The organism is Variovorax sp. YR566 (assembly GCF_051992195.1).
Classification (GTDB): domain Bacteria; phylum Pseudomonadota; class Gammaproteobacteria; order Burkholderiales; family Burkholderiaceae_C; genus Variovorax.
Genome location: NZ_CP197092.1, coordinates 5,690,633 through 6,141,841, shown reverse-complemented (window position 1 = coordinate 6,141,841; position 451,209 = coordinate 5,690,633). Strand labels below are relative to the sequence as shown.

424 protein-coding genes, 3 tRNA genes and 1 pseudogene (2 of these 428 only partly in view) are annotated in these 451,209 nt (G+C 65.6%); 217 read left to right on the top strand and 211 right to left on the bottom strand.

From position 1 onward, the window contains the following. Both ACTG4X_RS28690 and ACTG4X_RS28685 read right to left on the bottom strand, forming a co-directional pair. Positions 1-1,518, bottom strand: the 5' portion of a protein-coding gene (locus ACTG4X_RS28690) for a TonB-dependent siderophore receptor (RefSeq protein WP_440532533.1). It extends 603 nt beyond the left edge of the window; the window shows 1,518 of its 2,121 coding nt (coding positions 1-1,518); the start codon lies at positions 1,516-1,518; its stop codon lies off the left edge, out of view. 130 nt (positions 1,519-1,648) lie between these two features. After that, positions 1,649-2,680 (bottom strand): MBL fold metallo-hydrolase, encoded by a 1,032-nt coding sequence (locus ACTG4X_RS28685; RefSeq protein WP_440532532.1) that lies wholly within the window; start codon positions 2,678-2,680, stop codon positions 1,649-1,651. A 109-nt stretch (positions 2,681-2,789) separates the two neighbouring features. Here ACTG4X_RS28685 and ACTG4X_RS28680 point away from each other — a divergent pair, with 109 nt between their 5' ends. Together ACTG4X_RS28680 and ACTG4X_RS28675 are read left to right on the top strand one after the other, a co-directional pair. Continuing rightward, positions 2,790-3,398: a TetR/AcrR family transcriptional regulator gene (locus tag ACTG4X_RS28680; RefSeq protein WP_093059556.1), complete on the top strand. Its 609-nt coding sequence runs from the start codon at positions 2,790-2,792 to the stop codon at positions 3,396-3,398. 224 nt (positions 3,399-3,622) lie between these two features. Further along, positions 3,623-4,459 (top strand): alpha/beta hydrolase, encoded by an 837-nt coding sequence (locus ACTG4X_RS28675; RefSeq protein WP_354338126.1) that lies wholly within the window; start codon positions 3,623-3,625, stop codon positions 4,457-4,459. A 46-nt stretch (positions 4,460-4,505) separates the two neighbouring features. Here ACTG4X_RS28675 and ACTG4X_RS28670 read toward each other — a convergent pair whose 3' ends face one another. The 3 genes from ACTG4X_RS28670 to ACTG4X_RS28660 all read right to left on the bottom strand — a co-directional run bounded on the left by ACTG4X_RS28670 (position 4,506) and on the right by ACTG4X_RS28660 (position 6,208). After that, entirely contained in the window at positions 4,506-4,706 is a 201-nt protein-coding gene (locus ACTG4X_RS28670) for a hypothetical protein (RefSeq protein WP_440532531.1), read from the bottom strand. Between the two features lie 21 nt (positions 4,707-4,727). Beyond that, positions 4,728-4,982: a hypothetical protein gene (locus ACTG4X_RS28665; RefSeq protein WP_093059554.1), complete on the bottom strand. Its 255-nt coding sequence runs from the start codon at positions 4,980-4,982 to the stop codon at positions 4,728-4,730. Positions 4,983-5,047: 65 nt separating this feature from the next. Further along, the gene (locus ACTG4X_RS28660) at positions 5,048-6,208 is read right to left on the bottom strand and encodes an IS30 family transposase (RefSeq protein WP_354337951.1); all 1,161 of its coding nucleotides are present in this window, start codon (positions 6,206-6,208) and stop codon (positions 5,048-5,050) included. A gap of 342 nt (positions 6,209-6,550) precedes the next feature. Here ACTG4X_RS28660 and kdpF point away from each other — a divergent pair, with 342 nt between their 5' ends. The 10 genes from kdpF (at position 6,551) to ACTG4X_RS28610 (ending at position 17,863) form a co-directional block, all read left to right on the top strand. Beyond that, complete coding sequence (gene kdpF, locus ACTG4X_RS28655) at positions 6,551-6,649, top strand: K(+)-transporting ATPase subunit F (RefSeq protein WP_093059552.1); 99 nt, start codon at positions 6,551-6,553, stop codon at positions 6,647-6,649. 2 nt (positions 6,650-6,651) lie between these two features. Then, positions 6,652-8,457, top strand: a complete 1,806-nt coding sequence (kdpA, locus tag ACTG4X_RS28650; protein WP_440532530.1) for a potassium-transporting ATPase subunit KdpA — start codon at positions 6,652-6,654, stop codon at positions 8,455-8,457. 10 nt (positions 8,458-8,467) lie between these two features. Next, positions 8,468-10,570, top strand: a complete 2,103-nt coding sequence (kdpB, locus tag ACTG4X_RS28645; RefSeq protein WP_093081877.1) for a potassium-transporting ATPase subunit KdpB — start codon at positions 8,468-8,470, stop codon at positions 10,568-10,570. Between the two features lie 13 nt (positions 10,571-10,583). After that, entirely contained in the window at positions 10,584-11,165 is a 582-nt protein-coding gene (gene kdpC, locus ACTG4X_RS28640) for a potassium-transporting ATPase subunit KdpC (RefSeq protein WP_440532529.1), read from the top strand. A 217-nt stretch (positions 11,166-11,382) separates the two neighbouring features. Then, a complete protein-coding gene (locus ACTG4X_RS28635) occupies positions 11,383-14,127 on the top strand; it encodes a DUF4118 domain-containing protein (RefSeq protein ID WP_440532528.1) in 2,745 nt (914 codons plus the stop codon). Between the two features lie 5 nt (positions 14,128-14,132). Then, positions 14,133-14,825: a two-component system response regulator KdpE gene (gene kdpE / locus ACTG4X_RS28630; protein ID WP_093179898.1), complete on the top strand. Its 693-nt coding sequence runs from the start codon at positions 14,133-14,135 to the stop codon at positions 14,823-14,825. 125 nt (positions 14,826-14,950) lie between these two features. Beyond that, entirely contained in the window at positions 14,951-15,850 is a 900-nt protein-coding gene (locus ACTG4X_RS28625) for a TorF family putative porin (protein WP_440532527.1), read from the top strand. 427 nt (positions 15,851-16,277) lie between these two features. Then, positions 16,278-16,622 carry a hypothetical protein gene (locus ACTG4X_RS28620; protein ID WP_093057336.1) on the top strand — a complete coding sequence of 115 codons (345 nt, stop codon included), beginning with the start codon at positions 16,278-16,280 and terminating at the stop codon, positions 16,620-16,622. Then, positions 16,612-17,322 (top strand): DUF1826 domain-containing protein, encoded by a 711-nt coding sequence (locus ACTG4X_RS28615; protein ID WP_440532526.1) that lies wholly within the window; start codon positions 16,612-16,614, stop codon positions 17,320-17,322. The genes ACTG4X_RS28620 and ACTG4X_RS28615 overlap by 11 nt, the downstream gene beginning before the upstream one ends. 25 nt (positions 17,323-17,347) lie before the next feature. Further along, positions 17,348-17,863 (top strand): PTS sugar transporter subunit IIA, encoded by a 516-nt coding sequence (locus tag ACTG4X_RS28610; protein ID WP_440532525.1) that lies wholly within the window; start codon positions 17,348-17,350, stop codon positions 17,861-17,863. A 36-nt stretch (positions 17,864-17,899) separates the two neighbouring features. Here ACTG4X_RS28610 and hpaI read toward each other — a convergent pair whose 3' ends face one another. Genes hpaI through ACTG4X_RS28590 form a run of 4 tightly spaced genes read right to left on the bottom strand, consistent with a single transcriptional unit; the run spans position 17,900 to position 22,829 of the window. Then, the gene (gene hpaI, locus ACTG4X_RS28605; protein ID WP_093057339.1) at positions 17,900-18,709 is read right to left on the bottom strand and encodes a 4-hydroxy-2-oxoheptanedioate aldolase; all 810 of its coding nucleotides are present in this window, start codon (positions 18,707-18,709) and stop codon (positions 17,900-17,902) included. Positions 18,710-18,750: 41 nt separating this feature from the next. After that, on the bottom strand, positions 18,751-20,223 hold the full coding sequence (locus ACTG4X_RS28600) for an NAD-dependent succinate-semialdehyde dehydrogenase (RefSeq protein ID WP_440532524.1): 1,473 nt from the start codon (positions 20,221-20,223) through the stop codon (positions 18,751-18,753). A 31-nt stretch (positions 20,224-20,254) separates the two neighbouring features. Next, positions 20,255-21,778: a UxaA family hydrolase gene (locus tag ACTG4X_RS28595; protein WP_097198127.1), complete on the bottom strand. Its 1,524-nt coding sequence runs from the start codon at positions 21,776-21,778 to the stop codon at positions 20,255-20,257. Positions 21,779-21,833: 55 nt separating this feature from the next. Continuing rightward, positions 21,834-22,829 (bottom strand): tripartite tricarboxylate transporter substrate binding protein, encoded by a 996-nt coding sequence (locus ACTG4X_RS28590; protein ID WP_440532523.1) that lies wholly within the window; start codon positions 22,827-22,829, stop codon positions 21,834-21,836. 130 nt (positions 22,830-22,959) lie between these two features. Between ACTG4X_RS28590 and ACTG4X_RS28585 the strand changes: the two genes are divergently transcribed. Beyond that, complete coding sequence (locus ACTG4X_RS28585; protein WP_440532522.1) at positions 22,960-23,892, top strand: LysR substrate-binding domain-containing protein; 933 nt, start codon at positions 22,960-22,962, stop codon at positions 23,890-23,892. On the opposite strand, the gene ACTG4X_RS28580 is transcribed toward ACTG4X_RS28585, so the two are convergent. After that, a complete protein-coding gene (locus ACTG4X_RS28580; protein ID WP_440532521.1) occupies positions 23,889-24,335 on the bottom strand; it encodes a universal stress protein in 447 nt (148 codons plus the stop codon). The genes ACTG4X_RS28585 and ACTG4X_RS28580 overlap by 4 nt on opposite strands. A gap of 132 nt (positions 24,336-24,467) precedes the next feature. On the opposite strand from ACTG4X_RS28580, the gene ACTG4X_RS28575 reads away from it, so the two are divergent. Next, the gene (locus tag ACTG4X_RS28575; protein ID WP_440532520.1) at positions 24,468-24,815 is read left to right on the top strand and encodes a FlxA-like family protein; all 348 of its coding nucleotides are present in this window, start codon (positions 24,468-24,470) and stop codon (positions 24,813-24,815) included. A 1-nt stretch (position 24,816) separates the two neighbouring features. Here ACTG4X_RS28575 and ACTG4X_RS28570 read toward each other — a convergent pair whose 3' ends face one another. Further along, positions 24,817-25,365 carry a MarR family winged helix-turn-helix transcriptional regulator gene (locus tag ACTG4X_RS28570; protein WP_093057345.1) on the bottom strand — a complete coding sequence of 183 codons (549 nt, stop codon included), beginning with the start codon at positions 25,363-25,365 and terminating at the stop codon, positions 24,817-24,819. A 187-nt stretch (positions 25,366-25,552) separates the two neighbouring features. On the opposite strand from ACTG4X_RS28570, the gene ACTG4X_RS28565 reads away from it, so the two are divergent. After that, positions 25,553-26,530, top strand: a complete 978-nt coding sequence (locus tag ACTG4X_RS28565) for a tripartite tricarboxylate transporter substrate-binding protein (RefSeq protein WP_093057346.1) — start codon at positions 25,553-25,555, stop codon at positions 26,528-26,530. Between the two features lie 12 nt (positions 26,531-26,542). Here the strand turns inward: ACTG4X_RS28565 and ACTG4X_RS28560 are convergent, their stop codons facing one another. From ACTG4X_RS28560 to ACTG4X_RS28545, 4 genes are read right to left on the bottom strand one after another with little or no spacing between them, the layout of a single operon-like run. Beyond that, the gene (locus ACTG4X_RS28560; protein ID WP_440532519.1) at positions 26,543-27,709 is read right to left on the bottom strand and encodes a mandelate racemase/muconate lactonizing enzyme family protein; all 1,167 of its coding nucleotides are present in this window, start codon (positions 27,707-27,709) and stop codon (positions 26,543-26,545) included. Positions 27,710-27,744: 35 nt separating this feature from the next. Then, the gene (locus tag ACTG4X_RS28555; RefSeq protein ID WP_440532518.1) at positions 27,745-28,446 is read right to left on the bottom strand and encodes an SDR family NAD(P)-dependent oxidoreductase; all 702 of its coding nucleotides are present in this window, start codon (positions 28,444-28,446) and stop codon (positions 27,745-27,747) included. Beyond that, positions 28,436-29,407, bottom strand: a complete 972-nt coding sequence (locus ACTG4X_RS28550; protein ID WP_440532517.1) for a Bug family tripartite tricarboxylate transporter substrate binding protein — start codon at positions 29,405-29,407, stop codon at positions 28,436-28,438. The genes ACTG4X_RS28555 and ACTG4X_RS28550 overlap by 11 nt, the downstream gene beginning before the upstream one ends. 59 nt (positions 29,408-29,466) lie before the next feature. Next, positions 29,467-30,405 carry a dihydrodipicolinate synthase family protein gene (locus tag ACTG4X_RS28545; protein WP_440532516.1) on the bottom strand — a complete coding sequence of 313 codons (939 nt, stop codon included), beginning with the start codon at positions 30,403-30,405 and terminating at the stop codon, positions 29,467-29,469. 108 nt (positions 30,406-30,513) lie between these two features. Between ACTG4X_RS28545 and ACTG4X_RS28540 the strand changes: the two genes are divergently transcribed. Further along, positions 30,514-31,449: a LysR family transcriptional regulator gene (locus ACTG4X_RS28540; protein ID WP_093077630.1), complete on the top strand. Its 936-nt coding sequence runs from the start codon at positions 30,514-30,516 to the stop codon at positions 31,447-31,449. Positions 31,450-31,454: 5 nt separating this feature from the next. Here the strand turns inward: ACTG4X_RS28540 and ACTG4X_RS28535 are convergent, their stop codons facing one another. Together ACTG4X_RS28535 and ACTG4X_RS28530 are read right to left on the bottom strand one after the other, a co-directional pair. After that, a complete protein-coding gene (locus ACTG4X_RS28535; RefSeq protein WP_097198134.1) occupies positions 31,455-32,126 on the bottom strand; it encodes an RraA family protein in 672 nt (223 codons plus the stop codon). Positions 32,127-32,156: 30 nt separating this feature from the next. Further along, the gene (locus ACTG4X_RS28530; RefSeq protein ID WP_440532515.1) at positions 32,157-33,365 is read right to left on the bottom strand and encodes an aspartate transaminase; all 1,209 of its coding nucleotides are present in this window, start codon (positions 33,363-33,365) and stop codon (positions 32,157-32,159) included. A 171-nt stretch (positions 33,366-33,536) separates the two neighbouring features. On the opposite strand from ACTG4X_RS28530, the gene nac reads away from it, so the two are divergent. The 12 genes from nac (at position 33,537) to ACTG4X_RS28470 (ending at position 43,640) form a co-directional block, all read left to right on the top strand. Continuing rightward, a complete protein-coding gene (gene nac / locus ACTG4X_RS28525) occupies positions 33,537-34,475 on the top strand; it encodes a nitrogen assimilation transcriptional regulator NAC (protein ID WP_176928866.1) in 939 nt (312 codons plus the stop codon). A gap of 136 nt (positions 34,476-34,611) precedes the next feature. Continuing rightward, complete coding sequence (locus ACTG4X_RS28520) at positions 34,612-35,040, top strand: acetyl-CoA carboxylase biotin carboxyl carrier protein (RefSeq protein ID WP_440532514.1); 429 nt, start codon at positions 34,612-34,614, stop codon at positions 35,038-35,040. 13 nt (positions 35,041-35,053) lie between these two features. After that, positions 35,054-36,406 carry an acetyl-CoA carboxylase biotin carboxylase subunit gene (accC, locus tag ACTG4X_RS28515; protein WP_093057355.1) on the top strand — a complete coding sequence of 451 codons (1,353 nt, stop codon included), beginning with the start codon at positions 35,054-35,056 and terminating at the stop codon, positions 36,404-36,406. After that, positions 36,403-37,074: a 5-oxoprolinase subunit PxpB gene (gene pxpB / locus ACTG4X_RS28510; RefSeq protein ID WP_093179266.1), complete on the top strand. Its 672-nt coding sequence runs from the start codon at positions 36,403-36,405 to the stop codon at positions 37,072-37,074. Before accC ends, pxpB begins: the two co-directional genes overlap by 4 nt. Further along, positions 37,071-38,054: a biotin-dependent carboxyltransferase family protein gene (locus ACTG4X_RS28505; RefSeq protein ID WP_440532513.1), complete on the top strand. Its 984-nt coding sequence runs from the start codon at positions 37,071-37,073 to the stop codon at positions 38,052-38,054. The genes pxpB and ACTG4X_RS28505 overlap by 4 nt, the downstream gene beginning before the upstream one ends. Positions 38,055-38,352: 298 nt before the next feature. Then, positions 38,353-38,748 carry an acetyl-CoA carboxylase biotin carboxyl carrier protein gene (locus ACTG4X_RS28500; RefSeq protein WP_440532512.1) on the top strand — a complete coding sequence of 132 codons (396 nt, stop codon included), beginning with the start codon at positions 38,353-38,355 and terminating at the stop codon, positions 38,746-38,748. A 21-nt stretch (positions 38,749-38,769) separates the two neighbouring features. Then, positions 38,770-39,534 carry a LamB/YcsF family protein gene (locus ACTG4X_RS28495; RefSeq protein WP_093077571.1) on the top strand — a complete coding sequence of 255 codons (765 nt, stop codon included), beginning with the start codon at positions 38,770-38,772 and terminating at the stop codon, positions 39,532-39,534. A gap of 165 nt (positions 39,535-39,699) precedes the next feature. Next, positions 39,700-40,452: an SDR family oxidoreductase gene (locus ACTG4X_RS28490; RefSeq protein WP_440532511.1), complete on the top strand. Its 753-nt coding sequence runs from the start codon at positions 39,700-39,702 to the stop codon at positions 40,450-40,452. 37 nt (positions 40,453-40,489) lie between these two features. Next, on the top strand, positions 40,490-41,191 hold the full coding sequence (locus ACTG4X_RS28485; protein WP_093057361.1) for an amino acid ABC transporter permease: 702 nt from the start codon (positions 40,490-40,492) through the stop codon (positions 41,189-41,191). A gap of 12 nt (positions 41,192-41,203) precedes the next feature. Then, a complete protein-coding gene (locus tag ACTG4X_RS28480; RefSeq protein WP_440532510.1) occupies positions 41,204-41,962 on the top strand; it encodes an amino acid ABC transporter permease in 759 nt (252 codons plus the stop codon). Between the two features lie 53 nt (positions 41,963-42,015). Then, the gene (locus tag ACTG4X_RS28475; RefSeq protein WP_440534435.1) at positions 42,016-42,750 is read left to right on the top strand and encodes an amino acid ABC transporter ATP-binding protein; all 735 of its coding nucleotides are present in this window, start codon (positions 42,016-42,018) and stop codon (positions 42,748-42,750) included. 47 nt (positions 42,751-42,797) lie between these two features. Next, entirely contained in the window at positions 42,798-43,640 is an 843-nt protein-coding gene (locus ACTG4X_RS28470) for an ABC transporter substrate-binding protein (RefSeq protein WP_093057363.1), read from the top strand. Between the two features lie 11 nt (positions 43,641-43,651). Here the strand turns inward: ACTG4X_RS28470 and ACTG4X_RS28465 are convergent, their stop codons facing one another. The 4 genes from ACTG4X_RS28465 to ACTG4X_RS28450 are packed head-to-tail and all read right to left on the bottom strand — an operon-like array spanning position 43,652 to position 48,556. After that, complete coding sequence (locus ACTG4X_RS28465; RefSeq protein ID WP_440532509.1) at positions 43,652-46,036, bottom strand: LPS-assembly protein LptD; 2,385 nt, start codon at positions 46,034-46,036, stop codon at positions 43,652-43,654. Between the two features lie 35 nt (positions 46,037-46,071). Beyond that, the gene (locus ACTG4X_RS28460) at positions 46,072-46,761 is read right to left on the bottom strand and encodes a response regulator (RefSeq protein WP_093057365.1); all 690 of its coding nucleotides are present in this window, start codon (positions 46,759-46,761) and stop codon (positions 46,072-46,074) included. Between the two features lie 4 nt (positions 46,762-46,765). Further along, positions 46,766-47,527 carry a nuclease-related domain-containing protein gene (locus ACTG4X_RS28455; protein ID WP_440532508.1) on the bottom strand — a complete coding sequence of 254 codons (762 nt, stop codon included), beginning with the start codon at positions 47,525-47,527 and terminating at the stop codon, positions 46,766-46,768. Positions 47,528-47,545: 18 nt separating this feature from the next. Then, a complete protein-coding gene (locus tag ACTG4X_RS28450; protein ID WP_440532507.1) occupies positions 47,546-48,556 on the bottom strand; it encodes a hypothetical protein in 1,011 nt (336 codons plus the stop codon). 306 nt (positions 48,557-48,862) lie between these two features. On the opposite strand from ACTG4X_RS28450, the gene ACTG4X_RS28445 reads away from it, so the two are divergent. Beyond that, complete coding sequence (locus ACTG4X_RS28445) at positions 48,863-50,023, top strand: porin (protein WP_093057368.1); 1,161 nt, start codon at positions 48,863-48,865, stop codon at positions 50,021-50,023. A 156-nt stretch (positions 50,024-50,179) separates the two neighbouring features. Next, positions 50,180-52,282, top strand: coding sequence for a type IV pilus secretin PilQ (pilQ, locus tag ACTG4X_RS28440; protein WP_440532506.1), 2,103 nt, complete (start codon positions 50,180-50,182; stop codon positions 52,280-52,282). Positions 52,283-52,321: 39 nt separating this feature from the next. On the opposite strand, the gene ACTG4X_RS28435 is transcribed toward pilQ, so the two are convergent. From ACTG4X_RS28435 to ACTG4X_RS28390, 10 genes are all read right to left on the bottom strand, one after another. After that, complete coding sequence (locus tag ACTG4X_RS28435) at positions 52,322-52,678, bottom strand: hypothetical protein (protein WP_440532505.1); 357 nt, start codon at positions 52,676-52,678, stop codon at positions 52,322-52,324. A 249-nt stretch (positions 52,679-52,927) separates the two neighbouring features. Then, positions 52,928-53,191: a hypothetical protein gene (locus ACTG4X_RS28430; RefSeq protein WP_440532504.1), complete on the bottom strand. Its 264-nt coding sequence runs from the start codon at positions 53,189-53,191 to the stop codon at positions 52,928-52,930. Between the two features lie 51 nt (positions 53,192-53,242). Continuing rightward, the gene (locus ACTG4X_RS28425) at positions 53,243-57,016 is read right to left on the bottom strand and encodes a pilus assembly protein (protein WP_440532503.1); all 3,774 of its coding nucleotides are present in this window, start codon (positions 57,014-57,016) and stop codon (positions 53,243-53,245) included. Between the two features lie 5 nt (positions 57,017-57,021). Further along, positions 57,022-57,666 (bottom strand): pilus assembly PilX family protein, encoded by a 645-nt coding sequence (locus ACTG4X_RS28420; RefSeq protein ID WP_440532502.1) that lies wholly within the window; start codon positions 57,664-57,666, stop codon positions 57,022-57,024. Further along, positions 57,663-58,856 carry a PilW family protein gene (locus ACTG4X_RS28415; protein ID WP_440532501.1) on the bottom strand — a complete coding sequence of 398 codons (1,194 nt, stop codon included), beginning with the start codon at positions 58,854-58,856 and terminating at the stop codon, positions 57,663-57,665. The genes ACTG4X_RS28420 and ACTG4X_RS28415 overlap by 4 nt, the downstream gene beginning before the upstream one ends. Further along, positions 58,853-59,278, bottom strand: a complete 426-nt coding sequence (locus tag ACTG4X_RS28410) for a type IV pilus modification PilV family protein (protein ID WP_440532500.1) — start codon at positions 59,276-59,278, stop codon at positions 58,853-58,855. The genes ACTG4X_RS28415 and ACTG4X_RS28410 overlap by 4 nt, the downstream gene beginning before the upstream one ends. A gap of 2 nt (positions 59,279-59,280) precedes the next feature. Continuing rightward, on the bottom strand, positions 59,281-59,880 hold the full coding sequence (locus ACTG4X_RS28405) for a pilus assembly FimT family protein (protein WP_440532499.1): 600 nt from the start codon (positions 59,878-59,880) through the stop codon (positions 59,281-59,283). Continuing rightward, positions 59,880-60,356 (bottom strand): type IV pilin protein, encoded by a 477-nt coding sequence (locus ACTG4X_RS28400; protein WP_440532498.1) that lies wholly within the window; start codon positions 60,354-60,356, stop codon positions 59,880-59,882. The genes ACTG4X_RS28405 and ACTG4X_RS28400 overlap by 1 nt, the downstream gene beginning before the upstream one ends. Positions 60,357-60,534: 178 nt before the next feature. Then, entirely contained in the window at positions 60,535-60,765 is a 231-nt protein-coding gene (locus ACTG4X_RS28395; RefSeq protein ID WP_143042628.1) for a hypothetical protein, read from the bottom strand. A 99-nt stretch (positions 60,766-60,864) separates the two neighbouring features. Next, a complete protein-coding gene (locus ACTG4X_RS28390) occupies positions 60,865-63,093 on the bottom strand; it encodes an ATP-binding protein (RefSeq protein WP_440532497.1) in 2,229 nt (742 codons plus the stop codon). 223 nt (positions 63,094-63,316) lie between these two features. Here ACTG4X_RS28390 and ACTG4X_RS28385 point away from each other — a divergent pair, with 223 nt between their 5' ends. Both ACTG4X_RS28385 and ACTG4X_RS28380 read left to right on the top strand, forming a co-directional pair. Next, positions 63,317-64,123, top strand: a complete 807-nt coding sequence (locus tag ACTG4X_RS28385) for a response regulator (protein WP_097198156.1) — start codon at positions 63,317-63,319, stop codon at positions 64,121-64,123. 20 nt (positions 64,124-64,143) lie between these two features. After that, on the top strand, positions 64,144-64,443 hold the full coding sequence (locus ACTG4X_RS28380; protein ID WP_143696749.1) for a hypothetical protein: 300 nt from the start codon (positions 64,144-64,146) through the stop codon (positions 64,441-64,443). Here ACTG4X_RS28380 and ACTG4X_RS28375 read toward each other — a convergent pair. The 13 genes from ACTG4X_RS28375 to ACTG4X_RS28315 form a co-directional block, all read right to left on the bottom strand. Continuing rightward, entirely contained in the window at positions 64,388-64,981 is a 594-nt protein-coding gene (locus ACTG4X_RS28375; protein ID WP_440532496.1) for a response regulator, read from the bottom strand. The genes ACTG4X_RS28380 and ACTG4X_RS28375 overlap by 56 nt on opposite strands. A 42-nt stretch (positions 64,982-65,023) precedes the next feature. Then, entirely contained in the window at positions 65,024-65,404 is a 381-nt protein-coding gene (locus tag ACTG4X_RS28370; protein WP_440532495.1) for a hypothetical protein, read from the bottom strand. Positions 65,405-65,543: 139 nt separating this feature from the next. Then, positions 65,544-67,634, bottom strand: coding sequence for a TonB-dependent siderophore receptor (locus tag ACTG4X_RS28365; protein WP_440534434.1), 2,091 nt, complete (start codon positions 67,632-67,634; stop codon positions 65,544-65,546). Positions 67,635-67,827: 193 nt separating this feature from the next. After that, the gene (locus ACTG4X_RS28360) at positions 67,828-68,100 is read right to left on the bottom strand and encodes a hypothetical protein (protein ID WP_093057387.1); all 273 of its coding nucleotides are present in this window, start codon (positions 68,098-68,100) and stop codon (positions 67,828-67,830) included. Between the two features lie 77 nt (positions 68,101-68,177). Next, positions 68,178-68,969, bottom strand: coding sequence for a fumarylacetoacetate hydrolase family protein (locus ACTG4X_RS28355; RefSeq protein ID WP_440532494.1), 792 nt, complete (start codon positions 68,967-68,969; stop codon positions 68,178-68,180). Between the two features lie 165 nt (positions 68,970-69,134). Beyond that, a complete protein-coding gene (locus ACTG4X_RS28350) occupies positions 69,135-70,511 on the bottom strand; it encodes an amidase (protein ID WP_440532493.1) in 1,377 nt (458 codons plus the stop codon). Between the two features lie 21 nt (positions 70,512-70,532). Further along, positions 70,533-71,285 carry an SDR family NAD(P)-dependent oxidoreductase gene (locus ACTG4X_RS28345; RefSeq protein WP_440532492.1) on the bottom strand — a complete coding sequence of 251 codons (753 nt, stop codon included), beginning with the start codon at positions 71,283-71,285 and terminating at the stop codon, positions 70,533-70,535. 13 nt (positions 71,286-71,298) lie between these two features. Continuing rightward, complete coding sequence (locus ACTG4X_RS28340; RefSeq protein ID WP_426390157.1) at positions 71,299-72,048, bottom strand: SDR family NAD(P)-dependent oxidoreductase; 750 nt, start codon at positions 72,046-72,048, stop codon at positions 71,299-71,301. Beyond that, a complete protein-coding gene (locus tag ACTG4X_RS28335; protein WP_440532491.1) occupies positions 72,045-72,869 on the bottom strand; it encodes a polysaccharide deacetylase family protein in 825 nt (274 codons plus the stop codon). Before ACTG4X_RS28335 ends, ACTG4X_RS28340 begins: the two co-directional genes overlap by 4 nt. 39 nt (positions 72,870-72,908) lie before the next feature. Beyond that, complete coding sequence (locus tag ACTG4X_RS28330) at positions 72,909-73,700, bottom strand: ABC transporter permease (protein ID WP_093057393.1); 792 nt, start codon at positions 73,698-73,700, stop codon at positions 72,909-72,911. Then, positions 73,697-74,548 (bottom strand): ABC transporter permease, encoded by an 852-nt coding sequence (locus ACTG4X_RS28325; protein ID WP_093057394.1) that lies wholly within the window; start codon positions 74,546-74,548, stop codon positions 73,697-73,699. Before ACTG4X_RS28325 ends, ACTG4X_RS28330 begins: the two co-directional genes overlap by 4 nt. Continuing rightward, positions 74,545-75,633, bottom strand: a complete 1,089-nt coding sequence (locus tag ACTG4X_RS28320) for an ABC transporter ATP-binding protein (protein ID WP_097198165.1) — start codon at positions 75,631-75,633, stop codon at positions 74,545-74,547. The genes ACTG4X_RS28325 and ACTG4X_RS28320 overlap by 4 nt, the downstream gene beginning before the upstream one ends. A 28-nt stretch (positions 75,634-75,661) precedes the next feature. Further along, entirely contained in the window at positions 75,662-76,687 is a 1,026-nt protein-coding gene (locus ACTG4X_RS28315; protein WP_093179234.1) for an ABC transporter substrate-binding protein, read from the bottom strand. A 171-nt stretch (positions 76,688-76,858) separates the two neighbouring features. Here ACTG4X_RS28315 and ACTG4X_RS28310 point away from each other — a divergent pair, with 171 nt between their 5' ends. Further along, positions 76,859-77,521 carry a MarR family winged helix-turn-helix transcriptional regulator gene (locus tag ACTG4X_RS28310; protein ID WP_440532490.1) on the top strand — a complete coding sequence of 221 codons (663 nt, stop codon included), beginning with the start codon at positions 76,859-76,861 and terminating at the stop codon, positions 77,519-77,521. Positions 77,522-77,528: 7 nt separating this feature from the next. Here the strand turns inward: ACTG4X_RS28310 and ACTG4X_RS28305 are convergent, their stop codons facing one another. Continuing rightward, the gene (locus ACTG4X_RS28305) at positions 77,529-78,755 is read right to left on the bottom strand and encodes an ABA4-like family protein (protein WP_440532489.1); all 1,227 of its coding nucleotides are present in this window, start codon (positions 78,753-78,755) and stop codon (positions 77,529-77,531) included. A 134-nt stretch (positions 78,756-78,889) separates the two neighbouring features. Here ACTG4X_RS28305 and ACTG4X_RS28300 point away from each other — a divergent pair, with 134 nt between their 5' ends. Then, entirely contained in the window at positions 78,890-79,516 is a 627-nt protein-coding gene (locus tag ACTG4X_RS28300; RefSeq protein ID WP_440532488.1) for a TetR/AcrR family transcriptional regulator, read from the top strand. 3 nt (positions 79,517-79,519) lie between these two features. On the opposite strand, the gene ACTG4X_RS28295 is transcribed toward ACTG4X_RS28300, so the two are convergent. Then, a complete protein-coding gene (locus ACTG4X_RS28295; protein WP_440532487.1) occupies positions 79,520-79,963 on the bottom strand; it encodes an Lrp/AsnC family transcriptional regulator in 444 nt (147 codons plus the stop codon). A gap of 136 nt (positions 79,964-80,099) precedes the next feature. Between ACTG4X_RS28295 and ACTG4X_RS28290 the strand changes: the two genes are divergently transcribed. After that, on the top strand, positions 80,100-81,002 hold the full coding sequence (locus ACTG4X_RS28290) for a DMT family transporter (RefSeq protein WP_440532486.1): 903 nt from the start codon (positions 80,100-80,102) through the stop codon (positions 81,000-81,002). 69 nt (positions 81,003-81,071) lie between these two features. Here the strand turns inward: ACTG4X_RS28290 and ACTG4X_RS28285 are convergent, their stop codons facing one another. The 5 genes from ACTG4X_RS28285 to ACTG4X_RS28265 all read right to left on the bottom strand — a co-directional run bounded on the left by ACTG4X_RS28285 (position 81,072) and on the right by ACTG4X_RS28265 (position 86,577). Continuing rightward, entirely contained in the window at positions 81,072-81,614 is a 543-nt protein-coding gene (locus tag ACTG4X_RS28285) for an Rrf2 family transcriptional regulator (protein ID WP_093057401.1), read from the bottom strand. A gap of 30 nt (positions 81,615-81,644) precedes the next feature. Next, entirely contained in the window at positions 81,645-82,343 is a 699-nt protein-coding gene (locus tag ACTG4X_RS28280) for a Bax inhibitor-1/YccA family protein (RefSeq protein WP_093057402.1), read from the bottom strand. Between the two features lie 175 nt (positions 82,344-82,518). Beyond that, positions 82,519-82,884, bottom strand: coding sequence for a hypothetical protein (locus ACTG4X_RS28275; RefSeq protein WP_257014574.1), 366 nt, complete (start codon positions 82,882-82,884; stop codon positions 82,519-82,521). A 79-nt stretch (positions 82,885-82,963) separates the two neighbouring features. Next, complete coding sequence (gene yccS, locus ACTG4X_RS28270; protein WP_440532485.1) at positions 82,964-85,192, bottom strand: YccS family putative transporter; 2,229 nt, start codon at positions 85,190-85,192, stop codon at positions 82,964-82,966. Positions 85,193-85,239: 47 nt separating this feature from the next. Beyond that, positions 85,240-86,577 carry an NUDIX domain-containing protein gene (locus ACTG4X_RS28265; RefSeq protein WP_440532484.1) on the bottom strand — a complete coding sequence of 446 codons (1,338 nt, stop codon included), beginning with the start codon at positions 86,575-86,577 and terminating at the stop codon, positions 85,240-85,242. 131 nt (positions 86,578-86,708) lie between these two features. Between ACTG4X_RS28265 and ACTG4X_RS28260 the strand changes: the two genes are divergently transcribed. Then, complete coding sequence (locus ACTG4X_RS28260; protein WP_440532483.1) at positions 86,709-87,926, top strand: acyl-CoA dehydrogenase family protein; 1,218 nt, start codon at positions 86,709-86,711, stop codon at positions 87,924-87,926. A 36-nt stretch (positions 87,927-87,962) separates the two neighbouring features. Here ACTG4X_RS28260 and ACTG4X_RS28255 read toward each other — a convergent pair whose 3' ends face one another. Next, positions 87,963-88,823, bottom strand: coding sequence for a PhzF family phenazine biosynthesis protein (locus tag ACTG4X_RS28255; protein WP_440532482.1), 861 nt, complete (start codon positions 88,821-88,823; stop codon positions 87,963-87,965). Between the two features lie 2 nt (positions 88,824-88,825). Then, entirely contained in the window at positions 88,826-89,806 is a 981-nt protein-coding gene (locus ACTG4X_RS28250) for a Bug family tripartite tricarboxylate transporter substrate binding protein (protein ID WP_179830391.1), read from the bottom strand. A 103-nt stretch (positions 89,807-89,909) separates the two neighbouring features. Between ACTG4X_RS28250 and ACTG4X_RS28245 the strand changes: the two genes are divergently transcribed. Next, entirely contained in the window at positions 89,910-90,767 is an 858-nt protein-coding gene (locus ACTG4X_RS28245; protein ID WP_179830392.1) for an AraC family transcriptional regulator, read from the top strand. On the opposite strand, the gene ACTG4X_RS28240 is transcribed toward ACTG4X_RS28245, so the two are convergent. Genes ACTG4X_RS28240 through ACTG4X_RS28230 form a run of 3 tightly spaced genes read right to left on the bottom strand, consistent with a single transcriptional unit; the run spans position 90,740 to position 93,463 of the window. After that, the gene (locus ACTG4X_RS28240; protein WP_097198176.1) at positions 90,740-91,477 is read right to left on the bottom strand and encodes an SDR family NAD(P)-dependent oxidoreductase; all 738 of its coding nucleotides are present in this window, start codon (positions 91,475-91,477) and stop codon (positions 90,740-90,742) included. The genes ACTG4X_RS28245 and ACTG4X_RS28240 overlap by 28 nt on opposite strands. Positions 91,478-91,492: 15 nt before the next feature. After that, entirely contained in the window at positions 91,493-92,608 is a 1,116-nt protein-coding gene (locus ACTG4X_RS28235; RefSeq protein WP_440532481.1) for an enolase C-terminal domain-like protein, read from the bottom strand. Between the two features lie 24 nt (positions 92,609-92,632). Then, positions 92,633-93,463, bottom strand: coding sequence for a transporter substrate-binding domain-containing protein (locus ACTG4X_RS28230; protein ID WP_218137545.1), 831 nt, complete (start codon positions 93,461-93,463; stop codon positions 92,633-92,635). Positions 93,464-93,781: 318 nt separating this feature from the next. On the opposite strand from ACTG4X_RS28230, the gene ACTG4X_RS28225 reads away from it, so the two are divergent. Both ACTG4X_RS28225 and ACTG4X_RS28220 read left to right on the top strand, forming a co-directional pair. Next, positions 93,782-94,153 carry a glutaredoxin domain-containing protein gene (locus tag ACTG4X_RS28225; protein ID WP_093057409.1) on the top strand — a complete coding sequence of 124 codons (372 nt, stop codon included), beginning with the start codon at positions 93,782-93,784 and terminating at the stop codon, positions 94,151-94,153. Between the two features lie 52 nt (positions 94,154-94,205). Further along, on the top strand, positions 94,206-95,327 hold the full coding sequence (locus tag ACTG4X_RS28220; RefSeq protein ID WP_440532480.1) for an IS630 family transposase: 1,122 nt from the start codon (positions 94,206-94,208) through the stop codon (positions 95,325-95,327). On the opposite strand, the gene ACTG4X_RS28215 is transcribed toward ACTG4X_RS28220, so the two are convergent. Both ACTG4X_RS28215 and ACTG4X_RS28210 read right to left on the bottom strand, forming a co-directional pair. Beyond that, positions 95,324-96,013, bottom strand: coding sequence for a response regulator (locus tag ACTG4X_RS28215; RefSeq protein WP_093057410.1), 690 nt, complete (start codon positions 96,011-96,013; stop codon positions 95,324-95,326). The two genes, ACTG4X_RS28220 and ACTG4X_RS28215, sit on opposite strands and share 4 nt — an antisense overlap. After that, entirely contained in the window at positions 96,010-97,629 is a 1,620-nt protein-coding gene (locus ACTG4X_RS28210) for an ATP-binding protein (protein WP_440532479.1), read from the bottom strand. Before ACTG4X_RS28210 ends, ACTG4X_RS28215 begins: the two co-directional genes overlap by 4 nt. Before the next feature lie 158 nt (positions 97,630-97,787). Between ACTG4X_RS28210 and ACTG4X_RS28205 the strand changes: the two genes are divergently transcribed. Further along, a complete protein-coding gene (locus ACTG4X_RS28205; protein WP_440532478.1) occupies positions 97,788-97,949 on the top strand; it encodes a hypothetical protein in 162 nt (53 codons plus the stop codon). After that, positions 97,946-98,782 carry an intradiol ring-cleavage dioxygenase gene (locus ACTG4X_RS28200; protein WP_440532477.1) on the top strand — a complete coding sequence of 279 codons (837 nt, stop codon included), beginning with the start codon at positions 97,946-97,948 and terminating at the stop codon, positions 98,780-98,782. The genes ACTG4X_RS28205 and ACTG4X_RS28200 overlap by 4 nt, the downstream gene beginning before the upstream one ends. Before the next feature lie 35 nt (positions 98,783-98,817). Here the strand turns inward: ACTG4X_RS28200 and ACTG4X_RS28195 are convergent, their stop codons facing one another. The 3 genes from ACTG4X_RS28195 to ACTG4X_RS28185 all read right to left on the bottom strand — a co-directional run bounded on the left by ACTG4X_RS28195 (position 98,818) and on the right by ACTG4X_RS28185 (position 102,681). Then, positions 98,818-99,504: a response regulator gene (locus ACTG4X_RS28195; RefSeq protein WP_440532476.1), complete on the bottom strand. Its 687-nt coding sequence runs from the start codon at positions 99,502-99,504 to the stop codon at positions 98,818-98,820. 16 nt (positions 99,505-99,520) lie between these two features. Continuing rightward, a complete protein-coding gene (gene bamA / locus ACTG4X_RS28190) occupies positions 99,521-101,923 on the bottom strand; it encodes an outer membrane protein assembly factor BamA (protein WP_440532475.1) in 2,403 nt (800 codons plus the stop codon). Between the two features lie 89 nt (positions 101,924-102,012). Next, positions 102,013-102,681, bottom strand: coding sequence for a nuclease-related domain-containing protein (locus tag ACTG4X_RS28185; RefSeq protein WP_093077512.1), 669 nt, complete (start codon positions 102,679-102,681; stop codon positions 102,013-102,015). A 211-nt stretch (positions 102,682-102,892) separates the two neighbouring features. Here ACTG4X_RS28185 and ACTG4X_RS28180 point away from each other — a divergent pair, with 211 nt between their 5' ends. The 4 genes from ACTG4X_RS28180 to ACTG4X_RS28165 all read left to right on the top strand — a co-directional run bounded on the left by ACTG4X_RS28180 (position 102,893) and on the right by ACTG4X_RS28165 (position 105,620). Beyond that, positions 102,893-104,053, top strand: a complete 1,161-nt coding sequence (locus tag ACTG4X_RS28180) for a porin (RefSeq protein ID WP_093057368.1) — start codon at positions 102,893-102,895, stop codon at positions 104,051-104,053. Positions 104,054-104,146: 93 nt separating this feature from the next. Next, positions 104,147-104,398: a hypothetical protein gene (locus ACTG4X_RS28175; protein WP_440532474.1), complete on the top strand. Its 252-nt coding sequence runs from the start codon at positions 104,147-104,149 to the stop codon at positions 104,396-104,398. Further along, positions 104,398-105,009 carry an ATP-binding protein gene (locus ACTG4X_RS28170; RefSeq protein WP_440532473.1) on the top strand — a complete coding sequence of 204 codons (612 nt, stop codon included), beginning with the start codon at positions 104,398-104,400 and terminating at the stop codon, positions 105,007-105,009. The genes ACTG4X_RS28175 and ACTG4X_RS28170 overlap by 1 nt, the downstream gene beginning before the upstream one ends. A gap of 80 nt (positions 105,010-105,089) precedes the next feature. Continuing rightward, positions 105,090-105,620, top strand: a complete 531-nt coding sequence (locus ACTG4X_RS28165; protein WP_440532472.1) for a hypothetical protein — start codon at positions 105,090-105,092, stop codon at positions 105,618-105,620. A gap of 10 nt (positions 105,621-105,630) precedes the next feature. Here ACTG4X_RS28165 and ACTG4X_RS28160 read toward each other — a convergent pair whose 3' ends face one another. Together ACTG4X_RS28160 and ACTG4X_RS28155 are read right to left on the bottom strand one after the other, a co-directional pair. Beyond that, positions 105,631-107,211: a hybrid sensor histidine kinase/response regulator gene (locus ACTG4X_RS28160; protein ID WP_440532471.1), complete on the bottom strand. Its 1,581-nt coding sequence runs from the start codon at positions 107,209-107,211 to the stop codon at positions 105,631-105,633. Next, positions 107,208-108,689 (bottom strand): ATPase domain-containing protein, encoded by a 1,482-nt coding sequence (locus tag ACTG4X_RS28155; protein WP_097198181.1) that lies wholly within the window; start codon positions 108,687-108,689, stop codon positions 107,208-107,210. The genes ACTG4X_RS28160 and ACTG4X_RS28155 overlap by 4 nt, the downstream gene beginning before the upstream one ends. 229 nt (positions 108,690-108,918) lie before the next feature. Here ACTG4X_RS28155 and ACTG4X_RS28150 point away from each other — a divergent pair, with 229 nt between their 5' ends. Then, positions 108,919-109,098, top strand: a complete 180-nt coding sequence (locus tag ACTG4X_RS28150) for a DUF3606 domain-containing protein (protein WP_093057417.1) — start codon at positions 108,919-108,921, stop codon at positions 109,096-109,098. Positions 109,099-109,113: 15 nt separating this feature from the next. Here ACTG4X_RS28150 and ureG read toward each other — a convergent pair whose 3' ends face one another. The 7 genes from ureG to ACTG4X_RS28115 form a co-directional block, all read right to left on the bottom strand. Next, positions 109,114-109,764, bottom strand: a complete 651-nt coding sequence (gene ureG / locus ACTG4X_RS28145; protein ID WP_093057418.1) for an urease accessory protein UreG — start codon at positions 109,762-109,764, stop codon at positions 109,114-109,116. Positions 109,765-109,780: 16 nt separating this feature from the next. Further along, positions 109,781-110,458, bottom strand: a complete 678-nt coding sequence (locus tag ACTG4X_RS28140) for an urease accessory protein UreF (protein ID WP_440532470.1) — start codon at positions 110,456-110,458, stop codon at positions 109,781-109,783. Between the two features lie 209 nt (positions 110,459-110,667). Beyond that, positions 110,668-111,270 carry an urease accessory protein UreE gene (ureE, locus tag ACTG4X_RS28135; RefSeq protein WP_440532469.1) on the bottom strand — a complete coding sequence of 201 codons (603 nt, stop codon included), beginning with the start codon at positions 111,268-111,270 and terminating at the stop codon, positions 110,668-110,670. An 88-nt stretch (positions 111,271-111,358) separates the two neighbouring features. Next, a complete protein-coding gene (gene ureC, locus ACTG4X_RS28130) occupies positions 111,359-113,077 on the bottom strand; it encodes an urease subunit alpha (RefSeq protein ID WP_093057421.1) in 1,719 nt (572 codons plus the stop codon). 3 nt (positions 113,078-113,080) lie between these two features. Continuing rightward, positions 113,081-113,386 carry an urease subunit beta gene (locus tag ACTG4X_RS28125; RefSeq protein ID WP_093057422.1) on the bottom strand — a complete coding sequence of 102 codons (306 nt, stop codon included), beginning with the start codon at positions 113,384-113,386 and terminating at the stop codon, positions 113,081-113,083. Between the two features lie 8 nt (positions 113,387-113,394). Beyond that, positions 113,395-113,994 carry a HupE/UreJ family protein gene (locus ACTG4X_RS28120; protein WP_440532468.1) on the bottom strand — a complete coding sequence of 200 codons (600 nt, stop codon included), beginning with the start codon at positions 113,992-113,994 and terminating at the stop codon, positions 113,395-113,397. A gap of 25 nt (positions 113,995-114,019) precedes the next feature. Beyond that, a complete protein-coding gene (locus ACTG4X_RS28115; RefSeq protein ID WP_093057424.1) occupies positions 114,020-114,322 on the bottom strand; it encodes an urease subunit gamma in 303 nt (100 codons plus the stop codon). Positions 114,323-114,426: 104 nt separating this feature from the next. Here ACTG4X_RS28115 and ACTG4X_RS28110 point away from each other — a divergent pair, with 104 nt between their 5' ends. The 3 genes from ACTG4X_RS28110 (at position 114,427) to ACTG4X_RS28100 (ending at position 119,887) form a co-directional block, all read left to right on the top strand. Next, positions 114,427-118,041 carry a hybrid sensor histidine kinase/response regulator gene (locus ACTG4X_RS28110; RefSeq protein WP_093179207.1) on the top strand — a complete coding sequence of 1,205 codons (3,615 nt, stop codon included), beginning with the start codon at positions 114,427-114,429 and terminating at the stop codon, positions 118,039-118,041. A gap of 23 nt (positions 118,042-118,064) precedes the next feature. Beyond that, positions 118,065-119,072, top strand: coding sequence for a response regulator transcription factor (locus tag ACTG4X_RS28105; protein WP_093057426.1), 1,008 nt, complete (start codon positions 118,065-118,067; stop codon positions 119,070-119,072). A 146-nt stretch (positions 119,073-119,218) separates the two neighbouring features. Then, the gene (locus ACTG4X_RS28100; protein ID WP_440532467.1) at positions 119,219-119,887 is read left to right on the top strand and encodes a hypothetical protein; all 669 of its coding nucleotides are present in this window, start codon (positions 119,219-119,221) and stop codon (positions 119,885-119,887) included. Between the two features lie 11 nt (positions 119,888-119,898). On the opposite strand, the gene ACTG4X_RS28095 is transcribed toward ACTG4X_RS28100, so the two are convergent. Beyond that, positions 119,899-120,819 (bottom strand): LysR substrate-binding domain-containing protein, encoded by a 921-nt coding sequence (locus tag ACTG4X_RS28095; RefSeq protein WP_093057427.1) that lies wholly within the window; start codon positions 120,817-120,819, stop codon positions 119,899-119,901. A gap of 91 nt (positions 120,820-120,910) precedes the next feature. On the opposite strand from ACTG4X_RS28095, the gene ACTG4X_RS28090 reads away from it, so the two are divergent. Together ACTG4X_RS28090 and ACTG4X_RS28085 are read left to right on the top strand one after the other, a co-directional pair. Continuing rightward, positions 120,911-122,140, top strand: a complete 1,230-nt coding sequence (locus ACTG4X_RS28090) for a threonine synthase (RefSeq protein WP_097198187.1) — start codon at positions 120,911-120,913, stop codon at positions 122,138-122,140. 19 nt (positions 122,141-122,159) lie between these two features. After that, the gene (locus tag ACTG4X_RS28085) at positions 122,160-123,152 is read left to right on the top strand and encodes a Bug family tripartite tricarboxylate transporter substrate binding protein (RefSeq protein ID WP_440532466.1); all 993 of its coding nucleotides are present in this window, start codon (positions 122,160-122,162) and stop codon (positions 123,150-123,152) included. Positions 123,153-123,173: 21 nt separating this feature from the next. On the opposite strand, the gene ACTG4X_RS28080 is transcribed toward ACTG4X_RS28085, so the two are convergent. Then, positions 123,174-123,800 carry a helix-turn-helix transcriptional regulator gene (locus tag ACTG4X_RS28080; protein ID WP_440532465.1) on the bottom strand — a complete coding sequence of 209 codons (627 nt, stop codon included), beginning with the start codon at positions 123,798-123,800 and terminating at the stop codon, positions 123,174-123,176. A gap of 93 nt (positions 123,801-123,893) precedes the next feature. Here ACTG4X_RS28080 and ACTG4X_RS28075 point away from each other — a divergent pair, with 93 nt between their 5' ends. Next, entirely contained in the window at positions 123,894-125,048 is a 1,155-nt protein-coding gene (locus tag ACTG4X_RS28075; RefSeq protein WP_440532464.1) for a threonine synthase, read from the top strand. A gap of 56 nt (positions 125,049-125,104) precedes the next feature. On the opposite strand, the gene ACTG4X_RS28070 is transcribed toward ACTG4X_RS28075, so the two are convergent. The 4 genes and pseudogenes from ACTG4X_RS28070 to ACTG4X_RS28055 all read right to left on the bottom strand — a co-directional run bounded on the left by ACTG4X_RS28070 (position 125,105) and on the right by ACTG4X_RS28055 (position 129,269). Beyond that, entirely contained in the window at positions 125,105-126,745 is a 1,641-nt protein-coding gene (locus ACTG4X_RS28070) for a YadA family autotransporter adhesin (protein ID WP_440534433.1), read from the bottom strand. Positions 126,746-126,760: 15 nt separating this feature from the next. After that, a pseudogene (locus ACTG4X_RS28065) lies at positions 126,761-127,402 on the bottom strand (ESPR-type extended signal peptide-containing protein); the annotation flags it as partial. A 516-nt stretch (positions 127,403-127,918) separates the two neighbouring features. Beyond that, positions 127,919-128,905, bottom strand: coding sequence for an ornithine cyclodeaminase family protein (locus ACTG4X_RS28060; RefSeq protein ID WP_440532463.1), 987 nt, complete (start codon positions 128,903-128,905; stop codon positions 127,919-127,921). 55 nt (positions 128,906-128,960) lie between these two features. Beyond that, positions 128,961-129,269, bottom strand: a complete 309-nt coding sequence (locus tag ACTG4X_RS28055; protein ID WP_093077492.1) for a hypothetical protein — start codon at positions 129,267-129,269, stop codon at positions 128,961-128,963. A gap of 168 nt (positions 129,270-129,437) precedes the next feature. Here ACTG4X_RS28055 and secA point away from each other — a divergent pair, with 168 nt between their 5' ends. From secA to ACTG4X_RS28025, 6 genes are all read left to right on the top strand, one after another. Further along, the gene (secA, locus tag ACTG4X_RS28050; protein ID WP_093077491.1) at positions 129,438-132,224 is read left to right on the top strand and encodes a preprotein translocase subunit SecA; all 2,787 of its coding nucleotides are present in this window, start codon (positions 129,438-129,440) and stop codon (positions 132,222-132,224) included. Between the two features lie 31 nt (positions 132,225-132,255). After that, positions 132,256-133,485, top strand: a complete 1,230-nt coding sequence (gene argJ / locus ACTG4X_RS28045; RefSeq protein WP_097198193.1) for a bifunctional glutamate N-acetyltransferase/amino-acid acetyltransferase ArgJ — start codon at positions 132,256-132,258, stop codon at positions 133,483-133,485. 82 nt (positions 133,486-133,567) lie between these two features. Then, positions 133,568-134,443: an ATP-binding protein gene (locus ACTG4X_RS28040; RefSeq protein ID WP_093077488.1), complete on the top strand. Its 876-nt coding sequence runs from the start codon at positions 133,568-133,570 to the stop codon at positions 134,441-134,443. Continuing rightward, a complete protein-coding gene (locus ACTG4X_RS28035) occupies positions 134,440-134,895 on the top strand; it encodes an NUDIX domain-containing protein (protein ID WP_093057438.1) in 456 nt (151 codons plus the stop codon). Before ACTG4X_RS28040 ends, ACTG4X_RS28035 begins: the two co-directional genes overlap by 4 nt. A 7-nt stretch (positions 134,896-134,902) precedes the next feature. Next, a complete protein-coding gene (locus tag ACTG4X_RS28030) occupies positions 134,903-136,861 on the top strand; it encodes an acyltransferase family protein (RefSeq protein ID WP_258353218.1) in 1,959 nt (652 codons plus the stop codon). Positions 136,862-136,878: 17 nt separating this feature from the next. After that, positions 136,879-138,846, top strand: a complete 1,968-nt coding sequence (locus ACTG4X_RS28025; protein WP_440532462.1) for an acyltransferase family protein — start codon at positions 136,879-136,881, stop codon at positions 138,844-138,846. Between the two features lie 24 nt (positions 138,847-138,870). On the opposite strand, the gene ACTG4X_RS28020 is transcribed toward ACTG4X_RS28025, so the two are convergent. From ACTG4X_RS28020 to ACTG4X_RS27975, 10 genes are all read right to left on the bottom strand, one after another. After that, complete coding sequence (locus tag ACTG4X_RS28020; protein ID WP_007833230.1) at positions 138,871-139,083, bottom strand: DNA gyrase inhibitor YacG; 213 nt, start codon at positions 139,081-139,083, stop codon at positions 138,871-138,873. Continuing rightward, a complete protein-coding gene (gene zapD / locus ACTG4X_RS28015; protein WP_093057441.1) occupies positions 139,080-139,835 on the bottom strand; it encodes a cell division protein ZapD in 756 nt (251 codons plus the stop codon). Before zapD ends, ACTG4X_RS28020 begins: the two co-directional genes overlap by 4 nt. Positions 139,836-139,865: 30 nt before the next feature. Beyond that, a complete protein-coding gene (locus tag ACTG4X_RS28010) occupies positions 139,866-140,900 on the bottom strand; it encodes a hypothetical protein (RefSeq protein WP_097198196.1) in 1,035 nt (344 codons plus the stop codon). Between the two features lies 1 nt (position 140,901). Beyond that, positions 140,902-142,395: an MBOAT family O-acyltransferase gene (locus tag ACTG4X_RS28005; RefSeq protein ID WP_097198197.1), complete on the bottom strand. Its 1,494-nt coding sequence runs from the start codon at positions 142,393-142,395 to the stop codon at positions 140,902-140,904. A gap of 69 nt (positions 142,396-142,464) precedes the next feature. Beyond that, positions 142,465-143,073 carry a dephospho-CoA kinase gene (gene coaE / locus ACTG4X_RS28000; protein WP_179830393.1) on the bottom strand — a complete coding sequence of 203 codons (609 nt, stop codon included), beginning with the start codon at positions 143,071-143,073 and terminating at the stop codon, positions 142,465-142,467. Between the two features lie 8 nt (positions 143,074-143,081). Next, positions 143,082-144,047 carry a prepilin peptidase gene (locus tag ACTG4X_RS27995; protein WP_440532461.1) on the bottom strand — a complete coding sequence of 322 codons (966 nt, stop codon included), beginning with the start codon at positions 144,045-144,047 and terminating at the stop codon, positions 143,082-143,084. Next, positions 144,047-145,276 (bottom strand): type II secretion system F family protein, encoded by a 1,230-nt coding sequence (locus ACTG4X_RS27990; RefSeq protein WP_093179184.1) that lies wholly within the window; start codon positions 145,274-145,276, stop codon positions 144,047-144,049. Before ACTG4X_RS27990 ends, ACTG4X_RS27995 begins: the two co-directional genes overlap by 1 nt. 26 nt (positions 145,277-145,302) lie before the next feature. Next, complete coding sequence (gene pilB / locus ACTG4X_RS27985; protein WP_097198199.1) at positions 145,303-147,036, bottom strand: type IV-A pilus assembly ATPase PilB; 1,734 nt, start codon at positions 147,034-147,036, stop codon at positions 145,303-145,305. Between the two features lie 113 nt (positions 147,037-147,149). Beyond that, positions 147,150-147,226: transfer RNA gene (locus ACTG4X_RS27980), tRNA-Pro, on the bottom strand. Between the two features lie 51 nt (positions 147,227-147,277). After that, the gene (locus ACTG4X_RS27975; RefSeq protein WP_093057447.1) at positions 147,278-148,270 is read right to left on the bottom strand and encodes a polyprenyl synthetase family protein; all 993 of its coding nucleotides are present in this window, start codon (positions 148,268-148,270) and stop codon (positions 147,278-147,280) included. Between the two features lie 191 nt (positions 148,271-148,461). Between ACTG4X_RS27975 and rplU the strand changes: the two genes are divergently transcribed. The 4 genes from rplU to proB all read left to right on the top strand — a co-directional run bounded on the left by rplU (position 148,462) and on the right by proB (position 151,424). Then, complete coding sequence (gene rplU, locus ACTG4X_RS27970) at positions 148,462-148,773, top strand: 50S ribosomal protein L21 (RefSeq protein WP_007833243.1); 312 nt, start codon at positions 148,462-148,464, stop codon at positions 148,771-148,773. A 12-nt stretch (positions 148,774-148,785) separates the two neighbouring features. Next, positions 148,786-149,046, top strand: a complete 261-nt coding sequence (gene rpmA / locus ACTG4X_RS27965; RefSeq protein WP_093057448.1) for a 50S ribosomal protein L27 — start codon at positions 148,786-148,788, stop codon at positions 149,044-149,046. Between the two features lie 71 nt (positions 149,047-149,117). Then, positions 149,118-150,194, top strand: coding sequence for an Obg family GTPase CgtA (gene cgtA, locus ACTG4X_RS27960; RefSeq protein WP_440532460.1), 1,077 nt, complete (start codon positions 149,118-149,120; stop codon positions 150,192-150,194). A 90-nt stretch (positions 150,195-150,284) separates the two neighbouring features. Further along, positions 150,285-151,424 (top strand): glutamate 5-kinase, encoded by a 1,140-nt coding sequence (gene proB / locus ACTG4X_RS27955; RefSeq protein ID WP_093057450.1) that lies wholly within the window; start codon positions 150,285-150,287, stop codon positions 151,422-151,424. 44 nt (positions 151,425-151,468) lie between these two features. Here proB and ACTG4X_RS27950 read toward each other — a convergent pair whose 3' ends face one another. Beyond that, positions 151,469-152,062, bottom strand: a complete 594-nt coding sequence (locus tag ACTG4X_RS27950; RefSeq protein ID WP_176928885.1) for a CNP1-like family protein — start codon at positions 152,060-152,062, stop codon at positions 151,469-151,471. Continuing rightward, complete coding sequence (locus tag ACTG4X_RS27945; RefSeq protein WP_093057451.1) at positions 152,010-152,678, bottom strand: RNA pyrophosphohydrolase; 669 nt, start codon at positions 152,676-152,678, stop codon at positions 152,010-152,012. Before ACTG4X_RS27945 ends, ACTG4X_RS27950 begins: the two co-directional genes overlap by 53 nt. Positions 152,679-152,825: 147 nt before the next feature. Here ACTG4X_RS27945 and ACTG4X_RS27940 point away from each other — a divergent pair, with 147 nt between their 5' ends. Both ACTG4X_RS27940 and ACTG4X_RS27935 read left to right on the top strand, forming a co-directional pair. Then, positions 152,826-154,571, top strand: a complete 1,746-nt coding sequence (locus ACTG4X_RS27940; protein WP_097198200.1) for a proline--tRNA ligase — start codon at positions 152,826-152,828, stop codon at positions 154,569-154,571. After that, positions 154,568-155,248 carry a lytic transglycosylase domain-containing protein gene (locus ACTG4X_RS27935; RefSeq protein ID WP_097198201.1) on the top strand — a complete coding sequence of 227 codons (681 nt, stop codon included), beginning with the start codon at positions 154,568-154,570 and terminating at the stop codon, positions 155,246-155,248. Before ACTG4X_RS27940 ends, ACTG4X_RS27935 begins: the two co-directional genes overlap by 4 nt. Before the next feature lie 22 nt (positions 155,249-155,270). Here the strand turns inward: ACTG4X_RS27935 and ACTG4X_RS27930 are convergent, their stop codons facing one another. The 6 genes from ACTG4X_RS27930 to hemA all read right to left on the bottom strand — a co-directional run bounded on the left by ACTG4X_RS27930 (position 155,271) and on the right by hemA (position 160,844). Beyond that, positions 155,271-156,581, bottom strand: a complete 1,311-nt coding sequence (locus tag ACTG4X_RS27930) for a hemolysin family protein (RefSeq protein ID WP_093057454.1) — start codon at positions 156,579-156,581, stop codon at positions 155,271-155,273. 55 nt (positions 156,582-156,636) lie between these two features. After that, positions 156,637-157,158, bottom strand: coding sequence for a cupin domain-containing protein (locus tag ACTG4X_RS27925; protein ID WP_093077471.1), 522 nt, complete (start codon positions 157,156-157,158; stop codon positions 156,637-156,639). A 16-nt stretch (positions 157,159-157,174) separates the two neighbouring features. After that, positions 157,175-157,501, bottom strand: a complete 327-nt coding sequence (gene grxD, locus ACTG4X_RS27920) for a Grx4 family monothiol glutaredoxin (RefSeq protein ID WP_093057456.1) — start codon at positions 157,499-157,501, stop codon at positions 157,175-157,177. A gap of 29 nt (positions 157,502-157,530) precedes the next feature. Continuing rightward, positions 157,531-158,385: a peptide chain release factor N(5)-glutamine methyltransferase gene (gene prmC / locus ACTG4X_RS27915; RefSeq protein WP_097198202.1), complete on the bottom strand. Its 855-nt coding sequence runs from the start codon at positions 158,383-158,385 to the stop codon at positions 157,531-157,533. Continuing rightward, positions 158,385-159,473 carry a peptide chain release factor 1 gene (gene prfA / locus ACTG4X_RS27910; protein WP_093077468.1) on the bottom strand — a complete coding sequence of 363 codons (1,089 nt, stop codon included), beginning with the start codon at positions 159,471-159,473 and terminating at the stop codon, positions 158,385-158,387. The genes prmC and prfA overlap by 1 nt, the downstream gene beginning before the upstream one ends. Before the next feature lie 99 nt (positions 159,474-159,572). Then, a complete protein-coding gene (gene hemA / locus ACTG4X_RS27905; RefSeq protein WP_307616273.1) occupies positions 159,573-160,844 on the bottom strand; it encodes a glutamyl-tRNA reductase in 1,272 nt (423 codons plus the stop codon). 112 nt (positions 160,845-160,956) lie between these two features. On the opposite strand from hemA, the gene ACTG4X_RS27900 reads away from it, so the two are divergent. Beyond that, positions 160,957-161,235, top strand: coding sequence for a hypothetical protein (locus ACTG4X_RS27900; RefSeq protein WP_440532459.1), 279 nt, complete (start codon positions 160,957-160,959; stop codon positions 161,233-161,235). 7 nt (positions 161,236-161,242) lie between these two features. Here the strand turns inward: ACTG4X_RS27900 and ACTG4X_RS27895 are convergent, their stop codons facing one another. From ACTG4X_RS27895 to ACTG4X_RS27880, 4 genes are read right to left on the bottom strand one after another with little or no spacing between them, the layout of a single operon-like run. Then, a complete protein-coding gene (locus ACTG4X_RS27895) occupies positions 161,243-161,755 on the bottom strand; it encodes a GNAT family N-acetyltransferase (protein WP_440532458.1) in 513 nt (170 codons plus the stop codon). Next, complete coding sequence (locus tag ACTG4X_RS27890; RefSeq protein ID WP_093077463.1) at positions 161,755-162,549, bottom strand: ABC transporter ATP-binding protein; 795 nt, start codon at positions 162,547-162,549, stop codon at positions 161,755-161,757. Before ACTG4X_RS27890 ends, ACTG4X_RS27895 begins: the two co-directional genes overlap by 1 nt. Next, positions 162,549-163,445 (bottom strand): ABC transporter permease, encoded by an 897-nt coding sequence (locus tag ACTG4X_RS27885; RefSeq protein ID WP_093057463.1) that lies wholly within the window; start codon positions 163,443-163,445, stop codon positions 162,549-162,551. Before ACTG4X_RS27885 ends, ACTG4X_RS27890 begins: the two co-directional genes overlap by 1 nt. A 21-nt stretch (positions 163,446-163,466) precedes the next feature. Beyond that, entirely contained in the window at positions 163,467-164,393 is a 927-nt protein-coding gene (locus ACTG4X_RS27880) for an ABC transporter substrate-binding protein (protein WP_093057501.1), read from the bottom strand. A 264-nt stretch (positions 164,394-164,657) separates the two neighbouring features. Between ACTG4X_RS27880 and ACTG4X_RS27875 the strand changes: the two genes are divergently transcribed. Further along, positions 164,658-165,128: an Lrp/AsnC family transcriptional regulator gene (locus ACTG4X_RS27875; protein ID WP_440532457.1), complete on the top strand. Its 471-nt coding sequence runs from the start codon at positions 164,658-164,660 to the stop codon at positions 165,126-165,128. A gap of 13 nt (positions 165,129-165,141) precedes the next feature. Here ACTG4X_RS27875 and ACTG4X_RS27870 read toward each other — a convergent pair whose 3' ends face one another. From ACTG4X_RS27870 to ugpB, 6 genes are all read right to left on the bottom strand, one after another. Next, positions 165,142-167,574 carry a DUF3772 domain-containing protein gene (locus ACTG4X_RS27870; protein WP_440532456.1) on the bottom strand — a complete coding sequence of 811 codons (2,433 nt, stop codon included), beginning with the start codon at positions 167,572-167,574 and terminating at the stop codon, positions 165,142-165,144. Positions 167,575-167,651: 77 nt separating this feature from the next. Next, positions 167,652-168,398, bottom strand: a complete 747-nt coding sequence (gene ugpQ, locus ACTG4X_RS27865; RefSeq protein WP_093077459.1) for a glycerophosphodiester phosphodiesterase — start codon at positions 168,396-168,398, stop codon at positions 167,652-167,654. Positions 168,399-168,401: 3 nt separating this feature from the next. Further along, positions 168,402-169,409 carry a sn-glycerol-3-phosphate ABC transporter ATP-binding protein UgpC gene (gene ugpC, locus ACTG4X_RS27860; protein ID WP_093057466.1) on the bottom strand — a complete coding sequence of 336 codons (1,008 nt, stop codon included), beginning with the start codon at positions 169,407-169,409 and terminating at the stop codon, positions 168,402-168,404. Positions 169,410-169,412: 3 nt separating this feature from the next. After that, on the bottom strand, positions 169,413-170,264 hold the full coding sequence (gene ugpE, locus ACTG4X_RS27855; RefSeq protein ID WP_093057467.1) for a sn-glycerol-3-phosphate ABC transporter permease UgpE: 852 nt from the start codon (positions 170,262-170,264) through the stop codon (positions 169,413-169,415). 1 nt (position 170,265) lies between these two features. Beyond that, positions 170,266-171,147 carry a sn-glycerol-3-phosphate ABC transporter permease UgpA gene (gene ugpA, locus ACTG4X_RS27850; protein ID WP_093057468.1) on the bottom strand — a complete coding sequence of 294 codons (882 nt, stop codon included), beginning with the start codon at positions 171,145-171,147 and terminating at the stop codon, positions 170,266-170,268. A gap of 99 nt (positions 171,148-171,246) precedes the next feature. Beyond that, complete coding sequence (gene ugpB, locus ACTG4X_RS27845; RefSeq protein WP_097198206.1) at positions 171,247-172,557, bottom strand: sn-glycerol-3-phosphate ABC transporter substrate-binding protein UgpB; 1,311 nt, start codon at positions 172,555-172,557, stop codon at positions 171,247-171,249. Between the two features lie 236 nt (positions 172,558-172,793). Between ugpB and serA the strand changes: the two genes are divergently transcribed. The 20 genes from serA to ACTG4X_RS27745 all read left to right on the top strand — a co-directional run bounded on the left by serA (position 172,794) and on the right by ACTG4X_RS27745 (position 192,632). Next, entirely contained in the window at positions 172,794-174,026 is a 1,233-nt protein-coding gene (serA, locus tag ACTG4X_RS27840; RefSeq protein ID WP_093077456.1) for a phosphoglycerate dehydrogenase, read from the top strand. Positions 174,027-174,169: 143 nt separating this feature from the next. Next, positions 174,170-178,048 (top strand): DUF3683 domain-containing protein, encoded by a 3,879-nt coding sequence (locus ACTG4X_RS27835; RefSeq protein ID WP_093077613.1) that lies wholly within the window; start codon positions 174,170-174,172, stop codon positions 178,046-178,048. Then, the gene (locus ACTG4X_RS27830; RefSeq protein ID WP_440532455.1) at positions 178,045-178,485 is read left to right on the top strand and encodes an HIT family protein; all 441 of its coding nucleotides are present in this window, start codon (positions 178,045-178,047) and stop codon (positions 178,483-178,485) included. Before ACTG4X_RS27835 ends, ACTG4X_RS27830 begins: the two co-directional genes overlap by 4 nt. Continuing rightward, complete coding sequence (locus tag ACTG4X_RS27825) at positions 178,485-178,898, top strand: gamma-butyrobetaine hydroxylase-like domain-containing protein (protein ID WP_093057472.1); 414 nt, start codon at positions 178,485-178,487, stop codon at positions 178,896-178,898. The genes ACTG4X_RS27830 and ACTG4X_RS27825 overlap by 1 nt, the downstream gene beginning before the upstream one ends. Before the next feature lie 148 nt (positions 178,899-179,046). After that, positions 179,047-179,778 carry a bifunctional demethylmenaquinone methyltransferase/2-methoxy-6-polyprenyl-1,4-benzoquinol methylase UbiE gene (gene ubiE, locus ACTG4X_RS27820; RefSeq protein WP_093057473.1) on the top strand — a complete coding sequence of 244 codons (732 nt, stop codon included), beginning with the start codon at positions 179,047-179,049 and terminating at the stop codon, positions 179,776-179,778. Between the two features lie 32 nt (positions 179,779-179,810). Further along, complete coding sequence (locus ACTG4X_RS27815) at positions 179,811-180,833, top strand: Tim44 domain-containing protein (RefSeq protein ID WP_093057474.1); 1,023 nt, start codon at positions 179,811-179,813, stop codon at positions 180,831-180,833. A gap of 160 nt (positions 180,834-180,993) precedes the next feature. Further along, positions 180,994-181,563 (top strand): ubiquinone biosynthesis accessory factor UbiJ, encoded by a 570-nt coding sequence (locus tag ACTG4X_RS27810; RefSeq protein WP_093057475.1) that lies wholly within the window; start codon positions 180,994-180,996, stop codon positions 181,561-181,563. Then, on the top strand, positions 181,560-183,125 hold the full coding sequence (gene ubiB, locus ACTG4X_RS27805) for a ubiquinone biosynthesis regulatory protein kinase UbiB (RefSeq protein ID WP_093077450.1): 1,566 nt from the start codon (positions 181,560-181,562) through the stop codon (positions 183,123-183,125). The genes ACTG4X_RS27810 and ubiB overlap by 4 nt, the downstream gene beginning before the upstream one ends. A gap of 13 nt (positions 183,126-183,138) precedes the next feature. Beyond that, positions 183,139-184,587 carry a sodium:solute symporter family protein gene (locus ACTG4X_RS27800; RefSeq protein ID WP_440532454.1) on the top strand — a complete coding sequence of 483 codons (1,449 nt, stop codon included), beginning with the start codon at positions 183,139-183,141 and terminating at the stop codon, positions 184,585-184,587. A 102-nt stretch (positions 184,588-184,689) separates the two neighbouring features. Continuing rightward, entirely contained in the window at positions 184,690-185,025 is a 336-nt protein-coding gene (locus ACTG4X_RS27795) for an FmdB family zinc ribbon protein (protein ID WP_093077447.1), read from the top strand. A gap of 9 nt (positions 185,026-185,034) precedes the next feature. Continuing rightward, positions 185,035-185,667 carry a DUF502 domain-containing protein gene (locus ACTG4X_RS27790; RefSeq protein WP_093057479.1) on the top strand — a complete coding sequence of 211 codons (633 nt, stop codon included), beginning with the start codon at positions 185,035-185,037 and terminating at the stop codon, positions 185,665-185,667. A gap of 38 nt (positions 185,668-185,705) precedes the next feature. Further along, positions 185,706-187,511, top strand: coding sequence for an aspartate--tRNA ligase (aspS, locus tag ACTG4X_RS27785; protein ID WP_093057480.1), 1,806 nt, complete (start codon positions 185,706-185,708; stop codon positions 187,509-187,511). Between the two features lie 15 nt (positions 187,512-187,526). Further along, positions 187,527-188,003, top strand: coding sequence for a dihydroneopterin triphosphate diphosphatase (gene nudB / locus ACTG4X_RS27780; protein WP_440532453.1), 477 nt, complete (start codon positions 187,527-187,529; stop codon positions 188,001-188,003). Continuing rightward, positions 188,000-188,773, top strand: coding sequence for an endonuclease/exonuclease/phosphatase family protein (locus ACTG4X_RS27775; protein WP_440532452.1), 774 nt, complete (start codon positions 188,000-188,002; stop codon positions 188,771-188,773). The genes nudB and ACTG4X_RS27775 overlap by 4 nt, the downstream gene beginning before the upstream one ends. A 73-nt stretch (positions 188,774-188,846) precedes the next feature. After that, positions 188,847-189,578: a GTP cyclohydrolase I gene (folE, locus tag ACTG4X_RS27770; RefSeq protein WP_093057483.1), complete on the top strand. Its 732-nt coding sequence runs from the start codon at positions 188,847-188,849 to the stop codon at positions 189,576-189,578. A 3-nt stretch (positions 189,579-189,581) separates the two neighbouring features. Continuing rightward, a complete protein-coding gene (locus tag ACTG4X_RS27765) occupies positions 189,582-190,004 on the top strand; it encodes a BLUF domain-containing protein (RefSeq protein ID WP_093057484.1) in 423 nt (140 codons plus the stop codon). 10 nt (positions 190,005-190,014) lie between these two features. Further along, complete coding sequence (locus ACTG4X_RS27760; protein WP_097198210.1) at positions 190,015-190,896, top strand: EamA family transporter; 882 nt, start codon at positions 190,015-190,017, stop codon at positions 190,894-190,896. A 4-nt stretch (positions 190,897-190,900) separates the two neighbouring features. Further along, entirely contained in the window at positions 190,901-191,725 is an 825-nt protein-coding gene (locus ACTG4X_RS27755; protein ID WP_440532451.1) for a DUF429 domain-containing protein, read from the top strand. A 125-nt stretch (positions 191,726-191,850) separates the two neighbouring features. Next, entirely contained in the window at positions 191,851-192,048 is a 198-nt protein-coding gene (locus ACTG4X_RS27750) for a CsbD family protein (protein WP_440532450.1), read from the top strand. Positions 192,049-192,113: 65 nt separating this feature from the next. Continuing rightward, entirely contained in the window at positions 192,114-192,632 is a 519-nt protein-coding gene (locus tag ACTG4X_RS27745; protein ID WP_093178722.1) for a BON domain-containing protein, read from the top strand. A 98-nt stretch (positions 192,633-192,730) separates the two neighbouring features. Here the strand turns inward: ACTG4X_RS27745 and ACTG4X_RS27740 are convergent, their stop codons facing one another. From ACTG4X_RS27740 to ACTG4X_RS27715, 6 genes are all read right to left on the bottom strand, one after another. Beyond that, on the bottom strand, positions 192,731-193,285 hold the full coding sequence (locus tag ACTG4X_RS27740; RefSeq protein WP_440532449.1) for a ferritin-like domain-containing protein: 555 nt from the start codon (positions 193,283-193,285) through the stop codon (positions 192,731-192,733). Next, the gene (locus ACTG4X_RS27735) at positions 193,282-193,794 is read right to left on the bottom strand and encodes a hypothetical protein (protein ID WP_440532448.1); all 513 of its coding nucleotides are present in this window, start codon (positions 193,792-193,794) and stop codon (positions 193,282-193,284) included. Before ACTG4X_RS27735 ends, ACTG4X_RS27740 begins: the two co-directional genes overlap by 4 nt. Continuing rightward, positions 193,781-194,164 carry a hypothetical protein gene (locus ACTG4X_RS27730; protein WP_440532447.1) on the bottom strand — a complete coding sequence of 128 codons (384 nt, stop codon included), beginning with the start codon at positions 194,162-194,164 and terminating at the stop codon, positions 193,781-193,783. The genes ACTG4X_RS27735 and ACTG4X_RS27730 overlap by 14 nt, the downstream gene beginning before the upstream one ends. 41 nt (positions 194,165-194,205) lie before the next feature. Next, positions 194,206-194,583 (bottom strand): hypothetical protein, encoded by a 378-nt coding sequence (locus ACTG4X_RS27725; protein ID WP_093058053.1) that lies wholly within the window; start codon positions 194,581-194,583, stop codon positions 194,206-194,208. A 53-nt stretch (positions 194,584-194,636) separates the two neighbouring features. Then, complete coding sequence (locus tag ACTG4X_RS27720) at positions 194,637-194,801, bottom strand: DUF1328 domain-containing protein (RefSeq protein WP_007837165.1); 165 nt, start codon at positions 194,799-194,801, stop codon at positions 194,637-194,639. A gap of 199 nt (positions 194,802-195,000) precedes the next feature. Next, complete coding sequence (locus tag ACTG4X_RS27715; protein ID WP_093178720.1) at positions 195,001-196,320, bottom strand: CHASE3 domain-containing protein; 1,320 nt, start codon at positions 196,318-196,320, stop codon at positions 195,001-195,003. Positions 196,321-196,451: 131 nt separating this feature from the next. Between ACTG4X_RS27715 and ACTG4X_RS27710 the strand changes: the two genes are divergently transcribed. Continuing rightward, positions 196,452-197,084, top strand: coding sequence for a response regulator (locus ACTG4X_RS27710; protein ID WP_007837167.1), 633 nt, complete (start codon positions 196,452-196,454; stop codon positions 197,082-197,084). Positions 197,085-197,136: 52 nt separating this feature from the next. Here ACTG4X_RS27710 and ACTG4X_RS27705 read toward each other — a convergent pair whose 3' ends face one another. Next, the gene (locus tag ACTG4X_RS27705) at positions 197,137-197,550 is read right to left on the bottom strand and encodes a response regulator (protein ID WP_440532446.1); all 414 of its coding nucleotides are present in this window, start codon (positions 197,548-197,550) and stop codon (positions 197,137-197,139) included. Between the two features lie 247 nt (positions 197,551-197,797). Between ACTG4X_RS27705 and ACTG4X_RS27700 the strand changes: the two genes are divergently transcribed. Beyond that, entirely contained in the window at positions 197,798-199,816 is a 2,019-nt protein-coding gene (locus ACTG4X_RS27700; protein ID WP_440532445.1) for an AsmA family protein, read from the top strand. Here ACTG4X_RS27700 and ACTG4X_RS27695 read toward each other — a convergent pair. The 3 genes from ACTG4X_RS27695 to gpmA all read right to left on the bottom strand — a co-directional run bounded on the left by ACTG4X_RS27695 (position 199,813) and on the right by gpmA (position 202,905). After that, complete coding sequence (locus ACTG4X_RS27695; RefSeq protein ID WP_440532444.1) at positions 199,813-200,580, bottom strand: HesA/MoeB/ThiF family protein; 768 nt, start codon at positions 200,578-200,580, stop codon at positions 199,813-199,815. The genes ACTG4X_RS27700 and ACTG4X_RS27695 overlap by 4 nt on opposite strands. Positions 200,581-200,593: 13 nt before the next feature. Continuing rightward, on the bottom strand, positions 200,594-202,036 hold the full coding sequence (locus ACTG4X_RS27690; protein WP_093058069.1) for a S41 family peptidase: 1,443 nt from the start codon (positions 202,034-202,036) through the stop codon (positions 200,594-200,596). A 125-nt stretch (positions 202,037-202,161) separates the two neighbouring features. Continuing rightward, on the bottom strand, positions 202,162-202,905 hold the full coding sequence (gene gpmA, locus ACTG4X_RS27685) for a 2,3-diphosphoglycerate-dependent phosphoglycerate mutase (RefSeq protein ID WP_093178714.1): 744 nt from the start codon (positions 202,903-202,905) through the stop codon (positions 202,162-202,164). 105 nt (positions 202,906-203,010) lie between these two features. Here gpmA and ACTG4X_RS27680 point away from each other — a divergent pair, with 105 nt between their 5' ends. The 6 genes from ACTG4X_RS27680 to nadA all read left to right on the top strand — a co-directional run bounded on the left by ACTG4X_RS27680 (position 203,011) and on the right by nadA (position 207,373). Then, positions 203,011-203,394 carry a rhodanese-like domain-containing protein gene (locus ACTG4X_RS27680; protein WP_371127403.1) on the top strand — a complete coding sequence of 128 codons (384 nt, stop codon included), beginning with the start codon at positions 203,011-203,013 and terminating at the stop codon, positions 203,392-203,394. A gap of 21 nt (positions 203,395-203,415) precedes the next feature. Further along, the gene (gene grxC / locus ACTG4X_RS27675; RefSeq protein ID WP_093058047.1) at positions 203,416-203,676 is read left to right on the top strand and encodes a glutaredoxin 3; all 261 of its coding nucleotides are present in this window, start codon (positions 203,416-203,418) and stop codon (positions 203,674-203,676) included. Positions 203,677-203,803: 127 nt separating this feature from the next. After that, entirely contained in the window at positions 203,804-204,268 is a 465-nt protein-coding gene (gene secB / locus ACTG4X_RS27670; RefSeq protein WP_093058046.1) for a protein-export chaperone SecB, read from the top strand. Between the two features lie 34 nt (positions 204,269-204,302). Beyond that, positions 204,303-205,343, top strand: coding sequence for an NAD(P)H-dependent glycerol-3-phosphate dehydrogenase (locus ACTG4X_RS27665; RefSeq protein ID WP_093058045.1), 1,041 nt, complete (start codon positions 204,303-204,305; stop codon positions 205,341-205,343). A 25-nt stretch (positions 205,344-205,368) separates the two neighbouring features. Beyond that, positions 205,369-206,247 (top strand): carboxylating nicotinate-nucleotide diphosphorylase, encoded by an 879-nt coding sequence (nadC, locus tag ACTG4X_RS27660; protein ID WP_440532443.1) that lies wholly within the window; start codon positions 205,369-205,371, stop codon positions 206,245-206,247. Between the two features lie 7 nt (positions 206,248-206,254). Continuing rightward, positions 206,255-207,373, top strand: a complete 1,119-nt coding sequence (gene nadA / locus ACTG4X_RS27655) for a quinolinate synthase NadA (RefSeq protein ID WP_093058043.1) — start codon at positions 206,255-206,257, stop codon at positions 207,371-207,373. A 33-nt stretch (positions 207,374-207,406) separates the two neighbouring features. Here nadA and ACTG4X_RS27650 read toward each other — a convergent pair whose 3' ends face one another. From ACTG4X_RS27650 to ACTG4X_RS27620, 7 genes are all read right to left on the bottom strand, one after another. Next, positions 207,407-207,769 (bottom strand): 6-carboxytetrahydropterin synthase, encoded by a 363-nt coding sequence (locus ACTG4X_RS27650; protein ID WP_440532442.1) that lies wholly within the window; start codon positions 207,767-207,769, stop codon positions 207,407-207,409. Between the two features lie 38 nt (positions 207,770-207,807). After that, positions 207,808-208,446: a 7-carboxy-7-deazaguanine synthase gene (gene queE, locus ACTG4X_RS27645; RefSeq protein WP_354337689.1), complete on the bottom strand. Its 639-nt coding sequence runs from the start codon at positions 208,444-208,446 to the stop codon at positions 207,808-207,810. After that, positions 208,443-209,282: a pantoate--beta-alanine ligase gene (gene panC / locus ACTG4X_RS27640; RefSeq protein WP_440532441.1), complete on the bottom strand. Its 840-nt coding sequence runs from the start codon at positions 209,280-209,282 to the stop codon at positions 208,443-208,445. The genes queE (ACTG4X_RS27645) and panC overlap by 4 nt, the downstream gene beginning before the upstream one ends. 14 nt (positions 209,283-209,296) lie before the next feature. Continuing rightward, positions 209,297-210,193: a 3-methyl-2-oxobutanoate hydroxymethyltransferase gene (panB, locus tag ACTG4X_RS27635; protein WP_440532440.1), complete on the bottom strand. Its 897-nt coding sequence runs from the start codon at positions 210,191-210,193 to the stop codon at positions 209,297-209,299. Positions 210,194-210,261: 68 nt separating this feature from the next. Continuing rightward, positions 210,262-211,836 carry an L-aspartate oxidase gene (gene nadB, locus ACTG4X_RS27630; protein ID WP_440534432.1) on the bottom strand — a complete coding sequence of 525 codons (1,575 nt, stop codon included), beginning with the start codon at positions 211,834-211,836 and terminating at the stop codon, positions 210,262-210,264. 33 nt (positions 211,837-211,869) lie between these two features. Then, positions 211,870-212,706 carry a segregation and condensation protein A gene (locus ACTG4X_RS27625; protein WP_093058037.1) on the bottom strand — a complete coding sequence of 279 codons (837 nt, stop codon included), beginning with the start codon at positions 212,704-212,706 and terminating at the stop codon, positions 211,870-211,872. A gap of 89 nt (positions 212,707-212,795) precedes the next feature. Continuing rightward, positions 212,796-213,002 carry a DUF3460 family protein gene (locus tag ACTG4X_RS27620; protein ID WP_093058036.1) on the bottom strand — a complete coding sequence of 69 codons (207 nt, stop codon included), beginning with the start codon at positions 213,000-213,002 and terminating at the stop codon, positions 212,796-212,798. 69 nt (positions 213,003-213,071) lie between these two features. On the opposite strand from ACTG4X_RS27620, the gene ACTG4X_RS27615 reads away from it, so the two are divergent. Continuing rightward, complete coding sequence (locus ACTG4X_RS27615) at positions 213,072-213,548, top strand: outer membrane protein assembly factor BamE (RefSeq protein WP_093178701.1); 477 nt, start codon at positions 213,072-213,074, stop codon at positions 213,546-213,548. Between the two features lie 12 nt (positions 213,549-213,560). Here the strand turns inward: ACTG4X_RS27615 and ACTG4X_RS27610 are convergent, their stop codons facing one another. Next, positions 213,561-215,240, bottom strand: coding sequence for a SulP family inorganic anion transporter (locus ACTG4X_RS27610; RefSeq protein WP_093058035.1), 1,680 nt, complete (start codon positions 215,238-215,240; stop codon positions 213,561-213,563). Positions 215,241-215,398: 158 nt separating this feature from the next. On the opposite strand from ACTG4X_RS27610, the gene ACTG4X_RS27605 reads away from it, so the two are divergent. Continuing rightward, a complete protein-coding gene (locus tag ACTG4X_RS27605; RefSeq protein ID WP_440532439.1) occupies positions 215,399-217,117 on the top strand; it encodes an enoyl-CoA hydratase-related protein in 1,719 nt (572 codons plus the stop codon). Between the two features lie 27 nt (positions 217,118-217,144). Here the strand turns inward: ACTG4X_RS27605 and ACTG4X_RS27600 are convergent, their stop codons facing one another. The 3 genes from ACTG4X_RS27600 to ACTG4X_RS27590 are packed head-to-tail and all read right to left on the bottom strand — an operon-like array spanning position 217,145 to position 220,114. Further along, complete coding sequence (locus tag ACTG4X_RS27600) at positions 217,145-218,338, bottom strand: CaiB/BaiF CoA transferase family protein (RefSeq protein WP_256329574.1); 1,194 nt, start codon at positions 218,336-218,338, stop codon at positions 217,145-217,147. Next, entirely contained in the window at positions 218,335-219,309 is a 975-nt protein-coding gene (locus ACTG4X_RS27595) for a Bug family tripartite tricarboxylate transporter substrate binding protein (protein ID WP_093058033.1), read from the bottom strand. Before ACTG4X_RS27595 ends, ACTG4X_RS27600 begins: the two co-directional genes overlap by 4 nt. 49 nt (positions 219,310-219,358) lie before the next feature. Further along, entirely contained in the window at positions 219,359-220,114 is a 756-nt protein-coding gene (locus ACTG4X_RS27590) for an enoyl-CoA hydratase/isomerase family protein (RefSeq protein ID WP_440532438.1), read from the bottom strand. A 58-nt stretch (positions 220,115-220,172) separates the two neighbouring features. On the opposite strand from ACTG4X_RS27590, the gene ACTG4X_RS27585 reads away from it, so the two are divergent. Then, on the top strand, positions 220,173-220,844 hold the full coding sequence (locus ACTG4X_RS27585) for a GntR family transcriptional regulator (protein WP_093058031.1): 672 nt from the start codon (positions 220,173-220,175) through the stop codon (positions 220,842-220,844). Positions 220,845-220,892: 48 nt separating this feature from the next. Here the strand turns inward: ACTG4X_RS27585 and metG are convergent, their stop codons facing one another. Then, on the bottom strand, positions 220,893-222,983 hold the full coding sequence (gene metG / locus ACTG4X_RS27580) for a methionine--tRNA ligase (protein WP_440532437.1): 2,091 nt from the start codon (positions 222,981-222,983) through the stop codon (positions 220,893-220,895). Positions 222,984-223,196: 213 nt separating this feature from the next. On the opposite strand from metG, the gene ACTG4X_RS27575 reads away from it, so the two are divergent. The 6 genes from ACTG4X_RS27575 (at position 223,197) to ACTG4X_RS27550 (ending at position 227,325) form a co-directional block, all read left to right on the top strand. Next, a complete protein-coding gene (locus ACTG4X_RS27575; RefSeq protein ID WP_440532436.1) occupies positions 223,197-223,721 on the top strand; it encodes an LpxA family transferase in 525 nt (174 codons plus the stop codon). A 32-nt stretch (positions 223,722-223,753) separates the two neighbouring features. Further along, positions 223,754-224,176, top strand: a complete 423-nt coding sequence (locus ACTG4X_RS27570; RefSeq protein ID WP_093077415.1) for a hypothetical protein — start codon at positions 223,754-223,756, stop codon at positions 224,174-224,176. Positions 224,177-224,250: 74 nt separating this feature from the next. Continuing rightward, positions 224,251-225,285: an isocitrate/isopropylmalate dehydrogenase family protein gene (locus ACTG4X_RS27565; RefSeq protein ID WP_440532435.1), complete on the top strand. Its 1,035-nt coding sequence runs from the start codon at positions 224,251-224,253 to the stop codon at positions 225,283-225,285. A 25-nt stretch (positions 225,286-225,310) separates the two neighbouring features. Then, positions 225,311-226,009, top strand: coding sequence for a phosphodiester glycosidase family protein (locus ACTG4X_RS27560; protein WP_093077412.1), 699 nt, complete (start codon positions 225,311-225,313; stop codon positions 226,007-226,009). Between the two features lie 47 nt (positions 226,010-226,056). Then, the gene (locus tag ACTG4X_RS27555) at positions 226,057-226,734 is read left to right on the top strand and encodes a YceH family protein (protein ID WP_440532434.1); all 678 of its coding nucleotides are present in this window, start codon (positions 226,057-226,059) and stop codon (positions 226,732-226,734) included. 87 nt (positions 226,735-226,821) lie between these two features. Further along, complete coding sequence (locus ACTG4X_RS27550; RefSeq protein WP_097198228.1) at positions 226,822-227,325, top strand: hypothetical protein; 504 nt, start codon at positions 226,822-226,824, stop codon at positions 227,323-227,325. Here the strand turns inward: ACTG4X_RS27550 and ACTG4X_RS27545 are convergent. Continuing rightward, a complete protein-coding gene (locus ACTG4X_RS27545) occupies positions 227,294-227,764 on the bottom strand; it encodes an Lrp/AsnC family transcriptional regulator (protein ID WP_093077408.1) in 471 nt (156 codons plus the stop codon). The genes ACTG4X_RS27550 and ACTG4X_RS27545 overlap by 32 nt on opposite strands. A gap of 84 nt (positions 227,765-227,848) precedes the next feature. On the opposite strand from ACTG4X_RS27545, the gene ACTG4X_RS27540 reads away from it, so the two are divergent. Both ACTG4X_RS27540 and ACTG4X_RS27535 read left to right on the top strand, forming a co-directional pair. Beyond that, positions 227,849-229,036, top strand: a complete 1,188-nt coding sequence (locus tag ACTG4X_RS27540; RefSeq protein WP_440532433.1) for a M20 aminoacylase family protein — start codon at positions 227,849-227,851, stop codon at positions 229,034-229,036. Between the two features lie 5 nt (positions 229,037-229,041). Next, positions 229,042-230,286: a diaminopropionate ammonia-lyase gene (locus ACTG4X_RS27535; protein WP_440532432.1), complete on the top strand. Its 1,245-nt coding sequence runs from the start codon at positions 229,042-229,044 to the stop codon at positions 230,284-230,286. Positions 230,287-230,299: 13 nt separating this feature from the next. On the opposite strand, the gene ACTG4X_RS27530 is transcribed toward ACTG4X_RS27535, so the two are convergent. Beyond that, complete coding sequence (locus ACTG4X_RS27530; RefSeq protein WP_440532431.1) at positions 230,300-231,496, bottom strand: patatin-like phospholipase family protein; 1,197 nt, start codon at positions 231,494-231,496, stop codon at positions 230,300-230,302. Positions 231,497-231,571: 75 nt separating this feature from the next. Between ACTG4X_RS27530 and apbC the strand changes: the two genes are divergently transcribed. The 3 genes from apbC (at position 231,572) to ACTG4X_RS27515 (ending at position 235,456) form a co-directional block, all read left to right on the top strand. Next, complete coding sequence (gene apbC / locus ACTG4X_RS27525) at positions 231,572-232,663, top strand: iron-sulfur cluster carrier protein ApbC (protein WP_440532430.1); 1,092 nt, start codon at positions 231,572-231,574, stop codon at positions 232,661-232,663. A gap of 14 nt (positions 232,664-232,677) precedes the next feature. Further along, entirely contained in the window at positions 232,678-233,622 is a 945-nt protein-coding gene (locus ACTG4X_RS27520) for a LysR family transcriptional regulator (RefSeq protein ID WP_440532429.1), read from the top strand. Positions 233,623-233,758: 136 nt separating this feature from the next. Further along, the gene (locus ACTG4X_RS27515; RefSeq protein WP_440532428.1) at positions 233,759-235,456 is read left to right on the top strand and encodes an OFA family MFS transporter; all 1,698 of its coding nucleotides are present in this window, start codon (positions 233,759-233,761) and stop codon (positions 235,454-235,456) included. Between the two features lie 12 nt (positions 235,457-235,468). On the opposite strand, the gene ACTG4X_RS27510 is transcribed toward ACTG4X_RS27515, so the two are convergent. After that, positions 235,469-236,011: a hypothetical protein gene (locus tag ACTG4X_RS27510; RefSeq protein WP_440532427.1), complete on the bottom strand. Its 543-nt coding sequence runs from the start codon at positions 236,009-236,011 to the stop codon at positions 235,469-235,471. A gap of 113 nt (positions 236,012-236,124) precedes the next feature. Between ACTG4X_RS27510 and ACTG4X_RS27505 the strand changes: the two genes are divergently transcribed. Together ACTG4X_RS27505 and tsaA are read left to right on the top strand one after the other, a co-directional pair. Next, positions 236,125-236,472 (top strand): winged helix-turn-helix domain-containing protein, encoded by a 348-nt coding sequence (locus ACTG4X_RS27505; RefSeq protein ID WP_093058016.1) that lies wholly within the window; start codon positions 236,125-236,127, stop codon positions 236,470-236,472. Beyond that, on the top strand, positions 236,469-236,963 hold the full coding sequence (tsaA, locus tag ACTG4X_RS27500; protein ID WP_440532426.1) for a tRNA (N6-threonylcarbamoyladenosine(37)-N6)-methyltransferase TrmO: 495 nt from the start codon (positions 236,469-236,471) through the stop codon (positions 236,961-236,963). Before ACTG4X_RS27505 ends, tsaA begins: the two co-directional genes overlap by 4 nt. On the opposite strand, the gene ACTG4X_RS27495 is transcribed toward tsaA, so the two are convergent. Together ACTG4X_RS27495 and ACTG4X_RS27490 are read right to left on the bottom strand one after the other, a co-directional pair. Then, a complete protein-coding gene (locus ACTG4X_RS27495) occupies positions 236,924-237,583 on the bottom strand; it encodes a nitroreductase family protein (protein ID WP_440532425.1) in 660 nt (219 codons plus the stop codon). The genes tsaA and ACTG4X_RS27495 overlap by 40 nt on opposite strands. Before the next feature lie 5 nt (positions 237,584-237,588). Next, positions 237,589-237,831: a hypothetical protein gene (locus ACTG4X_RS27490; protein ID WP_093077393.1), complete on the bottom strand. Its 243-nt coding sequence runs from the start codon at positions 237,829-237,831 to the stop codon at positions 237,589-237,591. A gap of 108 nt (positions 237,832-237,939) precedes the next feature. Here ACTG4X_RS27490 and modB point away from each other — a divergent pair, with 108 nt between their 5' ends. The 6 genes from modB (at position 237,940) to fdhD (ending at position 243,898) form a co-directional block, all read left to right on the top strand. Continuing rightward, entirely contained in the window at positions 237,940-238,623 is a 684-nt protein-coding gene (gene modB, locus ACTG4X_RS27485) for a molybdate ABC transporter permease subunit (protein ID WP_093058013.1), read from the top strand. A gap of 27 nt (positions 238,624-238,650) precedes the next feature. Further along, entirely contained in the window at positions 238,651-239,400 is a 750-nt protein-coding gene (gene modA / locus ACTG4X_RS27480; protein ID WP_097198235.1) for a molybdate ABC transporter substrate-binding protein, read from the top strand. Continuing rightward, complete coding sequence (locus tag ACTG4X_RS27475) at positions 239,397-240,188, top strand: ABC transporter ATP-binding protein (RefSeq protein ID WP_440532424.1); 792 nt, start codon at positions 239,397-239,399, stop codon at positions 240,186-240,188. The genes modA and ACTG4X_RS27475 overlap by 4 nt, the downstream gene beginning before the upstream one ends. 84 nt (positions 240,189-240,272) lie before the next feature. After that, positions 240,273-242,633 (top strand): FdhF/YdeP family oxidoreductase, encoded by a 2,361-nt coding sequence (locus ACTG4X_RS27470; RefSeq protein WP_440532423.1) that lies wholly within the window; start codon positions 240,273-240,275, stop codon positions 242,631-242,633. 28 nt (positions 242,634-242,661) lie between these two features. Continuing rightward, positions 242,662-242,949, top strand: coding sequence for a hypothetical protein (locus ACTG4X_RS27465; RefSeq protein WP_093058009.1), 288 nt, complete (start codon positions 242,662-242,664; stop codon positions 242,947-242,949). Positions 242,950-242,980: 31 nt separating this feature from the next. After that, entirely contained in the window at positions 242,981-243,898 is a 918-nt protein-coding gene (gene fdhD, locus ACTG4X_RS27460) for a formate dehydrogenase accessory sulfurtransferase FdhD (RefSeq protein WP_440532422.1), read from the top strand. Here the strand turns inward: fdhD and mnmH are convergent. The 5 genes from mnmH to ACTG4X_RS27435 are packed head-to-tail and all read right to left on the bottom strand — an operon-like array spanning position 243,832 to position 248,243. Further along, the gene (gene mnmH, locus ACTG4X_RS27455) at positions 243,832-244,902 is read right to left on the bottom strand and encodes a tRNA 2-selenouridine(34) synthase MnmH (protein WP_440532421.1); all 1,071 of its coding nucleotides are present in this window, start codon (positions 244,900-244,902) and stop codon (positions 243,832-243,834) included. The two genes, fdhD and mnmH, sit on opposite strands and share 67 nt — an antisense overlap. Positions 244,903-244,935: 33 nt before the next feature. Further along, entirely contained in the window at positions 244,936-245,736 is an 801-nt protein-coding gene (gene phnE / locus ACTG4X_RS27450; RefSeq protein ID WP_093077384.1) for a phosphonate ABC transporter, permease protein PhnE, read from the bottom strand. Then, the gene (locus tag ACTG4X_RS27445) at positions 245,733-246,563 is read right to left on the bottom strand and encodes a PhnE/PtxC family ABC transporter permease (RefSeq protein ID WP_440532420.1); all 831 of its coding nucleotides are present in this window, start codon (positions 246,561-246,563) and stop codon (positions 245,733-245,735) included. Before ACTG4X_RS27445 ends, phnE begins: the two co-directional genes overlap by 4 nt. Next, positions 246,560-247,375 carry a phosphonate ABC transporter ATP-binding protein gene (locus ACTG4X_RS27440; protein WP_440532419.1) on the bottom strand — a complete coding sequence of 272 codons (816 nt, stop codon included), beginning with the start codon at positions 247,373-247,375 and terminating at the stop codon, positions 246,560-246,562. The genes ACTG4X_RS27445 and ACTG4X_RS27440 overlap by 4 nt, the downstream gene beginning before the upstream one ends. A 10-nt stretch (positions 247,376-247,385) precedes the next feature. Beyond that, the gene (locus ACTG4X_RS27435; protein WP_307616225.1) at positions 247,386-248,243 is read right to left on the bottom strand and encodes a putative selenate ABC transporter substrate-binding protein; all 858 of its coding nucleotides are present in this window, start codon (positions 248,241-248,243) and stop codon (positions 247,386-247,388) included. A gap of 83 nt (positions 248,244-248,326) precedes the next feature. Between ACTG4X_RS27435 and selD the strand changes: the two genes are divergently transcribed. Continuing rightward, positions 248,327-249,394 carry a selenide, water dikinase SelD gene (gene selD, locus ACTG4X_RS27430; protein ID WP_256329572.1) on the top strand — a complete coding sequence of 356 codons (1,068 nt, stop codon included), beginning with the start codon at positions 248,327-248,329 and terminating at the stop codon, positions 249,392-249,394. Positions 249,395-249,541: 147 nt separating this feature from the next. Here the strand turns inward: selD and ACTG4X_RS27425 are convergent. The 11 genes from ACTG4X_RS27425 to ACTG4X_RS27375 all read right to left on the bottom strand — a co-directional run bounded on the left by ACTG4X_RS27425 (position 249,542) and on the right by ACTG4X_RS27375 (position 262,322). Further along, a tRNA-Sec gene (locus tag ACTG4X_RS27425) sits at positions 249,542-249,634 on the bottom strand. Between the two features lie 14 nt (positions 249,635-249,648). Further along, positions 249,649-251,556 carry a selenocysteine-specific translation elongation factor gene (gene selB, locus ACTG4X_RS27420; RefSeq protein WP_440532418.1) on the bottom strand — a complete coding sequence of 636 codons (1,908 nt, stop codon included), beginning with the start codon at positions 251,554-251,556 and terminating at the stop codon, positions 249,649-249,651. 13 nt (positions 251,557-251,569) lie between these two features. Then, positions 251,570-252,775 carry a ferritin-like domain-containing protein gene (locus ACTG4X_RS27415; protein ID WP_440532417.1) on the bottom strand — a complete coding sequence of 402 codons (1,206 nt, stop codon included), beginning with the start codon at positions 252,773-252,775 and terminating at the stop codon, positions 251,570-251,572. Further along, the gene (locus tag ACTG4X_RS27410) at positions 252,741-253,601 is read right to left on the bottom strand and encodes a phosphate/phosphite/phosphonate ABC transporter substrate-binding protein (protein ID WP_097198244.1); all 861 of its coding nucleotides are present in this window, start codon (positions 253,599-253,601) and stop codon (positions 252,741-252,743) included. Before ACTG4X_RS27410 ends, ACTG4X_RS27415 begins: the two co-directional genes overlap by 35 nt. A gap of 12 nt (positions 253,602-253,613) precedes the next feature. After that, a complete protein-coding gene (locus ACTG4X_RS27405; protein WP_097198245.1) occupies positions 253,614-254,729 on the bottom strand; it encodes an acyl-CoA dehydrogenase family protein in 1,116 nt (371 codons plus the stop codon). Positions 254,730-254,770: 41 nt separating this feature from the next. Beyond that, a complete protein-coding gene (selA, locus tag ACTG4X_RS27400) occupies positions 254,771-256,219 on the bottom strand; it encodes an L-seryl-tRNA(Sec) selenium transferase (RefSeq protein WP_440532416.1) in 1,449 nt (482 codons plus the stop codon). Then, on the bottom strand, positions 256,219-257,247 hold the full coding sequence (gene fdhE / locus ACTG4X_RS27395) for a formate dehydrogenase accessory protein FdhE (protein WP_440532415.1): 1,029 nt from the start codon (positions 257,245-257,247) through the stop codon (positions 256,219-256,221). Before fdhE ends, selA begins: the two co-directional genes overlap by 1 nt. Positions 257,248-257,257: 10 nt before the next feature. Then, positions 257,258-257,881 (bottom strand): formate dehydrogenase subunit gamma, encoded by a 624-nt coding sequence (locus ACTG4X_RS27390; protein WP_097198248.1) that lies wholly within the window; start codon positions 257,879-257,881, stop codon positions 257,258-257,260. Positions 257,882-257,891: 10 nt separating this feature from the next. Continuing rightward, positions 257,892-258,857: a formate dehydrogenase subunit beta gene (fdxH, locus tag ACTG4X_RS27385; RefSeq protein WP_093178654.1), complete on the bottom strand. Its 966-nt coding sequence runs from the start codon at positions 258,855-258,857 to the stop codon at positions 257,892-257,894. 3 nt (positions 258,858-258,860) lie between these two features. Beyond that, the gene (fdnG, locus tag ACTG4X_RS27380; RefSeq protein WP_143696751.1) at positions 258,861-261,938 is read right to left on the bottom strand and encodes a formate dehydrogenase-N subunit alpha; all 3,078 of its coding nucleotides are present in this window, start codon (positions 261,936-261,938) and stop codon (positions 258,861-258,863) included. A gap of 90 nt (positions 261,939-262,028) precedes the next feature. Then, complete coding sequence (locus ACTG4X_RS27375; protein WP_097198250.1) at positions 262,029-262,322, bottom strand: hypothetical protein; 294 nt, start codon at positions 262,320-262,322, stop codon at positions 262,029-262,031. 201 nt (positions 262,323-262,523) lie between these two features. Between ACTG4X_RS27375 and ACTG4X_RS27370 the strand changes: the two genes are divergently transcribed. After that, complete coding sequence (locus ACTG4X_RS27370; RefSeq protein WP_440532414.1) at positions 262,524-265,040, top strand: ABC transporter permease; 2,517 nt, start codon at positions 262,524-262,526, stop codon at positions 265,038-265,040. 93 nt (positions 265,041-265,133) lie between these two features. After that, complete coding sequence (locus tag ACTG4X_RS27365; protein ID WP_440532413.1) at positions 265,134-266,807, top strand: AAA family ATPase; 1,674 nt, start codon at positions 265,134-265,136, stop codon at positions 266,805-266,807. Here the strand turns inward: ACTG4X_RS27365 and ACTG4X_RS27360 are convergent, their stop codons facing one another. Then, positions 266,808-267,734: a LysR family transcriptional regulator gene (locus ACTG4X_RS27360; protein ID WP_093057990.1), complete on the bottom strand. Its 927-nt coding sequence runs from the start codon at positions 267,732-267,734 to the stop codon at positions 266,808-266,810. Between the two features lie 107 nt (positions 267,735-267,841). Here ACTG4X_RS27360 and ACTG4X_RS27355 point away from each other — a divergent pair, with 107 nt between their 5' ends. After that, on the top strand, positions 267,842-269,353 hold the full coding sequence (locus ACTG4X_RS27355) for an MFS transporter (protein ID WP_440532412.1): 1,512 nt from the start codon (positions 267,842-267,844) through the stop codon (positions 269,351-269,353). A gap of 7 nt (positions 269,354-269,360) precedes the next feature. Here ACTG4X_RS27355 and ACTG4X_RS27350 read toward each other — a convergent pair whose 3' ends face one another. After that, positions 269,361-270,257 carry a LysR substrate-binding domain-containing protein gene (locus ACTG4X_RS27350; protein ID WP_440532411.1) on the bottom strand — a complete coding sequence of 299 codons (897 nt, stop codon included), beginning with the start codon at positions 270,255-270,257 and terminating at the stop codon, positions 269,361-269,363. 123 nt (positions 270,258-270,380) lie between these two features. On the opposite strand from ACTG4X_RS27350, the gene ACTG4X_RS27345 reads away from it, so the two are divergent. From ACTG4X_RS27345 to ACTG4X_RS27335, 3 genes are all read left to right on the top strand, one after another. Beyond that, complete coding sequence (locus ACTG4X_RS27345; RefSeq protein ID WP_440532410.1) at positions 270,381-271,124, top strand: SDR family oxidoreductase; 744 nt, start codon at positions 270,381-270,383, stop codon at positions 271,122-271,124. 45 nt (positions 271,125-271,169) lie between these two features. Further along, the gene (locus tag ACTG4X_RS27340; RefSeq protein WP_440532409.1) at positions 271,170-272,066 is read left to right on the top strand and encodes an SDR family NAD(P)-dependent oxidoreductase; all 897 of its coding nucleotides are present in this window, start codon (positions 271,170-271,172) and stop codon (positions 272,064-272,066) included. 65 nt (positions 272,067-272,131) lie between these two features. Continuing rightward, the gene (locus tag ACTG4X_RS27335) at positions 272,132-272,356 is read left to right on the top strand and encodes a SlyX family protein (protein WP_093057985.1); all 225 of its coding nucleotides are present in this window, start codon (positions 272,132-272,134) and stop codon (positions 272,354-272,356) included. Positions 272,357-272,366: 10 nt separating this feature from the next. Here the strand turns inward: ACTG4X_RS27335 and trhA are convergent, their stop codons facing one another. The 8 genes from trhA to cyoA are packed head-to-tail and all read right to left on the bottom strand — an operon-like array spanning position 272,367 to position 279,877. Beyond that, complete coding sequence (gene trhA, locus ACTG4X_RS27330; protein WP_177142429.1) at positions 272,367-273,056, bottom strand: PAQR family membrane homeostasis protein TrhA; 690 nt, start codon at positions 273,054-273,056, stop codon at positions 272,367-272,369. A gap of 36 nt (positions 273,057-273,092) precedes the next feature. Beyond that, positions 273,093-273,638, bottom strand: a complete 546-nt coding sequence (locus ACTG4X_RS27325) for a response regulator transcription factor (protein ID WP_093057984.1) — start codon at positions 273,636-273,638, stop codon at positions 273,093-273,095. Continuing rightward, positions 273,619-275,055, bottom strand: coding sequence for an ATP-binding protein (locus ACTG4X_RS27320; protein ID WP_177192784.1), 1,437 nt, complete (start codon positions 275,053-275,055; stop codon positions 273,619-273,621). Before ACTG4X_RS27320 ends, ACTG4X_RS27325 begins: the two co-directional genes overlap by 20 nt. Continuing rightward, positions 275,012-275,806, bottom strand: coding sequence for an SURF1 family protein (locus ACTG4X_RS27315; protein ID WP_440532408.1), 795 nt, complete (start codon positions 275,804-275,806; stop codon positions 275,012-275,014). The genes ACTG4X_RS27320 and ACTG4X_RS27315 overlap by 44 nt, the downstream gene beginning before the upstream one ends. Beyond that, the gene (cyoD, locus tag ACTG4X_RS27310; protein WP_093057982.1) at positions 275,806-276,204 is read right to left on the bottom strand and encodes a cytochrome o ubiquinol oxidase subunit IV; all 399 of its coding nucleotides are present in this window, start codon (positions 276,202-276,204) and stop codon (positions 275,806-275,808) included. Before cyoD ends, ACTG4X_RS27315 begins: the two co-directional genes overlap by 1 nt. Continuing rightward, positions 276,201-276,854 (bottom strand): cytochrome o ubiquinol oxidase subunit III, encoded by a 654-nt coding sequence (cyoC, locus tag ACTG4X_RS27305; protein ID WP_093057981.1) that lies wholly within the window; start codon positions 276,852-276,854, stop codon positions 276,201-276,203. Before cyoC ends, cyoD begins: the two co-directional genes overlap by 4 nt. Further along, positions 276,847-278,850, bottom strand: a complete 2,004-nt coding sequence (gene cyoB / locus ACTG4X_RS27300) for a cytochrome o ubiquinol oxidase subunit I (RefSeq protein WP_093057980.1) — start codon at positions 278,848-278,850, stop codon at positions 276,847-276,849. Before cyoB ends, cyoC begins: the two co-directional genes overlap by 8 nt. Before the next feature lies 1 nt (position 278,851). Further along, positions 278,852-279,877 (bottom strand): ubiquinol oxidase subunit II, encoded by a 1,026-nt coding sequence (cyoA, locus tag ACTG4X_RS27295; protein ID WP_093077606.1) that lies wholly within the window; start codon positions 279,875-279,877, stop codon positions 278,852-278,854. A 179-nt stretch (positions 279,878-280,056) separates the two neighbouring features. Here cyoA and ACTG4X_RS27290 point away from each other — a divergent pair, with 179 nt between their 5' ends. From ACTG4X_RS27290 to ACTG4X_RS27280, 3 genes are all read left to right on the top strand, one after another. Then, on the top strand, positions 280,057-281,397 hold the full coding sequence (locus tag ACTG4X_RS27290) for an MFS transporter (protein WP_093057978.1): 1,341 nt from the start codon (positions 280,057-280,059) through the stop codon (positions 281,395-281,397). A 79-nt stretch (positions 281,398-281,476) separates the two neighbouring features. Beyond that, positions 281,477-282,163, top strand: coding sequence for an HAD family hydrolase (locus ACTG4X_RS27285; RefSeq protein ID WP_440532407.1), 687 nt, complete (start codon positions 281,477-281,479; stop codon positions 282,161-282,163). Then, complete coding sequence (locus ACTG4X_RS27280) at positions 282,160-282,483, top strand: hypothetical protein (RefSeq protein WP_093178640.1); 324 nt, start codon at positions 282,160-282,162, stop codon at positions 282,481-282,483. The genes ACTG4X_RS27285 and ACTG4X_RS27280 overlap by 4 nt, the downstream gene beginning before the upstream one ends. Here the strand turns inward: ACTG4X_RS27280 and ACTG4X_RS27275 are convergent. The 5 genes from ACTG4X_RS27275 to ACTG4X_RS27255 form a co-directional block, all read right to left on the bottom strand. Further along, positions 282,426-283,427, bottom strand: a complete 1,002-nt coding sequence (locus ACTG4X_RS27275; RefSeq protein ID WP_440532406.1) for an isopenicillin N synthase family dioxygenase — start codon at positions 283,425-283,427, stop codon at positions 282,426-282,428. The two genes, ACTG4X_RS27280 and ACTG4X_RS27275, sit on opposite strands and share 58 nt — an antisense overlap. After that, positions 283,424-284,167 (bottom strand): amino acid ABC transporter ATP-binding protein, encoded by a 744-nt coding sequence (locus ACTG4X_RS27270; protein ID WP_093077349.1) that lies wholly within the window; start codon positions 284,165-284,167, stop codon positions 283,424-283,426. The genes ACTG4X_RS27275 and ACTG4X_RS27270 overlap by 4 nt, the downstream gene beginning before the upstream one ends. Continuing rightward, on the bottom strand, positions 284,164-284,874 hold the full coding sequence (locus ACTG4X_RS27265) for an amino acid ABC transporter permease (RefSeq protein ID WP_081265922.1): 711 nt from the start codon (positions 284,872-284,874) through the stop codon (positions 284,164-284,166). Before ACTG4X_RS27265 ends, ACTG4X_RS27270 begins: the two co-directional genes overlap by 4 nt. Before the next feature lie 13 nt (positions 284,875-284,887). After that, a complete protein-coding gene (locus ACTG4X_RS27260) occupies positions 284,888-285,583 on the bottom strand; it encodes an amino acid ABC transporter permease (protein ID WP_440532405.1) in 696 nt (231 codons plus the stop codon). Between the two features lie 88 nt (positions 285,584-285,671). Beyond that, positions 285,672-286,499 (bottom strand): ABC transporter substrate-binding protein, encoded by an 828-nt coding sequence (locus ACTG4X_RS27255; protein WP_093077344.1) that lies wholly within the window; start codon positions 286,497-286,499, stop codon positions 285,672-285,674. A gap of 186 nt (positions 286,500-286,685) precedes the next feature. Between ACTG4X_RS27255 and fabV the strand changes: the two genes are divergently transcribed. From fabV to ACTG4X_RS27235, 4 genes are all read left to right on the top strand, one after another. After that, a complete protein-coding gene (fabV, locus tag ACTG4X_RS27250) occupies positions 286,686-287,882 on the top strand; it encodes an enoyl-ACP reductase FabV (protein ID WP_440532404.1) in 1,197 nt (398 codons plus the stop codon). 27 nt (positions 287,883-287,909) lie between these two features. Beyond that, positions 287,910-288,329 (top strand): group II truncated hemoglobin, encoded by a 420-nt coding sequence (locus tag ACTG4X_RS27245; RefSeq protein ID WP_093057971.1) that lies wholly within the window; start codon positions 287,910-287,912, stop codon positions 288,327-288,329. Positions 288,330-288,368: 39 nt separating this feature from the next. Continuing rightward, positions 288,369-289,592, top strand: a complete 1,224-nt coding sequence (locus tag ACTG4X_RS27240; RefSeq protein ID WP_093077341.1) for an NAD(P)/FAD-dependent oxidoreductase — start codon at positions 288,369-288,371, stop codon at positions 289,590-289,592. 142 nt (positions 289,593-289,734) lie between these two features. Beyond that, complete coding sequence (locus ACTG4X_RS27235; RefSeq protein ID WP_093058061.1) at positions 289,735-291,798, top strand: bifunctional 2',3'-cyclic-nucleotide 2'-phosphodiesterase/3'-nucleotidase; 2,064 nt, start codon at positions 289,735-289,737, stop codon at positions 291,796-291,798. Positions 291,799-291,828: 30 nt separating this feature from the next. Here the strand turns inward: ACTG4X_RS27235 and ACTG4X_RS27230 are convergent, their stop codons facing one another. Together ACTG4X_RS27230 and radC are read right to left on the bottom strand one after the other, a co-directional pair. Next, positions 291,829-292,485, bottom strand: coding sequence for a Smr/MutS family protein (locus ACTG4X_RS27230; protein WP_093057969.1), 657 nt, complete (start codon positions 292,483-292,485; stop codon positions 291,829-291,831). Further along, on the bottom strand, positions 292,485-293,162 hold the full coding sequence (radC, locus tag ACTG4X_RS27225) for a RadC family protein (protein WP_093057968.1): 678 nt from the start codon (positions 293,160-293,162) through the stop codon (positions 292,485-292,487). Before radC ends, ACTG4X_RS27230 begins: the two co-directional genes overlap by 1 nt. Positions 293,163-293,271: 109 nt before the next feature. Between radC and ACTG4X_RS27220 the strand changes: the two genes are divergently transcribed. From ACTG4X_RS27220 to ACTG4X_RS27210, 3 genes are read left to right on the top strand one after another with little or no spacing between them, the layout of a single operon-like run. Further along, positions 293,272-293,715 (top strand): FKBP-type peptidyl-prolyl cis-trans isomerase, encoded by a 444-nt coding sequence (locus ACTG4X_RS27220; RefSeq protein ID WP_093057967.1) that lies wholly within the window; start codon positions 293,272-293,274, stop codon positions 293,713-293,715. After that, entirely contained in the window at positions 293,712-294,680 is a 969-nt protein-coding gene (gene ispH, locus ACTG4X_RS27215) for a 4-hydroxy-3-methylbut-2-enyl diphosphate reductase (RefSeq protein ID WP_440532403.1), read from the top strand. The genes ACTG4X_RS27220 and ispH overlap by 4 nt, the downstream gene beginning before the upstream one ends. Next, positions 294,677-295,642, top strand: coding sequence for a threonine/serine dehydratase (locus ACTG4X_RS27210; protein WP_440532402.1), 966 nt, complete (start codon positions 294,677-294,679; stop codon positions 295,640-295,642). The genes ispH and ACTG4X_RS27210 overlap by 4 nt, the downstream gene beginning before the upstream one ends. A 7-nt stretch (positions 295,643-295,649) precedes the next feature. Here ACTG4X_RS27210 and ACTG4X_RS27205 read toward each other — a convergent pair whose 3' ends face one another. Then, positions 295,650-296,051 (bottom strand): VOC family protein, encoded by a 402-nt coding sequence (locus tag ACTG4X_RS27205; protein WP_097198271.1) that lies wholly within the window; start codon positions 296,049-296,051, stop codon positions 295,650-295,652. Between the two features lie 61 nt (positions 296,052-296,112). On the opposite strand from ACTG4X_RS27205, the gene serS reads away from it, so the two are divergent. The 18 genes from serS (at position 296,113) to ACTG4X_RS27115 (ending at position 323,534) form a co-directional block, all read left to right on the top strand. Next, complete coding sequence (gene serS, locus ACTG4X_RS27200; RefSeq protein ID WP_440532401.1) at positions 296,113-297,444, top strand: serine--tRNA ligase; 1,332 nt, start codon at positions 296,113-296,115, stop codon at positions 297,442-297,444. 59 nt (positions 297,445-297,503) lie between these two features. Next, positions 297,504-297,593 (top strand) — tRNA-Ser (locus tag ACTG4X_RS27195). Positions 297,594-298,496: 903 nt separating this feature from the next. After that, positions 298,497-301,757 carry a protein DpdE gene (gene dpdE, locus ACTG4X_RS27190; protein ID WP_440532400.1) on the top strand — a complete coding sequence of 1,087 codons (3,261 nt, stop codon included), beginning with the start codon at positions 298,497-298,499 and terminating at the stop codon, positions 301,755-301,757. A gap of 26 nt (positions 301,758-301,783) precedes the next feature. Further along, a complete protein-coding gene (dpdF, locus tag ACTG4X_RS27185; RefSeq protein ID WP_440532399.1) occupies positions 301,784-304,321 on the top strand; it encodes a protein DpdF in 2,538 nt (845 codons plus the stop codon). Beyond that, the gene (gene dpdG / locus ACTG4X_RS27180) at positions 304,318-305,199 is read left to right on the top strand and encodes a protein DpdG (protein ID WP_440532398.1); all 882 of its coding nucleotides are present in this window, start codon (positions 304,318-304,320) and stop codon (positions 305,197-305,199) included. The genes dpdF and dpdG overlap by 4 nt, the downstream gene beginning before the upstream one ends. A 12-nt stretch (positions 305,200-305,211) precedes the next feature. Next, entirely contained in the window at positions 305,212-308,280 is a 3,069-nt protein-coding gene (gene dpdH, locus ACTG4X_RS27175) for a protein DpdH (protein WP_440532397.1), read from the top strand. Next, the gene (locus ACTG4X_RS27170; RefSeq protein WP_440532396.1) at positions 308,281-309,003 is read left to right on the top strand and encodes a hypothetical protein; all 723 of its coding nucleotides are present in this window, start codon (positions 308,281-308,283) and stop codon (positions 309,001-309,003) included. A 2-nt stretch (positions 309,004-309,005) separates the two neighbouring features. After that, on the top strand, positions 309,006-313,778 hold the full coding sequence (dpdJ, locus tag ACTG4X_RS27165; RefSeq protein WP_440532395.1) for a protein DpdJ: 4,773 nt from the start codon (positions 309,006-309,008) through the stop codon (positions 313,776-313,778). Beyond that, positions 313,778-314,302: a phospholipase D-like domain-containing protein DpdK gene (gene dpdK, locus ACTG4X_RS27160; protein ID WP_440532394.1), complete on the top strand. Its 525-nt coding sequence runs from the start codon at positions 313,778-313,780 to the stop codon at positions 314,300-314,302. The genes dpdJ and dpdK overlap by 1 nt, the downstream gene beginning before the upstream one ends. Then, entirely contained in the window at positions 314,289-316,550 is a 2,262-nt protein-coding gene (gene dpdD, locus ACTG4X_RS27155; protein ID WP_440532393.1) for a protein DpdD, read from the top strand. Before dpdK ends, dpdD begins: the two co-directional genes overlap by 14 nt. A gap of 397 nt (positions 316,551-316,947) precedes the next feature. Further along, the gene (locus ACTG4X_RS27150; protein ID WP_440532392.1) at positions 316,948-317,808 is read left to right on the top strand and encodes a hypothetical protein; all 861 of its coding nucleotides are present in this window, start codon (positions 316,948-316,950) and stop codon (positions 317,806-317,808) included. After that, entirely contained in the window at positions 317,805-318,947 is a 1,143-nt protein-coding gene (dbpB, locus tag ACTG4X_RS27145) for a DGQHR domain-containing protein DpdB (protein WP_440532391.1), read from the top strand. The genes ACTG4X_RS27150 and dbpB (ACTG4X_RS27145) overlap by 4 nt, the downstream gene beginning before the upstream one ends. Continuing rightward, a complete protein-coding gene (gene dpdA, locus ACTG4X_RS27140; protein WP_440532390.1) occupies positions 318,944-320,239 on the top strand; it encodes a tRNA-guanine transglycosylase DpdA in 1,296 nt (431 codons plus the stop codon). The genes dbpB (ACTG4X_RS27145) and dpdA overlap by 4 nt, the downstream gene beginning before the upstream one ends. Beyond that, a complete protein-coding gene (gene dbpB / locus ACTG4X_RS27135; protein WP_440532389.1) occupies positions 320,236-321,312 on the top strand; it encodes a DGQHR domain-containing protein DpdB in 1,077 nt (358 codons plus the stop codon). The genes dpdA and dbpB (ACTG4X_RS27135) overlap by 4 nt, the downstream gene beginning before the upstream one ends. Before the next feature lie 5 nt (positions 321,313-321,317). Beyond that, complete coding sequence (queC, locus tag ACTG4X_RS27130; RefSeq protein WP_440532388.1) at positions 321,318-322,025, top strand: 7-cyano-7-deazaguanine synthase QueC; 708 nt, start codon at positions 321,318-321,320, stop codon at positions 322,023-322,025. Then, positions 322,022-322,654: a 7-carboxy-7-deazaguanine synthase gene (queE, locus tag ACTG4X_RS27125; RefSeq protein ID WP_440532387.1), complete on the top strand. Its 633-nt coding sequence runs from the start codon at positions 322,022-322,024 to the stop codon at positions 322,652-322,654. Before queC ends, queE (ACTG4X_RS27125) begins: the two co-directional genes overlap by 4 nt. Beyond that, complete coding sequence (locus ACTG4X_RS27120) at positions 322,651-323,055, top strand: 6-pyruvoyl trahydropterin synthase family protein (protein WP_440532386.1); 405 nt, start codon at positions 322,651-322,653, stop codon at positions 323,053-323,055. The genes queE (ACTG4X_RS27125) and ACTG4X_RS27120 overlap by 4 nt, the downstream gene beginning before the upstream one ends. Positions 323,056-323,090: 35 nt before the next feature. Further along, the gene (locus ACTG4X_RS27115) at positions 323,091-323,534 is read left to right on the top strand and encodes a hypothetical protein (RefSeq protein ID WP_440532385.1); all 444 of its coding nucleotides are present in this window, start codon (positions 323,091-323,093) and stop codon (positions 323,532-323,534) included. A gap of 170 nt (positions 323,535-323,704) precedes the next feature. Here the strand turns inward: ACTG4X_RS27115 and ACTG4X_RS27110 are convergent, their stop codons facing one another. Next, positions 323,705-325,918: a hypothetical protein gene (locus ACTG4X_RS27110; protein ID WP_440532384.1), complete on the bottom strand. Its 2,214-nt coding sequence runs from the start codon at positions 325,916-325,918 to the stop codon at positions 323,705-323,707. A 117-nt stretch (positions 325,919-326,035) separates the two neighbouring features. Between ACTG4X_RS27110 and ACTG4X_RS27105 the strand changes: the two genes are divergently transcribed. From ACTG4X_RS27105 to ACTG4X_RS27090, 4 genes are all read left to right on the top strand, one after another. Beyond that, positions 326,036-326,308 (top strand): hypothetical protein, encoded by a 273-nt coding sequence (locus ACTG4X_RS27105; RefSeq protein ID WP_440532383.1) that lies wholly within the window; start codon positions 326,036-326,038, stop codon positions 326,306-326,308. After that, a complete protein-coding gene (locus tag ACTG4X_RS27100; protein WP_440532382.1) occupies positions 326,305-327,708 on the top strand; it encodes a hypothetical protein in 1,404 nt (467 codons plus the stop codon). The genes ACTG4X_RS27105 and ACTG4X_RS27100 overlap by 4 nt, the downstream gene beginning before the upstream one ends. Positions 327,709-327,773: 65 nt before the next feature. Next, on the top strand, positions 327,774-329,513 hold the full coding sequence (locus ACTG4X_RS27095; RefSeq protein WP_440532381.1) for a hypothetical protein: 1,740 nt from the start codon (positions 327,774-327,776) through the stop codon (positions 329,511-329,513). Continuing rightward, a complete protein-coding gene (locus ACTG4X_RS27090) occupies positions 329,494-331,560 on the top strand; it encodes an SNF2-related protein (protein WP_440532380.1) in 2,067 nt (688 codons plus the stop codon). Before ACTG4X_RS27095 ends, ACTG4X_RS27090 begins: the two co-directional genes overlap by 20 nt. A gap of 410 nt (positions 331,561-331,970) precedes the next feature. On the opposite strand, the gene ACTG4X_RS27085 is transcribed toward ACTG4X_RS27090, so the two are convergent. The 4 genes from ACTG4X_RS27085 to tnpA all read right to left on the bottom strand — a co-directional run bounded on the left by ACTG4X_RS27085 (position 331,971) and on the right by tnpA (position 334,944). Next, the gene (locus ACTG4X_RS27085; protein WP_257014540.1) at positions 331,971-332,459 is read right to left on the bottom strand and encodes a hypothetical protein; all 489 of its coding nucleotides are present in this window, start codon (positions 332,457-332,459) and stop codon (positions 331,971-331,973) included. Positions 332,460-332,517: 58 nt separating this feature from the next. Beyond that, a complete protein-coding gene (tnpC, locus tag ACTG4X_RS27080) occupies positions 332,518-334,119 on the bottom strand; it encodes an IS66 family transposase (protein ID WP_440534390.1) in 1,602 nt (533 codons plus the stop codon). An 85-nt stretch (positions 334,120-334,204) separates the two neighbouring features. Next, the gene (gene tnpB, locus ACTG4X_RS27075) at positions 334,205-334,552 is read right to left on the bottom strand and encodes an IS66 family insertion sequence element accessory protein TnpB (RefSeq protein ID WP_097197973.1); all 348 of its coding nucleotides are present in this window, start codon (positions 334,550-334,552) and stop codon (positions 334,205-334,207) included. After that, positions 334,549-334,944 (bottom strand): IS66-like element accessory protein TnpA, encoded by a 396-nt coding sequence (gene tnpA, locus ACTG4X_RS27070; RefSeq protein ID WP_440532379.1) that lies wholly within the window; start codon positions 334,942-334,944, stop codon positions 334,549-334,551. The genes tnpB (ACTG4X_RS27075) and tnpA overlap by 4 nt, the downstream gene beginning before the upstream one ends. A 402-nt stretch (positions 334,945-335,346) precedes the next feature. Here tnpA and ACTG4X_RS27065 point away from each other — a divergent pair, with 402 nt between their 5' ends. The 6 genes from ACTG4X_RS27065 (at position 335,347) to ACTG4X_RS27040 (ending at position 351,010) form a co-directional block, all read left to right on the top strand. Next, on the top strand, positions 335,347-346,098 hold the full coding sequence (locus ACTG4X_RS27065; RefSeq protein ID WP_440532378.1) for a hemagglutinin repeat-containing protein: 10,752 nt from the start codon (positions 335,347-335,349) through the stop codon (positions 346,096-346,098). 6 nt (positions 346,099-346,104) lie between these two features. After that, positions 346,105-346,482, top strand: coding sequence for a hypothetical protein (locus tag ACTG4X_RS27060; RefSeq protein ID WP_440532377.1), 378 nt, complete (start codon positions 346,105-346,107; stop codon positions 346,480-346,482). A 113-nt stretch (positions 346,483-346,595) separates the two neighbouring features. Continuing rightward, positions 346,596-347,318, top strand: a complete 723-nt coding sequence (locus ACTG4X_RS27055; RefSeq protein ID WP_440532376.1) for a hypothetical protein — start codon at positions 346,596-346,598, stop codon at positions 347,316-347,318. Between the two features lie 119 nt (positions 347,319-347,437). Further along, on the top strand, positions 347,438-349,153 hold the full coding sequence (locus ACTG4X_RS27050) for a ShlB/FhaC/HecB family hemolysin secretion/activation protein (RefSeq protein WP_440534431.1): 1,716 nt from the start codon (positions 347,438-347,440) through the stop codon (positions 349,151-349,153). A gap of 796 nt (positions 349,154-349,949) precedes the next feature. Further along, positions 349,950-350,765, top strand: a complete 816-nt coding sequence (locus ACTG4X_RS27045) for an AP2/ERF family transcription factor (protein ID WP_440532375.1) — start codon at positions 349,950-349,952, stop codon at positions 350,763-350,765. Positions 350,766-350,782: 17 nt separating this feature from the next. Further along, complete coding sequence (locus ACTG4X_RS27040; protein WP_440532374.1) at positions 350,783-351,010, top strand: hypothetical protein; 228 nt, start codon at positions 350,783-350,785, stop codon at positions 351,008-351,010. A gap of 128 nt (positions 351,011-351,138) precedes the next feature. On the opposite strand, the gene ACTG4X_RS27035 is transcribed toward ACTG4X_RS27040, so the two are convergent. Both ACTG4X_RS27035 and ACTG4X_RS27030 read right to left on the bottom strand, forming a co-directional pair. Continuing rightward, complete coding sequence (locus tag ACTG4X_RS27035) at positions 351,139-351,963, bottom strand: YihY family inner membrane protein (protein ID WP_440532373.1); 825 nt, start codon at positions 351,961-351,963, stop codon at positions 351,139-351,141. Between the two features lie 293 nt (positions 351,964-352,256). Beyond that, positions 352,257-352,499 carry a helix-turn-helix domain-containing protein gene (locus tag ACTG4X_RS27030; protein WP_354412014.1) on the bottom strand — a complete coding sequence of 81 codons (243 nt, stop codon included), beginning with the start codon at positions 352,497-352,499 and terminating at the stop codon, positions 352,257-352,259. A gap of 161 nt (positions 352,500-352,660) precedes the next feature. Here ACTG4X_RS27030 and ACTG4X_RS27025 point away from each other — a divergent pair, with 161 nt between their 5' ends. From ACTG4X_RS27025 to ACTG4X_RS27000, 6 genes are all read left to right on the top strand, one after another. After that, a complete protein-coding gene (locus ACTG4X_RS27025; protein WP_440532372.1) occupies positions 352,661-353,074 on the top strand; it encodes a hypothetical protein in 414 nt (137 codons plus the stop codon). A gap of 37 nt (positions 353,075-353,111) precedes the next feature. Next, positions 353,112-354,158: a toxin-antitoxin system YwqK family antitoxin gene (locus ACTG4X_RS27020; RefSeq protein WP_440532371.1), complete on the top strand. Its 1,047-nt coding sequence runs from the start codon at positions 353,112-353,114 to the stop codon at positions 354,156-354,158. Between the two features lie 204 nt (positions 354,159-354,362). Continuing rightward, positions 354,363-354,710, top strand: a complete 348-nt coding sequence (locus ACTG4X_RS27015; RefSeq protein WP_440532370.1) for a DUF2958 domain-containing protein — start codon at positions 354,363-354,365, stop codon at positions 354,708-354,710. Between the two features lie 154 nt (positions 354,711-354,864). Continuing rightward, positions 354,865-355,320, top strand: a complete 456-nt coding sequence (locus tag ACTG4X_RS27010; protein WP_440532369.1) for a hypothetical protein — start codon at positions 354,865-354,867, stop codon at positions 355,318-355,320. Positions 355,321-355,387: 67 nt separating this feature from the next. Then, positions 355,388-356,386 (top strand): DUF932 domain-containing protein, encoded by a 999-nt coding sequence (locus ACTG4X_RS27005; RefSeq protein ID WP_440532368.1) that lies wholly within the window; start codon positions 355,388-355,390, stop codon positions 356,384-356,386. 112 nt (positions 356,387-356,498) lie between these two features. After that, positions 356,499-357,182, top strand: a complete 684-nt coding sequence (locus ACTG4X_RS27000; protein WP_440532367.1) for a YqaJ viral recombinase family protein — start codon at positions 356,499-356,501, stop codon at positions 357,180-357,182. Positions 357,183-357,204: 22 nt separating this feature from the next. Here the strand turns inward: ACTG4X_RS27000 and ACTG4X_RS26995 are convergent, their stop codons facing one another. Then, on the bottom strand, positions 357,205-357,438 hold the full coding sequence (locus ACTG4X_RS26995) for a hypothetical protein (RefSeq protein WP_440532366.1): 234 nt from the start codon (positions 357,436-357,438) through the stop codon (positions 357,205-357,207). 246 nt (positions 357,439-357,684) lie between these two features. Between ACTG4X_RS26995 and ACTG4X_RS26990 the strand changes: the two genes are divergently transcribed. The 7 genes from ACTG4X_RS26990 to ACTG4X_RS26960 all read left to right on the top strand — a co-directional run bounded on the left by ACTG4X_RS26990 (position 357,685) and on the right by ACTG4X_RS26960 (position 360,844). Next, on the top strand, positions 357,685-358,209 hold the full coding sequence (locus ACTG4X_RS26990; RefSeq protein ID WP_440532365.1) for a hypothetical protein: 525 nt from the start codon (positions 357,685-357,687) through the stop codon (positions 358,207-358,209). Continuing rightward, entirely contained in the window at positions 358,206-358,520 is a 315-nt protein-coding gene (locus ACTG4X_RS26985) for a hypothetical protein (protein ID WP_440532364.1), read from the top strand. The genes ACTG4X_RS26990 and ACTG4X_RS26985 overlap by 4 nt, the downstream gene beginning before the upstream one ends. Next, positions 358,517-358,750, top strand: a complete 234-nt coding sequence (locus tag ACTG4X_RS26980; protein WP_440532363.1) for a hypothetical protein — start codon at positions 358,517-358,519, stop codon at positions 358,748-358,750. Before ACTG4X_RS26985 ends, ACTG4X_RS26980 begins: the two co-directional genes overlap by 4 nt. Next, complete coding sequence (locus tag ACTG4X_RS26975; protein ID WP_440532362.1) at positions 358,747-359,034, top strand: hypothetical protein; 288 nt, start codon at positions 358,747-358,749, stop codon at positions 359,032-359,034. The genes ACTG4X_RS26980 and ACTG4X_RS26975 overlap by 4 nt, the downstream gene beginning before the upstream one ends. A gap of 208 nt (positions 359,035-359,242) precedes the next feature. After that, positions 359,243-359,980, top strand: coding sequence for a DUF7227 family protein (locus ACTG4X_RS26970; RefSeq protein WP_440534430.1), 738 nt, complete (start codon positions 359,243-359,245; stop codon positions 359,978-359,980). A 53-nt stretch (positions 359,981-360,033) separates the two neighbouring features. After that, the gene (locus tag ACTG4X_RS26965; protein ID WP_440532361.1) at positions 360,034-360,213 is read left to right on the top strand and encodes a hypothetical protein; all 180 of its coding nucleotides are present in this window, start codon (positions 360,034-360,036) and stop codon (positions 360,211-360,213) included. 190 nt (positions 360,214-360,403) lie between these two features. Then, a complete protein-coding gene (locus ACTG4X_RS26960) occupies positions 360,404-360,844 on the top strand; it encodes a helix-turn-helix domain-containing protein (protein WP_440534429.1) in 441 nt (146 codons plus the stop codon). 359 nt (positions 360,845-361,203) lie between these two features. Here ACTG4X_RS26960 and ACTG4X_RS26955 read toward each other — a convergent pair whose 3' ends face one another. After that, positions 361,204-362,835, bottom strand: a complete 1,632-nt coding sequence (locus tag ACTG4X_RS26955; protein ID WP_440532360.1) for a hypothetical protein — start codon at positions 362,833-362,835, stop codon at positions 361,204-361,206. A 192-nt stretch (positions 362,836-363,027) separates the two neighbouring features. Here ACTG4X_RS26955 and ACTG4X_RS26950 point away from each other — a divergent pair, with 192 nt between their 5' ends. From ACTG4X_RS26950 to ACTG4X_RS26940, 3 genes are all read left to right on the top strand, one after another. After that, a complete protein-coding gene (locus ACTG4X_RS26950; RefSeq protein WP_440532359.1) occupies positions 363,028-364,911 on the top strand; it encodes an SIR2 family protein in 1,884 nt (627 codons plus the stop codon). After that, a complete protein-coding gene (locus ACTG4X_RS26945) occupies positions 364,911-366,350 on the top strand; it encodes an argonaute/piwi family protein (protein ID WP_440532358.1) in 1,440 nt (479 codons plus the stop codon). The genes ACTG4X_RS26950 and ACTG4X_RS26945 overlap by 1 nt, the downstream gene beginning before the upstream one ends. Positions 366,351-366,592: 242 nt before the next feature. Then, positions 366,593-367,324 (top strand): class I SAM-dependent methyltransferase, encoded by a 732-nt coding sequence (locus ACTG4X_RS26940; protein WP_440532357.1) that lies wholly within the window; start codon positions 366,593-366,595, stop codon positions 367,322-367,324. A gap of 16 nt (positions 367,325-367,340) precedes the next feature. Here ACTG4X_RS26940 and tnpC (ACTG4X_RS26935) read toward each other — a convergent pair whose 3' ends face one another. The 4 genes from tnpC (ACTG4X_RS26935) to ACTG4X_RS26920 form a co-directional block, all read right to left on the bottom strand. Beyond that, the gene (gene tnpC, locus ACTG4X_RS26935; protein ID WP_440532356.1) at positions 367,341-368,888 is read right to left on the bottom strand and encodes an IS66 family transposase; all 1,548 of its coding nucleotides are present in this window, start codon (positions 368,886-368,888) and stop codon (positions 367,341-367,343) included. 80 nt (positions 368,889-368,968) lie between these two features. Beyond that, complete coding sequence (gene tnpB, locus ACTG4X_RS26930) at positions 368,969-369,313, bottom strand: IS66 family insertion sequence element accessory protein TnpB (RefSeq protein ID WP_440532355.1); 345 nt, start codon at positions 369,311-369,313, stop codon at positions 368,969-368,971. After that, entirely contained in the window at positions 369,310-369,642 is a 333-nt protein-coding gene (locus tag ACTG4X_RS26925; protein WP_440532354.1) for a transposase, read from the bottom strand. The genes tnpB (ACTG4X_RS26930) and ACTG4X_RS26925 overlap by 4 nt, the downstream gene beginning before the upstream one ends. Positions 369,643-369,905: 263 nt before the next feature. Then, positions 369,906-371,366 (bottom strand): DUF3987 domain-containing protein, encoded by a 1,461-nt coding sequence (locus ACTG4X_RS26920; protein ID WP_440532353.1) that lies wholly within the window; start codon positions 371,364-371,366, stop codon positions 369,906-369,908. Positions 371,367-372,319: 953 nt separating this feature from the next. Here ACTG4X_RS26920 and ACTG4X_RS26915 point away from each other — a divergent pair. After that, positions 372,320-373,435 (top strand): hypothetical protein, encoded by a 1,116-nt coding sequence (locus tag ACTG4X_RS26915; RefSeq protein WP_440532352.1) that lies wholly within the window; start codon positions 372,320-372,322, stop codon positions 373,433-373,435. A gap of 190 nt (positions 373,436-373,625) precedes the next feature. Here ACTG4X_RS26915 and ACTG4X_RS26910 read toward each other — a convergent pair whose 3' ends face one another. The 4 genes from ACTG4X_RS26910 to ACTG4X_RS26895 all read right to left on the bottom strand — a co-directional run bounded on the left by ACTG4X_RS26910 (position 373,626) and on the right by ACTG4X_RS26895 (position 383,589). Beyond that, positions 373,626-374,366, bottom strand: coding sequence for a hypothetical protein (locus ACTG4X_RS26910; RefSeq protein WP_440532351.1), 741 nt, complete (start codon positions 374,364-374,366; stop codon positions 373,626-373,628). Between the two features lie 971 nt (positions 374,367-375,337). Beyond that, positions 375,338-376,552 (bottom strand): hypothetical protein, encoded by a 1,215-nt coding sequence (locus ACTG4X_RS26905; protein WP_440532350.1) that lies wholly within the window; start codon positions 376,550-376,552, stop codon positions 375,338-375,340. A gap of 45 nt (positions 376,553-376,597) precedes the next feature. Beyond that, on the bottom strand, positions 376,598-382,696 hold the full coding sequence (locus ACTG4X_RS26900) for a CHAT domain-containing protein (protein WP_440532349.1): 6,099 nt from the start codon (positions 382,694-382,696) through the stop codon (positions 376,598-376,600). A 47-nt stretch (positions 382,697-382,743) separates the two neighbouring features. Next, the gene (locus tag ACTG4X_RS26895; RefSeq protein ID WP_440532348.1) at positions 382,744-383,589 is read right to left on the bottom strand and encodes a caspase family protein; all 846 of its coding nucleotides are present in this window, start codon (positions 383,587-383,589) and stop codon (positions 382,744-382,746) included. A 167-nt stretch (positions 383,590-383,756) separates the two neighbouring features. Here ACTG4X_RS26895 and ACTG4X_RS26890 point away from each other — a divergent pair, with 167 nt between their 5' ends. After that, entirely contained in the window at positions 383,757-385,244 is a 1,488-nt protein-coding gene (locus ACTG4X_RS26890) for a M6 family metalloprotease domain-containing protein (RefSeq protein WP_440532347.1), read from the top strand. A 187-nt stretch (positions 385,245-385,431) separates the two neighbouring features. On the opposite strand, the gene ACTG4X_RS26885 is transcribed toward ACTG4X_RS26890, so the two are convergent. From ACTG4X_RS26885 to ACTG4X_RS26860, 6 genes are all read right to left on the bottom strand, one after another. After that, positions 385,432-386,454, bottom strand: coding sequence for a helix-turn-helix transcriptional regulator (locus tag ACTG4X_RS26885; protein ID WP_440532346.1), 1,023 nt, complete (start codon positions 386,452-386,454; stop codon positions 385,432-385,434). A 132-nt stretch (positions 386,455-386,586) separates the two neighbouring features. Beyond that, complete coding sequence (locus tag ACTG4X_RS26880; protein WP_440532345.1) at positions 386,587-387,798, bottom strand: tyrosine-type recombinase/integrase; 1,212 nt, start codon at positions 387,796-387,798, stop codon at positions 386,587-386,589. A gap of 301 nt (positions 387,799-388,099) precedes the next feature. Continuing rightward, the gene (locus tag ACTG4X_RS26875) at positions 388,100-389,149 is read right to left on the bottom strand and encodes a porin (RefSeq protein WP_440532344.1); all 1,050 of its coding nucleotides are present in this window, start codon (positions 389,147-389,149) and stop codon (positions 388,100-388,102) included. A 147-nt stretch (positions 389,150-389,296) separates the two neighbouring features. Then, entirely contained in the window at positions 389,297-390,268 is a 972-nt protein-coding gene (locus tag ACTG4X_RS26870; protein ID WP_440532343.1) for a Bug family tripartite tricarboxylate transporter substrate binding protein, read from the bottom strand. A gap of 129 nt (positions 390,269-390,397) precedes the next feature. Beyond that, positions 390,398-391,267 (bottom strand): OmpA family protein, encoded by an 870-nt coding sequence (locus tag ACTG4X_RS26865; RefSeq protein WP_440532342.1) that lies wholly within the window; start codon positions 391,265-391,267, stop codon positions 390,398-390,400. A 32-nt stretch (positions 391,268-391,299) separates the two neighbouring features. Beyond that, positions 391,300-395,694, bottom strand: coding sequence for an ESPR-type extended signal peptide-containing protein (locus ACTG4X_RS26860; RefSeq protein ID WP_440532341.1), 4,395 nt, complete (start codon positions 395,692-395,694; stop codon positions 391,300-391,302). A gap of 437 nt (positions 395,695-396,131) precedes the next feature. Here ACTG4X_RS26860 and ACTG4X_RS26855 point away from each other — a divergent pair, with 437 nt between their 5' ends. Further along, positions 396,132-396,959 carry a DUF7822 domain-containing protein gene (locus ACTG4X_RS26855; RefSeq protein ID WP_440532340.1) on the top strand — a complete coding sequence of 276 codons (828 nt, stop codon included), beginning with the start codon at positions 396,132-396,134 and terminating at the stop codon, positions 396,957-396,959. Here ACTG4X_RS26855 and ACTG4X_RS26850 read toward each other — a convergent pair whose 3' ends face one another. Further along, positions 396,960-397,886, bottom strand: coding sequence for a 4'-phosphopantetheinyl transferase family protein (locus ACTG4X_RS26850; protein ID WP_440532339.1), 927 nt, complete (start codon positions 397,884-397,886; stop codon positions 396,960-396,962). 81 nt (positions 397,887-397,967) lie between these two features. On the opposite strand from ACTG4X_RS26850, the gene ACTG4X_RS26845 reads away from it, so the two are divergent. After that, positions 397,968-398,216, top strand: coding sequence for a hypothetical protein (locus ACTG4X_RS26845; RefSeq protein ID WP_440532338.1), 249 nt, complete (start codon positions 397,968-397,970; stop codon positions 398,214-398,216). Positions 398,217-398,223: 7 nt separating this feature from the next. On the opposite strand, the gene ACTG4X_RS26840 is transcribed toward ACTG4X_RS26845, so the two are convergent. From ACTG4X_RS26840 to flgA, 5 genes are all read right to left on the bottom strand, one after another. Next, the gene (locus ACTG4X_RS26840) at positions 398,224-399,057 is read right to left on the bottom strand and encodes a winged helix-turn-helix domain-containing protein (protein WP_093077324.1); all 834 of its coding nucleotides are present in this window, start codon (positions 399,055-399,057) and stop codon (positions 398,224-398,226) included. Between the two features lie 50 nt (positions 399,058-399,107). Then, positions 399,108-399,530 (bottom strand): YadA-like family protein, encoded by a 423-nt coding sequence (locus tag ACTG4X_RS26835; RefSeq protein ID WP_440532337.1) that lies wholly within the window; start codon positions 399,528-399,530, stop codon positions 399,108-399,110. A gap of 5 nt (positions 399,531-399,535) precedes the next feature. After that, positions 399,536-399,994 carry a flagella synthesis protein FlgN gene (locus ACTG4X_RS26830; protein ID WP_177142426.1) on the bottom strand — a complete coding sequence of 153 codons (459 nt, stop codon included), beginning with the start codon at positions 399,992-399,994 and terminating at the stop codon, positions 399,536-399,538. Next, positions 399,991-400,314: a flagellar biosynthesis anti-sigma factor FlgM gene (gene flgM / locus ACTG4X_RS26825; RefSeq protein ID WP_093178608.1), complete on the bottom strand. Its 324-nt coding sequence runs from the start codon at positions 400,312-400,314 to the stop codon at positions 399,991-399,993. The genes ACTG4X_RS26830 and flgM overlap by 4 nt, the downstream gene beginning before the upstream one ends. A gap of 74 nt (positions 400,315-400,388) precedes the next feature. Then, positions 400,389-401,105: a flagellar basal body P-ring formation chaperone FlgA gene (gene flgA, locus ACTG4X_RS26820; RefSeq protein WP_440532336.1), complete on the bottom strand. Its 717-nt coding sequence runs from the start codon at positions 401,103-401,105 to the stop codon at positions 400,389-400,391. A gap of 220 nt (positions 401,106-401,325) precedes the next feature. Here flgA and flgB point away from each other — a divergent pair, with 220 nt between their 5' ends. The 23 genes from flgB (at position 401,326) to ACTG4X_RS26705 (ending at position 425,958) form a co-directional block, all read left to right on the top strand. Next, positions 401,326-401,736 (top strand): flagellar basal body rod protein FlgB, encoded by a 411-nt coding sequence (gene flgB / locus ACTG4X_RS26815; RefSeq protein ID WP_093057952.1) that lies wholly within the window; start codon positions 401,326-401,328, stop codon positions 401,734-401,736. 45 nt (positions 401,737-401,781) lie between these two features. Further along, entirely contained in the window at positions 401,782-402,183 is a 402-nt protein-coding gene (gene flgC / locus ACTG4X_RS26810) for a flagellar basal body rod protein FlgC (RefSeq protein ID WP_256216791.1), read from the top strand. A gap of 50 nt (positions 402,184-402,233) precedes the next feature. Beyond that, on the top strand, positions 402,234-402,917 hold the full coding sequence (locus tag ACTG4X_RS26805) for a flagellar hook assembly protein FlgD (RefSeq protein ID WP_093178605.1): 684 nt from the start codon (positions 402,234-402,236) through the stop codon (positions 402,915-402,917). A gap of 49 nt (positions 402,918-402,966) precedes the next feature. After that, positions 402,967-404,187, top strand: a complete 1,221-nt coding sequence (gene flgE, locus ACTG4X_RS26800; RefSeq protein ID WP_093057949.1) for a flagellar hook protein FlgE — start codon at positions 402,967-402,969, stop codon at positions 404,185-404,187. Positions 404,188-404,230: 43 nt separating this feature from the next. Beyond that, positions 404,231-404,977 (top strand): flagellar basal-body rod protein FlgF, encoded by a 747-nt coding sequence (gene flgF, locus ACTG4X_RS26795; protein ID WP_307616163.1) that lies wholly within the window; start codon positions 404,231-404,233, stop codon positions 404,975-404,977. Between the two features lie 54 nt (positions 404,978-405,031). Continuing rightward, positions 405,032-405,814 carry a flagellar basal-body rod protein FlgG gene (gene flgG / locus ACTG4X_RS26790; RefSeq protein WP_093057947.1) on the top strand — a complete coding sequence of 261 codons (783 nt, stop codon included), beginning with the start codon at positions 405,032-405,034 and terminating at the stop codon, positions 405,812-405,814. Next, positions 405,814-406,527 carry a flagellar basal body L-ring protein FlgH gene (locus tag ACTG4X_RS26785; protein WP_440532335.1) on the top strand — a complete coding sequence of 238 codons (714 nt, stop codon included), beginning with the start codon at positions 405,814-405,816 and terminating at the stop codon, positions 406,525-406,527. Before flgG ends, ACTG4X_RS26785 begins: the two co-directional genes overlap by 1 nt. 120 nt (positions 406,528-406,647) lie before the next feature. Continuing rightward, the gene (locus tag ACTG4X_RS26780) at positions 406,648-407,739 is read left to right on the top strand and encodes a flagellar basal body P-ring protein FlgI (protein WP_093178601.1); all 1,092 of its coding nucleotides are present in this window, start codon (positions 406,648-406,650) and stop codon (positions 407,737-407,739) included. A 10-nt stretch (positions 407,740-407,749) separates the two neighbouring features. Continuing rightward, complete coding sequence (flgJ, locus tag ACTG4X_RS26775) at positions 407,750-408,730, top strand: flagellar assembly peptidoglycan hydrolase FlgJ (protein ID WP_093057945.1); 981 nt, start codon at positions 407,750-407,752, stop codon at positions 408,728-408,730. Positions 408,731-408,764: 34 nt separating this feature from the next. Beyond that, entirely contained in the window at positions 408,765-409,247 is a 483-nt protein-coding gene (locus ACTG4X_RS26770) for a chemotaxis protein CheW (protein WP_093077315.1), read from the top strand. A 66-nt stretch (positions 409,248-409,313) separates the two neighbouring features. Beyond that, the gene (locus ACTG4X_RS26765) at positions 409,314-410,879 is read left to right on the top strand and encodes a methyl-accepting chemotaxis protein (protein WP_097198353.1); all 1,566 of its coding nucleotides are present in this window, start codon (positions 409,314-409,316) and stop codon (positions 410,877-410,879) included. Between the two features lie 7 nt (positions 410,880-410,886). Next, complete coding sequence (locus ACTG4X_RS26760) at positions 410,887-411,168, top strand: hypothetical protein (RefSeq protein ID WP_093057943.1); 282 nt, start codon at positions 410,887-410,889, stop codon at positions 411,166-411,168. Positions 411,169-411,186: 18 nt separating this feature from the next. Continuing rightward, the gene (locus tag ACTG4X_RS26755) at positions 411,187-412,905 is read left to right on the top strand and encodes a methyl-accepting chemotaxis protein (protein WP_097198354.1); all 1,719 of its coding nucleotides are present in this window, start codon (positions 411,187-411,189) and stop codon (positions 412,903-412,905) included. A 77-nt stretch (positions 412,906-412,982) separates the two neighbouring features. Then, on the top strand, positions 412,983-413,507 hold the full coding sequence (locus tag ACTG4X_RS26750; protein WP_093178595.1) for a chemotaxis protein CheW: 525 nt from the start codon (positions 412,983-412,985) through the stop codon (positions 413,505-413,507). Between the two features lie 63 nt (positions 413,508-413,570). Then, positions 413,571-415,244 carry a methyl-accepting chemotaxis protein gene (locus tag ACTG4X_RS26745; RefSeq protein ID WP_097198356.1) on the top strand — a complete coding sequence of 558 codons (1,674 nt, stop codon included), beginning with the start codon at positions 413,571-413,573 and terminating at the stop codon, positions 415,242-415,244. Between the two features lie 77 nt (positions 415,245-415,321). Further along, positions 415,322-417,259, top strand: coding sequence for a methyl-accepting chemotaxis protein (locus ACTG4X_RS26740; RefSeq protein ID WP_440532334.1), 1,938 nt, complete (start codon positions 415,322-415,324; stop codon positions 417,257-417,259). 3 nt (positions 417,260-417,262) lie between these two features. Continuing rightward, on the top strand, positions 417,263-418,984 hold the full coding sequence (locus tag ACTG4X_RS26735; protein ID WP_440532333.1) for a methyl-accepting chemotaxis protein: 1,722 nt from the start codon (positions 417,263-417,265) through the stop codon (positions 418,982-418,984). 19 nt (positions 418,985-419,003) lie between these two features. Then, positions 419,004-420,719 (top strand): methyl-accepting chemotaxis protein, encoded by a 1,716-nt coding sequence (locus ACTG4X_RS26730; protein ID WP_093077306.1) that lies wholly within the window; start codon positions 419,004-419,006, stop codon positions 420,717-420,719. A gap of 101 nt (positions 420,720-420,820) precedes the next feature. After that, positions 420,821-422,785, top strand: coding sequence for a flagellar hook-associated protein FlgK (gene flgK / locus ACTG4X_RS26725; protein WP_093077304.1), 1,965 nt, complete (start codon positions 420,821-420,823; stop codon positions 422,783-422,785). Between the two features lie 38 nt (positions 422,786-422,823). Continuing rightward, on the top strand, positions 422,824-424,035 hold the full coding sequence (gene flgL / locus ACTG4X_RS26720; protein ID WP_440532332.1) for a flagellar hook-associated protein FlgL: 1,212 nt from the start codon (positions 422,824-422,826) through the stop codon (positions 424,033-424,035). A gap of 516 nt (positions 424,036-424,551) precedes the next feature. Next, positions 424,552-425,178, top strand: a complete 627-nt coding sequence (locus ACTG4X_RS26715) for an RHS repeat-associated core domain-containing protein (protein WP_440532331.1) — start codon at positions 424,552-424,554, stop codon at positions 425,176-425,178. A 1-nt stretch (position 425,179) separates the two neighbouring features. Beyond that, on the top strand, positions 425,180-425,461 hold the full coding sequence (locus tag ACTG4X_RS26710; RefSeq protein ID WP_307617357.1) for a hypothetical protein: 282 nt from the start codon (positions 425,180-425,182) through the stop codon (positions 425,459-425,461). Between the two features lie 119 nt (positions 425,462-425,580). Then, positions 425,581-425,958, top strand: a complete 378-nt coding sequence (locus ACTG4X_RS26705; RefSeq protein WP_093077298.1) for a cytochrome c oxidase assembly factor Coa1 family protein — start codon at positions 425,581-425,583, stop codon at positions 425,956-425,958. 95 nt (positions 425,959-426,053) lie between these two features. Here the strand turns inward: ACTG4X_RS26705 and ACTG4X_RS26700 are convergent, their stop codons facing one another. From ACTG4X_RS26700 to fliF, 17 genes are all read right to left on the bottom strand, one after another. Then, positions 426,054-426,368 carry a hypothetical protein gene (locus ACTG4X_RS26700; protein ID WP_093077297.1) on the bottom strand — a complete coding sequence of 105 codons (315 nt, stop codon included), beginning with the start codon at positions 426,366-426,368 and terminating at the stop codon, positions 426,054-426,056. A 345-nt stretch (positions 426,369-426,713) separates the two neighbouring features. After that, positions 426,714-428,126 carry an amidase gene (locus ACTG4X_RS26695; protein WP_440532330.1) on the bottom strand — a complete coding sequence of 471 codons (1,413 nt, stop codon included), beginning with the start codon at positions 428,124-428,126 and terminating at the stop codon, positions 426,714-426,716. 14 nt (positions 428,127-428,140) lie between these two features. Then, the gene (locus tag ACTG4X_RS26690) at positions 428,141-428,932 is read right to left on the bottom strand and encodes a transporter substrate-binding domain-containing protein (protein ID WP_440532329.1); all 792 of its coding nucleotides are present in this window, start codon (positions 428,930-428,932) and stop codon (positions 428,141-428,143) included. Between the two features lie 77 nt (positions 428,933-429,009). Continuing rightward, positions 429,010-429,693, bottom strand: a complete 684-nt coding sequence (locus ACTG4X_RS26685) for a GntR family transcriptional regulator (RefSeq protein WP_426389954.1) — start codon at positions 429,691-429,693, stop codon at positions 429,010-429,012. A 96-nt stretch (positions 429,694-429,789) separates the two neighbouring features. Then, entirely contained in the window at positions 429,790-430,575 is a 786-nt protein-coding gene (fliR, locus tag ACTG4X_RS26680; protein ID WP_440534428.1) for a flagellar biosynthetic protein FliR, read from the bottom strand. Positions 430,576-430,603: 28 nt separating this feature from the next. Further along, positions 430,604-430,873, bottom strand: a complete 270-nt coding sequence (fliQ, locus tag ACTG4X_RS26675) for a flagellar biosynthesis protein FliQ (protein WP_440532328.1) — start codon at positions 430,871-430,873, stop codon at positions 430,604-430,606. A 10-nt stretch (positions 430,874-430,883) separates the two neighbouring features. After that, entirely contained in the window at positions 430,884-431,645 is a 762-nt protein-coding gene (gene fliP / locus ACTG4X_RS26670) for a flagellar type III secretion system pore protein FliP (protein WP_440532327.1), read from the bottom strand. After that, entirely contained in the window at positions 431,642-432,058 is a 417-nt protein-coding gene (fliO, locus tag ACTG4X_RS26665) for a flagellar biosynthetic protein FliO (protein ID WP_440532326.1), read from the bottom strand. The genes fliP and fliO overlap by 4 nt, the downstream gene beginning before the upstream one ends. After that, a complete protein-coding gene (fliN, locus tag ACTG4X_RS26660; RefSeq protein ID WP_440532325.1) occupies positions 432,055-432,507 on the bottom strand; it encodes a flagellar motor switch protein FliN in 453 nt (150 codons plus the stop codon). Before fliN ends, fliO begins: the two co-directional genes overlap by 4 nt. Then, the gene (fliM, locus tag ACTG4X_RS26655; RefSeq protein ID WP_440532324.1) at positions 432,500-433,501 is read right to left on the bottom strand and encodes a flagellar motor switch protein FliM; all 1,002 of its coding nucleotides are present in this window, start codon (positions 433,499-433,501) and stop codon (positions 432,500-432,502) included. Before fliM ends, fliN begins: the two co-directional genes overlap by 8 nt. Positions 433,502-433,528: 27 nt before the next feature. Further along, positions 433,529-434,041 (bottom strand): flagellar basal body-associated protein FliL, encoded by a 513-nt coding sequence (gene fliL / locus ACTG4X_RS26650; protein WP_093178178.1) that lies wholly within the window; start codon positions 434,039-434,041, stop codon positions 433,529-433,531. A gap of 151 nt (positions 434,042-434,192) precedes the next feature. Further along, positions 434,193-435,617: a flagellar hook-length control protein FliK gene (locus ACTG4X_RS26645; protein ID WP_440532323.1), complete on the bottom strand. Its 1,425-nt coding sequence runs from the start codon at positions 435,615-435,617 to the stop codon at positions 434,193-434,195. Positions 435,618-435,659: 42 nt separating this feature from the next. Beyond that, positions 435,660-436,115 carry a flagellar export protein FliJ gene (fliJ, locus tag ACTG4X_RS26640; protein WP_093058554.1) on the bottom strand — a complete coding sequence of 152 codons (456 nt, stop codon included), beginning with the start codon at positions 436,113-436,115 and terminating at the stop codon, positions 435,660-435,662. Then, positions 436,112-437,575 (bottom strand): flagellar protein export ATPase FliI, encoded by a 1,464-nt coding sequence (gene fliI, locus ACTG4X_RS26635; protein WP_440532322.1) that lies wholly within the window; start codon positions 437,573-437,575, stop codon positions 436,112-436,114. Before fliI ends, fliJ begins: the two co-directional genes overlap by 4 nt. Before the next feature lie 5 nt (positions 437,576-437,580). Next, positions 437,581-438,375: a flagellar assembly protein FliH gene (fliH, locus tag ACTG4X_RS26630; protein ID WP_307617366.1), complete on the bottom strand. Its 795-nt coding sequence runs from the start codon at positions 438,373-438,375 to the stop codon at positions 437,581-437,583. Further along, complete coding sequence (fliG, locus tag ACTG4X_RS26625) at positions 438,362-439,360, bottom strand: flagellar motor switch protein FliG (RefSeq protein ID WP_093058557.1); 999 nt, start codon at positions 439,358-439,360, stop codon at positions 438,362-438,364. Before fliG ends, fliH begins: the two co-directional genes overlap by 14 nt. Beyond that, a complete protein-coding gene (fliF, locus tag ACTG4X_RS26620) occupies positions 439,353-441,089 on the bottom strand; it encodes a flagellar basal-body MS-ring/collar protein FliF (protein WP_440532321.1) in 1,737 nt (578 codons plus the stop codon). Before fliF ends, fliG begins: the two co-directional genes overlap by 8 nt. A gap of 285 nt (positions 441,090-441,374) precedes the next feature. Here fliF and fliE point away from each other — a divergent pair, with 285 nt between their 5' ends. From fliE to cheA, 13 genes are all read left to right on the top strand, one after another. Beyond that, positions 441,375-441,698: a flagellar hook-basal body complex protein FliE gene (fliE, locus tag ACTG4X_RS26615; protein WP_093077280.1), complete on the top strand. Its 324-nt coding sequence runs from the start codon at positions 441,375-441,377 to the stop codon at positions 441,696-441,698. Between the two features lie 178 nt (positions 441,699-441,876). After that, a complete protein-coding gene (locus tag ACTG4X_RS26610) occupies positions 441,877-443,535 on the top strand; it encodes a FliC/FljB family flagellin (RefSeq protein ID WP_093058560.1) in 1,659 nt (552 codons plus the stop codon). Between the two features lie 171 nt (positions 443,536-443,706). Further along, the gene (locus ACTG4X_RS26605) at positions 443,707-444,069 is read left to right on the top strand and encodes a flagellar protein FlaG (protein WP_093058561.1); all 363 of its coding nucleotides are present in this window, start codon (positions 443,707-443,709) and stop codon (positions 444,067-444,069) included. Between the two features lie 55 nt (positions 444,070-444,124). Beyond that, positions 444,125-445,567 carry a flagellar filament capping protein FliD gene (gene fliD, locus ACTG4X_RS26600; RefSeq protein WP_093058562.1) on the top strand — a complete coding sequence of 481 codons (1,443 nt, stop codon included), beginning with the start codon at positions 444,125-444,127 and terminating at the stop codon, positions 445,565-445,567. Positions 445,568-445,586: 19 nt separating this feature from the next. Then, on the top strand, positions 445,587-446,006 hold the full coding sequence (gene fliS, locus ACTG4X_RS26595; RefSeq protein WP_093058563.1) for a flagellar export chaperone FliS: 420 nt from the start codon (positions 445,587-445,589) through the stop codon (positions 446,004-446,006). A 30-nt stretch (positions 446,007-446,036) separates the two neighbouring features. Next, positions 446,037-446,369 (top strand): flagellar protein FliT, encoded by a 333-nt coding sequence (locus ACTG4X_RS26590; RefSeq protein WP_440532320.1) that lies wholly within the window; start codon positions 446,037-446,039, stop codon positions 446,367-446,369. Positions 446,370-446,403: 34 nt separating this feature from the next. Then, positions 446,404-447,699, top strand: coding sequence for a flagellar hook-length control protein FliK (fliK, locus tag ACTG4X_RS26585; protein WP_440532319.1), 1,296 nt, complete (start codon positions 446,404-446,406; stop codon positions 447,697-447,699). Next, on the top strand, positions 447,696-447,971 hold the full coding sequence (locus ACTG4X_RS26580; RefSeq protein WP_093077277.1) for an EscU/YscU/HrcU family type III secretion system export apparatus switch protein: 276 nt from the start codon (positions 447,696-447,698) through the stop codon (positions 447,969-447,971). Before fliK ends, ACTG4X_RS26580 begins: the two co-directional genes overlap by 4 nt. 304 nt (positions 447,972-448,275) lie before the next feature. Then, complete coding sequence (gene flhD, locus ACTG4X_RS26575) at positions 448,276-448,668, top strand: flagellar transcriptional regulator FlhD (protein ID WP_371127410.1); 393 nt, start codon at positions 448,276-448,278, stop codon at positions 448,666-448,668. Next, positions 448,665-449,252, top strand: coding sequence for a flagellar transcriptional regulator FlhC (gene flhC / locus ACTG4X_RS26570; RefSeq protein WP_093058567.1), 588 nt, complete (start codon positions 448,665-448,667; stop codon positions 449,250-449,252). Before flhD ends, flhC begins: the two co-directional genes overlap by 4 nt. Positions 449,253-449,330: 78 nt before the next feature. Continuing rightward, positions 449,331-450,191, top strand: coding sequence for a flagellar motor stator protein MotA (gene motA, locus ACTG4X_RS26565; RefSeq protein ID WP_093058568.1), 861 nt, complete (start codon positions 449,331-449,333; stop codon positions 450,189-450,191). Positions 450,192-450,204: 13 nt separating this feature from the next. Continuing rightward, positions 450,205-451,083 (top strand): flagellar motor protein MotB, encoded by an 879-nt coding sequence (motB, locus tag ACTG4X_RS26560; RefSeq protein WP_093058569.1) that lies wholly within the window; start codon positions 450,205-450,207, stop codon positions 451,081-451,083. Between the two features lie 25 nt (positions 451,084-451,108). Further along, positions 451,109-451,209: the 5' portion of a chemotaxis protein CheA gene (cheA, locus tag ACTG4X_RS26555; RefSeq protein ID WP_440532318.1), read on the top strand. It continues 1,963 nt past the right edge of the window; 101 of the gene's 2,064 nt are visible here — the first part of the coding sequence; it begins with the start codon at positions 451,109-451,111; the stop codon falls past the right edge of the window.

The window sequence follows — 451,209 nt, the reverse complement described above, 5'->3', positions numbered from 1 at the left end:
GGTGCCGGCGGGTGCGATTTCGCCTTCCTCGACGCCTTGTGCGTACGACACGTAGCCCACCAGGTCGGGCGTGAACTTGTAGCTGAGCGCCGCGAGCGGCGTGGTCTTGCGCACGTCGAAGGCGATCAGGGGGATCGTGGCGCTCGCGCCCTGCGTGCTCTCGAAGTGCGTATGGCGCGCACCGACCACCAGTTGCCATTGCGGCGAGAGGGTGATGCGGTCGAGTGCGTAAAGACCCAGTTCCTTGCTGTCCTGTGCCCCGGTGGTGGGCCGGGTCGGGAGCGCGGTCAGCGGCAGGTAGCCGATGACGACCGGGTTGTACAGGTTCTGCGCGGTACTCGCGCCGCCGTAGTTGCGCTGGTAGATCGGATCCTGAGTTTTCTTGCTCTGCGCGGCGCCGATGGTGAGTTCGTGCTGCAAGCTGCCGGTCGAGAACGTGCCGAACAGCTCCGTGCGGAACAGGTCGGAGGTCTGCTTCAGGCTCTGGTCGTTGCCGGTGATGCGGCCAGCGCCGGTCAGCACGTTGTAGTTGCTGAAGCTGGCGAGCCTGCGGTCGCGCTCGGCTTCGGAGTGGCCGGCTTCCACCGTCAGCGCCCAGTTGTCGCTGAGCGAATAGTCGGCGCGCAGCTGGGTGTTGGTGACTTCGGCGTCGAAGACCGCCCAGGCCGGGCCCAGCAGCCTGTTCGGGTCGGGCAGGGCTGGCAGAGTGATCACGCCGTTGACGGCCGCCGGCCTCGTGATGCCGGCCTGCTCGGTGATGCGCTTGCGGTAGTTTTCGACGTCGGCCTTGAGGGTGAGGCGGCTGTTGACGCGCCAGTCGAAAGCGGCCGACACGAACCGGCGATTGCCGTCTATGCCGTCGATGTTGGAGCCGACGCGGCCGCCGGCCGCGTTGATTCGCACCCCGAACTGGTTCTGGTCGCCGAACTGGCGCCCGATGTCGGTGGAGGCCTGCAAGGAGCCCTTGTCGTCGACGGTGAGGCCGACGGAAGTCACCGGCGTGCTGCCGGCGCGCTTGGTCACCAGGTTGATGATGCCGGCCGGCGTGGTGAAGCCGTAGTAGAGCGCCGAGGCCCCCTTCAGCACCTCGACACGCTCCTTGTTCTCCATGGGAATCTCGGAGACGTTGGGAATTGCGAGCGAGCCGTTGAGCCGGTAGTTCGTCCGGTTCTCGACCGCGATGCCGCGGATCACGAGCTGGTCGAAGGTGTCGCCGCCGTTCTGCTGGCGCGTCACGCCGGCGGTGTTGCGCAGCACGTCGTAGATACCTGTCGCGCCCTGGAGCTCGAACACATCGCTCGTGACCGTGTTGACCGTCGCGGGAACCTCCAGGATGTTGGCGCCCCGGAATGTGCCGGCCTCCACGGTGTTCGCGACGAATCCGTTGGTCGCGCTGGATTGCACCGTGACTGTGCTGAGCTGCCCGGACGCATCGGAGGCGGGATCGGGCGTTTGTGCGTGAGAGTAAGAAACGGCGCCCGCGAGCGCGAGTGGCGTTGCCAGAAGGAGCTTGTGCATGGGAGCGTGCGAGCCCGCGCCGCGTGCAAGCGCGCAGTACTCAAAGAGAATTCACGCGAAGTTTATCTCATGCGTACGGATGAGAATCATTCTCTATTTTGTGCGGGTGCCTTCGATGCGGAGTTTGCTGCTAGAGCTCGCGCCACCAGCGCCGCCCCGTGTGCGGCTGGGCCAGCGACAGTTGTTCGCCCATGGCCGGTGTGGCCAGCTCGATGCCGGCTGCTTCAGCCAGTGCCTGGATGCGGTCGAAGGGCTCGTGCCAGGCGTGCATCGCCAGGTCGAAGGTGCCGTTGTGCACGGGCATCAGCCAGCGGCCTTTGAGATCGAGATGGGCCTGCAGCGTTTCTTCGGGCTGCATGTGCACCTCGGGCCACTGTGCGTCGTAGGCGCCGGTTTCGAGCATCGTCACATCGAAGGGGCCGAAGCGCTCGCCGATGGTCTTGAAGTCGGCGTGGTAGCCGGTGTCTCCGCTGAAGAACAGGCGCAGGTCGTCAGCCATGATCACCCACGACACCCACAGGGTGCGATCGCTGTCGGTAAGGCTGCGCCCGGAAAAATGCTGCGCCGGCACCGCCACCAGCCGCACGCCCGCCACAGCCGTCTGCTGCCACCAGTCGAGCTGCTGCACCTTGGCCGCGTCCACGCCCCAGGCGATCAAACGGTCGCCCACGCCGATGGGCGTGATGAACACATCCACCTTGGGCGCCAGCTTCACGATGGCGGCGTGGTCGAGATGGTCGTAGTGGTCGTGCGACAGGATCACGCCCTTGATCGGCGGCAGATCGTCGATGGCAATGGGCGGTGCATGAAAGCGCTTCGGCCCCATCCACTGGAACGGTGATGCGCGTTCGGAGAACACCGGGTCGGTAAGCCAGAACTCGCCGGCGAGCTTCAGGAGCAGGGTGGAGTGCCCGAGACGGAACAGGCTCGCGTCGGGTGCGGCGGCCAGTGCTGCCGCGCTGAGGGGCTGCACCGGAATCGGCGCGCGCGGCACCGTGGTGTCGGGCTTCTGCGTCAATATGCGCCAGGCGATGGCGAGCGTCTTGGCGAAGCCGGGTTCCTCGCGCGGCACGACGTTGCGGAACTTGCCGTCAAGCTGTCGCGGCGACGAGGCGCGAACGACGGGCTCGCTACGGCGAAGGCAGAGGGACTGGTTGGTCATGCGGAGCACTCCGATCAAGAGGGAGGATAAAAAGTACACCACGCGGTGTAATTTTTCGGAGTGTACAGCGAAATTCAAAAAAGTAAACTCAGCGGTGTAAAATCCGCCCATGACCCAGGCTATACGTCTTACCGACCGCAAGCGCGAGGCGATCGTCCAGGCCGCCATCGCCGAGTTCCGCGCCAGCGGCTTCGAGGCTACGAGCGTCGACAAGATCGCCGCCCGCGCCGAGGTTTCGAAGCGCACGCTGTACAACCACTTTCCGAGCAAGGACGAACTCTTCGCCGAGATCCTGCGCGTGCTGTGGGAAAGCGCCGCGAGCCAGGAAGAGCTGCCCTATCGCGCCGATGCGCCGGTGCGCGAGCAGTTGCTCGCGCTGCTGATGCAGAAAATGTCCCTGCTGGCCGACGACAACTTTCTCGACCTCGCACGCGTGGCCATCGCGGCCGCCATCCATTCGCCCGAACGCGTGCAGGAGATGATGAATCGCCTGGGCCAGAAGGAAGGCGGGGTGCTCGGCTGGATTCGCGCCGCACAGAAGGACGGCCGCCTGAAGGCAGGCGACGCTTCACTGGCCGCGCAGCAACTGGAGAGCCTGGTCAAGGGCGTGGCCTTCTGGCCGCAGGTCGCGCTGGGCCAGCCCAAGCTGGCGCCGCGTGCGCAGCGGCAGATCGCCAATGCGGCGGTAGACCTGTTCCTCAGCCACTACGAGGCATAAGCCAAGACTCGCGCTGCACGCGATTACGGCCGTCCGCGCCCGCAAGGTGCCGACGGCCGTAATTTCGTGCGTCACTTTCATCCCCGCCAACGCGGCTGCCGTCAACCCTCAAGAGCGGAAAACAGCTTCACCACTAAATACTTGACACTTAAACTATTGAGTCATAAATTTACGGCACCACGAGAGTTCGTGTGCGGCTTTCGGTGGCATCGCCCGTAACGCACTTGTTCAATCAGCAGCGCGCTGATGCGCGCATTCAGGAGTTGCAAATGTCCATGCTCAAGATCGCAAAGCTCTTCACCGCCGCTTTCGGCGCCGCAGTCATCGCAACGGGTGCGGCCAGCGCTGCCACCGCCACGACGGCAAAGCCCGGCATCGTTCTGGTGCACGGTGGTTTCGTCGACGGTTCCGGCTGGGAAGGCGTCTACAAGATCCTCACGAAGGATGGGTACGACGTCACCATCGTCCAGAACCCGACCATCTCGCTGGCGGACGACGTCGCCGTCACGAAGCGCGCAATCGCCGCCCAGAAGGGGCCGGTCGTTCTCGTCGGTCACTCGTATGGCGGTGTCGTCGTCACCGAGGCAGGCAACGATGAAAAAGTGGCGAGCCTGGTCTATATCGCTGCGTTTGCTCCCGACAAGGGCGAGTCGGTCGACTCGCTGATCAAGAACCCGCCGCCTGGCGCACCGGTTCCCCCGATCCTCCCGCCGGTCGACGGCTTCCTGATGCTCGACAAGACGAAGTTCGCTGCCTCTTTCGCAGCGGACGTGAAGGGCGAAACGGCCGCGTTCATGGCGAATTCGCAGGTACCGTGGGGTGTTGCAGCCCTCGCCGGCGCGGTGAGCGAACCGGCATGGAAGTCGAAGCCGAGCTGGTACCTCGTGGCCAAGGACGACAAGATGATCCCGCCGCCTGCGCAGCGCAACATGTCCAAGCGCGCGGGTTCCGTCGTCACGGAAGTCCCAGGCAGCCACGCCGTCTACGTTTCGAATCCCAAGGCTGTTGCAGCGTTGATCAAGCAAGCCGCGAACAAGGTGTCTGTCGCCGCCGCCAAGTAATGGATCCGGAGGCTGCCTGGTGCGACGCACCGGGCAGCACCGTCAGTCAACGCTTGTGCTCGCGCGCCAACTCCTTCAGCGCGAGAAAGCCGTCTTCCAATGCAAGATCGAATTCGGGAAAGTTCTTCGGAGAGCGCGCCACCTGCACATCGATGATGTCCGTCTCCTTGCGCTCCATGAGCGTCCAGGAAAACGCGTGAGGTTCAACCTCGCCGATGATGACCCGGAGCTGGCTTGCCGGGACCAAGGTGCGGCCTCCGGCGGAGTTTCAGTGTGCTGCCAGGACCTGCGCCTGATAGGACACATCCAGCAGCTTTCCCTTTCTCGCGTAGTAGCGGTCGAGCCGCCACTCCTTCAGGATCTCCATCGCAAGACTGAAGGTGCCGAGGCTCAGCGTGTAGAGGCTGGCAAGAGGGAAGTCGCCCTCGGATTCCAGGGCCAGCACCAGTCGGGCCAGAGTCAGGGACTCCTCGCCGTTCGGGTCGGCCGTGATGATCTGGCGTGCTTCTTTGATCGCGTTCATCGGGGTCCTTTGTGGGGTCTCTCGAGCGCTGTCACTGCGGCGAACCGCAGCCTTGGCCGGCGGATTCAACCGGTCGATGCAACGGTCTGGCTGAACATCTCAGCCGGGGTCTGGAAGCCGAGAGTTTTTCTCGGCCTCTCGTTCAATTGTCTCGCCAGGGCGTTGAGCTTGGCTTGTGAGTAGCTTGAGATGTCTATGCCCTTGGGCAGGTACTGCCTGAGCAGACCGTTCGTGTTCTCGTTGCTGCCGCGTTGCCAAGGGCTGCGTGGATCACAGAAGTAGACCTGGATGTCTGTTGCCAGCGTGAAGCGCTTGTGTCCGGCCATCTCTTTGCCTCGATCCCATGTCAGCGATTTGTAGAGCTCTTGAGGAAGCTTTCGAGCGTTCTTGATCAAGGCGTTGACGACCGTCTCGGTGTCCTTGCCACCCACTTTCACGAGCATGACGTACCGCGTCTGACGCTCAACCAGCGTTGCGATCTGGCTGTTGTGGCTGCCGAAGACCAAGTCTCCTTCCCAGTGACCAGGCACCGCGCGATCCTCTATGGATGCGGGCCGTTCGCTGATGGAGACGGCGCCAACGATCTGCCCGTGGGTGTCGGTCTTCTGAGTGTGATGCCGAGACCGGCGCATGCCGCGCGTGCGTCTCAGATGCTGCAACAGTTCCTTCTTCAAGGCACCACGCGCTTGAATGAAAAGGCTGCGGTAGATGGTCTCGTGTGACACGTGTTGGCTCTCGTCGCATGGATAAGTATGCTTGAGCCACCCGGCGATTTGTTCCGGCGACCACAGCAGCCGAAGCTTGTCAGTCACGATTTGCGCCAGAGCTCTGTTTACCGCCAGCCTGCACTGCTTGGGGCGAAGCGCACGATTCCAAGCAGCGCCCTCCGCTTCGGTCGCCCGGTAGTTGGATCGCCCCCCATTGCGCTTGATCTCGCGGCTAATCGTTGATGGCGCTCGCCCGAGCAGGGCAGCAATTGCGCGAATTGATTGGCCGGCCACCACGGCGCGAGAGATCCCTTCTCTCTCGGCCAAGGTCAGCGCTCTTACAGAACGGCTGCGCGGCGGTGGTCGAAAGCCGCCAGTGCGGGACAGAATTCCCTGCACCGACGTGTGCGCCCGATTGAACAGCTGCGCAATCTGATGGAGCGTCCACCCCTGCTTCCATCGCTCCCACATCAATGCTTTTTGGCTGTCCGTGTAGTAGGTTCGCGTCCGGTACTTCATCTGCAACACTCCTTCTGCGTACGCAGCAATCAGTGTGTTGCATCGACCGGTTGAATCCGCCGCCACCGGCAGCCGTCAAGGGGCACGTGCTTTCGCTTGTTTCAAAGCGATGCGTCGTTCCTTCGTATACCGCGCTCTCCGGATTTTTATATTCTTTTTACAGCCCGCTCCCAAGATTTATCCCTGTTTTTACGCGCGCCTGCAGAGACTCACTGACTTGTTTCGTTTGCAGGAGTGATGAATGGACATCGTGTGGATTGCCGCCATTGCGGTCATGTGGGTCGTAGTGGCCGAACTGGTAGTCGGGCTGCACAAGCTCGATACGCCCAAGGGAGAACGGCCATGATCGGACTTGAAGTCCTCTACGGGTTCGCCGGGCTTATCGCCGTGATCCTGTTCGCCTACCTCGTCTTTGCGCTCATCTGCGCCGAGGAGTTCTGATCATGAGTAGCTCGGCCTGGGGGCTTCTGGCCTTCTATCTCGTCGTGCTGCTGTTGCTTGCATGGCCGCTCGGACGTTTCCTGGCGGCGATGTGCAATGGCCATATGCCGCGTTGGACTCAACGCGTCGAAGCACCTCTCTACAAGCTTGCCGGCGTCTCGCCCGACAACTCCATGCACTGGCGCACCTACGCCTTTGCGCTGCTCGCGTTCAACGCGGTCGGTGCGCTGGCTGTCTATGGCCTGCAACGACTGCAGGGCTGGCTGCCGTTCAACCCGGCGGGCATGACGGCCGTGTCGCCCGACTCGGCCTTCAACACCGCGGTGAGCTTCGTCTCCAACACCAACTGGCAGGGCTATGCCGGTGAATCGACCATGAGCTATCTCACGCAGATGCTCGGCCTCACGGTGCAGAACTTCTTCTCCGCCGCCACGGGCATTGCAGTGGCCTTCGTGCTGGTGCGCGGCTTTGCGGCGCGCCGCACCGACGGCAAGGGCTTCGTGGGCAACTTCTGGGTCGATGTCACGCGCATCACGACCTGGCTTCTGCTGCCGATCTCCTTCGTGCTCGCGATGCTCCTCGCGGGCCAGGGCGTGATCCAGAACTTCGACGCCTACAAGACGGTGGACACGCTCGAGACCACCGCCTTCCAGCAGCCGAAGAACGACGCCAACGGCCAGCCGCTGAAGGACGACAAGGGCCAGCCGGTGATGGAAGACGCCACCACCAAGACGCAGACGCTCGCCATGGGCCCGGTCGCTTCGCAGGAAGCCATCAAGATGCTCGGCACCAACGGCGGCGGCTTCTTCAATGCCAACTCGGCGCATCCGTACGAGAACCCGACGGCGTTTGCGAACCTGCTGCAGATGCTCGCGATCTTCGTGATCCCGGCGGCGCTGTGCTTCACCTTCGGCCGCGTGGTCGGCGACATCCGCCAGGGCTGGGCCGTGCTCGCGGCCATGACGGTGATCTTCGTCATCGCCGTGGTCGTGCTCAACCCCGCCGAGCAGGCCGGCAACCCGCTGCTGACGCCGCTGGGCGTCGACCAGGTGTCGAGCGTGCTGCAAAGCGGCGGCAACATGGAAGGCAAGGAAGTGCGCTTCGGCATCGACGCCTCGGCCCTCTTCGCCGCCATCACCACGGCGGCCTCGTGCGGCGCGGTGAACGCCATGCACGACTCGCTCACCCCGCTCGGCGGCATGGTGCCCATGGTGCTGATGCAGCTGGGCGAAGTGGTGTTCGGCGGCGTGGGCACCGGGCTCTACAGCATGCTGATCTTCGCGATCCTGGCGGTGTTCATCGCCGGCCTGATGATCGGCCGCACGCCCGAGTACCTCGGCAAGAAGATCGAGGTCTATGAGATGAAGCTCACCTCGGTCGCCATCCTGGTGACGCCGATCCTGGTGCTGGCCGGCACGGCCGTTGCCGTGATCGCCGATGCGGGCAAGGCCGGCATCGCCAACCCCGGCGCGCATGGGTTCTCGGAGATCCTGTACGCGCTGACCTCGGCCGGCAACAACAACGGCAGCGCCTTCGCGGGCTTGTCGGCCAACACGCCGTTCTACAACGCGCTGCTGGCGGTCGTCATGTGGTTCGGCCGCTTCGGAGTGATCGTGCCGGTGCTCGCCATTGCCGGCGCGCTCGCCGCCAAGAAGCGCCTTCCGGTCACGGCCGGCACCATGCCCACGCATGGGCCGCTGTTCGTGACGCTGCTGATCGGCACCGTGCTGCTGGTGGGCTTGCTCAACTACGTGCCGGCGCTCGCGCTGGGACCGGTCGTCGAGCACCTGATGCTGTGGGCGAAGTGAGGCCCGGACCATGACTACAAAGACCAATACTTCCCTTTCGCTGTTCGATGCAGCGCTCCTGCGGCCCGCCCTCTGGGCCTCCGTCACCAAGCTGAGCCCGCGGGTGCAGTGGCGCAACCCGGTGATGTTCATCGTCTACATCGGCAGCATCCTGACGACGCTGCTCTGGGTGCATGCGATGAGCTTCCCGGGCGACACCGGCATGAAGCCCGCCTTCGTGCTGGCCGTGACCATCTGGCTGTGGTTCACCGTGCTGTTCGCCAACTTCGCCGAAGCACTGGCAGAAGGCCGCAGCAAGGCGCAGGCCGCCTCGCTGCGCGGCCTGCGCAAGGACACCTGGGCCAAGAAGCTGCATGAGCCGCACCACGGCGCGCAGTGGCTGCCCGAACAGGCGCCCAACCTGCGCAAGGGCGACGTCGTGCTGGTCGAGACCGGCGACGTCATTCCGCTCGACGGCGAAGTCATCGAAGGCGTGGCCTCGGTCGACGAAAGCGCCATCACCGGCGAATCGGCGCCCGTGGTGCGCGAATCGGGCGGCGACTTCTCGGCTGTGACCGGCGGTACCCGCGTGCTGTCCGACTGGCTGGTGGTGCGCGTCTCGGTGAACCCGGGCGAGTCGTTCCTCGACCGCATGATCACCATGGTCGAGGCGGCCAAGCGCCAGAAGACGCCCAACGAAATCGCGCTCACCATCCTGCTGGTTGCGCTCACGCTGGTGTTCCTGATCGTCACCGCCACGCTGCTGCCGTTCTCGATATTCAGCGTCGGTGCATCCAATGCGGGAACCGTGGTGTCGCTCACCGCGCTGGTCGCGCTGCTGGTGTGCCTGATCCCGACCACCATCGGCGGCCTGCTGTCGGCCATCGGCGTGGCCGGCATGAGCCGCATGATGCAGGCCAACGTGATCGCCACCTCGGGCCGCGCGGTGGAAGCCGCCGGCGACGTCGACGTGCTGCTGCTCGACAAGACCGGCACCATCACGCACGGCAACCGCCAGGCCACTTCGTTCCTGCCCGCGCCCGGCATTCCGAAGGCCCGCCTGGCCCGCTCTGCGATGCTCGCATCGCTGGCCGACGAAACGCCCGAAGGCCGCAGCATCGTGGAGCTGGCCCGCCGCGACGGCCTCGACGCAGCGACGTCGGTCGAGGGCGCGCATTTCGTGCCCTTCACCGCGCAGACCCGCATGAGCGGCGTCGACCTGCCCGCCGCGCCCAACAGCCTCGACACTGATGCCGTCCAGCTGCGCAAGGGCGCGGTCGATGCAGTGCGCCGCCACGTCGAGGCGCTCGGCGGCAGCATGGCGCCCGAGGTGCTGCGCGCGGCCGAAGAAGCGGCCCGTCGCGGCAGCACGCCGCTGGCCGTGGCCGAAGGCAATCGCGTGCTTGGCGTGGTCGAGCTCAAGGACATCGTCAAGACCGACATCAAGGAGCGCTTTGCCGAGCTGCGCCGCATGGGCATCAAGACGGTGATGATCACCGGCGACAACAAGCTCACGGCCGCAGCCATCGCAGCCGAAGCCGGCGTCGACGACTTCCTGGCCGAAGCCACACCCGAAGACAAGCTCGCGCTCATCCGCCAGTACCAGGCCGAAGGCCGCCTCGTGGCCATGACCGGCGACGGCACCAACGACGCCCCCGCGCTCGCGCAGGCCGACGTGGCCGTGGCCATGGGCAGCGGCACGCAGGCTGCGAAGGAGGCCGGCAACATGGTCGACCTCGACTCCAACCCGACCAAGCTGCTCGAAGTGGTGGAAACCGGCAAGGCGCTGCTGATGACGCGCGGCTCGCTCACCACCTTCTCGATTGCGAACGACGTAGCGAAGTACTTCGCCATCATTCCGGCGATCTTCGTATCGACCTATCCGCAGCTGGGCGCGCTCAACGTGATGCGGCTCGCGAGCCCGTCGTCGGCCATTCTGAGCGCGGTGATCTTCAACGCGCTGGTCATCGTGTTCCTGATTCCGCTGGCATTGAAGGGCGTGCGCTACCGGCCCGTCGGCGCCGCCGCGCTGCTGCGCCGCAACCTTGCCATCTATGGCCTGGGCGGCCTGGTCGTCCCCTTCATCGGCATCAAGTTGATCGACTGGCTTCTTGTAGCCGTCCATCTCGTCTGAGGAGTTTCCAATCATGAACAACAACGGCAATATCGTTCGCCCCGTGCTCGTGGTCTTTGCACTGCTGAGCGCACTCACCGGCCTGATCTATCCGATGGCCGTCACCGGCGCCGCGAAGGCGGTGTTTCCGTCGCAGGCGGCGGGCAGCCTGATCGTGCTCGACGGCACGACCGTGGGCTCCAGGCTCATCGGCCAGAACTTCAGCGACGCGAAGCACTTCTGGGGTCGTCCGTCGGCCACCGCGCCGCAGCCCTACAACGCGACCGCCTCGGGCGGTTCGAACCAGGGGCCGCTCAACCCCGCGCTGACCGATGCGGTGAAGGCGCGCGTCGAGGCGCTGCGCGCGGCCGATCCGGGCAACACCGCGCCGGTGCCGGTCGACCTCGTCACGGCTTCGGCCAGCGGGCTCGACCCCGACATCAGCCCCGCCGCCGCGCAATACCAGGCCGCCCGCGTGGCGCGCGTGCGCGGCGTGCCGATCGAGCAGGTCAACGCGCTGATCGCCAGCAACACCCAGGCTCCGCTGTTCGGCTTGCTGGGCGAGTCGCGCGTCAACGTGCTGTCGCTCAACATTGCCCTCGACAAGGTGAAGTAAGGGGCGACGACACCCGCGTCGCGCGAGCTGCACCATGGTGACTGACCTGTTCCACGTCCTTTGCGCGATGGCGGCGCTGTTCATTCCTCTGGGGTTCGCGTGGTTCATCGTGTCCCGCACCGCGCGCCGGCATGCGCGTGGAGCCAGGCGCAGGGAGTCCAAGGCAAGCAGTCCTGCCTCGCGCAAGGGCCCCACGCAACGCTAGCAGGCCCTGTCCATGCAAGATGTCATTCGCCCGGACCCCGATGCCCTGCTGGCCCAATTGCGAAACGACGAAGCGCGCGCACTGCGCGGCAAGCTGCGCATCTACTTCGGCGCCAGTGCCGGTGTCGGCAAGACCTGGGCCATGCTGAGCGCCGCGCAGCGCGAGCGCGCCACCGGCCGTGACGTGCTCATCGGCGTGGTTGAGACCCACGGCCGCACCGAAACCGCCGCGCTGCTCACGGGGCTCGACACACTGCCGCTGCGCGAGCTGGACTACCGCGGCCGCACCCTCGCCGAATTCGACCTCGACGCCGCGCTCGCGCGCAAGCCCGCCGTGCTGCTGGTCGACGAACTGGCTCACACCAACGCCCCCGGCTCGCGCCACGCCAAGCGCTGGCAGGACGTGCAGGAACTGCTGGCCGCTGGCATCGAGGTGTGGTCTGCCCTCAACGTGCAGCACCTCGAAAGCCTCAACGGTACGGTCGGCGCCATCACTGGCGTGCGCGTGCACGAGACCGTGCCCGACACCGTGCTCGACGAGGCCGACGAGGTGGTGCTGGTCGACGTCACACCCGACGAACTCACGGCGCGGCTCGCGGCCGGCAAGGTCTACCTGCCGCAGCAGGCCGAGCGCGCTGCGCAGAACTTCTTTCGCAAGGGCAACCTGATCGCATTGCGCGAGATTGCGCTGCGCCGCACCGCCGAGCATGTGGAAGACGACGTGCGCGGCTGGCGCGTAGAGCAATCGGGCGCTGGTGGCAACGGGCAGGGCCGCGAGCTGCAGGCCTGGAACACCTCGGGCGCGATCCTCGCCTGCGTCGGCCCGCATGAAGGCGCGGCGCAGACGGTGCGCACGGCCGCTCGGCTCGCGGGCCAGCTCAATGTGCGCTGGCATGCGGTGTATGTCGAAACGCCCAGGTTGCAGCGGCTTGCCGCGGAGGAGCGCGACCGCATTCTCGCGGTGCTGAAGCTGGCCGAGGAACTGGGCGCGGTGACTGCGGTGCTGACTGGCGTCGACGTCGCGGTGGAACTTGCCGGGCAAGCCCAGCGGCTCAACTGCGCAACGCTGGTCGTGGGGCGTGCCGAAGCGGCCGAAGGCTGGCTGCGATGGTGGCCTTCGGCCGTGCTGACGCGTGAGCTCGCCCGCCACGCTCCAGGCCTCGACATCGTCGAGGTCGCGCGAGCCGAAAGCTCCCGGCGCATTGCGCATGGGCGCCCCGGCCGGCTTGCCGACGACAACGTGGAAGACACGGACAGGCCACGGGCGCGATGGCCCGGCTACGCCTTTACCGCGGCGATCAGCGTGGGCATCACGCTGGTTGCCATGCCGCTGTCGAATGTGCTGGAGCTGACCAACATCGTGATGCTGTTCCTGCTCGGCGTGGTCGGTTCGGCGCTGCGCTTCGGGCGTGGACCGGCGGCTTTCGCCGCGCTGCTCAATGTTGCGGCCTTCGACTATTTCTTCGTGCCGCCGCGGCTGTCCTTCAGCGTCAGCGACGTGCAGTACGTCCTGACCTTCGTCGTCATGCTCGGCGTTGGCCTGCTGGTGGGACAGCTCACGGCCGGGCTGCGCTTCGCGGCCGGCGTGTCCGCCAGCCGCGAGCGACGGGCGCAATCGCTGTTCGAACTCACGCGCGAGCTGTCGGCTGCGCTCGAGAGCACACAGGTCGTCGAGCTCGGAGCAGCGGCGGTCGAAGGCCATTTCGGCGGCCGTGCGCTGGTGCTGGTGACGGACGCGAACGACCGTCTCGTGATGCCGTCGCAGGCACCCAAGGGATTCGACGCCTCCGTCGCCGATTGGTCGTTTCGCCAGGGCCAGCCGGCCGGACTCGCAACCGCCACGCTGGCGGCACAACCTTGGCACTACGTGCCGCTGCAGGCGCCGATGCGCATTCGCGGCGTGCTCGCGCTGTCGCCGGCGCAGCCGCGCTGGCTGCTGATTCCCGAGCAGGCGCAGCAACTCGAGACGCTGGCGCGGCAGATCGCCATCGCGCTGGAGCGCGTGCATTACGTCGAGGTGGCCCAGCAGGCGGTGGTCGAAATGGAATCGGAGCGCCTGCGCAACGCCTTGCTCGGAGCAATTTCGCATGACGTACGCACCCCGCTCACAGCGTTGATCGCACTGGCCGAGTCGCTGCAGAACCTGCCGTCCGACGAGCACGTGGAGGCCGCTCGCGCAATCGTCTCGCAGGCACACCAGCTCCACGCGCTGGTCAGCAATCTGCTGGACATGGCGCGCCTCGAAAGCGGCATTGCCGGCGGCGCGGTGAACCTGCGGCGCGACTGGCAGTCGGTGGAAGAAGTCCTCGGGTCGGCGATCCGGGCGGCCGAACCGGCGCTGGGCGGCGTGCATGTGCAGACGGTGCTGCCGGTCGACTTGCCGCTCGTCGAGTTCGATGCCGTGCTCATCGAGCGCGTGCTCGTCAACCTGCTGGAAAACGCCGCGAAATACGGCGCGCCGCCGATCGTGGTGAGCGGCTCCGTCACCGACGCCGCCCTGGTGCTCACGGTGCGCGACCACGGGCCCGGCCTGCCCGAAGTCGTGAAGGGCCATGAGCAGACGCTGTTCGACAAGTTCACGCGCGGCCAGGCGGAATCGGCCACGCCTGGCGTCGGCCTGGGTCTTGCCATCTGCAAGGCCGTGGTCAATGCGCACGGCGGAGACGTGACTGCCTCGAACGCGCAGGACGGCGGCGCCGAGTTCGTCGTGACATTGCCGCGGCGGGCCCCGCCGGTATCCATGGAAGCCCAGCTCTGAAGAACATGTCCTCACACACAGCCGTTGTCATTGAAGACGAGCCGCAGATCCGGCGGTTCGTGCGCGGTGCGCTCGAAACCGAAGGCTGGCAGGTGCACGAGGCCGGCACGCTGCGCGAAGGCCTGACGGCCGCAGGAACCCGCAGGCCCGACCTGCTCGTTCTGGACCTTGGACTGCCGGACGGCGACGGCGTATCGCTCATCCTCGACGTTCGCCGCTGGTCCGCCGTGCCGATCATCGTGCTGTCGGCACGCACCAGCGAGGCCGACAAGATCACCGCGCTGGATGCCGGCGCCGACGACTATCTGACCAAGCCCTTCGGCGCAGGCGAGTTGCTGGCGCGCGTGCGGGCCACGCTGCGCCGGCCGCGCCCGATCAGCGGTGCGGAGGAGGCCGAAGCCGTCTTTCGCTTCGGCGAGGTGGAGGTCGACCACGTTGCCCGTGTGGTGCGGCGCGCCGGTGTCGAAGTGCACCTCACGCCAACGGAATATCGCCTCCTTTCGGTGTTGATTGCTAACGTGGGGCGTGTGCTGACGCAACGCCAGTTGCTGATCACTGTGTGGGGTCCGGCGCAGACGGAGCAGAACCACTATCTGCGCATCTACATGGGGCATCTGCGCCAGAAACTGGAAGTCGACCCTGCGCAGCCGCGCCATCTGCTGACCGAGACGGCGGTGGGTTACAGGCTGTCCGTCTGACCAGGTCCGGCAGCGCCGGAGCATGAAGCCGCGATGAAATCTTTATGCGCGCGGCGCTACTTTTTACAAGGCTTTTATGAGGCGGCTTCTAGGCTATGCGCTTCCGTTTTTTTAACTATTGCTTCATGAAAAAAATCCCCAGCAGGGCCGCTTCCACCATCGCAGTCAAGCACGCGCTCGTGTTGATCTCCGCATTCGCCGCTTCGGGCGCAGCCTTGGCGCAAACAGCAACGACGGATGCCGCAGCAGCACCGGCAGCCGCTCCCGCCCCGAATCTCACGGGCAACGTGTCCATCACCACGAACTACAAGTTCCGTGGCCAGGATCAGGACATGATCGGCAAGAACGACTACGCCAAGACCAAGGGCTTCAAGCCCGCCATTCAAGGCGGCCTGGACTACGCCTTCGGCGACAGCGGCTTCTACGTGGGCAACTGGAACTCCAGCGTCAACTGGCTCAAGGGCAACAGCATCGAGATGGACGTGTACGGCGGCTACAAGTTCAAGGCCGGCCCGCTGGACATGGACGTCGGTGCGCTCACCTACATCTACCCGGGCAACTCCGCGGGCAACACCACCGAGCTGTACGTTGCGGGCACCTACGCCAACGAAACCCTCGGTTCGTTCACCGCCAAGTACTCGCACACCGTGTCGAAGGACTACTTCGGCTACGCGGGCAACAAGGCCGGCTCGGGCCTGAAGGGCACCAACACCGGCTACCTGAACCTGTCGTACAGCAAGGAAATCGTGCCCAAGGTCACGCTGAAGGCGGCGGTGGGCTACACGAACATGTCCAGCGACATCCGCAGCCTGGGCTACAAGAGCTATGTCGACTACAACGTCGGCGCGAGCTACGACTTCGGCAACGGCCTGTCGCTGACCGGCTCGGTGCAGGGCGCCAACAAGAAGAGCTCGTACCTGGCAGTGGCCAACCCGGGCGTCGACCTCGGCTTCGGCACCTTCGGCCAGACGACCTACTCGCCGAACAAGGCGCGCTTCATCCTCACGCTGACGAAGACGCTCTGATCCCCAAGGCGACAGGCGGGCCGCGGCCCGCCTTCGTGCACACCATGCCTCCAGGAGAAACGCTCTGGTCCCGCGCTGCTGCGTGGGTTCGGGCGGCCCGCGCCTTGCCTGACATGAGCCTGCATTGGTCCTGCTGCGGCACGCCCATGCTCGATCCCGCGCAGGAGAGCCTGGAAAGCCAGGACGGCGCCGAAGTTCTCCTGGCTTCCTGCGGTCATTGCGGAGCGCGCTGGATGAGCGTTGTTCCGCAAGAGGGCTGCCCGGGTTGCTGGGAAATCTCTTGCTCGTCCACGGCCGGTTCCAGTTCGGGCCAGCGCTGAAGCCAGCATATTTACGCGGCATTTCCACCGCAGGGTGCATTGTTTACACCGTTTTCACACGCGCCTGCCGATACTGATGTCGTGTTCTTTTCCATTGCAGGAGTTTCATGGCTTACGCCGCTTATCGGGAATACGCAGGCACTGTGCGTGCCAAGAGCGAGACGGTTTTCAAGGTGCTCGACGTCACGGTGCCGTCGGTCGACGCGTGCCGCGTGCGGCGCGGCATCGCCGCATGCAAGGGTGCCGGCGTGCTGCGCTGCGAGCCCCTGATGCGTGTGAATGCAACGTGCGCAAATGGCGCTCCGCGCGCCCGCCTCATGATTCGTCTGCCCCTGGAGAGCTATGCCTCCGTGGTGCACTGTCTGCTCGAATGCGCGCCCGATGGCGAGATCGGCCACCTCACGAGCTGGCGCGAGCATCTCCAGCGTTGTGGTCTGGCCAATGGCGGCTGACCTGGAGAGCGCGGTCGCCGATGCGACGGTCGATTCCGGCAAGACCTTCGTCCACGATTGCCTGAGTCGGCCAGCGCCCTTGCGGCTCCAGCCGGAGATCCTGCTCGGCCAGGACATCGACGTGCTCGAACGCATTCTGGAACCGGGCATCGACCTGGCGCTGTGGCGGCGCGAACCGCAGGCTCCGATTGCTGCATGGCTGGATGCCTTGCCTCCGGCCAGGCATCCCACGGCGCAACTGCAATTGCGCGCGGCCGATGTGGCGGCTGCGCTGCAGGCGGCATGCAAGACTTCCCGTACGCCGCGTGGGCCCGGGCGAGACGCTCTGCTGGCAGACATCGACATGCTCGCCACACGCTTCGCGCTGATCACTGGCAGCCCCCGGATGACCCTTACGTTGCAGGTTCGAGGCTGTGACATCGATGAAAACTGGCACCTTGACCATGCCGGGCTGCATCTGCTGTGCAGCTACAGCGGCCTGGGCACCGAGTGGGTGGCATCTCCGCACGCAGACACGGCACTGCGGATGCCGAAGTGCTTTACGGGACCTTTCGAGCGCATGCCGCTCCAGGCCGTCGCGCTCCTTCAGGGACGTGGCGTGGATGCGCAAGGCGGTGATCGAGGGCTGGTGCACCGTTCGCCGCAACTGTGCAACCTCGGATCGCACCGCTACGTGTTGCGTCTGGACGAACTGCGGTAGATGCGCTCCAACCGGGCGCATCTTCATGAAATTCGAGGAGACGATTTCGATGACACACGACATCGCGCAGATTGCCGTCTGGCTGCAACCGCAGGACATCCTGTTCGACGCCGATGTCCGGGATCGAACGCACGCGCTCGAGCTTGTTGCGGCGACGATCTGCGGTGCTCGCGGCCTCGACCCGGCACCAGTCTTTCGCGCGTTGTGTCGACGTGAACAGGCCGGATCGACCGCGCTCGGCGACGGATTCGCGATTCCGCACGCACGCATCGACGGCATCGAACGGCCCGTCACCCTGTTCATTCGCACCCGGCGGCCGATTGCCTTCGATGCCCCGGACGGCAGGCCGGTCTCCCAAATGCTGGCCATCATGGTGCCGGAGGATGGCGCCAAGGACGATCATCTGCAGTTGCTCGCGCTGATGGCCCGCCTGTTCTCCGAGCATCGTTTCCGGGCGCAGCTCGATGGCGCGCCGAACGCGGCGGCGGTCGAGGACGCGTTTCGGGCGGGGACCGCGCGCGTGGCTTCTGCTTCCTCGTAGCGAGGGGTTCTCTATCTCGCTAGCTGCCGCCGTGACTCAGTACGCCCCGCGCGATTCAGGCGGCACGGGAGTAGAAACCGGCGCTCCGAGGAAGTCGGCCGCCAACTTGCGCGCGGCGCCCGCGTACAGCAGCACGTCGACGCCGACGGCGACGAAGGTGCAGCCGAGTTCGAGGTAGCGGCGCGCCAGCTTCGGATCTGAAGTCAGCGTGCCGGCAGCCTTGCCGGAAGCCACGATGGTCCGCATCGCGCCTTCGATGGCCGCCTGCACCTCGGGGTGACCAGGCCGGCCGCGATGGCCCATCGAGGCCGCGAGGTCGGCCGGGCCGATGAACACGCCGTGCACGCCGTCGACCTCGCAGATCGACGCGAGGTTGTCCAGCGCCTGCACCGTCTCGGCCTGCACCAGCAGGCAGACTTCGTCGTCGGCTGCGTCGAGGTAGTCGGTGCGCGCGCTCCACTGCGACGCGCGTCCGACTGCGCTACCCACGCCGCGAATGCCGCGCGGTGGATAGCGCGTGGCCGACACCAGCGCACGCGCCTGCCCGGCGGTGTCGACCATCGGCACCAGCAGGTTCTTCGCGCCGATGTCGAGCAACTGCTTGATGAGCGCGGTGTCGCCCTGCACGGCGCGCACCACCGGCTGGGCCCGATGCGGCGCCACCGCCTGCAGCGCGGCCAGCGTCGAGCGCAAGTCGTTGGGGGCGTGTTCGCCGTCGATCAGCAGCCAGTCGAAGCCGGCGGTTGCGCTGACCTCGGCCATGTACGGATCGGCCATCGAGAGCCAAAGGCCGACCTGCGGCTGGTTTGCGGCCAGGGCCGCCTTGAAGGGGTTGTGAGCGGGCATGCGGGATCTGTCGAAGAGTGGTGATGGATGGGCGCCGGCCGTCAGTCCAGCTGCCCCTGGCACACGTACTTGGTGTGCAGGTAGTCGTCCAGCCCGTGGACCGAGCCCTCGCGGCCGTAGCCCGAGTCCTTCACGCCGCCGAAGGGCGCGGCCTCGGCTGCCAGCGCGCCTTCGTTGATGCCGACGATGCCGGTCTCCAGCGCATCGGCCACGCGCCAGATGCGGCGCACGTCGCGTGAATAGAAATACGCGGCCAGGCCGAAGGGCGTGTCGTTCGCCTGCGCGATCACCTCGGCCTCGTTCGAGAAGCGCGTCAGTGGCGCGACCGGGCCGAAGGTCTCTTCGCAGGCGCAGGCCATGGTGGCGTCTGTATCGGCGAGCACGGTCGGTGCGAAGTAGTTCGAGCCGAGCTCGGGCAGCCGTGTACCGCCGGTGAGCACGCGCGCGCCGCGCGCCACTGCGTCCTGCACATGGCGCTCGATCTTCTCGACCGCGCGTGCATTGATCATTGGCCCGATCTGAGAGGCCGCGTCGGCGGCAGGTCCGACGCGCAATGCCGCCACGCGTGCAACCAGCAGTTCGGAAAAACGTTCGTGCACTGCCTCATGCACGAAGACGCGGTTCGGGCACACGCAGGTCTGGCCGCCGTTGCGAAACTTGGCGGTCATCAGGCCTTCCACTGCGGCCTCGAGGTCGGCGTCCTCGAACACGATGAAGGGCGCATTGCCGCCGAGTTCGAGCGACAGCTTCTTGAGCGTGTCGGCCGAACGGCGCGCGAGGTGCTTGCCGACGGGCGTGGAGCCGGTGAAAGTGATCTTGCGTACGCGCGCATCGTCGAGCCAGGCATCGACCACTTCAGGCGTGCGCTCGCGCGATGCGGTGACGATGTTCAGCACTCCCGGCGGTACGCCGGCTTCCGCGGCAAGGGCCACAAGCGCGAGCGAAGTCAGCGGCGTGTCCTCGGCCGGCTTGCACACCACGGTGCAGCCCGCGGCAAGCGCCGGCGCGATCTTGCGCGCGATCATCGCGGCCGGAAAATTCCACGGCGTGATCGCAGCGACCACGCCGACCGGTTCGCGCAGCGCGAACATGCGCCGGCCCGGCACGGGCGCCGGAATGACGTCGCCGTTGGCGCGCGTGGCTTCCTCGGCAAACCATTCGATGTAGCTGGCCGCATAGGCAACCTCGCCGCGGCCTTCGGCCAGCGGCTTGCCTTGCTCACGCGAGATGAGCCGTCCCAGGTCTTCCTGGTGCGCCATCACGAGATCGTTCCAGCGCTTGAGGATCTGCGCGCGCTGCTTGGCGGGCGTCTTGCGCCAGGCGGGAAAGGCGGCATGCGCGGCATCGACGGCTGCGTGCGCGTCGATTGCGCTGGAGTCGGGTACCTGCGCGATGAGGGCGCCGGTGGCCGGGTCGGTCACGTCGAGCGTGCGGCCGGAAGCGGAGCGCAGCCATTCGCCGGCGATGAAGTTGGCCGTGCGTTGCAGGTCGGGGCGCGAAAGGGTCAGGGGCATGGAGAGAAGGAGAAAGGAGAAAAGAAGGCGGTCAGCTCACGATGCCCAGGTGCCAGGGCACGAACTCGTGGTCGCCCAGTCCGAGCGTCTCGCTCTTGGTCGGCTCGCCCGAAGCGTGGCGCAGGATCTGCTCGAAGATCTGCTGGCCCAGTTCGGGCACGGAGAGTTCGCCGTCGATCACCACGCCGCAGTTGATGTCCATGTCTTCCTCCAGGCGGCGAAACATCGGCGTGTTGCTCGCGAGCTTGATCGTCGGCGCGGGCTTGCTGCCGAACATCGAGCCGCGTCCGGTGGTGAAGCAGATCAACTGCGCGCCGCTGGCGATCTGCCCCGTTGCGGCCACCGGGTCATAGCCCGGCGAGTCCATGAAGACGAAGCCAGGCTCGTCGATGGGTTCGGCGTATTCGTACACCGCGCGAAGCGGCGTGGTGCCGCCCTTCATCGCAGAGCCCAGCGATTTCTCGAAGATGTTGGCCAGGCCGCCGGCCTGGTTGCCATGGCCCACCACGCCGTTGAACTGTGCGTTCTGGCCGGCCGCGTAGCGCTCCCACCAGGCCAGCCGGTCGAGCAGCTTCTGCCCGACCTCGGGTGTTACGGCGCGGCGCGTGAGCATGAATTCCACGCCGTGGATCTCGGGCGTTTCCGACAGGATGGCCGTGCCGCCGTGGCGCACCAGCACGTCCATCGCCGCGCCGAGCGCGGGGTTGGCGGTGATGGCCGAGAAGCCGTCGGAGCCGCCGCATTCGAGCCCTATCTTCAGGTGGTGCGCGCCGACGCGCGTGCGCCGTGCGGCATTGGCCTCGGGCAGCATCTCCTCGATCGCGCGGATGCCGGCCTCGATGGTCACTCGCGTGCCGCCCACTTCCTGCATTACCAGCGTGCGCATCAGGCGGCCCGTTTCGAGCCCTTGCGAATCGACCAGCGCATCGACCTGGTTGCGTTCGCAGCCCAGGCCGACGATCAGCACGCCGGCCAGGTTCGGGTGGCGCGCATAGCCCGCCAGCGTGCGGCGCAGCACGTCGAAATGCTCGCTCGGCGACGACATGCCGCAGCCGCTGGTCTGCGCGAAGGCGGCCACGCCGTCCACGTTGGGAAAGGCGGCCATGCGCTCGGGCGTGAAGTGCGCGGCGATGCGCTTGATGACCGTGGCCGAGCAGTTCACCGACGACAGGATGCCGATGAAGTTGCGCGTGCCGACGCCGCCGCCGGGCCGCTCGAAGCCCATGAAGGTCGCGCGTTCGGCAACCGGCACGAAATCCACCGGGCGCACGTCCTGGCAGAAGGCCGGGTCGCGGTAGCTGTCGACCAGCGTGAGGTTGTGGCTGTGCACGTAGTCGCCGGCCTGCAGGTCGCGCGAGGCCACGCCGATCACCGTGTCGTACTTCTTCACTTCCTCGCCGGCCGCGATGGCGCGCGACGCGATCTTGTGGCCGGCGGGAATCTGCGCCCTGGCGCGCACACCGAACTCGGCGATCGTTTCGCCCAGGGCAATGGCGCTCTTGGCGACCAGCACGTTGTCGTTCGAGTGCAGGCGAAGCAGGGGACTGTCGTTCATGGCGTGGCGTGGGGTTGCTTCGAGCAGGTTCGGATGCCGGTGGGCGAGGGCTTCATCAGCCCTTTTCCATCAGCTCCTTGAGGTTGAGCTTGCGGATCAGGTCGGTCTCTTGCCGGTACACGGTCTGCACGTACTTCTGGTATTCGGGGCCGTCCTGGTACATGACCGGCGCATCGATGCTTTCCGCCACCTTGCGGAACTCTTCGCTGTTGACGGCCGTGCGGAACGCATCGCGCAGCCGCTTTTCGACTGCGGCAGGCAGGCCCTTGGGCGCACCGATGCCGTTGGGCGCTTCCACCACCACGTCGAAGCCGAGCTCCTTGAGCGTGGGCGTGTCCTTGAAGCGCGGCGTGCGCGCCTCGCCCCAGGTGGCGAGCAGGCGCAGCTTGCCGCTTTCGACGTGCGGCGCCCACGAACTGCTGTCGGCCAGCATGTCGACCTGTTCGCCCAGCACGTCCTGCAGTGCGGCCGAGCCGCCCTTGTAGGCGATGGCGTTGAACTTCACGCCGGCGGCCTGCGCGAACTGCTCCATGCCCACGTGCGTTGCGCCGCCGATACCGGCGTGTGCGTAGGTGACGGTGCCGGGATGGGCCTTGGCCTGCGTCACGGCGTCGCGCAGCGACTTGAACGGCGAGCGTGCCGGCACCGCGATGCCGAAGGTCTGGCCCGAAGTGCGCGCGAGGTAGGTGAGGTCTTTCAGTGGATCGAGCTGCACCGTGCCGATCTGGGAGAAGCGCGTGACCGAAATCGGTATCTGGCCGATCGTGTAGCCGTCGGGCCGCGCCGAGGCCAGCGCCTTGGTGCCGATCATTCCCGAGGCACCTGCGCGGTTCTCCAGCGCAATGGGCTGCCCGAGTTCGCGTGCGGCGATCTGGCAGATGATGCGCATCGACCGGTCGGCCGTGCCGCCTGCGGGCCACGGGCAGATGAACGTGAGGGGGCGTTCGGGGTAGTCGGCGGCCAGCGCGAGAGCGGGGGCGGTGGCGAGAGCTGCGGCGCCGAGGCCGCCCAGCACGAGCTGGCGCCGCGCCATGTTGCGAGGGGTTTTCATCGTTGTCTCCAGAAATCGTTGTTCGGCAAGCACAGCGGATTCTTCCGGAGACAATCATTGCCATCCAATGAAATAGCGGACTCTCTTCATGAGCTCCAGGTTATGAAGAAGAAAGCCCGCTCAAAGCGCCATGAGCCAGATCGACCGCGTTCTTCGTTCCAACCTCAAGCTGCGTCATCTGCAACTGCTGGTGGCGCTGGACGAGTTTCGCCACCTGGGGCGGGTCTCGGAGTTTCTTTCGATCACGCAGCCGGCCGTTTCGAAGATGCTGGCAGAGATCGAGCGCATGTTCGATCTGAAACTGTTCACGCGCTCCACGCGCGGCACCGAGCCCACGCCCTTCGGCGTCACGGTGGTGCGCTTTGCGCGCTCGGTGCTGGCCGACTACCAGCGCACGCGCGACGAGATCGACGCCGTAGCCAGCGGCGGCGCAGGCCGCACCAGCGTGGGCGCGATGGTGGTGGCCACGCCGAGCCTGCTCGTCAAGGCCATCCAGCAGCTCAAGAAGCAGTCGGCACTGACCACCGTGATGGTGGAAGAGGGCGATCTCACGCGGCTGCTGCCTCGTCTGCGCGTGGGCGAACTCGACCTGATCGTCGGCCGGCTGGAGCCCGGCTATGCCTCGCCGGACCTGGAGACCGAAGCCCTCTACACAGAGCCGATGTGCATCGTGGTGAGCCCCGGCCACCCGTTGGCGGAGGCTCCCAGGCCAAGCTGGAAGATGCTCGCCGAGCTGCCCTGGGTGGTGCCCCCGCCGTGGGCTTCATCGCGCTCGAAGCTGGCCCAGATGTTCTACAAGCACCGCCTCGTGCCGCCGGCGGACATCGTCGAGACAGCGTCGTTTCTTGTCACGCTGTCCGTCATGCATGAGCGGCCGGCCGTGGGGTTCCTCGCGCGAAGCGTCGCACGGCACTTCGCGAAGCAGGGGCAGCTGTGCATCCTGAAGATCAACGTGCCGATCGAGCTTCCGCCGGTGGGCATCATCACGCTGCGGGGGCGTTCGCAGACGCCCGCCAGTCAGCTACTTATGGAATGCCTGCGAAAGGTTGCGCCGCCGCGTTAGCGCAGCACCAGCACCGGAATGTGCGAGTGCGTCAGCACGTGCAGCGTCTCGCTGCCCATCAGCAGGCGCGCCAGGCTGCGCCGTCCGTGCGAGGCCATCACGATCAGGTCGCACTGCTGGTTCTTCGCGGTCGTGATGATGGCCTCGGCCACCTGGTTCGACTTCATGACGATGGCCTGCGGATTGCGGACGCCCTTGGCGACCGCAGTGGCCACGACCTTGTCGACCAGTTGCTGCGCGGCGCGGTCCGTATGCTCCTGGGAGGCCTGGATGTCCCGCTGGCTCAGCATCATCGAGCCTTCGAAGTAGCCGACCGGCTCGATGTGCGCGACGGTGACGCTCACCAGTTCCGCGTTGGTCAACAGGGTCAGGTCGATGGCGGCGTTGACCGCTTGCTCCGACAGCGCGGAGCCGTCGGTTGCGACAAGAACACGCTTGTACATGGCAGGCTCCTTGGCCCCCGGCACCGCGGGTGCCCTCATGTTCAGTCTAGTTCGCGATTGCGGTCATGCAAGGCCCTTCATTTTTCGCCTGGACTGCCGATAACCCTCTTGAGGACACAACAGGGGACCCAGATGCTGAATGCCATCGCTGCGACCGGCAGCACCAGAAGCGGGGGCGACGTCAACGCCGAGCTCGCGAAGATCCAGCGCCAGATGACGGCAACGCAGAAGCAGATCGCGGAAACACAGGGCCAACTGCTCGGCACGCCCGAGGGCGAGGCGCGCGATGCGATCCGGCTGCAGCTCGAAGCGCTGGCGGCCCGGCTTGCCATGCTGCAGCAGCAGATGAGCGCGCTGCGCACGGCCAGCGTTCAAAAGAGCGCGATGGCTTCAATGGAAGAGAGCGGCAGCAGCAGCACATCGCAGCGCGCCAATGCTGGTAGCACTTCGATCGGCAGCATGCTGGACGTGAAGGCCTGACTCAGCCTCCGCGTTCCGGCCACCGGTGCCGCGTGCCCCCCGAGCGCCGGTCCGCCTTCTCCATGACAACGCCCTGCACGAGCAACTGCTCTCCGCGTTGCTCCAGGTGCTGCAGGCAGCGAAGAAAGACATCGAGATCCGCAGGCTCGATGCCTTCGAGCAATTCGGTGTTCAGCCCCGCGATCCGGGGAAACAGCCTGCCGAACAACTGCTGGCCTGAAGCGCTCAGCCGCACGTGCACTTCGCGGCGGTCCTGAGCGTCCTGTCGCCGCACCACCAGCTTCTTCTCGACCAGGCTGCGCAGTCCGCGCGAAGTGCGCACGCGGTCCAGGTGCAGGTGCGTGGCCAGCGTCGACGCAGTCATCTCGCCCTCCTGCGCCAGCGTGGCGATCATTCCCCACTCGCGGCGCGTGATGCCGAAGCCTCCTTCGACCAGGCGGGTCGCCATGCCGTTGCCCGAGCGCATGGCTCGTGCCAGGCGGTACAGCAGCAGGTCGTTCAGGGAACGGGGCGCGCGCAACGCTGCTGCATCGGGAAAAGCTTGTTGCATACGTATGAAAAATGGGATGGGGAGTGTGGTTCGCCCGCCTCGGAGCACTGGTAGTTGATTAGATCAACTGTTTGCCCATACGTATAAACCGGTAACAAATTTGAACGAACGGAAACAGTCTTGGCGCGCGATTTTCGCCGTGAAAACTCGCGCGCCCCGTTCACGACAACCGCTCGCAGGAGATCCGATGCCCGCATTCCTTTCCAGGCGCAAGCTCATCATGGCGTGGGGCATTGCCCTGGCCGCTTGCGCTCCCATGGTCCACGCCCAGGCGCTGGACGGCGGGCCGCTCACCCTCGTGGTCGGCTATGCGCCGGGCGGCAGCACCGACCGCATCGCGCGCCTGATCGCCGAGCGGCTGACGCCCAAGCTCGGCGTTCAGGTGAGCGTGGAAAATCGTCCGGGCGAGGGCGGCCGGCTCGCGGCCAAGGAAGTAAAGCGCGCCCCCGCCGGGCAGAACGTGCTGATGCTCGGCAACCCCGCCGTGATGGTGGTCGCGCCGCTGGTCTTCAAGGACGCGGGCTATGACCCTGACAAGGACTTCGTGCCCGTGTCGCAAGTCAGCAGCTACGACTTTGCGCTGGCGGTCGGCAACAAGCTCCAGCTCGACCGCGCGATGTTCCTCGTCAGCCGGCTGTGGGCGCATCCGGAAGAGGCGATTTTCGGCGTGCCCGCCACTGGCAGCCTGCCTCACTTCTTCGGCCTGATGGTGGGCGATGCGCTGAGCGTGCAGCCGCAGATCAAGGGCTACGGCGGCTCGGCGCCCCTGGCGGCCGACCTGAGCGGCGGCAGCCTGCCCATTGCCATCGACACGCTCGATTCGCTCTATCCCCAGCACGTGGCCGGCAAGATCCGCATCCTGGCCACCTCGGGCAAGAAGCGCGCGAGCTTCGCGCCCAACATTCCCATCTTCCGCGAGGCCGGCATGAAGATCGATGCCGACGGCTGGAACACCTTCTTCGCGCCTAGCACCATGCCGAACGCCAAGGTGCAGCTGCTGGCCAATGCGATCCGCGACGTCATGAAAGACCCGGGCCTGCAGAAGGCGGCCGACGCGCTATACATCACGCCCGTGATCAGCAATGCGGCCGAGACGGCTCAGATGCTGAAGGCCTTTCGCGCGCAGTGGGAGCCAGTGGTTCGGCGCTCCGGCTTCCAGCCCTGAGACTTTCTTTCGTCAGCTCGCAAGCGCCCGCATCTCCGCAATGAGATCGGCCTTGCCCTCGAAGCCGATGCCCGGCAGCGGCGGCAGCGTGACGTAGCCGTTGTCCACCTTCACGCCATCGGGGAAGCCGCCGTAGGGCTGGAACAGGTCGGGGTAGCTCTCGTTGCCGCCGAGCCCGAGGCCGGCCGCAATGGCGAGCGACATCTGGTGGCCGCCGTGCGGAATGCAGCGCGAGGGCGACCAGCCGTGCGCCTTCAGCATGTCGAGCGTGCGCAGGTACTCCACCAGCCCGTAGCTCAGCGCGCAGTCGAACTGCAGCCAGTCGCGGTCCGGCCGCATGCTGCCATGGCGGATGAGGTTGCGCGCGTCCTGCATCGAGAACAGGTTCTCGCCCGTGGCCATGGGGCCGGCGTACACCTCGCCGAGCTTCGCCTGCAGCTCGTAGTCGAGCGGATCGCCGGCTTCCTCGTACCAGAACAGCGGGTACTGCGACAGCGCGCGGCCGTAGTCGACAGCGGTCTTCAGGTCGAAGCGGCCATTGGCATCCACCGCGAGTTGCTGGCCGGGGCCGAGGATCTTCAGCACAGATTCGATGCGCTCGCAGTCTTCAGCGAGCGTGGCGCCGCCGATCTTCATCTTCACCACCGAGTAGCCGCGCTCCAGGTAGCTGGTCATCTCGCGCTGCAGGCCTTCCACGCCCTTGCCGGGGTAGTAGTAGCCGCCCGCTGCGTAGACGAACACGCGCGGGTTCGGCGTGCCGTTGCCGTAGCGCTCGGCCAGCAGCTGGTAGAGCGGCTGGCCCGCGATCTTGGCGGTGGCGTCCCACACCGCCATGTCGATGGTGCCCACGGCCACCGAGCGCTCGCCGTGGCCGCCGGGCTTCTCGTTGATCATCATGCGGGCCCAGATCTTGTGCGGATCGAGGTTCCCGCCGGTTTCGTCGAGCAGCGACGCGGGCTCGGCTTCGAGCAGGCGCGGCAGGAAGCGCTCGCGGATCAGCCCGCCCTGGCCGTAGCGGCCGTTGGAGTTGAAGCCGTAGCCGATGACGGGCTTGCCGTCGCGGATCACGTCGGTGACCACGGCCACGAGGCTCAGGGTCATCTTCGAGAAGTCGATGTAGGCGTTGCGGATGTCCGACTTGATGGGACGGGTGGATTCAAGGATGTTGACGATTTTCATGGTCGGGTTCGGGGGATGGAGAAAGCAAAAGACGTTCAGCGGTGCAGCGACGAGCCGCCGCAGATGGCGACGTCCTGTCCCGTGATGGCCGCCGCCGGCGGCGACAGAAGAAAGCCCACGAGCGCGGCGATTTCCTCGGGCTGTATCAGCCGGCCGATGGGCGGCATGCGCGGTGCACTGCCCGCGCGGGCCGGGTCCTGCAGCATCGAGGTCTGCGTGGCACCGGGCGACACCACGTTGACGGTCACGCCCTGGGCCGCGACCTCCGCGGCCCAGCTGCGCGCGAGCGCGATCAGCGCCGCCTTGGTCGCGGCGTACTGGCCGCGACCGGGCAAGCCCTGTGCGACGCGGCTGCCGACGAACACGACGCGGCCGTGTCCGCGCGCGGCCATCGCGGGCACGAGGGCGTCGGCCAGCCGCGTGGCCGCGTCGACGTGCAGGCGCCACATGAGTTCGCCGCTCGCGTGGTCGAGTGAACCCAGCGGGCCGACTCGCAGCACGCCGGCTGCGTGCACCAGCGCATCGGCGTTCTGAAGCGCGGCGGCTGTGCGCGCGATGGCATCGGCATCGCACAGGTCGACGGCTACATGCACGAAGCCCGCGTGAGACAACGTGGGCGCGGCCAGGTCGAGCCCGCTCACGCGCCAACCCGCTTCGAGCAACTGCGACGCAATGGCACGGCCGATGCCGCCGCTGCTGCCCGTCACCACTGCATGCGGGGCAGCTTCATTCGACATGGATGTTGCCCTCCACGATGATCTTCTTCGAGCGCGCCATGTCCTCGGCCTGGAACTTCGCGAAGTCCTCGACGCTGCCCGGTGTCAGCAGCAGGCCCTGCGCACCCAGCGTCTCGCGCATGTCGGTGCCCAGTGCCTTGTTGACCTCGGCGTTCAGCCGCTGCGTGACGGCGGCCGGCAGCTTCGCCGGCCCCCACAGGCCATACCAGCTGTAGAACTCGTAGCCCGGAATGCTTTCGCCCACCGTGGGCACGTTAGGCAGGCTGGTGGCGCGCGTGGCCGAGGTCACGGCAATCACCTTCACCATGCCGCTCTTGTGATACTGCAGCGAGCCGAGGATGGGGTCGATGAAGCCGTCGATCTGCCCGCCGATCAGGTCCTGGAACGCGGGCGCCGTGCCCTTGTACGGCACGATCAAATAGTCGAGCCCGCCGCCCGCACGCTTGAGCAGTTCGGTCGATAGATGGCCCGCCGATCCGATGGAGCCCACCGCGAAGGTCATCTTGCCCGGGTGCGCCTTGGCGTACGCGATGAGCGACTTCACGTCCGTCACCGGCAGGTTCTTGTTGACGGCCACCGACAGCGGCGCCTTGGCCACCAGGGCCACGGGGGTGAAGTCTTTCACCACTTCGTAGGGCACGGCCTTCATGGTCATCGGCGCCGTCGTGAAGGTCGAGGCGTTGAACAGCAGCGTATAGCCGTCGGCCGGCGCCTTCGACACCACGTCGGCGCCGATGACGCCGTTGCCGCCCGCGCGGTTCTCCACGATGAAGCTCTGGCCCGTCTGCTCGCCGAGCTTCTGCGCCAGCAGGCGGCCGATGGTGTCGAGCGTGCCGCCGGGCGGAAACGGAATCACCATGCGCACCGGGCGGCTGGGCCAGGTCTGGGCGAAGCCGGCGGTGGATGCCGCGGCCAGCGCGAGGGCGGCCAGCGTGGCTCGCAGGAAATGGTTGCGTTGCATGTCTCTTGTCTCCTTGTGGTTTTTCATCGGGGCATCGCGGGTGTCGCGGCCCCGTGGGCTCAGCGCTTCGACAGGCCGGCCTGCTGCACGGCGGCGTGCAGCGCATCCATCTCGTGCGCATTCGGCGCTTCGGTCGGCGGGCGCACGGTGGCGTTATCGAGCACGCCGGCCAGGAACATGCCGCCCTTCATGCGCGCGTGCGCCTCGCCGGTCGGCTCGCCGCCGCCGTACACCGCGTCTTTCAGCGGCGTGATGAGCGCCTGCACCGCCATCGCCTTCTTCAGATCGCCGGCCTTCACCGCGTTCCACAGGTCGATGATCAATTGCGGAATGAAGGTCGCGAAGCCGACCAGCGCGCCGTCCACGCCCTGCACCATCGAGGCCAGCAGGTACTCGTCGTGGCAGGTCAGGATGGCCTTCGATGCATCGGCCTCGCGGATCGCCTGGATGTCGCGGGCGTACTTGTTCATGTCGCGCTGGCCTACCTTGAAGGCCTGCAGGTAGGGCAGGCGCGCCAGCTCGGCCAGCAGCTGCGACGAGTAAGAGGCGCGCGTCCAGGCCGGATACACGTGGCAGACCAGGTCCAGTTCCGGCGCGGCGCGGTGGATGGCCTCGAAATACTGCAGCGCATGGCCGGGCGTGAAACCGAAGCGCAGCCAGTGGTGCGGCGGCATCACGTCGAGCGCCACCGCGCCGGCAGCCTGCGCGGCGCGTGCATGCTCGGCAGCCTCGGCCAGGCCTTCGCACACGATCGACGAAATCACCGGAGTGCGGCCGCGCAGCTCGTCGGCCACGATGCGCGTCACCTCGGCGCGTTCAGAGGGCGTCAGCGAAAACACTTCGCCGGTGTGGCCATTGGTCATGATCGCCACCACGCCGTCATGGCCGGCCAGCCACGAGGCCAGCTTGCGCAGCGCCGGCTCGTCGATGCGGTGGTCGGCCGTGAAGGGGCAGGAAATGGCGGGGATGATCCCGCGATAATTCGCGATGGAAGGCATGCTGTGTCTCCGTTGTGGTTCAAGGTGCAGGAATGGGTGCATCTTTTGCCGGCGGGGCGCGAGCCGTCCAATACTCGAATTGCATACAACTATTCAACTGCGCTGCGCATGGGCCCCGGCAACCGACCCCTCGACCTCGAATGGCTGGAAGATTTCCTGGCCCTGGCCGAGTCCGGCAATTTCTCGCGTGCCGCGCAGGCGCGCTCCATCGCGCAGCCCGCCTTCAGCCGCCATATCCGATCGCTGGAGGAGTGGGTGGGCGTCGACCTGTTCGACCGCAGTGGGCACCCGACCGCGCTCACGGCGGCGGGCAAGCGCTTTCAGCCCCTGCTGCAGGAAGTGCTCGCGGGCCTCGAAGCCGCCCGCATCAAGGCCCGCGCCGCGCACGACCTGGACGCCGCCAGCCTGAGCTTCGCCGCCACGCACGTGCTGTCGCTCACCTTCTTCCCGCGCTGGCTGGGCAGCGTGGAGTCGCGCCTGAGCATGGGCCCGATCCAGACCGTTTCCGACAGCTCGTACGCCTGCGAAGACCTGATGCTGCAGCGCCGCGTGCAGTTCGTGCTGTGCCACGGACACGCAGGCGCACCGGGGCGACTCGACGACACCGGCTACCCCGTTCAGCGATTGAGCGAAGACGTGCTGGTGCCCGTGAGCGCGCCCGATGCAAACGGCGCTCCGCTGCATGTGCTGGGCGCAGGCCAGTCGCCTTCCGTGCTGGCCTACAGCGATGCCTCGGGACTGGGCCGGATCATGCGGGCCATGCAGGACAGCGAATTCGGCAAGGACTTCGCCGCGTCGCTGTCGATCGTCTTCACGGCCCACCATGCCGCGCTGCTGCGCACCATGGCACTCGAAGGCCGTGGCCTCGCATGGCTGCCGATGAGCCTGGTGGCCGAAGACCTGCGCAGCGGCACGCTGGTCGACGCCGGCGCGGGCGGCTGGCGCGTGCCGGTGGACATCCGGCTGTACCGCCAGCAGGCGCACATGGCGCCGGTGGCGGAAGCGCTGTGGGCGCTGGTCAGCGGCGGCGCCTCAGGCGCCTGACCGCTTCAATTGGCGCAGCGTGCCTCGAGAGCATCGAGGAACGAGCGGTCCCAGCGTCCTTCCTTCATCGCCTGGATCGTGCGCGCTTCCGTCTCCAGGTGCGCGCGAGCCTTCTCGATCAGCAACTCGGCCTCGTCGGGCGAGAAGGCCAGCAGCCCGTCCTGGTCGCCCACCACGATGTCGCCCGGGTTCACGATCATGCCGCCGACCGACACCGGCACGTTGATCTCGCCGGGGCCGTCCTTGTACGGGCCGCGATGGTTCACGCCGCGCGCGTACACCGGGTAGTCGCGCTCGCGGATCTCGGCCACGTCGCGGATGGCGCCGTCGAGCACCAGGCCCGCGGTACCGATGGTCGCGGTATAGAACGACAGGATGCCGCCGATCACGGCGTTGGTGATGTCGCCGCCCGCGTCGATCACCAGCACGTCGCCGGGCCGGCAGAACTCGAAGGCGCGCATCGGCGTGAGGTTGTCGCCGCCGCGCGTCTTCACGGTGACTGCCGTGCCCGCCATGGTCTTGTGTCCGGGGCGGTGGTAGGGCTGCAGGCCGACGCTACCGATGTTGCGGTGCAGGTTGTCGCTGAGCGCGGCCACCGGAATGTCCTGCAGCGCGGCGATGATGGCCGGCGCCACTTGCGGGGCCGACGGGTTCTTGCGGATGGCTTTGTAGGGCATGACTGGTCCTTGTGAGTTCTTCGGCGCGCGTCAGCGCAGTGCGGCCACTGCACGGGCGATGCGCGTGCAGCCTTCTTCCAGCGTCTCGATCGACGTGGCAATGGAAAGACGGAAGTAGGGCGACAGGCCGTACGCGGTGCCCGCGACCACGGCAACGCCTTCGCTTTCGAGCAGGTACATCACCACGTCGCCGTCCTCGTTCAGGCGCTTGCCTTCGGGCGTGGTCTTGCCGATGAGGCCGCCGCAGTTGATGTACAGGTAGAAGGCACCGGGCGGCGTGGCGCAGCTGAGGCCGGGAATGTCGTTGATGAGCGCCAGCGTGCGATCGCGCCGCTGCTTGTACACGGCCACGCTCTCGGCCACGAAGCCCTGGTCGCCATTCAATGCAGCAGCCGCGGCCGCCTGGCTCACCGAGCAGCAGTTGCCGGTGGACTGCGACAGCAGCGTGTCCAGCGCCTTGATCAGGTCCACCGGGCCGGCCGCATAGCCGATGCGCCAGCCGGTCATCGCATAGGTCTTGGAGACGCCGTTCACTATCAGCGTGCGATCGCGCAGCGCGGGCGCCTCCACGAGGAGGTGCGGCGTCGCCTCACCGTCGAAGCGGATGTGCTCGTAGATCTCGTCGGTCATCACCATCACGTGCGGATGGCGTTCCAGCACTTCGGCCAGCGCGCGGTATTCGGCGGCCGTGTAGCTCGCACCGGTCGGGTTGCTCGGCGAATTGATCAGCAGCCAGCGCGTGCGTGGCGTGATGGCGGCCTCGAGCTGCGCGGGCGCGAGCTTGAAGCCCTGGGATTCGGGGCAGGCCACGGTAACGGGCGTGCCCTCGCAGGCGAGCACCATGTCGGGGTACGACACCCAGTAGGGTGCGGGAATGATCACCTCGTCGCCCGGCTCCAGCGTGATCGCAAAGGCGTTGTAGATCGCGCTCTTCGCGCCGCTGGTGGCGATGATCTCGTTCATCGCATAACGCAGGCCGTTCTCGCGTTCGAGCTTGGCGACGATGGCTTCGCGCAGCTCCACCGTGCCCGCCATCAGCGTGTAGCGCGTGGCGCCGCGCTCGATGGCGGCGGCCGCGGCCTGGCGGATGTGAGGCGGTGTGTCGAAGTCGGGCTCGCCCACTACGAGATTTATGATCGACTTGCCCTGCCTGCGCAGTTCGTTGGCGCGGTCGGCGGCCGAGGTGCTGGGCGAGGGCTTGATGCGCCGCACGCGGGCGGCAATGCGGGACGTGGTCACATGACTTCCTGTTCTTGCTGTGCAGAGGCTTGCATGGACCGAACGGTACGCACATCGAACAGCCGAGGCCAAGACGACTTTTCACTGGTTGTATAGGCGCAGCTTATGGTGAGCCCTGATACCGGCTGTGCAGGGCCGGTGCTAGGCTTGGCTTTTGCTTGGGGACAAGGCGTGAACCTGCGACGCCTCAAATATTTCGTGAAGATCGTGGACATCGGCAGCCTGACCCAGGCCGCCGAGGTCCTTTTCATCGCCCAGCCCGCGCTGAGCCAGCAACTGGCCACGCTCGAGGGCGAAGTGCGCCAGCAACTGCTGGTGCGCACCAAGCGCGGCGTGACGCCCACCGAAGCCGGCAAGGTGCTGTACCGCCATGCGCAGATCATCCTGCGCCAGTGCGAGCAGGCCCGCGTCGACATGGAGGCTGCGGGCGAAGGGCTCTCCGGTCAGGTTTCCGTGGGGCTCGCGCCCGGCACGGCGGCCTCGGCACTCTCTTTGCCGCTGCTGCGCACCGTGCGTGCGCGCCACCCGGGCATCCTGCTCTACCTGAACGAGAACTACGGCACTACGCTGAGCGAGCTCATCATGAACGGCCGCATGGACCTGGCCGTGCTCTATGGCGACAAGGCGATTCACGGGCTCACGTTCTTGCCGCTGCTCAAGGAGCCGCTGTTCCTGGTCGGCCCCGCATCGATGCCGGCGCCCTCGCAGCCGGTGAAGCTGGCCGACCTGCGCGACATCGAACTCTTTCTGCCGCGCCCGTACAACGTGGTGCGCAAGCTGGTGGATGCGGCCTTCGTGCGCGCGGGCATGGTGCCGCGCGTGGTGGCGGAGATCGAATCGGCCTTTACCCTCACGGCGGCCATTGCCGATGGGCTGGGCGCCACCATTCTGCCGGCGTCGATGGCGCGCGAGGTGGTCGCGAGCTGCGGGGCCTGGCAATTCCCCATCGTCGACCCGGTCATCGAGGCGCCGCTGGCGCTGTGCCAGTCCGACCACCTGCCGCTGTCCGAGCCCGCGCAGGCGGTGAAAGACATCCTGCTCGAACTCGTGGTCGACTTGGCCCGCACCGTCGCATCGACGCCTGAACCCGAGCTCGCCGCCTTGTCTTGAACTGATGGGCCGCCCGTCATAAGGCGCCCTTATCCCGGCACAGCCAATCCGTCTTTGGCTTCGGGCCCGCGGCCCGTTACCTTTCATGCATGCCGTCACGCGTTCGCGGAATGCGTCGGCCATCACAGCCATCGGCATGAAGCAGGAACAGATCAAGACGCTCATCGACGCTTTGGCCGCATCGGACCTGGCGGAACTGGAGTACAGCGAGAACGGCAGCACGCTGCGGCTGGTGAAGCTGTCGGCGCTGGGCGTCGCAACTGCCGTGCGAAGCCCGTCCGCTGCACGCAAGGCTCCGCGACAGGCTTTGGAAGAAACAACGGCGGTTGCCAGCACCGAGTGCCTTGCACCGTTGTTCGGCGTGGTGCACCTGCAACCCGCGCCCGGCGAGCCGCCCTTCGTGCAACCGGGGCAGGCCGTGGAAGCCGGCCGGCTGCTGTGCGTGATCGAGGCGATGAAGATGTTCAACGAAGTCCGCGCCGACCGTGCAGGCACCGTGCAGCAGGTGCTCGTGCATTCGGGCCAGGAAGTGGAAGCAGGGCAGCCCCTGTTCCGCTTCGGATGAGGAGGCACGCGCGATGTTCGACACCGTGCTCATTGCCAACCGGGGCGAAATCGCCTTGCGCATCCAGCGCGCCTGCCGGGGCCTCGGCCTGCGAACGGTGGTCGTGCACTCCGAGGCCGACCGCGACGCGATGTACGTCGCGCAGGCCGACCAGGCGCTGTGCATCGGGCCGGCAGCGCCGAGGCTGAGCTACCTCAACCAGTCCGCCATCCTGTTCGCCGCCGAGGTGAGCGGCGCGCAGGCCATTCATCCCGGCTACGGCTTTCTCTCGGAGAACGCGGGCTTCGCCGCGCGTGTCGAGCAGGCCGGCCTCGTGTTCGTCGGCCCCAGCGCTGCCTGCATCCGCACCATGGGCGACAAGGTTTCTGCCAAGCGCGCGATGCGCAAGGCCGGCGTGCCCTGCGTGCCCGGCCCCGACGAGGCGCTGCCGGACGACCCGGCCGCAGTGCTGGCCCTGGCGCGCGACATCGGCTATCCGGTGATCGTGAAGGCCGCGGGCGGCGGCGGCGGGCGCGGCATGCGCGTGGTGCACGAAGAAGCCGCGCTGCTCGATGCCATGGCGCTCACACGCGAAGAAGCGCGCCAGGCCTTTGGCAACCCCGAGGTCTACATCGAGAAGTTCCTGCTGCATCCGCGGCATGTCGAGATCCAGGTGCTGGCCGACAGCCACGGCAACGCCGTGTGGCTGGGCAGCCGCGACTGTTCGCTGCAGCGCCGCCACCAGAAGGTGATCGAGGAGGCGCCCGCGCCCGGCATCGACGACGCGCTGATGGCCGAGGTGGGCGAGCGCTGCGCGGCCGCGTGCCGGCAGATCGGTTACTGCGGCGTAGGCACCTTCGAGTTTCTCTACGAGAAGGGCGCGTTCTATTTCATCGAGATGAACACGCGCCTGCAGGTGGAGCACCCGGTGACCGAGATGACCACCGGCATCGACATCGTGCAGCAGCAACTGCGCATGGCGCTCGGCGAGCGCCTGTCGCTGGCACAGGCCGACGTGCGCTGCCAGGGCCATGCCATCGAGTGCCGCATCAATGCCGAGAACCCCGACACCTTCGCGCCCGCGCCTGGCCGCATCACCGGCTGGCAGGTGCCTGGCGGCTTCGGCGTGCGCGTCGATTCGCACGCGGGCGCCGGCTACCGTGTGCCGCCGTACTACGACTCGATGATCGCCAAGCTCATCGTGCACGGCGACACCCGCGCCGATGCGCTCGATCGCATGCACCTGGCGCTGGCCGAGACGCATGTGGAAGGCATTGCCACCAACGTGCCGCTGCACCGCGCGCTGCTGCGCGACGACGGCTTTGCCGCCGGCGGCGTCGACATCCATCACCTCGAACGCTGGCTGCAGCAAAGGAGCGCGGCGTGAGCGCACAGGCATCCCGTACCGAACCGTCCATCAGCCTTCTGGGCACCACGGCGTTGCTGTTCGAAGCGCCCGGCGACATGAACCTGCCGTCTCAGCAGCGCATCTGGGCCCTGGCGCACGAAGCCGAGAGCTGGCCCGAAGTGCGCGAGGCCGTGCCGGGCATGAACAACCTGATGCTCACCTTCACGCGCGCGCCGCGCCATCTCGATGCGCTGTGCGAGCGCCTGTGCAACGCCTGGAGCGCGGCCACCGCCGTGCCGCGCGAAGGCCGCGTGGTCGAGCTTCCAGTGGTCTACGGCGGCGAGGGCGGCCCGCACATGGCCGACGTGATGGCGCACACGGGCCTGAGCGTCGAGACCATCGTCGAGCTGCACAGCGCGCCGCTCTATCCGGTGTATGCACTCGGCAGCCATCCCGGCTACTGCTATCTGGGCGGCATGGACCCGCGCATTGCCACGCCGCGTCGCAAGACGCCGGTGCTGAGCATCCCGGGCGGTGCGGTGTCGATCGGCGGCGCGCAGACGGGCGTGTCGGCATCGGCCGGCCCCAGCGGCTGGAACACCATCGGCAGCACCTCGATGGTGTTCTTCGACCCCGCGCAAGATCCGCCCGCCATGCTGCAGCCGGGCGACATGATCCGTTTTCGCGTGGAGGGCATCGTCCGATGATCGAAATCCTTTCGTCCGCCGCGCTCGCCACCGTGCAGGATCTGGGCCGCACCGGCAGCCTGCGCTGGGGCGTCGGCACCTCGGGCGCCATGGACAACCTGGCGCTGGCCGCCGGCAACCTGCTGCTGGGCAACGCGCTTGGCGCGGCTGCCATCGAGGTGCCGGTGTTTCCGTTCAAGGTGCGCTTCGACGAAGACTGCGCCTTCGCACTGACCGGCGCCGACTGCGCAGCCAAGCTCGACGAGCAACCCCTGCTGCCCTGGTGGGTACATCAGGCACGCGCCGGCCAGGTGCTCACGCTGGGCCTGCCGCAAGGCGGTGCGCAGCGCGGCAGCCGCGCAGTGTTGTGCGTGGCCGGCGGCATCGACGTGCCCGAGGTGCTGGGCTCGCGCAGCACCCAGCTGCGCGGTGCCTTCGGCGGGCATGAAGGGCGCGCACTGCGCCGTGGCGACGTGCTCCGCGCAGCCGACGCAGGCAACGCGTGCCGCACCGGGTTCGGCCTGGTGCCGCCCGCGCTCGCACTGCCGCTGGAGCGCGATGGCGTTGCCACCGTACGTGTGCTGCCCGCTGCCGAGTACCTGGCCTTCGAGCCGGCCTCGCGCGAAGCCTTCTGGGCCGGCGAATGGAAAATCACCTCCCAGAGCGACCGCTACGGCTACCGTCTCGACGGCGAGGCGCTGCGGCCCATTGCACCGATGGAACTGCGCTCCCACGGCATCGTGCCCGGCGTGATCCAGGTGCCGCACAACGGGCAGCCCATCATCCAGATGCGCGACGCCCAGCCTTCGGGCGGCTACCCCAAGTTCGGCACCGTGATCGAGGCCGACATGTGGCGCCTCGGCCAGGCGCCCATCGGCAGCCGCATGCGCTTCATCGAAACCACATGGGACGAGGCGCTGGCCGCGCTCGACGAAGTGCGTGCGTGGCTCGACAAGGTGGCGCGCGTGGTGGAACTGCATCGGGGGGCGCCTCGTGTTTGAGCGTTGTTGTCGTTCGGGGCGCGATCACGCCGACGGGGTACCTTGCTCCGCGAATGTCCCCCGGCCTGCGGCCTCCTCCTTTATTTCGCTGCGCAAGGCACCCCATCGACGTGATCGTTGGACTGAGCGCAGGTTGATCCGCCGAACGCCAGCAGCGTGCCTCGTGCACAGGGCGCCGGGTGCTCCCCGCAGCGAAATAAAGGAGGAGGGCGAAGCCCGGGGGACATTCGCGGAGGGGAGTACCCGGCGGCCTGTGCATCACCCCGAACAAGAGCACCAAAAAGCGAAGGCCTGAAAAATGCAGGACACAGCACTGCGCGCCCCCCAACTAGCCGCCTGGCTGGCCAACACAGACATCGGCCTGCTCGAACTGCGCACGCCAAACGGAACCCTGCGCCTGGGCAGACAGGGCGACGACATCATCGAACTGCCGGATGAAGAAGCCGAGCCCGAAATCCTGTCGATCCGCGCCCCTTCGCTCGGCGTATTCCTGCAAAGCCATCCACTGGCTGCTGTACCGCTGGTCCGCATCGGCCAGCGCGTTGAAGCCGGCCAGACCATCGGCCTGCTGAAGATCGGCCCGCTGCTGCTACCCGTGACAACTCCGCAAGCCGGCATCGTCGACAGCATCCACGCAGCCGACGGCCTCGCAGTCGGCTACGGCACACCGCTGTTCGACCTGCACCCCCTCTGACGAACGAGACAAGGATTCACGATGGACATCGATCTGAATGCAGACCTCGGCGAAGGCTTCGGCCCCTGGCGCATGGGCGAGGACGAAGCCCTGCTCGACATCGTCTCTTCCGCCAACGTGGCCTGCGGCTTCCACGCGGGCGATCCGGTCATCATGGATCGCACCGTGCGCATGGCGCGCCAGCGTGGTGTCGACGTGGGTGCGCACGTGGGCTTTCCCGACCTCATGGGGTTCGGGCGCCGGCCGATGCAGATAGAGACGAAGGAACTGGTGGCATACGTGCTCTACCAGCTGAGCGCGCTGGAGGGCATGGCCCGCACCGCCGGCCACCGCATGACGCACATGAGCTTCCACGGAGCGCTCGGCAACATGGCCGCGGCCGACGCCGCGCTGGCCGAGCCGCTGGTGCGCGCCGTGGCCGATTTCGATCCCTCGCTCACCGTCAGCACCTCCGCCAGCCGCGCCATCGAGGGCGCGGCCGAGCGTTGCGGCCTGCGCGTGCGCACCACCTTCCTGGCCGATCGCGCCTGTGGCGACGACGGCCTGCTCGTGCCGCGCAAGCTGCCCGGCGCGGTCATCCACGAGCGCGACGCGGTGCTGGCCCGCGTGCGCCAGCTTCTCGAAGAGGGCACCGTCACCAGCAGCACCGGCAAGAAGATCCCGATGCGCGTGCATTCGATCCTGCTGCACGGCGACACGCCCGGCGCCGTCGACCTGGCCCGCGCCGTGCGTGGCGTGGTCGAGCAGGCGGGGCGCGTGGTGCCCATCTCAAAACAATCGACCTGATGCATCGGGGCACGAACATGGTGCTTACCCTTACTCATATGCACAGATGCCGGGCGACATAAGGGGGGCTTATCGCTCCACAGTCAATCCGTCTTGGCGCCGCCCGCAGGCGCTGGCTACAGTGAAATCCAGGCAGTCATCTGCCCCTTAACGAAAGAACCCGATATGCCGTTTTCCGACTACAAGACCGCGCTGGTGACCGGAGCCTCTTCAGGCATCGGCGCCGCCGTCGTCGAACGCCTCAGCAAGGAAGGCCTCAAGGTCCACGCGCTTGCGCGCAGCGCCGACAAGCTGGCCGACCTGGCCGCGCGCACCGGCTGCATTCCGCACGCCATCGACGTGAGCGACCTCGCCGCAGTCACGCGCCTCGCGAAGGAAATCGAGTTCGACGTGCTGGTCAACAACGCTGGCGTAGACCGCCCCGGCTCCATCCTCAAGGCCGACGCCGAAGGCATCGACCTGCTGGTGGACGTCAACCTGCGCGCCGTGCTGCACCTGTGCCGGCTCGTGGTGCCCGGCATGGCGGCGCGCGACCGCGGGCACGTGGTCAACATCAGCTCCATTGCGGCGGCCTACAACTTCGGCGGCAACAGCACCTACCACGCGACCAAGGCGGCCGTGAGCATGCTGTCGCGCCAGCTGCGCATCGACTGCTTCGGCAAGCGCGTGCGTGTCACCGAAATCTGCCCGGGCCGCGTGGCCACCGACATCTTCGTGCACGTGCACGGCGACTCCGAAGACACCTACAAGCGCTTCGTCGAAGGCTATGAACTGCCGCAGGCCGAAGACATCGCCAACGCCATCGCCTTCGCCATTGCTGCGCCCATCGCGGTGAACGTGGGCCACATGGAAATCACGCCCACGCTGCAGGTGCCCGGCGGCCTTTCGACCACGCGGCCGGAAACGCCGCGCGACTGAGCCCCCGGCCCATGCACGCCACGCAAAGGAACAGCGCATGAAGGACTTCGACCTGCTGGCGATCCTGCTGAAGCCGGAGTTCGGCGACATGCTGCTGCACGGCCTGCTGGAGACGCTGAAGATCGCGGCCGGCTCCTGGCTGCTGGCGATGACCATGGCCGTCGTGCTGCTGGTGGTGCGGCTCACGCCGAACCGCATTGCCGAGCGCATCGTGGCCGGCTATGTCTCCTACCACCGCAACGTGCCCACGCTGGTGCAGCTCATGTTCTGGTACTTCGGCATCTTCAGCCTGCTGCCCGATGCGCTGCAGGGCTGGCTGTCGGTGCACAACGCAGAGAGGCTGCTGTCGATCGTCGCGCTGGGCCTGTGCCAGGCCGCCTACTTCAGCGAAGACATGCGCTCGGGCCTGCGCGCCATTCCGTCGGGGCAGGCCGAGGCCGCGCGTGCGCTCGGCCACGGCTACATCGGCTCGATGCGCCACGTGATGCTGCCGCAGGCCATCCGCAACGCGGTGCCGGCGCTGGTCAACCACAGCGTGTCGCTCTTCAAGAACAGCAGCCTTGCCATGGCCATCGGCGTGGCCGAGCTGACGCACGCGGTGAAGGAAATCGAGAGCCAGAGCTTTCGCACCTTCGAGGCCTACAGCGTGGCCACCGTGCTGTACCTGGTGTGCTCGCTGCTCATCATGGCGGTGGGCGGCTGGCTGTCGCGGCGCTATCGCATCGTCGGTGCACGTTAAGCAGGAGCCACGATGTTCAGCGTCTACGAAATTCTTCGCGACAACTGGCTGCTGCTGCTGGTCGGCCAGTACCCGACCGGCCCGCTCGGCGGCATCGTCGCCACCCTGATCCTGTCGGTGCTCGGCATCGTGCTGGCCTTTCCGCTGTCGGTGCTGCTTGCGCTGGCACGGCTCTCGCCATGGCGCCTGCTGCGCTGGCCCGCCACCGTGCTGGTGTACGTGGTGCGCGGCGTGCCGCTGCTCATGGTGATTTTGTGGGTCTACTTTCTGGTGCCCATCCTCATCGGGCGCGAGGTGTCGGGCTTCACCACCATGCTGTGCACGCTGGTGATCTACGAAGGAGCCTACCTCTCGGAGGTGGTGCGCGCCGGTATCCAGTCGCTGCCCAAGGGCCAGAGCGAGGCGGCGCGTGCGCTCGGCCACAGTCACCTGAGCACCATGTGGTTCGTGATCCTGCCGCAGGCGCTCTACAACATGCTGCCGAGCATGCTGAGCCAGTTCATCTCCACCATCAAGGAGACCACGCTGGGCTACGTGATCAATGTGCAGGAACTCACCTTCGCGGCCAACCAGATCAACAACCAGCTTCTGACCAAACCGTTCCAGGTGTTCTTCATCCTCGCGATGACCTACTACGTGGTCTGCTTCAGCCTGACCCAACTGGCGCAGTGGCTGGAGCGGCGCATCACGCACAAGCGGCTCGGCGCCGCGCCGGTGAAGGCCGCCGAAGACGGCGTGCCGCTTCCAACCCCTGTGGTGACCCAGCCATGACAACGCCCGCTCCACACCCCGCAGGGCGGCCCGCTGCCGCCAAGGACGACACCATGATCCTGTTCTCGAACATCAACAAGTGGTACGGCGACTACCAGGCGCTGGCCGACATCAATGCCGAGGTGAAGAAGGGCGAGGTCGTCGTGGTCTGCGGGCCCTCGGGCTCCGGTAAGTCCACGCTGATCCGCACCGTGAACCGGCTGGAAGAAGTGAAGTCGGGGCAACTGCTGTTCGACGGCCACGACATCCATGCGCCCATGGGCGGCGCGGCGCTGAACAAGCTGCGCAGCCGCATCGGCTTCGTGTTCCAGAGCTTCAACCTGTTTCCGCACCTGTCGGTGCTGGAGAACATCATGCTGTCGCCGATGCGCGTGCTCGGCGTGAAGCGTGCCGACGCGAAGGCCAAGGCCGGGCAACTGCTCGAACGCGTCGGGCTGTCGAACAAGGCGGGCGCGTACCCGGCGCAGCTGTCGGGTGGCCAGCAGCAGCGCGTGGCGATTGCCCGCGCGCTGGCGATGGAGCCGCCGGCCATGCTGTTCGACGAGCCCACCAGCGCGCTCGACCCGGAGATGGTGGGCGAGGTGCTGTCGGTGATGCGCGGGCTTGCCAACGACGGCATGACCATGATGTGCGTCACCCACGAAATGAACTTCGCCCGCGAAGTGGCCGACCGCGTCTGGTTCATGGACGCGGGCCGCATCCTGGAGAAGGCCGACCCCGAGACCTTCTTCGGCAGTCCGCAGCATCCGCGCGCGCAGCGCTTCCTGTCGGACCTGCGCGCGCATTGAGTCCAGTCCCCGTCGTTCACTTTTTCGCAATCTCCCAGGAGCTCACCATGTCGAACAAGACCGTCTTCCGCCTCGCCATTCTTGGCACCTGTCTCAGCGCGGCCTCGCTGCTCGCGCACGCCGACCAGTGGAGCGACATCAGCCAGCGCAAGGAGCTCAAGTGCGGCACCTTCGCCGACGTGCCCCCCTTTGCGGCACCCGACCCGAAGACGCGCGAGATGGTGGGCCACGACGTCGACCTGTGCAATGCGCTCGCCAAGGAGCTCGGCCTCACCGCCAAGGTCACGCCGCTGTCGGTGGAGGCGCGCGTGCCCGAAGTGAAGCTCGGCCGCGTCGACGTGACCATCGCCAACCTGGCCTACACCAAGAGCCGCGGCGAGCAGATCCAGTTCAGCGACCCGTACTACGTGGCCAAGGAAATGCTGGCCGTCAAAGCCTCCGACCCCGGCACGGCCAAGGCAGACTTCAAGGGCAAGCGCCTGAGCTCGACCAAGGGCTCCACCTCCGAGATGTCGATCAAGATGAACGGCTCGGAACCGGTCACGTTCCAGGACACGGGCTCGGCCTTCATGGCGGTGCAGCAGAACAAGTCGGTCGGCATGGTCGCCAACACCATGACCATCACCAAGCTGGTCAACCAGTCGAAGACCGAAGGCGTCGCGCTGAAGATGATCAAGGACCCGATGGTGCTCCAGCCCATCGGCATCGGCATGAAGAAGGACGAGCCCGTGCTGCTGTCCAAGGTGAACGCTGCCCTCTACGCGCTGGAGAAGTCGGGTGAGCTCGATCGCCTCTGGGCCAAGTGGCTGGGCCCGAACACCGAATACAAGATGGTGCGCGAAGAGAAGGTCACGCCGCTGGCCGACCTGAAGTTCGAACTGCTGCCCTGATCTGAAGAGCCTCAGTCGTAGTTGGTGAACCGGCTCGGCTCCTGTGTCGACTGGTTCAACGGCTGATAGCCTTGGATGTTCTGCAGCAGCGTGCTCGTCGGGTTCGAGCCGACGTTGCCGAAGCCGTTGAACTGGATCTGGAACATCAGCCGTGTGTCGGGCGTCGTGCGGCCCGACACGAGGCGCTCGAGCACGACGCGGCCCACCCAGCAGCAGGCGTTGTACTCCGCGCCGATCAGGCTGTCGGACATCGCGTGGTCGTGCAGGCTGTAGCTCAGCCGCCCCACCGCATACCAGCGCCCCGGGTCCGTGGGCGACTTGTTGCCGAAGAGGCCTCTCGTCAGCTCGCTCAGCGGCCACTGCCAGTTGAAGTCCACCGTCTTCGTGCCGTCGTCCGCGGTCGAGCTGCTGTCCGCCTGGTAGCGGAAGGCCGCGGTGAGCGTGTGGTACGGCGCGGGCGTGTAGCGCAGGGTGAGCGCGTCGCGCGAGCTCTTGCCGGTATCCATGTTGTATTGCGCTATGCCGTCCACGCTCCACTTCGGGTTCCAGTGCACCAGCCCGCCGACGATGAAGTCGCCCGCGCGATCGGTCACGGCGGTGCCGCTGGGCAGCGTGACGTTCTGGTCGCTGAAGCGAAAGCGCTGCGCGATGCCGAAGCGCGCCGACTCGGCGCCGGTGGTCGGGTCGATCAGGCGCGTGCTCACGCCCGTGGTCAGCGTGTTGGTGTCCGAGACGCGGTCGTTGCCCGAGAACGCGTTCTCGGTGTAGAGCGTGGCAAAGCTGATGTCATTGGCGGCCGTGTCGTACACGGGCAGCTGGCTCTGGTCGCGGTAGGGCGTGTGCACGTAGAAGGCGCGCGGCTCCAGCGTCTGCCGCCATGCGCGCCCGAAGAGGTTGGTGTCGCGCTCGAACACCAGACCGCTGTCGAGGCTCACGGTCGGCACCACGCTGGTGATGGAGGTCGCGCCGCTGGCCAGCGCCGAATCGAGCTGGTAGGCGGCGGTGTGCAGCAGCAGCTTCGGAATCACGTAGCCGCCTGGCGTGACCCACGGCCGGCTGATCTGCAGGTTGCCGACCATGCGCTCGCCGTTGGGTTGCTTGATGCCGTTGAGCGTGGGCGAGTAGGCGGAATCGATCTCGAAGCGTGTGTAGTCCAGCGTGCCCGACACGTCGAAGCCGTGCCAGTCGTACTTGTTGTAGTTGGCCGTGATCTGCGGCACGCGGTTGTACGAAGGCGCGATGGGCGAGGCCGCGTACTGCAGCGTCTGGTAGGCGAGGGTGCGCGCCTGGCCGCTCCAGTCGCCCTTGGTCCAGTTGAGGTCGAACTCGTTGGTGAGCGTGCGCGAGGTCAGCGTGGGCGTGTGCGAGAAGTCGCGCCAGTAATCGTCGTCGCTCACGCGGTTGATGTTGAACGAGGTGCTGAGCGAATCGAGCCCGAAGGGCTTGGGATCCAACTGCTGGTTGTGCTGAGCCCACAGGCCCCAGCGGTTGATGCCGCGCAGGCTGTCGCTGGGCATCTCGTCCACGCGGATCTGGCCGCTGTAGGTTTTCTCGAGGTAGCGGAACTCGGTGCCCAGGTTCACGCCGCGGCTGGTCATGATCTCGGGGTACAGCGTGAGGTCGCGGTTGGGAGCGATGTTCCAGTAGTAGGGCTGCAGGTACTCGAAGCCGTTGGTGGTGTCGTAGCCGATCACCGGCGGCAGCAGGCCGCTCTGGCGCGCGTTGCTCAGCGGAAAGCTCACCGACGGTATCGAGGGCGTGGTCACGCCGAGGAAGCTGATCTGCGCGTCGGTGGCGGTTGCGAGGTTGGTGTCGGTGTCGGTGGCCATCGTGACCGCCGTGAGCATCCACGCAGGCACCCAGCTCGAGTAGTTCTCGCGCAGGCAGGTGGTGTAGGTGACGTGCCGCGCCACCGATACCTTCGGGTCGACGAAGTCGATGCGATCGGCCTCGCCATGCCCGCCGTTGGCCAGCAGCGTGTAGCGCACGTGGTTGAAGAAGCCCTCGAAGCTCTCGACCTTCAGGTGCAGCTCGGGGCCTTCGTACACGTTGCCGGCCTGGTTCAGGTGCACGTTGCCTGTGGCCGTGGCCAAGTCGCCCGGCGGCTGGTATTCGAGCCGGTCAGCCGTGATGCGCGTGTCGCCGCGCCGCAATGAGGCATTGCCCTCGACCACCACTTCGAGGTCGGGCCGACCGCTGAGCTTGTCGCCGTCGACCAGGCTCGGGCGCGTGCTGCGCTCGGTCGGTGCGATGGTCTCCGCGAGCTCTGGCGTACGGCGCAGCGTCATCGGCGCCTCGGTCCATGTTTCCTGTGCCGGGGCCGTTTGCGCGCGCAGCAGAAGCAGCGACAGCAACACCATCGGCGGCCGCGGAAAACCGCGCCAGCGTAATTTCATGTGAGAGGATTTCCAGGAAGCAAGCCGGCGTCGGGTCAGGCGTCTTGCCTGGCCTGCGATTCCCATGCAAAGCCGACGCCATAGACCGAGCGGATCCAGTCGTGCTCGGTCGAGACGGTGGCGAGCTTCTTTCTGAGGTTCTTGATGTGGGTGTCGACCACGCGTTCGTTGACGTCGAGCGCCTCCGGGAACGCGGCTTCGAGCAGCTTCGAGCGCGTCAGCACCCGCCCGGGCTCCTGCGAAAGCGCGCGCAGCAGCAGCGACTCGCGGCGCGTCAGGGGCAGGTAGTGCCCGTCGAGAATCGCGCAGCCGCGCACGGCCCCGAAGGTGATCGGCACCGAAGGGCGCGCGACGATGCGGCGCTGCGCATAGCGCCGCAGCACCGTGTGGATGCGCACCACGACTTCCCTCGGAGAAAAGGGCTTGCACACGTAGTCGTCCGCGCCGAGCTCGAAGCCGCGCAGCCGGTCGGCTTCGTGCGCAAGCGCCGTCAGCATGATGATCGGGTGGTCGCTGCGCGCGCGGATCTTCTCCAGGATCTGCAGGCCGTTGACGTGCGGCAGCTGAACGTCGAGCAGCGTGAGCGCGGGCGGCGAGGTCAGGATGCGATGCAGCGCGACCGCGCCGTCGTCGATGTGGTCGACCTCGTGCCCGGCGCGGTGCAATTCGTCCAGCAGCACCGACGCGGCGTCGCGCCCTTCCTCCACCAGCAGGATCCGGCTCATCGCGTCATTGCAGCTTCAGGACGCCCGGGTGCGCCGGCCTGACCGGGGCCTGCGCGCTCTTTTCGCGACTGTTCCTCATGTGGTCGTCGACCGTCAGGTTGCCCTGCAGGCCGGTCAGCAGCCGCAGCGTGCGGTCGATGGCGTTGTCGTCGAGCATCGGATAGCCCTGCTCGGTGCGCCCGTTGTTGCGCGCCACGCGCGCGATGTAGGGCAGGTCCTGCGGCGTGATGACGACGGACGGCATCACGCCCTGCAGTTCCACGCCCTCGAACGGCAGCAGCACGAAGTACTGCACCCGCAGGTCGGGCGGCAGCAGGCTGCGCAGGTGCGTGGTCTTGCGACCGCACTGCCAGGCCGGGTCTTTCACCTCGCGCGCCAGCGAATGCCCGTTCTGGCGCAGGAACCAGCGCGGCAACGCCTGGGCTGCGGTCTTGCGATACACCACCGCGTTGCGCCAGCCCTTCACCTCGAACAGGTACACGCCGGCCTCGCACACCAGTGCCACGTCGAAGCGGGCCGTAGGCACGGCGCTGCCTTCGTACATGGGGATGACGAGATCCCGAAGCACATGCATCCGATCGAATGCGGGCTGGAACGCACTGACGAGTTGCTGGATGGCCAGCGTGGTCGCCGTGGTGTTGTTCGCTTGCTCGCCCTCCGCCGGGCACGCGCGGCGCACGGGTGCGGTAGCGTCGGGCTTCGGGTGTCCGTGGCCGGCCAGCTTCAGCACGGGGCGGGTGGGGACTTTATGCAAGGCAGTGGTCATGTAAGGCTCCTTCGAACTTCAAGGATTGCGCAACTTTCGGGAGACTTTGTGCAGAAACGGCAATTGATCCGTTTGTTCGGCCTGCGCGGATTGCGGGCCCGCGATCGAGTCGATCGACGGGCTGTTTCCGATGCTTCCCATGAAGACGACCCACGCAAGCGCCAGCTCGCCGTTGGCTGCGGCCAACACGTGCAGGTCGAGCAGCAGGCCCTGGAAGTCCTCCATCAGCTGCACTTCGGAGATTTCGCCGCGGTCGCGGCGCTGCTTCGACGATTCGAACTCGGCCCTTGCATTCGCGACGCGCGCGTACGCGGTGTTCGCGATGTCGCTCTGCGCCTGCAGGCGGCGCAGTGCCTCTGAAACCTGCTCTCGTGCCTGCGCGACCGCGTGCACGTAGAAGGGATTGCCGGGCACGTCGATGTCCTGTTGTGCTTCGTTCGTCGCCTCGTTCGTCGCTTCGATCACGCCGTCGGGCATCACGCTCGCGTCGGCGCCGTAGAGTGCGGCGGCCAGGTTGACGTCGTTCCTGTTTGAAAGCACTGCCATCGGGAGCTCGCGCGGCACCTCGGCTGCGAAGCGAGGCAGCGACTTGTCCTGCAATGCCTCGGCGAGCATTTCGTTCAATGCAGCTTCCGACATGTGGCACTGCTTTGCCAGATAGGAGATGTAGCTCGCACGCTGCGCCTGCAGCTTGCCGATGGTCGTTTCCGCGCTGGCGTGCCGTGCCGCGAGCTGCTTCGCAAAGTCGTCGTACGGCTGCGTGGTGCCCTGGATGAGCAGGGTTTGCCGCACGACGGCGGAACGCGTGTTCTCCAGATAGAGCAGCTCGAGCGTCTTTACCTTGAGCGCGATGTAGGTCGCGGCCACGCCCGATTCGTTGGCGCCGCCCGATGCGGCCATCAGCCGGTTCATCGCCGTGTCCTCGAAGCTGGCCCACCAGTGTTGCTGCTGCGTGTTTGCCGACGCCTGCGTGCGCACCTTGTGGTCGACGAACATGCTCGCCGCAAGCACGGAGGTGGAGTGAACCATCGCGATGCTCGTGCTGGCGCATGCGATGGCCAAGGCGCCGCAAATCGCCGCTATCAGGATTCGTGAGCGCTTCACCTGTGAGTCTCCAGCTTCGTCATGCGTGGATCTTTTCAGGCGATCTGGGAGAAATTTGAAGGACGCTGCAATGGCCCTGCCGCATGAGGCCTGCGCGTGTGTGATGTACGCGCACAACACTCGAAGCCGCAGAAAACGGAACCACCAAATTCCTCCTGATTTGGGCGAAACCATGCGTACAGCCGGTCGATACCGAACGGCCGCATCAGACCTGAAACTGGAGAACCCTGAATGAAGAAAACCCTCACGGCATTCGCTGCCCTGGCCGTCTGCGGCCTGGCTTCTGCCCAATCGTCCGTCACGTTGTTCGGCGTCGTGGACGCTGGCCTGACCTACCAGTCGAGCACCTCGCGCGACACGACCACCGGCGCGTCGGTCAAGCAAAGCAAGACGAGCCTGGGCAACTCGGCCTACAACTCCAGCCGCATCGGCTTCCGCGGCACCGAAGACCTCGGCGGCGGGCTGGCAGCGAGCTTCTGGCTCGAAGCGCCCATCACCAACGACGACGGCGCCACCGGCATCTCCACCTTCGCGCGCCGCTCCACCGTGAGCCTGTCGGGTGGCTTCGGCGAGCTGCGCCTGGGCCGCGACTACACCGCCACCTTCTGGAACGACACCGTGTTCGATCCGTTCGGCACCAACGGTTCGGGCACCAACGTCATCAGCACCGTCAGCGGCAACACCACCATCAACAACGCCAACTACGTGCGTGCCAGCAACTCGATCGGCTACTTCCTGCCGCCGAACCTGGGCGGCTTCTACGGCCAGGTGCAGTACAGCCTGCACGAGAACGCCAGCACCGACGCCACCAGCACCACTGCAGCTTCCAGCAGCACGGCTGGGCGCTACGTCGGTGGCCGCTTCGGCTATGCCAACGGTCCCCTGGACGTGGCACTGGCCGTGGGCCAGAGCACCGTCGTGGACACCACCGCGCTGGAGCGCAGGGTGCAGACCATCAACCTGGGCGCTTCGTACGACTTCGGTCCTGTGAAGCTGTTCGGCGAGCTGTCGAACGTGAAGAACAAGTTCGACTACGCGGCAGCGGCTGACACGCACGACACCTACAACGGCTACCTGATCGGCGCGACCGTGCCGGTGGGCGCAGGCCTGATCCGCGTGGCGTACTCGCAAGTGCGCTACAACGAAGGCACGGCCGGCATCACGGGCGAAGACCCGATGGCGCGCAAGTTCGCAGTTGGCTACGTGCACAACCTGTCCAAGCGCACGGCGCTGTATGCGACGGTGGCGCGCGTGAACAACCGCAACGACGTGAACTACACGGGCAGCCTGGTGTCGGCCAGCACCACGGGCTACGGCAGCACGGGCACCAGCTACACGGGCCTGCCGCGCTCTTCCACCGGCTACGACTTCGGTATCCGCCACGCGTTCTGATGACATGAGGACATGAACGGAGCAGCGCGGCCAGCAAGCGGCCGCGCTGCTCGCCCCCGCTGCGCAGCATGGACTGCGCGGCGCCGGGGCATCGCTGCGCTCGGGAGGGACCTCAGGGCAGCGAGGAGATGGAGCCGCAGTTTCAAGGCAGGTGAAATGAAAAAACAGTCATTCGTGCTCGCGCGCTGGTTGCGCGCGTCCGTCTTCTTGCTCGTTGCCTTCGGGTCGCTCGCAGCGGCGCAGGCACAGGCACAGAACAGAATCGAATCAGTCACGGGCTCCGTGCAGGCAGGCAGCGAAGTGCTGCGTGTCGATTTTTCCGAACCGTTGGCCGCAGCGCCCAACGGCTTCGCCATCCAGTCGCCGGCGCGCATCGCGCTCGACTTTCCTGGCATGACCAGTCGCCTGGGCCGGGAAGCCATCGATATCAGCCAGGGCAACCTGCGCTCCGTCAACGTGGTGCAGGCGGGCGAGCGCTCGCGCCTCGTGCTCAACCTGAAGCAGGCGACCGCCTATACGACCGAGCTGCGCGGCAAGTCGCTGCTGGTGGTGCTGCAACCCGCGGCGGGCCCCGCGCTGGTGGCTTCCACACCCTTCGAGTTTGCCGAGAACCGCAACCGCGACGTGCTGCCATTGCGCGACGTCGATTTCCGCCTGGGCACCGAGGGTGCCGGCCGCGTGATCGTGTCGCTGCCCAACGACCAGGTGGGCGTGGACATCCGCCAGCAGGGCAAGGGCCTCGTGGTCGAGTTCACCAAGTCGTCGCTGCCCGAGGGGCTGAACCGCCGGCTCGACGTGTCCGACTTCGGCACGCCGGTTCAGTCGGTGAGCATGCAGCAGTCCGGCGACCGCGTGCGCATGGTGATCGACCCGCGCGGCGAATGGGAGCACAGCGCCTACCAGAGCAACAGCCAGTTCGTGGTGGAAGTGCGTCCGCGCAAGGAAAACCCCAACAAGCTCGCGCAAGGCACGGGCTACAGCGGCGAGAAGCTGTCGCTGAATTTCCAGAACATCGAGATCCGCTCGCTGCTGCAGGTGATTGCGGACTTCACCAACTTCAACATCGTCACTTCGGACTCCGTCAGCGGCACGCTCACGCTGCGCCTCAAGGACGTGCCCTGGGACCAGGCGCTCGAGATCATCCTGGAGGCGAAGAACCTCGGCATGCGCAAGAGCGGTAGCGTGCTGCGCATCGCGCCCGAGGACGAGCTCAATGCGAAGGAGAAGCTCAGATTCGAATCGCAGGCTGCGATCCAGAACCTGGAGCCTGTACAGACCCGGTCTTTCCAGCTCAACTATGCCAAGGCGCCCGCGATTGCGCAGAGCCTTACCGGCACGGGCTCGTCGAGCGGCGGATCAGGCGGATCGACGACCCGCATCCTGAGCGCGCGCGGCAGTGTGATTGCCGAGCCGCGCACCAACCAGCTTTTCGTTTCGGATATTCCGTCGCGTCTCGTGCAGGTGGCCGAGCTGATCCAGAAGTTGGACGTTTCAGTGCGCCAGGTGCTGATCGAGGCCCGGATCGTCGAGGCGTCGGACACCTTCAGCAAGTCGCTGGGCGTCAAGTTGGGCGGCTCGGTCAAGGGAAGCAACAGCTCGGTAGGGACGCAGCCGACCACTTCGAGCGACGGGACCACAACCTTCTCCGGAAACTCGACCAGCAACTTCGTCAATCTGCCCGCTACCAGCTCGAGCGGATCGAGCGTCGGCACCTTCGCCGTGTCACTGTACAACTCCAGCCTGTCGAAGATCCTCAACCTCGAGATCTCCGCGCTGGAAGACGAAGGCAAGGGCAAGGTCGTGGCCAGTCCCCGCGTGGTGACAGCGGACCAGACCAAGGCCCTGATCGAGCAGGGGACGGAGCTGCCCTATCAGTCGGCAACGTCCAGCGGCGCCACTTCGGTGTCGTTCCGCAAGGCCAACCTGAAGCTCGAAGTCACGCCGCAGATCACGCCGGAAGGCAACATCATCCTGACGCTCGATGTGAACAAAGATTCGGTCGGGCAGTCCACGAGCGCGGGCTACGCGATCAATACGAAGCATGTCCAGACGGAGGTGCTTGTCGAGAACGGAGGAACGGTCGTGATCGGCGGGATCTTCGAGCTGACGGACAACATCGACGAGTCGCGCGTTCCGGTGCTGGGCGAGATCCCGGTGGTGGGGGCGTTGTTCCGCACACGCAGTCGCACCTACAACAAGACGGAACTGCTGGTCTTCATCACGCCGAAGATGATTACCGACCGGACTGCGCTGCGTTGAATGCCGGGCGGCCAGGCGGCCTTCCGGTCGCCATGTCCGCTACAGGCGCTTCAGAGATCGCTTGTCGTTCGCGGCCTGCAGTTTCAGTCCCAGCGCCACCGCCTTTGCCGTGATCTGATCTTTCATCGCTCTCGCCCGGTCCCTGAGCATGATGAGATTGGACGTGATCGTCGCGCGACGCATGGGGTGCGGGTCGATTCCGAGTGCATCGGTGGTCATGTTGCGCGCCCCATGGCTGCTGCAACGCAGCGCGCCCGGCGCCGGAATCAGCGCGGGGCCAAGGTTGAACAGGATCAGCTGGATCATTTCCACTGGCATGGACAGCAGGCCGACCGGCATGGGCTGGTGCGCGGCGGGGATCAGCGCGATCGCATTGGTTGGGGTCTGAATGGCCATGACTCCCCCAGGGGGAGGCGGCAAGTCGGGCGGCGGGTGGGGAGGATCGGGCGCCACGTCTTCCGGTATGGTGCCTTTGTCCACGAAGGGGCCGCACTGGGGCGCCGCGTGCAATGAAACGGGGGGATCCGCGGGGCCCAGCACTTGAAACCGCAGGCGCAGACATAAGGTGGCATCGCTGTTCTCATCAAGGTGCGATGGAGGTCTTCTTCCCGCTCGCGATTCTCGGAAGATGCCGTCCGACCGCAATCACCCGATCATGTGATCCGTCCCTCGAGCCTGCCGGATGGCCATCCTGTCCGGCGCCGCCTCGGCTTCTTCCTGCTCCATCCAGTGCGTCCCGGCGCCATGTGCCTTGTTGCCGGCCTCCACGGCCGCCTGGAATGCGGCGCGCACCGACGGCGTGTCAGGCTCCCACAGCCAGTGGCCCTCGACGGGGTGCCCGAACAGGCCCACGCACGGCAATCGCCAGCGCAGGCGGATCCATGGGCGCGAAGCTGCGGGAGTGCACATGCCGGCGAGTCTGAGCGGCGATGTGGGAGACATCTTGAGGAACCTGCCCTATTACTCCACCACCGGCACCTCACGCCAGTTGAGCAGCCGCAGGCTCAGGCTGGACGAGAGCGACACCTTCAGGTTTTCGACCGTGCCGGTGCTGGAGCCTACCGACAGCGTGGTGCCGCCGCTGGTGCTGCTGGTGAACCGCAGGTCCGTTACCGCGTACGACTCAGAGATGTAAGCGGCGCTGCTTTCCAGCGCCGACTGCCCCGTGCCGAAGTTGATGGCATAGACCCGGCTGGTGCCGGAAGGGCTGCAGGCATCGGCCGTGGTGAGCGTGGAGGCGAACGCCACCACGCCGCCAGTGGTCGCCGTGGCGGTGATCATGCGCCAGGCGATGCCGCTGCTGCTGTCGGTGCCGAGGTCGACATACCAGCCCATCGAGCTGCTGCCCAGTGTCGTGGTGGAGGTCAGGTCGGTCAGCGCGGTCAGGTTGCTGCGTGCGAACGGAAAGCTCACCCCCGAGGGCAGTGACGAAGACGTATTGAAGGCCGAGGCCGTGCCGTCGAGCAGCGCATAGAAGTCCTGCGCCGCGGTGGAGTTGACGTCGCTGGACGACAGCAGCTGGCCTGTGCCCAGCAGCACGTAGCGCTTCTTCGTGGTCGGATGCACCTCGACCAGCGGTTGCGTTGTGACGGGCTGGGCGTTGCCGCTGGCGTCCGTCAGGCTGGCCAGCAGCAGTGGTGCGCTGTAGGTCGAGGTGCCGGTGACGTCGAAGCGCCAGACTTGTCCGTTGAGGTCGCCGGCGTAGATGGCGTCGGCCGTGCCGTCGGTGAAGTCGCGCACGTAAGCGGTGGCATGCGTGAGGCCGGCGGCGGTGCTCCCGGTCTTGACCTTTTCCAGCAGCGCGCCGGTCTTGGGGTTGACGAAATAGACGTAACCGTAGCCGTCGCTGTTGTTGTAGCCGGAGGTCAGTACCACCACCCAGCCGTACTTGGCGGTCTTCACCACTACCGGTTCGCCGTAGCTGAAGCCCATGGTCGAGTCGGTGAACTCCCACAGCACCTTGCCCGCGACCACCGATTCGGAGGTCATGCCCGACGGATTGGTGACGTCGATCGCATAGAAGCTCTTGCCCCCCTTGCCGAGCCCGCCGACCAGGATCGTGCGCCAGTCGGAGGTAGAGGTAGACGTCGTGGTGAGCGAGCCGCCCGCGTAGTTGAAGTCGACGTCGAAGGACAGCGGCGTCGCATCGACGTAGTAGTGGTGGGTGTAGCTCGGGTTGCCCAGCGCGGTGAGGCCGTCGGAGGCCGAGGTGTTGGGCGTGCCGCTCGGTCCCTGGAACAGCGCGCTGGGCACGTAGGCGAAGATTTCGGTGCCCGCGTCGGTGCCCGACAGCGTGCCGTTGAATGCGTGCAGCATGCCGTCGTTGGCGCCCACGTAGACCACGGTGGGACGGCTCGACCAGGTGCTCTTGAAGGTCGCGTAGCCGGGGTTGATCGAGTCGGAATACGTGAGGCTCGGGGCAGCCACCGGCGTTACCTTGGAGCCCACGATGTCGCCCAGCAGCACCGAACGCGCGCGGTAGGCCTGGCTGCTGCCACTGGTGGTGGAGCCCGATTCCTGCGTCTGATCGCCGCGCAGGTAGTTCAGGTAGTCCGAGCCGTCGCTGCCGCGATAGGACGTGACCAGCGCGGCCTTTTGGCTGGTGGTGAGGCTCGCGTAGCGAAGGGGCTGGCCGCTGCTGCCGTCCCAGGTGGCGACGCGGCGCGCCGTGCTCCAGCCAGTGCTGGCGAGCTGCGTGGCAAGCTTGGCGGTGGAAGTCCACATCACGGTCGAGGTGGTACTCAGGTCGGTGCCGATGGTTACGCTGCTGGCGGTCAGCACGCCGCTCCAGGTCTTGGACGCGTACTGCGCGGCATACGAGGCGCTGCCCGAATCGCTCACCTGCGCGGACGACAGCGAGAGCGAGGTGGTGTAGGCGCTGACGGCCGTGGCGATGGCCGAGAAGGCCTTGGTGAGGCCCGAGACCATCTGGCTCGCGCTACCCGCCAGGAAGTAGTTGTCGGGGCGGTACTCGGTGGCGGTACCCATCGTGATGGTCTCGCTGCTGCTGTTCCACCAGCTCTGCGTGAGCGCGGTGGTGGTCTGGGTCGGGTCGTAGCTCGACGGCACCGTGAAGCCGCCGTACTTGGCAGCGAGCCAGTAGGGGTTCTTGTCGGCTGCCGTCTGGTACTCCATCACGTCCATCCAGTAGGTCGAGATGGTCTGTGTGCTGGTCAGGTCGGAGCGGATGTCGTTGGTGTGGGCCTGGTAGGCCAGACCTGCCATGTAGTAGGTGGCGTAGGAGCTGTTCCACCACGCATCGACCTTGGAGCTCAGTCCTTCGAGCGTGAGCAGGTTGTTGGTGTAGGTGCGCGCCAGGTTGAGCGTGTCGCTGCTGACGGCCGACGGCTTGGTGCGCGTGCTGGTCAGCGTGCCGCCGCCCACGTTGTAGTCGTAGTGCGTGTTGGTGTCGCCGATGCCCAAGATGAAGTTCTTCTGGCACGCGTACAGCACCGGGTCGGTCCACGTGGTGACGGCCGGGAAGCCGTCGAGCAGCGTACTGCGCGTGCTCGACGACGAGGTGGTGGCCGGGGTGATGTAGCTGGTCCACGTCGACACGTTGCCCAGGTTCTCGAAGTAGCGCACCGCGGCGTAGTAAAGCTCGCTGACGTTGTCGTACGTCATGTACGACGAGGAAGCGGTGCCGAACTTGTTGAGGTAGTTCATCACGCCGCTGTTGCTGATGGTCACGCCGCTGGTGTTGGTTGTGGCAGTGGCGGTGGCCGAGTCGGGGTTCGTCACCATGATGCCGGTGGTCGAACTCCACTCAGCCTTGCTGTTGGTGGTGACGGTGGTCGACAGCGGCGTGGGGTAGGTCGGGCCGATGTAGCCCATCGGCGCGCGCAGAACGGCGCCCTGGTTGGTGGCACCGCTGCCGTTCAGGTAGGAGAAGGCGCTGTAGCGGATCTTGTTGGCGTAGCTCTGCATCAGCCCTTCGGGCTTGTACTGGCCGTTGGGATACAGCACGCAATTGGACTCCACGCCGCCCGAGGAACTGCTCGGGTCGCAGACCAGCACGCGGATGTACACGCGGTAGGTGCTGGCTGCATTATTTGATGATGAGGCGCTCACCCAGTCGGTGCCGCTCACGCTGGTGTTGCTGTAGCTGCTGCCGGTGCCCGAGAACACCATGGTGTTGCCGCGCTTCCAGATGCTGGTGTTGAACGAGGTCCAGCTCAGCGGCGTCACCGACGAGATCAGCGAGGACGCCACGTTGTGGCCGGTGGAGGTTGCCTGGCTGGTGCCGCGCAGCGGGAAGTTGGTCTGCGAGCCCTGGCTCGATCCCCAGGCTTTTTCGAGGATGGTCTGGGTCGTCGTGTCCACGCTGCGATAGCCGCCCGTCAGCGCCCATCTGAACGGGTCGATGGTCTGCATCGTGGCCCAGTTCATGAAGTTGCCGCTCCACTTGCTGGAACAGGTGTGGTAGTTGGTGCCGGTCGCGAGGCCCGTGGGCTGGAAGTAACTGCTTGCCGGCGTGGTGGAGTTCAGCACGTAGGTGTAGCACTTCAGCGGATCGAAGTAGCCCAAGTATGTAGAGCTGTCTGCATAGTTGCCGAGGTTGGCCACGCTGATTGCGGTCGGGTACTCGACCGACAGCGTGAGCGCGAGGTTGCCTGGAACGTCAGCGCTCGCGAAGACCGGCTGGTCGGCCAGCGTCACCGCGGTGGAGGCTGATGAGCCCAGCAGCAGGGCGGCGGCAGTCAGCGTGAGGGAAATGAGACGGGATCGATTCATCGGAGTTACTCGGGCCGGGTGAACGAAGTCTGGAGAAACACCTGAGTCGAGCGCGCACCGGTGACGCGCACACTCAGCCGGTAGACGGGCGAGATGGTCGAGGCCGGCCGCTGGCTCGTCGGCAACTGGCTGCTGCCGCCGGTGACGTTGCTGCTCGACGGCGCGTACACGCAGCTGCTCGTGGTGGCTGTGCCGGCCGCGCGGCACAGGCGGTCGATGACGTAGCGGATCGTGACGTCCGAGGTTGCGCCCGTCAGGTCGGAGGCCGTCGGGCTGAAGGTGGTGCCGGCGAAGTCGGTGCCGCTCGGCGAACTGCCGCTGACCAGCAGCACGAGCGGAATGCCCTGGTCGTTGGCGACCAGCTCGACAGCGCTGTAGTTGGCCGAGGGCACGCTGGCCGAGGAGAGCGTGGCCGTCTTCAGCGCGCCGCTCTTGAAGGCCGTCAGCACGTTGGAGGCGGCCTGCTCGCCCTGGCTGGCAAGGTCGCGCCGGAACGCGAGATTGCCGGCGCTCGCCAGCGAGGTGTGCGTGGAGCGCATCACGGCCACGCCGCCGATCAGCAGGATGACCAGCACGATCAGGCAGAACAGCAGCACCACGCCGCCCTGGCGCCGGGCGCGCGAAGCGCGAGAAGAGAAACCAGGTGTCATGACGTGGGCAGCAGCAGCACGTTGCGAAGGGGAATCGTCGATTCGACGACGCGGTGGCGAAAGTGCTGTTCGCTGGTGCTGAAGCTCACCTTCTGCTGCAGCGAGGTGGCGAGGTCACTGAACAGCGTGAGCGAAGCGGGCGAAGGCAGCTCGCCGTTCGCGTTTTCCTTTTCATAGTTTGCGCTGCGCAGCACCAGGGCGATGCGAATAGCCACCACCTGCCGCGCGGTGGCCGGCGTGGTCATCATGGTGGCGATGTCGTAGCCGGTGGTGCCGGGATCGACCCAGGTGTCGAGCACCCCGTCGGAGTTGGTGTCCAGCCCGTACAGCGCATGCATCTCGGCCACGCCGTCGGCGATGGCCTGCGACGCATCGGTGCCGTTGCTCATCAGCAGGTCGTAGCTGTAGAGCGTGTTGTTGCTGCCCACCCCGAACATCTGGAGCTGCGTGTTGCCCGCATTGACGTTGCCCAGCGGCGTGAAGTAGGCGCTTCCGTTGGCCGCCAGCGTGGACAGGCTGGTCGATGAGCCCGACGCGGTGTAGTAGGTGCTGCCCAGCGGCAGCGCATCGTTGCCGCTGGTGTCGGCAAAGGCGGTGCTGGCGTGCACCTGCTCCAGCAGGCAGTCGGTGGTGCCGCTGGCGCTCACCAGCCCGAGGTCGCCCTCGGTCATGCCCACGGTGTTGTCCAGGCGCAGGATGTTGCTCGACTTGCCGCTCGAAAGAATGAGCCGGGGCACATCGCCCGATGCCGCCGTGCCGCCCATCACCACCAGCACGTCGGAGCCGGCGTCGGACTGGCTCTTGCCGATCAGCACCGGCGCCACGCGCAGGTTGGCGCTGCCGCTCGCGCCACCGAGAAAGGCGGTGGCGAAGGGTGCGGGGAAGGCGGTGCTACGCGGCAGGTTGGGCGTGCTCGGCAGCGTTGCGTTCAGCAGGCAGCCGAAAGCACCCGCGAGGCTCCACGACTGCGTGAAGCCCGAGCCGGCGGCGCGTACGGCACGGTCCAGCACGTAGGCGGCATAGGCACCGGTCTGCCCCATGTCGTTGGTGGCGGTGGTGGTGCGCTTGCTCGACTCGCCGAAGATCAGCAGGCTGGTGACGGCCAGCGTCACCACCAGGCCGATGATGACCGCCACCATCAGCTCGATGAGCGTTACGCCGCGTTGATGCATGCGCTTAATGCTCTTCATGGCAGCACCACCCGCGTGACGAGCTGGCTTGCGGCGTTGGTCGCGGTGGACTCGCGGGTCACGGCGCGCCAGGCGACCACGATGTCGGCGGCATTGGCCGTACCCGAACTGTTGGTTGCGCCAGAGACGGCCTTCACCGTCAGCGTGGCGTTGGGCAGGCCGCCGTTGCTCAGGTCGCTCACGCGCGTCTGCCATGAGGTGGTGTCGACCGAGATGGAATTCTTCAGCCACATCGTGCTGGCGATTTCGTTGGCGAGCAGCGCGGCGCGGTTGCGGTCTTCGGCGTCGACGGAAATGGTGAGCGCGCGCGCCAGCATGCCCGCCATGCCCAGCAGGCCGAAGGAGAAGATCAGCAGCGACACGAGCACCTCGATCAGCGCGAAGCCCGATGACGGCGCGCGGCGTTGGGTTGGAGTTTTCATGTTCAGCTCGGGCAGCCGTCGGGTGTGCTGGACGACAGAGTCTTGGCCGGGTCGCACATGTGCACCTGTCCGCCCAGGCTCACGACCACGCGCAGCGGGCGGTCGGCCGAAGTCATCGTGATGTTGTAGGTGGGCGTCGAGCTCAGGTTGCAGGTGGCGCCCGTGACGCCGGTGCTGCTGTTGGCCACCAGCCGTCCCAGCGGGTTGAAGCAGACCGCGGCCGGCCCGCTGATGCTCACGCTGGCGCCGGCAACGGTCAGCACGCCGGCTTCGACGAAGGTGGCGACACTGGAGGTGTCGAGCGTCGACGAGGCCACGAAGTTGATCGACCAGTTCCTGCCGTTGGCCACGGCTGTCAGGCTGGTCTTCGGGGCGGTGTCGTTGGTCAGCGAGAACACCGCCGTGCGGCTGCGGCGAACCGCCTCGGCCTGTGCCTGGCGCAAGCCGTTTTGCAGCGCATCGCTTACCGTGCGCACCCGAGTGTTGGCAATCCACGCAAAGAGCGAGGGCATCGCCAGCGCCATGAGAATGGCCATCACCACCAGAGTCACGGAGAGCTCGATCAGCGTGAAGCCCGCCGATGGGGCGGCGCGCCTGGTCATCAGCATCCTCCCCGCTTCGACACCCAGTCGGTGCTGCAAGTCGTCCAGCCCGTTGGCACGGCTACCGTCGCGCGGTTGTTGGATTGGTCAACGGTGAAGATGAAACCCGCGGTGCTGTCGCTGCCCGTGGCTACCAACGTGTAGCTGGTGGCAGTTACCGCGCCATACGTGCCGTCGCACGACAGCGTGAAGGTGCCGACCATGCGCAGCGTGGAGGACACCAGGCAGGGCGAGGTGTAGCTGCCCGTGGACAGGTAGGTGCGGTTGTCCTGGAAGTAGCGCTCCATGTTCGCGCGCATCGTCGACAAGCCGCTGGTGGCGTCGACGATGCGCCCGCGCAGCACGTAGTCGCGGTACGAGGGGTAGGCGAGGCTCGCGAGGATGCCAATGATCGCCACGGTCACCATCAGTTCGATCAGGGTGAAGCCGAGCGCTCGCGCGCGGAGTTCGTGAGGCTTCTTCTGCAGCCGCGTCATGGGGTTCTTCTCCTCGTGTGCCGGAAACAAGCGGAAACTTCCTGGGCACCGAGTCGAACATTCAACTTTGGAGAAATCTGGCTGATGCGTTGGGGTTTGTGTGCGCTTGGACACACCGAATCCGACGTTTCTCTGACTTTGTTGCCCAGCATCACTGCTGTATCGGATCGACCGATGTTCAGGAGAAGTGATCGATGAAAAAGAAGATGTTGCTGTCCCTTGGGATGGCGTGTCTGGTGGGATGTTCGGCCGCGGCTTGGGCTGCGTCGACGACCACGGAAAGCAGCAGTGCGAGCACCGGCAGCACTGGCGGCAATTCAGCTGTTGATGCTGCGTTGAAGACCTGCGCGGCCAGCGTGGCCAAGGATTCGAACGGCGGCCCCGACGAGACCGCGATGACAGCGTGCATGACCAAGGCAGGCTTCACCAAGCCCGCGCAGGACGGCGGCAGGCCACCACCAGCCGGTGGTGCTGCACCCCGGAATTGAAGAGACAGTAGCCGCGCGCCTCAGTGCGCGCTGGCGACCTGCGACGGCAACCGCTGAGCTTCAAGTGCCAGCGGCACGCGAACCTGCGCAACAAGCCCGTGCGAGCCAGACCTCAGCACCACGTCACCGCCATGCGCGCGCGCGATGGAGCGGCATACCGCCAGACCAAGGCCGCTGCCCGCAGCACGCGAGGACCGCGCCTGCGCAGTGCGATAGAACGGCTTGAACACCTGCTCGATTTCGTTTGCGGGCAGCCCCGGCCCACGATCGCCTATCTCGACCACGGCGTCATGCCCATCGGCGAACAGCCGAACGCGGGCCAGGTGCCCGTACTTGACGGCGTTCTCGATCAGGTTGTCGAGCACGCGGCGCATGCCGATCGGGTCGACCTCCACCTGCGCGCTCTCGACGCGTCGCAGCTGCACGTTCTTGCCGACGAAGATGGCTTGCTCGACCACGTCCTCGACAAGGCTCGAGAGGTCCATGCGCTCTCGCGCGCTCACCACCGAGGCATCGCGGATGAAGCTGAGCACGGAGCCGATCATCAGCTCCATCTCCTGGACGTCTTCGAGCATGCCGGCGCGCACGTCGTCGGGCACGTCTTCGATGCGAAAGCGCAGCCGCGTGAGGGGCGTGCGCAGGTCGTGGCTGATGGCGCCGATCATCACCGTGCGGTCGTCGACGAAGCTGCGCAGCCGGGCCTGCATGCGGTTGAAGGCCTGCGCTGCGCGGCCGATCTCGGCGGGGCCCTCCAGTGCCAGCACCGGGGCTGCCGGGTCGCGGCCCAGCTGGTCGGCCGCGCGCGCGAAGCCGGCAATCGGCCGCACCAATCGGCGCGAGAACAGCCAGCCCGCAGGGGCGACGATTGCCGCGGCGATCAGGAACCACAACAGCACGCGGCGCTGCCACGCGTTCGGAAAAGACTCGGGCACCGGCTGCACGACCACCCAGCTGCCTTCGGGCGTGTAGACGGCGGCGATGAAGTCGCCTTCGACGAACGGCGCGGGAGCGAGCCCGAAGAGGCCGCGCGCGGCGGGGCGTTCGTTGTCGGTGGTTGCAATGGGCGTCGTGATCGTCGTGTCGGTGTCTCTGGACGCGCGGGGCGGTTCGGCGGGGGTGACGACGCGTGGCGGTGCAGCCGCAGTCGCCGGTGGCGTGCTGGCCGAAGACGGGCGCGTAGCGGGCTCGGCGCGCGGCGACTGCGCGATAGGGGGCGCAACTGGTGCTTCAGCCCTGGCAGGGGCTTCGCGGCGCGGGGGGCTTTCGATGACCGGCGGCAAGGCTCGCATGGAGGGGCCCGACTGAATGGAAGGGGCTCCGGGCTGGCCTTGGGCGGGGCCCGATGGCGGCGCCGTGGGCGAGAGGCCCGGTGGAGGGGCGGCACCGGGCGCGCCCGGCGCGGTCGTTGAGCCTGGTGCAGTCGCCGAGCCCGGCGTGGTCGCCGTGTTCGGTGCCGCCGACCCGGGCGATGGCGGTGTGCCGACGGGGCCTGCGCCGCTACCAGGGGGCGCCGCTACCGTGCTGCCTGGAGGGTTTCCGGCCGCGGGCGTGGGGGCGGATGTACCGACTGGTGCATCCGGGGCAGTGGCCGGCGCGTTGCCCGGCGCGGAATTCGTTGTCGTGCCGCCAGGCGGCGGCGGCGGAGTGCCTGTGGTGTTCCCTCTCGGGCCCCTGTCAGTGCCGAAGCCGCCGCCCGAGGGACCCATCCCACCCGGAAACGCCATGCCTCCAGGCCCACCGGGTCCTCCCGGTCCGCCACCGCCGCCCCCCGGCCCACCCCTCGCCTGGACCCGCAGAAAGCCGGCTCCGGCGAAGGTATCGGCGATGCGGCGCGGCACCGGCTGCGCTGCGTCATGCCCGTTCTCCGTCGCCGCGACAGGCCCTGTGGCGCCCGCGAACGGCAGCGGTGTGAAGAAGTACAGCCGCACCTCGGCTTCGTCGCGCGTCAGCAGCTGCGCGAGGTCGCGCCGCGAGCGTTCGGATGTCAGCCAGCCTTGTCCCTTGGGTTGGGGCGCGTTCGCCTGCAGCGTGCGCTGCAGCAGGTTCGCGTTGCGGCCTTCGGCGCTCCGGCCAGACAGCACGCGCGCGATGTCGCCCATCTCCCATTGGCGCTGTGGTTGAGGCGGGAGCAGCACGGTGAGCGCCAGTGTCACGACTTGCGCCACCACCAGCCCGCCCAGCAGCAGGCCCATGATTTGCCACGCGAGCGGCGGGCCCGACCAGCGGCGCGCGGTACCTTGGGAGTTCATGGGTTGATGCTGGCACGGACGGGAAGCGATGTCACGCCGGCATGGCTCGATCTTTGCGTTCCCATCTTTTTTCTCCCAGCTGTCAGCGCGCATGCGCGAGGCGGGGGGCATGCGCAAACGTTCGAGCGCACGAGTCTGTGAAGCGGATGTTGCAGCCGGATTTCAGCGCATTGCAAATTATTTCAAGGCTCGCGGGGCTTCGGGCGGAGGCCGCGCCCGGCCTATGATCCGCTACCCGATCCGCCGTAACGTGAACCTGTCTACCCGAATCCTCATCGTCGACGACGACGCCGGCATCCGCAGCCTGGTGGCGTCCTTCCTGGAGAAGCACGGCTTCCATGTCGATGCGGCCGGCCATCCCGCGGAGATGCGCGAGCGGCTCGCGCAGGCCGACTACGCGCTGATCGTGCTCGACGTGATGATGCCCGGCGAAGACGGCCTGAGCGCGCTGCGCGAGCTGCAGCGCATCGGCGGGCCGCCCGTCATCATGCTGTCGGCCGTGGGCACGGACATCGACCGCATCGTGGGCCTGGAGATCGGCGCAGAAGACTACCTGGCCAAGCCCTGCAATCCGCGCGAACTGCTGGCGCGCATCCGTACCGTGCTGCGCCGCACTGCGCATGCGGCCGCTGTCGGATTGCCGGCGCAACAATCCGTGCCGCCGCCTTCTGGCACGCCTGCGGCGCAAGAAGCGCAGCAGTCCGAGGTGCTGTACTTCGCAGGCTGGCGCATGGACCTCGAAACCCGGCTGCTGCATGACCCGCAAGACCGCCCGGTGGACCTCTCCGACGGCGAGTTCCGCCTGCTGCGCGCGCTGGTGCAGCACCCGCGGCGGGTGCTGACGCGCGACCAGCTGGTGCAGTACGCGCTCGGCGCCGAGAGCGATTCGTACGACCGCGCCATCGACGTGCAGATCAGCCGCCTGCGACGCAAGCTGGCCTCCGGCGAGACGCGCGCCGACCTGATCCGCACCGTGCGCAACGAGGGCTACATGTTCGTGCCCGCCGTAACGCGCACGCGCGAAGCCTGAACCGCGATCACCGTAACACGGTGAAATTCGCAGGCAATGCGAAGACCGCAATCTCGGGGCTTCGCATTCATCACCTCTACCGACTCATGACTTCGTTCGACTGGCTGTGGGACTGGCGCACCCTGATCGCGCTGGCCGTGTGCGACGTCGCGTTGCTGGCGATGTTCCTGGCCTGGGATGCCCGGCGGCTGGCGTTCCTCCTTGCCCGGCGTTGCATCGTCGAGCACGAGCTGCCGCGCGAGAGGAAGCGCCTTCGTGTCGGTGTCAGCCTGGAAGACCGGGGCGTGTTCCCTCGGGAATCGCCGGGGTCAGGGATCTGAGCTCGAGCTTGCGGAAGGCGCCGTCCGCGTGGAAGTCGCTGGTGCGGATTGGCTCCGCCAGCGTCTCGGCGAACATGGCCACCACGTGGCGCGCCACGCGCGGGTCCAGCACGGCGCCGCCGCTCGTCAGGGCGCGCAACGCGTAGGCGATCTCGGCGTCTTCCGCCTCGCTCAGCAGGTAGCCCGTCGCCCCGGAGGCGAATGCGGACAGGGCCAGATCCCGGTCGTCCGTGTCCGACAGGGCAATGATCCGGGCGCGTGGCTGTACTGCACGCACGTCGGCGATCAGCGATGCGCCGTCGCCGATCGGATAGAGCTGCATGTCGACGAACACCAGGTCGAAGGACAGCGTGTCCAGCATCGCATCGGCCTCTTCGCGCGTGGGCACAAGCACCACGCACCGTCCCGGCGCGAGGACCCCCAGGACGCTATTCAGGCGGCTCGCCACGGCGGGATCGCTTTCCACTACAAGCGCACTGAAGAAAGGCTGTGGCCGGAACACCCGCGAGGCGCCACCGGGCAGCTTGGTATCGAACACGGATGTGCTTTCTTCTGAAGTGGGCTGTCGCAAGTGGGCGTGTTAAAGCATCGTCTTCGGATGCTCTAGACGGCCGGGCTCCTGCTTGCGCTTGCAACTGCCGCCGGCCGATGTGATCGGTGCGAGCGTCGATTGGCTGTAGTTGCCCGAAGCGCCGGCTTCACGCGCTGCGCAGCCGGTGTCGCTCGCGGCCACGAGGACGCCGAACGCCAGCGCGCCGAAGGCCAGCAGGCCCGCGAGAAGCGGCAGCCAGAAGGACTTCTTCAGCCGCGGCGCAGCGGCGAGGGCGGGCTGTGTTCTGCTCCAGCGTGCTTGCATGGTGAATTCCGGGAAGTGGCGATCCGCATGCGCCAACGCCGGCAGGCCGGTGAAGCGCAGCGCGTGCGATGCGCCGTGCGGGTTGCGATGCGGGGTGGTGTTCATGACCCGTATCGTGAACTTCAAAGGGGGAGAAAAATTGGATGACGGCTCCCCCGACGGCCATCGGCCGCCGCAGAAATCCAAAAGCCGGCGCGCCGTCGAAGACGGCGGCCGGCCAAGGAAGCAGAGACTGCGAGAAGGCCTAGAAGTCGAGCTTGGCACTCAGGCTGAAGGTGCGCGGGTCGCCGGGCTTGATGTAGTTGTCGTACTGGTATTCCCAGTACTTCCGGTTCGCCACGTTGTTGATGGCCGCGCGGAAGGTCGTGTTGCGCCCGCCGATGCGCGTCGTGTAGCTCGCGCCGATGTTGGCGATGGTGTAGCCGGGCACGGTCAGCTGGTTCGCCGCGTTCAGCATGGTGTTGCCCGTGTACTTCATGTCGGCCGACAGCTTGAGGCCCGGCACCTGCGCCACCGTGTACGACACCTGCGCCGTTGCCACCAGCTTCGGCGCACCCGCCACGCGGTTACCGACGTAGCTGCTGCCGCGCTCGTAGGAGCTGTCGAGCAGCATCAGGTTGCCGCCGATCTGCCACTGCGAGCCCAGCCGCGTGGAAGCGCCGAGCTCCAGGCCCTGGTAGATCGACTGGCCGTCCTGCACCAGCACGTTGGAGCTGTTGGCGTATTCGGCGCCGCGCTCGATGCGGAACAGCGCGGCCGTGGCGCTCCAGCGTTCACGTTCGGTCTTCACGCCCAGTTCGTACTGGCGGCTCTTCAGCGGGTTGAGCAGCGCGCCGTCGTTGGCGTAGAGGTTGTTCACCGTGCTGCCGGGCTCCAGCGATTCGACATAGCTGGTGTACAGCGTGGTGTCGGGCGCGGGCTTGTACATCAGCGCCAGCGTGGGCGTGATCACGCCGCTCTTTCGGTAGGTGGAGTTCTGCAGGCCGGTGGTGTCGTAGCCGACCTGTTCGTAGGTGGTGCTGCGCAGGCCGGCCAGCACCGACCACTTCTCGGACAGCTTCATCGTGTCGCTCGCGAATATTGCGCGCTGCGTGATGTCGCTGTTGCGGTAGGGCGTGAGGTTCGTCACGCTGTTGTAGCTGTTGGTGTTCTGTCCGAAGATGCTGCCGGTGCCCACCAGCTGGTAGACGGCGTTGCTGCTGTAGTAGTTGACCTGCTTCTGCCACGACGCGCCCAGCGTCACCTGGTGCTCGAAGTCGCCGGTGCGCAGCTTGCCCGTGGCCATGGCCTGCCACTGGTTGAAGCGGTGGCCTTCTTCGCTGTCGGAGCGGTAGTCGTCGTAGCTGCCGCTGGCGTCCTGCAGGTAGGAGATGCCTTCGTTGCGGCTTCGCGTGGCGCTGCTGTGGCTGTAGCTGGTGCTGAGCGTCCAGTCGGGCGACAGCTGGTATTGCAGACCGGTCGAATAGAGCCTGAAGTCGGTGGCCAGGTGCTGGCCAGGGCCCACCAGGCTTGCGTTGTTGGCGCTGATCGTGGACGGCAGGCTCGTGCCCGTGTAGCTGCCCAGGTAGATCGATGGCGTCTGGCCGGTGGAGGTGCGCTTCTGGTAGAGCGAGTCGAAGGTCCAGGTGAGCTTGTCGGTGAGCTTCGCGTCGAGCCCGAGCGACACCGAGTCGCGGCGGATGTTGCCGTCGTTGTAGGTCTTGCCTTCCTCGTGCGTGGCGTTGAGCCGGTAGCCGAAACGGTCGTCGGTGCCAAAGCGCCCGCCCAGGTCGACGTGCTCGCTCCAGATGCCGGCGGTCTTGTAGCCGACCTCGATGCTGCGCACCGGCGTGTCGGTCGGCTTCTTCGTCACGTAGTTGACGATGCCGCCCGGCGAGCCGAAGCCGTACATGAAGCCCGACGAACCCTTGAGCAGCTCGATCTGCTCGAAGTGCTCGTAGGGCATGGTGATGGCGTAGCTCAGGAAGGGCTGGCCGTTGATGCGGTAGGCGTTCTGCCAGTCCAGCGGCAGGCCGCGCACCGTGATGTAGCTGGCCCAGCTGCTGTAGGCGCCGCTGTTGTCGGACACCGACGCGTCGAGTGCGAACACGTCGCCCAGCTTCGACACCTGGCGCTCGGCCATGTCCTCGCTGGTCACGACGGTGGTGGAGAAGGGCGTTTCAAGCTGCGAGCGCGCACCGAGCGCGCCGCTGCTCACCTTGGCGCCGAGGTGCTGCTGCGAGTCGTCCTGCGATTCGGCTGTGACTGTGACGGTCGGCAGCGAAGAGGTTTCTTTGTTTTGCACCTCCTGTGCATGCGCGCGGCCGATCTGGGCGGCCGCCCACAGCACCAGCAGCGTGGCGCGCGCGGGCGGGCCGAATGCGCTGCGGCTGAATGAGGTGGGGGAGGGGACCGTGACGGTGCCGGCGGTGTTCTGGCGTCCAGGATTCAACGTTGACTCACTTCGCAAATAAGAATGCTTCTCATTTTAAAGTTGAATCTCGGAGAAATCTTGGAGGCTACCCGCCGCCGGGTGCTGCTTGCCCTCGTCAGTGCCCGTTGCCAGGCGCCGGCGCCAGCCCGCGCTGCTTCAGGAAGTCATAGAGGCTGACCGCGAGCACCTGTGCAATGGGTATCGGCAGCGTCACGCGCAGCACGGCGGCCCGATGGACCGGGCACCGGTCGGAGCTGTGGTCGACGCGGCTGGCATCGAAGGTGATGTGCACGCAGCCCGCGTTGACCCAGTATCCCGAGACTTCGTCCGCGAACACCTGCGGGGCGTGCAGGTCGTCGATGTAGGTGGCTTGCGGAGGCTGGGACATGGTGGCTCTGGAGATGCAGGAGCCCCGATGATCGGCACCAATCTGGTAGGAAAAATGGTGCGACGGCCTCCGCGCCCTCAGACGATCCGCACCGACAGCTCCGGCAGCCGGTCGATGTGGATTTCGATAAGGTCGCCGCGCACCACGGGCCCGACGTTCTCCGGCGTGCCCGAGTAGATGATGTCGCCCGGCTTCAGCTCGAAGGCCTGCGACAGCCGGCTGATCTGCTCGGCCACCGACCAGATCATGTGCTTGAGCGTGGCGCTCTGCTTCGTTTGCCCGTTCACCTTGAGCCAGATCGCACCGTCGGTGAAGTGCCCGACCTTCGCCACTGGGTAGATCGGTCCGATGGGCGCCGAATGGTCGAAGCTCTTGCCGATTTCCCATGGCTTCTTCTGGTCGCCCATCTCGCGCTGCAGGTCGCGGCGCGTCATGTCGAGACCGAGCGAATAGCCGTACACGTAGTCGAGCGCCGAGCTCGCCGGGATGTTGCGCCCGCCCTTGGCCAGCGCCACCACGAGCTCCACTTCGTAGTGGTAGTTCTTCGTGAGCGTGGGATAGGGGTGGTCGGCCACCACGCCGGGTGTCACGACCTGGATCGCGTCGGCCGGCTTCTGGAAGAAGAAGGGCGGCTCGCGGCTCGGGTCCGAGCCCATCTCGCGCGCATGGGCCTCGTAGTTGCGGCCGATGCAGTAGATGCGGCGCACCGGATAGACCTGCTCGCTGCCCACGATCGGGATGGTCGATGCGGCGACATCGAAAGGCGTTGCCTGCGTGCGGCTTGCGCCTGCGGGCAATGCACAGCCGGCAATGGCGCCCGTGGCCATGGCGGCGGAACCGGCCAGCAGGCCGCGACGGGAAGTGATCATGAGGGTCTCCTTGTTCTATGAAGAAATGCGCGTGCCGTACCCCGCACGGCCGGTTCATTCTGGGACGGCGAACTGCTGCCCAACCGTACGCATCTACGCAAAAACAGGACAGAACCCACCTGGCGCCCGCCAGGCCTCGTGCGCGAGGCGGAAGAGAAGAAAACTTCAGCCGAGCGCGCGCTCCACCAGCCGTGCAATGGCCAGCAGGTGGTCGTCGTCGTACCAGCGGCCCGCCAGCTGCAGCCCGATGGGCAGGCCGATCGCGCTCTTGCCGCAGGGCATCGAGAGCGCGGGATGGCCCGTCAGGTTCATCGGGTAGGTGTACGGATACCAGGCGCCGCGGATGGTGCCGGCGGGCCGGCCGCCGATCTCCACTTCGCCGCTCACGTCCATGTCGATGGGCAACGGCGGCGCCGAGACGGTGGGCGACACCAGCACGTCGAAGCGTTTGAAGAGCGTCTGCAATTCAGTGAAACAGCGGGTCTTGGCGAAGGTGGCGTCGTGCAGGTCCACAGCGCTGTGGCGGCGGCCCTTTTGCACGGCGTCGATCAGCGTGGCGTCCAGCCGGTCGCCGAAGCGCTCGAGGTTGGCGCCCACGCGTGCGGCCAGCATCGACTGCAGCACCACGAGGAAGTGGCGTTCGAGCGCCACGAAGTTCAGCTGCACGGTTTCGACGATGGCACCTTCGCGTTCCATCGCCTGCACGGCGGCCGTCGTCACGGCCTCGACTTCGGGGTCGATCGGGTTGCCCGCCGTGGGCAACCACGCCACGCGCAGGCCGCGCAGCGACATGGGCATCGCACGCTGCGGCACCGGCCCGCCCAACCCATAGGGATCGCGCGCGTCGAAGCCCTTGATGACATCGAACAGCAACTGCGTGTCGGCCACGTCGCGTGCCATCGGACCGGTGAAGGAATTGGCCGAGAACAGGTCGGGCGCCTGCAGGTTCGGCACCACGCCCAGCGTGGCCTTGAGCCCGACGATGCCGCAGCACGAAGCCGGAATGCGGATGGAACCACCGCCGTCGGTGCCGAGCGCGAGCGAGCCGAGGCCAGCCGCTATCGCCACCGCCGCTCCGCTGCTCGACGCACCGGGCGTGTAGCGCGCATCGATCGGGTTCAGCGTGCGGCCGAAGATCGGTGCGGTCGCCACCTGCTTGTGGCCGAACTCGGGCGTGGTCGTCTTGCCGATGAGGATGGCGCCAGCGGCCTTGGCGCGCGCCACGGCCACGGCGTCTTCCTTCGGCACGAAGTCTTCGTAGATTGCCGAGCCCATGGTGGTGCGCACGCCGGCCGTCAGCGTCAGGTCTTTCACCGAATACGGAACGCCGTGCAACGGACCGAGCGTCTCGCCGGCCATCACGGCGGCTTCGGCGCGGCGCGCGGCTTCGAGCGCCTGCTCGCCCGTCACGGTGATGAAGGCATTGAGCTCGCGGCGCGCCTCGATGCGCGAGAGCGCGTCGCGCACCGCCTCCACGGGCGAGGCTTCCTTGGTGCGGATCAGTGCGGCGAGCTCGCGTGCACTGTGGTCCATCAGGTCCATGGTCGTGTCCTTGAAAAGCGGTCAGAGCATCCAGCGGCCGCCGTCGATCAGCAGCGTCTGGCCGGTGATGAAGCGCGCTTCGTCGCTCGCGAGGAAACGCACCGTGGCGGCCACGTCCTCGGGCGAGCCGACGAAGCCGGCGGGCGTGTCGGCCACGATCTTCGCGAGCACCTCGGGGCGCAGCCTGTCGTGCGCGCGCGTGCGAATGGCGCCGGGGCACACCGCATTCACGGTCACGCCGTGCGGCGCGAGTTCGCGCGCCAGCGAGCGCGTGAAGCCCACCACGCCCATCTTGGCGGCGGCGTAATCGGCCAGGCCCACGTCGCCGGCAAAGGCTGCGTCGGTGCTCATGTTGACGATGCGCCCGAAGCCGCGCGCCTTCATGCCGGGCGCGATGCGGCGCGCGGCGCGCATGGTCGTGAGCAGCGACACCTCGATGACGAAGCGCCACACGGCCTCGTCCGATTCGGTGAACAGGCCACCGCGTTCGCGCGCGCTCTGGCCCACGTTGTTGAACAGGATGTCGACCGGGCCAAGTTCCTTTTCAACCCGGTCGAAGAAGGCCGCGACGACGGCGGCATCGGTGCAGTCACCCGTCACGCAAAGGCAGCGCGCGGCGACTTTGGGCCTGGTCGCGAGTTGCTGCGCGAGTGGATTGCAGTCGAGATCCAGCACGGCGACGCGCGCGCCCTGGTCCAGAAAGTCGAGCACCGTGGCGGCACCGATGCCCTGGCCGCCTCCGGTGACGACTGCGATGCGATGGTCGAAGCTCATGGCATCTGATCTTTCAGTGGAAGGTGCGCCCGCCGTCGACGGCCAGCGCGGTGCCCGTGATGTAGCTGGCACCCGCGCCGCTCAGGTAGAGCACGGCCTCGGCCACTTCCTCGGGCGCGGCGACACGGCCCAGTGCATAGCGCTGGCGGATCTCGTCGAGCGTGCGTGCCGGGTCGTCGCTGTGCTCGTAGCTGGTGCGAAACAGAGGCGTGTCGATGGCGCCGGGGCACACAGCGTTGACGCGGATGCCGTCCGCCGCCGCTTCAATGGACAGTGCCTTGCCGAACATGATGACGGCCGCCTTGGTGGCGCAGTAGGCGGTGCGGTTCGGCAGCGGCCGCAGGCCTGCGCCCGACGCGATGTTGACGATGCTGCCGCCGCCCGCCGCGCGCAGGTGCGGCATGGCGGCGCGGCACATCAGCATCGGCCCCGTGAGGTTGACGGCCAGCGTGCGGGCCCACTCGGCGTCGTCGGTCTGCTCCAGCGGTTTCAGCGAATCGACACCGGCCGAGTTGACCAGCGCGTCGATACCGCCGAGCCACTGGGCGGCATGGTTTACCGCGGCCTTCACGGCCGGTGCGTCGGTCACGTCGCACACCAGCGGCAGCGCTGCGTCGCCCAATGCCGCGACACATGCCTGCAGCCGTGGCGCATCAAGGTCGAGCAGTACGACGCGCGCGCCACGTTCCACCGCGAGCCGTGCCACCGCGAAGCCGATACCGCTCGCGCCGCCGCTCACCACGAAACGCAAGGCGGTGGTCATGCCTTGACCGCCGCCTTCAAGCGCGGGCGCATGTCGTCGGAGATGCGGTCGCAGCGGTCGATCCACACACCCGAGTGCGCCAGCGCATGCTCGATGAGCCCTTCGAGCACCTTGAGCCGCGATGGCTGGCCGATGATCTGCGGGTGCATGCCGACCATCATCATCCGGTCTTCGGCGTAGAGCACGTCGAACTCGCTCGTCCACGCCTCGAGCACGGCAGAGGGCGCCTGCAGCGTGCGGCCCGGCAGGGTGATCGAGTACTGGAAGAAGGGCGCGTCGTCGAGCACCCAGCGAAAGGGCAGCTCCACGATGTCGGTGCGCTGCCCGCCGATTTCCAGCAGGTAGGGTGAATCGTCATCGAAGAAGTTCGACGAGTAGTCGAAGCCGTACTCCTTGAGCAGGTCGAGCGTGATGCTGCTGAACTCCGCCGCCGGCGAACGCCAGCCGCGTGGGCGGGTACCGGCCAGGCGGGTGAGCGTCTCCATGCCGCGCTCCATCTCCTCGCGCTCCTCGGCGGGGCTGAGGTTGACGATCCAGCGGTGGCTGTAGCTGTGGTGCGCCACCTCGTGGCCCTTGTCGACCACCTCGCGAACCAGGTCCGGGTGCTTGTCGGCCACTTCGCCGGGAATGAAGAAGGTGGCGCTGATGTCGTAGCGCGACAGCAGCGCGAGGATGCGCGGCATGCCGACCTTCCAGCCGTAGGCGCCCTGCGACATGAGGATGGGGCGCTGCGCGTTGGCGGGGTCGCGGCCGGTCCACATGGTCTCCGCGTCGAGGTCGAAGGTCAGCATGAGCGGGAAGCCTTTGCTCGTGGTCGGCATCAAGAAACTCCTTGGCGAATGAGGTGGAAAGCGGGGTGCTCAGACGTGCTTGTGGAAGCCCGTCCATCGCTCGGCCAGCAGCAGCACGACGCCGGTGGTTACGATCAGAAGGGTGGAGACGGCGGCCACGCTCGGGTCCACGCCCTGCTCGACCGAGGTGAAGATCTTCACGGGCAGCGTCGTTTGGCTCGCGGAGAGCAGGAACACCGACACCGGCACGTTGTCGAGCGAGGTGATGAAGGCGAAGAGGCCGCCAGCGACGAGGCCGGGCTTCACCAGCGGCAACGTGACCAGGCGAAAGCTCGTGAAGCCGTCGGCTCCCAGCACGCGCGCCGCGTCCTCGAGCGACTCGTCGACCGCCGACAGGCTGCCCAGGCTCGCGCGCACCACGTAGGGCACGGTAATGACCACGTGTGCGAGCCACAGGCCTAGCGAGTTGCCGCGCAGGCCGGTCATCGTGTAGTACTGCAGCAGCGCCACGCCGAGCACCACCGAAGGCAGGATCAGCGGCGCCATGAAGAGCGAGGTGAGCGCACCCGCGCCGGGCACCATGCGGCGGTGAATGGCGTAGGCGGCAATGAGGCCCAGCACCAGCGCGGCGGCGGTCGATGCGGCGGCGAGCCACAGGCTGGTCCAGGCGGCGCTGAGGTACTCGGGGTCGCGCAGCACCACCTCGAACCAATGGAAGGTCAGGCCCTTGGGCGGGATCGTGAGGTAGGCCGTCTTGCTGAAGGCCGCGAGCATTACCACCAGCACGGGAATCTGCAGGAACACGACCACCGCGATGGCCGTGGCCGCGAGGAACGGCGCCTTCTTGCCTTCGATGCTCATGCGTTGCCTCCCCAGCGCCTGAGCACGCGGCTCGACAGGCCGATGACCACCAGCGTGAGCGCGGTGAGCGCGAAGGACATCGCGGCGCCTGCGGGCCAGTCGAGCGTCTGCAGGAAGTCGTCGTAGATCAGCGTGGCCATCACCTTGTAGGTGGGCCCGCCCAGCATGCGTGGCGTGACCAGTGCGCTGATGGTCAGCACGAACACCAGGATCGACCCCGACAGGATGCCCGGCGCGCTCATCGGCAGCGTGATCGACCAGAACACGCGCAGCCGGCTTGCGGCCAGCGTGTACGCGGCCGCCTGCACGTCCTTGGAGATTGCCTGGATCGCCGGCACCAGCATAAGCACCATGAACGGCAGGAAGATGTGCGACATGCCGACCAGCAGGCCGAACAGGTTGAACATCATCTTGATCGGCCGCTCGATCAGGCCGATGTCGATGAGCAGGTTGTTCACCAGCCCGCGGTTGGCGAGCAACGCGATCCAGCCGAAGGAGCGCACCACCAGGTTCAGCAGCATCGGGAAGATGACGAGCATGGTGAGCGTGAGGCGCATCTTCGGGCCCGCATTCGCGATGTAGTAGGCCAGTGGGTAGCCCAGCAGCAGGCAGATGGCGGTGACGCCGAAGCCCAGTACCAGCGTGCGCACCACCACCTCGCGGTAGTACTCGTCGGTGAGGATGCTGGTGTAGTTCTCGAGCGTCCAGCCGGCGGCGATGCCGGTGCCGGGCACGTAGGGGTGCAGGCTCAGCGGCACCATCAGGAGCACTGGCGCGACGAATGCCAGCAGCAGGAGCAGCAGCAGCGGCGACGCCAGCAGAGTGCCGGTGATCTTGCGCGGCGTCATGCGGTGGCCTGGCTTGCCGTGGGTGTCACGTACACGTGCTGCGGCTCGACGCTCACCCGCACCGGCGCGTCGACCGCCAGGCCGGCGTGCGGGCCATTGGTGAGCGCCTCGGCGATGAGCTCGGTGCTGCCGAAGGCCAGCAGATATTGCACGCGCGAGCCGACGAAGGAACGCATGGCCACGCGGCCCGAGAGCGTCGGGCCGTTCGACGCCGCCGCGTCGGCGAAGCGGATGTCCTCCTGGCGTACCACCACGTCGACCGCCGTGCCCTGTGCCATGCCATCGGCAGCCGTGGCCGCAAGCACCGGGCCATCGTTCAACTGCACTGCAGCCGCGCCTTCGGGCGAGCGCACCACGCGGCCCGCGAGACGGTTGGGGCGGCCGATGAAGCTCGCGACGAAACCGGTGGCGGGGCGGTGGTAGATGGCCTCGGGCGTGTCGAACTGCTGCACTAGGCCGTGCGCGAGCACGCACACGCGGTCGGACATTGACATCGCCTCGCCCTGGTCGTGCGTGACGAACAGCGTGGTGATGCCCACTTCGCGCTGCAGGCGCTTGAGCTCGATCTGCATCTCGTCGCGCAGCGAGGCATCGAGGTTCGACAGCGGTTCGTCGAAAAGAAGGATGCTGGGGCGCGGCGCGATCGAACGTGCCACGGCCACGCGCTGCTGCTGGCCGCCGGAGAGCTGGCGCGGCAGTCGGTCGCCGAGCGCGGAAAGCCGCACGCTGGCCAGCGCCTGGTCGACGCGCTGCTTCAATTCGCTGCCCTGCAGGCCTTGGCGGCGCAGGCCGAACGCGACGTTCTCGAACACGCTCATGTGCGGGAAAAGTGCGTACGACTGGAAGACCAGGCCGATGTTGCGCTTGTTGGTGGGCAGCGCCGTGACGTCGCGGCCGTCGACGAGGATGCGCCCGCCCGTCGGCTCGATCAGGCCGGCCACCATGCGCAGCACGGTGGTCTTGCCACAGCCCGAAGGGCCGAGCAGTGAGATGAACTCGCCGTCGTGCACTGACAGCGACACGGACTGTGCGGCAATGTGGCCCGGGTAGCGTTTCTCGAGGCGGTCGAGCGTGAGTGCCGGCATGTCGTTCGGTCCTGGAGGTTGCGGCGGCTCAGCGAGCCACTTCGCGCTGCCAGCGCTTGGTCCATTCCGGCAGCGATTTCGCCACGGCCTCGGGGTCGGGCAACCAGAGGTTGTCGAAAGTCTCCTTGTAGGGAACGATCTTCGCGGCCTTGTCGCTGAGCTTGACCTGCGTGTTGACCGGGCCCGCGTACTTGCGTTCTGCGAAGCAGGTCTGGCCTTCCTTGGACAGCACCTCGTCGATGTACTTGAGCGCGAGCGCAGGCGACTTCGCGCCCTTCGGGATCACCAGCGCAGGCAGGATGCCCACCGCGCCTTCCTTCGGATAGACGATGGCCAGCGGCAGGCCCTTGTCGATGGCCGAACCGGCGCGGTCGGGGTACCACACGGCGGCGGCGATCTCCTGGCGTTCGAAGAGCGACACGATCTGGTCGGCCTGCGTGTAGAGCGTGACCGACGATTTCGCGATCGGCTTGATGGCCGTGAACCCCGCGTCCATGTTCGCGAGCGTGCCGCCCTTCATGCGGTTGAGCGCCATCAGGAACTGCGAGCCCGAGGTGCCGCTGATGTCGCCGATGGCGAGCTTGCCGTCGTACTCGGGCTTTGCAAGGTCGGACCAGGAGGTGGGCGGTGTCTTGATCTGCTTGGTGTCGTAGACGATGACGGTCGCACCGGTCATGAACACGACGTACTGGCCGTCCTTGTCGAGTGCGCGCGGCGACACTTCGGCGGCGTTCGTGAGCTTGCTCTTGTCGATGGTCTCGAGCAGCTTCTCGTTCTTGAGCTGCGCGGCGAGCGAGTTGTCGATGTAGACCACGTCGAAGTCCGACTTGCCGCCGGTCGCGCGGATCGCGGCCGCGAACTGCGAGGAGCTGCCCAGCTTGAGCGCGACCTTGGCTCCGGTCTTCTTCTCGAACGACGCAATGTGGCAGGTCTTGGAGTCGTCGGCGAAGGAGCCGCCGAAGATGCCGACCACCAGCTCCTCGGCCTGTGCAGCGCCTGCGAAAAGAGCGGCCACCAAGCCGGAAACGAGACAGCGCGAGAACATGGTTTTCATGAAGAGCTCCTGTGGGGAAAACCCGGAACGAAGGGCCGGATGGCTGCATTGGAATTCACTTTATCTTTCATAAAAGATAAATGCAAGGCATTTAAGATAGGGACCAACCCGCGCCATCGCGCCGCACCACAATGGCAGCGCATGGGCATCAACCTGGATGGAAAGCACGTCATGCCGCAAAAAAAAGAAGCGTCGAATCGACGTCCGCCCCAAGGCGATGCAAGGCATCGCGACGATGCCGCTGAGGCCGCTGAGGCCGCCAAGCCCGTTGCACCGGCCGATGAAGCGCCGATGGAAGGCGGCGCCGACCTGGTCGAGCGCGGCATCCAGCAATGGAGGCGCGAGCGGCCTGACATCGACAGCAGCGGCAAGTCCGTGGTCGGCCGGCTGCTGAGGCTCGAAGAGGTGGTACTGCGCACGCTGAACCAGGTGCTGGAGCCCTTCGGCATGAAGTACCAGGAGTACGCGGTGCTCGCTACCTTGCGCGTGGCGGGCGCGCCCTACAGGCTGTCGCCGTCGCGCCTGCAGAGCACGCTGCTCTTCACTTCGGGTGGCTTGTCGAACCTGCTGAAGCGGCTTGAGAAGGAGGGCTGGATCAAGCGCTCGATCGATCCGAACGATGGCCGCGGCGTGCTGGTCAAGCTAACCGCCAAGGGCATTCGCCTGGCCGATGAAGCGATGCCGCGCCACGCGGCAGCCGAATTGCATTTGCTGCGCATGTTCGATGCGCCGCAGCGCGACGTGCTCTCGAGCCTGCTGAGCCAGATGATGACGGGCAATGCGCCCGAGACTGGCCCCGAGCCCGGCCAGGCGTTGCGCACGAAGAGCGACTGACCGAGAGCTATGTCGCGGCCTGAACGCCGAGCGCAATCAGCGGCACGCCCGCATAGGCCAGGCTGAACATACGCAGAATCAGCGCCGCGTAAAGGCCCGTCAGGAGCCAGACTGCCGCACGGCCCCATGGCATGAGCGACACGCTGATGAGTGCGCCCGCCAGCGGCAGCAGCTGCTGTGCGTGCACGCCGAGGAAGTGCGGCACGCGCAGATCGCCGCCGGTGGCTGACCAGCCGAACAGGGGGAGCATTGTGCCGCCTGCGATGGCGCCGATGGTCGATCCGCCGTGCTGGCTGATCGCGATGCCTGCGCCCGCTCCGGCGACGAAGGTCAGGACCAGCCCCAGCACCACGGCCAGCCGGTAAGGAGCCGCCAGCGCGTCGCCGTGGCGCGCGAATAGCCACGCGAGCGGCAATGCCGTGGCGTTGAGCGACAGCGCACCCACACCCATCAGGCTGTACATGACGATGTGGAAGGTCGAGTCTTCATTGAAATGCGAGGCCTGCCCGAGGGCACCTTGCAGCGTGATGTAGCCGACCTCGAAGACGCCCGTGGCGATCACCACAGCGACAACCGCGCGTTCGATGCGGCCCCCGCGCCGCTCGCGCGGCAGGTCGCCGAGCAGCCATGCAGTGGTCAATGCATACAGGCTGACCGAAGCCATGAACTTCAACGGCTTGACCCATACGCCTACGCCGTTCAGCGTGCGCGGATCGAGCCAAGCAGCCACGAGGGCAGGCACCATCACTGCGAGCAGCAGGCCGCCGAACCAGGCCAGCTGAGGTTGCCGCCGATGCACTTCGCGCGCCAGCGCCATGCATGCGGGCGCGACCCGCAGCGCCAGGAAGGCCAATAGGCCGACTGGCCCGAACAGGAAGGTGAGAGCGAAGCAAGGAATGAGCAGCACCGGCGCGATGCCCGCGCGCTCTCCCTCGCGTGCGATCCACGTGCCTACGAACAGGTCGAAGGCGAGGTAATGGAACCATCCGGCGGTGAGCAGGCCCGGATGCTGGAACAGCGCATGCACCGCCGACAGCGAGCTGTAGCCGCCACCGGCCGCGGACCAGTACGTCGCCATCAGCCACCAGTACGCCAGCCCGAGGCCGACGGGAATGACGATGCCCGTCGTTGCCCATATCACCGGCTTGGCACGCCCGAGCCACGGGGCTGCGCCGAGCGCGGCCCAGGCAGGAAGGGCGACGGTGCTGCCTGCGCTGAAAAGTGAGTCGAACATGCACGGCCTCCAGCAAGAAATGTGGCTCGCCAGGATTGGCATGGCGCAATCTTGACAGTGTTTAGATAAAAACGCCAGCAGATTCTTTAGAAGGTAGAGTTCCCTCCTTTGAAGACCGAAAGCAGCAACCAGCCATGGCGGCAAAGAAAACAGAGGAAGCCCCCGCGCCCTATCACCACGGCGATCTGCACGCGGCGTTGATCGGGGCGACCGAAGTCCTGCTCGCCGAGCGCGGCATCGAGGGCTTCACCCTGCGCGAAGCGGCGCGGCGCGCCGGCGTGTCGGCGGCCGCGCCCATGCATCATTTCGGCAGCGCAGCCGGGTTGTTGACCGAGGTGGCGATCCTGGGCTTCGAGGAACTTACACGCTGCCTGCGTGCTGGCACGGAAGCGGGTGGCACCGACCCCGCGCGTCGCTTGCGTGGGCAGGGCATGGGTTATGTGCGATTCGCGCTGGCCTACCCGGCGCGCTTTCAGCTCATGTTCCGCAAGGACCGGTTGACGCAAGACCTGCGGCTGCAGGCGGCCGGCGATGCGGCATTCGCCGAACTGGAGCAGGCAGTGCGCGACTACAACGGCTGGAGCAGCAAGAAGCCGCCGAACCGCGCGATGCAGGCCGCCGCGCTGGGCGCCTGGTCCGTCGTGCACGGCTTTGCGCATCTTGCGCTGGACGAGAAGTTCGGCGAGCAGGCCGGCAGCGCGTGCACGAACGATTTTGTCGAGAGCATGCTGCCGGAAATACTGAAGCAGTTCTGGCCCTGACCTTCACTCAGCCGGAAAGGGCGGCAGCCGCCTGCGGATCGTCTGCGCCTTCACGATGGAGGTGTTGGTCTCGGCCTTGCTCGCGATGCGGTCGAGAATGCCGTCGAGCTGTTCGAGCGATTGCAGGAACAGCCGCGCGACGAAGCAGTCTTCGCCTGTGACCTTGTCGCACTCGCAGAACTCGGGCGTGGCCTCGATCAGCTTCTGCACTGCCTGCAGTTGCCCCGGCAATGGGCGGATGCGCACGATGGCCTGGAACTGGTAGCCCAGCGCCTTCGGGTTCACGTCCAGCGTGTAGCCGCGGATCACGTCGCGCTCTTCAAGTCGTCGCAGCCGCTCCGACACGCTGGGCGACGACAGCCCCACGTTGTGGGCCAGCTCTTTCAGGGACATCCGCGCGTTGCCGGCCAATGCCTGCACGATGGTTTCGTCGATTGCGTCGAGCATGTTGCCGATCTCCGGTGAATGGGCCGCGATGGCTTGTTTTGAAAGGTCATCAGCGGTGATTGCCTTATTCAAAGCATATCCAATCCGCGCCGGACGTGGCACGCTTGCTCCTTCCTTTCTGCCATTCGAGACAGACATGCAGACACAGCTTCGCGGTGCGCTGGAAATGAGCGCGGCCATGGTGATTTCCGGAACCATCGGATGGTTCGTCGTGCGATCCGGACAGCCGCTGCCCGACCTGCTGTTCTGGCGCTGCGTGTTCGGCGCGGCCACGCTGCTCATCGTGTGCCTCGCTCTGGGCCTGCTGCGGCGTGGCCTGACGCTGCGCAGCTTTGCGTTGGCCGCGTTGGGCGGCGTGGCGCTGGTCGTCAACTGGGTGCTGATCTTCGCTTCCTTCTCGCGCGCGTCGATCTCGATTGCCACGGCGGTCTACAACACGCAGCCCTTCATGCTGGTCGCGCTCGGCGCGCTGCTGCTGTCGGAGCGGCTGACCGCGATGAAGGCCGTGTGGCTGTGCATCGCGTTCGCTGGCGTGGTGCTGGTGGCGCAGGCCAAGCCGGGCGGCGGGGCCGACGGTTCGGCCTATTTCGTCGGCGTGCTGATGGCATTGGGCGCGGCCTTCTGCTACGCGGTGGCCGCGATCATTGCGAAGAAGCTCGACGGCATCGCCCCGCATCTCATCGCGCTGATCCAGGTCTGCGTGGGCATCGTGATGCTCGCGCCGTTCGCGCATCTGAAGACGCTGCCCAGCGATGCGGCCACGTGGAGCGTGCACCTGGCCATGGGCGTGGTCTACACGGGGCTGGTGTTCGTGCTGTTGTACGGGGCACTGCAGAAGCTGTCGACGCCCGTGGCCGGCGCGCTGTCGTTCATCTATCCGCTGGTGGCCATCGGCGTCGACTACGTCGCCTTCGGCCAGCGGCTGGGCGCATTGCAGGTGGTGGGCGCCGCGGCCATCCTGATAGCCGCGGCGGGCATGACGTTCGGATGGACCCTGCCCGGCGTGCTGAGGCGCTCGCCCGCCACCGAAGAGCGCTGAGTCAGGACGTCGTCGCGTGCGGCCGCGCCGGGCGACCGCATGGTCCGTGATGGCGTTGACCGGCTGAGGCTAGCTGGCGCTCTGCTGACGCCGTCCCAGTGCGAACACCGAGTTGGGCGCGTCGACCACAAAAGGCTTGCGCGTGGCCGGCTGACCGGTCGGCGTGCGCCGGGTTTCGGTCCGTACTGCGGCTTGCACGCCCTTGGCCTTTTGTTCGTCGACCAGGCTTTGCAGCGAGATCGACTTGAGGAACTCGACCGCCCGCAGGTTCACGGTGGCCCAGAGCTCGTCGATTTCGCAGCGGCCGGTCTCGCCCGGGGCGTCGGCGTCGCGCCGGCGGGTGGATTCGGCATCGTGTTCCTCGATCGAGAGAACGATGTCGGCCACCGAAATCTCCGCCGCCTTGCGGCTGAGCGAATAGCCGCCGCCGGGGCCGCGGGTCGATTCGACCAGGCTGGCGCGCCGCAGCTTGCCGAAGAGCAGCTCCAGGTACGACAGCGACACGCGCTGACGCAGGCTGATCGAGGCCAGCGTGACGGGGCCCGACCGGCCGTGCAGGGCGATGTCGATCATCGCGGTGACCGCGAAGCGGCCCTTGGTGGTGAGACGCATGGGATGTTCCTTTCCTTCCTTCGTGGGGAATTACTCGTCCCGGCCGCCCGCGATGCCCAGCAGGGCCAGCAGCGACTGGAAGACGTTGTAGATGCTGAGATACACACCCAGCGTGGCGGAGATGTAGTTGGTCTCCAGGCCGTCCTTCACGCGCTTGAGGTCGTGCAGGATGAAGGCCGAGAAGATGCCGATGGCCGCGACCGACAGCGTCATCATCAGCGCGCTCGACTGGATGAAGAAGTTGGCGATGCCAGCCACCAGCAGCAGGATGGCGCCGATGAAGAGCCACTTGCCCATGGCCGACAGGTCGCGCTTGATGACCGACGACAGCGTGGCCATGCCGAAGAAGATCGCGCCGGTGCCGGCGAACGCCGTCATCACCAGGCTGGCTCCGTTGGCCAGGCCGAGCACGGAGCCCACCAGGCGCGAGAGCATCAGGCCCATGAAGAAGGTGAAGGCCAGCAGCACCGGCACGCCGGCGGCCGATTCCTTGGTTTTCTCGATGGCGTACATGAAGCCGAAGGCGCCGCCGAGGAACACCATCAGGCCGATGCCCGGCGACATGGCGCGCGAGAAGCCGGTGGAAACGCCGATCCAGGCCCCCAGAACGGTGGGCACCATCGACAGCGCGAGCAGCCAGTATGTGTTGCGCAGCACGCGGTTGCGTTCCTGCGGCGAGGCGAGCGGGAGGTCGAAGCCGTCGTGATAGGTGGAGGGACTGTTGTTCATTGTGTTGATTCCTTGAAACTGGACCAGTGCCGGCTGCACGCAATGGCGCGCAAGGGGCACAGGGCCGGAAATGAGAGATGTCGTTGCTGCGATGCGGGTGCCGCCGGATGGCGGGGGCCCGGATCGAAAGGGCGGGAGCCATGGCGGCTCCCGGTCGCGCAAGGCCTTGAGGGGCCTAGGCGACGAAGGACGCGGCGCGGGGTGGCCGCTTGGGTCGCGCTAGGAACGGCGCGACTGAGGTGGTCAGGCCGAGCTTCGGCGGCTGTTCCGTAAAGCGCAGCAGCGCGGGGGCGCCGTTGCGTGCGTCGACCAGTTCGGCGTGCTCGGAGCCGGCTTCGTCGACGGAAAGGGAATCGTCCGATGTCTTGTCGGCATCGCTTGCCGGCGTTGCTGCATCGGAGAAGTCAGCACTGACAACCAGCGCGGACTCCTGTTGTTCGCCGTGCGAATGGCCGCCACCGATCACGCTGTGGGCAAGCACGGCAAAGCCGTAGCAGGACAGCATGATGGACAGGACAGTGGCGACAAACCAGCGGGACATGTAGGGGTAATCTTACCTGCCGCGCTACGAGGTGTTCACGGCGGGTGCTTTCAACCGACCGGATCGCATGGATGTTCGCTCAGGCTGGCGCGGTCGTGGTTTCGCTGCCTTCGGACTGCAGCCATTCGCGTGCATGGGTGCGCAACGCGTCTATCTGCAGCCAGATCAGACCGAGTTCGGTATGAAAAGTTCGCGCCTGCGGGTCGCCGCCGTCCCCGTTCTCGCCGCTGGCGGCAACGGCCTGCGCCAGTGCGGCGCGCGCGGTTGATTCCGCAACTGCATCGCCCGGCGTCTCGATCACGCCCTTTTCCAGCCCGGCCGCCAGCCCTTCCAGCGCCGCGATCGCACCTTCGGCCGCCGTGCGCAGCACCGCCATCTGCGCCGAGTCCGGCAGCGCCGCGCGGTGGGCGCCCAGGGCCGATAGGTAACTCAGCAGCGTGTGCGACCGGATCAGGAAGCGCAGCGCCACCCCCGCGCGCGGCCGCACGTAGCCCGGCTCGCGGAACATGTCCGACACGGCCGTGGACAGCGCCGCATCCGCGTTGTGGTCGTTGCGCCGCGCCAGCCGGTAGTCGAGGTGGTCGCGCGCGCCGGTGCGGTACTGCCCGACGATCTGCCGCAGGTAGCCGGCATGGCCGCGCATGGCGGCCGCCGCCAGCTCGTTGATGCGCCGCGCCTGCCAATGCGGCAGCACCAGCAGCACGGCCAGCCCGGCGATCGCGCTGCCGATGGCGGTGTCGACCAGCCGCGGCACCAGCAGCACGCCGCTGTCGCCGACCTGGTTGAAGCACATCAGCACCAGCAGCGTCATCGAGGCTGTGGCCAGCAGGTAGCGCGTGGTGCGGGTCGCGAAGAACAGCACGCCCGCCATCACCGCGATCACCGACTGCACCAGCGGCTGCGGAAACAGCTGCAGCAGCGCCCAACCGGCCACCACGCCGAGCGCGGTGCCGGCAATGCGCTGCCCCATGCGCGAAATGGTGTCGCCATAAGTCTGCTGGCAGACGAACAGCGTGGTCAGCAAGATCCAGTAGCCCTGCGCCGGGTGAATGGCGCGCATCACGCCGTAGCCCGCCACCAGCGCCACCGACAGGCGCAGCGCATGGCGAAACAGCGGCGAGCGCGTGGTGAGCTGCCGCCGCACGCGCTCGACCGCATCGCGCCATGAGCGCGGCGAGCGGTCGAACAGGCCCATCTCCGTGCGGCCCGCGCGCGCCGACGGCTGGCTGGCCCCGGCGAGCTGCCCGTCGAGCAGCGCGAGGTTGCGCGCCAGCGCCTCGACGGACGCAAGCAGCGCCAGCCGCCCGGGCGTATCGGCCCGCGCGCGCTCATGCTCGATGGCGCTGCGCAGGTCGGCCAGCGCCTGCACCGTCTCCGTGCCCACCTCGAAAGGCTCGCGCCGAGCGATCGAATCGGCCAGCCGCTGGCAGGCCAGGCCCTGCAGGCCCAGCAGGCGCTGGCAGCGGTAGAGCAGGTCGCTGTGGAAGAAGGCGTCGGCCAGCGCGTTGTAGTCGTCGTGCGAGGAGCTGGCGCGCTCGTGTACGTCCTGCGCGATCAGGTAGAGCCCGCGGTAGCGCGAGAGGCGCCCGGTCGGCGCGCGCGCGCCGATGCGCAGGAAGATGCTTTCCTTCGCCGCGTTGAGCTCCGCGACCACTTCGGCATTGAGCTGCGCCAGTGCGAGCCGCTTGCGCTCGATGTCGATGCCGCGCAGCGGCTCGAACAGCGATGCCTTGAAGCGCACGAAATTGCCCAGCACCGCGAACAGCGTCACGAGCCGCGCCTGCACAGGCTGCGCCGGAAAGGCCGCGCACCACAGCACCGAGAACACGCCGTACCACGCAGCGCCCGCCAGCAGCAGCAGCGGTTCGCGCCCGCGATGAGCCACACCGTGCGCGCCCATGTTCTCGATGCCGAGCGTGGCGTACATCGCGAGGATCAGCGTCGCATACGCAATCGCCTTGTAGCGCGCCCCCACCGCCCCGAGCATCGTGAGGCAGAAGGCCGCGAGCGCAAGCCCGGTGATGAACAGCAGCGGCAGGCCGAACGCCGCCTCCACCGCGAATGCGATGGCTGCGAAGCAGCCCAGCGTGACCACCTGCGCGCGCAGCCGGCCGCGCCAGCTGTCGTCGGTCTCGGCGAGCGCGCTGGCGATGGCGCCGAGGAACAGGGGAATCACCGCATCAGGATGGCCGGTCCAGGCGCAGGCCGCCATGAGGCTGCCGAGGGTGAGAAGAATGCGAACGGGTTGCGCGCGGGAAGCGAAAGACCGCAGCCGCTGGCGCAGCGCGTCGGGAGACAGGGGAAGCATGGGCTGATCTTGCACGATGCATGCCACGGCCGTGTGGCGCCTTGTGGCTAGGGCGCAGGCCGGCTGCGCAGGAAGCCGTGGCGCGGGGCTATCCACCGGGCTTGGGCGTCGTCGGCTGCGGGGGCAACCCCTGCGAGCAGCATCTCGTCTTCGACTTGCAGGAACTGACGGGATTGCGCCCCGTCCGTACCCGACAGCACGCGCAGCGTGGCGCCGCCCAGGTCGATCCGTTCGCCCGGCGTGGGCGACACAGCGGAGGCATCGGGCCAGATATCGCGCAGGCCGTCGAAGGCGCTCATGGCTTCTTCCGACCACGCCTGCGTCGACAGGATCCATCGCACGCGCCCGGGTGCCGCTGCAACGAGGGCCGCGATGTGCCCGGGGCTAGCGGGCAACGCATCGATCAACGCGCAATCGCCGCCCTCAGCTCCCACGAAGTAGCTGTGCGCCAGTTCGCCCGATGCTTCGCCCGTAACCCGCAGAACCCGCGCCGACAGCCGCGTCACCAGTCCGGCCTCGTGCGCATAGCGGCCACCGCCCTTGCCGTCCGGGTCGAGATGCGCGACTTCTTCGTATGCCGGCTCATCCATGTTCACCGGCCGTCGTCCCGCGGGCCCGTCCGCCAGCCGGGGCATGACGCGCGGAATGTGCTGCAGGCCGCGCGCATGGTCCATGAGCTCGGCCGTGCTTGCGAACTGCGCGAGCTGCTCGAGGATGCGGCGCGTCACGTTCATCAGCTTGAGCCCGCGCGCCGGGTCCACGGCCTCGGCGGGGCGCAGCCACATGTGCTCGACCGTCTCGCGGCCATCGGGCTGCACGCGCTGCGCCTCGGGCATCGGCGCGATGAAGAAGCGCGTGTCGAAGCGGCGCGGCATGCCTGGCGGCGTGAGCCAGTAAGCGAAATAAGCGAGCCGGTCGGCCGCGAGCCGCCAGCCGTGCCGCTCGCACAGCGAGAGCAGCGCATCGGTGCCTTGCTCCGCCGCATGGCGCATGGCGGCGAGCTGGTCGGGCGGCAGGCTGTCCAGCGACACCAGCCGTTCGGTGCCGCCGTCGGTCGCAAACAGCACGCCGGCTTCCTCGAAGCATTCGCGGATCGCGGCGGCGTAGTAGTCGAGCCCGCCATCAGGCACCGCGAGGCGTTCGCTCGCGGCCCTGTCGTCCATGCCGTCGCAGTGCACGTGCAGGCCGCGGTCGTGCGCATCGATCACGCCGCCCGGAAACACGCTGGCGCCGCTGTTCTGGTCGTTGGCCTTCTCGGCCCGCCGCAGCATCAGCACTTCGAGGCCGTGGCTTGCGTCGCGCAGAACGATGAGGGTGGCCGCCGAGCGCACGGGGCGCGGCGGCGAAGCGGGTTGTGGCGTGGCATCCGGAGTGCTGGCTGTCATGCACGCATTGTCGCGCCGGTGGCTGCTGCGAAGGCGACAGCAGGGGCCTCCGGCTGTCGCGCGGAAGACCGTCCGGAATGCGGTGCGCGACGTACCTTCAAGGCACATCGACTGTTGCTGAAGGACGCACCATGCATTTCGAATTCACACCCAGGGTGATCGCGCTGCGCGAGGAACTGCTCAAGTTCATGGACGAGTTCGTCTACCCGAACGAAAAACGCCATGAAGAAGAACTGGCCGCCAACGCCCGCGCAGGCCGCCCCTACGCCGAGCTGCCGATGATGTCCGGCCTCAAGGCCAAGGCGCGCGAACGCGGGCTGTGGAACCTGTTCCTGCCCGAGTCGGAGCACGGCCCGGGGCTGAGCAACGTCGAATACGCCCCGCTGTGCGAGATCATGGGCCGGCGCTACTGGTCCTCCGAAATCTTCAACTGCTCTGCGCCCGACACCGGCAACATGGAAGTGCTGGCGCGCTACGGCACCAAGGCCCAGCAGGAGCGCTGGCTCAAGCCGCTGCTGGCTGGAGAGATCCGCTCGTCCTTCGCGATGACCGAGCCCGAGGTGGCGTCGAGCGACGCCACCAACATCCGCTGCAGCATCCGCCGCGAAGGCAATGAGTACGTCATCAACGGGCGCAAGTGGTACATCACCGGCGCGATGAACGAGCGCTGCGAAATCTTCGTGCTGATGGGCAAGACCGATCCCGACAACGCAGATCGCCACAAGCAGCAGTCGATGATCCTCGTGCCGAAGAACACGCCCGGCGTGACCATCGTGCGCGACATGGCACTGCTCGGCGTCTACGACCCGCCGTTCGGCCACCCCGAGATCGTGTTCGACAACGTGCGCGTGCCGGTCGAGAACATCCTGCTCGGCGAAGGCCGCGGCTTCGAAATTGCGCAGGGCCGCCTCGGGCCGGGGCGCATCCATCACTGCATGCGTGCCATCGGCATGGCCGAGGCCGCGCTGGAAATGATGTGCCAGCGTCTCGTGTCGCGTGTCGCGTTTCACAAGCCGCTGTCGGAGCAGGGCGTGTGGCGCGAGCGCATTGCCGAGTCGCGCATGCTCATCGAGCAGTCGCGCTGGATGGTGCTCAACGCGGCCTACCGCATGGACACCGTGGGCAACAAGGTCGCCGCAAAGGAGATCGCGATGATCAAGGTGCTCACGCCCAACAACTGCGTGAAGGTGATCGACTGGGCGATGCAGGCCTTCGGCGCCATGGGCCTGAGCCAGGACACGCTGCTCACACATTTCTACGCCTACGAGCGCCACCTGCGCGTGGCCGACGGTCCCGACGAGGTGCACCGCAACGCGATTGCCAAGCAGGAACTGGCGACGTACCAGTAAGGCAGGACCGACCAGCCGCGCGTCGGCAACGCTGCTTTAGCGGAGATCTTCTGCCGCAGCGTCGCCGCCCACCCAGCAGCCTTCCTGTGCCATCGCCTCCGGGGGCAGCCCCACGTGGATGGCAGAGGGCGACCCCATGGCCTCGCCCTGGCGAACCGTCACCGACAGCGCGCCGCGGCCGACCAGGCCCAGATGGCGTAGCCCCCACGCGAGCGCGGCCGCGGCGATGCCCGTGGCAGCGTCTTCCGGATAGCCCGAAGACTTCGGAAACTGCCGCGCGCTGACTGTGCCGGCTGCGTCCTGTGACATCGCGTAGGGATACAGCCCGGTGGACCCGAGCCGCTCGCACAGCGATTCGACGCGCGAGAAATCCACGCGCAAGCCATGCAGTTGCGCCGTGTCCGCCAGCCGCACCAGTGTCTTCACGCGGCTGGTGGCGGCATTGAGCACCGGCCCCGCGATCTGCGACGCGTCGATGCCCAGGCATTGCGCGATCTCTTCGACCAGCGCTTGCTGCGTCACTTCCTGCACCACCGCGCGCGGCTGGCTGATCTGCACCGTGCCATCGACACGCCGTCCCGTCACGGTGCCGCTCAGCGTCTCGATGGCGACCGGTGCGCCGTTCCATTCATCGCGCTGGTGCAACAGCCACAGCGCGCCGACCGTGGCGTGGCCGCACATTTCCATTTCGTGGTTCGGTACGAAGTAGCGCATGCGCAGGGCATGAGCGGGCGTCGCGGGCTTCAGCACGAAGGCCGATTCATGCCCGCTGCGCCGCGTGTATTCCTGCATCTGCGCGCTGGAGAGGTCGTCGGCATCGAGCCAGACCGGCGCGGGGTTGCCGCCGACCTTCGGGTCGGGCCCCACGAAGACGCGGATGTTGTGAACGCTGGCCATCGTCAATCGGCCCTCGCGTTCACCGAGCGCGCGATGCCGCCCCAGAGCTTGATGTCGCTGCGGATCTGCGCCTGGAACGCGTCGGGCTGTACGTTCCATGGTGTCACGCCTTTGGCGAGCATGTCGGCGCGCAGGGCTGGGTCGTTCATTGCTGTGTCGAGCGCGGCGCGCAGGCGCTGCATCACCGGTTGCGGCGTGGCCGCCGGGGCCATCAGGCCGTACCAGAGCTGCGGCTTGAAGTCCTTGATGCCGGCCTGCTCGAAAGTGGGCACGCCGTCGAAGCCGGCCGAGGGTTCGCTGATCGCCAGCGCCCGCATGCGGCCGCCGCGCACCTGCGCCAGCAGCGCGGGTGGGTTGTCGAACAGCGCCTGGATCTGCCCCGCCATCAGGTCAGCCTGCGCGGGCGCCGCACCGCGGTAGGGCACATGCGTCATCTCGATGCCGGTGCGCTGCTTGAAGAGTTCGCCCGCCAGATGGCTCAGGCTGCCGTTGCCGATGCTGCCGTAGTTCAGCGCCTGGGGATGGGCCTTGGCGTAATCGACGAAGCCCTTCACGTCGCGTGCCGCCAGCGAAGGCGTCACCACCAGTACGAAGGGCGTGGTGCCGATGGTGCTGACCGGCACCAGGTCCTTGATCGGGTCATAGGGCAGCTTCGGGTACACCGCGTCGGCGGATGCGATGGTCGACGTGGTGGCGGCCACGAGCGTGTAGCCGTCGGGGTTCGCCTTCGCGCCGAAGCCCGTGCCCACGGTGCCGCCGGCGCCGGACCGGTTGTCGATGATCACCGACACGCCGAGCGCGGCCTGCAGCCGCTGCTGCACCGAGCGGAAGATCACGTCCGTGCCGCCGCCGGCGGGGAAGGGTACGATGATCGTGACCGGCTTGCCCGGATAGTCCGGGGCTGCCCAGGAGGCTGCAGGGCCGTACAGAAGCCCGGCGGCTGCCAGACCGAGGAGCGCGCGGCGCAGAGGTTTTGGGGTCATGCTTCTTGCTTGCGGGAGTGGTGTTTCCCGATTCTGTTGAGCGTGCACAAATGCGCGCGACCGATTGCGACATGCACGAATCCAAATGCGACAAGGAGTGGCCATGCACCTGAACAACGCGCCCTCGACGCCCCGCCAGTCGCTGTTCGTCGAGCGGCTGTCGCACCACGCCGCCATGGTCGCGAACACCCGCGACCGCTATGCCACCGACACCCACGTGCACGATTGCGACATGCTGTTCGTGCCCCTCGCGGGACGCTTCAGCGTCGGCGATGCGCAGGGCGAGGCGCAGCGCCTCGGTCCCGGGCACTTCGTCTGGTTTGCGGCGGGGAGCGCGCATTCGACGACCACGCTTACGTCAGGGCAGACGCACATCGCGGTCTATGTCGATCCGGCGCTGTGGGCCACCGCCTTGCAGGCGCAGGGTGTCTCGGGGCCGCCGCAGGGCATGCGCGCGGGCAGCACCGCGCTGCGCGCGCTGTCGCAGCGGATGTTCGAATCCGCGAAGACCGGCACCGGCGAAAACTACGCGCTGTGCGGCGCGCTCGTCATGGAGGCGGCGCGGCTCAGCGGCAACCCCCTGTCGGACGGCGATCCGTCATCGGCCCTGCTGGTGGCCGAACTGCTGGCCGAAGCCATCGAAAGCGACCTGGCAGAGCCTCTGTCGCTGGAAGCCTTTGCCCAGCAGCACCGCCTCTCGCGCCGCCAGGTGGAGCGCATCTTCCGAGCGAAGTACGGCGTATCGCCGCTGGCCTGGCTGCAGCGCCGGCGCCTGGAGCGCGCGGCCTACCTGCTGGCGCACACGCGGGAGTCGGTGCTGTCCATCGCCCTGCAGGTGGGCTGGGAGTCGGGCTCGTACCTGTCGCGGATGCTGGAGAAGACCTGGGCGAAGACCGCGACGCAGATCCGCGCCTCGGGACCCGGCTCTAGCCTTTACAGCGTCATTCCCCCGTCCACATGAATCACCTGCCCTGTGATGAAGGCTGCCGCCGGACTCAGCAGGAAGGCAATCGGGGCCGCGATGTCGTCGGGGGTTGCGAGCCTGCCCATGGGCACCTGTCCCAGGGCCGCCTTCCATTGCTGCTCGTTGAGCGCGCCGGCCTTCGCGCTGTCTTTCCGCACATAGCCCGGCGCCACGGCATTGACGGTCACGCCGCGCGGCGCCATTTCGGCGGCTGCGGCTTTCACCAGTGCTTCCACGCCCGCCTTGGCAGCGGCCGTCGCGGGAAATGTGGAACTGCCCAGACGGAAGCGATGTGCGACGAACGAACTCACCGCAACGAAGCGACCCTGCCCGCTCGCCTCCAACAGAGGCAGGCTCCTGCGCAGGAGGTGCGCTAGCGAAACGACCATGACGTGCAGCGAGCGCTCGACGATGTCGTCATCCAGCTCAGCGAGCGAACGCCTGTCCGCGAAGCCGGCATTGGCCACCACGCCGCGAAGGCCGCCTTGGGCTTGTGCGGCATCGAGCAGGGCGTCTATCGTCTGCGGCGTGCCGATATCTCCGACCACGACGGTGCTTCGCACCGCGCCGCATTGCTGTGCCACCGCTTCGGCCGCCGCACGGTTGCTGCCGGTGTGAATCACAAGGTCGACGCCCTGCGTTGAAAGGAGCCGGCAGGTTGCGGCGCCGATGCCCGAGCCCGCGCCGGTCACGATGACGGTGTTCATGCCAAAGCCGGCGCTTCAGGCCGAGAACGCGATGCGTTGCTTCTCGACGATCTTCCAGTCGATCTCGACACCGATGCCCGGGCCGCTCGGCACATGCACGTGCCCCGCTTCCGCCGGCGTCATGCGGACCAGGATGTCTTCCTGGAAAACATACTTCGGCATGTAGAACTCGCAGCCCAGAGAGACGTTGGAACTTGCCGCAATGAAGTGCGACGCGGCCGCCAGTGCAACGCCGCCCTCCCACAGCGTGCCGCCGTAGCAGGGAAGACCCGCCGCTTCGGCGATTGCGTTCACCTTCATGGCCTTGCCGATGCCACCGGCCTTCATGAGCTTGATGCTGATGATGTCGGCGGCGCGCTCCTGCACCGTGCGCAGCGCCTCGGCCGGGGAGAACACGCTTTCGTCGGCCATGATCGGCGTGTCGAGTGCCGCTGCAATCTGCGCCATGGCCGCGATGGCATCGCGCGGCACCGGTTGTTCGATGAAGGTGGGCTTGAACTGCTCGACGTCACGCAGCTGCTGCAGCGCGTTGTAGGGCTGCAGGCCCTGGTTGTAGTCGATGCGCAAATCGAACTCGAAGCCCAGATGCTCTCTCAGCAGCGAGAGCCGGCGCATGTCTTCCGCATGCGAAGCAAAGCCCGTCTTCACCTTGAAGATGCGATGCCCGGCGCCGAGCATCTGCTTCGCGAGCTCGATGTCGGCGTCGATGTCGGGATTGGCGATGGAGAAAGAAAAGGGAATCCTGTCGCGCACCTTGCCGCCGATCAGCGAATACAGCGGCAGGTTGGCCGCCTTGCCGCACAGGTCGAACAGGGCCATCTCCACCGCGGCCTTGGCTTCGGGGCTGCCGACCAGCGCCCGGTCGCAGTCGGCCATGCGCTGCGGAATGTCGCGCGGGTCTGTGCCCAGGAGCACGGGGCGCAGGTATTGCGCAATGCCGTGGAACAGGTTCTCGTTGGTGCCCGAGAACACCTCCCACGCCTGCCCCTCGCCGATGCCATCGATGCCCTGGTCGGTTCGCACGCGGACCACCACGCGCTTGATGGAGGCCTGGATGCTTCCCACGCCCTGCGATCGCTTCATCTTGATGGGCGATTCGAGCAGGTGCACTTCGATGTTCTGGATCTTCATGGTGATGGTGCCTGGGAGTGATCGTCAGACCTTGATTTGCGGCGGGATCTTGTCTTCGCTGACGCCCCCGACGGACTTGAGGTTCGAGATGAAGGTCTTGCGGATGTTTCCGCTTGCGCGTTCGCTGGCGAGCCATCCGTTGACGTGCTTGAGCCAGCGCGTGTCGGCCTCCTTGCGAACGCCGCCATTGGAGGTTGCGACTTCTTCAGGCGTCAGGATGACCACCTGACCCACCGCGGGATTCTTGCTGGCCAGGCTCAGAGCCAGCGGCAGGACGAGGATCTGCGCGTCGGCGCGCCCGACCTGCAGCGCAAGCGTTGCATCGACGGCGCTGTCCAGCCGGGTGATCTCCGCGTTCTTGAGCAGGCGCGTGGCGAGCGTGTCGTGCGAAGAGCCCTTGTCGACCACGACGCGGATCGTGGGCTGGTCGAGCTCTGCCCAGGTCTTGGGCGCATAGCCCTTCTTGCACACGGCGGCGAAAGCGATGTTCAGCACCGGGTCCGTGAAGTCGATCACCTGCAGGCGTGCGGGCGTCGGGTTCAGGCCGAAGAAGATGTCGATCTTTTGCGACTGCAACTCGAGCACCGAATTGCCCCAACTGGTGGGCGTGATGTCGAGCTTTGCGTCCAGGCTCTTGGCCAGGCCGCGATAGAAATCGGCCATGCAGCCGAGCCACTCCCCGCTCACCATGTCCTTCTTGTAATAGGGCAGTCCGCCATCGACCGCGCCGACGCGCATGACCTTGGTGCGCGTTACGCGCTCCCATGTCGATTCGCTCGCCTGCGCCAACGCGGTCGCCCACGAAGCGGCACCCGCCGCCAACATTGAACCAGCAACAAAATCGCGACGCTTCATGATGAATACTCCGTTTTCAGGGCTCGGGGGGAAGGAAAAAACAAGGCATCGGCTTCGACTTGAAGCGATGACAGTCTTCGGTGGATGTGATCGTAGGTACGACAGGAGACCGAAGGTAGAGACCAGATCGTCGAAAGAACACTCGATCTCGTCGTTTCGACGACGGCGGATGCCGATATGCGATCCCTGGGGATGAGCAAGTCACAGGGGCGTCGAGCAAGAAGCTTGCCATTGCAACGATGGATTACTGGCTGGCTGGCAGTCAGGAAGCGCCGCCCCCGGGCCCTTACATTCACACGAACCACTGAAAGCTCCCCAATGCCCCGCCCCGTCCTCGAAGAAGCCCGCATCCACCCCGCCATCCGCGCAAGGCTGGCCGACAGCCGCCAGACCTTCGTGCGCGAAGTCATGGCGGCAGTTGCCGAGCACGACGTGGTCGTGGTCGGCATGGGCATCAACCCGTTCCCCAAGAAAGCGCGCCAGGCCCTCGACCGGATCGGGCAGCCGTACAAGTACCTCGGGTACGGCAGCTACCTGAGCCAATGGCGCGACCGCAACGCGCTCAAGATGTGGACCGGGTGGCCGACCTTTCCGATGGTGTTCGTCAAGGGCATGCTGGTCGGCGGCGCCACCGACTTGCAGAAGCTCATCGACAGCGGCGAGCTCAAGACTCTTCTCGCCAGCCGATAGCCACCGGCTAGTGTCCTGTCCCGTTAATTCGTAGGCACAAAAACTGCATGGCATGAGGCATCCTTGGAGATGCCTCATGCCCAACGCATACACGCGCACGACCACCATCAGCCTGACCGAAGGCGAGCGAGCAGAACTGGCCTTCATGGCCAGATCGCGTTCGCTGCCGGCTGCATTGACGTTGCGTGCGCGAATCGTGTTGGCCTGTGAAGGCGAAGACAGGGCCAGCACCGACGTTGCGCAAGCGCTGGGGATCAACCGAGCCACGGTGACGAAGTGGCGTGGCCGCTATGCACGCGATCGGCTGCCAGGGCTGTATGACGAACTTCGCCCTGGCCGCCCGCGATCGGTGGGCGACGAGCGGGTTGCCGAGCTGATCAACAAGACGTTGCACACCAAGCCGGCTGACGGCTCCACGCACTGGAGCACACGCACATTGGCGGGCGAAACGGGTATCAGCAAGAGCACTGTCGCGCGCTACCTGCAAGCCTTTCAGATCAAGCCGCATCGAGTAGAGAGCTTCAAGCTGTCCACCGATGCGCTGTTCATTGAGAAGCTACGCGACGTGGTGGGGTTGTATCTGAATCCACCCGAGAACGCTCTGGTGCTGTGTGTGGACGAGAAGAGCCAGTGCCAGGCGCTGGAGCGCACGCAACCGATGCTGCCGATGGGGCTGGGCTACGTGGAGGGAGTCACCCATGACTACGTGCGTCATGGAACGACCACGCTTTTTGCGGCGCTGAACGTGCTCAATGGGGCCGTGCTTGCCAGTTGCAAGCCGCGCCATCGCCATCAAGAGTTTCTGTCCTTCCTGCGCGAGATCGATAAGGCCGTGCCGCAAGATCTGCACGTGCATTGCGTCGTGGACAACTACGCCAGCCACAAGCATCCGAAGGTGCGCGCATGGCTGGCGCAGCGCCCACGTTGGCATATGCACTTTGTCCCGACCTATTCCAGCTGGCTCAACCAGGTCGAGCGCTTCTTCGGCATCATCACCGACAAGGCGATCCGGCGCGGCTCGTTCAAGAGCGTCAAGGAACTGACCAAGAAGATCGACAGCTTCGTCAGCCAGTACAACGAAAACTGCAAGCCGTTCACCTGGACCGCCACTGCCGATTCAATCCTCGAAAAACTCGCCCGACTCTGCGGGCGAATTACTGGGACAGGACACTAGCCCGGCACTTCCCACGCAAAGCCGACGCCGTACACCGACCGTATCCAGTCGTGCTCGGGCGTGACCGAGCCGAGCTTGCGGCGCAGGTTCTTCACGTGGCTGTCGATGGCGCGTTCGGTCACGTCCACCGTGTCGTCGTAGGCCAGCTCGAGCAGGCGGGAGCGCGAGAAGATGCGCCCCGGGTGCCGCGACAGCACCTGCAGCAGCCCGAACTCGCGCCGCGTGAGGTTCAGCGGCGTGCCTTCGAGCGAGGCGCGCCAGTGCACGTCGTCGAGCACCAGCCCCGGCGCGTCGCTCTGCGAGGCCGAGCCCTGCGCCAGCCCCGGTGCGGTGCGACGCAGCACGGCGCGCACGCGCGCCACCAGCTCGCGCGGCGAGAAAGGCTTGCACACGTAGTCGTCGGCGCCCAGCTCCAGGCCCAGCAGCCGGTCGACCTCCTCGATGCGCGCGGTCAGCATGATGATCGGGTGCGCCGTGTGCTCGCGCGCGCGGCGCAGCACCTCGATGCCATCGAGCCGCGGCAGCATGATGTCGAGCAGCGTGAGGTCGGGCGGTGCGGCGACGATGCTTTCCAGCGCGCTTTGCCCGTCGGTGAAGTGCTCGGTTTCGTAGCCCGCGTGGCGCAGGTAGTCCTGCACCACCGAGGCGATGTCGGTTTCGTCTTCGACGATGACGATGCGTGTCATGAGGATGTCCCCAGTGGAAGGGTGATGGTCACGCGCAGCCCGCCCAGGGGCGAGGCTGACGCATCGATGGTGCCGCCGTGCGTCTCGATGGTCGCGCGGCAGATCGAAAGGCCGAGCCCGGAGCCACCGTGTTCGCGGCTGCGCGAGGCTTCGCCGCGGAACAGGCGGTCGAACAGGCGCGGCAGCTCGGCCTCGGGCACGCCCGGCGCGCTGTCGTCGAACAGCAGGGTGAGGCAGTTGCCGGTCCAAGCGCCCTCGACCGTGACGTCGATGCGCAGTTGGCCACCCTGGTCGGTGTAGGCCAGCGTGTTCTCCAGCAGGTTCATGAAGACCTGGTGCAGCCGGTGCGCGTCGCCGTCGATGGTCGGCTGCGCGGCGGCGCCGATGAGGTCGATGGCGCGCCGGTCCACCGTGATGCCACGCGCGGCGAAGCGGTCGCGCGTGTGGTCGAGCGCTTCTTTCAGCAGCGACAGCGGAAACACCGTGGCCGTGAGCAGGTCGCTCTGCGGCTCGCGCATGCTGCTGCGCAGGTCGTCGACCAGCTGGCCGAGCCGTATCACCTGCCGGTGCAGCCGCAGCGCGGTGCGTTCGTCGAAAGTGCGCACGCCGTCCTGCAGCGCCTCGATTTCCGCGCGCATGGCGGCCAGCGGCGTGCGCAGCTCGTGCGCCGCATCGGCCAGCCAGGCGCGGCGTGAGGCCTCGACCGTGTCCAGGCGCTGTGCCATGTCGTTGAAGGTGCGCCCGAGCAGCGCAAGCTCGTCCGAGCCCTGCACCGCGACGCGGGTGGAGAGCCGGCCGCGCGCCAGGTCTTGCGCGGCCTGCGTGAGTTCGTCGATGGGCTTGAACCAGCGGCGCGCCAGCAGCCACGACAGCACCAGTGCGAAGCCGAGGCCGCACAGGCCCGTGAGCACGATCACGCCCGACTGCCGCGCCACGAAGGCGCGGTCGGCCTCGCTTTCGAGGCCCTGCAGCGGCGTGAGCGCCAGATAGCCGACGACCGTGCGGTCGCGCCGGATCGGCGTGCGCGCGGCGTTCGCCAGGTCGACGTCGGCGCCCACCACGCGTGCGCCGTGCGCGTCGAGCACGGCCAGCCGCTGGAAGATGGAGTCGGGCGATTCCCGTGGATCGCGAAAGAACCACGGCGGCGGCATGGTCGGCAGCCGGCGCGGCATCAGGTCGAGCTGTGGTGACGACAGCGTCGTCTCCGACGGCGGCGGGGGTGGCGGGCTGCCGTCGGCACCGTTGTCGTGCTGTGGAGGGGCGGAAGGATTGCCGCCGCGCATGGCGCGGTAGTCGTACCAGGGCGGCAGCCGCCGCTCGTCGCCGGCGTTGCTGCCGTTGCTGGTGCTGTCGAGCAGGGCAGCCATCCGGCCCATCTGCAGGCGGCGCCAGGCGTCGTCGTTGTCGCGCAGGCTCTTCCAGTCGCCGTTGGCGACGTAGTGCTTCAGCAGCAGATCGGTGAGCCAGTCCATGCGCCGGATCTCGATCTCGGCCACGTAGGAGCCCAGGCCGCGTTGCAGCGCGATGATCGACAGGCCCGCGAAGCTGATCAACAGCACGATCAACAGGGCGGCCAGCGCCAGGAAGATCTTCCTGGAAAGTGTCAGGTGAGGCATGGACTGGGGGGAGGCATGGCCGCATTCTGCGGCATGCATGGCGGGCAGGCGAAGGGGTACTTCATGGGCAAGCGGCCGATCATTGCGACCGAATGTGGAGGAAATTGGGAGGAAATTTCTCCACCATTTCTCCTGAATCGGCCCGCACGATGCAGGCCATGAACCCTCCTCACATGGGCCTGCCGCTGCAGCTGGCGATCACGGTGTTTTTCTGGCTGATCGCCCAGGCGTGGACGCTGTTCGTCTTCTGGGCGGAGGGATGCGCCACGCGGCCCTCCGCGTCCGGCGCCGGACCGATCGACAAGGAAAAGACGCCATGACACCCCCCGATTCGCTGCTCCCCGGGCGCCGCGGCCTGCTGGCCGCCTTCGGCGCCGCGGGCCTGTCGGCATCGGCACGCCCGGCGCTGGCCGCGCCGCGCCGCCTGCCGCTGACTGCGCAGGCCACCGAAGGGCCGTACTACCTCGACCTCGCACTGGAGCGCCGCGACATCACCGAAGGGCTCGACGGCGTGCCGCTGGACGTGCGCTTCACTGTGTGCGACGCGGCCGGCCGGCCGCTGCCCAGGCTGCGCGTGGACCTGTGGCACTGCGACGCGCAGGGGCGCTACTCGGGCTTCGGCGAGCAGGGCGACGACCGCGCCCAGTCGTTCGAAGGCAAGACCTTCCTGCGCGGCAGCCAGCACACCGACAGCGAGGGCGCCGTGTCCTTCGCCACCGTGTACCCGGGCTGGTATGCAGGGCGCACTACGCACATCCATTTCAAGGTGATCAAGGGCGCGCACGCCGTGCTCACCTCGCAGTTCTTCCTGCCCGATGCGCTGAGCGAGTTTCTCTACACGCAGATGCCGCTCTATCAGCGCGCGCGGCTGCGCGACACGCTCAACAGCGTGGACGGCATCGCATTGAAGGCCGGCGCAACGGTGCTCGGCGCGGTGCGCGAGGAGCGGCAACGCTACGTTGCCACGCTCGCGCTGGTGGTGGACCCGGCGGCGAACCCGGTGACTGACCGGCCGCCGCGGCCGGGTGCTGGCTTTGGGGGTGCTGGTGGCCCGCCGCCCCCCGGTGGCGGTGGCATGCGTCCGGTGCGGCCCCGCGCGCTGGAAGGCACGGCGCGCGCCCGCGCGTTGGTGCCGCCGCGCGCCGAAGGCTGAGCCTCGCAAGCCACGCTTGCAGCGGGCGTGCGGGCTCAGGTCGGCCGCTCCGCGAAGCTGAAGCCTACGCCGTAGACCGAGCGGATCCAGTCGTGCGAAGGCACGGCGGCCGCGAGCTTCTTGCGCAGGTTCTTGATGTGCCCGTCGACCGCGCGCTCGTTGACGTCGAACGCCTCCGGAAACGCGGCTTCGAGCAGCTTGGAGCGCGTGAACACCCGGCCGGGGTCGCGCGACAGCGCCCGCAACAACAGCAGCTCGCGGCGCGTCAGCCTCAGTGCGCGCCCCTCCAGGCAGGCGTTGCCGCGCGGATCGTCGAAGCGCACCGCTGTCGAGGGCCGGGCGGCCGTATCGCGCCACTGCGCATGCCGGCGCAGCACCGTGTGGATGCGCGCCACCACCTCGCGCGGCGAAAAGGGCTTGCAGACATAGTCGTCGGCGCCCAGGTCGAGCGCCAGCAGCCGGTCGGCTTCCTGCGCGCGCGCCGTCAGCATGATGATCGGGTGGTTGCCGTACGAGCGCACCGTCTCCAGCACCTGGATGCCGTCGATGCGCGGCAGCACGATGTCGAGCAGGGTGAGCGCCGGCGGCATGCTCAGGATGCGCTCCAGCGCCGCCGAGCCGTCTTCGACCTGCTCGACCTCGTGGCCTGCGCCTTGCAGGTGGCCGAGCAGCAGCGGGGCGCTGCTGTCGCGTCCGTCTTCCACCAGCAGGATGCGAGCCATGGCCAGGGTACTCCGCTCAGAAGGAGGTTCCGATCTGGAACTGGAAGCGCTGCGTGCGGTCGGCCGAGATGCCGTTGGCCGTGTCTTCCTTCTGGTAGATCAGCGGCACCGCATAGGCCAGTCGCAGCGGGCCGAGCGGCGAGATCCAGCTGATGCCGATGCCGGCAGATGCGCGAATGCGGTTCTGTGCCCTCCATTGCGCGTCCGTCATGCTGGCGGTGCGGTCGGCGAACACGTTGCCCGCGTCAAAGAAGGTGTACAGGCGCAGCGTCTTGTCGTTGCCCGCACCCGGGAAGGGCGTGCTGAATTCCATGTTGAAGATCGCCTTGCGCGTGCCCCCGAGCGCGCCGTCGGTGACCGAGTCTTTCGGGCCGAGCGAGTTCTGCTCGAAGCCGCGGATCGAGCCGAGCCCGCCGGCGTAGAAGTTCTTGAAGATCGGGTAGGTGCTGTCGCCCAGTGCCCGCGCATAGCCGAGCTGACCGTTGATGGCCAGCGTGTACTGCTTGGACAGCGGAAAGTACTGCTGGTACTGGTAGTTGGTCTTCAGGTAGCGCAGCTCGCTGCCTACGCCCATCTCGAGGTTGGCGCTCTGCAGCCGGCCGCGCGTGGGCACCAGCGCGCTGTCGCGATCGTCGCGCGACCAGCCCAGCGTGGCCGGGATGCCCACCACGCTCGACTTCGCGCAGGTCACGTTCGGCACGGTGCCCGAGCACTTGAAGTAGTCGAGGTAGGCCTGCGGCGTGGCGGTGTACACGTACGAGCCGTCGACCAGCGTGTAGGTGCCGTTGGTGCCTGGCGTGAACGAATAGCGCTCCACGCCGATCCCCAGGTACACCGTGTCCTGCTCGCCCACCGGAAAGCCGAATCGGATGGAGCCGCCGTCGCTCGCGAGCTTGTAGTTGCCGTCGGCCTCGTAGTACGGCCGCGTGGTGGTATGGAACACGTTGATCGTGCGCGAGATGCCGTCCTTGGTGAAGTACGGGTCGGTCGCCGTGACCGAGATGGTGCGGTTGTACGAGCTCGTGTTCACGTTCAGCCCCAGGTAGTTGCCGCTGCCGAACACGTTCTCCTGCGTGATGCCGAAGCTCAGCGAGACCTTGTCGGTGGACGAGTAGCCCGCGCCCAGCTGCAGCGAGCCGGTCGGCTTCTCGGCCACGTTCACCACCAGGTCGACCTGGTCGGGCGAGCCGGGCACGTCGACGGTGTCGACGTTCACTTCGGTGAAGAAGCCCAGGCGGTCGACCCGGTCGCGCGAGGCGCGGATCTTGTTGCCGTCGTACCAGGCGCCTTCGTACTGGCGAAACTCGCGGCGGATCACCTCGTCGCGCGTGCGCGCATTGCCGCCGATGTTGATGCGCCGCACGTACGCACGGCGAGAGGACTCGGCCTTCAGCACCAGCGTGACGCGATTGTTCTCGCGGTCGATCTCGGGCTCGGCCTTCACGCGTGCGAAGGCATAGCCGAAGGTGCCGAAGTAGTCGGTAAAGGCCTTGGTGGTGGCGGCCACGTCTTCGCCGTTGTAGGGCGCGCCGGGGCGGATGGTCACCAGCGTCTTGAACTCGTCCTCGTGGCCCACGTAGTCGCCCGCGAGCTTCACGCCGGCCACCACGAACTTCTGGCCTTCGATGATGTTGATGGTGAGGGTCAGCGTCTGCCGGTCCGGCGAGATGGCGACCTGCGTCGACTCGATGCGGAACTCCAGGTAGCCGCGCGTGATGTAGTAGGAGCGCAGCGTCTCCAGGTCGCCGTTGAACTTGGTGCGCGAGTACTGGTTGGACTTGGTGTACCAGTCGAGCCAGCCGCCGGTGTCCTGGTCGAACAGGTCGAGCAGCGTGCTTTCGCTGAAGGCCTTGTTGCCGACCACGTGCACTTCCTTGATGCGTGCGGACTCGCCTTCGGTCACGGTGAAGGTCAGGTTCACGCGGTTGTTCTCCAGCGGCGTGACGGTGGTGATGACCTGTGCGTTGTAAAGACTGCGGCTGATGTACTGCCGCTTGAGCTCCTGCTCGGCCCGGTCGGCCAGTGCCTTGTCGTAGGCCTGCCCTTCTGCGATGCCCACCTCGCGCAGCGCCTTCTGCAGCGCGGCCTTGTCGAACTCCTTGGTGCCCACGAAGTCGACGTCGGCGATGGAGGGGCGCTCTTCCACCACCACCACCAGCACGTTGCCGTTCACGTCGATGCGCACGTCCTTGAAGAGGCCGAGCTTGAACAGCTCGCGGATGGCGGCGCTGCCGCGCTCGTCGCTGTAGGTGTCGCCGGCGCGAAGGCCCATGGTGGCGAAGACGGTGCCGGGCTCGACGCGCTGGAGGCCCTCCAGCTTGATGTCCCTGACGGTGAACGGTTCGACGGCCCAGGCGGGAAGAGCGACGAGAGAGGCAAGCAGCGCGCTGGCCGCTGCGAGGGACTTGGGAAAGTGCATCGACGGATGGTCTTTGCCAATGTCGGAGAAATTTGGGACTTTTCTCCGGCTGCCCCGGGCCGCTCGGGGTCTTTACCTTGGTCTTTGCATTACTGCAACCCCATGGCGTTTGAGGCTGGCCATGCCGGCGCCGCCTGTTCGCCCGCGACGAACCCGGCTCTTTCGCGGCAGTTCTGCAGATGCTCTTCGAGCGACAGGGACCCTTGTATCTGCAGCAGGCGCTCCACCGTGCGGTCGACGGCCTCTTCGTCGAGCAGCCGGTAGGTGCGCGCGGTACGGCCGTTGTTGCGCACCAGGCGCGCGATGTAGGGCAGGTCCTGCTGGGTGATGACGGCCGCCGGCATCACGCCTTCGAGCTCGATGCCTTCGCACGGCAGCAGCACGAAGTATTGCAGCCGCAGGTCGTCGGGTAGCAGGCTGCGCAGCTGGGTGGTCTTGCGTCCGCCCTGCCATGCGGGGTCTTTCACCTCGCGCGCGCTCTTGCCGCCGTTCAGGCGCAGGAACCAGCGCGGCGGGGACTGGTCCGACTTCTTGCGATAGACAAAGGCGTTGCGCCAGGCCTTGATCTCGAACAGGTAGAGGCCGGTTTCGCACACCACCACGGCGTCGATGCGCGCGGTGCGCACCGCATGCCCCTCGGGCATCGGAATGATGAGGTTGCGAAGAATGCGCAGGTAGGAAAAGGCGGGGCTGAATGCGCTGGTCAGCTGCTGCACACCCAGCGAGGTGGCGACGGTGCTTGGCATGGCAATGGTCATGGATGACTCCTTCGGTCGCCGAGCATTGCGCTGCTTTTGGGAGACTTCTTGTGTGAGGTGTTTCCTCCGGTTGTGCGGGGCTTCTCCCAGCGCAGTGCACGCAAACAACAGTTCACGCAAAGCAGAGGCATTCACAAGATTCCTCCGAATTTGAACGAGACGATGCGTGCCTGCTGCTCGATGGAGAGCCGCTGAAACTGGAGAACCCTGAATGAAGAAAACCCTCACGGCATTCGCTGCCCTGGCCGTCTGCGGCCTGGCTTCTGCCCAATCGTCCGTCACGTTGTTCGGCGTCGTGGACGCTGGCCTGACCTACCAGTCGAGCACCTCGCGCGACACGACCACCGGCGCGTCGGTCAAGCAAAGCAAGACGAGCCTGGGCAACTCGGCCTACAACTCCAGCCGCATCGGCTTCCGCGGCACCGAAGACCTCGGCGGCGGGCTGGCAGCGAGCTTCTGGCTCGAAGCGCCCATCACCAACGACGACGGCGCCACCGGCATCTCCACCTTCGCGCGCCGCTCCACCGTGAGCCTGTCGGGTGGCTTCGGCGAGCTGCGCCTGGGCCGCGACTACACCGCCACCTTCTGGAACGACACCGTGTTCGATCCGTTCGGCACCAACGGTTCGGGCACCAACGTCATCAGCACCGTCAGCGGCAACACCACCATCAACAACGCCAACTACGTGCGTGCCAGCAACTCGATCGGCTACTTCCTGCCGCCGAACCTGGGCGGCTTCTACGGCCAGGTGCAGTACAGCCTGCACGAGAACGCCAGCACCGACGCCACCAGCACCACTGCAGCTTCCAGCAGCACGGCTGGGCGCTACGTCGGTGGCCGCTTCGGCTATGCCAACGGTCCCCTGGACGTGGCACTGGCCGTGGGCCAGAGCACCGTCGTGGACACCACCGCGCTGGAGCGCAGGGTGCAGACCATCAACCTGGGCGCTTCGTACGACTTCGGTCCTGTGAAGCTGTTCGGCGAGCTGTCGAACGTGAAGAACAAGTTCGACTACGCGGCAGCGGCTGACACGCACGACACCTACAACGGCTACCTGATCGGCGCGACCGTGCCGGTGGGCGCAGGCCTGATCCGCGTGGCGTACTCGCAAGTGCGCTACAACGAAGGCACGGCCGGCATCACGGGCGAAGACCCGATGGCGCGCAAGTTCGCAGTTGGCTACGTGCACAACCTGTCCAAGCGCACGGCGCTGTATGCGACGGTGGCGCGCGTGAACAACCGCAACGACGTGAACTACACGGGCAGCCTGGTGTCGGCCAGCACCACGGGCTACGGCAGCACGGGCACCAGCTACACGGGCCTGCCGCGCTCTTCCACCGGCTACGACTTCGGTATCCGCCACGCGTTCTGATGCAGGACGCGCGCCGCGCGGGAGAAAGGGGCCTCAGTGCTCTTTTTCTCCCGCGCGGCTTTTTCGTTTCTACCCAGCAGTGAGCTTCTTCCAATGAACCGAATTGCACTCCTCGCGGGCGTGCTGGCTGCCACCGGCCTGACCGGCTGCATCATGCTGCCCCCGCCGCCCATGCCCTACCGTCCGCCACCGCCGTGCTTTCGCGGTGAAGGGCCGCCGCCGATGTTCTATGGCGCCCGCAGGCCGCCCCCTCCAGGATGGGACGCCTGCGATGGCGTACGGGACGGCTGCGCGCGCGGCATGCCGGGCGAATCCGGGATGCAACAAGCCCCGGGAGCACGCTGATGAGCGGGGGACAACTGCATTCCGGCAACCTCGGCGCCATCATCGCCGGCGTGATCCTTCTCGGCCTTGGTGGCGTGGTCTGCTTGATGGCCTCGCTGTTCATCGCCAACATGCGGAACGGCGCAAAGGCGCGCGAGCTCGCGGCACAGGCCCGCAGCGAGGCGCGGCAAAGAATGAGCGCGAGCCGCGTGCAGGACCTGCGACCGCTGCTCGATGCTGCCCCGGACTGCCAGGGCATCCGTCTCGACATCCAGCTGCCGGCTGAAGCCGTGCCCGTGCTGGTGATCGAGGCCGAGCTGCGCGAGCTGCTCGCCAAGGTGACGGACTACGCGGCCAGCGTGATGCGCGCGGGCGCCACGCTGCAGGTTCGCGCGCATGCGGAAGGCACGCAGGCCGTGATTCACTGGCGCGACCTCGATGCCGTCGACGTGCGCCCTCCGCTCGCGCGGTTTTTCGACACCGCGCAGGCCGCGATTGCGGGGGCCAGTGCCAAGGCCTGCGAACGCATTGCCGGCCATCATGGTGGACGCATCTATTCAGCCCCGGATGCCGGCGGCGTGCTGGGACTGACACTGCGCCTGCCATTGCTGGCCGACGAGCGCGCTCGCTGATCGACGCAAGGCCGGCAGGGACGGGCCTCGTGGAACTCCGCGTCATACTCGCGGTTCCACGGTGCCGCCGCTTTTCCCCGATGCCAGACGTGCGATCTCTTGCTTCCCTGACGACTTTTCTCCGTGCGCTCGCCGCGAGCGCGACCCTTCTCGCCGCCGGTGCGTTGCATGCGCAGGCCCTGCCGCCGGGCGTGCGGCTGGGCATGACGGCCGAAGAGCTGCAGGCCGCATTGCCCGCAGCCGAGCGCGTGCAGCGGCCGCAGCGCCTCGGCGGTGGCCTCGTCGGCAACTGGCGCGCGGCGCCCGTCGAGATCGCAGGACTGCTGTTCGAGCCGACCTTCTTCTTCGCCGCCTCGGAGCTGCGGCGCGTCGAATACGTCGCGGCGGCGCAGGCCACGCCCGACAACGGCGCCGCGGCCTTCGCGGTGCTGGTGCAATGGGGCCGCGGGGCATTCGGCAACGAACTCGCATCGCGCGACCCGGGCAGCGCATACGCCGCCTGGGTGAGCAACGACACCGACGTCTACGTGCAGCAGGTCAGCGACCCGCGCCGTGCGAGCGTGCGGCTGGTCTACAAGGCGCGGCAGCTGCGCGACGGCAGCGAGCTCTGAACGGGGTGCCTCAGGCGGCGCCGCGCTGATCGAGCTTTTGCAGCGCCACCGCCAGTTCCTCTACATCGACCGGCTTCAGCAGGTGATGGTCGAAGCCGGCCTGCGCAATGCGCAGCCGGTCGTCGGGCTGGCCCCAGCCCGTGAGCGCGATCAGCCCGATGCCATGCAGCCGCGGATGCGTCCGCAGGCGGCGCGCCAGTTCGCAGCCGTCCATGCCGGGCATGCCGATGTCCAGGATGGCGACCGAAGGCTGGAAGTGCTCGGCCTTCGCCAGTGCATCCAGGCCGCTGAAAGCCACGGTCGCCTGCGCGCCGAGCAGGCCCAGCAGCGCCCCGAGTGACTCGGCCGCGTCGCGGTTGTCGTCCACCACCAGAATGCGGTGCTGCACCGCCATCGTGGCCTCCGAGACTCCGGCCTTCGCGCCGGCCCGCAACCCGTGGTCGAGCAGCGGCAGGGACACGGTGAACTCGCTGCCCTGGTTCGCGCCGTCGCTCCTGGCGCTGACCGTGCCGCCGTGCAGCTCCACCATGCTCTTCACCAGCGTGAGGCCGATGCCCAGGCCGCCCTGCGCGGCGCGCGCGGTGCCGCTCACTTGCACGAACATGTCGAAGATCGCGCCCAGCATGGCGGATGGAATGCCCACGCCGCTGTCTTTCACGCGCACCACTGCATGGCCGTGGCCGTCGTGCTCGACGAACACGTCGATGCGTCCGCCCTCGGGCGTGTACTTGGCGGCGTTGTTCAGCAGGTTCGCGAACACCTGCGTGAGGCGCACGCCGTCGCCCTTCAAGGCCAGCGAGGCATCGGCGACGTGCACCCCGAGCGTGTGGCGGCCGGCGTCCATCAGCGGGCGGCTGAGCTCCACCGCGCCGCGGATCACCTGGTCGAGCGCGAGCTCGTCCAGTTGCAGTTCGATCTTGCCGCGCGTGATGCGCGAGACCTCCATCAGGTCGCTCACCAGCCGCACCATGTGGTCGAGCTGCCGCCCCATGAGGTCGTAGTAGGGCCGGGCGGCTTCCGACGTGAGCGGCTTGCGCTTGAGGATGGCCAGCGCGGTGCTCAGCGGTGCCATCGGGTTGCGCAGCTCGTGCGCCAGCGTGGCCAGGAATTCGGTCTTGCGCCGGTCGGCCTCGTTGAGGTCTTCCAGGATGCGGCGCAGCTCGTACTGCCGCCGCCGTGCGCGCAGCGCGCTGCGCAGTGCGCTCACCAGCGAGGCCACGCGGATCGGGCGCTCCAGCACGGTGACGTTGGCCATGCCTTCCATGGCGGTGGTGATGGCGCGCGAATCGGCGCCTTGCCGCGCGAGTATCAGCACCGGCAGGTCGGACCAGGGGGACTGGGTCGCCACGGCCGCGGCGAGTTCGGTGGCGCCGCTGCCCGTGAGCATTTCTTCGGACACCAGCAGCGCGCCGGCGCCGCGTTCGGTTTCGCGCAGCAGTTCGGGGAGGTCGGCGCACACCTGCGTCTCGATGCTCGCCTGCAGGAGCACGGCGGCGGCCATCACGGCGTCCTTCGCGGTGGCCGTTCTCATCAACACGCGCAGCTGCGGGTCTCGCAGCTGCGGCAACTGGATCGTGGGGCCGTCGGTCACTGCGGGGGCGTGGCAATGCCGTCGATCGGCACGGGCACGCCAGTCAGGATGCCTCTGAAATGGCGCAGCGGCTCTCCTACGTTCAGGCCCCGCCGGTCCATCGAGAACGCACGGATGGAGCGCTCGTGCGCGCCGCCGCGCTTCTTGAGCACCGAGATGGCCTGGCGCACTTCGCCTTCGGCTTCGTAGTAGCGCAGCAGCACCACGGCGTCGGCAAGGTAGCTGGCGTCCACAGGTGTCTGCATCTGCATGCCGATGAGCCCGTGCTGCGCGCCGACCAGCAGCGTGGCCACACCGGACTGCCCGAGGTAGGTGAGCAGCTCGTGCAGCTGCACGATGAGAAAGCGCTCGTCGGGCATCGCGTTGAGATAGCCGTTCAGGCTGTCGATGACGACCACCTTCGCGCCGTGCTGCGTCACGGCCTGGCGGATCTCGTGCACCAGCTCGCCGGGGGAGAGTTCCGCCGGGTCGACCTGCTTGATGCGGATGCGGCCCGATTGCAGGTGGGGATCCAGCGCCATGCCCAGGCCGGCGCTGCGCGTGCGCAGGGTATTGACGCTCTCGTCGAAGACGAAGAGCGCGGCCGTCTCGCCGCGCTCGGCCGCCGCAATGGCGAATCGCACCGCCACGGACGACTTGCCCGTGCCCGGCGCGCCGACGAACAGGGTGCTGGTGCCCTTCTCGAGGCCGCCGCCCAGCAGCGCGTCGAGCGCCTCGATGCCGCTGGGCAGCTTGGTCAGCGCGGTGTCGTTGACGTGCTCGGCCGCCACCAGGCGCGGGAACACCTGCAGGCCGCCGCGGTGAATCTTGTAGTCGTGGTAGCCACCCCGGAACGACTGGCCCCGGTATTTCACGACCAGCAGCCGGCGGCGCGCGGAGCCGTAGTCGGAGTTCGACTGCTCCAGCCTCACCACCGCGTGCGCGATGCTCTGCACCTGCAGGTCGTGCTCGGTGGCGGTCATGTCGTCCAGCAGCAGCACCGTGCACTGGCGCCCCGCGAAGAACTGCTTGAGCGCCAGGATCTGCCGGCGGTAGCGCAGCGAGGTGCCCGAGAGCAGCCGCAACTCGGAGAGCGAATCGAACACGATGCGCGAGGGCTTGATGGCCTCCACGTCGCTCAGGATGCGCAGCGTGGTTTCGCTCAGCTCCACCTCGGAGGGGTGGAACATGGTGTATTGCTCCTCGGGCTGCAGGCTGTCCTGCGTGGGCAGCATCTCGCGCACGTGGACGCCGGAGATGTCCCAGCCGTGCGAGACGGCCACGCCGCGCAGCTCGTGCTCGGTTTCGGACAGCGTCACGTACAGCACCGACTCGCCGCGCGCCGCGCCTTCGAGCAGGAACTGCATCGCGATGGTCGTTTTGCCGGCGCCCGGCGTGCCTTCGAGCAGGTAGAGCCGGTTGGGCTCGAGGCCGCCGCCGAGCACGTCGTTCAGGCCCGGTACGCCCACGCTCAGCAGTCGCTGGTGATCAGGCTCCATGGTGGCTTCTCCATTCCATGAGTGAATGAGGTCAATGCCAAATTCAAACATCGAAGCCGTGGGGCCGCGTGCAGGACGGCGCCGCGTGGCGCGCCACGGGGAGCGACTATGGGAAATGTCCTGCACGGGGCAGCGGAATCGTCCGGCTGGCCGGGTAGGGCGGACGGAGAAACTGCCCTACCGGCTCCCGCCGCCCTTCCTTCTTAATTTGGCTCTTCAGGAGAAGACGATGCGCGAAGACACAGAGATCCGCATTCCCCAGGACGATGAACGGATCGACGTCACGGACCTCAAGGAGGTCGACTACTGGACCCAGTGGTTCGGCGTGAGCGAAGAGCGCCTGCGCATCGCAGTGGCCTCGGCGGGCACCGGCAAGGACGACCTGCGGGTCTACTTCGGCCTGCCTTGATTCTTTCCGGAGGCCTCAGCCCGCGGCGAGCATGCCGCGCTCTTCGATGAATGCGACCACCTCGGCCACGCCCGTGAGCGTCTTGAGGTTGGTCATCACGTAGGGGCGCTGGCGGCGCATGCGCTGCGTGTCCTGCTCCATCACGTCAAGGTTGGCGCCAACGTAGGGTGCAAGGTCGGTCTTGTTGATCACGAAGAGGTCGCTCTTGGTGATGCCGGGGCCGCCCTTTCTCGGAATCTTCTCGCCGGCGGCCACGTCGATCACGTAGATCGTGAGGTCCGACAGCTCGGGGCTGAAGGTGGCCGCGAGGTTGTCGCCGCCAGACTCGACGAACACGATGTCGGCATCCGGAAAGTCTTCGAGCATGCGGTCGATGGCTTCGAGGTTGATCGAGGCGTCTTCTCGGATCGCGGTGTGCGGGCAGCCGCCCGTCTCGACGCCCATGATGCGTTCGGCCGGCAGCGCGCCGGCCACGGTCAGCAGGCGCTGGTCTTCCTTGGTGTAGATGTCGTTGGTGATGGCGATCAGGTCGTACTTGTCGCGCATCGCCTTGCAGAGCATTTCGAGCAGCGTGGTCTTGCCCGAGCCGACCGGGCCGCCGATGCCAACGCGCAGCGGGGGCAATTTCTTGGTGCGATGGGGGATGTGGTGCAGGGCGGAGGTCATGGAGGAAGTGTCCGGTTCAGCTTCGGAAGAGGCGGGAATATTGTGTTTCATGGCGGGCCGACAACACCGCCAGCAGGGGCGCGAAGGCCTGGCGCTCGTCGTCGCCGAGGGCCATGGCGCGTGTCACGGCCTCGGGAATTTCCCGTGCCAGCCGCCCGAGGATGCGCTGGCCCGCGCTCTGGCCCAGCGGCACGGCCTTGACGGCGGCGGCGACCATGTTCTCGGCCCAGCCGAAGGCGAAGGCCAGGCAGCAGTCGTGCACGCTGGCGTCGGTGCGGCTGGCCGCGAAGGCGAAGGCGATGGGGTAGCTGGCGGGCAGGTCGGCGAACACTTGAGCCGTGTCGGCGTGGTGCAGCTTGAGCCATTCGACGAAGGAGCGGCCCATCTGCTCGGTCTGCAGGAAGAATTCGGCGGATTCGCGAGTGGTCAGCACCCATTGGGTGAGCTGGCGGACACGTGGGGTGTCTTTGTTGCGCCAGGCTTCTACAGCCTGTGCGAAGGCGGCGAGGTCGCCGCGCGCGAAGCTCAGGTGCAACTGGTCGGCGAGCCATTCGGCGGCGCGCGGCTCGGAGTCGATACCGGCCCATTCGACTGCGGCCTCGACGCCTTCGGAGTACGAGAAGCCGCCTATGGGCAGGGCTGGGGAGGCCAGCCAGATGAGCTGGAGGAGGCTTTGAGCGGCTGGGTCTGGCATGTCAGCTTTTCAGCGCGCGCTGTATTTGCGTGTCCAGGGTGCGTGCGAATGACACCGGGTGCTCCCCTGCGCGAATGTCCCCCGCCTTCGGCCCCTCCTTTATTTCGCTGCGGGGAGCACCCGGCGCCATTCGCACATGAGCGCAGTCGTTGTGCCGCGGGATCAACCGCTGCGCTGAATGACGGACAACGCATCGACGCAATTTCATCTCAGTGCGAGTGACCGTGATGACTGTGGTCGTGACCGTGCGAGTGGTCATGGTCGTCGAGCAACTCCGGCGCGAGCACGAGCGGCTTCGGGCCATTGCTGTGGGAATGTCCGTGGTCATGACTGTGACCACCGCCATGCGAATGCTCATGCGATCCATAGGCACCCCCCTCGGGCTCGAAAGCCTCCTCGACCGCCACGACGATCAGGTGCATTGAACGCAGCATGTCGGCCAGCACATGGTCGGGCTCGATCTTGAGGTGGTCGGGCTTCAGCTCGATCGGCACGTGCCGGTTGCCCAGGTGATAGGCCGCGCGCGTCAGGTCGAAGGGCGTGCCGTGGGCCGTGCAGTGCGTGATGCGCAGCACCGGCTGCGGCGCAGCGATCACGCGCACCAGCGAACCGTCTTCCGCCACGAGAACGTCGCCGCCCCGCACGGCGGTGCCGCGCGGCAGGAACACGCCGATCTGGCGGCCCTGCGAGTCGGTGGCGTCGAAACGGCTCTTCTGGCGGACGTCCCAGTCGAGCTCGATGGTGGCGGCGCGCTTGAGCAGCACGGGCGCAAGGCCGCGGCCCTGGGGCATGAGTTTGTTGGCGGTGAGCATGGTGCGAAGGGAGCGCCCCGGGGCGCTCGTTGGCTGGATGAATACCTTCGAGGATACGCAGCCTGTCAAGCAGGCGCATACCCCGGCTTCAAAACAGGAAATACCGCTGCGCCATTGGCAGCAGCTTCGCCGGCTCGCAGGTCAGCAGATGCCCGTCGGCGCGCACCGCGTAGGTCTGCGCGTCGATCTCCATCTTTGGCGCATAGCCGTTGTGGATGAGGTCCTTCTTGCGCACGTGGCGGATGTTCTTCACCGCGCTGAGGTGCTTGCTCAGGCCGTAGCGTTCCTTGATGCCCGATGCCAGCCCGGCCTGCGAGACGAAGGTCAGCGAGCTCTTTGCCAGCGAGCCGCCGTACGCGCCGAACATCGGGCGGAAGTGCACCGGCTGCGGCGTGGGAATGGATGCGTTCGGGTCGCCCATTGCGGCCATTGCGATGGTGCCGCCCTTCAGGATGGTGAACGGCTTCACGCCGAAGAAGGCCGGCTTCCAGATCACGATGTCGGCCCACTTGCCGACTTCGAGCGAACCCACTTCGTGCGCGATGCCGTGCGCAATGGCAGGGTTGATCGTGTACTTGGCGACGAAGCGCTTGGCGCGGAAGTTGTCGTTGCGCTCGTTGTCTTCGGGCAGCTTGCCGCGCTGCAGCTTCATCTTGTGCGCGGTCTGCCAGGTGCGGATGATGACCTCGCCGACGCGGCCCATGGCCTGGCTGTCGGAGCTGAACATGCTGATGGCGCCCAGGTCGTGCAGCACGTCTTCGGCGGCAATGGTTTCCTTGCGGATGCGCGACTCGGCGAAGGCCAGGTCTTCTGCGATGCCGGCGTCCAGGTGGTGGCACACCATGAGCATGTCGACGTGTTCGTCGAGCGTGTTCACGGTGTAGGGCATCGTGGGGTTGGTGGAGGAGGGCAGAAAGTTGGCCTCGCCCACCACGCGCAGGATGTCGGGCGCATGGCCGCCGCCCGCGCCTTCGGTATGAAAGGCGCAGATGGCGCGGCCGCCCACGGCCGCAATCGTGTTCTCGACGAAGCCCGATTCGTTGAGCGTGTCGCTGTGGATGGCCACCTGCGTGTCGGTGGCGTCGGCCACGTCCAGGCAGTTGCTGATGGCTGCGGGCGTGGTACCCCAGTCTTCGTGCAGCTTCAGGCCGATGACGCCGGCTTCGATCTGCTCGTGCAGCGCGTGCGGCAGGCTGGCGTTGCCCTTGCCGAGAAAGCCCAGGTTCATCGGAAACGCATCGGCCGCCTGCAGCATGCGCTCGATGTGCCAGGGGCCGGGCGTTGCGGTGGTGGCGAAGGTGCCGGTGGCGGGGCCGGTGCCGCCGCCGAGCATGGTGGTCACGCCGGAAGACAGCGCCTCTTCGATCTGCTGCGGGCAGATGAAGTGGATGTGGCTGTCGATGCCGCCGGCGGTGACGATGTTGCCCTCGCAACTGATGATCTCGGTGCCGGGGCCGATGACGATGTCGACGCCCGGCTGCACGTCAGGGTTGCCGGCCTTGCCGATGGCGGCGATGCGGCCGTCCTTCAGGCCGATGTCGGCCTTGACGATGCCCCAGTGGTCGAGGATGAGCGCGTTCGTCAGCACGGTGTCGACGGCGCCTTGCGCGCGGGTGCGCTGCGATTGCGCCATGCCGTCGCGGATGGTCTTGCCGCCGCCGAACTTCACCTCTTCGCCGTAGCCGCCGGCTCGCAGGGTGTAGTCGGCTTCAACCTCGATCAGCAGTTCGGTGTCCGCAAGACGGACGCGGTCGCCCACGGTGGGGCCGAAGATTTCTGCATAGGCACGTCGCCCGATGGTGGCCATGTTTCAGAGCTTCCCTTGAACGAGGCCGCGAAAGCCGTAGACGATGCGATCGCCGGAAAAATCGACCAGCTCGACCGTGCGCTGCTGGCCCGGCTCGAAGCGCACTGCTGCGCCCGAGGCGATGTTCAGCCGCATGCCGCGCGCGGCCTCGCGGTCGAAGCCGAGCGCCCCGTTGGTCTCTGCGAAGTGATAGTGCGAGCCGACCTGGATCGGCCGGTCGGCGGTGTTTTGCACCACCAGCGTGAGGGTGCGGCGGCCGGGGTTGAGCGCGTGCTCGCCGTCGTCGGTGAAGAGTTCGCCGGGAATCATGGCCGGCCTCAGATGGCTTGGGCCAGCAGCGTCGCGCCCAGGCCGAGCATCGCGGCGCCGGCCACGCGCGGCAGCCATGCGTTGGCGTGGCGCAGCGCCCAGCCCATTGCGATGCCGGCGGCGTGCAGCAGCACCGTGGCGCAGGCCATGCCGGCCAGCGTGAGGGCCGCGCCTTGTTCGCTGGCCAGTTCGTAGCCGTGGGCCACGCCGTGGAACACCGCGAACACGCCGACCACCGCCATGGCCACCACCGCCGGCAGACGCACGCGGGTGACGACCAGCAGGCCCAGCACCAGCAGCGAGGCCGCGATCATCGGCTCGACCGCCGGCAGCTGCACGCCGGCCAGACCCATCAGCGCGCCCACCAGCAGCATGCCGGCGAAGGCGAGGGGCGCCCAGAGCAGATCGGGCCAGGCACGGCGCGCGGCCAGTGCGCTCCAGAAGCCGACCGCAACCATCGCCGCCAGGTGGTCGGCGCCGGTCAGCGGATGCAGGAAGCCGGTGGTGAAGCCGTGGTGCAGGCCGCCGTCGACGCCGGTGTGGGCGCTGGCTGCGAGCGGCAGCAGGAGGGCGAGCAGGGCGAGGGTTCTGGAGGCGTTGTGGCGCATGGAAAGTCCTTTTGTTCTTTGAATTTCAGACGATGGGCTGGTGCACGGTGACCAGCTTGGTGCCGTCAGGGAAGGTGGCTTCGATCTGGATGTCCGGAATCATCTCGGCGATGCCGTCCATCACGTCGGCACGGGTGAGCACGGCGCGCCCGTCGCTCATGAGCTCGGCGACGCTCTTGCCGTCGCGGGCGCCTTCCATCACGGCGGCCGAAATCAGTGCGATGGCTTCGGGGTAGTTGAGCTTCAGGCCGCGGGCCTTGCGGCGTTCGGCGAGCAGCGCCGCGGTGAAGATCAGCAGCTTGTCTTTTTCGCGCGGAGTCAGTTCCATGGGATCGGCATCGGGTGGCAGAGAGTGGCGGCCATTATGGGCAAGCCGGCTTCTTTGCAACAGTCGTGCCCTGTTCGCCAAAAGCCGTACGGGTGGCATGAAAGATGCACCGAAACGGTGTGAACCCCGACGCCGTACCCACCACCCCTGACGACGCGCCGCAGCGCATCGTCAAGGTTCGGCGCGACTACAACAGCTGGGTGGCCAGCGAGACGCTGGAAGACTACGCGCTGCGCTACACGCCGCAGCGCTTTCGCAAGTGGTCCGAATGGCGGGTGGCCAACACGGCCTTCGGGGCGGCGTCGTTCCTGATCCTGGAGGCGGTGGGCGCCACGCTGCTGGTGCAGTACGGCTTTGCCAACGCCTTCTGGGCGATCCTGGCGACGGGGCTCATCATCTTCCTGGCGGGCGTGCCGATCAGCGTGTACGCGGCGCGCTACGGCGTCGACATGGACCTGCTCACGCGTGGCGCGGGCTTCGGCTACATCGGCTCCACGCTCACCTCGCTGATCTACGCGAGCTTCACTTTCATCTTCTTCGCGCTCGAGGCGGCTGTGATGGCCTACGCGCTGGAGCTGGCGCTGGGCATCCCGCCGGTCTGGGGCTACCTGGTGTGTGCGCTGGTGGTGATTCCGCTGGTCACGCACGGGGTGTCGGCCATCAGCCGGCTGCAGTTGTGGACGCAGCCGCTGTGGCTGCTGATGCTGGTGGTGCCTTTTGCCTACGTGCTGGTGCGCGATCCTGGTGCATTCGCGGGCATCGTGCACTACAACGGGGTTCGATCCGGCACCAAAGGCTTCGATCTGCACCTGTTTGGCGCTGCCCTGACAGTCGGCATTGCGCTGATCACGCAGATGGGCGAGCAGGCCGACTACCTGCGCTTCATGCCCGCGCGAACCGCGACCACGGCGCGCCGCTGGTGGGCCGGGGTGCTGGCCGGCGGCCCGGGCTGGGTGGTGCTGGGGGTGCTCAAGATGCTGGGCGGGGCGCTGCTGGCCTACCTGGCGATCACGCACATGGTGCCGGCCGACCGTGCGGTCGATCCGAACCAGATGTACCTCGCGGCCTACGAGTACGTGTTTCCGAACTACGGCTGGGCGGTGGCGGCCACGGCGCTGTTCGTGGTGATCTCGCAGCTCAAGATCAACGTGACCAACGCTTATGCGGGCTCGCTGGCCTGGAGCAATTTCTTCTCGCGCGTGGCACACAGCCACCCGGGGCGCGTGGTGTGGGTGGTGTTCAACGCGCTCATCGCCTTCATGCTGATGGAGATGAACGTGTTCGAGGCGCTGGGCGACGTGCTCGGCCTGTTCGCCAACATCGCCATCGCCTGGATGATGGCCGTGGTGGCCGACCTCGTCATCAACAAGCCGCTGGGGCTGTCGCCGCCGGGCATCGAGTTCAAGCGCGCGCACCTGTGGGACATCAACCCGGTGGGCGTGGGCGCGATGGCGCTTGCGTCGGTGCTGTCGATCACCGCGCACCTGGGCGTGTTCGGGCCGCTGGCGCAGGCCTTCTCGGCGCTGATCGCACTGGGCACGGCGCTCGTGGCATCGCCGCTGCTGGCCTGGGCGACAGGCGGCAAGTACTACCTGGCGCGCGGCACCGACGAGGCGCATGGCGCGGTGGCCTTCGCTCCTGCCGAGGGCCCGCGCGCGGTGCGCTGGGCGAAGGTCGAAACCGGCAGCTACCAGCGCCTGAAGGTGCAGCACTGCGTGATCTGCGAGCGCGAGTACGAGGGGCCGGACATGGCGCATTGCCCGGCGTACCAGGGCGCGATCTGCTCGCTGTGCTGCACGCTCGACGCGCGCTGCGGCGATTTGTGCAAGCCGCATGCGAGCCTGTCTTCGCAATGGTCGACGGTGCTGCGCTGGCTGCTGCCGCGCCGCAGCTGGCGCTACCTCGACACGGGGCTGGGGCACTTCCTGCTGCTGATGCTCGTCATCGTGCCGCTGCTGGCCGTGGTGTTCGGCGTGCTCTACCAGCAGGAGCTGCGTGCCTTCGGCGAAGGCGCACTGGAGCTGGCGTCGGAAGCCGACGTGGCCGCGGCGCTGGCCGGCGTGCAGAAGCTGTCGCTGCGCTCGGGCTTCCTCAAGGCGTACATGGCGCTGCTGGTCATCGCGGGCATCGTCGCGTGGTGGCTGGTGCTGGCGCACCAGAGCCGCAAGGTGGCGCAGGAAGAATCGAACCGCCAGACTCATCTGCTGGTGCGCGAAATAGAGCTGCACCGCGAGACCGACCGCGCCCTGCAGGCCGCCAAGCAGGCGGCCGACGAAGCCCGCGAGATCGCGGAGCAGGCCAAGCTCGCGGCCGAGCTGGCCAAGCAGGCCGCCGACCAGGCCAACCAGGCCAAGAGCCGCTACATCAGCGCCATCAGCCACGAGCTGCGCACGCCGCTCAACAGCATCCTGGGCTACGCGCAGCTGATGGGCGAAGATCACTCGGTGCCGCCGCACCGCCAGCAGGCGGTGGCGGTCATCAAGCGCGGCGGGGAGCATCTGCTGTCGCTCATCGAAGGCACGCTGGCCATCGCGCACATCGAGGCCGGCAAGCTCACGCTGCATGCGCGGCCCATGCGCTTTGCCGACACGCTGCGCGAGCTGGCCGACATGTTCGAGCTGCAGGCCGCGGAGAAGGGGCTGCAGTTTCGCTTCGAGGCGGCGGGCCCGCTGCCCGAGGTGGTGCGTGCGGATGAAAAGCGCGTGCTGCAGATCCTCATCAACCTGCTGGGCAATGCGATCAAGTTCACGGCGGCGGGGCAGGTCACGCTGCGGCTGGCCTATGCGCGGGAGTTTGCATCCATCGAGATCGAGGACACCGGCCCCGGCATGCCGGCCGAGGACATCGAGCGCATCTTCGAACCCTTTGCGCGCGGCAATGCGGCAGGCATGTCGGCCGCACCGGGCGCGGGGTTGGGGCTCACCATCGCCAAGATGCTCACCGACCTGATGGGCGGCGAGATGAAGGTGCAGAGCACGCCGGGCGAGGGCTCGCTCTTCTGTGTGCGCCTGTTCCTGCCGCGCGTGCACGACACGGTGGCCGGCACCGGCCGCCCGATGCCGGTGCAGCGCGCGCGGCGCGGCTACGAGGGCCCGCGACGCCGCCTGCTGGTGGTCGACAACGAGGAGGCCGACCGCGACCTGCTGGGCCATGTGCTCGCGCCGCTGGGCTTCGAGCTGCGCAGCGCGGCCAGCGGGCACGATGCGCTCGATCTCATCGCAGCCGGCTATAGGCCCGACGCGATGTTCGTCGACCTCGCGATGCCCGGCATCGACGGCTGGGAGACCATTCGCCGCGCGCGCAAGCTGGGGCTGACCGAGGCCTCGGTGGCCATCGTCTCGGCCAACGCCTTCGACAAGGGGCTCGACAACGACGTGGGCATTGCGCCGGAAGATTTCTTCGTCAAGCCCGTGCGCCACACCGAGCTGCTCGACTGGCTCGAACGCCGGCTCGGGCTGCAATGGACCGATGCCGCCGCGAAGCCGGTCGCCGCCGTGGCGCCGCGCGTGATGCAGGCGCCTTCGCTGGCCCGCCTGCGTGCGCTCGACGAGGCCGTGAGCCTGGGCTACTTTCGCGGCATCATGAACCAGCTCGACGACATCGACGCCGCGCAGCCCGAGTGCGCGTCGTGGACCGAAGCCCAGCGCGTGCTGGCCCGCCAGTTCCAGTTCGAGGCCATGAGCCGTGCGCTGGCCGAAGCCGTCGAAAGCGCCGCATGACTTCGACGACGCCACCTCCCGCCATGGAAACATCACCGCTCGCCAAGACCCTGCGCGAGCAGCAGGGCGCCAACAGCGACCTCGTGCTGATCGTCGACGACGTGCCCGACAACCTCGCGGTGCTGCACGACGCGCTCGACGAGTCGGGCTACACCGTGCTCATTGCCACCAATGGCGAGCAGGCGCTGCAGCGCGCCGCGCAGGCCCGGCCCGACATCGTGCTGCTCGACGCGATGATGCCGGGCATCGACGGCTTCGAGGTCGCGCGCCGGCTCAAGGCCGATGCGGCGACGGCGCACATTCCCATCGTGTTCATGACGGGGCTCACCGAGACCGAGCATCTTGTGGCCGCGCTCGAAGCCGGCGGGGTCGACTACGTCACCAAGCCCATCAAGCCGAAGGAAGTGCTGGCGCGCATGAACGTGCACCTGCAGGGCGCACGCCGCGCGCGGCAGGACGCGCGGCAAGCCGGTCAGGCGCGCAATGCGCTCGATGCCTTCGGCTACGCAAGCATCACCGTGCGCCTGCCCGAAGGCCGGCTGATCTGGCAGACCGCGCTGGCGCGCGACCTGCTGCAGCGCTACTGCGACACGCGCGCGCCCGAGACGCCGCCCGCCGTGCTCGAATGGCTGCGCAGCCACACGCCCGATGCGCGCCAGCGCGGCATCGAGCCGCCGGCGCTGTCCATCGTGCAGGGCGCGAGCAGCCTCACGCTGCGGCTGCACCAGCAGACCAGCAGTGACGACGACGGCGACGAGTGGATGATCATCATGCGCGAGGTGTCCGACACCGCCGTCATCGAAGCCATGAGCCTGAGCCTGAAGCTCACGGCGCGCGAGGCCGAAGTGCTCTACTGGGTGGTCAAGGGCAAGACCAACAAGGACATCGGCGAGATCCTGGGCAGCAGCCCGGCCACCGCCAAGAAGCACCTGGAGCGGGTGTACGTGAAGCTCGGCGTGGAGACGCGCACGGCCGCGGCCGGCGTGGCCATCAAGCGCATTCGCGAGCTGCAGCCCCAGTTCGAAATCTGAAGAAGGCCGGCTGATTGCCGCCGGCGCCGCCTGCGTCATGGCGACTACTTTCGGCGTCCCTAGAATGGTTCGAGGGCTCCGGGACGCGCACGATGAAGAACAACAGGCACGACAGAACGACAACCCGACCGCCATGCAGCGGCTGGATGCTTGCTGCTTCCTGCCTGTTCGCGAACCTGGCCGCGAGCCCGGGCGCACACGCCGCAGGGCATTTCGACGTGGACGACGCGAGCACGCTCGACCCGGGCCAATGCCAGTACGAGACTTGGTGGGGCCGCACGGGTGTGGAGCCTGTCACGGGGTTTCATTTCGGGCCCGCCTGCCGCGTCGGGCCGGTCGAGCTGGGCCTGAACTTCGACCGCACCTCGGTGAGCGGCGTTCATTCGGTCACCGGCGGACCGCAGCTCAAGTGGAATTTCTACGGACAGGCGGCCGACGCGCCGTTCAGCGCCGCCGTGTCGATGGGCGCGGTGTTCGACCTGAAGCGCGGTGGCCGCGCGGGCGGGCAGTTCGTGGTGCCTCTGACGTGGCGGCCACTCGAGAGCCTGCAGATTCACGTCAATGCAGGCGCCGATTGGGCCAACGGAACCGGTGCGCGCACGCCGCGCGGCGGCATTGGCGTCGAATGGGCGCTGAACGACACCGTATCGCTCATCGCGGAGCGCAACCGGGCGGCGGGCCTGTGGACCTCGCGCATCGGCGGGCGCTTCAGCATCACGCCGCTGATCAGCGTGGACGTGAGCACATCGCGCACCGGGCCGCAGGGCGTGCGCGGCTTCGTGATCGGGCTGAACCACGAGTTCACCTGGAAGTGAACCGTGGGGGATCAGCGCAGGTAGCGCTGTATCCGCTTCTCGTCCTCGGCCAGCTGCTGGCGCATCAGCGAAATGAAGTCCCTCGCCGTGGCCGAGAGCACCTTGCCTGCCGGCAGCGCCAGCAGGCAGGTGAAGTACACGTCGACCGAAAACTTGCGCACCACCAGCCCGCGCTCCGCGTAGTCGAGCGCGGTGATCGGGTTGACCAGCCCCACGCCCAGGCCGCGCAACGCCATCTCGCACACGCTGGCCGCATAGGGCGTCTGCACCAGCACCCGCAGCGCCACGCCGTGCGGGGCCAATGCGGCTTCGAGCCGCTGGTGCGAAGGGTCTTCGGGGTTGAGCGAGAGAAAGGGCGCTTCGGCCAGCTGCTCGGGCTTGATGGTCTTGAAGCGGGCCAGCGCGTGGCCTGCCGGCATCACCACCACGCCGGGAAAGCGCGAGAAGGTGGAGTGGTCGATGCCTTCGAGCGAGAGCTCGTCGGCCATCAGCCCGAAGTCGGAGATGCCCATGGCCACGCGGTCGCGCACGTCCTTGGAGCTCAGCACCTGCAGCGACACCTGCGGCCAGGGGCTCGCGCCGCGGTGCGCCTTCAGCCGTGCCAATGCGCGCGGCATGAAGCCCAGGCCGTAGGCGGGAAAGCTGCTCAGCTCCAGCTGGCTGACGCCGAAGTCGCGCAGGCTGCGCACGCGGTGCTCGATGGCGTCCATGCCGATGAACACCCGCTCCACCTCGACCCACAGCGCGCGTGCCTCGGGCGTGGGCACCAGCCGCCCGCCGGTGCGCTGGAACAGCAGCATCCCCGCTTGCGTCTCGAGGCGCTTGAGCGATTGGCTGATGGCGGGCTGCGTCACATGCAGCAATGCAGCGGCCTTGCGGGTGGAGCTGCCGCGCATGAGAGCCCGGAAGGTTTCGATCTCGCCGAATCGCATCGATAAGTCTTGTTATCGGTTGAGTATCTGAGGCTGCATAATTTTATTTCCGATTGCATAAGATTTGGTCACAACTTCTGACGCATGACCCGTGACGACATTGCCCGTTCTGGACTTCAAGTTCGCCGCTCCTCCCCCGGATCCCCTGGCTCATCCCCCGGGTAATCCCTTGGGGTTGGTGCGTGACCAGGCACCCAAGCCCGTGCGCAATCCGAACCTGCGCGGCCTGCAATGCCTGCGGTGTGATGCGCTCTACCCGGTCACCCTGTCGCACGACGGCTGCCCCGCATGCAAGCGCACGGGCTTCCACGTGGCGCTGCGTGCCAGCTACCTGCCCGACAGCGCCGAGGCGATGCCCATGCCCTACACCTCCGGCTTCGCGCTGGGGGAGGGGCAGACGCCGCTGGAGGACATGCCGGAGCTGGCGCAGCAGTTCGACGTGGCGCGCCTGGCCCTCAAGGACGAATCGCGCAACCCCACCGGCTCGCACAAGGACCGCATGACAGCGGTGGGCGTGGCGCAGGCGCTCGACTTCGACGCCCATACGCTGGTGCTGGCCTCCTCGGGCAACGCGGCCGTGTCGGCGGCGCACTACGCATGGGCCGCGGGCCTGGGCTGCGAGGTCGCAACCTACGAAGGCATGCCGGCCACCTACGCGCGGCAGCTCGATGCACTTGGCGCGCGGCGCTATGTGTTCGCCGACAACGCGGGCCGCTGGGCCTTCGTGCGCGAGCGTTCGCAGCACCCCGGCTACTTCGCGCTGACCAACTACCGCCTGCCCGCGCTGGGCAGCGCGCCGCTGGCCATCGAGGGCTACAAGCCGATCGCGCTCGAATGCGTGGCCGATGGCGGCCTGCCGGACCACATCGTGATTCCCACCGCGCGCGGCGATCTGGCCTGGGGCATCTACGCGGGCTTTCGTGACCTGATGGCCGCGGGGCGCATCGGGCGCCTGCCCAGGCTCTGGCTGGTGGAACCGTTCCCGCGCCTGGCGCGCGTGCTCGCGGGCGGCGCCATCAACGGCAGCTACCCGGGCCACACTGCGCAGTTCTCCACGGCCGGGGCCACCGTCACCTACCTGCAGTGGCAGGCCGCGACCGCCACGGGCGGCGGCGCGGTGGTCGTGGGCGACGACGAAGCGCGCGCCGCGCGGCGGCTGCTCAGCTCGCTCGGCGTCAGCGCCGAGCTCTGCGCTGCCGGCGGCCTGGCCGCATTGCGCCAGCTGCGCGAGAGCAATGCCATTGCGGCCGATGCGCACGTGGTGCTGATGCTGACCGCCAATGCGGCCGGCGACCCGAGCTGGCCCGACCGCCCGATCTAACTTCCTTCAGGAATTCACCATGCCGACGATGCAACGCCGGGCCTTTCTGGCCGCCGGCTCTACGGCCCTGCTCGCTTCGTTTCGACCGGCGTGGGCGGCCTACCCCGACAAGCCCGTGAAGCTCGTCGTGCCGTGGGCGGCCGGCGGCAGCACCGACGCGATTGCTCGCGCCATGGCGCAGCGCATGAGCCAGACCCTCGGCAGCCCGGTGATCGTGGACAACCGGCCAGGCGCCGCTGGCATGATCGGCACCGACGCGGCGGCCAAGGCCGCGCCCGATGGCTACACCATCGCCATCGTCGAACTGCCGCACGCGATTGCGCCGGCCGTGACGGCGAAGCTGCCTTATGACCTGCTGCGCGACTTCACGCCTGTGACCATGATCGGCACCTCGCCGCTGGTGTTCTTCGCGGGCATGGACGACGACAGCAAAGACTTCAAGACCTTCCTGAAGACCGCGGCTGCGGCATCGGCGAAAGGTGCGCCGCCAGCCATCGCGCACAGCGGCGCGGGCACGGTGAGCCACCTTGCCGCCGAACTGCTGGCGAGCCGCACGAAGATCAGGTTCAACATGGTCCCGTACCGCGGCTCGGCACCCGCGCTCACCGACGTGGCGGCGGGCACGGTGGCGGGGCACTTCGCGACGCTGGCCAGCGGCTCCAGCCTGCTGGGCGCCAACCGCATCCGTCCGCTGCTGGTGACGAGCACGCAGCGCGTGACGAACATTCCCGGCCTGCAGAACGTGCCCGCACTCGCGGAGAACGGGCTCAAGGGACTGGAGATCGACCAGTGGTGGGCCATGGTCGCGCCGGCCACCACGCCGCTCGACGTGATCGAGAAGCTGCGCCGCGAGGCCATCGCCGCGCTCGACCATCCGTCGGTGAAGGAGCGCCTGTCGGTGCTGGGCGTGCAGATGAAGGGCTCGACGCCGGCGGAGTTGCGCGCCTTCCTGCGCTCGGAGGCCGAGCGCTGGCAGAAGGCCGCGCACGAGATCGGCCTGCAGCCGCAGTAAGCGGGCTGAACAGGTTGGGCCTTACTTCGCGTCGCTGTAGACCGTGGCGCGCGACACGCCCATGTGCGCGGCGGCAATCTCGGCGCCGCGGCGAACCTCCAGCAGGCCCGCTTTCTTCAGTTCCTGCACCAGCTGCTTGCGGTCGGCTGGCTTCAGCGAGCGCGAGGTGGTCGCGCGCGCGGCCGCGAAATCGTCGATGCACGCGTGGATGCGGTCCGAGTGGTTGCCGCCGGCCTCGATGTGCTCGTGCACTTCCTTGTCGTCGATCTTCGTGAACTGCGAGATCGCGGCCTGGAAGCTCTGAAACAGCGTCAGGTCGACGTTCAGGCACAGCGCGGCCACGTACTCGCCGCTGTCGTCCTTGACGCCGATGGATGTGCTCTTGACCTTGCGCCCGTCGGGAAAGGTGTTGGCGTAGTTCGCGATCACCGCCGGAAACTCCGGGTCTTGGATGCGCGCGAGACCCAGCTCCGTGACCGACTGGCCGACCTCCCGGCCACTGAGGCTGTTCTCGATGGCGTAGATCGCGTTCTTCGGATTGCTCAGGTCGTGCACCACGACTTCGCAGAAGGGCGCAAAGGTTTGGCCCAGGCCTTCGGCCATGTTGCGCAGCATCTCCAGGACCTGCTTGTTCGACTTTTTCTTCATGCCGGGAAATGTATCCAGCTCTGGACGAACAATCTAATTTGTACAAAAAGTACAATGTTGGATGTATTATCCAATTTTGACCAGGAGCCTCGAATGACCGCGAGAGAACGCGCACGCTATGTCGACCCACGCACCGGCAGGCACTACGACCTGTCTGAACGCCGATGGCGCTCGGACGACGGCCATCCGATGATGGTCACGCCGCTGCCCGGCATCTCGCGCGACGACATCGATTCGCGCACCCGCTCGCTCTGGCGCTACCGCGCGGCGCTGCCCGTGGCAATCGACAAGCCCGCGAGCATGGGCGAAGGCTGCACGCCGCTGGTGCAGAAGCGCTGGGGCAGCCTCGAGCCGTACTTCAAGCTCGAGTGGTTCAACCCGACCTGCAGCTTCAAGGACCGCGGCGCGGCGGTGATGATGTCCTTCCTGCGCCAGATCGGCGTCGACGCGGTGCTGGAAGACAGCTCGGGTAACGGCGGCGCAGCCATTGCCGCGGCAGGCGCGGCGGCTGGCATGCGCGTGAAGGTGCTCGCGCCGAGCTACACGCCCGCGCCGAAGGTGGCGCAGATCCGGGCCTTCGGCGCAGAGGTGCAGTTGGTGCCGGGGCCGCGCGAAGAGTCGGAGTACGAGGCGGTGCGCCAGTCGGAGTCGATCTTCTATGCGAGCCACAACTGGCATCCGTTCTTCCTGCAGGGCACGAAGACGCTGGCGTATGAGCTGTGGGAAGACCTGGGCTTTGTCGCGCCCGACAACGTCGTCATTCCGACTGGAGCGGGCAGCAACGTGCTCGGGTGCTGGATCGGCTTCAAGGAGCTGCTGGCGGCGGGGCAGATCAGCAAGCTGCCGCGCATTTTTGTCGCCCAGCCGCTGAACTGCTCGCCGATCGATGCGAGCTTCACCGCCGGAGTCGACACGCTGGTGGACCGTGTCGTGCAGCCGACCATTGCCGAAGGCACTGCGATCAAGCGGCCCGTGCGGCTTCAGGAAATCCTGCAGGCGCTGCGCGAGACGAACGGCAAGACCGTTGCGTTGACCGAGGAGCAGATCGCGGCTGCGGTGCGCCGGCTGGCAGCAAGCGGGCTTTATGCGGAGCCGACCTCCGCTTCGGCCGCGGCGGCCATCGAGGTGCTGGCGCAGCGCGGCGACATCAAGGCCAGCGAGGCGACTGTGGCCTTGTTGACCGGCACCGGTCTGAAGTCGACGCAGTTCATGACCGAGCTGTTTGGCGGCGCTGCCGCCGTCGCCTAGCGAACTGCTGTTCGTCGACGCCAGGCACCGGCACCGCTGGCTGATTCAGTGGCTTGTTATTTCCACTTCCAGCCGACGCCGGCGTTGACGCCCCATTCCTTGCCCGTGGTCGACAGGCCTGCACCCCAGGACATCTTGCCGTCGTCGGACAGTGCCTTGAAGGTCAGCGCCACCGCGCTGTAGCCCTTGTAGTTGCCAAGGCCCACGCCCACTGTTTTCTCGCCGGGAGACAGCGTTGGCAAGTAAGCGCCGGACATCGCGAAGGCCATGGCCGTGCCCGAGTAGGCAATGCGGGCCACGTCGCCGACCTGGCTCTGCACCTGATTCAGCTGCTGCACGTTGACCGCGTCGCCCGGCAGGATGCCCGGCGCCACGTTGCCGATGCGCGTGCCGCCCGGCGCCTGGCCGTTGCCCAGCGTGATCTGGTTGTAGTTGACCGAGCCGTCCGGATTGGTCGCGTACTGCACGCTGCTGGCCTTCACGGTGGCTGCAGATGCCTTGAGCTGTGCGACGTTGGCCGCATCGCTGTCGGCCGTACCCGCGGCCACGGCCGTGATCTGGCGGTACTGGCCGTTGGCCACGTCGCCCACCGACGCTGCGGCCTGCGTGCTGGTGGTCGCCTGAACGGCTACCCGGTGCTGCGCTGCTGCGCCAGCCGGCACATAGCCGGCCACGCCCGCCGCGGTGGAGGCCACCGAGCCCGCGCCCAGTGCGACGCCGCCGCTTTGCTGCGCGATGGCGCCGAAGCCGATGACCGTGCCCTTGGAGATGTTCGGCGCCTGGCTCAGCGGCGTGCCGCCGGCGTCCGCGTTGTCACCCAGCGCCACGCCACCACCACCCGCTCGGGCATTGGCGCCGATGGCCTGCGAGCCCGTGGCCAGCGCCCCGGTGCCGATGGCGATCGCGTTCAGACCCGTGGCCTGTGCACCGCTGCCCGCTGCGAAGGAATTGGTGCCGCTGGCCACGGACAGCGGGCCGATCGCCACCGCTTTCTGGCCGCTGGCGACCGAATCGCCAGCCGTCGAATTGGCGTGGAAGTACCGGGTGCCCTTGTCGTTGATCGTGTTGACCGTCGTGCTCAGGCTGCCGAGGTTGCCATTGGTTGTGTTCAGGCTCGTCGAGAGATTGCCCAAGCCGGTCGAGAGGCTGCCGATGCTGCTGGTTGTGGTGCTCAGTCTTGTCGAAGTAGATGTAGACAAGCTGTCGATGCTGCTCGTGGCCGTGTTGAGGCCCGTCGACAGACTGCCAATATTGCTCGTCGCGGTATTCAGGCTGGTCAGGACGGACGTGGACAAGCTATCGACGCGGCTGGCAACGATGCCCAGCCCTGTGGAAGTCGATGTCGACAGGCTCGCAACGGAGTCGTTCGTTGCGGTCAAACTGGTGGACAGGCTGGCCACGTTGCTGTTCGTCGTGTTCAGGCTGGTGGACAACGAAGCAGTCGCCGTCGACAGCTGGCTGACATTGACAGCGTCCGTCGGAGCACCGCCTGCGGCGACGTTGGTGAGCCTGCGTTCGCTGCCGCTGGCCCCGACAGACACTTCACCAGCCGGCGTCGCACCGGAGATCGCAGCACCCGGGGAAGGCGTGTAGCCGGCTACGCCTTGCAATGCGGCGAGCGAATCCGCCGTCTTGCTGGCCGCTCCGATGGCCACGCTGTTGTCGTATTTCGCGTCAGCCCCATTGCCAAGAGCCATGCTGCCTTGGCCGGCAGCGGTAGCCGCCCCGCCAATCGCGATGCTGTCCGAGGCGGTCGCTTGAGCCCCTCTGATCGAGTTACTGCCGATGGCAATGGCCCCGGCGCCTGAAGCGGTCGTTGAATTGGCGGCCGATAGAGCCGTGCTTCCGTCGCCACCGGCTCCGCCGATTGCAACCGAGTTCAGGCTTTGAGCTTGTGCGCCAAAGCCAAGCGCGGTGCTTCCGGTGCCGGAAGCATTTGCCGAGAGGCCAAGCGCGCTGGCCCACTGGCCGGCAGTGCTGGAGAACCCGAAAACGGCCGCTCCGTTTCCAACCCCTTGGGAGTAGGTTCCGAACACCGATACGGCATCCAGACCGTTGCCACTCGTATTGCAGCCAAGGATGTTGGACCATGGCCCGGTTCCATCGACCGGTTGAGCGTTTGTTCCGGTAACAGCCACCTGCCCGATGGTTGCCGTGGTTGTGGAGTTGCAGTTGGCCGGTGCGTAGGTGGATGCGCTGGCATCCGATGCCGTCATCTGCAGGCCGGCAGCCAGAATTGCGGCAACTACTGCCGACAGTCTGAAGCTGCCTTTGCCATGAGTCTTGGTGATTTCGGTGGCTGCTAGCCATGCGCCGGGCGACTCGCTCCAGATACCGCGATACAAATTATTCATAACAATTGATGAGAAAAAGGAAATCTAAAAACATGAGATCAAAGACGGATTTGCGTGCGCGCGAAATTGCGATTCGATTTGCGGCATGAATTCCGGAGAGCCCGCGCCTCGTGCTTCCAGGCGCAAGGCGTGTTGCCGTACTCCGCCAGGACCTCTCAGGCCGCGGAATGTATCGACTGACGCTCGAGTTGGACAATGACGTTTGCTGTCAATTAATGACCGCCGTCAATGGATTCAACGGCCCGCTGAGGGGCGAGCTTTTATCTCGGACTGGGAAGAATTTCGCGCTTTCCAAACGGCATTCGCGTAAGGCCGTTGTGCGCACTCTCGTTCGCTGCCTATGAATGACAAAAATTAGCAAAAAATGTCATTCGGCGGCGCTGAAAACGTTTTCTTCTTTGAATCGAAAAGTTCACGCTTTCAGCGCAGGAGCCCCGATGCCGTGGTGCTTCGGGAACTGCGGTGGCTCCGAACAAGCCACCTCGGCACGTTCAAGGAGTTCGTGCCGGTTTCTCGCTACCAGGGCCAGGCGATGCGTGTGCCCATGCCCGCTTCAGCCGCACGCGCATGCAGCAGGCGCGCAACGGTCAGGTCCTGCAGCGCGAGGCCTGTCATGTCGAAGACGGTGATGTCGTCGGCGGCTCGTTCGACAGCCGTCTTGCCGCTCAGCAGGTCGCCCAGTTCGACGCATGGCGTGTCGGGCGACCACTGCGTTTCGCCGATCTGCTGCGCCTGCGTGCGATCGTCGACGAACAGCCGCACGCGCGGCAACAGGCCTTCGGGAAGTTCGCGCTTGCCGCGGGTGTCGGCGCCGACGCAGTTCAGGTGTGTGCCGGGCCGCACTGCTTCGAGGTCGAAGAGGGCGCCGCCGCCCGGCGTGGCGGTGATCACGATGTCGCTTTGGGCAACAGCGGTGTTGCTGTCGCTGGCCGGCGCGATGTCGCAGCGGCCGGTGAAGTGGGCCTCGAACGCCGCATTGCGCTGGCCATTCGTACTTATATAAAGAACCTCGCGCACCGATGGCACCATGCGCAGCGCGAAGTCGAGCTGGATGCGCGCCTGCACGCCGGTGCCGAAGACGCACAGCCGCGTGCTGTCGGGCCGTGCAAGCTGCTGGAGGCCGAGCCCGCCCGCCGCGCCCGTGCGCACTGTCGTCACCGTGTTGCCGTCGATGACGCACAGCGGCCGGCCCGTCGCTGGGTCGATCAGCAGGATCGTCGCTTGATGGGGCTCGCCGCCGCGTTGCCGGTTGGCCGGCCAGAAGCCCGCAGCCTTGAAGCCGAGCAGGCCCTGGGCCTGCACGTCACCAGACTTGATGCCGAACACCCCGCCCGTGCGCAGCGGCTCTCGCACGACCGGGAAGACGCGGCCCTCGCGCTCGCTGTGCAGCACGAAGGCTTCGCGCACGGCCTGAAGAACGTCGGCGGGGGAGAGGAGGGCGTCGACCTGGTGCTTGTCGAGCAGCAGGAGTTGGGCGTCCGAAGGCGCGGGGGATGTTGTCATCTGGAAATATTATCTACTTCCAGACGAAAAATCAAAGTCAATGCAGACTTGCTGCTCAGCGGCCGGTATGCACCTTGATCCGGATCGTCGCTACGTCCCATCCCCGGTTCTTGAGCCGCGTCACCAGCATCGGCGACAGCTGGCGCAGCTTGGCGGCCGCGGCGCTGCCCTTGACCAGCAGGCACCACACGTCGCCTTCGGCCGGCCCGGCCTGCACGGCACCGCGCATGGCCGGCGGAATCAGCCCTTCCACGGCCTTGAGCCGCTCCGCGGTGTCGCGCGCGCGCGCCATCAGGCTGCCCAGGGTGGGCGCGCCTTCTGCAGCTTGCTGCAGCGAAATGGCGGGGGGAAGTCGGCGATACATGCGTAATCCAGGGGTTAGAAACAAGACAGCTAAAATGCCCGGTTTGCCGGCGTTCGCGCCGGAAAAAGGCTGCTTGCTTTCATTGAAAGCGCGCCCAACTGCTTTCACCATATCTTAGGGAATCCGGTCGAAGTGCCTGCCGTATCAGGTGCCCGCCCATCTCCACCCATGGCAACCAACTTCCTGACCCAGATTTTCGGCAGTCGCAACGACCGGCTCCTCAAGCAGTATCGCAAGACGGTGGAACGCATCAATGCGCTCGAACCCGAGTTCGAGAAGCTCAGCGACGATGCGCTGCGTGCCAAGACGCAGGAATTCAAAGAACGCGTCACCAAGGGAGAATCGCTCGACGACCTGCTGCCGGAAGCCTTCGCCACGGTGCGCGAGGGCTCCAAGCGCGTCATGAAGATGCGCCACTTCGACGTCCAGCTGCTCGGCGGCATGGCGCTGCACAACGGCAAGATCTCCGAAATGCGCACCGGCGAAGGCAAGACGCTGACCGCCACGCTGCCGGTGTACCTGAATGCGCTGTCCGGCCAGGGCGTGCACGTGGTCACGGTGAACGACTACCTGGCCAATCGCGACGCGACCTGGATGGGCCGCCTCTACAACTTCCTCGGTCTCTCGGTGGGCATCAACCTGCCGCAGATGCCGCGCGAGGAAAAGCAGGCCGCCTACCGCAGCGACATCACGTACGGCACGAACAACGAGTACGGCTTCGACTACCTGCGCGACAACATGGTCTACGAGCCAGGCGACCGGGTCCAGCGCGGCCTGAACTACGCCATCGTCGACGAAGTGGACTCGATCTTGATCGACGAGGCCCGCACCCCGCTGATCATCAGCGGCCAGGCCGAAGACCACACCGACCTCTACCTTGCCATCAACAAGGTGGTGCCGCTGCTCAAGAAGCAGGAAGGCGAAGCCGATCCGCGCACGGGCGAGGGCGTCACGGTGCCCGGCGACTTCACGGTCGACGAGAAGACGCACCAGGTGTTCCTGACAGAAGACGGCCACGAGAATGCCGAACGCATCCTGGGCGAGTTCAAGCTGCTTCCCGAGGGCGCCTCGCTCTACGACCCGGCCAACATCACGCTGATGCATCACCTGAATGCAGCTCTGCGTGCCCGCCACCTGTACCACCGCGACCAGCACTACGTGGTGCAGCAGGGCGAAGTGGTGATCGTCGACGAATTCACCGGCCGCCTGATGACGGGCCGCCGCTGGAGCGACGGCCTGCACCAGGCCGTGGAAGCCAAGGAAGGCGTGGAGATCCAGGCCGAGAACCAGACGCTGGCGTCCATCACCTTCCAGAACTACTTCCGCCTGTACGGCAAGCTGGCCGGCATGACCGGCACGGCCGACACCGAGGCCTACGAGTTCCAGGAAATCTACGGTCTCGAGACCACGATCATTCCGCCCAACCGCATCAGCAAGCGCGAAGACCAGCTCGACCGCGTCTACAAGACGACGCGCGAGAAGTACGAGGCGGCCATCCAGGACATCCGCGAGTGCTACGAGCGCGGCCAGCCGGTGCTGGTGGGCACCTCGTCCATCGAGAACTCCGAAATCATCGACGGCCTGCTGACGCAGGCGGGCCTGCCGCACCAGGTGCTGAATGCCAAGCAGCACGCACGCGAAGCCGACATCGTGGCGCAGGCCGGCCGCACGAAGATGATCACCATCGCGACCAACATGGCCGGCCGCGGCACCGACATCGTGCTGGGCGGCAACATCGAGAAGATGATCGAGGCCATCGAGAACGACGAAGGCCGCGACGAAGCCACCAAGAAGGCCGACATCGAGCACGTGCGCGCCGAATGGGCCAAGGACCACGAGTTCGTGAAGTCGCTCGGCGGCCTGCGCATCATCGCGACCGAACGCCATGAGTCGCGCCGCATCGACAACCAGCTGCGCGGCCGTTCGGGCCGCCAAGGCGATCCGGGTTCGTCGCGCTTCTACCTGAGCCTGGACGATCCGCTGATGCGCATCTTCGCGGGCGACCGCGTGAAGGCGATCATGGACCGCCTGAAGATGCCCGATGGCGAAGCCATCGAAGCCGGCATCGTCACGCGCAGCATCGAGAGCGCGCAACGCAAGGTCGAGGCGCGCAACTTCGACATTCGCAAGCAGCTGCTCGAATACGACGACGTGTCGAACGACCAGCGCAAGGTGATCTACCAGCAGCGCAACGACATCCTCGATGCGGGCGACCTCACGGCGCAGATCGCGGCGCTGCGCGAAGGCTGCTTCACCGACCTCGTGCGCCAGTACATTCCGAGCGAATCGGTCGAAGAGCAATGGGACCTCGACGGCCTCGAGAAGAGCCTCTTCAACGAGTGGGGCATCGACATGCCGCTCAAGAAGGAAGTCGAGGCCTCGGACGCCATCGCCGATGAAGACATCGTCGAGAAGGTGCTCAAGAACGCCAATGAGACCTTCGACGCCAAGGTCGCGCTGATCGGCCAGGAAAACTTCACCCAGTTCGAGCGCATGGTGCTGCTGCAGAGCATCGACACCCACTGGCGCGAACACCTGGCCTCGCTCGACTACCTGCGCCAGGGCATCCACCTGCGCGGCTATGCGCAGAAGCAGCCCAAGCAGGAATACAAGCGCGAAGCCTTCGAACTCTTCGGCCAGTTGCTCGACTCGGTCAAGAACGAAGTCACGCGCCAGCTGATGACGGTGCGCGTGCAGTCGGGCGAGCAGCTCGAAGAGGCCGCCGAAGCGCTCGAAAGCCGTGGCGAGAACGTCGCCAACATCACCTACAGTGCGCCGACCGAAACCGGTGAAGTCGAGGTGCGTGTCGACGAGGAAAGCCAGCGCCGCCTGGCGGCCGCCGGTCTGGGCACGCTGAGCGCCGAAGCCCTGGCCTTTGCCCGCGTCGGCCGCAACGATCCGTGCCCTTGCGGCAGTGGCAAGAAGTACAAGCAGTGCCACGGCAAGCTCAGCTGAAGTCCGCAACACATTCACCGAGAGAAACCCCATGCCCGTGAACCTGTCTGCCCCTGATCCTGCCGCCTTGTTCGCGGTGCCCGGCGTTCGCATCGGCGTGGCCGAAGCGGGCGTGCGCAAGGCCAATCGCAAGGACCTGACCGTCGTGCTGATCGACGAAGGCTCGGCGGTAGGCGGGGTGTTCACCCAGAACCGTTTCTGCGCCGCGCCGGTGCAGGTCTGCCGCGACCATCTGGCCGCGAACTACGGCATCCGGGCGATGGTCATCAACACCGGCAACGCCAATGCCGGCACGGGCGAAGACGGGCTGATGCGCACGCGCTCCACCTGCATCGCGCTCGCGCGCAAGCTGGAGATCGCGCCTGAACAGATCCTGCCGTTCTCCACCGGCGTGATCATGGAGCCGCTGCCCGTGGACCGCATCGAAGCGGGCCTGCCGGCCGCGCTGGCCGATGCCGACGCGAACCACTGGGCGCGCGCGGCCGAAGGCATCATGACCACCGACACGATTCCCAAGGCCTTCAGCCAGCAGGTTCAGATCGGCGGCGTCACCGTCACCATCACCGGCATCAGCAAGGGCGCCGGCATGATCCGCCCGAACATGGCGACCATGCTGGGCTTCATGGCCACCGACGCGAAGATCGATCCGTCGCTGATCCAGCCGCTGGCCAAGCTGCTGGCCGACGCCTCGTTCAACCGCGTGACCATCGACGGCGACACCTCGACCAACGACTCGTTCGTGGTCATCGCCACGCAGAAGGCGTCGCACGCGACCATCACGTCGCTCGATTCGGCCGACGGCAAGGCGCTTGTGGCCGCGATGCAGAACGTGGCCCGCCAACTGGCGCAGGCCATCGTGCGCGACGGCGAAGGCGCAACCAAGTTCATCACCATCCAGGTCGAAGGCGGCCGCGATGCCGCCGAGTGCAAGCAGGTGGCGTATGCCGTGGCGCATTCGCCGCTGGTCAAGACGGCTTTCTACGCCAGCGACCCGAATCTGGGCCGCATCCTGGCGGCCGTCGGCTATGCGGGCATCGCCGACCTCGACCAGACCGGCATCGACCTGTTCCTCGACGACGTGCACGTGGCCGTCAAGGGCGGACGCAACCCGTCGTACCGTGAAGAAGACGGCCAGCGCGTGATGAAGCAGAGCGAGATCACGGTGCGCATTGGCCTCGGCCGCGGCACGGCCAGCGAGACGGTGTGGACCTGCGACTTCAGCCACGAGTATGTGACGATCAACGCCGATTACAGATCGTGATGACCCCCACGCTCCGCACTTCGTGTCGTCGCTGCCCCCCGAGGGGGAGCTCAACGCCTTTCGGGCGGCCGGGCGGGCGTCGATGAACGAGCAGTTCCAGAAGCTGATCGAGCGCGCCGAGCAGCTCATTTCCCGCATCGAATCGATCCTTCCGCAGCCGCTGGCCGCGCCCGCCGACTGGAACGCATCCATCGCCTGGCGCTACCGCCGCCGCAACTCGGGCCACGGTGTGCTCGAGCCAGTGAAGCACGTGGCCGCGATGGCGCTCGATTCGCTGAAGGAAATCGACGTCCAGAAGGAAAAGATCGCGCGCAACACGCAGCAGTTCGTCGAAGGCAAGCCGGCCAACAACGTGCTGCTGACGGGCGCGCGTGGCACGGGCAAGTCGTCGCTCATTCGCGCTTGCCTGCAGGCCTATGCGCCGCAGGGCCTGCGCCTGATCGAGGTGGACAAGGCCGAACTCGTCGACCTGCCCGACATCGTCGAAGTTGTGTCGCAGCGTCCCGAGAAATTCATCGTGTTCAGCGACGACCTGAGCTTCGACGAAGGCGAGCCGGGCTACAAGGCGCTGAAGTCGATCCTCGACGGATCGATTGCGGCCTCGACGCCCAACGTGCTGATCTACGCGACCAGCAACCGGCGCCATCTGCTGCCCGAGTACATGAAGGAAAACCTCACGTACACCCACACCGACGATGGCGAAGTCCATCCCGGCGAGGTGATCGAGGAAAAGATCTCGCTGTCGGAGCGCTTCGGCCTCTGGGTGAGCTTCTATCCCTTCAGCCAGAACGAATACCTGACGATCGTGGGCCAGTGGCTCTCGTCGTTCGGCGTGGACGAGGCCGCCATCGCGGCGGCGCGGCCCGAGGCGCTCGTGTGGGCGCTGGAGCGCGGTTCGCGCAGCGGCCGCGTGGCCTACCAGTTCGCGCGCGACTACGCGGGCCGGAGCGCCGCGTGACCGAGCCTCGCAAGCACACGGAAGTCGCGGTCGGCGTGCTGATTCGCCTGTCCGACGACGCGCTGCTGCTCTCGAGCCGGCCCGAAGGCAAGGCCTATGCGGGCTTCTGGGAGTTTCCCGGCGGCAAGATCGAGGCGGGCGAGACGGTCGAAGAGGCACTGCGGCGCGAGCTGCAGGAAGAACTCGGCATCACCATCGACGGCGCCGAAGTCTGGAAGATCACGGAGCATGACTACCCGCATGCGCTGGTGCGCCTGCACTGGTGCAAGGTGACGGCCTGGAGCGGCGAGTTCGAGATGCGCGAAGGCCAGCAGATGGCCTGGCAACAGCTGCCGCTGGACGTGACGCCGGTGCTCCCGGGCGCGTTTCCGGTGCTGCAATGGCTGTCGGAAGAGCGCGGCCTGCCGTTCGTGCCGCCGCCGGTCGTCGCGCCTGTTGCGCCGGCCAACTGACTGATTGATGCATCCCAAGTACCGTCCGGACATCGATGGGCTGCGCGCGATCGCGGTCGGGTCCGTGCTGGTGTATCACGCCTTCCCAACGGCACTGATGGGCGGCTTCGTCGGGGTCGACATCTTCTTCGTGATCTCGGGCTTCCTGATCACGACCATCATTCTCCAGAGCCTCGCGGCGGGTGACTTCAGCTACCGCGACTTCTACGCACGGCGCATCCGGCGGATCTTTCCGGCGCTGATCGTGGTGCTGCTGGCGACGCTGTGCGCCGGCTGGTATCTGCTGCTGTCCGATGAGTTCGCCGAGCTCGGCAAGCAGACCGTGGGTGGTGCGGCGTTCGTCGCCAACCTGGTGTTCTGGGGCGAGTCGGGGTACTTCGACACCGCAGCCGAAACCAAGCCACTGCTGCACTTGTGGTCGCTGGGCATCGAGGAGCAGTTCTACATTTTCTGGCCACTGCTGCTGGGGCTCGCATGGCGCAAGCGCTGGCCGATCGTGCGCGTGGTGCTGGTGGTCGCGGTGGTCTCGTTCCTGGTGAACGTGACGACGGTGCATCCGTTGCCGGCGGCGTCGTTCTACTCGCCGGCCTCCCGCTTCTGGGAGCTGATGGTGGGCGGCATCCTGGCCTGCATGCGGCTGAAGCCGCCGGCGCCGAGCGCGTGGCGCAGCCATTTGCAGTCGGTGCTGGGCGTCGGGTTGATCGTGCTCGGGCTGGTGATGATCCGCAGCAACAAGGCGTTCCCGGGCTGGTGGGCGCTGCTGCCCACGCTGGGCGCGGTGAGCTGCATTGCCGCGGGGCCGAACGGCGTGCTGAACAAGTACCTGCTGTCGAATCGGGTGATGGTGTGGCTCGGGCTCATCAGCTATCCGCTGTACTTGTGGCACTGGCCGCTGCTTGCGTTCGTGCGCATCGTGGAGGCCGACCCGCTGCATCCGTCGCCGGTCTACCGCGCCGGAGCGATGGTGGCCAGCGTGCTGCTCGCGTGGGCCACGTACCGCTTCGTCGAGCGCTACGCGAGAAACCGCCCCGGCGCGGGCACGCTCAAGGCACTGGGCGCGGGGATGGTGCTGCTGGCCGCCGCAGGCACGGCGATCTTCTTCGGCGTGCCCGAGCCGCGCAACAACAGCGCCCAACTGCAGATCGTCGCCAACGCCGGACTGGATGCCGACTACTACCAGGGCTTCAAGCTCGACATGATCGGCGACCAGCTGGTCTACAAGGTTGGCGGTGGGCCCAAGCGGGTGCTGTTCCTGGGCGACAGCCACGTGCAGCAGTACGCGCCGCGTGTGATGGAACTGGCCCGCACGCTGTCGATGGAAGACAAGTCGGCCTGGTTCGTGACCCAGGGCGCGTGTCCGGCGGTGCCGGGGGTCTTCGCGGACAAGAACATCGGATGCGCCGAGCGGCGCACTGCGTTGCTGGCCTATGCGCTGAGCCCCGAGGTCGATTCAGTCGTCATCGGCGGTTGCTGGAACTGCTACTTCGTCGGCCACGGCGCCCTGGAGTACTACTACCGCGGCGCGGACAACGTGGTCCATCCGTTCCAGGGCGGCGACGGCATCGAACGCTCGCTGGCTTCGCTGGAGGTCACGCTGCGCGAGCTGGCACGCCACAAGAAGGTCTTCCTGCTGCTCGACAACCCCGGTGGCCCGGAGTTCACGCCGAAGCGCCTGATCGAGGGCAGCCGCCTGACGCACATGGAGGCTTCGGTCTCGACGCCGACGACGCCGCTGCCGGCCGACCAGAAGCAGCTCAATGACCGGTTGCGCGCGATCGCGCAGGCGAGCGGAGCCGAGGCCATCGATGCGATGGCGGTGCTGTGCAAGGACGACCAGTGCATCCGCACGATGCCCGACGGTTCGCCCGCCTACAAGGACGCCGACCACCTGCGCCCGCGCTACACCCGGGAAGAGGCGAGCTACTTCGACCGCACGGTGCGCGCCGTGCAACAGCCGTCGCGCTGAGCGAGGCTGAGCGAACGATGCATCCCAAGTACCGCCCGGACATCGACGGCCTGCGCGCCATTGCGGTGGGCTCGGTGTTGGCGTATCACGCCTTTCCGAGCCTGCTGCCGGGCGGCTTCATCGGGGTCGACATCTTCTTCGTGATCTCGGGCTTCCTGATCACGACCATTCTTCTGCAGAGCCTGGCGGCGGGCGATTTCAGCTACCGCGACTTTTATGCGCGGCGCATCCGGCGCATCTTTCCGGCGCTGGTGCTCGTGCTGCTCGCGACGCTGGCCTTCGGCTGGTACGTGCTGCTGCCGGGCGAGTTCTCGCAGCTCGGCAAGCAGACCACGGGTGGGGCCGCCTTCTTTGCCAACCTCGTCTTCCTGGGCGAGGCCGGGTACTTCGATGCCACGGCAGAGACCAAGCCGCTGCTGCACCTGTGGTCGCTGGGGATCGAGGAGCAGTTCTACATCTTCTGGCCGCTGATGCTCGGGCTGGCCTGGCGCAAGCGCTGGCCCATCTTGCGCGTGACGCTGGCGGTGGCCGCGATCTCGTTCCTGGTCAATGTGCTGACGGTGCAGCCGCATCGTGCCGCGGCGTTCTATTCGCCGCTGTCTCGCGCCTGGGAACTGATGACCGGCGGGTTGCTGGCGGCGATGCGGCTGCAGGCTGCCAGCGGGTCGGCCCAGCCGCGTGCGTGGACGAAGCATGTGCAGTCCGTCGTCGGCGTGGGCCTGCTCGTGCTCGGCCTCTTCATGACGCGCAGCACGAAGGCGTTTCCGGGCTGGTGGGCGCTGCTGCCGGTGCTGGGGGCGGTGAGCTGCATCGCGGCCGGGCCGAACGGCGTGCTCAACCGGTATCTGCTGTCGAACCGCGTCATGGTGTGGATCGGCTTGATCAGTTATCCGCTGTACCTCTGGCACTGGCCGCTGCTTTCGTATGCGCGCATCGTGGTGGGCGGGGAGCCTTCGCTGCAGGTGCGCATCGCGCTGGTGGTGGCATCGGTCGTGCTGGCCTGGGCCACGTATCGTTTCCTGGAGCGCTTCGTCAAGCTTCATCTCTCGCAGACGATGCTGCGTGGATTGGCGGGCAGCGGCGCTGCGCTGGCGCTGGCCGGGGTGCTGGTTTTCCTGGGCACGCCGCCGCCGCGCAACGACAGCCAGGCCCTGCAGGCGGTGGCGGATGCAACGCGCGAAGACAACTACTACAACGGCTTCGAAGAGGCTGCGCTGGGCGGGCAGTTCGTCTACCGCACCGGCAGCGGCAAGCACAACGTGCTGCTGATCGGCGACAGCCACGTCGAGCAATACGCGCCGCGCGCGCTCGAAATGGTGCGCACGCAGCCTGGCAAGGCCCGCACGGTGTACTTCGCGACCAAGGGCTCGTGCCCGCCCGTGCCGGGCCTGTTCAGCGGCGCCGACACGGCGTGCGAAGAGCGGCGTGCAGCAGTGCTCGACCTGGCGCTGAAGCCGGAGATCGATTCGGTGGTGCTCGGTGCATGCTGGAGCTGCTACTTCACCGGCGCCGGTCCCACGGTGAACTACTTTGTCGACGACAAGAAGGCCGTGCACCCATTCCTCGGCGGGGACGGCGTCGACTTGTCGCTGAAGTCGCTGGGCGAGACGCTGAAGCGCCTGTCGGCGCACAAGACGGTCTACCTGGTGCTCGGCAATCCGGTCGGCATGGATTTCGATCCGCTCAAGCAGATCCAGGGTAGCCGGCTGGGCGGCATGACGGCGGCCACCGGGCAGCTCAAGGCGCCGATGCCGCAAGACCAGGCGCAGTTCAATGCGCGGCTGAAGCAGGTGGCCGAGGCCAATGGCGCGAAGGTCATCGAGCCGTTTGCCAGCCTGTGTGCCGATGGCCTGTGCATTCGCAGCATGCCGGACGACGGTTCGCCGGCCTACAAGGACATCGGGCACTTGCGGCCCCGGTACGCGCGCAGCTTCGCGACCTACATCGACCCTGCCTTGCTCGACGAGGACGCGGGCGGCAAGTAGCCAGCCCCGCGGCTGCCCGGCTGCTTACTGGATCTTGGGGTCGCCGAAAGGCTCGTCGTCAGGCGGCGCTTCGGCCGGCATGCGGAATTCTTCGCTGGCCCAGGCACCCAGGTCGACACCCTTGCAGCGCGCGCTGCAGAAGGGCCTGTAGGCGTTGCTCGGCGCGTAGATGCTGTCGCCGCCGCACGTGGGGCAGCGGACGATCCGTTCGCCCTTGCTGTTCAACCGTGTCGTCATGCGCAGAGGGTCAGCTCGAAAGGCGCGTCGTCCGAGCTTTGGTGGAGGCGGTCGTCCGCGTCATGGCGCATCAGGCGCACCGAGACCATGAGGCGGTTGCCGCTGATTTCAGGGATCAAGCCGAGCTTGGGGTCGATGCGCAGGCGCAGCAGCTGGAAGCTGCGGCCCTGCGGCAGGTTCTGCTGGAACTGGCCGTTGGTGGCGATCACCTTGTAGGGCACGTCGGCATCGCGCAGCAGCTTGAGCAGCAGGTAGATCGACGAGGCCAGCGGCGAGAGGGTGTTCGACCAGCGTTCGAGATCGGCGCGGCGGCTGGCGGCGGGGCGGTGCTGCCAGGCGTAGTAGGCGGGCAGGTCGAACTCGCAGGTGCCGCCCGGAATGCCGGCGCGGCTGCGGATGCTCATGAGCCACTCGTTCTCAGTCAGCGCCTGCCCGGCCTTGCCGGCCACGCTGTTGAGGGTGGCGAAGTTGCCTTCGAGCTGGCCGACGACCTGGTCGAGCACGGCCTCGGCGATGGCCGGATTGCCCCGGTAGCTGTTGAAGACGTTCTTGTGCTTGTCCAGGTCGCGCAGCACGTCGGCCTTGAGGTCGGCGCGCGCGGCGACGTCCATGATCTCGAAGATCGTGACCAGGGCGTAGTGGTGGGACAGAGGCGATTCGGCGGGCACCAGTTCACCGAGGCGGCGAAACAGGTGCTCCAGCCGCAAGTACGTGCGGATGCGCTCGTTGAAGGGGTACTCGTAGAGGATCACGCGTATCGTTTTTTCACGTCGGGTTCGAGCTCATTGTGATTTGGCAACCGGGGTGGGCATCACCTGGCGCACAGCCTCCAGCATACGCTGCCCGAAAAGAATGTAACCCCGGGTCGAGACGTGGGTCTCGTTGGCGGGAAAAAGATCCATCATCTTGAAGCGGTTCTCTTCTGCCAGCGCGAACAGGTCCGGTCCGATATTTTGCGGGTTGAATTCGGCCCGGAACGCATCGGCATGGTTTTGTTGCAAATACACGGTGCTCTTGTTGGGGACCACCATCCACACCACCTTGTAAGGCGCAGCGGTGCTTTCGAAGCGCTTCATGAACTGCGCGGACTCGGCCGTCAGCGCCGCGTTGACGCGGTCTTCGGCGGTCATGAGCAGCTTGTCGCAGGCGCGGTGGCTGAACTGCTTGCAGCCGTCGGGCACCACGCGCGCGTCGATCAGCGGGCCCCAGCGGTCGGGCGTGTTGGTCCAGCTGTCGGAGGCCATGATGGCCTTCGTGTTTTGGTATGTGAACCAGCCGCTGAGCAACTGGGCATCCCAGTTGAGCTGGAAGCCGGGGGCGGGCTTGGCCGGGTTCTCGAAGGGCGGCGGCGTGGGCTTGAAGGCGTGCTTCATCGTCTTGCAGCTCTCGGACTTCTCGATACGGTCCTGCAGCAGGCGCTCGATGCTCTCGACGATGACCACCTTGCCCTTGAAGCCGGATTTATCGAGCCAACCAGAGAAGTCGTCGCACAGGGTGCCGCCGAGGTTGTCCCAGTGCGTCGTGGTGACCTTGTAGCCGGCGCCCACGAGCGCCGATTGCCAGGCGTAGCGTACGGAGAAGCTGTCGCCGATCACCAGGATGTCGGACTCCTGGATCGGCCACGTCTTGATGTCCGCATCGGGGATAGGTGGTGGCGGCACGTGCCAGCCGAACTCGCGTTCCGAGATGCGTCCGATGCGGGTCAGGTCGCCGTAGGGAATGGGGGTGAAGAGGCTGCCGACCAGCAGCGCGCAGCACACCAGATAGCCCGCTACAAAGATGCGTAGCCAGGTCCTGGCCGATTTCGTGTCTTCCATGTCAGAACTGGAAATAGAGGAACGGGCTGTAGTTGCCGAACTTCGACACGCACAGGCCAAAAAGATAGATGCAGCCCAGGCCCGTGACCCAGGTGGCCAGGCGCTGGAGGCGGGGGCGGCCGGCCAGCCCCGCGACGTTCGGGATCCAGCGGTCGAGCGTGATGGTGGGCGGCAGCGCCAGGCAGATCACCAGGCCGACGAGGATGGTCTGGAAGAACTCGGGCTTGCGGAACGGCACGCGGAACTCGCTGAAGGCCGACACGGGCGCGCCGTGCATGCCCAGCATGCCCTTGTAGATCTCGACGGCGGCCGTCATGCTGTCGGCCCGGAACACCACCCAGGCGATCATCACGCACAGGAAGGTGATGAACCAGCCGACCACGCGGCCATACCATGTGGTCTTCGTGTTGCCGCGGCGCACCTTGGCGTTCCAGAAATGGTTGACCATCAGGTAGGCGCCATGCAGTGCGCCCCAGATGACGAAAGTCCAGGCGGCGCCGTGCCACAGGCCGCCCAGCAGCATCGTCAGGAAAAGATTGATGTAGCGCCGGGCCGGCCCCTTGCGGTTGCCTCCGAGCGGCACGTAGAGGTAGTCGCGCAGGAAAGTCGACAGCGAAATGTGCCAGCGGCGCCAGAACTCGATCATGTTGGTCGACTTGTAAGGCGACCTGAAATTGAGCGGCAGCTGCACGCCCACGCACAGAGACAGGCCGACCGCCATGTCCGAGTAGCCGGAGAAGTCGAAGTAGATCTGCAGCGTATAGGCCAGCACCCCGAACCAGGCCGTGTACAGCGAGGGCAGCACGCCTTCGTGCACGCCCTTGAACATCATGTCGGCGTACTGCCCCAGCGGGTCGGCGATCAGCATCTTCTTGGCCAGGCCGAATACGAAGATGCCCAGTCCGAGCGCCATGTTGTTGGCGTTGAACCGGTAGGTGGCCGGGTTGTTGAACTGCGGCATCATCTGCGCGTGATGCAGCACCGGGCCCGCGATCAGGTGCGGGAAGTAGGTGACGAACAGCGCGTAGTGCACGAAGCTGCGCTCCCGCACCTTGCCCTGCCAGCAGTCGACCAGGAAGGCGATCTGCGTGAAGGTGTAGAACGAGATGCCGATCGGCAGCACGATGTGCACCAGGTCGATCTGCGCGAAGCCCGCGGCGGCCAGGCCTGCATCGATGTTTTCCAGGAAGAAGTTGGCGTACTTGAAGACGGCCAGCACCCCGAGGTTGACCACCAGCGCGATGATCAACAGGGCCTTGCGGTGCTTGTCTTCCCGGCCAGGCGAGGGCGTGAGCCGAAGTCCGAACCAGTAGTTGATGCAGATCGACCCCAGCAGCAAGGGCAGTGCCTTGACGCTCCACCATCCGTAGAAGAAGAGCGAAGCCAGTGCCAGGAAACCCGCCGCCGACCGGGGGCTGCGCGCACCGATCAGGAAGAAGCCGATCAGGACCAGCGGGAAGAAAACAAAGATGAAAGGGTACGAATTGAAAAGCATCGTGAGGGGCGCTGAGGCGTGCGCCGTTTGACGTGATCGTCGTGTAGCCGTCGCGGCGTCAACCCCAAATTATCGCGTGCCCGGCCGAACCCACCGTTCCCAGAGACCCCGTACCTGCTGAGCGAGTTCCTCGAGCGTCAGCGACTCGTTGAAAATGACGGCGTCGGCGGCCGCCCGGCGCGCCTGGCGCGTGGCCTGCTGGGCGATCACCGCCTTGACCGCTTCCGGCGCCCAACCAGAGCGTGCGACGACGCGCTTGAGCTGCGTTTCCTCGGTGGCGTCGACCACCAGCACCCGGTCGACGATGGCGCGCCAGCGGCCGGATTCGACGAGCAGGGGAACATCGAACACGACGACCGTATCCTCGCCCGCTGCTGCGGCCTGGCGCTGGGTTTCGGCGCCGATCAAGGGGTGGAGGATGGATTCGAGGCGAGCCTTGGCTCCCGCATCCGCGAACACGATCTGTCGCATGGCGGCCCTGTCCAGGCCTCCGTCCGGGGCGATGACCCTGGGGCCGAAGGCTGCCTCGAGGGCCGGCATGGCGATGCCGCCTGGGAGTGCGATGGCGCGCGCGATGGCGTCGGTGTCCACCAGTACCGCCCCCTGGGCCACCAGCAGCCCGGCGACGGTGCTCTTGCCGCTGCCGATGCCGCCCGTCAGACCGATGCGCCGCACCATGCGGTGTGTCAATGGATCAGTGCGCCAAGGGGGAAGGCGAACGGAATCCATTGCCTCACGACTTCCGGGCCCGCCACCAGGCAGACGAGGCCCGCTCCGGCCAGGAAGGGGCCGAAGGCGATGGGAATGTCCTTGTGCGCCAGCTTGCCGGCGATGCGCAGCGTCACGCCGATCACCGCGCCCACCAGCGAGGAGACGAGGATGATCGCGATGAGGTAGTCGGCGCCGAGCCAGGCGCCCAGCGCGGCGAGCAGTTTGAAGTCTCCATAGCCCATGCCTTCCTTGCCCGTGACCAGGCGAAAGCCATGGTACACAAGCCAGAGGCTCAGGTAGCCGAACACCGCGCCCCAGACCGCCGAGCTCAGCGGCACGCCGGTCCAGCCCATGGCCGCGCCGATCAGGCCAAGCCAGAGCAGGGGGTAGTTGAGCGAGTCAGGCAGGAACTGGGTGTCGAAATCGATCAGGAACTGGCAGATCAGCAGGGCGCCGAATGCGGCCCACAGCGCTCCGGCCGGCGTGACGCCGAAGCGCCAGGCACAGAGGGCGAACAGGGCGCCCGTGACCAGTTCGACCATCGGGTAGCGCGGGCTGATCGCGGTCTTGCACGACGAGCAGCGCCCGCGCAGCATGGCGTAGCTCAGCACGGGGATGTTCTCGTACCAGCGGATCTTGTGCCCGCACGTTCCGCAGCGCGACGCTGGACGGGTCAGGTCGAAAGGAGGTTGTGCCTCGATGACGGCGGCGGCCTTGTCGGCTGCCGCTTCCAGCCCCGCGGGGGGCGCGACCTTCGGACCGAAGGCCAGCGACCACAGCGAGGGTGCGTCCTTCGACGGCATGAGATTGGCGACCGCGTCGGCGAGCCAGTCGCGGTACATCATCACCGGCGTGCGGTAGATGACGACATTCATGAAACTGCCGATCAATAGCCCCAGCACACCGGCGAAAGCGGTGTCGAACTCCCGCGAAACGAGCATCAAACGACCTGGCCGAGCTTGAAGATAGGCAGGTACATCGACACCACGATGCCGCCGATGATGGTGCCGAGGAACACGATGATGATGGGTTCCATCAGGCTGGAGAGGCCTGCGACCATGTCGTCCACTTCGGATTCGTAGAAGTCGGCGGCCTTGCCCAGCATGTGGTCGATGGAGCCGGATTCTTCGCCGATGGCGGTCATCTGGATCACCATGGACGGGAACAGGTTGGCGTTGGTCATGGCCGTGGTGAGGCTGGTGCCCGTGGAGACCTCCTGCTGGATCTTCGTCGTGGCGTCGCCGTAGACGGTATTGCCAGAGGCCCCGCCCACCGAGTCGAGGGCTTCGACCAGCGGCACGCCGGCGGCGAACATGGTGGCCAGCGTACGGGTCCAGCGAGCCACGCAGGATTTTTCGATCAGCGTGCCGAAAATCGGCACCTTCAGCAGTGCCCGGTCCATGACCCTTTGAAAGCGCTCGTTGCGCTTCCAGGCCTGCATGAAGAAGTAGAGCCCGCCGCCGATGCCGCCGAAGATCAGCCACCAGTACGAGACGAAGAACTCGCTCATCGCCATCACGAACAGCGTTGGTGCAGGCAGATCGGCCCCGAACGAAGTAAACACCTGCTTGAATGCCGGAATCACGAAGATCATGATGATGGCCACCACCACGAACGCCACGACGACCACGGAAGTGGGGTACATCAGGGCCGACTTGATCTTGGACTTGATCGCCTCGGTCTTTTCCATGTAGGTGGCCAACCGGTCCAGCAGTTCTTCGAGAATACCGGCTGCTTCGCCGGCCTCCACCAGGTTGCAGTAGAGGTTGTCGAAGTACTTCGGGAACTTGCGGAAGGCGGCCGACAGCGAGGTACCGGTTTCCACATCGCTGCGGATGTCGTTGAGCAGCTTGGCCACGCTCGCGTTCGCATTGCCGCGCCCGACGATGTCGAAGGACTGCATCAAGGGCACGCCGGCCTTCATCATGGTCGCCAGCTGGCGCGTGAAGATGGCGATGTCCTTGGGCTTGATCGCCTTGCCGGAGCGCATGCGGCGCTTCTTGATCTTGGACGCGAGCACGCCCTGGCGACGCAGGGCAGCCTGCACCTGGTTTTCACCGGCGGCGCGAAGTTCGCCGCGCACCATCTTGCCGTTGCGATCTTTGCCTTCCCATTCGAAGACAAACTCCTTGAGCCCATCACGTGAGCGGGTGGATGCCACTGTTGCCATTCGATCTCCGGTTTTCAGTGTGTTCGTTATTCGTTGGTGCAGGCCACGACTTCTTCCAGAGAAGTGAGACCTTGCATCACTTTGCGCAGACCCGACTGGCGCAGCGAGCGTACGCCCTCTGCCTCGGACTGCTGTGCGATGTCGAGCGCGCTGCCGTCCCGCAGGATGATTTCCTGGATGGCCTCGGTGATCGGCATCACCTGGTAGATGCCCACGCGGCCCTTGTAGCCGCCGCTGCAGGCGGAGCAGCCGACGGGGCGGTAGGGCTTCCAGGTGCCGTCCAGGTCTTCTTCCCTGAACCCCGCGTCGAGCAGCGCTTCGCGCGGGACGTCGGCCGGCACGCGGCAGACGGTGCACAGCCGCCGTGCAAGGCGCTGCGCCGTGATCAGGATCACGCTGGACGCGATGTTGAACGGCGCGATGCCCATGTTGCGCATCCGCGTGAGCGTGGTCGGCGCGTCATTGGTGTGCAGCGTGGAGAGCACCAAGTGGCCCGTCTGCGCGGCCTTGATCGAGATGTCGGCGGTTTCGAGGTCGCGGATTTCGCCGACCATGATGATGTCGGGATCCTGGCGCAGGAAGGCGCGCAACGCGGTCGCGAAGGTCAGGCCGGCCCGTTCGTTGACGTTGACCTGGTTGACGCCGGGCAGGTTGATTTCCGACGGGTCTTCTGCCGTCGCGATATTGACGCCCGGCTGGTTCAGCAGGTTCAGGCAGGTGTAGAGCGACACCGTCTTGCCCGAGCCCGTGGGGCCGGTGACGAGCACCATCCCGTACGGGCGGCCGATGGCATGCAGGAGCCGCGCCTTTTCATCCGCGTCGTAGCCCAGGGCATCGATGCCCAGACGCGCGCTGCTCGGGTCGAGAATACGAACGACGATCTTCTCGCCGAACAGCGTGGGCAGCGTGCTCACGCGAAAGTCGATCACGCGGTCGGGCCCGATCTTGAGCTTCATGCGGCCGTCCTGCGGCACGCGCTTCTCGGAGATGTCGAGCCGGGAAATGACCTTGATGCGCGATGCCAGCTTGTCCTTGATGACGGTGGGCGGGCTGGCGATCTCGCGCAGTTCGCCGTCGACCCGGAAGCGCACGCGGTAGTGGTGCTCATAGGGCTCGAAGTGAATGTCCGAGGCCCGCATGCCGACGGCGTCGAGCAGCATCTTGTGAAGGAAGCGCACGACCGGTGCGTCCTCGACTTCGGCGATCGCCTGCTCGTTGCTGTCGCCTGAGGTGTCGGCCGAGACATCGTCGAACTCGAACTCGCTGCCGACGATGTTGTTGATGCTCTCCGCTGCCGTCACTGCGGCGGCTTCGATCATTCGGGACAGCTTGTCGTATTCCGCGATGACCCAGTCGACACCCATCTGGGATGCGAACTTGATCTTCTCCGCCGCCTGCTGGTCCGAGGGGTCGGCTGTTGCAACAATCAGACGGTTGTTGCGTTTGCTGAGGACAACGATGCGGTACGCGTGACACAGCTTTGCGTCGAGCAGATCCTTCGGCAGGCGCTGGGGATCGATGGCGTCGAGATCGAGCAGCGGCGCGCCGAAGGCGGTGGAAAGGGTGTGGGCGAGATCGGCGGCCGAGACGGCGCCGGAGCCGGTCAGCTCCGCGATGAAGCTGGTGCGGCCGCTCAGGGACTTCTGGTAGATGTCTTCGGCGGCCCTGGCAGGAAGCTTGCCGGCCGACACCAGGGCGCGCGCGAGCCCGGGGAGGGCAATCTGCGAGGGTTCTTTAACTGGAAGTTCGGCAGCGGCCATTCAGCGAATGAAAAAGATGTGAAAAAGTGCTTCACGATCATCGCTGAACAGCCCAGTGCTGTAAATCGCTACACAGCAACAGGCATGGCCATTTATTTATGCCAGCCAAAGGCTGGTCGGGGTGAGAGGATTCGAACCTCCGGCCTCTACGTCCCGAACGTAGCGCTCTACCAGGCTAAGCTACACCCCGATGGTTGCAAGAAAAAAGAAATCGTCCTAGATGCCAACTCAGGAGAGGTGTTCAGGCACGTCGCTCAAGCAACTGAGCCGCCAATTGTAGCAAACCTGAAGCGTGCGAATTGGACGGGAAGCCGTTCAGCGCATGAATTGCGCGTTGTGCTTCGGCGGCAGCCGCCGCGCGGGAAGCATCCAGGGCTCCAGTTTCGCGAACGATCTCGACGACCTTGCCCAGCTGGGCGGTATCGCCCGCCTCGATGGCAGCGCGCACCAGGTCGCTCTGTGCCGAGGTGCCGCGCTGCATGGCGAAGATGAGCGGGAGCGTGGTCTTGCCTTCGCGCAGGTCGTCGCCGACGTTCTTTCCTGTCTCGTTGGCGTCGCCCGCGTAGTCCAGCACGTCGTCGATCACCTGGAAAGCGGTGCCGAGTGCCTGTCCGTAGGTTGCGCAGGCTTCTTCCACTTCGGGTGTGGCGCCTGCCAGCACGGCCGCGAGGCGGGTGCTGGCCTCGAAGAGCTTCGCGGTCTTCGAGCGGATCACGCGCAGATACGCCGCCTCGTCCAGCGATGCGTCGTGCATGTTCATCAGCTGGAGTACCTCGCCTTCGGCGATCACGTTGGTGGCTTCGGCCAGGATCTGCATGACGCGCATGTTGTTGGCATCCAACATCATCTGGAATGCGCGCGAGTAGAGAAAGTCGCCGACCAGCACGCTGGCCGGGTTGCCGAACGATTCGTTGGCGGTCGCCCGGCCGCGCCGCAGGGTCGATTCGTCGACCACGTCGTCATGCAGCAGGGTGGCCGTATGGATGAATTCCACAACGGCGGCCAGATTGAAGCGCTGCTCGCCGGTGTAACCCAGCGCGCCCGACATCAGCAGCAGGAGTGCCGGCCGCAGGCGTTTGCCGCCAGCGGAAATGATGTACCTGGAAACCTGGCTGACCAGCGGCACGCCCGTGTCGAGGCGGCGGGCGATCACACGGTCGACTTCGACCATGTCGCCGGCAATCAGGTCCAGCACGGTGGCGGTGGGGGAGGTGTCGGCGGCGGGAACTGGCAAAGCGGAGGCGCGGAGCGCTGCTGAGGATGATGGCGACCCAGGCGGAGGAAGGGCCGGAAGGCGCAAATTATAGGGAGCCGCGGCGGTTTGCCGGGATTGCGCTGGGCCGAAAGTGGTTAGCAACCACAAACAGCGCTATAATCTTGGGCTCTGCGGAATTCGCTGCGGAGACTCATTTCTAAGAGGTTTACATGTACGCGGTCATAAAAACCGGTGGCAAGCAGTATCGCGTTGCTTCCGGCGAGAAAATTAAAGTAGAACAGATTGCTGCGGACGTAGGCCAGGAAATCGTGATCGACCAGGTTCTGGCCGTCGGAAACGGCGCTGAAATCAAGGTTGGCACGCCCCTGGTGTCCGGCGCAACGGTGACAGTCACGGTACTGTCGCACGGCAAGCACGACAAGGTCCACATCTTCAAGATGCGCCGTCGCAAGCACTATCAGAAACGTCAAGGCCATCGCCAGCAGTTCACCGAACTGCAAATCGGCGCGATCGCCGGCTAAGGAGCAGATTCCATGGCACAGAAAAAAGGCGGCGGCTCAACGCGAAACGGGCGCGATTCCAAGCCCAAGATGCTCGGCGTGAAGGCTTTCGGCGGCGAGCTGATCAGCGCAGGCTCGATCATCGTGCGCCAGCGCGGCACCCAGTTCCACCCCGGCGTGAATGTCGGCGTGGGCAAGGACCACACGCTGTTTGCCCTGGTCGACGGCCACGTGTCGTTCGGTACCAAGGGTGCACTCAACAAGCACACGGTCAACGTGACCCCCGCGGCGTAAGCCTCGAGTCACTTCGACCTGCCCGAGGCCCCGCATTGCCGGGGCTTCTTCATTTGTAAACTGGACATCCCATGAAGTTCGTCGACGAAGCCTTCATCGACATCGCCGCCGGCGATGGCGGCAACGGCTGCGTGTCGTTCCGTCATGAGAAGTACAAGGAATTCGGCGGCCCCAACGGCGGCGACGGCGGCCGTGGCGGCCACGTGTTCGCGGTTGCCGACTCGAACCTCAATACGCTGGTCGATTTCCGCTACTCCCGCCGCCACGAGGCAAAGCGCGGCGAGCATGGCATGGGCTCCGACATGTTCGGCGCCGCGGGCGACGACATCATGCTCAAGATGCCGGTCGGCACGATCATCTCCGATGCCGAAACCGGCGAGGTGCTGTTCGAGCTGTTGAAAGAGGGCGAAGTCATCACCATTGCCAAGGGTGGCGACGGCGGCTTCGGCAACATGCGCTTCAAGAGCGCCATCAACCGCGCGCCGCGTCAGAAGACGCCCGGCTGGCCCGGTGAAAAGCGCAGCGTCAAGCTGGAGCTGAAGGTGCTGGCCGACGTCGGCCTGCTCGGCATGCCGAATGCCGGCAAGTCGACGCTGATCAGCGCCATTTCCAATGCCCGCCCGCGCATCGCTGACTACCCCTTCACGACGTTGCACCCGAACCTCGGCGTGGTGCGCGTCGGCCCGGAGCAGAGCTTCGTGGTGGCCGACCTTCCCGGTCTGATCGAAGGCGCATCCGAAGGTGCGGGCCTCGGCCATCTCTTCCTGCGTCACCTGCAACGCACGCGCCTGCTGCTGCACGTGATCGACATGGCACCGTTCGACGACAACATCGACCCCGTCGCTCAGGCCAAGGCCATCGTCGGCGAACTCAAGAAGTACGACGCCGCGCTCTACGAAAAGCCGCGCTGGCTCGTGCTCAACAAGCTCGACATGGTGCCGACCGAAGAACGCGCGGCGCGCGTCAAGGACGTCGTGAAGCGCCTGCGCTTCAAGGGGCCTGTGTTCGAAATCTCGGCACTCACACGCGAAGGTTGCGAACACCTGGTGCAGGCTGTTTATCAGCAGGTCAAGGCGCAGCAGGTGGCCGAGCACGCGCCGGTCGTCGTCGATCCGCGCTTCACGCCGTTGCCTTCCGAGGGCGCCTGAGCGGCGTTGCCGCATCGCCCCGCGGCCCTGCCAACAGGTGGATAGACAGACAGCAACCCACGCAGCATTCAAGACCGTTACACCCCGAAAATGACCTCGAACTCCGGATCCACTGCCTTGCGGGATGCCCGCCGTATCGTCGTCAAGGTGGGTTCCAGCCTCGTGACCAACGAGGGGCGCGGTCTCGACGAGGCCGCCATCGGCGAGTGGTGCCGGCAACTGGCTGCGCTGGTGCGCGAAGGGCGTGAGGTCGTGATGGTGTCGAGCGGGGCCATCGCCGAAGGCATGAAGCGCCTCGGCTGGCGCACCCGACCGCACGAAATCAACGAGCTTCAGGCCGCTGCGGCCGTCGGACAGATGGGCCTGGCCCAGATGTACGAAACCAAGCTGCGCGAAAACGAAATCGGCAGTGCGCAGGTGCTGCTGACCCACGCCGACCTGGCCGATCGCGAGCGCTACCTCAATGCCCGCTCGACACTGGTCACGCTGCTCAAGCTGGGTGTGGTGCCGGTCATCAATGAGAACGACACGGTCGTCAACGACGAGATCAAGTTCGGCGACAACGACACGCTCGGCGCACTCGTGGCCAACCTGGTAGAGGCCGATGCGCTGGTCATCCTCACGGACCAGAAGGGCCTGTACACGGCCGACCCGCGCAAGGACCCGGAAGCCAAGTTCGTGCACGAAGCCGCCGCGGGCGATCCGGCGCTCGAAGCGATGGCGGGTGGGGCGGGGTCGAGCATCGGCAAGGGCGGCATGATCACCAAGATCCTCGCGGCCAAGCGCGCCGCGGGCTCGGGCGCTTCTACCGTCATCGCCTGGGGTCGCGAGGCCGATGCCCTGCTGCGCCTGGCGCGGGGCGAGTCCATCGGCACGCTGCTGGTGGCGCAGACTGCCAAGCACCAGGCCCGCAAGCGCTGGATGGCCGACCATCTGCAACTGCGCGGCGCCGTCGTCGTCGATGCAGGCGCGGCCGCGAAGGTGCGAGCCGAGGGCAAGAGCCTGCTGCCGATCGGCATGACCAGCGTTTCAGGCGAGTTCTCGCGCGGCGACGTGATCGCGGTGCGCGATGTCGATGGCGTCGAGCTGGCCCGGGGCCTTGCCAACTATTCGAGCGTGGAGGCGCGCCTGCTGTGCCGCAAGCCCTCGAGCGAATTCGAGCGCCTGCTGGGCTATGTTGCGGAGCCCGAGATGGTCCACCGCGACAACATGGTGCTGATGCCCAGTTGATGATCCAGACAACAACGGGGCCTTGCGCCCCGTTGTTGTTTGGATTACTGCACTTCCCGCACCGGGTTGCGCATGTTCTGCACCATTTCCCCGATCGAGGCGCGCGGCGCATTGCCGCGACACAGGGCCTGGGTCGACAGCGCCCGGGTGTAGCTGGAGTTCAGGTCGTTCAGGCGTTTCCACTCCGGCTTTGCGACGTCCTGCCAGGCGCCGTTGTTGTAGCGCGCATAGCTCTTCATTTCCGCCGTAGAGCAGCGCACGCCCTCGTAGAAGGCGTTGACGGCACCGCCGTTGCGGTTGTGTGCCACCACCACGTAACGCACGATCCCGTCGCCAGTGATTGCGATCGTGTTCGGGTCGACGCCGAACTTCAGGCTCATGTAAGGCGGCATCTCGATCGGCAGCAGACGGCTTTCGCTGAAGGCCGGCGGCGGCGGCGTTGCCGTTTCTTCCCATTCCTTGTCCGTTTCGGACCGCTTCGGCGGCGGCGGGCTGCCGGCCTGCGCCCAGTCGGGGTTGTCGGTGTCGTGCTGGCCCGAGGCGCAGCCCGCGAGAACGCCGAAGCAGATCAGAAGAAGGGCGCGCTCAGCGTTGCGTCGGAAGGAACGGCGCTTTGTTGTTGTGGACAGGAGGTTCATCGCTCGCAGAAGGAATGTCGGGATGCGGATCGAAACTGCCGCCGGGCGGCAGGTCCAGTCCGGGAGGCGCCCCGGCGTCTGGCGAATGGCGCTCGAATTCTCGGGCGCGCACGTTGCTGCGCAGGAAGCGGTTGCGGAAATCCTGCCTTGGCAGGTAGCGAGCAAGCTCGGTGAGCGCCATCTCGTAGACGCCGCGCTTGAACTCGACGACCACGTCGAGCGGCACCCAGTAGTCGTGCCAGCGCCAAGCATCGAATTCGGGATGGTCGGTGGCACGAAGGTTGAGATCCCAGTCGTGGCCGACGAGTTGCAGCAAATACCAGATTTGTTTCTGGCCCTTGTAGTGGCCCCGTGCGTCACGGCGGATGAACCGATCCGGCACCTCGTAGCGCAACCAGTCGCGGGTACGGGCCACGATGCGCACGTGCTCCGGGTGGAGCCCCACTTCCTCGTGCAGTTCCCGGAACATGGCTTGCTCGGGACTTTCGCCGCGGTCGATGCCGCCTTGCGGAAACTGCCAGGAATGCGTGCGTATGCGTTTGCCCCAGAAAACCTGGTTTCTCTGGTTGAGCAGGATGATGCCGACGTTGGGCCTGAAGCCGTCCCGGTCGAGCATAATCAAACCCCAATTTTTGAACTGAGTCGATTATGCATGCCGGGTTGCCCTCGGCAAGCTGCCGATGCCAGGCTCTCAGGGTCTCTCCGGGGGAGCAGTCCCCCACTTCCCATTTTCGAATCCAGCGAATCCATCACACCGATCCCGATGAAAGCTTCCCGATTTTTTGTCTCCACTCTCAAGGAAGCGCCCGCTGACGCAGAGGTCGCGAGCCACCGGCTCATGATGCGGGCCGGCATGATCAAGAAGCTCGGCACGGGCATCTACACCTACATGCCCATGGGGCTGCGCGTGATCCGCAAGGTCGAGGCCATCGTGCGCGAGGAGATGAACCGCGCCGGCGCCGTCGAGATGACGATGCCGGTGGTGCAGCCGGCCGAGTTCTGGCAGGAGACCGGCCGCTTCGAGAAGATGGGCCCCGAGCTGCTGCGCATCAAGGACCGGCATGACCGCGACTACGTGATCCAGCCGACCAGCGAAGAGGTCGTGACCGACATCGCGCGCCAGGAGATCCGCAGCTACAAGCAGCTGCCGAAGAATTTCTACCAGATCCAGACCAAGTTTCGCGACGAGCGCCGTCCGCGCTTCGGGCTGATGCGCGGGCGCGAATTCATCATGAAGGACGCCTACAGCTTCGACCGCGACCTCGACGCGGCCAAGGCCAGCTACCAGACCATGGCGCAGGCATACCGCAACATCTTCGACCGCTTCGGCTTGCGCTATCGCGCCGTGGCGGCCGACAGCGGCGCCATCGGCGGCGACCTGAGCGAAGAGTTCCAGGTGATCGCCGCGACCGGCGAAGATGCCATCGTCTACTGCCCCGACAGCGAATACGCCGCCAACATGGAAAAGGCCGAGGCGCTGGCCCCGGCCGGCCCGCGTCCCGCGGCCGCCAATGCGCTCCAGAAGACTCCGACCCCCGGCAAGAGCACCTGCGCCGACGTGGCCGAGCTGCTCGGCGTGCCGCTGTCGACCACCATCAAGTCGCTGGTGCTGGCCACCGACATCGTCGATGAGGCCGGCAATCCGAAGGGCTCGCAGGTCTGGCTGCTGCTGCTACGCGGCGACCATGACATGAACGAGATCAAGGTCAGCAAGCTGCCCGGCCTGAACCAGGGCTTCCGCTTTGCGACCCTCGCCGAGATCGAGGACCACTTCGGCTGCAAGCCCGGCTACCTGGGCCCGCTGAACCTCAAGAAGCCCGTCAAGCTGGTGGCCGACCGCGAAGCTGCCGTCATGGCCGACTGGATCACCGGCGCCAACGAAGTCGACTTCCACATGACCGGCGTCAACTGGGGCCGCGACCTGCCCGAGCCTGACCTGATCGCCGACATCCGCAACGTGGTCGCGGGCGACGCCTCGCCCGACGGCAAGGGCGTGCTGGCCATCGAGCGCGGCATCGAAGTCGGCCACGTGTTCGTGCTGGGCACCAAGTACAGCAAGGACATGAACGCAACTTACCTCGACGAAGGCGGCAAGCCGCAGTTCCTCGAAATGGGCTGCTACGGCATCGGCATCACCCGCCTGCCGGCCGCCGCCATCGAACAGAACCACGACGAGCGCGGCATCATCTGGCCCGACGCGCTGGCTCCGTTCACGGTGGTGGTCTGTCCCATCGGCATGGACCGCAGCCCCGAGGTCAAGGTCGCGGCCGAAGCGCTCTACGAAGAGCTGCTTGCCAAGGGCGTCGATGTGCTGCTCGACGATCGCGGCGAGCGCCCCGGCGCGATGTTCGCCGACTGGGAGCTGATCGGCGTGCCGCACCGCGTTGTCATCTCGGATCGCGGTCTCAAGGAAGGTCAGCTCGAATACCAGGGCCGGCGTGACACCGCGGCCACCAAGGTGCCCGCAGCCGGCATCGTCGACTTCATCACCGGCAAGCTCGCCAAATGAGCCTCGAGGGCGGCTTCTCGCGACGCCAGTGCCTGGGCGGCGCCGTGACGGCGGGCGCCCTCGCAATGCTGTCGCTGCCGCAGACCGCTCTGGCCGGTGCGCAGATCGAGGAGCCGCTGATCGACTCGGTGCGCACCGCACTGAGCTCCGCCATCCACAACAAGGCGCCGCCGGTGCCCCAGTTCGCGAACACCGAAGCCCGCCTGGCCTACCTGCGCTGGCTCGGCGAGATGAGCGAACGCCTCAAGAAGAAGATCGCCGACGCGCCCTCGCGCATCGAATTCCTGCAGACCGCCTGGTACGAAGCCAAGCGCTCGGGGCTCGAGGTGAGCCTGGTGCTCGGGCTGGTGCAGGTCGAGAGCAATTTCCGCAAGTTCGCGGTGTCGAGCGCCGGCGCGCGCGGCTACATGCAGGTCATGCCGTTCTGGACGCGCGTGATCGGCGACAGCGATTCGGCCAAGCTCTTCCACATGCAGACCAACCTGCGCTTCGGCTGCGTGATCCTGCGCCACTACCTCGACCGCGAGAACGGCGACCTGTACATGACGCTGGGTCGCTACAACGGCAGCCGCGGCAAGTCGCCTTACCCGAACGCGGTGTTCGCCAACCAGCGGCTCTGGGTGTTCAACGACAAGGAACGCGAGAAGGAAAAGGACAAGGACCGGTCGGCGGCCTGAGTCTGCAAGCCAGCCAGTCCAGTCAGTTCGCCGGCGCCTTGGCGGTGCCCGAGCCCTTCGTGACCATCACCTGGTCGATGCGGTAGCTGTCCACGTCCATCACCTCGAAGGTGTAGCCGCCCCAGGTCACGTTGTCGGTGCGCTTGGGCACGCGACGCAGCATCACCATCAGGAAGCCCGCGAGCGTTTCGTATTCCTCGGCATGCGGCAGCTCGTCGATGTGCAGCGCGCGCTGCACGTCCTGAATGGGCGTGATGCCGTCGATGAGCCACGAGTTCTCGTCGCGCTGCACGATCTGCTCTTCGTCGGGCATCGACACAAGGTCGCCCATCACCGTGCTCATCACGTCGTTGAGGGTGATCACGCCCACCACCAGGCTGTATTCGTTGACGATGATCGCGAAGTCTTCATGCGCCTGCTGAAACTGCTCGAGCACCTCGGTCAGCGATAGCCGGTCGGGAATGACCAGCGCCTTGTGCAGCGGCAGGCCCTGGTCGAAGGCAAGCGGCTGGCCGCTGAGCACGCGCTGGAACATGTCCTTGGCGTCCACATAGCCCAGCACGTGGTCGATGTCGCCGTCGCACACCGGATACGCCGAGAAGGGCTCGGCCACGATGCGCGCGCGCAGCACCGACTCGGGGTCGTCATGCAGGAACCAGGCGATGCTGTCGCGCGCGGTCATCACGCTGCTCACAAGGCGTGTTTCCAGCTCGAACACGTTGGCGATCACCTGCTGCTCGCGCACAGCGAGCACGCCGGCCCGGGCGCCGGCCTCGGTCATCGCGAGGATGTCGGCCGAGGTGATCTTGTCGTCGCGCACCATCGGCATGCCGAGCAGCTTGAACAGCAGGTCGGTGCAGCGCGTGAAGAACCACACCAGCGGCTTGAAGGTGGTGATCAGCAGCTGCATCGGCCCGACCATGCGCACCGCCAACTGCTCTGGGTTGCTCATGCCCAGCCGCTTGGGGAACAGGTCGGCGAACACCAGGAACACCGCGATGATGATGATGAACGAGCACAGGAAGGCCGCGCTGGCCGAAGCCTCGACGCTCAGCCACTTCTCGAAGAAGACTGCGAAGTAAGGGCTGAGCGAGCCTTCGCCCACGACGCCGCCGAGGATCGCCACCGCGTTGAGCCCGATCTGCACCACGGTGAAGTAATGGCCGGGCTGCTCCTGCACGCGCAGCACTTTCTCCGCCCGAGGGTCGCCTTCGTCGGCCATCTGGCGCAAACGCAGGCGGCGCGAGGCAGCCAAGGTGATTTCGGCAAGGGAGAAGAAGGCGCTCAGCGCAATCAGTAGCGCGATGATGAGCAGGCTTTGGGTCAGGGTCATGGTGGCACGTCGAAGACGGCCACCATGGTGCCATGACTCGGCACCGGAAAAACGTTCAGACCCCGCCGTGCGGGTGAGTCGGGTCGACCCAGAGCACCGATTCGGGTTTTTCCACGGGCTCGATGTCGAGGTTCACGGCCACTGCTTCGCCATCGCTGCGGCACAGCACGCATTCGAGCGTCTCGGTCGCGCTGGCGTTGATTTCCTGGTGCGGCACGAAGGGCGGCACGTAGATGAAGTCGCCCGGCCCGGCCTCGGCAGTGAATTCCAGTTTCTCGCCCCAACGCATGCGGGCCCGGCCGCGCACGACGTAGATCACCGATTCGAGGTGCCCGTGGTGATGGGCACCGGTCTTGGCATCGGCATGGATGGTCACGGTGCCGGCCCAGAGCTTCTGTGCGCCTACGCGGGCGAAGTTGATGGCGGCCGCCCGGTTCATGCCGGGCGTCTGAGCGGTGTTGACGTCGAGCTGGTTGGCTCCGATCACCCGCACGCCGTCGTGCTTCCAGGCCGGGGCGCCTTCGCCGTCATCGCCGTCATGCGAATGGCCGTGATCCGCGTCGTGATCGTGGCTCATGACCGGCTTCGTTGGTTCAGGCGGCGGCGCCGTTCACCACTTGCTGCAGCTCGCCCGATTCGTACATCTCCATCATGATGTCCGAGCCGCCGATGAACTCGCCCTTCACGTAGAGCTGAGGGATCGTGGGCCAGTTGCTGTATTCCTTGATGCCCTGGCGGATGCCGTCGTCTTCGAGCACGTTGACGGTCTTGAGCGTCTTCGTGTCGACGCCGACCGCCTTCAGGATCTGGATCGCGCGGCCAGAGAAGCCGCACATCGGAAAGCTTGCATTGCCCTTCATGAAGAGCACGAGGTCGTTGGTCTTGACGAGGTCGTCGATGCGTTGCTGGGCGTCGGACATGGGGACTCCTGAAAAAATAGGCTGGGGGATTATTTCACCGTGCGCCAGATTCCGCCGGAGCAGCGCTGGATGCCGGCAAGGTCGTCGCGGCTTTGCACTTCGGCGAAACCGCGCGCGGCGAGCAGTTGGCGCACGGCGGCGGCCTGGTCATGGCCGTGTTCGAGCAACAGCCAGCCGCCTTCCGCGAGGTGGGTGGGGGCGTTCTGCACGATCTGGCGGATGTCGTCGAGCCCGTCGGCGCCCGCGACAAGCGCGGAAGAAGGCTCATGGCGCAGCGCCGGCAGATGCGGGTCGCCGGCGGCGATGTACGGCGGGTTGCTGGCGATGACCGTGTAGCCGTTGCCGGCGCCGTCGAGCCAATTCGCCTGGGTGAAGCGTACGGGCAGGCCGAGGCGCCGGGCGTTGGCCTGGGCGACCGTGAGCGCATCGGCGCTTGCATCGACCGCGTCGACCTGTGCATCGGGGCGGGCGTGTTGCAGGGCCAGCGCGATCGCGCCGCTGCCTGTGCCGAGGTCGAGCGCGCGCGGGGCGGCATGGCTTTCGAGGCACTGCAGGGTCCATTCGACCAGCGTTTCCGTGTCGGGGCGCGGCACCAGCACGCGGGCATCGACCTGCAGGTTGAGGCCATGGAATTCCTTCTCGCCCAGCAGGTAGGCCACCGGTTCGCCCGTCCGGCGCCGCGACAACTGCGCAGCCAGCGCGGACCATGCCGAATCAGGCATCGCATCGGTGTCGTGTGCCAGCAGCCAGGCCCGGTCGTGCGGCGCGCGACCCAGCGCGTGCAGCAGCAGCAGCTGGGCGTCGAGCCGGTCGATGCCCAGGGCGACAGCCGCGGTCAGCGCTTGCGCCACGGTCGACGGCAATGGGTTCTCGGTGGTGGTCATCACGCCGGCAGACTCGATTCGAGCTCGGCCAACTGCTCGGCCTCGCGTGCGGCGCGCAATGCGTCGAGCACGTCGCCGAGGTCGCCTTCCATGATGGCGAGCAGCTTGTAGAGCGTGAGGTTGATGCGGTGGTCGGTCAGGCGCCCCTGTGGAAAGTTGTAGGTGCGGATGCGGTCCGAGCGGTCGCCGCTGCCGATCAGCCCCTTGCGCATCGCCGCGTCCTTGGCGGCGCGTTCGCTGCGCTCCTTTTCCTGGATGCGCGCCGACAGCACCTGCAGCGCCTTGGCCTTGTTGCGGTGCTGGCTGCGGTCGTCCTGGCATTCGGCCACGATGCCGGTCGGGATGTGCGTGATGCGCACGGCCGAGTCGGTCTTGTTGATGTGCTGGCCGCCGGCGCCGCTCGCGCGGTAGGTGTCGATGCGCAGGTCGGCCGGGTTGATCTGCACGGCCACGGTCTCGTCGGGCTCGGCCAGCACGGCAACCGTGCAGGCGCTGGTGTGGATGCGGCCCTGCGTCTCGGTGGCGGGCACCCGCTGCACGCGATGGCCGCCCGATTCGAAGCGCAGGTGGCCGAACACGTCGTCGCCGACGATGCGGATCACCACTTCCTTGTAGCCGCCGAGTTCGCTCTCGCTTTCGCTCACCACCTCGCAGCGCCAGCCGGCGCGCTCGCAGTAGCGCGTGTACATGCGCAGCAGGTCGCCCGCGAACAGCGCCGATTCGTCGCCGCCCGTGCCCGCGCGGATTTCGAGGAAGGCATTGCGCGCGTCGTCGGGGTCCTTGGGCAGCAGCAGGCGCTGCAGTTCTTCTTCGAGCTGCACCAGCTCGACCTCGGCGCCTGCGATTTCCTCCTTCGCCATCTCGGCCATGTCGGGGTCGTCGAGCATTTCCTTGGCACCGGCGATGTCGGCCTCGCGCTGGCGGTAGCGCTCGTAGCGGCCGGCGATCTGCGTGACCTCGGCATGCTCGCGCGAGATGGTGCGGTACTGCGCCATGTCGCTCATGATGTCTTCGCGCGAGAGCAGGAAGTCGAGCTCGCCCAGGCGCTGGGCGTAGCGTTCGAGTTGGTGGCGCAGAAAGGATTTCACGGGGGAAAGAGGCTCGAAAAAATGGGAGGGTGCTGCCGAGCGAGGGCAGGGCGCATGAAGAAGATCGCGGCCGGTCGGGCCAGGCGATGACGAGCGTCGCTAACGCTCTTTGCGCAGGAACAGGCGCGAGATCGTCTGCGCGGTCTGCTCGCGCGAGGCGGCATCGCCAGCGTGCAGCTCGGCCATGGCGCCGTGCATCATCTTCTGCGTGAGCCCGCGCGACATCGCTTCGAGCACCGCATCGACCGATTCGCCCTTGGCCAGCAGCTTGCGCGCACGGGCCATTTCGGCGGCGCGCCACTCGTCGGCCTGCGCGTTGAGCTGCTGGATCAGCGGCACGGTGCCGCGCTGGCCCAGCCAGTGCATGAAGCTCTGCACGCCGGCGTCGATGATCACTTCGGCCTGTGCCACCGCGGCCTGGCGGTTGGCCTGGCCCTGTTGCACGACCTGGGCGAGGTCGTCGACGGTGTAGAGATAAATATCCTCGAGCGCCTTCACTTCGGGCTCGATGTCGCGCGGCACGGCCAGGTCGACCATGAACATCGGGCGGTGCTTGCGTGCCTTGAGCGCCCGCTCGACGGCGCCCAGGCCGATGATCGGCAGCGTGCTCGCGGTGCAGCTCACCACGATGTCGAACTCGGCGAGCCGCGAGGGAAGGTCGGCCAGCCGCATCGCCTCGCCGCCGAAGCGCGAGGCCAGCTTCTCGCCGCGTTCGAGCGTGCGATTGGCAATGGCGATCGACTTGGGCTCCTTGGCCGCGAAGTGCGTGGCCGCGAGGTCGATCATTTCGCCCGCGCCGACGAACAGCACGCGCGTTTGATGCAAATCTTCGAAGAGCTGGCCGGCCAGCCGGACCGCCGCGGCGGCCATGCTGATGGAGTGCGCGCCGATCTCGGTGGCGGTGCGGACCTCCTTAGCGACGGCAAAGGAGCGCTGGAACAGCTGGTTCAGCGTACTGCCGAGCGCGCCGGCCGTCTCGGCTGCGCGCACGGCGTCTTTCATCTGGCCGAGGATCTGCGCTTCGCCGAGCACCATCGAATCGAGCCCGCTGGCCACGCGGAAGGCATGGCGCGCGGCTTCGTCGTCGTGCAGGGTGTAGGCGTGCGAGCGCAGCAGGGCAGGGGCCACGCCGCCGCTGGCTGCCAGCCAGCCGAAGGTGTGGTCCAGCGCGGCGTGTTCGGACGCGCAATAGATCTCGGTGCGGTTGCAGGTGGAGATGATCGCGGCCTCGACCTGGGGGTGGCGGCCGGAGGCAAAGGAACTGCGCAGGCTCTGCAGCGTGGGGGCTATCTGGTCGAGCGCGAACGCGAAACGACCGCGCAGATCGAGCGGCGCGGTCGTGTGGTTCAAGCCGAGAGCCCAGACTGACATGGCCGTGATTATAAAATCAGCAGCCGCACGAGGCTTGCGGAAGGACAAATGGCTTTCCCTATGACAGCCATAACCTTCCGCGCATGTTCCGGCACGTGCGCAACCCCTCCCGATGGACCTGCTGGCCCTCTTGAATCACCTGCTTAATTTTGTAGCACCCGCGGCCTTCCTGGCCCTGGTGCTGGCCTTTGTCGGGCGGTTCCTGGGCGGCAACCGCGCCAGCGTCCCGCGCTGGTGGGTGCAGTGGGCGCTGACCTTTGCGGCCGGCGTGGGGGTGTTGGTGGTGGGCCTTGCCGTGTTCGGGCGTGACGGAGCGATGGTGACCTACGCCGCGCTCGTGGTGGTTTGCGGCACTGTCCAGTGGCTGGCGATGCGCGGCTGGCGCCGCTGACAACCAGTCAGCCGAGCCGGCGGACCATGTAGACCGACTCGCCGGGATAGGTGGCGAGACGGGCCTGCTGCCCGGTGCCGGCGGGCTGCGTGGCCGCATAACCCTGGCGCAGCCAGAAACCCACCGAGGATTGCACCGACACCAGCGTCGAATGCCGCCAGCCGGCCTGTGCCGCGTGAGCCCAGGCGTGGCGTAGCAGCAAGGGCCCCAGCCCCAGGCCCGAGGCGTCCGGGTGCACAGCCAGGTCGTGCAGGTATAGCGAATCGGGCTGTTCGGCCACTTCGAACTCCCCGTGCAGCGGAGTGAGCTTGCCGACTACCGATGGATACCCGGCCAGATAGGCCCGCACGCTGCCCTCATGCTCGGCCACCCAGCCCGTATGCGGCGCGGCAGCGAGCCGTCGGGAGATCAGTGCGCCGTCCTCCACGAACCCCGCGCCATAGCAGGCGAGCTGGATCGCGAGCACGGCGTCGAGGTCGTCGGCGCGCATGCCGCGCACGAAGGGGGCGTCCGACACCATCAGGCCAGCAGCAGCTTGTCGTCGTCCAGTTTTTCGCCGCGTGTCTGCTCGAACATGCGCAGCAGGTCGGGCACGTCGAGCCCCGAGCGCTCCGACCCGGCCACGTCGAGGATCACCTGGCCCTCGTGCAGCATCACCGTGCGCGAGCCGTAGTCCAGCGCCTGGCGCATGCTGTGCGTCACCATCATCGCGGTGAGCTGGCTGCCTTCGACAATCCTGGCGGTCAGTTCCAGCACGAAGGCGGCAGTTTTCGGGTCCAGCGCGGCCGTGTGCTCGTCCAGCAGCAGGATGCGCGAGGGCTTGAGCGAGGCCATCAGCAGGCTCACCGCCTGCCGCTGCCCGCCCGAGAGCAGGCCGATGCGGTCGGCCAGCCGGTTCTCCAGCCCCAGCTTCAGGATCGACAGCTTCTCGCGGAACAGCTCGCGCAGGTTGCGGTTGAGCGCAAAGCCGAAGGCCCGGCGCTCGCCGCGCTTCCAGGCGAGCGCCATGTTCTCCTCGATGGTCAGCGCCTCGCAGGTGCCGGCCATCGGGTCCTGGAACACGCGGGCCACCATGCCCGAGCGCTGCCAGGCGTTCAAGCGGGTCACGTCCTTTCCGTCGATCTCGATGCTGCCCTTGTCGACGATCAGGTCGCCGCTCACCGCATTCAGAAAGGTCGACTTGCCCGCGCCGTTCGAGCCGATCACGGTGACGAACTGGCCGGTCGGAATTTCCAGGCTCAGGCCGCGCAGCACGCGGTTCTCGATCGGCGTGCCCGGGTTGAAGGTCATTTCGAGTTGTTGGGCGCGCAGCATCAGTTCTTCCCCTTGAAAAGCCCGCCCAGCTTGCGCTTGTAGGCTGGCACCAGAAGCGCGAACGCCACCAGCACGGCAGTCACCAGGTTCAGGTCTTGCGCCTGCAGGCCCATGAAGTCGGTGTTCAGCGCCATCGCGATGAAAAAGCGATACAGCAGCGCACCCAGCACGCAGGCCAGGGTGGTGATGACCATGCTTCGCGCGGGCAGCAGCGTCTCGCCGATGATCACCGCGGCCAGGCCGATCACGATCGTGCCCACGCCCATCGAGATGTCGGCCGTGCCCTGGCTCTGGGCGAACAGCGCGCCGGCCAGCGCCACCAGCGCGTTCGACAGCGCCAGGCCTGCCATGGTGTGGAAGTCGGTCGAGATGCCCTGGGCCCGTGCCATGCGCGCGTTGCCGCCCGTGGCGCGCATCGCCAGGCCGGCTTCAGAAGCGAAGAACATGTCGACCAGGATCTTCGCGACGATCACGATCAGCAGCAGCAACAGCGGCTTGGCCCACTGCTCGGGCATGCCGCCGAAGTCGACCATGCTGAACACAGTCGGTTCGGTGATGAGCGCCACGTTGGGCTTGCCCATCACGCGCAGGTTGATGGAGTACAGCGCGATCATCACCAGGATGCTCGCGAGCAATTGCATGATCTTCAGCTTCACGTTGAGCCAGGCCGTGACCCAGCCCGAGACGGCGCCGGCCACGCAGGCCACGGCGGTGGCGGCCACCGGGTTCCAGCCCGCGACGATCAGCGTCGCGGCCACGGCGGCGCCCAGCGGAAAGCTGCCGTCCACCGTGAGGTCGGGAAAATTGATGATGCGAAACGACATGAAGACGCCCAGCGCGACCAGTCCGAATATCAGACCGATCTCGATGGCGCCCAGCGAAGCGATGAGCGACATGAGAGAAAAAGGCTCGCGTGCTTACTTCGTGCTCACGACCTTGGCGGTCTTCAGCAGCGATTCGGACAGCGTCACGCCCTGCAGCTTGGCTGCGCCGGGGTTCACCACCAGCTCGAAGTTGGTGCTGGTCTGCGAGGCGATCGTGCCGGGCTTTTCACCCTTGAGGATGCGCACCACGATCTTGCCGGTCTGGCGGCCGATGTCGCTGTAGTTCAGGCCCAGGGCAGCAACGGCGCCGCGCTCGACGGTGGCCGTGTCGGCTGCCACCACCGGCAGCTTGGCCTGCTGCGCCACCTTCACGATGCCTTCGAAGGCCGAGACCACGTTGTTGTCGGTTGGCGTGTAGATCACGTCGGCCTTGCCGACCAGGCTCTGGGCGGCGGTGGGCACGTCCACCGTGCGGGCGGCGGCGGCTTCGACCACGGTCATGCCAGCATCGGCGGCGGCCTTCTTCAAAGAGGCAACGATGGCCACCGAGTTGGCTTCGCCGGGGCTGTAGATCACGCCGATGCGCTTGGCGTTCGGCACCACCTGCTTGATCAGGCCGACGTGCTTTTCGAGCGGCGACAGGTCCGACACGCCCGTCACGTTGGTGCCCGAGGGCTCCCAGTTCTTCACCAGCTTGGCGGCCACCGGGTCGGTGATTGCCGAATACACCACCGGAATCGTCTTGGTGGCGGCCACCACGGCCTGCGCCGACGGCGTGGCGATGGCGACGATCGCGTCGGGCGCATCGCCCACGTACTTGCGGGCGATCTGGGCTGCAGTGCCCACGTTGCCCTGCGCGCTCTGGTAAGTGAACTTGAGGTTCTTGCCTTCTTCGTAGCCGGCCGCCTTCAGCTCGGCCTTCACGCCGTCGCGCACGGCGTCCAGCGCCGGGTGCTCGACGATGGCGGTCACGGCCACCGACTTGGTGTCGGCCGCGAACGAAGGCGCGGCGGCCAGCATGCCGAGGGCCAGGGCCACTGCGCTGAAGGGTGTGCGAAGCAAAGCGTTTTTCACGGGAAAGGGTCTCCGGGTGGGGGTGTGGATGCGTCTGAAGCCGCCGGCGGGCGCCGGTGGCGAGGAATTCAGCGGCCCTGGATCGCGGCATGCGTCCCGGGCGCCTCGGAGTCTAGATCGTACTTTGCACAATTAAGGTGCATGAACGGCTCGGGCTTACCCCGCTTTGCGCCATAAAATTGCATGAATTTGGTGCATTGGGAGAGGAAATTGCATGAGATCGAACTCGACCGGATCGACCGGAGGATTCTTGAGCACCTGCAGGTGCATGGCCGTGCATCCAACCTCGAACTGGCCGAGGTGGCCAATCTCTCGCCGGCGCAGTGCCTGCGGCGCCACCGGCGGCTGGAAGAACTGGGGCTCATCAACGGCTACGCGGCGCGGCTGAACGCGCGCCACATCGGGCTGGGCGTGATCGCCTTCATCCACGTGACCATGGCGCGCGGCCATGTCGACGAACTGCCCAAGTTCCAGGACCTGATCGCCGACCTGAAGCAGATCCTGGAGTGCTACTCGGTGACGGGCGACTTCGACTACGTGCTCAAGGTCGTCGCGCGAGACCTGGAGGCGCTCTCGCAGTTCCTGATGCACACGCTGATGCACATGCCCGGCGTGTCGGCGGTGCGTTCGAGCGTGTGCCTCAACGAGATCAAGTTCACTACGGCGCTGCCGCTGGAGTGACTGCTACAGCGCCTCAGCCCGGCATGCCCGGAATCGGCGAGGCGGGCGACGAAGGCACGGAGGGCGTCGCGAGCGCTTCCGGCGCGGTAGCCGTCATCACCATCGTCGGCACGGCCAGCGGCAGCGAGGCCTTCTTCAGTTCGTCGAGGATCACGAACAGCAGGTCGCTGCGCACGCCGCCCGCGAGCCGGGGGCTCGCCACATAGGCGATCGCCTGGAAGATCAGCAGCCCGTTCTCGATGCCCTCGAGCGTGAGCGACGGCGCCGGGGTTTCCAGCACGCCTTCGTGCGCCTTGCAGGCCGCGAGGATCAGGTCGCGCACGCGCTGCGCGTCGGTGGTCAACGGCATCGGCAGGCGGATCAGCACGCGTCCCTCGGCGTTGGCCAGCGTCATGTTGCGCACGGTCTTGGTGATGAACTCCGAGTTCGGCACGATCAGCGTCGAGCGGTCGCCCAGCTGGATCTCGGTGGCGCGCACGTTGATGCGCCGCACGTCGCCCTCGGCCGTACCCAGCACCACCCAGTCGCCCACCTTCACCGGCTGCTCGGCCAGCAGGATCAGCCCCGAGATGAAGTTCTGCACGATCGCCTGCAGGCCGAAGCCGATACCCACCGACAGCGCACTCGCCACCCACGCGATGCGCTCGATGCCGATGCCCAGTGCGGAAAGCGCAAACGCCACCACCAGGATGCCGCCCACATAGCCCAGCAGCGTGGTGATGGAGCTTTGCATGCCCGGCTCGAGCTTCGTGTTCGGCAGGTAGGCTCTTTCGAGCCAGCGCTTGAAGATTCGCAGCACCACGAAGCCCACCACCGCCACCGCGATCGCGCTCAGGATCGCTCCCGGCACCAGCTGGAACTCGCCCACCTTCACGCCGGTGCCGAACTTGCCGCTGCGCTGGAACACCTCGCCCGGCCCCGTGCCCAGCGGCGCGGCCAGCGCTATCAACATGTAGAAGAACAGCGCCACCCGGCTCAGCGCCGACAGCACCGTGGCGACCTGGTCCAGCGTCTGCGGCGCGAGGTTGAAGCTCTTCTGCAGCCGCTGGCCGAAGGCGGCGCGCGACGACACCGTGGCCATGAACACGTCGTCCGCGAACTTGAACAGCACGTAGAAGGCGGCAGCCACGATGCCGCTCCAGGTGAGCTGCGAGGCCAAAAAGCTCGCCAGCGCCACGTAGCCGACAGCCACCAGCACCCAGATCGCGATCATCAGCGCGCCGATCAGCGCCACCAGCAGGCCGACCCACATCGGCCGTTCGGGCAGGCCGGCCTCGGCCGCATCGGCGCGCAGCGGCTTCACGACATAGAGCACCGTGGCAACCAGCGCCGTCAGCACCAGCGCCGTGAGCACGTGCGTGGCCACTACGGCCGCGAAGCTCGCGTCGATCAGCGCGTTGACCTCCGCCGGGGTCCACGCCAGCGCGGCCACCAGCGCCACCAGCCAGGGCAGGGCGGCGAGCCGCGTGGCCATGGCGTCGGGAATCGGCGGCAGGCGCCACGAGGGCCGGCGCGTGGCCAGCAGCCCGCGGCCCAGCCCGATCACGAAGGCCATGAACACCAGCGCCTGGGCCGTCGAATTGAGCACCTTGCGCGCCTGCGGCTCCCAGGTGGCGAATTCTTTCAGCACCTCGACGAAGCCGTGCGCGGCCACGGCCACGAGCAGCACATGGCTCGCGACGATGCCGATCACCAGCACCGAACGCCGCAGCCGCCCCGCCGGCAGGACGCGCGCGGCCAGCCGGGCGAGCAGGACTTCGGCCGCCCAGTTGCCGAACACCGCGAGCAGCAGCGCCCCGACCAGGGCCGCGATCACCTGCAGGCGCGTTTCGGGTTGGGTCGCGGCCACCAGGCCGTCGTTCACCGAGGACACCATCGCCTTCAGCCGTGCCTGGTCGTCGGGCCAGGCCTCGCGCAGGTCGTTCCAGAACTCGGCGGTCAGCGGCGAGGCCGCGCGCTCGGTGAGCTGCGCCTCGAACAGCGCCCGGCGCTGCGTGACCAGCTCGGTGCCGCGCTGCCGTACATCGACCGAGAGCAGGCGCGCAAGGCGGATGTCGGCGTCGAGTGCGTTGCGCTCCTTGGTCAGGCGCGCGCGCTGGCGGGTGATGTCGGGGTCTTCGGTGGCGCCAGCGGCGGGCGGATTGCCAAGCTCGCCGAGCCGGGCGTTCAGATCGGCAAGCTCGCCGGTGCGCGCGGTGACGAACTTGTCGGCCTGGGTGCCGATGTCGTTGATCTGCGCGAGCAGCTTGCGCGCGTCCTCATCGGTCTCGGCGGCGGTGCTGAGCTTGGTGAACTGCTCGCGCAGTTCGGCCACTGTGGGGGCGGGGGCTGCTGCGGCCGCGGCAGCACTGTTGGCGTTGCCGCCGAGGTCTGGCTGCGCCGAGGCGCCGCCGCACATGCACAGGGCTGCGAAGCAGAAGCTCGCGAAGCGTAGGGTCCAACTCATGGCCGCATCATAGAAGCCGCCATTTCGTAAGGGCCGGTAAGAAGTAAGTGCGTAGGTGCGGCCTCAGCCGCGCAGCTTCAGCCGGCGGGGCTGAACAGGTCCACCCTGTCGGTGATGATGCCGTCGGTGCCCAGGTCGATCAGCCGCTGCGCAGCCCACTCGTCGTTCACCGTGTAGCTCAGTGCGCGCAGGCCTGCGCCGTGCACTTGTGCCACCACCGCCGCGTCCCACAGCGCGTGGTTGCAGACGATGGCCACGCAGTCCAGCTGCTGCGCGGCCTCGAGCCAGCCGTTCCACAGCGTGTCGAGCAGCAGGCCGCGCGGCAGCTCGGGCTGCACCGCCTGCGCGCCTTTGAGCGATTCGACCTGGAAGGACGTGAGCAGCGGCGGCACGGCCGCGCCCTGCCACAAGCGGGCCGCTTCGCGCGCAACCACTTCACCGGTTTCGCGCTCGACGCCGGGCGTCGGCTTGATCTCGATGTTGAGCAGGTGCCCGTTGGCCAGGCAGAAGCGTGCGATGTTCTCCAACGTGGGCAGCGGCTCGCCCGCGTAGGCGCGCGAGTGCCAGCCGCCCGCGTCGAGCTGCGCCAGCGCGCTCCAGGGCTGCGCGCCGCCGATGCCGTGGCCGCTGGTGGTGCGGCCGAGCGTGGCGTCGTGCATGAGGAAGACCACGCCGTCGGCGCTGAGCTTGGCGTCGCACTCGAACATGCGGTAGCCGTGCGAGGCGCCGAGCTTGAAGGCCGCAAGCGTGTTTTCAGGTGCCAGCTTGCCGGCGCCGCGATGCGCGACCCAGCGGGGATACGGCCAGGGTGTCGACAAGGCCATCGTTCAGTCTGCGCGCTTGCCCGAACCGGCGTCGAACCAGTGCAGCTTGTCTTCGCGCGCCGCGATCTTCACCGTGTCGCCCGCGACCGGTGGATGGTCGCCTTCGTCGGTGCGCATGATGATCTGCTCGTCGCCGATGCGGCCGTACACCAGGCGCTCGGCGCCCAGCAGTTCGACCTGCTCGACCTGCACCGTCCAGCCGCTTTCGTCGAGCTTCAGGTGCTCGGGGCGAATGCCCAGGATCTGGCCCGGGCGCACGCCCGGCGCGTGCCGCAGCAGGTTCATCGGAGGAGAGCCGATGAAGCTCGCCACGAAGGTGGTGGCGGGGCGCGAGTACACCTCTTCGGGCGTGGCGAACTGGTCCATCACGCCGCCGTTCATCACGATGATGCGTTGCGCCAGCGTCATGGCCTCGACCTGGTCGTGCGTGACGAACAGCGAAGTGATGCCGAGCTCGCGGTGCAGCTTCTGGATTTCAAGGCGCGTCTGCGCGCGCAGCTTGGCGTCGAGGTTCGACAGCGGCTCGTCGAACAGGAACACCTGTGGCTGGCGCACGATGGCGCGGCCCATGGCCACGCGCTGGCGCTGGCCGCCGGAGAGTTCGCGCGGCTTGCGTTCCAGCAGGTGGCCGAGCTCGAGGATCTTCGCGGCCTTGTCGACTCGCACCTTGATCTCGTCGACCGGCACCTTGGCGATCTTCAGGCCGTAGGCCATGTTTGCGAACACGCTCATGTGCGGGTACAGCGCGTAGTTCTGGAACACCATGGCGATGTCGCGCTCGGAGGGTTCGAGCTGGTTCACCACCTTGTTGCCGATGGCGATCTCGCCGGCCGAGACTTCCTCCAGGCCGGCCACCATGCGCAGCAGCGTGGACTTGCCGCAGCCCGAGGGGCCGACGATGACGATGAATTCATGGTCGGCGATCTCGGCGCTCACGCCGTGGATGACCTGGTTGGCTTTCGGCCCGTGGCCGTAGCGCTTGATGACGTTGCGTAGGGAGAGAGCAGCCATAACTTATTTTTCAGTGTCCACGAGGCCCTTGACGAACCACTTTTGCATCAGCACCACCACCAGCGCGGGCGGCAGCATGGCTAGGATGGCGGTGGCCATCACGACGTTCCATTCGTTCTGGCCATCGCCGCCGGCAATCAGTCGCTTGATGCCGACGACGATGGGGTACATGTCTTCGTTGGTGACCGCCAGCAGCGGCCAGAGGTACTGGTTCCAGCCGTAGATGAACTGGATCACGAACAGCGCGGCGATCGAAGTCTTCGACAGCGGCAGCAGCACATCGAAGAAGAAGCGCATCGGACCGGCGCCATCCATGCGCGAGGCCTCGGTGAGCTCCTCGGGCACCGTCAGGAAGAACTGGCGGAACAGGAAGGTGGCCGTGGCCGACGCGATCAGCGGCACCGTGAGGCCCGCGTACGAGTTCAGCAGGCTCAGGTCCGACAGCACCTTGTAGGTGGGCAGGATGCGCACTTCCACCGGCAGCATCAGCGTCACGAAGATGGCCCAGAAGCAGATCTTCTTGAACGGAAAGCGGAAGTAGACGATGGCGAAGGCCGACAGCAGCGAGATCGAGATCTTGCCGATGGCAATGACCATGGCCGTCACCAGGCTCACCCACATCATGTGCGCAACAGGCGCGTTCGATCCGGCGCTGGTGGCGCGGCCGAAGAGCGCGGCCTTGTAGCTGTCCAGCATGTGGCTGCCGGGCAGCAGCGGCATGGGCCGCTGCACGATCTCCTGCGCGGTGTGGGTGGACGCCACGAACGCAAGGTAGATGGGGAAGGCGACGATGATGACCCCCAGGATCATCACCACGTGGGCCAGGATGCCCTGGGTGCTTCGTTTTTCAACCATGTCAGTACTGCACCTTCTTTTCGACGTAGCGGAACTGCACGATGGTCAGCGCGATGACGATCACCATCAGCACCACCGACTGTGCGGCCGAGCCGCCAAGGTCCAGTGCCTTGAAGCCGTCGTGATAGACCTTGTAGACGAGGATTTCGGTGTCCTTGCCGGGGCCGCCCTCGGTGGCGGCGTGGACGATGGCGAAGGTGTCGAAGAAGGCGTAGACCACGTTCATCACCAGCAGGAAGAACGTGGTGGGCGACAGCAGCGGGAACTGCACGGTCCAGAACCGGCGCCACGGGCGCGCGCCATCGATGGCTGCGGCCTCGATCAGCGATTTCGGAATGGACTGCAGGCCGGCCAGGAAGAACAGGAAGTTGTAGGAAATCTGCTTCCACACAGCCGCCATCACGATCAGCGTCATTGCGTGCCGCGAATTGAGCAGATGGTTCCAGTCGATGCCGATCTTGCCGAGTGCATAGGCCACCACGCCCAGCGACGGCGAGAACATGAAGACCCACAGCACGGCCGCCACGGCGGGTGCCACCGCGTACGGCAGGATCAGCATGGTCTTGTAGAACATGCCGCCGCGAACGATGCGGTCGGCGAACACGGCGAGCGCCAGCGACAGGCTGATCCCGATGCCGGCCACCAGCACCGAGAAAACGGCGGTGGTCTTGAACGACTCGGCGTAGGCCGGGTCGTGGAACAGCTCCTTGAAGTTCTGCAGCCCGACGAACTCGACCGATGTGCCGAACGCATCCTGCTGCTGCAGCGATTGCAGGATGGCCTGCCCCGCCGGCCAGAAGAAAAACACGAGGATCACCGCCATCTGGGGTGCCAGCAGCAGCCAGGGCAGCCAGCCCGAGCGAAAGAAGACGCGTTTTTCCATGAACCCTCTACGTAAAAAATCCCGCCGCGCCCACTCTTGTAGAAGAGTGAGCGGGGGCGGGCGATATTAGCCGGACACGAGGGGCCCGGTCGTCAATCGTCAGCTCTTGTTTGCCTTCTGGAAGCGTTCCAGCTGCTCGTTGCCGCGGGTCACGATGGCGTCAAGGGCTTCCTTGGCCGTCTTCTTGCCGTTCCAGACCTGTTCGAGCTCTTCGTCCTCGATGGCGCGGATCTGCACGTAGTTGCCCAGGCGGATGCCGCGGCTCTTGTCGGTGACCTTGCGGATCATCTGCGTCACGGCCACGTCGGTGCCGGGGTTCTGCTTGTAGAAGCCCGACTCTTCGGTGAGCTTGTACGAAGCGGTGGTCACGGGCAGGTAGCCCGTGCGCTTGTGGCTGGCGGACTGCACTTCAGGCGTCGAGATGAAGCTGAAGAACTTGGCCACGCCCTTGTATTCGGCCGGCTTCTTGCCCGACATGACCCACAGGCTGGCACCGCCGATCACGGTGTTCTGCGGTGCGCCCGGCACGTCCGGGTAGTAGGGCAGGGGCGCCAGGCCGTAGGCGAACTTGGCGTTCTTTGCCACGTTGCCGTAGAAGCCCGAAGAGGTGTTGATCATGGCGCACTCGCCCGACACGAACGAGGCCTCGGGCACGTTGCCGCGGCCCTTGTAGATGAACAGGCCCTGCTTGGCCATGCTGGCCAGATTCTCGATGTGGCGCTGGTGCAGCGGCGAGTTCACCTTCAGGCGCGCGTCCAGGCCCTGCAGGCCGTTGGCCTTGCTGGCGAATTCCACGTTGTGCCAGGCCGAGAAGCTCTCCACCTGCGTCCAGTTCTGCCAGGCCGTGGTGAACGGGCACTTGTGGCCGCTGGCCTTGAGCTTGGCGGCGGCGGCAACCACCTCGGGCCAGGTCGACGGCGCCTTGTCGGTGGGCAGGCCGGCAGCCTTGAAGGCGTCCTTGTTGAAATAGAAGATGGTGGTCGAGCTGTTGAACGGGAAGCTCAGCATCTGGCCATTGGGGGCGGTGTAGTAGCCGGCCACGGCAGGGATGTAGGCGGTCGGGTCGAACTTCTCGCCCGCGTCCTTCATGACCTGGCCGACCGGCACGATGGCGCCCTTGCTGGCCATCATGGTGGCGGTGCCCACTTCGAACACCTGCAGGATGTGCGGTGCGTTGCCGGCGCGGAAGGCCGCGATGGAAGCCGTCATCGATTCGTCGTACGTGCCCTTGAAGGTCGGGATGACCTTGTATTCCTTCTGGCTCTCGTTGAACTGCTTGGCCAGATCGTTGACCCACTCGTTGTTGACGGCGGTCATGGAATGCCACCACTGGATCTCGGTCTGGGCCTGTGCCACGTTGAACAGCGTGGCGGCCAACGCCGATGCCAGCGCAAGCGTCTTGAATCGCATGAAGACTCCTGAAGGGAAAAATGGAAAGCGCGGATGCTAGGGCATGTGCATGACACAGCCGCGTCACATTGGCGCATGGAGCGCGGGTTGCTTCCAATCGGGGAAACCCCTTTGGCCCTGTTTGCATCAGGCCCGGCGCGGGCTGCGGCCCTGCTTGCTGCGCCGCACCATGCTAGCATCGCCCTCCCTTTTTTGGCCTAGCCTGTCGCCACGGCCGGGACTTCTGCGAGAGCGCCATGAGCAGCAAAACCTCCCTCGACAAAAGCAGGATCAAGTTCCTCTTGCTCGAAGGCATTCACCCCTCGGCCGTGGAGGTGCTGCGCGCCGCCGGCTACACCAACATCGAGTCGCTGCCGGGCGCGCTGCCCGACGCCGAGCTCAAGGCGAAGATCGCCGACGTGCATTTCCTGGGTATCCGCTCGCGCACCCAGCTGACGGCCGAGGTGTTCGCCGCCGCCCACAAGCTGGTGGCCGCCGGGTGCTTTTGCATCGGCACCAACCAGGTCGACCTGGAAGCTGCCCGCGAGCACGGCGTGGCGGTGTTCAATGCCCCGTATTCCAACACCCGCTCGGTGGCCGAACTGGTGCTGGCCGAAGCCATCCTGCTGCTGCGCGGCGTGCCCGAGAAGAGTGCGGTGGCGCACCGCGGCGGCTGGCTCAAGTCGGCCGACAACGCGTTTGAAATCCGCGGCAAGACGCTGGGCATCGTGGGCTACGGCTCCATCGGCGCGCAGCTGTCGGTGCTGGCCGAGGCGCTGGGCATGCACGTGGCCTTCTTCGACGTGGTCACCAAGCTGCCGCTGGGCAATGCGCGCCAGGTGCGCGAGCTGCACCAGCTGCTGGCCCAGAGCGACATCGTGACGCTGCACGTGCCCGAGACGCAGGCCACGCAATGGATGATCGGCGCGGCCGAGATCGCGGCCATGAAGCCCGGCGCCATCCTGATCAATGCCTCGCGCGGCACGGTGGTCGAGATCGACTCGCTGGCCGAGGCCCTGAAGACGAAAAAGCTGCTGGGCGCCGCCATCGACGTGTTTCCGGTGGAGCCGCGCAGCAACAAGGACGAGTTCCAGTCGCCGCTGCGGGGCCTCGACAACGTGATCCTGACGCCGCACATCGGCGGCTCGACCATGGAGGCGCAGGCCAACATCGGGCTGGAAGTGGCGGAAAAGCTGGTCAAGTACAGCGACAACGGCACTTCGACGTCTTCCGTCAACTTCCCTGAAGTGGCGCTGCCTGCGCACCCTGGCAAGCACCGGCTGCTGCACGTCCACCGGAACGTGCCTGGGGTGCTGTCCGAGATCAACAAGATCTTTTCGGACAACCAGATCAACATCTCCTCGCAGTTCCTGCAGACGAACGAGAGGATCGGCTATGTGGTGATGGACATCGACGCGGCATCCTCGGACCTGGCGCTGGAGAAACTGGCGAAGGTGGGCGGGACGATTCGCAGCCGCGTGCTGTTCTGAGACCCCCTGGGGGCGGGGAGCCCTCCGGGAGCCATGCTTAGCACAAGGCCGTAGCAACCGTCACGAGGCAAGTCCCCAGGCGCTGCCCTAAAATCCCCAGCCCGGCTATGGGCGCGCAGCGCCCGGCCGAGGCGCCCCACCCGATGAATGCTCCGACTGCGTTGAACACGCTGTTGGCACAGGCCGCAGAGCCTGTCCGACTGCGCGAGATCCCGTACAACTACACCAGCTTCTCCGATCGCGAGATCGTGATTCGCCTGCTGGGCGAACGCGGCTGGGAACTGCTCCAGACCTTGCGGGCCGAGCGCCGCACCGGCCGATCGGCCCGCATGCTCTATGAAGTGCTCGGCGACATCTGGGTGGTGCAGCGCAACCCGTACCTCGTCGACGACCTGCTCGACAACCCGCGCCGCCGCGGCCAGCTGGTCGATGCCCTCAGGCACCGCCTGACCGAGGTGCAAAAGCGCCGCACCCCCGACAGCGACCTGCCGCGCGACCAGCTCGTGGGCGAGCTCACCGGCCTCGTGGGCGAGGCGGTCGCCGCCTTCGACACCAAGTTCCGCGACGTTGCCGCTCTGCGCCGCAAGGCCACGCGCGTGCTGGGCCGGCTCACGGCCAAGGACAACATCAAGTTCGACGGGCTGTCGCGCGTGTCGCACGTCACCGATGCCACCGACTGGCGCGTGGAGTACCCCTTCGTCGTGCTGTGCCCCGACACCGAGGTCGAGATGGCGCTGCTGGTGAAAGGCTGCATCGAGCTGGGCCTGACCATCATTCCGCGCGGAGGCGGCACCGGCTACACCGGCGGCGCCATCCCACTGACCTGGAACAGCGTCGTCATCAACACCGAGAAGCTCGAGGCTATGACCGAGGTCGAGCACGTCTCGCTGCCCGGCCTGGCCGACCCCGTGCCCACCATCTGGACCGAAGCTGGCGTGGTCACGCAGCGCGTGGCCGATGCGGCCGAGCGCGCGGGCTTCGTCTTCGCGGTCGATCCGACGTCGGCCGAGGCCTCGTGCGTCGGCGGCAACGTCGCCATGAACGCCGGCGGCAAGAAGGCCGTGCTATGGGGCACGGCGCTCGACAACCTCGCCTCGTGGCGCATGGTCACGCCGCAGGCCGAATGGCTCGAAGTCACGCGCATCGGCCACAACCTCGGCAAGATCCACGACGCCGAGAGCGCCGTGTTCGAGCTGCAGTACTACGCTGCCGACGGCAAGACCAAGCTGCGCACCGAGCGCCTGGACATCCCTGGCCGCACCTTCCGCAAGGAAGGCCTGGGCAAGGACGTGACCGACAAGTTCCTCTCGGGCCTGCCGGGCATCCAGAAAGAGGGCTGCGACGGCCTCATCACCAGCTGCCGCTGGGTGGTGCACAAGATGCCCTCGCACACGCGCACCGTGTGCCTCGAATTCTTCGGCAACGCCAAGGACGCGGTGCCCAGCATCGTCGAGATCAAGGACTTCATGTTCGCCGAGCAGAAACGCTCGGGCGTGCTGCTGGCCGGCCTCGAACACCTGGACGACCGCTACCTCAAGGCGGTGGGCTACGCCACCAAGTCGAAGAAGCACGGCGGCCTGCCGAAGATGGTGCTGTTCGGCGACATCGCCGGCGACGACGCCGATGCGGTGGCCCGTGTCACCTCCGAGGTGGTGCGGATCGCCAACTCGCGCAGCGGCGAAGGCTTCATCGCCATCAGCCCCGAGGCGCGCAAGAAGTTCTGGCTCGACCGCAAGCGCACGGCCGCCATCAGCAAGCACACCAACGCCTTCAAGATCAACGAAGACGTGGTGATTCCGCTGCCGCGCATGGCCGAGTACAGCGACGGCATCGAGCGCATCAACATCGAGCTGTCGCTGCAGAACAAGCTCGCGCTCACCGACGAGCTCGAAGCCTTTCTCATGCGCGGCAACCTGCCGCTGGGCAAGACCGACGATGCGCACGAGATTCCGGCGGCCGAGCTGCTCGAAGACCGCGTGGCACAGGCCGTGGCGCTGGTGCAGGAAGTGCGCACGCTCTGGGCCGGCTGGCTGCAGAACGTCGATGCGCTGTTCCCGCAACTGCAGGACCACAGCCTGCGTGCGAGCTGGAAGACGCAACTGCGCCAGCCGCTGCAGGAGATTTTCTCGGGCGCCGAGTTCGCGCCGATCCTGGCCGAGTGCACGGCCATCCACAAGCGAGTGCTCAAGGGCCGCGTGTGGGTCGCGCTGCACATGCACGCGGGCGACGGCAACGTGCACACCAACATCCCCGTCAACAGCGACAACTACGACATGCTGCAGACCGCGCATGCCGCGGTGGTGCGCATCATGGCGCTGGCGCGCAGCCTCGACGGCGTGATCTCGGGCGAGCACGGCATCGGCATCACCAAGCTCGAATTCCTGAGCGACGAAGAACTGCGCCCGTTCACCGAATACAAGGCCAGGGTCGACCCCGAAGGCCGCTTCAACAAGGGCAAGCTGCTGCGTGCGCCTGCCGGCGAGGCGCAGACGCTGCACGCCGACCTGACCAACGCCTACACGCCGAGCTTCGGCCTCATGGGCCATGAGTCGCTGATCATGCAGCAGAGCGACATCGGCGCCATTGCCGACAGCGTGAAGGACTGCCTGCGCTGCGGCAAGTGCAAGCCTGTGTGCGCCACGCACGTGCCGCGTGCCAACCTGCTCTACAGCCCGCGCAACAAGATCCTCGCGACCTCGTTGCTGGTGGAGGCCTTCCTCTACGAAGAGCAGACCCGGCGCGGCATCAGCATCAAGCACTGGGAAGAGTTCGAGGACGTGGCCGACCACTGCACCGTGTGCCACAAGTGCCTCACGCCGTGCCCGGTGAAGATCGACTTCGGCGACGTGTCGATGAACATGCGCAACCTGCTGCGCAAGATGGGCCAGAAGAGCTTCCGTCCTGGCAATGCGGCCGCGATGTTCTTCCTGAATGCGACCAATCCGCAGACCATCAAGGCGGTGCGCGCGGGCATGGTGGGCATCGGCTTCAAGGCGCAGCGCATGGCCAACGACCTGCTGCGCGGCCTCGCGAAGAAGCAGACGGCCGCACCGCCAGCCACGCTCGGCCCGGCGCCGATCAAGGAGCAGGTGATCCACTTCATCAACAAGAAGATGCCGGGCAACCTGCCGAAGAAGACGGCGCGCGCGCTGCTCGACATCGAGGATGCCGACTACGTGCCGATCATCCGCAACCCGAAGGCGACCACCTCCGAGACAGAGGCCGTCTTCTACTTTCCGGGCTGCGGTTCGGAGCGCCTGTTCTCGCAGGTCGGCCTTGCCACGCAGGCGATGCTCTGGCACGCGGGCGTGCAAACCGTGCTGCCGCCGGGTTACCTGTGCTGTGGCTATCCGCAGCGCGGCAGCGGCCAGTTCGACAAGGCCGAGAAGATGATCACGGACAACCGCGTGCTCTTCCATCGCGTGGCCAACACGCTCAACTATCTCGACATCAAGACGGTGGTGGTGAGCTGCGGTACCTGCTACGACCAGCTGCAGGGCTACCAGTTCGACAAGATCTTCCCGGGCTGCCGGATCATCGACATCCACGAGTACCTGCTCGAAAAGGGCATCACGCTTGCCGATGCGGGCGGTGGCGGCTACCTGTACCACGATCCCTGCCATTCGCCGATGAAGCTGCAGGACCCGATGAAGACAGTGAAGGCGCTGGTCGGTGACAACGTGCTCAAGAACGACCGCTGCTGCGGTGAGTCGGGCACGCTGGGCGTGTCGCGGCCCGACATCTCGACGCAGATCCGCTTCCGAAAGGAAGAAGAGCTGAAGAAGGGTGAAGCCGCGCTGCGCGACTCCGGCAAGGTCGGCGCACAGGACAACGTGAAGATCCTCACCAGTTGCCCGAGCTGCCTGCAAGGCCTCTCGCGCTACGGCAACGACCTGAACAATGGCCTGCTCGAAGCCGACTACATCGTGGTCGAGATGGCCAACAAGATCCTCGGTGCCGACTGGATGCCGACCTATGTGGCCGCAGCCAATCAGGGCGGGATCGAGCGGGTGCTGGTGTGACGAGGGTACAGGGCTGCGTGCTGTGCGAGGGGCCGGGTGGTCGCCTCGTGTTCGAGGGCGCGAAGCTGCGCGTCATCCATGCGGAAGAGGCGGGCTTTCCGGCTTTCTATCGCGTGGTGTGGCGTGACCATGCGGCGGAGTTCTCAGACCTTGATGCAGCGGACCGCACGCTGTGCATGGAAGCAGTGGCGGTCGTCGAGCGGTGCCTGCGCGAGCATCTGAAGCCGGCCAAGATCAACCTCGCGGCGCTCGGCAACATGGTGGCGCATCTGCACTGGCACGTGATCGCGCGCTTCGCAGACGACAGCCATTTCCCGGGCTCGGTGTGGGCGCCGGTGCAGCGCGAACGCAATGCGGCACAGGAAGCGGATATCGCCGCGCGCCTGCCAGCCCTCGAGGCTGCGATGATCGAACGCTTGGGCAACAGGAGTTTCTGATGGCAGGCTTGAAACCGGGCGCACCGACGCCGCAATCGATCACCGTGCACGGCCAGTCGCGCGTGCTCGAAGTGGGCTTCTCCGATGGCGCGACCTTTCGAATCCCTTTCGAGCTGATGCGCATCTACTCGCCGTCGGCCGAGGTGCAAGGCCATGGCCCGGGCCAGGAAATCCTTCAGACGGGCAAGCGCGAGGTCGAACTCGTCGACCTCGAAGCGGTCGGCAACTACGCCGTGCAGCCGACCTTCAGCGACGGCCACAACACGGGCATCTACTCGTGGGACCTGCTCTACGAACTGGGCGAGAAGCAGGCCGAGCTGTGGGCCACCTACGAGCGCCGCCTTCTCGAAGCGGGCGTCGACCGCGACACGCCGATGATCGACAAGAGCGGCCACGCCTGCGGCAGCCACTGAGCGCGCGAATTCGCCTGAAAATCCGCGCCGCGCTATTGAAAAGATAGCCCTACCCCCAGGAAGGGCGGGACGAAAAAAGCAACAAATGCCCGCCGTGCGCGCGGGGTCGTCGGCTTGATGTGAAGGCTTCCGGCCTAACATCGGTTGCATGAGTACCACACACTTCGGCTTCGAAACAGTCGACGAAAGCGAGAAGGCCCGCCGCGTTCGCGGTGTCTTCGATTCGGTTGCCTCGCGCTACGACGTCATGAACGACCTGATGTCGGCCGGCCTGCACCGCGCCTGGAAGGCGTACACCGTGATGGTCGCGAACGTGGGCGAAGGCTCGCGCGTGCTCGACATCGCTGGCGGCACCGGCGACCTCGCGCTGGCCTTCGCAAAGAAGGTCGGCGCCAGCGGGCAAGTGGTTCACACCGACATCAACGAGGCCATGCTGCGCACTGGTCGCGACCGCCTGCTCGATGCCGGCGTGGTGCTGCCCACCATGGTCTGCGATGCCGAGAAGCTGCCTTTTCCGGACAACCACTTCGACGTTGTCACGGTGGCCTTCGGCCTGCGCAACATGACGCACAAGGACATCGCGCTCAAGGAAATGAACCGCGTGATCAAGCCGCGCGGCAAGTTGCTGGTGCTCGAATTCTCGAAGGTCGCGAAGCCGCTCGCAAAGGCCTACGACTGGTACTCCTTCAACGTGCTGCCCCGCCTGGGCAAGCTCGTGGCCGGCGACGACGCGAGCTATCGCTATCTCGCCGAATCGATCCGGATGCACCCCTCGCAAGAGGAGCTCAAGACCCTCATGAAAGAGGGCGGTTTCGGACATGTGGACTATCACAACATGACGGGTGGCATCGCCGCCCTCCATGTTGGAATCAAATGTTGATGAAGCGAATCTTTCGCTCAAGAGGAGACGACATGAAGAGTTTGGGTTCTTTATTTTTGGCCGCTGCATTGGTGCTGGGCAGTGTCCAGGCCGAGGCTGCCCGCATGGGCGGTGGCAAGTCGGTGGGGCGCCAGTCGTCCAACGTGACGCAGCGCGAGTCCGCATCGCCCAGCGCGCCTTCGCAGCAGAGTGCGACCAACGCGGCGGCGGCGAAGCCCGCAACGCCCGCACCCGCCGCCGCTGCACCGAAACGTCCGTGGGGCGCGATGCTCGGCGGTCTGGCCGCTGGCCTTGGCCTCGCATGGCTCGCAAGCTCGCTCGGCCTCGGTGCCGGCTTCGGCAACATCCTGCTGATCGGCCTGCTCGTGCTGGCCGGCGTGGTGGTGTGGCGCATGATCAAGTCGCGCTCGCAACCTGCCGGCAATCGCCAGGGCGGCTTCGCGTTCCAGGGCGCAGGCGGCAGCCCCGCCAATGCCAGCGCACCGGTGCAGTACAGCCCGGCCAACGTGGGTAACGATGCGTCGGCGCGTCCGTGGGAGCGCAATGCAGCGGCCTTCGACGCCACGCCTTCGAACGACGCACCGCATGGCAGCAGCCTCTCGGCAGCGGGCGCCGCGGCCGGTGGCAGCATGATCGGCTCGGCACTTGCCGGTTCGCAGTCCTGGGGCATTCCCGCGGGCTTCGACATCGACGGCTTCCTTGGCGCAGCCAAGCGCAACTTCGTGACGCTGCAGGACGCATGGGACCGCGCCGACGTGTCGATGCTGCGTTCGATGATGACCGACGGCATGGTCGACGAGATCCGCGCGCAGCTGGCCGACCGGGCCAGCCACACCGGCGGTGCCTCGAACAAGACTGAAGTCGTGATGCTCGACGCCAAGCTGCTGGGCATCGAAGAGCTGCCCGACGCCTACATGGCCAGCGTGGAGTTCTCCGGCATGATCCGCGAAGACGCCTCGGCCGGCCCGGGTCCGTTCCGCGAAGTGTGGAACATGACCAAGCCGACCAGCGGCAACAGCGGCTGGCTGGTGGCTGGCGTGCAAGCACTGCAGTAAATAAAGGCTCGCCCCCAGGGTTCGCGCGCTTCGTGTCGCTTCTCCTACCCCCTGCCGGGGGCAACACCAGCAGCCCGGCAAAGCCGGTTCTGCGGTGTTTCTGGAAAAGGGCATGCGGTCCATGAGTCGCGGGGCGCGACAGTGACGGGATAATGGGGACATGGCCACACCATCGTCCCCATTTTCTTTTCTCGGCGACCTCTTCAACCGCATCGGCGAGCGCCTGCAGCCGCCGGACTGGGCCGTTCACGAGATCCAGCACCGCGCGGTCCTGTTCCTGAACCATGTGCTGCAGCAGGAGCCCGAGGCCCAGCAGCGGCTGCTGCGCCAGCAGGGGCGGGTGGTGCGCTTCCAGTGGCGCTTCGTGACCATGGAACTGGTGGCCACGCCGGCCGGCCTGCTCGACCTGGCTCCCGCCGGTTCGGTGCCCGAGCTCACGCTCACCGTCACCGACGATTCCCCCTTCGATATCGCCCGCGCCACGCTGCGCGGCGACAAGCCGGCCGTGCAGATCATCGGTGACGTGCAGCTGGCAGCCGAGGTCAACTGGCTGGTCGACCACGTGCGCTGGGACGTCGAGGACGACCTTGCCCGCGTGATCGGCGACGTGCCTGCGCACACTCTGGGCAACGGTGTGCGGCGTGTCGTGGGCGCGCTGCGCCAGTTCGTCGGCGACCGCACGGCCAAGGCTGGCGGCTCGACGGCCGGCTCGGCGAGCACGGCCGAATGAGGCGCTTCTACCGCGGACTGTTCATTGTCTGGGTCGCGCTGCGCTACGGCCTCGACGAGCTCGTGCTCACGAGCTTCCGGAAGCCCTGGCTGCTCGTTGTGGCGCGTGTCGTTTCGATCGGGCGCAACCTCGACGCGCCGCGCGGCCAGCGGCTGCGCGAGGCGCTCGAGCGCCTCGGCCCCATCTTCGTGAAGTTCGGCCAGGTGCTGTCGACCCGGCGCGACCTGCTGCCGCCCGACATCGCCGACGAGCTGGCCTTTTTGCAGGACCGCGTGCCGCCGTTCCCGTCGGCGGTGGCCATTGCCACCATCGAACGCGCATTCCGCCGCCCGGTAGGCGACGTGTTCGTGCAGTTCGACGAAACGCCCATTGCCAGCGCGTCGATCGCGCAGGTGCATTTCGCGACCATCCGCACCAACCAGGGCGATGTGCGCGAAGTGGCGGTCAAGGTGCTGCGCCCCAACATGCGCGGCGTGATCGAGAAAGACCTGGCGCTGATGGCCATGATGGCCGGCTGGCTCGAAAACCTCTCGGCCGACGGCAAGCGCCTGAAGCCGCGCGAGGTGGTCGGCGAGTTCGACAAGTACCTGCACGACGAGCTCGACCTGGTGCGCGAGGCCGCCAACGCCGCCCAGCTGCGCCGCAACATGGCCGAGCTCGACCTGGTGCTGATCCCCGAGATGTTCTGGGACTTCTGCCATCCCGAGGTCATCGTGATGGAGCGCATGAAGGGTGTGCCCATCGCGCAGATGGACCGCCTGCGCGCGGCCGGCGTCGACATTCCCAAGCTGGCGCGCGACGGCGTCACGATCTTCTTCACTCAGGTGTTCCGCGATGGCTTTTTCCACGCCGACATGCACCCCGGCAACATCCAGGTGAGCCTGGAGCCCGAGACCTTCGGGCGCTACATCTCGCTGGACTTCGGGATCATCGGCACGCTGACCGAGTCGGACAAGGAATATCTCGCGCAGAATTTCGTGGCCTTCTTCCGGCGTGACTACAAGCGCGTGGCCGAACTGCACCTCGAAAGCGGCTGGGTGCCGGTGGGCACCCGCATCGACGAGCTGGAGGGTGCCATCCGCACCGTCTGCGAGCCGTACTTCGACCGGCCGCTGAAAGAGATTTCGCTGGGCATGGTGCTGATGCGCCTGTTCCAGACCTCGCGCCGCTTCCACGTCGAGATCCAGCCGCAGCTGGTGCTGCTGCAGAAGACGCTGCTCAACATCGAGGGCCTGGGTCGCAACATCGACCCAGAACTCGACCTCTGGGCCACAGCCAAGCCTTTCCTCGAGAAGTGGATGGTCGACCAGATCGGCCCCAAGAAGCTGCTGCAGCAGCTCAAGGCCGAGGCGCCGCGATACGCCAAGCTGCTGCCCCAGCTTCCTCGATTGCTGCACGATTTCCTGGAAAATCGCCCGTCCGACAACCGCCGCGAGCTGCTCGAACTGCTGGCCGAGCAGAAGCGCACCAACCGGTTGCTCCAGACCATCGTGTACGGTGGCATAGGTTTTGTATTGGGGTTGCTCGCCATGCAACTGCTGGTGCGCGTGCGCTTGTTCTAGAGGAGTTTCCGCCGTGTTGTTGACGCTGGTCATCGTCTATCTGCTGGTCACCATCGCAATCGGCCTCTATGCCGCCAAGCGGGTGAAGAACACCACCGACTTCGCCATTGCCGGGCGGCACCTGCCGCTCTTCATGATCGTTACGACCACCTTTGCCACGTGGTTCGGCTCCGAAACGGTGCTCGGCATCCCGGCGAAGTTCATCGAGGGCGGGCTCAACGGCGTGGTCGAGGACCCGTTCGGCGCGGGCACCTGCCTGATCCTGGTGGGCCTGTTCTTCGCGGGCAAGCTCTACCGCATGACACTGCTGACCATCAGCGACTACTACCGCGAGCGCTACGGCCGTACGGTGGAAGTGGCCTGCTCGCTGATCATCATGCTGAGCTACCTGGGCTGGGTGTCGGCGCAGGTCACGGCGCTGGGGCTGGTGTTCAACCTGCTGTCGGGCGACGCCATCAGCATTCCGGTGGGCATGGTGATCGGGGTGGTCTCGATCCTGGCCTACACGCTGTTCGGCGGCATGTGGTCGGTGGCGGTGACCGACTTCATGCAGATGATCATCCTGGTGGCTGGCCTGGCCGTCATCGCGGTGTTCGCGGGCAACATGGCCGGCGGCGCCGACAAGGTGGTGGCCTTTGCCGTGAGCAAGGACCTCTTCAAGTTCTGGCCCGAGCCGAGCTGGCACGACATGGTGTTCTTCTTCGCGGCTGCCATCACGATGATGCTTGGCTCGATTCCGCAGCAGGACGTGTTCCAGCGCGTGATGTCGGCCAACAGCGTCAAGGCGGCCCAGCGCGGCCCGGTGATCGGCGGCGTGGCGTACATCCTGTTCGCCTTCGTGCCGATGTTCCTGGTGGCCAGCGCGCTGCTGATCATGCCGGAGCAGACCGCCACGCTGCTGAAGGAAGATCCGCAGAAGGTGCTGCCCACGCTGGTGCTGCAGAAGATGCCGTTCGTGATGCAGGTGCTGTTTTTTGGTGCGCTGCTGTCGGCCATCAAGTCGACCGCCTCGGCCACCTTGCTGGCGCCCAGCGTCACCTTCACCGAGAACATCTGGCGCCAGTTCCGCCCGGCCGGCACCGATCGCCAGAACCTCATGACGATGCGCATCACGGTGCTGCTGTTCAGCGCCGCCGTGCTGGCCTACGCCATTCGCATGCAGGGCACCCCGATCTACGAATTGGTGTCGGGTGCCTACCAGGTGCCGCTGGTGGGGGCCTTCGTGCCGCTGGTGTGCGGCCTGTACTGGCGCCGCGCCAGCACCCAGGGGGCAGCCGCTTCGATCGTCCTGGGCATCGGCGTGTGGCTGCTGTTCCTTTGGATGCCCTGGGGCAGCGCGTTCCCGGCCCAGCTGGCGGGCGTGCTGTGCTCGTTCGTGGGCATGGTGGCCGGCTCGCTGCTGCCGCAATGGTTGGCGAACACTCACACGCCGCACCGCCCGCTGGCCACCGAGCCAGCCTGAAGCCCGGGCTCGGCGGTCGGGCTGGGCGCCCTTTGGCAGGGGCGCCCCTATAATCGAGGGCTTTGCGAGCGGCAGCTGCGCCGCTTTTTGACCTCATTTCCCATGCCCATCTACGCCTACAAGTGCAGCGCCTGCGGCTTTGCCAAAGACGCCCTGCAAAAGATGTCCGACGCGCCCCTGACGGTGTGTCCGGCGTGCGGTGCGAGCGCATTCGAAAAACAGGTCACGGCCGCCGGCTTCCAGCTCAAGGGCTCGGGCTGGTACGTGACCGATTTCCGTGAGGGCGGCGGCAAGAAGGCCGAGCCTGCCACGGCGCCCGTGTCGAGCGACGGTGCCAAGTCCACCGAATCTTCCTCTTCCGCCGCCACGCCGAGCCCCGCTCCGGCGCCCGCGGCACCGGCCCCCGCGCCGGCTGCTGCCGCCAAGAGCGGCGACTGATCGATCACCATGCTCGCCCTGCGCAAATGGTTGCTGTCCGGCCTGCTGGTCATCGTGCCGCTGGTCATCACGCTCGGCGTGCTGAACTGGATCATCGGCACGCTCGACCAGACGCTGTGGCTGCTGCCTGAGCAATGGCAGGTCTGGCTCAGCGACCACAAGGTGCGCGGCCTGGGCGTGCTGCTCACGCTGGCGATCCTGCTGGTGGTGGGCGCCACCGCCAGCAACTTCGTCGGCAAGCGCCTGCTCGGCTGGGGCGACGCCGTGGTGCGCCGCATTCCGGTGGTGCGCTCGATCTACTCCAGCGTCAAGCAGGTGTCGGACACGCTGTTCTCCGAGAACGGCAATGCCTTTCGCACTGCGGTGCTGGTGCAGTGGCCGCGCGAAGGCGTGTGGACCATCGCCTTCGTCACCGGTGCGCCCGGCAACGAAGTCGCTGAACACCTCGGCGAAGAGGAATTCCTCAGCGTCTACGTGCCGACCACGCCCAACCCCACGGGCGGCTACTTCGTGATGCTCAAGCGCAGCGATTGCATCGAACTGAAGATGAGCGTGGACGAAGCGCTCAAGTACATCGTCTCGATGGGGGTGGTCGTTCCAGGCGGCCCCACCACGGTGGCGGTGAAATCTTCCAACTCATAAAAAACGAACGCGCCGACAAGGCGCCGGAATGGATTCCTATGGCCATGCGTACTCACTATTGCGGTCTCGTGACCGAAGCCCTGCTGGGCCAAACCGTCACCCTGTGCGGCTGGGTCAACCGTCGTCGCGACCACGGTGGCGTGATCTTCATCGACGTGCGTGACCGCGAAGGCTACGTGCAGGTGGTGTGCGACCCCGATCGCGCCTCCACCTTCGCCGTGGCCGAGAACCTGCGCAACGAGTTCTGCGTGCAGATCACCGGCCTCGTGCGCGCGCGCCCCGAAGGCACGACCAACGACCAGCTCAAGAGCGGCAAGATCGAAGTGCTGTGCCACGAACTGAAGGTGCTGAACCCCTCGGTCACGCCCCCGTTCCTGCTGGACGACGACAACCTGTCGGAAACCACCCGCCTCACGCACCGCGTGCTCGACCTGCGCCGCCCGGCCATGCAGCGCAACATGATGCTGCGCTACAAGGTGACGATGGAAACGCGCAAGTTCCTCGATGCCAACGGCTTCATCGACATCGAGACGCCGATGCTCGGCAAGTCCACGCCCGAAGGCGCGCGCGACTACCTCGTGCCCAGCCGCGTGCACGACGGCAGCTTCTTCGCGCTGCCGCAGTCGCCCCAGCTGTTCAAGCAGCTGCTGATGGTGGCCGGCTACGACCGCTACTACCAGATCGTGAAGTGCTTCCGCGACGAAGACCTGCGCGCCGACCGCCAGCCCGAATTCACGCAGATCGACATCGAGACCTCGTTCCTCGCCGAAGAGGAAATCCGCGAGATGTTCGAAGGCATGATTCGCAACGTTTTCCGTAACGCCGCTGGCATCGACCTGCCGGTGTTCCCGACCATGACGTATGCCGACGCAATGTTCAAGTACGGCTCGGACAAGCCCGACCTGCGCGTGAAGCTCGAATTCACCGAGCTGACGGAACTGATGAAGCGCGTCGAGTTCAAGGTGTTCTCGAATGCCGCCACCATGACCGGTGGCCGCGTGGTGGCGCTGCGCGTGCCCGGCGGCGGCGCCGAGGGCGGCCTGTCGCGCGGCGAAATCGATGCGTACCAGGAGTTCGTCAAGATCTACGGTGCCAAGGGCCTGGCCTACATCAAGGTCAATGACGCACAAGCCGGCCGCGAAGGCCTGCAGAGCCCGATCGTGAAGAACCTCGACGACAGCACGCTGGCCGAGATCATCGCCCGCACGGGTGCCCGCAACGGTGACATCCTGTTCTTCGGCGCCGACAAGGAAAAGGTCGTCAACGACGCCATCGGCGCGTTGCGCGTCAAGATCGGCCACAGCGCCTTCGGCAAGAAGGCGGGCCTCTTCGACGACCGCTGGGCACCGCTGTGGGTGGTGGACTTCCCGATGTTCGAGTTCGACGAGGAAGGCCAGCGCTGGAGCGCCGTGCACCATCCGTTCACCGCGCCGAAGGACGGCCATGAAGACCTCATGGACACGGCTCCCGAGAAGTGCATTGCCAAGGCCTACGACATGGTGCTCAACGGCATCGAAATGGGCGGCGGCTCGGTGCGTATCCACCGCGAGGAAGTGCAGAGCAAGGTGTTCCGCGCGCTGAAGATCAGCGCCGAAGACGCGCAGCTCAAGTTCGGCTTCCTGCTGGACGCGCTGCAGTACGGCGCGCCGCCGCACGGCGGCATTGCCATCGGCCTGGACCGCCTCGTCATGCTCATGACCGGCGCCGAGTCGATCCGCGACGTGATCGCCTTCCCCAAGACCCAGCGCGCGCAAGACCTGCTGACGCAGGCGCCGAGCCCGGTCGACGAGAAGCAGCTTCGCGAGCTGCACATCAAGCTGCGCAACACGCCCCAAGCCGCCTGATGCTCTGAGGCGCCCATGACGACCAGCCCTCGACCCTGGAAGATCCCGGAGTCGGTGCTGGTCGTGATCCACACGCCGGCGCTCGATGTGTTGCTGATCCGGCGTGCGGATGCCGAGACCGACTTCTGGCAGTCGGTCACGGGCAGCAAGGACGCGGCCGATGAGCCGCTCGCGCTCACCGCGGCGCGCGAGGTGGCCGAGGAAACCGGCATCCAGTGCGGCGAAGGCACGGCGCTGGCCTCGCAACTGGTCGACTGGCAGCTGCGCAACGTCTACGAGATCTACCCCCGCTGGCGCGCCCGCTACGCGCCCGGTATCACCCACAACGCCGAGCATCTGTTCGGCCTGTGCGTGCCCGAACGCATCACGCCCACGCTCGATCCGCGCGAGCACACCGACTGGCGCTGGCTGCCGTACCACGAAGCGGCGGATGCCTGCTTTTCCCCATCGAATGCCGAAGCCATTCTGTTGCTGCCAGAATTTGCGCGATGAACCAGCCGGCAGCAGCAGTAGCAGCAACGCAGAACCTCCGGGTCGCGACCTACAACATCCACAAGGGTGTTCAAGGCATCGGACCCGCACGGCGGCTCGAAATCCACAACCTCGGCCACGCCATCGAGCAACTCGACGCCGACATCGTCTGCCTGCAGGAAGTGCGCAAGATGAACCGGCAGGCGGCCGCCCGTTTCGCGCGCTGGCCCGAGTTGCCGCAGGCCGATTTCCTCGCGCCCGAGGGCTACACCGCCGTCTACGAAACCAATGCCGTCACGCGCCACGGCGAGCACGGCAATGCGCTGCTCACGCGCTGGCCGGTGCTGCGAATCAACCATCAGGACATTTCCGACCATCGCTTCGAACAGCGCGGGCTGCTGCACGTGGTGATCGACGTGGAGGGTCGGCGGGTGCACACCATCGTGGTGCACCTCGGGCTCATCAAGGGCAGCCGGGTTCGGCAGATTGCGCGCCTGCGCGAGTTCATCGACCGCGAGGTGCCGCCCGACGAGGCCGTTGTGGTGGCAGGCGACTTCAACGACTGGGGCGCGCGCATGCGCTACGCCATGAATGCCATGGGCCTGCGCGACACCAGCGACCTGCGCGGTCCGCGCACGCTCACGTACCCCTCGCGCCTGCCGGTGGCGCAGCTCGACTTCGTCTACGGACGCAGGCTGGAGCCGCTGGCCTGCACGGTGCCGCGCGGCCCCATCTGGGCTCGCATGTCCGACCACCTGCCGCTGGTGGCCGATTTCATGCTCCTTAATTGATAGCATTGCTCCAAGAAGGGACGGGCGTTGCGGGCCCGAATGTCTGGAGCCATTCACTGGTACGATCCCCGCCATGCTGAGGAAAACCGACGTCGACCCGCGCCCCGATCGAAACGACGATGACGAGGGTACGCCCGTCTCTGTGAAGATCCGTGAGCGCCTCACCGCGGCGCGCAAGCGCTTCAACGCCAACGACAACATTGCCGAGTTCATCGAGCCCGGCGAGCTGGAGGCCTTGCTCGACGAGGTCGAGGTCAAGATGAAGGGCGTGCTCCAGAGCCTGGTCATCGACGTCGAGAACGACCACAACACCGACAACACTGCGCGCCGCGTCGCCAAGATGTACCTGAACGAGGTGTTCCGCGGCCGCTACGTGGCGCCGCCCTCGCTCACCGAGTTTCCCAACGCCGAGCATCTGAACGAGCTGATGATCGTCGGCCCGATCACCGTGCGCAGCGCCTGCTCGCATCACTTCTGCCCGATCATCGGCAAGCTCTGGATCGGCGTGATGCCCAACGAGCACACCAACGTGATCGGCCTGTCGAAGTACGCGCGCCTGGCCGAGTGGGTCATGGGCCGTCCCCAGATCCAGGAAGAAGCCGTGGTGCAGCTGGCTGACCTGATCCAGGAAAAGACGCAGCCCGACGGCCTCGCGCTGGTCATGGAAGCCGAGCATTTCTGCATGGCCTGGCGCGGCGTGAAGGAAATGGACAGCAAGATGATCAACTCCGTGATGCGCGGCGTGTTCCTCAAAGACCCGAGCCTGCGCCGCGAATTCCTCTCCCTCCTGCCAAGAAAGAGCTGAGCCATGCTGGTCCGACTTCTCTACGCCAGCCGCGCCGTCGACACCAGCCCCGAGGCCATCGAGGCGATTCTTGCGCAATCGCGCACGCACAATACGACCTGCGGCATCACCGGCATCCTCTGCTACGGTGCCGGCACCTTCCTGCAAGCCATCGAGGGTGGCCGCATGGCCATCAGCGAGCTCTACGGCCACATCCAGCGCGATGCGCGCCACAAGGACGTGGTGCTGCTGCACTACGAAGAGATTTCCGAGCGCCGCTTCGGCGGCTGGACGATGGGACAGGTCAACCTGTCGAAGCTCAACGCATCGACGCTGCTGAAGTACTCCGAAAAGCCCGAGCTCAACCCGTACGCGGTGTCGGGCAAGGTTTCGCTGGCGCTGCTCGAAGAGCTGATGGCCACCGCCGCCATCGTCGGCCGTCACTAGTCCGGCAGGGGTGCCGCTCTCTGCATTCGCGCTGATCCTGCTCGCCGGGATCGTTCACGCAGGCTGGAACATCGCCGCCAAGAAGGCGAACGGTGATGCGCGCTTCAGCTTCCAGACCAGCGTGTTCAACATGCTCATCTGGGCGCCCGTGGGCATCACGCTGGGCTGGAACGTGGTGCCCGGCTGGGGCGTGACGGAGTGGGGCTTCGTCGTGCTCAGCGGCGTGCTGCACATCTTCTATTTCATCGTGCTGCTGCGCGGCTATCGCAAGTCGGACCTCACGGTGGTCTACCCGCTCGCGCGCGGTTCGGGGCCGCTGCTGTCGTCGCTGGTGGCGGTGCTTTTCCTGGGCGAGAAGATCAGCCTGGTTGGCGTGGCAGGCATCGCAGGCGTGGTGGGCGGCGTGTTCCTCGTTGCCGGCGGGCCCAAGCTGTGGCGCAAGGCGCATGACCCGGCGCAGCGCGAGCGCGTGCACAAGGGCATCCGCTACGGCGTGCTGACCGGCGGCTTCATCGCGGCGTACACCGTGGCCGACAGCTACGCGGTCAAGTTCCTCGCGATGTCGCCGATCCTGCTCGACTACTTCGGCAATCTCGTGCGCATGGTGCTGCTGGCGCCTGTCGCGCTGAAGGACCGTGCGACCACCGCGCGCATGTGGCGCGAGCAGTGGAAGTACGCGCTGCTGGTGGCGGCGGTCAGCCCGGTGTCGTATGTGCTGGTGCTGTACGCGGTGCAGCAGGCGCCGATCTCGCACGTCGCGCCGGCGCGCGAGGTGTCGATGCTGTTCGCCGCGTTGATCGGCGGCCACCTGCTGCGCGAAGGCGACCGGCTGCTGCGGCTGCTCGGCGCGCTGTTCATCGCCGCCGGGGTGGTGGCGCTCGCGATGGGCTGAGGCGATGGTGCTGTTCGGCTGCGACTTCTCCAGCGCGCCGACGGCACGCAAGCCGATCGTGATCGCTGTCGGAGAACTGGCCGGTGCCGACCGCGTCAGGCTGACCAGCCTGCAGCGCTTCGCGACGCTCCAGGCGTGGGGCGAATGGCTGTGCGCCACGCCGTCCTGGACCGGCGGTTTTGACTTTCCCTTCAGCCTGCCGCGCGAACTCGTCGAGCATCTGCGATGGCCCCTGCAGTGGAAGCCGCTGATGGCCCACTACGTCAGCCTGGGCCGTGCCGAAATCCGCGAGACCTTCGCTGCGTTCTGCGCGGCGCGCCCGGTCGGCGGCAAGTTCGCGCACCGTGCGACGGACGGGCCTGCGGGCTCCAGCCCCTCGATGAAGTGGGTCAACCCGCCAGTGGCCTACATGCTCCATGCGGGCGTGCCGCGCCTGCTGGCGGCCGGTGCGCGCATTCCAGGCCTGCACGCAGGCAGCGGTGCCGACCGTATTGCGCTGGAGGCCTACCCCGGCCTGCTGGCGCGCGAGCTGATCGGGCGCCGCAGCTACAAGAGCGACGACCTGCAGAAGCAGACGCCCGAGCGGCACGCCGCACGCGCCGACCTGCTGGCCGCGCTCGAGGCCGGGACAACCCGCCTCGGCCTGCGGCTCTCCATCACCAGGCCGCAGCGCGCCGAACTGTTGGCCGACGCCCGCGGCGACGACATCGACGCAGTGCTGTGCCTCCTGCAGGCGGCCTGGGGCCTGCAGCGCGCCGGCAGCCCCGGACCGGGCCATGGCCTGCCGGAAAGCGTCGACCCGCTTGAAGGATGGATCGTCAGCGCCTGAGCCTTGTTGTCCTACACCGCTTCGGGCTTCCGTCGGCATTCGCCGTCACCGGCCGGGGCCTAGATTGAAGTCAGTGGGTCATTCCGGCCCACGAATTTCACTACCCCGAACAGGAAGGAAGCGACATGAACAAGGACCAAGTGGCAGGCCGCGTCGAGGAAGCCAAGGGCAAGCTGAAGGAAGTCACCGGCAAGGTCGTGGGCAACGAAAAGCTCGAGGGCGAGGGCATTGCCGACCAGGCCGCCGGCAAGGTGCAGAAGACCTATGGCGACGTCAAGGAAAAGGCCAAGGACGCGATCAAGTCGGGCGCCGACAAGTTTTGACCGAACAGGGCGGCGGGCACACCCCGCAGCCCTTTTCCATCTCCGTGAGTGACTGGAGGATTCCCATGAACAAATCGAATCAATACATCGCCATGCCGCATTCGCGTGCGTGGCTTGCCGTGCTCGTGGCCGGCGCAGCGCTGACGCTGGCCGCCTGCGACAAATCCGACAACCGCACCGCGGGCGAGAAGCTCGACAGCGCTGTGGCAAAGACCGAGCAGGCCGCCGATACCGCGGCCGCCAAGACCGGCCAGGCTGTCAAGGACGCCACGGCCAAGGTCGAGTCGTCCAGCACCACCGCCGAGGTGAAGGAAGGCATGGCCAATGCCAAGGAAGCGGCCAAGGATGCCGGCGCGGCGATGAGCGCGACGGTGAACGATGCCGCCATCACGGCTTCCGTGTCCGCGGGCCTGGCCAAGGATCCGGACCTGAGCGCGATCAAGATCAACGTCGACACCAAGGCCGGCGCGGTGAGCCTGAAGGGCCCGGCACCCACGGCGGCAGCCAAGGCGCGTGCCGAAGAGATCGCCAAGGGCGTGCAGGGCGTGACGTCGGTGAGCAACCAGCTCGAAGTGAAGGGCTGATTGATTGCCCTGGCGAGCTTTACTCGGCCACCCATGAAAAAGCCCGGTTCGACCGGGCTTTTTCATGGGCGGGGCACGCAGCCCCTGATTGGTTCAGTTCAGTGACCGAGCCAGTCCTTCAGCTCGTCAGCATGCTCTTCCTCGTCCGAGAGGATGTCTTCGAGCATGCGGCGCGTGGTCGGGTCCTTGTCGCCGATCAGCGCGATCATCTGGCGGTACGACTCCACTGCGATGCGCTCCGCGATCAGGTTGGCGCGCACCATCGATTGCAGGTCGGTCGACTCGTCGTAAGCCGCGTGGCTGCGCTCCAGCAGGCGCGAGGGCGCGAAGTCGGGCTCGCCGCCGAGCTGCACGATGCGCTCGGCAATGCGGTCGGCATGGCCCGACTCTTCGTTGGCATGCACCAGGAACTCGTCGGCGATGGCGGGCGATTCGACGCCGTTGGCGGTGAAGTAGTGGCGCTTGTAGCGCAGCACGCAGACCAGCTCGGTGGCCAGCGCATCGTTCAGCAACTGGACGACGTCGTCGCGCCAGGGGCCGTAGCTGGGGGTGACGGCGCCGTCGTCGAGGCTCTTGCGCGCGGCATCGAGGCCGCCCTGGTCGAGCACCAGGTGCTTGTGTCCGTTGGTCTTGGAGGAAACATCGGCTTTCATGGAGGGTCCTTTCGTGGGGGGCTTGGGGTCTTCTGCATCAACGTGTTGACCAGGTCAGCCACGTCGGATGTCTTCAGTACCGCCGCCAGCACGGCCGTGGCCGACAGCAGTCGCCATGGCCTGACGAGCACCAGCACCGCGCCGGTGGCCGCGGCGGCCGCCATCAGCTTGGCCGGCTCCTTGCGCGCGTAGTGCTCGAGCAGCGGACGCGCCAGCTGGCCGACCGCATGCGCGGGGTGCCGGCGCCACCAGCGTTCCACCACGCTGCGGCCCACACCGAGCCACACGTTGTTTCTCGTTCCTCCTCCTTCTCTTCTTCCTCTTTCTCCTCGCGGGTTGCGCGGGTGCTGGTCATGCGGCGGCGCAGCAGCCGAGGCTTCGTGCTGCGCGTATTCCAGATCGTCGTTGTCGGGTGCGTCAGCGCCGTCGTTCAGCTGCCGCACAAGCGCGCGGCGCGAGAGGGCCAGGCGCTGCTGCGGGGTGAGGAGATGACGTTCAGCGCTGGCCATGGCGGGCTCCGGTGTCGCGCAAGGCCTGCAGGTCGGCGTCGAGCTGCGAGCGCAGGTCGTCGAAACCGTGGCCCGGCACGGGCCGTGTCGCATACCACGCACAGATGGCCGCGATCACCACGGCCACGGCCGGCACGGCCACCAGCACCCAGTGAAAGCTGCCGTGCATCACGCCGAGCAGCACGGCCACGCCTATGAGCCCGAGGGCCAGCGTGGCGCTGGCCATCGCCAGCAAGGCCGCGACGAGCCGGGCGACGAGGCCGCGCCCCGCCTGCGCGGATTCCTGGCGGACGAGGGCGGCGTAGTTGGCGAGATGTTCAGCAACGAGATCCGGATGCCCGAGCACCGTGGAAAAAATCGGATGAAGCATGGTGCCGGGAACCGGTGCAGCGACGGAAATTCAGCGGCGAATCAATAGTCGTCCCGGCTGCGGCGGCTGGCCAGCACGATGAGTGCCGTGATGGCTGCGCCGGCGGCTGCAGCCAGCAGTACGGAGCGCACTGGCTGGTCGGAGATGTAGCGGCCGGTGACGTCGGCAGCCTGTTCGATGCGGCGCTGCGCACGTGCGCTGGTGGTGGACGCGGCGTCCAGGCCGCGCTGAACGGCTTGCTGCACGCGGGCTGCGAGCTGCTCGACACCCGGTTCGGCATCGCGTTGCAGGTCGCGGACCTTTTCGCCCGCCGCATTCACCGCGTTCTGTGCGTAGGCGCGGGTGGTTTCGACCGCTTCACGCGCGGTCTGGCGCACGTCGTCGGCGAGTTGCGAGGGAGTCTTGGTCGTCGTGTTCATGTGAGGTCCTTTCCGGAAAAATGAAATGCGCAAGCCTGTTGATCGTAACGACGCTACTTGCGTCGAAGCAAGCCGGCAAGGAAGCTCGCAATCGCGAGGATCGCGAAGATCACGAAAAGGATCTTGGCAATGCCCACCGCGCTGGCGGCGATGCCGCCGAACCCGAACAGGGCCGCGATCAGGGCGATGACCAGAAACACCACGGCGTAATGCAGCATGTGGAACTCCTTCGAGGCTTGCCTCGTCGTTATGAAAAACCATCGCATCCGCAACCTCGCGCAGAGGCTTCGGATGGCATGGGTGCAACCTTAAGTGGGGGCATGCCCCCGACCTGTCAGCGGCCAGGGGCGGGGTGCGTAGGAGATGGCCGAGTCGCTCTGCGCCCGCGCGTGCAGAAGTGCCGCTCCTGCAGGCAGCTCAGGCCGGCTTGACGACGGGGAGCATGGCGCTCAGTCGGGTGCCCTTGCCCGGCGTCGAGGAGACCGTGAGCTTGCCGCGCGCCGCCTCCACCCGGTGCCGCATGCCCGCTAGGCCGTGTGTCGACGGGCGCATGCGCTGCGTGTCGAAGCCCTTGCCGTTGTCGGCCACTTCCACGATGACGTGGTTGTCGTAGTTCTTCAGCACGATGGTGGCTTCGCTGGCCTCGGCGTACTTGCTGATGTTGGTGAGGCTTTCCTGGACCATGCGATAGATGGTGAGCTGGCGCGACTCGTCCATGGTTACCGGCTCCAGCGCCATCTCGATCTGCAGGCCCGAGCGTTCCCCGAACTCGCGCCCCAGGATCTCCAGCGAGGCGACCAGCCCCAGGTTGGAGAGCGACGACGGCCGCAGGTCTTCGATGATGCGGCGCTTGAGCGCGATGCCGCTGTTGAGCAGGTCGGTCAGGTGCTGCAGCCGCTGGATCGCGTCGGGCGAGTCCGCCAGCCGCGACTTCAGCCGCGCCACGTCCAGCTTGGCGGCGGTGAGCAGAGAGCCCAGTTCGTCGTGCAGCTCGCGCGCAAGATAGCCGCGCTCGGTCTCGCGCACGTCCTGCAGGTGGGTGGCCAGTTCGGCCAGCGAGGCGGTGCGTTCGCGCACTTCGTCTTCCAGCGCATTGCGCTCGCGCTGCAGGGCCTCCTGCTGGCGCTCGCCGATGGAGTGCAGCGCATGCGTCTGGCGCAGGTACAGGAAGAAGGCGAACAGCGCGGCCAGCGCCACGATGGCGGTGCCGATGCGCGCCAGCTGCAGCGAGCGCAGCACCTGCTCCTGGCTCTGGTGCAGGGTGACGTTGCTGATCTTCACCAGCTCGCCCGCCGTCGCGCGGATGGAGTCCATCTCCTCGCGGCCCACGTCGGTCGTGATGACGAACTTCCAGGCATCTTCCTTGCCGTCCTGGCGCAGCCGCACGCTCATGTCCATCTCGGCCACCTTGCGCAGCACGTGCTTCGACAGCTCGGCCAGCTGGGTGAGTTCGGCCGGACGGCCGGCGTACAGCCGGCGCAGGGTCGCGAGCTGGCCGTCGACCTGCTTGACCGCGTCGTCATAGGGTTTTCGGTAGTTCGCCTCGCCGGTCAGCAGGTAGCCTCTCTGGCCGGTCTCGGCATCCAGCATGTTCTGCAGGATCTGGTTGAGCGCGCCCCGCATCTGCTGCGCCTCGTCGATGTCGGCGAGGGCGCGGCTCGACTGCCGGTAGCCGGCCTCGTTGATGCCGACGAGGGCCAGCGCAGCCAGCGCCGCGAGCAGCAGGCTCACGGCCATTCTTGGAGGGGCTAACCAGTGCATGAAACTTTCGAGGCTGCGTACTACGCAAGTTCGTGAATAATTGATAACAATCAGGGACCCGGTATGTTGCGACCCGCATGTCCGCAACACAACGAAGAAAGTAACAGATGATCAAAATCGGAATTGTGGACGACCACGCCATCGTGCGATCGGGCCTCCGGCAGTTCTTCTCCGAGCACGTGGACCTGCGCGTGGCGGGTGAAGCAGCCAGCGGCCGAGAGGCCATCGAGCTGGTGCGCACCACGGAGCTGGACGTTCTGGTCATGGACCTTTCGATGCCCGGTCAAAGCGGTATCGATGCGCTCGCCATGATCCGCGCCAAGGCGCCGGACGTGGGCATCCTCATATTGAGCGGATACCCCGAAGAGCACTACGCGATGAACCTGATCCGCCAGGGCGCGAGCGGCTACCTCAACAAGGAGTGCGATCCCATCGAGATCGTCAACGCCATCCGCACCATCTCGCTGGGCCGTCGCTACATCACGCCCGCCGTGGCTGAACTGCTGGCCCGCCAGCTCGACCGCAAGGACGACGCCGCGCCGCACGAGCAGCTCTCGGAGCGCGAGTTCCAGGTGTTCCTGAAGCTCGCCAAGGGCGAGACCGCCGGCGACATCGCCAAGACGCTGTCGTTGTCGGTGAAGACCGTGAGCACCTACCGCACGCGCCTGATGGAAAAGATGAACCTCTCCTCCAACAGCGACCTCACCTACTACGCGCTGAAGAACAAGCTGATCGACTGAGATCGGCCAGGGAGCGGAAAGAGTGGGGAGGGGGCCCAACGCGGCTTCTTCCTCAACCCGCCCCGGGAGCCCCGGGCGCGGAGTGCAAGGCCTTGGCCTGCACGATGCAGAAGTCGACCAGCGCGTCGATTTCGTTCGACTTGTCGAACACCGCGTCGACCCCGAACTCGGCGCAGCGCCGCCGGATGTCGGGCGTCGCATAGTTGCTGAGCACCACCACCTTCTGCAGCGGCTTGCGCGACTGGCAGGCCTGGAGCACGCCCAGACCGCTGCCCTGCTTGAGAAAGAGATCGACGATGACGAGGTCCCACTCGCCATCGTGGCCGAGCAGCCATGCGCGCGCGCCGCTTTCGGTTTCGGCAAAGCCGACGACCGTGGTGGAGGTGAGTTCTTCCAGCGTGCCAATGAGGTTTTCACGGATCGTGAGGTTGTCTTCGACGACGTAGGTCTGCAATCTGGAATCCATGCCGAACCGCGCTTCCTCTGAGGTTGGCAGACGCATTTGCAGCGCCTCTCTGGTGCAAATGCCTGCCAGCATGGACTTTGAGGCGTTGCGGTGGCAGATCATGCAAGCTTCGGCGCGTGGCTCTTGTAGGCGAGGTCCGACGCGTGCATCCGTCGAAGCCTGCAAGGTGCATTCGTAGGCAATGCCTCACGGTTTCTGCGGCCCATCGCCGACCCGGGCGGCGCGGTCATTCGAGTTACAAGGACCCATGGCAACGAACGCAACGAGCATCCTGCGCAACCGACCGCTCTGGCAGAAGCTGGTGGCCGGCGTCGTGCTGCTGTTCGCGGCGCTGGTCATCGGACTTGCCTTCTTTCCCTGGGACATGCTGCGCGAGCCGGTCAACCGCTATGTCAGCGAGAAGACCGGGCGCAAGTTCGAGATCACGCGGCGGCTCGACGTGGGCCTTGGCTGGCGGCAGGCCACGGTCAAGTTCGACGGCATCGAGTTCGCCAACCCCTCGTGGGCGCGCGACCCTTATCTGGTCAAGGCGGATCGCGCCGAGTTCGACATCCGCATCTGGCCGTTGATCGCCAGCAAGATCGTCATTCCGCGGCTCGCGCTCTTCTCGCCCACGCTGGGCCTGCAGATGGAGGCGGACGGGCGCCGCACCTGGGCGCTCGGCAAGGACACCTCCGACGGCGGCACCGTGCCCAGCATCGGCCTGATGCAGGTCGACACCGGCGCGGTCGACTTCCTGGCCAAGCACCTTGGGGTCGATCTGCACGCCGACCTGAGCTACGCCAGCAGCCGCGGCGAGATGCCGCTCAGCTACCGCATCAAGGGCCGCTACAAGGGGCAGCCGCTGACCGCCAGCGGACGCACCGGCAACGTGCTGCAGATCAACGCCGCGGGTGCGCCGCCGTTTCCGATGGAGATCAACGCGGCTGCCGGGCAGACCCAGCTGAAGGCTGCCGGCACGGTGGCCGAGCTGTCGGGGCTCGACGGCATCGACGCGAAGTTCGAAATCAAGGGCCAGACGCTTGGCGCCCTGTTCCCGCTGCTCGGCATCGCGCTGCCGCAGACCTCGCCCTACGCCCTGAGCGGCAGCCTGGGCAAGCGCGGCAAGCTGTGGCAAGCCACCGGCCTCAAGGGCAGGCTGGGCCTGTCCGACATCGCCGGCGACATGCGCTTCGACCAGGCCGGCCAGCTGCCACATCTGGCGGGCGACCTGCGCTCGCGCGTGATGGACATGGACGACCTCGGCCCGCTGATCGGCCTGCCGCCCACGGCGCGCACTGCCGCCACCGTGGAAGGCGTGGCTCCGCCGCCAACCATCACGCAGGTCAAGCGGCCGGGCGGCAAGGTGCTGCCCACGGCGCCGCTCGACTTCGAACGCCTGCGCGCCATGAACGCCGACGTGAAATACACGGCAGACCGCATCCGGAATGTGCGCGACGTTCCGCTGGACAGCGGCAGCGTGCAGGTCAAGCTGGCCAACGGCGTGCTCACGCTCGACCCGCTCGACCTGGGCGTGGCCGGCGGCAAACTGAGCGGTGCGATCCGCATCGACGCCTCGAAGAACCCGGCGGACATCCGCGCCTCGCTCGACGTACGGGCGATGCAGCTGGCCCGCCTGTTCCCCAAGCTCGAGACCACGGGCAACAGCGTGGGCCGTCTGGACGGGCGCATCAACCTGTCGGGCTCGGGCAGCACCGTGGCCAACTGGCTGGGGGGCGTGTCGGGCGACGTGGCGGTCATTTCGGGACGCGGCCAGTTCGGCAACCTTTTGCCGGTGTTCGCGACGCTGGTGGGCGGCGACATCATCAAGTTCATGCTGCGCGGCGATCGCAACGTCGAGCTGCGCTGCGCGGCCCTGGCCTTCGACGTGAACAAGGGGCTGATGACCGGGCGCACGCTCGTGGTGGACACGACCAACGCCGTGTTCATTGCCACCGGCCAGGCCAACCTGGCGACCGAGGGGCTCGATTTCGTGGTCCGGCCGGAGCCCAAGAGCAAGAGCATCCTGTCGATTCGTACGCCGCTGGTGGTGAGCGGCACCTTCGGCGATCCGAAGGGCGGCGTGGAGGTCGTTCCCCTGGCGGGGCGCGGGCTGGCTGCGCTGGCGCTGGGCGCCATCAATCCGCTGCTGGCGCTGGCCGCGACCATCGAGCCCGGCCCGGGCGTGGATTCCGATTGCAAGGGCGTGCTGGCGCAGGCCAACAAGCCCACGGCCGGGGCGGCCGCCAACGGCGCCGCCCGCGCAAAGGGCGCAAAGCAGCCCTAGACGGGAAGAAGAGGAGGGCGCTGCGCGCAGACGCTGCAGTGCGGGTCGCGCGCCACGCGCAGCGTGTCGAAAGAGGTGCTGCGCCCGTCGAACATCAACAGCTTGCCCGCCAGCGACGGGCCGATGCCGGCCAGCAGCTTCAGCGCCTCGCTGGCCTGCAGCGTACCGATGGTTCCGACCACGGGGCCGAACACTCCGAGCACCGCACAGCGCGTTTCCTCGAAATCCGCATCGGGTGGGAACAGGCAGGCATAGCAGGGCGAGGTGGCGTCGCGGGTGTCGTAGACGCTCAGCTGGCCATCGAAACGGATCGCCGCGCCCGCCACCAGCGGCTTGGCGTGAGCCACGCAGGCGCGGTTGACGGCCTGCCGGGTGGCGAAGTTGTCGCAACAGTCGACCACCACGTCGGCCTGCGCGACCAGGCGCGACAGCCGCGCCTCGTCGGCGCGCAGGGCGTGGGTTTCGATGGCGATGTCGGGGTTGATGTCGCGCATGGCCTGCGCGGCGGATTCGACCTTGGCGAGGCCCACTCGCGCGTGGGTGTGGGCGACCTGGCGCTGGAGATTGGTGAGATCGACCTCGTCGTCGTCGACCAGCACGATGTGGCCGACCCCCGCTGCCGCAAGGTACAGGGCCACCGGCGAACCCAGTCCGCCGGCGCCTATGACGAGAACCCGTCCGGCACTGACGCGCTCCTGCCCGTCGATGCCGAATTCCTCGAGAAGGATGTGGCGCGAATAGCGCAGCAGCTGGCTATCTTCCATGCGCCACCGGCTCTCAGTTCTCTTTCTTCTCTTCCTTGTTGTCGACGATGATCTGCGTCTTGCTGACCAGCACCGGCTGGCCCTTCAGGCGGTTGAGCGCCTGCACCAGCGGGAAGTCCTTGTCGGTGCCGAACTCGGGTACTTTGCGGTCCTGCGGCGGCTTCTTGGCTTCTTCCTCGAGGCGCTTGCGGGCTTCGTCGCGGGCCTTTTCGCGTTCCGGGTCCTTGACTTCGGGGCCCTGGCCGCTGGCCAGGTGCTTCTCGAGGTCGGCCTCGCGCATGCGCAGGGCGGCAAACGGGCTGCCTTCGGCGCTTTCGTCGATCAGCACGTTGGGTACGATGCCCTTGGCCTGAATCGAGGTTCCGCTCGGCGTGTAGTAGCGCGCCGTGGTGATCTTCAGGCCGGTGTCGGGGCCGAGCGGGCGCACCGTCTGCACCGAGCCCTTGCCGAAGGTCTGGCTGCCCATGATGGTGGCGCGCTTGTGGTCTTGCAGCGCGCCGGCCACGATCTCGCTGGCCGAGGCCGAGCCTTCGTTCACCAGCACCACCAGCGGCACGCTCTTGAGCGCGGCCGGCAGGCTGCGCAGCGGGTCGCTGCCCGAACGGCGCTGGTAGAACTCCGGCGCCGCCTTGTAGACCGACTTGCTTTCGGCCAGCTGGCCGTCGGTGGTGACCACCGTGACGTTCTCGGGCAGGAAGGCCGACGACACCGCCACCGCCGCGTCGAGCAGGCCGCCCGGGTCGTTGCGCAGGTCGAGCACCAGGCCCTTGAGGTTCGGGTCTTCCTTGTACAGGTCGTCGATCTTCTTGACGAAGTCGTCGACGGTGCGCTCCTGGAACTGCGACAGGCGGATCCAGCCATAGCCGGGTTCCATCATCTTGCCGCGGACCGACTGCGTGCGGATTTCTTCGCGCGTGATCGTCACCGGGAAGGTGCGGCTCTCGTCCTTGCGGAAGATGGTCAGCAGCACCTTGGTGTTGGCCTCACCGCGCATGCGCTTGACCGCCTCGTTCAGCGACAGGCCGCGCACGGCGGTGTCGTCGATCTTGGTGATCAGGTCATTGGGCTTCAGGCCGGCGCGGAAAGCAGGGGAGCCTTCGATGGGCGAGACGACCTTGATGAGGCCGTCTTCCTGCGAAATCTCGATGCCCACGCCGACGAAGCGGCCGGTGGTGCCTTCCCTGAATTCCTTGAAGGACTTCTTGTCGAAGTACTGGGAATGCGGATCGAGGCCGGCAACCATGCCCGAAATGGCGTCGGAGATGAGCTTTTTCTCGTCGACCGGCTCGACGTAGTCGCTCTTGACCATGCCGAAGACGGCAGCGAGCTGCTGCAATTCCTCGAGCGGCAGTGGCGCAAGCGAACCGCGTGCGACTGTCTGCAACGAGACGGTGGTCAGGACGCCTGCTACGGCGCCGGCGGCGACCCAGCCGGTGATCTTCAGTTTCTGGCCCATCATGAGTGGTTGTCCTTGTCGGCGGCTGTCGAATCAATATACACAGCTTGGAAGCAATTTGTTTGCCGGGGTTCCACGGATGGAGCGCCGGGCAGGGGCTTTCAGGGCGGTCTTTACCGGTCTTTTCAGCCCTTGCCTTGCGATGCCACCGCTGCGGCTGCCTTTTCGGCGGCTGCGGCATCGCCGAGATAGTAGTGGCGCAGGGGCTTGAGGTCGTCGTCGAGCTCGTAGACCAGCGGAATGCCGTTCGGGATGTTCAGGCCGACGATGGCGTCGTCGGAGATGCCGTCGAGGTACTTCACCAGCGCCCGGATCGAATTGCCGTGGGCCGCCACGACCAGGCGGCGGCCGGTGCGGATGGCCGGCGCCATCGACTCGTTCCAGAAGGGCAGCACGCGCGCCACCGTGTCTTTCAGGCACTCGGTCAGCGGAATCTGTTCGGGCGCCAGCTTGGCGTATCGCACGTCGCCGCGCTCGCTGCGTGGGTCGTCGGCTTCCAGCGGCGGGGGCGGGGTGCCATAGCTGCGGCGCCAGACCAGCACCTGCTCGTCGCCGTACTTCTTGGCGGTTTCGGCCTTGTTCAGGCCTTGCAGGCCGCCGTAGTGGCGCTCGTTCAGGCGCCAGGAATGGACCACGGGCAGCCAGGTGCGGTCGAGTTCGTCGAGCGTGTGCCACAGGGTGCGGGTGGCGCGCTTGAGCACGCTCGTGTAGGCGACGTCGAAGTCGTAACCTTCGGCCTTGAGCAGCCGGCCGGCCTGCTTGGCCTGCTCCACGCCGGTCTCGGTCAGGTCCACGTCGGTCCATCCGGTGAAGCGGTTTTCGAGATTCCAGGTGGATTCGCCGTGACGGATCAATACCAGTTTGTGCATGTGGGAGGCCTTTGGCTGCGCTTGCGAAACCTCGCATTCTAAAATCCCCGGTTTGCCATTCAAGGAACCCCCGTGAAATTGATCGAATTCGTCACCGCGAACTGGATGCTGATCCTGATCGCGCTCAGCTCGGGAGCCATGCTGGCCTGGCCGCTGGTGCGGGGGGCGGGCGGCGGAACGCTCACGGCGCAGGGTGCCGTGCAGCTCATCAACCGCGAGCGCGCGGTGCTTGTCGATGTGCGCGAGGCGGAAGAATTCGCCACCGGCCACATGATCGGCGCCAAGAACATTCCCCTGAACCAGCTCGAGGAAAAGCTCACCGGCGCGGTCAAGAACAAGACCGTGCCGCTGCTGCTGGTATGCGCCACCGGCGCCCGCGCCCAGCGCGCCGTGGCCATGGCCAAGAAGCTGGGCTACGAGCAGGCCCAAGCCGTGGCCGGCGGGCTGAAAGCCTGGAAAGACGCTAACCTGCCCGTTGAAAAGGCCTGAAATCTCCCCGAGATAGAGCGTATGCAAGCAGTCAAGATGTACACCACCGCCGTTTGCCCCTATTGCACGCGTGCGAAGCAAATCCTGAAGTCCAAGGGCGTCGAGCAGATCGAAGAGATCCGCATCGACACCGACCCCCAGGCCCGCAACACCATGATGGAAATCACCCAGCGCCGCACGGTGCCGCAGATTTTCATCGGTGACACCCACGTGGGTGGCTGCGACGACCTGATGGCCCTCGACAGCCGCGGCGGCCTCGTGCCCCTGCTGCAGAGCGCCTGAAACACAAAGCAACCGGCGTCACGGAAGTGGCGCGGTCGCCGGGCGATAATCGTTCGCTCATCCATCTGCAGCCCGCTGCGGGAACCTCTCCCCGGCGGGCATTGTTTTGATCCTCGAAAGTTCAGCCATGGCCGACCAGCAAGCCCAAGATCCCGTTTTCCAGATCCAGCGCGTCTACCTCAAGGACCTGTCGCTCGAACAACCCAATTCGCCCGCGATCCTGCTGGAGCAGGAGCAGCCCACCGTCGACATCCAGCTCGGCGTGGACGCCCAGCCCGTGACCGACGGCATCTTCGAGATCACCGTGTCGGCCACCGTGCAGACCAAGATCGGCGACAAGACCGTGTTCCTGGTCGAAGCCAAGCAGGCCGGCATCTTCGAAATCCGCCACCTGCCGGAAGAGCAGATGGGCGCCATCCTGGGCATCGCCTGCCCGCAGATCGTCTACCCGTACCTGCGCGGCAACGTGGCCGACGTGATCCAGCGCGGCGGCTTCCCGCCCGTGCACCTGGCTGAAATCAACTTCCAGGCGATGTACGAGCAGCAGCAGGCGCAGGCCGCTGGCCAGGCTGCGCCGACCCTGGCGCAGTAAACAGCGCCCAACGCCCTCGATGTCGCCAACGCCGATGAAGATCTGCGTTCATGGCGCCGGTGCCTGGGGCACGGCAGTCGCTGTCAACGCGGCGGCTCGCCACGAGGTCACGCTCTGGGCGCGCGATGCCGCCCAGGCCGACGCCATGTCGGCCGCGCGTGAAAACACCCGCTACCTGCCCGGGCTGGCACTGCCGGCCTCGCTCGCCGTGCGCGCGGGCGACATCGGCCAGGCGCAGGCCGGCGCCGACCTCGTCATCGTGGCCACCCCCATGGCTGCCCTGCGTGAACAGCTCATTGCACTGCGTGGCACCACTGCGGCGGTGGCGTGGCTGTGCAAGGGCGTTGAGCCCGCACTTGACGCCTCACCCACATCCTTCGGCCTGCTCGCCCATGAAATCTGGGCGCAGGTTGCTCCTGATTTGAGAGCGGGCGTGCTCAGCGGCCCCAGCTTCGCGCAGGAGGTTGCCGAAGGGCGCCCGACCGCGCTGGTGGCCGCCAGCCCGCATGCCGCCGTGCGCGACACGCTGGTCGACGCCTTCCACGGCCCCGCGCTGCGCGTCTACGCCAACGAGGACATCGTGGGCGTGGAAGTGGGCGGCGCGGTGAAGAACGTGCTGGCCATCGCCACCGGCCTGTGCGACGGCCTCGCGCTCGGGCTCAACGCCCGCGCGGCGCTCATCACCCGGGGCCTCGCCGAAATGACGCGCTTCGGCCTCGCGCTGGGCGCCCGCGCTGAAACCTTCATGGGCCTTTCGGGCCTGGGCGACCTGGTGCTGACCTCCACCGGCGACCTGTCGCGCAACCGCAAGGTCGGCCTGCTGCTGGCCCAGGGCCGCACGCTGGCGCAGGCCGTCGATTCGCTGGGCCATGTGGCCGAAGGCGTGTACTGCGCCCGCACCGTGGTGCAGCGCGCGCGTGGCCTCGGCATTGAGATGCCGATCGCCGAAGGCGTGGTCGCCTTGCTCGACGGCCGCGTGAGCCCGCAAGACGCGGTGGCCGCCCTGACCGGCCGCGACCCGGTGCCGGAATCCGTGCCGCCCGGCGCTGCGGCTTCTCCTCGCCATTCCTCTTAATAAAAAAACGCAGAGACAAAGAGCCATGAGCCTTCGCTTTGATTTTTCAGCGTCGGCCGTGGCCGCGCTGGCCCTGTCCGATGCCACCCGCGCATTGCAGGAAGACGTCGCCGACGGCGACCTCACCGCGTCGCTGGTCGACCCGGCCCGCACCGCCCGCGCCCGCGTGCTGGCGCGCGAATCCGCCGTCGTGTGCGGCGCGCCCTGGGTCGAGGCCACGCTGCGGCAGCTCGATCCGCAAGTGCGTATCCACTGGCTGTGTGCCGAAGGCGAGCGCTGCGCGGCCGACCAGACCGTGCTCGAAATCGAAGGTGCCGCCCGCGCGCTGCTGACGGCCGAGCGCACCTCGCTCAATTTCCTGCAGTTGCTGAGCGCGGTCGCCACCAAGACCGCCCTCTACGCCGACGCCGTGCGCGGCACGCGCGCCCGCATCGTCGACACCCGCAAGACCATTCCGGGCCTGCGCCTCGCGCAGAAGTACGCGGTGCGCACCGGCGGTGGCCTGAACCACCGCATCGGCCTGTACGACGCGGTGCTCATCAAGGAAAACCATATCGCCGCAGCCGGTGGTGTGGCCGCGGCCCTGCGCGCGGTGGCGCCGGTTGCCTCGCAAGCCGCCTTCGTCGAAGTCGAGGTCGAAACGCTGACCCAGCTGCGCGAAGCGCTGGAAGCCGGCGCGCGCATGGTGCTGCTCGACAACATGGACCTGCCCACGCTGCGCGAGGCCGTGCGCGTCAACGACGAAGCCGGCGAAGACCGCAAGGCCGTGCTGGAGATATCCGGTGGCGTCACACTGGACGGTCTGCGCGCACTGGCCGAAACCGGTGTAGACCGCATCTCGGTCGGCGCATTGACCAAGGATGTCAAAGCCATCGACTACTCGATGCGTTTTCTGGAAAGCTGATCCGCCCATGTCGTCTCCGGTCATCGACGTCGACTACGAGCAGCCCGCCGCAAAGGCCGGCGCCGTCTGCGACACGCGCCACGCCTGGGCCCGAGTGCCGGCCGAGCCTTCGCCCGATGAGCGCATCGCGCTGAAGGAGCGCATCCGCCGCCTGCTGCGCGAACGCAACGCGGTGATGGTGTCGCACTTCTACGTGCACCCCGACCTGCAGGACCTTGCCGAGGAAACCGGCGGCATCGTGAGCGATTCGCTCGAAATGGCGCGCTTCGGCCGCGACCACGCCGCGCAGACGCTGGTGGTGTCGGGCGTGCGCTTCATGGGCGAGACCTCGAAGATCCTCTCGCCCGAAAAGCGCGTGCTGATGCCCGACCTCGATGCGAACTGCTCGCTCGACCTGGGCTGCCCAGTCGAGCAGTTCAGCGCCTTCTGCGACCAGCACCCCGACCGCACCGTGGTCGTCTACGCCAACACCAGCGCGGCCGTGAAGGCGCGAGCCGACTGGCTGGTCACCTCCAGCTGCGCGCTCGACGTGGTGAACGCGCTGCACGCGGCCGGGCAGAAGATTCTCTGGGGCCCCGACCGCCACCTGGGCGACTACATCCAGCGCCAGACCGGTGCGGACATGGTCAGCTGGAACGGCGCCTGCATCGTGCACGACGAGTTCAAGGCGCTGGAGCTCGAACTGCTCATGAAGGAGCATCCGAAGGCGAAGGTGCTGGTGCACCCCGAGTCCCCGTCTGACGTGATTGCGCTGGCAGACGCGGTGGGCTCCACCTCGGCCATCCTGAACGCGGCACAGCGTATGGATGCCAGCGAATTCATCGTTGCCACCGACAGCGGCATGCTGCACAAGCTGCGCACGCTGAACCCCGGCAAGGTCTTCATCGAGGCGCCCACGGCCGGCAACGGCGGCACCTGCAAGAGCTGCGCTCATTGCCCGTGGATGGCGATGAACGGGCTGGTCGAGCTGGCGAATGCGCTGGAGACCGGCGCGGGCGAGATCCATGTCGACCCGGCGCTGGGCCTGCGGGCGCGCGTGCCGATCGACCGGATGCTGGCGTTTACTGCCGGGCTGAAGAACGGGCAGGCGCCCGGCAGCTTGGTAGCAGGCATCGGCGCCGCCTGACCCTGTCTTGCTCCTTCCCGCTCTGGGGGGAACCTAGAAGTCCACGGTGCAGCTGTCGCCCAGCGCCTCGCGCCACACACGCACGCGGGCCAGCGAGGGCCGCAAGTCCGGCAGCGCATCCGCAATGAACACGCACAGGTTCTCCAGCGTCGGCGGATGCAGTCCGGCCACGTCATCCAGCAGGTGATGGTCGAGCTTCTCGCGCACATCTTCCAACCGCCGGCGCAGCAACCCCAGGTCGATCACCATCCCCGTCACTGGATCGCGCTCCCCTGCAAGCCACACCTCCGCGTGGTACGTGTGGCCGTGGATACGGCGGCTGCCTTCGACTTCGATCTCGCGCTTCAGTGTGTGGGCGGCGTCGAAGAAAAAGCGTTGGCTGATGGTGAATCGCATCGTCAAAAAAGAAACTCAGAGGAAAAAGGGCCGCAGTCTCAGCGGATCCCGGTGATCTTGTGCGTCTGCACGCTCAGGCGCCAAACCGGCTGCTTCATGCATTCGGCAATGCAAAGCTCGGTGTTCGCGACCCGGTCGGGCCCGTCCATCGGCTGCAAAAAGCGGTGCGTGAACTCGCCTGTGCGCGCCATCGTGTCGAGGTCGAACTCGGTCTGCGGCCACACCAGCTTCAGCTCCTGGCCGCGCTGCTGCACCCATGGCGCGCCGGCCTTGGGGCTGATGCACAGCCAGTCGATGCCCTCGGGCGCCTCGACCGTGCCATTGCTCTCGACTGCGATGCGGAAGCGCCGCGCGTGCAGCGCGTCGACCAGTGCGGCGTCTACCTGCAGCAACGGCTCGCCGCCAGTCAGAACCACGAGGCGATGGTCGGCATCTGCGGCTGGCCATTGCGCGGCGATGGTGTCAGCAAGCAGGTCGGCGGTCTTGAACTTGCCGCCCAGCGTGCCGTCGGTGCCCACGAAGTCGGTGTCGCAGAAACGGCAGACGGCGGAGGCTCGATCTTCCTCGCGGCCCGTCCAGAGGTTGCAGCCTGCAAAGCGACAGAACACGGCCGGCATGCCCGCCTGGCCGCCTTCGCCTTGCAGGGTGTAGAAGATTTCTTTGACGCTGTAAGTCATGAGGCCGGTGTGTCGATCTCGAGGTTGTCGATCAGCCGCGTGCTGCCCAGGCGTGCAGCAGCCAGCGCCACGAGCGGTTCACCCGCGGCCGGTGCCTGCAGGTCGGCGCGGCGCCGCAGCACAAGATAGTCCGGCTGCCAGCCGCGTTGCGTGAGCATCTGCATGGCCCGCGCTTCGATCGCGGCCAGGTCGCGCTCGCCCGAGCGCACCGCTTCGGCCATTGCCTTCAGCGCCTTCGACAGCTGCACCGCCTCGGCGCGTTCGCTTTCGTTCAGGTAGCCGTTGCGCGACGACAGCGCGAGGCCGTCGTCGGCGCGGAAGGTCTCGCCGCCCACGATCTCGATGGGCAGCGCGAACTGCCGCACCATGTGCCGGATCATCATCAGCTGCTGGTAGTCCTTCTTGCCGAACACGGCCACGCGCGGCTGCACGCACTGGAAGAGCTTCATCACCACCGTGCACACGCCGATGAAGAAGCCGGGGCGGAAATGCCCTTCGAGGATGTCGGCCAGCGCCGGGTCGGGGTGCACCTTGCAGGTCTGCGGCTCGGGGTAGAGCGCTTTCTCATCCGGCGCGAACAGCACGTTGCAGCCGGCGGTGCGCAGCTTCTCGCAGTCGCTGTCCCAGGTGCGCGGGTAGGTGTCGAAGTCTTCGTGCGGCAGGAACTGCAGGCGGTTCACGAAGATGCTGGCCACCGTCACGTCGCCCAGTGGCTTGGCCTGCTTCACCAGGGCCAGGTGGCCGTCGTGCAGGTTGCCCATGGTGGGGACGAAGGCGGGGCGCTTGAAGGCGGCCAGGTGGTCGCGAAGTTCGGCGATGGTGTGTGCGATGTACATGAGGGTTTCCTTCCTTACCAGGCGTGGAGTCGGTCGTCGGGGAAGCTGCCGTCCTTGACGGCCTGCACGTAGGCCTTGAGGGCGGGCAGCACGCCCGGCGCGTCGGCCATGAAGTTGCGCACGAACTTCGGCATCTTCCCGAGGTTGATGCCAAGCATGTCGTGCAATACCAGCACCTGCCCGGCGGTGGCCTTGCCGGCGCCGATGCCGATGGTGGCGCAGTGATTCAGTTCGGCGGTGAGCTCGGCGGCCAGCGCGGCCGGCACCATTTCGAGCACCAGCATTGCGGCGCCCGCGTCCTGCAGCGCGTGGGCCTGCTGCTTCAGCAGCGCGCCGGCGGCGTCGCCCTTGCCCTGCACGCGGTAGCCGCCCAGTGCGTGCACCGTCTGCGGCGTCAGGCCGAGGTGGGCGCACACCGGGATGCCGCGCTCGACCAGGAAGCGCACCGTGTCGGTGGTCCAGCCGCCGCCTTCGAGCTTGACCATGTGTGCACCGGCCTGCATCAGCACGGTGGCGCTGCGCAGCGCCTGCTCGCGCGATTCCTGGTAGCTGCCGAAGGGCAGGTCGGCAATCAGCCAGGTCGTGCCCTGCACGCGGCGCAGGCCGCGCGAGACGCTGTCGGTGTGATAGCGCATGGTGTCCAGGCTCACGCCCACCGTGCTGTTCAGGCCCTGGCAGACCATGCCGAGCGAGTCGCCGACCAGCAGGCAGTCGATGCCCGCGGTGTCGGCCATGGCCGCGAAGGTGGCGTCGTAGGCCGTGAGCATCGCGATCTTCTCGCCGCGCGCGTGCATGTCGGCCAGGCGCGGCAGGCTCACGGGCTTGCGCGAGGCAGGCGGGGAGGCCGGCGGCAGCGTGCCGTAGGGCGAAGCGGGCGGCGTGTCGGTGATTGGGGGCGTGGTGTTCGACATGGTTGGGTTTCTCCCTGCGGGCGTCGGTGGCCGGGCATCCTTGAGTGAAGAAAACGAAGCGGGTAGGGCTATCGGCCGTCCGGCGGCACCAGCACCGTGGGTGCGGTGGGCTCGGCGAGCGAAGGATAGTCGCGGCTGAAATGCAGGCCACGGCTCTCGTGGCGGGCCTGCGCGGAACGAACGATCAGCTCGGCCACCTGCACCAGGTTGCGCAGTTCAAGCAGGTCGCGCGTGACGTGGAAGTTCGCATAGAACTCCTGGATCTCGGCCTGCAGCAGCGCGATGCGATGGCTCGCGCGCTCCAGGCGTTTGTTGGTGCGCACGATGCCGACGTAGTCCCACATGAAGCGGCGCAGCTCGTCCCAGTTGTGCGAGATGACCACGGCTTCATCGGCGTCGGTGACGCGGCTGTCGTCCCAGGCGGGCAGCTCGGCGCGCTCGCGTGCTGGAGCCGCGGCAATGGCGCTGGCCGCGGCGCGTGCGAACACCATGCACTCGACCAGCGAGTTGCTGGCCAGGCGGTTGGCGCCGTGCAGGCCGGTGCAGGCGGTCTCGCCGATGGCGTAGAGGCCCGGGATGTCGGTGCGCCCGCTCAGGTCGCTGAGCACGCCGCCACAGGTGTAGTGCGCGGCCGGCACCACCGGAATGGGCTCGCGCGTGATGTCGATGCCCAGCTCCAGGCAGCGCGCGAGGATGTTGGGGAAGTGCTCTTTCAGGAACGCTGCCGGCTGGTGCGAGATGTCGAGGTGCACGCAGTCGAGGCCGTGCTTCTTCATCTCGAAGTCGATCGCGCGGGCCACCACGTCGCGCGGCGCGAGTTCGGCGCGCTCGTCGTGCTTCGGCATGAAGCGGGTTCCGTCGGGAAGCTTGAGCAGCCCGCCTTCGCCGCGCACCGCTTCGCTGATCAGGAAAGACTTTGCATGCGGGTGATACAGGCAAGTCGGGTGGAACTGGATGAACTCCATGTTCGACACCCGGCAGCCCGCGCGCCACGCGGCGGCAATGCCGTCGCCGGTGGCGGTGTCGGGGTTGGTGGTGTACAGGTACACCTTGCCCGCGCCGCCGGTGGCCAGGATGGTGTGCGGCGCGCGGAAGGCCAGCACCTCGTCGGTCTCGTCGTCGAGTGCGTAGAGGCCCAGGCAGGCAGGGTCATTCAGCCCGATCTTGGGCCCGGTGATCAGGTCGACCAGCGTGTGATGCTCGAACAGCGTGATGTTCGGCGTGCGCCGCACCCGCTCGATCAGCACCTGCTGCACGGCCGCGCCGGTGGCGTCGGTCACGTGCACGATGCGGCGCTGGCTGTGGCCGCCTTCGCGCGTCAGGTGCAGGCCGCCGTCTTCCTCGGAAAAGGGCACGCCCAGCTCGCGCAGCCAGCCGATGGCCTCGGGTGCGTGCTCGACCACGAAGCGCGTGGCCTCGGGGTCGCACAGGCCGGCGCCGGCCACCAGCGTGTCTTCCACGTGCGCATCGAAGCTGTCGCCCGCCGCCAGCACGGCCGCGATGCCGCCTTGCGCCCATGCGCTGGAGCCGTCGTTCAGCGCGCGCTTGGTCAGCACGGCCACGCGGTGCGTGGGCGCCAGGTGCAGCGCGGCCGAGAGGCCGGCCAGGCCGCTGCCGACGATGAGGACGTCGAAGTCGCGCACGACGGAAGTCACTGGATATGGGGACCGGTTGGGTCAGGCTGGCGAATAAGCCAATCTGACGTAGATAGGGGCGAAGGCCTCGGCCTGCGTGATTTCGATCAGCGTTTCCTTCGCGAGCTCCAGCATCGCGATGAAGGTGACGATGAGCACGGGCGTACCGCGCGACACGTCGAACAGCTTCTCGAATTCGACGAAGCGCTGCCCCTGCAGGTGGCGCAGCACGATGCTCATGTGCTCGCGCACGTTGAGCTCTTCGCGCGAGATCTTGTGGTGCTGCACGAGCTTGGCGCGCTTCATGATGTCGGCCCACGCGTCGCGCAGCTCGACCACGTCCACGTCGGGGAAGCGCGGCTTCAGCGACTGCTCGATGTAGACCTGCGCCTTCCAGAAGTCGCGTCCGTACGTGGGCGTGGCGCTGAGGGCGGCGGCCTGCAGCTTGGTCTGCTCGTATTCGAGCAGGCGGCGCACGAGCTCGGCGCGCGGATCTTCGGCCTCTTCGCCGTCGGCCACCTTCTTGGGCGGCAGCAGCATGCGCGACTTGATCTCGATCAGCATCGCGGCCATCAGCAGATATTCGGCCGCGAGTTCGAGGTTGGTCTGGCGGATCTCGTCGACGTAACTCAGGTACTGCCGCGTGAGCCCCGCCATCGGGATGTCGAGGATGTTGAAGTTCTGCTTGCGGATCAGATAGAGCAGCAAGTCCAGCGGGCCTTCGAAGGCCTCCAGGAACACCTGCAGCGCCTCGGGCGGGATGTACAGGTCCTTCGGCATCGCGAACAGCGGCTCGCCATAGAGCCTCGCGAGCGCGACCTGGTCGACCACGTCGGGCATGTCGACCACCAGCGTGCCGTTGTCCTCGTCGCTCTTCATCGGTCTGTTGCTATCGTTTCAATAGCGACCAGCGCAATGCGGACGGGAGCGTGCTGCCAAATCGGCATCGGGAAATCGGCATTGGGGAATTACTTGGCCTGGGTCTGGTAGACGTACGGCTGCATCGGAACGCGGGCTTCGCTGTACTCCTCCAGCAGGCTGCGGTCGAGGTGCTTGTCCCAGAGGAGGGCGCGGCCGGCGCGCTGTTCGGCTTCCAGCGTTGGCTTCTTTTCCTTCATCTCCTCGATGAAGTTCGTGATCTCGGAGGTGTAGTGGGGGCGGCGGAAGATGGACATAGACTGGACCTTTATGACGCGAATTTTACCGGGGACGGCATGAGGCAACGGCGAGGATGGCAGATCGGCATGGCAACAGGGTTTCTGGCGGCGGTGATGGCTCTCGTGGGATGCGACTCGAAGAACATCTCCGAGCTTGAAGAGGGCGTGTCCACAGAGGCCGACGTGCGGGCCCGTTTCGGCCAGCCCGAGAACGTCTGGGATGCCCCAGGCGGTGGCCGCGTGTTCGAGTACAACCGCCAGCCGGCGGGCCAGAAGAACTACATGATCACCATCGGTGCCGACGGCAAGATGAGCGCGCTGCGCCAGGTGCTCACGCCCGAGAACTTCGCCAAGGTGCAGCCCGGCATGATGATGGAAGACCTGCGCAAGATGCTGGGCAAGCCCGCCAAGGTCACGCCCTATGCGCTCAAGCGCGAGACCGAATGGGAATGGCGCTGGGTGCAGCCGCCGAACTCGGCCATGGTCTTCACCGCCACGCTGAACGACGACCAGCGCGTGGTGCGCAGCGGCTCTTCGCCTGACCGGGGTACCGAAGCCCCGTAGTCTCCATGGCGGCTATGCGCCGTGCGACGCGCCGGGCTGGCCCGTCGTCAATTCCTCGGCAAAGCCCGAACGCACCAGCACCTCGAGCGGTTGCGGCTGCAGCGATTCGATGCGCAACAATCCGTCGCGCGCCAGCACCGCCCGGTGCAGCTGCCGCAGCGCATCGACACCGGTGGCGTCGATGTAGATCAGGTGCGTGGCGTCCAGCACCACCGTCATGCCGCGCGGCGCGCGCTCGGCGGCATTCACCGCCTCGTCGAGCTTGGCCGCCGCGCCGAAGAACAGCGCGCCGTAGAGGCTGTAGGTGAGCACTGGCGGCTGCAGCGTGACCAGTTCGACGCTGAACAGTCCGTTCATGCGCCGGATGAAGAGCGCACAAGCCAGCACGATGCCAACCTGCACCGCCACCGTCAGGTCGAACACCACGGTGAGGAAGAAGGTGCCCAGCATCAGCAGCCGGTAGTGCCGGCTGAAATGCCGCAACTGCGTGGGCGTGAACTCGCGCCATTCGCCCATGTTCAGGCCCACGAACACCAGAATGCCCGCCAGCACCGCGAGCGGCACGTGGCGCGCCAGCGGCGCGGCCAGCAGCACCACCGCCAGCAGCGTGATCGCATGCACGATGCCCGCGATCGGCGAGGTGCCCCCCGAGCGGATGTTGGTCACGGTGCGCGCGATGGTGCCGGTGGCCGGCATGCCGCCGAAGAAGGGCGTGACGATGTTCGCGATGCCCTGTGCCATCAACTCCTGGTTGGGGTCGTGGCGCGGCTGGCCGCTGAGCTGGTCGGACACGCGCGCGCACAGCAGCGACTCGATGGCGCCGAGCAGCGCGATGGTCAGCGTGGGCGTCACGAGCTGCTTCACCGTCTCCCACGAAAAATCGGGCAGCGCGAAGGCCGGCACGCCTTCGGGAATGCCGCCGAAGCGCGTGCCGATGGTTTCCACCGGCAGCTCGAAGCCCCATGACACCAGCGTGAGCGTGACCAGCGCCACGATGGGCCCCGGCATGCGCGCGCCCACCTGCACGGCGCGCGTGCGCGCCACCCGGCCAGCGACGCGCAGCACCGCGGTGCCCACCTTCGAGTCGCTGCTCAGCAGCAACGGCCACAGCAGCAGCCCTGCCACGCAGGCGATGCCGAGCGCGAACGCATAGGGGTTGAAGGTGCCGATCTGCAGCGCCATCGCATGCAGCTGCGAGAACACGTCGGCCGGCATCTTCGCCACCGTCAGCCCGAGCAGATCTTTCAACTGCGACAGCAATATCAACACCGCGATGCCATTGGTGAAGCCCACCACGATCGACAGCGGCACGAAGCGCACCAGCCGCCCCAGCCCGAACAACCCCGCCATGAACAGCAGCACGCCCGCGCACGCGGTGGCAATCAGCAGGTTCGCCACGCCGTAGCGCTCGACGATGCCGTAGACGATCACGATGAACGCCCCCGCCGGCCCGCCGATCTGCACCGCCGAGCCGCCCAGCAGCGAGATCAGGAAGCCCGCGATGATCGCCGTCCAGATGCCCGCCTCGGGCTTGAGCCCCGAGGCGATGGCAAAGGCCATGGCCAGCGGCAGCGCCACGATGCCGACCGTGGCGCCCGCGCCCAGGTCCTTGAAGAAGCGCTCGCGGTCGTATCCCGCGAGCGCGTCCATCAGGCGTGGGCGGAAGCGGGTGAGGTTCAGCGGGGAATGCATGAGTCGTTCATTGTGGACTGCCCCCTGCCGTGCGGCAGGCCGCAGACGGGTGAGTCATGCCGATGCGAACTTTCGCTCAACTTATCCGGAACAAAGGATCCCGATACATTTTTGACATTCATTGACATTTGGTCACCGAAATTACCGAGGTCCGTCCGATGCACATCCTGCTTGTCGCAAGCGCGTTCAACAGTCTGACGCAACGGGTTCTCGCCGAACTCCAGGACCGCGGCCACACCGTGGGGGTGGAGCTGGCCCTCGGCAATGACGAGGCCCTGCGCGAAGCCGTGCGGCTGCATTCGCCCCAGCTCATCGTGGCGCCGATGCTGACCACCGCCATTCCCCAGGACATCTGGACCGCCCACACCTGCCTGATCGTGCATCCCGGCCCGCCGGGCGACCGGGGGCCTTCGTCGCTCGACTGGACGCTGCAGGGCGGCGTCGAAAGCTGGGGCGTCACCGTGCTCGAGGCCGTGGCCGAAATGGATGCGGGCGATGTCTGGGCATGGTCGCCGCTGAAGGTGCCGCCGCTGGCCGGCAAGAGCGACCTCTACCGCGGCGAGGTGGCCGACGCCGCGCTCGATGCGGTGCTGCTGGCGGTGGAGCGCTTCGCCTCGGGCAAGTACAAGCCTCAGAAGCAGAAGACCGCAGCCCTTGCCGCCGGCTGGCGGCCCTTCATGAAGCAGGCGCAGCGCCGCATCGACTGGGCGACCGACACGACCGAGTTTGTGCTGCGCCAGTTGCGCGCGGCCGATTCGCAGCCCGGCGTGCTCGACGAATTGCTGGGCGCGCAGTGGTACCTGCACGGCGGCCATCCCGAAGACGAGCTGCGCGGCAACACGCCCGGCGAGCTGATCGCCACCCGCGCCGGTGCCGTCTGCCGAGCCACTGTCGACGGTGCGGTATGGATCGCGCAACTGCGCCCCTGGCGCGAGCCCGGCTCACGGCTGCCCAGCTACAAGCTGCCGGCCGTGCAGGCGCTCGGCGAGCTGCTGCCCTTCGAAGTGCCGGAGGTGCCAGCACCGCTGCAGTTGCCGGCCGGACGCCGCACCTGGTCCGACATCCGCTACAGCGAGCATGGCGCGGTCGGCGTGCTGAACTTTTCATTCCCAGGCGGCGCGATGAGCACCGTGCAGTGCCGCCGGCTGCTGCAGGCCTATCGCTTCGCCTGCACCCGTCCGACCTCGGTGCTGCTGCTCGGCGGCCTGCGCGATTTTTTCTCCAACGGCATCCACCTCAACGTGATCGAGGCGGCCGACGACCCGGCCGAGGAGTCGTGGGCCAACATCCACGCAATGAACGACCTGGTCGAGGCGGTGCTGAGCACCACCGACCGCCTCACCGTGTCGGCACTCGGCGGCAATGCGGCGGCTGGCGGCGTGATGCTCGCGCTGGCGGCCGACGAGGTGTGGTGCCGCGACGGCGCCGTGCTCAACCCGCACTACACGCTGATGGGCCTGCACGGCTCCGAATACTGGACTTACACCCTGCCGCGCCGCGTCGGCGCCGCCGAGGCGCAGCGTTTGACCCAATCGGCCCTGCCCGTGAGCGCCAGGCGCGCCGTCGAACTCGGCATGGCCGAGCGCGTGCTGCAGGCCGCGCCGGAAGAGTTGGGCGATGAAGTGACGCGGCTGGCCGCGCAACTGGCCGCCTCGCCGGACCTGGCCGCGCGCATCGCGAAGAAGCAGGCGGCGCGCGCGCAAGACGAAGCCGCAAAGCCGCTGCAGCAGTACCGCGATGAAGAACTGGCGCACATGCGCCGCAATTTCTTCGATGCCAGCGAGCCGCACCGCGCATTGCGGTCCGCGTTCGTGCGCAAGGAGAAGGCGCTGCACACGCCGCCGCATGTCGCCCGATTGGGGCTCGCCGCGGACTGAGCGGGCGCAGGCCGCGGCCTTCCGTCGTCAGGGTTGCGCCAGCTCCGCAAGAATCGCTTCGCGGTCCTGGTCCAGCCGTGGCGGCTGCCGCAGCACCTGCGTGCGGTGGCCACCCACGTGCACCGGGTTGCCCGCCACCGTGAGCGGCCGGCCGCTCTGCGTGCGCACCTGCACCAGCATCTCGCGCGCCTGCACCTGCGGGTCGTTCACCACCGCGGCCACGTCGTTGTAGCCGCCCGTGGGAATGTTGTGCTGCATCAGCAGCGCCTGCCAGTGCGCGCAAGTCGCCGACGCCAGGCGCTCTTCGAGCAACTGCTTCAGCACCTCGTGGTGCTGGCAGCGCCCGGGGTTGGTGGCAAAGCGCTCGTCGTCCTGCAGTGCCGGCAATTCCAGCACCGTGCACAGGCGCTGGAACAGCGCGTCGTTGCCCGCCGCGATCACGAACCAGCCGTCGGAAGCACGGAACACGTCGAAGGGCGTGATCGACGGGTGCCGCGAGCCGATGGGCCCCGGCGCGCGGCCATCGGCCTCCATGCGCGAGATCGCGTTCTCGAGCAGCGCGACCTGGCAGTCGAGCATCGCCACGTCGACCCTGTCTCCCAGGCCGGTGCGCCCGCGCTGCAGCAATGCGGCCTGCGTGCCGATGGCCGCATACAGGCCCGCGCCCAGGTCGCCGATCGAGACGCCCACGCGCGTCGGCGGCGCGCCGGGGTGGCCGGTCAGGCTCATGATTCCGCCCATCGCCTGCACCACCATGTCGTAGGCGGGGCGCCTGCTGTAAGGCCCCGTCTGTCCGAAGCCCGAGACCGAGGTGAACACCAGTTTCGGAAAGCGCGCATGCAGCGTCGGCCAGTCGTAGCCCAGCTTTTCCATCGTGCCGGGTCGGAAGTTTTCGACCAGCACGTCGGCCGTGGCCAGCAACGACTCGAAAACCGCCCGGTCGGCCGGCGCCTTCAGGTCCAGCGCAATCGACTCCTTGTTGCGGTTGACCGACATGAAGTAGGCCGAGTCGCCCTCGACGAACGGGCCGATCTGGCGGGCATCGTCGCCCAGCCCCGGCTGCTCCACCTTGATGACGCGCGCGCCCAGGTCGGCAAGCAGCAGCGTGCAGTACGGGCCCGCGAGCACGCGCGTCAGGTCGATGACGGTAAAGCCGTGCAGCGGGCCCGCCGTGGCTGCGGCTGTGGCTGCGGACGCGTTGGAAGAAGTGCCCGGCATCATTCGACGGTCGCGCCCGAGCGCTCGGTGAGTTCCTTCGATTTCGCGCCTTCGGCCGTGGCCCAACTGCGGAACTCGGCGAGCGATTTCGATGGCGCCGATTCGTTGCCCGACTTTTCCATCCGCGCCTTCACGTCGGGGTCGTTCAGTGCCGCCACGCTGGCGTCGAACAGCTTCTGCGCCATTTCAGGCGGCAGGCCGGCCGGTGCGAACAGGCCGAACCAGAAGGTGTAGTCGTAGCCCTTCACGCCGGCCTCGGCAATGCTCGGCACATCGGGAAAGAGCGGCGAGCGCTGGCCTGAGGTCACGGCCAGCACGCGCAGCTTCTGGCCCTGGGCCATCGGCAATACCGACGGCGGCGTGCCGAAGGTCAGTTGCACATCACCCGCGGCAACTGCCTGGATCGACGGGGCGCCGCCCTTGTAGGGCACATGCAGCATCGTCACGCCGGCCGCCTTTTCGAACGACAGGCCCGCAAGGTGGGTCACCACGCCGGTGCCCGACGACGAATAGGCCAGCTTGCCCGGGTTCTGCCGCGCTTCGGCAATCAGTGCCTGCACGGTCTTTGCGCTCACGTCCTTGTTGACGGCGAGCAGCATCGGGGCCGAACTCCAGCGCGAGATGGGCACGAAGCTCTTCGCGCCGTCGTACTTCACGGCTTTGTAGAGCAGCTTGTCGCTGCCGTATAGGTTGGCGCTGCCCAGCAGCAGCGTGTAGCCGTCGGGCGCCGCGCGCGCCACCTGGTCCGACGCGATGGTGGTGCCCGCGCCGGGCTTGTTGTCGATGATCACCGGCTGCCCCAGCAGCTTGGCCATCTTGTCGCTGACGATGCGTGCCACCGTGTCGGCCCCGCCGCCGGCGGGAAAGCCCACCACCAGCGTGATCGGCCGCGTGGGGTAGCTGTCCGCCAGGGCGCCGGCCGAAGCCAGCAGCGCCGCGGCGGCGAATGAAATGGCGCGAAGTTGTTGCTTCATGTCTTTGTCTCCGGTTTCTTGTCGTATCGATGGGGAGGGCGGCGCCCGGTCAGCGGCCCTTGAAGACCGGCAGGCGCTTCTCGCGCCAGGCACGGCCGCCCTCGGCCAGGTCTTCGGAAGCGACGGTGCGCTGCACTTCGCGCTGGATCGAAGCGGCGTCGGCACTGCCGCGCGCAATCTGGTTCAGGTGCTTCTTCATGCCGAGCAGCGCCAGCGGCGCCATGCCGGCGAGCGTGGTGCGCAGGCGCAGTACTTCGGCGTCGAGCGCCTGTGCGTCGTCGACCAGTTGCGTGAGAAAGCCGCAGTCGCGCATGGCGGGACCGTCGAGCTTTTCGGCGGTCAAAAAGAGCCGCTTGGCCGTGTCCAGCCCGAGCCGCGACACATAGCGCTCCATGCCGCTCTGGTAGTAGTGCAGGCCGAGCCGGGCGGCGGGCATGAATGTCTCGGCGCCGCGCACGCCCACGCGGAAGTCGCAGGCCAGCACCAGGTCGGTGGCGCCGCCGAAGACGCCGCCATGCACCGCCGCGATGGTGACGGCGCGGCAGTTTTCGAGCGCATCGACCATGTCGCCGAAGCTGCGCCCCTCGGTCTGGCTGCTGGAGGCCACCTCTGATATATCGTAGCCGCTGCAAAAGTACTTGCCCTCGGACCGGAGGACCAGCACCAGCACTTCAGGTGAGCGATTCACCGTCTCCACGAGGCGAACCAGCTCGGGCAGGTCCTCCGGCACGAGCTTGTTCGCGGCCTGCGGGCGGCGCAGCGTCAGGAAGGCGACCGGGCCTTCGATGTGGAGTGTTGGGAGCATTGATGTACCAAATGACTGAATTGATATATCTGTAAGGTTAGCTAATATCGCGATTCCCATGCAACCCGCGAAAACCCTCGACACCCCCAGCCTGCAGGACCAGATCCGTGGCCGGCTCGAAAAAGACATCCAGCAAGGCACGCTGTCGCCCGGCATGCCCATCGACGAAAAGGCGCTGGCGCTGAGCTTCAACACCTCGCGCACGCCGGTGCGCGAGGCGCTGCTGCTGCTGAGTGCGCGCGGCCTGGTCGACATCGTTCCGCGCACCGGCATCTACGTGCGCCAGCTGCGGGCGAACGAACTGGTCGCGATGATGGAAGCGCTGGGCGAGCTTGAAGGCGTGCTGGCGCGGCTGGCGGCGTTGCGCATCGGCCCGGCGTTGCGCGACGAGTTGCTGCGCGCGCTGGCCGGCACCGCCGCGCAGGCGGAGGCGAACGACGCGGAGGCCTACCAGCAGGCCAACGCCGTGCTGCACGACGTGATCTACCGTGCCAGCGGCAATCCGTTCATCGTCGAGCAGGCGCAGACGGTGCGCCTGCGCATCGCGGCTTACAGGGGGCGGATGTTCGAGAAACCCGGGCGCCTGGCCGCTTCACAGCGGGAGCACGAACGGGTGGTGGAGTGGATCCTGAAGGGCCACGCGGACAACGCCGCGGAGGCGATGCGCGACCACATCTCGGTGGGCGGCAAGGTGTTTGCCGACCTCGTGCTGAACAACAAGTTCGGCTAGCCCGGCCAGTCGCCCGGCCGGACCTGTTTTTCTTTTTCTTCTTCTCTTTCAGCGAACGCGCATGCCCGGCGTCGCGCCCGGCCACGGCTCGAGCACATGGATGCCCGGGTGGGCCTTTTCGTCGCCATGGCTCGCAGCCAGAACCATGCCTTCGCTGACGCCGAACTTCATCTTGCGCGGCGCGAGGTTGGCGACCAGCACCGTGAGCTTGCCCACGAGCTGCTCGGGCTGGTAGGCCGATGCGATGCCGCTGAACACGTTGCGGGTCTTTCCCTCGCCCGCGTCGAGCGTCAGGCGCAGCAGCTTGGTCGAGCCCTCGACCTTCTCGCAGGCCACGATCTTCGCGATGCGCAGGTCGATCTTCGCGAAGTCGTCGATGGTGATGGTGGGCGCGATGGCTTCGCCGCCCGGCAGCGCTTCTTCCGCCGCGGCTGCAACCGGTGCGGGCTCGGGCGCGTCGAACAGCTTGTCGACCAGCTTGGCATCGGCACGCTGCATCAGGTGCTTGTACTCGCCGATGGCGTGGCCCGCGGGCAGTGACTGCGCCGCGTCCGTCCAGACCAGCGGCGAAATCTTCAGGAAGGCTTCGACGTTCACAGCCAGCGCCGGCAGCACCGGCTTCAGGTACAGCGTGAGCAGGCGGAAGGCCTCGATGCACACGGTGCACACGTCGTGCAGCCGCGCCTCGGCGCCTTCCTTCTTGGCCAGTTCCCAGGGCTTGTTCTGGTCGACGTATTCGTTCACCTTGTCGGCCAGCGCCATCACCTCGCGCAGCGCGCGGGCGTAGTCGCGGCCGTCGTACAGAGAGTGCAGCTGCGGCGCTGCATCGCGCAGCGCGAACAGCAGTGCATCGCCGTCGGCCGACACCTCGCCCAGCTTGCCGCCGAAGCGCTTGCCGATGAAGCCAGCGGCGCGGCTCGCGATGTTGATGTACTTGCCCACGAGGTCGCTGTTGACGCGCGCGACGAAGTCCTCGGGATTGAAGTCGATGTCCTCGTTGCGGCCGTTGAGCTTGGCGGCGATGTAGTAGCGCAGCCATTCGGGATCGAGTCCGATCGACAGGTACTTGAGCGGGTCGATGCCGGTGCCGCGGCTCTTGCTCATCTTCTCGCCGCTCACCGTGAGGTGGCCGTGCACGTAGACGGCGTCGGGCGCCTTGCGGCCGCTGAAGTGCAGCATCGCGGGCCAGAACAACGTGTGGAAGGTGATGATGTCCTTGCCGATGAAGTGCACCTGCTCCAGGTCGGGGTCGGCCATGTACTCGGTGTACGAGATGCCGTCGCCGCCGAGTTCGATGCAGCGCTTGTCGAGCAGGTTCTTCAGCGAAGCCAGGTAGCCCACGGGCGCATCGAGCCACACGTAGAAGTACTTGCCCGGCGCATCGGGAATCTCGATGCCGAAGTAGGGCGCGTCGCGGCTGATGTCCCAGTCGCCGAGGCCGCCCTTGCCTTCGTCGTCCTTGTAGAGCCATTCGCGGATCTTGTTCTGCACCTCGGGCTGCACGTGGCCCGCGGCGGCGGTCCATTCCTTCAGGTAGGCCTCGCAGCGTGGGTCGGAGAGCTTGAAGAAGAAGTGCTCCGAGCTGCGCAGTTCGGGCTTTGCACCCGACAGGGCCGAGTAGGGGTTGATCAGCTCGGTGGGCGCGTACACGGCGCCGCACACCTCGCAGTTGTCGCCGTACTGGTCCTTCGAATGGCAGTTGGGGCACTCGCCCTTGATGAAGCGGTCGGCCAGGAACATGCCCTTTGCGGGGTCGTAGAACTGCTCGACGCTCTTGGTGGCAATCAGGCCGTTGGCGCGCAGGTCGCGGTAGATGTCCTGCGCCAGCTGGTGGTTCTCGGGCGCATCGGTCGAGTGCCAGTTGTCGAAGGAGATGTAGTAGCCGTCGAGATACGGCTTGCGGCCCGCGGCGATCTCGGCCACGAAGGCCTGCGGCGTCACGCCGGCCTTGTCGGCCGCGATGGTGATGGCCGCGCCGTGCGCGTCGTCGGCACAGACGAAGTTGACGTCGGCGCCATTCATTCGCTGGTTCCGCACCCAGATGTCGGCCTGGATGTACTCCATCATGTGGCCGATATGGAACTTGCCGTTGGCATACGGCAGGGCGGTGGTGACGAAGAGCTTGCGCGGGGCGGACATCGGGAAGGGCGCTTTCGGGAGTGGCTGACTGGACTGACTGACGGGAACCGGGCATTTTAGGTGGCGGCGTCCCGGGAGGTGTTCGATGGCAGCATCGACCCCATGACGCATGCCATCGAACTCGCCGCCTACATCGCCGGATTCACCGGTTCGCCCCTGGCGCCATGAGCTGCCTCGCTGCCCTGGGAACTGCCGCCGCGCGCCCCTGAAATCGTGCGCCGGTTACTGGCCGGGCTGCCCGCCGGCGACTACGTCGTCGAGGGCGAAGTCGCCGTTCACCGCAGCGCCCGGGTCGAGCCGGGCGCGGTGCTCAAGGGTCCGTTGATCCTCGGGGCGGACTGTTTCGTGGCCGCCGGCGCCTACCTGCGCGGCGGCAACTGGGTCGACGCCCGCTGCACCATCGGGCCGAGCGTGGAGCTGAAATCGTCCTTCGTGTTCGAGGGCACGGCGCTCGCGCACTTCAACTTCGTCGGCGACTCGGTGATCGGCGCGGGCGTCAACATGGAAGCCGGCAGCATCATCTGCAACCACCGCAACGAGCGTGCCTACAAGCAGATCCTCGTGCGAAGCGGCGAGGGCGGCTCGCTGCAGGGCACGGGCTGCGACAAGTTCGGTGCGCTCGTCGGAGATGGGGCGCGCATCGGCGCCAATGCGGTGATCGCGCCCGGTGCCCTGCTTGTGCCGGGCCGCGTCGTGGACCGCATGACGCTGGTGGACGAGGAATTGCCCGGCCGATAAAGTCGAGGCGACAAACAGGGAGGAAGAAGACCATGTCTGACGATCGCTTTGCCCCACCGACCGCGGAAGTGCTGATGCCTGTCGTCGCGCCGCAAGTGCCAGATGCCATACGCAAGAAGATCCGTCTTGCCTGGGGCGCCGGCCTGGTTTCGGCGGCGGTGACGCTCATCTTCGTTCTGATCGCGGTTTCGGGGACGAGCCTGCTCGGCTTCGGTCTCGCGCAACTGCTGGACGTCGCGGTGATCCTGGGGCTGTCCTTCGGGATCTACAGGAAGAGCCGTGTTTGCGCGGTACTGATGCTGCTCTACTTCATCTATTCCAAGTTCCTGATGATGCGCATCGGCGGTATCAGCGGTGGCAACGTGTTCACTTCGCTGCTCTTCCTCTATTTCTACGTACAGGGCGTCATCGGCACCTTCGCGTACCACAAACACCTCAAGCAGAAGGTGCCTTGAGCGTGGGGGCGCTCGGCACTGTCTCGCGCGCGACGTATGCTCCAGCCCCCGATACAGAAAGCGAGACGCAGCCGATGACCACCCTCTCCATTCCCGCAACCCTGATCCCCGGCGACGGCATCGGCCCCGAAATCGTCGACGCCACGCTGGCCGCGCTCGATGCACTGAAGGCACCCTTCACCTGGGACACGCAGATCGCCGGCCTGGGCGGCGTCAAGGCGTCGGGCGATCCGCTGCCGCAAGCCACGCTGGACAGCATCCGCCGCACCCGACTGGCCCTGAAGGGCCCGCTCGAAACCCCGTCGGGCGGCGGCTACCGCTCGTCGAACGTGCGGCTGCGCGAGGAATTCCAGCTGTACGCCAACCTGCGCCCCGCGCGCACCATCATCCCCGGCGGCCGCTTCGACAAGATCGACCTGGTGGTCGTGCGCGAGAACCTCGAAGGCCTCTACATCGGCCACGAGCATTACGTGCCCATCGACGGCGACCCGCACGCCGTGGCCATGGCCACCGGCATCAACACCCGCCAGGGCAGCCGCCGCCTGCTCGAATACGCCTTCGAGACGGCAGTGGCCACGGGCCGCAAGAAGGTCACGATCGTGCACAAGGCCAACATCATGAAGGCGCTCACGGGCATCTTCCTGGAGACCGGCCTGGACCTCTACGAGAAGAAGTACAAGGGCAAGTTCGAGCTCGACACGGTCATCATCGACGCCTGCGCGATGAAGCTGGTGCTCAACCCCTGGCAGTTCGACATGCTGGTCACCACCAACCTGTTCGGCGACATCCTGTCCGACCTCGTGGCCGGCCTGGTCGGCGGCCTGGGCATGGCGCCCGGCGCCAACATCGGCGCCGACGCCGCGATCTTCGAGGCGGTGCACGGCTCCGCGCCCGACATCGCCGGCAAGGGCATCGCCAACCCCACCGCACTGCTGCTGGCGGCCGCGCTGATGCTCGACCATGTGAAGCTGCCCGAACTGGCCATGCGCCTGCGCACGGCCATCGACGAGACGCTGAACATCGACAATGTGCGCACGGGCGACCTCGGCGGCACGGCGGGCACGGCGGCGTTCACGAAGGCGCTGGTCAGCCGCATCAACGGCGGTTGACCGGAGCGGGGCTCGCGGGCGCTGCATGAGAAGGCTTCTGCTGCTCCTGGGGGCTCTGCTGTTCGCAGGCTTCGCTGCGGCTGACCCGCGCTTCACCGTGGTGAAGGTCGACCTGCGTACCGAGCGGCTCGAACTGTTCCTGCGCGACGACGCGGGCGTGCCGTTCAAGCGTTTCGACCGGCTCGATGCCTGGCTGAAGGAGCGTCACCGCCAACTGGGCTTCGCGGTGAACGCCGGCATGTACCACGAGGATTTTTCCCCGGTCGGCCTGCTGGTGCGCAATGGCCGCGAAGAGGCACCGCTCAACCTGGCCGACGGTGCCGGCAATTTCTTCCTCAAGCCCAACGGCGTATTCCTTGTGTCGGACATGGGGCCGCGCGTGGTCGAGTCGTCGGAATACCCGGCGCTGGCGCAGGGCGTACGCCTCGCCACGCAGTCGGGCCCGCTGCTGCTGCGCCGCGGCGTTGTGCACCCCGCTTTCATTCCCCATTCCGATTCGCGCAAGATCCGCAACGGCGTCGGTGTGATCGGTCACACGGCGATCTTCGTCATCAGCGAGACGCCGGTGAATTTCTACGAGTTCGCGCTCTACTTCCGCGATGTGCTCCACTGCCGGGACGCGCTGTATCTCGACGGCACGGTTTCGGCACTGCATTCGACGGCGCTGCACAGAAGCGACTTCGTGCGGGAGCTGGGGCCTATCCTTGGCGTCGCGTCGCCCTGAGTGCGGCGCCTGCCTGCCTTCTGCGTTTCATCATCGATCCCCGAGCCATGTCCACCACACCGCTGCCCGTTCTGTCCCTTCTCGAAACCCGTGTCCTCGGCGTGCTGGCCGAAAAGCAGCGCACCGTGCCCGACAGCTATCCGCTCACGCTCAATTCGCTGGTGTCGGGCTGCAACCAGAAGACCAGCCGCAACCCCGTGCTCGAACTCGCCGAGTCGCAGGTGCAGGCCGCCATCGACAGCCTGAAGGGCTACAGCCTCGTCGCGGAAACCAGCGGCGGGCGCGCCTTCCGCTACGAGCACAACATCGACCGCGTGCTGCGCATCCCGTCGCAATCGGTCATCCTGCTCACCGTGCTGATGCTGCGCGGGCCGCAGACGGCGGGCGAATTGCGCATCGCCTGCGACCGCATGCACAACTTCGCCGACATCTCGTCGGTCGAAGGCTTTTTGAATGAGCTCGCTGAACGACAGGCCGGTGCGCTGGTGGTGAAGCTGGCGCGCTTGCCCGGTGCGCGCGAGAGCCGTTGGGCGCATCTGCTGAGCGGTGCGCCGGCGGAAGAGGTGGCTGGGCCCTCCGATGTGCCTTATGCCGCGCACGACGTGTCGCTGGGCGAGGTCGCGGCGCTGAAAGCCAATGTGGCGCGGCTCGAAGCCGAGGTGGCGTCGTTGAAGGCGCTGCTGGGGCGCGTGTGTTCGGAGCTGGGGATTTCCGAAGAGGGCTGATCGCACCACTTCACGCGGGCTTCACGCGGCCCGCACATTCGGTGTCTAACTTCGGCCCCCATTGCACACATCAATGGAGCACCGGCCATGGACAACGGACCCATCGGACACACCGCAGCGTGGCGCGACCACATGCCCTTCGACGACATCACCCGGCGCGCACTCGCGTGTCTTGCCCTCCTGGCGGGCGTCGCGAGCCTCTACGCGTTTTTCTGGTGGGCCGCGTCAGCCACCGGCTTCTTCTTTTTCGAGGGCTATCGCCATACCTGGGAGGGCCTGGGCACGGCACTCGCGTTCCGGGACATGGACACGGCGTATTACCTGCTGAGCTGGGTCTTCTCTGTGTTCGGCGGGCTGTTGGGCTGGGCCGCGCTGATCGGGTTTGCCGTGACGCATCGGCGTGGCTGGGATGCGGTCTCGCGCTGGATCAAGATCGGCTGCGCGGTCGGCGCGGCGGCTGGGCTGGCGTTCGAGCCCGGCCGGCTGCTGGCGCTGGGGCCCATCGTCTGCGTGATGGCGCTGCTGTTGCGGTCGATGCTGATGCCGGCAAGGATTGCGATCAGCCCGAGGCAACAGGTACATCAAGGCTGAGCTTCACCGCATCCATCGTGACCAGCGTGCGAAAGCGCTTCACGTTGTTGCTCTGGAAGAAAAGCTGCCGCGTCAGCGCCGTGTATTGCGCCATGTCGCGCACCACGAAGACGAGGATGAAGTCCCACTCGCCCGTCACGTAGTAGCACTGCTGTACCTGCGGGCAGTCCCTGAAGCTCTGCTTCATTGCGTCGAGCAGTTCGATCTGCTCGCTCTCCGTTTCCACCTCCGCCACGATGGTCAGCGGGTGGCCCAGCGCGGCGGGCGACAGCACCGCGCCGTAGCGCTGGATCACGCCCTCGTCGCGCATGCGCTTGAGCCGCCGGTTGACGGCCGCGGTCGACAGGTGCACGCGCTCGCCCAGTTCGCTCTGCGGCATGCGGCTGTCCGCCTGGATCAGCTCCAGCAGGCGAAGGTCGAGGGTGTCGAGCGGTGTCATGAAGTGGGAAGTGACGCAAAAACGTTGCGTCGAAGGCGATGATTTTGCGCGCCCATACCGCCGCATTGTCAATAGCATCTCGTCATGAACCTCACCGATGCACCCCTGCGCGAAACGCTCACCGGCTGGCGGCGGCAACTGCACGCCATTCCCGAAACCGGCTTCGAGGAAGCGAAAACCTCGGCCTTCGTCACCCGGGTGCTGAGGGCGCTGGGCCTCGAGGTGCATACCGGCATCGGCGGCACCGGCCTCGTGGCCAACCTGAAGGTGGGCAGCGGCAAGGGCGTGATCGGCCTGCGCGCCGAGATGGACGCGCTCAACATCACCGAGCTGCCCACCGACCGCGCCTACGCTTCTGGCACGCCCGGCAAGATGCACGCCTGCGGCCACGACGGCCACATGTCGATCATCCTCGGCGCGGCGCAGCTGCTGCGCGAGCGGCAGGATTTCGACGGCACCGTGCGCTTCATCTTCCAGCCGGCAGAGGAGCACGGCCGCGGCGCGAAGGCGATGATGGACGACGGCCTGTTCGATCGCTTTCCGGTCGACGAGATCTACGGCCTGCACAACATGCCCGGCATGCGCGCCGGCACCATCGCCACGCGCACGGGCGGCCTCATGGCGAGCGAAGACAACTTCGTGATCCACGTGAAGGGCCGCGGCACGCATGCCGCGCGGCCGCACATGGGCATTGACCCGATCGTCATCGGTGCGCAGATCGTGCTGGCGTTGCAGAGCATCGTTTCGCGCACGCTCGACCCGGGTGCGCAGGCGGTGGTTTCGTGCACCGAGTTCATCACCGACGGCATCCGCAATGCGATTCCGTCGAACGTGGTGATCAAGGGCGACACGCGCAGCTACGACCCGGCGGTGCAGCAGATGCTGGCCAAGCGCATGCGCGAGATCAGCGAGGGCATCTGCCGCATGCATGGTGCCGAATGCGAATTCAGCTACACGCACGAGTTCGCGCCCACCGTGAACTGGGCCGAATGCGTGCCAACGGCGGTTGCCGCCGCCGCGGCCATCGTGGGCGCGGAGAACGTCGATGCCAACGTGGCGCCGATGATGATTTCGGAAGACTTCGGCGCGTTCCTGAAAGTCGTGCCCGGCGCCTTCGTGTTCCTGGGCAACGGCGCCGAAGGCGAGCCGGGCGGCACGCCGCTGCACAACGGCAGCTACGACTTCAACGACGAGGTGCTCGCAACGGGCGCCCGCTATTTCGCGGAGATCGTCCGCCTGCGCCTTCCGCGGCACAACGAAACAAGAGACTGACCGGCATGCTGTTCACCAACCCCCAGGCGCGGCGTAGCGCTTATGACGAATCGTTGAGCGAGGTGATGAACATCGCGCGCGGCCAGGAGAGCCGGCAGTGGCTGTCGCACTGGAACCGGCTCGCGCCGCACCCCACGCCGGCATGGCCGCTGCCCCGGCTGGCGGCGCAGCTGGGCATCGGCCAGGTGATCGTCAAGGACGAATCCAAGCGCTCGGCGCTCGGCAGCTTCAAGGTGCTGGGCGCGCCCATTGCGCTGCTGCGGCTCGTGCTGCGCCGATGGCCCGACCGCGGATGGACGCCCGCGGAGCTTCTGGCGGGCAGGCATGCAGCGGCGCTGCGCGACTTCGTAGTCGTCAGCGCCACCGACGGCAATCACGGCCGCGCGCTCGCTGCGGCCGCTCAAAGCATTGGCTGCCGCTGCGTCATCGTGCTGCATGCCCAGGTCAGCGAGGAGCGCGAAACGCCGATTGCCGCGCTCGGCGCGGAGATCGTGCGCATCGCCGGCAACTACGACGAGTCGGTAGAAGAAGCCGCGCGCCTTGCCCGCGTCAACGGCTGGGAGGTGGTCTCGGACACCTCCTACGACGGCTACGAAGAGGTGCCGCGCGATGTGATGCAGGGCTACGGCATCCTGGCCGACGAGCTGCTCGAAGACGTTGCCGCCGGCGCACCGTGCCCGTTCACCCACGTCATCGTGCAGGGCGGCGTGGGCGGGCTGGCCGCAGGCGTCGTCAGCCATTTCTGGGAGCGCTACGGTGCGGCGCGGCCGACCTTCATCGTGGTGGAGCCCGAGCAGGCCGACTGCCTGCTGCAAAGCGCGCGCAGCGGCCGGCCCGATCGCGCAACGGGCTCGGTCGATTCGGTGATGGCGGGGCTGGCCTGCGGCGAAACCTCGCCGCTCGCATGGCGCTTTCTTCAACCGGCCGTCGACCTGTTCATGACCGTGACCGACGCGCAGGCCGAGCAGGCGATGCGCACGCTCGCGAGCGGCGAGGCGGGCGACGTGCCCGTGCTGAGCGGTGAATCCGGCGCGGCCGGCCTGGCGGCGCTGCAGGTGCTGGCAGGCGACCCCGCGGCCCGAGATACCTCGGGATTGGGCCCCGATGCACGCGTGCTGCTGATTAGCACCGAAGGCGCGACCGCGCCCGGTGTGTACCGCGCATTGACGGGGCGATCAGGCGAGGAGGTCGTCGCGGCGCAGCGGCAGTGGATGGCGCGCGAGGGCATGGTCGAGCAGGCCGCCACCTGAGCGGCTGGACCCCTCAGGCCACGTTCCAGCCGAAAAAGCGCAGCACCTCGTCGCGCTGCTTCATCGCATCGGCGCGCCCCAGCGCCATCAGCTCGCGCGTGTAGCCCGACTCGAACAGCAGGTAGCTCGCGAGCGCGCCGCCCTTCACATCGGCCGCCACCTTCGAGCCGCCCAGCAGATGCCGCACCGCGCCGGGCAGGGCCTCGACGTGGCGCGCCGCGATCACGTCGAGGCGCTCCGACGGCGAGATCACCAGCAGGTCGAGCGGGCGCAGCGCGCTCGCCGCGCGCGCCTCTTCGGGAATCAGCCCCAGCGTGTGGTTGATGCGGCGCAGCCGCTCGATGTCCACCGCCAGCGCATCGAGAAAAATGCTCGACAGCGCATGGCCCGCAATCTGCGCCATCGTCGGATAGCCGCTGTGGGTGTTGGGCGCATCGGCGTCGCGCGGCTCGTGCATGCGGCCCGCGCCGATCACCACGATGCGTTGCGCGCCCAGGTGAATGGCCGCCGCGATGGGCGCCGACTGGCGCATCGAGCCGTCGCCGAAGTACTCGGTGTGGCCCTGCATCGGCAAGGCCGTGGCCGGAAACACGAAGGGAATGGCCGACGACGCCAGCAGGTGGGTGTGCGTGATGCGGTCGCGCACCGACAGGCGCTGCGAGCGCACCCATGGCTCCATCGGCACGGCCGCCTCGAAGAAAGTGACGTGCTCGCCCGAGCTGTAGCTCGACGCGGTCACGGCCAGTGCCTGCAGGTGGCCTTCCTTCATGAGCTGCGGCAGCCGGTCGAACGGCACCATGCGTTGCAGCAGCTCGGCCAGCGGCGTGTTGTCGAGCAGCGACTTCGGCTTGATGCGCATCCAGTTGGCCGCGAAGCGCCCGAGCCCGAGCAGCATGCGCCAGCGCGCGCCGCTGCCAATCACCGAAAGCGAATCGGCGCGGTACACCTGTTCGGCGCGGAACTGGCCCCAGACCTCGGCGATGTGTGCCACCACGTGGTCGAAGTTGTCGCAGCCGCAGGCCAGCACGGCTGCGTTGATGGCTCCGGCCGAGGTGCCGGTGATGACCTGAAAGGGGTTGCCCGTGCCGGCGGCAGGGCCGACAGAGCGCCGGATCTCGGCAATGGCCTCCAGCACGCCCACCTGGTAGGCAGCCCGGGCGCCGCCCCCGGTGAGCAGGAGGCCGGTGGCGACGGGGCTTGTCTCTGGCATTTTTGGTTATTGGGAGGCTGTTCGATGCTGGCTCGGAGAGCGCACTAGACTACCCGCCATTCAGGAGTTAGATCAATGGCACTCACCCCAGATGGGCTCATGGACGCGCTCAAGGCCGTCGCGGACCCTAACACCGGCAAGCAATTCGTGGCGACCCGGTCGCTCAAGAACCTCCAGGTCTCGGAGGGCGACGTCTCGTTCGACCTCGAACTCGGCTACCCGGCGAAGAGCCAGCACGCGGCCATCCGCAAGGCGCTGGTGGCTGCCGCCAAGGCGGTGCCGGGCGTGGAGAACGTGTCGGTCAACATCGTCACCAAGGTCATCAGCCATGCGGTGCAGCGCGGCGTGCAGCTGATGCCCAACGTCAAGAACATCATCGCGGTGGCCTCGGGCAAGGGCGGCGTGGGCAAGAGCACCACGGCGGCCAACCTGGCGCTGGCGCTGGCGTCCGAGGGCGCCACGGTCGGCCTGCTCGACGCCGACATCTACGGCCCGAGCCAGCCCATGATGATGGGCATCGAAGGCCGCCCCGACAGCGCCGACGGCAAGACCATGGAGCCCATGGAGCGCCACGGTGTGCAGGTGATGTCCATCGGCTTCCTGGTCGACCAGGACCAGGCCATGATCTGGCGCGGCCCCATGGCCACGCAGGCGCTGGAGCAACTGCTGCGCCAGACCAACTGGAAAGACCTCGACTACCTCATCGTCGACATGCCCCCGGGCACCGGCGACATCCAGCTCACGCTGAGCCAGCGCGTGCCGATGACGGGCGCGGTGATCGTCACCACGCCGCAGGACATCGCGCTGCTCGACGCCAAGAAGGGCATCAAGATGTTCGAGAAGGTCGGCGTGCCGATCCTGGGCATCGTCGAGAACATGGCGGTGCACATCTGCTCGAACTGCGGCCATGCCGAACACATCTTCGGCGCGGACGGCGGCAAGAAGATGGCGGCTGAATATCAGATGGAATACCTCGGCGCGCTGCCGCTGGACATCAAGATCCGTCTGCAGGCCGACAGTGGGGCGCCTACTGTGGTGTCCGATCCTGAAGGGGAAGTGGCAGGCATCTACAAGGCGGTTGCACGTCGAGTGGCCGTCGGCATTGCGGAGAAGGCCAAGGACTTTTCGGCGAAGTTTCCGACGATCTCGATCAGCAAGAACACCTGAGGAACGGCGTCTCGATGAACCTGCTCGCCTCGATGCGCTACTTGGTAGCGCTGAACGAGCACAAGCACTTCGGCCGCGCGGCGCAGGCCTGCCACATCACGCAGCCTGCGCTGTCGAATGCACTGCGTGCGCTGGAAACCGAGTTCGGCGTCGTCATCGTCAAGCGTGCCCGCGTGTATGTCGGCCTCACGCACGAAGGCGAACGAGTGCTCGCCACGGCGCAACGCATGCTGCGCGACAACGAAGTGCTGCTGCAGGAACTGCGCAGCGACGTGGACAACCCGCACGGCCGCCTGCGCATGGCCGCAGTGCCCACGGCGATACCGATGCTCTCGCGCTTTGCGGCCATGCTGCAGCAGCGGCACCCGGGCATCGTGCCTGCCGTGCTGTCGATGAGTTCGCAGGACCTGGAGACGGGGCTCGAAAGCCTGTCGATCGACCTCGCGCTGGGCTACACCGAGCGCATGCACCTGCCCGGCATCAAGCTCACGGCCTGGCCACAGAGCATCGAGCACTACTTCCTGCTGCGCCGCGCTAAAAAGGCCTCGACCGATGAACTGCGCATCGGCGAGCCCATCTCGTGGGCCGAGGCGGGCAAGCTGCCGCTGTGCCTGCTCACGTCCGACATGCACAACCGCGCCATCGTCGACCAGGCGCTGCGCGAAGCCGGCGTGCCTGTGATGCCCGCCATCGAGACCAATTCGGTGCTCGCGCTGGCGCTGGCGGTGAGCGCGGGCACGGTCAACAGCGTGCTGCCCGGCGGCATGGTCGCGGCCGTGCGAAGCCATCGTGAGCTGGAAGCGCTGCCGCTGATGGCGCCGGACGTGCGTACGCCCATCGGCTTCATGACGCAGGACGGGGTGCGCGCCTCGCGCGCGCTCGAAGCGGCGCTGGCTTTCCTGCAGACGCCCGAGTGGCAGGAGCAGTTGCAGCAGCACAGCAGTGCGCTCGGCGAATGACGGGAACCAAAGGCCTAATCATTTAGTTATTGAATCAGGCCATGCCCTGATCGAATTTGACGGAGATTTAACCGTTAGCTCACACTCCGCGACCCGGATTAGCAATAACTTACACATCCGGCGAACAAGGAGAAATATGGCAGGTTCATCTGCAGGCGTTCTCGATGGAGAACGCGTCGTTGGGGGAGGGGCGCAGACGCAACCCGGCTTCCTGGAAAAAGAACGCATCATCGCGGGCCCCGGCTTCAATCGCTGGCTGGTTCCGCCGGCTGCATTGGCCATTCATCTGTGCATTGGCATGGCGTACGGCTTCTCGGTGTTCTGGCTGCCGCTGTCGAAGGCGCTCGGCACTGCCGGCACCGGCGCACAAGCTTGCGCCAAGGACATGAGCTTCTTCGCCGAGCTCTTCGCCACCAATTGCGACTGGCGCGTGGCCACGCTCGGCTGGATGTACACCCTGTTCTTCGTCTTCCTCGGCTGCTCGGCGGCCCTGTGGGGCGGCTGGCTCGAACGCGCGGGCCCGCGCAAGGCCGGCGTGGTGTCGGCGCTGTGCTGGTGCGGCGGCATGCTGCTGTCGGCGGTGGGCATCCACCTGCACCAGTTCTGGCTGATGATCCTCGGCTCGGGCGTGATCGGCGGCATCGGCCTGGGGCTGGGCTACATCTCGCCGGTGAGCACGCTGATCAAGTGGTTCCCCGACCGCCGCGGCATGGCGACCGGCATGGCCATCATGGGCTTCGGCGGCGGCGCGATGATCGGCTCGCCGCTGGCGGTCGACCTGATGAAGCGCTTCAGCACCGCCACCGACGTGGGCGTGATGCAGACCTTCGTGGTCATGGCGCTGGGCTACTTCGTGTTCATGATGGCCGGCGCATTGGGCTACCGCGTGCCGCCCTCGGGCTGGAAGCCCGAAGGCTGGACGCCGCCCCCGGCACAGACCACCAACACCATGATCACGCAGCGTCACGTGCACGTGAAAAAGGTCTGGGGCATTCCGCAGTTCTGGCTCGTGTGGCTGGTGCTGTGCATGAACGTGAGCGCCGGCATCGGCGTGATCGGCATGGCCTCGCCCATGCTGCAGGAAGTGTTCGGCGGCGCGCTGATCGACCTGCCGGCCAAGTACGGCCAGCTCGACAAGACCCAGCTCGCGGCCATCGCAGTGGTGGCGGGCGGCTTCACGGCGCTGCTGTCGCTGTTCAACATCGGCGGGCGCTTCGTGTGGGCCAGCCTGTCGGACAAGCTGGGCCGCAAGCTCACCTACACGGTGTTCTTCGTGCTCGGCGGCATCCTGTACGCGAGCATTCCCTCGTCGGCCGGCGCGGGCAGCAAGCTGCTGTTCGTGGGTGCCTGCTGCGTGATCGTGTCGATGTACGGCGGCGGCTTCGCCACGGTGCCGGCGTATCTTGCCGACCTGTTCGGCACGCAGTTCGTGGGCGCCATCCACGGCCGCCTGCTCACGGCGTGGGCCACGGCCGGCATCCTCGGCCCGGTGGTCGTGAACTACATGCGCGAATACCAGCTGGGCCTGGGCCTGCCGCGCGAGCAGGTCTACAACCAGACCATGTACATCCTTGTGGGCATGCTGGTGATCGGCTTCATCGCCAACCTGCTGGTGCGTCCGGTGGCCGACAAGCACTTCATGACCGACGACGAACTGGCCGTCGAGAAGAAGCTGGCACACGAGAAGGCCTCGGCGGCCGAAGTGGGCAGCGGCTCGGGCCGTGCCGATACGGTGAGCCCGGCGGTGGTGGCGCTGGCCTGGGTGGCGGTGGGTATTCCGCTGGCCTGCGGCGTCTACAAGACCCTGATCAGCGCGGCCAAGTTCTTCGGCTGATCCTCCCAGCGATCAGCGGCCCAAGGGCTGTGCGGCGAACACTTCGATCGCCGCCAGCCGGGCCACCGAACGGCCCGGCTTCACGTCGCCGGCCATCACCAGCCGAGCCATGCCGTTGCGACCCAGCGGCGTGCCGTTCAGGCTGTAGGCAACCAGCGCCATGCGGTTGCCGGATTCGGGTGCGATCTCCGCGAGCGAGACCACCACGCGGTAGCCGTCGCTGCCGACCACCACCGCATACATCGAGAGCACCGGGTTGCGCACCGCGGTGTCCGGCTTGAGGCCGACCGACGCATCGTTCAGCAGGGTCCACAGGCTCACGCCGGTGTAGGTGTTGCTGCCGACAGTCAGCGTGACGGCGGGCTGAGCCTGCAGGGCTGCGAGGTCGAAGGTGGCGCGCTTGCCGACGGCACCTGAGACAGTGAAGGAGGGCAAGATGCCTTCGTTGGTGGTGGCCGTAGCGTGCGGCGTCATGGCGCCTGTCTGTGGGCTGCCGCCGGCACAACCTGCGAGCACGGTCAACAGGGACAACAGGAACAGGGTGCGGTCTTTCACTGGAACTCCTCGTTTCCCCAGGACGGGTAGCGTCGTATTCATTCTTGCATAGCGATGGCCGCCCACCGCGGGCGGACAATGGCGGCCCGCATTGGTTTACGCTTGGCGCCAACATGAAATCCAAAGTCCAGTTCCGTCTGCGCGTCTACCGGGACGACACCATCGCCATCGGCCCCGGCAAGATCGCCGTGCTCGAAGCCGTGGCCGAGACCGGCTCGATCTCGGCGGCCGCCCGGCTGCTGGGCATGTCGTATCGCCGGGCCTGGATGCTGATCGACGAGATGAACCAGTCGCTGGCCTCGCCGGCCGTGAACACCGCCGCCGGCGGCTCGCGCGGCGGCGGCACGGCGCTGACGCCGGTGGGCGAGGAAATCGTCAAGCACTACCGGGCCATCGAGAACGCGGCGCGCCTTGCCACGGCGGCCGACATTCGTGCGCTGACGCGCCTGCTGGCGCCATGAGCTCCGAGGCCGCCGATGTCGTCTGCCGCCCGGTCGGCCTGGTGCGCAGCCGCTTCACGGAGGCCACCGGCATGCCGATCCAGACGGCCGGCGCACCCGAAGAAACGGGGCGCGTCGAAGTGTTCGCCGAGTTCGCGCCGGGCCTGCGCGACATCGAAGGCTTCGACTACCTGATCCTCATCACCCACCTGCACCAGTGCGCACACGAGCGCCTGGAGGTGGTGCCCTTTCTGGACAACGCATCGCACGGCGTCTTCGCCACGCGCGCGCCCGCAAGGCCGAACCGGCTGGGCCTGTCGATCGTGCGGCTCACCTCGGTGGAGGGCACCACGCTGCACTTCAGCGGCAACGACATGATGGACGGCACGCCCGTGCTCGACATCAAGCCCTACGTGCCGAAGTTCGACGTGCGCGAGACCGACCGCATCGGCTGGTTCGGCGCCAGGCTCGATCAACTGCCGCGCACCCGCTCCGACGGCAGGATGGGCTGATCGGGCGGAGCGTTTTCCGGCGGGTCCTGCCAGCCTTGCCAGCACGACCACACGCTCTGCGACAGCACCTCGCGCGCCTGCGGCGGCGCTTCGCCGATGCTGCCCATGCTGATGAAGCCCGCAAGGTATTCGCCCGGCAGCACGCCCACCTGCAGCGCCAGCGTCTCGTCGAAGCAGCGTTCGCCGCTCAGCACGATGGCGCCGTAGCCCAGCTGGTGCGCGGCGCTCAGCAGATTGCCGAGCGCCGCGCCCGCGCTCAGCCACTGTTCGCGCGCCGGGATCTTGCTGCGCTCGCGCGGCGACACCACGAAACCCAGCAGCAGCGGCGGCCGAGTCGCATGTTCACGCGCGCGCTTCAGGTCGGCGGGACTGGCCAGTGGATCGCGCCGCAGTTTTTCCTGCTCGAAGCACCAGGCCAGCGCTTCGCGGTTCTGCGGGCGGAACTCGATCACGCGCCACGGATGCAGGCCGCCATGGTCGGGCGCGCGCAGGCCTGCCTGGAGGATCGCGTCGAGTTCATCGGGGTTGGGGCCGGGCGGCTGCAGGCGACGCGGCGACACCGAGCGCCGCGTCAGCAAAACTTCGAGGATGCGCTCCGCACCCGTCATGTGCCGCCACATGCGCGTCACTGCTCCCGGTGGTCGACCCACACCGCCTGGCGGCGCAGCACCTCGCCGATGTCGCCGGCGTCGGCCGTTGCCACGAAGAAGGACTGGCTCGCGCCGTCGGGGCCGGTGATGGACAGCACGAAGCCCTCTGCATCCATGGCGCGCTCGATGCGCCATTCCTGCACCTGCGTCACATGGTGGCGAAGCTCCGGCCGGCCGGAGATCGAGCGAACAACGGTGTCGTGGATGGAAGGGCGCATGGGTGGGATGTCTCCTACGCTGTATTCCTCAGTATATGAAGACTCATGGCTTTGCGCACCCCCGTGAGAACCTTAGGGCTCATCGTGTAACAATCTCGCCGTATTTTCATGAACACGACGAACTCGCTCATCGCTTCGACCGACTGGTTTCCGCTGGTGCTGTCGCTCAAGGTCGCCGCCGTGGCGACCCTGCTGGCGCTGATCGTCGGCGTGGCGCTGGGCTGGGTGTTCGCACGCAAGAAGTTCTTCGGCGCCACCGTGCTCGAGGCTGTGTTCATGTTGCCGCTGGTGCTGCCGCCCACGGTGATCGGCTACGCGATTCTCGTGGCGGCCGGGCGCCGCAGCCCGCTGGGCGCGTGGCTGCGCGAGCACCTCGACTACACCATCATCTTCAGCTGGCACGGCGCCGTGGTGGCCTCGGCCGTGGTTGCGCTGCCGCTGGTGCTCAAGTCGGCCAGCGCGGCGTTTTCGGGCGTCGACCGCTCGCTCGAAGCCGCGGCCAGCACGCTGCGGCAGTCGCCGTTTTCGGTTTTCCTGCGCGTCACGCTGCCGCTGGCCTGGCCCGGCATCCTGGCCGGCACGCTGCTCGCGTTCGCGCGCGCCATGGGCGAATTCGGCGCGTCGCTGATGGTGGCCGGCTCCATCCCCAAGCAGACGCAGACGCTTTCGATGGCCATCTATGACGCGGTGCAGGCAGGGCACGACGACCTTGCGCTGCTGCTGGTCATCGTGACTTCGCTGCTGTCGATCACCGTGCTGGTGCTGTCGAACCGCTTCTTTTCTCTTCGCTGATTTCGTTTCAACAATCTGGAGTTGTCCATGCGTCCGTTGCGCCTTCTGTCGTTGGTTCTTGCACTCGCCCTGCCGCTGGCCGCTAGCGCCCAGCAGATCACCGTGTCCGCCGCTGCCAGCCTGACCGACGCATTCAAGGAAATCGGCCCCAAGTTCGAGGCGGCCAAGGCGGGTACTACGGTGCGCTTCAATTTCGCGGCCTCGGGCGTGCTGCTGCAGCAGATCGGCCAGGGCGCACCGGTGGACGTGTTCGCCAGCGCCGACCAGGAAACGATGAACCGCGGCGTCGAGCAGAAGGCGATCGACGCCGCCACGCGCAAGGACTTCGTCACCAACAGCCTGGTGCTCATCGAACCGGCCAAGGAGGGCGTGGGCCTCAAGACGCTGCAGGACCTGGGCGGCGCCAATGTGAAGAAGATCGCCGTCGGCAAGGTCGCCACCGTGCCGGTCGGCCGCTACACCAAGCAGGTGCTGGACAACGCCAACCTCTGGACCACGCTCGAACCCAAGTTCGTGCAGGCCGACAGCGTGCGCCAAGTGCTCGACTACGTGAGCCGTGGCGAAGTCGAGGCCGGTTTCGTCTACCGCACCGACGCGGCCGTGGCCGGCGACAAGGTGAAGATCGCCTTCACGCCCACCGGCCACACACCCGTGACCTACCCCATCGCCGTGGTCGCCGAGAGCAAGCAGAAAGCGCTGGCCGGCGACTTCATCGCCTTCCTCTCGACGCCCGCCGCGCAGGAAGTGCTCACGCGCTACGGATTCGGCAAGCCATGATCGATGTCGATCTGAAGCTCACGGTGGTCGATGGCCGCCGGCGCTTCGATCTGGCGGTGCGTTTCGCGACGGACGTGCCCTTTGCCGCGCTCTACGGCCCGTCGGGCGCGGGCAAGTCGCTGACCTTGCAGGCCATTGCCGGCCTGCTGCATCCTTCGTCGGGCCACGTGCGGCTCGACGGCCGCACGCTGTACGACTCGGCCCAGGGCATCGACGTGCCCGCGCCGGCGCGGCGCATCGGCTATCTGTTCCAGGATTACGCGCTGTTCCCGCACCTGAGCGTGCGCGAGAACGTGGCCTTCGGGCTGACCGCATGGCACCGCCGCAAGCCGGCCGCGAAAGATGCCGAACGTGTGCACGCCCTGCTCGAAAGCTTCGGCCTCGCGGCGCTGGCCGACAGCCGGCCGCAGAACCTGTCGGGCGGCCAGCAGCAGCGCGTGGCGCTCGCGCGTGCGCTGGCCTGCGAGCCGCAGGTGCTGCTGCTCGACGAGCCCTTTGCCGCGCTCAACCCCATGCTGCGCGCGGAATTGCGCAACGAGCTCGCGCAGGTGCGCAGGCAGTGGGGCATTCCGGTGCTGATGATCACGCACGACATCGAGGACGTGCTCGCGCTGGCCGACGTGGCCTTCGTCTACAAGGACGGGCAGGTGGTGCGCGAGATCGACCTGCACAACGCAGAAAGCCGTGACTTTGCGCTGCGCGATATCGCTGGCGTGCACGCTGTTGAAGAGACGCCGCTGCGCAGCAAGCTGCGCGGGCTGCTGATGCAGGACACGCGAGGCGCCTGAGACCCCGCTTCATTTCCTTTTTGAATCGCCGCATGTCCCGATTCAATTTGACGCTCCGCAGGCCCACGGCGAACACTCGCCGGCATGAGCAGTGAGCAGAAGATCGAGTTTTACAAGGGCCCTGCGGGCGGTTGGGGCGCACTGCGCAGCGTGACGACCGCGCTGCTGCGGCAGGACATTCCCATCAAGGGCGCGAAGACGCTGCTGTCGGCCAACCAGCCCGACGGTTTCGACTGCCCCGGCTGCGCTTGGCCTGACCGCAACCACGCCTCGACCTTCGAGTTCTGCGAGAACGGCGTCAAGGCTGTGGCCGCCGAAGCCACCGCGCGCCGCGCCGGCCCTGAGCTGTTCGCCAAGCACACCGTGGCCGAACTCGCCGAGCGAAGCGACTTCTGGCTCGAAGACCAGGGCCGCCTCACGCACCCCATGGCCTACGACGCGACCAGCGACAAATACGTGCCCATCGAATGGGACGATGCCTTCGCGCGCATCGCGAAGCATCTGAACGCGCTGCCCGACCCGAACCAGGCCATCTTCTACACCTCGGGCCGTGCGAGCAACGAGGCGGCCTTTCTGTACCAGCTGTTCGTGCGCGAGTACGGCACCAACAATTTTCCCGATTGCTCGAACATGTGCCACGAGCCCAGCGGCAGCGGCATGCGTCCGCAGTTCGGCGTGGGCAAGGGCACGGTCACGCTCGACGACTTCGAGAAGGCCGACGCGATCTTCATCTTCGGCCAGAACCCCGGCACTAACCATCCGCGCATGCTCGGCGAGTTGCGCTCGGCTTCCAGGCGCGGCGCGCGCATCGTGAGCTTCAACCCGCTGCGCGAGCGCGGACTGGAGCGCTTTGCCGACCCGCAGGACAAGCTCGAGATGGCGACCATGGGCTCCACGCCCATCAGCACGCACTACTTCCAGCTGCGCGTGGGCGGCGACTTCTCCGTCATCAAGGGGATGATGAAGCACGTCATCGAGCGCGAAGACGAAGCGGTCGCGCGCGGCGAGCCTTCGGTGCTCGACCATGAATTCATCGCCACGCACACCACTGGCTTCGAGGCGCTGGCGGCTGATCTGCGCGCCGAGTCGTGGGACATCCTGGTGCAGGAGTCCGGCCTGAGCGAAGCGCAGATCCGCGCCGCAGCCGACGTGTACCTGGGGGCCGAGCGGGTCATCGCCTGCTGGGGCATGGGCATCACGCAGCACCAGCATTCGGTCGCCACCATCCAGATGATCGGCAACTGGCTCATGCTGTGCGGCCACATGGGCCGCGAAGGCGCGGGTGCATGCCCGGTGCGCGGCCACAGCAACGTGCAGGGCGACCGCACCATGGGCATCTGGGAAAAGCCGCCGGCAGCGCTGCTCGACCGCCTGCAGAAGGTGTTCGACTTCGAGCCGCCGCGGCAGAACGGCGTCGACACGGTCGAGGCCATCCGGCTCATGCTCGACGGCAAGGGCAAGGTGTTCTTCGCGCTCGGCGGCAACTTTGCGGCCGCCACGCCCGACACCTACCAGACCTGGAAGGCGCTGCAGCAGTGCGACCTGACGGTGCACGTGACCACCAAGCTCAACCGCAGCCACGTGGTCCACGGGCGCGAGGCGCTGATACTGCCTTGCCTGGGCCGCACCGAGATCGACATGCAGGCCGCCGGCCCGCAGGGCGTGACGGTGGAAGACTCGATGAGCATGGTGCACATCTCGATGGGCATCAACCCGCCTGCGTCGCAGCACCTGCTGTCGGAGCCGGCCATCGTGGCGCGGCTCGCGGCCGCCACCATCGGCGCGCGCAGCAAGACGCCGTGGCTGTGGCTCATCGAAGACTACGCGCGCATCCGCGACAAGATCGAAGCCGTTTTCGACGATTTCAAGGACTTCAACACGCGCGTGGCGCACCCCGGCGGCTTCCGCCTGCGCAACACCGCAAGCGAGCGCGTGTGGAACACCGCGTCGAAGAAGGCCGTGTTCTTCACGCACGCCGTGCCGCTGGACACCCATTCGCACCGCGCCCGCGCGCGCTTCGCGAAGAAGGGCGACACCATCGTCTTCACGCTGCTGACCACGCGTTCGCACGACCAGTACAACACCACCATCTACGGCATGGACGACCGCTACCGCGGCGTGTTCGGCCAGCGCCGCGTGGTGTTCATCAACAAGGAAGACATCCACAAGCTCGGCATGAAGGACGGCGACTGGGTCGACATCCAGACCGTGTGGAACGACGGCCAGGAGCGCCGCGCCGACCGCTTTAAGCTTGTGGCCTACGACATCCCGCGCGGCAACATCGCAGCCTACTACCCCGAGACCAATCCGCTGGTGCCGCTGTCGTCGGTGGCCGAGAACGCGGGCACGCCGACCTCCAAGTCGATTCCCGTGGTGCTGGTGCCGCACGAGCTGCCGATCCAGAAGCTGGCGGAGGACCAGGCGGACGGGATGGTGGCTGCATGAGCCACCGGGCCGCTGCGCAGGCGATCAGATGAGCGCCTTGCTCCAGGACGACCTTTCCGTGGCAATCCTGCGCATGCTCGCGCAGGCGCCAGACGACGCTGGCGTTTCGCTGCCGCGCCTCGGCAAACGGCTCGGGCAGGGCGCAAGTGTGCTGATGCGCCGGCTCACGCTGATGGGCGATGCGGCCATCGGCGGCGTGCGCGGCCCCGGCTGGGTGCGCGTGGAGCAGCAGGACGGCCGCTGGGTCGCACACCTCCAGGAGCCCGGACGGGCGCAGGTGCAAACGCTGCCCCCTGAAGACGAAATGGGCGACTGAGCCGACAATGGCAGGCCCACCCGGAGCCACCATGTCGCAGCCAGACCTCGCCGATTCCGAAGACACCCTGCCACCGCTCTCCCGGCATGCCGTGCACGTCTTCGGCGAGCGCGGCGTTGGGCCCGAAGGCGTGGTGCGCGACGACACCCTGGCGGCCGAGGTGCCGGTCGCGCTGGTGTTCAACGGCGTCTCGCACGCGGTGATGATGGCCACGCCGCAAGACCTCGAAGCCTTTGCGCTCGGCTTCGCGCTGAGCGAAGGCATCCTCGATACCGCCGCCGACTGCCGCGGCATCGAAGTGCAGACGGTCGATGCTTCCGATGCCGGATTGCCCGAAGGCATGCCCGGCATCGAGGTGCAGCTTGAAATTTCCACCCGCAGCTTCGAACGCCTGAAAGACCGCCGCCGCAGCCTCGCCGGTCGCACCGGCTGCGGAGTGTGCGGCGTCGAGAGCTTCGCGGGGCTCGATCTCTCGCCGCAGCGCGTGCCGCAACGCGACTGGATCGAACGCGTCGACCTGGTGACAGTGCTGCGCGCCTTCGCAGCCATGTCGCCGCGCCAAGTCCTCAACGCCGAAGCCGGCGCGATCCATGCCGCAGCATGGGCCACGGTCGGCGGCGAACTCACCGACCTGATGGAAGACGTCGGCCGTCACAACGCGCTCGACAAGCTGCTCGGCAAGCTCGCGCTGGCAGGGCGCCTCGAGGAGCCGGGCTTCGTGCTGATGTCCAGCCGCGGCAGCCATGAGCTCGTGCGCAAGTGCGCGCGCCTGGGCATCGCTGCGATGGCGACCATTTCTGCGCCAACCTCGATGGGGGTGCGCATGGCCGAGCTCTGCGGCTTGCGTTTCTGGGGGCTGTGCCGCGCGCCGCGTGGTGTGCTCTATGCCGATGGGCTCGCACCCTTTTCGAGCGACAGCACGGCATCGGCCACCGCCTCGATCCCCTGATCCGACAGATCGCCCGCCGCCACGCTCTTGCGCTGAGCCCATGCCCTGAAGTGCAGCTCCTGCGACTTCTCGTAATGCGGGTCGTAGTGCAGCGCCATCAGCTCCGCAAACAGATGCGGTAGATCCGCCTCATGCGCCCACTGCTGCCAGCGCGCCACCGTCTCCTTCCCCTGCATTTCCTTCAGCACGCCCATCTTGTCGGCCAGTGCCTCGCGGTCGTCGCCGAGGTAGGCGTAGTCGCGCAGCAGATAAGCCAGCCGTGCCTCGGGCGTGGCCGCCACCTCGATGCACGGCGCCGCCCGCATCCGCGCCACCAGCGACAACGGCAGCGACAGCCGCCCGATGCGGATGCTCTCCCCCTCCACATACAGCGGGCGCGAGAGATCGACGGTTTCGAGCACCGCTGCGATGCGCGTCTCGAAGTGCTTCTGCGAAGGCTGCGCCACACCCGGCAGCGAGCCGAGCAGCGAGCCCTTGTGGCTGGCGAAGTCTTCCAGGTCGAGCACCTGCGCGCCGCGCGCGGCCAGCGCGTGCAGCACGCGCGTCTTTGCGCTGCCGGTAGCGCCGCAGATCACGCGCAGGTCGAGTTTCGGGGTCAGCGTGTCGATCTGCGAGATCACGTGCCGGCGAAAGCTCTTGTAGCCGCCAGCGAGCTGCTGCGCGTCCCAGCCGACGAGGCGCAGCCAGGTGACCATCGAGCCGCTGCGCATGCCGCCACGCCAGCAGTAGACCAGCGGCTTCCAGTTCTCGGGCCGGTCGGCCAGCGTGTCGCGCAGATGCCGTGCGATGTTGGCCGCGACCATCGCGCCGCCGATGCGTCGCGCCTCGAAGGCGCCGGTCTGCACGTAGACGGTGCCGACGATGCGGCGCTCCTCGTCGTCGAGCACGGGGCAGTTGATGGCGCCGGGAATGTGGTCGAGCGCGAACTCGGCCGGGGAGCGGGCGTCGATCAGCGTGTCGAAGGCGTGGCGGTCGCCGACCCGCACGGGTTGGCGATGACTCATGGCAGGAACCTCATGCCCCCGATTGTCGGGTACTCAGGCGTATGCAGGTCCAAGGCCACGGCGCAAGCGAGCGCTCGCAAAGTCCACCAGCGTGACCAGCACGAACATCGCGATCAGCACCGTCATCGCCTGCTGCTGCTGGAAGATCGACAGGTGGAAGTACAGCAGCTGCCCCAGCCCGCCGCCGCCCACGAAGCCCAGCACTGCTGCCATGCGGATGTTCATCTCCCAGCGGTAGAGCGCGTAGGCCACCCACTGCGGCAGCACGATGGGCAGGCTGGCGTAGCTGAAGGCGGTGACGGGGTTGGCGCCCGAGAGCGTCAGCGCGTGCTCGGGTTCGCGCGGGGCGTTTTCCAGCGCTTCGGCGAACAGGCGGCCCAGCACGCCCGTGGTGTGCAGCGACAGTGCCAGCGCGCCAGCGAAAGGGCCGATGCCGGCGGCGAGCACCATCAGCGCGGCCCACACGAGTTCGGGCACGCTGCGCAAGAAGTTCAGGACGAAGCGCGCCACGTGGCGCGGCAGCCAGCCGGCGCGGCCCGAGGCCGGCAACGCGAGCACCGCGCCCGCGATGGCCGCCAGCACCGTGCCAAGGGCGGACACGGCCAGCGTCTGCAACGCGCCATTGCCGACCTTGGAGAGAAACTCGGGCGACACATCGGGCGGGAAGAACTCGGCAATGAACTTGCCCATGAGCCGCAGCGACTCCGACGAGCCCAACGCGCGGTAATCGATGCCCAGGTAGACAAAGCTCGCAATCACCGCCACACCGATCAGCAACAGGGCAATGCGGCAACGCCAGCAAGGCGGCGGGCGTGGGGGCAGCATCGTCGTCATGCCAGCAGCCTGCGCAACGCATTGCTCAGCAGGTCGGCCAGCAGCACCAGTGCCAGGAACACCAGCAGGATGCTGCTGGCCTCGCCGCCGTTGAGCATCTTCATCGACTGGTCCATCAACTGCCCCAGCCCGCCTGCGCCGACGAAGCCCATCACCACCGACGCACGCACCGCGCATTCCCAGCGGTACACGGTGTACGAGGCCAGTTCCTGCGCCGTGTTCGGCAGCAGCCCATAGCAAAGCGCCGCGAGCCGGCCGCTGCCGCTTTCGAGCAGGGCTCGCGCGGGGCGTGTGTCGGTCGATTCGAGGATCTCGGCGTAGACCTTGCCCAGCATGCCGCCGTAGGTGATGGCCAGCGCCAGCACGCCCGCGGCGGGGCCGAGCCCGAGCGCGCGCACGAAGAGCAGCGCCCAGACAATTTCGGGAATCGCCCGCAGCACCATCAGCAGCCAGCGCGCGGCCTGCCGCACGATGCCCGCCTGCACGCGGCCGGGCCCCGGGCCGATGCGCGAGATGGAGAGAGCGCGCGTCGTCACGAAGCCCAGAGGCGCGCCGATCAGCAACGCCAGCGCGGTGCCGGCCGTGGCCATCGCCAGCGTTTCGAGCGTGGCCTTGAAGAGCAGCGCGAGAAAGGCGGCCGAGCCGTCGGGTGGAAAGAAGCCCGTCAGGAAGCCGCCGATGACCGCGAGGTTGCCGCTGCCGAACAGCGCCCACGGCTTGAATTCGGACAGCGCCAGCATCGGCCATGCGATGACGAGCGCGGCGACGCATCCGGCCAGCCGGCGCGCGGCGTGCGGGTCGCGGTGGGCGATGGCGGTGCTCGTCAAGGGCAGTCCGGCCGATGGAAAGCCGCTTCCATTGCCGCACTTGCCGGCTGCGGCCGCTGCGTTGCGATGCCGCCTTCGCTCGCATAGAGCGCGTCGAGCATCGCGGCTGTTACTTGCGCGGCGGGCAGATCGAACATCACCTGCCCGTTGCGCATGCCGACGATGCGCGGAAACCAGCGCAGCGCGAGGTCCACCGCATGCAGCGAGGCCATCAGCGTGGCACCCGTCGATTCGCTTTGCGCGACAAGCTGGCCGATGGCGGCGTCGGCCAGCGTGGGGTCCAGCGCGGACACGGGCTCATCGGCCAGCAGCAGGGCGGGGCGCTGATACAGGGCCCGCGCAATGCCCACGCGCTGCAGCTGGCCGCCCGAAAGGCGGTCGCAGCGGTCGAACAGGCGGTCTTCCAGCGACAGGCGCGACAGCACTTCGTGCGCACCGGCAATGTCCGAGGGATGGAAGAGCGAGCCCAGCGCGCGCAGTGTCGACCACTCGCCGAGCCGACCCGCGAGCACGGCTGTGACCACGCGCAGGCGCGGCGCAATCGGCGGCGACTGGTGCACGGTGCCGATGCGGGCGCGCAGCTTCTTCAGTGCCGCGGCTGGCAATTGCCAAGGCCTGGCGCCCAAGGCTTGAACCTCGCCCTCCGTGGGCCGCAGCGCCGCGCCGAGCACGCGCAGCAGCGTGGTCTTGCCGGCGCCCGAGGGCCCGATGACGGCGATGCGTTCGCCGTCGTGCGCGGCCAGCGTCACCCCGGCCAGCGCTCGCTGGCCATTGGGGTGCACGACACCCGCGCCTTCCAGCGAAAAACTCATCCGCGCAAACTCACTTGATCAGGCCAGCCGACTTGCCCGCCGTCTCGATGCCGTCGTAGTTCGACGACTTGGTCGGAATGAACTTGCTAGCCCGCTGCAGCGCCATGATTTCCTTCTGCGCCGGGTTGGCCGGGTCGAGCTTCAGGAACGCGTCGGTCAGCTTCTTGGTAATGGCCGGGTCGAGCCCCGGGCGCACCGTCCAGTTGTAGTCGTAGTAGGTCGGCGTGGTTGCCAGCACGCGCACCTTGGCGGCGTTGGGGTTCTTCGACTCGACCAGCTTGTCCCACACCGATGCGTTGAGCACGCCTGCCTCGGCGCGCGATGCGGCCACGAAGGCCACCGTGGCGTCGTGTGCGCCCGAGAACGCGACCGTCTTGAAGTCCTTCTCGGGGTTGATGCCGGCCTGCAGCAGGAAGTAGCGCGGCATCAGGCTGCCAGAGGTGGACGAGGGCGCGCCGAAGGCGAATGTCTTGCCCTTCAGGTCGGCCAGCGTCTTGGCGGTGCTGTCGACCGGCACGATGAACTTGCTGGTGAACACCTCGTCTTCCGCGCGCTGCACGATCGGTACCGCGCCGCCGTTGGTGCGAATGCGTGCCTGCACGAAGGTGAAGCCGCCGAGCCAGGCCAGGTCGATCTTGTTGGTGGCCAGGCCTTCGACCACGGCGGCGTAGTCGGTCACGGGCGTGAACTGCACGTCCATGCCGGTTTCCTTCTTGAGGTAGTCGCCCAGCGGTGTGAACTTGCGCTGCAGCTCGGTGGGGGCTTCGTCGGGAATGGCCGAGACGCGCAGCACGCCCTGGGCGAGGGCGCCGAAGCTGGCGACGGAAAAGGCCAGCGCGAGCGCCACCTGGGTGAGAGTCTTCTTCATGGATGTGCCTCGAAAACGTGCAGCGGGTGTGGGAAAGGAAAGGACGGGATTGTAGAAAGCAGGGCCGCTTCGATAATCGGCCCATGAACCCAACGCTCATGAACCCGCTCGCGCCTTTGCGCCTCACGAGTTTTTCGCATGGTGGCGGCTGCGGCTGCAAGATCGCGCCCGGCGTGCTGTCGCAGATCCTCAAGAACCATGCGGGCGGCATGATCCCGCCCGAGCTCATGGTGGGCATCGAGACCGCCGACGACGCGGCGGTCTACAGGCTCAACGACCAGCAGGCGCTGATCGCGACCACCGACTTCTTCATGCCCATCGTGGACGACCCCTACGAGTTCGGCCGCATCGCCGCGACCAACGCGATCAGCGACGTGTACGCGATGGGCGGGCGCCCGATCATGGCGCTGGCCCTGGTGGCCATGCCGATCAACCAGCTGCCGGTGGAAGTCATCGCCGAGATCGTGCGCGGCGGGCAGGACGTGTGCCGCGCAGCCGGCATCCCGATTGCCGGCGGCCACACCATCGATTCGGTCGAACCGATCTACGGGCTCGTCGCCATGGGCCTCGTGCACCCCGACCGCGTGCGGCGCAATGCCGATGCGAAGGCGGGCGACGTGCTGGTGCTGGGCAAGCCGCTGGGCGTTGGCGTGCTGTCGGCCGCGCTCAAGAAAGAACAGCTCTCCGAGACCGGCTATCGCCAGCTGATCGAGAACACGACGAAGCTCAATACGCCCGGCATCGCGCTCGCGGCGCTCGACGGCGTGCATGCGCTGACCGACGTGACGGGTTTCGGCCTCGCTGGCCACACGCTCGAACTGGCGCGCGGCGCGAAGCTCAAGGCGATGATCGAATGGTCGAAGGTGCCGCTGCTCGACAACGTGGTGGTGATGGCCGCCGAGGGCATGGTCACCGGTGCCTCGGGGCGCAACTGGGCCGGCTACGGCGCCGACGTGGAGCTGGCCGCCGGCCTGCATGCCACCGCGCAGAACCTGCTGAGCGATCCGCAGACCTCGGGCGGCCTGCTCGTGAGCTGCGCGCCCGAAGCGGTCGATGCCGTGCTGAAGATCTTCCGCGACGAAGGCTTTGCGCAAGCGGCGGTCATCGGTCGTGTAGAGGCCGGTGAGCCCTCGCTGCGCGTGGTGCCCTGACAGAGCGGTCCTATGCCGACTCGTCGAGTGGGCAGTCGCCGTCGCGAGCGGTTCGAGCTTGCGCCGAGAAGCGCAGACGTACATGGGTACGTCGAGCATCGCAGGTGCAAGATCGGACCGCGCAGCAGGCGAATGCCCGCTCGACGGCGGAAGGGGGAAGGAGTCGAACCTTCCCGGCGACGACTGGCGCCACCCACTGGGTTTGAAGCCCAGCCGCCCCACCAGGGACGATCCCCTCCCATGACTCTTGTCGTTCACGGCCTCGCCCCGAACAACGTCGTATCGGGCCGCAGCAAGTGCGTGTCCTTCACGCGCCGCGTATAGCCCACACGGTCAAAAAATTCGAGCAACTGGATTGCGCGCTTGCGTCCCAGCCCCGTCGCATCGCGAAAACTCGCGGCCTGCAAGCCTTCAGGGCCATCGAGGCAATCGCGTGCCAACGCCGCCAACCGCTCGATGGTTGCCAACGGATAGTACAAGTCCTTCACCACCTGAAAGGTCTCGCCACGCCGCGCCAGACTCGCGAGCGTCTGCCGCACCATCGGCTCGCTCACCGCGCAGTCCTTCGCAAGATCGCGCACCCATGGCGGATCGAAGCCGCCGTCGGCCAGCCTGGGCAATAGCTTCTGTGCAAGCTTCTGTTCTGCTTCGCCGAGGCGTGCCGCATGGTCCGGCAGATGCAGCCAGGTGCCGCTGCGCACCAGCGCACCGCGCGCGACCAGCGCATCGAGCGCATGGCGCCACAGCGAGTCGTCCGCGCGTGGACCGGCCAGCCGCTTGAGGCGGCGCGCATCGGGGCCGACTTCGTCTGGCGCGGTGCGATGGAAGTCCGCGAGGCGCCCGGTGATCTGTTCTTCAAGCATGTCCAGATGCGTCTGCGCGATGGCCGTGTGGTCGATGCGCACGGCATCGCCTGGCAGCGGCATCGCACCTTCATCGGCCAGCGAGAGAGCGCGCGCCATCCGTGCGATGTCGATACCCAGCGGCGCGTTGTGCAGCAGCGCGGCCACGCGGGCATCGCGGTCGTCGATGGCCCAGGCCGCCAGCGTGCGCAGGCGCTCGGGCGTGCGGCGGTAGCGCACCGGCGCGAACGGATCGAGCACGCGCACGCCGGCCACGGTGCGCGTGGCAGAGGCATCGCGCAGCACGCCGCGGTCGCCATGCCATGCGCCGACTGCTTCCCGCAGCACCAGCTGTGCAAAGGCCGTTTCGCCGGGCGCGAGCGCATCGCGATCGAGCAGCGCGACAGACGCCATCACATCGCTCGCGCCGAGGTGCGCGTGCACCGTCGCGCCTGAGCGCAGAGGCTTGGCCTCGTCGGGCCACAGCGTGAGGAGCACGTCGATGCGGTCGGTGGCAAGCGCGATGGACGGTGTGCAGACCCAGTCGCCGCGATGCATCTCGTCCTTGGTGACGCCGGCCAGTGCCAGCGCACAGCGCTGGCCCGCGCGCGCCGATTCGGCCTTCTGGTTCTGCGCATGGATGCCGCGCACGCGCACCGTGCGGTCGCCAGGAATCACGCGCAGTTCGTCGCCGATGCGCACCGTGCCGCTGAAGACCGTGCCCGTGACCACGGTGCCGACGCCCGACAGCGTGAAGGCGCGATCGACGGCGAGGCGAAACGCCAGGTCGTCTTCGCGCGCGTGCTCCTGGCGCGCCACGTCGAGCAGCCGCTCCCGCAACGCATCGATGCCTTCGCCGGTCGTCGCCGACACCGCCAGCATGGGCGCCTGCGCGAGCGGCGTGGGCGCGAGCAGCGTGGCGATGTCCGCGCGTACCTCGGCGAGCCGCGCGGCGCGAATAGCCTTGTCGATGCGGTCGATCTTGGTGATGGCCACCGTCGCCTCGCGCACGCCCAGCAGTGCCACCACCGCCAGATGCTCGCGCGTCTGCGGCATCACGCCGTCGTCGGCGGCCACCACCAGCAGCGCGTGGTCGATGCCGGTCGCACCGGCCAGCATGGTGTGCAGCAGGCGCTCGTGGCCGGGCACGTCGACGAAGCCGAGCGACACGCCATCGGGCGCATGCAGGTACGCATAGCCGAGCTCGATGGAGATGCCGCGCCGCTTTTCCTCGGGCAGCCGGTCGGTGTCGACGCCGGTGAGCGCGCGCACCAGCGTGGTCTTGCCGTGGTCGATGTGGCCTGCGGTGCCGATGATCATCGTGGGGGCGTCGTCACATGAAGTTGCGGGTGTGCAGCTCGGACAGCCGCTGCGCCTCGTCACGGTCGAAGCCCAGCCGCGCGAGGCGCGAACGCCGTCCGGCTGCCATGTCGCGCTGCAGTTGCTGCACGGCCGCGTGACCGCGTGCGACGGAAGCGGGCGAGAGTTCGCCGGCCGCCAGCAGCACCAGCGCGTCGAACACCTCCTCGTTGAGGCCCGCCGTGCTGGCCAGCGTGTCGTAGCGCACCTCGATGGCGTTGCGCAGCCGCGCCTGGTAGTCGGGCTGCACCGAGAGCCGGTATTCGAGATGCGCCATGCCGAAGGCGACGTGACGTGCCTCGTCGCGCGCCGTGAGCCTTGCGATCTGCCGCGTCACCGGGTCTGGCGCGTGCGCCTGCAGAAAGTTGAGCAGGTTCACGAAGCTGCCCTCGCCGAGCACGGCCAGCAGGAAGGTGGCGACGGAAAAATCGGGCGCATCGAACAGCGTGCGCAGCGAGGCCTGACCGCCGGCGGTCGACAGCGCAGGCTGGTGGCCGCGCAGCGTGGCGCGGCGCGTGAAGACTTCGACGTGCCGCGCTTCGTCCGCGCATTGCAGCGCAAGCAATTGCAGCACCTCGCGGAAATGCGGATGGATCTGCCCGAGGTGGCGCGCCGGCACCAGCAGCGCGGCATTCTCGTTTTCGATGAGATAGGTCATCACCTGCACGACCGCTGCTTCCACGGCGGGCGACAGGTCGAAGGGCGCGTCCCACTCGATGGCCGTGCCCGGGTCCCATTGGGCTGCTGCTGCCTGCCGGTAGAGCTCGCCCGCCGTCGCGGCCCACACTTCGTCGCGGCGATGCAGGGCGAAGAAGAAGGGCGGGCTGCCGGCCTCCACCGTGGCACCGCGCGCGGCCAGGCCCCAGCCGGGCGCGGCGTCTTCGGCGGGCGCGCCGTCGGCGTCGCCCTGCGCAGCGCCGGTCGATTGCGCGCCGAGCCAGCGGCCCTCGGCATGCGGGCCACGCGTGACCAAAGCCTCTTCCGTTGCCTCGAAGCGCAGCGGATGCCCCTGGCTGCGGCACCAGGCTTCCAGGTGCATCTGCCAGTCCGGCGATTGCCCGCGCACGCGCAGCTCGCCGCCCACCGGCCTTTCAGCCAGCGCGCGGCGAATGAGCAGCAGGGCGCCTTGGTCGAGGCCCAGCGACTCAATATCGATAGTCGGGGTTGGTGATGCGGCCATCGCCGTCGTAGAAATGCTCGTCGTCCACCGCGCGCTCGAGCAGCGCGTAGCCGCTGGTGCGTCCGGCGCGCCATTCGCGCAGGCCTTCGAGTTCGAGCAGTGGGCGCACCTGCGGGTCGTCCCAGCGCATCGCCATCAGCAGCGACACGAAGCTGTCGATCAACGTGGCCGGCGCGCCGGGGCTGGTGGTGAAGTTGCAGTGGTCGTACGCGCCGGTGCGCGCCAGCACGCGCGTGCTGCCCGAAGGCAGCGTGCCGTCGAGGCCGAAGGCCAGGTGGTTGCCGTCGATCAGGCAGCAGGCGTCGACCTCGCCGGCCATCAGCGCGATGGCCGCATCGCGCTCGCCGCCGATGTGGTCGCCATGCTTGCCGCCGAGCACGTCGAAGTAGCGCACCTGGAAGTCACGCGACTTCACCAGGCCTTCGGTGCGCAGGTGGCCGAGCGGAATCAGCGTGGCCTGCGGCGAATCGAGCGCACCCAGCCCGACGGTCTTGCCGCGCAGATCGGCCAGCGACTGCACCGGGCTGTCGGCACGCACGACGATGGCCGAGCGCAGGTCGCAGTCGGTGTCGCGCATCGCCACGGCCTGCACCTGCTGGCCGCGGCTGCGCGCGATGCGGTCGGCCCGCACCCAGGCCAACGGCGAATTCCACGCCAGGTGCAGCGTGCCGTCGAACTGCGCCTCGACCTGGCTTTCGTAGTTCGAATACAGCACGTAGTCGAAGGGCAGGCCGTTCTTCACGAAGAAGGCCTTGAAGCCCTCCCAGATGGTGACGACTTTGGGCGCGTAGGCCACGGCGCCCATGATCAGTGTCGGTTCCGGCATGAGGAGGCTCCTTCAGAACAGCGGCAGGCCGGTAATGGCCTTGCCGATGAAGTCGTACAACACGTCGGAGGTCGGCGCCATCACGCTCGATGCGCGCGCATCGCGGAACAGCCGCTCGATGCCTGCCTCCTTGCGGAATGCCGCGCCACCGCACACGCGCATGGCGATGTCGGTGACTTCGAGCGCAGCTTCGGCGGCAGCCGCCTTCACTTCGAGCACGCGCAGCATGGTGTCGGGGCGGCTCGCGCCGATGGCGGCCATGGTGTCGTCGAGCAGCGCCTGCACCATGTCGGCCTTGATGCGCGCACGTGCCAGGTAGGCGCGAATGGTCGGCAGGTCGGCCAGCGACGAATCGAGGTGCACGTGCTTCGTCTGGCTCACATGGCCGATGGCACGGCTCAAGGCGCCTTCCATCAGGCCGGTCGAACACGCGGCACTGAGCACCGAGAACCACGGCAGCACCACGCCCATCATGGCGTCGAAGCCCTTGCCGTCTTCGCCGAGCCGGGCGCCGGCTGCGATGCGCACGTCCTTCGCGGTGATCGGCGTGGAGGCGTTGCCGCGCAGCCCCAGCCCGTCGAAGCGGCCGGGCTGGCTCAGGCCGTCGGACTTGGCATCGACCAGCCACAGCGTGCTGGCGCCTTCGGCCGCCAGCGGCTTGCTCGACCACACGTAGCTGTCGGCCTCGAAGGCGGAGGTGACCCAGCTCTTGCGGGCATCGAGCACCACGTTCGCGCCATCTGCGCGGGCAGTGCCGGTGGGCGCCCAGAAGTGGCTGCGCGAATCGGCTTCGGAAAAGGCCAGCGTGCTCAGGTGCTTGCCCTCGGCAATCGCGCGGCGCGTGGCTTCGGGGCCGAACTGTTCGAGCACGGCAGTGGCGCAGTAGTGCATGCACACCACCATCGCGGTGGACGGGCAGGTCTGCGCGATGCGCGACACCACCTGCGCGGCTTCCTTCAGGCCCAGGCCCTGGCCGCCGACCGAGGTGGCCGACACCAGGCCGAGCAGGCCGGCCTGGCCCATCGCCTGGATCGTCTCTCGCGGAAAGCGTCCCTCGCTGTCGGTGCGCTGGGCCGAGGGCTGCAGCGTTTGCGTTTCGATACCGGCGAGCACTTCGAGGGGATTCATCGCTTTCTCCAGACAGGTGGTGGGTTGAGTGAGAGATCGGTCTACTGAAGCCGCTCGCGCAGTGCGCCGAGCTGGGCCGTGAAGGGCGCGCTGTTTTCCAGGCAGCGCAGGTCGAGCAGCAGGCGGTCTTCCGCGATGCGGCCAATCACCGGCAGCGGCAGGCCGCGCAGCGCGGTGGCGAGGGCGTCGAGCGCAGTGCCCGTGCCCTTCTTCGACGTGCCGGCCGGCGCGAGCGCAAGGCCGGCCGAGGGCAGCCGCTCGACAGGTAGAGAGCCGGAGCCGATCTGCCCGAGCAGCGGCACGACTTCGACGGTGAAGCGCGGTGACACCGCCGCCTGCACGGGCGCCTTCAACGCCTCGGCCATTTCGCGGATCGCATCGGCGGGCCGTGTGAGCAGCCGCAGCGTCGGCAGGTCTTGCGCAAGACGCTCGGGCCGCAGGTACAGCGACAGCGTGGCTTCGAGCGCGGCCAGCGGCAGCTTGCTCATGCGCAGCGCGCGCTTCATCGGGAACTTGCGGATGCGGCCCACGGCGGCCTTGCTGCCGACGATCAGCCCGGCCTGCGGACCGCCCAGCAGCTTGTCGCCCGAGAAGGTGACCACATCGCAGCCGGCTGCAAGCATCTCCTGCGGCAGCGGCTCGCGCGGCAGGCCGTAGTGCGCGAGGTCGACCAGCGAGCCGCTGCCCAGGTCAGTCGCCAGCGGCACGCCGCGTGCATGCGCGATGCCGGCGAGCGTGGCTTCGTCGACTGCGGCGGTAAAGCCCTGCACGGCGTAGTTGCTGGTGTGCACCTTCATCACCAGCGCGGTGTGTTCGTTGATGGCGCGCTCGTAGTCCTGCGGATGCGTGCGGTTGGTGGTGCCGACCTCGACCATGCGCGCCCCCGCGCTGGCCATCACGTCGGGCATGCGGAAGGCGCCGCCGATCTCGACGAGCTCGCCGCGCGAGACGATCACTTCGCGATCGCGTGCCAGTGCCGCGATGGTGAGCAGCACGGCGGCCGCATTGTTGTTGACCACCGTGGCGGCCTCGGCGCCGGTGATGCTGCACAGCAGCTCTTCGACCAGCGAGTCGCGATCGCCGCGGCTGCCGGTGGCGAGGTCGTATTCGAGGTTGTTGGGCGATGTCATCACCGCGAGCAGCCGCTGCAGCGCCGCGTCGGCCAGCAGTGCGCGGCCGAGGTTGGTGTGGATGACGGTGCCGGTGAGGTTGAGCACGGCGCGCATGCGCGGCGCGAGGCGGGCCTGGATGCGCGCCGCAAGCGCATCGCCGAGTGCGTCGTGCCGCACCTCGGCGGCCATCAGCTTGCCCGCCACAGCCCGCGCGCGAAGCCCTTCGAGCAGCGCACGGGCCTCTTTCACCACCAGCGTATGGCCATGCTCGGCCAGCAATGCGCCCGGCACGGCGAGGCGCAGCAGTTGATCGACAGAAGGCAGATCCTGGGGCCTTGCCGTCGAGCCGTGGACCACGGACTCTTCGGGCGCTGCCATCAGCCGCCTCCGCCGTCGTCGGGGATTTCGGGGTCGCCGAACAGCAGCATCAAATTGTGGCCGCTGCGTTGATGGCCGGCTTCGGACACCAGCAGGTCGAGCGTGACGCTGGCGAGGTCGTCGGCGACGGGCTCGACCTCGGGGTCTTTCTCCATCGCGATCTGCTTGAGGTAGTGGCCGCAGCTGTCGCAGCACTCGGCCTTGACTGCGCCTTCGCGCGCGCCGGTGGCCGGCAGCTCCACGCCGGGTTGCGGGGAGAGCGATTCGAAGTGAATGCCCTTGGTGCTCTCGCAGTGCGTGCACTTGATGCGCACGTAGTGCCACTCGGTGCTGCACAGCGAACAGTGCAGGTAGCGAAAGCCCGCTTCGTCGGCGCCGATGCGCGTGATGCTCGCGGTGGGCACGCTGCCGCAGCAGGGGCATTCGTTGCCGGGATCGGTGCGGCCGAAGATGTTCTCGCCTTCGCGGTCGGCCACCTGCAGCACGAGCTGCGTCCAGTAGGCCTGCAGCCCCGCGGCAATCAGTGGCGCGGCTGCGAGGTCGAGGCCGAACATGATGCGGCGCGAGAGCCGGTCGGCCTGCTCGTTGATCCACGCATCGTCGGCCGCCACCACGCGGTCGAGCGTGTCGCGTGCGGGGCCTTCGGGCAGCCGTGCGCGGAAGAGGCCGAGCAGACGGCGAAGCTCCTGCAGCCACACCGGATCGCGCGTCCAGCCGAAAGCGGGCATCGGCGGTTTCAGCACCTTCGATGCGGCTTCGAGCGAATCGGATTCGGGCAACGTGACCGGTGCGTAGTCCTGCAGCACCTGGTGCTGCGCCTGCGCAAGATCGGCGATGAAGATCAGGTACTCCCGCATCGAATGCGAAGCTGCGAGCTGGCGCAGCCGCAATTGCCGGTCGGAGAACACGAGGGACCGAACCGGCAAACGCAGGAACGGCATCTGCCGTCCGGCCTGCATCGCGATCTGTTCAGGATCGAGGATGCGGGTGGTCCGGATCGGCGGTGGGCTGCCGGTGGAACTCGTCATCGGGGCAGTATCACTCACCTCGCGTCATTTTGCGATGCCACAGGGGATGGTTGAGCTTGGCCCAGCCTTCCGTGACCGTGCCGCGCGTCATCGCGCGCAGCGTGCCCTTGACCCAGATGGCCGCGTAGATGTGCGTGATGACCGAAATAATCAGCACCACGGCCGACACCGAGTGCACCACCACCGCGATGCGCCGCAGGAGGATCGGGAAGAACCCGACGAACCACGGGCTCCAGAACATGAAGCCCGTCACCAGCAACAGCAGCAGGCTGACACCGAAGGCCCAGAACACCAGCTTCTGCCCCGCGTTGTACTTGCCCACCGGCGGCATGGATGACTTGTCGCCCTTGAGCATCTTCGGCGCGTTGGCGATCCACTCGCGGTCGCCGCGGTCGAGGATGTTCTCGCGCCACATCGCGCCGAACAGGAACACGAAGCCCAGCACCATCAGCAGCCCCATGAACGGATGCAGGATGCGCGTCCACGGCCCGCCGCCGAACAGCGTGCTCAAAAAGAACAGGCTCGGGTGGAAGAAGGCCAGGCCCGAGAGCGCGGCCGCGAAGAACATGATCGCGACGAACCAGTGGTTCATGCGCGTGGCGTCGCGGTAGCGGCGAAGGTAGTAGCGTGTCATCGCGTTCTCCTCATGCACGGGGCGCGGTGGATGGTGCGGGGGGTGACGCAGGCGGCTCTTCGATCACCACCACGTCGTCGGGCTTGCCATCGCGGTCGGCATCCGGATGCTCGTCCTTCGGCTCGATGGGGCCGGTCTTCATGTAGTGGAAGAAGCTGCCCACCACGGCGCCGATCATGGCGACCATCGCGAGCGGCTTGGCCACGCCCTTCCACAGCGACACCAGCGGGCTGATGTGCGGGTCTTTCGGCAGGTCGGCGTACAGGCCCGGCCGGTCGGCGTGCTGCAGCACGTACATCACGTGCGTGCCGCCCACGCCGGCCGGGTCGTACACGCCGGCGTTGGAAAAGCCGCGCTCCTTCAGGTCGACGATGCGCTCCGAGGCGTACTCGTGCATGTCTTCCTTGGTGCCGAAATGCAGCGCGCCCGTGGGGCAGGCCTTGACGCAGGCCGGCTCCAGGCCCACGCCCACGCGATCGGAGCACAGCGAGCACTTGTAGGCCTTGTTGTCGGCCTTGCTGATGCGCGGCACGTCGAAGGGGCAGCCGGTGACGCAGTTGCCGCAGCCCACGCAATGCTCGCTGATGAAGTCGACGATGCCGTTGCTGTACTTGACGATGGCACCCGGCGCCGGACACGACTTCAGGCAGCCCGGGTCGTCGCAGTGCATGCAGCCGTCCTTGCGGATCAGCCATTCGAGCTTGCCGGCCTCGGGTTCGACTTCGGAGAACTTCATCACCGTCCATGAGGACGGCGTGAGATCGACCGGGTTGTCGTAGGTGCCATGCATGGTGCCCACGTCGTCGCGCAGGTCGTTCCACTGCATGCATGCGACCTGGCAGGCCTTGCAGCCGATGCAGGTCGACACGTCGATCAGCTTGGCCACCTGCTGCACCTGCGGGCGGCTGCGGATGTCGGGCGACGGCGTGGTCGTGGCCGATCGGGCAGCGATGTCCAGGGTTTGAAGGGAAGACATCGCTCAGGCCTTTTCGATGTTCACGGTGAACGACTTGTACTCGGGCGTCTGTGTGTTCGCGTCGCCCACGAAAGGCGTGAGCGTGTTCACCAGATACCCCGGCTTGGCCACGCCGACGAAGCCCCAGTGGTTCGGCAACCCCACCGTGTGCACGGTACGGCCATCGACCTGCAGCCCGACGATGCGCTTGGTGACCAGCGCCACGGCCTTGATGAAGCCGCGCTTGCTCGACACCTTCACCATGTCGCCATTGGCGATGCCTTTGTCCTTCGCCAGCTCTTCGCCAATCTCGACGAACTGCTGCGGCTGGATGATGGCCGAGGTGCGCACGTTCTTGGTCCAGTAGTGGAAGTGCTCCGTGAGCCGGTAGCTGGTCGCCACGTACGGGAAGTCCTTCGGCACGCCGAGACGCTCGAGGTCGCCCTTGAAGATGCGTGCCGCGGGGTTGGCGCGCGCCTTCTCGTTGTTCGGGTGCATCAGGTTGTTGACCAGCGGCGACTCGAAGGGTTCGTAGTGCTCGGGCAGTGGTCCTTCGGCCATGCCCGTCGGCGCGAAGAGCCGGGCCACGCCCTCGGCTGTCATGATGAACGGGCGCACCGCGTCGGCTTCCGTCGGGTTCGCATCGGGCCGGATGTCGGGAACGTCGGCGCCGGTCCACTGCTTGCCGTTCCACGCGATGAGGCCGCGCTTGGCGATCCACGGCTTGCCGGTGGCCGGATCGGTCGAGGCACCGTTGTACAGAATGCGCCGGTTCGCGGGCCAGGCCCACGCCCAGTTCTGCACCATGCCGATGCCGTACGGGTCGGCGTTGTCGCGCCGTGCCATCTGGTTGCCGGCCTGCGTCCATGCGCCGCTGTAGATCCAGCAGCCGCTGGCGGTGCTGCCGTCGTCGCGCAGCAGGCCGAAGCCCGAGAGCTGCTCGCCGGCTTTGACCGTTGGCGGCTTGGTCGGGTCCTTCGGGTCGAGCAGGTCGGTCAGCGCGCGGCCGTTGTATTCCATCGCCAGTTCCTGTGCGGAAGGCGAGTGCGGAATCTTGTAGGGCCAGGTAAGGTTGACGATCGGGTCGGGATACGCGCCGCCGTCCTTCGCGTACGCCGTGCGAATGCGGTTGAAGATGCCCGCGATGATCTCGATGTCGCCCCTGGCCTCGCCTGGCGGCTCCGCGCCCTTCCAGTGCCACTGCAGCCAGCGGCTGGAGTTGGTGAGCGAGCCGTCTTCCTCCGCGAAGCAGGTCGATGGCAGTCGGAACACCGTGGTCTGGATGTCGGTGGTCTTGACGTCGTTGAACTCGCCGAAGTTGCGCCAGAACTCGCTGGTCTCGGTCATCAGCGGATCGATGGTGACGAGGAACTTGAGCTTGGACAGCCCATCGACGATCTTCTTCTTGTCCGGGAACGAGCCCACCGGGTTGAAGCCCTGGCAGATGTAGCCGTTGAGCTTGCCCTGGTTCATGAGCTCGAAGGCCTGCAGGATGTCGTAGAGCTTGTCGATCTTCGGCAGGTAGTGGAAGGCCCACTCGTTCTCCGCCGTGGCCGCGTTGCCCCACCACGCCTTCTGCATGCTGACGAAGAACTTCGGGTAGTTCTGCCAGTAGCTCATCTGGTTGGGACGCAGCGGCTTCAGCGCGCGGGTCTTGTAGTAGACGTCCAGCGTCTGCTCGCTGTCACGCGCCAGCGACATGTAGCCGGGCAGGGAGTTCGACAGCAGCCCCAGGTCGGTCAGGCCCTGGATGTTGCTGTGGCCGCGCAGCGCGTTCATGCCGCCGCCGGGCACGCCGATGTTGCCCAGCAGCAGCTGCACGATGGCGCCGGTGCGGATCATCTGCGAGCCCTGGCTGTGCTGCGTCCAGCCCAGCGCGTACATGATGGTCATGGTGCGCGTGGACGTGCTGGTGCTCGCGATGTACTCGCACACCTTCAGGAACTTGTCCTGCGGCGTGCCGGTGATGCGGCTCACCAACTCGGGCGTGTAGCGCGAGTAGTGCCGCTTCATCACCTGCAGCACGCACTGCGGGTCCTGCATGGTCATGTCGACCTTGGCCATGCCCTGCTCGTCGAGCGCGTAGCCCCACGACTTGGGGTCGTAGTTGCGCTTCTCGGCGTTGTAGCCGCTGAACAGGCCGTCCTCGAACTTGTAGTCAGGCCCGACGATGAACGGCGCGTTGGTGTAGTTGCGCACGTACTCCGTCTGGATCTTGTCGTTGCCCAGCAGGTAGTTGATGACGCCCGCGAGGAACGCGATGTCCGAGCCCGCGCGTATCGGGGCGTAGTAGTCGGCCATGGCGGCCGAGCGCGTGAAGCGCGGGTCGACCACGACAAGGCGCGCCTTGTTCTGCTTCTTGGCCTCGATGACCCACTTGAAGCCGCACGGATGCGCCTCCGCGGCATTGCCGCCCATGATCAGCACGACATCCGCGTTCTGGATGTCCTGCCAATGGTTGGTCATCGCGCCTCGTCCGAACGTCGGGGCCAGACTGGCCACCGTAGGTCCGTGTCAAACGCGTGCCTGGTTGTCGAACACCAGCATTCCGGTCGAGCGGAATGCCTTGTGGGTGATGTAGCCCGTTTCGTTGGACGAGGCCGAGGCGCAGAGCATGCCGCTGCTGGTCCAGCGGTTCACGGTCTTGCCCTCGGCGTTGGTGGTCTGGAAGTTGGCGTCGCGGTCGGCCTTGAGCAGCTTGGCGATGCGGTCGAGCGCCTCGTTCCAGCCGATGCGCTTCCATTCGGTGCTGCCGGCCTCGCGCACCTCGGGGTACTTCAGCCGGTTGGGGCTGTGCACGAAGTCGAGCAGGCCCGCGCCCTTGGGGCACAGCGTGCCGCGGTTCACGGGGTGGTCGGCATCGCCCTCGATGTGGAGGATGTCGGACACCACGTTCTTCGCCTTGTCGCCAAGGCTGTACATGATGAGCCCGCAGCCCACCGAGCAGTACGGGCAGGTGTTGCGGGTCTCGGTGGTGCGCGCGAGCTTGAAGTTGCGGGCCTCGGCCAGCGCGGCGGTCGGCGAGAAGCCGAGCGCCACGATGCTGGAGCCGACCAGCCCCGCACTGCTGACGCGGAAGAATTGCCGGCGGTTCATGTCCATGACGTGACCTCCTGCAGCGGTGAAGTGGGGTGTTTCATCGTGATCTTCTTTTTGCCGGGAAACTTGATTGAATGAATCAGTCGGGCCGCGCTACTTGGGCGCCGCAGTGCCGTCGCCACCGCTCGGCGCGGGCGCCGCGCCGCCGGAAGAGCCGCCGCCCGGGCCGCTCATGCCGCCGATGGCTGTGCCGCCTTCGGACGGGCCTTTGTGGGAAGCGGAGGATTCGACCTTGTCGCCGGACTCGGCGGGCTTGATGCCCGTCGGGCTCGCGCCGGTGGTGCCGCCTTCGGCCTTCGGCGTGGGGACCTTGGGATCGCAGGCACTCGCCAGCATGCCTGCGACAAGGCACAGGCCGACGATCTGCAAACGCTGACATCGGGGCATCGACACTCCTTGGGGAAGGACGGGTCTGACAACGGGCTGTTTTTATGGCCTCGTTTTTCGCTTGCCGGGAGTGCCCGGTTTGCGACAAACGGGATACGTTTGTCGCATCATGCGACAGCATCCTGTCGGGATCAAGGGCCGAAAGGGCGCAATAACCCTTGAATCCAGCCGCGCCCCCGACCGTCGGCTATCGTTCGCGCCATGAATGCCTCCCTCCGCCTGGGTTGGCGCACGCTCTGGCGCGACCTGCGCGCCGGCGAACTGCGCCTGTTGATCGTTGCCGTGGTGCTGGCCGTGGCCGCGCTCACGGCTGTCGGCTTCTTCGCCGACCGCCTGCAGGGCGGGCTCAAGCGCGACGCGCGCCAGCTGCTGGGCGGCGACGCGGTGATCGTCAGCGACAACCCGACGCCCGAGGCCTTCGTGGCGCAGGCGAAATCGCTGGGCCTGGAAGGCAGCGGCACCTACGGCTTTCCGACCATGGCGCGGGCCGGGGACGCGCAGGGCGGCGCCAGCAAGCTGGTGGCGCTGAAGGCCGTGGCCGCTGGTTACCCACTGCGTGGCAACCTGCAGACCTCCACCACCATCGACGGGCCGGGCGCCGTCACGCGCGACATCCCGCCGCCGGGCGAGGTCTGGGTCGATGCCTCGCTGCTCGACTCGCTCGCGCTCAAGGTCGGCGACACGATGCTGCTGGGCGACACCGGCCTGCGCGTCGGCCGCGTCATCACGCTGGAGCCCGACCGTGGCGCCGGCTTCATGAGCTTCTCGCCGCGCGTGATGCTCAACCAGGCCGACGTGCCGCGCACCGGGCTCGTGCAGCCCGCCAGCCGCGTCGGCTATCGCTACGCGGTGGCGGGCAGCGACGCGGCGGTGAAACGCTTCAGCGACTGGGCCGACGCCACCATCAAGAAGGGCGAGCTGCGCGGCGTGCGGCTCGATTCCTTCGAGGGCGGCCGCCCCGAGATGCGCCAGACGCTGGACCGCGCCGAGAAATTCCTGAGCCTGGTCGCGCTGCTCGCGGCGCTGCTGTCGGCCGTGGCAGTGGCGCTGGCCGCGCGCGGCTTCGCGGCCAGCCACCTCGACGACTGCGCGATGCTGCGGGTGCTGGGCCAGAGCCAGCGCACCATCGCCGTGGCCTATTCCTTCGAGTTCGCGGTGATCGGCATCGTGGCCAGCGGGCTGGGCGTGGCGATCGGCTTCGCGGTGCACTACGTGTTCGTGCTGCTGCTGGCGGGGCTGGTCGAAACCGCGCTGCCCGCGGCCACCTTGTGGCCCGTCGCCTTCGGGCTCGGCATGGGGCTCACGCTGCTGTTCGCCTTCGGCCTGCCGCCTGTGCTGCAGCTGGCCCGAGTGCCGCCGCTGCGCGTGATCCGGCGCGACGTGGGCGGGCTCAAGCCGGCATCGCTCGCGGTGCTGGGCGTTGGCGTGGCGGGCTTCGCGGCGCTGCTGATGGCGGCGAGCAGCGACATCAAGCTGGGGCTGATCGCGGTCGGCGGCTTCGCGGGTGCGGTGGCGGTGTTCGCGCTGCTGAGCTGGCTGGCGGTGAAGGTGCTGCGACGCAGCGTCAACGAAACGACGGCGCCGCGCTGGCTGGTGCTGGCCACGCGGCAGATTTCGGCGCGGCCGGCGTACGCGGTGGTGCAGGTCAGCGCGCTGTCGGTCGGCCTGCTGGCGCTGGTGCTGCTGGTGCTGCTGCGCACCGACCTCGTCGCGAGCTGGCGCCAGGCCACGCCGCCCGATGCGCCGAACCGCTTCGTCATCAACGTCATGCCTGACCAGAGCGACGCTTTCCAGAAGTCGCTGCGCGACGCGGGCGTGGGCAAGTTCGACTGGTACCCGATGATCCGCGGCCGGCTGATCGCCATCAACGACAAGCCCGTGACGCCCGACGACTACGCCGAAGACCGCGCCAAGCGCCTGGTGGACCGCGAGTTCAACCTGAGCAACAGCGTGGATGCGCCCGCGCACAACACCATCACCTCGGGCAAGTGGACGCCCGAGGCGGCGGGCGAGGTGAGCGTGGAAGAGGGCCTGGCCGAGACGCTGGGCCTCAAGCTCGGCGACATGCTGCGCTTCGACATCGGCGGCATGCAGAACGAGGCTCGCATCACCTCGCTGCGCAAGGTCGACTGGGGCTCGATGCACGCCAATTTCTTCGTGATGTACACGGTGGCCTCGCTGGCCGACGTGCCCACCACCTACATGGGCGCCTTCCGCGCGCCCGAGACCCGGGGCTTCGACAACGCACTGGTGCGCAGCTACCCGAACGTGACCAACGTCGACATGAGCGCCACCATCAACCAGGTGCAGCGCGTGCTCGACCAGGTGATCCGCGCGGTCGAGTTCCTGTTCGGCTTCACGCTCGCGGCCGGGCTGGTGGTGCTGTTCGCGGCGGTGACGGCCACGCGCGAGGAGCGGGCACGCGAGTTCGCGGTGATGCGCGCGGTGGGCGCGCGCGCCAGCCTGCTGCGGCAGGTGCAGCGCGCCGAGCTGGTGGGTGTCGGGCTGCTCGCTGGTTTTCTCGCGAGCATCGTGGCTTCGGTGATCGGCTGGGCCCTGGCGCGCTTTGTGTTCGAGTTCACCTGGACTGCCTCGCCCATCGTGCCGGTGGCCGGCGCGCTGGCCGGCGCGGTGCTGGCGCTGGGCGCGGGATGGTGGGGCCTGCGCGACGTGCTGCGCCGCCCGGTGGTCGACACGCTGCGGCGCGCTGCCGAGTAGCCATCTTTTTCTTCGGGGTCGAGCCGAACGGGGTCGTGGAATGCAATACATTCCCCGACCCCGTATTCAATTCACTCGGAAGAATCTTTCTACATGCGCTTGGCGTCATTCCAGATCACCAACTTTCGCTCGATCAACGACAGCGGCCTCATCGACTCCACACAGATCACGGCGATCCTCGGTCGAAATGACAGCGGCAAATCGAACCTGCTGCGCGCACTCCACAGCCTGAACCCCGCAGAGGGCCTGGCCGAACTCAGCCCCATCAAGGACTTTCCCCGCCACCGGCGCCTGGAAGAGTGCACCGGTGACACCCCTGTTGTCTTCACACGCTGGAGCCTGGACGAGAGCGAGCAGGCAGAGCTGGCGGCGATCCTGCCGCGCGCGGCGGGCGTGCGCCACGTTACCGCCGCCCGCGGCTATGGCACGGCGCGCCAGGCCGGGCTCGAAGGGCTCACGGCGCTGTCGCTCGACGTGAGCGACATCAAGGGCAAGGTCCGCAAGATCGTGCCGGCCGTGAAGGCCGCCGCAGAAAAGGTCGCCGAGGAAGCGAAGGCCACGCTCGAGCAGGAGGCCGACACCTTCGACGCCGCGATGATCATGAGCCCCGACTACATCAAGTGGTCGGCCGGCGCGGTCAAGGCGGCGCAGGCCCTGCGCAAGGCGCTGGCCGTGGCGGGCGCCGAACTCAGCGACAAGCAGGAGCAGATGCTGGCCGAGCTGGAAGACATGGCCCTGTCCATCTCCAACGACACGCCCGCGCTCGCCCGCGCGCAGGCCTGGGTGATCGAAAAGCTGCCGCGCTTCGTCTATGTCGACGAATACCCGGCACTGCCCGGCCGCCAGAACATCGCCGAATACCTGGGGCGCCAGGGCTGGGGCCAGCTCACGCCCGAGCAGCAGAGCTTCGGCAAGCTGTGCAAGGTCGCGGGGCTCGATCCGCAGAAGCTGCACGACCTGCTCGAAAAGAACGACCAGGCCACGCGCAACCAGCTCGTCAACCGTGCCGGCTCGGTGGTGACGGCAGAGATCCGCCGCCTCTGGAAAGATCGTCCGCTGAAAGTGCGCTTCAACCTCGACGGCCAGTACCTCGACACGCTGGTGTCCGACCCGAACGGCGCCTACGAGGTCGAAGTGAACCTCGACGAACGCAGCCGCGGCTTCCAGTGGTTCTTCTCGTTCTACATCGCGTTCTTTGCTGACACGAAGGGCGGGCGTGCGGAAGACGCGGTGCTGCTGCTGGACGAACCCGGGCTGCACCTGCACCCGCACTCGCAGGCCGACCTGTTGGCGCACTTCGAGAAAGACTTCGGCAACCAGATCATCTACACCACGCACTCGCCGTTCATGGTGCCTGCGCATCGGCTCGACTCGGTGCGCACGGCCAGCCTCGGCGAGACCAGCGGCACCACTGTGAGCAATGCCGCGGAGGGCGACGAGCGCACGCTGTTCCCGCTGAAGGCGGCACTGGCACTGAGCCGGCTTGGGAGCGAGCCGGTGGCTGTGAAGGCGGAGCCGACGAAGCCGGCGGCTGCAAAAACGGTGACTGCAGAGGGCGTGAAGCCTGCCAGGGCGGCCAAGCCCGCGGAGGTGATGCCTGCCGCCGTGGCCGCGCCTGCCGAAGTGGCGCCCGTTGCCGCAGTCGTTGAGCCTGTCGCCGAACCGGTCGTCGCGCCGGTCGCGGTGCCACCCGTCAACGTGGCTGCGACTCCTGTGCCGATGGCTGCGCCTGCCGAGGCGGTCGCCGAGCAGGTGGAACCGGGCTGATCATCCGCGCGTGGCCTGCCTCGTGACCGGGGTGGGCGGGACTTCGTCGCCCTCCTTGAACATCCGCTCCCCCGCAAAGTCCACAAACGCCCGCACCTTCGGCGACAACTGCCGGCTCGACGGCCACAGCGCCGAGAACTGCCCCTGCCGCACGAGGTGCGTGGCCAGCACGCGCTGAAGCTCGCCTCGGTACAGCGAATCGCGCGCCAGGAAGTCAGGCATGTAGGCCACGCCGAGTCCGGCCACGGCCGCGCCCAGCATGGCTTCCATGTTGTTGCACAGCAGGCCGGGCGGCAGTTGCGCGGGCAGCCCGGGCAGGTCCCATTCCTCGACCTTGCCGCCGGTCACGAACTTGTAGCGCAGGCAGGCGTGCTGTATCAGGTCGGCCGGCACCTGCGGCACGCCGTGGCGTTCGAGATAAGCCGGTGACGCCACCAGCACGAACTGGAACGGGCCGAGCCGCCGCGCCACCAGTTGCGAATCGACCAGGTCGCCGCTGCGAATTGCCACGTCGACGCCCTCGGCGATCACGTCGACCAGCCGGTCGTTGAAGTCGAGGTCGAGCTCGATCTCGGGGTAGCGCGCCTTGAAGTCCGGCAGGATCGGCAGCAGGAAGCGGTAGCCGATGGTCGGCAGGCTCACGCGCAGGCGGCCGCGCGGGGCGGCGACGGCGTCTTGCATCATGGCGCGCGCATCGTCCAGCTCGTCGAGGATGCGGCGGCAGCGCTCGTGGAAGAGCGCGCCTTCCTGCGTCAGCCGCGTGTGGCGCGTGGTGCGGTTGAAAAGGCGCACGCCGAGCTGCTGCTCGAGCCGTGCGACGTTCTTGCCCACCGCCGAAGCCGAGATGCCCAGCTGCCGGCCGGCCTTGGCAAAGCTCAGCTGGTCGGCCGCACGCACGAAGGATTCGAGTCCGCTGAAGCTGTCCATGGATTAACAACCCTGGGTTGGGAGTGTGAGGATCAATGGCGCCATTTTCATTCCATTGATTCCTTTCTATCTTCTGTGGCTTCCTTTCTCCTGCGTGAAAGCCTTCGATGTCCACGTCTTCTCCCAACAAGAACTGGCTGCTGGCCGCCGTCTGCCTGGCAGCGCTGGGCATGCCGCTGAGCTTCACCGGCCCGGCGGTGGTGCTGCCCGCGATCCGCGATGCGCTGGGCGGCAGCCCGGTGCAACTCAACTGGGTGACCAACGCCTTCATGCTGAGCTTCGGCGCCACGCTGATGGCGGCCGGGGCGCTGGCGGATGCCTATGGGCGCAAGCGCGTGTTCCTGCTGGGGCTCGCGGTGGTGGCGCTGAGCAGCTCGCTGCTGACGCTGGCCCCGGGCATCGTCGCCTTCGATCTGGCGCGGGCCCTGCAGGGGCTGGGCTCGGCCGCGGCCTTCGCGGCGGGCACGGCCGCGCTGGCGCAGGTGTTCGACGGCGCGGCGCGCACGCGGGCCTTCAGCCTGATCGGCACTTCGTTCGGCGTGGGGCTGTCGTGCGGCTCCATCCTCTCGGGCTGGCTCGCCGAGAGCTTCGGCTGGCAGGCGGTGATGCTGAGCCCTGGCGCGGTCAGCCTCGTGGCGCTGTGCATCGCCGCGCCGAGCATGCGCGAGTCGCGCAATCCGGATGCCATGGGGCTCGACATGCCGGGCACGGCGACTTTCACCGCCGCGCTGAGCCTGCTGACGCTCGGCGTACTGCAGGCGCCCGACAGCGGCTGGGGCAGCCCGTGGGTGCTTTGCGCGCTGGCGGGCGCGGCGCTGATGGGCACGGCTTTCATCGCCATCGAGCGGCGCGTGGCGCATCCCATGCTCGATCTGTCGCTGTTCCGTTTTCCGCGCTTCGTGGGCGTGCAACTGCTGGCTGCCGCGCCGGCCTATGGCTTCGTCGTGCTGCTGGTGCTGCTGCCGATCCGCTTCATCGGGCTCGAAGGGCGCAGCGCGATCGAGGCGGGGACTTTCATGTTCGCGCTCTCGGGGCCGATTCTCATCGTGCCGACGCTGGCGGCATCGCTTGCGCACCGGTTCTCGGCGGGCGTGATTTCGGCCGTGGGGCTGCTGGTGTGCGCGGCGGGGCTGTTCTGGCTCAGCCGCTGCGCGCCGGGCACGCCGCTGCACGACATCGTGTGGCCGCTGTTGTTGATCGGCGCCGGCATCGGCCTGCCGTGGGGCCTGATGGACGGGCTGGCCGTGAGTGTGGTGCCGCGCGAGCGGGCGGGCATGGCATCGGGCATCTTCAACACCGTGCGAGTGGCGGGGGAGGGGATTGCGCTGGCGCTGGTGGGGGCCGGACTGACGGCACTTGTGACGGCGCAACTGGGGCATGCCGCCGCCGCATCGCAGGCGGCGCAGCGCGTGACCACCGGGAACATGTCGCAGGCGCTGGCCCTGCTGCCCGGCATGGACCGCGCGGCGCTGCTGCATGCCTACGGCGCCGCATTCGGCACGCTGCTTTGCGTGCTGGCAGGCGTGACGGTGATGACGGCGCTGGTGGTGTTCGCGTTCCTGCGCGGCGAGACACACGCCGAGACTGGTGCCGTGGCGCTGGAGTCGACGGCCTGTTGAGACCTGCTCAGGTTTGCGCTGCCGCTTCGAAGATGTCGCGCAGCCATTGCGTGAACACTCGCACCCGCGACGACAGCTGCCGGTTCTGCGCATAGAGCACCGAGACCGGCATCGGCGGTGGCGCGAAGCCGGGCAGCAGCACCTTCAGTCGCCCGTCTGCGAGTTCGCCGGCCACGCGATAGCGCGGCACCTGCACCAGCCCCAGGCCCGCGACGGCCGAGCCGGTGTACAGGTCGGCGCCCGTCACCGAGACGATGCCGCCGAGCTGCACGCTCGTCACCCGCCCATCGACCGTGAATTCGAGCGGCACCGCCTTGCCCGTGGCGCTGGAGATGTAGTGGATGGCGCGGTGCACCGACAGCGCTTCCACGCTCTCGGGCTCGCCATGCTGCGCCAGGTAGGCCGGGCTCGCGACCGTGACCTGCGGCAGCAGCGCCACGCGCCGCCCGACCATCGATGAATCTTGCAGCGTGCCCGCGCGCAGGACGCAGTCGACGCCTTCGCGTACCAGGTCGACCAGCCGGTCGTCCTCGCCGATGTGCAGTTCCAGGTCGGGATATCGCGCCAGGAACGCCGGCAGCGCGGGCACTACGAAATGCCGCGCCAGCGTGCCCTGCAGGTTCACGCGCAGCAGGCCCTTGGGCGCCTCGTCGCGGAACAGGCCTTCGGCCTCTTCCACGTCGGCCAGCAGCCGCACGCAGCGGCGGTAGTAGGCCTCGCCGTCCTGCGTGAGGCGCACGGTGCGGGTGGTGCGCTCCAGCAGCCGGGTGCCCAGGCGCTGCTCCACGCGCTTGATGAGGTTGGTGACGGTGGCGCGCGGAATCTGCAGGTCTTCGGACGCCTGCGTGAAGCTCTGGCGCTCGGCGATGCGCACGAAGGCCAGCATTTCCTGGAAGCGGTCCATGGCCGGGCTCCGGATCTATTGTTGAAGTAAATGAAATGGTAATGGCGATTCAAGGCTAATTATCTTTAGGTTGGAACGATCGATCATTCGTCTCACCAACCAACCACTGCAAAGGAAACAGCCATGAACAAGTCCTCCAACTCCAAAGTCGCCCTCGTCACCGGCGCATCGCGCGGCATCGGCGCCACCATTGCGCGGCGGCTCGCCAAGGACGGCTTCGCGGTCGCCGTCAACTACGCGTCGAGCCCGGCGCAGGCCGACGCCCTCGTCGCCGAACTGCAGGCCGCTGGCGGCAAGGCTTTCGCGGTCAAGGCCGACGTGGCCAGCGCCGGCGAAGTGCGCGCCATGTTCGACGCAGTCGAGGCGCAGCTCGGCAAGGTCGACGTGCTGGTCAACAACGCCGGCGTGCTCAAGACCGTGCCGCTGGCCGAGCACACGGACGCGCTCTACGACCAGACCTTCGACATCAACGTGCGCGGCACCTTCAACACGCTGCGCGAAGCCGCCACGCGCCTCAACGAGGGCGGGCGCGTCGTCAACTTCTCGAGCACCACGCTCGCGCTGAACATGCCCGGCTATGCGATCTACAACGCCACCAAGGCGGCGGTCGAGGCCTTCACGCACGTCTTCGCCAAGGAACTGCGCGGCCGAAACATCACGGTGAACGCCGTGGCGCCGGGCCCGATCGCCACCTCGCTGTTCCTCGACGGCAAGACCGAAGAACAGATCCAGACCTTCGCCAGGATGCCCCCGCTGCAGCGCCTCGGCCAGCCCGAGGACATCGCTTCGGTGGTGGCCTTCCTCGCCGGCCCGGACGCGGGCTGGGTCAACGGGCAGGTCCTGCGCGCCAACGGCGGCGTGGCCTGAGGCATTCGCTTTCTCGGATCAACCCAACCCATACGGAGAAACCTCATGCAAAAGCAGATCATCCTGGTCACCGGTGCTGGCACCGGCATTGGCAAGCTCAGCGCGCAATCGCTGGCCGAAGCCGGCCACGTCGTCTACGCGTCGATGCGCGACATCGCGGGCCGCAATGCCGGCCGCGCCGCCGAACTGCGCTCGCTCGCTGCGGCGAAGAACATTCAGCTGCACCCGCTCGAACTCGACGTGCTCTCGCAGGACTCGGCCGATGCCGCCGCCGCGACCATCGTGCGCGAGCAGGGCCACCTCGACGTGGTGATGCAGAACGCCGGCCACCTCGTGGTCGGTCCGACCGAGGCCTTCACGCCCGAAGAGATCGTGAAGGTGTTCGACACCAACGTGCTCGGCGCGCAGCGCGTGAACCGCGCGGTGCTGCCGTACCTGCGCAGGCAGGAGTCGGGGCTGATGCTGTGGATCAGCAGCACCACCACCAAGGGCGGTTTTCCGCCGTTCATGGGCCCTTATGGCGCGGCCAAGGCGGCGATGGATTCGCTGGCCGTCACGCTGGCCTACGAGATCGCGCGCTTCGGCATCGAGACTTCCATCGTCGTGCCGGGCGCCTTCACCAGGGGCACCGACCACTTCCCGAGCGCGGGCAAGCCGGCCGACATCGCGACTGCCGCCGCCTACAGCCGCTACGACGGCGTGATGGACCAGATCGGCGAACGCCTCTCGGCGCTGACGCCCGACAACGCCGACCCGCAGGCCGTGGCCGACGAGATCGTGCGCATCGTGGGCCTGCCCGCCGGCACGCGGCCGATGCGCTCGCTGATCGACTTCGTGGGCGACGGTGCGACGGAGGTGTTCGAGGTGTCGGAGCGTGTGCGCATCGAGTTCGCGAAGCGCATCGGCATGGGCGATCTGCTCGAAGCGAAGGTACGGCGCTAAGAGGCTAAGAGGAGGCTAAGGGAGGCGTCATAAAAGGTGGGTCGGTCTTCCTGTCCAATAGCGGCATGGAAAACCCACCCCACGACCTCGCGGAACGCGTGACCGAGCTCGAGATCAAGTCGAGCTACGCCGAAGACCTGCTCGACCAGCTGAACATGACGATCTACCGCCAGCAGCAGCAGATCGACCGGCTGATCCTGCAGGTCACGCAACTCAAGGAGCAGAGCCAGAACGCGATGCAGGACGGCGCCGCGCGCAACCCGCGCGACGAGCTACCGCCGCATTACTGAGTCAGGAAGATCAGCCGTGCGAGTGCCAGAGCACGGCGAAGAAATGGCAGGTGCTGCCCGCCAGCACGAACAGGTGCCACACCGAATGCGCGAAGCGCACCTTGTTGTCGAACAGGAACACCACGGCGCCCGCCGTATAGAAGAGCCCACCGGCCACGAGCCAACCCAGCCCTGCCGGTGACATGCGCTCGTACAGCGGCACCGCAGCCATCAGCGCCATCCACCCCATCGCCACATAGAGTCCGGTCGACCACAGCGGATGCTGCAGCCGGTTGAACAGCTTGGCGCTCACGCCCAGCACGGCCGCCGCGCAGATGGCGCCGAACAGCGTCCACCCCAGCGGCCCGCGCAGCACGCCGAAGAGAAAGGGCATGTAGCTGCCCGCGATGAAAAGGTAGATGGCCGCGTGGTCCAGCCGGTTGAACCAGGCCTTGGCCCGGCCCATGGGCAGTGCGTGGTACAGCGTGGAGATCAGGTACAGCACGATGGCCGTGCCCGCGAAAAGACAGGCGCCGACCACGCCCGCGGCCTGCCCCTTCTGCACCGCGTTGTAGACCAGGATGGGCAGCGCGGCGATGGCCAGCGCCAGGCCCAGGCCGTGGCTCAGGGCATTGAAGAGTTCTTCCATCGCCGTCTGGTCGCGGGCTGCCAGCACGGAGGTGCGCTGCGAGGGTTGCGTCTGGGAGGGAGCTGTCGTCATCGGAACCTCATGCAGATGGAGGGATGTAGTGGTTGCCTACTTGACCTGCTGCTTGCCCAGCTTGCGCGCCAGCGTACGCCGGTGCATGCCGAGCCTGCGCGCGGTCTCCGAGATGTTGAAGCCGGTTTCGGCCAGCGTCTCGTGGATGCGCTCCCATTCGAGCGTCTTGATCGAGGTCGAGCGGTTGGTCAGCTCGACCTCTGTTGTGCCGGCGGCGCGGCCGAAGGCGGCCTCGATGTCGTCGGTGTTCGACGGCTTGGCCAGGTAGTGGCAGGCGCCGAGCTTGATGGCTTCCACGGCGGTGGCGATGCTGGCGAAGCCCGTCAGCACCACGATCAGCATCTTGGGGTTGTGCCGGTGCAGCATCTGCACGGCGGCCAGGCCCGAGGCCTCGCCGTTGAGCTTCAGGTCGACCACCGCGTAGCCGGGCGACGCGGTGGCCAGCAGGGCGTCGACTTCCGCGAGGTTGCCTGCCTGCGTCACGGCATAGCCGCGGCGCTCGAAGGAGCGGCCGAGCGCGCGCGCGAAGGCGTCGTCGTCCTCGACGATCAGCAACTGGCGCTCAGCTTCGGTTTCGGTCATTGCCTTCCACTTCGATGGTCTCGCCGTCGAGGACCTTTTCGTCGTCCTCTTCCGCCTCTTCTTCTTCCAGCACGATGGCCGCGAGCGGCAGCGTGATCTTCACGATGGCGCCGCCCTCGGGCCGGTTGGCCGCCGCGACGCGGCCGCCGACCGTGCGCGCCACGTTCACGACCAGGAACAGCCCCAGCCCACCGCCGGGGCGGCCCTTGCTCGACTGATAGGGTTTGCCGAACTCCTTCAGGATGGCCGGCAGGAAGCCGGGGCCTGCGTCCGTGACCGTGATCGTCAGCGCGTCGGCGTCGTGCGCCGCCTCGAGGCGCAGCCAGTGCGGCGACGCCTCCAGCGCATTGTCGAGCACGTTGCAGATCATCTGCTTGAGGGCCGAGTCGGAGACCATGGGCAGGTCCCGGCCAAAGCGGTTGTCGTATTCGAAGTCTTCCACGGGGCGGGTGGTGCGCCACTCTTCGATCAGGTCGTCGAGGAAGGTGCTGACCGTGGTTTCTTCCGACGACTCGCCACGCGCCTCGCCGGCCGACAGCAGGATGCCGCTCACGATGCTCTTGCAGCGCTGGATCTGCAGTTCCATCTCGGCCACCTCGGTCAGCAGCTCGGGGTCGGAGCTGAAATGCGGCAGCCGGCGCCAGTCGCCCAGGATCACCGCGAGCGTGGCCAGCGGCGTGCCCAGCTCGTGCGCCGCACCCGAAGCCAGCAGGCCCATGCGCACGATGTGTTCTTCTTCCGAGGCGCGTTGGCGCAGGTCGGCCAGCCGGGCGTCGCGCGCGCGCAGGTTGCGGCCGATGCGGGTGATGAAGATCACGAGCAGCGCCGCGTTCAGCGCGAAGCACACCAGCATGCCCTGGATGTAGGGGCTCCACAGGCCGCGGTTGTGGTCCAGCGGCAGCGCGAGCGGACGCGAGAACAGCGCCAGCCCGGCGAAGCAGATGCTGGTGATGACCACGATGGTCCAGGTCGACCAGGGCTTCAGCAGCACCGCGCCGAGTGTCACCTGCAGCAGGAACAAAAACACGAAGGGGTTGGTCGCGCCGCCGCTCAGGTAAAGCTGCGCCGTGAGCGTGGCCACGTCGACCAGCAGCGCGAGGAACAGTTCGCCGTTGGTCACGCGCCGGTGGCTGCGCGAACGTAGCAGGCTCACCATGTTGAAGAGCGCAAGGCAGGTCAGCACCTGCAGCATGTGGTCCAGCGGCAACCGGATCGCGAAGCCGTAGTGCACCACCAGGATGGTGACGACCTGCCCGACCACGGCGAACCAGCGCAGCTGGATCAGCTGCTGCATGTTCTGGTGGCCGGTGGCGTTGTCGAGGCTCGCGACGCCGGCGCGGGGAGCGTGCAGCTCGCCCGCGACCGCGGCGGTGTCAGTCGTCGCGGCGAGCATCTTGGGCGGGGCGGGCTTCGGCATGGGCCACATTTTCGCTGCGCCGCACGAACCAGGCCGCGACCAGCACCATCAGGGCCAGGCCGTACCACGTAAGGGCGTAAACCAGGTGGCTGTTGGGAAAGGCGATGACCGTGAGGCCGGCGGCGGGCCATGCGGGGGTGTCGATGGTGGCCGTGGCTTGCGCGGGTGCGGCCTCGGCATCGACGAAGTAGGGCGCGACGTCGTTCAGGCCGCGCGCCGCGGCAATCGCCTGCACGTCGCGCGAGAACCAGCGATCGGCGGCCGCGTCGTTCTTGCGCAGGAAGCCGCCCTTGGGCTCGGTGAGGCGCAGCAGGCCGGCCACGGTGGTCTCGCCCTGTGGCTCTGGCGCGGTGCGGGCCGGGCGTTCGCGTGCTTCAGGCGGCACGAAGCCGCGATTGACGAGCACCACGGTGCCGTCCCCGCTGCGCAGCGGGGTCAGCACCCAGAAGCCGGCGCCAAGCTTGGTGCTGGCCTGCACCAGCGTCTCTTTGTCGTGGAGGAAAGTGCCGGCAAGGCGGACATGCCGGTATTCGTCGTTGGCCGCGTTGACCGTGGGCCATTCGTTTCGCCCGGGGGCCGCGCTGGCCGGGGCATGCACGCGCTGTTCGACGCGGGCGATGAGATCGAGCTTCCAGGCCCTGCGCTCGACCTGCCAGGTGCCGAGCGCGAAGAAGCCGGCAAAGGCGAGGGCTGCGCCGACCGCCAGCGCCACCCGCGCGGCGGTGGAACGCTGGCGGACCGCTGCCGCCATCAGGGCATGTTCTTCATGTCGTGCATCGAGGCCGGCATCATGTTGGTGTTCATGTGGTACATGACCCACAGCGAACCGGCCAGCGTGATGACCACGAGCACGAGCGTGAAGATCAGCGCCAGCATGTTCCAGCCGCCTTCGGACTTGGCGTCCATGTGCAGGAAGTACACCATGTGCACCACGATCTGCACCACGGCGAAGGCCAGGATGACCAGGGCGGTGGTGTTGGGCTTGTCGAAGACCTTGGCCATCACGAGCCAGAACGGAATGGCGGTGAGGATCACGGCCAGCACGAAGCCGGTCATGTAGCCCTTGAAGGTGCTGTGGCTCACCGGGCCATCGTCGTGGCTGTCATGGCCATGTGCGCCGTGGCCGGCGGTTTCGGTGTGCGCGCTCATTGCAGCGATCCCATCAGATACACGAAGGTGAAGACGCCGATCCAGACCACGTCCAGAAAGTGCCAGAACATCGACAGGCACATCAGGCGGCGGCGGTTGGCGGCGGTGAAGCCGTGCTTGGGCAGCTGGATCATCAGCACGATGAGCCAGACGATGCCGAAGGTCACGTGCAGGCCGTGGGTGCCCACCAGTGCGAAGAACGACGACAGGAAGGCGCTGCGCTGCGGGCCCGCGCCTTCGTGGATCAGGTGCGCGAACTCGTACAGCTCCAGGCCGATGAAGCCCGCGCCCAGCAGGCCGGTGATGGCCAGCCAGACCAGCACGGCGCCCATGCGGCGCTTCTGCATCTCGAGCACGGCAAAGCCGTACGTGATGGACGACAGCAGCAGCAGCGAGGTGTTGATTGCCACCAGCGGCAGGTCGAACAGGTCGGCGCCCGAGGGGCCGGCCGCGTAGCTGCGGCCCAGCACGCCGTACACCGCGAACAGGCACGCGAAGATGAGGCAGTCGCTCATCAGGTAGAGCCAGAAGCCCAGCAGCGTGCCGTTCTCGGGGTGGTGGTCTTCGTTGCGGACGTTGAAGACCTCGAACGCGGGCGCGTTCGACGCTTGGCCGGCGCTGCCGGCGGAAAGAGCGGTGGTGTTAGACATGGGCAGCTAGCAGGCGCGTGCGCGCGTCTTCGGTGCTGACGACTTCTTCCGTGGGGATGTGGTAGTCGCGCTTGTAGTTGAACGTGTGGATGATCACTGCGGCGAGCATGGCGACGAAGCCGATGCCGGCCACGAGCCACATCTGCCAGATCATTGCGAAGCCGCCCACCGCGGCCAGCGCCGCGATGATGAAGCCGGCGGCCGTGTTCTTGGGCATGTGGATCGGGCTGAAGCCTTCCAGCGGACGCTGGTAGCCGCGGGCCTTCATGTCGGACCAGGCGTCGTTGTCATGCACGCGCGGCGTGAACGCGAAGTTGTAGGCCGGCGGAGGCGACGAGGTCGACCATTCGAGCGTGCGGCCGTTCCACGGGTCGCCCGTGGTGTCGCGCAGCGATTCGCGGCGAATGAAGCTCACCACCAGCTGGATGATGAACGAGGCGATGCCCAGCGCGATCAGCACGGCGCCGAAGGCGGCAACCTGGAACCAGATCTGCAGCGACATGTCCTGGAAGTGGTTCATGCGGCGGGTGACGCCCATCAGGCCCAGGATGTACAGCGGCATGAAGGCGAACCAGAAGCCGACGATCCAGAACCAGAACGAGCACTTGCCCCAGAACGGGTCGAGCTTGTAGCCGAAGGCTTTCGGGAACCAGTAGGTGATGCCCGCCAGCATGCCGAACAGCACGCCGCCGATGATCACGTTGTGGAAGTGGGCGATCAGGAACAGGCTGTTGTGCAGCACGAAGTCGGCCGGGGGAACGGCCAGCAGCACGCCGGTCATGCCGCCGATCACGAAGGTGATCATGAAGCCGATGGTCCACATCATGGGCAGCTCGAAACGGATGCGGCCGCGGTACATGGTGAAGAGCCAGTTGAAGATCTTCGCGCCCGTCGGGATCGAGATGATCATCGTCGTGATGCCGAAGAACGAGTTCACGCTGGCACCGGAGCCCATGGTGAAGAAGTGGTGCAGCCAGACGAGGTACGACAGGATGGTGATCACGACCGTGGCGTACACCATCGAGGCGTAGCCGAAGAGGCGCTTGCCGGAGAAGGTGGAGACCACTTCCGAGAAGATGCCGAAGGCCGGCAGGATCAGGATGTACACCTCGGGGTGGCCCCAGATCCAGATCAGGTTCACGTACATCATGGCGTTGCCGCCGAGGTCGTTCGTGAAGAAGTTGGTGCCGACGTAGCGGTCGAGCGACAGCAGGGCCAGCACGGCGGTCAGCACCGGGAAGGCTGCAACGATCAGAACGTTGGTGCACAGCGCGGTCCAGGTGAACACGGGCATCTTCATCATCGTCATGCCGGGCGCGCGCATCTTCACGATGGTCGCCAGCAGGTTCACGCCGGATAGCAATGTGCCCACCCCCGCTATCTGCAATGACCATATGTAGTAGTCGACCCCCACGTCGGGGCTGAAGAGAATGCCCGACAGCGGCGGGTAGGCCAGCCAGCCGGTCTTGGCGAATTCGCCGACGAACAGCGACGCCATCACGAGGCCGGCGCCGAAGGTGGTCATCCAGAAGCTGAAGTTGTTCAGGAACGGGAAGGCCACGTCGCGCGCGCCGATCTGCAGCGGCACCACGAAGTTCATGAGGCCCGTGACCAGCGGCATCGCCACGAAGAAGATCATGATCACGCCGTGGGCGGTGAAGACCTGGTCGTAGTGGTGCGGCGGAAGGAAGCCGGCGTTGTCGCCGAAGGCCATCGCCTGCTGGGCCCGCATCATCAGCGCGTCGGCAAAGCCGCGCAGCAGCATCACCAGGCCCAGGATGATGTACATGATGCCGATCTTCTTGTGGTCGATGCTGGTGATCCAGTCGCGCCACAGCATGCCCCACAGCTTGAAGTAGGTCAGTGCGCCGAGGACGGCGATGCCGCCCAGCACCACGCCCGCAAAGGTCGCGAGCAGGATCGGTTCGTGGAAGGGAATCGCCTCCCATGAGAGGCGGCCGAAGACGAGCTTCGTCAGGTCTAGGTTCTGCAACATCTTATTCTTCGGTGGTGCACATCGCGGTGACGTACTTGCGCTTGGGCGTGTCGAGTGAATCGACCTGCCAGGCTTGCTTGGTGGCAACGTTGAAGGCGCCGGGCTTGCCCATGCCGCCGTCGGCGTCGATGGCCATCATTTCCTTCATGCACATCTTGTTGCGGTCCACGCACAGGTTGAGGATGGCGTCGTACAGGGCGGGGTCCACGGCGGCGTAGTGACGCACGGGCTCGCGCTCGCTCGGCACTTCGAGCTTCTTGTAGAGATCGCGCGTGAGTTCGCCGTCCTTGCCGGCCTTGACCTTCTGGACCCACTGGTCGAAGTCGCCGTTGCTCAGGCCGTGGAACTTGAAGCGCATGCCCGAGAAGCCGGCGCCGCTGTAGTTGGCGGAGAAGCCTTCGAACTCGCCCGGCTTGTTGATCACCGCGTGCAGCTTGGTTTCCATGCCCGGCATGGCGTAGATCTGGCCGGCCAGCGCGGGGATGAAGAACGAGTTCATCACCGAGGAGGCCGTGATCTTGAAGCTGATCGGGCGGTCCACCGGGGCGGCCAGCTCGTTCACCGTGGCGATGCCCTGCTCGGGGTAGATGAAGAGCCACTTCCAGTCGAGCGCCACCACTTCGACCACCAGCGGCTTGGTTTCGGCCGGAATCGCGCGCTGGGCGTCGAGGCGGCGCAGCGGCTGGTAGGGGTCGAGCGTGTGGGTGCTGATCCAGGTGATGGCGCCCAGCGCGATGATGATGAGCAGCGGCGCCGCCCAGATCGCCAGTTCGAGCTGGGTCGAGTGGTCCCAGTCGGGGCTGTAGGTGGCCTCTTTGTTGGACTGGCGATAGCGCCAGGCAAAGAAGATGGTCAGGGCGATCACCGGGATGATGATGATCAGCATCAGCACGGTGGAGACGACGATGAGGCGTCCCTGCTGATTGGCGATGTCGCCGGATGGGTTCATCAGCACCGTGTTGCAGCCCGCCAGGAGCATGGCGGAAAGCAGCAGGAGTGATCGGCGAAGGTTCTTGAGGATGTGCATGCCGAAGGAAAAGAGGTGCAGGGGCGACGCAAAAAGACCCCACAATCTACGCCTGAAGACGGGTTTCGCCTATTGGACGTTTTGTCCTATGGCGGTAAATGTGATTCGGTGCGACGCTCTGGGATCTCCATGGTCTTATGGTGTCGCGCCCCGGCGTGACACCTGAATTACAGCAAGCAATGACGACGTCCAGCATCAGTCCGCAAGGCGCACAGCCGCTGCCGAACTCGCCCGAGCATGGCGGCGCCCGGCAGGGCGACGACCACTCGCACATCGCCCCCGGCGAGATCGCGGTCGGCGTGATCATCGGCCGCGCCTCCGAATATTTCGACTTCTTCGTCTACGGCATCGCCTCGGTGCTGGTGTTCCCGGCGGTCTTCTTTCCGTTCGAGCAGCACCTCGAGGGCGTTCTCTATTCGTTCCTGATCTTCTCCTTCGCCTTCATTGCGCGTCCGTTCGGAACTGTCATCTCGATGGTCATCCAGCGACGATTCGGGCGGGAGGCCAAGCTCACGTCGGCGCTTTTCGTGCTGGGCACCTCCACCGCCGGCATCGCCTTCCTGCCGGGCTATGCGAGCCTGGGCTTCACGGCGATCGTGCTGCTGTCGGTGTTCCGTTTCGGCCAGGGCCTGGCGCTGGGCGCTTCCTGGGACGGCCTGCCGTCGCTGCTGGCGCTGAATGCGCCCGCCAATCGCCGTGGCTGGTACGCCATGCTGGGCCAGTTGGGCGCGCCCATCGGCTTCTTCATTGCCAGCGCGCTGTTCGCTTACCTGTATTCGAGCCTGCCGTCCGAAGACTTCCTCGACTGGGGCTGGCGCTACAGCTTCTACGTGGCCTTCGCGATCAACGTGGTGGCGCTGTTCGCCCGCCTGCGCCTGGTGGCCACCGACGAATACTCGCGCCTGCTCGAAGAGCGTGAACTGGAGCCCACCAGCGTGAGCGAACTGGTTCGCTCGCAGGGCGCCAACCTGCTGATCGGCGCCTTCGCCGCGCTGGCCAGCTATGCGCTGTTCCACCTGATCACGGTGTTCCCGCTGTCGTGGATCACGCTGTATTCCGACCAGTCGGTCACCGAATTCCTGATCGTGCAGATGATCGGCGCAGTGCTCGGCGCCGCCGGCATCGTGGCTTCGGGCCTGCTGGCCGACCGCATCGGCCGACGCTTCACGCTGGGCGGCCTGGCTGCCGTGATCGCGGCTTTCAGTGGTTTCGCCCCCACGCTGCTCGATGGCGGCCGCGTCGGGCAGGACATCTTCATCCTGCTGGGCTTCGTGATCCTGGGCCTGTCGTACGGCCAGGCGGCCGGCGCCGTGACTTCGAACTTCGCGCCCAAGTACCGCTACGTTGGCGCGGCGCTCACGGCCGACCTGGCCTGGCTGATCGGTGCGGCGTTCGCGCCACTGGTTGCCCTCGGCCTGTCGGCCCACTTCGGTCTGGCCTACGTCAGCATCTACCTGCTGTCGGGTGCCATCGCCACGCTGGGCGCGCTGGGGCTGAACCGGGCACTGGCGCGGGACTGACGATTTGCACAAGGCAGCCAACTGCCGCCGTTTCTTTCAAAAGGGGCCGTTTCGGCCCCTTTTTCATTAGGATGCCCCGATGTTCGCCGCCGCAATCTTCGACATGGACGGGCTGCTGATCGATTCGGAGCGGCCCATCATGGCCGCCTGGATCGAGGCCGCCCGCACGCTCGACATCGAGCTTTCGCACAGCCAGTACCTGCAGGTCGTCGGGCTGGCCATGACCGAGTCCGAACACATCCTCGCGGCGCTGCTGGGGGGTGCGGATGCCTACAACCACGCCGTGGCTCATGTCCGCCAGCGCCTGCAGCTGGAGCGCTCTGACGGTGCGCCCCTGTTTCCCATCAAGCCCGGCGCGGCCGAATTCCTGAGCGCGCTGCGCGAACGCGGCACGCGCTGCGCCGTGGCCTCGTCGTCGACCAGCGGGCAGATCCAGGCCTGCCTTGGCAGCCTGGGCGTGCTGCACCATTTCTCGGCTTTTGCGGGCGGCGACGAGGTTGCGCGCGCCAAGCCCGATCCGGCGCTCTACCTGCTCGCGGCCGAACGGCTGGGCGTGGACCCGGCGGAATGCATCGCCTTCGAGGACAGCGAGAACGGCGCCAAGGCGGCGCTCGCTGCGGGCATGCGTGTCGTGGTCGTGCCCGACCTCAAGCACCCGCCTGCATCCATCATCGAGCGGGCCTTCCATGTGCTCGAGTCGCTGCACGAAGCGGTGCCGCACCTGCCGCGCTGGTTTCCCGGTGAGGCAGCAGCAAGGCTCTCATGATCAAGATCGGCACGCTCTGCCATGTAGTCGACAGCTGCCTGGCGTCGCCCTTCACGGAGCGTGCGGTGGGCCGGATCGTGGAAGTGGTCTCGCCGCCCTACGAGGCGCCGAGCGAGCGCTACCTGCCCGGCACGTACTACGACGTGCTGTTCGAGGGCTGGACCTTCTATTGCCGCAGCGACAAGCTCGTGCCCATTTCCGACCCCGATGCCGAGATCGAACGCTGGGAAGACGCCTTCCTCGACGAGCCTTCGCCAGCCGTTCAGAGCACTTCGTCGCGCAACTGCGGGAACACCTTCGACACCTTCGCGAGCAGGTAGTCGCCATAGCGCCCGCTGAAGGCGTGCACGTTGGCGCGGTCCCAGCGCTCGGCGCTGTCGTCGCGCGCCTCGGCGCCTGCGAGGCCTTCGATGCGCTGCACGCGCGCCTCGAAGTTCGGATCGAAGAACAGCGGAAACGACAGCCGGTCGCGCCCCGAAGTGTTGCGCTTCACCCGGTGCGGCGTCGATTTGTAGAGCCCGCCGGTCATGCGGTCGAGCATGTCGCCGATGTTGCAGACAAACGAGCCCGCCACGGGCGGCGCGTCGATCCAGCCACCTGGCGTGTGCACCGCGAGGCCGCCGACCTGGTCCTGATGCAGGATCGTGAGCAGCCCGTAGTCGGTGTGCTCGCCCACGCCCCACTGCACGTCGAGGCCTTCGGGCACGGCCTGCGTCGGATAGTTGAAGAGGCGGAACAGGATCAGCGGGTCGGCCGTGTAGCGTTCGGCGAAGTAGTCCGCGTCCAGGCCGAGGCTCAGCGCGATGCCTTCCATCAGCCGGTGACCCAGTTGCGTAACGGCCGCCATGTAGTCGAGGATGGTCTCGCGAAAGCCCGGCACGTCGGGAAACAGGTTTGGCCCGTGCACTGGCGTTTTCGCCTGCACCAGTGGGTGCGTGGGGGGCAGTTCGGTGCCGAGGTAGAGGCCTTCCTTCCAGTCGGGCCGGCCCGAAGTCAGCTCGCCGCCGAGCGGGAAGAAGCCGCGCCAGGCGCGTCCGCCGAGGGCCATGCGCCACTGCATCTTGGTTTCTTCGGGCAGCTCGAAGAAGCGGTGGCTCAGCTCTTCGAGCCGCTTCACCAGCGCCGCATCGACGCCGTGGCCCGTCACGTAGAAGAAGCCGTGGGCGCGGCAGGCGGCGCCGATCTGTGCGGCGACGGCGTCGCGCCCGGGTGTGTTTGCCACGAGTGCGGAGACATCGATGAGGGGGAGGGTGGTGTCGGTCATGCGTCTCTCGCGAAAGGCGATCGGATGTCGGACAGGAACTGCTGCGCACGCGGATGCTGTGGCCGGTTGAAGAAGTCGTCGGGCGTGGCGCGCTCCAGCACCTTGCCTTCGTCCATGAACAGCACGCGGTCGGCTACCTCGCGCGCGAAGCCCATTTCGTGCGTCACGCAGACCATCGTCATGCCGTCGCGTGTCAGGTCGCGCATCACCAGCAGCACTTCGCCGACCATTTCGGGGTCGAGCGCGCTGGTGGGTTCGTCGAACAGCATCAGCGGCGGCTGCATCGCGAGCGCGCGTGCAATTGCCACGCGCTGCTGCTGGCCGCCCGACAGTTCGCTCGGCCATGCGTTGGCCTTGTTCGACAGGCCCACGCGATGCAGCAGCGCCATCGCGCGCTCGTCGGCCTCCTTGCGCGTGAGGCCGCGCAGCTGCATCGGCGCCATCGTGCAGTTCTGCAGCACCGTGAGATGCGGGAACAGGTTGAACTGCTGAAAGACAAAGCCGATGCGCGAGCGGAAGGCGTTCACGTCCAGGCCCGGCGCATGGATGTCCTGCCCGTCGACGACGATGTGGCCCGATTGAATCGGCTCCAGCCGGTTGAAGGTGCGGATCAGCGTCGACTTGCCCGAGCCCGAGGGCCCGCACACCACGACGACTTCGCCCTTGTGGATGGTCTCGCTGATGTCGACCAGCGCGTGGTAGCTGCCGTACCACTTGTTGACTTTTTCGAGTTCGATCATGCGGACACCTTGGCGGTGGCTGTAGAGATGCCGCGGCGCGCGAGCCGGCGTTCCAGCCAGTAGGCGAAGCGAGACAGGCCGAAGCAGAGAATGAAATACGTCCCGCCCAATATCAGGTAGATCTGCGCGGGCTTGGTGAACACCTGCGTGTTGATCTGCGTCGCGATGAACGACACCTCGGCCAGCCCGATGATATAGCCCAGCGAGGTTTCCTTGATGGTCGAGACGAACTGGTTCACCAGCGAGGGCAGCATGCTGCGCAGCGCCTGTGGAAGCACCACGAGCCGCATCGCTCGGCCATAGCCCAGGCCCAGTGCGCGGGCCGTTTCCATCTGCCCGCGCGGCAGGCCCTGGATGCCGGCGCGCACGATCTCGGCGAGGTAGGCGGCATCGAACACCACGAGCGCGATCAGCATGGTGGTGAACTGATCGGTCTTCACGCCCGTGACGCTGGGCAGGAAGAAGTAGGCCCAGAAGATCACCATCAGCAGCGGCAGTCCGCGCACCACGAACACGAAGCCCGTGACCGGCCAGCGCAGCCAGCGCCACGGGCTCACGCGCGCCAGCCCGAGCACGATGCCCAGCGGCAATGCCAGCACGAGGCCGCAGGAGGCCAGCAGCAGCGTGAGCACCAGCCCGCCGAGTGGGCCGTTGGGGTACTGCCCGATGAGGAAGTAGACCCAGTAGTCGTTGATGATCTGCAACATCGCGTTGGCGCCCTCAGATGGTCCGCACCGGGTAACGGTGGTGGTACCAGGTCGCCAGCCCGGTGATGGCCAGCGACACCGTCAGGTACGCCGCGCTCGCGAACGCAAAAGACTCGAAGCTGCGGAAGGTCGCGCTCTCGACCTGGCCCGCCTGGTACATCAGCTCGGCCACGCCGATCACTGTGGCGATGGAGGTGTTCTTCCAGAGGCTCAGCGTCTGCGAAATGAGCGGCGGAATGGTCACGCGCAGCGCCTGCGGCAGCACCACGCGGCGCATGGTGGCCAGGTAGCCGAAGCCCATTGCGCGGCCGGCTTCGAACTGCACCGAGGGAATCGCGCGGATGCCGCTGCGGATGTCTTCCGCCATGAAGGCGGCCGTGTACAGCGCCAGCGCGATCACAGCGCTGTAGGCCTCGATATGCCCCGCGTAGAGCCATTGCTTGATGCCCTCGGGCAGCAGCTCGGGCGCGCCGAAGTACCAGAACAGCATGTGCGCGAGCAGCGGGATGTTGCGGATCGACTCCACGTACGCAAAGCCGAGCCAGCGCAGCGGCGCGAATGGCGACAGCCGCAGGAGCGCCACCACCAGCGCGATGGGCAGCGCCAGCACCAGCGCGGCCGCGAGCAGCTGCAGCGACAGCAGCAGGCCCGCGATGAGCATGTCGTGGTACTTGCCCGTCAGCAGCAAGGAATAGTCGAACAGGGGCATGGGGGGCGACAGTATCACCGCCGCGAAGGGCCGGGGTCGCGTGCCCCCATCCCGGCCTTCCCCCGGCGGGGGAAGGAGAAACGCGGGCTCAGTCGATCTTGTCGGAGTCGAGCTTGAAGTCGCGAGTCTGGAAGCCAGAAGCCGTCGTCGGGCCGTACCACTTGATGAAGATCTTCTGCGCTTCGCCCGACTTCTCGAGCTCGCGCAGCGTGTCGTCCACCACGGCCTTCAGGCCGGTCTCGCCCTTCTTGATGCCGATGGCCAGCGCCTCGGTGCTCAGGTTCTGCTTGAGCACCACGTACTGCGCCTTCTGCGGGCCCAGCTTGGCGTAGCTGCGCAGCAGTGCGGCCTCGTCGTCCACATAGCCCACGCCCTTGCCCTGCTGCAGTGCCTGGAAGGCCTGCTGGCTCGTGTCGAAGGTCACGACCTCGACGTTGGGCACGGCCTTGCGGATGTTGGGCTCCTGCGTGCCGCCGCGGATGGTCAGCACCTTCTTGCCCGCGAGCTGCGGCACTTCGGCGATGCCGCTGTCCTTCTTCACGATGGCCTTCTGGCCGGTGACGAAGGTGGTGAGAGAGAAGTCGATCTGCGCCTCGCGCTCCTTGTTGTGCGTGAGGCCGGCTGCCACCAGGTCAACGTGGCCCTGCTGCAGCTCCGGAATGCGCGCGGCCACAGCGATCTGCTTGAGCACCGGCTTCACGCCGATCTTCTTGGCGATGGCGTTCACCAGGTCGACTTCGTAGCCGACGATCTGACGCGTCTTCGGATCGACGAAGGTCGCGGGCTCGTCGGTGCCGAGCACGCCGACGACCAGTTCGCCCTTTTTCTTGATGTCGGCCAGCTGGTCGGCGTGGGCGACGGTGCCGAGCAGGAAGGTGGAAGCGGCGACGGCCGCGGCGAGCAGGGTGTGGCGCATAGGTTGTCTCTCTCCTAAAGGAAATTCAGGGTCGAACCATATCAATAAAACCCCTGATTATTAAATCGTCAATCGACATATGCATATGGACAAGCTGAAGGCGGTTATTACGGGCTGGGTTAAATTCGCGGCGCCAAAAACGCGCTCCCGCCGTTTTCTTCCCGCATCTCATCCAGCGAGATCCTCATGATCATCAAACCCCGCGTACGTGGCTTCATCTGCGTCACGACCCATCCCACCGGCTGCGAAGCCAACGTCAGGCAGCAGATCGACTACGTCAAGGCCCAGGGGCCCATCGCGGGCGGCCCGAAGAAGGTGCTGGTGATCGGCGCGTCGACCGGCTACGGCCTGGCCGCGCGCATCACCGCCGCCTTCGGCTGTAGCGCCGACACGCTCGGCGTGTTCTTCGAACGCCCGGGCAGCGAAACCAAGCCCGGCTCGCCCGGCTGGTACAACACCGCCGCTTTCCATCGCGCCGCGACAGCCGAAGGCCACTACGCGAAGAGCATCAACGGCGATGGCTTCTCCGATGCTGTGAAGCAGCAGGTCATCGACACCATCCGCGCCGACCTTGGCCAGGTCGACCTCGTCGTCTACAGCCTGGCAGCGCCGCGACGCACGCATCCGAAGACCGGCCAGGTCTTCAACTCGGTGCTCAAGCCCATCGGCAAGTCGGTGAACCTGCGCGGCCTCGACACCGACAGCGGGGCCGTGAAGGAAACGGTGCTCGAACCCGCGACGCAGGAAGAAATCGACAACACCGTGGCCGTGATGGGCGGTGAAGACTGGCAGATGTGGATCGACGCGCTGCAGCAGGCCGGCGTGCTGGCCGACGGTGCGAAGACCACGGCGTTTACCTACCTGGGCGAGCAGATCACGCACGACATCTACTGGAATGGCTCCATCGGCGCTGCCAAGAAGGACCTCGACCAGAAGGTGCTGGGCATCCGCGCGCAGCTGGCCGCCAAGGGCGGCGATGCGCGCGTGTCGGTGCTGAAGGCGGTCGTCACGCAGGCCAGCTCGGCCATTCCGATGATGCCGCTGTACCTGTCGCTGCTGTTCAAGGTGATGAAGGCGCAGGGCACGCACGAGGGCTGCATCGAGCAGGTGCACGGGCTCTTTGCCGAAAGCCTCTACGGCAGCACACCGCACATCGACGAGGACGGCCGCCTGCGCGCGGACTACAAGGAACTGGCGCCGCAGGTGCAGGCTCGCGTGCTGGAGCTCTGGCCGCAGGTGACCGGCGACAACCTCGACGAGCTCACCGATTTCGCCGGCTACAAGACCGAGTTCCTGCGCCTCTTCGGCTTCTCGGTGGAGGGCGTGGACTACGAGGCCGACGTGAACCCCGACGTGGCCATTCCCGGCCTCGTGCAGCTCTAGCAAGCGCCTGGAGGGATACTCCCGCCCATGCAGATTCAAGAAAAGCCGCCCGCCGGCACGCCGTTCGACTGGATCGGCGGCGAACCGAAGGTAGAGGCGCTGGTCGAGCGCTTCTACGACCTGATGGACCTCGAGCCCGCCTATGCGCAGTTGCGCGCGGTGCACGGCACCAGCCTCGACAACGCGCGCCAGCGCCTGTTCTGGTTCCTGTGCGGCTGGCTCGGCGGGCCGCAGCACTACACCGACCGCTTCGGCCATCCGATGCTGCGCGCGCGCCACCTGCCGCAGAGCATCGGCGGCCACACCATCGGCATCAAGGAGCGCGACCAGTGGCTGGCCTGCATGGACCAGGCCATGGGCGAGACGGGCGTGCCGGAAGACTTGCGCGAACGCCTGCGCGACTCCTTCTTCAAGACCGCCGACTGGATGCGCAACCGCGGCGAGTGACCGACCGATCACACAACGATTTCGAAAGACGCTTCTCTCATGAATTCCATCGTCATCATCGGCGGCGGCCATGCCGCGGCCCAGCTCTGCGCCGGCCTTGCCGAAGCAGGGCAGGGCGCGCGCGTGCACCTGGTCTGCGAAGAGGCCTGCGAGCCGTATCACCGCCCGCCGCTGTCCAAGGCCTTTCTCAAGAGCGCGGAAGAAACCACGCAGCCGCACAAGGCCGCCGACTGGTACCGCGAAGCGGGCATCACGCTGCACCTGGGCGATGCCGCCGTTGCCATCGACCGCGAGGCGCACACCGTCACTCTGCGTTCGGGCGCGATCCTGCCGTGGCAGCAACTGGTGCTGGCCACCGGCACCCGCGCGCGCCAGATGCCGGACTTGAAGCCGGGCCTGGAAAACGTCGCGAGCCTGCGCGCGGCCGACGAAGCGCATCGCCTGCGCACGCGGCTCGCGGCGGCCGAACATGTGACGGTGCTCGGCGGCGGTTTCATCGGTCTCGAAGTGGCGGCCACCGCCAAGGCGCTCGGCAAGTCGGTGCAGGTGATCGAGAGCGCGCCGCGGCTGCTGGGGCGCGCGGTGTCGCCCGAGCTGTCGGCGCACGTGCTCGCCACGCACCGCGCGGCCGGCATCGACATCGTGCTCGGCGCGCAGACCGGCGCGTTCGAAGTCGAAGGCGACCGGCTGGTGTCGGTGCAGGTCAACGGCGTGAAGCAGCCTGTCGACCTGCTGCTGCTCGGCATCGGCGCAGTTCCCGAGACCGCGCTCGCGCAAGCGGCCGGCATCGAATGCGCGGACGGCATCGTGGTCGACGGCCACATGCAGACCAGCGCGGCCGACGTGCTCGCGGTGGGCGACTGCACGCGCTTCCCCGACCGCCGCGCGGGCCGGGCGCTACGGCTCGAATCGGTGCAGAACGCCAACGACCAGGCGCGCACCGCAGTGGCCACGCTGACCGGCGCGGCGCGCGCGCACGACGCGGTCGCGTGGTTCTGGTCCGACCAGGGCGGCATGCGCCTGCAGATGGTCGGCCTGATGCCGGCCGAAGGCACGCCGGGCCTGAGCAGCGTGCGCCGCGCGGGGCCGAAGCCCGATGCGTTCTCGCTTTTCCATTACGTCGACGGTCAGCTCGTGTGCGTGGAGTCGGTGAATGCGCCGGTCGATCACATGATGAGCCGCAAGCTGCTCGAAGCGGGGCGCAACCCCGATGCGGCGGCGGTGGCGGATGCGGCGGTACCACTAAAGAATCACCTGTCGTGAACCTGTCGTAAGAGTGCCGCAGGTCAGGCCCGGTTCACTGGCCTGTCACTCTGCTTTCAGAGACTGGTCTTCCTCTAATTTGCAGGGAGACCTCTCGATGAAGAACGATGCAGCGGCCACGTCGCTTTCGCGTTTTGTCCCCATGACCACCTGTGCCGCCGTCCTGGCCGCCGCGCTCACCGCCTGCGGTGGCGGAAGCGGCGGCGGCACCGTCGTCATTCCGCCGGTGACGTCGGACCCCACGCCCACCACGCCCGCACCGGTGGCCAAGGGCACGCGCACCACGGTGGCCCTGCTCGAAACCACCGACCTGCACTTCAACGTGCTGAGCTTCGACTACTTCAAGGTTGCCGAAGACAAGTCGTACGGCTACGAGCGCGCGTCCACGCTGATCAACGCGGCGCGCAAGGAGTTCGCCAACACGATGCTGTTCGACAGCGGCGACACCATCCAGGGCACGGCGCTGGCCGACTACGAGGCGCTGATCAACCGAATTCCGTGTACGCAGCCGCTGTCGATGTACAAGGCGATGAACGCCACGGGCTTCGATGCCGGCACGCTCGGCAACCACGAATTCAACTACGGCCTGGAGTTTCTCAATCAGGCAATCGGCGGCGGGCTCGATGTCGATGGCGTGGACGCCACCAAGAAGTGCGTCGGGCCGAGCTTTCCGCTGGTGCTGGCGAACGTGCAGAGCGTGAAGACCGGCAAGCCGCTGCTCGCGCCGTACGTCATCCTGAACAAGCAGTTCACCGCGACCGGGCCCGACGGCAAGAGCGTTACGGTGCCGCTGAAGGTTGGCGTGATCGGCTTCACCACGCCCGGCATCATGAACTGGGACAAGCGCTACCTCGAAGGCAAGCTGCGCACTGAGGGCACGGTGGAAGCGGCAACCCGGTACATCCCCGAACTGCGCGCGAAGGGCGCCGACATCGTGGTCGCGCTGCAGCACGGCGGGATCGACGGATCGGCCTACTCGCCGACGATGGAGAACTCGGCCCTGTACCTCGCGAAGGTGCCGGGCATCGACGCGCTGATGATGGGCCACCAGCACGCCGTTTTCCCCGACCGCAGCGCCAAGCCCGGCTTCACGCAGGCCGGCGTGGACAACACGGCCGGCACCGTCAACGGTGTGCCGGCGGTGATGGCTTCGTCGTGGGGCAAGTCGCTGGGCCTCATCAAGCTGGAGCTGGAGTACGACGGCAAGGCCTGGAGCGTGGACAAGAGCAAGACCGTGGTCGACGCGCGCTCCACGCAGACAGGCAAGGACAGCGCCAACAAGGCCGTGTACGTCGATGCCGACCCTGCAATCGCTCCGCTGGTCGATACGCAGCACAAGGCCGCGATCACCTACGTGAAGACGCCTATCGGCAGTACCGACTTCCGCATGAACACCTTCTTCGCGGACGTGGGCGACCCGGGTGCGATCCAGATCGTGAACCAGGCGCAGGCCGACTACGTGAAGGCCTACATCCAGGCCAACCTGTCGCAGTACGCGAGCCTGCCGGTGCTGTCGGTGAGCGCGCCCTTCAAGTCGGGCTACGAAGGCGGTCGCGACTACACCGACGTGGCCGTGGGCAACCTGGCGATCTTCAATGCGGCCGACCTGTACCTGTACCCGAACACGGTGTATGCGGTGAAGGTGACGGGCGCGGAAATCAAGAGCTGGCTCGAAGCAGCGGCCAAGCGCTTCAACAAGATCAGCCTGACGGCCACGGCCGACCAGCAGCTCATCAGCACCTTTCCGGGCTACAACTTCGACATGTTCACCACGCCCGACGTGCAGTACGAGATCGACGTGACGCAGGACGTGGGCAGCAGGATCAAGAACCTGACGTACCTGGGCGCTGCGATCGACCCGGCGAAGGAGTTCGTCATCGCGACGAACAACTACCGTGCGACGAGCGGTGCGAGCTTCATCCCCGCGCTGGACGGGCGCGCGACGATCTATGCATCGCCGGATGCGAACCGCGACGTGCTGATCGACTACATCAAGGCCAAGAAGACCATCACGCGTGCAACCAACGGTGCGGCGCGCAGCTGGCGTTTCACGCAAGTGACGACGGCGGGGAATGTGGTGTTCACGTCGGGGCAGGGCCAACTGAGCGCTGCGACGGATGCCGGATTGACGAACATCTCGCTGCTGACGGCCGATGACGGCAGCGGCAAGGGCCGCTCGGTCTACAAGCTCGATCTGAGCCAGTAAGGCAAAAGAGAAGCCGGCGTCCCGTGCGGCTCAGCGCCGCGCGGGCGCCAGCAGCACGACGAGGGCGCCGGCCCCGCCTTCAGCAGGCTTGGCCTGTACGAAGGCGATCACTTCGTTCTTCTGGATCAGCCAGCGCTGGGTCTTGGTCTTCAGCACCGGCTGCTTGCCCGGCGAACCCAGCCCCTTGCCGTGCACCACGCGCACGCAGCGCAACCCTTGCTTGTAGGCCGTGCGGATGAAGCCGCCGAGCGCCTCCCGCGCCTCGTCGCTGCGCAGCCCGTGCAGGTCGACCTGCGCCTGGATCGCCCAGTCGCCCTTGCGCAGCCGCGCCGTCACATCGGTGCCGATGCCGGGGCGGCGGAAGCTCATGGCGTCGTCCACGTCGAGCAGCGTGGTCACGTCGAACTCGTCGGAGAGCGACTCGCGCAGCACGCGCTGCTCGTCGAGCTGGTGCTGCACGGGGATGGGCGCGGGCGGCTCCGGTGCGAGCGGCACGGCGGCTTTGCGGCGCAATGGTTCGGTGGCGCCGATGGCTCGGGCGAACAGGTCTTTCTCGGCGGCGCGCTTGCGTTCGGCCGCTGCCTTGGCGGCTGCCTCGGCGGCTTCGCGCTCGCGGGTTTCGGCGAGCGCGCGCTGCACCTGCTTGAGGTCGGCGAGGTTCTTGAGCGAGGGAGCGCGCGAGCCCATCAGAGCAGCCCCCTCTCGGCCATCGAAAAACTCTGCCCGGGGCTCACGATGATGTGGTCGAGCACCCGCACGTCCACCAGCGCCAGGGCGGCTCGCAGCGTTTGCGTGAGCGACTCGTCGGCACGCGAGGGCTCGATGTTGCCGCTCGGGTGGTTGTGCGCCAGCACCACGGCCGCGGCCTGGTGGTGGATGGCACGCGTGACGACCTCACGCGGGTAGACACTGGTCTGCGTGAGCGTGCCGCGGAACATTTCTTCCAGAGCGATCATGCGGTGCTGCACGTCGAGGAACACCACCGCGAAAACTTCATAGGAGCAGGAGCCGATGTGCAGCTGCAGGTATTGCTTCACTGCGCCGGGCGAGTCGAACACCGCGCGCTCCTTGAGCCTTTCGCCCATGGCACGGCGTGCCAGTTCGAGCACGGCGATCAGCTCGGAGCGCTTGGCGCTGCCGCCCATGCCCTTGACGGCCTTGAGGTCTTCGGCGCCGGTGTGCAGCAACCCCGAGAGCCCGCCGAAGCGCTCGAGCAGTTGCTGCGCCAGCTGCAGCACGTTCTTGCCAGCAACTCCGGTGCGCAGCAGCAGGGCCAGCAGCTCGGCATCGGCCAGCGCGGACGCTCCCCGCGAGATGAGTTTTTCGCGGGGACGGGCGTCTAGGGGGAGATCCTTGAATGACATGAAACCCTGGGGTGAAACCTTGGCGGAGCCGGGTGGAAGCCCCGGTCCTTAAAATGAGGCCCAGTTTATCGGGACACCCACCTTGTCTTTGCCTACCTCCGCTGCCCCCATGTCCCAAGTCGTGACTTCCGGCTCCTTTCTGACCCTGCACTATCGGCTGGCCGGCCCGGCGGGCGACATCATCAATACTTTCGCCGACAAACCCGCGACCCTGTCGCTCGGCACCGGCGAGCTTTCTCCTGCCATGGAGCAGCGCCTGATGGGCCTGGAAGAGGGCACGCACGCCACCTTCGAGCTGCCCGCAGGCGAGGCTTTCGGCGACCGCAACCCCGACATGCAGCAGTGGGTGGCCAGGAAGCTGCTCGCGCAGATGGGCGACCCCGACGAGCAGTACGCCGTTGGCGACGTCGTGCAGTTCCCCACGCCCGACGGCACCGGCAGTTATGCCGGCGCGGTGATCGAGTCGAACGAGACCGGTGTGCGCTTCGACTTCAATCATCCGCTGGCCGGCCAGCCCGTCACCTTCGAAGTGAAGCTGATCGGGGTGCTATGAACTCCGAGATCTCAGAAGTCATCCTGGCCGAGCCGCGCGGCTTCTGCGCGGGTGTCGACCGCGCCATCGAGATCGTCGAGCGTGCCATCGCCAAGTTCGGCGCGCCGATCTACGTGCGCCACGAGATCGTGCACAACACCTACGTGGTGAACGAGCTCAAGGCCAAGGGCGCGATCTTCATCGAGGAACTGTCCGACGTGCCTCCCGGCGCCACGCTGGTGTTCAGCGCGCACGGCGTGAGCAAGGTCGTGGAGCAGGAGGCGCGCGACCGCGGCTTCGAGATCTTCGACGCCACCTGCCCGCTGGTGACCAAGGTGCACGTCGAGGTGGCCAAGCTCGCGAAAGAGGGCTACGAGTTCATCATGATCGGCCACAAGGGGCACCCCGAGGTCGAGGGCACGATGGGGCAGCTGTCGAGCGGCATCCACCTTGTAGAGGACGTGGGTGACGTGGCGAAGGTCTCGCCAGCGCAGACCTCCAGGCTGGCGGTAGTCACCCAGACCACGCTGAGCGTGGACGACGCCGCCGAGATCGCCGCCGCGGTGCGCGCGCGCTTTCCCGAGGTGCGCGAGCCCAAGCAGCAGGACATCTGCTACGCCACCCAGAACCGCCAGGACGCGGTGAAGATCATGAGCCCTCAGGTCGACCTCGTGATCGTGGTCGGCAGCCCCACCAGTTCCAACAGCAATCGGCTGCGCGAACTGGCGCAGCGGCTGGGCACCCAGAGCTACATGGTCGATTCGGCCGAAGAGCTGAAACCCGAGTGGTTCGAGGGCAAGACGCGCATCGGCCTCACGGCTGGCGCCTCGGCCCCCGAAGTGCTGGTGCGCGAGGTGATCGACCGCGTGCGCGCGTTCGGCGCGGTGTCGGTCCGCAAGATGGACGGCATCGAGGAAACCATCAAGTTTCCGCTCCCCAAGGGCCTCAAGCTCGACGACATTCCGCCTCCAGGACACATCTCTTGAACGATACGAAAACAACCGACTGGCGCTCTGAAATAGACAGCGCCGCCCGAAGGCTGAGCGAACGCGCCGGCCATTTCCTGCGCGAAACCCCGCTGTGGAAGCTGCCGGCAAGCGCCTTCGGCATCGCGGTGCCGGGCGCGGAGGTCTGGCTCAAGCTCGAGCACATGCAGGTCAGCGGCAGCTTCAAGGCGCGCGGCATGATGAACCGGCTGCTGGCCAACGACATTCCGCAAAGCGGCGTGGTCGTGGCCTCGGGTGGCAATGCGGGCATTGCCACGGCCGCCGCTGCGCGCGCGCTGGGTGTGCCTTGCCAGGTGTTCCTGCCCGGCGTGTCGCCCGAAGCCAAGCGCGCGCGCCTGCGTGCGCTGGGGGCCGAAGTGGTCGTGGTCGGCGAGCTGTACCCCGATGCGCTGGCCGCCTGCCTGACGCGCCAGAGGGAATCCGGCGCCTTGCTCACGCACGCCTATGACCAGCCCGAAGTGGTGGCCGGTGCCGGCACGCTGGGCCGCGAGATCGAACAGCAGGGCGGTCTGCCCGATTCGGTGCTCGTGAGCGTGGGCGGTGGCGGCCTGATCGGCGGCCTTGCCGGCTGGTTCGAGAAGCGCGCCCGCGTGGTGGCGCTCGAGCCCGAGAAGGCGCCCACGCTGTTCCGTGCCCGCGAAGCCGGCGAGCCGGTCGACGTGGAAGTGGGCGGCATCGCGGCCGATTCGCTCGGCGCACGCCGCATCGGTGCCATTTCCTGGGAGATCACGCAGCAGCAGGTGCACGACGCACTGCTGCTGTCCGACGAATCCATCCGTGCAGCCCAGCAGTGGCTCTGGAAAGAGCTGAAGCTGGCGGTGGAACCGGCCGCCGCGCTGCCGCTCGCTGCACTACAGACCGGCGCCTACGTGCCGCGCGAAGGCGAGAAGGTGTGCCTGATCGTCTGCGGGGCGAACGTCGATCCTGCGACGGTTGCCTGATCGGTTCTTACTTCTCGCAGTTCACCATCCAGGCCACGCCAAATTTGTCGGTGAGCATGCCGAAGCCCGTGGCCCAGAACTGCGGGCCGTAAGGCATCGTCACTTTGCCGCCTTCGGCCAGCGCGTCGAACAGCTTCTTGCCTTCGTCGACGTTGTCGGCTTGCACCGATAGAGAGAAGCCCTTGTAGCCCTCGAAGGGCCACTCGGGTGGTGCATCGGAGGCCATCAGCTTGTGGCCGCGGGCCTCGAGCGTGGCGTGCATGATCTTGTCCTTGTAGGAGGCCGGCGTCTGGGCTCCCGCCGGGCTTTCGCCGAAGGTCATGCTGAAGACGACCTTGCCGTCCAGCGCCTTGGCGTAGAACGCTAGCGCTTCGGCGGCATTGCCGTTGAATGTCAGATAGGCTTCCATCGTTTTTCCCTTCGAGGTGGGTCAGTGGGACCGCGATGCTACGCCCACCTAAAATCCCCCCATGCTTGACATCACCCTGCTCCGCAAAGACTTGGCCTCCGCTGTGGCCGGCCTCGAAAAACGCAAGAAGAACCAGCCGTACCTCGACGTGTCGGCGTTCACCGCGCTCGAGGCCGAGCGCAAGACGCTGCAAACCCGCACCGAGGAAATCCAGGCGCGCCGCAACACGCTGAACAAGCAGATCGGCCCGCTCAAGGCCAAGGGCGAGTCGGTCGATGCTCTGATGGCCGAGGTCAATGCGCTGAAGGCCGAGCAAGAGTCGCAATCGAAGCGCCTCGAAGAAATCCAGCCCGAATTGCACTCGCTGCTGCTCGCCGTGCCCAACCTGCCGCACGCCAGCGTGCCGGTCGGCGAGGACGAGACAGGCAACGTCGAAATGCGCCGCTGGAGCCCGCAAGGCGGCGCCGGCGCCAATGCCACGTCGCTGGCCTTCGCGCCGAAGGACCACGTCGACCTGGGCGCGCCGCTGGGCCTCGACTTCGAGATGGGCGCCAAGCTCGCGGGTTCGCGCTTCACCGTCATGAAGGGTCCGATCGCCCGCCTGCACCGCGCGCTCGCGCAGTTCATGCTCGACATCCAGACCGAGAAGCACGGCTACAGCGAGTGCTACGTGCCCTACATCGTCAACGCTGCCACGCTCAGCGGCACCGGCCAGCTGCCCAAGTTCGAAGGCGACCTGTTCGCCGCGAAGAAGGGCGGCCAGGACGGCGAACCCGCGCCCGACCATTCGGCGCTGTACCTCATTCCCACCAGCGAAGTGCCGCTGACCAACTTCGTGCGCGACGAGGTGGTGGCCGAGTCGCAACTGCCGATCAAGCTCACTGCCCACACGCCGTGCTTCCGCTCCGAGGCCGGCAGCGCGGGCCGCGACACGCGCGGCATGATCCGTCAGCACCAGTTCGACAAGGTCGAGATGGTGCAGATCGTGCACCCCGAGAAGAGCTACGACGCGCTCGAACAGATGACCGGCCATGCCGAAGCCGTGCTGCAGGCGCTGGAGCTGCCGTACCGCGTCGTGCTGCTGTGCACCGGGGACATGGGCTTTACCGCCGGCAAGACCTACGACCTCGAAGTCTGGCTGCCGGCGCAGGACACCTACCGCGAGATCAGCTCAGTCTCGAACTGCGAGGCCTTCCAGGCGCGCCGCCTGCAGGCGCGTTTCAAGAATGCGCAGGGCAAGAACGAGCTCGTACACACGCTCAACGGCTCCGGCCTCGCTGTGGGCCGCACGCTGGTGGCCGTGCTGGAAAACCACCAGAACGAAGACGGCTCGATCAACGTGCCTGCGGCGTTGCGTCCGTACCTCGGCGGGCTCGAAGTTCTGCGCGGTTGATCGCAGGGAGCTTCAAAAGCCCAATTTTTGTCTGCTATAATCGCAGGCTCGACAGCACCGGAGAGGTGGCAGAGTGGTCGAATGTACCTGACTCGAAATCAGGCGTACTAGCGATAGTACCGAGGGTTCGAATCCCTCCCTCTCCTCCAAGAAGTCAATAAACAAGCGCCTTTCGGGGCGCTTTTTTATTTCTTACACCATCGTTTCTACCAATCGGATGAGTAGTTGGATGAGGCACAAAACGTGCGGCGGTACGCCATGGCGGGTCGTGACGGCAACAATGCGCTGAACAATTCTTGGGATGGCTCACAAATCTGGAGTTTGCCCGTCCCGAGCCGTCTGTTGCCCCTCAGTACCAGGTGGGGGCACCGCGAACGCGCGGGTTGAAAATCCGCATGTCGGTGGTTCGATTCCGCCCCGGCCACCAAATTTTCCTTTTAGAATCAAGAAGATAGCCCAACTTTCTTAGGTTGGGCTTTTTGCTTTATGGTGCCGTGTAGGCGCCATGTAGGCAAACTGGATCATTGCGGGGCAACGCGTTTCCACGTCGAAGGCGACGGTTGCCCAACCTTCTCACTGAGACGCAGTTGGTCATTGTCAAGCTCCTCCAAAGCTCGGAGGGAGGCGCCTGGGAGAAGTGGCAGGTGCTGTGGATGGTTAGGTCGAGAATGTCTGCGGCCATGTGTTAGCGATGGCGCCCTCATGAGGCAGGCTCGTTTCACCACGACTGGGCAATCTTGCGTCTCGTTGGCCTTCTCGCGTATTAGGGAAGTGGCAATGGGGTAGGCGCGCGGTTCATCGGTATTGATGGGCAGCACGTACTACGCCGGATGTAGGAGATTCTGGTGAATATTTACATGGGCCCGTGTGCAGGAAGTCGCACTGCCATGAATGCTTGCCAAAATTTCACTGCACAATCGGCAACAAACGTTACCTCGATGACTATTCTTCTTTCAAGGAGTGCTTGCTGGACTGCGTCCCGCTGTTCGATCGCCCGATCAAATTGACGATAGAGCGGCTTAGTGAGCGAGTCTTTCGCGCAAGGCTAGGCAATGGTATCTATCGGCGACTTTGTTGAGATTCGAACCGAGCCCTACGAGACATGGGGCCTGGGCAAGTTGATGGATCTTTCTGGTGGCGAAGCCACCGTGAGGTACTTCGATTCACCGGGGGGGCAGGGCCACGAAACTATCAAGTGCCCGGCCACCCAAGTCAGAGTCATGCTTCTTCCGGCGCAGACACGAGTTTATCGACGGCACGCCGCCGGCGGACGCTGGCAGGCCGGGCGGGCGCTGCATGCTGAAGGCCACAGCGTGCTCGTGCAGTTTCCGAACGGGGACGCCCTCGATTGCAGGGTTGAAGAGTTGGAGACGCGCTGGAGTCGGCCGCTGCGCGACCCGATGCCGTTCCTTGTAGCGCAGGCGACCGAGACACCATTTATCAGTGAAAGCCGCGCCGGGTTTGTGCGCGCTGTATCCGCTCAGCACGCTAGTTCCAATGGCATGACGGCTCTGTTTGGCGCATCCGTCGAGTTGGTGGACTATCAGTTCGACGTCGTCAGGCGCGTGCTCACCGATCCGGTCCAGCGTTTTCTCCTGGCCGACGAGGTTGGACTGGGGAAGACCATCGAAGCCGGTGTCATCATCCGCCAATGCGTGCTTGATGACCCACATGCCATCGTCGTGGTTGTCACACCCGCGGCCCTGGTCTCGCAGTGGCGCCAGGAACTCGTGCGCCGATTCGCCATGAAGTCGCTGCTGGATGACTTTGTGTTCGTCGTGGCGCACGACGACACCGGCCGACTGGTCAGTCTGCTGTCACAAGCCGAAATGCTGGTCGTGGACGAGGCGCATCATCTGTCACGCGAGGTTGAGGGGCAGTCCAGCGACTTGTATCGCCTGCTGCAAAATCATGCGCCCCGCGTTCCCCGATTGCTCTTGCTCTCCGCGACCCCCGTGCTCAGCGACAGCGCTGGATTCTTGCGCGTGATGCACCTGCTCGATCCGGTGGTCTTCCCGCTGAATGACCTGGCCGGCTTCAGGCGGCGCCTGGAATCTCGTCAACTGATTGCCGAGTTGGTCGCCACACTGGTGCCCGACAACCTCTACTCGCTCCCTGAGGAGTTGGACCGGTTGGCCGCTGCGTTCGGCGACGACACGCTCCTCATGACGCGCATCGCAGAACTACGCGAGGTACTCGATACCTTTCCGGAGGAGGACGACGAGGGCTTTCTCGCATCGCTCGAGGCGCTGCGCACGCATCTTTCGGAGACCTACCGCCTGCATCGACGCGTCCTGCGCAATCGTCGGGCGGCCGTCCCATGGGCCACCATGCACCGCAAGGGACTCGAGCGAGTGAACTTCGATGGCCACCGCACAGCCGCGTTGTGCGATGCGATCGAGCAATTGCGCCTGAGGGTCTTTGGGGACGCGGACGTGCCGCACGCTGCGCGCAGGGCCATGCTGGGATGGGCTGTGCAACCACTCGCGCATGTGCGCGTTGCGGACCTGATGCAGGGCCTGGGCATTGCCGACGGCGGATCGCTGCGCCTGGCCAGTCAGATCGACGATGCGGCTGCGGCCGTTCGCGAGGACTCGGCGCGCATCGACGCCCTGACGTCCGTGCTGAGAGGCCTCCTGGAAAGGCCTTCCGCCCAGGTAGTCGTGTTTTGCGATGCCGAGGCCGACGCGGACCACGTCTTCGAAGCCCTTCAGCCCGTCTTCGATGCCCGGATCGTGCGCCATACCGTGGCGATTGATCCCCTCGATGAGGACGACGATGAAGCAGATGACCTGCCACCCGCTTGGCAAGCCTTTATGTCGGACCCTGCTGCGTGCCGCATCCTGGTCTGTGACGCTCGAGCGGAAGAAGGGGTCAACCTGCACGGTGGTGAAAAGGTCGCTGTGCATTTCGACTTGCCCCTGTCAGCCAACCGAATCGAACAACGCCTGGGCCGCCTGGACCGCTTCGGCAATGGCAAGGAAGTCCGCTCCGTGGTTCTGGTCGATCAGGGCAATCCCAATGAAGTGGGTTGGTTCGAACTGCTGAGCAGTGGCTGGGGCGTTTTTGAGCGCTCCGTGGCCAGCCTGCAATACCTCATTGAAGAAAAGACTCACGCCTTGATCGACGAGTGGGCAGCGCATGGGGCTTCGGCCTTTGCGTCCTCCTGCGAGGAAATCGCAGGGCCTACCGGTCTCGTGGCAAAAGAACTGCGACGCATCAACCAGCAGGATGCCCTGGATGCGCTGTCGGGTGCTGATCCCGATGCCATGAACCCCATGGATGAATGCGACGGTGACTGGCGAACCTGGCGCGCAGCCTTTCGCGCACTGGCACTCGATGCTTTGCGCTTCGTCTGGCGCACGGAAATCACTCGCAACAATGGTGATGAGATCTTCCGCATCGGCTATGCGTACAAGGGGCAACAGAACACGCTGTTGCCTGTCGGCCGTTTCCTCAACACTTTCCTTGAGGCCGTGGACGTTGAGGCGCCTGCAAGCACCGCACAATTCCCTTTGACCTACCGTTATGTCTTCCAGCGCAGCAGCGCCAAGTCGGCGGACTGTCTGGCTAAGGAGACGCGCCTGCTGCGAGTTGGCGACCCGATGGTTTCGGCCCTGGAAAACTTCTGCCACTTGGACGACCGCGGTCGCGCCTTTGGTCTGTGGCGTGTGCGTTCGCAACACGCGGTCAACGACCCCAGTGGGGCGGATTTGTATTTCCGCTTCGACTTTGTCGTTGAACCGGAGACCCCGTCGACCACTGAAGGCCCGGCCACGCGCCAGATCCGAGCCCAAGCGCTGGCTCGACAGGCCGGCGCGAGCCTTCCCCCGCTTTACTTCACCGTGTGGACGTCCGGAGCCGGAGAAATCCTGGAAAGTCCGCCGGCAGTGGTCCTGGAAGACTACAAGGCGGGCCAGGGCCGGCCAGCCACCGGGCCGGATTTCAATCTGAACCCGGAGCGCTGGCGAGCACTGCAACATACGGGCAGGCTGACCTGGCTCCAGGAGTGGGACCTGTTGTGCAAGCATGCGCGAACGAAGGCCGAGCGCTCGGTGCGCCAGTCGGATCGGATGCGTGAGCATGTGGAGCGAGCCGTGAACTCCACGCAACGGCAACTCCTCCTGCGCACCACCCAGGGCCAGGCTCGCATCGCGCGCCTGGAGGGGGAGCAAGCCATCCATGAGAAACAAGACCTTGCCGACGATGAAGGCTTCTATCGCTCACTGGAAAAGGTCCTGCGGCAACCTCTGTTGCGTCTGGACAGCGTGGGTGCCGTCTTTGTGTCGCAGGACTCTCCCTTCCAACGATGATTGGTGCTAAACGAGAGGCCGAGGTGATGGATCAAGCACTGCGCCCGGATTGCCACTGGATGGATGTTCCGGCCGATGAAGCCACTGACTTGCAGCTGCGCCTCAAAGCCGTTTGGGAAGCGATGCGGACCAGGCCCAAGGGGGTGAGCCATGTCGACCTCTTTGCTCTCGTGCGTCATTGGGGATTGTGGCGATCCGCCTTGGGCGATCACCGATGGTGGCCTGTGCCCTCCGTCGCACCCTGGCCGGATGCTGAGGCCTGGCGCGCAGCGGGGTTCGATGCCTACGAGTCTGCCGGCGACCTGGAAGTGCGAGCGCAATCAGTGCAACTGCCCTGGTTGGGTGCTCAGGCAGACCTGCTTTCGGATGCCTTCCAGGCATTGCCGTCACGAAGGGATCTGACGGTCAGGGCCGACCCAGTTGTGCAGAGGCGCCTCGGTGTGGCCACCTACACCGGAATGGGACAGCGCGAAGCGCTTCGAGCGCTGATCCATTTGCCGGCCGATGTCACCCTCATCGCCAATTTGCCCACGGGTAGCGGCAAGTCCTTGCTGGCGCAGATGCCGGCGCTCTTGGAGGGCAACGGTCACGTCTCGCTGGTCATCGTGCCGACTGTCGCGCTGGCCATCGATCAAGCCAGGCGCATGACGGAACTGCTGCAAGCGTTGGACCCCAGTTGGCAGCCGACGCCCTTGGCCTATCACGGCGGTCTGAAGCGGGAAGAGAGGGCGCAAGTCCATCGTGCGATCCGCGACGGATCGCAAAAGGCACTCTTCACCTCTCCGGAAAGCGCAACCGGCGTGCTGCGTGATTCGCTGGAATTTGCAGCCAAGGCTGGACGCCTCACTCACGTGATCGTGGACGAAGCCCACCTCGTCACCACATGGGGACAAGGCTTTAGACCTGAGTTCCAACTGCTGCCGGCCCTGGTGCGCCATCTGCGCGACCTGAGTCGCGCGGCTGCTCGAAGCATCCGACTGGTCCTGGCCTCTGGAACACTGTCGCCCTCCGCAGTCAGTGCCTTGCAGAAGCTTTTTGGACCGGCCGTGACCACGCAGGTGGTCTCGGCTGTGCATTTGCGGCCAGAACCGCGCTATGCGATCTATCACTGCGCACACGAGACCGAACGAAGGCAACTCGTCGTCGAGGTTCTGAAGAAGGCCCCGCGGCCATTCATCCTGTATGTGACGCGCCCCGAAATTGCCGGCGAGTTCGAGGTCCTCTTGCGCAAGAGTGGATTCGATCGCATCCAGCGCTTCACCGGCGACACAGGTCCATCCGAGCGCGAATACCTGCTCAAGGAATGGGCGTGCAACCGCCTGGATGGGATGGTAGCCACTTCAGCCTTCGGATTGGGTGTAGACAAGGCTGAAGTCCGCACGATCGTGCATGCCACCCTGCCGGAATCATTGGATCGCTTCTACCAAGAGGTCGGCCGCAGCGGTCGCGACGGTCGCGCCTCCGTAAGCCTGTTGCTCTACACGAACGCCGACATTGATGCGGCCAAGGAGATGGCCGGGAGTTCCCTGATCGGCAACGATCTGGCGTTCGAACGTTGGGAGAGCATGATTGGTCACCCGGTCAGCCAAGATCTGGAAAGGAGTGTGGTGTGGGTTGACCTGCGTCGCAAGCGCGCAGACATCTCCGTGGACTCGCCCACCAACCGTGACTGGAACCTGCGCACGCTGAACCTCATGACTTCTGCAGGATTGCTTGAGTTGGAGGGCTTGAGGTCCAAACCGCCAGGCATCGAGGAAGATCTCACGGAGGACGATGTGATCGCCGATCCCCTGTATGCAGCGGTCGGGATCCGGGACTTGCGCCATCGGGAGCGGGCCTACTTTGACTCGCGAATGGATGCGGCACGTCAGGCTTCGTTCCGGGCATCCGATCTGGGCGCTGCCACCATGGTCCGGGTGGCCAAGGGTCAGGAAGAGATTTCGAGGGCGCTGAGCAAGCTTTACACGCTCAACCAGACCAATGCGTTCGCGCCGGTTGCTTCCTGTTGCGGCGGATGTGCCGAGCATTGGCCTGTTCGATCGGAAAGCATCCATTACTCCGCACCGCAGGTCTACCGTATTGATCGCTTTGCCCCCCGGCCCGTGAGTCGACGCCCCTTCGATGTAGAGGGTGTCGGTGGTGGGCGCACGCACCTGCTCACGCATCGCCAGGCCCATGCACGTTCACCGGGCTATGTCGCGCTGATTGCCGCGCTGATCAGCCAACTCAACCCTCATACGGTGATGGCGGCGCAGGCGGGGGGCGATTGGTTCGACGTTGCCATGGAGCGTGTGCACGCGCTGAACACCGCCACTTTCGTGGACGTCCTGGACGAGCGTCGGCCGGGGTCACTCGAAGGAGGGCAAGGCGAGGTGCGCATTGTGCTGTGGCCATCCCGCCCCATCACCCTAAAGGAGAGGGATGCCCTGCTGCACTCGCCCAATGCATTGACGGTGCTGCTGATCCATGCAGATCTCCCCGACCCCAGTCGCCCCGATCGCGCATGGGCCGGGGTGATGCCCCATATCCGCGAAGAACAAGTTCTAGAGGAGTTCAACCGATGACGGTCTTGAACCTGACCAGTGACGGGCTGCCAGGCATTTTGCTGGTGCTCCACCACATGGTTTTGGCGACCTCCAAGCCGATGGCGCGCGCGGCCCTTTTGGAAGCAGTTGCCCCAACGGTAGCCCTTCAGGAATCTGATCCAGGGAGGATGGCGCGTGTCACGCTGAACCGCTGGATTGAATTGGGCCTTTTCCAGGAGAAGGGAGACGAAGTCACGGTCAGTACGCGTCCCCCGAAGAAGTTGGCCGGAAGTGCTCTGGCTGCTTTCACGCGCCGCGAGGTGTGCCGCCTGTCCATGTCGGAAGAAAACACGCCAGACCTCTGGGCCATCGGTAGCGCGAAATCTGCCGACCTGACCCGCGGATTGGCATGGTTGCTGGCGCAGAACGCCTTTGAAACCCGTCTGAGTGAACTTGAAGCGCTGGAAGCGCAGCAAGTTTCCAACGAGGAACTGCGCCTGCTCCAGAACGACACCCGCCAGAACGGTCTCCGACACTGGGCCGATTTCCTGGGCTTCAGTCGAGGCCTGGGTGGCGATATTGATCCCACCGTGGCGGTTCGCGATGCGCTGCAAGAGGTTTTGCCTGCGGGGCAAGACATGCAGGCGGTTGATTTTGTCGACCGTCTGGCAGAAGTGTTGCCAGTACTCGACCGAGGTCGTTGGCAAAAGGCTGTGCTCCAGGAGGTCAACGCCGACGCGCTGGCCCCTTTGGCACTGGGGCAGTTGTCCACCTCTCTTTCACGCGCACTGCTGGGCCTGCGCGCAGGAGGAGAACTGCTGTTGCAGAACCGGGCGGACGCCGGGGCATCCATTACTTTGACGGGTTTCATCGGGCCGCGACCTGACCTGACTTTCCAATGGATCACGCGACCGTAGTGGGACCGAATCATGAGTGAACTGATCAGTTACTGGCCCAGTGCCGACCATGTGCGGGAATGCCTTCGCACGGAAGCTGAAACCATCGACGAGGCTTTGCTGCTGGCGGTCCATGAACCCGTCTCCTTGCGCAAACGTGCGGCTCATACTGGCTTGGAGACCGAGGCCACCGAGCGGGAATTGCTGAATGAATTGATGCGTCCGTCTGATGACGGCAGCGCGGTATTGGTGGCCATCACTGGTGCTTCGGGTGTGGGCAAGTCGCACATGGTGAAGTGGTTGGGTGCGCAGTTGTTGCGACATCCACAACGCGATCGCCTGGTGATCGTGACCATTCCCAAGACCGCCAGCCTCCGTCAGGTGGTCGAGCGCATGCTGGAGCCGCTGGGTGGCGAAGCCTACGCCACGATCAAGCGAGACCTCAATCGCGCCGTCGACGCGATGGAAGAGAACCGGGCCGCGGAACTGCTCGCGGCCACGCTGGGCGAAGAGTTGGAGTCCTTTGCGCACAATCTCCAGGAGGCTGTACAGGCCAATCGCGTGGCACGGGACCAGGGCGCACGTATCAATATCGCCCGCAAGGTTCGTGCAATCGTGCGTGACGCACAGGTGCGCGACTGCTGGTTTCAAAAGGTCCTGATCCGGATCATCCGTTCGAGCCTGGAGGGCACCGGTGATCCGGCCGATCGGCGCTTCCATGCGCGAGACCTTGAGCCGCCACCGGACGCACCTATCAACGAGTTTCCCCATGAAACCAACGGCGCCCTGAACCTCTTGGCCCGCAACGACGGCGCGGACCGTGAACGTGCCGCCGAGATTCTCCAGGAAGTCCTCGACCCAGCGCTGCGCAGCGTGTTCGGGTTCACCGAGACCTTCCGCCAAAAAACGATCCAGGAAGTCGTCGACGACATTCGCCGACACCTGCTGAAGCAGGAGCGTGAACTCGTATTGCTGATCGAGGATCTGGCTGCCCTGGCAGGGATTCAGCAACCCCTGCTCGACATCATCATTGCGGAAACGGATGAAAAAGGGGAGCGAGTTCGGGCACCGATTCGCACCGCGTTGGCAGTGACCGACGGCTTTCTGCCGGGGCGCCAAACCCTTTTGACGCGGGCCAAGGCGGAGTGGGTACTGCCCAGCGAGGGCCTGTCGGACGAGTTCGTGGTGTCGAGGTTGGTGGAACTGACCGGGCGCTACCTCAACGCGGCACGCTGGGGTTTGAAGGAACTCAGGAAGCGCTACGCCCAGGTGGCCCCGGATGAACGCGACTTGTACCACTGGGTGCCTGGCTTTGATGAAACCCTGGACGCCACAGCGGCCGATCATCTCGCGCACTTCGGCAAAAGCCATGCGGGACACGCGCTCTATCCGTTCACGCGGACTGCCATTGAGTCTCTGGGTGGGCATGCCCTCAAGCGTGCCGGGCAATGGGTGTTCAATCCAAGGGCCTTTATCAATGAGGTACTGCAAAGGACTTTGAGCCAGCGAAGCTTGGCTGAGCAGGGCCGGTTTCCGGCCGCCCTGCCGAATGAACAGCGTGTGTTCGCGGACGTTGGAATGGACTTGGGCTACATGGGCCTCGCCCCGGCGGCGAAGTCCCAGGTTGAAGCCTTGCTATTTCACTGGGCCGGCAATCCGCGCTCACTGGCCGTTGCACCTCCTGTAGCCAAAGGTGTGTTCGACGCATTTGGTGCCCCATGGCCGTTTGGCGCCGCCGCCCAACCGCGCCCAGCGCCGCTGCGACCAGAGCCGCGGCCAGATCCGCAAACGCAACCACGCCCCATACCGCAACCCGAACCCCGGCCTGTGACAACTGTGGCGCCGCCGGCCGCATTGTCCGAGTTCGCGCAGGCGCTAGAAAGTTGGGGGCCTACCACCAGCCTCGTGGGGCGTGTGGCCAATCGCGTGCGCAAGTTGTTGGCTGAGGCACTGAATCAACGGATCAATTTCGACCTGATGAACCTACATGGCGGCTCCGTTGAACCCACCTGGTTCTGGCTGCCCCCAAGCAAGACCACCAGCAACCCAAGTCTCGGCATCATCATCAAAGTTGCCCCGGAAGCAGAAGCTATTCCTTCGCTGGTCGTCACTGGTCTTCGTGCGCTCGATCGTTGGGAGGCCCATGCGAAGAATTGGCGCTACGACGGCGCCGAAGATGACTGTGCAACCGCAAATGCCCTGCTTGATCTCTACGAGACCGACCTCCTGGCGCAGATGTCCCAGCGTGCGGAGCAAGAGGTCGGCGTGCTTGCCACGGTTTTGCACCGACAGGCCTTGCTACTGGGCTTGAGCCGCAAGGCTGAGCCGGAGGGCCCTCGCATCGATGAGTTGATGGCCCCAGCGCCGGAGCAACGTCCAGCACCCATCGACGTCAATCCAGCTGTCCGCGGTGTTCTGGACGCGCGAATGGAGGCCGTTGCGGCTCGCCCCGCCCTGCAAGAGCAACTGCGCTATCGCTTGGCCTGCTATCAAGGGAGTGCCGGCAGGCAAGCGCTGGCCATTGACCCCTTGCGCCTCAAGAATGCGTGGAAGGCGGCGAAGCCAACGAGGATGGCCTTGACCCTCAACAGCAAGGAATCGCTCACGCCAGTTGCGATCAGTGGCATGGAACGCATGGAGGACGGATCTGCAACGCAATTGATTTCGCGCTTGAAGTCGGCCCAGGAGGCCTGCAGACCGCGTGTTGCGGCGGCTTTTGAACCCGATCACGCGCGCGTGGCATGGCGCACGCAGTTGCTTCAGACCCTCGAAATGGCCCGGACGCTCTCTCTTTGGCCAACGGAATGCGATGAGAAGCGTGTGCGCAAGGCCATTGAAGACCTGTCCGCAGAGAGTCTGGAGACTGTATTCAATCGCGCGCGAGCTTTCACGGCCCCCGGCGAGGACAAGTCCATCGAAGTGCAGTTGGAGGGTTGGAGCGCGCTGCAACTGCCCAAACTCTTGGAGGTCACTGCCGAGGTCGACCTTCTGGTTCACTTCTTTGATGCCTTGGAGCGTCGCAAGCAGGTAGATACTTCGGGCGACGAAGCGTTGAAGCAACGCACCGCACTCATCAGCAGCCTGAACATCGAGGAGGCGTAAGTGGGCAGCCTAATTTCTCGCAGCATCGCCGCGCAGGCTCAACTCGAGCGAACCAATCAGGCCAATCAGGTCCGCAATCAAGTCTCCGCGATTCAGGCTCGACAAACCGAATGGTCAAACGCCAAGAGGCCGCTGATAGCGGCCAAGACCAAACTCAAGTGGTTCACGCTCGATGCGGAGGCTGTCAAGGCGACGTCTGACGCGATTGACGCCGTCAAGCATCTGAGTTCTAAGGCCAAAGAGGTCTTGGTCAATGGTGTTGACATCGACGACGTGTCCAAAGACGGCCTGTGGTTGCGAATGGTCAAACAGGCCAGTTCTTCGACCGACGTCCTGCGTGAGGAGATGCGCAAGGCTTGGCGCGCAAGCATCGAAGCCACGGCCGAATTGCCAGAACCCGAGAGTATTCGCATCCTCATGATGGCGTCACCTGCAAACCAGGCTGCCTTGCGGGCTTACAACGAGCGCTTCCAGCGCTACCGTACGCTTCGAAAAAGCTCGGAACCGAGTTCTCAAGACGATCTCAAGGACTTGCGGGATTACGAAAAGGAACTCAAACGGCGCTACAGTGAATTTGTACTGGACCTGCCCCCAGCAGTCCGGCGTTTCCAGCAGGAGTTGCCGATCGGTGCACCGCTGGAGTTGCTTACCCCCGAAGTCTTGGCGTGGCTCAAAGAGAATGACGACCCCGCCCGCTTCGTCGTGCGTACAAAGGCCACCTGAGCATGAGTCTGTCGCCAGATCTCACCTTGGCAGAAAAGGCGCTGGACGCACTAGAGCAGGCCGAGGCACGCAGCCTGGTCTGGGGTCTGGTCGACAGTGCGCTGAGCGATGACGAACTCGCAGACCTGCTGCGAGGCGTTCGCAACAACGAGGCTTTGGGTGACCTGTGGGCGCATCCGGACTGTTCTCTGGGGACCATCAGTGATCTGAGACGGTTGCTAAAAGAACTTCAGATGCTGTTCGAGTTGCCGGGGACGGGTGAGGAACCTCCGCGTTGGCGCACACGCATGGCGGAGGGCGTGCGCCTGATGGCCCGACTGCGCCAGATGTTCCCCAAGCACGCTGGCCCCAACGGCTGGAATGCCGCAGCCACCCTGATCGCGGACTACCGCTTCCTCTGGCGCCCACGTCACTATCCCAAGCGCAATCAGACCGGCGAACAGGCTATGGCGGCCATCGAGACACGGCTCTCCGACGCCGCGTTGTTGGCGCCACTGCAGCATTGGCTCAAGAAGGCCTCCGCCAAGGTCCGCCTCTCGAATTTCCAGGTGACATCGACCACCCGGGTCCTGCATGGTCTGGAGACGGGCCATCAGCGTGGAACACTGGTCTCTGCAGGCACCGGCAGCGGCAAGACCCTGGCCTTCTACCTCCCAGCTCTCGGGTGGTTGGCCAGCCAACGCAAAGCAAACCCGGCGGCCACCGGCGTGCGCGTACTCGCCCTCTACCCACGCAACGAACTGCTGAAGGACCAGTTGCGCGAGGTCTACGGCCAGTGCCGGCTTTATGACGAGTGGCTGGGTCAGTTTGGAGCGAGTCCGTTGCGCGTGGGTGTGTTGTTTGGCGGCGTACCTCATTCGGCGAATTCGGCATTCGGTGGCAAGCACAGTTGGCCGGGCGACTATCAAGCGCGCGTGTGCCCCTTCTTCCGATGCCCGAATTGCACCGGAGAGATGTTGTTGCGGCGTGCCGACCTGGACCAGAAGGTGGAGCGACTTGTATGCCGCGACTGCGGCAACACCGTCGATGATCGCCAATTCGCGTTCACTCGAAACGCAATGAAGGCGCGGCCACCAGATCTGCTGTTCACCTCCGTGGAAATGCTGAATCAGAACCTCAGCGATGGCAGCGTACGGCATCTCTTTGGTCTCGGCCCGAAGGCGCGCCGGGCGCCCGATCTGGTGCTGCTGGATGAAGTGCACTTGTACGCGGGCACCTACGGAGCGCAAGTGGGCTATCTGCTGCGGCGCTGGCGGCACCTGAGTGGCCGGCGATCGAGTTTCGTGGGCCTCTCCGCCACCATTGCCGATGGTCAGGCATTTTTTGCGGCGCTCACCGGCCTGGATCCCAGCGTGGTCGAGGAGATTAGCCCCAAGCCTGAGGAGATGGAGGAGGAGGGGGCCGAGTACATGCTGGCGCTGCGTGGCGACCCCGTCTCCCAGACCGCATTGCTCTCGGCGTCGATTCAGTCGCTGATGCTGGGTTCCCGCCTTCTACAACCGCGGGACAGTTTTGATCGGCGCGCGCAGCCATTTTGCGGGTGGCGCAGTTTTGCCTTCACAGACCAACTGGATGCGGCGAACCGGCTCTACCGAGACTTCAAGGACGCGGAAGGCGCGTACCTTAACGGTGCCAGGAAGCCCACCCGAGGCAGCATCAGTCCGGTTCTGGCCGACCTTCGCAAATCCCAGGAACCACCTGCACGGCGTTACCTGGCAGGCCAGGATTGGCGCGCCGTGGAGGCCATCGGTCACGATCTCGCCAAAGGGCAAGACGTGGCCCGGACAACTTCTTACGACAGCGGCGTGAATCTGGAGGCGCAGGTGATCGTGGCAACGGCCGCGCTGGAAGTGGGCTTCGACGATCCAGACGTGGGTTTGGTGTTGCAGCACAAGGCGCCGCGTGACGTCGCGCAGTTCCTCCAACGCAAGGGCCGCGCAGGGCGCACACGCCACATGCGCCCCTGGACCATGGTGGTTCTGTCGGACTACGGCCGCGACAGGCAGACCTATCAGTCCTACGACCAACTTTTCAACCCCACCTTGCCTGCCCGGCAATTGCCTATGAGCAATCGCTACGTGCAGCGCATGCAAGCCGTCTACGCCCTGTTGGACGACCTGGGCGAACGCACGCAGAACGACCCGTCCGAACTCTCCGTCTGGCGGGCTCTCGGTGGTCCCGCGCGCAGCGAGCAGGACTATGGCTGGTCGGTAGAGCAGTTGGCGCAGTTCAGGGCCCTGGCCAAAGAAGGGCCGCCACGCACCGAGGCGGATTGGAAGTCCTTGCGCAACCGCGCGATCAAAATCACTCCCCAAAACTGGGACGGCTGGAATTGGCTGCAAAGTCGGACGCAGCGCAGCAGACTGTTGGCCGAACTGGCCCAATTGCTGCGCGACAACGACGCCGCGCAGGCGTGGTCTGTACGCCTAGGTGCCTTGTTGGGCCTGCCGCGCGAAGAAGTGGAACTCCTTCAATGGAGTCACCCGCGCCCGGTCATGCTCGGCGCCATCCCAACGGCCGTGCGTAGACTGGCGAGCAACTGGCGTTGGCACGAAATGCCTGGCCAGGACTATCAAGGCCGGAACCCACTTCCGGACTACGTTCCAGCGGCGCTCTTCAGTGATTTGAGCCTGCCAGAGCTTGGTGTTGAGGTGCCGCAGGGCCGCAAGCACAGCGGCGTGCACTACATGCCCGTTCAGCAAGGGCTGGCTGAGTTTGCGCCTGGGCGAGTGTCGTTGCGCTTCGACGATCCATTGTGGCTTGGCGTCTCAAACGACGAGTTGCAAGCGCTGGTTGCCTTGGGTCAGGAGGTCGTTCACCAAGGCGCGCAGGTGAGTGATTGGTACGAACTTGGATCGCACATGGCGGCCCCACTGCATCATGCGGATGCGCCCTCGGGGGGCTACAAGGCCTACACGCCCATCGTGGCTCGGTTGCAACTTTCTGAGGGGGGCGGGGGCGGTGCCCCGGGGGCGCGCTGGCAGGTCGGCAAGACCTCCAACGGGCGATTGACCTGGGTGTCCAACCTCCACATGCCGCGCAAGGGCCTGGTGTTGCAAGCCCCACATGCGGTGGGCATTTGCCAACTCCTGGCCACCATCTGGGCCTGCACGCATGCAGGACAGTCCGCCGCCCTGGTCCGCCGCTACGCGACAGGTTCGCGTGCGGACCTGCGCGTGGAGCAAGGCAAGTCACGCCATCCTGTGACAGTGCATTGGCACTTCATGGACGGTGAGGCGCCCTGTGCAATCGGATTCGAGATCGACACCGACGCCTTGGTCTTTGCGCTCAATTTGCCAGAGGACCTCAGTGCTGCGATCGACTGGAGCGATGGCCGCCGATTGCGCGCCGCGCGCACCGCACGGTACACCTGGGAGTGCAAGAACGGGCCGGAGTTGACCGCTGTGGTGGCCAATCCCTTCCTGCGCGACTGGCTAGGTCAGGTCTACCAGACCACCGCGCTCTGGCTCGCTCGCATCCAACGTCCACTCCGCACGGCGTTGGATGAACTGGCACAGGGCCAACACCAGGATGTCCTCGATGTGGTCCTGCGCACCGTGTTCCAGGCACTGGATGACGAAGACGAAGATTTGCCCGAGGACAAGTCGGACCGACTGCGCCAATCGCTCGAAGCGGAATTGCACAACCCTGACGTTCTCGCTGCATTGCGCACGGCCGCGCAGGTGCTGGTGGACCCGATCGGACCCGAGTGGAACGAGTGGTTGTCTCTTACTCTGCGCACAACACTTGGCGCTGCGCTCCTCGAAGGCATCCAGCAGGCCTGTCCTCAGATCGATGGAGATAGCCTCGTTGTCGACATCGAGCCTGGACCGCATCCTGACGGCTCGCCGCTCCTGCAGACCCAGATCTGGGTGTCGGAGGTGAACCCTGGCGGGAACGGGCTGATCGAGCAAGTCGTCGATCTGATGGCCACTCAACCAGAGGCCCTGTTCCGCCATGTTGAGGCTGCGCTGAACGAATCCGAATTCGAGGTCACCGAGCGGCAGTTGCGGGAGACCTTGCATGCGCTTGCCCAGGAAAGTGCGCATCAGGATCTGACAAACGCATTTACCGCCGTCCGGCACGCACAGAGTTCGAGCGAGACCCGCGATCGCTTTGCCGAACTGCGCGTGCTGCTTGTACAACGGGGACAGGCCGTCTACCACGGCTATGCTGTGGCACTCAGTTTGCGACTTCTGCGACAGGAGTACCCGCGTGAGTTGGATGTCTTGCTGGCGCGTGTCCTGTCGGCCTGGGACGACCTAGAGGGATGCCACGGTATTGAAGTAGACGTGCGACTGGTCTGCGCCCTGTTCAGCGACGATGCCAGCCTAGATCAGGCCCTGGCCGCAGCGAAATTTGAACTACCCAACGGCGACCGTCGGTCCTGGCGCTTTTCGGTCTTGCTGGGCTTGCTATGGGCGCGTGGTCACGCCTTGCGCGCGGTCGCACTTCCACTGTCCAACCGCTACTGTGACGCGACCGCCGCCAGTGAGCGACTGCTGCTAAGTCAGTGGCTGACCACGCGCCAAACGCCGATCGACCCGCGTCAGTCAGATTGGCAAACCCAATTGCACGAGCGGTTGGTGCAGGGTTCGCGCGCCACGGTGTCGGTGCCGGCCCATGAAGCCGCAGCCTACCTTCCGGCTGTGGTGCAGGAGGCCATCACCATGCCAGTGCAATATGCCTATCTGAACGTTTATGCGCGACTGGCGGCCGTGAAGCGCGTGGATGGCCACATTGAATGGACCTTTGAAATTCCGGAGTCGGCCTGATGTCAGAGCGCCAGATCTTCAAGTCGGCCACCACCGCACCGAACGCCGTGCGCGAGGCGCTCGGCATGTGCTTTGCCCAGGAACTTCTGCTACCAAGTCCACGCCTCGTGCTGGTGGCGCCGTGGATCAGCAACATAGTGGTCTTTGACAACCGGATGGGCCAATTTGACGGATTGAACCCGGCCTGGGATCGGCGTGAGATTCGCCTGGTCGACGTGCTCGTTGCCATTGCCTGCAACAACACCGTCGTGGATTTACGCGTGCGCAAGGATCCACACAACCAACTATTCAAGCCCAAACTGTTTGGTGCCCTCGGTGATGCCGGTGTGAAGGACCGCTGCCTCTGGTCAGAAAGCTCGACCCTGCACACCAAGAGCCTGCTGACCGAGCGTGTCGTGGTCGGCGGATCCATGAACTTCACCGAAAACGGCATTGCCTTGAACGATGAGATGGTCTCGATTTCATTCGACGCTCGCAAGGTAGCCATCGCTCACACCGAATTGGACAGCCATGGCCAGCACTGAAGCGCTGCAAGATGCCATTGCTCAACGGGCCGAAGTCGCCAAGGGCGTATTCCGAGCCTTCTTCAGTGCACCGAACATCGTTGAGGCGCCATCCCGCAGCGCGCCGCCGGGCGCGCCGGGTGCTATGCAAGCGCGCCAGGTCCCTCCCACGTTGCTGCCAGCCTTGCGCTACTTTGTACAAGGTCATTGGGGCCGTGGATTCCTGCTGCCCTTCCGGTCGGCACCCGAGAGCCCGGTTATCTGGTTTGCCTGCGCCGAAGACGCCCTGGCGATTCGCGCATTGCGCGCTGAACTCGAGGCCTTCCTGGGACCCAGCTACGCCGACTTCGCCGCTCATGGCGACGACGTTGATGCGGCACAGGCCTTTGCCGGGCCCCTGTTACAGGCCGCAGGCCTGCACTACCTATGCTTCAGGGCTTCCCATATCTCTCGCGAGGGCAACGTCGCCAGCCAATGGCAGATGTACTGGCGCTTGATTGAAGTCCGTCCAGAACGAGCTGTCGAGCGTCCGCGCACTCTGGCGCAACTTCGCGCCGACTACGACCGTGCATTGATCGCCCGAAACGAAAGTGATGCACTGTCCATCATGGCGGCGTTCCGTGAGCAACACGGTCTGAGCGCCGAGAACCGCGCCTTCCTCGAGATCCGCCTCGCAGCAGCGTTCGCTCGCTGGACGGACATCGCTTATCACAAGCTTCTGCCTCACCTGATCCACTTGCACCTGCCGCCGGAGACCTACGGCGACATCCAGGAAGCGCTCTACGAACTGCATCTCCGGGCCGACGAGCAGGCGAGCAACGCCCACCATCTCCTCAAATCCTATGAGCACGACGTCAGGGCGCTGATCGCGCCAATGATGGGGCAAGGTGGGGCATCACTTCGTCCGGCCGTCTTCAAGCTCCGCCTTCTCCACGAATTGCTGCAACCCCGACCGTCGGCTGCAATGTGCAAGCAGTGGCTCGAGGCCCTGGGCGATCAAGCCTTTGGCGACGCCAGCGCAGACATTCGTGACCGGGTCAATGCCTTGCAGGTTCGAAGCGGGTTCGAATCGGCACAGCAAGAAATGCTGCTCGCACGCTATGAGCAGGCCTATCCGTTGTTGGCGGAACTACCCGACAGTTCGGAAGTATTGATCGCGCTCCTGCGGTGCGCCAAAGAAATGGCGGACCCAGTTCGCGCTCGCGCCATCGTGCAACGCCTGCTGGGTTCGCCTTTCGGTGGCGAAGTCGGACAGGCCCAGGCACGACTGCTAGAGGAAGTGCAGCGTATCGCTGACCCAGAACCCGTAGTGCCCACCTGGGCCGCACGGGTTGCGCCCCTCGTTGAAACCGCCCTGACTCCGGACACCGTCCAGCGCTGGCGCGAGATCGTGCAGAAGGATGCACGCGAGGCCCTCAAAGAAAACGGTTTCGCCTCCACCATGGCGCAACAGATCGAGGAACTGGTAATTGAGCGGGCCGATGACTTTGAGACGCTCTATCCGATCTGGTTCGAATGGGTTATCGAGCGCTGCCCACCCGAATCGCGCTACCTTCCCGTCTACCTCGCGCTGATCGAAACCCTGCGGGCGCGCGACCGCTTTGGGGAGAGTGACTTGGAGTTGCTGCGCCAGGTCGCGGTGCACATCGCCAAGGCCGGGCCCAATCCTACGCAGTACCGCGGCCTCGTCGATCATTTGTTGGAGGTTCTCAAAGTGGTGCGCTCGCCGGGTGGCGCGGGTTGGGCGCTGGAAGTCGCCGATTCGCTTGCGCTTGCACCTTGTCGGGACAGCGAAGCGCGTGCACGCTGGTTCAGCGTGACACAACAAGTATGCGTGGAGTTTGCGACCCGATTGCGACCGACTCAGCGGGCGATGCTGAAGTTGATCTCCGATGAGGCTGGTCTGACTTTACCCGTCTTGCAGCAACCCAGCGCGCAACTGACGGAGAAAAAACAAACAGCATTGCACGCACGCATCCTGGTCTACAGCCTGGATGCCGCAGCGGTTCAGCGGGCCCTCCAAATACTGCGTGACATGTACCCCCAGGCCACGGTGGAGGGCAATGGAGACGAGGTATGTACCCCTCGGCTGAAATCGGCAAGTGGAAGTGCAGACTGGATCGTCTTCGTCTCAGCGGTGGCAACGCACCAAGCCTTCTTCTGCATTAAGGCGGCCTTGCGCCATGCGGCCAAGTTCCTGCAAGTCGATGGGACCGGCACGACGCGCATCGTGGAGCGTGTGGTGAGAGAAGTCAAGATCGGGTCGTAGTCGGGCAACAAACGCGACAGGATGGCGCATGGGGTGCCCGCTAGTGGCGTTCAAACATGCAGGGCGATCAAGCGTGGCCTCAGGTACGTTGGCTTGCGGTGGGGTCCCTATCGCGCAAACTCCTTCATGCCCCGCGCTGGACTGAAGCCTAGCGGTCGGCCAATAAGTGCTACTTCCAGACATCACAGGCGTGCAGTTTTTCTACAGGCGAACGCCGGTTATAAAAAACAACTGTGGCAAAAGATTTTGGATGCTGGAAATAACTGCATTTTAGGCGTTCTGCGAACTACAATAACTGTCGCCATGGTTCTTGCGGTATGCACTCCTAATGATTGAAAGTTTCGGGATCATCACGAACTGCACATCGCGTAAGCGCGCAGTCGGTGAAGTCGCACGCTTGAAGCCATCTGAACTGCGGGGTGACCCAAGGGAGATCGCGGCCCGCTGGCTTGAGGTCATCGCAAAAGCGCTCCCAGTGATGAAGGTCGGTGATCTGTATCTTGGTCGAGCGATGTCTGAAAGCAGGGCCGTTGCGTCAGGGTTGGCCGGTTCGTTACACGTGGTGTCGGCCGGACTAGGTCTTGCGGCGAGGGATGCTGATGCCCCGAACTATGACGTGACTGTTGTGCGGGGTGCTGACTCAATCGCACCCGCACTCGCAAAGGCGGGGCATGGCCCCGCTGACTGGTGGCGAGAGTTGAATGCGCTTAAAGGCACGCCGCTGCCATTGAGTCGCCACATCAATGAGGCCGCGCGCACCAAGTTTCTGGTTGCACTCCCTTCCGCCTACATCTGCATGCTGGAGCACGATCTGGAAGGACTCGACGCAAGCGCTCTCGACAGGATTTGCATCTTCACTTCTCGAAGTGGGGCTGGCATGCTGGCCTCGCGTCTCCAGCGTTGTGTCATGCGCTATGACGAGCGACTTGAGGGGCACAAGCGTTATGCAGGGACCCGATCTGATTTTCCGCAACGCGCAATGCGACATTTCTTTGAAGAGTTGGACGGTCATTTGCTTGGCGTTGAAAGTGCGAACACCGCCGTTGAGCGTGCGATGGCCCAGCTCACGCAGCCCGTCGTCCCGCAGCGCGTGCGCAAGACCGACAAGGAGATCATCGAATTGATTCGGTCGGAGTGGGAGGCACACAAGGGAAGTTCCACTCGTCTACACCGCTATCTTCGCGACACGGCGCTGGTCGCGTGCGAACAATCGCGCTTCAGAGGCCTATGGCGTCAGGTCAAAGCGGAAATCCTATGAAAGCCGTCCGTGAGAGCCGCGAAAAGAAAGAAATTGTTGTCCGTGCACTGCACACGACGCAGGGACAGGGCCTCGATGTGTATGCGTTCTTCATCAAGGGCGCTGACATCGTCAAGGTCGCAGATATTTCCAGGGTTGATCGTGACGAATCGGATGCTCTGAAAGGATTCCAGCGGCCAGAGATTCGAACTCACGTCAAAGGCATCATCGACTATCTGAACCAGGGTCATGTGCTGTTTCCGAACGCCATTATTCTGGCGATGTCACCCCAGATTCGCTTTACAGCTTCCAGGGGAACCCGTCCGACCGGTGATGAGGGCCTGGCGCAAGCTGGGACCCTGACCATTCCCGTCAATGAGGCTGGCGAACGCGTCGCTTGGATCGTCGATGGCCAGCAGCGTTCGTTGGCACTGGCGCAGATCGCCGACAAAGGCATCGCGGTGCCGGTCGTCGCATTTGTTTCGGACAGCTTGGAGTTGCAACGCCAGCAGTTCATCCTCGTCAATAAGGCGAAGCCCCTTCCGACTCGCCTCATCAATGAACTGCTGCCAGAGACAAACGGCATCCAACTACCAAAGGACCTGAGCGCGCGAAGGGTGCCATCTGAGATCTGCAATCTCCTGAATCGGGATGTCAACTCCCCGTTCTTCAAGCTGATCAAGCGCCCCTCAGACAGAGCCAACTCGGAAGCGATCATCACCGACACCGCGGTCATCACGATGATTCGCAATAGCATGAGCAACCCGTTGGGCGCCTTGGCGCCTTTCAAGGCGAGCGTGCGCGATGGACCTGACTTGCAGTCTATGTATCGCTTGCTTATCAATTTCTGGAACGCTGTTAGAGCTGTCTTCCCCGACGCCTGGGGGCTAGATCCTCGGCAGAGTCGGCTGATGCATTCCGCCGGCATCGAGGCCATGGGTGTCCTGATGGATCGCATCTACGGGCGCTTCTCCGGAACCCAGGGTAGCTACGAAGCCGTCAAGAAGGAACTTGAACGAGTGGCATCGTCCTGCCGCTGGACCGAAGGGAATTGGGAGACGCTTGGCGTGGCGTGGAACGAAATTCAAAGCACGCCTCGCGATATAAAAAAACTCCAGGACGCGCTCGTGCGTGCCTACACAACCAGCTCCGCTTCATGAAGTTTCTGTATTCCGACACCCAAGACTACGTCGACCCGGCGTACGACTTCATCAACGATCGCAACTCGCCGACGCGCGAGCGCTATTGGGGTGATGTCTATGCCCATGAGTTGATGACGCCTGCGCCATATGACGGCCTGCTGGTGTCCATGAGCGCCATTCGGCAGGCCGAGGGTGTTTCCTCCTCCAAGGTGAGGTACTCCACCAAGGAAGAGCAGCGCATGCTGCGCGATGGCGCGCGCAAGTTTCTGCGCTATGACGGCCCTGCCTTCAAGGACTCCATGCTGATGGGCGATTGCGGGGCCTTCGCTTATGTGGATCACGACAAGCCGGCCTACTCGCCAGAAGAGGTTGTCGAGTTTTATACCGAGGCAGGCTTCACGCATGGCGTCTCGCCAGACCACATCATTTTTGACTGCGATCTGGCAAATCCGAAATCCGACGAAGTGGCGCCCGCCACGCTCGCGCGCTACAAGATCACGCTGTCCAACGCGCAGGCCTTCATGGATCTCGTGAGAGAGACGGGCGCTCCTTTTGAGCCCATGGGGGCGGTTCAGGGTTGGTCCCCTGAGAGCATGGCGCAGGCCGCCGTCCACCTGGAGAGCATGGGGTACAAGTACCTCGCGATTGGCGGCCTGGTGCCGCTCAAGGTAGAGGTGATCCATGTCGTGTTGCAGGCGTTGCGAAAGGCGATCAAACCCGAAACGAAGATCCACCTGCTTGGTTTTGCCAAGGCAGACAAGATCCACGAGTTCACCGGGTACGGTATCACGAGTTTCGATTCAACTTCGCCACTGATTCGAGCCTTCAAGGACGCTAAAGCGAACTACTACATCGACTCGCCCAGTGGGGGCTTGGACTACTACACCGCAATCCGGATCCCGCAAGCGATCGAGAACTCGCGCCTCGTTCAAGGCATCAAGCGCGGCATCTTCAGCGCAGAAGATCTGCAGCGGCGCGAGCAAAAGGCGCTGATCGCGTTGAGAAGCTTCGACCGGGGAGAGGAGTCCGCTACCCGTACGTTGATCGCTGTAATGGACTACCACCGCTTCCTGGTGGAAGGCGAGTCTGAAGACATTGCCAGGCAGGAGAAGGAACTCGCGAAGATGAAAGACATGGTGGGCCGCACGCTCCAGGATGCACCTTGGAAGCGCTGCAAATGCGATGTGTGCAGCGCAGTGGGTGTCGAAGTCATCATCTTCCGCTCCAGCAATCGCAACAAGCGCCGTGGATTCCACAACCTGGGCGTCTATCACAAACATGTACAAACAACGATGGAGAACGCGCAGTGACCAAGTTCAAATTTACGGCCATCAGAGCCAAGCAAGCTGCCGGTCATGACGTGTTTTCGTTCGCAGCGACTCCGCAACAAGTCCTCGCATTCTCGGAGATCGAGCGCGTCGGTCGCCAGGACGATGGTCAGTTGAAAGGGTTTCAGCGTCATCAGATTGCCTCGCATATCAAGGAGATCCGCGACTATTTCAAGCGTGATGACGCGTTGCTCCCTAACGCCGTGATCATCGCTTTCATCGACGGCATCCGAGCGACCAACCGTGGCCACGGAGTCGTCGATATCGAGATCGATGCGACGAAGACAAAGCCTGGCTTCGTGGTGGACGGCCAGCAGCGTTTGACCGCGCTATCGGGAATCGATAAGCCAGGTTTTCAGGTATTTGTGTCTGTGCTCGTCTGCAAGGACTACAACGAATTGCGCCAGCAGTTCGTCCTGATCAATAACACGCGACCACTCCCCAAGACGCTTATCTACGAACTTCTTCCTAACGTGGAAGGTCTGCCGGAGCGCTTCACTGCACGCAAGTTTTCGGCACGTGTAGTGGATCGACTGAATTTCACGCGCGGGTCGTCACTCTTCGGCGAAATTCGTCAGCACACGAATCCCCAGGGCGTGATCAGCGATACGGCTATGCAGCGGTTCATCATGAATTCCGCATCTGATGGTGCCATTCGTGACTTCATCAAATTGGATGACTACGAAAACAGGGCCTACAACATCGTCAACGAGTTCTTTGAAGCGATCAGGGCAGTCTTCGGATCTGAGTGGACTGGCATGAGTCCCCGAACGTCGCGCTTGAAGCATGGCGCCGGCATTGTTGCCATGGGTTTTGTCATGGAAATTCTCTATGCGCAAGAAGGTGCGAGAACGCGTGAGCACTTCGCAGACGGTCTACGACTAATCAAGCCGTTTACCGCTTGGACCAGCGGTCAGTGGGAATTCAGTAGTGATGACATCTGCCCCTGGAACGGCATTCAAAACACGCCCGCCGATATTGATGTGCTGGCGAATCACCTTGTGCGCTTGACCAAGCGCGTTCTTCGCAAACCACGCCGCGTTGCAAACGGCTAACCACCATGAACTCCAAAGCGTTGGTCCTTTTTTCGGGTGGTCAGGACTCCACCACTTGTCTTGCTTGGGCATTGGAGCGTTATGCGCATGTCGAGACCATCGGCTTCGCCTACGGTCAGCGCCACTCCGTGGAACTCGAATGCCGGAAGACTATCCGGCAACGATTGCAGACGGACTTTCCTGAGTGGTCGGCCAAGCTGGGCGAGGACCACATGCTCGATCTTTCGGTACTCGGACAGATCAGCGACACGGCGTTGACACAAGACAAGGCAATCGAATTTCACAAGAGCGGATTGCCAAACACTTTCGTGCCTGGCCGAAACATCCTGTTCTTCACCTTTGCCTCGGCTGTGGCTTATCGGCGAGGGCTGGAAGTGCTGGTTGGTGGAATGTGCGAAACGGACTACTCCGGGTATCCCGATTGCCGCGACAACACCCTGAAAGCACTTCAGGTTGCAATGAGTCTGGGTCTAGATTCACCGATGGTGGTTGAGACGCCGCTGATGTGGATAGATAAGGCCGCAACGTGGCAGATGGCACAAGCATTGGGCGGCGACAAGTTGGTTGAGTTGATCCGGCAGGATACTCATACGTGCTATATGGGCGATCGCTCAGTTCCACACGAATGGGGTTTTGGCTGTGGCGCGTGTCCAGCCTGCGACTTGCGCAGCCAAGGCTATAAGTCGTTTTCGGAAGAGGTCGTCGTGGCATGACCTATAGCGTTAAGGAGATTTTCTATACGCTTCAGGGCGAGGGGCTGCGAGCGGGGCGGCCGGCGGTATTCTGTCGATTCGCCGGGTGCAATCTTTGGACGGGTCAAGAAAAGCAGCGCTCGAGTGCGATCTGCCAGTTTTGTGACACCGACTTTGTTGGCACCGACGGAACGCTCGGTGGAAAGTATCCGAACGCTGACGTCCTCGCGGCACTAGTTGCGGCCCAGTGGCCCGGGGGGCACGCTCACCGCTATGTGGTTCTGACAGGGGGGGAGCCCCTTCTGCAGGTAGACGCTTCTTTAATCGATGCGCTTCATTCGCATCAGTTTGAGATCGCGGTAGAAACGAATGGGACGATCGCTGCTCCAGTAGGCATTGATTGGATATGTGTCAGCCCCAAGGCCGGTGCTGATTGGGTGCAGCGCAGCGGCGACGAGCTCAAGCTCGTGTATCCGCAACTCGGAATGCACCCCGACAGTTTGAGCGAGCACGATTTCCAGCATCATCTACTTCAGCCTATGGACGGGCCGTTGCAGCGGCAGAACACCCGTGATGCCATCGACTATTGTCAAGCACACCCGCAGTGGCGCCTATCTGTGCAGACTCACAAAATCTTGAACATCAGATGACAACCATCGACACGACTGATGTGACTTGCGAGCTTTCGCAAAGGTTCTACTTTGAAGCGGCGCACACGCTGCATCGAAATATCGATGCTGCGGGAAGCCTTCGTATCCATGGTCACACGTACGAGGCCGAAGTAACGCTTAGCGGAATCCCAGACTCCACGACAGGCATGTTGACTGATCTGGGATCGTTGCGCCGAGAGATTGCACGAGTGCGGGAAATGCTTGACCATCGTTTCCTTGACGAGATTGCTGACCTTGGGCCGGCAACCTTGGAAAATCTTTGCGATTTCATTCGCCGGCAACTTCAACCGGCGGTGCCTATGCTTAGTGCTGTCGCAATCGAGCGCCGCGCCAGCGGAGACAAATGTGTTCTGCGCTGGAACCCCCCGAAATCTCACTAGCAACGCAACCCTTGTTCTAGTTTGGCAACTATTCCATGACTCCATCGAACGCTTTGTCTTCTGCAGAAAATGTGCTCGCCACTGCGGATAGTTTCTTTGCCATCGCCGATGCCTTGCATCAGAGACTCAACTCGAGTGCAACTCGGACCTTGTTTGCTGCCGCCTCGACGGATCTTTACGGGATGCTGATCGAGGAATATGGCCTGCGCGCTCGTGCGGCAATACTGCGCAACAATGCGAAGCAGCACGTGGTTGACAACTGCAAGGTGTCTCAGGAGCGTTTGTATCGGTGCCTCGACGCAACAGCCCACCAAGTGCTCACCATTCCAGGTGCCGCCCAACTGCGGTCTGTTGTCGCCAGCGTCAACACGTTGTGTGTCGGAATAAGCCCGGGCAAAGGCCATGTTGTCGATTTCCTGGTTCAGGAACTGGAAGGCGACCTGGAATCGAAGCTAGATATTTATCCGCTCCATACCTAGCCTTGAGTATCTGTTGGCATCAGGTCTTCTTCGATTGACAACGAAAGCCCCGACGGCGTGATGTGCATGGCTTCCCTCGTGCAAGTAGCGATCGGCATCTATGATGAGTGCGTATAGATGGCGTCGCATCCGGTCATTCGAGCATCGATGGTGGGGCCATGTTGGTGATGTCAGATCGAATCCCAAACGAGTTCTGCTTCGATTGCCTCGATCAACAGACCGGCGGTGAAGCCAGCGGGATATAGCGTGTTTGTGCCGGTGTGGCCGACCTTCGACGCGTTGAGTCCACGCGCAGGGCGCGAAAAAATCCCATTCAGATCGTGCAACAAACTCCGGTCATCCCGCAGCGCGATCAAAAGCTCCTCCAGCGATAACTTGAGAAATCCCGAGAATCTCTCGTGATCCCGCTCAATCGAGGTATCGACGATCCAGCCATGAATCGGCGGTGCGCTTCTAGATAGCTCCAGCCCAAGGCCGTTCGTCAACTCGCCATCTTGCGCAAGCGCCTCAAGCACGGCCGCCACCTTGCGTTGCAACTGCTGTCCCGCTCGTCTCAGTGTCGTGGTGGCGTGCAGCCACGTGTCGCGCTGCGACTTGCGAATGAAGGTGGACTTCACCTCGATCACGAAAACGATGCCATCCCTGGCGCAGATCAGGTCGACCTCGCCGGCATTCTCATGCGTTCCCATCGGCGGGTGCCAGTTCAGCATCACTCTGAAGCCGCGTGCCTCCAATGCCTTCCCAAGGTGCGCTTCGATGCGTTGCGTCTCTTCTCGTGCCTCACCCCTTCGCGCGCCAAGCCTGCGTAGATTGTTGATCGCCGCGGTGCTGTTGTTCTGCATGCAGATGAGCCAAGGCAACTGCACCAGGCACTGCCCGAACTTCAAGATCGGTCGTTCAAACAGTTCGGGCCGCAAGCCGGCCTGCGAACTGCGGACCTGCACTGCGAGCGAAACCCAGTCGCTTGTCCAAAAATCCAGAATCCGGGCCGCCATGCGAGGGCTGCCTTGCGGCGCCTCGGGACTCACCGTCCACCCGGTGATACGTAAGATCTTGGTGTCACGGTCCGACCACGTAAGCGGTAGGCGGTTCTCCAGTCCCTGGCCAAGACCGCCCACGACAAGCTTTCTGAGCGCTTCCACCCAATCCGCCGAGACCTGAAGGTGTTTAACGTACTCGCCGATGAAATCGCGAAGGAAGAATGCCGACATCAGTTCCAGCGAGAGCAGCGCCTGGAACAAGTCGACCGAATCGCCCGCGTCCGTGGTCACGGTTTCTGCCACGCCGTAGACCTCCATCAGCTGTAGCCGGGTGCGCATCGCGCGGATGTAGGCCAGCCGGTTCGCCTCGTGGTTCTCAGGTCGTCCGATCGTGCGCGTCGCGATCTCCGAGCCGGCGAATTCGTCCAAGGCCCTGTAGAACCAATACTCGTGCAATCGCGCCAGCTTGCGGCTGTCCCGCGACCATGCGGCGCGTGCAACAGGGTCTGTTTCCTCGATCTCCAACGTCGTTCCGTTGCGGACAAACCGGATGCCGTCGTCGTAGCTGAACGCATCGGCGGATCGGGAGACAAATTCGTTCAGCTCAATCTGTGCTTCCAGGAGCGCACCGAATGCGGCTCGCATTTCGTGCGCAACAACTGACTGCACCGCCGAAGAGGGCGACAGGAGCGGGGCGAGGTGCTCGCCCAGCGAACGGCCGATGTCCGCCTCGTGCAGTTTCAGTGTGCTCTCGGGCGCGGTGGCGAGCTTCCACAGCAGGATGTCGTTGATGGCGTGCCAGGTGACCTCATTGGCGGAAGCCGCACCGTCCAACCGCGGCGACGGCGCGAGGCTGTGGGGCAGGATGTGTTCGAAGACATGCAGGCTGGCATGGATCAGGAGATCGAATGGCGTGAGTGCCCTCAATGTGCTCCTCGCGTGCTCCACCGCCGCGAGCCGTTCACGGTGCGCCAACTCGAAGATGTCGAGAACCTTGCAAAGCTCGGCAACCTCGGGATGCGCTCCTGCAATCTGGGCCAAATCCGTCCGGCGGGGGGAATGCTGGCAAAGGACCAGTCCGGCGTAGCGCACCGCGTTGCACAAGACGCGGGGCGAGTCAGTGGCGATGCGCGCCAGGAGATCCACATTGGCAATGCGCTCCTGCGCGAAGTACCGTGCCAGTGCCAACACCATCAGGTCCGATCTCCATGCCTCCGAAGGAAGTTCCTCCAAAAACGGACTTGACCAGAAATCGGCGTCGCGCTCCGCCGACGTGACCTTGTACTTGCCGCGAAGCCTGGGCTTTCCATCCAGATAGGCGCTGGCCGTTGCTTCTGCTGCGGCATGCAGGGAAACCTGCACCGTCAGCTGTTGCTGGAAATATTGGTCGTAGTAGTTGGGCACCGGACGCGGAACGATTTCGACAACTGTATCGTCATGCTAACGTAGCCGCTCTCTAGGATTGGGGGCACGTATAACCCACCATGCGCCGCACGATCGAACCGTTTTCCTGCTCTACCCATGCTTGGTCACTCTTACGGTAAACACGCCTTGCCGAACACGCCGAAAGTCATCGCGAAATGGCTGAGAGCGCAGCAGTTACGCAAATCGTGGGGGTATCCGATCTACCTCGAAGTGATGCGCCAGGCAAATGACCAGCAGTGGAGGGCCGCAGCGGAGGCCGTGCCCCTCGTTCCTACGGAAATGCTTCTGTTCCGCGTTTCCGCAAACCAGCTTGCAACTGATCTCGCTGGGAGCGTGATCAAAGCACTGACATCTGCTGCTGACGAATGACGCAGTCCGAGCAACACGGCTGGTATCTTTCCGCCCCTTGGAATCCAGTGTTGATACGGCGCGGCGATGCGCTTGGCCTCCGTGCGGGTGCCGACTACTTCGCCGATCTGCTCGCGCCTGACCTGAGCAACGCCATTTCCGACGCGAGGTGGATCTCCCTTCTTTCTTGGTGTCTCAAGTGGTCGCACGCTGCGTGGGCTCAAGCTGGTGGCGGTGACCTGTCACGCCGCGATGACCAGCGTGCGCGGTATGCATGGCTTCGCCCGTTGGAACTCATGTGGGTGGACCGCACCCTGCAGGCCGGACAAACGACCGGACAGCTTCGAGGGCGACGCAGCATTGAGCGTTGGCGCAGGGCTGAACGTCGGCTCCCCGACTTCGCCATGAGCGCGGACCAGTTCCGTCGCTACCGGCAGATCGGCATGTATGGAGCTTACCGCGTGGTTCTGCGAAACGTCCGGGGGTTGACGACGGGCGACGGCTGGACGCCAGGCGCCACGGGACTCGAACTCGCCGATCTGGTGAACGACAGCTTGCCGCGCGAAGCACGCCTGAAACAGGCGAACTTCGAGAACGGCACCAAGTGGGGCCACTGGGCGTCGGGCGAAGAGGCGCGGTACTGGGTGGAGCGCGGTTGGGAGGCGTCAGCCGCCAAGAAAGGGGGATACCTTCCCACGCCTGACAGCGCTGCCGGCGAAGAACTGCCCTCGGATGAGCGCCGTCTGCTTGAGCCGGCGCTGTTCAGCGCCGACTCCACTCGACGTGTGGTTGCCGAGGCGCTGGCGCAGGTGAAAGGTGCGAGGTCTCACGCCGATCTGTGCGAAGGCTTGATCACCTCAAGCTTGCTCGCCAAACATCTCGATCCAGGGGCGCTTGCGCCGCTCCCCGCGTTCACACGCTTCGCCGACACCGCAATGCATGCCGTCCGGGTGCTCTGGCACGAGATCAACAATGACGGCGTGAACCAAGCGCCCGCAACCATCCAGTTGGCGAAGTCAGCACAACTGCAAGACGCGCTGAACCTGATTCGCGAAGCCGGCGCAGCCTGGCTTGGAGAGCCAACGAGGGAACTCTTTCCCCACGAGGCCGTAGTTTCGCAGCTTGCGGAAGCCGTGTGCCGGGCCTCCAGCCCGCTCGAACAGATACGTGCTCTGGCGCGGCATCACCATGAACACGGCGGCGGCCGGCGATGGTTCCGCGAACAGGGCGGAAAGATGATCCCCCTCGTGGCCGCCAGCGATGTCGCGGCGAGCGACTACCGGTTCCGCTTACTGGCGCTCAGCCGTTTGGCAGCCCAGTGCGGGGTCGCGAAGATGAACGCCACGCTGGCCGTGGTAACGCGTAACGAGTTCGATGGGTTAGCCAGGGATGAACCAGATGAGGAGGACGAACTCCTGTGACCTCACCTACTTGGAAAGACGCCCTCCCCACGCTACCGCCCGGAGCTCAGCTTGAGGAAGCGTGGATGACAACTTTCGACCAGCCCGACTCCGGGCTGCTGGTCGAACACTTTCTCCCTTCGCTCTTGGGCTTGACGCACTCGCTTTCACAAGAGACGCAGGAACGGGCTCTATTTTTTGGCGAGCTGGGGACGACGCTCGAAGTCCTCCATGGTCGACTGACCGTGATCTCATCTCCACCTCGCGAAGAACGGGAGCCATCGCAGTACCCTTGGTTGTGGCGGTACGTGAGCCACTTCATGGTCGGCGCAGCATCACGCGCAGTGCAGCACTCCAAGTTGTGGGCATTTCACTGGACGCGCGACGAAGAGAACTTCATCGATTTGCACGTCTCGTCGACGAATTTGACGTCCTCGGCCTTCAAGGAACAGGTGCAAGCGGGGTGGAATGTCTCGATCACTCTTGGCACTCGTAGCTCTTTGGAGCGACGCCGGTCATGGGGCTCCCTGATTCCGTTTCTCGCGGCACTGGGCGCCTCGGCGGGAACAGTAGCTGCGACAAGAATGGAGCGCTTGGTCACGCTGCTTGGCCGCGCCCAATGCCCGGACGGGGTTCAGTTTGTCGCAAGCGTTCCCGGCGCTGGCAGCGCAGCCCGTCAGCTGCGAGCGTTGGAGGCGTCGGAGATCCACATCTTGGTGCCGACCATCGGGGAATGGGATACGAAGACGCTCTCCGGATGGGCCAACGACGCAAATGTCCCCCGAGAGAGAATTCATGTGAAGTGGATTGCCGCGGAACATCCTTGGGCTCAGCGCAATGGCTGGACTCTTTCCCAAGAGGCGAAGACTTCGCTGGAGACAAACAACGTGAAGCTCCAGTGCTTTGCCAATGACGCGAGGCTTGCGGAGCAACACCACGATGCGGATCCTCGATGGAGCCATGCGAAGCTCTACCTCCTTCGAAGAAGAGCTAAGCGTTACCTACTTGTGACTTCGGCCAATTGGAGTCCTTCGGCCTGGGGTGCAGGGAACAGATCTCCGCGCAACTTTGAACTCGGTGCCGTCTTCGAATCCACCTGGACAGAACTCGAGAGGATGCGCGCTCTCTTCGATCCGCCTCATACCGTCGCTTTTTGCACCGCTGGTGTGGAGGATGTGGTGCGCACTTCGCCCTTGGAATGGGCGGAGGCCATGTGGGACGGAACGAGCATTCAGCTGCATGCGCGCAGCTCGGACGGTGTCACGCCCATATCAGCGGCGATCTGCTTCGCTCATGGACGGGAGCAGGGAATTTCGCTACAACAGGCCGCGGCCACAGTCCCGTGGAGCGATCCAGAGGACACTCCGCTCACCGTCCAATTCATCCAGGGTCCAGTCACCCTCGATGTCCACATCGTCGACCTCCGTCAGCCGGTCAAGTTTGCCCGGACGCCACTGCCCGAGCTCGATCCGGCCGTGAGCAAGTCCTTGCGAGAGGCCTTCCTACTCCAGCGCTATGGTGGCCCCGTGGTGGATCCGGACTCCATTCCAGGCGTCGGCAAGACACGTCCACGGACCGGTGCCCCCGCTGCCAATTACTCGATGGACGAATGGATCGATGCACGCAATGGGTTTCACGTGGTCGACCGATGGCGGGCCGCCCTGAGCGCGGCATCAAACGAATCCACTCTCAGGGACCGTGTCCGTCTCGACGGCGAAGAGCTCCGCGCCCTCTATACGCGGCGTCTCGGTCCTGCAGCAGCACTCGTCGCCGAGGAATTGCTCTGGTGGATCAGGAACGAGAACGATGAACGACTTCCAACTTGACGCACGCGAGTGGCGCTTTCTCAACCACCCTGACCGCTACCTCGAAGAGGGATCGGGAGGACTCCACGTTGAACCGCTCAAGAGGCAGTTCAGGACCGCCAAGGACATCCTGGCGCGGCTTGTGGACGGACGCGGTGTGCTACTCGCGGACGACGTCGGGCTCGGTAAGACGACGGTCGGAGCGCTCGTCGCGTGGGCTGTCGCCTGCCAGAACAAGCGAGTGCGCATCTACGCGCCAAACGAGGTTCTGCGTCGCCGGTGGGCCGAGGAACTAGAGCGGCACGTTCCCATGCTTTCGCACTTGGGTGCGAATACCGATCGCATCAAGCAGAGGGATGGTGAAAGACTAAACCTTGGGCGCATCCAAGTCGCCACCCACCACGCTTTGGTCAAGAGCTACGGCAAGAGCAAGCTGCGCGTTGCGTGCGATCTGATGATCATCGACGAGGCTCACCGTGCAAAAGGCGAGGGCAGCGCATTCAACGAAGCGCTCCACAACCTCGGCGGTCATGCCAAAAGGAAACTCATCCTCACGGCGACACCATTCAGCATCCGACTCTCCGAGCTGGAGCAACTACTGCGGTTCGTTGGGGCGACGGAGCTGAAGGCGGTCCGCCACTATGCGAAGGAACTGAAACGCCTGTACACGTTGGGTCAGGGCCACGACCTAGCCACTGAGGCTCGACGACTGCTGGGCGCAGCCGAGGCCGCAATCGCCCAACTTCAGCCCTATGTCGTGCGTCACAGCATTGACGACCTGTCCAAGTCCGAAAAAGAGCACTTCGGCGTCGTCGGCGCAACGCCTTGGCCGATTGCCACGGCTTCGGCGACGCACGATGACCTTTCCCTGCTGCTGCGGATGGATCGCCTCCTACAGCTGACAGCAGAGCGCAAGGGCGAACGGCGGAATGACCCGCGCTTCCACATCGGCTGGCAGCATGTCGGCACAGCACTGACTCGGGTTATGAACCAGGATCAAGCAACCCATAGCGTCCCAGTCCAACAGCATATCCATGCAGCAAGGTTGGCACACGACACACGAAGCGCAGGGCCGCACCCCAAGATTGCGGCCGTGACCGAAGCCGTTCGCGCAGTGCTGGATGATGGCGAAAAAGTACTCGTGTTCTGTCATCACCGCGCCACTGCCAGCGAACTCCTCGAAGCGTTGGAGCGATCGTTGAAAATCCCTGGCGCCGATCGCGATGGTCCGCCGGAAAAAGTCTGGCGAGCGGCGTGGGAAGCCGTGCTGCATGAAGAGAAAAGCCCCCTCGTCGCCCCGATCGTCGATTGGCTTTGCACGCCCGGTCTGCGAGTACAGGTCAGCAGGTGGCTCAAGGAGCCCGCGATTACCCCGGAGGCTCTGGCGCGTCAGTTCCGAACCATCCGACCGCGAAATGCGAGCCGCAAGGTCGCAGTTATTTCCCAAGCTGCACAAGCGTTGGTGAGAAAGCTCCTGGATGAGCAGTCCACGTCGACACTGGCCGTTCTAAGATCCATGGCGAAGGGACAGCGGGCCTTCGGCGGCGAGTTGTCGCATTTCCCCGGCCGGCTCGACGATGGTCATCGTGTGATGGGCGCTTGGCACCATGAGACCGATGCCCCTCGGCCGAAGACGCTGTACACGGGGAAGCCCGACATCGTCATTGATGTCTTCAACAGTCCCTTCGGGCCCGACGTGCTGGTCGCAACCGACCGCCTGAGTGAAGGTGTCGACCTGCACCGCTGTTGCCGGCACTTGATCCACTACGAATTGGACCCCAGCCCCGTGCGAACCCTGCAGCGTAATGGACGCGTGCGGCGCGTCGGCTCGTGGGCATCGTTGACGGGCCAGCCGATCTGCTATGCGTACCCGAGCTTTGATGGGACTCGCGATGAGAAAGCCGTGCAAGTCATGAAGCAACGGATCCACGCTTTCGGGCTGCTGCTGGGTGGTGTTCCTTCACTCGACGACGAAAGTGTTGAGCGGGAGCGGTCATTTTCCGAGACGGTTCTGGTCGAAACCCAACAACGCCTCAGCCTGCTGAATCAACGCCTCGCGGTGCCGTAAAGCCACCGATCGTCTGCGCTTTGCATGCATGGGGACCCTCGCACGCACTTCCTGACGATCAGTGCATCCAGGCCTCGACTGCACCCTTTTCGGCGAGTTGAAACGCGTATTCAAGCGCCGCTTCGAGCGAGCCTGCTTTGGTCGCGAACACGCCTGGGACACGGTGACGAAAAGCAGGAATCTTCGTGAAGCCGTCCCCGAATTCCAGATCCTGCTCGAACTGTACCCACGACCACCAGCCCTCTCCCTGTTGGGGCCGCACAGAGTGCGACGAAGTAGCCGTCCAATTCGATGAAGCCTTCAAGTCTCACAGCTGGCATTTCTGCACTCCTAGGTCCGTCGGTTGAGTCGAGATCGTTCGAGAGCGATCGTAATAGTCCGCTCGAGGCCGTTGTTGACGGCCGGGTGGTTTAAGGCGTGATGTCGGTGACGTGTTGAAGCAGAGCGAACGCCACGCGCCATGCGCGGCCGTCGCAGTGAACGGTGGCCGTGCGCTGGTTGATCCGAACGATTTCTCCGACGTGGCGCTTGAGGCTTTGGTCGGTGAAGCTCACGCGCTGGCCGACGCGGAAGTCCTGTTTGTGATGGATCTCCGGCGGCGGCCTCAGCGGTGCGGCAGTCGCCGGTGAGGGTGACGCGCCTGCCTGCTGATCATCGACAGGCACGACGGCCGCGTACAGCACGCTGAAGCGCTGTTTGCTTTGCTCATCGATCAGTGTGACCTGCCGGTCTTTCATCGCCGCGATGCGAGCCTCGCGCAGCTTGCCGGTCCCCCAGTCCCAGTACCTCACCAGTTGGCCCATGTGCAACTGCGAGCGCGCCTGCACGATGCGCCTGGGGTCGGCCATGAGTTGCTCGATGACCCAGCTGAGCTGGTACAGCTCAGCGCTGGTGGCCATGGGGAGATCTTCGATCTGCTTGACACGCATGCTGGCGATTTTGCCAGCGGCGATGCGCTCAGGCCGCGAGCTTGTCAGTCGGCTGTGAGCTCGTCGGCGCCGCCTTGGCAAGCTCACTGGCGACCGCCCACGGCAGCAACTCGTCGATACGGTTGCTCGGATGGTCGGCGATGCGCTCGAGCACGTGGCGCAAGTAGGCCTGCGAATCAATGCCGACGAGCTTGGCCGAGCCGATCAAGGTGTAAATCACCGCCGCGCTGTGCCCGCCGTTGTCCGAGCCGAGATGCAGGTAGTTCTTGCGGCCGATCGCCACGCCGCGCAGCGCGCGCTCGGCCGCGTTGTTGTGCATTTCGATCCGCCCATCGTCGACGAAGCGCGTCAGCGCCGTCCAGTTGCTCAGCGAATACCCGATCGCCAACGCCATCGGCGACTTCGCCGAGACCTGCGACAGCGCCGTGTCGAACCATGCCTTCAGGTCGCCCAGCATTGCAGCGGTTCGTTCCCGGCGAACCCGCATTCGCTCGTGTGGCGGCTTGCCTCGGATCTCGGCTTCCACCCCGAAGACCTTGCCGATGCGCTGCAGCGCCTGGTGCGCCAGCGTTCCGCCGAGCTTGTGCTGGCGCTCGTGGATGTCCCACAGCTTGCGCCGTGCATGGCTCCAGCAAGCCGCCTCGACCACCCGGCCGTCTTCATACAAGGGGTGGTAGCCAGCGAAGGCATCAGCTTGCAGGATTCCCTTGAAGTGCCGCAGATGGCGCACGGGGTGTTCGCCCCTGCGGTTCGCCGAGTACTGGAACCACACCGCCGGCGGCGCTGTGTCGCCGCTGGGGCGGTCATCCCTCACGTACACCCACAGGCGTCCAGTGCGCGCCTTGGCACCGGCGCCGCCGAGCACGCGGATCGGCGTGTCGTCACCGTGGATCTTGTCAGCCGCCAACACGTAGCGGCCGATGGCTTCGGCCAGCGGGCTCAGCAAGCGTGCCGCCTGCGCCACCCAGTCGGCCAGGGTCGAGCGCTGCAGCTCGACGCCTTCACGGCTGTAGATCTGGCACAGCCGATACAAGGGTGTGTGATCGCAATACTTGCTCACCAGCACGTGCGAGAGCAGCCCGGCGCCGGCCATGCAGCGATCGATGGGGCGACTCGGCGCGGGCACCTGCGTGATCGTGCTGCAGTTCGCGCAAGCGAGCTTGGGGCGAACGTGGCGCACAACATGGAAGCTGCCCGGCTCATAGTCGAGTACCTCCGCGACGTCCTGGCCGATCTCGCGAAGACCGCGGCCGCAGGCCTGGCAGTTGCAACCGCTGTGCGGCGTATGCATCACGGTGCGCCGCGGCAGATGATCTGGCAAGTCGCGCACGCCGGTGCGCTGTCGCGCCTGGCGCTTCTTGCGGCCTTGATCGATGGACGTGACGTTGGAAGGGTGCTTGCCATCAGCGTCGTCTTCGCCCGGCACCGCGGGGGTCACCGCCGGCTGCGCGAGCTGCCCGCCCACGAGTTCAAGCTGAGCGTGTTCAAGCTGCTCGCTGGAGCGGCCGTACTTCATGCGCCGCAAGTACGCCACTTCAACCTTGAGCTTCTCGACGGTCAGCAGCGCGATCTTCAATGCCTCTTGCGAGCGCTGCACTTCGCCGCTGAGCGCGGCGTTGGCGGCAAGCAGTTCCTGCGAGGTCATGGCTACGACTGTGCCGGTCGGTACCTGGCCCTACAACGGGAGTTGTCCTGTCAACTTGGCCGATGCTCCACTACGCCGCTGCGCGTGGCTGCCAGGTGCGCTCGGGTCGGCGCCAGTCGATGCCTTCGAGCAGCATCGACAGCTGCGCACCGCTCAACGAGATCGATCCCGACTCGGCCTGTGGCCAGACGAATCGCCCTCGCTCCAGCCGCTTGGCCAGCAGGCACATGCCGTCGCCGTCACTCCACAACAGCTTGACCAGGTCGCCGCGCCGCCCGCGGAAGACGAAGACGTGGCCGGAGTACGGATCCTCGGTGAGAGCGGTCTGCACCTTCGCCGCCAGCGTGTCCATGCCGCAACGCATGTCCGTCACGCCAGCGGCCAGCCAGACGCGGGTGCCCGCCCGCGGGCCGATCATGCACTCTGGCGCAGCGCGCGCAGGACGCTGCACAGACTGTCTTCGTCGACAGCGCCACGCAGTCGCAATTGCGCGCCGGCGAACTCCAGTTCGATGACGCCAGTCCGCGGTGTCGGTCTCGATGACGATGGGGCAGGCGCAGCGGAAGTCGGAATGGACATGACCTCGGTCGCCGGTGCTACCTCTATCGGCAACAGCACCGCCGGCGGCGCGTCGCCTGCGGCTCGAACATGCTCCCTGCGCCACTTGAACAGCATGTTGGCGTTGATGCCACTGCGCAGCGCGATCGCCGATACGGACGCGCCTGGCTCCAGGCTTTGTCGCACCAGCTCCTGCTTGAACGCACGGTCGTGATGTCGTCGGCCGGCCTTCGAGTCTTGCTCACTCTTCATGGTGTGCACCATCTCCTTTAGCGCACACCTCCAAGCGGGTCTGCGATTGAGGTCAGATGCTTCCTGCAGCCTGCGCATCAGGCAAGGACGGCCTTCGTCGGACCATTACGAGCGATCTTCGGACGCCTTCCGGAACGCCCGCAACTGTCAAAAGTGACAGGGCATCGGGGCGGCGAAGTCGACTACTGCAGGTGCCCACACATTTGCAGCCTGCAAATGTGAATACCTAAGAATTAAATTAAAGAATTCTTGAGATTTGCCGATGTTTTATTCGTGACCTTATGCACAGGCCGACATGGGTCAGCCCTTCTTTTTGGGGCTTTCGCACACCGATAATCGAAATTGACGCTTTTTGATACAAAAGCGCCAAAAGCATTCAAAAATTCTCAGGGAGTCCAGGGCATGAATCGCCAGCTTCATCGTGTCGTCTTCAATGCAGCCAGAGGCATGCGGATGGTGGTTCAGGAAACGGCCAAGAGCACGGGCAAGGCGTCGAACAAGGCGACGAAAGCATCTGAAGGCGCGCCGGCCAGCGCCGTGGTCCTCGCTCCCATGTTGATTGGGGCAGCCTTGGCGGCCATGCTGACGACATCCGCGTATGCCCAGATCGTTGGAGCGCCCAATGTCCCAGGCAACCTGCGACCGACGGTGCTGGTGGCGCCCAACGGCGTGCCGCTCATCAATGTACAAACTCCGAGCGCCGCAGGCGTCTCGCGCAACGTCTACAACGCCTTCAATGTCGGCGCCAACGGCGCGATCCTGAACAACAGCAGAACCGACGTGCAGACGCAGCTCGGCGGTTTTGTGCAGGGTAATCCGAATCTCGCCACGGGCCCCGCGCGCATCATCTTGAACGAAGTCAATGGGGGCTCTCCCAGCCAGCTTCGTGGTTACATCGAGGTCGGCGGACAGCGCGCCGAGGTGGTGATTGCCAACCCGGCCGGCATTAGCGTAGATGGTGGCGGCTTCATCAACGCCTCTCGGGCAACCCTTACGACGGGCACGCCGCAATTCAACGCCATCGGCGGCCTCGACAGCTTCCTGGTTCGTGGCGGCACCGTCACCATCGACGGTGCGGGCCTCGATGCCAGCAGGACTGACTACGCTGCCATCCTCGCGCGCGCCGTGCAGGCCAACGCGAGCATCTGGGCGAGCGAGCTCAAGGTGGTGACCGGTGCAAATCAGATCAGCGCCGACCACACGCAGATCACGCCCACGACAGGAACGGGCGCAGCACCGACCTTCACTCTCGATGTGGCGGCCCTCGGCGGCATGTATGCAGGAAAAATCACGCTTGTGGGCAATGAGGCCGGCTTGGGTGTACGTAATGCAGGCAACATCGGAGCGAGCAACGGCAATCTCATCGTCACGGCAGCGGGACGTCTTGAAAATACGGGCACCCTCGAAGGCACACGCATAGAAATCTCCGGTGCCAGTGACATTGACAACCGGGGCGGCACGATCCGCCAGACCGGCAGCGTAGGCCTCGGCATCACTGCACCGGTCCTTTCGAACACCAACAGCGGAATCATCGGTATCGAGCCGGCACCAGCGCCGACCGCTGGCACGGGAGGTAGCACTAGCACCGGGGGCAGCACCGGCACAGGTGGCACCACCAGTCCAAGCGTTTCCACCACGGGAACCAGCCCCGGAGCGGATTCAGGCTCCAGTAATGCGGCTTCGCCGGCACCGGCACCGTTTGTCCCCACATCGCCTGGCACCATCACTGCGGCGGGAACGATTCTGAACGACGGTGGCCGCCTCTACGCTGGTGGTCCGATCGCGCTGCAAACACCACAGATCAATAACGCGGGTGGCACGTTGTCAGTCGCCAGCATGGCGGTCACTGGTCCAAGCTTCTCCAATGCTGGTGGCACTCTGAACGTCAGCCAGAGCTTCGGCGCAAACGTTGGCACCTTCGACAACACGGGCGGCAAGCTCAATGCGGGCAGTCTGACCATTGCCACCAGCGGCGACCTGATCAACACCGACGGTGTGCTGACAAGCGCTTCCGATGTGAACCTCACGGTGGGTGGGAGGGCTGAGAACACTCGCGGCACGATCACGGCCACGGGTGTACTGACCGCGAACGTTGTTGGCGCCACCACCAACAACAGCGGCACGCTGGCTTCAAATCAGGCGTTGAGCCTGAACACCGGCTCGCTGGAGAATACTGGCGGTAGTGTTCAGTCTGCACAAGCCGGCGTACAGCTTGGCGCAGCCAACGCACTGACCAACGGCAGTGGCGGCAATATCAGCGCGGCCACCGATCTCGGCATCCAGGCCGGATCGCTCACCAACGACGGCAGTCTGCGCGGGAGCAACGATGCCAACATTGCGGTTGGCGGGGCATTGACCAACGACGGCACTGTCACGGCGGGCCGCAACATCACGATCACTGCCGGCAGCGTGCGTGGCGGTACAGCCAGTGTGCTCGCGGCTGGCGCTCAGGGCGATGGCAAGCTTGGCACTGTAGGTGACCTGCGTGTGACCTCCACGGGCGCCCTGGTCGCCAACGGCACCAGCATCGCGGCGGGCAACGCCACGCTGCAAGGTGCGAGCGTCGACCTGTCGACCGGCCAGACCAGTGCGACTGACATCGCAGTCACGGCTGCTCAGGGCAATGTGACCACCAGCAACGCCACGGTCGTCACGCCAGGCACTTTGAGCATCACGGCCAATAGCCACGCGGCGCAGGCCCTCGTGAACGACGCCGGCAAGCTCAATGCCGGCCAGTTGCAAATCGACGCCTCGAACCTCGTCAATACGAACGCGGGCGAGATCGCGCAGACCGGCACAGGTGCGACGACCATCGCGACCAGCGGCACGCTGAACAACGACGGTGGCCGCATCGCCAGCAATGGGCAAGACCTCACACTGCAGGGCATAGCCATCACCAGCAACGTGGGCAAGATCGAGCACGCGGGTCCCGGAACTCTGACCATCACAGGGGGCAGCTTCAACGGTGCCGACGGTCAGATCACAGCGAACAACGCGTTGGTGGTCGCCGTGTCGGGGGCATTCAACCAGGACGGCGGTAAGGCGACAACCAGCGCCAAGCAAATCTCCATCGACGCAGGCTCGTTGAGCAATCGTGGTGGTCAGATTGTGCAGACCGGCTCCGACGCCACCCGTATCACTGTCGTGAGAGCGATCGACAATACATCCGGCACCATTGCGAGCAACGGCAACACGACCATCGCAGCCGGCAGCTTGACTAACCAAGGCGGCTTCGTTCGTGCCGCAGAAACTTCCAGCCTCGGTCTGACCGTTGGCGGCCTGCTCGACAACAGCAACAAAGGATCGATTGGAGCGGGTGGCAACACCACCGCCACGGCGGGCAGTCTCAACAACGATGCCGGCAGTGTGACGGCAGTGGGCGACTTGAGCGCCACCATCGGTGGAGCTGCAACGAACGTCGGCGGGACATTGGCTGCCAATGGCAGCACGACCCTTCTTGTAGACGGAACGCTGGACAACAGCGGTGGGACTGCCGCTGCGGTCAAGGGGAATTTGAGCGTCACCACATCCGGAGCGACTACCAACATCGGAGGAACGCTGCAAGCAGGCGCCAACGTGGCCTTGACGAACGGGGGCTTGATCAACAGGGGCGGCACCGTCTTTGGCGAAAGCCTGGGCGTGGATACCCGCAAGAATGCTCTGGACAACAGCAAGCAGGGAACATTGGCGGCGGCTACCACCGTCGACATCAAGTCGGGCGCCCTCAACAACGACACCGGCCTGGTTCAGTCCAATGGCGGTGCAATGACCATTGATACCGATGGCCAGAAACTCACCAATTCCAACGCCGCGAGCTACACCACCAAACAGGGCGGCATCACCAGCGCTGATACGTTGACCCTCAAGAACGTCGGCGACGTGGACAATGCGGCGGGCTTCATCGGCGTGAAGAATGCGCTCAACGCCAGCACCCGGTTGTTCACGAACGCAGGCAATGGCCAAGTGATCGGGCAGTCTGCGGTTGTGATCAACACCAACGGTGCGCGCTACGACAACGGCGGCGGTCAGACGCTGGCTGTGGGCAACTTGGATATCAATGCCGGCAGCATCGCCAATACGAGCGGTTTGGTCCGCTCGGCAGCGACAACCACGCTCAACGCCGGCAGCATTGTCAACAAAGACACGCTCGGCACCAACCAGGGCATTGAAGGAAAGTCCGTTGCCATCGGCACTGGCGAGCTGGACAACACCTCTGGTGCCATCCGTGCCGATGTCGATACGACCATCACCAGCAGTGGCACCGTCAGCAACACCAATGGCCTGCTTTCGGCCGGCAACGAGTTGAGCATTCGCGACCCCAATCGCGCGAATCCCGGTGCCAAGACGCTGAACCTGGTCAATACCAACGGCACGCTGGTAGCAGACAAGAGCCTCAAGATCGACGCAGCGACGTTCAGCGGTGACGGCAAGGCTGTTTCGGGGCAGGACCTGAGCCTCGCGCTCACACAGAACGTCACCAACAACGGCGAGGTGGCCGCCAACGGGAACCTGAGTTACACCACCACTGGCAACTTCACGAATAACGGCAAGCTGCTTGCGGGCCAGACGCTCACGGTCGGTGGCAACAACGTTGAAAACTCGGCCAATGCGGAGATGTCGGGCACGAACACTACGATCAACACCAGCGGCACGTTGACCAACCGTGGCCTGATCGACAGCAAGAACGACACGCAGATCAATGCAGGAACAGGGGCTCTGAAAAATATCGGCACGGGTCGCATCTACGGCAATGCGATCTCCATTGCCACCGGTACGCTCGAGAATGACGCGGAGACTGTCGCCGGCGTGACCAAGGCAGGGACCATTGCCGCGCGCAGCACCCTCAACATTGGTGCGACCACCATCACCAACCGCGAGCATGCATTGATCTTCAGCGGCGGAATGGGCGCGGATGCGATGAGCATTGGCGGCTCGCTTGACGCCAACCGCAAGGCCATAGGGCAGGGCTCTGTGCTCAACAACCTAAGCGCAGACATCGAGTCGCTGGGTGACATGTCCATTTCGATGGCGAACGTCAACAACCGCGACGTGCACATTCAGAGAGGGCCCCAAACGGTCACATCCGGCCTTCAGGTTGGTATTGCGCCCAACACTCCCCTAGGAAGCGGGATCGGCAGGACCACTACCTACCGCTTGGACGAAGTCACCCTCGACGCCGGCAATGGCCTGGTCTTCCTCCAGAAGACTGGCGAACTCGTCGGCATGGGGGGCTACGGTGTCTGGAACAACCTCATCACGACCACGGAAGACACGGCAATCAACATCGATCCTGCCCATCTTGTTGCGGGCGGAAGCATGAGCGTCAACGGTCGGCTGTACAACGAGAACAGCCAGGTGCTGGCAGGCGGGACTATCACTTCCACTGAGTATGTGTCCTCCCAGTTGTCGGGTACGCGAACGGTCACAGGGTCGGCAACAGTGGTCAATAACGAAGGGCAGTCGCAGACACCCATTCCGATACCGATCATCACTGCGCCGGAGACGATCACACTGGGCGCCTACAAGTACCAGGAGAACATCAACGCCACCAATGGCTACGATGCAGGATCTGCACCGGTCGGTAGCGCGGCGGGGAGCGCGGGCGCTGCCGGTGGGACGAATGGCGGTAACCGCCCGGACACCATCGTGCAAGTAGCGGCCAATGTCGGTGCCGTCATCAAAACTTCGGGAAGTGCCGCAGGTTCAGCCGATGCTGCCGCTGGCGCCGGAGACACCGATGCGAGCCAGACTGTACCGATGGTCGTGCGTACCAGTGGCCCGAATACGCGCATCCCCACCGCCAGCCTGTTCAGCATCCGTGCGGGCGGCGGCTACCTGATCGAGACCGATCCGCGCTTTGCCAACTACCGCAACTGGCTCAGCAGCGACTACCTGCTGAACAGCCTCGGCCTGGACCCCAACAACATCCTCAAGCGTCTGGGCGACGGCTTCTACGAGCAGAAGCTCATTCGTGAGCAGGTCGCTCAGCTCACGGGATATCGCTATCTGGATGGGTACAACAACGACGACGATCAGTACGCCGCGCTGATGGATGCGGGGGTGACCTTCGCGAAGCAGTACGGCTTGCGCCCCGGCGTGGCCCTGACGGCAGCGCAGATGGCCCAACTGACCAGTGACATCGTCTGGTTGGTCGAGCGGACGGTCACCTTGCCGGATGGCTCCACTCAGAAGGTACTCGTTCCGCAGGTGTATGTGCGCGTTCGTCCGGGTGACATCGATGGCTCTGGGGCACTTCTGAGTGCCGATGCCACGGTCATCAAGAGCTCGGGGGATGTGGTCAATACCGGCACCATTGCTGGCCGCTCCCTGGTGTCGATCACAGCCGAAAACGTCAATAACCTTGACGGCGGGCGGATTGCGGGTGGCAGCGTCAGGATCGATGCGCGCAACAACATCAACAATATCGGTGCGAGCATCACGGCCAGGGATGCCGCTGTTCTGACGGCCGGCGGGGATATCAACATAGAAACCACCACCCGATCCCGTGGCACGAGCACTGCCATCGACCGCGTGGCGGGGATTTACGTCACCAATCCGGGCGGCGTGTTGATCGCGTCCGCGGGCCATGACGTGAATCTGATCGGCGCGGCTTTGGTCAGCGCAGGCTCAGTGGGGGTCGGTGCCGGACATGATGTCAAGCTGGGCACGGTGACCGAGGGCTACACCATCTCGTTCGCCAACAAGAACGCGGCGGGCATCTCATCCAAGAGTCAGGAGGTTGGCTCCGTCATCCAGGGACAGGGCAATGTGCGGCTTGCGGCAGGCAATGACCTGAATATCCGTGCGGGTGCGATCGCCAGCATGGACGGTGCGTTGGTAGCCACGGCCAAGAACGACATCAACATCACGGCGGGTCAAGCCACAAGTAGCGTGGCTGCGGCCACGCAGAGTTCCTCTAAGAGTTTGTTCAGGAAGAGCAGTTCCAGCACCTTGGACAGCTCCAGCACCGTGGACGTGGTCTCCAGCAGCCTGAGCGGCAATACCATGGCCCTGGTCGCGGGCAACGACCTCAATGCCCAGGCCGCGCAACTGAGCGCCCAGAACGCGATGAGCCTGTCCGCAGGCCGTGACATCAATCTGATCACCGCCAACCGGACCACCCAGGAACTGCATGCCAGCCAGCAGCGCAGCAGCTCCACGGCATTGTCGAGAGCTTGGGCCGTCGCCTCCGACGCGGGGGGGCCTGTTGGTGGTTATGGCAACCGCAACAGTTCGGGCAACGGCGCCAGCGCCGACATCCAGACCCAGGCCGTGGGCACCACCATATCTGCGGGCAGCCTGCAAACGGTGAGCGGCCGTGACACGATCTTGCAAGCCGCTACTGTGATGGCCGACAAGGACATCACCATGGTGGCCGGGCGCAACCTCACCATCGAGAGCGCCCAGAACACCCGGATCAGCAGCAGTTCGGCGGCCAACAGCAAGAGTGGGTTCATCGGTTCCTGGTCCGCACCTGGGCTGGGGCACGTCAAGAACTTTGAAGCGCAGGCCAGTATCGGCACCACCCAGCAATCCAGTCAGGTCGCTAGCCTGGGGGGCAATGTGACCCTCGTGGCAGGCAACGAATACCGGCAAACCGCCAGCAGCGTTCTGGCCGCGGGGCAGGCGGGTTCGTTGGCAGGCGGGGACGTGAGCATCCTGGCGAAGAGCGTCACCATCAACGAGGCGTACAACACCGAACAGACCACGAGCTTGCAGCGCAGTTCCAGCTCCCAGTTGGGCGGTAGCGCCAGCGTAGGGGCCTTCGGCGTAAGCGTGAGCACCACCGACCTGCACAGAGGTGGAGGCGGGACCCTGGGCCAGCTTCGCAATTCCGTCTCGGCCATGAGCGAGACCAACAACAGTCGCGCTCAGGCCCTTGGCGCACTGAATGTCGCGATGACGGGCAAGCAGGTCTATGACAGTGTCAGCAATTTCGCGGGCGGCGCCAGCTCCCCGCTGACCTACGGCGTGAGTGTGAGCCTGAGCCGTAACACCAGCCAGGGCACCAGCACCACGACCACCAGCACGGCCGTGGGCTCCAGTGTGATGGGGGCCAACAACGTCAACATCGTCGCCACGGGTGCAGGGGCTGCCTCCAACATCAATGTCGTGGGCTCCACCATCGCGGCGGGCAACACCGCCAACCTAGCGGCGGACAACGACATCACCCTGGCGGCCAGCAAGAACACCAGCGTGACGGTGGGCCAGAACTCCAGCCACGGCGCCAGTGTCGGGGTGACCCTCGGCGCGGGGGCTCAGACCGGTCTCAGCTTCCAGATCGGCGTGCAAAACGGCAAGGGCAGCGACAACCAGAACGCGACCACCTACAACGCCACCCAGGTCTCAGGCGGTAAGGCGGTGAACGTCTCCAGTGGACGCAACCTGACGCTCAACGGGGCGACCATCGAAGCCAATCGGGTGACGGCGGACGTTGGAGGCGACCTGAACATCACGACCTTGCAGGATGTGAGCATCGGCCAGAGTCGTCAGTCCAACAGCGGCTTCGGCTTGAGCATCTGTGTTCCACCGATTTGCGGCGGGGCCATCGTGCTGCCCTCGGCCAGTGTAGGTGGCGCTTCGGCCAACGGCTACTATGTCAGCCCGAACACCCAGTCCGGCATCATGGCCGGGGCTGGCGGCTTCAACGTCAATGTCCAGGGCAACACGACCCTCACAGGCGCCGTGATCGAGAGCACGCAGGCGGCCATCGACAACAACCGCAACAGCTTCCACACGGGCGGAACGCTGACGATGACGGACCTGAACAACGTCAATCGCTCCGACGGGCAGGCGTATGCGGTCGGTGCCAGTGTCCCCCTTGGCTACGGCACCCGGCCGACGGACGCGACTGAGAACACGCCCGAGCAGTCATCCAGTTGGTCCTGGACACCGCCTAAGGATGCGAATGGCAATAGCATGGCAAGCACTCGTCCGGCCGGTGGCGCCGGCGTGGGTAGCCACGGCAGCAGCCAAACGAGCGTGACCACGAGCGGCATCTCTGGTATCGCGGGCAATACGAGCATCAGGACCGGCGACCCCAGCAGCGCCGGGACGCTGGTCAAGGACTGGAACACACAAGCCATCCTCAAGGACGTTCAGGCACAAGCCCAGATCACGCAGCAGTTCGGGCAAAACGCGACAAGAGCCTGGGCCGACGTCGCGAATCAGCGACTGCAAGAGGCAAAGGACAAAGGAGACCAGGAGGGCATCAGTTGCTGGTCTGCAGATGGCAGTTGTCGCGCTGCGGGACATGCGGTCATTGGCGGGTTGACGGCAGGCGCCGCAGGAGCCACAGGTGCGGTGCTCAGCACCCAGGTTGCGCCAGTGATTGATCGGGTCGTTGGCGGCCTGGGTGTGGACGAGGCGACCCGCAATATCCTGGTGGCCAGCCTGACCACCGCCGTGGGCGCGGCAGTGGGCGGTACGCCGGGTGCCGTGGGGGCGTTCAACGAGGTCACTAACAATTTCCTCACCGGCAAGCAGGTGGCCCAAAAGGAAAAGGAGTTGGCTGACTGCAGTAAGGTCGGCAACTGCAAAGCGGTGATCGACAAATGGGATCGAGTCGATCTGGAGCAACAGGACCTGCTGGACAAGCTTCATCGGGCAGAACTGGCGATGCTGAAGGATCCCTCCGAGGCCAATGTCCGAGAGTTGGCCGATTCCAAGAAGGCCTGGGCCGATCTCTACGAGAAGTTCAGGTCAGACGGCGACACAGGCGGCATGAAGTTCGTCAAGGACGTCTACTTCACCGCCAACCTGAACTACCAGTTGGCGTGCGCCAAAACCTCCTCGTGCGTGATCCCCACGAAGAGCGAGATCATGACCTCGCTGGCCATGAACATCGACATCGCGATGGCGACCGAAGGGGCTATGGCGGGGGTTGCTCGGAAGGTAGTGGATCGGCTCAGAGGAAGAATGCTCGATGAACCAGCCCCCTCTGCTGGGGTTTCAGGCGCTCGGAACTGTTCCTTTAGGGGAGATATGCAGGTCAGGACGGCTTCGGGCTACGTCCCGATCAAGGACATTCGAGTGGGTGACCGCGTGTATGCACGCAATGAATCTGATGGCGCGCAAGGCTACAAGACTGTGCTGGCGCAGTACGGCAATCCGTACAAGGAAACGGTCTATCTGACGATTAAGGACGAGAGGGGGCGACAGCAGACTATCGTCTCGAACAGGATTCACCCGTTCTTTACGATCCCGGAGGGCGATGCCCCGCCCCCGGCATCCGAAGGGCACATTTATCCCGGCGATATCAAGGGCGGGCGCTGGGTTGATGCGGCCAATCTGCGGGCCGGCTTCAGGCTTCTTGCCAGTGACGGTAAGTGGCAGATCGTTGTCAGTGCTCGCGTGGTCGATGAACCGCTGCGTGCCTACAACATGACTGTGGCGGACTATCACACCTACTTCGTGAAGGGTGCGCATGGGGATGAAGGCGTCTGGGTCCACAACAACTGCTGGGAGAACTTGCCCAGCGATGCGCTGGCCACGGGCAAGACAACGGCCGATGGACGTCCCATCTATACATTCCGGGACGCGAGTGGCAATCAGGTCACGGCATATCAAGGCTGGGGCACCGATACCCGGTGGTACAACCCGTCGACTTATACGCCCACAGCACCTGCGGGCACGGCATTGCCTCCCGTCCGGATCAGTTTGAATAGTCAAGGAATCACCGAGATTGTCCCCGGTGCAACGCCGCTGGTGCGACAGGGCGAACTGAATGTGCCGGACGTCGGTGGGAGCACCAAACTGAGACCGGCCGAGGCTGCAGCGGCCGCTCAGGTGGAGCCACTCCTCGGGACATTGAAGCGCTATGAAGGGCCGCCGACGTTTGAAAAAAAATCACCTGACCTTCAATTCGCCAGCGGAGAAAACGCCGGCAAAACGGTGGACTTGATGTATACGACTGGTGGCGGCAGGCCGGCTGAGATCGCAGGCATGAACAAGTTTTTTGAGAAAAACATGACGGTGCCAAAAGCTCCAGGCGAGTTGCCACCGGGAGTTAATCAAATTCAAGAGCATTTAAGCAAGGCGAATATCGTGATGATGGATTTCAGAACACTTACGCCGCAAAACCAGCAGGTGCTACAAAATTACATCAATACATTGCCTCCTGCGCAGGCGGCCAAGATCATGATCATCAAGTGAGCATTTATGTCTGGCGATATTTTTTTTGGATTTGATCCATCGATGCCCGTAGGAAAACAGGTGAACGACGGCTACGTCAACTCACCTACTTTTGCTGCTTTCGGGGAGTTGCTGAATGAGGCGTTGGCACAAACACATCCCGCGCAACTCGAGGAGATCACAGAAGGCCAATACCAGATGTTGTATGACTTTTGCGGCTTGCCTGCTGCCGATTACAACTCAGTCATTTATGCCCTGCGCAGCTACATAAATGGCTTGCAAGCTCCGACAGAGATACAAAAAAATGCAATCTGGGTTTGGCAAGAAATGGCGGAACCCTTTATCCGCAAGGACGAGCGCTACGACTTCGCATTCCATGGCGAAATCCCGCCCTCTCAAACCTGAAGCTTCTACTCGACGGCGCTGGCCTTACCTCTTCGGCCTGAATCTTCTGAACTATGAACCTAGGCGATCCCAGCACTACGCCAATCAGGTCTCGGGCCACGCGTTCAAATTCCATGCACATCAAACTCTTGACCTCTCTTCTCGCATTCGGTTTTCTGGCAGGTTGTGCCCGGTCTCCTGCCACACCTGTGCAGCAGGCTCCAGTGGCACGCGTCATGGTGGTTCCCGTGGCATCGATCGAGAAGATGCATACCGAGAACAAGGGTATTCCCCTCGGCGTGCTGTGGCAGTCGGTGGCAGACCGCATCAAGAGTTCAGACTTCAATGAGCGTATGGAGGTCACGCGAAAAGACATGGGACCGAAACTCACGGCGGCATTGGTTCGGCAATTGACTGTCCAGGGTTATGAAGCGCAGGTAGTCGAAGGCGCCTCGGGGCGACCAGCACAGTCTGTGATCGATGAAAGCAAATTGCCTCCGACCCATGCAGTGCTGCGCGTCTATCTCAATGAGGTCGGCATGTTTTCTGCCCGTTTCTCAAGGGACTATGTGCCGCGCGTCAACCTGAGTGCCTATCTGGTTCGAGGTGAGACGGAAGACAGCCTCTACAGCGAAACGCTCTATTACGGTGCCGACGCAACGAACGAGAACGCATCATGGAGCGTGCCAGCGAACCCGGACCATCACTGGTCGAGCTTCCATGAATTGGTCGAGCATCCGCAGGAGGTAGCTCAGAGCTATGACCATGCGGTCAATGCGCTGGCGACAAGGGTTGCCCAGAACATTCGCGCACAGGTTTCACCAAGCGCGGTGGTAGTGCGGTCGGCAGCACCTTGACCCCTAGGTCGCGCGAAGGATCTGGTGCGCTCGTTTTTGGGCACTGCTTGCATCGCCGCTGTGTGACGCGAGCATAGAAAAATGATGAGGGAGAGAAATTGAGAACGAATTCGCGTGCCATGCTGGCCGGTTTGCTGATTGGCAGTCCTCTGCTGGCTCAAGCACAGGTGCCAAGTGCCCCGCAGCCCTTCGTCGAACAGCAGCGCCAGCAGGAGCGCGAACGTGCCTTGCGCGAGCAGAACGAGCGCACCGTCGATCAGCGACCGCAAGCCGCGCCGCCGGCTCCGGTCCAGCGCATTCCTGAATCCGAATCCCCGTGCTTTCGCATCGATCGAGTGCTTCTGGTCGGCGAGCAGTCCGAGTCTTTCCAATGGGCTGTGGCTGATCTATCCGGCCCTGAAGCCAACGATTCACCCATCGGCCGCTGCCTCGGCACAATCGGCGTCAACGTAGTCCTCGCCCGCGCCCAGCAAGCCGTCATCGCGCGCGGCTACGTCACCACCCGTGTGCTTGCTGCGCCGCAGGACCTCTCCACCGGCACGTTGACCCTCTCGCTGGTGCCCGGCCGCATCGCAGCCATTCGGACAACGCCCGACTCTTCGTCCACGCTGTTCGGCAGTTCCGCTTTGCTGGCCACGGCCATTCCCGCGCGCCCCGGCGACCTCCTGAACCTGCGCGACATCGAGCAGGGCCTGGAGAACCTCAAGCGCGCCCCCACGGCCGAAGCCGACATCCAGATCGAGCCCTCGACCGCACCCAACGCCAAACCCGGCGACAGCGACCTCGTCGTCAAGTACGTCCAATCCAAGAAGTGGCGTATTGCACTGAGCCTCGACGACAGCGGCACCGAAGCCACAGGCCGCTATCAGTCCGGCGCAACCCTGTCCCTGGACAACCCCTTCGGCCTGAACGACCTGTTCTACGTCAGCGCCAACCACAACATCAACAACCACGTCTTCAGCGATCCGGCCAAGGGCACCGAAGGCCAGACCGTTCACTACTCGCTGCCTTACGGCTACTGGCTCCTGGGCTTCACCGCCTCCAACAGCCAGTACCACCAGAGCGTGGCGGGCCTGAACCAGGACTACGTCTACGCCGGCAAGTCCAACAACGCCGAGGTCAAGCTCTCGCGCCTCGTCTACCGCGACCAGAGCCGCAAGACCACGGTGGCCGTCAAGGGCTGGCGCCGCGAGTCGCGTAACTTCGTGGACGACACTGAGGTCGAGGTGCAGCACCGCGTGGTCGGCGGCTGGGAGTTCAGCTTGAACCACAAGGAGTTCATCGGCGAAGCGACGCTCGAGGGCACGCTGGCCTACAAGCGTGGCACTGGCGGCTTCGGTTCCCGCGTTGCACCGGAAGAGGAGTTCGGCGAGGGCACTTCGCGCCTGAAGCTGTACACGGCCGATGTAACCCTCAACGCGCCGTTCAAGTTTGGTGAGCAGAAGCTGCGCTACTCTGGCCTGATCCGTGCGCAGTGGAACCGCACGCCACTGACGCCGCAAGACCGCTTCGCTATTGGCGGGCGCTACACGGTGCGTGGCTTCGATGGCGAGACGAGTCTGCTGGGTGAGCGTGGCTGGCTCATCCGCAACGACATCGGCTGGGCCGTGGGGCAGAGCGGGGCGGAGCTGTACACAGGCATGGACTACGGCCATGTTGGCGGACGGTCGACGATTGATCTTCTGGGCCGCAGCCTTGCCGGCGCAGTCATCGGCGTGCGCGGCCAGTGGAGCAAGCTGAGCTACGACTTCTTCGTCGGCACGCCGATCCACAAGCCCGAGGGTTACAGAACTGCCCGGATCACGCTGGGCTTTAATCTGAATGCCAGCTTCTGAGATGAAGCACAGACATCAGGTGGAGGTTGCTTGAAACGAGTTCTTGCCGTTGTGATTGCCATATCACTGGGCGGTTGTGTCTCGGCAGTACCGTACGTGCCTAGCGATGACGGCCCATCCGCCATGCTAGTCGTCCCCTCAAAGATAACGAGTTGGCGGCCAGGAAGTATTGGCTCTAAGACGTTGAGCTTCTCGATAGCTGACGACCGAGGTTGCGGAAGATTTTTCAAGTCTGAGCCTGCGACGTCGGAGCATGCAGAAACCGTCTACAAGATTCCGGTCCACAAGGACATTCTTGTCGGCTATGCCTACGGCAGTGGAACTATGTCGTGCAGTGTGACCGCTTCATTTCGTGCGACGACGGCGGACGCGCAATACGTACTTCAGGGCCAGGTTCTTGGCCTTCAGTGCTTGCTGACGGTATCCCAAAAGATCGGAGACACGTTGCTTCCTGTCATTGTGGAGCCGGCATACAGCGACGCGTGGACAGGACGCAAGGCGTGCAAGCGACGACAAGACCTCTAGCTCGGCCCAGGGGGGGCGCCATGGAATGATGGCTCCGCAATCCTTCGCCGTCGTCGGCGTCAGTCGTTTGTGTTGTTTATTCTGGCTTGATGGGCAAGCTCACTCGAGGTGAGCGAAGGCTCAACGGCGATATCTCATCTACGTTCGATGCCCAAGAAATCTGTTCAAGTCGGCAACGACGGCAAAGAAGTGACGAGTTGCTATGCGAGCAGCAATCGATGTCTCTCTGGCACTGGGACGGGGGCATCATCCCCGTTCTAAAGGAAATCCAATGTCCGTATCGCACAAGAACTCGTCGACGCTAGGCGACCACGACTTCTACCATGCCCCGGCAATGTATGGCATCGTGCGCATGTTAAACAAATGGCGAGTCACTCTTTCGCGAAGAGGTCATAAGTTCTTGAGAGATTTCGCCTTCAGCAGGTATGGCGGCGAGTCCGCTGCGCTGGCGTGTGCGCAAGCGTATCGGGACGAGGTCGTGCGCCAACATCTGCCGCAAGAACGACGTGAGGTGGCGCAGAAACTGCTCCCCAGCAACAAGAGCGGCGTTGCCGGTGTGACCTTCCGGTCGAACAGAAAAGGCGAGATCACGAGCTGGCACGCGATCACCCGTGTGAGCGTGGATCGCGTGTTGACCAAGTCTTTCGGCGTGGGCCGCTACGGTGCCGCCCAGGCGGAGCTTCTGGCGATCGCAGAGCGCGAAAGGCAGTTGGCGCAGATGAGAGGGCTCAGGAAGGTTCACCCCGCGGAGCAAGGCGTGAGGGCGATGGTACAGAAAGCACCAACTACCTCAAAAGCCACGGCAAATGGGGCGCAGCGAACTTTGCCTGAGCCTATTGCGGTCGTCGAGATCTTGAGAAAAAACAACAGCTCCGGCATCCCTGGAGTCTCTTGCATCATGAATGCCGATGGTTCGCCCCGCTACTGGCTCGCCAAGACAGGAGGAATCGGCAGGAGAAGCATCTCCCAATCGTTCTCCGTGAAGACGCACGGCAACGAGAAGGCCCGTTTGCTGGCGATCGCTGCGCGCAAGGAACAACTGCAACTCAAAGAAGCTTCACACACTCGGATCCAGAAATCCGGCTGAGAGAAAAAGGGCCCTACATGCCGTTGAAAGAAGGTCTCACTGTCCTCGAAAAAGTCGTCTCAGCGTGCCGCGCTGACAGCGGGATACCATTTCCGCTCGCCAACATCCCGACGAGTCCTTTTTCGCCCGCCGCTGCGTTTTCCGGCGGCGCCTGCGACGGCATGGTGGTGGACGAGCTGTGCGGCACGCTGACCAGCGGGGCTTCGTGCTTCCACAACTGCTTGGGCATCCGCGGACGCTTCTGACGGAATCTGCTCAAGAAAACATCGAAGCGACAAGAAGCGATTCCAGCTGGATGCAGGGCGGGATGTTGGTGGGCTCATCGAGACGGTGATTACCCGCCGGCGATCGGCACGCCAGCCAAGGCCGGCTTCTAGTCCCTGGCGGGCTTGCCGGCCGGCCGTCGGCGCGTGAGCGCCAAGTTGGCGGTCATCATGGCCGCGACCAGCGTGACCAGCCACGAGAAGTAGACCCAGAGCAAGAACATGGGAAGGGCCGCGAATGCTCCGTAGAGCGCCTTGTACGTCGGCACCTTCACGAGGTAGGTGGTGAAGCCGCGCTTGCCGAGTTCGAAAGCCACGCTGGCGATCAAGCCACCCGCGAAGGCATCGCGCAGCCGTACCTTGGTGTTCGGAACGAGGTAGAACATGCTCGTCAGTACTGCGACGCCGAGCATGAGCGGCCCGAGGTCGAGCACGAGTGCGAGCGAGTGCGGCAGCGCACCGATCAGGCCCATGGAAATGCCCAGCAGATACGACATGGCCCACAGGCTCAGCCCCAGCACCGGTGGCCCGACGGCCAGCATCAGCAGGTACAGGCCGACCCTCTTGAGGAATGGCCGATTCTTGCGGACCTTCCACATCTGGTTCAGCGCGTTCTCCACGGTGAGCAGCATCGCGATGGCTGCGCCCAGCAAAAAGAGCGAACCGACCCAGGTCAGGCCGCTGGCGTTGGCGGCGAACTGGTTCAGGTACTTCAGCACCGTGCGTGCAATGTCTGCCGGAAGCAGCCTGCTGAGCAAGAACTCCTGAAGCGCATCCTTGAATCGCGCGAAGACCGGGAATCGCGTGAGCAGCGCAAAGCTCACGGCCAGCACGGGCACGATGGACAGCAAGGTCGTAAACGCCAAGCTTCCGGCGACTTGGGGCAGGCGCTCTTTCCGGGCGCGGTCGATCGTCAGGCGGGTCAGGGCAAACATGTATCGCTGAAGGAGGAAGAATCGAACGGTTTCGCGGCCACAAGAAGCTGCCCCCTGAAGGCCACGATGGTCCGAGTGTCTGTGGATCGAGCCAATCTCTTGATTCCACCGGCCGAATCGACATTGCAAGCTGCCCTTGACTGTAGAGCGGCCCGATTCCAGAAATCTTCAGACCTATATGACTGAAGTGAGCAGTACGCCGCGCGCTTCAAAAGTCGCTATCACCAGCTTGCCAATCTGGGAAGCCTGTTTCGCAAATCCGACTTCATATAAGCGGCTGGTCTTGGTTTGGATCAGGCCCCTGCACGAATGAGGTCGACCAGAACAGCCTCCGGAGGCATTTTGCAAGCCCGGCACCAGTCCAAGTAGAGCAAGACGTCCACGTATCGCTCACCGCGCTCAACTTTTGAAATGTAGGACTGGTCGACCTTCATGCGCGAACCGAGCTCCGCTTGCGTCAGCCCCGCAGTCCGTCGAGTTCCGCGCAAATGCTTGCGCAGTACGTCGTAACGGCGGTGATGGATGGACGGAAGCATCTCTCGATGCTCGTCGTCATCTCAAAAAAGGTCGTTTTGACCTTTTTTATCTATGATCTGGCACTTGAGGAAATGCCGTTACGGCCTTTTACGTGTGCGTCGGTTGGCCGGCAGGCATGTAGCTCAATCCCATTCCGTTCGATAAATCGAGGAGAACATTCGTGACCAACTTCGTCCACTGCCGCGGCTGCGGCCACCAGATCCACGAAACCGCCCCAACGTGCCCCAAATGCGGTGCCCCCCAGACCCCCGCAGGGCAGGGACCTGCCACAGTGCAGGCACCGCTGTCCGGAAGCCCGAGCCCCTATGGCTCGATCCCCTGGTTCCGCCAACGCTGGGCGCTGGTCTGCATGTTCCTGGTGTTCCCGCCGGCTGCCGTCGTCATCGCCTGGAGCGGCGAGATCTACTACTTGGCGGGCACCACCATCAAGACCCTCCCAAAGAGCGTCAAGATCATCATGACGGTGATCACGGCGGTACTGCTGATCGCCCTGGCGGGCGATGACGAGGCCTTCCAAGGCTTCGCCGGCATGCTGCTCATCGGCGGCGCCATCGGCTTGTCGATCCGTAAGTGAGCCGAGCGGTCAACCACTTCCTTCCTCTCCACACACCATGAAAATCATCATCAAGGCGCTTCTCGCGCCGTGCATGTCCGTGGCCGCCGCATTCCTGCTGGCGGCCTGCGGCCCCTCGACCCTGGACTTCCGCAACGCCGAGGTCGTCAACGGCAAGATCTTCCGGGCTGGTGCCGACAAGCCGTACTCTGGCAATCTCACCAACGCACCCGCACGTGCGGTGATCGTCGGCCGCAAGGACTATGCGGCGTACCACCAGATCCTCTCCAATGTTTACTCTTCGCTGGGCATCCAGGCGGACATCTACACCGCCGTCGCTGCCTGCGACGTCCATGTCGATCAAGGTATCCTGGAGGGCAAGGCAGTCTGCCGCGCCACTGCGGACCAACTGCTGTCCGACGAGATGAGCTTCGACAAGGGAGCGCTGGATGGACGCATCAAGACCTACTTTCCTCGCAATGGCGGCAAGCTCGCAGCAGAAGCGCAGTTCGACAACGGCGTCCTGGATGGCGACATGACGATGTTCGGGCCTGAGTCGGGGCGCAAGATCCTGCAGATGAGTTTCAAGCAGGGGAAGGTGCACGGCAAACAGGAAATCGCCGACGACGAGACCGGCAAGCTGGTTTCCCGCGCCACTTACTCCAAGGGCTTGGTCGACGGCGCGCTCGTCCGCTATTCACGCGGAACCGACCGGCTGGAGTATCGCGTCAGGATGGTCGACGGGATCAAGGACGGCATCGAGGAAAACTACGACGTCTTCTCCGGCAAGCTCAGGGATCGCCGCGGATGGAAGATGGGCAAGCCCCATGGTGACGTCGTGGTCGCCATGCTGGACAGCGACAGGAACACAACGGATGAACTCCAGGTCGTGGCCAGGTACGACAACGGCGTGCAGGTGCCGTTGGCGCCGACAGCGAAGTCGGCAGCGACGGCGGTGCCACCGGGCACTGCCTCCAATGTGCAGGGCTGCGTGGATACGCAGATCGTCGCCTTCCGCGTCCAGCATGGTGAGGACGAGTTGATCACCGCCGATCAGCTCGGTGAATGGGAGACCGAGTGCCGCAGCGGCAAACGGCCAGGCTGATGCCTCCGTTTTGATCTTCCAATCCTTCTCAAGCCGCCTTCGGGCGGCTTTTTCATTTCTGCATCCCATCTCGCCCGGCCGCGCCTGGCCCTACCCGGCCGGTTGGCCGGGCGCTATGCCGTCTGCTCATTGGCGCAGCGCGGCCCGATGCCTTCCCAGACACCCAATTGCCCGACCCCCATCGGGCCAAGACTTGGAGACCCCATGGAACTCATTACCCCCGAGTTGCGCCGGCTGCTGCTCGCCAACGGCGAAGCCTCGCGCGATAACCCTCGCTTCGATCCACCTCCCGTGGTCAAGTGGTTCAACCCCTGCGGGGCCGCGACCTGGCTCATCACCGAGCTGGACCCCGATGACGAAGACTTGGCCTACGGCCTGGGCGACCTCGGCATGGGCATGCCTGAGACGGGCCATGTGTCCGTGCAAGAGCTGATGTCGATCCGACTGATGGGCGGTGCCCTCGGCATCGAGCGTGACCTGTATTGGAAGGCGAACAAGCCCTTGAGCGAATACGCACGCCTGGCACGGCTTGCTGGTCGCATCGTCGACTGACGCCTGTTCCTCCTTCGCTCCCCGAACTCAACAAAACCCCCTCAAAAAGCCTGGTCCGGCCTCGCCGTCGACCGGGCTTTTTTCCGCCTGGGCCCGCCCTGTCCAGCTCTTCTCTTCTTCTTTCTTCCACCTGCTTCAAAGGAGCACTTTCACCTTGTCTTACCTTCAATGTCCCAACTGCGGCTGCGACCGCATTGAAACCCGCGACATCGCCCAGCGAACCGGCGGCACGCTCGGCGGCCTGGCAGGTGCCGCCGGCGGCGTTGCCGGTGCGCTTCGCGGCGCGCGCGTCGGCTTCGCCGTCGGTATGGCCGCCGGTCCGGCTGGCGGAACGATCGGCACTGTCATCGGTGTGGTGCTCGGTGGCCTGGGCGGCGGCGCCCTGGGCACCGAGGTCGGCGCCATCTTCGGCCGCGTTGTCGATGACCGCGTCCTGAACAACTGCAGGTGCACCAACTGCGGCCACACCTTCAGTGGCCGACGGGGCGCGTCCGACGGACCGTGGTCGTCCCCGGACCCGGCGCCGACGTCGTCACCGTTCCGGCCAGCGGGGCCGTCCTCAGCCGAGGGCCCGTTCTACGACGACCCCGAAGACCCGGACCTGGACTGACGCAGCACTCGCGGTCCCGGTTCTTCTTTTCTTCCCCATTTCCTTCCTCATTCCCTTCCCATTCCCCATGGCACATCTCATCGAACAAATGGCCTTTGCAGGTGACACCCCTTGGCACCTGCTTGGCCACCGGCTCCCGCCCAAGCAACCGATCGACGTCTGGGCCCGCAGCGCCGGCATGGACTGGACCATCCGAGAAACCCCCGTGCGCTACATGACCGAAGGTCCGGAGACAGACCCGTCGCTCCAGACCCTGGAGTCCTTCCAGGACCACAAGGTCCTCTATCGCAGCGACACCCAGGCCCCCCTGTCCGTCGTGAGCAGCCGCTACCAGGTCGTGCAGCCCCGGGCGGTGCTCGAGTTCTACCGCGACCTTACAGAGATCGGCGGCTACGAGATGGAAACGGCGGGCGTGCTCAAGGCCGGACGCAAGTTCTGGGCACTGGCGCGCACCGGCAAGCAGGCAGTCCTCAAGGGTTCGGACATCGTAGATGGCTACCTGCTGCTCGCCACCTCGTGCGACGGCACCCTCGCCACCACCGTCACCCCGACCACCGTCCGGGTGGTCTGCAACAACACCCTGTCCATCGCGCTGGACGGCACGAGCAACGCGATTCGGGTGCCCCACAACACCCGCTTCGACGCCGACGCCATCAAGCAGAAGCTGGGGATTGCCGTCTCCCAGTGGGACCACTTCATGCACCGCATGAAGCAGCTGTCCGAACGCAAGGTCAAAGGCAAGGAAACGCTGGACTACTTCTTGGGCGTGCTGTGTGGACCGAACGCCCATGAGGCCATCCGCAAGCAGGGCAACACTGGACAGCCGGGCCTGCCGCATGACCGTGCCCTGAAGACAGTGCAAGCCCTTTACGAGGGCAGGGGACGAGGCGCCGAACTCGCCGCCGCCAAGGGCACGGCCTGGGGCTTGCTCAACGCGGTGACCGAGTTCGTTGACCACGAACGTCGGGCTCGCAGCCCTGAATACCGGCTCGACAGCGCCTGGTTCGGTCAAGGCGCTGCATTGAAGCAGCGGGCCCTGGACCGTGCGCTTCAGCTCACGTCCTGAAGCCCTCTCACAGGGGCGTTTTTACCCCCCGTCCCCCCAAAAAGAGGCCTCTCTCCTTCACAGGAGAGGGGCTTTTTGCTCGGTGGATATCAGAACCTCAAGGAGAAAAAACATGGTGAATACACGTGCGGGACGTCTGAGAACACCGCGTTCGACGGTGCGGCCTGTGCTCCAGTTGGTCGAGCCTCCGCCGACGTGGGAGCTCGGCTGTGATCATGGGCCTGGCCTGCATGAGGCCGGCCTCGGCAACCTCGACGCCGCCGCGGCCCTTGGCCAGGATCCCTTCAAGTCCCAGGTCCGTCTCTGGATGGAGAAGACCGGCCGGCGGGACCTGCTGCACCCCGTGCGACTGGATCACGACAGCAGCGCGTACTGGAGTCGGTTGCTCGAGCCGATCGTGGCGGCCCACTACACCCTCAGGACTGGGCGCCGGGTCCGGCGGATCAACGCCACGCTGCAGCACCCCGAGCACCCCTGGATGTCCGCCACCGTCGTTCGTGAAGTTGTCGCATCCTCCGAGGTCCAACTGCTCGAGTGTTTGTCGGTCGGCATGCAGATGGCCCCACTGTGGGCCCTGGGCGTCCCCGAGTACATCCGGCTTCGGGTTCTGCATCAACTCGCCGTCACGGGCGCGCAGGCCGCCGATGTGGTCGTGCTGCTGGGCGGCCAGGAGTTGCAGGTCTACCGCATCGAACGCCACGAGTTCGAGATCGCGCGGCTCATCCGGCAGGAGCGGGCGTTCTGGCGGCATGTGGAGCGCGACCAGGCGCCGCCCGCATCGGACGGCGACGGATGAGCACTGCGATCGCCCCGCGACGTCAGCGTGCCCGCCCGAACGGCCACCAGCGCCGGCGCCGCAGGGTTCTCGTCTCGAGCGGCCGCAGGTCCAGTGTGTCGTAGTTCGTAATCGGCGCACCGGCACGCCGACGCAGTTCCGTCTCGAGTTCGTGCGCGATACCGCGGGCGTGAAGGTCTCCCGCAAGGGCCTTCCTGCGCCACTCGGTCGCCATCGTGCTCAGCACCTCGTCGGGCAGCTCCTGCTGTGTCGTCATGCCGAGATTGTGCCGCCTCGATTCCAGAGTGGCAGCTGTGCGGGCAGGAGGGCACTGTGGCTCTTTCCTCTCTTTCCAGCTCTTTTCTTCTTCACCAGCCCGCCTTGCGCGGGCTTTTTGACGTTCAACCGATGCATCACCTTTTCTCGCACCCCATCTTCCTCCTCCAGGTCGTCTTCCCTCGGCCTCGCGATCTGAACGGCGCTGATTTCGCGCTGGTGCCTGCGTCCGATGCGGAGGCCTGACGTGGGCACCATCGTCTACCGCGCTACCAAGGACCAGGCCGTCCATGACGAACTGGCCAGCGTTGGCACCCGTGGCACGGTGCTGGCGCACCGCGTGATCGGCAACCGGTTGTGGTTCCTGGCCCAGACCCGCATCGGAGACAACGCCGGACGCAAGTGGATCGGCCTCACGCTGATCGACTGCCGGCATGGTGAGGCGGCCGTCAAGAGCATGGACGAGACCGCCGGACCTTGCTACTACGACTGCCCCCTCGCTTTCCTCGAGCAGGCGGACGCGCCCATGGGCAGGTATGCCGGCGCCTGGCGCGAGCAGGTGCGTGCCTTCCACGCGAACCGGATGGCCAGGCGGTCGGCGATCCGGCCAGGCCTGCGCGTCGCGTATGGCGACCACACCTATGTGCTGCGCCGCAGCCTCGGACGACGGGGCTGGGACGTCGCGCGCGAGAGCGACGGCCTCGTCTTCCGCCTCAAATCCCGACAACTTGGCTGCGCTACGGTGCTGCCATCTCTGGAATCCCGACCATGAACAACGATTGCCAGCGGCACGAGACGGTGCCGCCCTACACCCGCAACCTCGCGGCGACCGACCAGTTCAAGTGGTCGGCCGAGTTCGAGGTGCCCGCGATCGGCGCCGACATTCTGATTCGCATCAACAACATCGGCCACGCCAAGGTCGTGGGTTATGCGTCGCAGGATGGCTACCTCGGGGTGATGACCGTGCCCTACAGCCCGCCCGCTTGGTGGGTGCGACAGAACGGACCGGCCAGCCTCGACAGCGCGGCGCTGGCCTTCGGTGCCGAGATCTGTCCTGTCACATCGAAGGAGAAGATGCCATGAGTGGTCTATCCCTGGTGTTCAGGGCGGACATCGATGTCTTCGACGAAGCAGCCTTGCGCCGTGCGGCCTGCGCGCAAGCCTCCAAGGAAGGGCTCACTGAGGAGGGCTGGGCATCCCTGCGCCAAGGCATTGCGAGCGACCCGATCATGCTGCTCGATCCGGGCTCGATCCCCGGTGCCGGCTTCGAGATCCGGCACTCGGCGTGCGAAGCAGATGGCGGTGGCGCATGAAGCGATCACTACCTCCGACCAATGTCGAGTTCGTCACGGACCTGATGCAGTTCAGCGCCCACGGGGCGTTGATCCAGGTCTTTGTGCTGCAGGCGCTGGACGTGTACTCGCAGAGGGTCGCGGCCTCCACGCCCGAGGCCCTGGACACCGCGCTCGTGAGCGGCCATGCCTGGCATGGCTGCGCCCTTGAGGTGCGCGCGAAGCTGGCGCAAAGGCTAGGTGAGGAGAGCACAGGGTCGCCGGGATCGGCTTCCGAGGATTCCTCTGCGTCTTCCGCCAGCTGAAGCCAATCACTGGCGATCAGTCGATTGACCCGAGCGCCGCCCTGGCACTCGCGCCGGGCCATCCCTGGCTTTTTGGACCTTCGGTTCCTTTTTTGTTTCTGCGCGACCCCGAATCTTCCCGCGCCTGAAGGGCGGGGGAGGGCGTGCGTTCGTTTCTTTGCCGCGCTCGCGGTACTTCCCCCATATAGAGGAGCTGAACTTGGCCTCCATGCATTCGTGCGGTCGACCGCAGCGATCCGTCGCTGCGGCCATGTCGCCATCCATTTTCACGTACCACTTCATCCGGATCAGCCGCAATGCGAAGACCGGCCCGATTCCGGTCACCACGACCAGCGCGAACTCATGCCCACCGGGCTGCAGTTTCAAGCGCAACGGCTGCTATGCCGAAAGCGGGCCTTTGGCTTTGCACTGGCGGGCCGTCTCTGACGGAGAACGCGGCGGCAGCTTCGATGCGTTGCTTCAGGACATCTCCACGCTTCGGCGCCACGCGCTTTGGCGGCACAACCAGGCGGGGGATCTGACACCGTCTTCGCCGGGCGTGATCGACGCTAGGTTGCTCAACAGGCTGGCAATGGCCAATAGGGGGCGACGCGGCTTCACATACACCCACTATCCGGCGACACCCAAAAACGAGGAGGCGATCCTCAATGCGAACCGGCTTGGCTTCACGGTCAACCTCAGTGCCGAAGCGTTGGGCCAGGCCGACATGTATGCGGACCGCGGCATCGCGCCCGTTGTAGTCGTCTTGCCCAAGGACACCACCAAGCCAGTGCGCACGCCCGCAGGCCGTTCAGTCATCGTGTGCCCAGCTAGCCTGGGGAACACCGACTGCCTGAACTGCGGGATATGCCAGCAGCGTGAGCGTGTGGCCATCATGGGGTTTCCGGCCCATGGAGCAGGGGCAAAGCGCGTGGAGGCGATCTTCCTTAAGGGGGCGCTCTGGTAAAGCAAGTCGATGAGACACGAGCCTCAAGCGCGCAGTCTCAAGGTGCGGAGATCTTGTTCGACGAAGAATTCCTCAACCAGGTGGACCGTGCAATGCTTGCACGCAAGCAAGCTGATCCCTCTCGCTTGGAAGAAGTGCGGCGTGCTATGGAGATCGAGATTCAGTTCGCCAACTTGACAAACGCATATGGGATTGATCGGCGAAGCGGTCGTGGCCGCAAGGAAATCGGTTGAAAGAAAGTCTGAACACTTTTTCATGAATTCGTTTCGTGAAGAAGTGTCCAGGCGGTCACTCGCGATTTCTTTTTTTTTGGGCCGATCTCGTGTCGTCTTAGAGCGGAAGGGGCTCATGGCTCAGAAGGCGCTCGAAGTAACTATCTTGATCAAACTGTCGCCGGCGACAACAAGACGGCACAATGCGCCGATGCCCAATATTGCCTCGATCCTCAAAGCCGAAATTTCCCGTGTAGCTCGCAAAGAAGTGCGCGCCGAGATTGAAACGCTGAAGAACGCATCGGTTTCACATCGTTCGGCTATTGCCGAGCTACGCCGTCAAGTGAGTGCGCTAGAAAAGGAATTGCGCCGCGTCGCGAAGGGCGTGATACGTCCTGCCGCGGCTCCGGATTCGGGTGGTGATGCAGGCGAGGTGACGAAGCGCCGCTTCAGTGCTTCCAGGTTGGCGGCACATCGCACAAAGCTCGGTCTATCTGCTGCGAGCTATGGACAGCTGGTTGGTGTGTCTGGACAGACGATCTATTACTGGGAACAAGGCAAGGCGCGTCCGCGGGCCGCGCAACTTGAGAGTCTTGCGGCTGTGCGAGAGCTCCGTGCACGCGAAATTGCGGAGCGTCTCACCACTCAATAGCACTGCGCTTCTGTAACCGCGGCGACAGTGTTCAGAGTTGCGGGGCCCACACACTCCTCGTTAGGTCGCAAGCCAACATCTTTGCTAGCGCTGTCTTCAGTCCTGGAGCGCCTGCCCACGCACATGAACAGCCGCATCGACGAACTCTTGCCGCATCGCTTGCAACCGCTCATCATGACCGTCAAGCTGGGGCGCCCAGCCGCTTAAGGGTAACGCGCGTCCATAACTTGACCACCGCACTTGTCGCAGGCTTCCACTAAACGAATGGGGCTGGGTGGAGGTGGTTCCTGCATCGGTAGCGTCATCTGTGAGATTTCGCCTTAGCACGAAGGCAACAAGCGACAGGCGATGGTTACCGCTTAATGGTGTCGCAACAACGTCGCGAGCACTCGCAAGTAGGCGCGCCCGTCCGGCAGCACTCGAAGCCGAACTCGCGGATCGCCGACGAAGAGAAGGGGCGGCCATGGCGACAATCGCTCGAGATCAAACCAGAGTGGCCAACCACCCATCCACGACTGCCACGACGCAGAGCGCGGCGTTGCGGGCGCTGTCTCCCAGCCTAGATGAATTTCTCGATCTCCGACTCGAGCGTTCAATTCCCGAAGTGGGACTGCGGCGTCTTCCACTGAAGCCGGCCAACCTGATGCCTCAAGCGCAAATGACAACAACTGCCCGGCTATCGAGGACGCGCTCTCGACATTCTCCACCGAACTCTGCGCCCACCAAATCTTCGATACGAGATGGAATTCGACAAAATCGCCGGTCGTTCGGACCGACACTGTGCTGACACCCAGGTTGTTACGGTGCAGGCGTGCTGACACCATAAATGGCGCGCCCAATCCCTGATCTTGAGTTATCAATCGCGCAATGTCTTCGATGCTGGTCTCGCGGCTTACCGGTTCTGCAACTGGCGCAGGACTCCAATCGAAGTCCAACTCGAGGCTATTCAAGTTTTCGAGTGCTTCAGGAGCACCGACATCGAAACCTCGGGTTCGCATCGCATCGTACAGGTAAGAGCCCCAGAAGCCGCGTAGCACGCGAGCCTCGGGAATACGATCTCCGCTGAGCCACGATTCGATCGCGTCGACTAGAACACCAAGCGACGACCGCACGGCCAGGAGTTCGCGCGCGGCGAGCGCCTGAGACCACCGCTGGTACGCGCGAAGCCATGCCTCCGAACCGTCATCGGCGGCGCCTCCGAGGGACAGCATGCCGGGTGCATTCGGCATCTGAACCAGGACGAAATGACAGGTCATCGGCAAGCATGACCAGCAGTCGCGGCTGGCTTGCCGACAGGCCTTCGGTGTCCTGTACTTGGGATCGTCACGCAGGGTATTTACCCTCCCGTCCACGGCAACGACGGCGGTGGCAACACCTTTGCCGACTGGAAATGGCACGACGGTTCCATCCCGAATGATCAGCGAGTGGTGCTGCGGTGTGAATTGTTGACCCACGAATGCAAGCTGCGGCAGCGCTTGCTCGCGGCACGCACGAACGGAAGAGCACGGTTGTAACCAGGTCCAGTTCTTTGTTTTATCCCTGAGATTTACAAAATCGAATGCCTCGGTTGACTTCACTTCGAGCGCCGCTAGTCCAATGGCGTTCTTGATGATGAAGTCGGGTTGCGGGAAGAGTGAACCCTTTACCGCCTGCCCCTTTGCTGCGCGCCAGGACATGACTCGCACAATTTCTTGCCCGGGCACTCGGTTCACGAGGAACGTGAGGATTTCACCAATATCTCCGAGCCGTGACCCGCCCATCCCCCGGGCCTTGGTTCGGTAGTGTCCGTTGACATAACGCTCGGCGTCCTGAGAGAGTCCCTCCGCGTCGAGTTCAAGTTCATCGGCGATGATGTCCAGGGCGGGCGCATCCACTTGGACTTGGACGGTCGTCGTCACCTTGGAGAAGGCGTTGAGCCACCCTGTTTGGTCAGGCGTCTCTACGACCCCAAACAGCGGAACTTCAATCTGCTTGATTTCAAATGTTGGCACGGCCCCCTCCACAAATTACAAGATATCGTCCCGGCAAACACTACGATTTCGGCTGAACCCTGGGTGCGCCGAATGCCAGCAGATGCTACCGATTCATGCCCCATTAGGGGGCGCTATATTGGAGCTTCACACGAGATGTAAGAAGTACAGTACAGCGCGGAAAAGCCAACACCTAGGAAACGAGGGAGTATCGTGCCGCAATCCATTCCGACGATGACGTCGCGGGCGTTCGCGACGGCGCTTGCCCTGAGGCCGAACCTGGTGAGTTGGTTCTTGGGCGCTGGCGCCTCGGCCGCCTCGAACATCCCGACTGGCTACGCCATGATCCGGGACTTCAAAACCAAGATTTTCTGCGCCCATAACGACATCCCGCGCCGCGAAATCGACGCCGGCGACCAAGTTTGGGTCGATCGGATGAATGACTTCTTCCGGCGAACGTCCATGCTGCCGCCCGATGGCCATCCGAACGAATACGCGGCGGCCTTCGAGTTGGTCTACCCGCAGGAACGCCATCGCCGCCAGTACATCGAAGATGCGGTTAAGAACGGCGTCCCCTGCTTTGGCCACAAGGTGCTCTCCGCGTTGATGGCGGCCGGCAAGGTGGACTGCGTGTTCACCACAAACTTCGACACGCTGATCGAGGACACCGCGCTGTCCGCCAACGGATTGCTGCAGGTCGCGGATCAGAAGCGCCCCACCGTTGCAGCCATCGACTCGGGTGAGCGCGCCATGCTCTGCCTGAAGGAGTCGAGATGGCCACTGGTGGCCAAGCTCCACGGTGACTACCGTTCCATGCGGATCAAGAACACCGGGTCCGAACTGGAGAAGCAGGACGAAACCATGCGGCACGTCCTGGTTGAGGTGAGCCAGCGCTTTGGGATGGTGTTCATTGGCTATAGCGGCCGCGACGAGTCCGTCATGGAGGCGCTGACCTCGGTTTTGAAGGAGAAAACGCCGTTCCCGAACGGGCTGTATTGGGTCACCAGTTCGGTCTCAAAGCTGCTACCCGCAGTCACCGAGTTCTTGATCATCGCCCATCATGCCGGCGTGGATGTCGCGGTGGTCGAGTGCTCAACCTTTGACGAGGTGGCGGCGGACTTGATAAAGGAGATAGACCTTCCAGCGCCACTCTTCAACATGGTCACCCAAGGGCGACCTACGCCCCGCCTTGTGCCGGTGGAGCTTCCTTCGAACACGACCCGGCAGTACCCGATGCTTCGGTTCTCGGCGCTGCTCATCGAATCGATGCCGCGAGTGGCGCGCAGGGTGACATTGGCCCAGCCGCTAACGACGCCGGTGGCTCGTGGGCTTCTGAGGGAACAGCACTGCAAGGCGGTTGTCGCATCCTACGGCCGCGAACTGGCCGTGTTTGGCAGAGACGAGGAGGTAATGGCGGCTCTCGTATCGGTCGGAGGGCAGCTCGCCGGCACGGTGGACCTGAACCCGAAGCAGGACAGCTGGGCTCTGGGCCTACTGTATGACGCACTGACGAAGGCGTTGTCGCGGCACAGGCCGCTGATCCCACGGTACAAGCGCTCGGGTCATTCGCTTCTGGTTGCCGGGCCGAGGGAAGGCGAGGACCAGGACTGGGCTCGCAAACGCGCTCAGGACCTCGCGCGGCTTCGCGCTGCATACGAGGCCAACCTGACAGGCCAAGTGCAGAAGCTCGGCTTCCCGTTCCACGAGGGTGTCTACTTGAAGCTGGAACAGATCGAGGACCGCTGGTGGTGCGGTTTTGAGCCGTACACCTTCGTGGACGTGCCGCGAGAACAACTGGACCAGGCGCCTACCGGGGAGGTAGCGAGTGTTCAGGAGGCCCTGGGGGTGCAGTATGGGCGCCGTGGAGGCGATCCGGCAGGTGACTGGCGCCGGGAGCACTGGGCGACCAAGTACAACAAGCATTGGGCCGCCATCATCGACGCCTGGGCCGCGATGCTGACCTCGACCAGAGACGGCACGTTGCGCGCATTTGGAATAGATGACCAGGCGGGCGTCGACGCCTCGTTCACGATTTCCACGCAGACCGGGTGGAGCCGACCTGGCCATCACCACACCTACTTCGAAAGGACCAAGTGATGGCGTCGTCAAAACTGCCTCCTTTCGAACTGCTCGAGGAGCCGCTGCTGGCATTCTCGCCTTCAGACCCTAAGCAGACGTCGATGCATCCGCTGCGCGGCCTGCTGTCTCATGGCCCGTTTTCGAAAGGGTCCTTCGGCGGCTACACGTCCTCCATCCGCATCGCTACGATCGGCCCAATTAGCGCCTTCAAGCGCCGCGGCGTTCTGATGGCCTCGCTGCGCGACCAGCACCGGCCCCAGGACAAATCCGAATATGTGCCGCTGTATCCGGGCTTCGAGGCCTTGTATCGCGTGAAGCTCGAATCGGCAGTTGCGGCGGCGCATGTGCGGTGGCCAGACCGCGTGAATGACCTTCCCGGGGACGGCGACATCCACCAGCGTCTGTTCTATGCAATGGAGGGGGCTTTGCGGCGCCTGGACACCATGCGCGGTGAGTTCGACGTGGTGCTGGTGCATTTCCCCGATGCGTGGGGGCCCGCGACTCGCAGCAAGCACTTCGACGCCCATGACACCTTGAAGGCGCTCGGGGCCAAGTACAACATTCCGACGCAGGTATTGAACGACCGCGTGTTCACGTTCGGTCATGCTGCGTCGCTCGCTTGGCGGCTCTCGACAGCGCTCTACGTGAAGGCCGCGGGAACACCCTGGAAGCTTGCCCCGCTGAAGGGCGTGCCCGATGGCACGGCTTACATCGGCCTCGCATACGCGCTGCGCGGTGATGCCCGAAACGCCCACTATGTGACGTGCTGTTCGCAGGTGTTCGATATGGACGGCGGCGGTATGCAATTCGTGGCGTTCGAAGCCCGTGATCCAGTCGAAGATGTCGCAGAGGCGAAGCATAACCCGTTCCTTAGCCGTGACGACATGCGCGCGGTCCTGGCTCGAAGCCTGGAGCTCTATCAAAGTCGAAATGGCGGTGTGCTGCCAAAGCGCCTAGTGATCCACAAGACCACGGCGTTCAAGCAGGAGGAAATCGACGGCGCGTTCGATGCGCTGAGCGGTGTGCCCGAGATTGAATGCATCGAGGTGGGCGCGGCGACGTGCTGGCGGGGCGTCTGGCTCATTGAGTCTGGGCGCGAGAACCCGCCCTACAAGGCTGCGATGTACCCGGTTCCTCGGGGCACCATCGTGATCCGTTCGGGCAACTCAGTCCTGGTGTGGGTGGCTGGCAATGCACCGGGGGCTTCGACGAAGGGTGACTACTACCAGGGTGGCAAGAGCATTCCGAAGCCACTGCAGCTCATCCGGCATGCGGGCCAGGGGGCGCTGGAGCTCATCGCCCATGAGGCGCTGGCGCTGACCAAGATGGACTGGAACAACGACGCGCTGTACGACCCGGTGCCCGTCAGCATCAGGTACTCGCAGCGTCTCGCTCGCACCATCGCGAACGTGCCGGACCTACCGAAAAGCGTCTATCCGTACCGGTTGTTCATGTAGCCGTCAAAGGGCTAGCGACCGGTGACACTACGCGAGGGATCCCCTCTGGATTCTTCCGAGAGGGTGGCTGAACGATATGCACCTGCGCTGTGTATCCGGCAACCGCCGGATACATGATCGATCCGTAAGCGACTCGGCAAGTCATGGTTGACAGACGCAAGGTCACACCAACCGTGGCATGCTTCAGCGCACGGCCGCGTTCGGTCACAACAGAACCTTCTCCCATTGCCTCTGGAACGAACATGTCATTTGGCGAATCTGCAGCGATCTACAACACAACCCGCCAGTCGTATGCAAACGAAGTCATCGACAGGGTCACCGACATTTTTGGCGTGACGCAAAGTCACTCGATCCTCGACATCGGATGTGGAACGGGCATCGCTACTAGGCAACTGGCTGCGCGCGGCTTTCAAATAGTCGGCACTGACGTGGACGCAGACATGATTGAAGAGGCGCGCTCCGTCGGCCAGGCAGGCACTTACCAGGTCGCAGACGCCAGCCATCTCGATTTCCCCGATGCGGAATTTGACGGAGCCACAGCTTTTGGCGCGTTTCATTGGTTTTCGGATGAAGCCTCTGTGCGGAGCATCCAGCGAGTGCTGCGAGGAGGCGCAGCATTTGTCGTCGTCAACAAGAACGACGCCGGAGATTTTCGTGAATCCATCGTCGAGATCGTCAGCCGCCACGTCGCACTCGGTAGCGCCCGCCCGAAGCTCAACTATCAACCCGCGAAGACTCTGGATGCGTTCGGTTTCGATGCAGTCGAGGAGGTCGTCATCCCGATGATCGAGCATCTTTCGCCAACGCAGACCATCGCGCATGTCCGGTCCATGCGCTTGTGGGAAGAAGTACCGCTATCGCTCCACGACATGATCGAGGCCGAGTTGCGTTCATACGTCACCGACCGACTCGACGCGCTCGGGACCTTTCAACGCCCGCTCACTGTCGCAATAGTGTGGGGGCGCAAGCAATAGGGCGCGCATCCGCAAATCACCGAGCTGGTGCCCAGAGATGCGGCAGCAACTCATCAATGCGACTGTTGAGGTGGGTCGGTAATCGCGTGAGCACGTCTTTCAGATAGGCGTAGGGGTCGTGGCCATTGAGTTTGGCCGACTGGATCAGGCTCGTGATCGCGGCCGCGCGCTGGCCGGCCAGCAGCGTGCCGGCGAACAACCAATTTTTTCTGCCAGTAGCCCAGGTTCTGATTTGCTGCTCGTCGTGATTGTTGTCGATGGGCAGCGCCGGATCGTCGAGGTAGCGCATCAATGCCGTCCAACGCTTCAGGCTGTAGTCGATGGCCTTGGCGGTGGCGCCGCCGTCCACGACCTTGCTGCGCTGGGCGATGAGCCGGGCGTGCAGTGTCAGCGTGATCGGCCGTGCACGCTGCTGGCGCACTTGGAGACGCTGCTCGGGTGTCATGTCTCGCGCGTCGCGCTCGATGCCGTACAACTGACCGATGAACTCCACCGCCGTGGCGGCGATGGTGCTCTTGTCGGTCTTCACAAGCTCGAAGAAGTACCGGCGCGCATGCGCCATGCAACCCGCTTCGATGATCCCGCGTTCCCACAGCGCCTTGTACCCACCGTAGTCGTCGCACACCAGGCTGCCCTTCCAGTCCCCAAGGAAGGTCCTCGCATGCTCGCCCGCACGGCTGATCGTGAAGTCGTAGACCACCGCCCGCAAAGGCTCGAAGGCCCCCGCTGCATAAGCCCAGAGGTAGGCGCGATGCGTCTTGCCCTTGCCCGGCGCCAGCATCGCCACCGGCGTCTCGTCGGCATGTACGACGGCGCAGGCCAGGACGTGGCGCTTCAATGCATCCACCAGCGGCTGCAGCCGCACGCCGCACACGCCCACCCAGGCCGCCAGCGTCGAGCGCGGGATGGCAAGACCGGCACGACCGAAGATCGCTTCCTGCCTGTACAGCGGCAGGTGGTCCGAGTGCTTGGCCACCAGCACATGGGCCAGCAGGCCGGCCGTGGGGATGCCCTTGTCGATGATCTCGGCGGGAACCGGCGCCTGCGTCAGCGTGCGGCACTCGCGGCATGCCCACTTGCCACGCACATGGTTCTGCACGGTGAACACACCAGGTGTGTAGTCCAGTTTCTGGCTGACGTCCTCGCCCACACGCTGCAGCGTGCAGCCACAGGCGCATGTCGTGGAATCGGGCTCGTGGCCGATCTGGATGTGCGGCAGGTGCTGCGGCAACGCCGCGCGCTCGGGCTTGGTTTTTTTCTTATCGTCGCCCGTCGGCGGCGTCTTCAGCTCTTCGAGCTCGGCCTCCAGTGCCGCGATGTCGGCATCCACCGACTCCTCGAACAATGCCTTCTGCTGGGCGTTGAGCTGCTCGCTCCTGGCGCCGAACTTCATGCGCCGCAGGTGCGCGATCTCATAGGCCAGCTTCTCCAGCTTGGCATCGCGCCAGTCGATCTCGTGGTTGTGGTGCTCGATGCGCGCGAGCAGTTGGGCGGCCAGCGCACGAAGCTCGCTCTCGCCCAGGCCCGCCAGTTGTTCGGGAGCGATCTGCGGGGCGTCGAGCATGGCCGCCAGTGTCGCTCGAGACGGCGCGCCGACCATCAGCGCATTCACGGATTGCCTGTGACATGCACAGGAGAGCGGGTCTAAACGACGCGGATGACGCCCGCGTCCCTCAGGCGTTGCCACGGCAAGCCGACGACCAGTGCGGCCAACTGCTCGCTGCTCAGCGCCGCGTGCGCTGAAGCAGTGCTCGGCCAAGCGAAGCGGCCTTGGTGCAGGCGTCTCGCGCACAGCCAGATGCCGATGCCGTCGTGCACGAGCACCTTCATCCGGTTGGCCCTCGCGTTGGCAAACAGATAGGCGTGGTGTGCACGGGCCTCGCCGAACACCTTCACCACGCGCGCCAGCGCGGTGTCGGTGCCGCAGCGCATGTCCAGCGGCACCGTGGCCAGCCACACCGCCTCGATGCGGACCATCGGTGCGCTCACTTGAGCCATTCCCGCTGCCACGCACCGCACTCGACTGCGCCGGCCAGCGGCCAGATGATTGTGGCGCTCGCCACACCGCGGCGCAGTTCGACACGGATCTCCGGCGGCGAGCAACGCACCGGCGCCGCCGACGCCTGCTCGGACAGCGCCGCCGCCGGCAACGCCAGCGCCATGAACTCCCCAACCGCCCCAAGCGCTGCGGGTGCCTGCGCACCAGCCTGGTTGCGGCGCCACCGGTGCACGAGATTGGCGTTCAAGCCATGTGCCTGTGCAATCGCCGCCACCGACGCGCCGGGCACCTCGCATTCGGCAAGGACTGCGGTCTTCAATTCCGCGCTGTGGCGTCGCCGGGGCAAGTTTCTGAAATTCATCAAGCGTCCATCTGAGTTAGATGGACGCCATCCTTGCCATCGCGCGTCTAACTATCAACGTGACTTCGCTGGCCCCTTACATCGATCCTATTTGCGCAGCTGCTTGAAAGCAGCCCCAACATGTCGCGACCTTGCGTTGCTGCACCCGGGATCGCAGCCCACATTCGTTGGCTTCCGCGAGCCTTTAGGCTTGCGCCGTGGACTGAGATCGGCCGATCTGCCTACTTTTCGGAGAGCGATCGCTTCTCGCCTCGTGCTTCGGAGGGGGCTGGAAGATGCGGCAGTGAGGTCAGCTGGATGTACGAAGTACGTCGAAATTGCCTGAGGCAAGCCCGCCCGGAGTACTGAAGCATTTGCCAAGCTTGGATGCGCCGCGGGCGCCCCCAGTCCGGGGGCGCGATGTGCGACAAGTCCGCGAGCCGGATCATCTCGCCACGATAGATGGCTTGCCCGATCAATTGTTCCAGATGCAGCGCGTCATATTGAGCTCGGGTTTGTGGCGACGTCTCCGTGATCATGCGCACGAATTGGCGCGAATGCCACTGGACGATGCATTCAGCATTGGAGAGCGTTTCAGCGTTGATAGCACCTGGAAGATCGTTGAACGTATGGATGATGCATGCGTAGCGGGCTACGCGCTCCGCAAGCTTGGCCGCGTAGCCTCCGAGGTGTTGAAGAGGCCCTCCTGGTGCAGACATCGAGACGGTGCGTTGACGCAGGTCGCGAAAATATGCGGCCCCATCCGTCGTAAAGGGGATTGCACGCCGTGGCTTGTTGCCCGAATTGCGGGTGCGGGTGCGGATGCGCTCCTCCAACAAGTGGATGGTGCGCGACTGATACGCCGGAACGGCGACATGCCTCATCGGTCTCGAGTATGGGGGATGACCGTTTGCAATGGTGGGCAGCAGGAACGCCCATTCCACCCGTGCAGAAAAACCTGTGTCCAGCGCTTCCTCGCCACGGCGCCTGAAGTACCGAAGCGTGGGCAACGGCTGCACGAAGCACAGAGCCGAAAGACGAGGGCCATAGATGGTGAAGGAGTGCTCGGCGGTTGCAGACCGGTTCGTGTCGCCATCCCACGTGGAATCCATGAAGTCGAAGTCTTTGCCTATTGCTCCATTGAGCATCTGGCCTGCGTCCATGGAGACGATGAACCCAGAGGGCCAGCCTGCAAGGCCACGTCGCAAGCCTGTTGGGGTCGGGGTTTGGTACAGCAGCTGGATCTGCGCCCGTGCCTTCGGCTCATTGCGCAGGTGCGCGACGATGGCTGCTTGCGCCTGCACGGTCGACTTCTCTTCGGCGAGGAGTCTCCGCACCTCGGAACGCTTGTGGGCCAATTCCTCCTTCCACACGAGTCGCGAAGCCTCGAGCTCGTGGAGATCCTGTGTTTGCTTCTCCAATTGCATCTGCACGTGCTCGTGAGGCTCCACGAACACTTTGGCTCCCGTGCTCTTGCCTTCACCCGATTGGAGGCAAACGAAGCAGAGCATGGCGATGGGCGACGGCGCAAGATCCGGGCGCTGAACATCAAAGTGATCCTGGACAGCCGCAGCAGCGGAAGCCATGGCAGCGATGGCTGGAATGGCTAGTGCAGTGTTGGTGTTTTGGCTGTGCTCGATGGCTGCGCTGGAGATCAGCGGGCCACTCGAAAGTACAGGGTAGGGGTCATCGGGGAGATACATCAATACATTCCTGGGCGACTACAAATAAACCAAGCCGCATACGCGATACGGGCCGCGTTTTCATGTGGCACCCCGTGGAATCTAGATGAAAGCACCTCCTCGTTCTAGTTGCGTCAGCTGAACTGAGGTGTGCTCATTCAGCACCTTCCCCAATTTCATGCAGAACTCCGAATCGAGTGGCGGATGGACGCTCAAGAAGGGGGGCCGAAGCAACGGCTGTATTGCATCCACCAAGCAGGAACCAGATCAACAAGCAGCTTCCAATTTTGGAATTCTTGATCGTCCGTGATCCGCACCCTCCGATTTTTTGGGGAGGCTGCTCAAAGCGCATCGATGGATTTAGTTGCATCCCTATTCTTCCAAAGTCGAATGTCTCAGAATTCCTTTAAACGCTGTTGATCAATCCAGGTGCGGCGGAGGTCGACTGGTTGCTAGATCAGTCGGCCGGTGACCAACTCAACGACGAGAGGAAGGAGAAGAGGCGCACGTCGGCCAGGAGAAATCTGATGCCAATGCCGATTGCGATCAAGTATCTGCGCAGGCCGAGATCCGGTATCTATGTTATTGCTCACAAAGAGAAAGAAAGAGAAAGTGGGGTCCTTCGACTTTCATTGGACAGTCGAAATCTGAACACGAACGAGGTGAATGAATGCTCTTCAAGAGCATGAATTCAGGATCATGAAGATTCAGGTCCATCAATCAGTGCTTTTGGAAATATCAGGAGAAACTAGCATGAAAGGCACTGACGTTAATCAGTGCAGCGACATGGCTAAAAAGGAGAGATGAAGTCGTCGGGAGACGAAAGAAATTGCACCCATCAAGGGCGAAGAACCCTCGAATCTGAAATCCCCGCACAAGGTGGGGCACGCCGCTACTCGCCATTTTCTTTTCTGCGAGGCGGCAATGTCAGTCCTTGAGGAGGACCTCAAGGACTGAAGCGATAGGAGAAAAAAGTGATTTCGAAAGGCTACGAGCGCAAGCTCTTCGATCGCCGTGCGCCCGAGCGCCATGCGTACATCTATGGACTGAACAAGAACGGCGGGCGCACCCAAACGCTCGTCCTGGGCAAAGAGCATGAATACGCCTCGGACGTCAAGCGCGCCGCGCAGGTGGCGTACGCTATCGCTCGCTCCGAGCGCGCGGTCTTCTGGCTGGAGAAGGAGCGCAGCGGGACATGCCAAGTAATCCGCGCGAGCCACGATGGCAAGCACTTGCTGCAGGCCCTGCAATTGCCCTTTGATGACATCCAGGCGACGCTGCCACAGCATCACATGAACCCGCTGTATGAACTCTTGCAGCGCTCTCGTGAGAAGCACATCCTGGACGCTATGGCGCTGAGCTTTTGGAACGCGCATACCGACGACGCGGCACATGTGTTGCTGGATTCATTGGAGGCGGTAGTCCGAGATATCCGCGAGGGCTGGGCGTCCGGAGGGGTACGCAAGGCATTGGACACCGCGCGGCGTCGCTCGGACAAGCGCTGGAAGTCGGTGAAGAAGGCAGAGGAAGAATCGTTCCAAGACTGCGCTGATCTCCTGACTATTCGCTTGGACCTGCACTTCCACTCGTCGTCGGACGGGTATCCCTACGCACCGGCCGTGTCGGAGGATGAGGCGTACGGCTATATCGTGAAGTTTGAGCGCTATCTGCGTGAGCGCCACCCCTTGGTGCGCTACATGCGCAACATGGAGTACGGGACCGAGTCCGGGTTTCACTTTCACATGCTGGTGTTCCTGAACGGAAGCCTCGCCCAGGACGGCGTGGGGATCGCCAAAACGATGGGCGAGCATTGGGAGTGGGTGATCACCGAAGGGAAGGGACGCTACTTCAACTGCAATGCGCACAAGTACGTGAAGCCCGTCTTGGGGCGTATCCACTATTCCAATCTAGTGGCGCGTCAGGCTCTGCTTGAATCGGCTGCCTCGTATCTGGCCAAGACGGACATCTGGATGCGCTACGACGCGTTGGGCAAGTCGTTCGTGATCAGCCGTCGCTACAAGCAGCCCTATCCAGGGGGGGCCAAGCGCAAGTTATGGCCGGAGGCCGAAGGCGGCGCTGCGTCCGCGTGAACAAGCGGTGGAGCTTAGGTTGCTTGCTGTGTTTCGGGGGCGCTACTTCCAGGGGGCTGTCGTTATGCGCCGAAGGCTGAGAGAGTTCGCCATTGCGCTGCAAGGCTGCGCGCTATGCGCAATCGTGCACTCTCGTAGACATCCGGCCACTGACGAAGGTTGGCGTGGAGGGGGAGCCTCACGAGCGTATCTATCGGGAGGCTTGGCTCAAGCGTCTAGCAAATCGTTCGTGGGCGTAGCGCCGACAAACTTCCAATGCGCGCGGATCATTCCGAATCAGTAGGTCAACCTTCTCGATCCAAGTCTCCTCGGATAAGGCTACATTGATTTTCCCCTTGTACTTGTGAGCGATTTCACTCAAGCGTTCACCGATACTCTGTGCCGCGTGGATCTTGTATTGCCACTTTTCAGGGGGAGCCATGGTCCGCAAGAATCGAATAGCTAAACGCAGGAGGCGGGGGGTGTCCTTATAGCCCTTGTCGCTGTTCTTTCCGCCTTTTTGACGTGCCTGTTTCGTTGCTTTTTCGATCTGCTCGTGCTCGGCCCTGAGCTCGTCGTGGAGCTGAAGACGCGCGATGGTACTGTCTACGAAAAGGTAAAGGACCATTGAGGCGGGGTACGACGCCAAGATATGCCAGGTGATTGCCTGCTCCAGTTCGCGGACCATTCCCTCGATCCGTTTCACCTTCGCTCTCTGCATTTCCTTAGGCAGCCGCAGCTTCACATGTTTCTCGAAGAAGCTCGGCTTTATGAGGCAAGACAGCTCGACCATTGAGCTCGTCCGACCAGCTTCTTGCAGTTGCTCGAGGGCGAAGCTGCGCATCTGATCGTAGCTGATCCGAGGTGAGACGGGGATCGCTTCGACGCCCCTGCGCATGGAGCGCGCAATGGTCTGTAATAAGTCGTGTGGACTGTCCTGATCGCTGCTCAAGCGCAATCCTCTAGATCAACGTCACGGCCAGTCGAAGGGACATTGGAAGAGATGGATTTATTCATATTCGTTTTCACTTCTGCATGCGTTCGGAGAGAGCTACCGCTTCGTCATTCGTCCTGGCGATGGCGTCCTGGAAACCGTCGAGCTAGGCTCATTGTGCTTTCTGAGGCTGTAATGTGATTTGTGCATCGAGCTTATTCTCTGCGAAGGCAATGGCATTTTTGCTCGCTCTGCATTGGGCTGGGAAACGTCTTGTCGAAGCAGCGGCTTTTGGGTCTTGTCTCTCCTTAGGTCAGCTGCGCTGCCAGCGACGGCACGACCGGTCGCTATTCATAGCACTGCCGATCTTTTCGGCCGAGGTTGTCACCAGGCCGAAGGTCGGCTTGATGGCGCTCACCGCATAGTGGCCCACCGAAGGCGGGTGCCTGCTTACGCTGCATAGCCGTCCTCCGTGTGCGCCCGCTTCAGACTGACTGCAGACGGTCAGCTTGAGCTGTCCACGGGCAACTCTTGAGAAGATCGGGTATTGCTAGCTTTCAGGACGTAGGTCCGCTGTACGTCCGGGACCGGTCTTTCCTTGACGACCGCATGTCCGATCGCCAGAACGACTGGCGGTTCTACGAGCCGTGGGCTCGCACAGCACGTTCATGCCAATCTAATCGTCGATCAAAAGACCTCTCTTTTCGAAATCTCTGAAGAGCGGTCCACGCGCCAAGCGCCGAACCTAAAAATGCTGCGATAAGTGCTGCCATTACGGTGGCCATTGGAGGGGGGAACGTGGCCATGATTGCTAGCCTCAAGAAATTTAGTCAAAAGCCGCATGTACACCCGCGTGGCGGCTCACCGAGAGCCCCGCCATGACGGTCGATGAACGATCTTCTGACCGACGGTCGCAGTAGTTTGGGGATTCTGGAGGGCGTCGGCACCGGCTGGTGCGGGGCTTGGCGCAAAGCCCCCCACATCGAGCCTCAGGCGACCGACAGCGCGTTGGCAAGAAGCCCGGCGATGAGCGGGCTGAGCGTTGCCGCGACGGCGGCGATGCGCCGAATCGGATCCATCTCGCCGACGGCCGGCGAGCGCTTGCTGGTGGCGCTGACCATTTCGAGCGGGCGCTCAATGATCAACCGCAAGCCGATCAACGCAGGCACATAGATCGCCGCCAGCAACGCGCTGAAAGCCAGTCCGCATGCCAGCGTGACGCCGCGCACGAGCTGGCGAAGGTCGTCGGCTACTTCGTTGCGTGCGTATTTTTCGGGCAGTGTCTTGCAGTTTTCAGGGCCTGCCGCCTGTGCGGCAGCGCCAAGCTCCTGCGGGAGAGGGGCGGACGGAAAGAACGGACTGGTCGCCGGGGGCGGAGCGAGGGTCTTGCAAAGCTCCACCCAGTTCTTCAGGTCGGCCGTCTTCGGAAGGCCCGCGAGCGGCGCCGACATGGCCGTCGACAGCTGCAACGTGCCGAACACGAGCGCCAGGGCGCCGACGTACAGGAGTTGGTCGAGCTCGATCAGTCGCTTGGCCAGCCATTGAAGTTGCTTCGTAGCCTGGGCGGGATTGTTCGGGCGCCTCGTCGGTTGCAGCAAAAAGCCCGCCCCGGCTGCAAGCGCGGCGGACACGGTGCACGCGAGCCCCAGCATGATGAATGGCACCGGTCCCGGGAGCAGGTAGGCGCCGATCCGGGTGGTGAAAGGCAGCAGGTCTCGCCACCACATCACCCCGAGGAGCGCGAGGGGCATCACCCAGAGCACCGCAGCCCATATGATGACTTTCCAGCGATATGAGGAGTCCTTGTGGCGGAAGGCTGCGACAGCCCAGACGACGCTGGCAATCGACAGCGCCATGGTGATCGCGGCCGTCACACCGCTGAATGCCAGCGCGGCGCGCCTCGCGCCGCTGTCCATGGCGTTACTCTGCGCCGCGTCCTTCAGCCAGTCGAGCGGCGGGAGCGTGCCGGACTCGGAGAAATAGCCGACCCCGCAGAGCATGATTAACATTAAAGCCCCGACGATGGCCTGCCAAACCACCGGCGCCATCGCACGAAAGTACGTGAAGCTGTCGTCGTAGTACTCGAAGGCCTCATCATCGGTGGGCCGGTCCACAGGCTCCTGGTGGATCCATCCCGGCAACCACTTCTGCAGTGAGCCGCGCCAACGTGCAAGCTTGGCGGAACCTTGTGCGGGGGTGTTCATGCCTTCTCTCCGGTTGCATCGATCAAGTCAGGATGAAATCGACGGTCAGCGCTTCGGCTTTCCCGAAGGTGCTGTACCGGATGGCACGGCTGGCTTGCGCCGCTTCCCCGTGCCCCCTGCTTGCTGTGAGCGCTTGGCAGCGGGGGAAAGTACGCGCGGCGTCTTGGGTCGGTCGTCGCGGACCTCGCGGCCGGGGCGTAACTGGCCGGCGATTTCGAGCAAGGCGTCGGCCATGCGCCGGTAGACCTCGTCGCCGCCGAGCCAGAAGCAGGCGTCGAACAGCGTGGCGAGCAGGTCCATCTGCGACACCGCGGCGTCGATGTGGCGGCCCCCGGGGCCGGGGTTGTTGAGCGCGGGCCGATAGGCCGCGAGCACTTCGTCGAGCACACGCCGGCCGTCGTCGCCGGCGTGTGCGAGGCTGCCGTCGCGTAGGCGCTCGACCAGCAGCGACTCGGGGCTCGTCACCGCATCACTCGGGTCGAAGTCGCCAGCGACGGCGCGCGCAGCGGCGGCACCGCACTGTCGTGCCAGCAGCACCGCCGCAGTGGTTTCGGCCGCGGCGTCCCAGCCGGGAAACACCATGCGCAGCGCCAGGCTTGCAAGCACGCAGCAGGGTCGAAAGCCCTCGGCGCCGGGTGCGCCCTGCGCCTGCACAAAGGCCTTCACGGCGGCTTCGGCGGCACGCGCCATGTCGTTGGCCCATTCCGTGCGCAGCGCGTCGTCGGCTTGCATACGCAGGATCTGCAACGCATGCGCTGCCGCCTTGCGCTTGTAGCCGTTGCCGAGCACCTCGGCGCGTTCGGCATTGGTTACGCCCGACGCGTTGTCCTTCGCCCCGCGAATGAGCAGGTCGAGCGTCAGCAGGCGGGCGATGCCGCCGTTGATGAGCGCATGGCCGCCGTTCAGGTCGTCGACCATCGGCGCGTTGCCGTCTCGCTGGTCGGCAGCGTTGCGTTGCAGCGCTTTCGCGACCTGGGAGGCGCCGAGTTCGACCTCGACGGCGGCGAGTTGCTCGATGTCGCGGATGGGCACGCGGCCCATTGCGTCCACGGCCTGTACCGCGGTGAGCAGCGCCGTGCGGGCTTCTTCTAGGCAGCCCAGGTCGAGCCACGTGGCACCGAGCGCGGAGTGCAGCGCCGGCAGCCGAAGCCAGTCCGGCGGGCAGCGCCGGTCGCGCGCGTCTTCGATCGCCTTGACGCGGGACTGGAGCTGGCTCTCAAGCTGGCGTTGCGTGCAGCGGGAGGCCTCGACGCGCGCGCGCGCGAGTTCGTCGAGCATTTCGTCGAGCGAGACGAAGGGATCGCGCGCCTTCGACGCGGAGGCGCCGGCCTCGGCCTCGGGGTCGGCCAGCCAAAGCGGATCGCCATAGGCCTGGAAGGCGCCCCAGGTGATGTTGTCGCGGTTCCTGTCCCACAACGCCTTGCGCGCCGCGAAGACGGCATCGCCGAAGGTCAGGTGCCGTTGGAACAGCGACCTGTAGAACACTTCCCCGAAGGTCTGTGCGAGCTTGTCGTCGACCGCCCACCCGGCCACGACCACGCAGCGCACGCCGATGTCGATCAGCTCGCGCGCCACGCTGGCGGCGAGCTTGTTGCCGTCGCGCACCGTGACGTCCGGTCCGCGCAGGGCGGCATCGATCTCGCCGAGGTGGCAGCAGTTGAGGAAGACCAGTTCAGGCACCGATTCCATGGCCATGAACTCGGCCGCGGTGATCAGCAGTCCGCCCGACAGCACCACGCCGCTGCGGTGCAACCCGTCGACGTGGAGCTGGTCGAATACGCCGTGCGCCGATATGTGCAGGATGCGGTAGGGCGTGCGGTACAGCTTGGCCAGCACATCGGTGGCCAGGTTGTCGGCGCCGATGGCGCGGCTCACCGTGTAGCCCATGCCCGTGAGCAGGTTGGCGACGGCATCGGCTTCGCGCTCCGCGCCGCCGAGTGGTGGCGGCTCCTGGCCCTTCGGGTTGGTCGGATCGGGGAAGGCCTTGGCGAAACCCTCGACAGACGGATTGCCGATCACATAGGCGTTGTGTGCCGTGCTACGCCGCACGTTGCGCCGGAAGGCGTCGGACGACAGCTGCCGCACGACCGGCGTGCACAGCGCGAGCGGCAGCAAGGGGCCATCGCGCTGCGCTTCGGGCGCGAAGAGCGGGTCGGTGAGCATCAGCTCCCACGGCAGATTGGCGGTGGCCCTGTCGACGACCAGCACCACGCGCTGGAGCTGGCGCGCCGCGTCCTTGAAGTCGGGCGGCACGATCAGCTGGAACAACATGCGCCCGAAGTCGGGGTTCCATGTCGTCTGTGCGATCTGCTGACGTACCAGCGTCTCGATCAGGCCGGGCTGGCGCTGCTGCATCACCGTCTCGGCCCGCGCGCGCTGGCCGACGTACAGGAAGCGCAGGTGGGTCGCCAGTGTGGTGGCCGGCCGCCGCTCGGCGCGGTCGCGCCCTGGCGGCGCTTCGGCGTCGGAGCACCCCGCGTCGGTCACGATCAGCCTCGGCCAGTTGCTGGCGCCACGGTTGTCGAAGAGCCGCTGGCGCACGCCGACGCCCTGCGTCAGCTCGGCACTGCACGTGAGCACCATGCCCTTGGCCGCGGCCAGGGTCGCCAGGCGCGGCGCAAGCTGGCGTAGTTCGTAGACCGCGGTGATGGCGGTGTCGAGGTAGAGCTCGACGATGTCCAGTTGCGCCACGCGCACGGCCAGGCCGGTGGTGCGGCGGAACTTCTCGTTGGCATCGACGACGCCGCGCACTACCGCCTCGACCGAGGCCGCGATGCTCAGGTTGGCCGACGAGTTGTAGCCGAGCAGCAGCGTGGCGAGCGAGACTTCACGCTCCTCGCGGCCCATCACGTCGACCACCTGCAGCAGGAAACGCATGACGCCGGCGCGCACCGCGAGCATCAGCGCCTCTTGGCTCAGGTTGCCTTCGTAGCGGCCTAGTCCGGTGACGACGGCGCCAGCGAGGATACCGCGCTGCCGTTCCAGCGTGCTCGGTGTTCGCAGCACCACCGCGGCCGTGCCGAGCGGGCCGGCATAGAGGTCGAGCGCTTTGCGCTGCGCGAGTTGGCCGTCCATCAGTTCGCCGTCGACCAGCGCTTCGGTGCCGGCCATGGGGTCGTTCTCATAGTGGCCGATGAGGATTGGGCTGTTGATGAAGCGCAGGTCCATCGCTCTCAGGTTGACCTGCAGGCGCAGCTTGGTGCGCGGAGTGATGCCGCTGCCGGGTGTGCCGCCCGTGACGGCGGCGGCCAGGTCGATCGCGTCGCTGGCGCTCGGCGGGCCAGGGTCGTAGCTGGCGGGGCGATCGGCGGCGGCATCGCGCACGGCCGGCGGCGTGCGCTCGAGTGCATCAGTGGCGCCGTTGCGTAGCAATTCGTCAAGCGCGGTGAAGCTGCCGGCGGTGGAGAGCAGGTCGCCGTGCACGGCGGGGAGGTAATAGAAGCTGCCGATGCCGCCGATTCGGCCCGAATCCCAGGTGACGGTGCCGTCGCCGCGGGTGGTGCCGACCATGCGCAGCCGGCGGTTCTCCACGCGCACGCCGCACGGAGTGGTCGGTGCGACGCCGAAGACGTAGATCGACTTGGCCTGGTAGGCATCGGGCAGGGTTGGCGGTGCGTTCGCGGGTCGCGGTGGCGACGCGGCGGCACGGGCCTTGGAGTCTTCGTTCCAGAGCCAGCTTGCTTCAGCCAGCGTGGTGGCCGAGGGCAGGCCGCCGATGCCGTCACCGAACCAGAGGTCGGTGTTGTCAGCCTTGAGGTCAGCCCAAGTCTGCGGATCGTCGTAGGCGCGGATTTCGCCGCCTTCTGGCTGACCCTGGAAAGTGTCGACGAAGCCAGGTCGCGGCAACAGCTGCAGAGCCCCCCGGAAGCCGGCGACCACGTCGAGCACCTGCTGCATGCTGTGCGTGACATCGAGCCGCGCGAGCGAGCGCAGCGCGCCGCCCTTGCCGAGCAGGTTCTCGACCATCGAGTGCGCGCCTTGGTGCGGCGTGCCGCACATCACGAGCCGGGCGCCGTCGCGCGCCATGAGCAGGTCCATCACGTCACGGCGACGGTAGATGCAGGCGCGCACCACTAGGCCACCCATGCTGTGCGCGAGCAGGCGCACCGGCTTGCCGGTTTCCTTGAGCAGTCCGTCGAGCAGTGCGCCTAGGCGCTCGCCGAGTGCGTCGAGCGGCTGGCGCCAGTCGTACGGAAAAGGCACCACGCGGTGGGTTTGGGCCAGGTGCTCGCAGATGGCGCCGTAGCTCATGCCGAAAAGTCCGCCGGTAGTGACCTTGGCGGCCTCGAAGGCGATCTTCGTCACGCCGCCGGTAGCGAGCGCCAGGGGGTTGAGCCACACGCGCGAGCCGTCGGCGTCCAGGCAGGTGCCCATCACGCCAGGCAGCACGACCACCACCGGCTTGTCCGCGAGCGCCGCCGCGCCGGGTGCGCCGCGCGACTGGCCGATGCCGGCGGCGTCCAGCGTGGTGAAGCGCGAGGGCAGTTCGCGAAAAGCCTCTACGGATGCCGGATCGTCGGTCAGCAGCCAGTCGCGTAGGGCGCTTCGGGTGTCGAGGTTGGCGAAGTAGTTGAAGTGGGACACGTCCGACGCGCGGTCGAAGAGCACGCGCGCCTTGTTTCGTGCGGCCACGCCGGTCAGCATCGCGGCAGTGTCCACGACCAGGTCGTTGTCGGTGTTTTCGAACAGGAGGAAGTCAGTGAGCATTACGCCCATGCGCATCAGCAGGTTGCCGCCCTGGATGTCTCCCGCGATGAGCGCCATGTCGATACCGGGCTGCACTGCGCCGTCACGCAGCAGTGCGGTCATGGGCGAGTCGGGCAGCATCGCCTCGATGCCGGGCACCAGGTGCGGGTTCGTGCGGTTGCGCGCGATCTCGATCACCACGCGCTTGAAGGCAGAGTACAGCGGGTTGCCGAAGAAGTAGGGCACGCGGCTGATGAGCGTGAGCAGGCCCGAGAGGAACACGTCGAAGTTGCCGCTTGCAAGCTTGGTGCCCTGCGCGGGGCTGGCGACGCGCACATAACGCTCGATCACGGGGGCTTTCGCGCGCAGCGCCTCGGCGAGCTCCTTCAATTGGGCGCGGTGCTCGGCGTGTGCCGCGTCAAGCTCCTTGCGCACGTCGGCGCCGGTGCCCTGTGCATCGCCCGCGCCAGCGAAGGCGAAACCGTAGCCTTCGATGTGCTGGTCGATGTCGCGAAGGCACAGCAGATCGCCGACCAGGCCGCCGCGCGAGTGGGTGACCAGACTCACGAGGGCACCCTTGGGGAGCGCCTTGACCAGTTGCAGCGCATTCTCGATCGGGCTCTCGGACAGCGTGCGATGTTCCAGGCCGTAGATACCACCAGGAAAACAGCTCTGGAGCCGCGCCCACAAGCCGCGGTCGTTCCGCTGCAGGTCGCCGAAGCTGCCGAGCGTGTTGGAGCCTGTACCGTGGATGAAGATCAGCGCGCGCCGGAGCTTGCCGTCCTTGTCGACCAGCTTGCTGTTGCCACCGTTCTCGCCGACGACCTCGTCGGCGAGAACGTTGCCATCGCTCCACGCATGCAGGCCGGGCGTACCGAGCAGCCGCTGCTCGATCGCCCACATCAGCGCTTTGGTGCCGAGCCAGCTCACGCCAAGGCCGGCGACGCCCATAGTGTCCACACCAATAGCCCGCAGGAGCAGTTTGGTGAGCTCCGTCTTCGCGCTGTCGATCACTGCGTCGTCGCCACCCACCGCGAGAGTCACTACGCGCGTGACCAAGCTGCCGACCGCGTCGCCGACGATGCCGCGCTGCGGCTGCAGCGCGCCGTCGGCATTCATCCGGTCGAAGAGGATGCGTTGACCGTCGACCAGGTCCGGCCGGTTGCGTTGCAACGCGGCGAGCATGCGCGCGGGGCTGGTGATCAGCGTGCCGCCGTCGGCCAACTCGAGCACCAGGACCTCGTCTGATGCGGCTTGGAGCTGGGTGGTGACGCTCGTTGCGGTGCCCCGCGCGCTGGCGCCAATGTCGATGGCGGCGGTGACCTTGATCAGACCAGGCGGCAGGAACTCGTCGGGCCTGGCGTCTGCAGGATCGCGCGTCGAGGCATGCAGCAGCGCGGGCAGTTCCGACGAGGTACTCCGGCGCCCGGTGATTCGCAGTTCGATCGTCGTGGCCATAGTGGGTTGCCTCCTCGTCGTTCTTTTCCTTCTTGCGGTTTGCGCCGTCAGCTGAAGACAGGGCGCTTTCGCGCGTCGTCACCGCCCTGGATCTGCGGCGTCTGCGGGTAGCGAGGCGACGGCAACGAATCTTTCAGCGCTTCGTGCCAGTCGGCATAGCTCGCACCGGGCGTGAGGGTGCGCAGGGCCTTCAGTGCATAGAAGGTGAAGGCGCCGTTGGGGCGGCCCATGAAAACGGCGTCGTAGCTGAAGTGGCCTTCACCTTCCTCGCAGCCGGCCATGAGCACGTCGCTGGCGTCGTCAGCGATGGCATCCATCAAGGGCGTTTGCGCACCGTGTACGGCGCTCGCCGGCACCGCACCGCCGCGCGGGCCGTCCGCGGCAAGACGTGCGGGCGACATCCAGTTTTCCATCGGCATGTAGCGCGGCACGCGGCCTGCTCTATCCGCGCCGCCTACGTTGAGTGCGTCGCGGTTCACCGTGCCCGAATTGCAGCTGTCGGAGATCAGTGCGATGTGCACGCCAGCCTTGCGCGCCATGAAGAGCGTATGGATCTCGTCGTCGGTGAGCGCGGCGTCGATGGTGTGGACGTCATGGGGGCACAGCGCCTCGTCGAGCCCATCAGCTTCATCGCCGTCGGTGTCGTACTGGTAGGTGCCGTGGCCCGAGTAAGTGAAGACCACCATGTCGCCCGACACGGCTCTGTCGATCATGCGCCTGAAGCCAGCGATCATGCGGGCCTTGGTGGCCTGCGAGTCGACAAGCTTCTCGACGAGGAAGCCGCGCGCCTCCAGTTCAGCGGCCCAGTCGTTGGCGTCATTGACGCAGCCCGCCAGATCCATGTCCGTGCCTGGGTAGTTGTTGATGCCGATGCACAAGGCGAGCTTGGCCATGGGAACCTCCGGAGCGTTGTGAAGCGTGGAGAGCACAAGGTGCCGCGGGCACCGCCGACCTTCGGTATTGGACTCCTCCGGGCCATTCGGCCCATCCCTAAAATGAGGTATGGCAAAAGGCCGAGCATGCGAACAGATTAGCCACTCCTTGTCTTCGAGGAGTTGCCATGCCGGTCCCGTTCATCGCCAGGGAATTCGAGTTGCCGCAAGCGGATGGCACCACGCTCGCGGTTCGAGGTTGGGGCGACCAGCACCACGCGGTGTTCATGACCTCCGACGGAACGCCTGTGGTTCGGGACCCGAACACGGGTTTCTTCCGGCCGGCGGCGAATGCGCTGGGCACGTTGATCGAGCCTGGTAGTCCGCGAAGCCGCTCTGCGGCAAGCGTCGCGATGCCGTCCACGAGGTTTGACGACCTACCCACACCGCGCTGGCGTGTCCGGTACGAACAGCGAGGCGATCAACTCCGCGATGAAGCAGTCTCCGGCGGTGAAAGGCGCGCACCACCGCCGAGGCAAACGGTTGGCGACTTCACCGGCCTGTGCTTGCCCATTGCCTTTATGGACGTGCCAGCGAAGATCACGCCTCAGCAGATCTCCGACTTCTGCAACCAGCCCGGGTACAACGGATTCGGCAACAACGGCTCGGTTTTCGACTACTTCCGAGAGATCTCGGGTGGCAAGCTGAACTACCGAACGGTGGTCGCTCCGCTCTACACCGCGCGACAACCGCTCGCGTATTACGCTGACGCTGCATTGCGATTCGGCCAACGGGCGGAGGAACTGATCGTGGAGGCTCTTGACTTCCATCGGAAGCAGGGTTTTGACTTCTCGGCGCTCACAGTCGATGCGCAGCGCGGTGTGTATGCGATGAACGTCTTTTACGCCGGCGAGGTGCCAAACAAATGGAGAGAGGGCCTGTGGCCGCATTCGTCACGTCTCCCCCAGCCATTCGCCCTGATGCACAACAAGAGCGCCGTGGACTATCAGGTAACCGCAGCGCGCGACGCGTTGGCGTTGGGCGTCTACTGCCATGAGAACGGCCACATGCTCTGTGATTTTCCCGATCTGTATCAGTACAGCGACAAGAAAAAGGGCGTTGGACGGTACTGTTTGATGTGTTTGGGCTCCTACGGTCCAGAGACAAATCCGACACATGTCGGCGCGTATCTGAAATTGAAGGCCGGCTGGGGCAATGCGTTGCCGTTGACATCGGGGCGGCAGACGCTGAGCGCTTCGACTCCCAACAGCTTCTTCATCCACCGGCGCAACGCGACCGAGTATCTGCTCATCGAGGCCCGGCGAAAGGCGGGCCGCGATGCGGGTCTGTTCAGCAGCGGCATCGCGATCTGGCACGTTGATGAACTGGGCAGCAACACGAAGCCTCAAGAGGCACCGGCCGGCCACCAACACTTTGAGTGCTCGTTGCTGCAGGCCGATGGGCTGGACGAACTCCAGGCGGGTCAGGGGGTGGTGCAGGGCGATGATTACCTCGGTGATGCGCAAGACCTCTTCGGTGCCTCCTCCGGATCGGTGTTTGGCAAAGGTTCCAGGGTCAGAAGTGCCTGGTGGGATGGATCGCCGTCCGGCGTGTCAATTCATTCGGTCGAGGCCTCGGGGGCCGACCTGAGCTTCACGGTTGTATTGGACGACTGAGACCCTGTAGTCGGGCTAACTGCCGGCCTTAGGGTAGAGATGCCGGATTAATGCCTTGTCGCTCTCAGAAAGCTTGGTGTTTCCGCCCAGGGCCACCCCATCTGTCCATTTCGCCGTGGAGGTGCGGGCGGCGGTGCTTGGGGTACTGAGTACGGCGCGGATAGCTCTGCTTTGACTCTCGTTGGCTTCATTGACGCGACGCGCGTGTCCTCGCTGCAAGCCAGTTTTCAATTTCACTTTCCAGCCAGCCAACGCTTGAACTTCCGAGTTTCACCTGCTTGGGAAAGGTGGGGTCATAGCGCGGGGAGTTTGCGTCGAGTCGGTCATAGATGGCCGAGCGCGACAACGAGGTTCGGGCCTCGACTTGGCGCCGGCGCAAGATCACTGTGGCAGTGCTGTGCCGCGTAGGTGCTACCGAAGTTTCTAGACTTTCCCTCGGTGATTGCTGAGTCTTGCCGTCCTGTTGGGAGGATGGCTGCTTAATTTTTGGCCGCGGGGATGCCGAGATTGGCGTCGTTACGGGAGCAGCGAGGTCAACGAGTGCTGTCGTCCCTTTTGGGGCGTTGGTCGAGTCTACTTTCACCGAATCACTTTGGTGATCGGCTTCAAGTGCTTTGGGCGATGTTGCCTCTTTTGTGGCAGAGGCTTTCGGTTTCGATGCCGAGTGGATGGAGCGAGAGCTCGGATCATCAACCGTGCGAAGCCGATGTGCCTTGAGGTAGTTCAACGCATCTTCGCGACGGATGAAGATGTTCTTTCCTGCACGGCCCTCGTCGATGTGATGCTGGTTGAATGCGATGAGCTTGCCGGATTCGATTTCTTGCTGAAGTGCGAGGCGATGCTTCTCCTGAATCTGGAGTATCTGGTGGCCGTTGGCGGCAACCGTTTCTTCGCTCACAAACACGGGCCTCCAAGGGAGGCGGTCAGGATGCTTCAGATAGGCATCCATGAACACCTCTCGCTCTCTTGGGGGCATACCGGCGTGTGGTGGCAGGCCTGGCAAGATTCGAAGCAGCGCTGTTCGTTCTGCCGCTGACATATCGGATTGGATCTCGAGATCCGAGGTTGGCAGCTTTACGAGTTTCTTCTGGAGCCAGGCATAGTCTTCAGCTTCTCGCATGCTCGGGCAGATGGACTTGGCGATGAGCCGAGTGAAATCCCAAAGATCGATGGGATCATCGAGGGGAAGTTGGATGTCAGTCTTCTGCACGCACGACTTTCTTGGAAGATACCATCTGGATCTCGATTGTTCGACGGGGCGTGGAGCTCGGTGTCGAATATATCAACCTTGATTGCCAGATAGGGAGTGAAAATTGAGAGGAAGGGAGCAGGTTGCCTGCCTTCAGGCTTCTTCTTTTTTCTCTACCTTAGAGCAGAAGTCATCCCAGTCCTGCATCATCAAACGGCGCTTTTCCAGCGCATCCCCGCGCCGATAAGCGGCCTCGACCTTGTTGTCCAGGGCGTGTGCAAGGGCCTGCTCAGCCAAGTCCCGTGGGTAGTTGGTGCGCTCTCTTGCCCAATCGCGAAATGTAGAGCGAAACCCGTGGGGCACGGCATCCACATTCATGCGGCGCATGACGGCAGTCATCGCCATGTCGGAAAGCTGCTTGCCCCGTGCGGAAGGGAACACCAACTCGTTGTCTTTGAGGTGAGGTTGAGCACGGAGAATCCGAAGTGCTGATTCGGACAAGGGAACGCGGTGCTCCTTGGTGGCCTTCATTCGCTCTGGCGGGATAGTCCAGACACCAGCGTCCAGGTCGAACTCCGGCCAGACCGCGCCGCGCACCTCGCCGCTGCGTGCTGCGCACAGCACGGTGAACTCCAGCGCTTTGGCCGCAGTTCCTTCTCGCTGACGCAGGTCGGACATGAAAGGCACAGTGGCATCGATGGGTAGCGCGCGGTGATGCTCTACCTTCTGAATTTTCCCGGGCGCCGGCAGCAACATGTCCAGGTGACCCTTCCAGCGTGCCGGGTTCTCTCCTGTACGGTATTTGCGGACGGTGGCCCAGTCGAGAACGTTCTCAATTCGGCCTCGCAATCGTGATGCGGTTTCGTTCTTGGTTTTCCAGATGGGCTCCAGGGCTGCGAGCACATGCTCCTGGCCCACGTCGCGAACGAGCAGGTCGCCCATAACTGGATAGGCGTAGGTTTTCAGGGTGCTGGCCCACTGAGTGCGATGCTTGGGGTTCTTCCAAGTATCCCCGTGCGCCTCCAGGAATCCTTCGGCCGCTTGTTGGAACGTTTTTTCAGTCGCTTGCTGGGCGCGTAGGAGGCTGGCCGCCGCTTTGCGTTGCGCAATGGGATCAATGCCTCGTTCGATATCGTCGCGAGCTGCTCTTGCCTTTTCTCTGGCTCGAGCAAGAGGGACATCTGGAAAGCCCCCGAGCCCCATGTGCCGACGCTTGGTGCCGACCATAGTTCGAAGCACCCAGGAGCGTGCTCCTGCGTCATTCACGTACAGGTAAAGACCGGACACGCCGCCAACGGCATGGTTGCCGGGTGAGGTCAATCGACCCACTTGCAGTGCTGATAATTCCTTTGCCTTGCGTGCCACAGCAGTTCTGTTTCCTTGAAATTTGACCTACCATTGTTTCTACCATAGATCTTGGGATCGAAACGGATTGGCAAGGATCGATCAGGAATGCTGTTGAGGTGTTTCTCCAATGAGGAGGCACGAAACTCGGTCGAATTAGGATTGCTTAGGACGCCTTGAAGGCAGACTCCCTCTCCTCCAAATACGCTTGCAAGCAGTTGATTGCTGAAAGCCTTCAGGCCTTTCACTCTTCTGCTGGCAAAGCCACTATCAAAAGCCGCAGTGATTTTTCACTGCGGCTTTTTTCTTGCAGCTGACCCGATCAGAAGTTGTGCGAAATGCCCAACTGCAGCCCGCGCGCTGCGCGTCCCGGCGTGCTGGCCGGCGCCGAGTCGGCAACGGCGTAGGCCGCATTGCCGCGGTTGCGGACGAGCGAGTAGGTGCCGTACAGCGCGGTGCGCTTGCTGAGGTAGTGCACGTAGCCGACGGCATATTGCGTCGCGTCGTCGCTGTCGATGCCCGGTCCGGAGCGGTTGGAGCGTGCCACCGAGGCCTTGATCACGCCCGGGCCGACCGGCACGCTCAGGCCCAGCATCACGTTGACCTGCTTGTCGCCCTCGGTCTTTTGCCGGTAGTAGTTCGCGTAGAGCTTTGCCAGCCCGAAGTCGTAAGTGCCGCCCAGGCTGGCCACGCTGTAGTCGTTGGGGCCGACCGGTGTCACGCCGTAGGCAGCCGCGACATCGACCGTGCCGTTGGTCCAGCCCAGCCGCCCGCCGCGGTAGCGAGCGCCGTCCTCGCCTTCGGGCAGGGCGTACATCGCCTGGCCGTAGAAGCCGCCCAGGTTTTTGGGCAGGAAGTAGCCCACGGAGTTGTTGGCCCGCGCCAGCGTGCGTGCGCCGCCGAGGCCGAAGGGCCAGCCTTCGACGATGTTGGCAGAGCCGCCGACGCCCACGGTGCCGAAGGGCGAGAACTGCGAGATGTTCCAGAACGTGGGCGTGTAGTCGCGCCCGAGCCGCAGCTCGCCGACGCTGTTGTGCGACAGGCTCACCGTCGAGCGCCGGTGAAAGCCGACGCCCTGGACCTCGCCCGTGTCGGGCAGCAGTGCCATTTCCAGCCAGAAGCTCGCGGCCAGCCCGCCGCCCAGGTCCTCCGTGCCGCGAAAGCCGAGCCGGCTGGGGAAGATGTTGCCTCCCTGGTCCATCGACTTGACGGAGCGCCCGTCGCTTTTCGTGTACGTGAGGTTCATGTCCAGCGTACCGAAGAGCTGGACGCTCGATTGAGCTGTCGCGCCAGCGCTGGCGGCGATGCAGAGCGCGCCCGCAACGGTGTGCGGCAGCCGGCGGCGAAAGGGTGGGGTGGTTGTTGTCTTCATGCTTGTCTCCTCGTTGTAGAAATGGCGTGCGGAAATGGCGCGTGTTGGCGCGTGTCGGCGCGCGGTGCTTGCGCTGCAAGCACCACGGCGTGAAAACCTCAGAAGAAGAATGGGGAGCGGCGTTCGTTCAGCCGCGCCAGGGCATCGTCAGTCGATGCGTATGCCCTTGGCCTTGATCAGCCGGCCCATGGTCTGGGCCTCGCGTTCGATGATGGCGCGGGTGTCGGCGGAATTCGTCGTCATCGGCTCCAGCCCGGCATCGGCGATCTGCCGCGCCATCTCCGGCGAACGCGTCACGGTGGTGATCGCCCGGTTCAATTGCTCGACGATGGCATCGGGCGTGCGCGCGGGCACCCAGAAGCCGAGCCAGGTCGACACGTCGTAACCGGGATAGCGCTCTGCAACGGTCGGCACGTCGGGCAGTGCTGCGCTGCGCTGGCTGCCGGTATAGGCCAGTGCCTTCACCCGGCCCGCCTTGATGTTCGGCAATGCCGAGATCGGGGGCTCGAAGCCCAGCATCACCTGCCCACCGATCACATCGGGCATGGCGCCCTGCTTGTAGGGAACGTGCAGCATCTCGATGGCCGCTGCTTCCTGCAGCAGCTCAAAGCCCAGGTGCGAGGTGCTGCCCGAGCCGTAAGACGCGAAGCTCACGTGACCCGGCTGGCGCTTGGCCAGTGCGACCAGTTCTTCCGTATTGCGCGCGGGCACCGCGTTGTTCGCCACGATGAATGAGCCGCCCTTGAGTGCCTGCGTCACAGGCACAAGATCTTCCTTCGGGTTGTAGGGAAGCTTCGAGAGGAGAAACGGCGTCATCGTGAACGGGTTGCTCGTCGAGAACAGCACCGTGTAGCCGTCGGGCGTTGCCTTGGCCACCGCGTCCGTGCCGATGGTCGACAGTGCGCCCGGTTTGTTCTCCACGATCACGGGCACCTTCAGCAATCGCGAGAGCTGGTCGGCATAGCTGCGCGCGAAGATGTCGGAGCCGACGCCGGGTGGCGTTGGCGTCACGATCTTGATGGCTCGTTGGGGCCATGGCGCGCTCTGTGCAAGTGCAGTGCCCATGGTGCATTGCAAGCCGGCGGCCCATAGCAAAGCCAGAGTGGTGATCCTCTTCATATGTCTCGTCTCCTGATAGTTGTGGGCGCATCCTAGGGAGACAAATCCATATCTGGAAATACTCATTCGAGATGCTTTTTTATACCTCCTTCGTATTGATGAATGAGTATGCGAGGCCCGCCGAAGAGTTCAGCGCTGCGCGAAGACCTCGATCTCGACGCGGCGGTTCGGGGCGAGACAGTCGATCAGCTCTGCCCGCCGTGTCTGCGCGCATTGCACCTTCGGTTCCGATTCGCCCTTGCCCTGCACCTGCATGTTCTGCGCGGGCACGCCGGCCTGCACGAGGTAGTCGCGTACGGTGTTGGCGCGCGCCAGCGAGAGCGCCTGGTTATAGGTGCTGCTGCCGAGCCGGTCGGTGTGGCCAGTGACCCTGATCGTGTCCACCGATTTGACGCTGCCCTTGATGTCGCTGGCCAGGGCGTCCAGCTTGCGTCGCCCTTCAGGCAGCAAGTCGGCCAGCGAGCGGCCGTCGAAGCGGAAGAGGCCGTCGGCACCGAGCGTCGTCTTCGCAGGAGCAACCACCGGCTGAGCGGCCGCGGCAGACCTCGTCACCACGGGTGGCTTGAGCACATCCGCGCAGCCCGGCCCCTTCCAGTACATCCCGTTGGTCAGCACGTCTGCATTGAAGCGAACCATGTACTGGCAGGTGATGTACTCCGGGCCCGCACCGGTGCGGAAGTGAAAGATGTAGTTCCATTCGCGCACGCCGCCCAGCCCTTCGCTGAAGTGCGGAAAACTCAGCAGTTCGCGCACTTGGTCCTTGCCCAGGCCGGTGCGCATGTTGCGCAAGGCCTCGAGGCTCGGGAACGCGCCCTGCTGCCATTTGGCCGAGTTCAGCGCGGGAAAGTCTTCGTCCTTCGGCGGCGCCGGGTTCTCCGAAGCGGCTCGGGCCTGCATCTCCGGCGTGATGGTGTAGCTCGGGCTGGCGCAGCCGCCGGCCAGCAGTGCCGCGAGGCAGAGAACAGTGAAAGGGGCCTTGGCTTGAAGAAGCTTGTTCATGATGGAGTTCGTCCAGTTCATTCGTACGGCGATCAGTTGAAGACCCATTCCGCGCCCACGGTGGCGCCCACGCCGGCACGGCTGGTAGCCACGCCGCCGGTGATGCTCCAGGCGTTGTTCTCGGAGGTACGCCGGAAACTGACGCCCACCGCGCTCTGGCCCTTGAAGGAGCCCGCGCCGATGCGCATGACCGTCTTGCCCGGAACGTAGCTTCCGGGCATCTGCAGCGCCATGGCCGCGGCAACGCCGGCATAGGCGTTCTTCTCGACTCCGTCGAGGCGGTCGCTGAGGGCATTGATGCGGTTGTTCAGGCCGCCGCTGACCGCATTGAGCTGGTTGACGTTGACCGCGTCGGTACCCGCCACGCCCGGCGCCACGTTGTGCACCGTGACGGGGCCGGTGGCATTGCTGCCGCCCATGGTCACGCTGTTGTAGTTGGTCGTGCCGTCCGCGTTGGTGTCGTACTTGACCGTCGACTGATCGATCACTGCCACCTGGCCTTGCACGCCCCGCAGTTGCGAGACGTTGACCGCGTCGCTGTCGGCCGTGCCCGCGGCCACGCCGGTGATCTGGCGGAACTGGCCGCTGGCGGCATTGCCCACCGACACGGCCGCCAGCGTGCTGGTGGTCGCGCCTATGGCGATGCGCTGCGCGTCGGTGGCGGTGGGCGGCACATAGCCTGCCACGCCTGCCGCAGTCGAAGCCACCGAGCCAGCTCCCAGCGCCACGCCGCCGGCCTGCGTCACGCTGGTGCCCGCGCCCAGCGCCACGCCCTGCACCGCGGCGGCCGACGACTGCGTGCCCAGCGCGATGGAGTCGGCCAGGTGCGAGGTTGCACCCTGGCCGATTGCAATGCCGCCCGGTGCGCTCTGCTGCACGATGGCGCCGTTGCCGATGCCCACGCCGTTGTTGCCGTTGACCACCGTCTGCGGGCCGACCGCCACCGATTCCGTGCCGATGGCCAGCGAGTCGGCCGCGGTGGAGTTGGCGTGGAAGTACTGGATGGGCGTGACGGCAAACGACTGCAGCGCGCCGCTGAGCTGGCGCACCGTGACGGCGTCCTGCGCCTGCGTGCCGTCGGCCACGTTGGTGATCTGGCGGTAGGTGGTGGCGCTGCCGACAGAGAGGGCGCCGAGCAGCGTGCGGTCGGTCGTGTTGAAGGGGATCAGCGAACTGCCCGCGGGGATGTTGCCGGTGCTGCCTGCGACTGCGCGGTCGGAGACGGAGCCTGAACCGAGAGCCACGGAGCCGGCGACAGTTGCACTCGCATCCTTGCCCGATGCGATGGCATCGGCGCCAGTCGCGCCAAGGTTGTCTTCGTTGCCGCCACCGGTCGAGTTGACGCTGTAGTACCTGGTCTTGTTGGCTGTGACCGTGGTGCTGAGGTTCTCGATCGACTGGTTGGTGGCAAACAGCTGCGAGCCGTTGATGGCATCGGTCGAAGAGCCGGAAATACTGCCGGCCGCCACGTTGGTGATCGTGCGCTCGGCGCCCACCGCGCCGACGCTGACTGTGCTCGTCGGCGTAGTGCCGGCAAAGTTGTAGGTCGTGCCGTTGATGGTGGTGCTGGCCGTGCCGACTGCCACGCCCGTCGTGGAGCCGGAGCCCAGTGCCACGTCGCCAGCGTTGTTGGCCACTGCGTTCGGTCCGATGGCGACTGAATTCGTCCCCAGCGCCTGCGAGTCGGCCAGCGTCGAATTGGCGTGGAAGTACTTGATGCCCGCGCCGGTGTTGATGTCGTTGATCGTGTTGCCAAGGACGGTGATGTCGGTCGTGTTCTTGGTGACCTGCAGATTCGTTGCATTCAGCTGCGAGCCGTTGACCGCATCTGTCGACGTGTTGGAGAGCCTGCCAGCCGCCACGTTGGTGATCGTGCGCTCGGCACCCACTGCACCGACGCTCACCGTCGAGGCCGGTGTCGTGCCGGCAAAGTTATAGGTCGTGCCGCCGATCACGGCGCTGGCCGTGCCGACTGCCACGTCCGTCGTGGCCCCCGAGCCCAGCGCCACGGCGCCGGCGTTGTTGGCTACCGCGTTCGGGCCGATGGCGACGGAATCCGTCCCCACCGCTTGCGAATCGGGCAGGGTCGAGTTCGCGTGGAAGTACTTGATGCCCGCGCCGGCGTTGATGTTGGTGATGTCGTTTGTGTTCTTCGTGACCTGCTGGTTCGTGCCGAACAGCTGCGAGCCGTTGATCGCATCTGTCGAGGAGCCGGAGATCCTGCCGGCCGCCACGTTGGTGATGGTGCGCTCCGCACCCGAAGCGCCGACGCTGACCGTGCTCGTCGGCGTGGTGCCGGCGAAGTTGTAGGTCGTGCCGCCGACCACGGCGTTGGGCGTACCGACCGCCACGTCCGTCGTGGAGCCCGAGCCCAGCGCCACGTCGCGAGCGTTGTTCGCCACCGCCGTGTCGCCGAACGCGACCGCGCCCGCGGCCAGCGCCTTGCTGGTGCTGCCGATGGCCACGCTGCCCTGGCCGACCACGGTGTTCTGGTAGCCGATGCCGACTGCGCCCTGAGCCGCCGTGCCGGGCACGCTCACATCCTGGCCGCCACCGCCGACCTTGTTGGTGTTGCCCATGGCCACGGAGCCGTTGCCGGTGGCGGTGTTGTCCAGGCCATTCGCGATCGCGCCGTTGCCGGTGGCGGTGTTCGGGTCGCCGATCGCCACGGCGCCATTGCCGCTGGCGACGTTGCCGGAGCCGATGGCCACCGCCTTGCCGCCGGTGGCCTTGGAACTGTTGCCGATCGCGACTGCATCGGCGGAGTCGGCGACGGTGTTGGTGCCCATCGCTATCGCATTGAGCGCCGAGGCATTGGCGCTGTTGCCGATAGCGACCGCCTGCGCTGCGGACGCATTGGCGAGTGCGCCCACTGCAGTAGCGTTCTGGCCGCTCGCTGCTGTGCCGAATCCCAGTGCGGTTGCGCGCGTGACGGTTGCAGCAGCGTTGTTGCCCATCGCGACGGTCCCGTCGGCCGCGGCGTTGGCTCCCGACCCCGCCGCGACCGAGCCGACGCCACTCGATAGGGCTTGGTTGCCCATGGCCAGCGAGAAATCCGCCGAAGCATTGGCGAGGTTGCCGAGCGCTGCCGAGCTTGTTCCTGCCGCGTTGGCCGACGTGCCGATGGCTGCGGCATCGGCGCCTACGGCGTTGCTCCCCCAGCCGCCAGCGAACCCGCGCAAGCCGCTGGCCGTCGAGCTGACACCGACCGCTGTGGAGTTCGCTCCCGAAGCATTGGCGAAAGTGCCCAGGGCGCTGGCGCCGGCCGCGGTGGCATTGGCGGAAGCGCCGAGCGCGACAGCATTGACGTTGTTTGCGAGCGTGCCCGTCCCCAGCGCCATTGCAGAGGTACCCGAAGCGACCGCAGTCGACCCGACAGCCACTGCGCTTTGTCCGGTCGCCTGGCTCTGGAAGCCCATGGCTGTGGTGTTGAGCTGGGACGCCGTCACATCCGTGCCGATGGCGACGGCGCCGACTGCAGTGGCCCCCGTTCCCGCGCCGGTACGCGAGCCGATGTAGACCGAATTCAGCTGGGACGCGATCGACTGGAAGCCGACGGCGATGGCGTTCTGGGCTGTTGCCTGGCTGCGGGTACCTTGCGCAACGGTATCCAATGCGGCCGCATTTGCGAGGTATCCAAGGGCAACGCTGCGCAGCCCGGTCGCCTTCGTGTTGAAGCCGATGGCGGTTGCGTACGTGTCGCTCGCAGTCACGTCCGTACCGATTCCGATCGAACTCTCGCTCAGCGAACCTGCCGTCGGGGCGGTGCGTGCGCCTAGATAAATGGAGTTGACTCCGGACGCACTGGCTCCGGAGCCAACAGCTACACCGTTGACTGCCGAACTCGTGGCGCCACCGCCCACTGCGACCACGCCCGTCGCCGAGGCAACGGCTGACGCACCCACGGCAACGCCGTTTCCAGTTGCTTTCGACTGCACGCCGATACCGATGGACCCTGCTCCAGTGGAGGCGACATCCGTACCGATGGCAATCGACGACTCTCCGGTTGCTCCGGTTCCTCCAGCGGTACGCGCGCCCAGGTAAAGAGCATTGACCGCCGAGGCAATAGCGCCGTAGCCGAGAGTCGTGGCATTCAGCCCCGTACTGCTGGCGTTAAAGCCTATAGCTGTGGCTCCGCCCATAGTCGCTTGGGACTGCTGACCTGCGCAAGTCGAGCTGCCGCTATAGGCGTAGTACGGCCCCGCAGTGCAGATCGCTTGCGCCTGCGCCAGCGAGGCCCCTCCAAGCCCGCCCATGGTCAGCAGCGCGGTCATGATCCCCGAGCGCAGGCGCCTCGACGGAGGCAGCGTGAGTGCATCGGCCGTCACGCAACTCCCACTGCGCTTGCCGCGCGCGCAAGTGAGTTCCGACGCCGCTACCCAGGCGCCAAGGGATTCGTTCCAGAGCGAGCGATAAGTTGTGTTCATGAGCCCCATCCATCCGTTGGAAAACTATTGAATGGTCGTGAGGCCATTCCACTTAAGAAACACTTGGAAATTATTATTTCTAAATAAATCTTAAAAGGAGGGCGGGTATTTGCAACTAGTCATGTCGCATTTTGGAGTCATTGTGTCAAATTGATTTGTATTTTAAATCGAGCATTATTGATGAATAGTAATATGAAAATACTAGTGAATTAAATGAATATCACAGTTGTTTTATTTTTTCAATGTAGTTATTTTTCTGAATCACTATTTTGATATCGGCGGCGACAAAAAAGTGATGCCTCTTATTGGTGCATCTTTGATTTTGTTGAAGTTTTTTCTTAATTTCAGGTTTCCTGGGAATAGTCATTCAGCCGGGCCTACCTCCTAGAATCGGGCAGTAGCGCTTGAACAATGGCGCGCGAATCAGGGAGTTCCAGATGGCCAACCGTTCCTATCTCTACAGCGTCAGCAACCGGCCCGGCGCATATGCCGACCGCCCGGAAACAATTTCGGGCCTGTCCGAATGGCCTTACGACGTGCCGTTCATATACAGGCTTCTCATGTCGGGCGATCCGCAGCTGTGTGCCTCGCTGGTGTCGGATGGCTTCGATGACGACGAGCCGGAGCACAAGGTCAGGCTCCATGCAATCAGCAGCAGCTTCGATCCGGGCTTCGAGCGCGTGCGGCGTTTCATCGACATCGTGCGGTTTCTCCTTGCGGCGCAAGCATCAGCACCCGAGCCGCAACCTGCCGTTTCAGCGCAGCCGGTGTCTTTCCTCGGGCGTCTCAAGCGGCTGGTTTCGCCACAGACGGAAACGGCCCCCGCTGAGCCAGCGAGTGCGTCCACGGCGCTGGTGCATCTGCCCATCTGGCTCGACGAGACGATCGCCTTCCTCGAAGCCCATCGCGACCGCTACCTGCTGCTGGAGACGATCGAGTTCGACACCATGTCCGAATCAGATGAGGCGGCGCTGCGAGCCTGCGTGGAACAGGAGATCGCGCGGTGCCTGCGCGTGGGCGCCGCCATCGATGCCCTGCCGGCCGACATTGCCGAGGCGGGGCGACAGCTGAAACAGGCGACCACGCAGAAGTGCGCCGCCCCGCTCGACGCCTTTTTCGGGCTGCGGCTGGACGATGACTGCGACAGCACCCGCACCGGCGCCACGGAGCATCCGCTCGGCTTGCAGTGGTCGGAGGTGCTGTATTTCGGCCTGTGGAACCGGGCCGAATTCGAGGCGGAGCGCGGTCAGTCGGCCAGCAAGTAGTCAGCTGCCTGCTGACCGGCGCGTCACCGTGCCCTGAAATTCCCCGAAGGACGCAAGCAGCGGCGTTGCCTTCCGGCACAGGATCTGCACGTCTTGCGATTGAGTTCGCTCAAGACAGAGGGCCACGGCGTGCGCGTTGTCCGGCTGAAGCTGCCAGAACTGCCAGCGCGCTGCGGAATCCTCGAGGCCGTCCTCGAAGTCGATTGCCACGCGATTGGCGTCGTCGAAGCTGAAGGAAAACCGGTCCAGCGGCAGAGACAGCCCCATTCCGCGCGCCTTGATATAGCTTTCCTTGAGCGTCCAGAGATCCCAGAAGCGTGAAGGCTGAAGCCCGGCCGGAAGCTGCTGCAGCTCTTTCGCCTCCCTGGCGGAGAAGAAGTTCTCCGCAATCTCCAGCGGGGCAGCCCTTGCCGTGTGCTCGACGTCCACGCCCACTTCGCGCTCCACCGTCAGCGCCGCCACGATGAGCGAAGCGCTGTGCGAAATATTGAAGCGAAGGCGCTGTGCCTGCGGCAGTGCGTTGGCGATCCGCGGGCGCCCGTAGGCGTTGTTCTCGAACTCCCAGTCCTGCGGGGCGATGGGTGCATAGCAGGAGAGAAGCGAGCGGATCAGCCCCCGCGTCATGAGATAGCGGCGCCGGTCACGGGCGAAGTGAAAGCGCCCGTGCCTTTCGCGCTCTTCGGGCGCCAGCAGGGCCATGCCCTTTTCTTCGCAGGTGGCGTCGTCGTCCTGCTCGGGGACGTACAGGTGCCACAGGTGAACCTGGTGCGAGTCGATCTGCAGTTGTTGCATTCGCAATTCTTGCTCGGGTGGCGCGATCTTCCATGACGCCAGCGCTCTTATTTTCCGGCCTTCAGTTCGGCTTAAGGTTGCCGGCTGATACTCGGGTGGACGGTCTGCTGGCGTTGGTAGAGGTCGCTCAGGCACCCGCCCATTGGTGGCGGTTCCTCGAGGCTGGCGATCGTCATATTTTCAAACGGCCTGCGGAGAACTATTCTTCGATACGCCATGACCCAAGACCCCGTCGACTTCAATCTCCCTGAAGGCTGGACGTGCCGGCTGGACCTCAAAAAGACCCTGGAAGGCACCTATGCCGGCGAGGCCGAACTCCGGCAGGGACGGGTGCAGCGCTGCGTGTTCGTGCTGACGCAACAGCCCTCGCGCGAAGCAGCGCTCGAGCGGGTCCGCTCCCGCGCCCGGTATTTCGTCGACGAATGGACGACCCGGCGCCGCCGCGGGAGCGATTCCCAGGCCTGACAGGCTCCTACGCCCGTGCCTGGGAGATTTCCCCCAGCCAGATCGGCTCGTTCGACGTGTCCGGAAATCCCGAGTCGTCCACGGTGCCTGCAATCGGCGAGCCCGGCACATGGCGAAGCTCGTAGCCCCGTCCGTACACCGAGTGCAGCATGAACTCGCTGTCCTTGTGCAGCGACAGCTTGCGGCGGATGTTCGCCACGCAGCAGTCGAGCACCCGGCTCCTGCGCTCGACCTGCGAGTCCATCCACAGCGAACCCAGCAGCCAGTCGCGCTCCAGCAGCCGGCCGGTATTGCGAAACAGCAGCAGCGCCAGCTCGAATTCGCGCGGCTTCAGGCGGATGTCCTGCCCCTTGTGCACCACCACCTTGCGGCTGCCGATGAACTGGTAGTCGCCGAACAGCGCATTCACCGATGGCGGATGCAGCAGCGTCTCGTTGCGCCGCAGCGCTTCGCGCACGCGCAACTCCACCTCGAAGTCGTCGACCGGCAGCACCGCGAAATCGATGCTCGCGCCCTGCGCTTCGGGCTCCGCCGCCAGCAGCACCTCGGCCAGCAGCTCGCGCTGCAGCGCATTGGCGACCAGGAAGATCGGCAGGCGCAGCGCCTTGCACATCGACGTCAGCACCGGCCACGCGCCCTCGTCCTTCAGCACCACCAGCAGCAGGTCGAAGTGGCTCCCTTGCGTGCCGCGCGTTACCGCGCGCAGAAAGTCGTCGCTGCTGTCGAAGGAAACCGGCGCGCAGCCCATCAGGCTCAGCCGTTGTCCCCATGCCTGCGCCTGGGCCTCGTCGCAACCCACCATGGCCACCTGGCGCGAGCCGCCGTGAGCGTCGTTGTTCATGATGTCGAGGGGTTCCGTGTGTTGGTGATGGTGAGGGTGGAAGGGCTGCTTCAGCGGTCGTCCGCGCGCGGCAGCTTCCAGCCGATGCCGGCGTTGAAGCCCCAGTCCCGGCCTGCATTGGCGATGGCCATGCCCCAGGCCATCTGCCCGTCGTCCGACAGGGTCTTGAAGCCGAGGCTCGCCGCCGTGTAGCCCTTGTAGGTGCCGACGGCCAGGCCCACCGTCTTCTCGCCGGGGTAGAGCGTGGGCACGTACGCAGCCGACATGGCCACGGCCATCGCCGTACCTGAGTACGCGATGCGCTCCACGTCGCGCAGGGCAGCGGGCACCTGTTGCAGCTGGCCGAGGTTGACCGCGTCGCCCGGCAGGGCGCCCGGCGCCACGTTGGTGACAAGCACGCCGTCCGCCGCGCTCGCCACGCCATGCAGGGCGGTAGCGCACAGCCACAGCATGACCAGCAGCCCGGCCCGCACGGCGATCAGCCCGCCGCGAGGCGATTGCCGCTGCCCGCCTGTGTCTTGCGCACGCCGTCCGGTCCGTAGAACAGCTGCGCGCTGGCCTGCAGGAAGTGCAGGGCCTGTTGCGTGAAATCGAGATGCGCGTAGACCATCGAGCCGTTGCGCAGGTTGTGGCCTCTTGCCTGCCCGGCAAGCTCCAGCAATGCAGCCCAGGCTTGCGCCACGTCCGGGCCGCCGGCTGCTGCGGCAGCATCGGCACCCACGCGGCCAGGCTCGAAGCCCAGCGCCGCCTGCATGGCTTCGCGCTGCGTGTCCAGCTCGGCCATGCGGTCGAGCAGCACGGTCTTCTGGCCGGCAATGGCCGCCAGGTCGGTGAACGCGCCGTCCGACATCGCCTGGGCCTCGCGGTCCAGCACCGACAGGAATTCCTCGATGCAGGCAGTCTCGGTGCGCAGGTGGGTCAGCAGGGTGGGTTTCATTCGTTGCCGCCCTTGCCGCTGTTCGGGTCGAGCCTGGGGTCGAGCAGGTCTCGCACGCTCGCCAGCAGGCCGTCGGCGATGCGCTCGGGGCGGATCTGGTAGCGCCCGGCGCGGATGTCCTCGCGGATCGCCGCCACGCGGGCCGCATCGAAATCGCTGGCAGTGCCCGCGGCGCTGGGCAGCGAATGAACGTGCGCGGAAGCCGGCGCCGCCTCCTTGGGGCGCTGGGCGGCATCGGCGCCGGTCACCGTAGCCGCGCCCGGCGCGGGCGTTGGGCGATGAGGGGGCGTGGCCGAAGGGGCGGGTTGATCGATTTTCAAGGTGATTCCTCAGGGGCTGACCCGTATATCGGCAGCTTGGGCAAGAACTTTAGGCAGGGCGTGCACGAAGCTGCTTACTGGGCGAGCTGGATCTGCCCCTCTTCGTCCGCCACGCCGCTGACCAGCCGTCCGTCGCGGGTCTTGGCCTGCACCACGGCGCCGACGACGGCCCCGGTCATGGCCTTGCCCTCGGTGCTGACGACGAAGCCCTGGCCCTGCGCCACGACCTTCACCGCCTGCCCCTGCTGGATGACGGTAACGCCGCGTACCAGCTCCTTGCGCAGCGGCGCGCCCGGCGCCACCCGGTTGACCGTCACCACGCCGGCCAGTTCGGCCGCGCTGGTGATGACCGAGCGCGGCAGCCGCGTGAGGTCGCCGGTGCGCTCGGTAACGTCGCCCGCGCCCAGCGGCCGGCCCGAATCGATGGCGCGCGCGGCCACGAAATAGCTGCCTTCCACCGCGACGTGTGCCTGCACGTAGCGCGTCCACGGCCGCTCCGCCTGGCAGCGAACGCCCACCGACACGCGCCCCCAGGGCGTCGCGCCCGGCGGCAAAAAGGCCTCTGGCGCATCGCAGGCGGGCAGGTTGGAGGTGCTGCGTGCGTCGATGTTGATCGTCACCTTGCCTGGCAAACCCGCCGTCTGCACCTGCAGGTATTTCTCGATGACCGTATTGACATCGGCGGCATTGGCATTGGCATCGGCATCGGCAGCGGCGGCGAACGCGGACGCCGTGCACACCATGGCCACCAGTGCCGGCAGGCTGCGGTTGCGAAGCTTGAAGAGGGTCATCGGGTGTGTCGGAAAAGAGGGCCTGGATTGCGGCGCGCCACGGCAAGAGGGCGCATGCCGCCGCCCGGAAATTCTAGAAATCCGCCCGCCGATCGAAGGTGCGAGCAGCAGGCGAAAACCCCCTTTGTTCGGGCGATTGCAAACGCGATGCATGCATAGACTCGCTTTCCATCTGTCGCTGCGCTTGCGCATTGGCGACGCCTCAACGGATGGAAAAAAGATGATCGACAAGCTGGATGCGGCGCTTCGTTTCAACCGCGAAGCCCTCAACCTCCGCGCCGAGCGCCAGGAAGTGCTCGCGGCCAATATCGCCCATGCAGACACGCCCAACTACAAGGCGCGCGACTTCGACTTCGGCTCGCGCCTGAGCGAAGCCGTCGAGCGCGGCCGCGCGTCGGCGCAGTCGGTGTCGCTGGCCACTACCTCGTCGCGCCACCTTGCAGGGCAGGCGCAAGCCGCGTCCGACAAAGACCTGCTCTACCGCGTGCCCAACCAGTCGAGCCTCGACGGCAACACCGTCGAGATGGACGTCGAGCGCATCGCCTTTGCCGACAACGCACTGCGCTACGAGTCCAACCTCACCGTCATCAATTCGAAGATCAAGTCGCTGCTCTCGGCGATCCAGCAGTAACAAGAAAGAAGAGCGGCCGCCACCATGCCCTTCAACAGCACTTCCATGAACATCTTCAACGTGGCGGGCTCCGCCATGACCGCGCAATCGCAGCGCATGAACGTGACCGCCAGCAACATGGCCAACGCCGAGAGCGTGGCCGGCCCCGACGGCATGCCCTATCGCGCGAAGCAGGTGGTGTTCCAGGTCGAGCCGTCGGCATACGGCGCCGGGGACATCGGCGGCGTCAAGGTCGCGGGCGTCATCGAAGACCAGTCGCCGCCGCGGCTCGTGTTCGATCCGAAGAGCCCGCACGCCAACGCCGAAGGCTACGTGGCGATGCCCAACGTCAACGTGGTCGAGGAGATGACCAACATGATTTCCGCCTCGCGCAGCTACCAGGCCAACGTCGAGGTGCTCAACACGGCCAAGACGCTGATGGTCAAGACGCTGTCCATCGGCCAGTAAACCTCTCGCCAGATTCATCAGATCCACCAGAACAGAACAGGCACCACGCCATGGCCATCTCCGACACCTCGTCCATCACCGGTCAGAACGCCACTTCAGCGGCGACCAGCAGCAACGTCTCGAACGAAGACAGCGAGCAGCGCTTTCTCAAGCTGCTCGTCACGCAGCTGAACAACCAGGACCCGCTCAACCCGATGCAGAACGCCGAGCTCACCTCGCAGCTCGCGCAGATGAGCACCGTGAGCGGCATCGAGAAGCTCAACAGCACGCTCTCCGGCCTGGTGAACCAGACCAGCTCCAACCAGCTGCTGCAGGCCACCTCGCTGATTGGCTACAACGTGCTGTCGCCGGGCGACACGCTCACCACCAAGGCTCCCGAAGAGGGCAAGGAACCTGCCTCGCAGGCCTTTGCCGTGGAGCTGCCGGGCACCGCCTCCGACGTCGACATCAAGATCGTCGACGGCACCGGCAAGGTCGTTCGCACCATCAGCGCCGGCTCCATGACCGAAGGCGTCAACGCCGTCACATGGGACGGCAAGGACGACACGGGCGCCGTGGTGCCCGCGGGCGCCTACCGCTTCACCGTCGACGCCACCAACGGCAGCGCGACCGTGAAGGCCACCTCGCTCACCTTCTCGCAGGTGGCCGCGGTCAAGCAGGGCACCAACGGGGTCTCGCTCGAACTGATGACGGGCAACAACATCAGCCTGTCCGACGTGCGGCTGTTCCTCTGAGCTTTTTTCTCAAAACGCATTCAACGCAGCATCGAACCAAGGAACCAACATGGCTTTTTCCCAGGGCATCAGCGGACTCGGCGTGGCCGCAGCCAACCTCGACGTCATCGGCAACAACATCGCCAACTCGGGCACCGTCGGCTTCAAGTCGGCCGCCGCCACCTTCCAGGACGTGTACGCGGGCTCGCGCGTCGGCCTGGGCGCATCGGTGTCGGGCGTGACGCAGAACTTCACGCAGGGCGTGACGCAGTCGAGCAGCCGCCCGCTGGACGTGGCCATCCTCAACGGCGACGGCTTCTTCCGCCTGAGCAGCCCCAGCGGTGAAGTCATGTACTCGCGCAACGGCCAGTTCACGCGCGACAAGGACGGCTACATCGTCAACGCATCGGGCCTGCGCCTCACCGGCTTCGGCGTGAACGCCAGCGGCGGCATCAGCGGCGGCACGCCGGCGGCCATCCAGATCCCGACCGCGGCCATGACGCCCAAGGCCACGACCGGCATCAACGCCGAGTTCAACCTCGACGCGCGCCTCACCACGCCCACCAAGACGCCCTTCAACGCGGCCGATTCCGACACCTTCAACTACTCGAACGCCGTCGGCCCCATCTACGACTCGCTGGGCAACCCGCACGACGTGTCCGTGTACTTCGTGAAGAGCGCCACCCCCGCCAACACCTGGAGCGTGTACGGCACCTCCGACGGCGCGGCGCTCAACGCCGGCGCAGCGCTCACCACGCTGACCTTCGACTCCGCCGGCAAGATGACCGCGCCGGCCAACGGCCAGCTGAACATCGGCCCGATCACCTTCACCAACGGCGCCGCGGCGCTGAGCGCCACGGTCGACCTCTCGGGCACCACGCAGTTCGGCGCGGCCAACGCCATGAGCAAGCTCGCGCAGGACGGCTACCGCTCGGGCGAACTCACCTCGTTCTCGATCAACGCCGACGGCACCATCACCGGCAAGTTCTCCAACGAACAGACCAAGCTGCTGGGCCAGATCGTGCTGTCGTCGTTCGCCAACCCGAACGGCCTGGAGCCCAAGGGCGACAACGTGTGGGCCGAAACGCAGGCCTCGGGCAACGCGCTCACCGGCACCCCGGGCGAAGGCACCAAGCTCGGCGCGCTGCAGTCGGGCGCGCTCGAGTCGTCCAACGTCGACCTCACCTCCGAGCTGGTCAACCTGATCGTCGCGCAGCGCAACTACCAGGCCAACGCGCAGACCGTGAAGACGCAGGACCAGGTCATGCAGACGCTGATGAACATCCGCTGACGCGGCAACAGCAACGCAGAACGACTGACACCAGGAGCACCCAGTGGATCGAATGTTGTATGTCGCCATGAGCGGCGCCAAGCAGGTCATGGAACAGCAGGCCTCGGTTGCCAACAACATGGCGAACGTCTCCACGCCGGGCTTCCGCGCGCAGATTGCCAACTTCCGCGCGGTGCCCGTGGTCGGCCAGGAGGCGCCCACGCGCGCCTTCGTGGCGGCCACCACGCCCGGCGCCGACTTCACCCACGGCCCGCTGACCGAAACCGGCCGCGAGCTCGACGTGGCCGTGAGCGGCGAGGGCTGGCTGGTGGTGCAGACGGCCGATGGCGGCGAGGCCTACACCCGCGTGGGCAACCTGCAGATCAGCGCCGACGGCCAGCTCACCACCATGGGCGGGCGCCCGGTGGTCGGCGACAACGGCGCGCTCACCGTTCCGCCCGGCTCCAGCGTGAGCATTGCCACCAACGGGCTGGTGGGTTCGCGCGACGCATCTTCAACCACGCTCACGGGCATTGCCGAAGTGGGCCGCCTCAAGCTGGTCAACCCGCCTGTCACCGATCTCGAACGCGGCGACGACGGCCTGTTCCGCATGCGCGCCGGCCAGCCGCCCGCCGAGGCCGACGAGGCCGTCACGCTCGTTACCGGCGTGGTCGAGGGCAGCAACGTCAACCCGGTCGAGGCCATGGTGGCAATGATCGCCAACGCGCGCAGCTTCGAGATGCAGATGAAGTCGCTGCAGACCGCCGACACCAACGCGCAGGCCGCCAACAAGCTGCTGGCCTACGGCTGATCCGCTGATCCGTAGCAGCCCGCACCGCAACACACCCGCAGGATTCTTCAAAAAATGATTCGCTCCCTCTACATCGCCAAGACCGGCCTCGACGCGCAGCAGACGCAGCTCGACGTGGTTTCCAACAACCTCGCCAACGTCGGCACCACCGGCTTCAAGCGCAGCCGCGCCGTGTTCGAAGACCTGGTCTACCAGAACCTGCGCCAGGTCGGTGGCCAGTCGTCGGACCAGACCCGCCTGCCTTCGGGCCTGCAGGTCGGCACCGGCGTGCACGTGGTTGCCACCGAGCGCATCCACTCGCAAGGCAACCTCACCAAGACCGACAAGCCTACCGACGTGGCCATCAACGGCAGCGGTTTCTTCCAGGTGCTGATGCCCGACGGCACCACCTCGTACACGCGCGACGGCTCGTTCCAGACCGACCGCGACGGCCAGCTCGTTACGGCCAGCGGCTTTCCCGTGCAGCCGGCCATCACCATTCCGGCCAACGCCACCAGCATCACCGTGGGCCGCGACGGCATCGTCTCGGTGGTGCAGGCGGGCAACACGAACACCGTGCAGGTCGGCCAGCTTCAGCTTGCGACGTTCGTCAATCCGACGGGCCTGCAGAGCAAGGGCGAGAACCTGTATGCGGAAACCGACGCTTCCGGTGCGCCCAACCAGGTGAACCCCGGCATCGACGGCGCGGGCGTGCTGAGCCAAGGCTACGTCGAAGCCTCGAACGTGAACGTGGTGGAAGAGCTGGTCAACATGATCGCGACGCAGCGTTCGTACGAAATCAACAGCAAGGCGGTCCAGACTTCGGACCAGATGCTGCAGCGCCTGGCCCAGCTGTGATGTTGCGGGGTGTGCGTCTTCTTCGTGGGAGTGGCGCGGCCGCGAGGGCGCTGCTGCTGCTTGCCGCCGCAGTGCTGGCCACGGGCTGCGCGCAGATTCCGCGCGAGCCGCTGGTGCATCAGCCGATGACTGCGCGCGCCGAAAACTACGCGGCAATGCAGCCGCGGCGCGCGCCCGGCGCGATCTTCCAGGACGGTCCCGGCGCCAACGCGCTGTTCGAAGACCGCCGCCCGCGCAACGTCGGCGACATCCTGACCATCGTCATCAGCGAGAAGGTCAATGCCACCAAGAACTCCGGCGCCAACGCCAGCCGCACGGGCAGCACGACCGGCGTGTTCTCCGCCATTCCCAAGCTCATCGGCGGCCTGCTCGACGGGCAGGGCACGAATCTCTCGGGCACCAACAAGCTCGACGCCAAGGGCGGAGCCAACGCCAACAACACCTTCAACGGCGTGATCACGGTCACGGTGACGGACGTGATGGGCAACGGCAACCTGCTGGTGAGTGGCGAGAAGCAGATGGGCATCAACCAGGGCACCGAGTACATCCGCTTCTCGGGCGTGGTGAACCCGCGCACCGTGTCGGGCAACAACACCGTGCCTTCGACGCTGGTGGCCGATGCGCGCATCGAGTACTCGGCCAAGGGCTACATCGACGAGGCGCAGACCATGGGATGGATGCAGCGCATCTTCCTCAACGTCATGCCATTTTGAATATGAAAAACCCCCAGGCTTCGCGCACTTCGTGTCGCTACTCCCCCCCCCCTTGCAGGGGGCAACGCCTGCGGCCCGGCGAAGCCGGTTCCGCGGCATTCCACGAATTTTTCGGCTCGCTTGCGCATCGCGGCGTTGGCCGTGTTGGGTGCTTTGTTTTTTGCGCCTGTGCATGCGGAGCGGCTCAAGGAGCTCGCCAGCATTCAGGGGGTGCGGGACAACCCGTTGATCGGGTACGGGCTGATGGTGGGTCTGGACGGCACCGGCGACCAGACGATGCAGACGCCGTTCACCACGCAGAGCCTGAACAACATGCTGCAGCAGCTTGGCATCACGATTCCGCAGGGCGTGAACATGCAGCTGAAGAACGTGGCGGCGGTGATGGTGACGGCTACGCTGCCTTCGTTCGCGCGGCCGGGGCAGAACATCGACGTGACTGTTTCTTCGATGGGCAATGCGAAGAGCCTGCGTGGGGGCACGCTGCTGATGACGCCGCTGAAGGGTGTCGATGGGGCGACCTATGCGGTGGCGCAGGGGAACATGGTGGTCGGCGGCGCGGGTGCCGCAGCCAACGGGAGCAAGGTGCAGGTCAACCAGCTGAGCTCGGGGCGCATTCCGGCTGGCGCGCTGGTGGAGCGCACTGTGGAAGCGCCTGTTGGTGCTGAAGGTACGTTCTCCATCGAGCTCAACCGATCGGACTTCGGCACCACGCAGCGCGCGGTCGATGCGATCAACCGGCAGTTCGGCTCGGGCACGGCCGAGGCGGTCGATGCGCGGTCGATTCGCGTGCGTGCGCCGGAGCCGCAGCAGCGCGTGGGTTTTCTCGCGCGGCTCGAAGATATTGAAGTGACGCCCACGCAAGCCGGGGCACGGGTGGTGGTCAATGCGCGCACCGGGTCGGTGGTGATGAACCAGGCCGTTCGTGTGAAGGACTGCGCCGTTGCGCACGGCAACCTGTCGGTGGTCATCAACACCGAGCCAGTCATCAGCCAGCCGGGGGCGCTTTCGGGCGGCAGCACGGTGGTGGCGCAGACATCGCAGATTTCGGTGAACCAGGGCGGCGGCGCGATCCAGATGGTGCGCGGCGGTGCTTCGCTGTCGGACGTGGTCAAGGGCCTCAACAGCCTGGGCGCGAATCCGCAGGACCTGGTGTCCATTCTCCAGGCCATGAAGTCGGCCGGCGCACTGAGCGCCGAGCTGGAAATCATCTGAGGTCGATGCGATGACGCTACCGGCCACTACCGACCGCAGCGGCGCGCTCGACCAGCGCTTCGCGCTCGACGTGCAGGGCGTCGATGCCCTGCGACGCACCGTGCGCACCTCGCCGGAAGAAGGCCTGCAGCAGGTCTCGCGGCAGTTCGAGGCGCTGTTCATGAACATGGTGCTCAAGAGCATGCGCGAGGCAACGCCCTCCAGCGGGCTGTTCGAGAGCCAGGACCAGAAGGTGTACCTCTCGATGTTCGACCAGCAGCTCACGCAGAACCTTTCGGGGCGCGGCGTGGGGCTGGCCGAGGCCATGCTCGCGCAGCTGCGGCGCAGCATGCCGTCGGGTCCGCCCGATGCGGATGCCGACGCCGAGATCGGCACCAAGCCTATGTCGCTCGAACCGCGCGGCGGCTTGCCGTACGGTCCGCGCGCGGGCATTCCCATTGGCTCGGCACCGACCGCCCGCGTGGGGGCCGACCTGAGCGTCTATCAATTCAACAGTGAGCGCCGCGCACCCGGTGCTGGTAGTGCGAATGCCTCGCTGCAAGGGCAGGTCGATGATTTCGTGGGCCGCATGGGGGCGTCTGCGCAGGCCGCGAGCACGGCTAGCGGCGTGCCCGCGCCGCTGATCCTTGCGCAGGCCGCGCTCGAGTCCGGCTGGGGCAAGCGGGAGATTCGCGCCGACGACGGCACGCAGAGTTTCAACCTGTTCGGCATCAAGGCCGACCGCAGCTGGAAGGGCGCAACGGTCGAAACCACCACCACCGAATACGTCGACGGCGAGCCGCAGAAGGTGCGCGCCAAGTTCCGCGCCTACGCCTCGTACGAAGAGGCCTTCACCGACTACGCGCGCTTCATCACCCGCAACCCGCGCTACGCGAACGTGCTGGCCACCGACGACCCGACCGAGGCCGCGCACGGCCTGCAGCGCGCGGGCTACGCCACCGATCCGCGCTACGGCGAGAAGCTCGTTCGCATCATGCAGAAATTCGGGTGAGCCGCGCTCGCGCACACCACATCAAGGAAACCCCATGGCAAAGACCCAAGAAACCGCAGCAGGCAGCCGCCTGGAGGTCGTGACCTTCAAGCTGGGCGAAGAGGAATACGGCATAGACATCCAGAAGGTGCAGGAGCTGCGCGGCTACGACGCGGTGACGCGCATTGCCAATGCACCGGAGTACATCAAGGGTGTGGTGAACCTGCGCGGGATCATCGTTCCGATCATCGACATGCGCATCAAGTTCAAGCTGGGCGACCCGACGTACGACCAGTTCACGGTGGTGATCGTGCTGAACATCGCAGGGCGCGTGGTGGGCATGGTGGTGGACAGCGTGTCTGACGTGATCACGCTGACGGGCGAGCAGATCAAGCCTGCGCCGGAGATGGGCTCGGTGCTGGACGCCGACTACCTGATCGGGCTGGGCACGCTGGAAGAGCGGATGCTGATCCTGGTGGACATCGACCGGCTGATGTCCAGCGACGAGATGGGCCTCGTCGAAAAGATCGCCGCCTGAAGGCCGGGCGCACACGTCAACGCCAATCAGAACAACGACACACAGAGGTTCCGCGAGGAGACGCACATGAAAGACTGGAAGATCGGACGGCGCCTGGGTGCCGGCTTTGCACTGGTGCTGGCGCTGGTGGTCATCACCGCGGCCATCGGCGTGCTGCGCCTGCAGGGCGTGGGCGATGCGACGGAGGCCATGGCCGGACAGTCGCTGACAAAGGAACGGCTGGCGGCCGCCTGGCAGCTGGGCACCAACACCAACAGCGTGCGCACCTTCTCCCTGCTCAAGAGCGACGACGCGGCCGTGCAGGAGTATCTGCAGAAGAACATCACGGCCACCAGCGCTGTCATCACCGAAACGCAGAAGAAGCTCGAGGCCATGCTGGTCTCGCCAGAAGAGCTGGCGCTGAGCGCCGACATCAAGAAGAAGCGCGGCGAATACGTCGAGCTGCGCAACCAGATCCTCAAGCTCAAGGCCGACGGCCGCAAGGAAGAGGCCACGAAGCTGACCGACACGCAACTGCTGCCCGCGCTCGACGGCTACGACGCGAGCATCCGCGCCATGGTGGGCCACCAGCAGAAGGAGATCGACAGGACCGCTGCCGGCATCGGCGCGCAGTACCGGTCGGGCCGGGCCTGGCTCGTCGGGCTGGCTGCTTTCGCGGTCGTTGCCGGATCGGTGATCGCATGGCTGCTGACGCGCAGCATCGTGCAGCCCATCGCCGAGGCACTGCTGATCGCCGAGACCGTGGCCTCCGGCGACCTGAGCCAGGAATTCGAGACCGAGCGCGGAGGCGACTTCGGCCGGCTGCTGCGCGGCATGGGCGAGATGGAAGACACGCTCACCGATCTGGTGACGCGCATCAAGGCTTCGACCGATTCGATCGCGGTGGCCTCGCGGCAGATTGCGGCCGGCAACCAGGACTTGTCGTCGCGCACCGAGCAGCAGGCCAGCTCGCTGGAACAGACGGCTGCTTCGATGGAAGAGCTGACTTCGACGGTGAAGCAGAACGCCGACAACGCACGTCAGGCGAACCAGTTGGCCGTCTCGGCCTCCGAGGTCGCCGTGAAGGGCGGCAGTGTCGTGTCGCAAGTGGTCGACACCATGAGCTCGATCAATGCGTCGTCGAAAAAGATCGTCGACATCATCGGCGTGATCGACGGCATCGCGTTCCAGACCAACATCCTCGCGCTGAACGCAGCGGTCGAAGCCGCCCGTGCCGGCGAGCAGGGCAAGGGCTTTGCCGTTGTCGCGTCGGAAGTGCGCAACCTGGCGCAGCGCTCGGCAGCGGCGGCCAAGGAAATCAAGACGCTCATCGGCGACTCGGTCGAAAAAGTCGAGGCCGGCAGCAAGCAGGTTGGTGAAGCCGGCCGCACGATGCAGGAAATCGTGGGCAGCGTGCGCCGCGTGACCGACATCATGGGCGAGATCACCGCCGCGAGCCAGGAGCAAACGTCGGGCATCGAGCAGATCAACCAGGCCATCACGCAGATGGACCAAGTCACGCAGCAGAACGCAGCGCTGGTCGAAGAAGCCTCGGCCGCAGCCCAGTCGCTGCAGGAGCAGGCCGACAACCTCGTGCGCGCCGTCAGCACCTTCAAGCTCGACGCCGACGTCGAAGAAGTAGAGACGGTCTGAAGCACCCATGCGCACACGTCTCAGCCCCAGGCTTGCCCTGCGCCTCGGCGTGGGCTTCGCCATTCTGTTGCTCTTGTTGGCCGTCGCGCTGAGCCTCGGCTTCAAGGCCGGCGCCGGCTACGAATGGGCGCGCCTGACGGTGTGTGCATTGGGCGTGGCTGCATTGCTCACCGCCGGCGTCGTCGCGTGGCTCGTCACGAGTTCGGTCACCCGTTCGACCCACGACGCCGCGAAGGTCTCCGACCGGCTCGACAGGGTCTTCCAGCACGTCAATGCCCAGGATTCCTGAAAACAAGCTCTCCACCCCATGAACTCATTCATCAATCTCAAGATCGGTACCCGTCTCGGCGCGGGCTTTGCCACCGTGCTCCTGCTGCTGGCCGGTATTGCCGGTCTCGGCCTCAGCGCGATGTCGAACATCCAGTTGCGGCTGGACGGCATCGTCAACGGCAACAACGTCAAGGTGGCCTCGGTCAACAAGATGCTGGACGCGGTCCGCGACATCGCCATCCTCGATGGCAACCTGATCCTGCTGACCGACACCGACGCCATGCGCGAAGAGTCGAAGAAGGTTGCCGCCGCGCGCGACCGCTTCACCGAAAACCGCGCCGTGCTGGCGAAGCTGCTGGCCACTTCCGATGGCAAGGCGCTGCTCGCGCGCATCGACGAGAAGGTGGCCGTGCTCGTGCCGCTGAGCGCTCAACTGTCCGAATTCGCGTTGCAGAACAGGAACGACGAGGCAACTGCAATCTTCATCTCGAAGTTCCAGCCGGCCACGCGAGCGCTGCTCGAGGAGCTCGACGCCATGAGCCAACGCCAGGGCAAGCTGTCGCAGGAGGCCGAGGAAGAGGCCCACGCCGGCTACGTATGGTCGCGCAACCTGATGCTGGCACTGGGCGCCCTCGCGGTCCTGCTTGGCGCGGCCATTGCATGGCTCATCACGCGCTCGATCACCCGGCCCATCGGCGAGGCCGTGCAGGTGGCCGAGAAGGTGGCGGCGGGCGACATCAGCTCGCGCATCGAGGTGCAGTCGAAGGACGAGACCGGCCGGCTGATGCTCGCGCTCAAGGAGATGAACGAGAGCCTGGTGAAGATCGTCAGTGAAGTGCGCACGGGCACCGAGACGATTGCGACGGCTTCGAACCAGATCGCCTCGGGCAATCAGGACTTGTCTTCGCGCACTGAAGAGCAGGCGAGTTCGCTGGAGCAGACGGCTGCTTCGATGGAAGAGCTGACCTCGACGGTGAAGCAGAACGCCGACAACGCGCGGCAGGCGAACCAGCTTGCTGTGTCTGCCTCGGAAGTTGCGGTGAAGGGCGGCAGCGTCGTCTCGCAAGTGGTCGACACCATGGGCTCGATCAATACGTCGTCGAAAAAGATCGTCGACATCATCGGCGTGATCGACGGCATCGCTTTCCAGACGAACATCCTCGCACTCAACGCCGCAGTCGAAGCTGCCCGCGCGGGCGAGCAAGGCAGGGGCTTTGCGGTGGTGGCTTCAGAAGTTCGCAGCCTCGCGCAGCGCTCGGCAGCGGCGGCCAAGGAAATCAAGACGCTCATCGGCGACTCGGTCGAGAAGGTCGAAGAAGGCAGCAAGCAGGTTGCAGAAGCCGGCCGCACGATGGACGAAATCGTCGGCAGCGTGAAGCGCGTGACGGACATCATGGGCGAGATTACTGCCGCAAGTCAGGAACAAACCTCCGGTATCGAGCAGATCAACCAGGCCATCACGCAGATGGACCAGGTCACGCAGCAGAACGCCGCACTGGTTGAAGAGGCCTCGGCTGCAGCCCAGTCGTTGCAGGAACAAGCCAGCAGCCTCGTGCGCGCTGTGAGCGTCTTCAAGCTCGACGTCAACGCCGTCGGCACCACGCGGCCCAGCTTCACGCGCATCACGCCGATTCCGAAGCCCGCCAAGCCGGCACCGAAGCGCCCCGCCAAGGCCCTGCCCACCCGACGCGAGTCTTCTGGCGCTCCGCAACTCGCCATGGCCGGCAACGCCAAGGGCGACTGGACCGAGTTTTGAGAAAAAAGGACTCAAGTTCAGCGATCCGATGCCGATAACAGGATGAACCCGTTCCCTGTTATCGAAGGAAAAGAGCAATGAGTCTGAACAAGGCAAGAGATCCACTGCAGAAAGCCGCCTCGGCTTCGCCAGCGTCCACCGGCGTGAACCGCCTGGAGGTCGTGACCTTCAAGCTGGGCGAAGAGGAATACGGCATAGACATCCAGAAGGTGCAGGAGCTGCGCGGCTACGACGCGGTGACGCGCATTGCCAATGCACCGGAGTACATCAAGGGTGTGGTGAACCTGCGCGGGATCATCGTTCCGATCATCGACATGCGCATCAAGTTCAAGCTGGGCGACCCGACGTACGACCAGTTCACGGTGGTGATCGTGCTGAACATCGCAGGGCGCGTGGTGGGCATGGTGGTGGACAGCGTGTCTGACGTGATCACGCTGACGGGCGAGCAGATCAAGCCTGCGCCGGAGATGGGCTCGGTGCTGGACGCCGACTACCTGATCGGGCTGGGCACGCTGGAAGAGCGGATGCTGATCCTGGTGGACATCGACCGGCTGATGTCCAGCGAAGAAATGGGGCTCGTCGAAGCCGCCGCCACTGCCTGACACCGGTGCCATGGCCGCATGGCCAGGCTCGGCTCCACATCTTCACCTTTCAAGGCCTGCACCATGAAATTTCTCTCGAACCTCCGCATCGGCAACCGGCTGGCCGTGGCTTTCGCCATCGTGCTGGGCCTGACCGTGATCTCGACCGCGATCGCCCTGGTTTCATCGCGCAACAACGCGGAAGCCACCCGGGTCATGATGCAGAGCCCGCTCGCGAAGGAGCGGCTCATCTCCGATTGGTACGTGCTTACCTACTCGGCCATCGCCCGCACCTCGATGATCGCGCGCACGACCGACGAGACCCTGCCGGTCGTTTTTGCCGACGTGATCTCCGACAGCGTGAAGAAGGGCAGCGAGACCATTGCCAAGGTCGAGAAACTGCTGGTGACGGAGGAGGAGAAGGCCGTCCTGAAGTCCATTCTCGATTTGCGCGCGAAATACCAGACCGCCAAGGACGACGTAGGCAAGGCCAAGGCCAGCGGCAATGCGGTGGACACCGCACGCGCCTTCAAGGAGTCGTTCCAGCCGGCCGCCAAGGCCTATGAAACCCGCGTGCTCGACCTGCTGTCGATGGAGCGCCAGGCCATCGACGACATGAGCCAGGCCATCGACGCGGCGAACACGCGCAGCTTCAACCTGCAGCTGCTGCTGACGGTGCTGACGGTGGTCAGCGGCGGCATCTTCGCGTTCTTCATCTCACGCAGCATCGTGCGCCCGCTGGCGCAAGCCGTGCAGGTGGCCGAGACGGTCGCTGCCGGAGACCTGAGCATGCACATCGAAGTGGAAAGCCGCGATGAAGCAGGGCAGCTGATGCAGGCGCTGAAGAACATGAACGCGAATCTGGCGAAGGTGGTGGGTGAAGTGCGCACGGGCACGGAGACGATCGCTACTGCTTCGGGGCAGATCGCTTCGGGGAATCAGGATCTGTCTTCGCGCACGGAAGAGCAGGCAAGCTCGCTGGAGCAGACGGCTGCTTCGATGGAAGAGCTGACTTCGACGGTGAAGCAGAACGCTGACAACGCGCGGCAGGCGAACCAGCTTGCAGTCTCGGCCTCGGAAGTTGCGGTGAAGGGCGGCAGCGTCGTCTCCCAAGTGGTCGACACCATGGGCTCGATCAATGCATCGTCCAAGAAGATCGTCGACATCATCGGCGTGATCGACGGCATTGCCTTCCAGACCAACATCCTGGCGCTGAATGCAGCGGTCGAAGCTGCCCGCGCAGGTGAGCAAGGCCGAGGCTTTGCCGTAGTGGCTTCAGAAGTTCGCAGCCTGGCTCAACGTTCCGCTGCAGCAGCCAAAGAGATCAAGACCCTGATCGGCGACTCGGTAGAAAAGGTCGAAGAAGGCAGCAAGCAGGTGGAAGAGGCTGGCCGCACGATGGACGAAATCGTCGGCAGCGTGAAGCGCGTGACGGACATCATGGGCGAGATCACCGCTGCCAGTCAGGAACAAACATCGGGCATCGAACAGATCAACCAGGCCATCACGCAGATGGACCAGGTCACGCAGCAGAACGCCGCACTGGTCGAAGAGGCTTCGGCAGCCGCTCAATCGCTGCAGGAGCAGGCGGGCGCCCTCGTGCAGGCCGTCAGCATCTTCAAGCTCGACGAAGGCCGTCAAGCCGCGCCTCGCGCGCAGGCCAGAACGCAGCCGGCCAAGCGCGTCGGGTCGCCCTTGCCTGCGACACCTCAGCTTGCGGTGGCCGGTGCCGGTGCCGGTGACTGGCGCGAGTTCTGAACCATAGGCTTTCTGTAGTTATGAAAACCGCGAACCCCGCGAGGCGCGATCCCGCCTTTGTCTCCCTGGCTCGCACCATGACCCTCGGCGCCGTCGCAGGCATGCTCCTGGTGGTGACGCTGGTGCTGGCCGTTTTCTACGCGCTGGCCTCTTCGCAGCAGCAGCGCAGTGCCGCGCAGTACGCCAATGCCAAGGCCGAAGCCATCGCCCGCTCGCTGGACATCTTCGACCAGACCATGCGCCTCACGGCGGAGAACGCCTTCGGCGTCTTCCGTCGCCAATTCGCGTCCAGCTTCGTTCTCGACGGAGCCGCGCAGGGAGCGCTGAGCAGTGACGGCACGCCCATCGACGCCAAGCGCATCGCGGAGGTGGATGCCTTCGCGCGCGATTTCCCCGGCGCCAATGCCACGGTGTTCGTAGCGCAAGGCGAAGATTTCCGCCGCGTCACCACTTCGGTGAAGAAGGAAAGCGGCGAACGCGCCGTCGGCACGCTGCTGGATCGCAAGAGCGGCGCCTATCCGGTGCTGCGCGAGGGCAAGCGCTTCGTGGGGCGCGTCATGCTGTTCGGGCGCCCCTACATGACGGTCTACGAACCGGTGCGCGATGCGGCTGGCCGCGTCGTCGCGGTGCTCTACATCGGGCTGGACATTTCTCAACAGCAGGCTTCCTTCGGCGAAGCCGTGGGCAAGACGCGGATCTTCGAGACCGGCGGGCTCTACATCGTCAACCCCAGCGGCGGTGCCGATGCGGCGACGCTGGTCTTTCATCCGACGGCGGCCGGCAAGAAGCTGAGCGAGCTTCTGCCTGGTGACGAGTCGGTCGCCTGGCTGTCGCGGGTCGCGGCGCCCGACGCCATGTGGATCGACGACGCGCGGGCGGTGCTCGCGCCAGCGAACGGGCAGCGGCGCTATGCCTCTGTGGCCAGGAGCGAGGCGACGGGCTGGCTGGTGGTGGCCGAGCTTCCCGCTTCGGAGGTGCTCGCCGGGCTCTATCGCCAGATGGCCTGGATCGGCGCCTGCATTGCTCTGGCGGCCCTGGTACTGGGGGCGGCGCTGATCGCCTTCATCCGCCGCACCGTGCGGCCACTGAGCCTGCTGAGCGAACACGTGCAGGCTCTCGGTCAGGGCGACCTGTCGCAGCGATTGGACTCGACCCGCCGTGACGAGATGGGCGTGATCACCCGCGCCGTGGAAAGCATGCGCGAGGGCCTGGCCGGCGTTGTGGGCGGCGTGCGCGAAGGCACCGATGCCATCGCCACCGCCTCGGGCCAGATCTCGGCGGGCAACCAGGACCTTTCGACGCGCACGGAGGAACAGGCGAGCTCGCTGCAGCAGACCGCTGCATCGATGGAAGAGCTCACCAGCACCGTGAAGCAGAACGCAGACAACGCGCGGCAGGCCAACCAGCTGGCGCTGTCGGCCTCCGAGGTGGCGCTCAAGGGCGGCGATGTGGTCAGCCAGGTGGTGGACACCATGGCCTCGATCCACGCCTCGTCGAAGAAGATCGTGGACATCACAGGCGTGATCGACGGCATCGCCTTCCAGACCAACATCCTGGCGCTCAACGCCGCGGTGGAAGCAGCGCGCGCGGGAGAGCAGGGCAGGGGCTTCGCCGTGGTGGCTGCCGAAGTGCGCAACCTCGCGCAGCGCTCGGCAGCAGCGGCCAAGGAAATCAAGGGCTTGATCGATGACTCGGTAGGCAAGGTCGATGCGGGCACCGCCCTGGTGGGCGAAGCCGGAAGGACCATGGAAGAGATCGTGGGCAGCGTGAAGCGGGTGACCGACATCATCGGTGAGATCAGCGCTGCGAGCCACGAGCAGACCTCGGGCATCGAACAGATCAACCAGGCCATCACGCAGATGGACCAGGTCACGCAACAGAACGCGGCACTGGTCGAGGAAGCCTCGGCCGCAGCCCAGTCGCTGCAGGAACAGGCCGGCAGTCTCGTGCAGGCCGTCAGCATCTTCAAGCTCGGCGAAGGCCGGCAACACACGGTATTGGCCTTCTCGGCCTGAAAAATGATCAAGTCTTTCTACAACCTCAAGATCGCGACCAAGCTGCTTGCGTCGTTCATTGCCGTCCTCGTGCTGACGGCCTGCCTCGGTGCGATTTCGGTGATGCAGCTCGGCAAGGTTCACGAGATGTCCACGGACCTCTCGACCAACTGGCTGCCCGCCACGCGCTCGCTGCTGGAGCTGAAGACTTTGGTGGCGAGCTACCGCGCGCAGGAGACGGAGCATGCCTTGTTGGGTTCGTTCACCGAAATGACTGCGCACGAGAAGGCGATGGACGAGTCGTGGGCGGTGCTGCAGAAGAAGCGCGCCGAATATGCGACGCTTATCTCGGAGCCCGAGGAGCGCGAGCTCTATCCGGTGTTCGAGAAGTTGCTGGCGCAATACGCGCTCGAGCACAACAAGATCGTCGCCATCTCCAATACGCAGGACATCGACCAGACGGCCAATCTGATTCGCGGCAAGTCGCAGACTTTGAGCCGCGAGATGAACGCGACGCTGGACAAGCTGACGCAGATGAACATGGCGGGCGCCCTGCGCGCGAGCCAGACAGCCGACGCGGTGCACGGACGAGCCAGGCTCTGGGTGTTTGGCCTGCTGCTGGGCAGCATCGCGCTCGGCCTGGGGCTGGCGTTGTGGATCGCACGCATCGTCGCGCGGCCGCTGGCGGAAGCCGTGAAGGTGGCGCAGTCTGTGGCCGCGGGTGACCTGACCAGCCGCATCGAGGCGCGGACGACGGATGAAACCGGGCAACTGCTCGAGGCCCTGAAGGGCATGAACGACAGCCTCGTGAAGATCGTGAGTGAAGTGCGCACGGGGACCGACACCATTGCCACGGCTTCGAGCCAGATCGCTTCGGGGAATCAGGATCTGTCTTCGCGCACGGAAGAGCAGGCTAGCTCGTTGGAGCAGACGGCTGCCTCGATGGAAGAGCTGACCTCGACGGTGAAGCAGAACGCGGACAACGCGCGGCAGGCGAACCAGCTTGCTGTGTCTGCCTCGGAAGTTGCGGTGAAGGGCGGCAGCGTTGTCTCGCAAGTGGTCGACACCATGGGTTCGATCAATGCATCGTCCAAGAAGATCGTCGACATCATCGGCGTGATCGATGGCATCGCATTCCAGACCAACATCCTCGCGCTGAACGCGGCAGTCGAGGCGGCACGCGCCGGCGAGCAAGGCCGTGGCTTTGCTGTCGTCGCTTCAGAAGTTCGCAGCCTGGCTCAACGCTCCGCTGCTGCAGCCAAGGAGATCAAGACGCTGATCGGCGACTCGGTCGAAAAGGTCGAAGAGGGCAGCAAGCAGGTGGAAGAAGCTGGCCGCACGATGGACGAGATCGTCGGCAGCGTGAAGCGCGTGACCGACATCATGGGCGAGATCACCGCTGCCAGCCAGGAACAAACGTCGGGCATCGAGCAGATCAACCAGGCCATCACGCAGATGGACCAGGTCACGCAACAGAACGCAGCGTTGGTTGAAGAGGCTTCGGCAGCCGCTCAATCGCTGCAGGAGCAGGCCGGCAGCCTCGTGCAGTCCGTCAGCATCTTCAAGCTCGACGCCAACGCCGCGGCCACAACACGCCCCGGCTTCACACGCATCACCCCGATTGCCAAGCCCGTCAAGCCCGAGCCGAAGCGCCCCGCCAAGGCCTTGCCCACCCGCCGCGAACCCGCCGCAGCCCCACAGCTCGCTGTAGCTGGGGATGCGAAGGGCGACTGGACGGAATTCTGAGTCTGCTGGAGGAAATCAAATGAACTTGAAGAACCTGAAAATCGGCACCCGCCTGGGCCTCGGCTTTGCGGTCGTGCTGCTCCTGATGTTGGTCATTGCCGCCACCGGCATGCAGCGCCTTGCGAGCGTGGGCAAGGCCACGGAAGACATGATGCAGAACGCGCTGGTCAAGGAGCGCCTGGCCAACCAGTGGTCCAACCTGCTCGGGCCGGCAATCGTCAATTCGTTCGCGATGGTCAAGGCGACAGACCCCAAGGTGGTCGCCTACTTCGAGAAGGGCCGGGCCGACAAGTCGGCGCTTATCAACCCGGTGCAGAAGAAGCTCGAGGAACTGCTGACCTCTCCGGAAGAGAAGAAGCTGTATGCCGGTGTGGCTGACGCTCGCGGCGTCGTGCTCGCGACCATCGGGAAGATCAACAAGCTCAAGACCGAGGGGAAGAACGAAGAGGCCATGGAAATGGCCGACAACCAGTTCGCGCCCGCACTCACCGTCTACGAGGAGGCCGTGGCCAAGCTCGCGGCGTATCAGCGCGACCGCATCGACGAACTGGCGCAAGACATCGAAGCCAGCCATACGACCGGCGAGACCACGTTGATGGTGCTGTCGGGCATTGCGCTGGTGCTGGGGGCGCTGTTCGCATGGCGCCTGACACTGGGCATCGTGCGCCCGCTGGGGCATGCGGTGGAAGTGGCCGAGACGGTGGCCGCGGGCGACCTGAGCACGCACATCGAAGTGGAAAGCCGCGACGAGACAGGCCAACTGATGCATGCGCTGCGAGAGATGAATGCGAGCCTGGCGAAGGTGGTGGGTGAGGTGCGAACGGGCACGGAGACGATCGCTACTGCTTCAGGGCAGATCGCTTCGGGGAATCAGGACCTGTCTTCGCGTACTGAAGAGCAGGCGAGTTCGTTGGAGCAGACGGCTGCTTCGATGGAGGAACTGACCAGCACCGTCAAGCAGAACGCGGACAACGCGCGTCAAGCCAACCAGCTGGCTGTGTCTGCCTCGGAAGTTGCCGTGAAGGGCGGCAGCGTCGTCTCCCAAGTGGTGGACACGATGGGCTCGATCAATGCATCGTCCAAGAAGATCGTCGACATCATCGGCGTGATCGATGGCATCGCATTCCAGACCAACATCCTGGCGCTGAACGCGGCAGTCGAGGCGGCACGCGCCGGCGAGCAAGGCCGTGGCTTTGCTGTCGTCGCCTCCGAAGTGCGCAGCCTCGCTCAACGCTCCGCCGCTGCCGCCAAGGAAATCAAGACTCTCATCGGGGACTCGGTCGAAAAGGTCGAAGAGGGCAGCAAGCAGGTGGAAGAGGCTGGCCGCACGATGGACGAAATCGTCGGCAGCGTGAAGCGCGTGACCGACATCATGGGCGAGATCACGGCCGCGAGCCAGGAACAAACCTCGGGCATCGAGCAGATCAACCAGGCCATCACGCAGATGGACCAGGTCACGCAGCAGAACGCCGCACTGGTCGAAGAGGCTTCGGCAGCCGCTCAATCGCTGCAGGAGCAGGCCAGCAGCCTGGTGCAAGCCGTCAGCGTCTTCAAGCTCGACGCCAACGCCGTCGCCACCACACGCCCCGGCTTCACGCGTATCACCCCAATCCCGAAGCCCGCCAAGCCAGCACCCAAGCGCCCTGCCAAGGCCTTGCCCACCCGGCGCGAGCCTTCTGGTGCCCCGCAACTCGCCATGGCCAACGACGCCAAGGGCGACTGGACCGAGTTCTGACCCGATCGGCCCTCAACTTTCGGCCGGCGCTGCCGATATAGACCCAGAGGCATCCAGGCGATGCCACTCATTTCACACACCTCATCGACAGGTAAAGCCATATGTCCGGAAGTTTGTTCTACACGGGTCTGAGCGGCCTCGGCGTTGCACGCACCGCGCTGATGACCACGGCCCACAACACAGCCAACGTGTACACCGCCGGCTACAGCCGCCAGGTGGCAGAAATCGCCACGGGCAATGCCACTGGCACAGGCTCGGGCTTCATCGGCTCGGGTGCCAACGTCACGACCGTCTCGCGCAGCTACGACCGCTACCTGACGGCGCAGCTCTCTATTGCGCAGTCGGCCTCGGCCGCGCTCGCCACCAACAGCACGCAGATCAATCGCATCGACACCCTGCTGGCCGACAAGACCTCGGGCATCGCGCCGCTGATGCAGAGCTTCTTCACCAGCGTGCAGGGCGTGGCCAACACACCGGCCGACCCGGCGGCGCGCCAGCAGATGATCAGCTCGGCGCAGGCGCTGGCCAGCAAGTTTCGCGCGACTGACCAGTACCTGTCGGACCTGAACTCCTCCGTCAATGAGCAGATCGTTGGCAGCGTGGACCAGATCAACACCTACGCCAGCAAGATCGCCAGCCTCAACCAGCAGATCAGCCAGATCAGCGCCATGGCCGGCGGGCAGCCGCCCAACGACCTGCTCGACCAGCGCGACCAGCTCGTGAGCGAGCTGAGCCAGGTGGTTGACGTGAAGGTGCTGCAGCAGGACAACGGCAAGTACAACGTGTTCATCGCCACCGGCCAGTCTTTGGTGACGGGCGACTACGCCGCCACCATGGCGGCAGTTAACTCCGCCGCCGACCCGTCGCGCAAGGCCGTGGCGCTGCAGGGCTTTGCCGGCAACACGACCGAGCTGTCTGATGGCGTCATTACCGGCGGCACGCTGGGCGGGCTCATGAGCTTTCGGCGCGACACGCTCATTCCCACGCAAAACTCCATCGGCCGGCTCGCCATGTCGGTGGCCGACGCCGTGAACGCGCAGAGCAAGCTGGGCGTGGACCTCAGTGGCGCACTGGGCAAGGACTTTTTCACGCAGTCCGTGCCGGGCGTGCTCTCCAACGCAAAGAACGCGGGCAACCTCGAACTCACCGGCACGCTCTCGAACGCGTCGCAACTCACGACCAGCGACTACAACGTGAGCGTTACCGACGTGGCCGGCACGCTGACCTACTCGGTCACCCGCCTGTCGGACAAGCAGTCGATGGGCTCCTTCACCACCTTCCCCATTACCTTCGACGGCGTGAGCCTCACGGCCGCCAGCGGTACCGCGCAGGCCGGCGATTCGTTTCTGGTGCAGCCCACGCGCACCGGCGCGCGCGACCTCGACGTGCTGACGCTCGACCCCGCCAAGGTGGCCGCGGCATCGCCCATCGTCACCGGCAATACCGTCGGCAACAAGGGCTCCGGCGCGCTGGGCGCGGCCACGGTGGATGCGAGCTACCCCGCAACGCCGCTGGGCGGCACCGTCACGCTGAGCTACGACGCGACCACCGGCAACCTGACGGGCTTTCCGGCCACCTCGGCCGTGACCGTCACGCTGGCCGATGGCACCAGCACCAGCTACGCGGCTGGCACGCCCGTGCCCTACACCGCCGGCGCGAAGATGAGCTTTGACGGCATCACCGTTGCCATGACCGGCGCGCCTGCGCAAGGCGACACCTTCACCATCGGCAAGAACACCGCGGGCGTATCCGACGGCAGCAACGCGCTGCTGCTGGGCGCGCTGCAGCGCAAGACCACCATGGCCAACGGCACGGCAACCTTCAACGGCGCCTACTCGCAGATCGTCAGCGAAGTCGGCAACCGCGCCATGGCCGTCAAGGTGGCAGCCACCACGCAAGACAGCGTTACCAGCCAGATCAAGGCCAGCCAGCAGGCCATCTCGGGCGTGAACCAGGACGAGGAAACCGCCAACCTGCTGATGTTCCAGCAGATGTACCAGGCCAATGCGAAGGTGATCCAGACCGCCTCGACCATCTTCGACACCATCCTCGGCATTGGCAGCTGAGCCCGCCCAACGTCAAGCAGACTCAACAAGGCAAAGCGATGCGTATCAGCACCCAATCCTTTTACGAACAGAACGTACTGGCCATGGGCCAGCAACAGCAGAAACTGTTCAGGGTCCAGCAGCAGCTGGCGACCAACTCAAAATTTCTCTCGGCAGGCGACGACCCGGTGGGCGCGGCCCGCGCACTCGGCGTCAGCCAGACGCTGTCGGAAATCTCGCAGTACGCCACCAGCCGCCAGCGCGCGTCGCGCTCGCTCTCCACCGAGGAGAACGCGCTCAACTCGGTGACCTCGATCCTGCAGAACATCAAGGCCCTGACTGTGCAGGCCGGCAACGGCACCCTGTCGGACGCCGACCGCGCATCGCTCGCCACCACCATCCAGAGCAGCTACGACCAGCTGGTGGGCATCGCCAACTCCGACGACGGCAACGGCCAGTACCTGTTCGCAGGCTTCAAGAGCGGCTCCCCGCCCTTCGTGGCCACGACCAGCGGCGGCGTGCAGTACGTCGGCGACCAGGGCCAGCGGCTGATGCAGGTCGACGTGGCGCGCCAGATGTCTACGTCAGACGACGGCCGCAGCGTCTTCCAGTCGGTGCAAGGTGGCGCGGGCTATGTGGCGTCAGGCGCCGCGGACAACACCGGCACCGGCGTGTTCGGCTCCGTCAGCGTGACCGACGCCACCGCGCCCAACTACGGCAAGGACTTCACCATCACCTTCAGCGCCACCGACTACACGGTGACGACCAAGGACACGCCGCCCGTAGTCGCAGCCACCGGCCCCATCTCGGCGGACACGCCCATCAACTTCGGCGGCGTGCAGATCAAGATCACCGGCACGCCGGCGGCTGGCGACAGCTTTGATGTGTCTACCGCGAAGAATGCTGGCACTGATGTGTTCGCTGCGATCGGCGAGCTGGTGAGTGCGCTGCGTACGCCGCTGTCGGGTGGCGGAGCGGCTGCGCAGGCGAAGCTGCAGAACGCGCTGGCCACGGCCAACGTGAAGGTGACGAATGCGCACGACAACGTGCTGACGGTGCTTTCTTCGGTGGGCTCGCGGCAGAGCGAGATCGATGCGCTGGACTCGGGTGGTGGGGACCGCAAGCTGCAGGAAGAGTCTTATCTGTCTTCCATTGAAGACCTGGACCCGTATAGCGCGATTGCGGAGTTTTATCAGCGGCAGTCTTCGTTGCAGGCTACGCAGATGACGTTTGCTAAGTTGAATAGCATTTCGTTGTTTAACTATTTGTAGTGGGGTGGGCACGAGGTGGGCGTGCCTTGCGTTGGTTCGGTTGCGAAGGGGTAAATCCGACCTTGGCCCCGGATGTGTTCGGCGTGTGGCTAGCGTGAGGAGGCATCACGAAGACATTGAAAGGGCCATCCGCGTCGATGGCGCATTGGGCGTGGGAGGCCGGTGCATGGTTGTGCATCTGGCTTGATTCGGCTGGCCGCCCGCACTTTTAAGAAATAAGTCGGCACATACCCCGTGGGCGCCAAGCCGTGATTGTTGGTCACGTGGAGTTCAATGAACTTACGCCGCGCGTGGATGACGTCCCCTCTTCTTCGGCCATACCACATTGAGTCGTGCAGCAACAACATAGGCCGAGTTGCTTGAAGACTTTCACACCCAAATACTGAAACGGTTTGATACTCCGTCCAATCTAAAGAGGGAGGTCACCGTGGCATTTTCCACAAGCCGACGCTGGCGAGGTACCGGTTCGCCAACACAGAAACGACACCGAACCCGGGCACGACGAGCATCTCGGAGGTGAAGTTCAACCTGCGGTATCCGGGGCAGTATGCGGATGAGGAATCAGGCCTCAGCTACAACTACTTCCGCAGCTATGACGCCAGGACGGGACGGTACAGTCAGCCAGATCCGATTGGACTTGACGAGGGGTGGAATCGATTTGGGTATGTGGATGCGAATCCGATAAGAGGCACCGATCCTTTTGGGCTAGCCAACTCAGCGGCCATCGGGTGGATGAAGCCAAAGCCTTCTGGATCTCCCGCCGGCACCACCTTACAAATTGGACTCTCTGGCAATTTGGGGGCAGCAGTGATAGGCCTTGCCGGCGAGGTTGGCTTAGCCACTACACCGCAGTTTGATGACGCTTGCTTCTATGCACAGTTCTGCGGGGTTGCTGGTCCACAACTTGTTGCTGCCTGCGGTATCTCATACTCGGTCGGCGATGGATTTCCTTCGAGCGGTGTCTCGACTTCCAAAGGTGTGACTTGGTTTGGAGGGGCTGGACTGGTGGGCGCAGGCCAAGTTACTGTGAACGACTCGACGCAAATGCAAGGCACGAGAGGTGGGACGCGCGGTCAGTTTGGCGGGGGTGCTGGTGTAGGCTATGTCGATTGCGTTCAAAAAACGTGGTGCTTAAGGAGGTGATATGTCCAATCGTCAGGGTTTTCTTCTTGGCTTAGTGGTCTTAGCTGTGCTCATCCCGTTAGTTGTCGTTCTGTACCGAAAACTCTATGCGGGCAAGCCACAGACGGGGCTTCACATTCAGACTGCAGGCATCTCCTTGGCTTGGATCGGAGGGGTAATCGCTCTTGCACTCGATCAAGTGGAACTCGGCGCTAAGGCTATTTTTCTGGGCTTCCTGATTGGTATCGTCGGATTGTTCGTTCACACACAATCAACTCGCAAAGAAAAAGACCGGCAGGATTGAGATCAAGTAACTGAACTCCTCAAACGAACAGCTTCTGAACACAACCATCTCAACGAAGCGACGGGCCTTGGGCACATGAGCCTTCAAAAAATGCGAGCTGGAATGGGGCGAGTGGCAGCATGAAATTTCTGAAATGGGCTGCCGTAGTAGTGCTGGTGGTTCTCCCTCTTTCTGAGGTCGCAGGCCACTTGATCATCAAGCAGACCGACGCGTACCAGACGCTGAGAAATTTCGTTCAAACCTCAGACGGCATAAGAGAAAAAGTAGGCGATCGTCCGAAGATGAGCCTTCATTTCTTCGGGTACTCGATCCGAATGTCGGGGCCAAGTGGAAACGCGGAGTTTTCCGCTTCCGTGGAAGGCTCCAGTGGGACTGGCGAGTTGCATGCGAGCCTCGTAAAAAGTGGTAATTGGAGGATCGTGTCGATGAGCCTCGATGGCCAGGAGATTCAGGTGGCAACTATCAAAGAGTCCTCCGCGGTGGTTGCTGAGAAGTAGAGCAGTGGGCTGTCGCCAGTTTCGTGGACGTCGGCCCAAGCTCTTTTTAGTTTTCTCGAATCCTGTTGGACTGGCATCGATAACCTCGAAGGTGTTCATCGCGCACCGCCTTCACTCAAGGCAACACGCAACGACTGCATCGTGGTGTCGGCCGTTTCGACCCGCCGCTGCAGTTCCTCATTGACCACCCGCACCAGCGCGCTGAGTTCGGTGCGGGTCGGATACACCTCTTCCGTATCGTTCACACCCTGCGGAACGATGAGCTTTTCGAGACACGCGTAGGCACGATGCACAGCGTGAAGGCTGTCGATGTCATCGCATGCCTGCAGCACAAGCGATTCAACGCTGGCGGCTTCAGAAGATTCGGGAAATGAAGAGACGTGCGCGGACGCGCGAGCGGATGCAGCCATGAAAGGCCTCCAAGTGATTGCGGTTTGCTGAAACCGCCGCACCCGAGACCAATCGAGGCGGCAGCTCGATGGGTTGGTCTACCGGGCAACCACTTGCGTGAAACCGGCCGGGCTCGCGCCCGCCCATCGAGCCGCCAAAAAAATGGAAGCACGAATGACGAAGCCGCAGACCCTGCGGGGAACTGCGGCTTGCGTCGCAGTGATTGCACGGGAGACCAATCCCGATCACGCCTGTTTTTGACATGACGGGCGCAGTATAGCCACGCAGACATCTGCGATCGAAGCGAGCGCGATGCCCCTATGGCCCGCAGTTCCAACCCAAATGCCGGGTGGAACCTCCTCATTTCAGCCCGTTGAGTGAAACCCTTCGTCCCACAGCGCAGGCCATGGAAAGGCTTCCTCATACTGCATGGCCAATGCCAGCAGTTCGGCATCGTGGCCGGCCGATGCGACCAGCTGGATGCCGGTCGGCAGGCCCTCTGCATGCGCGCTTGGCAATGCAATGGCCGGCAAGCCCGCGGCATTGGCGAAGGCGGTGAAGACGGCATGTCCGCGCGGGCCGACTTCCGTGTCCGCTATCCGCTCGGGGTGGCTCTGCTCGCAGGGCCAGGGCAGGGCGGCCGTCGCCGGGGTGAGGATGAAGTCGTAGCGGGCGAAGACGACTTCCATCTGTCGCTCGAGCTCGCGCACTTCCGCCAGCACGTCGAACAGGCCGGACGCATCGAGCTTCAGGCCGGCGTCGAAATTCGCCTGCGCGACCGCGCCGCAGCGTGAGAGATCCGGGTGAACGCCCTCGGGCAATCCGAACTCGGGCCATTGCCATGCGCGCTGGAGCATCCAGGCGAGCCCTGCATTGGAAAGCGTCGGCCACAGCGCGTTGATCGCCTCCGACCAGTTCACCTGCTGCTGTGCTTCGTCCACCGCATGCCCCAACGCGGCGAAACCCTCGGCCGCGCGACGCACCGACGCGGCAATGTTGGGGTCGACGGCATGGGTGCCGAAACGGGGCACGAAAAGAATGCGAGACGGCGTGGGCCGGCCGGCCTCCAGGCGCGACCCTGCGATCGCCTCCGTCAGATGCTGTACGTCTTTCACGCAACGACCGATTCCGCCGGCCACTTCGTAGTCGAGGAATATCTCGGGCAAGCCGCGTTCCCTGCGCACGAGGCCGCGCGAAGGCTTGAATCCCACAAGACCGCAATGCGATGCAGGCCGGCGGATGGAGCCGCCGCCATCGGTAGCCAGGGCCAGTGGTCCCAAGCCCGCCGCGACCGCCGCCGCGGCACCGCCCGACGATCCGCCCGGCGTCAGCGCGGTGTTCCAGGGGTTGCGGGTCGTACCGTGCAGGGCGTTGGTGGTGTAGCCCTGCATCGCGAATTCAGGCAGGTTCGATTTACCGAACAGCACGGCGCCTGCCGCGCGCAGGCGCGCCACGGGCAGCTCGTCGTGCGATGCGACAAAGCCCTGCAGCAGCCTGCTTCCCCACGACGTGGGAAGACCCGCGACGTGCATGTTGTCCTTGACGCTCATTGGCACGCCGTCGAGCGGGCCCAGCGGCCGGCCGGTGGCCCAGCGTGCCGCGCTGGACGCCGCCGCGCGCCGCGCACCTTCCCGGTCGAGTGCCACGAAGGCGTTGAGCGACGGCTCGCAAGCCTCGGTGCGTGCCAGGCACGCCTGCAGCGCGTCGAGGGGCGTGAACAACTGCTTTGCGTACCCGGCGGTCAACTGCGCCGCACTGAGGCGCCATGGCTCGTTCATGTCGTGGGAGCGCCTTACTGCGGCAAATCGCCGGCGGGGCGGCCCAGCCACTTGACGGCCAGCTTGTCGAGTTCGCCGCTCTTCTTCGCATCGAGCAAGATCTCGTTGACCTTGAGCCGCAGCGCGTCCTCTCCCTTGGCCACGCCGACGAAGTTCGGGGAATCCTTCAGCACGAACTTGAGCTCGCTTCCAAGTTGCGGGTTCTTCGCCATCATGGTGCTCGCCACCTGGGCGCTGGTTGCCACCAGCTGCGTCTGTCCGGCGACAAAGGCCGAGATGGTCGCGTTGTTGTCCTCGAAGCGGCGCAACTCCACGGAGGCCGGCGCCACCTTGGTGAGTTCCGCGTCGTCCACGGAGCCGCGCGTGACGGAGATGGACTTGCCCGCGAGCTCAGCCGGCGCTTTCACGGACAGCGTCTTCGGGCCGAACACGGCGATGAAGAAGGGCGAGTAGGCCACCGTGAAGTCGATGACTTTCTCGCGCTCCGGGTTCTTGCCCAGCGTCGAGATCACGAGGTCGGCCTTCTTGGTCTGCAGATAGGGGATGCGGTTCGCTGTCGAGACCGGAATCAATTCGACCTTGGCGCCGAGCTTGCCGGCGATCAGCCGCGCGACTTCGATGTCCAGCCCCTGGGGCGCCATGTCCGGGCCGACCGAGCCGTAGGGCGGAAAGTCGGTGGGAATCGCGATCCGGACCGTCTTGCTCTTCGTGATCGTGTCCAGCGCGCTCTGTGCGTGCGAGGCGCCGGCTGCGAGAAAGGTGAGGGCGGCTGCGAGGCCGAGGGAAAGGTGGCGTTTGCTGAACATGGTGGCGTGCTCCAGGGTTGGGATGGGCGTTGAGAAGAAGTCGGCAGGGAAATCGGGGGCGCGTGGCAGGGGATGCTTCACCGGGGCGCAGACACCGGCGTGAGCGCGAGCCGCAGCTCGGCCAACGGGTCGGGCGTCTGGTCTGCGGGCACCCGCAGCTTGAGTTGCCAGGTCGACAGGTGGGCGAAGACGCGCTGTTCGGCCAGGGCCATATCGCCGGCTTCCAGCGCCTCGACGATGGCGCTGTGCTCGCTGAAGGAGTGCGCAGCCTCGTCTTCCGACTGGTAGCGCAAGGCGATCAGCATCGTGCGTGCGGTGAGGTCGCGAACCGTGGCCGCGAGCACGCTGTTCCCCAGGCATTCGGCCAGGCAGACGTGAAAGTCTCCCAGCAGGAAGCTGCGCGCTCCCACATCGGTGCCTTCGACCGCTTCGCGCTGACGCTTCAGGTGCGTGCGCAGCCGCTGCAGCGCCTTGGAGGCCGGAGGCTTGCTGCACCGGATGAGGCCGGTCTCGATCACGAGGCGCGCGTCGAAAGCGGCCTGGGCTTCCTCCAGCGACAGCTCGACCAGGTACCACCCGCGACGCGCGCTGGCCTTCACCATGCCGCGGACCGACAAGGTGGTGAGCGCCTCGCGCACCACCGCGCGGGGTGCATCGAAGAGGTCGCACAGTTGCTGTTCGCCGAGGCGGGCACCCGGTGCGAGCTTCTTGGCGAGGACGGCCTCGACGATGCGCTCGCTGATGTCGGTGGAAGATGGCATGCGTCTGATCAAGCAGATCTGATGCCATCTGATTAATCAGTTTGATGCACCAGTTTGGATCTTCATGCGATCCGGGTCCTTTGCATCACCTTCGAATCAGGGCCGCAGCCCCTGCGTAACCCGCAACATGTTCCCCACAGCCTCCCCAAACCGAGGCTCCAGAAACGCCCCCAGATTCGGCATCAACAACTGCATCATGAAAATCCCCGCCAGCAGCGTCAGCGGAAAGCCCACTGCGAAGATGCTGAACTGCGGCGATGCCCGATTCAGGATGCCCATGGCCAGGTTCAGCGTAAGCAGCGCGGTAATCAGCGGCAGCGCCAGCATCAGCCCGCTGGCAAAGATGTTGCCCCCGGCCAGCACCAGGAACATCCACCCACCAGACGCAAGCGGCGCATCGGCAATCGGCAGTGTTTGAAAGCTCTCCGCCAGCGCATTCACCATCAGCAGATGCCCGTCGAGCGCCAGGAAGATCAGCATCGCCAGCATGTTCAGCAGGCGCGACACCACCATGGTGCTGCCGTGGCTCATCGGGTCGAAGAACGATGCGAACGACAAGCCCATCTGCAGGCCGATGTATTCGCCCGCGGCCAGCACGGCGGTGAACACGAGCCGCACGGTGAAGCCCATGGCCACGCCGATCAGCACCTGCTGCACGATGATCCACACGCCGCCGGCGGACACCACCGGCACCGTGGGCAACGTCCCGATGGTGGGCGAGATGACGAAGGCCAGCATGGCGGCAATGGCCACCTTCACGGGCCGCGGCACCCACGCTTCGCCGAAGATCGGCGCGGTGCTCACCAGTGCGAGCATGCGCACAAAGGGCCAGAGGAAAGCCACCATCCAGCCCTCGAGCTGGGCCGAGGTGACCGAGATGATCGACGGGGTCACGTCACCTCAAATCACGTCACGCCAGCATTTGCGGAATGCTGGCGAACAGCGCGCGGATGTAGTCGAGCATGCGGTCGAGCATCCATGGACCTGCGATCACCAGCGTGGCGAACACGGCCAGCAGCTTGGGAATGAAGGACAGCGTGGCTTCGTTGATCTGCGTGGCCGCCTGGAAGATGCTCACTATCAGGCCGATGATCAGTGCCACCAGCAGCAGCGGCGCGCCGATGAGCAGCGAGATTTCCATGGCCCTGTAGCCCATGGTCATGACGGATTCGGGGTTCATCTCTGCGTACCTAGAGGTAGAAGCTTTGCGCGAGCGCGCCGATGAGCAGTTGCCAGCCGTCGGCCAGAACGAAGAGCATCAGCTTGAAGGGCAGCGCGATGGAAGCGGGCGGCACCATCATCATGCCCATGGACATCAGCACGCTGGCCACCACGAGGTCGATGATGAGAAACGGTATGAAGATGGTGAAGCCGATCTGGAACGCGGTCTTCAGCTCGCTGATGACGAAGGAGGGCAGCAGTATGCGCAGCGGCACGTCTTCGGGGCCCTGCATCTCGGGCACCTTGGCGAGCCGGGCGAACAGGGCCAGGTCGTTCTCGCGGGTCTGCTTGAGCATGAAGGTCTTGAAGGGCGCAATGCCGCGCTCCAGCGCGGTGTCGGCGCTGATCTTGTTCTCGGAGAAAGGCTTGTAGGCCTCGCTGTAGGCCTTGTCGAGCACCGGCGACATCACGAAGAAGGTGAGGAAGAGCGACAGCCCCACCAATATCTGATTGGGCGGCGAGGTCTGCGTGCCGATGGCGGTACGCAGCAGGCCCAGCACGATGAGGATGCGCGTGAAGCTGGTCATCGACAGCAGCAGCGCGGGCAGGAAGGTGAGCGAGGTCAGCAGCACCATGGTCTGCACGCTCAGCGACCAGGTCTGGCTGCCGCCGGGGCCGGGCGTGCTGGTGATGCCGGGCAGGCCCTGCGTCCATGCAACGGCGGGCAGCAGCGTGGCGGCGAGCAACACCAGCGCGGCGCGCATGCCGCGGCGCAATGCGGGGTTCTTCATGGGGCAGGACGATGCGGCTTGCCCGAGAGGGCTTCACGCAGCTTGCGGGCAAAGAGTTCGACAGGTGTGGGTGCGACCGATGGCAACGCGGAGGCTGAAGCAGCCGCATGGGCCTGTGCCGGCAGCGTGTGCAGTGTGTTGACCTGGCTCGGCGTGACGCCCAGCACCAGCCAGGTGTCGCCCACTTCCACCACGACCACGCGCTCGCGCTGGCCGACCGCGGCGCTCGACACCACCTTCACCAGTTGGCCGCTGCCCAGGCGCTGGAGGCCGAAGCGCCGCGCCAGCCAGGCGCACAAGAAGATCAGGCCGACCACCGCCGCCATGCCGAAGCCGGCCTGCAGCAGGCCCGATGCGCCGACGGCGGCCGGAGCCACGTCGTGAACGGGCGTGGGCACGGTGGGAAGGCTCATGCGCGCGCGAGCTTCTGCATGCGCTCGGAGGGCGTGACGATGTCGGTCAGGCGAATGCCGTACTTCTCGTTCACCACAACCACTTCGCCTTGCGCAATGAGGTAGCCGTTGATCAGCACGTCCAGCGGTTGGCCGGCCAGGCCGTCGAGCTCCACCACCGAGCCCTGCGACAGCTGCAGCAGGTTCTTGATGGTGATGCGCGTGCGGCCGATTTCGGCGGTGAGCTGCACCGGCACGTCGAGCACGCGAGCGATATCTACCGGCGTGGTGGACGAGTGCGCGGGGGGCGGCGCGTCCTGGATCTGCTGGAAGACCTGCGCGGTGGCTGGCGCGAATGTGGGTGCGGGGGCGGGTTCGGATGCGGCAGGGGCCGAGGCGGCCGTCTGCTCGGCCAGGGCGCTGGCCCAGTCGTCCGCGTCGCTGCTGCCGGAAGAGGTGTTGTCAGTCATGGTCGTTCTTCAAATCGCTGTCTTGGTGGGAGATCATGTGTTGCACGCGCAGCGCATAGCGCTCGTTGGAGGTGCCGTAGCCGCACTCCATCACCGGCACGCCGCCGACCTTGGCGACGACCGTCTCGGGCAGCTCGATGGGAATGACGTCGCCGATCTGCAGCTTCATCACTTCGCCCAGCGTCGATGGCATGGTCACGAAGTCGGCCACCAGCTCGACGTCGACGGCCTGCATCTGGCGCGACATCTGCTTGACCCAGCGCTTGTCGACCTCGACCTCGTCCTGGATCGGGTTGGACAGCAGGTCGCGGATCGGCTCGATCATCGAGTAGGGAATGCACACGTGCAGGAAGCCGCCGACGGGGCCGAACTCGATCTGCAGCGTGGTGTTGATCACCACCTCGTTGGGCGCGACGATGTTGGCGAGCTTGCCGTGCATCTCGGCGCGCACGTAGTCGAAGTCCAGCGGAAACACCGGCTGCCATGCGTCGCCATAGCACTGCAGCGACAGGTCGAGCAGGCGCTTGATGATGCGCTGCTCGGTGCGCGTGAAGTCGCGGCCTTCCACGCGCACGTGGTAGCGGCCGTCGCTGCCGAACAGGTTGTCCACCACGAGAAACACCAGCTTCGGGTCGAACACGAAGAGGGCGGTGCCGCGCAGCGGCTTCATGTGGATCATGTTGATGTTCGCGGGCACCGGCAGGTGCCGCACGAACTCGCCGTACTGCTGGATCTGCACCGGCCCCACCGAGATGTCGGGGCTGCGGCGCATGAAGTTCAGCAGCGCGCCGCGCAGGCCGCGCGCAAAGCGGTCGTTGATGACCTCCAGCGTGTGCATGCGGTTGCGCACCACGCGGTCGGGCGCACCGAGGTCGTAGGCCGGCAGGCCGTCCTTCGGCGGTGCGGGGGAGGCCGCCTGGTCGAGGTCTCCGCCGGTGACGCCTTGCAGAAGCGCATCGACCTCGTCCTGGGAGAGCACCTGTTCATACGCCATGGATCGCTTGTCCGAAGGAAGAGGTGGTCACTGCACGACGAACGTGTTGAAGGAGACGCTGGAGATGCCCAGTTCGGGCGTGTCCGGGGCCAGCGGGGTGCTCAGCGCCTTGCGGATCTCCTCGGCCAGCTTGGCCTTGTCTTCTGGCGCCACCACCGATTCGGGCGCGCGGTTCGACAGCAGGAGCAGCAGGCGGCTGCGCACCTCGGGCATGAACTCGACGAGCTGCGCCTTGGTCTGCTCGTCGCGCACGCGCAGCGCCATGCCGATCTGCAGGAAGCGGCCGCGGCCTTCCGACTGCAGGTTGACGGTCAGCGGCTCTAGCGTCAGAAAGATGGGCTTCTCGGGCGTCGGCGCCTTGGCCGTTTCGGTGGAGGCGGCGCCCATGAAGCGGGGCAGGAAGACATACGCGGCCGCGCCGCCGGCAGCGATCAGGCCGACGGCGATCACGATTCCGATCAGCAGCTTCGAGGAGCGGCGTGGGGCCAGCGTTGCGGAGATGGCCGGTGCGACAGTTGCGGCGGGTGATGAGGTAGCCATGGTTAAGCGGTTTTTCTTGTCCGATCTATTCTTTGCGAAGTCCCTCGCGAACGAACGGCCGAACAAGCGCACAAAGGCGTTTCATATCCGTTCATTGCGGGGCGCCGCACAGGGCGCCGTCGCGGGCGGGGGGCGAATGTGTTGCCAGGGCTCAGGCGAAGGTGTCCACCCCGGCTGCGTTGTTGGATGCACCCGCGCGCACGGCGGCGAGGGGCGCAATTGCCGGGGCGCTTGCCGTGGTGCGGCCTGTGCCGGGGTAAGGGGAGGCCGCCTGCTGCCGCGCGGCGTTCTGCTGCTGTTGCTGGCTTTGCTGCTGTGCGAAGGCGGCGTCGTTGCCGAAGGGCTGGCGGGTTTCCGCGCCGACCGAGGTCTGGCCCAGCGTGATGCCCTGCTCCGACAGCGAAGTGCGCAGCTGCGGCAGCGCGGCCTCGATGGCCTTGCGCACGCTCTCGTGGGCCGACACGAACATGGCCTGCGCCTGGTTGTCGCCCATCGACAGCGTCACCTTGAGTGGGCCGAGACCGGCTGGGTTCAGGTTGAGTTCGGCCGTGTGATTGCCGCTGGTGCTCATGCGCGCCAGCTGCTGGCCGAGGGCCGGCGCCCATTTGTCGCTGCCGACTTCGGGGGCGATGGTGTGCACGGGGGCGCGTGTGGCGGCCGTGTCGTTCGCGCTGCCTGATGAAGCGGTTGCTACAGCGGCGGGCTGCTGGAGCGCGATGGGTGCCACGGGTGGCTGGGCGTCTGTGTCGCTGGCGGTCGCGGCTGCCACTGCTGCAATGGGCGCGGCCTTGGCTTGTGCATCGTCGGCCGCTTCGGGTTGATGCGCGGCGCTGGCCAGTTGCTCGGCGGTGGTGGCGCTCACGGGGGCGCGCGATGCGGCGCCGCGGCCGGTCGCAGCGGTGCCGACCGGCGAACCGGCGGGAGCGGATGCGGGCTTCGCGATGCCGACGGACATGGTCTGTGCCGCGATGGCGGCGCGGGCGAGTTCGTGCAGCGAGGCGGCTGGCGCGGTGTCGACCTGGAGTTGCGCAGCCTGGGTGGCGGGCAGTGCGGCCGTCGCGGGTTTCGTAGCGGCATCTTTCGAGACCACAGCGGCTTCGGGTGCGGCCGATGCATCGGCGACGGCTGCATCGGCGCCAAGCGTCTTCGCGGCAGCGGCCTGCAGGGCCGGGTCCAGCGGAATGTCTGCCGCCGCACCGGCGGGCGCCGTTGCGGCGGTGGCGTCAGCCGCGCCTTCACCTTGCTGCTGTTGAGCAGAGCGCCCCGCGAGCGTCAGCGCATGCAGCGGCGTGTGCGCCGTCCCGAGAAAGGCGAGGTTCGGATCGGCGGGCAGCGCGTCTTCTTTCTTCGTGTCTTCATCCGCGCCGGGCTTGCGCACGGGCTTGCGGTCGATGGCGGCGACATCCTGTGCGCCGTCTTTCGGCGCCGCGTCGCCGTGGCTGCCGTTGTTCGCGCGCGAACGCTCCAGCGCCGCGCCAAAGCTGCGGCCCTGGTCTTCGTCCGCGCCGCGGTTGCGCACGCCGGTCTGCGCGGCTGGCTGGCTGGTGGCGTTCGTCATGACGGGGGGCGTGATCATGGGAGTCATGTCGGTTCCTGCGTGGAGATTCAATCAGTGGACTCAAAGAGTCGGGTGCGAGGCGCGGTCGAAGAACTTGCGCGCCGCGCGCTCGTCGCTGTCGCGCTGCTCGCGCTTGGCCTCGGCCATCATTTCCTGCATGCGCACGCGCTCGGCCAGCGTGTCGAAGGAGCTCAGGCGGCGCTTTTGCTGCTGCCAGTCGGTGCGGCCGGTGTCGAGCCGGGTCTCGGTCTGCGCCGCGATGGCGCGCTGCTGCTCGATGGCGCCGTCCAGTGTGCCCAGGAAGTTGCGGTAGTTGCGCCACTGCGAAGAAGGCAGGCCGTCGCGCATCAACGCGTCGAGCTGGTCGTGATAGTCCTGCCGGTACTGCAGCAGCAGTTCGAGCTTCTGGCTGGCGTTGAGGTGCGCGTTCTGCAGCGCACCCAGGCGCCGCGCGGCGTCGTCGGTCTGCGTGTGCGCCAGGTCGATCAGCATGCCGAGAGGGAGCTTGCGTGTCATTTCGTGAATCTCTGCGGTGTTGTTGTCGTGGATGCGCGCTGCTCGGTCGCGAACAGGCCTTCGAGGTGCGCGATCGACTCGGCGTAGCCCGCGCGTTCGTCCATCGACTGCTGCAGGAAGCCTTCGATGCGCGGATACATCGCAATCGCCTGGTCGAGCTGCAGGTCGTGGCCGGGCGCATAGGCGCCCACGCTGATCAGGTCGCGGTTGCGCTGGTAGCGCGAGAGCATCTGCTTGAAGCGGCGCACCGAGTCGTACTGCGAAGACGGAATCAGCGCGGTCATGGCGCGGCTGATGGAGGCCTCGATGTCGATGGCGGGGTAGTGCCCGGCCTCGGCCAGCGTGCGCGAGAGCACCACGTGACCGTCGAGAATCGCGCGCGCCGAGTCGGCAATCGGATCCTGCTGGTCGTCGCCCTCGGACAGCACCGTGTAGAAGGCGGTGATCGAGCCGCCGCGCCCCTGCGCATCGCGCGCGCCGTTGCCCGCGCGCTCCACCAGCGCCGGCAGCTTGGCGAACACCGAAGGCGGATAGCCCTTGGTGGCAGGCGGCTCGCCCACGGCCAGCGCAATCTCGCGCTGCGCCATTGCGTAGCGGGTGAGCGAGTCCATGATGAGCAGCACGTCCTTGCCGCGGTCGCGGAAGTATTCGGCCAGGCAAGTTGCATACGCCGCGCCCTGCAGGCGCAGCAGCGGCGAGTTGTCGGCGGGCGCGGCCACCACCACCGCGCGGGCCAGGCCTTCCTCGCCCAGCGTGTTCTCGATGAAGTCTTTCACCTCGCGACCGCGTTCGCCGATCAGGCCGACGACGATGACCTCGGCGCTGGTGTAGCGCGCCATCATGCCCAGCAGCACGCTCTTGCCCACGCCGGAGCCGGCGAACAGGCCCATGCGCTGGCCGCGGCCGACGGTGAGCATCGCGTTGATGGCCCGCACGCCCACGTCGAGCACCGAATCGATGGGCGCACGCGACAGCGGGTTGACGGGCGGGGTGCTCAGCGGCACCTTGCGCGCGATGTCGAGCGGACCGAGCCCGTCGAGCGGCCGGCCGGCCGCATCGACCACGCGGCCGAGCATGCCTTCGCCCACGGGCAGGCGCTTGGTGTGTGCGTTGCCGATCATGCCGGCTGCATCGGGCTCCGGCGAGCCGGGCCGCGCGAACACGCGCGCTCCGGGCACGAGGCCCGCCACTTCGGTCTGCGACATCAGGAACAGGCGGTCGCCGGCGAAGCCAACGACCTCGGCTTCGGCGTGGCGCTGCGGATGGCCGGGCGGCAGTTCGATCAGGCAGTCGCTGCCCACGGGCAGTTGCAGGCCCACGGCTTCGAGCACCAGACCGACGGCGCGTGTGAGGCGGCCCGAGGCGATGGTGGTCTCGCAATGCGCGACGTTGGCGCGCGCTTTCTCCAGCGCAGCGCGCACCGATTGCAGATGGGCGTTGGGGGCGGCGGTGGTCTGCATGGGCGTCAGAGCGAGTCGGCCTGCCCGTCGGCATCGCCGTGCAGCGAGGCGGTCACGCGCTTCCAGCGCGTGCCGAGCGTGCCGTCGAGTTCGCCGGTGGCGGACTGCACGCGGCAGCCGCCGCGCGCGATGGTGTCGTCGGCGCGCACCTGCCAGCCGGCGGCTTCGATCTCATTGCCGAGGCTGTTCTTCACCAGTGCCACGTCGTCGGGGTTCAGCAGCAGGCGCGGCTCACCGCGCAGCGCGGGCTCGGTGTTGAGCAGGTCGCGCACCACGGGCAGCACCCATTCGGGCTCGGCCTTCAGCGTGCGATGCACCACCTGGCGGGCCACGTCGAGCGCGAGCGCAAGCACGGTGTGGGAGAGTTCTTCTTCTGCGCGGCGCAAGGCATCGGGCAGCGACTGGGCCAGCGCGCGCAGGCGTTCGGCATGCACGCTGGCGGCCGCGAGGCCGGTGGCCAGCCCTTCGGTGTGCCCGACCTTGCGGCCTTCGGCAAGCCCGGCGGCGCGGCCCTCGGCCTCGCCGTCGATGCGGGCTTCCCTGCGGATGCGCGCGATGTCGGCAAGGTCGACCCTGGGGGCGGGCGGTGCAGGCGGCGGGCCGTTGCGCTCCGCGCCCTTGCGGCTGGCGGGCGCCTTGCCGTCGATGGTGCCCATCTCCCAGCGCTCCCAGGCCGAAAGCGTGGGAGTGGGCGAGGGCGCAGGCTTCGGTCCGGCCGCCGCATGGCGCGCGGCGGCGTGGATGGCGGCAAGCCGTTCGCGCGACTCGCCGAAGGCGCCGTTGGTGTCAGACGAAGTCATCGGTGCCAGGCGCCGCGATCACGATTTCGCCAGCCTCCGCCAGACGGCGGGCGACTTGCAGGATGGCCTTCTGCTCGGTCTCGACCTGCGACACGCGCACGGGGCCGCGCAGCTCCATGTCTTCGCGCAGCGTCTCGGCGGCGCGCTGCGACATGTTGTTGAGGAACTTGTCGCGCAGCTCCATCGGCGCGCCCTTGAGCGCGATGATGAGCGAGTCGGACTCGATGTCCTTGAGCAGGCGCTGGATGCTGCGGTCTTCCAGGCCCAGCAGGTTCTCGAACACGAACATCTCGTCGACGATGCGCTGGGCCAGCGCCTCGTCCTGTTCGCGCACATGGGCGATGGCTTCTTCTTCCACACCGGTGCTCATCAGGTTGACGATCTCGGCCGCGGTGCGCACGCCGCCCAGGCGGCTGCGGCGCACGCCCTGACCCGCGAGCATCTCGGTGAGCACGTCGGTCAGCTCGTTCAGTGCCGATGGCTGCACGCCGCCGAAGGTGGCCACGCGCATGATCACGTCGTGGCGCAGCCGCGCCGGCAGCTTCTCCAGCACTTCCGATGCCTTCATGCGGTCCAGGTGCACGAGCAGCGTTGCAAGGATCTGCGGATGCTCGTCGCGGATGAGTTCGGCCACTTCGCCAGCCTCGAGCTCATTGAGCCGCTCGATGCCGCCGTGCGGCTCGTCGGGCTGCAGGATGTCCTCGAGCAGGTTGCTGGCGCGGTCGTCGCCCAGCGCCTTCTTCAGCACGGCGCGGATGTAGCTGGTCGAGCCCAGGTGCAGGGCCGACAGCTGTTCGGTCTCGTGGCGGAATTCGGAGAGCACGGCGGCCAGCTCGTCCTTGGAGACGGAGCTGAGCTTCGACATCGCAAGGCCCAGCGCCTGCACCTCGGAGGTGGGCAGCTGGTGCAGCGCGGCGGCGGCGCGGTCTTCGCCCAGCGCCATCAGAAGAATGGCGCTCTTGCGGGTTCCCATTTCGCTATTCATCGTTGTGCATCCAGTGCTGGATCAGGGTGGCCACCAGCTTCGGATCCTTGTCGGCGGCCTGGTGGGCGTATTCCATGTCGGCCTTGCGGCGGTTGGCCTCGCGCTCGCGCAGGCTTTCGTCGGGGGAGGGCGCGTTCGGGTCTGGCTCCGCGGCATGCGCGAAGGCGGGGCCGGTGGACGCTGCGGGTGCAGGCGGGGGAGCCAGGTGCCGGCGCATCAGCGGACGCAGCACGGCGAACCAGGCGAAGAGCGCGAGCAGCCCGTACAGCAGGTACTGGCCCAGCATCTTGCCGAGCTCGATGTTCTCGCGGTCGCGCCAGAACGGCACCTCGGGCGCGGGGGCGCTGTCGGCGTCGCGGGCGAAGGCGCTGTTCACCACGTTGAGCGAGTCGCCGCGATCCTGGCTGAAGCCCATGGCTTCCTTCGCGAGGTTGCGGATTTGCTCCAGCTCGGCCGGAGTCAGCGCACGGTTGCTGCTCTTGCCGCTCGCGTCCACCGCATCGCGGTTGTTCACCACCACGGCGACCGACAGGCGCTTCACGCCACCGGCGGCCTGCTGCACGTGGCGGATGGTGCGGTCGAGCTCGTAGTTGGTGGTGGTGTCCTTGCGCGTGCTGCTCGGGCCGGTGGGGGCGGTGCTGGCCGTGGAGCCTGCTACGCCCGGTGCACCCGGAGCGCCAGGTGTTCCTGGCGCGGGTGGAGTGCCCGGTGCGTTCGGTGCACGCGGGCCGGTGATGGGCGCGGCCGGGTTCACCGGCGGCTGGTTCGACAGCGCGCCCGGCACGCCGCCGGGTTGGCCGCCGCCGTGCTGCGCCGATTCGCTGCTCTGCTGGCTGCGGATGGCGACCTGCGTCGGGTCCTGGTTGGGCTTGTATTTCTCGTCGGTGTGCTCGACCACCGAGAAGTCGATGTCGGCCGCCACCTGCGCGCGCACATTGTTCGCGCCCACGATGGGCTGCAGGATCGCTTCGATGCGGCGGATGTAGCCCTGCTCGATCTCCTGCGCGTACTTGAGCTGGCTCACGTCCAGCCCGCGGTCGCCGCCGCGCGCCGAGGACAGCAGGTTGCCGCGCTGGTCGACCACGGTCACGCTCTTGGCGTCGAGGTCGGGCACGCTGCTGGACACCATGTGCACGATGGCGCTGACCTGGCCTTCGTCGATGCTGCGCCCGCGTGCGAGCGCGAGCACCACCGAGGCCGATGGCTTCTTCTGGTCGCGCACGAAGAGCGAGGGCTTGGGCAGTGCCAGGTGCACGCGGGCCGACTCGATGGCGCCGATGGATTCGATGGAGCGCGCCAGCTCGCCTTCGAGCCCGCGCTGGTAGTTGACCTGCTCGGCGAACTGGCTGGTGCCGAACTTCTGGTTGTCCATCAGTTCGAAGCCGACGCCGCCGGCCTTGGGCAGGCCCTGCGCCGCGAGCTTCAGGCGCGTCTCGGCCACCTTGTCGCCCGCGATCAGGATCGCGCCGCCGCCGTCGGCGAACTTGTAGGGCACGTTCATCTGCTGCAGCGACGCGATGATCGCGCCGCCGTCGCGGTCCGACACGTTGGTGTAGAGCACCTTGTAGTCGGGCCCGCGGCTCCAGAGCATGAACGCGGCCGCGGCGGCCACCAGGGCCGCGCCTCCGATGATCAGCGGCAGCCGGGGCTGCGCGCGCATGCGGTCCAGTAGCGCAGGCTGGCCGTTGCCGGCCGCAGGCAAAGCACCCGCGGGCGCCGCCGTGCTCATGGGTGCACCTTCGTCGTGGCGGTTGCCGTTGCCATGGTGGGAGTGGAGATTCGGTGTAGAGATTTCATTCCGGATGGCCCGTGATGTCGTCCGCGGCCTGTTCGTTTCGCCGACGATTGTCAACAGTCACCCGGAATTCGAATGCCCGAACAGCCGGGGTTTTTGCCCTCAGTTGCGCGCTTGAATCGGGGTCTTCCCTTGATACGCTGCAAGCAGGCAGGAGGGCTTTTGCCCCTCCATGTCAAGTCACGCAGAAGTGTTCAAACAAAGGAAGAGGGATCTCCCATGTCGATCAGTGCCATCGAATCCGTACTGCAGCAGATGCGCGCCACCGCGCTGCACACGGGCATTGCGCCGGCGGCCGCTGCCGGTACGCCGGTCGAAGCCGGCGGTTTCGCAGCCGAGCTCCAGCGCTCGCTTTCCAACATCAGCGGCGCGCAGCAACAGGCCTATGCGCAGGCCGAGTCGTTCGAACTGGGCAAGCCCGGTGTCGCGCTCAATGACGTGATGGTCGACCTGCAGAAGGCCAACGTCGCCTTCCAGACCGGGCTGCAGGTGCGCAACCGCCTGGTGACTGCCTATCAGGAAGTGATGAACCTGCAGGCCTGAGGGTGCGGGTTGGTGGCATGGGCAGCCTGTGCAACTTTTTTGTACGTTGCCCTAAAGGTTCGTGAGACCCCGCCGATAACCAAGTCAACGATGGCTTGAGTCTCACAGTGGAAGCGGGTCCAGCGTTACGGCCGAAGGCCGGAGTCCACAACCTTTTTTCATCAATCAGGAGTCGAACATGGCGCAAGTCATCAACACGAACAGCCTCTCTCTCATCACGCAGAACAATCTCAACAAGTCGCAGTCGGCGTTGAACAGCGCCATCGAGCGCCTGTCTTCGGGCATGCGCATCAACAGCGCCAAGGATGACGCTGCCGGCCAAGCCATTGCCAACCGCTTCACGGCCAACATCAAGGGCCTGACGCAAGCAACGCGCAACGCCAACGACGGCATCTCGATCGCCCAGACGACCGAAGGCGCGCTGACCGAAGTCAACAACAACCTGCAACGCATCCGCGAACTGTCGGTGCAAGCCGCCACGGGCACGAACTCGGCAAGCGACCTGGACTCGATCCAGTCGGAAATCGGCCAGCGCCTGGACGAAATCAACCGCGTGTCGGAACAGACCCAGTTCAACGGCGTGAAGGTCCTGTCGGCTGACGCCGGCAAGCTGACCGTTCAAGTCGGCGCGAACGATGGCGAAACCATCGACATCGACCTGCAAGAAATCAGCGCCAAGACCCTCGGTCTGGACGGCTTCAACGTCAACAACACCGGTTCGAAGAACAAGACCGCCACGGCTTCCGACCTGCTGGTCGCCGGCTTCACCGCGGGTGCCACCACGAACGGCATCACGGCTTACAGCCGCACGCTGACCACGGCCGCCAACGGCGCCACGGCCAACGACGTGCTGGCCAAGATGCAGGACGGCGGCACGGTCACCATGACCGGCGGCGCAACCTACACCTACAGCGCAGCGACCAAGAGCTACACCGCCACGGAAGCTACCCGCAGCCAGGCCAACACGCTCGCTTCGCTGACCCCGCCGGCCGGCACCAGCGTGACCGCCACGGTCAAGCTCGGCAACCGTTCGATGGACGTCAAGATCGACAGCAACGGTGCAATGACCGACGCTGCCGACGGCTCGGCCCTGTACCTCGACGCGTCGAAGAACCTGACCAAGACGGGCGCTGGCGCGACTTCCGCCGCCACGCTGTCGGCAGTGCTCGAGCAAGCCACCGGCATGTCCGCCACCGGCGACTCGATCACCATCGGCGCAACCGGCGCTTCGTACACGGTGGTGACGGCAGCTGCCGGCGCCAGCACCTTCGCGGTTGCCGGCGAGCGCGCCACGGCCGACCAGGTCGCAGCCAAGATCAACGCTGGCGCAGGTTCCATCGACATCGACGGCGCTGGCGCTACCGCTGCCTACGCAGTGGCAGCAGCCGGCGGTGCCGTGACCGGTGCCTACATGGGCGTGAGCGGCCTGACGACGACCGCCGCCGAATCGATCAACCTGAACGCCAACGGCGTGGCGACCGATTCGCAAGGCAGCACCGTGTATGCCGATTCCACCAAGCCCGGCAAGGTGACGACCAACGCCGTGAGCGATGCCAAGTCGACGGTCGACCCGCTGAAGGCACTGGACGCCGCCCTGTCGAAGGTCGACAAGCTGCGCAGCTCGCTGGGTGCGGTGCAAAACCGTTTCGACTCGGTGATCGCCAACCTCGGCACCACGGTGACGAACCTGTCCTCGTCGCGTTCGCGCATCGAAGACGCTGACTACGCCGTTGAAGTGTCGAACATGACGCGCGCCCAGATCCTGCAACAGGCAGGTACCTCGGTGCTGTCGCAAGCCAACCAGACCACGCAAGGCGTGCTGTCGCTCCTGCGTTGATCGACAAGGTCTAGTTAGTCAGACGCAAAGGAATGCCGGGCCCCTCCCGCAAGGGTGGAGTCCGGCTGGCGCAGGTCCCCGGAGCAAACCGGGACCACTTGCGCTGCCCTCTGCGGCCATGCCCCAAGGGTGAGGCCCCAGAGGACAGCGAACCAGCAAGACAAGGTGGAAATGATGTTGAACCCCGTGCCGGCTACCCCCGTGATGGAGAACCAGTGGACGCAGCTGCTCGTCGGCGGCGCCGCGGCCGTGCGGGGCCTGGTGGCCGGTGCGAAGGGCGACGCTGCGGCCGACGCGAAGGACGACGCCACGCCGGTGCAGGTCGAGCAGGCGGTGCACCAGGTGAACGAAGCCTTCGCGCTGCGCGAGGTCGGCCTGCAGTTCGAGGTCGACAAGGACACAGACAAAGTCATCGTCAAGGTGGTGGACCGCGCCAGCGGCGAGGTCATCCGCCAGATTCCCAATGAAGACGTCGTGCGCATCGCGAAGCTGATGAGCGACGGCAACGGCTTGCTGGTGGACCACGCGGCCTGAGACCGCACCAGATTCTTCATTCGTAGCAGAACACCCAATTCAGGAAAGCTTTCACATGGCAACCATCAGCAGCCTCGGCGTCGGCGCCAATCTCGACCTTGCCAGCTTGCTCACGCAACTCCAGACCGCCGAGAGCCAGCCCCTGGTGGCACTGCAGGCGAAGGCCAAGAGCTACACGAGCAAGCTGTCCGCCTACGGCACGATCCAGAGCGCGCTCAGCACGCTGCAGACGGCTGCCAAGAAACTGGGCGACCCGACGCTGTTCCAGAGCGTGACCGGCACGCCGACCGTCAGCGGCATCCTGTCGGCATCCGCCACGGACGTGAGCGCCGCCGGCAACTACACCATCGACGTGTCGCAGCTCGCGCAGGCGCAGACCGTCATCACCGCGGGCCAGGTCGACACCAAGACCGCGATCGGCAACGGCAAGATCACCATCGACTTCGGCGCCATCACGGGCGGCACGCTCAACGCCACGACCGGCCAGTACACCGGCGCCACTTTCACCGCGGATGCGAGCCAGACCGCGAAGTCGATCACCATCGACCCGACCAACAACACGCTGGAAGGCATCCGCAACGCGATCAACGGCGCCAATGCCGGCGTGACGGCCACCATCGTGAACGACGGCAGCGGCTCGCCCAACCGGCTGGTGCTGACCTCCACGCAGACCGGTGAGAAATCGAGCATGCGCATCTCTGTCGACGGCGATGCGACGCTGCAGAACCTGCTGAACAACGACCCGGCCGGCACGCAGAACCTGAAGCAGACGGCAGCGGCGCAGAACGCCAAGCTGAACGTCAACGGCATCGACGTCACCAGCGCGAGCAACACCGTGAAGGAAGCCATCCAGGGCGCCACGCTGACGCTGGTGAACACCGGCAAGACCGGCCTGTCGATGAAGGAAAACACGGCCGGCGTGAAGACGGCGATCAACGATTTCGTGAAGGCCTACAACAGCCTCCAGAGCACCGCCGCGTCGCTGACCACGTACGACGCCGACACCAACACCGCCGCCGCGCTGGTGGGCGACAGCACGCTGCGCAACCTGCAGACGCGCATCCGCCAGGCGCTCACCACGCCGCAGGCCGGCGGCACCAACGACATGAAGGTGCTCACCGAGATCGGCGTGGCCTTCCAGAAGGACGGCACCCTGGCCGTGGATTCCGACAAGCTCGACAAGGCCCTGGCCAACAACCTGAAGGGTGTGGCGAACCTCTTCTCGAGCGCCACCGGCAGCACGGCCGGCTACGGCAAGCAGATCGATGCGCTGGTGACCGACCTCAACACCGGCGCCCTGAAGGTGGCCAGCGACGGCGTGACCTCCACCATCAAGCAGCTCGACGACCAGTACGACGCGATGCAGCTGCGCGTGGACGCCACGGTCGACCGCTACCGCAAGCAGTTCAACCAGCTCGACGTGCTGATCAACAGCATGAACAACACGAAGTCCTATCTCACGCAGCAGTTCGAAGCGATGTCGAACAGCAGCAAGTAAGCAAGCGGGGCACCAGCCGATGTACACCTCCCACAACATGCGCACCGGCGCCGGCGCTTATGCGCGCGTCGGTGTGGAAACGAGCGCGATGAGCGCGTCGCCGCACCAGCTCATCGTGATGCTCTTCGATGGCGCGAAGACCGCCATCGGCATGGCCCGCCACCACATGGCGGCCGGCGATATCGAAGCCAAGGGCAACGCGATCTCCAAGGCCATCGGCATCGTCGACAACGGCCTGAAGGCCGCGCTCGACGCCCAGGCCGCCGGCGATGCCGGTGCCGAACTCGTGCGCAACCTGTCGGCGCTGTACGACTACATCGTGCAGCGGCTGTTCCGCGCCAACCTGCACAACGACGTGCAGGCCCTGGACGAGGCTGACCGGCTGCTCGAGAACGTCGCTTCCGCCTGGCGGGAGATCGACGACCGGGCTCGCAGCTGAAATGCAACCGCAAAAATGAGACAGGACAACATGGCATTCCGGAGTGAGGTCGTTCATTGCTACGAGGAGCTGGCAACCAGCATTGCATCGATGCTGGTGTTGGCACGCGCCAAGGAATGGGGCCGGCTCCCCGCGCTCGAAGAGCGTTGCGCGGCCATGGTCGAGCGATTGCGCGCCATCGAACCGTTCGAGACGCTGGATTCGATGCAGGTCGAGTACGTGCTCGATTTGCTCGAACGCATCCGTTCGGATCAGGCCGAGGTGTCGGGCCTCATCAAGCCGCAGATCGAGGACCTGATCGGCCGCATGGGGTATCTCACCCAGCAGAAGAACCTCGGCAGAGCCTACGGGCCGCCGCACTGAGCGCGGCCCGAAGAAACGCCGAAGAAGCCGCACCATGACTGCACTCGCCGGATTACTCGATGCGCTGCTGGCCGCAAGGCTGGCGCCGCGGCTCGACGTGCTGGGCATCAAGGCCGAGGCCGTCATCGGCGCGCCGGGGCCGGCCGTGCCTGTCGGCAAGGTCGACAACGACGTGCGGCTGCCTTCCAATGCCGCGCTCGACCGGCAACTTCCGGGCGCGATGGCCGGCGGCACGGCGCATGCGGGCGCGGGTGCTACGCCGTCGGTGGCCATGCGACTGTCGGTGGCGGCGCGCGTCATCGGCGCGGTGCTGGCCGACCTGCAGGCGCAGCCTGGGCCGGTGCGCGGCGCGGCGCCGCTGCTGTCGTCGCGCGGGCAGCCTGCGAGCGCTGCGGCGTTGGCCGGCGCGCTGGCGCAGACGGTGTCGGACAGCGGCCTCTTCTATGAATCGCACCTGGCGGAGTTCGCGGCCGGCAGCCGCACGCTCGCGCAGATGGCGCAGGAGCCCCAGGCGCGCTGGTCGGCGCCGGTGGCTGCGAGGCCCGATGTGGCGGCATCGGCTGCAGCCGTGGCTGCTGTTGCGCAGGCGCCGGCCTCCGCGACCTCCGTGGGGGTGTCCGGCGTGTCGCCGGCGCTCTTGGTGCAAGCCATGGTGGTATCGGTACCACAGGGCGATGCATTCCGCACTGTTGAGAATGCGCCCGTGCCGCAGGCGCCCGCTACCGATGCGCAGCCACAGGAAGCCGCACGTTCCGCACAAGACCCCGCCCAGGTTTCCGGGCAAGCCGTATCGAACGATGCCGCGCGCGTGCAGGCGGCCTATCGCCAGCCCGAGAGCGCGCAGGTCGGCGGCATGCTCGATTCGATGCCCGCGCATCGTGCCGGCGATTCCGCACGCCAGGCCGACGGCGCTGCTGCCGTATCGGCATCGCGCGGCGCCGAAGTGATTCATCCGCAAGCCGTCACGATCGTGCACCAGCAACTCGACCTGCTGGCCAGCGCAGTCTTCCGCTGGAGCGGCCAGGCCTGGCCCGATGTGCCGATGAGCTGGTCCATCGAGGAAGAGCAGGCGCAGCAGCGAGATGGCGCCGCGGCGGAAGAGGAGGGCACGCGCCGCTGGTCGACCACGGTGTCGCTGGCGCTGCCGCGGCTCGGCGAAGTCGATCTGCGCCTGAGCCTCGAAGGCCCCGCCGTGCAGGCGCATCTCTTTGCGCGCGAGACCGCCACCATGGCACGCCTGCGCGGCGACACGGGCCGGCTCGCGAAGCGCTTCGACGCGGCGGGCCTGCGGCTGCAGCAGGTGCAGGTCATGGCGAAGGCGGCGGCATGAATGAAGTGCTCGACAACCGCAACAGCGCCGTCGCGCTTTCGTATGCGGACAAGACACGGGCCCCGGTTGTCGTGGCCAAGGGCTATGGCGTGGTGGCCGAATCGATCATGCGCGAGGCGCGCGAGAACGGGCTTTACGTGCACTCGTCGGCCGACCTCGTGAAGTTGCTGATGCAGGTCGACCTCGATCAGCAGATACCGCCGCAGCTGTACCTCGCGGTGGCCGAGGTCATGGCGTGGATCTACGGCCTCGAAGGTCGCGCAGGCGACTAATTGAACAACGAATCAATGGCAAATCATGAATACGGATATTCATGCAAGAGATTTATCAGTGAATCAAAACAAGGCCATAGTATTTATTAATTCGATGCCTCTGATGAATAAATTCCTGCCCAAAAACTCGCGATTGGAACAACTTGTTACGTGATTGTGTAACGCTTATGACCCTCACTCTCCATGGGGACAAGTGGCGTTTCTGTCAGACGACTCCTACCTTTTTTGGCCTCCTGTCATACAAAACACTTCAACATGTAAAACTTTGTGTATATAATGTATACACGATTGATAGGAGCACGAAGTGAGCTTTGAATCGGAAATGGGATCAGACGTGGAAAATTGCAACATCACCGCAAACGGCGTGATTTCGAGAGAAATCGGCGAGATAAATCTGGCCTATATGCTGCTGGCGCAGAAGCTGGTCAAGCAGGATCGGGCCGAGGCCATGTTCCGCCTGGGAGTGGGGCGCGAGCTTGCCGATCTGCTGGCGAACATGTCGCTCAGCCAGATCGTGAAGCTGGCTGCTTCCAACTTCCTGCTGTGCAGCTTCCGCCTGGACGACCGACCGATGTTCGCGGTGGTCGGCGAGGGCAAGGAACCGGCGCTGCAGCAGGCGCATATGTCGATCCTGATGGCTGCGCGACAGGCCCAGGCTCAAGCCCAGGCGCCGATGCGCGGAGCGAGCGCGGCGTGAGCAGCAAGAGCGTTCTGGGCGAGGTCCGGCAGGTCCAGCTCGCGATCGAGCTGATCGGTCTCGGCGCCCGGCTGCAGTTCCTGGAGGCGGCAGTCAAGCTGAGCCGGGAGCGCCTGATACGCCTCTACAAGGAACTCAAGGGCGTTTCTCCGCCCAAGGGGCTGCTGCCGTTCTCTACCGACTGGTACATGACGTGGCTGGCCAACATCCACTCGTCGATGTTCTACAACATCTACCGCTTCATGCTCGACGAAGCCGACGAGAACGAATTGCCCGCGCTCATCAAGGCCTATCGCCTCTACACCGAGCAGGTCGAGTCGCAAGGCGGCGAGGTGGTGCTCGACTTCACCCGCGCCGAGACCATGGTGCGCTTCTTCGACAGCGACATGCTGCAGCTGAGCACCTGCAGTCGCTGCGGCGGCCACTTCGTGGCCCATGCACATGACAACAAGAACGGCTACGTGTGCGTGCTGTGCCGTCCGCCTTCGCGCGCAGGCAAGGCGCGCAAGCCCAAGCTGTCCGAGGTGCGCCGGGGTGGGCTCGTCGCCGTGGCGCCGGTGCTCGACATCGGCGGCGCCGTCTAGGAAAAAAGTGCCCCCGCCTCCGGTGTCCGGAGGCCTGGGGTTTGTTGATTCGACGCCGCAGGGCGATAGGGGAAGCGCGTGCTGGTTCTGGCTGGATATCTCGTGGTGATAGGTGCCGTGTTCGGTGGCTACGGCCTCATGGGCGGGCACTTCGGCGTCCTGTTCCAGCCGGTGGAGTTGCTCATGATCGGCGGCTCCGCGCTGGGCGCATTCATTGCCGGCAACAACGGCAAGACCATCAAGGCCACCATCAAGGAGCTGCCGCTGCTGCTGCGCACCTCCAAGCACAACCGCCAGCTCTACATGGACCTGATGGCACTGCTGTACGAGCTGCTCGCCAAGGCCCGCAAGGAAGGGATGATGAAGTTGGAGTCCGACGTCGAAGACCCGACCCAGAGCGAGATCTTCATGCGCTACCCGAGCATCATGGCGCACGAGGGCATCACCGTCTTCCTGTGCGACTACCTGCGCCTGGTCATCAGCGGCAACACCGACGCGCACGAGATCGAGGCGCTGATGGACCACGAGATCGAAACCATCCGCCACGAAGCCGCGGTGCCCGGCCACAGCCTCTCGCGCGTGGGCGACGCACTGCCCGCGCTGGGCATCGTCGCGGCCGTGATGGGCGTTGTGCACGCGCTCGGATCGGCCAACCTGCCGCCTTCGGAGATGGGCGCGCTCATTGCCCACGCGATGGTGGGCACCTTCCTCGGCGTGCTGCTGGCCTACGGCTTCGTGTCGCCGCTGGCTTCGCTGATCGAGCAGAAGGTGGAAGAGGGCATGAAGATCTACCAGTGCGCCAAGGTCACGCTGCTGGCCAACCTCAACGGCTACGCGCCGCAGCTTGCGGTGGAGTTCGGCCGCAAGGTGCTGTTCTCTACCGAGCGCCCGTCTTTCACCGAGCTGGACAACCACGTCCGCGAAGTCAAGGCGCGCTGACGCACACACGGCCATGAGCGACTCGAAGCCCCAGATCATCGTCAAGCGCGTGCACGCGGGCGCGCGCGGCGGCGGCCATGCGGGCGGCGGCTGGAAGATCGCCTATGCCGACTTCATGACCGCCATGATGGCCTTCTTCCTCGTGATGTGGCTGCTCTCCATCTCGAGCCCGAAGCAGCGCGAAGGCATTGCCGAGCACTTCCGCATGCCGCTGCGCGTGGCGCTGGCCGGCGGCGAGAAGTCCAGCCTCAGCACCAGCATGATCCCCGGCGGCGGCGCCGATCCGATGCACGTCGAGGGCGAGGTCAAGCTCACCGAAACGGCCAGCGAGGACGAGGCCGACGCCGCCCGCCTGGCCGACATGAAAAAGAAGCTCGACCAGCTGATCGAGAAGAGCCCGGTGTTCCAGCAGTTCCGCTCGCAGATCCTGATCGACATCACCACCGAGGGCCTGCGCCTGCAGATCGTCGACACAGAGAACCGCCCGATGTTCGAGCTGGCCAGCGCCCGCGTGGTGCCGCACATGCGCGCCATCCTGCGCGAGCTGGCACCTGCGCTCAACGGCCTGCCCAACAAGATCACGCTGTCGGGCCACACCGACGCCATCGTCTACACCAACGACCGTTCGTACGGCAACTGGGAGCTCTCGTCCGACCGCGCCAACGCCTCGCGGCGCGAGCTCGTGGCCGGCGGCATGACCGAGGACAAGGTGCTGCGCGTGATCGGCCTGGCCGACAGCATGCACCTGGACAAGGCCGACCCGCGCAACCCCATCAACCGGCGCATCAGCATCATCCTGCTCAACCATCGCACGCAGGAGCGCATCGAGCGCGAGAACAGCAGCGAGCCTGCCGGCACGCGCATCGGCAAGGCGGCCGCGAAGGCGTCGTAACAACAAAACAACAAGAGCTCAAGAGATGGACCTCAGTCAATTCACCCAGGCCTTTTTTGTCGAAGCCGTCGAACTGCTCGCGGAGATGGAGCAGCTGCTGCTGGAGCTCGACGTCGAGGCACCCGA

Excerpts from the sequence above, each read along its gene's own strand:
- ACTG4X_RS28685 (WP_440532532.1), bottom strand. The coding sequence starts at position 2,680 with ATGACCAACCAGTCCCTCTGCCTTCGCCGTAGCGAGCCCGTCGTTCGC.
- ACTG4X_RS28680 (WP_093059556.1), top strand. The coding sequence starts at position 2,790 with ATGACCCAGGCTATACGTCTTACCGACCGCAAGCGCGAGGCGATCGTC.
- ACTG4X_RS28665 (WP_093059554.1), bottom strand. The coding sequence starts at position 4,982 with ATGAACGCGATCAAAGAAGCACGCCAGATCATCACGGCCGACCCGAAC.
- ACTG4X_RS28660 (WP_354337951.1), bottom strand. The coding sequence starts at position 6,208 with ATGAAGTACCGGACGCGAACCTACTACACGGACAGCCAAAAAGCATTG.
- kdpF (WP_093059552.1), top strand. The coding sequence starts at position 6,551 with ATGATCGGACTTGAAGTCCTCTACGGGTTCGCCGGGCTTATCGCCGTG.
- kdpA (WP_440532530.1), top strand. The coding sequence starts at position 6,652 with ATGAGTAGCTCGGCCTGGGGGCTTCTGGCCTTCTATCTCGTCGTGCTG.
- kdpB (WP_093081877.1), top strand. The coding sequence starts at position 8,468 with ATGACTACAAAGACCAATACTTCCCTTTCGCTGTTCGATGCAGCGCTC.
- kdpC (WP_440532529.1), top strand. The coding sequence starts at position 10,584 with ATGAACAACAACGGCAATATCGTTCGCCCCGTGCTCGTGGTCTTTGCA.
- ACTG4X_RS28635 (WP_440532528.1), top strand. The coding sequence starts at position 11,383 with ATGCAAGATGTCATTCGCCCGGACCCCGATGCCCTGCTGGCCCAATTG.
- kdpE (WP_093179898.1), top strand. The coding sequence starts at position 14,133 with ATGTCCTCACACACAGCCGTTGTCATTGAAGACGAGCCGCAGATCCGG.
- ACTG4X_RS28625 (WP_440532527.1), top strand. The coding sequence starts at position 14,951 with ATGAAAAAAATCCCCAGCAGGGCCGCTTCCACCATCGCAGTCAAGCAC.
- ACTG4X_RS28620 (WP_093057336.1), top strand. The coding sequence starts at position 16,278 with ATGGCTTACGCCGCTTATCGGGAATACGCAGGCACTGTGCGTGCCAAG.
- ACTG4X_RS28615 (WP_440532526.1), top strand. The coding sequence starts at position 16,612 with ATGGCGGCTGACCTGGAGAGCGCGGTCGCCGATGCGACGGTCGATTCC.
- ACTG4X_RS28610 (WP_440532525.1), top strand. The coding sequence starts at position 17,348 with ATGAAATTCGAGGAGACGATTTCGATGACACACGACATCGCGCAGATT.
- hpaI (WP_093057339.1), bottom strand. The coding sequence starts at position 18,709 with ATGCCCGCTCACAACCCCTTCAAGGCGGCCCTGGCCGCAAACCAGCCG.
- ACTG4X_RS28600 (WP_440532524.1), bottom strand. The coding sequence starts at position 20,223 with ATGCCCCTGACCCTTTCGCGCCCCGACCTGCAACGCACGGCCAACTTC.
- ACTG4X_RS28595 (WP_097198127.1), bottom strand. The coding sequence starts at position 21,778 with ATGAACGACAGTCCCCTGCTTCGCCTGCACTCGAACGACAACGTGCTG.
- ACTG4X_RS28590 (WP_440532523.1), bottom strand. The coding sequence starts at position 22,829 with ATGAAAACCCCTCGCAACATGGCGCGGCGCCAGCTCGTGCTGGGCGGC.
- ACTG4X_RS28585 (WP_440532522.1), top strand. The coding sequence starts at position 22,960 with ATGAGCCAGATCGACCGCGTTCTTCGTTCCAACCTCAAGCTGCGTCAT.
- ACTG4X_RS28580 (WP_440532521.1), bottom strand. The coding sequence starts at position 24,335 with ATGTACAAGCGTGTTCTTGTCGCAACCGACGGCTCCGCGCTGTCGGAG.
- ACTG4X_RS28575 (WP_440532520.1), top strand. The coding sequence starts at position 24,468 with ATGCTGAATGCCATCGCTGCGACCGGCAGCACCAGAAGCGGGGGCGAC.
- ACTG4X_RS28570 (WP_093057345.1), bottom strand. The coding sequence starts at position 25,365 with ATGCAACAAGCTTTTCCCGATGCAGCAGCGTTGCGCGCGCCCCGTTCC.
- ACTG4X_RS28565 (WP_093057346.1), top strand. The coding sequence starts at position 25,553 with ATGCCCGCATTCCTTTCCAGGCGCAAGCTCATCATGGCGTGGGGCATT.
- ACTG4X_RS28560 (WP_440532519.1), bottom strand. The coding sequence starts at position 27,709 with ATGAAAATCGTCAACATCCTTGAATCCACCCGTCCCATCAAGTCGGAC.
- ACTG4X_RS28555 (WP_440532518.1), bottom strand. The coding sequence starts at position 28,446 with ATGTCGAATGAAGCTGCCCCGCATGCAGTGGTGACGGGCAGCAGCGGC.
- ACTG4X_RS28550 (WP_440532517.1), bottom strand. The coding sequence starts at position 29,407 with ATGCAACGCAACCATTTCCTGCGAGCCACGCTGGCCGCCCTCGCGCTG.
- ACTG4X_RS28545 (WP_440532516.1), bottom strand. The coding sequence starts at position 30,405 with ATGCCTTCCATCGCGAATTATCGCGGGATCATCCCCGCCATTTCCTGC.
- ACTG4X_RS28540 (WP_093077630.1), top strand. The coding sequence starts at position 30,514 with ATGGGCCCCGGCAACCGACCCCTCGACCTCGAATGGCTGGAAGATTTC.
- ACTG4X_RS28535 (WP_097198134.1), bottom strand. The coding sequence starts at position 32,126 with ATGCCCTACAAAGCCATCCGCAAGAACCCGTCGGCCCCGCAAGTGGCG.
- ACTG4X_RS28520 (WP_440532514.1), top strand. The coding sequence starts at position 34,612 with ATGAAGCAGGAACAGATCAAGACGCTCATCGACGCTTTGGCCGCATCG.
- accC (WP_093057355.1), top strand. The coding sequence starts at position 35,054 with ATGTTCGACACCGTGCTCATTGCCAACCGGGGCGAAATCGCCTTGCGC.
- ACTG4X_RS28505 (WP_440532513.1), top strand. The coding sequence starts at position 37,071 with ATGATCGAAATCCTTTCGTCCGCCGCGCTCGCCACCGTGCAGGATCTG.
- ACTG4X_RS28500 (WP_440532512.1), top strand. The coding sequence starts at position 38,353 with ATGCAGGACACAGCACTGCGCGCCCCCCAACTAGCCGCCTGGCTGGCC.
- ACTG4X_RS28495 (WP_093077571.1), top strand. The coding sequence starts at position 38,770 with ATGGACATCGATCTGAATGCAGACCTCGGCGAAGGCTTCGGCCCCTGG.
- ACTG4X_RS28490 (WP_440532511.1), top strand. The coding sequence starts at position 39,700 with ATGCCGTTTTCCGACTACAAGACCGCGCTGGTGACCGGAGCCTCTTCA.
- ACTG4X_RS28485 (WP_093057361.1), top strand. The coding sequence starts at position 40,490 with ATGAAGGACTTCGACCTGCTGGCGATCCTGCTGAAGCCGGAGTTCGGC.
- ACTG4X_RS28480 (WP_440532510.1), top strand. The coding sequence starts at position 41,204 with ATGTTCAGCGTCTACGAAATTCTTCGCGACAACTGGCTGCTGCTGCTG.
- ACTG4X_RS28475 (WP_440534435.1), top strand. The coding sequence starts at position 42,016 with ATGATCCTGTTCTCGAACATCAACAAGTGGTACGGCGACTACCAGGCG.
- ACTG4X_RS28470 (WP_093057363.1), top strand. The coding sequence starts at position 42,798 with ATGTCGAACAAGACCGTCTTCCGCCTCGCCATTCTTGGCACCTGTCTC.
- ACTG4X_RS28465 (WP_440532509.1), bottom strand. The coding sequence starts at position 46,036 with ATGAAATTACGCTGGCGCGGTTTTCCGCGGCCGCCGATGGTGTTGCTG.
- ACTG4X_RS28460 (WP_093057365.1), bottom strand. The coding sequence starts at position 46,761 with ATGAGCCGGATCCTGCTGGTGGAGGAAGGGCGCGACGCCGCGTCGGTG.
- ACTG4X_RS28455 (WP_440532508.1), bottom strand. The coding sequence starts at position 47,527 with ATGACCACTGCCTTGCATAAAGTCCCCACCCGCCCCGTGCTGAAGCTG.
- ACTG4X_RS28450 (WP_440532507.1), bottom strand. The coding sequence starts at position 48,556 with ATGGTTCACTCCACCTCCGTGCTTGCGGCGAGCATGTTCGTCGACCAC.
- ACTG4X_RS28445 (WP_093057368.1), top strand. The coding sequence starts at position 48,863 with ATGAAGAAAACCCTCACGGCATTCGCTGCCCTGGCCGTCTGCGGCCTG.
- pilQ (WP_440532506.1), top strand. The coding sequence starts at position 50,180 with ATGAAAAAACAGTCATTCGTGCTCGCGCGCTGGTTGCGCGCGTCCGTC.
- ACTG4X_RS28435 (WP_440532505.1), bottom strand. The coding sequence starts at position 52,678 with ATGGCCATTCAGACCCCAACCAATGCGATCGCGCTGATCCCCGCCGCG.
- ACTG4X_RS28430 (WP_440532504.1), bottom strand. The coding sequence starts at position 53,191 with ATGTGCACTCCCGCAGCTTCGCGCCCATGGATCCGCCTGCGCTGGCGA.
- ACTG4X_RS28425 (WP_440532503.1), bottom strand. The coding sequence starts at position 57,016 with ATGAATCGATCCCGTCTCATTTCCCTCACGCTGACTGCCGCCGCCCTG.
- ACTG4X_RS28420 (WP_440532502.1), bottom strand. The coding sequence starts at position 57,666 with ATGACACCTGGTTTCTCTTCTCGCGCTTCGCGCGCCCGGCGCCAGGGC.
- ACTG4X_RS28415 (WP_440532501.1), bottom strand. The coding sequence starts at position 58,856 with ATGAAGAGCATTAAGCGCATGCATCAACGCGGCGTAACGCTCATCGAG.
- ACTG4X_RS28410 (WP_440532500.1), bottom strand. The coding sequence starts at position 59,278 with ATGAAAACTCCAACCCAACGCCGCGCGCCGTCATCGGGCTTCGCGCTG.
- ACTG4X_RS28405 (WP_440532499.1), bottom strand. The coding sequence starts at position 59,880 with ATGACCAGGCGCGCCGCCCCATCGGCGGGCTTCACGCTGATCGAGCTC.
- ACTG4X_RS28400 (WP_440532498.1), bottom strand. The coding sequence starts at position 60,356 with ATGACGCGGCTGCAGAAGAAGCCTCACGAACTCCGCGCGCGAGCGCTC.
- ACTG4X_RS28395 (WP_143042628.1), bottom strand. The coding sequence starts at position 60,765 with ATGCACGCTGTCATCGCGGTCTCGTCGGGGCCGCCGTTCGAATCCTTG.
- ACTG4X_RS28390 (WP_440532497.1), bottom strand. The coding sequence starts at position 63,093 with ATGAACTCCCAAGGTACCGCGCGCCGCTGGTCGGGCCCGCCGCTCGCG.
- ACTG4X_RS28385 (WP_097198156.1), top strand. The coding sequence starts at position 63,317 with ATGATCCGCTACCCGATCCGCCGTAACGTGAACCTGTCTACCCGAATC.
- ACTG4X_RS28370 (WP_440532495.1), bottom strand. The coding sequence starts at position 65,404 with ATGAACACCACCCCGCATCGCAACCCGCACGGCGCATCGCACGCGCTG.
- ACTG4X_RS28360 (WP_093057387.1), bottom strand. The coding sequence starts at position 68,100 with ATGTCCCAGCCTCCGCAAGCCACCTACATCGACGACCTGCACGCCCCG.
- ACTG4X_RS28355 (WP_440532494.1), bottom strand. The coding sequence starts at position 68,969 with ATGATCACTTCCCGTCGCGGCCTGCTGGCCGGTTCCGCCGCCATGGCC.
- ACTG4X_RS28350 (WP_440532493.1), bottom strand. The coding sequence starts at position 70,511 with ATGGACCTGATGGACCACAGTGCACGCGAGCTCGCCGCACTGATCCGC.
- ACTG4X_RS28345 (WP_440532492.1), bottom strand. The coding sequence starts at position 71,285 with ATGAGCTTCGACCATCGCATCGCAGTCGTCACCGGAGGCGGCCAGGGC.
- ACTG4X_RS28340 (WP_426390157.1), bottom strand. The coding sequence starts at position 72,048 with ATGACCACCGCCTTGCGTTTCGTGGTGAGCGGCGGCGCGAGCGGTATC.
- ACTG4X_RS28335 (WP_440532491.1), bottom strand. The coding sequence starts at position 72,869 with ATGCCGACCACGAGCAAAGGCTTCCCGCTCATGCTGACCTTCGACCTC.
- ACTG4X_RS28330 (WP_093057393.1), bottom strand. The coding sequence starts at position 73,700 with ATGAGCATCGAAGGCAAGAAGGCGCCGTTCCTCGCGGCCACGGCCATC.
- ACTG4X_RS28325 (WP_093057394.1), bottom strand. The coding sequence starts at position 74,548 with ATGACGCCGCGCAAGATCACCGGCACTCTGCTGGCGTCGCCGCTGCTG.
- ACTG4X_RS28320 (WP_097198165.1), bottom strand. The coding sequence starts at position 75,633 with ATGCCGGCACTCACGCTCGACCGCCTCGAGAAACGCTACCCGGGCCAC.
- ACTG4X_RS28315 (WP_093179234.1), bottom strand. The coding sequence starts at position 76,687 with ATGAAAACCATGTTCTCGCGCTGTCTCGTTTCCGGCTTGGTGGCCGCT.
- ACTG4X_RS28310 (WP_440532490.1), top strand. The coding sequence starts at position 76,859 with ATGCCGCAAAAAAAAGAAGCGTCGAATCGACGTCCGCCCCAAGGCGAT.
- ACTG4X_RS28305 (WP_440532489.1), bottom strand. The coding sequence starts at position 78,755 with ATGTTCGACTCACTTTTCAGCGCAGGCAGCACCGTCGCCCTTCCTGCC.
- ACTG4X_RS28300 (WP_440532488.1), top strand. The coding sequence starts at position 78,890 with ATGGCGGCAAAGAAAACAGAGGAAGCCCCCGCGCCCTATCACCACGGC.
- ACTG4X_RS28295 (WP_440532487.1), bottom strand. The coding sequence starts at position 79,963 with ATGCTCGACGCAATCGACGAAACCATCGTGCAGGCATTGGCCGGCAAC.
- ACTG4X_RS28290 (WP_440532486.1), top strand. The coding sequence starts at position 80,100 with ATGCAGACACAGCTTCGCGGTGCGCTGGAAATGAGCGCGGCCATGGTG.
- ACTG4X_RS28285 (WP_093057401.1), bottom strand. The coding sequence starts at position 81,614 with ATGCGTCTCACCACCAAGGGCCGCTTCGCGGTCACCGCGATGATCGAC.
- ACTG4X_RS28280 (WP_093057402.1), bottom strand. The coding sequence starts at position 82,343 with ATGAACAACAGTCCCTCCACCTATCACGACGGCTTCGACCTCCCGCTC.
- ACTG4X_RS28275 (WP_257014574.1), bottom strand. The coding sequence starts at position 82,884 with ATGTCCCGCTGGTTTGTCGCCACTGTCCTGTCCATCATGCTGTCCTGC.
- yccS (WP_440532485.1), bottom strand. The coding sequence starts at position 85,192 with ATGCTTCCCCTGTCTCCCGACGCGCTGCGCCAGCGGCTGCGGTCTTTC.
- ACTG4X_RS28265 (WP_440532484.1), bottom strand. The coding sequence starts at position 86,577 with ATGACAGCCAGCACTCCGGATGCCACGCCACAACCCGCTTCGCCGCCG.
- ACTG4X_RS28260 (WP_440532483.1), top strand. The coding sequence starts at position 86,709 with ATGCATTTCGAATTCACACCCAGGGTGATCGCGCTGCGCGAGGAACTG.
- ACTG4X_RS28255 (WP_440532482.1), bottom strand. The coding sequence starts at position 88,823 with ATGGCCAGCGTTCACAACATCCGCGTCTTCGTGGGGCCCGACCCGAAG.
- ACTG4X_RS28250 (WP_179830391.1), bottom strand. The coding sequence starts at position 89,806 with ATGACCCCAAAACCTCTGCGCCGCGCGCTCCTCGGTCTGGCAGCCGCC.
- ACTG4X_RS28245 (WP_179830392.1), top strand. The coding sequence starts at position 89,910 with ATGCACCTGAACAACGCGCCCTCGACGCCCCGCCAGTCGCTGTTCGTC.
- ACTG4X_RS28240 (WP_097198176.1), bottom strand. The coding sequence starts at position 91,477 with ATGAACACCGTCATCGTGACCGGCGCGGGCTCGGGCATCGGCGCCGCA.
- ACTG4X_RS28235 (WP_440532481.1), bottom strand. The coding sequence starts at position 92,608 with ATGAAGATCCAGAACATCGAAGTGCACCTGCTCGAATCGCCCATCAAG.
- ACTG4X_RS28230 (WP_218137545.1), bottom strand. The coding sequence starts at position 93,463 with ATGAAGCGTCGCGATTTTGTTGCTGGTTCAATGTTGGCGGCGGGTGCC.
- ACTG4X_RS28225 (WP_093057409.1), top strand. The coding sequence starts at position 93,782 with ATGCCCCGCCCCGTCCTCGAAGAAGCCCGCATCCACCCCGCCATCCGC.
- ACTG4X_RS28220 (WP_440532480.1), top strand. The coding sequence starts at position 94,206 with ATGAGGCATCCTTGGAGATGCCTCATGCCCAACGCATACACGCGCACG.
- ACTG4X_RS28215 (WP_093057410.1), bottom strand. The coding sequence starts at position 96,013 with ATGACACGCATCGTCATCGTCGAAGACGAAACCGACATCGCCTCGGTG.
- ACTG4X_RS28210 (WP_440532479.1), bottom strand. The coding sequence starts at position 97,629 with ATGCCTCACCTGACACTTTCCAGGAAGATCTTCCTGGCGCTGGCCGCC.
- ACTG4X_RS28205 (WP_440532478.1), top strand. The coding sequence starts at position 97,788 with ATGAACCCTCCTCACATGGGCCTGCCGCTGCAGCTGGCGATCACGGTG.
- ACTG4X_RS28200 (WP_440532477.1), top strand. The coding sequence starts at position 97,946 with ATGACACCCCCCGATTCGCTGCTCCCCGGGCGCCGCGGCCTGCTGGCC.
- ACTG4X_RS28195 (WP_440532476.1), bottom strand. The coding sequence starts at position 99,504 with ATGGCTCGCATCCTGCTGGTGGAAGACGGACGCGACAGCAGCGCCCCG.
- bamA (WP_440532475.1), bottom strand. The coding sequence starts at position 101,923 with ATGCACTTTCCCAAGTCCCTCGCAGCGGCCAGCGCGCTGCTTGCCTCT.
- ACTG4X_RS28185 (WP_093077512.1), bottom strand. The coding sequence starts at position 102,681 with ATGACCATTGCCATGCCAAGCACCGTCGCCACCTCGCTGGGTGTGCAG.
- ACTG4X_RS28180 (WP_093057368.1), top strand. The coding sequence starts at position 102,893 with ATGAAGAAAACCCTCACGGCATTCGCTGCCCTGGCCGTCTGCGGCCTG.
- ACTG4X_RS28175 (WP_440532474.1), top strand. The coding sequence starts at position 104,147 with ATGAACCGAATTGCACTCCTCGCGGGCGTGCTGGCTGCCACCGGCCTG.
- ACTG4X_RS28170 (WP_440532473.1), top strand. The coding sequence starts at position 104,398 with ATGAGCGGGGGACAACTGCATTCCGGCAACCTCGGCGCCATCATCGCC.
- ACTG4X_RS28165 (WP_440532472.1), top strand. The coding sequence starts at position 105,090 with ATGCCAGACGTGCGATCTCTTGCTTCCCTGACGACTTTTCTCCGTGCG.
- ACTG4X_RS28155 (WP_097198181.1), bottom strand. The coding sequence starts at position 108,689 with ATGGAGCCTGATCACCAGCGACTGCTGAGCGTGGGCGTACCGGGCCTG.
- ACTG4X_RS28150 (WP_093057417.1), top strand. The coding sequence starts at position 108,919 with ATGCGCGAAGACACAGAGATCCGCATTCCCCAGGACGATGAACGGATC.
- ureG (WP_093057418.1), bottom strand. The coding sequence starts at position 109,764 with ATGACCTCCGCCCTGCACCACATCCCCCATCGCACCAAGAAATTGCCC.
- ACTG4X_RS28140 (WP_440532470.1), bottom strand. The coding sequence starts at position 110,458 with ATGCCAGACCCAGCCGCTCAAAGCCTCCTCCAGCTCATCTGGCTGGCC.
- ureE (WP_440532469.1), bottom strand. The coding sequence starts at position 111,270 with ATGCTCACCGCCAACAAACTCATGCCCCAGGGCCGCGGCCTTGCGCCC.
- ureC (WP_093057421.1), bottom strand. The coding sequence starts at position 113,077 with ATGGCCACCATCGGGCGACGTGCCTATGCAGAAATCTTCGGCCCCACC.
- ACTG4X_RS28125 (WP_093057422.1), bottom strand. The coding sequence starts at position 113,386 with ATGATTCCCGGCGAACTCTTCACCGACGACGGCGAGCACGCGCTCAAC.
- ACTG4X_RS28120 (WP_440532468.1), bottom strand. The coding sequence starts at position 113,994 with ATGCGCCACAACGCCTCCAGAACCCTCGCCCTGCTCGCCCTCCTGCTG.
- ACTG4X_RS28115 (WP_093057424.1), bottom strand. The coding sequence starts at position 114,322 with ATGGAACTGACTCCGCGCGAAAAAGACAAGCTGCTGATCTTCACCGCG.
- ACTG4X_RS28110 (WP_093179207.1), top strand. The coding sequence starts at position 114,427 with ATGCACCGAAACGGTGTGAACCCCGACGCCGTACCCACCACCCCTGAC.
- ACTG4X_RS28105 (WP_093057426.1), top strand. The coding sequence starts at position 118,065 with ATGGAAACATCACCGCTCGCCAAGACCCTGCGCGAGCAGCAGGGCGCC.
- ACTG4X_RS28100 (WP_440532467.1), top strand. The coding sequence starts at position 119,219 with ATGCTTGCTGCTTCCTGCCTGTTCGCGAACCTGGCCGCGAGCCCGGGC.
- ACTG4X_RS28095 (WP_093057427.1), bottom strand. The coding sequence starts at position 120,819 with ATGCGATTCGGCGAGATCGAAACCTTCCGGGCTCTCATGCGCGGCAGC.
- ACTG4X_RS28085 (WP_440532466.1), top strand. The coding sequence starts at position 122,160 with ATGCCGACGATGCAACGCCGGGCCTTTCTGGCCGCCGGCTCTACGGCC.
- ACTG4X_RS28080 (WP_440532465.1), bottom strand. The coding sequence starts at position 123,800 with ATGAAGAAAAAGTCGAACAAGCAGGTCCTGGAGATGCTGCGCAACATG.
- ACTG4X_RS28075 (WP_440532464.1), top strand. The coding sequence starts at position 123,894 with ATGACCGCGAGAGAACGCGCACGCTATGTCGACCCACGCACCGGCAGG.
- ACTG4X_RS28070 (WP_440534433.1), bottom strand. The coding sequence starts at position 126,745 with ATGGCTCTTGGCAATGGGGCTGACGCGAAATACGACAACAGCGTGGCC.
- ACTG4X_RS28060 (WP_440532463.1), bottom strand. The coding sequence starts at position 128,905 with ATGACAACATCCCCCGCGCCTTCGGACGCCCAACTCCTGCTGCTCGAC.
- ACTG4X_RS28055 (WP_093077492.1), bottom strand. The coding sequence starts at position 129,269 with ATGTATCGCCGACTTCCCCCCGCCATTTCGCTGCAGCAAGCTGCAGAA.
- secA (WP_093077491.1), top strand. The coding sequence starts at position 129,438 with ATGGCAACCAACTTCCTGACCCAGATTTTCGGCAGTCGCAACGACCGG.
- argJ (WP_097198193.1), top strand. The coding sequence starts at position 132,256 with ATGCCCGTGAACCTGTCTGCCCCTGATCCTGCCGCCTTGTTCGCGGTG.
- ACTG4X_RS28040 (WP_093077488.1), top strand. The coding sequence starts at position 133,568 with ATGAACGAGCAGTTCCAGAAGCTGATCGAGCGCGCCGAGCAGCTCATT.
- ACTG4X_RS28030 (WP_258353218.1), top strand. The coding sequence starts at position 134,903 with ATGCATCCCAAGTACCGTCCGGACATCGATGGGCTGCGCGCGATCGCG.
- ACTG4X_RS28025 (WP_440532462.1), top strand. The coding sequence starts at position 136,879 with ATGCATCCCAAGTACCGCCCGGACATCGACGGCCTGCGCGCCATTGCG.
- ACTG4X_RS28020 (WP_007833230.1), bottom strand. The coding sequence starts at position 139,083 with ATGACGACACGGTTGAACAGCAAGGGCGAACGGATCGTCCGCTGCCCC.
- ACTG4X_RS28010 (WP_097198196.1), bottom strand. The coding sequence starts at position 140,900 with ATGGAAGACACGAAATCGGCCAGGACCTGGCTACGCATCTTTGTAGCG.
- ACTG4X_RS28005 (WP_097198197.1), bottom strand. The coding sequence starts at position 142,395 with ATGCTTTTCAATTCGTACCCTTTCATCTTTGTTTTCTTCCCGCTGGTC.
- coaE (WP_179830393.1), bottom strand. The coding sequence starts at position 143,073 with ATGGTGCGGCGCATCGGTCTGACGGGCGGCATCGGCAGCGGCAAGAGC.
- ACTG4X_RS27995 (WP_440532461.1), bottom strand. The coding sequence starts at position 144,047 with ATGCTCGTTTCGCGGGAGTTCGACACCGCTTTCGCCGGTGTGCTGGGG.
- ACTG4X_RS27990 (WP_093179184.1), bottom strand. The coding sequence starts at position 145,276 with ATGGCAACAGTGGCATCCACCCGCTCACGTGATGGGCTCAAGGAGTTT.
- pilB (WP_097198199.1), bottom strand. The coding sequence starts at position 147,036 with ATGGCCGCTGCCGAACTTCCAGTTAAAGAACCCTCGCAGATTGCCCTC.
- rplU (WP_007833243.1), top strand. The coding sequence starts at position 148,462 with ATGTACGCGGTCATAAAAACCGGTGGCAAGCAGTATCGCGTTGCTTCC.
- rpmA (WP_093057448.1), top strand. The coding sequence starts at position 148,786 with ATGGCACAGAAAAAAGGCGGCGGCTCAACGCGAAACGGGCGCGATTCC.
- cgtA (WP_440532460.1), top strand. The coding sequence starts at position 149,118 with ATGAAGTTCGTCGACGAAGCCTTCATCGACATCGCCGCCGGCGATGGC.
- proB (WP_093057450.1), top strand. The coding sequence starts at position 150,285 with ATGACCTCGAACTCCGGATCCACTGCCTTGCGGGATGCCCGCCGTATC.
- ACTG4X_RS27950 (WP_176928885.1), bottom strand. The coding sequence starts at position 152,062 with ATGAACCTCCTGTCCACAACAACAAAGCGCCGTTCCTTCCGACGCAAC.
- ACTG4X_RS27945 (WP_093057451.1), bottom strand. The coding sequence starts at position 152,678 with ATGCTCGACCGGGACGGCTTCAGGCCCAACGTCGGCATCATCCTGCTC.
- ACTG4X_RS27940 (WP_097198200.1), top strand. The coding sequence starts at position 152,826 with ATGAAAGCTTCCCGATTTTTTGTCTCCACTCTCAAGGAAGCGCCCGCT.
- ACTG4X_RS27935 (WP_097198201.1), top strand. The coding sequence starts at position 154,568 with ATGAGCCTCGAGGGCGGCTTCTCGCGACGCCAGTGCCTGGGCGGCGCC.
- ACTG4X_RS27930 (WP_093057454.1), bottom strand. The coding sequence starts at position 156,581 with ATGACCCTGACCCAAAGCCTGCTCATCATCGCGCTACTGATTGCGCTG.
- ACTG4X_RS27925 (WP_093077471.1), bottom strand. The coding sequence starts at position 157,158 with ATGAGCCACGATCACGACGCGGATCACGGCCATTCGCATGACGGCGAT.
- grxD (WP_093057456.1), bottom strand. The coding sequence starts at position 157,501 with ATGTCCGACGCCCAGCAACGCATCGACGACCTCGTCAAGACCAACGAC.
- prmC (WP_097198202.1), bottom strand. The coding sequence starts at position 158,385 with ATGACCACCACCGAGAACCCATTGCCGTCGACCGTGGCGCAAGCGCTG.
- hemA (WP_307616273.1), bottom strand. The coding sequence starts at position 160,844 with ATGTCAGTCTGGGCTCTCGGCTTGAACCACACGACCGCGCCGCTCGAT.
- ACTG4X_RS27900 (WP_440532459.1), top strand. The coding sequence starts at position 160,957 with ATGGACCTGCTGGCCCTCTTGAATCACCTGCTTAATTTTGTAGCACCC.
- ACTG4X_RS27895 (WP_440532458.1), bottom strand. The coding sequence starts at position 161,755 with ATGGTGTCGGACGCCCCCTTCGTGCGCGGCATGCGCGCCGACGACCTC.
- ACTG4X_RS27890 (WP_093077463.1), bottom strand. The coding sequence starts at position 162,549 with ATGCTGCGCGCCCAACAACTCGAAATGACCTTCAACCCGGGCACGCCG.
- ACTG4X_RS27885 (WP_093057463.1), bottom strand. The coding sequence starts at position 163,445 with ATGTCGCTCATCGCTTCGCTGGGCGCCATCGAGATCGGTCTGATATTC.
- ACTG4X_RS27880 (WP_093057501.1), bottom strand. The coding sequence starts at position 164,393 with ATGCTGGCCGCCGCGCCTTCGTTCGCGGCCGACACCAAGTCGGTGGCC.
- ACTG4X_RS27870 (WP_440532456.1), bottom strand. The coding sequence starts at position 167,574 with ATGAGTTGGACCCTACGCTTCGCGAGCTTCTGCTTCGCAGCCCTGTGC.
- ugpQ (WP_093077459.1), bottom strand. The coding sequence starts at position 168,398 with ATGGCCTTGTCGACACCCTGGCCGTATCCCCGCTGGGTCGCGCATCGC.
- ugpC (WP_093057466.1), bottom strand. The coding sequence starts at position 169,409 with ATGGCTGCTCTCTCCCTACGCAACGTCATCAAGCGCTACGGCCACGGG.
- ugpE (WP_093057467.1), bottom strand. The coding sequence starts at position 170,264 with ATGGTTGAAAAACGAAGCACCCAGGGCATCCTGGCCCACGTGGTGATG.
- ugpA (WP_093057468.1), bottom strand. The coding sequence starts at position 171,147 with ATGGAAAAACGCGTCTTCTTTCGCTCGGGCTGGCTGCCCTGGCTGCTG.
- ugpB (WP_097198206.1), bottom strand. The coding sequence starts at position 172,557 with ATGCGATTCAAGACGCTTGCGCTGGCATCGGCGTTGGCCGCCACGCTG.
- serA (WP_093077456.1), top strand. The coding sequence starts at position 172,794 with ATGAGCAGCAAAACCTCCCTCGACAAAAGCAGGATCAAGTTCCTCTTG.
- ACTG4X_RS27835 (WP_093077613.1), top strand. The coding sequence starts at position 174,170 with ATGAATGCTCCGACTGCGTTGAACACGCTGTTGGCACAGGCCGCAGAG.
- ACTG4X_RS27825 (WP_093057472.1), top strand. The coding sequence starts at position 178,485 with ATGGCAGGCTTGAAACCGGGCGCACCGACGCCGCAATCGATCACCGTG.
- ubiE (WP_093057473.1), top strand. The coding sequence starts at position 179,047 with ATGAGTACCACACACTTCGGCTTCGAAACAGTCGACGAAAGCGAGAAG.
- ACTG4X_RS27815 (WP_093057474.1), top strand. The coding sequence starts at position 179,811 with ATGAAGAGTTTGGGTTCTTTATTTTTGGCCGCTGCATTGGTGCTGGGC.
- ACTG4X_RS27810 (WP_093057475.1), top strand. The coding sequence starts at position 180,994 with ATGGCCACACCATCGTCCCCATTTTCTTTTCTCGGCGACCTCTTCAAC.
- ubiB (WP_093077450.1), top strand. The coding sequence starts at position 181,560 with ATGAGGCGCTTCTACCGCGGACTGTTCATTGTCTGGGTCGCGCTGCGC.
- ACTG4X_RS27795 (WP_093077447.1), top strand. The coding sequence starts at position 184,690 with ATGCCCATCTACGCCTACAAGTGCAGCGCCTGCGGCTTTGCCAAAGAC.
- ACTG4X_RS27790 (WP_093057479.1), top strand. The coding sequence starts at position 185,035 with ATGCTCGCCCTGCGCAAATGGTTGCTGTCCGGCCTGCTGGTCATCGTG.
- aspS (WP_093057480.1), top strand. The coding sequence starts at position 185,706 with ATGGCCATGCGTACTCACTATTGCGGTCTCGTGACCGAAGCCCTGCTG.
- nudB (WP_440532453.1), top strand. The coding sequence starts at position 187,527 with ATGACGACCAGCCCTCGACCCTGGAAGATCCCGGAGTCGGTGCTGGTC.
- ACTG4X_RS27775 (WP_440532452.1), top strand. The coding sequence starts at position 188,000 with ATGAACCAGCCGGCAGCAGCAGTAGCAGCAACGCAGAACCTCCGGGTC.
- folE (WP_093057483.1), top strand. The coding sequence starts at position 188,847 with ATGCTGAGGAAAACCGACGTCGACCCGCGCCCCGATCGAAACGACGAT.
- ACTG4X_RS27765 (WP_093057484.1), top strand. The coding sequence starts at position 189,582 with ATGCTGGTCCGACTTCTCTACGCCAGCCGCGCCGTCGACACCAGCCCC.
- ACTG4X_RS27755 (WP_440532451.1), top strand. The coding sequence starts at position 190,901 with ATGGTGCTGTTCGGCTGCGACTTCTCCAGCGCGCCGACGGCACGCAAG.
- ACTG4X_RS27750 (WP_440532450.1), top strand. The coding sequence starts at position 191,851 with ATGAACAAGGACCAAGTGGCAGGCCGCGTCGAGGAAGCCAAGGGCAAG.
- ACTG4X_RS27745 (WP_093178722.1), top strand. The coding sequence starts at position 192,114 with ATGAACAAATCGAATCAATACATCGCCATGCCGCATTCGCGTGCGTGG.
- ACTG4X_RS27740 (WP_440532449.1), bottom strand. The coding sequence starts at position 193,285 with ATGAAAGCCGATGTTTCCTCCAAGACCAACGGACACAAGCACCTGGTG.
- ACTG4X_RS27735 (WP_440532448.1), bottom strand. The coding sequence starts at position 193,794 with ATGGCCAGCGCTGAACGTCATCTCCTCACCCCGCAGCAGCGCCTGGCC.
- ACTG4X_RS27730 (WP_440532447.1), bottom strand. The coding sequence starts at position 194,164 with ATGCTTCATCCGATTTTTTCCACGGTGCTCGGGCATCCGGATCTCGTT.
- ACTG4X_RS27725 (WP_093058053.1), bottom strand. The coding sequence starts at position 194,583 with ATGAACACGACGACCAAGACTCCCTCGCAACTCGCCGACGACGTGCGC.
- ACTG4X_RS27720 (WP_007837165.1), bottom strand. The coding sequence starts at position 194,801 with ATGCTGCATTACGCCGTGGTGTTTCTGGTCATCGCCCTGATCGCGGCC.
- ACTG4X_RS27715 (WP_093178720.1), bottom strand. The coding sequence starts at position 196,320 with ATGGCCGTGAGCCTGCTGCTCGCGGCGCTGGCTGCGCTGGCCCTCGTC.
- ACTG4X_RS27710 (WP_007837167.1), top strand. The coding sequence starts at position 196,452 with ATGATCAAAATCGGAATTGTGGACGACCACGCCATCGTGCGATCGGGC.
- ACTG4X_RS27705 (WP_440532446.1), bottom strand. The coding sequence starts at position 197,550 with ATGGATTCCAGATTGCAGACCTACGTCGTCGAAGACAACCTCACGATC.
- ACTG4X_RS27700 (WP_440532445.1), top strand. The coding sequence starts at position 197,798 with ATGGCAACGAACGCAACGAGCATCCTGCGCAACCGACCGCTCTGGCAG.
- ACTG4X_RS27695 (WP_440532444.1), bottom strand. The coding sequence starts at position 200,580 with ATGGAAGATAGCCAGCTGCTGCGCTATTCGCGCCACATCCTTCTCGAG.
- ACTG4X_RS27690 (WP_093058069.1), bottom strand. The coding sequence starts at position 202,036 with ATGGGCCAGAAACTGAAGATCACCGGCTGGGTCGCCGCCGGCGCCGTA.
- gpmA (WP_093178714.1), bottom strand. The coding sequence starts at position 202,905 with ATGCACAAACTGGTATTGATCCGTCACGGCGAATCCACCTGGAATCTC.
- ACTG4X_RS27680 (WP_371127403.1), top strand. The coding sequence starts at position 203,011 with ATGCTGATCCTGATCGCGCTCAGCTCGGGAGCCATGCTGGCCTGGCCG.
- grxC (WP_093058047.1), top strand. The coding sequence starts at position 203,416 with ATGCAAGCAGTCAAGATGTACACCACCGCCGTTTGCCCCTATTGCACG.
- secB (WP_093058046.1), top strand. The coding sequence starts at position 203,804 with ATGGCCGACCAGCAAGCCCAAGATCCCGTTTTCCAGATCCAGCGCGTC.
- ACTG4X_RS27665 (WP_093058045.1), top strand. The coding sequence starts at position 204,303 with ATGAAGATCTGCGTTCATGGCGCCGGTGCCTGGGGCACGGCAGTCGCT.
- nadC (WP_440532443.1), top strand. The coding sequence starts at position 205,369 with ATGAGCCTTCGCTTTGATTTTTCAGCGTCGGCCGTGGCCGCGCTGGCC.
- nadA (WP_093058043.1), top strand. The coding sequence starts at position 206,255 with ATGTCGTCTCCGGTCATCGACGTCGACTACGAGCAGCCCGCCGCAAAG.
- ACTG4X_RS27650 (WP_440532442.1), bottom strand. The coding sequence starts at position 207,769 with ATGCGATTCACCATCAGCCAACGCTTTTTCTTCGACGCCGCCCACACA.
- queE (WP_354337689.1), bottom strand. The coding sequence starts at position 208,446 with ATGACTTACAGCGTCAAAGAAATCTTCTACACCCTGCAAGGCGAAGGC.
- panC (WP_440532441.1), bottom strand. The coding sequence starts at position 209,282 with ATGTACATCGCACACACCATCGCCGAACTTCGCGACCACCTGGCCGCC.
- panB (WP_440532440.1), bottom strand. The coding sequence starts at position 210,193 with ATGTCGAACACCACGCCCCCAATCACCGACACGCCGCCCGCTTCGCCC.
- ACTG4X_RS27625 (WP_093058037.1), bottom strand. The coding sequence starts at position 212,706 with ATGAAGAGCGACGAGGACAACGGCACGCTGGTGGTCGACATGCCCGAC.
- ACTG4X_RS27620 (WP_093058036.1), bottom strand. The coding sequence starts at position 213,002 with ATGTCCATCTTCCGCCGCCCCCACTACACCTCCGAGATCACGAACTTC.
- ACTG4X_RS27615 (WP_093178701.1), top strand. The coding sequence starts at position 213,072 with ATGGCAACAGGGTTTCTGGCGGCGGTGATGGCTCTCGTGGGATGCGAC.
- ACTG4X_RS27610 (WP_093058035.1), bottom strand. The coding sequence starts at position 215,240 with ATGCATTCCCCGCTGAACCTCACCCGCTTCCGCCCACGCCTGATGGAC.
- ACTG4X_RS27605 (WP_440532439.1), top strand. The coding sequence starts at position 215,399 with ATGCACATCCTGCTTGTCGCAAGCGCGTTCAACAGTCTGACGCAACGG.
- ACTG4X_RS27600 (WP_256329574.1), bottom strand. The coding sequence starts at position 218,338 with ATGATGCCGGGCACTTCTTCCAACGCGTCCGCAGCCACAGCCGCAGCC.
- ACTG4X_RS27595 (WP_093058033.1), bottom strand. The coding sequence starts at position 219,309 with ATGAAGCAACAACTTCGCGCCATTTCATTCGCCGCCGCGGCGCTGCTG.
- ACTG4X_RS27590 (WP_440532438.1), bottom strand. The coding sequence starts at position 220,114 with ATGCTCCCAACACTCCACATCGAAGGCCCGGTCGCCTTCCTGACGCTG.
- ACTG4X_RS27585 (WP_093058031.1), top strand. The coding sequence starts at position 220,173 with ATGCAACCCGCGAAAACCCTCGACACCCCCAGCCTGCAGGACCAGATC.
- metG (WP_440532437.1), bottom strand. The coding sequence starts at position 222,983 with ATGTCCGCCCCGCGCAAGCTCTTCGTCACCACCGCCCTGCCGTATGCC.
- ACTG4X_RS27570 (WP_093077415.1), top strand. The coding sequence starts at position 223,754 with ATGTCTGACGATCGCTTTGCCCCACCGACCGCGGAAGTGCTGATGCCT.
- ACTG4X_RS27565 (WP_440532435.1), top strand. The coding sequence starts at position 224,251 with ATGACCACCCTCTCCATTCCCGCAACCCTGATCCCCGGCGACGGCATC.
- ACTG4X_RS27560 (WP_093077412.1), top strand. The coding sequence starts at position 225,311 with ATGAGAAGGCTTCTGCTGCTCCTGGGGGCTCTGCTGTTCGCAGGCTTC.
- ACTG4X_RS27555 (WP_440532434.1), top strand. The coding sequence starts at position 226,057 with ATGTCCACCACACCGCTGCCCGTTCTGTCCCTTCTCGAAACCCGTGTC.
- ACTG4X_RS27550 (WP_097198228.1), top strand. The coding sequence starts at position 226,822 with ATGGACAACGGACCCATCGGACACACCGCAGCGTGGCGCGACCACATG.
- ACTG4X_RS27545 (WP_093077408.1), bottom strand. The coding sequence starts at position 227,764 with ATGACACCGCTCGACACCCTCGACCTTCGCCTGCTGGAGCTGATCCAG.
- ACTG4X_RS27540 (WP_440532433.1), top strand. The coding sequence starts at position 227,849 with ATGAACCTCACCGATGCACCCCTGCGCGAAACGCTCACCGGCTGGCGG.
- ACTG4X_RS27535 (WP_440532432.1), top strand. The coding sequence starts at position 229,042 with ATGCTGTTCACCAACCCCCAGGCGCGGCGTAGCGCTTATGACGAATCG.
- ACTG4X_RS27530 (WP_440532431.1), bottom strand. The coding sequence starts at position 231,496 with ATGCCAGAGACAAGCCCCGTCGCCACCGGCCTCCTGCTCACCGGGGGC.
- apbC (WP_440532430.1), top strand. The coding sequence starts at position 231,572 with ATGGCACTCACCCCAGATGGGCTCATGGACGCGCTCAAGGCCGTCGCG.
- ACTG4X_RS27520 (WP_440532429.1), top strand. The coding sequence starts at position 232,678 with ATGAACCTGCTCGCCTCGATGCGCTACTTGGTAGCGCTGAACGAGCAC.
- ACTG4X_RS27515 (WP_440532428.1), top strand. The coding sequence starts at position 233,759 with ATGGCAGGTTCATCTGCAGGCGTTCTCGATGGAGAACGCGTCGTTGGG.
- ACTG4X_RS27505 (WP_093058016.1), top strand. The coding sequence starts at position 236,125 with ATGAAATCCAAAGTCCAGTTCCGTCTGCGCGTCTACCGGGACGACACC.
- tsaA (WP_440532426.1), top strand. The coding sequence starts at position 236,469 with ATGAGCTCCGAGGCCGCCGATGTCGTCTGCCGCCCGGTCGGCCTGGTG.
- ACTG4X_RS27495 (WP_440532425.1), bottom strand. The coding sequence starts at position 237,583 with ATGTGGCGGCACATGACGGGTGCGGAGCGCATCCTCGAAGTTTTGCTG.
- ACTG4X_RS27490 (WP_093077393.1), bottom strand. The coding sequence starts at position 237,831 with ATGCGCCCTTCCATCCACGACACCGTTGTTCGCTCGATCTCCGGCCGG.
- modB (WP_093058013.1), top strand. The coding sequence starts at position 237,940 with ATGAACACGACGAACTCGCTCATCGCTTCGACCGACTGGTTTCCGCTG.
- modA (WP_097198235.1), top strand. The coding sequence starts at position 238,651 with ATGCGTCCGTTGCGCCTTCTGTCGTTGGTTCTTGCACTCGCCCTGCCG.
- ACTG4X_RS27475 (WP_440532424.1), top strand. The coding sequence starts at position 239,397 with ATGATCGATGTCGATCTGAAGCTCACGGTGGTCGATGGCCGCCGGCGC.
- ACTG4X_RS27470 (WP_440532423.1), top strand. The coding sequence starts at position 240,273 with ATGAGCAGTGAGCAGAAGATCGAGTTTTACAAGGGCCCTGCGGGCGGT.
- ACTG4X_RS27465 (WP_093058009.1), top strand. The coding sequence starts at position 242,662 with ATGAGCGCCTTGCTCCAGGACGACCTTTCCGTGGCAATCCTGCGCATG.
- fdhD (WP_440532422.1), top strand. The coding sequence starts at position 242,981 with ATGTCGCAGCCAGACCTCGCCGATTCCGAAGACACCCTGCCACCGCTC.
- mnmH (WP_440532421.1), bottom strand. The coding sequence starts at position 244,902 with ATGAGTCATCGCCAACCCGTGCGGGTCGGCGACCGCCACGCCTTCGAC.
- phnE (WP_093077384.1), bottom strand. The coding sequence starts at position 245,736 with ATGACGACGATGCTGCCCCCACGCCCGCCGCCTTGCTGGCGTTGCCGC.
- ACTG4X_RS27440 (WP_440532419.1), bottom strand. The coding sequence starts at position 247,375 with ATGAGTTTTTCGCTGGAAGGCGCGGGTGTCGTGCACCCCAATGGCCAG.
- ACTG4X_RS27435 (WP_307616225.1), bottom strand. The coding sequence starts at position 248,243 with ATGAAGAAGACTCTCACCCAGGTGGCGCTCGCGCTGGCCTTTTCCGTC.
- selD (WP_256329572.1), top strand. The coding sequence starts at position 248,327 with ATGAACCCAACGCTCATGAACCCGCTCGCGCCTTTGCGCCTCACGAGT.
- selB (WP_440532418.1), bottom strand. The coding sequence starts at position 251,556 with ATGATCATCGGCACCGCAGGCCACATCGACCACGGCAAGACCACGCTG.
- ACTG4X_RS27415 (WP_440532417.1), bottom strand. The coding sequence starts at position 252,775 with ATGGCCGCATCACCAACCCCGACTATCGATATTGAGTCGCTGGGCCTC.
- ACTG4X_RS27410 (WP_097198244.1), bottom strand. The coding sequence starts at position 253,601 with ATGCCGGAACCGACACTGATCATGGGCGCCGTGGCCTACGCGCCCAAA.
- ACTG4X_RS27405 (WP_097198245.1), bottom strand. The coding sequence starts at position 254,729 with ATGAATCCCCTCGAAGTGCTCGCCGGTATCGAAACGCAAACGCTGCAG.
- selA (WP_440532416.1), bottom strand. The coding sequence starts at position 256,219 with ATGGCAGCGCCCGAAGAGTCCGTGGTCCACGGCTCGACGGCAAGGCCC.
- fdhE (WP_440532415.1), bottom strand. The coding sequence starts at position 257,247 with ATGACGAGTTCCACCGGCAGCCCACCGCCGATCCGGACCACCCGCATC.
- ACTG4X_RS27390 (WP_097198248.1), bottom strand. The coding sequence starts at position 257,881 with ATGACACGCTACTACCTTCGCCGCTACCGCGACGCCACGCGCATGAAC.
- fdxH (WP_093178654.1), bottom strand. The coding sequence starts at position 258,857 with ATGTCTTCCCTTCAAACCCTGGACATCGCTGCCCGATCGGCCACGACC.
- ACTG4X_RS27375 (WP_097198250.1), bottom strand. The coding sequence starts at position 262,322 with ATGCCCCGATGTCAGCGTTTGCAGATCGTCGGCCTGTGCCTTGTCGCA.
- ACTG4X_RS27370 (WP_440532414.1), top strand. The coding sequence starts at position 262,524 with ATGAATGCCTCCCTCCGCCTGGGTTGGCGCACGCTCTGGCGCGACCTG.
- ACTG4X_RS27365 (WP_440532413.1), top strand. The coding sequence starts at position 265,134 with ATGCGCTTGGCGTCATTCCAGATCACCAACTTTCGCTCGATCAACGAC.
- ACTG4X_RS27360 (WP_093057990.1), bottom strand. The coding sequence starts at position 267,734 with ATGGACAGCTTCAGCGGACTCGAATCCTTCGTGCGTGCGGCCGACCAG.
- ACTG4X_RS27355 (WP_440532412.1), top strand. The coding sequence starts at position 267,842 with ATGTCCACGTCTTCTCCCAACAAGAACTGGCTGCTGGCCGCCGTCTGC.
- ACTG4X_RS27350 (WP_440532411.1), bottom strand. The coding sequence starts at position 270,257 with ATGGACCGCTTCCAGGAAATGCTGGCCTTCGTGCGCATCGCCGAGCGC.
- ACTG4X_RS27345 (WP_440532410.1), top strand. The coding sequence starts at position 270,381 with ATGAACAAGTCCTCCAACTCCAAAGTCGCCCTCGTCACCGGCGCATCG.
- ACTG4X_RS27340 (WP_440532409.1), top strand. The coding sequence starts at position 271,170 with ATGCAAAAGCAGATCATCCTGGTCACCGGTGCTGGCACCGGCATTGGC.
- ACTG4X_RS27335 (WP_093057985.1), top strand. The coding sequence starts at position 272,132 with ATGGAAAACCCACCCCACGACCTCGCGGAACGCGTGACCGAGCTCGAG.
- trhA (WP_177142429.1), bottom strand. The coding sequence starts at position 273,056 with ATGACGACAGCTCCCTCCCAGACGCAACCCTCGCAGCGCACCTCCGTG.
- ACTG4X_RS27325 (WP_093057984.1), bottom strand. The coding sequence starts at position 273,638 with ATGACCGAAACCGAAGCTGAGCGCCAGTTGCTGATCGTCGAGGACGAC.
- ACTG4X_RS27320 (WP_177192784.1), bottom strand. The coding sequence starts at position 275,055 with ATGCCGAAGCCCGCCCCGCCCAAGATGCTCGCCGCGACGACTGACACC.
- ACTG4X_RS27315 (WP_440532408.1), bottom strand. The coding sequence starts at position 275,806 with ATGGCGGCAGCGGTCCGCCAGCGTTCCACCGCCGCGCGGGTGGCGCTG.
- cyoD (WP_093057982.1), bottom strand. The coding sequence starts at position 276,204 with ATGAGCGCGCACACCGAAACCGCCGGCCACGGCGCACATGGCCATGAC.
- cyoC (WP_093057981.1), bottom strand. The coding sequence starts at position 276,854 with ATGTCTAACACCACCGCTCTTTCCGCCGGCAGCGCCGGCCAAGCGTCG.
- cyoB (WP_093057980.1), bottom strand. The coding sequence starts at position 278,850 with ATGTTGCAGAACCTAGACCTGACGAAGCTCGTCTTCGGCCGCCTCTCA.
- cyoA (WP_093077606.1), bottom strand. The coding sequence starts at position 279,877 with ATGCACATCCTCAAGAACCTTCGCCGATCACTCCTGCTGCTTTCCGCC.
- ACTG4X_RS27290 (WP_093057978.1), top strand. The coding sequence starts at position 280,057 with ATGACGACGTCCAGCATCAGTCCGCAAGGCGCACAGCCGCTGCCGAAC.
- ACTG4X_RS27285 (WP_440532407.1), top strand. The coding sequence starts at position 281,477 with ATGTTCGCCGCCGCAATCTTCGACATGGACGGGCTGCTGATCGATTCG.
- ACTG4X_RS27280 (WP_093178640.1), top strand. The coding sequence starts at position 282,160 with ATGATCAAGATCGGCACGCTCTGCCATGTAGTCGACAGCTGCCTGGCG.
- ACTG4X_RS27275 (WP_440532406.1), bottom strand. The coding sequence starts at position 283,427 with ATGACCGACACCACCCTCCCCCTCATCGATGTCTCCGCACTCGTGGCA.
- ACTG4X_RS27270 (WP_093077349.1), bottom strand. The coding sequence starts at position 284,167 with ATGATCGAACTCGAAAAAGTCAACAAGTGGTACGGCAGCTACCACGCG.
- ACTG4X_RS27265 (WP_081265922.1), bottom strand. The coding sequence starts at position 284,874 with ATGTTGCAGATCATCAACGACTACTGGGTCTACTTCCTCATCGGGCAG.
- ACTG4X_RS27260 (WP_440532405.1), bottom strand. The coding sequence starts at position 285,583 with ATGCCCCTGTTCGACTATTCCTTGCTGCTGACGGGCAAGTACCACGAC.
- ACTG4X_RS27255 (WP_093077344.1), bottom strand. The coding sequence starts at position 286,499 with ATGCGCCACACCCTGCTCGCCGCGGCCGTCGCCGCTTCCACCTTCCTG.
- fabV (WP_440532404.1), top strand. The coding sequence starts at position 286,686 with ATGATCATCAAACCCCGCGTACGTGGCTTCATCTGCGTCACGACCCAT.
- ACTG4X_RS27245 (WP_093057971.1), top strand. The coding sequence starts at position 287,910 with ATGCAGATTCAAGAAAAGCCGCCCGCCGGCACGCCGTTCGACTGGATC.
- ACTG4X_RS27240 (WP_093077341.1), top strand. The coding sequence starts at position 288,369 with ATGAATTCCATCGTCATCATCGGCGGCGGCCATGCCGCGGCCCAGCTC.
- ACTG4X_RS27235 (WP_093058061.1), top strand. The coding sequence starts at position 289,735 with ATGACCACCTGTGCCGCCGTCCTGGCCGCCGCGCTCACCGCCTGCGGT.
- ACTG4X_RS27230 (WP_093057969.1), bottom strand. The coding sequence starts at position 292,485 with ATGGGCTCGCGCGCTCCCTCGCTCAAGAACCTCGCCGACCTCAAGCAG.
- radC (WP_093057968.1), bottom strand. The coding sequence starts at position 293,162 with ATGTCATTCAAGGATCTCCCCCTAGACGCCCGTCCCCGCGAAAAACTC.
- ACTG4X_RS27220 (WP_093057967.1), top strand. The coding sequence starts at position 293,272 with ATGTCCCAAGTCGTGACTTCCGGCTCCTTTCTGACCCTGCACTATCGG.
- ispH (WP_440532403.1), top strand. The coding sequence starts at position 293,712 with ATGAACTCCGAGATCTCAGAAGTCATCCTGGCCGAGCCGCGCGGCTTC.
- ACTG4X_RS27205 (WP_097198271.1), bottom strand. The coding sequence starts at position 296,051 with ATGGAAGCCTATCTGACATTCAACGGCAATGCCGCCGAAGCGCTAGCG.
- serS (WP_440532401.1), top strand. The coding sequence starts at position 296,113 with ATGCTTGACATCACCCTGCTCCGCAAAGACTTGGCCTCCGCTGTGGCC.
- dpdE (WP_440532400.1), top strand. The coding sequence starts at position 298,497 with ATGGTATCTATCGGCGACTTTGTTGAGATTCGAACCGAGCCCTACGAG.
- dpdF (WP_440532399.1), top strand. The coding sequence starts at position 301,784 with ATGGATCAAGCACTGCGCCCGGATTGCCACTGGATGGATGTTCCGGCC.
- dpdG (WP_440532398.1), top strand. The coding sequence starts at position 304,318 with ATGACGGTCTTGAACCTGACCAGTGACGGGCTGCCAGGCATTTTGCTG.
- dpdH (WP_440532397.1), top strand. The coding sequence starts at position 305,212 with ATGAGTGAACTGATCAGTTACTGGCCCAGTGCCGACCATGTGCGGGAA.
- dpdJ (WP_440532395.1), top strand. The coding sequence starts at position 309,006 with ATGAGTCTGTCGCCAGATCTCACCTTGGCAGAAAAGGCGCTGGACGCA.
- dpdK (WP_440532394.1), top strand. The coding sequence starts at position 313,778 with ATGTCAGAGCGCCAGATCTTCAAGTCGGCCACCACCGCACCGAACGCC.
- dpdD (WP_440532393.1), top strand. The coding sequence starts at position 314,289 with ATGGCCAGCACTGAAGCGCTGCAAGATGCCATTGCTCAACGGGCCGAA.
- dbpB (WP_440532391.1), top strand. The coding sequence starts at position 317,805 with ATGAAAGCCGTCCGTGAGAGCCGCGAAAAGAAAGAAATTGTTGTCCGT.
- dpdA (WP_440532390.1), top strand. The coding sequence starts at position 318,944 with ATGAAGTTTCTGTATTCCGACACCCAAGACTACGTCGACCCGGCGTAC.
- queC (WP_440532388.1), top strand. The coding sequence starts at position 321,318 with ATGAACTCCAAAGCGTTGGTCCTTTTTTCGGGTGGTCAGGACTCCACC.
- queE (WP_440532387.1), top strand. The coding sequence starts at position 322,022 with ATGACCTATAGCGTTAAGGAGATTTTCTATACGCTTCAGGGCGAGGGG.
- ACTG4X_RS27120 (WP_440532386.1), top strand. The coding sequence starts at position 322,651 with ATGACAACCATCGACACGACTGATGTGACTTGCGAGCTTTCGCAAAGG.
- ACTG4X_RS27115 (WP_440532385.1), top strand. The coding sequence starts at position 323,091 with ATGACTCCATCGAACGCTTTGTCTTCTGCAGAAAATGTGCTCGCCACT.
- ACTG4X_RS27105 (WP_440532383.1), top strand. The coding sequence starts at position 326,036 with ATGCTTGGTCACTCTTACGGTAAACACGCCTTGCCGAACACGCCGAAA.
- ACTG4X_RS27100 (WP_440532382.1), top strand. The coding sequence starts at position 326,305 with ATGACGCAGTCCGAGCAACACGGCTGGTATCTTTCCGCCCCTTGGAAT.
- ACTG4X_RS27095 (WP_440532381.1), top strand. The coding sequence starts at position 327,774 with ATGACAACTTTCGACCAGCCCGACTCCGGGCTGCTGGTCGAACACTTT.
- ACTG4X_RS27090 (WP_440532380.1), top strand. The coding sequence starts at position 329,494 with ATGAACGACTTCCAACTTGACGCACGCGAGTGGCGCTTTCTCAACCAC.
- ACTG4X_RS27085 (WP_257014540.1), bottom strand. The coding sequence starts at position 332,459 with ATGGCCACCAGCGCTGAGCTGTACCAGCTCAGCTGGGTCATCGAGCAA.
- tnpB (WP_097197973.1), bottom strand. The coding sequence starts at position 334,552 with ATGATCGGCCCGCGGGCGGGCACCCGCGTCTGGCTGGCCGCTGGCGTG.
- tnpA (WP_440532379.1), bottom strand. The coding sequence starts at position 334,944 with ATGAAGAGTGAGCAAGACTCGAAGGCCGGCCGACGACATCACGACCGT.
- ACTG4X_RS27065 (WP_440532378.1), top strand. The coding sequence starts at position 335,347 with ATGAATCGCCAGCTTCATCGTGTCGTCTTCAATGCAGCCAGAGGCATG.
- ACTG4X_RS27060 (WP_440532377.1), top strand. The coding sequence starts at position 346,105 with ATGTCTGGCGATATTTTTTTTGGATTTGATCCATCGATGCCCGTAGGA.
- ACTG4X_RS27055 (WP_440532376.1), top strand. The coding sequence starts at position 346,596 with ATGCACATCAAACTCTTGACCTCTCTTCTCGCATTCGGTTTTCTGGCA.
- ACTG4X_RS27050 (WP_440534431.1), top strand. The coding sequence starts at position 347,438 with ATGCTGGCCGGTTTGCTGATTGGCAGTCCTCTGCTGGCTCAAGCACAG.
- ACTG4X_RS27045 (WP_440532375.1), top strand. The coding sequence starts at position 349,950 with ATGTCCGTATCGCACAAGAACTCGTCGACGCTAGGCGACCACGACTTC.
- ACTG4X_RS27040 (WP_440532374.1), top strand. The coding sequence starts at position 350,783 with ATGCCGTTGAAAGAAGGTCTCACTGTCCTCGAAAAAGTCGTCTCAGCG.
- ACTG4X_RS27035 (WP_440532373.1), bottom strand. The coding sequence starts at position 351,963 with ATGTTTGCCCTGACCCGCCTGACGATCGACCGCGCCCGGAAAGAGCGC.
- ACTG4X_RS27030 (WP_354412014.1), bottom strand. The coding sequence starts at position 352,499 with ATGCTTCCGTCCATCCATCACCGCCGTTACGACGTACTGCGCAAGCAT.
- ACTG4X_RS27020 (WP_440532371.1), top strand. The coding sequence starts at position 353,112 with ATGAAAATCATCATCAAGGCGCTTCTCGCGCCGTGCATGTCCGTGGCC.
- ACTG4X_RS27015 (WP_440532370.1), top strand. The coding sequence starts at position 354,363 with ATGGAACTCATTACCCCCGAGTTGCGCCGGCTGCTGCTCGCCAACGGC.
- ACTG4X_RS27005 (WP_440532368.1), top strand. The coding sequence starts at position 355,388 with ATGGCACATCTCATCGAACAAATGGCCTTTGCAGGTGACACCCCTTGG.
- ACTG4X_RS27000 (WP_440532367.1), top strand. The coding sequence starts at position 356,499 with ATGGTGAATACACGTGCGGGACGTCTGAGAACACCGCGTTCGACGGTG.
- ACTG4X_RS26995 (WP_440532366.1), bottom strand. The coding sequence starts at position 357,438 with ATGACGACACAGCAGGAGCTGCCCGACGAGGTGCTGAGCACGATGGCG.
- ACTG4X_RS26985 (WP_440532364.1), top strand. The coding sequence starts at position 358,206 with ATGAACAACGATTGCCAGCGGCACGAGACGGTGCCGCCCTACACCCGC.
- ACTG4X_RS26980 (WP_440532363.1), top strand. The coding sequence starts at position 358,517 with ATGAGTGGTCTATCCCTGGTGTTCAGGGCGGACATCGATGTCTTCGAC.
- ACTG4X_RS26975 (WP_440532362.1), top strand. The coding sequence starts at position 358,747 with ATGAAGCGATCACTACCTCCGACCAATGTCGAGTTCGTCACGGACCTG.
- ACTG4X_RS26970 (WP_440534430.1), top strand. The coding sequence starts at position 359,243 with ATGCATTCGTGCGGTCGACCGCAGCGATCCGTCGCTGCGGCCATGTCG.
- ACTG4X_RS26960 (WP_440534429.1), top strand. The coding sequence starts at position 360,404 with ATGCCCAATATTGCCTCGATCCTCAAAGCCGAAATTTCCCGTGTAGCT.
- ACTG4X_RS26945 (WP_440532358.1), top strand. The coding sequence starts at position 364,911 with ATGGCGTCGTCAAAACTGCCTCCTTTCGAACTGCTCGAGGAGCCGCTG.
- ACTG4X_RS26940 (WP_440532357.1), top strand. The coding sequence starts at position 366,593 with ATGTCATTTGGCGAATCTGCAGCGATCTACAACACAACCCGCCAGTCG.
- tnpC (WP_440532356.1), bottom strand. The coding sequence starts at position 368,888 with ATGCTCGACGCCCCGCAGATCGCTCCCGAACAACTGGCGGGCCTGGGC.
- ACTG4X_RS26920 (WP_440532353.1), bottom strand. The coding sequence starts at position 371,366 with ATGTATCTCCCCGATGACCCCTACCCTGTACTTTCGAGTGGCCCGCTG.
- ACTG4X_RS26905 (WP_440532350.1), bottom strand. The coding sequence starts at position 376,552 with ATGAACACCCCCGCACAAGGTTCCGCCAAGCTTGCACGTTGGCGCGGC.
- ACTG4X_RS26900 (WP_440532349.1), bottom strand. The coding sequence starts at position 382,696 with ATGGCCACGACGATCGAACTGCGAATCACCGGGCGCCGGAGTACCTCG.
- ACTG4X_RS26895 (WP_440532348.1), bottom strand. The coding sequence starts at position 383,589 with ATGGCCAAGCTCGCCTTGTGCATCGGCATCAACAACTACCCAGGCACG.
- ACTG4X_RS26890 (WP_440532347.1), top strand. The coding sequence starts at position 383,757 with ATGCCGGTCCCGTTCATCGCCAGGGAATTCGAGTTGCCGCAAGCGGAT.
- ACTG4X_RS26875 (WP_440532344.1), bottom strand. The coding sequence starts at position 389,149 with ATGAAGACAACAACCACCCCACCCTTTCGCCGCCGGCTGCCGCACACC.
- ACTG4X_RS26870 (WP_440532343.1), bottom strand. The coding sequence starts at position 390,268 with ATGAAGAGGATCACCACTCTGGCTTTGCTATGGGCCGCCGGCTTGCAA.
- ACTG4X_RS26865 (WP_440532342.1), bottom strand. The coding sequence starts at position 391,267 with ATGAACAAGCTTCTTCAAGCCAAGGCCCCTTTCACTGTTCTCTGCCTC.
- ACTG4X_RS26860 (WP_440532341.1), bottom strand. The coding sequence starts at position 395,694 with ATGAACACAACTTATCGCTCGCTCTGGAACGAATCCCTTGGCGCCTGG.
- ACTG4X_RS26855 (WP_440532340.1), top strand. The coding sequence starts at position 396,132 with ATGGCCAACCGTTCCTATCTCTACAGCGTCAGCAACCGGCCCGGCGCA.
- ACTG4X_RS26845 (WP_440532338.1), top strand. The coding sequence starts at position 397,968 with ATGACCCAAGACCCCGTCGACTTCAATCTCCCTGAAGGCTGGACGTGC.
- ACTG4X_RS26840 (WP_093077324.1), bottom strand. The coding sequence starts at position 399,057 with ATGAACAACGACGCTCACGGCGGCTCGCGCCAGGTGGCCATGGTGGGT.
- ACTG4X_RS26830 (WP_177142426.1), bottom strand. The coding sequence starts at position 399,994 with ATGAAACCCACCCTGCTGACCCACCTGCGCACCGAGACTGCCTGCATC.
- flgA (WP_440532336.1), bottom strand. The coding sequence starts at position 401,105 with ATGACCCTCTTCAAGCTTCGCAACCGCAGCCTGCCGGCACTGGTGGCC.
- flgB (WP_093057952.1), top strand. The coding sequence starts at position 401,326 with ATGATCGACAAGCTGGATGCGGCGCTTCGTTTCAACCGCGAAGCCCTC.
- flgC (WP_256216791.1), top strand. The coding sequence starts at position 401,782 with ATGAACATCTTCAACGTGGCGGGCTCCGCCATGACCGCGCAATCGCAG.
- ACTG4X_RS26805 (WP_093178605.1), top strand. The coding sequence starts at position 402,234 with ATGGCCATCTCCGACACCTCGTCCATCACCGGTCAGAACGCCACTTCA.
- flgE (WP_093057949.1), top strand. The coding sequence starts at position 402,967 with ATGGCTTTTTCCCAGGGCATCAGCGGACTCGGCGTGGCCGCAGCCAAC.
- flgG (WP_093057947.1), top strand. The coding sequence starts at position 405,032 with ATGATTCGCTCCCTCTACATCGCCAAGACCGGCCTCGACGCGCAGCAG.
- ACTG4X_RS26785 (WP_440532335.1), top strand. The coding sequence starts at position 405,814 with ATGTTGCGGGGTGTGCGTCTTCTTCGTGGGAGTGGCGCGGCCGCGAGG.
- flgJ (WP_093057945.1), top strand. The coding sequence starts at position 407,750 with ATGACGCTACCGGCCACTACCGACCGCAGCGGCGCGCTCGACCAGCGC.
- ACTG4X_RS26770 (WP_093077315.1), top strand. The coding sequence starts at position 408,765 with ATGGCAAAGACCCAAGAAACCGCAGCAGGCAGCCGCCTGGAGGTCGTG.
- ACTG4X_RS26765 (WP_097198353.1), top strand. The coding sequence starts at position 409,314 with ATGAAAGACTGGAAGATCGGACGGCGCCTGGGTGCCGGCTTTGCACTG.
- ACTG4X_RS26760 (WP_093057943.1), top strand. The coding sequence starts at position 410,887 with ATGCGCACACGTCTCAGCCCCAGGCTTGCCCTGCGCCTCGGCGTGGGC.
- ACTG4X_RS26755 (WP_097198354.1), top strand. The coding sequence starts at position 411,187 with ATGAACTCATTCATCAATCTCAAGATCGGTACCCGTCTCGGCGCGGGC.
- ACTG4X_RS26750 (WP_093178595.1), top strand. The coding sequence starts at position 412,983 with ATGAGTCTGAACAAGGCAAGAGATCCACTGCAGAAAGCCGCCTCGGCT.
- ACTG4X_RS26745 (WP_097198356.1), top strand. The coding sequence starts at position 413,571 with ATGAAATTTCTCTCGAACCTCCGCATCGGCAACCGGCTGGCCGTGGCT.
- ACTG4X_RS26740 (WP_440532334.1), top strand. The coding sequence starts at position 415,322 with ATGACCCTCGGCGCCGTCGCAGGCATGCTCCTGGTGGTGACGCTGGTG.
- ACTG4X_RS26735 (WP_440532333.1), top strand. The coding sequence starts at position 417,263 with ATGATCAAGTCTTTCTACAACCTCAAGATCGCGACCAAGCTGCTTGCG.
- ACTG4X_RS26730 (WP_093077306.1), top strand. The coding sequence starts at position 419,004 with ATGAACTTGAAGAACCTGAAAATCGGCACCCGCCTGGGCCTCGGCTTT.
- flgK (WP_093077304.1), top strand. The coding sequence starts at position 420,821 with ATGTCCGGAAGTTTGTTCTACACGGGTCTGAGCGGCCTCGGCGTTGCA.
- flgL (WP_440532332.1), top strand. The coding sequence starts at position 422,824 with ATGCGTATCAGCACCCAATCCTTTTACGAACAGAACGTACTGGCCATG.
- ACTG4X_RS26710 (WP_307617357.1), top strand. The coding sequence starts at position 425,180 with ATGTCCAATCGTCAGGGTTTTCTTCTTGGCTTAGTGGTCTTAGCTGTG.
- ACTG4X_RS26705 (WP_093077298.1), top strand. The coding sequence starts at position 425,581 with ATGAAATTTCTGAAATGGGCTGCCGTAGTAGTGCTGGTGGTTCTCCCT.
- ACTG4X_RS26700 (WP_093077297.1), bottom strand. The coding sequence starts at position 426,368 with ATGGCTGCATCCGCTCGCGCGTCCGCGCACGTCTCTTCATTTCCCGAA.
- ACTG4X_RS26695 (WP_440532330.1), bottom strand. The coding sequence starts at position 428,126 with ATGAACGAGCCATGGCGCCTCAGTGCGGCGCAGTTGACCGCCGGGTAC.
- ACTG4X_RS26690 (WP_440532329.1), bottom strand. The coding sequence starts at position 428,932 with ATGTTCAGCAAACGCCACCTTTCCCTCGGCCTCGCAGCCGCCCTCACC.
- ACTG4X_RS26685 (WP_426389954.1), bottom strand. The coding sequence starts at position 429,693 with ATGCCATCTTCCACCGACATCAGCGAGCGCATCGTCGAGGCCGTCCTC.
- fliQ (WP_440532328.1), bottom strand. The coding sequence starts at position 430,873 with ATGAACCCCGAATCCGTCATGACCATGGGCTACAGGGCCATGGAAATC.
- fliP (WP_440532327.1), bottom strand. The coding sequence starts at position 431,645 with ATGAAGAACCCCGCATTGCGCCGCGGCATGCGCGCCGCGCTGGTGTTG.
- fliO (WP_440532326.1), bottom strand. The coding sequence starts at position 432,058 with ATGAGCCTTCCCACCGTGCCCACGCCCGTTCACGACGTGGCTCCGGCC.
- fliN (WP_440532325.1), bottom strand. The coding sequence starts at position 432,507 with ATGACTGACAACACCTCTTCCGGCAGCAGCGACGCGGACGACTGGGCC.
- fliM (WP_440532324.1), bottom strand. The coding sequence starts at position 433,501 with ATGGCGTATGAACAGGTGCTCTCCCAGGACGAGGTCGATGCGCTTCTG.
- fliL (WP_093178178.1), bottom strand. The coding sequence starts at position 434,041 with ATGGCTACCTCATCACCCGCCGCAACTGTCGCACCGGCCATCTCCGCA.
- ACTG4X_RS26645 (WP_440532323.1), bottom strand. The coding sequence starts at position 435,617 with ATGATCACGCCCCCCGTCATGACGAACGCCACCAGCCAGCCAGCCGCG.
- fliJ (WP_093058554.1), bottom strand. The coding sequence starts at position 436,115 with ATGACACGCAAGCTCCCTCTCGGCATGCTGATCGACCTGGCGCACACG.
- fliI (WP_440532322.1), bottom strand. The coding sequence starts at position 437,575 with ATGCAGACCACCGCCGCCCCCAACGCCCATCTGCAATCGGTGCGCGCT.
- fliH (WP_307617366.1), bottom strand. The coding sequence starts at position 438,375 with ATGACTTCGTCTGACACCAACGGCGCCTTCGGCGAGTCGCGCGAACGG.
- fliG (WP_093058557.1), bottom strand. The coding sequence starts at position 439,360 with ATGAATAGCGAAATGGGAACCCGCAAGAGCGCCATTCTTCTGATGGCG.
- fliF (WP_440532321.1), bottom strand. The coding sequence starts at position 441,089 with ATGAGCACGGCGGCGCCCGCGGGTGCTTTGCCTGCGGCCGGCAACGGC.
- fliE (WP_093077280.1), top strand. The coding sequence starts at position 441,375 with ATGTCGATCAGTGCCATCGAATCCGTACTGCAGCAGATGCGCGCCACC.
- ACTG4X_RS26610 (WP_093058560.1), top strand. The coding sequence starts at position 441,877 with ATGGCGCAAGTCATCAACACGAACAGCCTCTCTCTCATCACGCAGAAC.
- ACTG4X_RS26605 (WP_093058561.1), top strand. The coding sequence starts at position 443,707 with ATGATGTTGAACCCCGTGCCGGCTACCCCCGTGATGGAGAACCAGTGG.
- fliD (WP_093058562.1), top strand. The coding sequence starts at position 444,125 with ATGGCAACCATCAGCAGCCTCGGCGTCGGCGCCAATCTCGACCTTGCC.
- fliS (WP_093058563.1), top strand. The coding sequence starts at position 445,587 with ATGTACACCTCCCACAACATGCGCACCGGCGCCGGCGCTTATGCGCGC.
- ACTG4X_RS26590 (WP_440532320.1), top strand. The coding sequence starts at position 446,037 with ATGGCATTCCGGAGTGAGGTCGTTCATTGCTACGAGGAGCTGGCAACC.
- fliK (WP_440532319.1), top strand. The coding sequence starts at position 446,404 with ATGACTGCACTCGCCGGATTACTCGATGCGCTGCTGGCCGCAAGGCTG.
- ACTG4X_RS26580 (WP_093077277.1), top strand. The coding sequence starts at position 447,696 with ATGAATGAAGTGCTCGACAACCGCAACAGCGCCGTCGCGCTTTCGTAT.
- motB (WP_093058569.1), top strand. The coding sequence starts at position 450,205 with ATGAGCGACTCGAAGCCCCAGATCATCGTCAAGCGCGTGCACGCGGGC.